Raw genomic sequence first — 451376 nt, forward strand, 5'->3', positions numbered from 1 at the left:
GCCTGTCCGTGATCCTCGCCTTCATCGGCGTCAAGCTCGTCCTCCACGCGTTGCACACCAACGAGCTCCCGTTCATCAACAACGGCGAGCACCTCGACGTGCCGGAGATCCCGACGCTGATGAGCCTCGCGGTGATCATCGTGGTCCTGGCCCTGACCGCGGCCGCCAGCCTGTGGAAGACCCGCCACCAGCCGCAGCCCAAGCGGCCCGACGAGCGCGAGGACGTCCCGCCGCGCTGATCGTCGTCCGCCCGGGGTCCGCCAGTCCGCTATAGGTGGCTTGCGGACCGCCTGGGCTTGTTGTCCGGATTATGTGGGTTAGTCTGACTGAGGTCTTGCTCGACGCCGAATCCTGTCCGCGGGCGAGACCTACCCCGGAGGGTCGGTCAACGGGGGCCGGCGAACCACGAACATGACGGACAGGAGTGGGGAACCCAATTCCGGAGCCACGGCTCCTTGGGGTGAAGCCCGGTCGCGGACTCGTCCGTGATCGGCAGGGCACCTTCGGCCCGAACCCGACAGCTAACCCCACAGGCGTTGTGAAGGAACACATGAACAACGCCCTTCACGTCGCCAAGCGCGGCGTCGCCACCACGCTCGCCCTCATGGGTCTGGTCGCCGGTCTGCTGGTCTTCACCAGCACGCCCGCCAGTGCGGCCAAGGACCGGACCTGGGAGCGCCTCGCCAAGTGCGAGGCGGGAGGTCGGTGGCACATCAACACCGGAAACGGCTACCACGGTGGTCTGCAGTTCAACCCAGGAACCTGGCGGTCGTACGGCGGCAAGAAGTATGCGTCGACCGCCTACAAGGCCAAGCGCCGCGAGCAGATCGCGGTCGCGGAGAAGGTCCTCAGGCGGCAAGGGTGGGGCGCATGGCCAGGCTGCACCCGCAAGCTCGGCCTGACGACCAAGCACAAGCGTGAGAAGTGGCAGGGTTTCGCCAAGAGCGACCGTGTCGCCAAGAAGGGCGCCATCGGATACTTCCCGCGCTGGTGGCGCAAGAAGTTCTGGTGAGCCACCCGCCTCACCGCGGACCCCGTCGGGCTCAGTCGAGCTCGGCGGGGTCCTTCACGTAGGTGCGCTCGGCGTAGAACGCGCGGTTGATGATCCAGGTGATCACCCACAGCACCACTCCCAGGCCCAGCAGCAGTCCCGCAACTTCGTACTGCTCGGTGTCACGACCCGACAGTGGCGTCACGAGATAGAGCGAGACGACGGCGGCGACCACCGGGATGACGGTCGGCGCGACGAAGTGGCGGGTGTCGACGCGGTCGCGGCGCAGCACCAGCACCGCGACGTTGACGATCGTGAAGACCGCGAGCAGGAGGAGTGCGGTGGTGCCGCCGAGGGTGGCGACGGCGTCCTCGCTCGCGTTGAACACGTAGGTGATGAGCCCCAGGGCGAGGAGGGTCGTGAAGAGGATCGCGACCCATGGCGTCTGCCGCCGGCGACCGACGTGGGCCAGCGCCGGTGGCAGCACGTGCTGCCTGGCCATGCCGTAGAGGAGCCGGCTGGCCATGAGCATGTTGATGAGCGCCGTGTTGGCGACGGCGAACATCGTGATGAACGGATAGATCTCGTCGATCGGGAGGTTGGGGGCGCCGAGCTCGACGACGGTGAGCAGGGGCGTCTCCGTCGCGGCGAGCCGGCCGATCGGGACGAGCGCAACGGCGGTGATCGAGACGAGAACGTAGATGAGTCCCGTGATCGACAACCCGGTCAGCATGATCCGCGGGAAGGTCGAGACGGGGTCTTTCGTCTCCTCCGCCATGTTGACCGAGTCCTCGAAGCCCACCATCGCGAAGAACGCCAGCGACGTCGCCGTGGTGACAGCGAGGAAGACGTTCTTGTCCTCGGGCGTGTCGAACGCGACGACGCGGGAGAAGTCGGCGTTTCCCTCGACGACCGCCCAGATGCCGACGAGGAGGACCAGCAGGAGCCCGGAGAGCTCGACCACGGTGAGGACGACGTTGGTGATGATCCCGTGGGCGACCCCACGGAGGTTGACCAGTGCGAGCGCGACCATGAACAGCAGGGCCACGATCAGGATGCCGCTGCTGTCCAGGTCGAGCCCGAAGCCCTGGTCGAGGCTGCGCGCGAAGACACGCGACGCGGTCGAGGCCGACGTGATCCCGGACGAGAGCACCGCGAACGCCACGAGGAACGTGAGGAAGTGGATCCCGAACGCCTTGTGGGTGTAGAGCGCCGCACCGGCGGCCTGGGGATACTTCGTCACGAGCTCGAGGTACGAGAACGCGGTCAGGGTCGCGATGGCGAAGGCGATGAGGAAGGGCAGCCACGCCGCGCCGCCGACCTCGGCCGCCACCTGCCCGGTGAGCGCATAGACGCCGGTGCCGAGGATGTCACCGACGATGAACAGCAAGAGGAGCCTGGGGGTGAGGAAGCGCCTGAGCTCCGTCGGCCGGCCCTCCTCTTGATCGGACGACGTGGACCCGGGCCCGGTGTCGCTCATGACACTCCTCCTCGTACGCCGGCAGCGCGTGGGTTTACTGTCGTGCGCCGTGGCGTCGGCCGCAACCCCCCACGCACAGAGAGTGGTTCGAACACGTGTTCGAACAAGGCGTATCCTGTCCGACGTGGGCGCGAACAGGCGATACGGCCAGGAGGAGCGTGCCGTCGCCCCGCCTCGTGAGGGGGGCGGAGTGAGGCACGTCTGGGTCTCGCTGAGCCGGTACGAGTCCGACGCCTACCCCGGTCTGGTGATCGAGTGGCGTCGCGAGTCGCAGGGCTGGGTTGCCCGAGTCGCGTTCGTCCCGGGCAAGGAGGGGGAGGGGACGTTGGTGGAGCAGTGGGTGTCCGCCAGCCGCCTGCGCCCCGCCGGTCCTCGACCGTCCGCCGGGTGACCGGTAGGGCTCAGCCGAGCTCCACCCGCCCCGCCGCAGCCACCAGTGCGTCCACCACGGCGGAGACGGCCAGGCCGGGCTCGCGCCGGTTCTGCCGGTGCCGGGCGATCACGCGACGCGAGCCCAGTCCCGGGAGCGCGACCACCTCGACGCCGGCGGGAAGGTCCTGGTGGAGCGCGAGCGCCGCCACCATGGCCACGCCCTCCCCGGCGGCCACCAGGGCGTACGCCGTCTCGAAGCTCGTGAACTGGTGGACCATCGTCAGCTGCCCTCCCAGCGTGCGCGCCAGGCGCTGCAGTGCTCGTGCCGCGGCCGTCTGAGGCTCGGCTCCGAGCCATCGGGCGTCCGCGAGGTCGGCGGCCTGGGTCGGCGTGGCGAACGAGGAGGGGATGACGGCGCGCCACGGCTCGTCGAGGAGGATCACGTCGTGAGTCCCGCGCGGCGCCGGTGAGACGGCCTCCTCGTCCTGCTCGACCAGCACGAGGTCGAGCTCGCCGGCCCGGAGCAGGCGGAGGGCGTCGTCCGGCTCGTGCTCCTCGACGGTGACCTCGATGCCGGGATAGGTCTCGCGGACCTGCCCGAGGGACGGGCCGACGATCGCCTGGATGGACGTCTGGAACGCCCCGAGCGCGACGCGCCCGGAGACGTCGCCGCTCAGGGTCGCGAGCGACTTGCGGGCTTCGACCAGCTCCGCCTCGATGCGTTCCGCGGTCTCGGCGAGGACGCGGCCGGCGGGGGTCAGCGTGACGCCGCGTGGACCGCGGTCCAGGACGTCCAGACCCTCCTCGGACTCGAGCCGTGCGATCTGCTGCGACACCGCCGACGGTGTGACGTTCAACTCGTCGGCGGCCGCCAGGATGCCGCCGGAGCGGTGGACGGCGAGGAGAACCGCGAGACGGCGGGGATCGATGGAGGCCATTTAGCAATACTAAACGGCTCATCAAGGATAGGTCGATTGTGCTTAACCCTTGCGCGACGCACACTGAGGGGGTCGCCGCAGTGAGACATCCGGTCGCCGACATCCCCTCATCCACGCACGATCTCTCGGAGCCGCACATGTTCTCCCTCGCCGACTTTGTCACCGCCCTCGGGTGGTTCGGCGCAGTCGCGGGCGCTGCCGCGTACCTTCTCGTCAGCCGCGGTCGCTGGAGCGCCGCCTCGGCGCGCTACCAGTCCGCCAACCTCCTCGGCGCCGGCCTGATGGGGGCGGTCGCGGCGTTCAACGGGATCTGGCCCTCCGCCGCGGCGAACCTCATCTGGGTCGTGATCGGCGGTCAGGCCCTGTGGGTGATCTTCACGAAGAAGCAGGCGACGCTGCAGCCTGCCGCCACCGCGGAGGTCAGCCCTGTCGCGGCTCCGGTCGTCACCGCCGCACCCGCGTACGAGCAGCACGTCCTCGACGAGGTCTGGGACGAGCGCGACCCGACGCTGCAGATGAGCGTCGACGAGCTGACGGTCCTCACCTCGCGGCGCATGCCCGTCGCCGCCTGACCGCTCACCAGCCGCGGCCGCGCCAGTGCAGCCAGAGATGCGACGACGACACCGACTCCTTCTCCGTGGACCACTACCCGCACCCGCTGTCCCAGTACCCGCAGTACGCGGAAGACCCCGGCAACCTGGCCCCCGCCCACCTGCATCGCAACCAGTCGGCAGGCATCAAGAACCCCGCCCCCGACATGGGCGACCCGTCCGAGAACTGGTGAGGTCGAACGCCCTCATCTGCCGATGCCTGGATGTGTCCAGGTGTGCCGATACGGTCGCGCCATGCGCGACGAACGGATAGTGATCGGCAACGCCGACGCGGCACTTGACCAGCGGCTCAACGACGAACTGACCCGGTTCAACGTTGCCGCGACCCCTGGCGTTACTCCGCCTGAGGAACTCACTGTCAAAGCGGAGCACGAAGGTGAGTTGATCGCCGGAGTCTCGGGTTGGACTTGGGGACAGGCGGCTGGCATCGGGATGACCTGGGTTCGCGAGGACCGGCGTGGAACCGGTCTCGGCGCCACGCTGATGGAAGCGTTCGAGAGTCAGGCTGCGGATAAGGGCTGCACGCACGTGTTCGTCACCTCCTTCACGTTCCAAGCACCTGCGTTCTACAAGGGCCTGGGGTACGAGGAAATCTTTCGCTGGGAATGGGTCCCGACATTGGGCCGAGATGACGTGCACATGCGAAAGCAATTGAGACGCCCCCCGTCGTTGTGACGGGCTGCGAGACCAGGCCCCCATGACGTCCCAGGACGGGTCCGGGCCGTCTACCAGCCGCGTTCGCGCCACTGGGCCAGGTGGGGCCGCTCGGCGCCGAGCGTCGAGTCGTCGCCGTGCCCGGGGTAGAACCACGTCTCGTCCGGCAGCTGGTCGAACACCTTGTGCTCGACGTCGCCGAGGAGCGTCACGAAGTCGTCGTGCGAGCCGGTCTTGCCGACCCCGCCCGGGAAGAGCGAGTCGCCGGTGAACAGGTGCGGCATCCCGTCGGGATCGTCGAACAGCAGGGCGATCGAGCCCGGCGTGTGCCCCACGAGGTGGATGACCTGGAGTCGTGACCGTCCGACGGGGACCTCCTCCCCGTCGGTGACGACGACGTCGATGGGGACGCCGATCTCCTCGGCGTCGTCGGCACCGGCGACGGTCCTGGCACCGGTCGCCGCCACGACCGCGGCCAGTGCCTGCCAGTGGTCGCCGTGCCGGTGCGTGGTCACGACCGTGGACAGCCCGGCCTCGCCCACGACCTCGAGCAGCGTGTCGGCGTCGTTCGCCGCATCCACGAGCAGCTGCTCGTCGGTGTGACGGCAGCGCAGGACGTACGCGTTGTTGCTCATCGGGCCGACGGCGACCTTGGTGATGATGAGGTCGGCGAGCTCGCGGACGTGCGGCGTCCCGCCGACGGTGACCTTGCCGGTGTACGTCATCGTTCCTCCACGGTGCGGGTACGGCGCCGGCTCAACGCCACGGTCCGAGCTCGGGCAGGTCGCCGGCGGTGGTCAGGGACGGACCGACGATCCCACGGGTCACCCACGCGAGGAGGTCGGACTGCGTGCCCGACACCGTACGCCCACCGCCGTCGCCGACCCCGAAGCCGGAGTCGGTCGACCGCAGGGCGAGCAGCTCCCCAGCGCGGTCGCTCAGACCGCGGGTGGCGTCGTGCAGCGCGAGGGAGACCCACCCTTGCGGCCACTTCTCGGGCGTGTAGCCGAGGTCGAGGTCGTAGTGGTGGACGATCACCTCGCCCGCCCGGAGCATGGGCACCCACGAGCCGGGGACCTCCTTGCCGCCCCGCGCGACGACCGTGCGGCCCCACGCCTCCTCCGGGAGCTGCCGCGCCGTGGTGATCCATCTCACCGACGCCTCCGTGAGGTCGTCCAGGAGCGCGTCGGCGTCGCGGTGGGCGCCGGCCTCGATGTCGGCGTCACGAGCGGCGGGGGAGCCGTACATGGGCGTCTCCTCCCCGGTCCGTGCCCACGTGAGCAGGTTGACGAGCGCGTCGGCGTTGCGGGCCAGGTGGGTGACGACGTGGCCGCGGGTCCATCCGGGGAGGAGGCTGGGCGCCCGCATGTCGGCGTCCTCGAGTGCGCCGAGCGCGAGCAGGAGGTCTCGCGTGCGGGAGTCCACCAGGTCCATCACGTCGTGGGGGGTCGCCATGGGATCACCATGCCAGGCCTGGCCGGTGACTGGTCAGCCGATTCCGTCACGCATTCCTGTCAGGACCCGCCGGTACGATTACAAGCGTGGGTCGAGTGCTGCCCGGGCGCTGGTCCGCGCCCTTCTCCTCGACTCGCGCGACCTCCAGGAAGGCTGATCAGGTGGCAGATCGACTGCTCATTCGCGGTGCCCGCGAGCACAACCTCAAGGATGTCTCCCTCGACCTCCCGCGGGACGCGATGATCGTCTTCACCGGCCTGTCCGGCTCCGGCAAGTCATCGCTGGCGTTCGACACGATCTTCGCCGAGGGCCAGCGCCGCTACGTCGAGAGCCTCTCCGCGTACGCGCGTCAGTTCCTCGGCCAGATGGACAAGCCCGACGTGGACTTCATCGAGGGCCTGTCGCCGGCGGTCTCCATCGACCAGAAGTCCACCTCGCGCAACCCGCGGTCCACCGTCGGCACGATCACCGAGGTGTACGACTACCTCCGTCTGCTGTACGCGCGGATCGGGCACCCGCACTGCCCCGTGTGCGGCGAGGCGATCACCAAGCAGACCCCGCAGCAGATCGTCGACCGCATCATGGCGCTCGAGGAGGGCACCCGCTTCCAGGTGCTGGCTCCGGTCATCAGGGGCCGCAAGGGCGAATACCTCGACCTGTTCCGCCAGCTTCAGTCGCAGGGCTACAGCCGGGTGCGCGTCGACGGCGAGGTCCGTAGCCTCGCCGACGACCCGCCGGCCCTGGCCAAGCAGAAGAAGCACCACATCGAGGTCGTCGTCGACCGCCTCGTCGTCAAGCCGACCTCGCAGCAGCGCATCACCGACTCCGTCGAGACCGCGCTCAACCTCGCCGACGGGCTCCTCCTGCTCGACTTCGTCGACCTGCCCGACGACGATCCCGGCCGCGTGCGCCGCTTCTCCGAAAAGCTGGCCTGCCCCAACGAGCACCCCCTCGCCGTCGATGAGCTCGAGCCGCGCTCTTTCTCCTTCAACGCCCCGTTCGGCGCGTGCCCCGAGTGCTCCGGCCTCGGCACCCGGATGGAGGTCGATCCTGAGCTGGTGGTCCCGGACCCCTCGCTGTCGCTCGACGACGGGGCCATCGCTCCGTGGTCGGCCGCGCACGTCGCCGACTACTTCGGCCGTCTGATCGACGCGTTGGCCGAGGAGCTCGACTTCACGACCTCCACTCCCTTCGAGGAGCTGCCGGCAGAAGCCCGCAAGGCGCTGCTCGAGGGACACCCGACGCAGGTCCACGTCCACTACCGCAACCGGTACGGGCGCGAGCGCTCGTACTGGAGCTCCTTCGAGGGTGTCATCCCGTACGTCGTGCGTCGGCACGCCGAGGCCGAGTCCGACACCACGCGGGAGCGCTTCGAGGACTACATGCGCGAGGTGCCCTGCCCGACCTGCGGTGGCACGCGGCTCAAGCCTGTGATCCTGGGGGTCACCGTCGCCTCGGCCACACAGGGCGAGAAGAACATCGCCGAGGTGTCCGCGCTGTCGATCGAGGAGGCCGCCCGATATCTCAGCGACCTCGAGATGTCCGAGCGTGAGAGCCAGATCGGCCAGCACGTCCTCAAGGAGATCCACGAGCGCCTGCGGTTCCTGCTCGACGTCGGCCTCGACTACCTGAGCCTGGACCGCGCGGCGGGGTCGCTGTCGGGCGGCGAGGCGCAGCGCATCCGTCTGGCGACCCAGATCGGTGCCGGTCTGGTCGGCGTCCTGTACGTCCTGGACGAGCCGTCGATCGGCCTTCACCAGCGTGACAACCACCGCCTCATCGAGACGCTGGTGCGCCTGCGAGACCTCGGCAACACGCTGATCGTGGTCGAGCATGACGAGGACACGATCCGGGCGTCCGACTGGGCCGTCGACATCGGTCCCGGTGCGGGGGAGCACGGTGGGCAGGTGATCGTCTCCGGCCCTGTCGAGGAGCTGTACGCGTCGGAGGAGTCGATCACCGGTGCCTACCTCTCCGGTCGTCGTGAGATCTCCGTACCGGCCGAGCGCCGCCCGCGACGCGAGGGTCACGAGCTCGTGGTGCGAGGCGCGCGTGAGCACAACCTCAAGGGCATCGACGTCACGTTCCCGCTCGGGCAGCTCGTCGCCGTGACGGGCGTGTCCGGCTCGGGCAAGTCGACGCTGGTCAACGACATCCTCTACACATCTCTCGCCCGGACGATCCACAACGCGCGCACCCTTCCAGGACGCCACAAGGACATCACCGGCGTCGAGCAGGTCGACAAGATCATCCACGTCGACCAGTCGCCGATCGGCCGGACGCCGCGATCCAACCCGGCGACCTACACGGGCGTCTGGGACCACGTGCGCAAGCTCTTCGCCGCGACGCCCGAGGCGAAGGTGAGGGGTTACCAGCAGGGACGCTTCTCGTTCAACGTCAAGGGCGGCCGGTGCGAGGCGTGTTCGGGCGACGGCACGATCAAGATCGAGATGAACTTCCTGCCTGACGTCTACGTCCCGTGCGAGGTGTGCCACGGAGCGCGCTACAACCGCGAGACGCTCGAGGTCCACTACAAGGGCAAGACCGTCGCCGAGGTCCTCGACATGCCGATCGAGGAGGCCAAGGAGTTCTTCCAGGCGATCCCGGCGATCGCACGCCACCTCAACACGCTGGTGGACGTGGGCCTCGGCTACGTCCGCCTCGGTCAGCCCGCGCCGACGCTGTCCGGTGGCGAGGCGCAGCGCGTCAAGCTCGCCGCCGAGCTCCAGAAGCGCCAGACCGGCCGCACGCTGTACGTCTTGGACGAGCCGACCACCGGTCTGCACTTCGAGGACATTCGCAAGCTGCTCGGCGTCCTGGGCCGGCTCGTCGACCAGGGCAACTCCGTGATCGTCATCGAGCACAACCTCGACGTCATCAAGACGGCCGACTGGTTGATCGACATGGGTCCCGACGGTGGCAACCGAGGAGGGACGCTGGTCGCGGAGGGCACGCCGGAGGACATCGCCGCGCACCCGGACAGCTACACCGGCCACTTCCTCAAGCCGCTCCTCGAGGGCCGTGAGGCGAAGCAGCCGTCCCTCCAGCCGGCGCTCGACGTGACGCCCGGCCGGATCCGTATGGGATCGGGCCGGACCGCGTCCGCGAAGGCGTCGGCCGCCGAGAAGCGTGCGGCGGCGCGCGCCGCCGCGCTGGAGACCGCCGCCGAGGGGGCCCCGACCACGAAGTCAGCGGCCAAGAAGTCGACAGTGAAGAAGCCCGCGGCGAAGAAGTCCGCGGCGAAGAAGACGGTCGCCAAGAAGGCCGCAGCCAAGAAGACGGCGGCCAAGAAGACCTCCTGACGGTTCGCCGTACGCCCGTGCAGCAGCGGGCACCATCGAGGGGGGCAGACCGTTGAACGTTCTACCGACACGACGACGTCCGACGAAGGGACCGACCGATGAGCGAGGGCACGATGAAGCGACGCACCGTGATCCAGGGAGTGGGCGTCCTGGGAGGTGTCGCCGTGACTGGTGGTCTTCTGGCCGCGTGCGGGGGCGAGGACGCGCCGTCCGGCTCCAGCACGACCAGCGCTCCGCCCGCCGGTGGCGCGACGACCGGTGGAGGCTCTGCGGGTGGCACCGAGCTCGGCGCGACCAGCGAGGTCCCGGTGGGCAGCGCACGCTTCTTCGAAGGCGAGAACGTCCTTGTCACGCAGCCGAGCGAGGGCGAGTTCAAGGCCTTCTCCTCCGTCTGCACCCACCAGGGCTGCGCGGTGAGCAAGATCGACGACGACCTGATGGTGTGCCCGTGCCACGGGAGCGAGTTCTCGATCGAGGACGGGTCGGTGGAGCGGGGCCCCGCCAAGAAGCCGCTCGAGGCCCGCGAGGTCCGCGTCGAGGGCGACACGCTCTTCCTCGCCTGACCTCCGGCCCCGCGGCCGGTGTCGGCGCCGCCTCGTACGCTTTGTCTGTGGCCGATCCAGCGACGTACCGTCCCGCACCGGGATCCATCCCCGATGCGCCGGGCGTCTACCGGTTCCGCGACGACAACCGGCAGGTCGTCTACGTCGGCAAGGCCAAGTCGCTGCGGTCGAGGCTCTCCTCCTACTTCCAGGACATCGCTCACCTCCACCCGCGCACCCAGCAGATGGTGACGACCGCGTCGAGCGTCGAGTGGACGGTCGTCTCCAACGAGGTGGAGGCACTCCAGCTCGAATACACGTGGATCAAGGAGTACGACCCGCGGTTCAACGTCAAATACCGCGACGACAAGTCCTATCCGTGGTTGGCCGTGACGCTCGACGAGGAGTTCCCCCGGGTGATGGTCGGGCGGGGTGCCAAGCGCAAGGGCGTGCGCTACTTCGGCCCCTACAGCCACGCGTGGGCGATCCGCGAGACCGTCGACCTGCTCCTGCGGGTCTTCCCGATGCGCTCGTGCACCAACGGCGTCTTCAAGCGGTCCGAGCAGATCGGACGGCCCTGCCTCCTGGGCTACATCGGCAAGTGCTCGGCGCCGTGCGTCGGTCGGGTCAGCCCCGAGGAGCACCGCGAGATCGTCGACGACTTCTGCTCGTTCCTGGCCGGCAACACGACGACCTACATCAAGCGGCTCGAGCGAGACATGCGGGCAGCCGCCGGTGAGCAGGAGTACGAGCGGGCGGCTCGACTCCGTGACGACATCAACGCGCTGCGCAAGGCCCTCGACAAGAACGCCGTCGTGCTCGGTGACGGGACCGACGCCGACGTGATCGCCCTCGCCGACGACCCGCTCGAGGTCGGGGTGCAGATCTTCTCCGTCCGTGGTGGACGGGTCCGCGGTCAGCGTGGCTGGGTGGCGGACAAGACCGACGACGCGGGCACGGGAGAGATGGTCGAGCGGGCGATGATGAAGCTGTACGACGGCGAGCAGGCCGAGGCGATCCCGCGCGAGGTCCTCGTGCCGACACTGCCCGAGGACGCCGCCGCGGTCGCGGACTGGCTGACGCAGCAGCGGGGGAGCAGGGTCGCGATCCGCGTCCCCCAGCGCGGTGACAAGCGCGCCCTGATGGAGACCGTCGAGCGCAACGCCAGACAGGCGCTCATCCTCCACAAGACCAAGCGGGCGAGCGACCTGACGACCCGTACGCGCGCCCTCGAGGAGCTGCAGGTCGCCCTCGCGCTGCCAGAGGCACCGCTGCGGATCGAGTGCTACGACATCTCCAACCTCCAAGGCACCGAGGTCGTCGCGTCGATGGTCGTGTTCGAGGACGGTCTGCCTCGCAAGAGCGAATACCGGCGCTTCGTCATCCGCGGCGTGGAGGGGCAGAACGACGTGGCGTCGATGCACGAGACGATCACCCGGCGGTTCCGGCGATACCTCGACGAGCGTGCTGCCCTCGCCGCACCGGAGCTCGGGGGCGACGACGAGGCCGAGGGGCCGGCGCTGGTCGACCCCGACACCGGCAAGCCGCGCAAGTTCGCCTACGCGCCCGGACTCGTCGTCGTCGACGGCGGCCCTCCGCAGGTCGCAGCGGCCTACGACGCGATGCGGCAGCTGGGGGTCGACGACATCCCGCTGTGCGGACTGGCCAAGCGGCTCGAGGAGGTGTGGCTCCCCGAGCAGGACGACCCCGTCATCCTGCCTCGCACCAGCGAGGGCCTCTATCTCCTCCAGCGCGTTCGCGACGAGGCGCACCGGTTCGCCATCACCCACCACCGCGGGCGGCGGTCCCGCACCATGGTGGAGAGTGCTCTCGACGACGTGCCAGGACTCGGCGAGGTCCGCCGCAAGGCTCTGCTTCGTCGGTTCGGCTCACTCAAGAAGCTGCGCGCTGCCACGGTCGAGGAGGTCGCGGCGGTGCCCGGCTTCGGGCCGCGTACGGCGACCGCTGTCGTCGAAGCACTCGCCGGGGACCGGACCACGCCGACGGCCCCCGCGATCAACATGACCACCGGCGAGATCATCGAGGAGGGGTCGTGAGCGTCGACGCAACTAGTACGTCCGGGGTGGAGGAGCTCGTCCTCGTGACGGGCATGACCGGGGCCGGCCGGAGCACGGTGGCCAAGGTGCTGGAGGACCTCGGCTACTTCGTGGTCGACAACCTGCCGCCCCAGCTGCTCGGCGACGCCGTCGCCCTGTTCGGTCAGAACCACGCCGCGACCCGTCTCGGCGTGGTCGTCGACGCCCGGTCGCGGCAGTTCTTCTCCGCTCTCGAGGGAGCGCTCGAGAGCGTCCGCAAAGAAGGGCTGCGCTCGACCGTGATCTTCGTGGAGGCCGCGGACGAGGTGCTGGTCCGTCGTCAGGAGGCTGCGCGGCGTCCGCACCCGCTCCGGACCGAGGGGCGGCTCCTGGACGGCTTCCGCGTCGAGCGCGAGCTGCTGCGCGACCTGCGCTCCAAGGCCGACCTCGTGGTGGACACGTCGCGTCTCAACGTCCACCAGCTGTCTGCCCGTGTCTCCGCGGCCTTCGAAGACCCCGACCTGCACCCGCTGCGGGCGACCGTCGTCTCGTTCGGCTTCAAGTACGGCATCCCCGTCGACGCCGACATGGTCGCCGACATGCGCTTCCTCCCCAACCCTTACTGGGTCGACTCCCTGCGGCCGATGAGTGGGCTCGATCCCGAGGTCAGCGAGTACGTCCTCGGACAGCCCGACGCCCTCCCGTTCCTCGACCAGTACGAGGCTCTCCTCGCCACCCTCACCAACGGCTTCGTCCGCGAGAACAAGCGGTTCCTCTCGATCGCGATCGGGTGCACGGGTGGGCGCCACCGCAGCGTCGCGATGTCGGAGGCGCTCGGCGAGCGGTTGCGCGCGCACGACGTCCGTACCCTCGTCGTCCACCGTGACCTGGGGCGCGAGTGAGCGCGCCGCATCGCGGGGGTCTGGGCGTCTCGCCCCTGACGCAGCGCAAAGTGGTCGCGATGGGCGGCGGGCACGGGCTCGCCGCCAGCCTGTCGGCGCTGCGCTACCTCCCGGGCGAGATCACGGCGGTCGTCACGGTCGCCGACAACGGTGGCAGCTCGGGCCGGTTGCGCACCGAGCTGGGCGTCCTGCCGCCCGGTGACCTCCGCAAGGCGCTGGCGGCGCTGTGCGGTGAGGACGAGTGGGGTCAGACGTGGGCCCAGGTCCTCCAGTACCGCTTCGACTCCGGCGGAGAGCTCAGCGGCCACGCGTTGGGCAACCTCCTCATCGTGAGCCTGTGGGACCTGCTCGGCGACCACGTCGCCGGGCTCGACTGGATCGGACGGCTCCTCGGGTCGCGCGGCCGCGTCCTGCCGATGAGCTCGATCCCTCTGGACATCGAGGCGACCGTCCGGCAGGGCGACGGCGGGCTCACGGTCGTCCGAGGGCAGGCGGAGGTCGCGACGGCGCCCGGTGACGTGGTGAGCGTCCGGCTGGAGCCGGTGGACCCACCGGCGTCGCCGCCGGCACCTGTCGCCGTCCGTGAGGCCGACTGGGTCGTCGTCGGTCCCGGATCGTGGTTCACGAGCGTGATCCCCAACCTGCTGGTGCCCGAGCTGTCTCGCGCCCTCCACGAGACGTCCGCACAGCGGATGCTCGTGCTCAACCTCGAGGCGCAGCCGGGGGAGACCGAGGGTTTCTCGCCCGAGCGCCACCTCGAGGTGATCGCCGAGCACGCGCCTCGTCTGGGAGTCGACGTCGTGCTCGCCGACCGCGACGCGGTGGCGGACGAGCCCAGCCTCCGTGCCGCGGCCGACGACCTCGGTGCTGAGCTGGTCCTCGACCGGCTGGCGCGTGACGACGGGTCGGCGCGCCACGACCCGCTGCGTCTCGCGGCGGCGTACGACCGCATCATGCGGGTCACTTAGTGACAGTTCTCAGCAGCACGTCGCGCGGGGCGTGGACCATCGGCCGGGAGGCTCCGCGACGAGCGCCCGAACCCCCCTCCAGGTGGGCACGAACGCCCAGCGGCGCGCGTACAGTGGCGCAGGAGGATCCACGTCTGGGCCGGCGAGGACAATCAAGAGGAGTACGCGCATGGCGATGACCACGCAGGTGAAGTCTGAGCTGTCGAGCACAACGGTCACCAAGGCGTGCTGCCGCAAGGCCGAGGTGTCCTCGCTGCTGCGGTTCGGTGGTGGGTTGCACCTGGTCGCGGGCGCGATCGTGGTCGAGGCCGAGATCGATACCGGCGCTGCCGCGCGGCGGCTGCGCAACGACATCGCCGACGTCTACGGGCACGCCAGCGAGGTGCAGGTGCTCCAGGGTGCTGGCATCCGCAAGGGCACCCGGTGGGTCGTCCGCGTCGCGCGCGACGGTGCCGCCCTGGCACGTCAGACCGGACTGCTCGATGCCGCCAACCGCCCGGTCCGCGGCCTGCCTCCGCAGGTGGTCTCGGGCGCGACCTGTGACGCGGTCGCTGCCTGGCGTGGCGCGTTCCTCGCTCGTGGGTCCTTGACGGAACCTGGCCGGTCCTCGGCGCTCGAGGTGACGTGCCCAGGCCCCGAGGCTGCTCTCGCGCTGGTGGGTGCGGCCCGCCGGCTGGGCATCCAGGGCAAGGCACGCGAGGTCCGGGGAGTCGATCGTGTCGTCATCCGCGACGGCGAGGCCATCGGCGCCTTGCTGACCCGGCTGGGTGCCCACGAGTCCCTGCTCGCCTGGGAGGAGCGCCGGATGCGCCGCGAGGTGCGGGCGACGGCCAACCGCCTCGCCAACTTCGACGACGCCAACCTGCGCCGCTCGGCGCGCGCCGCGGTCGCCGCCGGCGCACGCGTGGAGCGGGCGCTGGAGATCCTCGGGGACGACGTGCCCGACCACCTCGGCACCGCCGGCCAGTTGCGCGTCGAGCACAAGCAGGCGAGCCTGGAGGAGCTGGGCCAGCTTCACGACCCGGCACTGACGAAGGACGCGATCGCGGGCCGGATCCGGCGGTTGCTGGCTATGGCAGACAAGCGGGCGGCGGACCTCGGCATTCCCGACACCGAGGCCTGTCTGACCGACGACATGCTGGCCGACGGCGCCTGATCCACGGCCCCGAAGCCGTGTGCGCGGCCGTCCGGACCCCGCGATAGGGTCGTGGTGATCGTCAGATCCAGTGCCTGATGAGTGATCCTCGAAGGAGAAGCGTCGTGACCGTGCGCGTAGGTATCAACGGATTCGGCCGGATCGGCCGCAACTTCTACCGGGCCGCCTTGGCCTCGGGGGCTGACTTCGAGGTCGTCGCCGTCAACGACCTGACCGACAACAAGAGCCTCGCAACCCTCCTCAAGTACGACTCGATCCTCGGTCGGCTCCCGGAGGACGTCTCGTACGACGAGAGCTCCATCACCGTCGGCGGCCGCACCATCAAGGCGTTCGAGGAGCGCGACCCGTCGGCGCTGCCGTGGGGCGACCTCGGTGTCGACATCGTGATCGAGTCGACCGGCTTCTTCACGGACGCCACCAAGGCCAAGGCCCACATCGACGCCGGCGCCAAGAAGGTCCTGATCTCGGCACCCGCCAAGAACGAGGACCTGACGGTCGTGATGGGCGTCAACGAGAACCTGTACGACCCCGCGTCGCACCACATCATCTCCAACGCCTCGTGCACGACCAACTGCCTCGCGCCGATGGCCAAGGCGCTCAACGACGGCCTGGGCATCGTGCGTGGCCTCATGACGACGATCCACGCCTACACGCAGGACCAGAACCTCCAGGACGGCCCCCACAAGGACCTCCGTCGTGCTCGTGCGGCAGCCATCAACATCGTCCCGACCTCCACGGGTGCCGCGAAGGCCGTCAGCCTCGTGCTCCCCGAGCTCAAGGGCAAGCTCGACGGCTACGCGCTCCGCGTCCCCGTCCCGACCGGGTCGGCGACCGATCTGACGTTCACCGCGCCCCGCGAGACCTCGGTCGAGGAGGTCAACGCCGTCGTCAAGGCGGCCGCCGAGGGTCCGCTGAAGGGCTACCTCGTCTACACCGAGGACCCGATCGTGTCGACCGACATCGTCACCGATCCGGCCTCGTGCATCTTCGACTCGGGCCTGACCAAGGTGATCGGCGACCAGGTCAAGGTTGTCGGCTGGTACGACAACGAGTGGGGCTACTCCAACCGCCTCGTCGACCTCACCTCGTACGTCGGTCAGTCGCTCTGAGCGTCTCGCCGACCAGAACCGATCCGAGCAACGTCTCCCCGGGGAGCACAGTGAAGACCATCGACGACCTTGGCGACCTGCGCGGCAAGCGCGTGCTGGTCCGCAGCGATCTCAACGTGCCGCTCGACGGCACCACGATCACCGACGACGGGCGTGTCCGCGCGAGCGTGCCGACGATCCGGCGTCTCGCCGACGCCGGTGCGAAGGTCGTCGTCATGGCGCACCTCGGCCGTCCCAAGGGCAAGGCCGACCCGGCCTACTCCTTGGAGCCGGTCGCGCTGCGGCTCGCCGAGCTCCTCGGCCAGGACGTGACGTTCGCCGGCGACACCGTCGGCGCCTCGGCGCACGAGGTGGTCGCCGGTCTCGGTGACGGTCAGGTGGCGGTCCTCGAGAACGTCCGCTTCAACCCCGGCGAGACCAGCAAGGACGACGCCGAGCGGGGTGCGTTCGCCGACGAGCTCGCCCAGCTCGGCGACGCGTTCGTCTCCGACGGCTTCGGCGTGGTGCACCGCAAGCAGGCCAGCGTCTACGACATCGCGCAGCGGCTCCCGTCGGCGGCGGGCGGCCTCGTGCTCGCCGAGGTCGACGTGCTCAGCCGGCTCACCGAGGACCCCGCGCGCCCCTACGCGGTCGTCCTGGGAGGGTCCAAGGTCTCGGACAAGCTCGGCGTGATCGACAACCTGATCGACAAGGCCGACGCGCTCCTCATCGGCGGCGGGATGGTCTTCACCTTCCTGGCGGCCAAGGGCTACGGCGTGGGTGCCTCGCTGCTCGAGGCCGACCAGATCGACACGGTCAAGGACTACCTCGCCCGCGCCGCAGAGAAGGGGGTCGAGATCGTGCTCCCGACGGACATCGTGGTGGCGCCCGAGTTCTCGGCCGACGCGCCTCCGACGACGGTCGCCGCCGACGCGATGCCGTCCGACCAGATGGGGCTCGACATCGGGCCTGAGTCGAGCGAGGCGTTCGCGCGGCAGATCCGCGGATCTCGCACCGTCTTCTGGAACGGTCCGATGGGCGTGTTCGAGTTCCCCGCGTTCGCTGCGGGCACCCAGGCGATCGCCGGAGCCCTCACCGAGGTCGACGGGCTCTCCGTCGTCGGTGGTGGCGACTCGGCCGCCGCCGTGCGGCGCCTGGGCTTCCGCGACGAGCAGTTCGGTCACATCTCGACCGGTGGCGGCGCGTCCCTCGAGTTCCTCGAGGGCCGCGACCTCCCCGGCCTGCAGGTCCTGGAGGGCTGACGACGATGGCGCACAAGCGCACCCCGCTGATCGCGGGGAACTGGAAGATGAACCTCAACCACCAGGAGGCTGTCGTCCTGGTGCAGAAGCTCGCCTGGGTGCTCCAGGACAAGAAGCACGACTACGACAAGGCGGAGGTGGCCGTCGTCCCGCCGTTCACCGATCTGCGGAGCGTTCAGACGATCGTCGACGGCGACCGCATGAAGATCCGCTACGGCGCGCAGGACGTGTCGGTTCACGACGCCGGCGCCTACACGGGTGAGATCTCGGCCGGGATGCTGGCCAAGCTCGGCTGCTCCTACGTCGTCGTCGGACACTCCGAGCGGCGCCAGCACCACGGCGAGGACGACGCCACGGTCGCCGCGAAGGCGCTCAAGACCCTCGACGCCGGCATGACGCCCATCGTCTGCGTGGGTGAGGGTCTCGACGTCCGCAAGGAGGGCACCCACGTCGCCCACAGCACCTCGCAGGTCGAGGGCTCCCTCGCCGGACTGTCGCCCGACCAGGTCGCCGAGTCCGTCATCGCCTACGAGCCGGTCTGGGCCATCGGCACCGGCGAGGTGGCGACCCCCGAGGACGCCCAGGAGGTCTGCGCCGCGATCCGCGAGCAGGTAGCCAAGACGTGGTCTTCGCAGGCTGCCGAGCGGGTGCGTATCCTGTACGGAGGATCGGTGAAGGCCGCGAACGCGCCTGCGATCATGGCGCAGTCCGACGTGGACGGCGCTCTGGTCGGGGGAGCCAGCCTCCAAGCGGAGGAGTTCGCCGGCATCTGCCGGTTCTACGACCTCCCCGACCTGTCGGGCGTGGCCTGATCCACGACCGACCGTACGCCGCGACCAAAGGACGATCCTCGTGATCCTCACCTTCTCGATCCTGCTCATCCTGTCGAGCGTGCTGCTCATCGTCCTCGTGCTCATGCACAAGGGACGTGGCGGCGGCCTCTCCGACATGTTCGGTGGCGGAGTCTCGAGCAGCCTCGGCGGTTCGTCGGTGGCCGAGCGCAACCTCGACCGCATCACGGTCGGCACCGCGGTGATCTGGGGCATCTGCTGCGTGGCACTCGGTCTGCTCTTCACCTACAGCTGATCGCGCCACTTTTCTGATCGCGGCATCTCGACCCGGGGTGCTGAGCCGTTTACACTTCTGATCGACCCGGCGTGCGCCGGTGGCGATGACTGCGACGAGGGGCGAGGAGTCCACAGGTGTCAGGCGGTGCCATTCGAGGTAGTCGGGTCGGTTCAGGCCCGATGGGGGAGGCCGAGCGCGGGGACACCGCGCCACGCCGGGCGATCTCCTACTTCTGTTCCAACACCCATACGACGGTTCTGAGCTTTGCGATGGAGGCCGCGGTTCCCGAGTCGTGGGACTGCCCGCGATGCGGCCTCCCGGCCAGCCAGGACCACGAGAACCCTCCGACGGCTCCCAAGATCGAGCCGTACAAGACGCACCTCGCCTACGTGAAGGAGCGTCGGAGCGACGACGAGGCAGAGCAGATCCTGACCGAGGCTGTGGAGACTCTGCGCGCCCGTCGTGCGCGCGGCGAGGTCATCTACTGAGCGTGGCTTGAGGGGGCCGTGTCGACTCGCGCTAGCGCGAGTCGACACGGGGGTGGTCTTCTCGCGCGGGGGCGGGGGGGGGGGGGGGGGGCCCCCCGCCCCCCCCCCCCCCCCCCCCCACGGCCCCCTTGTTCAGCGCAGGTGGTCGGGGAGCTCAGACGCAGCTCCCTCGTCGAGCATCCACAGCGTCTGCTCGGTGCCGGTCACCCCAGCCGCTGGAGTCTGGCGGACGTCGTCGCCGGTGAGTGCTCGTGCGACCGCGGACGCCTTGCCGTCACCCGAGACGAGGAACCACACCTCCCGGCCCCGGTTGAGTGCCGGATAGGTGAGCGTGACCCGCGCCGGCGGCGGCTTGGGGGAGTCGCTCTCGCTCGCGGTGTCCCGATCGTCGATGGCGAGCGTGGGCTTGCCGGGGAACAACGAGGCGATATGGCCGTCCGGGCCGACGCCGAGCATGACGACGTCGAACACTCGGTCGCGCACCACCTCGGCGTACTGCTGAGCAGCCTCATCCAGGGACACCGTGCCGTCGTCCGGCGCCATCGGGTGGACCCGTGCTTCGTCGACAGCGACGTGGTCGAGGAGCGCCTCGCGGGCCTGTCGCTCGTTGCGGTCGTCGCTGTCGGCCGCGACGAACCGCTCGTCGCCCCAGAAGATCTCGACGCGTGACCAGTCGACGCGACCGTCCTGGGCTCGCGCAGCGACCGCACGGTGCAGCTTGTCGGCGATCGTTCCGCCGGTGAGGACGATCGCCGGCACCCGGCCCTGCGACTGGAGCGCAGCGAGAGTCGAGACGAGCTGGTCGGCGATGCTGCGGGCGAGCTGGTCGGCATCATTGTCGATGAGGATCTCGGGGTCGTCGTTCACCGTGTCGTGTCCGTCCGCTGGGGGGTGGTCTTGGCGGGCGCCTTCTTGGCCGCCGACTTCTTGCCTGACGCCTTCGTGGCCGCCGACTTCTTGGTCTTCGCCCCCGAGGCCGCCGGGTCGCTGGGCGCGTCGACGGACGGCTTCGAGCGCCCCGACGTCTTCGAGGACCGGCCGACGGCACCGTCCTCACGGCGCAGCAGGCGCTGGACCGTCTCGGCATAGACGTCGTCCTCGTCGAGGCGACGAAGGTCCTCGGCCAGGAGCTCGGCTGTCGTCCGACGCTTGAGCGCGACGGCCCGGTCAGCCTCACCCGGCACCATGAACACACCGTGGCGGCCGTCGTGCCGGAGCACCGCGATGTCGCCGATGATCGAGTGCAGACGGACCTCCGTGATCCCGGGGCCCCGAGAGACGGAGTGCTGGACCGGCACCTTGAGCCGGGCCTCGAGCCAGGCGACCAGCAGGTCAGCGCTGGGGTTGCCGCGTTCGGCGACGACCGACCCGCCGGTGACCACCAGCTCGACCTGGTCCAGGGCAGCCGCCAGGAGCGCGCGCCACGGGGTCAGCCGCGTCCACGCGAGGTCGGTGTCACCGGCCTGGTAGGCGCGGGCGACCCGCACGAGAGCGGCGTGGCGGGTGCGTGCGGCGGCGGCATCGGTGATCCGCCGCGTCGCGAGCGAGCCGAGCGGATCCTGCGCGGGAGCCTTGGGCGCCGCACCGGGCCACCAGGCGACGACGGGGGAGTCCGGAAGCAGGAGCGGCAGGACGACCGACTCGGCGTGCTGGGTGAGCTCACCGCTCATCCGGAGGATGATCGACTCGCCGGCGCTGTCGTTGCCGATCCGGACCTGCGCGTCGAGGCTCGCGGGGCCGCGCTTGGACCGCAGGATGACGCCGAGGACGCGCGCGGGGTGCTCGCGCGAGATCACCCGGGCGGCCCGCATCGCGTCGTAGTACCGTGCCTCGTCCGTGACGACGATGAGCGTGAGCACCATCCCCATGGCAGGACTCCCGGCGGCGATGCGCGCCTTCACCAGCGCCGAGGCGACGGCGCTCGCGCTGGTGTCGTTCAGATCGACCTTCATCGCTGTCCTCGCTCTTCGTCGCGTGTCACGGCTGGGGCTGGCGCAACGTCGTCATGGCCGCCGCCAGGACCGCCCGTCCCGTTCGAGCATGGCGTCGGCCGACGCCGGTCCCCAGCCGCCGGAGAGGTACGGCTCCGGCATGCTGATGCCCTCCTCGGCCTGCTCCGCCCAGTAGTCGATGATCGGGTCGAGGATCTTCCACGAGAGCTCGACCTCCTCCTGCTGGGGGAAGAGCGGGGGATCACCGAGGAGCACGTCCAGGATGAGCCGCTCGTAGGCCTCCGGGCTCGACTCGACGAACGTGCCGCCGTACGCGAAGTCCATGTTGACGTCGCGCAGCTCCATCGCGGTCCCCGGGACCTTGGACCCGAACCGCACGGTCACGCCCTCGTCCGGCTGGATCCTCATGACCACGGCGTTCTGGGTGAGCTCGGAGGTGTCGTACTTGGCGAACGGCTGGTGCGGCGCACGCTTGAACACGACGGCGATCTCGGTGACCCGGCGCGCCAGCCGCTTGCCGGTGCGCAGGTAGAACGGCACGCCCGCCCACCGTCGCGTCTCGATGTCGAGGCGGATCGCGGCGTACGTCTCCGTGGCCGATGTTGCCGGGATGTCCTGCTCGTCGAGGTAGCCCTTGACCTTCAGGCCTCCGGCCCAGCCGGCGGTGTACTGCCCGCGAGCGGTGTGGAGGTCGATGCGCTGCGGCGGGCGTGCCTGGGCGAGGACCTTCTGCTTCTCCAGGCGCAGGCTGCGCGCACTGAACGAGACGGGAGGCTCCATCGCGACCAGCGCCATCAGCTGGAGAAGGTGGTTCTGGATGACGTCGCGGGCGGCCCCGATGCGGTCGTAGTAGCCGGCCCGCCCCCCGATGCCGACGTCCTCCGCCATCGTGATCTGCACGTGGTCGACGTAGTGGGCGTTCCAGACCGGCTCGAACAGCTCGTTGGCGAAGCGGAACGCCAGGATGTTCTGGACGGTCTCCTTGCCGAGATAGTGGTCGATCCGGAAGACCGCCTCAGGCGGGAAGACGTCCGAGACGACGTCGTCGAGCTCGATGGCGCTCTCGAGGTCGTGGCCGAACGGCTTCTCGATGACGACTCGGCGCCACGAGTCGCCGGCGGGCTGCGCCAGCCCGTGCTTCTTGAGCTGTCCGATGACCGTGGCGAAGAAGCCGGGAGGGATCGACAGGTAGAAGGCGTAGTTGCCACCGGTGCCGCGCTCACGGTCGACCATCTGGACGGTCGAGACGAGGTGCTCGAAGGCCTTGTCGTCGTCGAACGAGCCGGGGACGAAGTGGAAGCCCTCGGACAGCTGCGCCCAGACCTCCTCACGGAACTCCGTACGCGCGTACTTCTTCACCGACTCGTAGACGACCTGCGAGAAGTCCTGGTCCTCCCACTCCCGCCGGGCGAACCCGACCAACGAGAAGCCGGGCGGGAGCAGACCGCGGTTGGCGAGGTCGTACACCGCAGGCATCAGCTTCTTGCGCGAGAGGTCACCCGTGACACCGAAGATCACCAGGCAGCTCGGACCCGCGATACGCGGCAGCCGGCGATCCTCCGGCTGCCGCAACGGGTTGACGTACGGCGCAGGGCCGTTCCGCCGCTCGCGGGTCACTCCAGCGCCTCCCGCAGCGTGCCGCGTGAAGCCTCCGAGCGGTCGAGGTGCAGCCTCAGCACGGGCCGTCCGTGACCGGCGAGGACTCCGGCGTCGCCGACGGCCTGGGCGATCAGGAACTCGCCGAACGTGAACGGCCGTCCCGGGACGTCAAGGTCCTGGTCGGGATCTCCGGTCACCTGCAGGTAGACACCGGTCGTGGGCCCCCCCTTGTGGTACTGGCCCGTCGAGTGGAGGAACCGCGGCCCCCAGCCGAACGTCGTCGGCCGGCCGGTCCGGCTCGCCAGCACGTCGCGGGCGTCGGCGAGGCCGGTCTCGCGCGTGCGGTCGAGGTAGGCCTGGACGGCGACGTAGCCACGCTCCGGATCGAGCTCGTCCAGCAGCGAGGCCACCGCCTCCCGCACGGTCGTCGTGTCGTCGGGAAGCCAGCCGGAGTAGTCGTACACCGTGACCCCGCCGTCGGAGAAGACGGCCACCGGGCCCTCGGAGGAGCCCTCGAGCATCTCGCGCGCCGCCTGCTTGGCGCTCTCGACGTCGGGCTGGTCGAACGGGTTGATGCCGATCAGGTGGCCGGCGATCGCAGTCGCGTACTCCCACAGGAGGAAGAGCGCACCCAGGGGAGCGTCGACCGCGAAGCCGTATCCCGATGCGGCCTGGGGGTGGTCGTCGCTCATCGGGCCGATCATCCCGACGACCTCGTCACGGGTGCTGGCATCGGCGTTGGGTGCGTCCGGCGGCCCCACGACGACCGGAAGGATGCCCTTGCCCTGCTTGCCGGTCGACTCCGCGACGAGCTGCTCGACCCAGTCACCGAAGCCCACGTTGGTCGAGCCCGCGTCGGCCAGCACCAGCTTGTCGGCGCCGTCGGCGTTGGCGACACCGAGGAGAGCTCCGAGGACCAGCGCCGGGTTGGTAGCGTCGTCGGCGGCGACGTCCTCGGCGATCTCGTCAGCCTGCTCCAGGAGCGCACCGACGTCGGCGCCGGCCAGCCCGCTCGGAACGAGGCCGAACGCCGTCAGCGCCGAGTAGCGGCCGCCGACGTCGGGGTCGGCGTGGAAGACGCGATAACCCTTCTCGGTCGCCTCGACGTCGAGCGGCGAGCCGGGGTCGGTGACGACCACGATGCGGGTGGCGGGGTCGATGCCCGCCACCTCGAACGCGTGCTCGTACGCCCGTCGCTGGCTGTCGGTCTCGACCGTGCCGCCCGACTTGCTGGAGACGACCACGACCGTGCGCTCGAGGTCGTCGTCGATCGCCTCGCGCACCATGTCGGGGTCGGACGAGTCCAGGACCGTCAGGGGCACGCCCGCCGTGGCGCAGATGACCTCGGGCGCCAGCGAGGAGCCGCCCATCCCGCACAGCACGACGCGGTCGAGTCCGGCGCTGCGCAACTCGTCCCTCAGGGACGTGACCTGCGCGACGAGGGGGACCGAGGTGACGTGAAGGTCGGTCCACGCGAGCCGCTTGCGTGCCTCCTCCTCGGCGTCCGGACCCCACAGGGTGGCGTCGTGTCCGGCGACGCGGCTCGCGACCCGGTTGGACACCAGGTCGTCGATGGCCGCGTCGAGGGCCTTCTCGTCGGGATAGGCGAGGCCGAGCTCGAAGCCGGCCGGGGATGCTGCGTCGTCGCTCTGCACCGATTCGCTCCTGAGGTGGTCAGCCGCGGCGTGCGCGGGCGGCGGTCAGCTGGTCCTGGACGGTCCGGACGAGGTCGGTCCACGAGGACTCGAACTTGTCGATGCCCTCCGACTCCAGGGTGTCCATGACGTCGTCGAGGTCGATCCCGACCTCGGTCAACGACCGGGCGACCTGCTCAGCGTCGGCCTTCGTGCCGGTGAGGGTGTCACCGGTCACCTCGCCGTGATCGGCGAAGGCACGCAGCGTCGCGCCGGGCATCGTGTTGACGACGTTCGGACCGACCAGCTCGGTGACGTACATCGTGTCCGGGTAGTCGGGGTTCTTCACGCCCGTCGAGGCCCACAGCGGCCGCTGCCGGTTCGCCCCCTGCGCCTCGAGCGCCTTCCAGCGGTCGGACGCCGAGAACTCCTCGTACACCGCGTACGCGAGTCGCGAGTTGGCGACGCCGGCCTTGCCCTTGAGCGCCATCGCCTCCGACGTGCCGATGTCGTCCAGCCGCTTGTCGACCTCGCTGTCGATGCGGCTGACGAAGATCGACGCCACCGACTGCACGTCGGAGATGTCGACCCCGTCCGCGAGGGCATGCTCGAGCCCGGAGGCGTAGGCGTCGAGGACCTCGCGGTAGCGCTCGAGCGCGAACAGCAGAGTGACGTTGACGCTGATCCCGGCGGCGATCGTGGCGGCGATCGCCGGGATGCCCTCACGGGTCGCCGGGATCTTGATGAAGACGTTGGGCTCACCGACCTTGTCCCACAGCTTGCGGGCCGTGGCGATGGTCTGGTCGGTGTCGTAGGCGAGCGACGGCTCCACCTCGATGGACACACGGCCGTCGACGCCGTCGGTCGCGTCGTAGACGGGGCGCAGGATCGACGCCGCCTGGCGGACGTCGGTGGTCGTCAGCTCGAACACCGCGCCGGCCACCGTCGTGTCCGGGTCGGCGGCGAGCCCCTCGTCGAGCTGCGGCTCGTAGCGCTCACCCGCCTTCATCGCCGAGGCGAAGATCGTCGGGTTGCTCGTCACACCCACGACGTGGTCCTCGTCGACGAGTCGCTTCAGCTCACCTGTCTCGGTCAGCTCGCGGGACAGGTCGTCGAGCCAGATCGACACTCCTGCGTCGCTGAGTGCCTTCAGTCGGTCTGTCATCGCGCTCTCCTCCGTCTTCGGTGGGCGCCGCGCGCCCGGTGCGGAACCGCTCAGTGATTGGTCTGCGGAAGGATCGTCTGCATCGGCTTGGCGAACACGCCGACGCCACCGGTGTGACCCGAGGCGGCGATGCTCTCCTTGGCCGCGCTCACGACCGCTTCGGCGGTGATGTCGAACTCGTCGTACAACGTCTGGAACGCCGCGGAGGCGCCGTAGTGTTCCAGGCTGACCGTGCGGCCGGCGTCGCCGACCACCTCGCGCCAGCCCTGGGAGATGCCCGCCTCGACGCTGACGCGTGCGCGGACGTGCGGCGGGATGACCGAGTCGCGGTAGGCCTCGGTCTGTCCGTCGAACCACTCGCGGCACGGCATCGACACGACGCGTGCCGCGATGCCCTCCGCCGCCAACGTCTCACGTGCGGCGACCGCCAGCTGCACCTCCGAGCCGGTCGCGACCAGCACCACGTCGGGATCGCCCTCGGTGTCGAGCAGGACGTAGGCGCCCTTCACCGCCTCCTCGGCGGGGGCGAAGCCGTCCTTACCCCGCGGGAACACCGGGAGGTTCTGGCGGCTCAGGGCGAGGCCGGCGGGGTGCGTCGGGGACTCGAGGATCTTCTTCCAGACGACGATGGTCTCGTTGGCGTCGGCAGGACGGACCACGTCGAGTCCCGGGATCGCCCGCAGGGAGGCGAGCTGCTCGATCGGCTGGTGGGTCGGGCCGTCCTCACCGAGCCCGATCGAGTCGTGGGTCCAGACGTAGGTCACGGGGAGCTGCATCAGCGACGCGAGGCGCACCGAAGGCCGCATGTAGTCGGAGAACACGAGGAACGTGCCGCCGTACGGGCGGGTCGGGCTGTGCAGCGCGATGCCGTTGAGGATCGCGCCCATGCCGTGCTCGCGGATGCCGAAGTGCAGCACGCGGCCGTACCAGTCGCCGGAGAACATCTTGGTCGCGTGCTCGGGCGGGAGGAACGACGGCTGGCCCTTGGGTGTCGTGTTGTTCGACCCGGCCAGGTCGGCCGAGCCGCCCCACAGCTCGGGCAGCACCGGTGCCGCCGCCGTCAGGAAGGCGCCGGAGGCGACGCGCGTGGCGACACCCTTGGGGTCGGCCTCGTACGTCGGGAGGTCGGCGTCCCAGCCGTCGGGGAGCTCGCGAGCGTTCAGGCGGTCGAACAGGGCGGCCGACTCCGGGTTGGCCTCACGCCACGCGGCGTACAGCTCGTCCCACTCGGCCTGCAGCTGCTCACCGCGAGCACGGGTCTTGCGGGTGTGCTCGATCACCTCCGGCGGGACCTCGAACGTCTTGTCGGGGTCGAAGCCGAGGATCTCCTTGGTCTTCGCGACCTCTTCCGCCCCGAGGGCGGAGCCGTGCGAGGCCCCGGTGCCCTGCTTGTCGGGTGCGGGCCACGCGATGATCGTCTTCAGCGCGATGAAGCTCGGCCGGTCGGTGACCGACCGTGCCGTCTGGAGGGCCTCCCAGAGGGCTTCGACGTCCTCGGTGTAGCCGGTGCCGTCGTGGGTCCAGTCGACCATCTGGACGTGCCAGCCGTAGGCCTCGTAGCGCTTGAGCACGTCCTCGTTGAACGCGACCGCGGTGTCGTCCTCGATCGAGATCCGGTTGTCGTCCCAGATCACCGTGAGGTTCCCGAGCTGCTGGGTGCCCGCGAGGGAGCTGACCTCGGAGGCGACGCCCTCCTGCATGTCGCCGTCGGAGGCGATCGCATACACGTGATGGTCGAACACGCCCTCGCCCATCGGGGCGTCGGGCTCGAGCAGGCCGTGACGGCGCCGCGCGGCCATCGCCATGCCCACGGCGTTGCCGACGCCTTGCCCGAGCGGACCGGTCGTGACCTCGACGCCCGGCGTGTGACGGAACTCGGGGTGCCCCGGCGTCCGGCTGCCCCATGTGCGCAGCGACTCGAGGTCGGCCAGCTCCAGCCCGAAGCCGGCGAGATAGAGCTGGATGTACTGAGTGAGGCTGGAGTGACCGCACGAGAGCACGAAGCGGTCGCGCGCCGCCCAGTCGGGGTCGGCGGGGTTGTGCCGCATCAGCTTGTTGTAGAGCAGGTACGCCGCCGGCGCGAGGCTCATGGCGGTCCCCGGGTGGCCGTTCCCGACCTTCTGGACGGCGTCCATCGCAAGGACGCGGACGGTGTCGACCGCCTTGCGGTCGAGCTCGGTCCACTCCAGCTTGGTGCTCACGTCGGCGTGCTCCTCGTACGGTGGTGCGGGGTCCCCGGCGCGGCGTTGCCATGTCGCACGGCGCAGTCGCCGGATCACGGACAGGTCTCGGGTGTGAGCCTACTCGTGCCCCATCGTTCTCGCGGATCGGCTCCCGGTCATGAGATTGCGGGCTGGGACCGTGGTCGCCGTCACGTCACGCGCGGGCACCATGCACCCGCGCGTGCGTCGCTTCGCGACGTGACTAGACTCGCGGCGTGACCGCAATCGACCCCGAGCTGAGCGCTGTGCACCAGCGTTCCTCGCACCCGTCGAACGGTCGTCCCCGTCTCGCTGACGTCGTCACCGCCTACGTCGGCCTGATGAAGCCGCGCATCATCGAGCTGCTTCTCCTGACGACCGTGCCGATGATGTTCCTCGCCGCCCAGGGTGTCCCCGGCCTCTGGGTCGTGGTGGCCACCCTGGTGGGTGGCACGCTGTCGGCGGGGTCGGCCAACGCCCTGAACTGCGTCTTCGACGCCGACATCGACCAGCAGATGCGTCGCACGCGTCGCCGTCCGCTGCCGCGCCACGCGGTGACCACGCAGGCCGCACTCGTCTTCGGTCTCGCTCTCGGCGTGATCTCGACGTTGTGGCTGGGCTTCTTCGTCAACTGGCTCTCCGCGGGTCTCGCTCTCGCGGCCAACGTCTTCTACGTCGTCGGCTACACGATGCTGCTCAAGCGTCGTACGGCCCAGAACGTCGTGTGGGGCGGCCTCGCCGGATGCTTCCCGACCCTGATCGGCTGGACGGCGGTCACCAACGAGCTGGCCTGGGCGCCGGTCGTGATGTATGCGGTCGTCTTCTTCTGGACGCCCCCGCACACCTGGGCGCTCGCGACCCGATACCGCGAGGACTACGCGCGGGCCGACGTCCCCATGCTCCCGGTGATCGCGCCGGCGACCGTGGTCGGGCGCAAGATGCTCGCGTACTCGTACGCGATGGTGGCGACCTCGCTGCTGCTGTGGCCGATCGCGCCGACCGGCTGGTTCTATCCCGTGGTCGCGGTGGTCCTCGGCGCGGCGTTCCTGCTCGAGGCACACCTCTTCCTCGCTCGGGCACGGCAGAGCTCGGAGCTGTCGGTGCTCAAGCCGATGCGGCTGTTCCACTGGTCCAACGCCTATCTCGCGCTGCTGTTCGTCGGCGCTGCGGTCGACCCCTTCCTGCGCTGACGCCCTGACGTGCGTTGAGGCGTTGCGGATCGACATCGCGACCACCTCACGGGCGCAACGTCGATACACAACGCCTCAGTCTCCCCAGCGGCCGGACCGGCGGGGCCCGTACGCGCCCTGAGGACCCACCTGTGGTCCATGACCGACAACACCTCTGCCGTCGTCGACGCGCAGCATGGCGTCCTCACCTCCGCACAGGCCGCAGCGCTCTTCGGCGCAGCCCATGTGCGCTCGCGCGTCTATGCCGACGTCTGGCAGCGACCGCACCGCGGCGTCGTCGTGCTCCACAACGGGCCCCTCACCGCGGAGCAGACCACGATGGTCCGTCTCCTCTCGTGCTCGCCCGGTGCGGTCCTCGCAGGACCGAGCGCTCTGGCGTACGACGGGCTGAAGGGGTTCGAGACCGAGGCCACGTACGTCTCGGTCCCGATCGGCGCCCGCCGGCCCTCGATCGGCGGGATCGTCGTCCACTGGAGCGCCTACCTCGACCACCGCGACGTCAACCCGGCCCGGTTCCCTCCGCGGACCCGGCCGGCCCGGAGCGTGCTCGACTTCGCGAGCTGGACCGACAACGAGCGCTACGCGAGGGCGATCGTGCTCGCCGCGGCGCAGCAGCGTGTGGTCCGGACGAGCGACCTCCGCGACGCGATGACGCGACGGGGAGCGTGTCGGCACCGTGCCCTCGTCGTGGAGTCGTACCTCGACGCCGCGGGCGGGATCCAGTCGCTGCCCGAGCGTGACTTCGACGCGATCCGTGCGCGTTACCGTCTGCCGCCGCCGGCTCGGCAGCGTGCGGTGGTGCGCAACGACAGGCGCTACTACCTCGACGTCGACTGGGAGGAGTACGGGGTCGGCTGCGAGATCCACGGCATCCCGCACCTCGACGTGAGGAGGTGGGACGCCGACGCCGGTCGCGGCAACGAGCTGCTGATCTCGGGGCGGCGTACGGCGGTCTTCACGTCCTACGCCATCCGCCGTACGCCCGCCGCGGTCGGAGACCAGTTGAGACGGCTACTGCAGAGCGCCGGGTGGGACGAGACCTGATGCCGTACGTATCGACATTGCGACCACCTCCTGGGCGCGATGTCGATACGCAACGCCTAAGCGCCCGTGGGGGAGGGCGTACGCGTGGTGGGGACAGGGGCGCGGCCACGCGACTCGAGCGTGGCCCAGGTCGCCGCCGCGGCCAGGATGCCCGCTCCCAGCAGGTGCAGGCCCACCAGCACGATGGGGAGATCGGTGAAGTACTGCACGAACCCGATCAGGCCCTGCCCGAGCTCCACCGCGAGCAGCACGACAGCCGCGCGGACCGCGGTCGCGGGCGCACCGACGGCCTTGTACGCGAGCAGGAGCCCGACCGAGAGGCCGAGCAGGAGGAACACCGCATCGGCGTGCAGCTGCGTCACCGACACCGGGTCGAAGCCGTTGCGGGCCGTGTCCGGGTCGCCTGCGTGGGGACCGGCTCCGGTGACCACCGTGCCGATCATCACGGTTGCCCACATCACGGCGTACGTGAGCCAGCCGAGCACGCGGACCGGCGAGGGGACGAGGTCGGCCGACGGACCGGGCGGCAACGACGTCTCGCGCAGCAGGACGGTGGACAGGCTGACGAGGCCGATCGAGACGGCGAGGTGGATGGCGACCACCCACGCGTTGAGGTCGACGAGCACCGTGATGCCCCCGATGCCGGCCTGCAGGGAGATCCCGAGGGCCATCAGGGTCGCAACCAGCACGGCGTGCGGGCGCCGGGGTCGCCAGGCACGGACCGCGAACCACGTGGCGATCGCAACCGCGACCAGCACGAAGGTGAGCAGCCGGTTGCCGAACTCGATGAGGCCGTGGGCGCCCAGCTCGTCGTGAGGAACGAAAGAAGCGTCGGTGCAGCGCGGCCAGGTCGGGCATCCGAGCCCGGAGGCGGTGAGGCGGACGGCCGCGCCGGTGACGATGATGCCGATGTTGGCGACCAGCGAGGCCCAGGCCCAGCCACGGACGAATCCGTCGGTGGGGTTGCGGAACTTCTCGATCAACGTCATCACTCCCACTTGAACGTCCGAGCGGTCGCTGCTGCGGCGACTCCCGCCCAGACCACGAGCACCACGATGCTGGAGACGGGCGGCGCGCTCCCGTCGAAGACGGTCCGCATGCCCTCCGAGAGCGCGCCGGTCGGCAGCACCGACAAGAAGGTCTGGGCCGCATCTGGGTAGCGGCTCAGGGGGACCAGCACCGCACCGCCCACCAGGAGCAGCACGTAGACCAGGTTCGCGACGGCCAACGTCGCCTCCGCCCGCAGGGTCCCCGCGAGCAGGAGCGCCAGGGCCGCGAAAGCCGCAGTGCCGAGCAGCGCCAGCACCACCATCCAAGCGTACGCCGCAGCGCCCCCGTCGGGCTCCCAGCCGAGCCAGAGGGCGACGAGCACCAGGATCACGAGCTGTGCAGCCTGTACGAGCAGGACCGACCCGATCTTGCCGACGAGGAGGCCCCAGCGGGGGAGCGGGGTGCTGCCGAGGCGCTTGATGACGCCGTAGCGTCGCTCGAAGCCGGTCGCGATGGCCAACGACGTGAACGACGACGACAGGATCGCGAGGGCGAGCACGCCCGGAGTGACGATGTCGATCGGGCGCCCGGGGCCGAGGTCGACGATGCGGGTCGCCTCCGTTCCTGCCACCAGCAGCAGCAGGGGGATGACGAGCGCGAGCAGGAGCTGCTCACCGTTGCGCATCAGCAGGCGCGTCTCCATGACGGTCTGCGCGAGGACCATGCGGGGGACGGGGGCGGCACCGGGCCGAGGCGCGAAGTCGAGGCTCACGAGCGGAGCTCCCGTCCGGTCAGGTCGAGGAAGACGTCCTCGAGCGTACGGCGGCGTACGGCGATCTCGTCGAGCAGGACGTCCTGGGTCGCGAACCATGCCGTCACCCCCTGCAGCAGCGCAGGGTCGACCGTGCCCGAGACGAGGTAGACGCCTGGGCTCTGCTCGACGACCTGCGACCCGGCGGGGAGCGCCGTCACGAGCCCGGCGGTGTCGATCCCCGCCGGCGCGCTCAGGCGGATCGTGTTCTCGGCACCCTCGCTGGTGAGGTGCTTCGGGGAGCCGGAGGCGATGAGACGGCCGTGGTCGATCACGTGGACCCAGTCGGCGAGTCGCTCTGCCTCGTCCATGAAGTGGGTGGTGAGCACCACGGTCACGCCGCTGGCGCGGAGCTCGTCGACCAGCTCCCACGTCGAGCGCCGGGCCTGAGGATCCAGGCCGGCGGTGGGCTCGTCGAGGAACACCAGCTCGGGGCGTCCCACCAGCGCGGTCGCCAGGGCAAGGCGCTGCTGCTGGCCTCCGGACAGGCGTCGGTACGGGGTGCGGCCGACGCCCCCCAGGCCCAGGCGCTCGATCAGAGAGTCGACGTCGAGCGGGTCGGCGTACAGGCGGGAGACGTAGCGGAGCATCTCGTGGGGGTACGCCGCCGACCAGGCGCCCCCGCTCTGGAGCATCACGCCGACCCTCGGACGCAGACGTGCGGCGTCACGGACCGGGTCGAGGCCGAGGACGCGGACCGTACCGGCCTGGGGGCGCCGATAGCCTTCGCAGGTCTCGACCGTCGTGGTCTTGCCGGCTCCGTTGGGACCGAGGACGGCCGTGACCGTGCCGGTCTCGACGGTGAGGCTCAGGCCGTCGACAGCCGTCGTGTCGCCGTAGCGCATGACGAGGCCGGCCACCTCCACGGCGAGGGAATTCACTGGCCCAGTCTAAAGTTCTCGTGTTCGATAGGGGCTGCTGGGGCTGCCGCCGGGGCGTCCCCGGAGAAAGGGCCCTGTGTTCAGCAGGATGGGACGGTACGTCGTCCGGCACCCGTGGCAGGTGATCCTCGCGTGGATCGTGCTTGCGGTCACGGTGGTGGCGCTTGCGCCGCCGTTGCAGTCGACCTCGGAGGAGGCGGACTTCCTGCCTCGCGAGTACGAGTCGATCAAGGCGCTGGAGGCGCAGGCCGACGCGTTCCCCGAGCTGGCCGACACCGAGCCCGCGGCGATCGTGGTCGTGGACCGCGCCGACGGCAAGCCCCTCACGGCCGAGGACTCGGCGGCGGTCGGGGCCCTCGCCGACGACCTGAGCGCCGCGGACATCGAGCACCTCGCAGACATCCGGGCGAACCCGCCGTCGGAGAACGGCCTCGTCCAGACGATCACCGCGGGACTCACCGAGGGCACCGACCCGTTCGACACCACGCTGACCGACAGCGCCCGGGACCTGCGCGAGCAGGTCGATGGGGCCGTCGAGGACACCGACCTGCGTGTCGGGATCACCGGCTCGATCGCCCAGAACCTCGACGCCGAGGAGTCGGCCGGCAACGCCGAGGCCGCGGTCGGCATCGCGACGATCGGTCTCATCGTCGTCCTGCTCCTGGTGATCTTCCGCAGCCCGATCATCGCGCTGCTCCCGATCCTCGTGATCACGATCATCTCCCAGGTGGCGACGGGCCTGATCTCGATCGCCAACGAGGCCTTCGGGCTCCAGGCCGACTCGTCGATCACGGTGATCCTGATCGTCGTCCTGTTCGGCATCGGCACCGACTACATCCTCTTCCTGATGTTCCGCTATCGGGAGCGGCTGCGAGACGGGGAGGAGCCGAAGGCGGCGATGGTGCATGCGATCGAGCGCGCGGGCGAGGCGATCGCATCGGCCGGTGGAGCGGTCATCGTGGCGTTTCTCGCGTTGGTGCTCTCCTCCCTCAGCATCTTCCGCTCGATCGGCCCGGCGCTCGCGATCGCCGTCGCGGTCACGGTCATGGCCGCGCTCACCCTCATCCCGGCCGTCGTCTCGCTCCTGGGGACGAAGGTGTTCTGGCCCTCGAAGGCCTGGAAGACCGAGCCGAAGAATGCCCGGTTTGCGGCGATCGGCGACTCCCTTGGTCGACACCCGGGGAGGTTCGCGCTCGCCTCGGGTCTGCTGCTGGCGTCACTCGCGGTGTTCGCGTTCGGCTTCAAGCCGTCGTTCGACTTCTCCCAGCTGAGCCTGCCCGACGACGCGGAGTCGATGGTGGCGAGCGAACGCATGCTGGAGGGCTACCCGGCGGGCGCCACGGCCCCGCAGACGGTCATCCTGCGCAGTACGGACGGCGATCCGATCGTGCAGGCTGACCTGGCCCCGTTCGGAGCGGTGCTGGCAGGGGCCGACGGGGTCGCTCAGGTGGCGGACCCGGTCCCGAACGCCGACGGCTCGGCCGCGCTGTTCGTCGTGACGCTCGAGGACGACCCGATGTCGGACGCCGCGATGGCGCACGTCGAGGGGCCGATCCGTACGGCCGCTCACGACGCCGCGCCAGACGGCTCGGAGGCCCTCGTCGGCGGGACGACGTCGATCTTCGTCGACCTGCAGGACGCGATGAGCCGTGACTACTCCGTCGTCTTCCCGGTCGCCGCGCTGCTCATCATGGTGATCCTCGGGCTCCTGCTGCGGAGCCTCGTCGCGCCGCTCTATCTGATGGCGTCGGTCGGGTTGGGCTTCGGGGCGACGCTCGGTGCGACCGTGCTCGTGTTCCAGGTGGCCCGAGGCGAGGACGGCCTCATCTTCATGCTGCCGATCTACATCTATCTCTTCGTGGTGGCGCTGGGCACCGACTACAACATCCTGATGATCGCCCGCCTGCGAGAGGAGTCCCGCCAAGGCCGGGACCCGCACGCGGCCGCGGCCTGGGCCGTACGCCACGCGGGTCCGACGATCGCCGCGGCGGGCCTCATCCTGGCGGGATCCTTCGCCGCGCTCATGCTCGGAGGCAACCCGTTGCTGGTGTCGATGGGCTTCGCGATCTCGTTCGGGATCCTTGTCGCTGCGTTCGTGATGTCGATGTTCTTCACCCCGTCGCTGACGGCGCTGCTGGGCCACACCGCCTGGTGGCCCGGCCACGGCGACGAGGCGCGCGCCGGTGACGCCGATGAGTCGGTCGACGTCGGCTCCGACCGCCTGACCCGAGAGAGGTGACGCGATGCCGCTGCCCGTGATGCCGCCCGTGCGCCCGATGCTGGCGAAGTCGGTCAAGGGAGTGCCCGATCCCAGCAAGGTCCAGGGCGGGCTGTCGTACGAGCCGAAGTGGGACGGGTTCCGCTGCATCGTCTTCCGCGACGGCGACACGGTGGAGATGACGAGCCGCAACACGCGCGATCTGACGCGCTACTTCCCCGAGCTCGTCACCGCGTTCCGGGAGAACCTGCCCGAACGATGCGTCCTGGACGGCGAGATCATCGTGGCCGTCGACGGTCGGCTGGAGTTCGAGGTCCTCCAGGAGCGCATCCACCCGGCGGCCTCACGGATCGCTCTGCTCGCCGAGCAGACGCCCGCGTCGTACGTCGCCTTCGACCTGCTCGCCCTCGGTGACGACGACCTGACGGGGGAGCCGTTCGAGCTGCGCCGCGCCCGTCTCGTCGAGGCGCTGCAGGATGCGAGCGATCCGGTGCACACGACGCGGACCACGCTGGACCCCGCCGTCGCCGAGGAGTGGTTCGGGCAGTTCGAGGGGGCGGGGCTCGACGGTGTGGTGGCCAAGCCGTTGCGGGCGCCGTACGAGCAGAACGCCCGCACCATGCTCAAGGTCAAGCACGAGCGCACGGCGGACGCCGTCATCGCCGGCTACCGGCTCCACAAGACCTCGACGCCGGAGAAGCCCTTGCTCGGCTCGATGCTGCTCGGGCTCTACAACGACGAGGGCGTCCTCCAGCACGTCGGCGTGTGTGCGGCCTTCACCGCATCACGGCGGGCGGAGCTGGCGGCCGAGCTCGACCGCCTCGCGGTGCCCTTCTCGGAGCACCCGTGGGGGCGGTGGGCCGAGGCCGAGGCCCACGAGGCCGGAGACCGGCTGCCGGGAGCGCAGAGCCGGTGGAGCGCCGGCAAGGACCTGTCCTTCGTGCCCATCAAGCCCGTCCTGGTCGCCGAGGTGGCGTACGAGCACATGGAAGGGACGCGGTTCCGGCACACCGCCCGCTTCAAGCGGTGGCGGCCGGACCGCGACCCCGAGTCGTGCACGTACGAGCAGCTCGAGGAGGTCGTCTCGTACGACCTCGGTGACGTGCTGGGCTGAGCCGACCGATCAGCTGCTGGCGGGGTTGCCCTTGAGCGGGATGTCGCGCAGGGTCAGGTAGAGGATGAGCGCCACCACGGCGCTCGCCAGCAGCGAGAGGGACACCAGCAACACGGCCGACAGCGACTCGACGCCCCCCAGCACCTGGGGAGAGGGTCCGCCGCCCATCAGCATGTCGGCGCCGAGGACGAGCAGCACGACGCCGATCGTCTGGACCGTGCCCAGCAGAGCCCCCCACCGGTAGTAGCCGAAGGCGATCGCGGCGCCGCCGAGGAAGTAGCTGAGCCCGCTCAGCGACCACGACAGCCAGATCCCGAAGAAGTCGCCCGAGGAGTCGTAGAGGTGGGCGTCGAGAGTCACGGTCGGCAGGTCGAGAGCATCCAGGACCAGTGACTCCACCAGCATCCCGATCGCGCCAAGGAGGGCGAAGGTGATGCCCAGGCCGACGGCGGCCACGATCGTGCCTCGGAAGAGCGACCGACGTGTCGCGCCTCCCACGACGTGGAGCGTGAGGATCGAGGGGGGCATGATGAGGCCCATCACCCCGAGGAAGGCGGGCGCGGAGCCGAGGAACCCGTCGCCCGTGCTGGACTCGAGGTCGCCCCACCGGTCGATGACGTAGGCGACGGCCACGGTGATCGTCGCGACGGCGATCCAGAAGTAGGCACCGATCTGCCACGTGCCCAAGAAGAGCGTGTACGCGCTCGTGACGGTGCCGCGTTGCTCCTGCGCCTGGGCGGTGACGGGGGAGACGGTGGCGCTCATCGCGCGTCCTCCTTCATGGGATCGGGTTCCTGGCTGAGGTGGATGAAGAGGTCCTGGATGGACACCCGGGCGATCTCGATCCCGGCATCCCGGGCCAGCGCGATCTCGGCGGGCTCGAGGCTGCCTTCGAGCGTGAGCTGCGTGGTGCCGCCGAGGTTGCGCGTCGCCAGGACGCGGTGCTCGTCGGCGAGCTTGCTCACGGCAGTGCTCGGACCCACGAGACTCACCGCACGGCTCCGGAGGGCGTCGGCCGTCTCCGAGACCAGGGTGCGGCCACGGTGGAGCATGACCACGTCCTCGAACAGCCGCTCCACCTCCTCGATCAGGTGGCTCGACACGACGATCGTGCGGGGGTGGTCGGTGTAGTCGTCGAGCAGCGCGTCGTAGAACGCGTACCTGCTTGGCGCGTCCATGCCGAGGTAGGACTCGTCGAAGATCGTGAGCGGCGCCCGGCTGGCGAGCCCGACGATGCAGCCGAGGGCCGACTTCTTACCGCGCGACAGCTTGGCGGGTGTCGTACGGGGGTCGACGTCGAACTGGTCGAGCAGTGCGCGGGCGTAGTCACCGTCCCAGTGCGGGCGGAGCTCGTCGTAGTAGCCGAGCGTCTCGTTGATCGAGGTGTCCCCGAGGACGTCGCCGGACTCGCGGACGAGCTGGACGCCGGCCATGACGACGGCGTCCTCGAACGGATCAACGCCGTTGACCAGCACCGTCCCGGAGGTCGGTCGCCGCAGCGACGCCAGGAGTGACAGCGCCGTCGACTTGCCGGCGCCGTTGCGCCCGAGGAGCCCGGTGATCGTGCCGGGCCGGACGGTGAAGCTGACGTGGTCGAGGGCGGCCTCGTCGGTGCGGCGGCCGTACCTGACGGTGACGTCGGTCAGCTCGGCTCCGTACGGGGTGGTCATCGTGTCTCACCTTCTGCGACGCGAGGGGCGGGGAGGGTCTCCGGGTGTTCGTCGAGATAGGCGATGAGCTCCGAGCGCGGGATGCCGAGCAGGTCGGCCTGCTCGACGGCGGGTCGGAACACCCGCTCGAGGTAGGTGTCGCGGCGCTCCTTGACGAGCCGGTCGTGCGCGCCGACCGCCACGAACATCCCGAGACCGCGACGCTTCTCGATCAGGCCCTCGTCGACGAGGATCGCGAACGCCTTGGCCGCCGTCGCCGGGTTGATGCGGAAGGTCGTCGCGTACTGGGTCGTGGACATCACCTGTGACTCCTCAGGCAGGTCGCCGCTCACGATCTGTGCGCGGATCTGGTCGGCGATCTGGATGTAGATCGGCTCCGGTCCGTCGAACACGCTCCGCTCCACCTCCCGTGGTTCATTACTGGACTAATGAACCACACAACCTCACAGGAAGGCAAGGCCTGGTGCTCAGTCGTGGTCGCCGGGCGGGGCCATCTCCGCGGCGACGCCGACGAGGCGTACGGCTCGGGTCCGGTCGGTGCGTTCGAGCAGCGAGGCGGCCGCGTCCGCGATCACTGCGGCATCGGACGTCGGCCCGGCGAGCGTGGTGCTGCGCGTCCGGGTCTCGAACGGGACGTAGCGAATCTTGAGGCGGACCCGGACCGCCGGTCGCCCGTCCTCGACCACGTCGCGCGCTGCGAGGGCAGCGAGCCTGCGGACCTCCGCCTCGACCTCGTCCGGATCACGCAGATCGGTCTGGAACGTGACCTCGTGACCGTGCGACCGCGGCACCCACGGCGTCGGGTCGACGGGCGAGGTGTCGACGCCACGGGCGAGGCGGCGGTACCACGGTCCCATCGTCGGACCCAACGCGGCAGCGAGGACATCCTCGTCGGCGTCCCCGACCTCGCGGACCGTGCTCAGACCGAGTGCGGCGAGCTTGGCCGCCGTCTTGCCGCCGATGCCCCAGACGCCGTCGGCCGGACGCTCACCCATCACCGCCCACCAGGTGTCACGAGTGAGCACAAAGGTGCCGCGGGGCTTGCCGAAGTCGGTCGCGTTCTTGGCGCGGATCTTGTTGTCGCCGATGCCGACCGAGCAGTGGAGGCGGGTCCGCTCAAGGACTCGCGACTGGACCTGGCGGGCGAACGCGACCGCACCGTCCGCGTCCTGGACGGCGTCCGGCACCGCAACGAACGCCTCGTCCCAGCCCAAGATCTCGACGGCCGTCCCGACGCTGCGGAGTGCGTCCATCACCTCCGCCGACGCCGCGTCGTACGCGGGCTTGTCGACGGGGAGGAACACGGCGTCGGGGCACTTCTTGGCGGCAGTCCGCAGCGGCATGCCGGAGCGGACGCCGTACTCGCGCGCCTCGTACGACGCCGTCGACACCACGCCGCGCTCGCTGGGGTCGCCTCGTCCCCCGACGACGACAGGCTTGCCGGCGAGCTCGGGTCGGCGCAGCACCTCGACCGCAGCGATGAACTGGTCGAGATCGACGTGCAGCACCCACATCGGTCAGCCTCCGGCCGCGTCCTCGTCGGCGTCGGTCCAGTTGGCGGCGTTCTTGCGGCTCGGCTGCACGCGAGGCGGCTCGCCCGGCATCTTGGGGTAGTCGGGTGGGTACGGCATGTCGCCGAGGCCCTGCTCCTCGTCTCGGGCGTAGAGGTCGAGGAGCGGCTCGAGCGAGCACGCGGTGTCGTCGATCGGCGCGTGGAGGTCGCCGAGCTCGGCGAAGCGCTGCGGCACGGTGTGGAGGTTGAAGGCGCGCGGGTCGTCGACGGTCGCCAGCTCGTCCCAGGTCACCGGCGTGGAGACCGGGGCACCTGGCTTCGGACGGAGGCTGTAGGCGCTGGCGATCGTCCGGTCGCGGGCGTTCTGGTTGTAGTCGACGAAGATGCGCTCGCCTCGCTCCTCCTTCCACCACTTGGTCGTCACACCCTCGTGGCGCCGCTCGAGCTCACGCCCGAACGCGATGGCCGCGTGGCGGACGTCGGTGAACGACCAGCACGGCTCGATGCGGACGTAGACGTGCACGCCGCGGTTGCCGCTGGTCTTGGGGAAGCCGACCATGCCCAGGTCGTCCAGCAGCGCACGCGCATCACCAGCCACGCGTACGGCGTCGGCGAAGTCGGTGCCCGGCTGCGGGTCGAGGTCGATGCGCAGCTCGTCGGGGTGCTCGGCGTCGTCGCGACGCACCGGCCACGGGTGGAAGGTCAGCGTGCCCATCTGGGCGGCCCACGCGACCGTCGCCAGCTCGGTCGGGCAGACCTCGTCGGCCTCGCGGCCGGACGGGAACTGGATGCGTGCGGTCTCGACGTACGGGGGAGCGCCCTTGGGGATGCGCTTCTGGTAGAACGCGTCACCGCGGTTGTCGGCACGCGTCGACAGCGTCATGCCCTCGCGCACTCCCTTGGGCCAGCGCTCAAGAGTCGTGGGGCGGTTGCGCAGCGCCCGCATGATGCCGTCACCGACCGACACGTAGTAGGCGACGACGTCGAGCTTGGTCACCTCGGCCGACCACGGCGTCGCCTCGTAGATGACGCGGTCAGGGCTGGTCACGCGGACCGCGCGTCCGTCGGCCTCGATCTCGGCTGCATCGCTTGCCATGAGGTTCAACCTAGGGGGTCTCGGAGACAGTCCGCCGAGGTCACGACTGCGTGACGTCCAGCAACTCATCGGTCCCGGGACAGCGACCAAAGTCAACGGCGAGCTGACCCTCCGACGATTCGACTCTCCTGACGAGACCGACCAGGCGGCACGGCCGATACTGGGTCGGTGAGCGACGACGACGGTGACCGGGGCGCGATCACGCTCGTGCCCGAGCCCGGGCACCACGGCTCCTTCACCCTCCGCGTCGGGGGAGCGGCCCAGTCGCACGTCGATCTTGGCGACCCGACACGGCTGGTCTTCGAGTACGTCCAGCGCATCGCCGACACGTTGGACCACCTGCGCCCTCCGCCAGAACGCCTCACGATCATCCACGTCGGCGGCGCCGGGTTGACGCTTCCCCGGTACGTCGCCGCGACCCGTCCGCAGTCGGCGCAGGTCGTGCTGGAGCCGGACACCGCCCTGACCGCGTACGTCCGTGAGCGTCTGCCACTGCCGCCTCGCAGCGGGATCAAGGTCCGTCCGGTCGACGGACGGAGCGGGCTCGCGGCGCTGCGGGACGCGTACGCAGACGTGGTGGTCCTCGACGCCTTCGCCGGGCCGGTGGTCCCCGCCGAGCTCACGACGGTGGAGGCGTTCTCCGAGATCTCACGGACGCTGCGACCCGGGGGAGTGCTGCTCGCCAACCTCGCCGATCAGGCGCCGTTCGCCTACCTGCGGCGAGTGGTGGCCGCGGCGCGCAGCACCTTCCCGGAGGTGGTCGTCAGCGCCGAGCCCGCCACGCTGCGGGGACGGCGGCACGGCAACCTGCTGCTCGTCGCCGGCCGCGATGCCCTGCCCCTCGGCGAGCTGCGACGCCGCGCGGCCTCCTCGCCGTTCCCGTACCGGATCCTGGGCGGTGCAGACCTGAGCAGCGCCCTCGGCGGCGGGGAGCCGTTCACCGACGACGACTCCTCACCCTCGCCCGGTCCGCCCGGAGGAGCGACGTTCTTCGAGTGAGGAGGGGTGACCGACGTCACTAAGGACATCCTTCGTTGAACGCGCTTCGGTAATAAGGGCACACTGGTGTTGTGAAAAACGTGCGGGTCACTTCTGACGAGTCCTCGACTCGTCAGCGTGTGGTGCGCACCATCATGCACGAGGGCTCGTCCACAGCCGCCCAGCTCGCCGAGCGGCTCGACCTGACCCCGGCCGCGGTACGCCGCCACCTCGACGCCCTTCACGAGGAGGGGCTCGTCGAGATCGCCGCAGTCCGTGACCGCGGGCAGCGTCGTGGACGCGGCCGTCCGGCGAAGGCGTTCGCCCTCACCGACGAGGGTCGCGAGGCGTTCGAGCAGGACTACGACGACCTGGCACTGAGCGCGCTGCGCTTCCTTGCCGAGACCGTCGGCGAGGACGCCGTAGTGGCGTTCGCGCGACGTCGCGGCGAGGAGCTCGAGCGTCGCCTCCTGCCACTCATCGAAGACACTGCGCCGGCGCAGCGCCCCGAGGTGCTTGCCGACGCCCTTGCCGAGGACGGGTTCGCCGCCAGCGTGCGGCGAGCCCCCGGAGGCACCCAGGTCTGCCAGCACCACTGTCCGGTCGCTCACGTCGCGGCCGAGTTTCCCGAGCTCTGCGAAGCGGAAACAGAAGCGTTCGCCCGGATGTTGGGACACCACGTGCAACGCCTCGCCACCATCGCCCACGGCGACGGCGTGTGCACGACCTACATCCCCGACACCCCGGCCGACGTCACGACGACAACAGCCCTCACGACCGACGAGAGGACCACCCGATGACCACCACACCGGACACCGGCGTCAGCGGCTCTGCGCCCAACGCCATCGAGCAGGCCAACCCCGAGCTCGAGGGCCTGGGTCGCTACGACTTCGGCTGGGCCGACCCGGACATCGCGGGTGCCACCGCCAAGCGTGGGCTCAACGAGGACGTCGTCCGCGACATCTCGTCCCGCAAGGACGAGCCCCAGTGGATGCTGGACCTGCGGATGAAGGGCCTCAAGCTCTTCGGCCGCAAGCCCATGCCCACGTGGGGGGCGGACCTGTCGGACATCGACTTCGACAACATCAAATACTTCGTCCGCTCCACCGAGAAGCAGGCGACCTCGTGGGAGGAGCTCCCCGAGGACATCAAGAACACGTACGACCGTCTCGGCATCCCCGAGGCCGAGAAGCAGCGTCTCGTCGCCGGCGTCGCAGCGCAGTACGAGTCCGAGGTCGTCTACCACCAGATCCGTGAGGACCTGGAGGAGCAGGGCGTCATCTTCCTCGACACCGACACGGCGCTCAAGGAGCACCCGGAGCTGTTCCAGGAGTACTTCGCCACCGTGATCCCGGTCGGCGACAACAAGTTCTCCGCGCTCAACTCGGCCGTCTGGTCCGGCGGGTCGTTCATCTACGTGCCCAAGGGCGTCCACGTCGACATCCCGCTGCAGGCCTACTTCCGGATCAACACCGAGAACATGGGTCAGTTCGAGCGGACGCTGATCATCGTCGACGAGGGCGCGCACGTCCACTATGTCGAGGGCTGCACGGCGCCGATCTACAAGACCGACTCGCTGCACTCCGCGGTCGTCGAGATCATCGTCAAGAAGGGCGGCAGCTGCCGCTACACGACGATCCAGAACTGGTCCAACAACGTCTACAACCTGGTCACCAAGCGCGCCATCTGCGAAGAGGGCGCGACCATGGAGTGGGTCGACGGCAACATCGGCTCCAAGGTGACCATGAAGTACCCGGCCATCTATCTGATGGGCGAGCACGCCCGTGGCGAGACGCTGTCGCTGGCGTTCGCCGGCGAGGGCCAGCACCAGGACTCCGGCGCCAAGATGGTCCACGCCGCGCCGCACACCTCGAGCTCGATCATCTCGAAGTCGGTGGCGCGCGGCGGCGGCCGTGCGTCGTACCGCGGTCTGCTCCAGGTCCAGGAGGGCGCCGAGCACTCCGCGTCCACGGTCAAGTGCGATGCGCTGCTCGTCGACGACATCAGCCGCTCCGACACCTACCCGTACGTCGACGTCCGCGAGGACGACGTGTCGCTGGGCCACGAGGCCACCGTCTCGAAGGTCAGCGACGACCAGCTCTTCTACCTGATGAGCCGCGGGATGGAGGAGGACGAGGCGATGGCGATGATCGTGCGTGGCTTCGTCGAGCCCATCGCGCGCGAGCTCCCCATGGAGTACGCGCTCGAGCTCAACCGTCTGATCGAACTGCAAATGGAAGGTGCCGTCGGGTGACCGCCCCCACAACTACGACAACCCGTCCCGCAGGGCCGCTGGCCGGCCCGGTCGAGACCCAGGTCATCAGCCACCTGCACCCGGAGGGGTCGTTCGACCCCGCCGACCACGAGGTGCCCAAGGGGCTGGAGGAGATCTGGCGCTTCACCCCGCTGAAGCGCCTGCGCGACCTGCACAAGGACGCCCCTCTCGACGGTCACGACTACGAGGTCGAGATCGACGCCGCGCCCGAGGTCCGTGCCGAGTCGGTCCTCGTCGAGGACTCGACCGTGCGCGGCACCTCGACGTACGTCCCCGTCGACCGGATCTCCGCCCGAGCTTGGGAGGCGTCTGACCGTGTCTTCACGGTGACGGTCCCCGCGGAGACCGTGGCCTCGAAGCCCACCTGGGTGACGTTCCGTGGCACGGGGTCGGAGAAGGCCGGCGCCGGCCACGTCGTCATCACGGCCGAGCCGTTCTCCCGGGCCACCGTGGTGATCGACTACGTCGGGTCGGCCACCTGGGCCGAGAACGTCGAGATCGTCCTCGGCGACGGTGCGCAGCTGACGGTCGTCGCGGTCCAGGACTGGGACGACGACGCCGTCCACGTGTCGCACCACCACGCCCACATCGGGCGCGACGCCAACCTCAAGCACGTGCTCGTCAGCTTCGGCGGCGACCTCGTCCGGATCAACGCGTCGGTCGAGTACGCCGGCACCGGCGGCAACGTCGACATGCTCGGCCTCTACTTCGCCGACGCCGGCCAGCACCTCGAGCACCGTCTCTTCGTCGACCACAACCAGCCCAAGGGCCGCAGCAAGGTCGAGTACAAGGGCGCACTGCAGGGCAAGGACGCCCACACCGTGTGGATCGGCGACGTGCTGATCCGCAAGGAGGGTGTCGGCATCAACACGTACGAGAGCAACGACAACCTCGTCCTGACCGACGGGGCGCGTGCCGACTCGGTGCCCAACCTCGAGATCGAGACCGGCGAGATCGAGGGCGCGGGCCACGCGTCGACGACCGGCCGCTTCGACGACCTGCACCTGTTCTACCTGCAGAGCCGTGGCATCCCCGAGGTCGAGGCGCGCCGGCTGGTCGTGCACGGCTTCTTCAACGACGTGATCCGCCGTACGGGGGTGCCCGAGATCCAGGAGCGCCTCCTGCAGACGGTCGAGACCGAGCTCGCCAAGCACGTCGGTGTCGCCGACGTGGTCGCCGGGGCGTGAGCCGATGAGCGGCTTCACGCACGCGGCTGAGCTCGCCGACGTCCCTGACGGGGGAGTGCTGGCGGTCGAGGTCGAGGGCCTCGACCTCGCACTCGTCCGTTGCGGTGACGAGGTGTTCGCCGTCCGTGACGAGTGCTCGCACGCCGCGGTTCCGCTGTCGGAGGGGGAGGTGGAGGACTGCACGCTCGAGTGCTGGCTCCACGGCTCGCGCTTCGACGCACGGACCGGCGAGGTGCTCAACCTGCCCGCGACCGAGCCTGTGCCGGTCTATCCCTGCAAGGTCACCGAGGACGCGACCGTCCTCGTCGACGTGACCAGCCCCAGCATCTGATCCTCACAAGAAACGACGGAGTCACCACACATGTCCACTCTCGAGATCCGCGACCTCCACGTCTCGGTGGCCACCGAGGACGGCGCCAAGGAGATCCTCAAGGGCGTCAACCTGACCGTGAAGTCGGGCGAGACGCACGCCATCATGGGCCCCAACGGCTCGGGCAAGTCGACCCTCGCGTACTCGATCGCCGGCCACCCCAAGTACGACATCACCTCCGGCTCGGTGACCCTCGACGGCGTCGACGTCCTCGACATGACCGTCGACGAGCGCGCGCGTGCGGGCCTCTTCCTCGCGATGCAGTACCCCGTGGAGATCCCGGGCGTCTCGGTCGCGAACTTCCTCCGCGCCGCCAAGACCGCCATCGACGGTGAGGCTCCGCCGCTGCGCACGTGGATCAAGGACGTCAACGGCGCTCTCGAGCGGATGACGCTCGACAAGACCTTCTCCCAGCGCTCGGTCAACGAGGGCTTCTCCGGCGGCGAGAAGAAGCGCCACGAGATCGCCCAGCTCGAGCTGCTCAACCCGAAGTTCGCGATCCTCGACGAGACCGACTCCGGCCTCGACATCGACGCTCTGCGCATCGTCTCCGACGGCGTCAACCGCTTCTCGGAGCAGGGTGACCGCGGCGTCCTGCTGATCACGCACTACACACGCATCCTGCGCTACATCAAGCCGGACTACGTGCACGTGTTCGTCAACGGCAAGGTTGCCGAGGTCGGCGGCGCCGACCTCGCCGAGGAGCTCGAGGCCAACGGCTACGACAAGTACACCAAGGCCGCCGTCTGATGAGCGTCCCCGGCGGATACGACGTCGAGAAGGTTCGGGAAGACTTCCCGATCCTCGGTCGGACCATGGCCGGGGACCGCCCGCTCGTCTACCTCGACAGCGCGAACACGTCGCAGAAGCCGACGCAGGTCGTCGACGCGATCACGGAGCACTACCTCCGCCACAACGCCAACGTCGCGCGTGCGATGCACCAGCTGGGCGCGGAGGCGAGCGAGGCGTTCGAGGACGCGCGGACGACGATCGCGAGCTTCGTCAACGCCCCCTCTCGCGAGGAGGTCGTCTTCACCAAGAACGCGTCCGAGGCGCTGAACCTCGTGGCCAACGCGTACCGCAACGCCGAGGGTGACCTCGCGCTGCGGCCCGGTGACGAGATCGTGATCACCGAGCTCGAGCACCACTCCAACATCGTCCCGTGGCAGCTGCTGGCGCAGCGGACGGGCGCGACGCTGCGGTGGTTCGGGCTGACCGACGAGGGGCGCCTCGACCTGTCGACGCTCGACGAGCTGATCAACGAGCGGACGCGGATCGTGTCCGTGTCGTGGGTGTCCAACATGCTGGGCACCGTCAGCCCGCTCGACGTCATCATCGCCCGGGCGCACGCCGTCGGTGCCGTCGTCGTGGTCGACGCGTCGCAGGCCGTCCCGCAGATGCCCGTCGACCTGACCGCGCTCGGTGCCGACTTCGTCGCCTTCACCGGCCACAAGATGGTCGGTCCGACCGGCATCGGCGTGCTCTGGGGCCGCATGCCGCTTCTCGAGGAGCTCCCGCCGTTCCTCGGTGGTGGCGAGATGATCGAGACCGTGACGATGGAGCGTTCGACGTACGCGCGGCCGCCGGCCAAGTTCGAGGCCGGCACGCCGCCGATCGTCCAGGCGGTCGGGCTCGGCGCCGCGGCCGACTACCTCGCGTCGCTCGGCATGGAGAACGTCGCCGCGCACGAGCGCGAGATCACCGCGTATGCGTTGAAGCGGCTCGGCGAGATCGACGGCCTCACCATCGTGGGGCCGACCGAGGCCGTGGAGCGCGGGGGAGCGGTGAGCTTCGTGGTCGACGGGGTGCACCCGCACGACGTGTCGCAGCTGCTCGACTCGTACGGCATCGCCGTACGCGCGGGTCACCACTGCGCCAAGCCGGCCCACCGGCGCTTCGGTGTGCAGTCGACGACCCGCGCGTCGTTCTACCTCTACACGACCCAGGCCGAGATCGATGCCCTGGTCGAGGGAATCGAACGCACCCAGAAGTACTTCAAGGTGGTGTGACGACGATGAACGTGGACGCCCTGTACCAGGAGATCATTCTCGACCACTACAAGAAGCCGCACGGCAGCGGACTGCGCGACCCGTACGAGGCTGAGGTCCATCACGTCAACCCGACCTGCGGCGACGAGATCACGCTGCGCGTGCACCTCGACGGTGACCGGGTCGCCGACGTCTCGTACGACGCCGAGGGCTGCTCGATCAGCCAGGCATCGGCGTCGGTGCTCAACGACCTCGTCGTCGGCAAGACGGTTGCTGAAGGGCTGGCGGTGCTCGACGAGTTCCAGACCCTGATGCAGGGCCGCGGACAGGTCGAGCCAAACGAGGACGTGCTCGAGGACGGCATCGCCTTCGCGGGGGTGGCGCAGTTCCCCGCCCGGGTGAAGTGTGCGCTGCTGTCGTGGATGGCATGGAAGGACGCGACGGCCCAGGCCGCCGCGCAGGAGAGCCAGGAGACCCGATGAGCGACACCGCACCGAGCCAGACCACCGACGACCTTCCCGAGGTCGATCTCACCCCGGTGGGCAAGAGCGTGACCACGCCCGAGGACGTCAACGAGGCGATGAAGGACGTGGTCGACCCCGAGCTCGGCATCAACGTCGTCGATCTCGGCCTCGTCTACGACGTCGAGGTCGACCCGGCCAACAATGCCGTGATCGACATGACGCTGACCTCGGCGGCGTGCCCGCTGACCGACGTCATCGAGGACCAGACCCGGCAGGCGCTGGAGGGCATCGTCAACGACTTCCGCATCAACTGGGTGTGGATGCCGCCGTGGGGCCCGGACAAGATCACCGACGACGGCCGCGAGATGCTTCGCGCCCTCGGCTTCAACGTCTGAGGGTGACCAGGACCGTCCTCGTCCCGCACGACCGGCTCGCTGGCTGGGTGGAGCGTTTCTCCGCCCGGCACGGCGAGCCGGTCGTCGTGCGTGACGGCACGGGCGTCACGCTGCAGTCGCCCGACGGCGCGGAGGCCGCGTACGACGGGGCGGAGCCTCCCGGCGACTTCGGGATCGTGCTCGTGCGGCGCGGCGGCTATGCCGTCGGCTCTGTCGAGGGCGGGGCGCTCGCGGCTCACAAGACCGGGACGCGCTACGTCCAGGGTCAGACCAAGGCGGGTGGCTGGAGCCAGCAGCGCTACGCGCGGCGGCGCGCCAACCAGGCCGACGCGCTGGTGGAGGCGTGCGCCGAGGTCGTACGCCGGATCGTCCCGGAGGGCAGCCTCGTCTTCGGTGGGGGAGACCGGCCGCTGTTCGCGGCGGTGCTCGAGCAGTGCGACGGCCGTACGCCGCTGGTGCCCGCGCAGCGTTGGCTCGAGGTCGGTGACCCCAAGTTCGTCACGCTCCAGAAGGCCGTCGTCGACGCGCGGGCGTACGAGGTGCGGCTCAACGCGCTCGCCTGAAGGCCTGTGGACGACGTCCGCGGGCCGGGAACGGATCTGGCTAGCGTGGCTCCCGTCGAACGAGCACGGCCGCACGGCCAGGACGGAGCGAGCATGAGCAACCAGATCGTGAACCTCGAGGAGGTCGGGCTGCTGTCCCGGTCGGGGCGGGGCTATCAGGCGACAGCCGAGGACAACGTCGGCACCGCGCGGCAGCACCTCTCTCGGATGGAGGGCGCCCAGGCCGGCTTCAAGGGCGCGGCTGGATCGGCCTTCCAGGATGTCGCGCAGGTCTCTGTGGGCAACCACACGCTGCTGGCGCGTCAGATCGCCGAGCAGGCGCGACGCGCAGTGACCGCCGAGCGCCACGCGGTCGCGGGGGACGAGCAGGCATCGGCTCGACAGTCGGTGACCCGGTCCTCGACGGAAGCGTTGGCGTCGGCCTTCGCCCGACCGGTCAACGTGTGAGCGCCGCGATGACCTATCAGCTGCGCGTCGATCACGCGGCCATCGAGCAGGCGGGCGCTGACCTCGGGAGCTACGCCGGGACGATCGAGGACTATCGAGACTCGCTTCGCGCAGAGGCGGCGCGTGCTCTGGGCGTCTTCGGAGGCGGCGTCGGGAGCGAGGAGCACGAGGCGGCGATGCGCGTCGTCGACCGGCTCGTGGAGGAGCACGTTGCCTCGGTACGCGAGCAGCGCACAGGGGTGGGCGAGGCCGGTGACACGTTCGTGTCCGCGGGGGCCCGGATGCGGGCGGTTCTCGGGGCGGGCGGTCCGCGATGACGACGGCTGCATGGGGGATGCGGCCCGACGACCTTCACGGCGCAGGCGCTCGTGTCGCGGCGACCGACGTCGATGCGGCAGCGGCCGCGTCGGCGCTCGTGACCGCCATGGCTGCGGCGCCCCCGGCTGCCCATCACCCCGTACTCCGGGCGGCGCTGGAGCGTTATCAGTCTGTGGTCGCCGGTCCGACGGGGATGCTCCCGAGCGCGGTCACCGCTGCTGGGTCACGCCTCTCGACGGCGGCCGTCGACGCTGCGCAGGCGGACGCCGAGGCGGCGCGTGGCCTTCGGGCGGCGGACCGATAGCACTGCGAGTTGCCGGGACGCCGTGACGGCGCGGTCAACCCCTGTCGGCAGCGGGCGTGCAGACCGTCAAAAAGTCCTGGCCGTTCTGGTCGGCCACGTCAGCGGCGTCCTTCCAGCCCACGTCGTCGAAGAGGTAGGCGTCGGCTGGATGCTCCGGTGAGCCGTCGACGACGTCGGACAGGTCGACCACGGATCCCCAGGCGGGCTCGGCGGCGTCGATGACGAGCGAGGCCTTCTCGGCGTCGCGCCAGTCGAAGTCAGATGTCGGCTGCTCGTCAACCGTGAACGCGGGATCAGGCTGCGCGATGTCGAGCTGCTCCACGGTCACACCAGGTGGGGGAGCCGTGAGCACGAGCCGTTGACGCTCACCGTCGGCCGTCGTGAACGTCAAGGCGAAGCGAGTCACGCCCACGCACGGTGTGCCGGTCCAGATCCTGAGCGCGTCTCCGTCGGCGCGGTAGCCGGCCGCACTCGGCAGTGACGGTTCGAACGGAGCATCCCCGTCGCAGGCGGTCAGGACGGTGGCACCGAGCACGGCGGTGGTGGCCGCGGCGACCCGCCGGCCGGTCGAACCGAGGTGCATCAGTGGTATCCGCCGTCGCGCAGCCCGGCGTCCTGCTCGGTCTCGTTGCCGCCTGTGAGCTGCTCCCGCGCGTACGACCGGATGAAGCCGCCGTATCCCTCCCGCGCCCACTGCTGGGAGTGGCGTTCCTCGTGGTGCAGCAGCCGGTCCAGGTCGAGCTGACCCTGGTAGACGGTTCCGTCGTCGTCGACGTACGACGCGCGCCCCGACTGCGCGACGTCCTTGACGACCTGATCCGGGTCGTCCACGTCATCGATGTTGAGCATGAAGATGTCCCCCCATGCCGTTCCGCCCTTGAGACTGAACATGCCCTGCAGCCAGTTGCCCCCGAGTCCCATGAGCATCCCGTTGGGCGTGGTGACCATGCGTCCGCCGTTGCCGTGGACGAAGCCGACGTCTTGGTCATAGCTCCAGCCGTTGGCGGACTGCCGGTCGATGATCCGCTGGATCTCGGCGGCGGAGTAGGGCGTCTCGGGGAAGTCGTTGTCGGGACTCGCCGCCCCGTAGTCCGTGCCCGCGTTGAGGATGTAGGTCATCAGGACGGCATGGCGTGCGTCGTCGCCGCCGATCCCCGGCGGGAGGAGGAAGAACGACTTGCCGTCGGGGTCGGTCACGCGCTCCATGCCGTCGAACACCTCGAAGTCGTCCGGGCGGACGTCGTGGGTGCGCGCGATGTCGACGATCGTGTCCACGCTGATCCCTCGGCGTGCGGCGTTGGTGAGCCACTCGCGGTAGTAGCCGTCGGGGGCGGGACCGGTCAGGAGGCCTTCGTTGCGGAGGGTGAGCTCCATGACGGCGACCGCGACGACGGGGTGGTTCTCGAGGAACGTCGCGCGCTTGGCCGCCGTCATCGCGGCGAGGTCGAACGGCATCGTCCGCAGCGAGACTCTGGTGAGATCCACGAGGTTGGAGTAGATCGCCGCGGCGAACGACGGCAGCGCGCCGGCGGCGTAGAGCGCCCTCACGTGGTCCGGGTCCAACGGGTCCGACAGCTGTTGCTTCGCGGTACGGGCTGCGTGCTCCAGCGCCTGGAGGATGTAGGGGTACTGGAAGCCGAGCTCTGCCTTCTTGGCCTGCTGCTTCTCCTTGGTCGGCTCCGCTCGGATCTGGCTGTTGAGCCGGTCGATCGCCTGGTTGAAGGTCTCGACCGCCTCCGCGAAGTGCCGGATCGCGCCCGCAGCCACCAGGATTCCCTGGATGAGCGACCGAGCCTTGGTCTTGGTGGCGGTGTCGGCGCCTGTCATGGCATCGGCCACGACTCCGGCGACCCCGTCCTTGGCCGTATTGTGCTCACGCTTGAGATCAGCGTTGAAGTTCTCGACGTCACCGGCCGGCTTGGCCACGGCCTCTGCCTGGGAGGTGAGGGTGGCAGGTGACACGTCGTGCCTCTCGAAGCCTTCGATCAGGAGCGTCGCACCGTGGTCTGGACGCATCCGAGCGGGCCTTCCTGGGAGGACTCATCGAGGATCAGCACTGTATCGACGGCCGGTGTCGGGCGCCAAGGCGCACTGTGGGAGCTCGACCGCGGTGACGCCGCACCGAGATCAGCGCGCGGCGTCGTAGGCGGTGATGTTGGCGTCGACGTTGCGGGCGATCGCGAGCACATCCTCCGTCTTGGGGGTTATCGTCCTATCGGGTGTGCGGGCGTGGACCGCGACCTGTCGGTCGTCGAACACGACGATCACGCCAGTCTTGTCACCGAGTTGCTGGTCCGTGAATCGGCAGCTGTATCCCACGGCGTCCGTGAGGTCGGTGCACCCGAGCGAATCTCTGCTCTCGGTGGCCTTCGCGATCGCCGCGGTGCGGTCGGCCTCGTCTTCGAAGTCGCGCAGGGAGATGTCCAGCAAGAGTCGTCCGTTGCGTCCGACCTCGCATTCGCTGCCCTTCTTCCGCTGAGTCGCCGGTACCATCTCGCCATCCGCGGCGACCACGAGATCACCGGTGATGGTCTCCATCGCCGAGCGGTCCAAGATGCCGCAGACAAGGTCGTCCGCGGTGGCTGGCTCGTCATCGGAGCAACCGCTCAGCACAGTGGTCGCGGCGAGGAGCGCTCCGCCGACGAAAGCAACGCCGCTGTGGCGCCTCCCAGCCATCATTTGCCTCCTCGCAGGGTGGGATCGACAAAGCTCTCCAGGAAGGTGGACTGGTAGATGAACTCCTTGATCCGGTGCCGAGGCTGGTTCTGCGGGTCGGACCAGTCGTGCCACGCCTGCTCGACGGCCGCACGGTTCGGCATGTCCTCGGGCAGCACGGCCCCATCCGCACGATCGTAGAGCTCGGGATGCAGCTGCGGATTGTCTCCACCGGTGAAGAGATCGGGTGAGATGCCGTCGAAGTGGACTTTGTGTGCAGAACCCTCGACGCCGACGGTGATGTCCTGGTCATGGAGGAAGCCGTACTTGTAGAGGTCGGCGAGTGCGGCGTTCTCCAGCTTGTCGGGGATCGAGGCAGTCTCGCGGTCGAGGTACCCGTCGGTGTCTGGCGAGTACTTGACGGCATCCTTCAGCTGGGAGAGCGCCTCGCCTTGGATCGCAGAATAGGAGTTCTTGGCAAGCTCGCTCGCCGTCTCGCCAAGTACGGAGCCCGCTCCGGGGAGGAAGCCGGTCGCGATATCGAGCGCCTTCGACATCAGCTCGCGACGGGCAGTCTCGACGTCGTCCCTCTCGGCACTCATCTCGAGGCCCTGGTTGAACAGGTTGCCCATGACCTCGCCGTGCTGCTGCTGGAGTCCGTGGTAGCCGGAGTTGGCGAGGCCGTCGAGCGTCCTGCTGCCTGCGGGGAACTCGTTGAGGAACGCACCGTTCTGGAGGCGCGTCTCCAGCAGCATCGCGGTGGTAAGGGTCTGCAGACCTGTCTTGTCGTCGCCGCGGCCGATCTCTCCGAGAACAGTCTCGAGCTCGGGACCGGTGAGCACTAGCCGCCCGTCCGCGTCGGCGACGGTGCCGCCGGCGAGCAGCCGGTAGACGTCGTCGGTGTGACCGGAGGCGATCGTGCCCAAGCTGTCGGTCATGTCGGGCCACACGTGCCAGGCATTCTCGTACCACGAGTCCGGGCCGCCGTGACCAGACAGGTCGGCGATCCTCTTGAAGACGTCGGTGGCAAGCTCGGCGCCGAACACCGCATCGCCTCCGGCTCCGATCGTGGCAGCCTCGAGCGCCAGACCGAGGCCGTCGCCTTCGTCGCTGCCGTACCTGGCCGAGAACGTGCGAGCATCGACCTCGTCGCCGTCCTTCTTGCCGATGAGGTAGTCGAGCTTGTCCTTGTCGACGTCCCCGGCCTCGGCCGCGAAGAAGTCCTGAGCGGCCTCCGGCGTCTTCGCCATCCCGGCCAGGAGGTTGGCAAGGCCGTCGTACGGGGTCTGGTAGTGAGCCCTGTCGTCGTACGGGTCGCCGGGCTTGCCCAGGTCGTAGTAGGGCTCCTTGACTCCGTAGCCCTGTCCGAGCCGCTCGTTGAGCGGACCCCACACCGGTCTGCCGTCGTGGCTGCGCTCCCAGTCGTAGACCTGGTTGGTCAGGTCGGCGAGGAACGTCGGGTCGTACGACGCGGTCTTGCCACCGTGCTTGATGAGCATGGTCAGGGCGGCGGCGTTCTCAGGATTCGTCTCGTCGGTGATCGCGCGGAACCACTGGTCGCTGAGGTCCTGCGGCGGCGCATGAGTGCCCACGCCCTTCGTGTACGTCGCGAACGCGTGGCCGGCGCGAGCGAGGAACTCGGCGTAGGCCTTCGCCTTCTCGGCGTGGTCGAGCGGAGGAACCGACGAGCTTGGTGAGAATACGTCGTTGCTGAGGTCGAGGATGGCGTCAGCCATCTGGTTGGGTGTGACGGTGGAGTAGAGACGGTGCGCGAATGCAGCGTCGTCCTTCATCAGCGAGAGGGTCGCGACGGTGTCCTCGTCGATCTCCCTTGCGCGGATGGCCTTCGCAACGGCCTCGGCGACAAGACCCCTCACCGCAGGACTGAGGAGGGCGATGAACTGCGCGTCGAGATCCTTTGCGTGGTCGATGACGTACTTCGCCTGGTCCTCGGCCGACAGGTTCGCCACGTCGTAGGGGAGGGTCTTGAGCTTGACCTTGGACAGGTCGACGACGTTGGAGAACATCGCAGACGCGAACGAGGGGAGTGCGCCCGCCGCGTGGAGCGCGCGGACGTGCTTGGGGTCGAGCGGGTCGGTCAGCTGGCCCTTGGCGGTGCGGGCGGCGGACTGGAGCGTCTCGACGGCGCCAGCGTGCTGACCCGAGAGCGCCGCCTTCTTCTTCAGTTGCTCCTCGCGCGTCTTCTCGGAGCGGATCTGGCTGTTGAGTCCGTCGATCGTGTTGTTGAACGTCTCGACGGCAGTGCCGAAGAGGCGGATCGCGCCGGCCCCGATGGTGATGCCCTGGATCAGGTTCCGGCCCATGTTCTTCGTCGGCGTGTCCGCGCCCTCCATCGCCGTGGCGATCACACCGGCCCGCCTTCGCGGGCGGTGTTGTGCTTCTTGGTGAGGTCGGCGTTGAAGTTCTCGACGTCACCGGCCGGTGCCGCGACGGCATCGGCCTGCGCGGTGATCGTGCCTGGGGAGACGTCATGCCGCTCGAAACCCGCGATGAGCAGAGATGAGGCGCCGCCGCCGTCCTCAACACGCATCCCGAGTCGTCCTTCCTGAGAGGTCACGGACCGTACGGACTGTAGCGAAGTCACAGGCCGCGGTAGACGGGGTCCGGGCCCGTGCACCTGAGCGAGCCGGAGCCGCCGATGGTCGACGGCCGAACTGGGATCGTCGAGCGATTGAGGCGCGTCGCGCGCTTCGCGGAGGGGGTCACCGGGGCGTCGAGGTTTCCCTCGCCGCCAGGTTTCCTCGCGCGTTCTCGATGAGGTCCACGGCAGCCGCTACCACGGCATCGTCGGTCCCGTTCTCCCCGAAGAGCGTCAGATAGACGAAGCGGTCGGGGAGGACGACCCTGGTCTGCGTGCGTCCGTCGGTGCGGCACACGTAACCCGACCCGAGAGCGTCGAGGGTCGGGGAGGTGAAGCAGTGCCCGCCCTGTTCGCCGATCTTCTGCCGGCTGCTGGCCAAGGCGGCAGCCTCGCGTGCCTCCACCCGCGTCTGCTCGGCCTTGTCGGCGATCGGCGACGCAGAGAACCGGACGCGGTGGTCGAAGTCGTCCTCACCCACACCGATGGAGCACTCGATGCGGCCGGAGTCGGGCGCCGAACCGATCTCGGGAACGCCGGTGCCGGAGGCGGTGTAGTCGTCCGACTCGACGACAGCCTCCACGATGTCGACGTCGAACACGCCGCAGACCAAGCCGTCGACCATCTGCACCGCCTCGTCGCCGTCGGCGCGATCGGAGCCGCTGTCGCACCCGGCGAGCGCCAGGGACAGCACCGCGAGGGCAACCACGGCACGGAACCTGCGGCGCATCTCACCCACCGCGCGACTCTTGGTTGCCGTCATCTTCGCGATTCTTGGCGTCCTCAACAGCTTCCTCCTCGGCATTGTTGAACGCCTGGTCCATCGACTCTCTCAAGGTGCCGTAGTTGTTGCCGGCGTCGCTGTCCCACCAGTCGTGCCACGAGGTCGGCGCCGTCCCACCTTCCGCCACGAACTCACGCTTGACGTGGCCGTTGCTGTCGAGGGCATCTCGGGGAAGGTCCTGCCCGTCGTTGCCTGCGGTGTAGCCGTACTGGACGAGCACGTTGGCCAACCCGCCCTGCAGGTTCTCGCGCCACGCGTTGTCCGTGGTGGCGCGGTAGGCGTCCGAGGTCGGTGCCGGAGCGCTCGTGACACCACTCTTGATCGCGTCGAGACCCTGTGACTTCGCGGTGTCGAAGGCCGTCTTGGCGAGCTCGGACGCTCCCTGTCCGAGTACTTCGTTGCCGGGCAGGAAACCGGTCGCGACATCGAACGCCTTCGCCGCCAGCGCCGCCCGGGCCGCCGCTGCCTCTTCGTCATCCATGTCGACGGTGACGGACTGGCCGAGCAGCCGACCGAGCACACGTCCGTTGTCCTCCACCACGTCGGTGAGCTCGCGGTCCGCGCTGTCCTCGGCGAGCACGGACGCGTTCTTGATGTTCTTCATCACCTCGGCAGGGAGCGGCTCGCCCGCGGGATGGTTCGGGTGGGCTGCCCGCCACTCGGCGATCGCCTCGCGCTCGTACTCGGCGATCTCCTCACCCATGCGGTCGTTGCCCTCGATGACGAGCGCCGTGGCAAGCACCTCGATGCCCGACTTGTCGTCGCCCCGACCGATCTCGCCGAGGACCGCGTTGAGGTTGTCGTAGCTGACGGTGAGCTTTCCGTCACCATCGACGCCCTGGCCGTTCGCGAGGGTGCGATAGACGTCCTCGGCGTAACCGGCGCCGATGTTGCCGATGCTGTCGCGCATCTCGCTCCACATGTGCCACTCGTCGCCGATGCCACCGCCCCCGGTGCCCTGCTTCTTGGGATCGAGGAGGTGGTCGGTGTTGCCCGTCCCGCTGTTCTCTCCGATCAGGGTGAACACCTTCGACGCCAGTGCGGCAGCACGCTCGTCGGTGTAGTCGCCCAGCGAAGGGGGACCGCTGTTCTCGCCTGAGCGCAGGTGCCCCGTGGTGGCCGCCTCCAGCGCCTCACCCAGGCCGTCTCCCTCGTCGCTCCGCGTCACTCCCTCGGAGGAGAAGGTGCGTTTGAACATGAGGTACTCGAGGCGATCGTCGTCGACGCCGTCTCCGTCGCTGAAGAATCGCTGGGCGCCCTCGGGGGAGCTGCCCATCGCCCCGAGCAGGTTGGCGAGACCGTCCGTCGCGTGGCCACCCTCGAAGGTGTAGTTGGTCTCGTCTTCGTAGCCGTTGTTGAAGGTGTACTCGTTGAGCGTGACACGGTCGGGATCGCGGATCCACTGCCCGCTCGCCTCGGCCAGAGGACCCCAGACAGCATCGTCTTGGTCGCGCTCCCAGTCCAGGACCCTGCTGCTGAGGTCCGAGATGAAGGCCGCGTCGTACTCGCCGCCGGCTTCGCCGCCCTCACGCAGCAGCAGCGTCAGCGCGGCGGCGTTGGTCGGGTTGTCCCGGTCGGTGATCGCGTCGAACCACGTGTCGGTGAGCTTGTCGGCGTCGACCGTGCGACTGTACGTCGCGAGGGTCACGCCGGCGGCGTCGATGAAGTCGTCGTACAGCGCGAGCTTGTCCTTGGCCGTGCCAGGGAAGGTCGCGCCGTTGCGGTCGGGGCCCACGCCGAAGAGGTCCAGGTTGATGTGGGCGATCGCCTTGGAGAACTCGTCGGGGGTAACCGTGCTGTAGAGCGCCTTGGCGAACGCCGGGTCGTTCTTGAGAGAGCTGAGGACATCGACGGTGGCGCGGTCGATCGCCTTGTTCTTGATCGCGGCGCCGACGTCCTGGGCCACCATCTGCTTGGCCGCGGGACCGAACAGCGCGATCAGCGCGGGATCGAGAGTCGCGGCGTTCTGCTTGATGTAGTCGGCCTGCTCGCGATCGGTCGTGTTGGCGAGGTCGACCGGAAGCGCCGTGAGCTTGACCTTGGTCAAGTCGGCGACGTTGCTGAACATCGCGGGCGCGAAGGAGGGGAGGGCGCCGGCGGCATACAGAGCACTGACGTGCTTGGGATCGAGCGGGTCGGTCAGCTGGCCCTTGGCGGTGCGGGCGGCGGACTGGAGCGTCTCGACCGCGCCGGCGTGCTGACCGGAGAGCGCCGCCTTCTTCTTCAGCTGATCCTCGCGCGTCTTCTCGGAGCGGATCTGGTTGTTGAGTCCGTCGACCGCACCGTTGAAGGTCTCGACGGCGGTGCCGAAGTGCCGGATCGCGCCGGCCCCGATGGTGATGCCTTGGATCAGAGTGCGTGCCTGGTTCTTGGTCGGCGCGTCCGCACCCTCCATCGCCGTGGCGATCACACCGGCCACGCCTTCGCGGGCGGTGTTGTGCTTCTTGGTGAGGTCGGCGTTGAAGTTCTCGACGTCACCGGCCGGTGTCGCGACGGCATCGGCCTGCGAGGTGATCGTGCCTGGGGAGACGTCGTGCCGTTCGAAACCCGCGATGAGCAGAGATGAGCTGCCGCCGCCGTCCTCAACGCGCATCCCGAGTCGTCCTTCCTAAGAGGTCACGGACCGTACGGACTGTAGCGAAGTCACAGGTCGCGGTAAACGTCTCCGAGGCGCGCCTGCTCGGCCGGTCGGCGATCGGCGATCGGCGAGGCAGAAACCGGACGCGGTGGTCGAAGTCGTCCTCGCCCCTCAGCCGGGTCGTCACTGGTCGGCGTCGTACGCCTCGAGGTTCGCGTCGATGTTCTCGGCAATCGCGAGCACGTCCTGGGTATCGGGCGGCGGCGCATCGCCGTTGCGTGTGCGCGCGATGATGCGAATCCAGCGGTCCGGGAAGAGTGCGGCGAGGTTCGTCTCGTCCGTGCCGTCGATGCCCCGGCAGACGTAGCCCGCAGGATCGCCGGTGAGGGCGGTGCACTCCGGAGCGCCTTCTGTCTCCTCGGCCAGCTGGGCCTTCATCGCGTCCCAGTCGGCCGGGCCGGTGGTGTCACGCAGCGTGATCGTCAGCAGAGTGTCGCTGCCGGTCGCGGTGCTCACCTGGCAGTCGAGCCCATGGCCTTGGCGTCGCGTCGGGTCGAGGTCCTCGCTACCGAACGTCTTGACGTCGAGGTCACCGACGACAGGCTCGGCCACCTCTGGGTCGAGGATGTCGCAGTAGCGGGACGGCCCCTCGGCCTCGGGGGCGGAGCTGTCGTCACACGCGGCCACCATCGCGAGAAGGGCGAGCGCGCAGGCCGCCACGCGCGCGTTCACGGAGTCGTCCGACGGCGAGTCACCCGACATGGTGCTGGGCGTCCGCGCAGGCGTGAGCGCTCACTGGCGCCTCTCGTCGTACGCCTGGACGTTTGCCTCGACGTCACGGGCCAACGCGATCGCTTCCTCGATCTGCGTGGTCCGCTCTTGCGGCTTGACCCCGCCGAACGGCCGAGGTGACCGATGATCCGACGACGCAGCCGTCGGAGGGACCGTCCCCCAACTGCGAGAGACCAGATGCCCTCGCAGGCTGGCGCGGTGCTGTCTGTTGGACTCAGGACCGGATCACCTCGAGGCGTACGGGGGTTTCGTCCCGGCGTTCATCGAGGACGGCACACTCCTGAGCGCGCAGCGCCCGCTCGTCGGCCGGACCGATCCCGTCGCCGAGGGTGTCGAGGTCACCGTGCCCGACGACGGGCTCGATCACGTCACGAGTGAAGAACCCGCAGGCCGTGCCGTCGACGAGGTCGCGGGCCGCCTGCGCGTCGGGATCATCGTCGGTGCTGCAGGCCGCGACGGCCATGGTGCCGGCGAGGACCAGCGCGAGGCCGCCGACCAGGCGCCCGAGCGCACCGCCGATGCGAAGCATAGGCATCATCCGTCCTTGTTCATCCCGGCGTCGGCCGGCCTCGTCGAACGGTTCACTGGTCCGCGTCGGGCGAGAGCGTTTCCCCGACGTCGCGTCGCGTCGAGGTTCCCGCCGCCGAAACCGGTCAGGTCGGCGTCCCCGGTGATCGCCTCTGCGGCCGTGGGGTCAACCGACTCGCACAGGCGGGACGTCGCGTCGGCCTCCCGTTCGTCCTCACATCCGGCCAGGGTGTCGGCGAGCGCGACCGCCACGCCGCCGGCGAAGACCCGTACACCGATCCGCGTCGCACGCGGGTGCTGGGACGACTCGGGCATCTCAGCGGTCGGGGTCATCGCGGCGCGAACGAGGACGCGTTGACGTTCCCCATGAGCTCCCGAAGGGCGGTGCGCAGGTCGTCGGCTGCCTCAGCGACCGACGGCGACTTGCCATGCGGCGTCAGACCGAGAGAGGCGTAGTACACGGGGTCGGTGCCCCAGACGGCGCGGGCATAAGGGGCCGTCGTGCCGTCGACGTCAGGGTCGCCGCACAGATAGCCGGTCGCGCCTTCGACCGCCAACGGCTCGCGCTCCTCGCACTGTCTCGCTGCCGCGCCGACAAGGGCCGCGTCGTCGGTCTCGCCGTGCTTGACCAGGAGAGCCAGGGCCGGACGGGACGTGTCGTCCGGAAGGTAGCGGCACTGAGCCCAGTTGCTCTCGAGTCCTCCGTTGTCGACCGACGTCTCCTCCGTGTCGCGCAGAGCGCCGACGAGCTCCTCGACCGTGACCTCCTCGAGGAGACGGCATGCGTCGAGGCTGAACACCTCTTCCTGCGGCGGATCGTCCGTGCAACCTGTGAGCGCCATCGCGGAGAGGAGTCCCGTCGCTACAGCGAGCCTGAGCCTGCGGTTCATCGGAAGCTGGGGAGGTTCGAGGCGTACGAGTTGATGGCCTCCTGCGCCAGACCTGAAGGCGCAGTCGCGAGCCAGCGGTTGAAGTCGTCCTTGAGGTCGGGATCGACGTCTGCCTTCGGGTCGTAGAGATCGGGGTTGATGATGCGGTTGCCCTGAGTGTCGGTCTGAACCACCCCGGGAGGGATACCGCCCTCGCCCACCGGCAGATATCCGGCGTTGAGAAGCGTGTTGTACATCTGGTGCCTGAGGGAGTCCTTGACGCCCTTGTCGGCGTCCTGCGCCCAGGACTGCGCAGCGCTGTCGGGTTGGGCGGCCAGTTGATCGCCGACCAGCCCGAGCGCCTGGCCTGTGAGCACGCTGCCGACGGGGTTCGCGACCGGCGGCAGGAACTCGGTCGCCACGCCGAAGGCCTTGGCGAGTGCCTCGCGCTGCTCCTGAGTCGCGGCCTCGCCGTCCTTGCCGCCGAGGAAGCCCTCGTTCATGACCAGGGCCAGGGTGCGGCCCGACTTGGAGGATGCGTCGCCGAGCAGTTCCTCGAAGTTGGACGCACTCAGCTCCTTGAGCGTCGTCGGGTGGGAGCCGTCAGGAAGCACCGCGGTGTCCAGGGCGTTCGCGACCGTCGCGTTGTGATGGGTGAGTGCTGCCGTGGTGACGTACTGCAAGCCGGTCTTGTCGTCGTAACGGCCGACATCTTGGAGCACCTTCGTGAGGTCGTCGACGTTCGCTCGCATGCCGAGGGCGACACCGCCCTTTCCGTCGGAGGCGTCGTACGTCCAACCTCCGTCGAGGGAGTCGCCATTGCCCTCCTGTGCCGCACGGTGCACGTCAGGGATGTACGAGGCGAGCATCTTCCCCACGGAGTCGGTCATGCCCTCCGGGACGTGCCAGCCGTCGTCGCCCGGCCACGGGCCGTCGCCGGTGCCCGACTCCTGACCGATGATGAACACCGTCTGGCTGGCGAGCGTCGCGGCACGGGACTGGGCCGTCTCGCCGCCGAGGTCGTCCTTCGAGACGACGTCGCGCGAGTGCGTCGTGGCGCCCTCGAGCGCCACGCCGAAGCCGTCGCCGTCGTCGGTGGGCCACTTCCGCTCGGTGAACAGGTAGTGGAGCTTCTCGTTGACGTCGCGATCGTGGTAGCGCGTGGTGTCCGGGTCGTCGAAGAACTGCTCGGCGGCCTCGGGGGTCTTTGCCATCCCGGACAGCAGATTGGCGAGGCCGTCGTACGGAACCTGGTAGTGAGCCGTGTCGTCGTACGGGTCGCCGGGCTTGCCCAGGTCGTAGTAGGGCTCCTTGACGCCGTAGCCCGTTCCGAAGCTGTCGTTGATCGGGCCCCACACCGGCATCCCGTCGTGGCTGCGCTCCCAGTCGTACACCTGGTCGGTCAGGTCGGCAAGGAACGTCGGGTCGTACGACGCCGTCTTGCCGCCATGCTTGATGAGCATGGTCAGGGCGGCGGCGTTCTCAGGATTCGTCTCGTCGGTGATGGCCCTGAACCACTGGTCGCTGAGGTCCTGCGGCGGCGCGTGGGCACCAGTGGCCTTGGTGTAGGTCGCGAACGCATGGCCGGCGCCAGCGAGGAACTCGGCGTAGACCTTGGCTCTCTCGACCTGGTCAGGCGGGCCGAACGTGCCCGGCGGGAACACCTCGTTGCTGAGGTCGAAGATGGCATCGGCCATCTGGTCGGGGGTCACGGTCGAGTAGAGACGGTGCGCGAATGCAGCGTCGTCCTTCATCAGCGCGAGGGTCGCCGCGGTGTCCTCGTCGATCGCCTTGGTGCGGATGTCCTTCGCAACGGCCTCGGCGACAAGACCCCTCACCGCCGGGCTGAGGAGGGCGATGAACTGCGCGTCGAGATCCTTTGCGTGGTCGATGACGTACTTCGCCTGGTCCTCGGCGGACATGTTCGCCACGTCGAACGGAAGGGCGGTCAGCTTCACCGCCTTCAGATCGGCGACGTTTCTGAACATCTCCGGTGCGAAGGACGGGAGCGCGCCGGCGGCGTAGAGCGCCTCGACGTGCGCGGGTTTCAGCGGGTCGCTCAGCTGGCCCTTGGCGGTGCGTGCTGCCGACTGGAGCGTCTGGACCGCCCCGGCGTGCTGGCCGGAGAGCGTCGACTTCCTCTCGATCTGCTCCTCGCGGGTCGCCTCGGACCGGATCTGGCTGTTGAGGCCGTCGATCGTGTTGTTGAACGTCTCGACGGCAGTGCCGAAGAGGCGGATCGCGCCGGCGCCGATGGTGATGCCCTGGATCAGGTTCCGGCCTATGTTCTTCGTCGGCGTGTCGGCACCCTCCATCGCGGTGGCGATCACACCGGCCACGCCTTCGCGGGCGGTGTTGTGCTTCGTGCTGAGGTCGGCGTTGAAGTTCTCGACGTCACCGGCTGGTCCAGCGACGGCATCGGCCTGCGCGGTGATCGTGCCTGGGGAGACGTCATGCCGCTCGAAACCCGCGATGAGCAGAGATGAGGCGCCGCCGCCGTCCTCAACACGCATCCCGAGTCGTCCTTCCTCAGAGGTCACGGACCGTACGGACTGTAGCGAAGTCACAGGCCGCGGTAAACGGGGTCCGGGCCCGTGCAACCTGAGCGAGCCGGAGCCGCCGATGGTCGACGGCCGAACAGGGATCTCGAGATTGAGGCGCGTCGCGCGCTTCGCTGATGTACATCCAGTTCATGTGCGAGGAGGGGGGCCACCCGGGCGTCGGGGTTTCCCTCGCCGTCAGGTTTCCTCGCGCGTTCTCGATGAGGTCCACGGCAGTGGCTACCACAGCATCGTCGGTCCCGTCCTTCCCGAAGAGCGTCAAGAAGACGAAGCGGTCGGGGAGGACGACCCTGGTCTGCGTGCGTCCGTCGGTGCGGCGCACGTAGCCCGGCCCCAGAGCGTCGAGGGTAGGGGAGGTGAAGCAGTGCCCGCAGTCCGGTACGAACGAGGACTCATCCACGTTCCTCATCAGGTCCCGGACGCATCACTGCTTCTCGTCGTACGCCTCGAGGTTGGCGTGGACGTTGGCCGCGACCGTGAGCACGGCCTTGGGTTCGGGAGGCTCCGCGTTGGCGCGGGCCGTGGCGTCCACGCGTACCCAGCGACGAGGAAAGAGCACAGCGATCTCGGTGGCGTCTGTGCTCCGACAGACGTACCCGAGCGGCTCGTCCGTGCGCATCGCGCAGGTGTCGCTTCCGGTGATCTCGTCAGTGAGCTGCTTCTGCATCGCCGCCCACTCGGCCTGGTCCGACAGATCCATCGTGGTGATCTGAAGGAGGTCCTCGCCACCAGGACCGTCGACGATGCAGGTGAGAGCGTTCCCCTGACGTCGTGTCGCGTCGAGGTTCCCGCCACCGAAGCCGGTCAGCTCGACGTCCCCGGTAATCCGCTCTGCGGCCTCGGGGTCGAGCATCCCGCACAGGCGCGACGTCGCGTCGGCCTCCGGCTCGTCGTCGCATCCGGCGAGTGAGGCGACCAACGCAGCCGCTGCCACGCCGGCGAGGGCCCGTGCACTGATCCGCGTCCCGGATCTGTGGCGGGTCGCCGATGCGGACCTCCTCCGTGACACCTTCGAGGAGCTCGTGAAGGTCGTCGGTCGAACGGTCACCGGAGGTTGTTCTGGACGTCCTGGGGGGGCGTGAGCGCTCACTGGTGCCTCTCGTCGTACGACTTGATGTTTGCCTCGACGTCACGGGCCAGCGAGACCGTGACATGGACGAGCTCGTCGCGGGTGTCGACCTTGTCGGCGCCCCCTCCCTCGGGAAAGTACGAGACCTCGAGGAGCCGGGCCCCGTTGTCGGGCCACACGGTCGCGCGCATGCTCGAGTCGCTCCAACAGACGCTGCCGGTCCAGTCGGCCAGGTCGTCGAGTCGCACGCAGTTGTCGAGGGGTGCAGCGTCGTGACCGGGTCGTGTCGAGGGGGCATCGTGAACCTGGGCCAAGACAACGGTGCGGTTGCCGTCGACGACGGCGCACTCCTGCTCGCGGTCGGCCCGCTCGTCGGCCGGCACGATCTCGTCACCTGCCGCCGCCGCATCGTCGTGACCGACGATCGACTCGATCAAGGCGGGGCTGAGGTATCCGCAGATCTTGCCATCGACGGACTTCGCGTCGGTGGCGGGCGCGGGGTCGTCACACCCCGAGAGGGCGCAGGAGACCAGGGTGGCGAGGCCGAGGCCAACATGACCGAAGTGCATCCCGAGTCGTCCTTCCGGAGAGCCCACGAACCGTCCGGACTGTAGCGAGGCCCGCCTCGCGGCGAAAGGGTTACCGCCGCGCCGACCGCGACGACGACGTTCGCGACGCAACCCGGAGGCGTCAGCCGGGACCAGCGCGCCCAGCGATCTCACGGCGCGATCGGATGGTCAACGCGCAGGGCGGGCAGCTCGCTCCTGGGTGATGGCATCGGCGACAGCGTGCGCGCGGCCCCACGAGATCTCGTAGAGGTGGCTCTCGTCGGCTGTTGCGACGACGAGCCTCCGGCACCACGGACGGTAGAGAACGCCTGTGCGCACCCTCCCGTCGGCGCCTGCGCGAGCGGGAACAACCCTCACATCCGTGATGTGCGACCACCGCACGCCGGTCGAGGCGCGGCCGGACCAGGTTGTCGGCGCACCGGTCGCCTGGAACCAGAGCCCGCCTTCGCCAAGGCGTACGATGCCCGCCACCGTGCCCCGACGCGACGCCGCATCCGGCCGCTCCCGAGTGTCCGGATCCAGGACACGGCCCCCGCGCCAGGATGCGATCGCCCGGCCGAACCATCGCGGCTCAGGAGCGGCGGCCGTCGATCCTGAGCCGAGACGGCCGGCGAGCGAGGAGAACGGGTCGGAAAGAGCGTCCCACCGGCCCTTCGCGGACTGGCTGGTGTACCAGCGCGGGCCCCACAGGCGCTGCGCTGGCCACCAGAGGAGGCCGACGCCGGTGACCAGGAGCCCGAGGACGAGCGACAGCGCCCCGAGGATCGCAAGAACGGAAGAGAGACCGGAGAGCGAGCCGATCTCGGCCAGCCCGGCACCGAGGAGGACGAGCCCGAGCGAGGGGAGGAACGCCAGCACGAGGAGTTCGCCGCCCGTGCGTCGGGTCCACCACCGTGCTGCCCGGGTCCGACCGCGCCAGGACCATCCGGAGAGGACGACCAACGTCAGGCCCACTGCACCGATCACCAAGGAGAACATCGATACCAATCCTGAAACTCAGCGCATCGCCGACGTCGGTGAAGCCCTCGATCAGCGGCGATGAGCTGCCGCCGCCCTCCTGACCGCGCATGCCGAGCCGTCTTCCTGAGAGGTCACGGACTCTAGCCAAATCACAGGTCACGGAAAAAAATGAGGTGCCCCGGCGGCGGCGAGATACGCGGCGCCACATTCCGGGACAGCGGCCGTTTCTCCCTTGCCCCGGTGGCCCCCGTACGTCGTATGGTCTGTACTGACTCGTCGTCTGAGGAGAGGTTTGCCCACCATGGGTGCTAACTACTGGGGTAACGAAGAGCTCGGCTCGTTGTCCAAGGCCGCCAAGAGCGGTCACGGCACCGCGAGCGAGGACGCGTCGTCGTCCGCGACGCGCCACCTTGGCCGTACGCAGGCCACCGAGGGCCTCAACGTCGGCCCGGCCGGCAACGCACAGCGTTCCGCCCACACCGCCCTCGCGTCGGCGAAGCAGGCCAACGCCAACAACGTGGCCACGGTCGGCACCAACATCAACCGTGGCGAGCAGTCGCAGGCGCAGACGACCGAGGAGTCGAGCTCCCTGCAGAAGGTGTCCGCCACCGACGGCGAGTCGACGGCGACGTCGCTGCGCCGAGACATCCAGGCCTGACGGTCCGAGAGCTCGTAGGAAGAGGGAGCACGACGTGAAGATTCGTTACGACAAGTCCGCCAGCGAGGACATCAACGCCTCCGGCAAGGAGTTCGCCGGCGGCGCGCAGACCGACCAGGACTCGGTCGAGACCGCCGCTCGCCAGATCGCGGCCAACCTGTCGGGTGCCGGCAGCGAGGAGGCCCACGCGGTTCACCGCACGGCCTACGAGCGCGCCGACGAGCTGCACCAGGCCTCGCTCAAGTCCAACCAGACCGACCAGAAGACCCAGGACATCAACGACTCCGCGATCCCGCGGATGCAGTCCTTCTTCGGCAACCGCGCCTGACGCAGCCCAGGAGACCCGATGGCCCCGTTCTACGAGGTCGGCGACACGACCGCGACCCACGCTGCAGGTCAGCGTCTCGCGGGCCTGTCCGGCGACGTCCATCAGGCCAAGAGCACGCTGGTGACGGCACTCGAGGCCGTCACGCCCGGATCCCGGCACGGCGTCGGCGATGTGACCGTCGGCGTCGATGCGTTCCAGACCTGGGCCGTGGAGACCGCCAACGCGGTTGCCAACGGCGTCAGCAACCTCGGCAACAACACGTCGAACGGTGCCAAGACGGTCGCCCAGACGAGCAACGAGACCACCGCCCTCCACAATCAGCAGTCGGCTCTGAACCGTGACGTCAACTCGGGATCCCGACAACCGGTCACAGCCGGCTAGCACGAGCCGCACCAGACGACGAGGCCCTCTCCGCCGTGACGGAGGGGGCCTCGTCGTCTCACGAACCCGTCAGGCGTGCTGCTCCGGCACGAGACCGGTCTGGACCTGACCGATGAGGCCGTTGCGGTTGACGTAGAGCGCACGGCCCGTCGGCAGGCGCGTCGGCGCGACGCCCCCGACGAGTCGCCCCTCGAGCCGGTCGCCGGAGAACATGAGGCCTGCGGTCGACACGTCGGTGAGGCGCTGGAGCATCGGCTCGAACTGTGCGCGTGCGAGCCCGTTGACCCGTCGTGACGCGACGAGGTGGAAGCCCAGGTCGTTGCCCTGCGGGATGTACTCCACCAGCGGGTCGAGCGGGTTGCCCGACGACGTGGCGACCAGGTCGTAGTCGTCGACGACCACCAGCAGCTCCAGGCCCTTCCACCAAGAGCGCTCGCGCAGCTGGTCGGAGGTCACGTCGGGCCCTGGGAGCCGCTGGTGCAACGACCCCGCGAGCTCTGTGGCGACCTGCCCGGTCTGCTCGCGGTTGGTGCAGTAGGCGACGAGGTACTCCTCGGGCACGACGTCGAGCAGCGAGCGACGGAAGTCGACGAGGACGATGCCGAGCTGCTCGGGCGGCATCAGCTGGGTGTAGCCCTTCAGCAGCATCTTGAGGAAGTTCGTCTTGCCCGTCTCCGGGTCGCCGTAGACGAGCAGGTGCGGGTTCGAGCCGATCAGGTTGACCGAGACCGCGCGTAGGTTGCGGTCCAGCACGCCGACGGGGACCCCCGGGTACGCCGGGTCGACCGGAGGCAGCTCCTCGAGGTGGACCACCGGCGCAAGGGTCTGAACCCGCTCCACCGCGATGCCCTCCCAGCGCTTCGTGATCGCCGTGAACAGCTCCTTCTGCGCCTCGAAGACGTCCTCGGTCTCGCGGACGCCGTCGATGCGGGGGACTGCTGCCTGGAAGATCCGCTCGCCCTCCATCGCGCCGCGTCCCGAGATCTCCTTCGGGATCTGCTCCATCACCTTGCGGCCGAACTGCGAGTCGTACACGTCGTTCAGGCGCAGCTCCAGCCGCCCGCCGAACGACGGCTGCATCCGCATCCGGATCTGCATGCTCTGGGTGACGGTCAGGACGACGTGCACCCCGTACGCACCACCTCTCGCCGCGATCTCGTCCACCGCGTAGTCGAGCGCGTCGTACTCCTCGCGGAACGTCGCCCACCCGTCGATCACGAGGAAGACGTCGCCCGGCGTGTCGCGCGGGATGCGTCCCTCCTCGCGGGCCCGCCGGTAGTCCTGCATGCTCTCCAGGTCGTAGCGGCGGAAGAGCTCCTCGCGCTCGTCGAGCACCGCCATGACCTCCTGGACGGTGCGGTTGATGCGCTCGGGGTCGTTGCGGGTCGCGACGGCGGCGACGTGGGGGAGGCTGCGAAGGGCCTGCAGCGTGCCGCCGCCGTAGTCGATGCAGTAGAACGCGACCGTGCCCGGCGCGTAGCGGAGCGCGAGCGAGGCCACCATCGTGCGGAGCAGCGTGCTCTTGCCGGTCTGCGGGGCACCCGCAAGCACGAGGTTGCTCCCGGCACCGGTGAAGTCCCACTCGAGCGCGTACTGCGCCTGCTTGGCCGGCTCGTCGACCAGACCGAGCGTCGCGCGCACCGTCGCAGGAGCGCCCGGCTCGTCGACGGTCTGCACACGGTCGAGGGTGAGGACCGGTGGCAGCGGGTCGAGCCACACCGGGCGCACCCGCGGCGCGCCGGCGGCGGTCATCTGCTCGCAGAGCACGTCGAGGACGGTGGGGCCGCCCTTGCGTGCGGCTGCCTCCGCGGCGGCCTCGCCGAGCGAGGCCTCGCGCTCGGCGGCGGCCCGGTCGGCGATCCAGGCGCCGATGCCGTTCACCGCGACGTACGGCACGACGGGGACCGACGTTTTCGGGCCCTCGGCCGGCGGGACGTACGGGCTCGAGACCAGCGCCGCCTTGAAGCGCTCGAACACCGTCGTGTCGACCTTGAGGTAACCCGAGCCGGGCTCCGGCGGCAGGTGGTAGGCGTCGGGGACGCCGATGGCGTCGCGGCTCTCCGACTCCGAGAACGTGCGGAGGCTGATCCGGTAGGAGAGGTGCGACTCCAGACCGCGGATCTTGCCCATCTCCAGCTTCTGCGTCGCGAGCAGCAGGTGGACGCCGATGGATCGCCCGATGCGCCCGATCGCGACGAACAGCTCGGCGAAGTCGGGCTTGGCCGTCAGCAGCTCGGAGAACTCGTCGACGATCACGAGCAGGTGGGGGAGCGGCTCGAGCGGCTCACCGGCGTCGATCTTCTCCTGGTACGCCGTGACGTTGGGGAGGTTGCCGGCGGACTTCAGGACCTCCTGACGGCGCTGCATCTCGCCGTACAGCGCGTCACGCATGCGGTCGACCAGCGTCAGGTCGTCCTGGAGGTTGGTGATCATGCCGGCGAGGTGCGGGATGTGCTCCATCGCCGCGAACGTCGCGCCACCCTTGAAGTCGACCAGCATCAGCGCGAGCCGGTCGGGGCCGTGACCGACCAGCAGGGAGCTGACGAGCGTACGGAGCATCTCGGACTTGCCGGAGCCGGTGGCGCCCACGACCAGGCCGTGAGGTCCCATGCCGCCGTGCGCGGACTCCTTGAGGTCGAGCAGCACGGGCGAGCCCTGCTCGGAGATGCCGATCGGCACCCGGAGCAGGTCACGCAGCGCGCGAGGACGCCAGGTGCGACGGGTGTCGAGGTGTGCGGGGTCGCGGACGCCCAGGATCTCGGCCAGGCCGACCGAGCCCTCGAGCCCGTTCTCCCCGGCCTCGTCGGCGCTGAGCCGCAGGCCGGAGAGCGTGCGAGCGACGGTGCTCTCGGTGCCCTCGTCGAGAAGGTCGGCGCGGAACGGTGACGGGTGGACCGCGGTGACCAGCGAGCCGTCAGGCCCGATCTCGACACGGACGTCGAGCGGTCGCGGCTCGTGGCGAGGCGACGGCAGAAGCGAGACGACGTGGATGCCGAGGGCCTGGAGCGGGATCGCCGGGTCGGGAGACTCCAGGTGACCTCCGCTGCCACCGTCGTGGTCGACGATCACGACGAGGTGCGACCCGACGACACCGGCGCCCCGGCTGCGCTGGTAGCGGTCGAGCCGCTCCTCGAGCTCCGCGCCGAGCAGCTCGGTGAGGGCCGCGACCGACGTCGCCACGCGGCGCGCCGGCACCTCTCCGTCGAACGTCCGGCTGCTCTGCGCGTGCGGGAGCCACTTCACCCAGTCCCACGCGGCAGCGGCGTCCTCGGGACGGACCACCGCCACGTCGAGGTCACCGGGGGCGTGCAGCGTGACCAGCTGGGCGAGCATCGTCCGTGCGACCGCCCGGGCGGCCGCCGGGTGACCGATCATCGCGATCTGACCGTACTGGCGCAGCGGGAGGGTGATCGGCTGCTCCGACAAGGTGGCGTAGCGCTTCTGGAGCTCTTCGGCGGCGTTCAGGCACAGCGGGTCGAACTCGTTCAGCGGGCCGGTGTCGACATCGAGAGCGAGCCCGCTCGACAGGGGGACCTCGCCCGTCCCCAGGCGGACCGAGAGGAAGTCACCGTGCGACGGGCGTCGCTCCCACCGGCGTGCACCGTCACCCGCGAGGCCGATCAGCTCGTCGGGTCGCGGGAACCGCCAGGCCTGCTCCGTGCGCTGGGTCGCGACCCGCTCGCGGACGGCCAGCCGCATCTCCTCGAGATAGTCGAGGTAGCGCTCCCGGGACTCCCGCATCTGCCGCCGTGCGCCGCCGCGCTGACTGACGATCATCACGACGCCGATGGCGATCGAGCCGATGAGGACGAGGAAGCCAGCCACGACCAGGATCGGCCGGTCCTTCTGGGTGAGCGCCATCGTCAACGACCCGGTGCCGCTCATGATCGGCATCATGAGCATCGTCATCCCGGCGGCCGGTGTCGGCGCCTGGGTGCGGTGCGGCGGCTCGTGGATGCTGAGGGGGGCGTCGTCGACGCGCGGAGGGGCCGTGCGTGGGGGCCGTCTGACCAGCGTCGTACTCATCGCCGTCCTCGTGGTCGGAGCAGAGGCGTTGTCCTCGCAAACGATATGCTCCACGGCGTCCACGCCAAGCGGTGGCCGCGCACGCCGCGACCGCCGCGGACCGAGCCACTCGCACAGGGGAGAGGAGTGCGCCGGTGCTCACCGCTTACAGCAGGGTCACGGTCGTCACCGAGGAGAGACGGGTCGACCTCGCACTGCCGAGCGCCCTGCCGCTCGCCGACGTCGTCGCGCAGGTGATCCGCTACTGCGGCGGCGGTGAGGCGCCGCAGGCCGGCCTCGCCCTCGCGCGCGTCGGAGGCTCTCCGCTCGGGCTGGGACAGACCCTCGAGGAGGCCGGAGTCCTCGACGGGGACGTGCTCGAGCTGCGTCCCCGTTCGAGCGGCGTCGAGCCCGCGTCGGTCGAGGACGTCCGCGATGCCGTGGAGGATGCCACCGAGTCGGCGGGCGGCGCCTGGACGCCGACGACGACGCTGACCTTCACCGTCGTCACCACCGCCGTCGCTCTCGGCGTCCTCGCCCTGTGGGCCCTCGGCCTGCTGGAGCGGCTGGTGCCCGGCTGGCAGGTGCCCCCCGCCGGTGCGGTCGCCGCGGGAGGCATCGCCAGCGCGGTCGCCCTGGCCGCTCTCTCCGGGTGGGCCGCACGTGCGGCCGCACCGTGGTCGGTACGGCCCGTCCTGGTCGCCGCGCTCGTGTGGGCGTACGTCGGGAGCACCGCCCTCGGCTCGTGGGCGGACTGGAGCGGGTCGCTGACGGTGGTCGTGGCCTTCGCGATGGCCGCCGCGGTCGCGGGTCTCGGGCGCGCGATGACCCCGCTCGCGACGCCGTACCTCGCCTTCGCCGGAGTCCTCCTCGTCGTCGCCGGTGCGTTCGCGCTGACAGACGCCTTCGCGGTGGAGCCGCTCCAGACGCTCCGCGTGGTGGTCGTCGTGGTGCTCCTGGCCGTCGGTGTCGCGCCGAGGGTCTCGCTGTCGGTCGGTGGCCTGGCCAGCGCCGACTACCGGGTTCGGAACGTCGGCACGATGTCGCGGGAGGCCATCCAGGCGCGATACCGAGAGAGCAACGGGCTGCTCGTCGGGTCGCTCGCGGCGATCGCGCTGGTGGCCGGTGTCGGTGGTGCGGTCCTCACCTTCTCCGACGGACGGTGGGAGCGCTGGCTCGCCCTCGCCGTCGGGCTGCTCGCCCTGTCGCGCTCGCGGATCTTCTCGCGCGTCGCTCACATGCTGCCCCTGCGGATCGCCGGTCTCGTCGTGCTCGGAGCCCAGCTGGTCCGCGAGGTCGCCGAGGTCGACGCGACCCGCTGGCTCGTCGTCATCGTGCTCGCCCTGGGAGTGGTGGCGGTGGCGGTGGCGTCCGTGCAGATCTCGGGCATCAGCCGCGCCCGTGTCAAGCGGCTGCTCAACCTGGTCGAGCTGCTCCTGGTGATCCAGGCGATCGTGCTGGCCTGCGGGGCGACCGGGCTGTTCGACCGTCTCTCGAGCATGGTCTGAGGAAGGACGAGCGATGACCGACGACCGTCAGCCGCCCGAGGGCGCCGAGCCCCGTACCGATCGCGGGCGTCGTTCGGAGGCGCAGGGTGCTGCCGCCGACCTGGCTCGCATGGGCATCGACCCGCGGAGCCTCGGGCTCGACACCCCGCAGTCGCAGACGCCCGAGCGTCGCTGGACCCAGGAGTCGGACCATGCCGTGCCCCCGCGTCCGGTGGACGACGCCAACGTGGTGGCACTGCGCCCCGAGTGGGCGACGCAGGCGCGCGGGCACGCCCAGCCCGCACCGCCTGCCGTGCCCCCTTCGGCGACCGTGCCTGGCTCGGTCGAGCACCCCCCGACCGTGGCCCACGAGGTCGTCTCGCGCACCGTCTCACCGGCCCCGGAGCGGGTCGGAGGCCCGTCGTGGGTGCGCGCCGCCGCACGCGGCATCGTCACGTTGGACGGAGCCGCGGCCGCCGATGCCGAGCGCGCCTTGGTCGCGGGGGTCCGGCGCCGGCAGTCGGGCCGACGTCTGGTGGCGTTCCTGTCCGCGCAGGGCGGCGTGGGGACGACGACGGTCGCGAGCGGTGTCGGCGCCGTGCTCGCCGCGCTCAGGGACGACCGTACGGTGCTCGTCGACGTCCAGGCGGGCACTCCGCCGCTGAGCACCCTCCAGGGCGTTCACGACCCGCACACCGTCCGGCGCATCCTTGCTGCCTCCGACGCCGCCACACCGCCGACCGCCCCCGGCGGCCTCGCCGTCGTCGACGGCCCCTCGTGGGACCAGCCGCTCGAACGCGGCGAGCTCGGCGGCCTCGTCGACCGCCTCGTCGCGCAGCACGCCTTCCTGCTCGTCGACGCCGGGGACGACCCCACCGACGGGGCGTACGCCGCGGTCGCCCGCTGCGACCGTGCCGTCGTCGTCACCGGGCCGGGAGAGATCGGGCTGCGGGCCCTCGAGGTCGCACTCTCCCGCCTCGACCGGGTCAACCCGGCGGCGGCGCGGTCGGCGGTCGTGGTCGTCGTCTGCCGCGAGGACGGAGACCCCGTCGACGAGGCTCGGCGTGCGGCCGCGGTCGTCGGTGCCGTCGACGGGCAGGTGGTCGTCCTCGGGCGCGACGACGCGCTCCGTCACGGCCGACCCTTCCGGGCCGACCAGGTCAATTCCCAGACCCGGTTCGCCTTGCTGCAGGTGGCCGCGCGGCTCGCAGAGGGACGATGAGCGGCGCCGACCAGGGCGCTACGCCGCCGACGCGCCCGGTCCCGCCGCCACGGGGGGCCACGCTCGCCCGGACTCCGAACGCAGAGAAGTACGTCCTCGAGGCCGACGCGCTGCGCCGCAGGCAGCTGCGGTCCGCGCTGCTGCACGGCACACGGCGGACGTGGCGCGAGCACCGCTCCACGTGGCCGGCCGTGCTCGCCGGGGTGATCGTGGTCGCGGTCATCGTCGCCGGGATGGCGGTCACCAGCGCCTACCAGCGCCAGCAGGACATCCAGGAACGTCAGGAGCGTCAGCGCAGCAGTGCCGAGACGCCGTCCGCGGCGGTGCCGACGCCGTCACCGACCGGCAGAGAGCGGCCCAGACGGTCGTCAGAGACCCCGAAGACCCCCGAGATCCCCGCCACTGTGGACGGCGAGGGATGACGAACCTCACCGCGTGTAGGTTCATGCCTTGACGTTGACGCTCGGACATCCAGCTGGAGGCCCTCCATGTCCAAGTTGCCGACCGCGGGTGAGACGCGCACCGCTGCGCGCCTCCCTTCCACGCGGGAGCGCCGTCCGGCGCTCGCTGCGCTTGCGGTCATCCTGATCGTCGGCGGAGCCCTCCTCTCGGGCTGGATCGCCATGAGCTCCGGTGACCGTGCCGACTTCCTCAAGGTCCAGGGCGAGGTGGCCCAGGGCCAGCGGCTGACCCTCGACGACCTCGGCACCGTCTCGCTGCCCGAGGGTTTCGACGGCGGCGTGCGTGCCGGAGAACGCGACTCGGTCGTCGGACAGTACGCGACCGCCCGGCTCCTCGACGGCACGGTGCTGTCGCCGGCGATGGTCGCGGAGTCGACCGGCGTCGGCAAGGGCAAGGCACAGTTCCCCATCCAGACGCCGGCCACCCGCTCGCTCACCGAGCTCCGCGGAGGCGCACCGATCGGCCTGTACCTCTCCGGTGCCGACGGAGACCCGCGCGGGATCGCCGCCGAGGTCGTCCAGGTCGGTGAGGTCGACGACGGTGCCCTGTCGTCGAGCCAGGACATCACCGTGCTGGTCAGCGTGGACGCGAGCTGTGGCCCGCGCCTGGCCGGCGCACTGGCCGACGACTCCGTCTATCTCGCGACGGTCGGCGAGGGCGCCGACCTCGACGACACGTGCGGAGGCTGACGTGGCGCTGATCGCCCTCGCCTCCGCCAAGGGTGCGCCCGGTGTGACCACGACGTCGTTGCTGCTGGGAGCGCTGTGGCCACGGCCCGTGGTCGTGGCTGAGTGCGACCCGGCGGGTGGCGACGTCGCCACCCGGATGCCCGCCGCCGACGGCAGCGCACTGGACCCCCAGACCGGGCTGACCAGCCTCGCCGCCGCGGGTCGCCGCTCGCTCTACCCCGAGCTCGTCGACGAGCACACCCAGCAGCTGATCGGCGGGCTCGAGGTGCTGCTCGGCCCACCGTTCCCCGAGCAGGCTGGCGGCCTCCAGGCGACCTGGCCCCAGCTCGGCCCCCTCCTGGCGCGCCTTCCGCGCCACGACGTCGTGGCCGACCTCGGCCGCATCGGGGTGCTGACCCCTCAGAACGCTCTCCTGGCCAGTGCCGATGCCGCGGTCCTCGTCGTCGACACGTCGCCGAGCAGCGTCGTGCACCTGCGCCACCGGCTGCGTCCGGTCTCCGACACGGTTGGCGGTGCGTACGGTGTCCCGGTCCACGTCGCCGTCGTCGCACCGCCGAAGCGGACGCAGACCGTCCGCGAGATCCGTGACGCGCTGACCGCGACCGGCGTGGAGCTCGCCGGCGTGCACCACCTCGCGTACGACGAGCGGGGCGCCCACCTCTTCCAGGGGCAGACGACCTCCCGGCCCGACAAGCTCGCGCTCGTCCGGTCGGCCGGACCGCTCGTCGCCGAGCTGGCCGCGGCCGTGGCTCACGGCTCACCGGTGGCGGCCGGACCCGTCGACGACCAGGAGCCCGCGTCCCCGGACTCGCACGAGCACGAGCACGGACAGCGGACGGGAGCACACCGGTGATCGACCACACACTCGTCCGCACGTTGCGAGGTCAGGTCGCCGACCGCCTCAACGAGCAACGCCGACGCGACCAGGCCGCCGGGCTCGCCACGATGTCGCCCGACGACGAGCGCGAGTACGCACGCTCCCTGATCGTCCAGGTGCTGGAGGACCACGCCCGGTACGAGATCGCCGAGGGGCGCACGCCGATCCCGCCCGACGTCGAGGCCGAGGTCGCGGGAGCCATCCACTCGGCGCTGTTCGGCGTGGGCCGCCTGCAGCCGCTCCTCGACGACCCCCAGGTCGAGAACATCGACATCAACGGGTGCGACACCGTCTTCGTCCAGTACGGCGACGGGCGCGAGGAGCGTTATCCGTCGGTGGCCGAGACCGACGAGGAGCTCGTCGAGCTCATTCAGGTGCTCGGCGCCCACTCCGGCCTGTCCAGCCGGCCGTTCGACTCCGCGAACCCGCAGCTGGACCTCCGGCTGCCCGACGGTTCCCGACTGTCGGCGGTGATGAACGTCTGCTCGCGGCCGGCGGTGTCGATCCGCAAGGCCCGCATGTCGAAGGTCTTCCTCGACGACCTCGTCGCCAACGGGACGATGTCCGCCGACATCGCCGACTTCCTCAAGGCGGCGGTCGCCGCCCGCAAGAACATCATGATCGCCGGCGCTACGAATGCCGGGAAGACGACCATGCTGCGGGCGCTGGCCAACGAGATCCCGCCGCACGAGCGCATCATCACGGTCGAGAGGGCGCTGGAGGTGGGACTGGGTGAGACGCCCGACCTGCATCCCAACGTGGTCGCGTTCGAGGAGCGTCTGCCCAACTCGGAAGGCCTCGGCAGCGTCTCGATGGCGGAGCTCGTCCGACGCTCGCTGCGCATGAACCCCTCACGCGTCATCGTCGGAGAGGTGCTCGGCGACGAGATCGTCACGATGCTCAACGCCATGAGCCAGGGCAACGACGGCTCCCTCTCGACGATCCACGCCAACTCGTCGGTCGAGGTGTTCAACCGCATCGCCACCTACGCGCTCCAGGCCCGTGAACGTCTCCCGATCGAGGCGACCCACCTGCTGGTCGCGGGTGCGCTCGACTTCGTCGTCTTCATGCGCAAGCACAACGACGCCCACCTCGGCGGGGGACAGGCGCGCGTGGTCGAGAGCATCCGCGAGGTCGTGGGCTTCGACAACCAGGTGCTGTCCTCGGAGGTCTTCGCTCCCGACACCGACGGACGTGGTGTCCCGCACGCGCCGATCTCGTGCGCCGAGGAGCTCGCCTCGTACGGATACCAGCCGTTGGTGCACGGGAGCTGGTGATGGAGGAGCTGCGCGTCCCTCTGGCATTGACGGCCGGTGCTCTGGTGGGCGTCGGCGGGTTGATGCTGGCGTACGCGCTGCGCCGTCGTGCCCCGCGCCCCGCGATGATCCGGCGCAAGTCCTCCGCGCACCGTTCCGAGCGCCAGGTGCGCCTCGCCGTGGGCGGGATCATCGCGTTCGCCCTCACCCTGCTCGTGACCCGCTGGGTGGTGCTGGCGGTCGTGATCGGCGGCGTGGTCGCGCTGTGGGACAGGCTGCTGGGTGGCGGGCGCGCCGAGCGTCAGGCGATCGTGCGAGCCGAAGGGCTCGCCGCGTGGATCGAGGCGCTGCGCGACACGATCGCGGGCGCCATCGGTCTGGAGCAGGCGATCCCCGCGACCGCCAAGAACGCCGCGCCCTCCATCCGTCCCGCGCTGAACCTCCTGGTCGACCGGCTGCGCGTCCGCGAGCCGCTCCCGGACGCGTTGATGCGCTTCGCCGACGACCTCGACGACCCCTCGGCCGACGTCGCCGTGGCTGCGCTCGTCCTCAACGCACGGTTGCGCGGACCGGGTCTGCGTGAGGTCCTGTCGGCGCTGGCCGAGTCGGCCCGCGCCGAGCTCGACGTACGCCGCCGGGTCGAGTCCAGCCGTCGCAGCACGCGCCGGAGCGTCCAGATCGTGGTCGGCGTGATCGTGGTCGTCGCCGGTTCGCTGGTGATCTTCAACGGCGCCTACGTCGAGCCGTACGGCACCTTCGTGGGCCAGATCGTCCTCGCCGTCGTGCTGGCGATGTTCGGTGCGGCCGTGCTCTGGATGCGGCGCTTGTCCGGGGTCGATCAGCCCGAGCGCTTCCTCATCGCGGCCGAACCGGCCCGCAGACGCGACGGGAAGGTGGTCGCGCGATGATGCTCGCGATGCTCGCCGGGGCCGCGGTCGGCGCCGGCATCCTGATCTTCGTCCGCATGGCCGTACGCCCGGTGCCGGGTGTCGCGGCGACGCTGGCGCGGGTCGACGGCGCCAGACGCCGGAGTCGTCCGCGCCGCACGGTCGAGGACGGCAAGAAGCCCGACCTGATCGACCGCTGGCGCGTATCGGTGGGGGAGAGGTTCGAGGACGAGGCCTCGGCCCGCGGCTGGTCGTTCACGCGGACGCGAGCCGATCTCGCCGTCGTCGACCGGCCGTTCGCGCAGCACCTCGGCACCAAGGTCCTGCTCGCGCTGGCGGCGCTGGTGTGGTTCCCGATGATCTTCACGCTGCTGGGCTACGACCCGCTCGGGGTTCCCGCCGTCGTGTCGCTCGCCCTGGCGGCGGGAGCGTTCTTCCTGCCCGACCTGGAGCTGCGGAGGGACGCCGAGAAGCGACGCCGCGACTTCCGTCACGTCACCGGCTCGTTCCTCGACCTCGTCGCCATGAACCTGGCCGGCGGCCGCGGTCTCCCCGAGGCGCTCCTGGCGGCCTCGACGGTCGGTGACCACTGGGCGATGGTCAGGATCCGCGAGGCGATCACCACCGCACGCCTGTCCGGGCGCACCCCCTGGGAGGGCATCGCCCACCTCGGTCAGGAGCTCGGCGTCGAGGAGCTCCGCGACCTCGCGTCCACGTTGGGGTTGGCCGGTGACGAGGGTGCCAGGATCCGTGAGAGTCTTCTCGCGCGGGCGAACAGCATGCGGCGCCGCGAGCTGGCCGACATCGAAGGCGCTGCCGGCGAGAGCTCGCAGTCCATGCTGGTGGCGCAGCTCCTGATGTGCGTCGCCTTCTTGGTCTTCCTGGCTTATCCCGCGGTGTCGAAGCTCGGGTGACGTCGTGCAGCAAGGAAAGGAAACACATGTACTCACAGGTGCTGGCCGCTCAGGTGATGATCTCGCGAGTCCGTGCGCGTGCCGCGCAGATGCGGCGCGAGGGTCGGTCGGAGATCGGAGCCTCCGCGATCGAGTGGGCGATCATCTCGGCGATCGTCGTCGCCGCTGCGCTGCTGATCGGCGTGGCGATCAACAACGTGGTCGACAGCAACATCGACAAGATCAACGAGGGCGGCTGAGCCGTCCCGTCGGGCACGGGCGCCTGAGGCGTGGTGGCCGTGGGGAGCGGGGCGCGAGCGCGGTCGAGTTCGCGATCGTGGCGCCGGTGCTGCTGCTCCTCGTCTTCGCCACCATCCAGATGGGCCTCTACATGTACGCCCGCAACGTCGCCCAGACCGCGGCGCGCGAGGGAGTCTCGTACCTTCGTCTCGCCGGTGACAACCCCAATGCCGCCTCGTACCTCACGGGTGCCGAGGAGCTGAGCGTCGGCTACGCGGGCAAGCTCGGGCGGCTCGACGCGGTGCAGGCCGACGGCTCGATCGACGAGACGACCGGCCGGGTGACGATGGTCGTCCAGGGGGAGGCGGTCCTGCCGCTGGGGGGCCGGGTCACCGTGGTGCAGTCGGCCGACGCCACCCTCGAGCAGTTCCGTGTCGATCCGCGGAGCGTGGCGCCGTGACGATCCGACGGGGGAGCGGTGGTCGTGGCCGCCTGCGTCGCAGTCGTGACGATGGGGGCGCCTCGAGCCTCGAGCTCGTGATCCTCGCGCCGTTCATGATGATGCTGCTGATGCTCATCGTCGCGTTCGCGCGCTATGCGCAGGCCGAGAACCTCGTCGACCAGGCGGCTCGGGACGCGGCCCGCGCGGCCACGGCTCAGAACGATCGCGGGGCGGTCGCGAGCATCGCCGCCACGACGGTCACCTCGACGATGGACGACGCGCCGCAGAGCTGCCGCGACAGCGCGAGTGCGGGCGCGCCGGTGCTCAACGGCAAGGCGTTCACCGTCCCCGACCCCGACGCCGCCGACGAGGTCGCGTCGGTGACCGTGACGGTCACGTGCACGTTGAGCACGGCCGATCTCAGCTTCTTCCCGTTCTGGGAGATCGAGGTTCAGCGCTCGTTCACCAGCCCGCTCGACCGATACCGGGGATACCGATGACGGGCGTCAAGACCTGGGTACGCCGGGTGGCTGCGCGGCGCGACGAGGCGGGGTCGGTGGCCCCGTTCGTCGTCATCGTGAGCGTGGGGCTGCTGCTCCTGGCCGGGATGGTCATCGACGGCGGGCGCCAGCTCAACGCCAAGGGCATCGCGATCGCGTACGCCCAGGAGGCCGCCCGCGCCGGTGCCCAGGCCGTCAACGTGGCCGACCCGTCGCTCAACCTGATCAGCTCGGCCGCTCTCTCGGCCGCGCGCAACTACTGCGAGCAGGCACAGGCCGGGGACTCGACACTCGTCCGGTGCAGTGCCGCGATCCGCGACGTCACCGTCAACGGCAGCCGGACGAGTGCGGTAGAGGTCGAGACGGAGGTGTCACGCGCGGCGATCATCATCGGGATGATCGGGCGCGAGACGCTCACCGCCAGCGGTGTCGCTCAGGCGCGTCCGGTCTCCGGGATCGACGCGCCCGACGATGCGAAGGTCAGCACGCTCGAACCGCCGAGCGTGGCGCCGCCCGGCGGTGACGACGACGAGGACGACGACAGGCTGCCGATCTCGTCGTGGTCTCCGCCGTCGCCGTCGCCGATCGACGAGTGCCGCACCCCGGACCCGGACGAGGACGAGGACGAGGACGAGGAGGCCTCGGAGTCGCCGCCGACCTCGACGCCGGAGGATCCGCCCGACGGCACCGACCCCACGGAGACGCCGACACCGACCCGCACGACGCCGACCTCGACGATCCCCACCTGTCCGCCGGCCGAGGGCTGACGCCTGGGGGCGAAGGGTTCACGGGTGAGCCTCCAACCCGATACTGTGCGGTCTTGGTGTCGGATCTCCAGAACAGACGCGGAAGGGTCTCGGGCGTGCATCTGCGATGGATCATGACCGCCGCGGCGGCGGTGCTCCTACTGTCCGCGTGCAGCTCCGAGGACGGCTCGGCCACGGCCGACCCGACGCCGACACCGAGCGAGACCGCCACGTCTTCGACGCCGTCTCCGACGCCGGCAGCAGCCGCGACGACCGCCCCGCCGAACCCGTTCCCGGGGATCGAGATGACCTTCACCGGTGGCCGCGCGGGCGACGCGCGCGCGGAGGTGCTGAAGACGTTCGTCGCCGGGAGCGCGTACTCCCAGCGTGAACATGTGGTCGCGCCGCAGCTGCGTGCGGTGCTCTCCCGCGATCTGAGTCGCTTCGTCGCAGGCGGCGTGAACGATGCGAAGAAGGAGGGATGGGTCGTCCCGGCCAGACCGGTTGCGCATGTCGCGGCGATCAAGGGCAAGGGCAGGTTCTCGCGGGCTCGACTGTGTCGATGGAGCCCGTCAGTCTCGTGGACCGACTCCAAGACAGGAAAGCTCGTCGAGCGACGCGAGAACCAATGGAATGCCCTGGCGATCTCGATGCGCTCGTCGAACGGTCGTTGGGTTCTCACCGAGGTGCAACCGGCCGGACAGTGCACGCTGAAGGTGCCGCGATGACGAGCCGTGTCCGCGTCGTCGTGCTTGGCGTGATCGTCGCGATGCTCGGGTTTGCCCCGACTGCGCAGGCTGATGACATGTGGAACAAGCCGCCCGCGGCGGGGGGTGGCGGTGGCGGGGGGACGCCGATTCATTCGTCTCCTACTACGCAGGACACGATCCGTGACTGCACCGTGTACGCGAGCGGCACAGGGATGGGCTCGTACTGCTCTGACGGTGGCAGCAACGACGAGACGCTGCGTCAGAGGTTCGGGGGTGACAAGTTCGTCCCCTGCCGCTACTCCACACCGCCCGCGTGGATCGAGGTTCCCGCCAACCCGAACCCGGGGGAGGGGCGCTACCTGCTCAAGCGCTGCATCGAGGACATCAACTGGGACACCTACGCGGGCGGCCGGGGCATGCACCTGACGATCTCGCTGGAGTGGGTTCCGAACGGCGCCGACATCACGCCTCCCGAGAACCCGCTCATGACCTTCCTGTGGCGGCGCGTGACGGGCGACGACACCGCACTTCCCGTGCCCATGATGCGGCCCGAGCCGTCGACCGTGCCCGTCGTCGGATACCCGACCTTCTTCACCTTCGCGTGGGTCGACCCGGAGACCGGCGACCCGGTCGCTGAGGGCGACTTCGCGGGCGCGCCGCTCGGTGCGCCCTACCGCGAGGTGCGTCTCTCCCGGCCTGACGGAGACCTGCACATGGTCGCCGAGGCCACCGAGATCGTGATCGACCCCCACCAGACCGACATGAAGCCGATCACCTGCACGCCCGACGAGCTCGTCTACGAAGAGGGCGCCTCGGTCGCCGACCAGCCGTCCGACTGCCAGATCACCTTTACCCGCTCGTCGGCCACCGCCAGGACTTACGCGGACGCTGACGCCCCCGAGCTCCCGCAGGTCTATGTCTCCGCCTACCCCGTCACCGTGACGGTGCGGTGGAGGATCACCTTCGGGATCGGGAGCCCGACAGAGGAGCTGGGCGACGGATTCGAGATGACGGCGACGCAGGCTCTGCCCGTCCAGGAGGTCCAGGCGCCCAACGAGCCTCCGATCGTCCTGTACTGACTCCCCGCAACTGAAGGACTGAAGGCGATGACCCTGACCCAGCGGAGCACCAACCGTCTCCCCGTGGCTCCCCAGCCGGGTGGGCGCGGCGGCGAGGTCGTTCGCGGGCTGGTCGCGCTGATCGCGATCCTCGCCCTCGTCGTGGGCGTGCCCTGGGCCCTCTGGAGCGCGTTCGGAGCACCCTGGCCCGACGCCGTCCCCGACATGGCTTGGATCAAGCAGCCGTTGACGACCGACGTCCTGATGAGCGTCCTCGCTGCCATCGTCTGGCTCGCGTGGCTGCACTTCCTCGTCTGCCTCGTCGTCGAGACCGCCGCCGAGCTCCGGCACCGAGGCCTCGCGCCACGCGTCCCCGGCGGAGGGATCGGGACGCAGGCCTTGGCGCGCAAGCTCGTGACGACCCTCGTGCTCCTGGTCGGCACCGCCACCCTCGCTGCACCGGGCGCCAACGCCACCCAGGCCGGCCCCGAGCACCGCCCGGCCGGCGTCGAGCGCGTCGCGTCGCAGGCCCAGACGGTCGAGCGCACCGCCGACGCGGATCGTCCTGCCGCCTCCGACCTCGCGCGAGCGACCAAGGCGGAGCAGCGCGGCGGCGAGGTGACGACGTACTACGACGTCAAGCCGCCCAACAACCGCAATTACGACACCTTGTGGGACATCGCGGAGCGCTATCTGGGAGACGGGTTCCGCTACAAGGAGATCTACGCGATGAACCGCGACGCCGTCCAGCCCGACGGTCGTACGCTCACCAATCCAGACCTCATCCACCCCGGATGGGTCATGAAGATGCCCAACGACGCCCGCGGACCGGGTCTGAAGGTCGTCGAGGCCACCCGGGACGACGTGATGCCGCCGGTGTCGGCGCCCGACGGCACCTCGCAGGCCGAAGGTTCGGGTGCGGACTCCGACGCGGCCCAGGCGGGCGGCGCGGAGGGTGCGGGGGGTGGCGCCGGCGGCGTGGTCGACGACGCCGCGCCGCGGTCGGGCGTGGGGGAGTGGGCCCCGCTATTCGGGGTCGCTGGCGGTCTCGCCCTGGCGGGTGCGCTGCTGGCCCTGCGGCGCCGCCGCGCCTCGACCCCAGGAGGTGGAGGCGATCGGCCACGCGGGTCGAAACCCGCCGCGGCGAACCCTCAGGTGGACATCGCGTCGCGTGTGGAGGCCGGTCTGAGGCAGGAGGCCGCCCCGAAGGACGGCCAGTGGCTGGCCGGCGCGGTCCGCGGACTGCACGCGACGGCGCTGCCCCCCGTGGCGAAGGCCGCGCTGTCGTCGGACGGGCTCGTCATCGCCTTCCGAACCGAGCCGGAGCGTGCGCTCCCCGCCGGATGGACCACCACCGGCGACGCGCGCACCTGGATGCTCCCTCGCGACGCGGACGTGTCGTCCACCTCTCCCTCGGCCCTGCCCGGCCTCGTGTGTGCCGGTGTCCGCGACGACGGCGCGGTGCTGCTCCTCGACCTCGAGTCGTACGACGGCGTCGTGTCCCTCGGCGGCGACCCGGATGTCGCCCGCGGTGTGGCGATGAGTCTCGCGGTGGAGACGGCCACCCACCCGTGGGCCGACGCCCCGGTGGTGACGCTGGTCGGGTTCGCCGACGACGTCGCGGGGATCGGCAACGTGCGCGCCGTCGGCGACATCGGTCGAGCGCTCGACGCACTCGACAATGTCGCCCACGACCAGCGCGCGACCTGCCGTGCGTACGGCGTGGAGTCGGTGCAGGAGGCGCGGCGTGTCGCCGAGCGCCCCGAGGAGGTCCGACTCCAGCTCGTGGTCTGCTCCGGCGTCCCTGACGCCGCGTCCCTCGCGCGCCTGCGTGCGTGGGCGGCCGACCCGATGGTCGCGCTCGCGGCCGTCGTCGTCGGCGACTGCCCCGACGGTGCCGCACGGCTGACCGCGACCGAGGAGGGCCGGCTCGTCAGCGGCCCGCTGGCCGTCGACGTCGCTGCACAGGAGCTCGCGCCGGAGGCCTACCGCGGTCTCGCCACGTTGTTCGAGCTCCCGGCGGAGCCCGCGGCGGTGCGGATCGAGGAGCTCGCCGAGGCGCTCGTGGTGGAGGAGGCCGTGCTCGCCACCGGCGACGACGATCCCGTCGTCGTCTCCGTCGACGTGCTCGGGCCGGTCCACGTCCGCGCCACGGGGCCGCTCGAGGAAGAGCGGCGTGAGCTGTTCTCGGAGATCGTCACCTACCTGGCCCTGCACCCCGAGGGCGTCCACGTCAACGTCCTCACCGGTGCGCTCTGGCCCCGCGGCGTCGACCCGACGACCCGTGACGCGACACTCGCGTGCGTCGCGGAGTGGCTCGGGTCGACCGCGGCCGGCGAGCCGGTGCTCGCCGACGACGCCGGCGTGTGGTCGATCCGTCGATCGTCGCTCGCCTGCGACTGGGACCGGTTCCGGGCGGCGCTCAACCGCGCCGTCGCCAGCCGGTCGCGCGTCCCGGCACTGCGCACCGCCATGTCGCTGGTCCGCGGGCCCGCCTTCGAGGACGCCCCCCAAGGCCGCTACGCCTGGCTGGCCCACCTGAGCATCGAGGACGACGTCGCCCTCGCCGTCGAGATGACGTCCGCAGCGCTGGCCACCGAGTGCAGCAACGCCGACGATCCCGACGGTGCGCGGGACGCGCTCCTCGCAGGGCTCGCCGCACTCCCGGCCAGCGAGGCGTTGTGGTGCGCAGCGATGCGGCTCGCCCTGCGGTTCAGCGGTCGCCACGACGCAATGGTCGTGGCCGACCAGATGTACGCGGCGGTCGCCGCCCACGGCTCACCTCTCGGCGTGACGTCACGAACGGAGGCGCTCGTCGACGAGATTCTGCCGGGTTATCGCCGTGGCGTAGCCTGACGTCCGTCTCGTCTCCCGTCTCGTCGTTCGTCACACCAGGAGTCTTCGTCGTGCGTCTTCGTCCGTGGATCGTCGCTGCCCTCACCGTGGTCCTCCTCGCCGGCTGCGGAACCGATGAGAAGGCCGATGACGCCGACGTCTCCTTCTCGGCGGATCAGGCGACGATCAAGACCAACCGCGGCGACATCACCGTGACGCTGTTCGCCGACAAGACGCCCACGACCGTCTCGAACTTCGTCGGGCTCGCGACCGGTGAGAAGGCGTGGACCGACCCGGAGTCGGGGGACGAGAAGGCGGGCGAGCCGTTGTACGACGGCACCATCTTCCACCGGGTGATCCCGGGATTCATGATCCAGGGAGGCGACCCGCTCGGTACGGGCACGGGCGGGCCCGGATACGAGTTCAAGGACGAGATCGTCGACGACCTCACCTTCGACCGCCCGTACCTGCTGGCGATGGCCAACGCAGGCCCCGGCACCAACGGTTCGCAGTTCTTCATCACCACGGTGCCGACGCCCCACCTCGATGGCAGGCACACGATCTTCGGCGAGGTCGCCGACGACGCGAGCAAGGCGGTCGTCGACGAGATCTCCGCGGTTCCGACCGAGTCGGACCTGCCCGTCGAGCCGGTCGTGGTCGAGTCCGTCGTCGTGGCGGACTGACACCACTCCGTACACTGGTCGGTGGCCGGGTTCCCGGCTCCGAGGGCGTCGGTGCCCTCCCCCTCACCTTCTTCCACTCCCAGGAGCAGCTCCGCCATGATCAGCGTCCACGACCTCGAGCTGCGCGTGGGTGCCCGGGTCCTCATGGCGGGTGCGACGTTCCAGGTGACCGATGGAGACAAGGTCGGTCTGGTCGGACGCAACGGTGCCGGCAAGACGACGCTGACCAAGGTCCTCGCCGGTGAGGGCGGCGACCCGACCGCGGGGACGATCACCCGACGAGGCACGATCGGCTACCTCCCGCAGGACCCCCGCACGGGAGACCCCGAGCAGAGTGCACGCGACCGGATCCTGTCGGCTCGCGGTCTCGACGAGGTCTATCGAACGTTGCGCCGGTCGGAGATCGACATGGGCTCCGAGGACGATGCGGTGCGCGACCGCGCGATGAACCGCTACTCGCGTGCCGATGCCGAGCTGCACGCCGGCGGTGGCTACGCCGCGGCGTCGGAGGCGGCCACCATCGCCGCGAGCCTCGGGCTCCCCGACCGGGTCCTCGACCAGCCGCTGAAGACTCTGTCGGGCGGCCAGCGTCGCCGTATCGAGCTCGCGCGCATCCTCTTCCTGGGTGCCGACACGCTCCTTCTCGATGAGCCGACCAACCACCTCGACGCCGACTCGATCGGGTGGCTGCGCTCGTTCCTGATGTCGTACAAGGGCGGTGTGGTCGTCATCAGCCACGACGTGGTGCTCTTGCAGGACGTCGTCAACAAGGTGCTGCACCTCGACGCCAACCGTGCCGAGATCGACGTCTACAACATGGGCTGGCGCAAGTATCTCGAGCAGCGCGAGACCGACGAGCGGCGTCGCAAGCGCGAGCGCTCCAACGCAGAACGCAAGGCCACGACCCTGATGGCACAGGCCGACAAGATGCGGGCGAAGGCGACGAAGGCGACCGCCGCGCAGAACATGGCGCGCCGCGCCGAGAAGATGCTCGCCGGCCTCGAGGGCGAGCGCGCGTCCGACCGGGTCGCCAAGATCGACTTCCCGACCCCGGCGCCCGTCGGCAAGACGCCGCTGATGGCCGAGGGCCTGTCGAAGTCGTACGGCTCGCTGGAGATCTTCACCGACGTCGACCTCGCGATCGACCGGGGGAGCCGCGTGGTCATCCTCGGGCTCAACGGTGCCGGCAAGACGACGCTGCTACGGATCCTCGGTGGCCTCGACACTCCGGACACCGGCGAGATCCGTCCGGGACACGGACTGAAGATGGGCTACTACGCCCAGGAGCACGAGACCCTGGACCTCGATCGGAGCGTCCTGGAGAACATGCAGTCGTCGGCCCCGAACCTGACCGACACCCAGGCACGCAGCGTGCTCGGAGCGTTCCTCTTCAGCGGCGACGACGCGCACAAGCCGTCGAAGGTCCTCTCGGGCGGCGAGAAGACCCGGCTCGCACTCGCGACCCTGATCGTCTCCCAGGCCAACGTGCTCCTGCTCGACGAGCCCACCAACAACCTGGACCCCGCGTCACGCGAAGAGGTGCTCGGGGCGATCCGCTCGTACGAGGGCGCCATCGTGCTCGTCACCCACGACGAGGGCGCGGTCGAGGCGCTCCAGCCCGACCGGGTGCTCATCCTCCCCGACGGTGTCGAGGATCTCTGGACCGCCGACTACCAGGAGCTCATCAGCCTCGCCTGAGCGGCGACCAGGGCGGGGGATAGCCTCGCCCCATGACGTATCCCTCTCCTGAGACCCTGGCCGAGGCGGGCCTCGAGCTCGCCGTCGACGGCGCCGTCCTCACGGTCACCTTGAACCGTCCTGACGTCCGCAACGCGCAGACTCCGGCCATGTGGCGCGGGCTGGCGGCAGTCGGTGCCGCCGTGGAGCCCGACGTCCGTGTCGTGGTGCTGCGCGGCGCGGGCGCCTCGTTCTCGGCCGGCCTCGACCGGGCCATGCTGTCGCCGAGCGGCATCGAGGGCGAGGCGTCCTTCCCTCAGCTCGCCGCCGCAACCGCGGAGGAGTTCGACGCGACGATCGCGACCTACCAGGAGGGCTTCACCTGGCTCCGGGACCCGCGCTTCATCTCCATCGCCGCGGTGCAGGGACATGCCGTCGGTGCCGGCTTCCAGCTGGCGCTCGCCTGCGACCTGAGGGTGCTGGCCGACGACGCGCAGCTGTGCATGAAGGAGCCCGCGCTCGGCCTGGTGCCCGACCTCACCGGCACCAAGCCGCTGGTGGACGCCGTCGGCTACGCCCGTGCGCTCGAGATCTGCGCAACCGCACGGTGGGTCTCCGCCCAGGAGGCGTACGCGCTCGGGATCGGGCAGGAGATCGTCCCGGTCGAGGGGCTGGACGCCCGCGTGGCCGAGCTGGCCGCCGCGCTGACGGCGGCGCCGCACCACGCCGTCAGCGCCACCAAGGGCTTGCTCCAGAGCGCGGGTGATCACGACCTGGCCGCGCAGACCGCAGCGGAGCGGCGTGCGCAGCGCGAGCGGTTCATCGAGCTGGTGACCGCACGATGAGCACCCCGTACGACCTCACGGGTCGTGTCTTCATCCTCACCGGTGCCAGCCGCGGGCTCGGGCTCGCGACCGCGGAGGCGCTGGTCGGCCTGGGAGCCGACGTCGTCGTCTCCGGGCGCGACGCGGACGCGGTGGAGGCTGCCGTGGACCGTCTCGGTGCGGAGCATGCCGTCGGGGTGGCGGCCGACAACGCCGATCCGGCGACGCCCGGGACGCTCGTCGCGGCAGCCCGCGACCGGTTCGGCAGGCTCGACGGCCTGGTCCTGAGCGTCGGCGGTCCACCGGGCGGCACGGTGATGGCCGTGACGGACGACCAGTGGCGCGGGGCGTTCGAGTCGGTCTTCCTCGGAGCCGTCCGGACCGTGCGGGAGGTCGCCCCCGAGCTGGGTGACGGCGGCGCGATCGCGCTCGTGCTCTCGTCGTCGGTCCGGGCGCCGATCGCGGGCCTGGCGATCAGCAACGGGCTGCGCCCGGGTCTCGCGATGCTGGTCAAGGAGCTGGCCGACGAGCTCGGACCTCACGGCGTACGCGTCAACGCTCTGCTCCCGGCGCGGATCGACACCGAGCGGGTGCGCTATCTCGACGGTCGGGCGCAGGACCCGGCGGCTGCACGTGCCGCGCACGAGGAGTCGATCCCCTTGCGGCGATACGGGCGCCCGGAGGAGTTCGGGGCCGCGGCGGCGTTCCTGCTGTCACCCGCCGCTTCGTACGTCACCGGCGTGATGCTGCCGGTCGACGGGGGCGCCATCCGCGCGCTCTGAGGCCGGCGGTGCCGTCGGACGGCTGCCGCCGGCGCGTGCCGCAGCCGCGCGCTCGGCGGCGGCACGCGCCGCGGGCACCGAACGCTGGCCCGGTCTGGCGTGACCGGCCCTGCGCGGGCCGCGCGGGTGGGCCTCGGCCCAGGCGAACCACCCGTACCCGCCGAGGGCCAGGGCCGCGAAGAACCACCACTGCACGCCGTAGAAGAAGTGCGGCCCGCTGCCGAGCTCGGGCCCCTCGGGGGCGACGAACCCGTCGGTGGCCGGCTTCTGCTCCTCGAGCGCCAGATAGCCGCCCTCGTACAACGGATAGTCGAGCGCCTGCCCCATCCCGAGAGTCGAGATGGCGCGGACCTGGCCCTCGTCGGGCTGGGTCGCCGACAGGGGCACGTGGTCGTCGGCCCGCCACCAGCCCAGGACGGTCACCTCGCCGGCAGGAGGCTCCGGGATGTCGACCTCGGCGCCCGTCGTGTTGGCCGACGGCACCCACCCGCGCTCGACGAGCAGTGCGCGACCGTCATCGGTCCGCAGCGGGGTGACGACGTCGACGCCGGGCCCGCGCTGCTCGCGGGTGCGGTACTTGACCACGACCTGCGCGTCGGTGTCGTACGTCCCGGTCACCTCGACCCGCCGCCACTCGTGCTGCTGCGACGCGTCGGGGTCGCTGGTCGCCAGCTCGTCGGGCGCGACGGGGGTCGAGACCATGTTGTGCCGGGTCAGCTCGTTGCGGGCCTCACGCAGGTCCCCCCTGCCGAACTGCCAGAATCCCAGCCAGATGCAGACCCCGGAGAGGAGCGCGACGAAGAGCGCGAAGGCGATCCAACGTCGCGTCAGCAGGAACCTGTACACAACACGACGGTAGCGAACTGGTCCACGCGCCCCGGGCGGGAGGGCCGTTGTCCTGCCTAGACTGACGGCATGACCGCCGACTCCGTCGTGCAGCACGCCCCGGACGACACCCGAGGAGGGCTCGCCGACCGGCATGGACGCATCGCGACCGACCTCCGGGTGTCGCTGACCGATCGCTGCAACCTGCGGTGCCAGTACTGCATGCCGGCCGAGGGCCTCGACTGGATGCCGACGGCGGAGACGCTGACCGACGACGAGGTCGTCCGCCTGGTCACGATCGGCGTGGAGCAGCTCGGCATCACCGACGTCAGGTTCACGGGAGGTGAGCCCCTGCTCCGCCGCGGGTTGGTAGACATCGTCTCGGCGACCAAGGCGCTCTCCCCGTCGCCGACGGTCTCGCTGACGTCGAACGGTCTCGGGCTCAAGCACACGGCGCAGGCGCTGGCGGCCGCCGGGCTCGACCGCGTCAACATCAGCCTCGACACGATCCGGCCGGAGACGTTCGAGCGGATCACCCGGCGCAAGCGGCACGCGGACGTCCTTGCTGGGCTGGCGGCAGCCCAGGCGGCCGGGATGGCTCCGGTCAAGGTCAACGCCGTGCTGCTGCGCGACATCAACGACGACCAGGCACCGGAGCTGCTCGCGTGGTGCCTCGAGCGCGGATACCGGCTGCGCTTCATCGAGCAGATGCCGCTCGACGCCCAGCACGGGTGGGACCGCGGCTCGATGGTCACCGCCGACGAGATCTTCGAGCGCCTCGCGCCGCACTTCGAGCTGTCGCCGGCCGACCGCGAGCGCGGCTCCGCTCCCGCCGAGGAGTTCCTCGTCGACGGCGGACCGGCCACGGTCGGCATCATCGCGTCGGTCACGCGACCGTTCTGCGGAGACTGCGACCGCGTACGCCTGACCGCCGACGGTCAGGTCCGCAACTGCCTGTTCGCCCGCGAGGAGTCAGACCTTCGAGCGGCGTTGCGGGGAGGGGCGTCGGACACGGAGATCGCCGACCGTTGGCGTGCCGCGCTGTGGACCAAGCTGCCCGGCCACGGGATCGACGACGTCGACTTCCTGCAGCCCAGCCGCCCGATGTCGGCGATCGGCGGCTAGAGGCCGTCCGAGAGCGGCTGGGTCTCTTTCCAGAACCCACGGGCGGACAAGAACTGACGCAGGGACGCCTCGTGCTCGTCGCACGCCAGCCAGGTCTTGCGCCGGTCGGGCGTGTGGATCTTGGGGTTGTTCCACAGCAGTGCATGCTGCGCGGGACTCTCGCAACCCTTCGCCGAGCAGATGAGGGGCGCGTCGGCGGCGGGGTCAGTCTCGGTCATCGCGTCCTGTCTCGGGGGAGGAGTCGTCGGCGGCGGGCTTCGTCACGGGGCCGGTCCCGAGCTCGCCGATCGGCTCCGGGCGGACGACGTCGGCCTGGTCGGTCGGTCTGCGGCGCGCGGTGTTGGCGAAGACGACGGCGACGTAGGGCAGGATCAGGGCTCCGGCGATGAAGACCCACCGAGCCCAACCGGTGACCACGACGGCCATGATGAAGCAGACCGTACGGATCAGCATCGACACCAGATAGCGGTTCTGCCGGTGGCGAAGCTCCTCGCTGCGTCCGACCTGGGCGGTCGTGATGGCGACCGGGTCGTCGTGACGATCCTCCATCCCCCCACGGTACGCCAGCCGATCAGCGGCATGATGGGCAGCATGACGAACCGCACCTACCGCATCACCGAGATCGTCGGCACCTCGTCCGAGAGCGTGACCGAGGCCATCACCAACGGCATCTCGCGCGCTTCCCGAACCTTGCGCCACCTGGACTGGTTCGAGGTCGAAGGGATCCGCGGCCATATCGAGGGAGACCAGGTCGAGCACTACCAGGTGACTCTCAAGATCGGGTTCCGCCTCGAGGACGACGAGTAGGCGGTGAAGCAGCTCGTCGTGGTCCGGCACGCGAAGGCCGAGGGATCCGCGCCGTCAGACGCCGCTCGGGCGCTGACAACGCGCGGGCGCGCGGACGCGCGCCGACGCGGCGAGCAGCTCGCCGACTTCGTCACCGGGACGACGAGGGCTCTGGTCTCGCCGGCGGTGCGGACGCGGGAGACGTTCGAGGAGCTCAACCGCTCCCTCGGCCTGGGTGAGGACCACGTGACGTACCCGGGTGCGCTCTACGAGGCGAGCGCGCACGGGGTCCTCCAGGAGGTCCGGATCCTCGACGACGCGCCGGTCACGGTGATCGTCGTCGGGCACAACCCGGCGATGGGCGATCTCGTGTGGATGCTGCACGACGGGACCCGCAACGCCGCGTGGACGGCCTATGGGGATCGGGGCTTCCCGACCGCGGCGGCGGCAGTGATGACGTACGACGGCGAGTGGGCCGACATCGACCCGCGGACCATGCGGCTCGAGGACTACCTGGCGCCGTCTCCGGGCTGAGGGTCGGTCTCGGCGACCTCGGCGTCGGCGGCCTCGATCTCCTCGCGGGTGATGCCGAGGAGGAAGACGATCGCATCGAGGTAGGGGACCGACAGCGACGCGTCAGCCGCGTCCCGCACGGCGGGCTTGGCGTTGAACGCGATGCCGAGCCCGGCCTCGGCGAGCATGTCCAGATCGTTGGCGCCGTCGCCGATCGCGACGGTGTTCGCGACCGTGATGCCCGCCTGCTCCGCGAACCGCCGCAACGCCGCAGCCTTGCCGGCCCGATCGATCACCGGGCCGGCGACGCGGCCCGTCAGACGGCCGTCGCGGACCTCGAGCGTGTTGGCGGCCCAGTAGTCGATCCCCAGGTCGGCGGCGAGGGTGTCGATGATCTGCGTGAAGCCGCCGGAGACCAGGGCGAAGCGGTAGCCGAGCCGCTTGAGCGTCCGGATCATCGTCCGAGCGCCGGGCGCCAGCTGGATCGACTCGTAGACGGCTCCGAGCACGGAGACGTCCACGCCTTCGAGGAGGGCAACGCGCTCGCGCAGGGAGTCGGCGAAGTCGAGCTCGCCGCGCATCGCCGCCGCCGTCACCTCGGCGACCTCCTTCTCGCACCCCGCATAGGCGGCGATCATCTCGATCACCTCGCCCTGGATGAGGGTGGAGTCGACGTCCATGACGACGAGCCGTTGGGCGTGCTGGTGGATGCCGAGCGGCTGCACCGCCACGTCGACCCCCTGACGCGCCGCCTCCAGGGCGAGGGCACGGCGCAGGGCCTCGGGTGCGGCGCCGGAGACGTCGAGGTCGATCGCGGTCACCGGGTAGCGCGCCATCCGGACGATCCGGTCGATGTTGCCGCCCGCGGCGGCGATCTGAGCCGTCACCGCGGAGAACTGGTTGGGAAGCAGAGGGGCGCCGAGGACGGTGACGTGGCTACGGCCGCGGCGGCGCCCGCGGTTGTCACCCTGCCCGTACGACACGTCGTGGTCCATGTCGAGCTCGGACGCGACGTCGGCCACCGACCGCTCGAACGCCTCGCGGTCCGCGGGCTCGGTGAGCAGCACCGCGAGCACGAGCCGGCCCCGCAGCACGATCTGCTCCACGTCGATGACCTCGACCTCGTACGGCGCGACGACCTCGAAGAGACGAGCGGTGACGCCGGCGTGGTCACGGCCCAGCAGCGTCACGGAGACCGTGGGAGCGTCGAGCGGCGCGGTCGGCGTGGGGACAGGCGCGTTCACGGCACGAGATTAGGCCATCGTGCGTGCGGTCAGCGGGGTCGACCCGCGCTGCACGCCACCACCAGCGCGTGCCGCGCGGCCCGCGCGAGCGCCCGCAGGTGGACCGCGCGGGTGTCGGACTCCCAGGCGGTGACCGCCGCGGAGTCGGTGTCCTCGGCGAGCTCGGCGATCGCCAGGCACCGCAGGGCGGTCGCGGTCAGCTGCGCTGCTCGCGGGTCGTACCCCGGCGCCAGGGAGGGCGCGGCCACGTCCCTGATGTCGGAGAGGGCCTCACGCACCTCGGGGCGCCATCGGGCGACGTCGAGTGACAGCAGCTCGTCGGCGGCCGTCGCGAGCTCGGTCCGCAGCTCGCGCGAGGCCTCGGCGACCCCCGCAGTGGGGGAGACGGGACGGGCCTCGTACAAGTGCCAGAAGACGCCGCTCCCGACGACCTCCGGCACGAGGCCGACACCGGCGCCCTCCACGACCACGGCCTCGCCGGCATCGGTGGCGGCTGCGGTGAACGCCGCCGGCCCGGCCAGTCCGTACGGGTCTCCCGGCGCGGGGAGCGCGAGGCTGGCGCCCGTGGCCCCGGCACGGCGCAAGGCGCCCCACGCGAGCAGCAAGGTCTCCGCCACCGGGGTGGCGTCGCCCCCGGGGGAGACGGGTCCGTCGGTGTCCGCGAGCACGTGGTGGGCGGCGTCCTCGGCGCGCACGGAGTCGACCGCGGTCTCGAGCGGCGCGGCGCCGGCGAGCCAGGAGTTGAACCAGCACACCCAGCGCGCGGAGCGGGTCAGAGGAGGCACGACGACGAGCCTAGGACGTCAGGTGGTAACCCGCGTCAGGCACTGCGACGACGGGTGCCGTAGGTTTGGGACGCCCACCCCAGAACGGCCAGGAGTAGTGCATGGCGCCCGTGCTCGAGCTCGCCGACGTCTCCGTACGACGCGGCACCGCCACGTTGCTCGACGACGTCAGCTGGACCGTCCGTGAGGGCGAACGCTGGGTGGTCATCGGACCCAACGGCGCCGGCAAGACGACCATGCTTCAGATCGCCTCGACGCAGATCCATCCGTCGTCCGGCGTGGCGACGGTGCTGGAGGAGGTCCTCGGCGCGGTCGACGTCTTCGAGCTGCGTCACCGCATCGGCTACACGAGCGCGGCGGTCGCCGAACGCATCCCCCGTGGTGAGCGCGTCCTCGACGCCGTGCTGACCGCTTCGTACGGCATGACCGGTCGTTGGCGGGAGGAGTACGAGGAGTTCGACGAGGCCCAGGCCATGCTGCTGCTGCGGCTGATGGGTGTGGACGGACTGGCGGGACGCACCTTCGGCACGCTGAGCGAGGGCGAGCGCAAGCGTGTCCTGATCGCCCGCGCGCTGATGACCGATCCCGAGCTGCTCCTGCTCGACGAGCCTGCTGCCGGTCTCGACCTCGGCGGACGCGAGGATCTGGTCTCCAACCTCGGCAAGCTCGCGCGCGACCCCGAGGCGCCGGTGCTCGTCCTCGTGTCGCACCACGTCGAGGAGATCCCGCCGGGCTTCACGCACGTCCTCATGCTGCGCGACGGCAAGGTCACCGCGAAGGGGCCGATCGAGGAGACGCTGACCGCGCAGAACTTGACGATCACCTTCCAGATGCCGCTGATCCTCGAGGTCCGCGACGGTCGGTACGCCGCTCGTCGCGCGCCTCGCTGACCGTCGTCTTGCCCTCAGGTCGCGGGAACCGCCGGAATCACCCGCGCGCCCGATAGAGTCCTGTTATGGACGCGTTCTGGAACTGGCTGGCCGACAACGGATGGGCCGGCTGGCTGGGCGCCGGTCTTCTGCTGGCGACGGCCGAGCTGCTGAGCCTCGACCTCGTGCTGCTGATGCTCGCGGTGGGCGCGTTCTCCGGTGCTTTCGCCGCTGCCGTCGGGGCGCCGTTCGCGGTCTCCGCCCTGGTGGCCACGGCCGTCTCGCTCGCGATGCTGCTGCTGGCGCGGCCTTCGATCGTCAGGCACCTCCACCGCGGCCCGGAGCTCGCCACCGGCACCAAGGCCCTCATCGGCACCAGCGCGGTCGCGCTGACGCCTGTCGACGCCGCCACCGGGCAGGTCAAGATCGGGGGAGAGACGTGGTCTGCGCGGTCCTACGACCCTGCGGTCGTCATCGAGGAGGGCGCACGCGTCGCCGTCTTCGAGATCGACGGCGCGACCGCCGTCGTCTACCCCGAGGCGTAGCCAGGAGCCGGCTTCGGTTGTGTTCGGGTCTGCGCTAGTCTCCGGGTCACGGGTCCTCGAAGAGCAAGGAACGAAACAGCATGGCAGCCCTGATCGTCCTGGCACTGCTCGTGATCGCCGTCGTCGTGGCGCTCGCGAAGTCCATCCAGATCGTGCCGCAGGCCCGGGCAGGGATCGTGGAGCGGTTCGGCAAGTACAAGACGACGCTCAATGCGGGGCTCAACGTCATCACGCCGTTCGTCGACAAGGTGTCGTTCAAGATCGACCTTCGCGAGCAGGTCGTGTCGTTCCCGCCGCAGCCGGTGATCACCGAGGACAACCTGGTCGTCTCGATCGACACGGTCATCTACTTCCAGGTCACCAACCCCATCGCCGCGACGTACGAGATCGCCAACTACATCCAGGCGATCGAGCAGCTGACCATGACCACGCTGCGCAACATCATCGGCGGCATGACGCTCGAGCAGACCCTCACCAGCCGCGACGAGATCAACACCAAGCTCCGTGGCGTCCTCGACGAAGCGACCGGCAAGTGGGGCATCCGGGTCAACCGTGTCGAGCTCAAGGGAGTCGATCCGCCGCCGTCCATCAAGGACTCGATGGAGAAGCAGATGCGGGCCGACCGCGACAAGCGCGCCGCGATCCTCCAGGCCGAGGGCAGCCGGCAGGCCGCGATCCTCACGGCCGAGGGCGAGAAGCAGTCGCAGATCCTGCGCGCCGAGGGCGACCGCGAGGGTCAGATCCTCAGCGCCCAGGCCAAGCGGGAGTCGCAGATCTTGACCGCGCAGGGCGAGGCCCAGGCGATCGCCACCGTCTTCCAGGCGATCCACGACGGCCAGCCCGACCAGTCGCTGCTCGCCTACCAGTACCTCCAGATGCTGCCCGCGATCGCTCAGGGCGACGCCAACAAGCTGTGGATCATCCCCAGCGAGGTCGGTGACGCCCTCAAGGGGCTCGGAGCAGCAGTCGGTCAGATCCCGACGGCCGTCGACGGACCCAAGACCCGCGTGTCCTACGACGAGCCGGTCACCGACGCCAGTGCTCGGCCCAACCTCTCGGAGGCCCACCGCGCCGTCAGCGAGGCGCTCGAGGCCGCCAAGGAAGCCTCCGCTCCGGATGTCCCGCCACGGGTGCTCTCCGACGGACCCGAGGCGCCGGCCCAGGACGTGCCGGCTCCCGAGGCGCCGGCCCAGGACGCGCCGACTCCGGACGCCGTGCAGGGTGAGAGCGCTGCCGGCTGGGAGGACGACACCACCAAGATCTGGGAAGACGGGTCCACGGGACGACAGTGAGCGCGGCTCAGCAGTAGCGCCACCGGGTGATCAGGCGCACACTGGGACAAAGTCCCGTTCAGCTCCTCCCCAGGAGGCCGCCATGAGGTCCAGCAGCGTCCCCGAGCTCGTCCCGGTCCTGTCACCGGGGAAGCACCGGAACCCCCGAAAAGGGGCGTGCTTCATGGAGTTCGCGTCGTACCTGGCCGGTGAGAAGTGGAGCGACCAACCGGCCTGCACCCACCCGCTCCTGGCCGGGCTCGCCCGGCTCGTCAACGACAACGTCACCGACGACACTCGTACGTCGATGGTCGAGCTGGTGCCCAAGGTGGTCGGGCTGAACAGTCCAGATCCGAGGATCCACGCGGCGATCTGCGTCCGGGCCGCGGCGATCGCGCTGCCGCTGTCACCACGGGCGCATCAGCGGGCGCTCGCAGTGGGCCTGCTCGCGGTGGAGCGCTATCTCGAGGACATCGACATGGTGCTTCCCGAGGAGCTCGACGGGCTGACGGCCGAGGCGTTCGCGCAGGCGCCGGCAGCCGAGCAGTGGGCGCGCGGGTTCCGTCGCGGGCTCACCACGCACCCGAAGCATTTCTCGAGGCGTGCCGCGCCGCGGATCGTGCTCAACAGCGTCGACGGCGTCGTACGGTCGGTCAGCACCGACTCCGACACTGTCCTCCGACGGATGCTCTCCGACGCCATCGACGACTGCGAGCAGCTGATCAGTGCTGGAACGTCCCGAGAAGTGTCGCCCGCGCCAGTGTCTTGAACGCGAGGTTGAACGAGACGACGGCCGGCGTGGCGTTCTCGTCCACGCCGAGGCGCTCCTCGCTGATCGCGTGGACGACGAAGTAGTAGCGGTGCGGCATGTCGCCCTGCGGGGGCGCCGCTCCCGCGTAGTCGGACGTCCCGAAGTCGTTGCGGACGTGGAACGCTCCGGCGGGGAGGATCCCGCCGGAGCCGGCTCCGGTCTCCAGCGACCGTACGTCGCCCGGGACGTCGACGAGCACCCAGTGCCAGAACCCTGACGGCGTCGGTGCGTCGGGATCGAAGCAGGTGACCACGAAGCCCTTGGTGGTGTCCGGGAATCCCTCCCACGACAGCTGCGGCGAACGGTTGCCCGCGTCGTAGACCTGCGCCTCGTCGAGTGCGTCTCCGTCGGAGATCTCGGTGCTCGTGACGGTGAAGGACGGGACGGGCGGAAGGTAGTCGTACGGGTTCGGCGCCACCGGTCGGTCGAGGATCATCGGCACTCCTTCGAGTAGGGGATCTCCACCGGACGGTATCGCGAAGGGACCTGGTTAGCATCGAGCTGTGAGCCACGGACCCGGACTGCCGCACCCGCCATACCCCTCAGGGCTGATCCTCGCCGGTCGGCGGGTGGTCGTGGTCGGGGGTGGCCACGTCGCCGCGCGCCGTCTGCCCGCGTTCCTCGACGCGGGGGCCGCCGTGACGGTCGTGTCGCCCAAGGTCGACCCGGTCGTCCGCGAGGCGGCGTCACGGGGCGAGATCGCCCTCGTGGAGCGGGAGTACGAGCCGGGGGATCTGGCCGGCGCGTGGTACGCGATGGCCTCGACGGACCGGCCGGCGGTGAATGCCGCCGTCGTCGACGAGGCGACCGAGGCGCGGATCTTCTGCGTGCGCGCGGACGACGCCCCCCTCGGCACCGCGTGGACTCCCGCGGTCGGGCACGTGCACCAGACGACGGTCGCGGTCCTCTCCAACCGTGACCCGGCTCGGTCGGCGCGGACGCGCGACCGGCTGCTCGACTCCCTGCGAGACGGCGCCGATGGCTGAGGTCGTCGCCGTCGACGACCCGGCAGACGCTCGGCTGAGGGACTACGTCGACCTCCGCGACGTGCAGCTGCGCAAGCTGCTCGAGTCCGAGCGCGGAGTCTTCATCGCCGAGGGGGAGAAGGTGGTCCGGCGAGCGGTGGAGTCTGGCCACCAAGCACGCTCGTTTCTGATGGCGCCGCGGTGGCTGGAGACGCTCTCCGACGTGCTCGACACCACCGACGCGCCGGTCTTCGTCATGCCGGAGGCGGAGATCGAGCGGGTGACCGGCTTCCACGTCCACCGGGGTGCGCTCGCGAGCCTGGACCGGAAGCCGGTGCCCCCGGTCGAGGAGGTCCTGGCGAACGCCCGCCGTGTGGTCGTCGCCGAGGACCTCATGGACCACACCAACGTCGGCGCGGTGTTCCGCAGCGTCGCGGCCCTCGGCTTCGACGCGGTGATCCTGTCCCCACGGTGCGCCGACCCGCTCTACCGTCGAGCCGTCAAGGTCTCGATGGGGTCGGTGTTCTGGCTGCCGTACGCCCGGGTCGACGACTGGTACGGGTTCCCGGAGCTGCTTCGGTCGCTCGGCTGGACCAGTGTCGCGATGACGCTCGCCGAGGACGCTCGAGACCTGCGCGACGTGGCGCCGGCCGACCCGCGGGAGAAGATCGCGCTCCTCGTCGGCGCCGAGGGCGACGGCCTGTCATCGCACTGGAGCCGCAGCGCCGACGTACGCGTGACGATCCCGATGGCCGCCGACATCGACTCGCTCAACGTCGCAGCCGCGACGGCGGTCGCCTGCTGGGCGTTGGCCGGACCCGCGGTCGGCTAGGTCAGAGGTCGTGCGCCGAGGTGACGCGCGCGACGGCGGGCCAGTCGGCGGGGTAGTCCTCCGCGATCGCCTCGGCCTGCTTGAAGAGCTTCTTGCGGGCCCGCGCCGGGACACGGTCGCCGAAGACCGTGCCCATCAGGTGATCGGTCTCGTGCTGGAGGCAGCGCGCGAGCGTGCCGCCCTCGCCGACGTAGGTGACCGGCGCGCCGGTGTGGTCGGTGCCCTCGACGCGCGACCAGTCGGGCCGGGCGCAGTACGAGTAGGCGCCGGGAAGGGAGAGGCAGCCCTCCTCGCTGTCGTCGAGGTTGCGGTCGCCGGGCTCGGGGAGGGTCAGGACCGGGTTGCAGACGACGCCGGCCACCCGCTTGTTGTCACCGTCGGTGCAGTCGAAGACGAACACCTGGAGGTCCACGCCGATCTGGTTCGCCGCGAGCCCTGCACCCTCGGCCGCGTACATCGTCGCGAACATGTCGGCGACCAGCTGCTCGAGGTCGGCGTCGTACGAGGTCACCGGTGCGAGCTTGCGGTGCATCACGGGCTCACCCCAACGGGTGATCGGACGTACCGTTCCTCCGGAGGGCAGGGAGACGGGCAACAGGGGCTCCTTCGCACGGAACTTCGGCCGACGGGCTGACCAGGGCAGGGTATCCGACCTTGTTCTTCAGGATGGATGCGCGAGGTTGCAACTCACAGTTACAGTGGGCGTCACAGGTTCTGCCTTTCCGACCACGAGGAGACGCTGTGACAGCGCACTCGACGCGCCGAGACCCCATGAGCAAGGGTCTCGCCGTCCTCAACCGGATCGCCTCGATGCCGGTGCTCGACCGACTCAACCTCCGCCACCCCTCCGAGCAGGTGGCCTACCACGGGGCGCGCGTCGGCTTCCGCACGGCAGGCGCCGTGAGCCGGGGCTTCCGACGAGTGCCCGGACGCGGCGCACCGGTGCGCCCCACGGCGGCGCCCACCACCGGCGTCTTCGATCTCACGCCGACCGAGGACCAGCAGATGATGGTCGACGTCGTCGCCGAGTTCGCCAGGGAGGTCGTCATCCCCGCGGTCGAGAAGGCCGAGACGGCCCTCGACACGCCCGCCGACCTCTTCACCCAGGCGTACGAGCTCGGGCTCACGCTGACCGGTCTCCCGGAGGACCTCGGAGGACTCGCCGCGGAGCGCTCTGCCACGACGGGCGCTCTGGTGGCCGAGGCGCTCGGCCGTGGCGACATGGGGATCGCTGCCAGTCTCCTCGCGCCGGGATCGGTGGCGACGGCGATCGGGTTGTGGGGCGACAGCACCCAGCAGGCGACGTACCTGCCGGCGTTCACCGGCTCCGACGTCCCGGCTGCCGCGCTCGCCGTGGCCGAGCCGCGGGCGCTGTTCGACCCGTTCGGACCGCGGACGACCGCACGCTCGGTGCCTGGCGGCGGCTTCGTGCTGGACGGCGTGAAGTCGGGGGTGATCCGGGGAGCGTCTGCCGAGCTCTTCGTGGTGGCCGCGACGACCGACGACGGGCGGCCGGCGCTGTTCGTGCTCGAGTCGAGCACCCCGGGCATCACCATCGAGACCGACCCGTCGATGGGCCTGCGAGCGGCTGCACTGTCGCGACTCGTCCTCGACGGCGTGACCGTGCCGGCCGAGGCCCTGCTGCCCGAGAGCATCACCTCGTACGCCGACAGCGTCCGCCTTGCCCGGATCGCGTGGAGCAGCCTGGCCATCGGCGCCATGCGCGCCGTGCTCGACTACGTGATCCCGTACGTCAAGGAGCGCAAGGCGTTCGGCGAGCCCGTCGCCCACCGTCAGAGCGTGGCGTTCATGGTGGCGGACATGGCGACCGAGCTCGAAGGCGCACGCCTGGCGACGTTGCGTGCGGCCTCCCGCGCCGACCTCGGCCGGTCGTTCGCCCGCGAGGCGGCGCTGTCGCGCCGTCTGTGCACGGAGTACGGCATGAAGATCGGCACCGACGGGGTGCAGCTCCTCGGCGGTCACGGCTTCACCAAGGAGCACCCGGTCGAGCGGTGGTACCGCGACCTGCGTGCGGTCGGCGTCATGGAGGGCGGCCTCCTCGTCTGAGGGGCTGCCAGGAGGAGACAAGAGCAGATGATCAATCTCGAGACGCCCAGCAAGTTCCGCGGGTTCGTCGCGCAGGCCCATCGGGTCGCTGCCGAGTTCATGCGGGCCAACTCCCGCAAGTACGACCTTGCCGAGCACGAGTATCCCAAGGAGCTCGACATGCTCGCCGCCGTCGTCGACGGCATGGGCGACTCCGGCGAGGGCCAGGGCGCCGGGGCCGCCGGGGTGCGCCGCGCCGCGGAGACCGGCACGGCGGTCCGCAACGGCTCCAACATGGCCTCCGTCCTGTCGGTCGCCGAGACCTGCTGGGGTGACGTCGGGCTCACCCTGTCGCTGCCGCGCCAAGGGCTCGGCAACTCCGCGATCGCCTCGGTCGCCACCGACGAGCAGCTCGAGCGCTTCAAGGGCATGTGGGCGTCGATGGCGATCACCGAGCCCGGCTGCGGCTCGGACTCGGCCGCGATCACGACGACCGCGACCAAGGACGGGGACGTCTACGTCCTCAACGGGGAGAAGATCTACGTCACCTCCGGCGAGCGCAGCGACGCGGTGGTCGTGTGGGCGACGCTCGACAAGGCGCTGGGGCGGGCGGCGATCAAGTCGTTCGTGGTGCCGAAGTCGTTGCCGGGCATCCGGGTCGAGCGGCTGGAGCACAAGCTCGGCATCAAGGCGTCGGACACCGCCACCATCATGCTCGACAACTGCCGTGTGCCCGCCGAGAACCTGCTCGGCGACCCCGAGGTGCACACCGACAAGGGGTTCGCCGGGGTCATGCAGACCTTCGACAACACCCGGCCGCTGGTGGCGGCGATGGCCGTGGGGTGCGCGCGTGCGGCGCTCGAACGCACCCGCGAGATCCTCGAGGACGCGGGGGTCGACATCGACTACGACCGGCCGGTGCTCGCCCAGTCGGCCGCGGCGGCGGCGTACCTCCAGATGGAGGCCGACTGGGAGGCTGCGCATCTCCTCATGCTCACCGCGGCGTGGATGGCCGACAACCGCCTGCCCAACTCCCTCGAGGCGTCGATGGCCAAGGCGAAGGCCGGGCGCGTCTGCAACCAGGTCACGCTGCGCTGTGTGGAGCTGGTGGGCACGTTGGGCTACTCGGAGGACGAGCTCCTCGAGAAGTGGGCGCGCGACTCCAAGATCCTCGACATCTTCGAGGGCACGCAGCAGATCCAGCAGCTCATCATCGCGCGTCGCGTGCTGGGCCTGACGTCGACGGAGCTGCGCTGAGGTGATCGTGCCCGGACCGGTCACGCGGTCATCTGGGTCCGCGTGACCGGTCCGGGCGGATACGCTGGGCCCTGACCGTGCGGGCAACCTGCCCGGCGGACGTGGTCGCCTCCCTGCACCGAACCGGAGCTTGCGCTATGACGACGATCCCCGATCAGGCGTTTGCCGGCGTCGAGCACGACGTCGAGTACGAGGTCACCCGTCTGCTACGCCGCTCTCGCCTGCGCGGGCTGGGCACCATCAACCGGATCCACCCTGACCTGGACTTCGCGTCCTACATGCTGCTCGTGGCCATCGTCGATGCGCGGCCAGGTGGTGGGCACGGCGTCCGCGGTTCCGACCTCGCCGATGCGGTGAGCGTGCACAAGTCGACGGTCAGCCGGGGGATTGCCCAGCTGGAGCAGCTCGGACTCGTGGAGCGCGTGCCGGACCCGACGGACGGTCGGGCCAGGCTCATCTCTCTCACCGAGGTGGCGCGAGAGCGGCTGGCGGAGGTGCGCGCGACTCGACGGGCGCGACTCGCCCGGGCGATCGCCGACTGGACCGAGGACGACCTCGACACCCTCGCGTCGTTGCTGGGCCGCCTCAACACCGGGCTCGAAGCTCCCACGGAGTAGCCGCCCGCCGTACGCTCGCCCCGCCCTCCTCGCGCCGGCCCCGACGGCGATTCGGTGAGGAGATCGGGACGTTCGTGCCGTACGAGCCCGATCTCCTCACCGAATCGCGGGGGCGTCGCGGGTAGGGCGTCGCGGGGTGGGGCGTCGCGGGGTGGGGCCGCACCGCCGGGCGCCAGAGTGCCGAGGATCTGGGAGGGTAGGGGAATGAGCAATCTCGAGAAGCCAGTCATCGAGTTCCCCGAGGGCGACGAGCCGGAGGACCTCGACATCCTCGACATCGTGGAGGGCACCGGCGCCGAGGCCAAGCCCGGCGACTACGTGACCGTGCACTACGTCGGCGTGAAGTTCCGTGACGGCGCGGAGTTCGACGCGTCGTGGAACCGCGGCGAGTCGATCCGGTTCCCGCTGCAGGGTCTGATCCAGGGATGGCAGGAGGGCATCCCCGGGATGAAGGTCGGTGGGCGCCGTCAGCTCACCATCCCGCCGCACAAGGCGTACGGCGCCGCAGGCGGCGGTCACCCGCTGTCGGGCGAGCCGCTGATCTTCGTGATCGACCTGCTCGGCGTCGGCTGAGCAGACGTCTTCCCTGGTCGGGCGCCGTCGCGGCGCCCGACCAGGCCTCACCCGATGCGTGACGCTGGTCGCAGCGTGGCCGAGGCGGCGCGGGTCGAACTGAAGGCCCCGGTACGGTAGGAGCGATGAACACCTTCTCGGGACGTTCGCGGCGTCGTGCCGCCCTCGCACTGTCCGCTGCGACGGTGTCGGTGATCGCCCTCGCGGGGTGCTCGGAGACCGAGGAGCCCGTGCCGGCGCCAGGGCCCGCCACCCCCGCGGCCCCGACCCTCGGGAGTCTCGGAGAGCTGCGCGGCCTGACGATGATCGACACCTCGTGGGAGTCCTACCGCACCGCGAAGGTCACCTCCGTCACCGGCCGGCCCGACGCCCGGGCCGTCGACGTCACGTACGAGGCGAGCGACGCGACGTGCGAGAAGCTGGCCGGATTCGCGCAGCGCCGCACCAAGACTCAGCTCCAGGTGACGATCGTGATCGGGCGCCAGGACGACTGCGAGCCGGGCACCGTGAAGGCCGCCACCACCTCCGTTCCCCTCACCGAGCCGTTGGGCACCCTGGCGCCGGTCGCCTCGCCGTACTCGGAGGAGTCGGTCGCGATCGGCTGAGGTGCCTCACCTCAGGGCGGAGATGAGCTTCGTGACCCGCTTCGGTGAGACCGAGGCCGCGGTACGCAGACGCTGCGCGAAGAGGCTGACCCGCAGCTCTTCGAGTGCCCAGCGAGCCGCCGCCACCGCGTCGGACTGCCGCTCGATGTCAGGAAGCGCTTCGACCGCCTCATAGAACCGTGCCTCGAGGTCCTGGACGATGTGGCGGTTCTCCTCCTCGCCGCGGTCCGTCGCGTGCTGGACCCGGAACGCGGCGGCACGGAGATAGCGAGGCACGTGACGCAGCTGCTCGAGCCCGGTCTCGGACACGAACCCGTCGAAGACCAGCCACGACAGCTGCACCTCGACGTCGCGCACGATCTCCGGCTTGGTCCGGCGGGCCTCGTCGAGCTCGGACCGCAGGGATCCCAGGTCGGAGATCACCCGCTCCACCTCACGCGCCACGGCCGAGGTCTGGGCGTACAGCTCGGAACGCACCTGCTCACGCAGCAGCCCGAACGTCTCGGCGTCGCGGACGACAGCACGGCCGGTGACCGCGTCGATCCCTGCCAGGACGCAGTCGGCCATCAGCAGGGACGTGCTGCGGTACGGCGAACCGGCCAGCACCAGCAGGGTGCGGGTCCCGAGGTCCTTCGACACCTGCGCGGCCGGCGACGGGACGTTCAACGCCAGCAGACGGCGTACGCCCTGCCGCGTCGCGATCTCGGCGTGCCGGGCGGAGGCGAAGACCCGGAGGTCGACGTGGGTGCCGCGGTCGACCAGCGCCGGGTAGGCCGTGACCTCGTGCCCGCGGCTCACCGACGTCACCTCGGTCGGGATCGTGCCGAGGTCCCACGCCATGATGCCGGTGCGCTCGAGGTTGCTCGAGGCCGCGGAGATCGTACGGCCGAGGCGGGGGCGCAACTCGGCTCGCAGCGCGTCCAGATCCTTGCCGCGGGCGATCTCCGCCTCGCCGTCCCGCACCCGGAACGTGACTCTCAGGTGCCGGGGGAGCGAGGCGAGATCGAACGTGCCGGGCGCGACGACATCGCCGTTGAGGGTCCGGATGCCTGCCGACATCGCCTCCGCCACCGGGAGCGTCGTGTCCAGGGGGAGCGCCAGCAGCCGGCGGGCCACATCCGGTGCGGGCACGAGCCGCCGTCGTACGTCCTTTGGGAGCCCGCGCAGCAGTGCCGTCACGAGCTCCTGGCGGTAGCCGGGGACACCCCACAGGAAGGCCGTCTCGTCGAGATCGGCGAGCCGCTCGAGCGGGACGTCGACCGTGACACCGTCGACGTCACTCTCGGGCTCGAAGGCGTACGATAGCGGCAGGTCGATGCCCGCGGACTCCCACGTCGTGGGGTACGCCTCGAGCGCCACGTCACCGGCGTCGTCGCGCACGAGGTCGTCGGGAGTGAGGTCGAGGAGGTCGGGCGTGCGTCGTCGCGCCTTCTTCCACCACGTGTCGAAGTGGCGCACCGAGACGACGTCGGCCCCGACCCGGTTGTCGTAGAACGCGAACAGGGTCTCGTCGTCGACGCGGATGTCGCGTCGGCGGACCCGGTCCTCCAGGCCCTCGATCTCGGCGATGACCTCGGCGTTGTGGGTCCAGAAGGCGTGGTGCGTGCTCCACTCGCCCTGCACAAGCGCGTGCCGGATGAAGAGCTCGCGCGCCACCTCCCGGTCGATCGGCCCGTACGAGACCAGCCGGTCGGCGACGACCGGCACGCCGTACAGGGTGACCCGCTCGTGCGCCATGACCGCCCCTCGGCGCCGCGACCAGTGCGGCTCGGAGTAGGTGCGCTTGAGAAGGTGGGCGCCCTCCCGCTCGATCCACGCGGGCTCGACCTTGGCGACGGTGCGGGCCCACAGCCGCGACGTCTCGACGAGCTCGGCAGCGACGACCCACTGGGGCGGCTTCTTGGCGAGCCCTGATCCGGGGAAGATCGCGAACCTGCCGTTGCGGGCGCCGAGGTAGTCACGGGTCTCGCCCTCGCGCAGGCCGATGTGCGACAGCAGCCCGGCGAGCGCCGCCGCGTGGATGCGGTCGGGGTCGGCAGGAGGTCCGTCGGACTGGCCCAGGTCGAGTCCGAGACCACGGCACTGGTCGCGCAGCATCGCGTGCACGTCCTGCCACTCGCGGATGCGGACGTAGTGCAGGTACTCCTCGCGCACCGTCCGGCGGAAGGCGTTGCCGGACAGCTCACGGCGCTGCTCGCGGAGGTAGTTCCACAGGTTCAGATAGGCGAGGAAGTCCGAGGTCGGGTCGGCGAACCGCGCATGCTTGGTGTCGGCCTGCTGCTGCGCCTCGAGCGGGCGTTCGCGCGGGTCCTGGATGGACAGCGCCGAGACGATGACGAGCATCTCGCGCAGCACCCCGTACGACGAGGCGGCGACCAGCATCCGCGCCAGCCGGGGATCGAGCGGGAACGCGGCGACCTGTCGCCCGACGGTGGTGAGCGAGCTCCGCATGCCCCGTGCGCCGTCGCTCAGCGCCCCGAGCTCCTCGAGGAGGCCGACGCCATCGCGCACCGCGCGGCGGTCGGGCGGGTCGAGGAACGGGAAGTCCTCGACCGGCCCCAGGTCGAGCGAGGCCATCTGCAGCAGCACCGACGCGAGGTTGGTCCGCAGGATCTCCGGGTCGGTGAACTCCGGACGCGACGCGAAGTCCTCCTCCGAGTAGAGCCGGATGCAGATGCCGTCCGACGTGCGCCCGGAACGGCCGGCCCGCTGGCTCGCGCTGGCCTGGGAGATCGGCTCGATCGGCAGCCGCTGCACCTTGAGACGCTGGCTGTAGCGGGAGATGCGGGCAGTCCCGGGGTCGACGACGTAGCGGATGCCGGGGACCGTCAGCGACGTCTCGGCCACGTTGGTGGCGAGTACGATCCGGCGCCCGGTGTGGGGCTCGAAGACCTTGTGCTGCTCGGCCGCGGACAGCCGGCCGTACAACGGGAGGATCTCGGTGCGGCGGAGCTTGCGCTCGCGGAGCATGTCGGCGGTGTCGCGGATCTCGCGCTCCCCGGAGAGGAAGACGAGGACGTCGCCGTCGGACTCCCGGCCCAGCTCGTCGACGGCGTCGCCGATCGCGGCGAGGACGTCGCCGGACCCGGCGTCGGCGCGCTCCGAGGGCGGACGGTAGCGGACCTCGACCGGGTACGTCCGTCCGCTCACCTCGATGATCGGTGCGGGGCTGCCGTCGGGCGCCGCGAAGTGGGCCGCGAAGCGCTCGGGGTCGATGGTCGCGGAGGTGATGACGACCTTGAGGTCGGGACGACGGGGGAGGAGTCGACGGAGGTAGCCGAGCAGGAAGTCGATGGTCAAGGACCGCTCGTGCGCCTCGTCGACCACGATCGTGTCGTAGCGGAGCAGCATCGGGTCGTCGTGGATCTCGGCCAGGAGGACACCGTCGGTCATCACCCGGACGAGCGTGCTGGGACCGGAGCGGTCGTCGAACCGGACGGCGTACCCGACGGTCTCGCCGAGCGTCGTCCGGGTCTCCTCCGCGATCCGGGCGGCGACGCTGCGGGCGGCGATGCGGCGGGGCTGGGTGTGTGCGATGGTCCCGCGGACACCGCGACCGAGGCCGAGCAGGATCTTGGGCAGCTGGGTCGTCTTGCCGGAGCCGGTGGCGCCGGCGACGACGACGACCTGGTGGTCGGCGATGGCGGCCGCGATGTCGTCACGACGCTCGGTGACCGGCAGCTCGGGCGGGAAGTCGAGGTCGGGGACCGACGCCCGGCGAGCGGCCGCCCGTGCCTCCGCCGCGGCCACGTCCTTCTCGACGTCGGCGAGCTGCTCGGTGCGTCGAGCGGCGTCGCGCTGGGACGCTGCGCGGTCGAGCCGTCGCCGGAGCCGTCGCTCGTCGCGCAGCGTCACCTCGCGCAGCCGCGTGCGCAGCTCGCCGACGGTCATCCGAGAACCCCTAGGGAAGGTCGAGTGCGTCCTTGAGCAGGGCGTACCCGACGAACGCGACGATGTCGATCACCGCGTGGGCGATCACCAGCGGCACGATGCGCCCTGTCCGCTGGTACCAGTACCCGAACACGATACCCATCACCGCGTTGCCGATCGCCGGCCCGATCCCCTGATAGAGGTGGTACGAGGCTCGGAGGGCAGCGCTGGCCGCGAGCACCGACCACCGGTTCCACCCCAGCTGGGTCAGCCGCCACATGAGGTATCCGACGACGATGACCTCCTCCAGCACCGAGTTCATGAGGGCGGAGAGGATCAGCACCGGCACGCGCCACCAGTGCTCGTCGAGACCGCTGGGCACGATGGTCGCGGTGATCCCGAGCTCCCGGCCCACGAAGTAGAGGCCGAGCCCGGGGATCCCGATGAGCGCGGCGAGCCCGACGCCCCAGCCGGCGTCACCCGCGGCTGTGCCTCGTCCGATGCCGAGGACGCGACGGGGAGCGTCGCTCGAGCGCACGAGGAGATAGAGGACCAGTGCGACCGGCACCAGGGCGAAGCCGATGCCGAGGAGCTGGTAGGTCAGGTCGAGCCAGGGCCGGTCGCTCCGAGACGAGTTGAGTGTCGCCGACTGGTCGGCCAGCGGTCCACGCGTCAGCTTCGCCACCAGGGAGACCGTGGCGTAGACCGCCGACTGCAGCAGCGACAGCAGCAGGACGATCCAGACCTCGGTGCTCAGCAGCCGCTTCTGCGGCGCCGCTACGGGGTCGGGAGCCGGGACCAGGGGTCCGGGGAACGTGAGCGTCACGGCATCACGGCGTCACAGCCTGCGCGCGGACAGCGTGTCGCAGGAGTTGACGTCGCCCTTCTCGTATCCGGTCATGAACCAGCGCTGACGCTGCTCGGCCGAGCCGTGGGTCCAGCTCTCCGGGTCGACGCGGCCGGTGGCCGACTTCTGGATGCGATCGTCACCCACCGCTGCGGCGGCCGACAGCGCAGACGCGATGTCGGCCTTCGTGAGCGGCTTGATGAGGGTGGTGCCCTGCTCGTCCTGAGTCGTCGCTGCATGGTTGGCCCAGACGCCGGCGAGGCAGTCGGCCATCAGCTCGACCCGGACCGCGCCCGACTTCGCGCCCTGCGGGTCCTCCTGGGAGTACTTGAGGACGCCGAGCAGGTTCTGGACGTGGTGACCGTACTCGTGGGCCACGACGTACATCTGGGCCAGCGCACCGTCGTCGGCGCCGAACCGCGTCGTGAGGTCGTCGAAGAACGACGTGTCGATGTAGACCTGCTCGTCGGACGGGCAGTAGAACGGCCCGACGTCACTGCTCGCCGCGCCGCAGCCCGACTGGGTCTGACCGGAGTAGAGGACGGTGTACGCGTCGCGGTACTGGCGGTTCGCGTCGGCCGGGAGCGCGTCACGCCAGTAGTCCTGGACGCTGTTCACGGTGCCGATCACGCGGCACGTGTCGTCGCGGTTCGCATCGGCCCCGGTCTTGCACTCGGAGAAGTCGGCCTGCGTGCCGGACTGCTCGACCTGAGACGTGTCGAAGGCGCCCGCCGAACCGCCCTGGTCGAACGGGTTGACCCCGAGGAAGGTCGCGATGAGGAACAGGATGATCGAACCCGCACCACCGCCGATGAGCGCGCCACCCCGGTTGGAACCGCCGCTGCGCACCTGGCTCGTGTCGAGACTGGCGCCTTCGTTGAACGTCATGGTCGGAGTGTAGGGCCGGGCGGCCGCACGATCCGGTCGCCGGGGGAGGGCTTCCCCGCCATCGGACTGGGCAGGACTGGCCCGGCTACAGTGCAGCGGTGAGCGAGTTGAGCACCGTCGGCTTCACCGTGCCGTCATCTCTCGGGGGTTCGGACGAGGTGCGTCGACGCGGGTTGCGTCGTATGCGCACGCTCGCCACCGGGCTGCTGGTCGTGGCGGCGGTGATCTATGCGCTGACGCACGGCGAGTCGGGCGCGCTGGGCTACGTCAACGCCGGCGCCGAGGCGGCGATGGTGGGTGCGATCGCGGACTGGTTCGCGGTGACGGCGATCTTCAAGCACCCCATGGGCCTCCCGATCCCGCACACGGCACTGATCCCGCGCCGCAAGGACGCGCTCGGCGAGAGCCTCCAGGAGTTCGTCTCTGACAACTTCCTCAACGAGCCGGTGGTCCGCGAGCGCGTCGAGGCAGCACGGATCAGCCTGCGCGTCGGCAGCTGGCTCGCCGATCCGGTCCACGCTCGGCGCATCGTCGACATCGGGTCGCGGGTCTTGCGTGACGGGCTGTCGCGCATCAGCGACGACGACGTGGCGGCCATCGTCCGCGAGGTCATCGTGCCCCGCCTCAAGGCTGAGCAGCTCAGCCCCGCCGTCGGCCAGGCTCTCGGCGAGATCGTCCGCGACGGCGCCCATCACGGGCTGGTCGACATCGCGGCGGAGGAGATGCACCGCTGGCTCGTCGACAACCAGGAGGCCGTCGAGAGCATGGTCGCCGAGCGGGCCCCCTGGTGGACCCCGCACTGGGTGGACGGAAGGATCTCCACCCGGATGTATCGCGAGGCTCTGTCGTGGGTCGACGACGTCCGTACCGACCCCGACCACAGCGTCCGGCAGTCGCTCGACGCCTTCCTTGTCTCGCTCGCCGGCGACCTGGAGCAGGATCCGGACACCCAGGCCCGGGCCGAGGCTCTCAAGGAGCGGATCCTGTCCCAGCCGCAGGTCGTCGACGTGGCGGTGGCGCTGTGGAGCGGGCTGCGGCACGCCCTCCTCGACTCGCTCGACGAGTCCGCGGGCATGCTGCGCACCCGCATGGTCGCGCTCCTGTGCGAGACGGGCGAGCGCGTCGCCGCCGAGCCCGAGCTCCAGGCTCGCCTGGACCGCATGATGAGCGACACCGCGGCGTTCGTCGTCACCAACTACGGCAGCGAGATCGCCACGGTGATCTCGGAGACGGTGAACCGCTGGGACGGCAAGGAAGCGTCCCGCAAGATCGAGCTGCACGTCGGCCGCGACCTGCAGTTCATCCGGATCAACGGCACCGTGGTCGGCGCTCTGGCGGGCGTCACCATCCACGCGGTCTCGCAGCTGCTCTGACCGGCGACCCACGTAGGGTGAGCGGGTGAGCGAACGCTTCTCCTCCGTCGACGACGTGACCGAGCGGCTCGCTGCCCTCGGCTATCTCGCGTCCACGTCCGTCGCGACCACCGTCTTCCTCGCCGACCGGCTCGACAAGCCGCTGCTCGTCGAGGGGCCCGCGGGCGTCGGCAAGACCGAGCTGGCCCGCGCCGTGGCCGGGGCGACGGGAGCCGGGCTGGTGCGGCTGCAGTGCTACGAGGGCGTCGACGAGGCCCGGGCCCTCTACGAGTGGAACCACGCCAAGCAGCTGCTGCGCATCACCGCCGGTCGCGGCGAGACCTGGGACGCGACCCGCGACGACATCTTCACCGACGAGTTCCTGCTCGCTCGACCCCTGCTCCAGGCCATCCGTTCCGACGAGCCGAGCACTCTGCTGATCGACGAGGTCGACAAGGCCGACCTCGAGATCGAGGGCCTCCTCCTGGAGGTGCTCAGCGACTACGCGATCACGGTGCCTGAGCTGGGGACTCTCACCGCCCGTCACGCGCCGTTCACGGTACTTACCTCCAACGCGACGCGGGAGCTCAGTGAGGCGCTCCGGCGGCGCTGCCTCTTCCTGCACATCGACTTCCCCGAGCCTGAGCTCGAGGAGCGGATCGTCCGTACGCGCGTCCCCGCCGTCGACGAGGCGCTCGCGGTGTCACTGGTGAGGGTGGTCAACGCCCTCCGGCGGATCGACCTGCGCAAGGCGCCGTCGGTGTCGGAGACCATCGACTGGGCCCGGACGCTCCTCGCACTCGGCGCGAACTCGCTCGACGAGGCGGTCGTGGACGAGACGCTGGGCGTCCTGCTGAAGCACACCGACGACGTCGCCCGTGCAAGGGCGCACCTGCAGCTCGACGAGGCGGACGGGCGCAGATGAGCGTCGGGTCGGGAGAGACCGGCTCACTCCCTGGGCGGCTCGTCGCGATGGTGGAGTCGCTGCGCGGCCACGGCATGGTCGTGGGCACCAGCGAGACCGTCGACGCCGCCCGGGTGATGGAGGTGCTGTCGCTCGCCGACCGTGCCCTCCTGCGCGAAGGGCTCGCCGCGGCGTTGCTGCGGCGGTCGGGGCAGCGTCGGGTGTTCGACGCCGTCTTCGACGTCTACTTCCCGGTCGGCGTCGGTGGGCGCGAGTCGGTGCGTGAGGAGACGCAGACCCGCGCGACCGGTGCCGGCGAGGACCGCTCGTCCGAGCCGCCGACGGTTGCGGAGCTTCGTGAGGATCTCGTCGACGCCCTGGCGCGGGGGAGTGGCGGGGCGCTGAACGAGGTCGCCGCGGCCGCGGTCGACGCGCTCGGGGCCGTCCAGGGTGCGGACGGTCCCGGCATGGCAGGATCCGGCTGGTCGGCGCGCCAGACCCTCGAGCAGCTGCGCCCGCAGACCGCGATCGTGAGGGCGCTGGCACGACGGGGGAGCACCGAGGGCTTCGCCGAGCGGCTCGACCGTGACGAGGTGCGCCGCGACGTCGAGCGTTTCCGTGAGCTCGTCCAGTCCGAGGCCAGCCGTCGTACGGCCGAGGTCCGAGGGCGCGAGCGGGTCGCGCGCTATGCCGTCCGGCCCGACGCCAGCCAGGTCGAGTTCCTCGCCGCCAACCGGGCGCAGGTGCTGGAGCTGCGCCGCGCCGTCCAGCCGCTCGCACGGCGCCTGGCCACGCGTCTGTCGGCGCGACGACGACGCCGCAACCGCGGTCAGGTCGACATCCGGCGGACGCTGCGGCGGTCGATGTCGTACGGCGGGGTGCCGCTGCAACCGGTCTTCGAGCACCGGCGCAAGGCCCGGCCCGAGCTGGTGCTGCTCTGCGACGTGTCGGGGTCGGTGGCGGGGTTCGCTGGGTTCACGATGCTTCTGGTGCAGGCGTTGCGCGACCAGTTCAGCAAGGTGCGCGTGTTCGCGTTCGTCAACCACACCGACGAGGTCACCGAGCTCGTCACCTCCGGGGAGTCGGACCCGGCGGCTTTGGCTGAGCGCATCTCGTCGAGCGCGAACGTCGCGCCCTGGCACCCCTCGAGCGATTACGGGCGGGCGCTGCGTTCGTTCGTCAGCCGGTACGGCAACGTCGTCGGTCCCCGTACGAGCGTGCTGATCCTGGGGGACGCCCGCACCAACAACCTGGATCCGGACCTAGACGCGCTGCGTGACGTGGTGGCTCGTGCCCGCCGCACGTTCTGGCTCAATCCCGAGCACGAGAGCCGGTGGGGGCTGGGCGACTCGGTCGCGCCGGCGTACGCGCAGATCGTCGACATGCACGAGTGCCGCACCGTCGATCAGCTCTCGCGGCTCGTCGGCCGGCTGCTGCCGGTCTAGCCCTACGACCCGAGGTGCCACGCGGCAGAGAGGAGACAGAGGTGCGACCGCCGGAGATCCTCCCTGCGCTGCGTGAACGGTTCAGCCCGATGGCGTTCGACCGGAGCCACACCCTCTCCGACCTCGACGTGGAGGCGCTGCTCGAAGCGGCGCGGTGGGCGCCGTCGGCCGGAAACTCCCAGCCCTGGGCGTTCCACCTCCGCCGCCGCTACGAGGCCGGGCACGACCTGCTCGTCGAGCACCTGGCCGCGAGCTCGCGACGCTGGGCGCCGGACGCCAGTGCGCTCGTCGTCAACCTCGCCCGTCACGAGGTGGGCGACAGCGGCCTGCAGTACTCCGAGTTCGCCGAGTACGACCTGGGTCAGGCGGTCGCGCACATGACGATCCAGGCGCACGCGATGGGCTTGGCGTGCCGCCAGTTCCGGGCCTTCGGCCTGGAGGCGCTCGAAGCCTCGCTCGAGGTGGCACCGGGGTGGCGCGTGCTCACGATGACGGCGATCGGTCTCGGCGAGCCGGACCCGTCCACGGAGCGGACGCGCCGGACCATCGGCGAGCTGCGCAGTGAGGGGACGGCCTAGTCGATCGGCTGCGGATCGTGGGGATGGTCGACGTCGGCGAGGAACGCGTGCTCGTAGATCTCGTAGACCAGCGCCGACTTCGCCGCGTTGTACTCCGACATCCGCTGCAGCGAGCGGCCCGACAGGTCGGTCTTGAGCGCTGCGTACGCCGCCCGGTCGTCGCCGGCCCTGCGCAACCAGTCACGGAACAACCGGTGGCGTCGCGGCTCGACGGCGTCGGGCCCGAAGACGTGCAGGTTCACCGCCGGGCGTTCGTGACGGAGCATGCGGTGCCCCTGCCACCACGGCTCTCGCACCCGCAGCACGTAGCCGCGGCGTTCGAGGGCCGGCACGTAGGTGTCCTCGGCCGCCGGGTCGGCGAGGACCAGGTCGACGTCGATGACGGGTTTCGCCGGGAGACCGGGGACCGAGGTGGAGCCGACGTGCTGGAGGTCGAGCTCCCGGCCCTGGAGCGCCTCGCGGATCGACGCAGCGACCCGCTCGAACGTCGCGGGCCACTCTGGGTCGTAGGGCACGACCTCGATCGGACCAGCCGTGCGGGGCTCGCTCCCGGAGACGAAGGCCTGGTCTGTCTCGTGCTGAGTGGGTTGCTCGTACGGGCTCCAGAGCGGGTGAACGGTCACGACGCGAGCGTACGGAACGCCTCGACGAGGAGGATCAGGGCGAGCACGGCGTACACGCACGCGGCCAGCACGCCGAGCGCGGTGCCGGCCCGCCCGCGAGAGTCGAGCGCGCGACCGAGACGCCCGGCGGTGAGGCCGATGACGGTGTCGCAGATCAGGCCCACGACCAGGAACACCGTCCCCAGGGTGAGCATCTGCGCCACGGTGGAGCCGTGCCCGGGGACCACGAAGCCAGGGAGGAACGCCGCGAAGAAGAGGATGACCTTCGGGTTGGTGAGGTTGGTGACGGTCGCCCGGACGAGCACGGTCCCCGTCTGGGGGACGACCTCTGCCTCGGACGTGCTGCGCAGTCCTCGAACAGTGTCGACCGCGAGCCAGATGAGGTAGGCGGCGCCGACGAGCTGGATGACGGTGATGATCTCGGGGTTGAGGCGAAGGAGCGCGGCGAGGCCCAGTGCGGCCGCCACGACGTGGACGACCATGCCGCAGGCCATCCCGAGAGCGGACACCACGCCGGCGCGGGGTCCGTGGCGGAGGGCCACGGCGGCGATGTAGGTGTTGTCGGGGCCCGGCGCGATGGTCACGACGAGCACCGCGACGACGAACGCGGGCAGCACGGCGGGATCTAACATCTCCTTACCGTAACGCTAATGGGCGACATTTCTGTTACGGTTTTCGGGTGCTCACCCTCGCACCCGAGTCCGTCGCCATGCTCGTCAACGAGTGGGGCACGGCGGCCCGCGCCGAGGCGGGCGAGTCCGAGCAGCCGTTCCCCGACGCATCCGAGCTCGGATGGTCGGGGGCCGGCCACGCCGACCTCGTCCGTACGGCCGACCTCCTCCAGCCCGTCTTCGCTGCCGGCACACCCGACGAGCGGGTGCGTCGGCTCGACCGTCTGCTCACCGACGCCGGCGCATCGGTCCGCCTCGGCCTCAGCGACGGGCGCGTCGAGGACCGCTGGGTCGCCGCCCGCCCCGCCGACCGCCTGCTGGTGGCCGCTCTCCGCACCATCCGCGACGTGCTCGCCGACCGTGGTGCCGACGCGATCGGCACCTGTGCTGACGATGAGTGTGTCGACGTGTGGATCGACGGTCCCCGTGGTCGCCCGCGGCGATACTGTTCGGACTATTGCTCAGGTCGTGCCCGCGTGGCCGCCTACCGCAGACGTCAGAGAGAGGAGCGGGCATGAGTGCCCTTCCTGACCCCGTATGGCCCGTGGTCGTGCTCGCTGTTATCCAGCTCGCGGACGCCGTCTTCTGCGTGAAGCCGTTGGCCTTCGTGCGCGATTGCCTCGCCGACGTCCGTTTCCCGCGCCGCTGGTGGCCGGTGCTGACGCCGCTCAAGCTCGCCGCGGCCGCCGGTCTCATCGCCGGGATCTGGATCCCCTACCTCGGGCTGGTGACGACGCTGGCGCTCGTGGGCTACTTCCTCGCCGCGATCACGGCGCACATCCGCGCCCACGACCTCGGTCGCAACCTCTTCCTCAACGCCGTGGGGATGCTCGTGATCTGCGTCGGCGTGGCGTGGTGGTCGTTCGCGTGAGGTACGACGTGCAGGTGGACGTCGAGGCGCCCGCCGAGGTCCTGTGGTCGGTCGTCGCCGATCCGTCGCAGTGGCCGCTGATCTCGGACAGCTTCATCAAGGTGGCCCCGGTGGGAGACGGCGAGCTGGTCGTCGGTCAGCGCTACGTCGTACGGCAGCCAGGCATCCGCTCGATGAGCTGGACCGTGACCGAGGTCGAGGACGGCACGGCCTTCACCTGGCGGTCGTCGGTCCTCGGCATCAGGACCGACGGCATCCACCGGGTGGTGCCGAGAGGCCAGGGGACCTCGCGGCTCGAGCTCGCGATGGAGCAGTCCGGGCCGCTGTCGCGGCTGGTGGCGGCGATGGGAGGGGCCCACTACCGGGCACTGGTCGACCGCGAGGCCGCGACGATGGCCGGTGCCGCCGAGCACCGGGCGCGCGGAGACCGCGGAGACGACGCGTCGCCGACCCGTTGATCTCACCACCCCCCGGCTAGCCTCGTCCGAATGGGTTTCACGCGTTCGACGGCGAGCACCGACCCACTTCTCGGGTCCCGTCTGCACATCGCCGTCAAGGCCGCGATCGCGGCGGCGGTGGCGTGGCAGCTCGGCAACCTCCTGCCGAGCCCGATCGGCGACTACGCCTACTACGCCCCCATGGGTGCGGTGCTCGCCGTCCACCCGAGCGTGGCCGGCTCGGTGCGGGAGTCGGTGCAGATCTTCGTCGCTCTGGTCATGGGCGCAGGCGTCGGCGCCGTGTTCCACGTGCTCCCGGTGCCGGGCTGGGCGGCCATCGGCCTGCTCGTCCTGGTCGCCGTGATCCTCGCCGGCTGGGACCGCCTGGGCGACGGACGCAGCTGGGTCATCACGGCAGCACTGTTCACCTACATCCTGGGCAACATCGACACGTCCGACTTCGTCTCGGGACTCGTTGGTCAGGTGTCCCTGGGGGCAGCGGTCGGACTGGCCCTCACCCTCGCGCTGCCACCTATCCCCGCGCGGATCGCGCGGCGTCACCTCGACTCTGTCGCCGCCGACGTCTCGGAGCAGCTCGAGGGGATGGCGAAGGTCCTGCGGGGGCAGACCGCCGACCCTGAGCAGGCCTGGCTGGAGGTGGCCCGTGAGGTGTTCCCGGACGCGCTCCGGCTGCGCGAGAGCTTTCTCGCGCTCGACGACTCTCTTCGGGGCAACCTTCGTGCCCGCCGGTGGCGCGACCATGTCGGGCGTCGACGGGCCGACGCCGAGGTCGTCGAGCGGGTCGCGGCGCTGGTGGAGAACCTGACGTACATGCTCGGCGAGGTCCAAGCGTCGCCGCGCCCGTGGCTGCGCCTCGGCGGAGAGGCGGCGCAGAGCGTGGCGGACACTCTCGACGAGCTGGCGTCGGTCGTCCGCAGGCTGGTCGGAGACGAACCGATCCAGGGCAGCGACGTCCAGCCGTTGGCGGTGGGCGTCGAGAGACTCTCGGTGCTCGTGCGCGACACGGCGGACCACGGCGAGACCTCCTTCCCGGGAGCCGCCGTCGTGGTGAGCCTTCGCCGCATCCTCGGGGTCCTGCCCGTGCCGGAGTCCGAGGAAGTCGCCTCGCCCATCCCGCCGCTGCGTGCGCCCAGAAGGCGCTGACTGCTCGGGTACGCGGCCCCTGCGCCGGGTGTCATCAGCGACGGGATCGGGGTCCTCGCCGATGTTGTCCGGGGGGCACTGGACAAAACATGAGGGGATCCTCGGATACTGGGGGTGTGCACTCCCATCCTCAGACCGAGATCACGTTCCCCTCCGTGGACGGCCGCCGCCCGACCACCCCGACGGTCCGGGCGATCCTCGCCGACGCTGCGCGCGAGATCGACCCTGAGCTCGCCGCGGACATCGAATCGGCGCACTCGTGGCGCTCCGACTACGTGCCGCTCGTCGGACGCGTGACGGCGGCCTCGGCCGAGTCGTCGAAGGCAGCGCTCGCCCTGGCGCACGGGGGAGTGGCCTCGATGCGCGGCCGGATGGTGGCCGCCGCCCCCTCCGGTGACGTCCCGCTGGAGGAGTGGGGCCCAGAGCCGCGCGCGACGCCGTTGGCGACCGAGGTCGTGCGCGGCACCTCCTCGCCGGTGCGCGAGCTCGCCGTCCCGTACGGCGGGTCGAGCCTGCACGGGGACCGGCTGCGAGAGCAGCTCCGGCGATGGCGTGACGCGGGCGTGGTCGAGGAGTCCTTCGTGACCGCGATCGAGCAGGTGATCGCCCATCCGGAGTGGTTGTCGCTCCCAGGACGCCGGGTGGCCCTGCTCGGCGCCGGCGCGGAGATGGGCCCCTTGGAGCCGTTGGTGGCATGGGGCGCCGACGTCCTCGCCGTCGACAGGTCGTCACCGTCCATCTGGGACCGGGTCCGCTCCCTGGCCGAGAGCGGGGCCGGGACGGTCGCGCACCCGGTGGGGCCGGACGGTGCGCCGGGCGCGGACCTGGTCACGCAGACCGGAGACGTGCTGGCCTGGCTCCGGACCCGGGCGGCGGGCAGTGCGCTGGTCGTCGGCATGTACGCCTACGCCGACGGGGGTGCCCACGTCGCCGTCACCGCGGCGGCCGACGTCGTCGCGACGCGGCTCACCGACGACGACCCGGACACCGCCCTCGCCTATCTGGCGACGCCGACGGACGCGTTCGTCGTCCCCCGGGACGTCGTCCAGGCGAGCGCTCGCGCGTACCAGGACCGCGGGCCCGTCCGCTGGTTGCAGGCCCCGTTGCGCGTCGTGAGCCGAGGAAGGCTCTTCGTGCCCAACTACTCCACCGTCCTTCCCGACGGCACCGGCGTGGCCGACATCCTCGTCCCGCAACAGGGCCCCAACTACGCGATGGCGAAGCGGATCCAGCGCTGGCGCGGCGTCGTCGCCGAGGACTGCGGCCAGCGGGTGTCCTTCAACGTCGCCCCGGCGACGTGGACACGGTCGGTGACCAAGAACCGGTTGCTCGCAGCCGCCTACGGCGGCGCACGGCACTTCGGCGTGGAGATCTTCGAGCCGGCGACCACCCGCGTGCTGATGGCGGCACTCCTCGTCCACGACCTCCACGCGGCGACCGAAGCGCGGGAGCATCCCGAGCAGCTGTTCACCGACGGAGCAGCGCACGGTGGCCTGTGGAGGGTCGGGTACGAGCCGCGTTCGGCCCTCGGCGTCGCCGCCGTGGGAGGCCTTCCGTCGATGGTGCGCCGAGCCTGAGAGCGCCGCCGAGAAGCGGGTCCGCCTGGCCTTCCGATCGCGTACGGTATCGCCGTGAGCGATCAGTGGTCCGGCCCGCCGTCCAACGACGGCCCGCAGCCCCCGTACCCCCAGCAGCCGCCGCAGGGACAGCCCCCGTACGGTCAGCAGCCCCCGTACGGTCAACCCCAGCAGCCGTACGGCCAGCAGCCCACCTACGGTCAGCAGCCGCCGTACCAGCAACCGACCTACGGCCAGCAGCAGTACGGCCAGGGCCAGCAGTCCTACCAGGGGCAGGCGCCGTACGGCCAGGGCCAGCCGCCCTACGGTCAGCAGCCGCAGTACCTCCCGCCCAACGCGCCGCAGGGCGGCAAGAAGGGCACCGGCAGGCTCATCGCCATCATCGGCGGCGTGGTCGCTGTCGCCGCAATCATCGGCGTCGCGTTCTTCCTGATGCGAGACGGTGGTGGAGGCGCCAGCGCGTCGACGCCGGAGGATGCCACGCAGAGCTTCATCGACGCCATCAAGGACCGTGACTGCGACGCCATCGTCGCCGTGACGACCGACAACTTCCGCGACGGGGAGGGCGCCGACAAGTGCAAGAAGGCGCTCGAGAAGGAGGGCGACGGCGAGGGCGGCATGCTCGACGCGCTCCAGGCAGCGACGTTCGACGTCAAGGACACCACGATCGACGGCGACAAGGCCACGGTGGCGGTCGCGCTCACGCTGGCCGGCACGCCCGTCGACCAGACGCTCCAGCTCGTCAAGGACGGCTCGACCTGGAAGGTCGACGACATCGCCATGGACGCGGGAAGCAGGCCGGAGATGCCGGACGTGCCTGACATCCCTGACCTGAACCTCGTCACGCCGCCCACCCCCTGACACGCAGGTCGTGCGGCGCGAGTGCGTCGCACGACCTGGCGATCGCGGTGGCGTGGCGTGGCGTGGTTCAGGGAACCGGTCGCAGACGTGCCTTCCAGGCTGCCGCCTCTGCGCCGTCACGCCAGACCTCCCCGTGTCCCGGCAGCACCGTACGCATCCCGCTCGCGCCGATCGCGTCGAGCGACTGCAGCGCCTGCTCGGCGTCGTGAGTTCCGGCCTGGGCGACGATGCACGGACCGGTCCTGCCGGTGTACGGGTCGAGCGTCACGAGCGCGTCGCCGGTGATCACCGCGTCGTGGTCGGGGAGGACGATCGCGACGTGCCCGTCGGTGTGCCCCGGCGTCGGCACGATCGTGAGGACGTCCCCGAACGGCATGGGGTCGTCGTAGACCCCCGGTGCGTCCACGCCCTGCACCCACAGCGCCCCTGCGCCCACCAGCGACGCCAGGTGGGGGAGCGAGCGGGGGTGACGGATCGGGTAGGTGAGGCGTGGCCGTCCCGGCTCGTACCGGTAGGGGTGCTCGGCGATCCGCTGGTCTCCGCGGTGCACCCAGACCTGCGCGCCGGACTTCTCGAGCCTGCGGGCGATGCCCACGTGGTCGAAGTGGCCGTGCGTCAGGAGGACGTGCCGCACGTCGTCGGGGGTCCGGCCCAGGGCCTTCAGCGCCTCGGCAAGATCGGACCAGAAGGCTGGCAGCCCGGCGTCGACCAGCAGGATCTGGTCGTCGGTCTCCACGAGGTAGCAGGCCGTGGAGCCGCGCGCCAGGCGGTGCACGCCTGGCACGATGTCGAGGGTGTGCATGGCAACCTCCCAGGTCGGCTCGGGATCGTCCGTTCCTGCGGTGGTACCCGAATGCGGCTGCTTCCCACGTCCTCCGCACGACGCCGCGGCGGGCTTAGGCTGCTGGTGTGATCGGCCGACGGCACCATCTGGTGATCGACGCCACCGACCCGCAGGTCGCGGCGGCGTTCTGGTCTGCCGTGCTCGGCGACCCCGTGACCTACGACGACGGTGACTTCGTCGTCGTGTCCGCGGACGAGGAGACATCGGGCATGGCGTTCCAGCGCGCGGCGGACCTGCCGGACCCGACCTGGCCGGACCCTGCCGTCCCGCAGCAGATGCACGTGGACGTCATGGTGGAGGACGTCGCTGCCGCGGGCGCGCGTGTCGTCGCCCTGGGGGCGCACCACCTGGAGGACGACGTCTACGCCGACCCGGCTGGTCACCCGTTCTGTCTCATCCGCCGACCAAGATGGGCGCCGCCGCTCGACGCGGGGTGAGGGGACGTCCTACGGCAGGGTGAGGCGGATCCCGGCGTCCTCGGCGGTCATCGCATCGCGGAGGGCGTGCGTCCGTTCGAGGTCGCCCTCGGCCGTCCATCTGCTGGTGAAGTCGACGCGGGCGGTCCACTTCCGCGCGAAGCTCAGCGCGGCGTACAGGCCGGCGAAGTTCTCGTTGTGCGTGGCGCCCTTGAGTGCGGAGAGGTAGTTCAGCCGATAGACGGTCGGGATGACGATCCGGACCTCTCCTGAGCCGTGGAGCTCGGCGTTCATCATCACCCGCGCGATGCGGCCGTTGCCGTCGGCGAAGGGATGGACCTCGCTGACCATGAACATCACGTAGACAGCGCGCGCCCACGGCGACACCAGGCGTGATCCGACCTCGTACCCCCGCCGCAGCGTGCCCTCGACCAGCTCCGGTGCGACGAAGTGCGTCTCCCCGGCACGGTTCGCCTGCGTCTTGAACTTCCCCGGCCCCACCAGCGGACGGCCGCCCATCAGCACGGCGTGGCGTTCCCGGAGGAGGGTGAGGAGCTCCTGGTCGGTGGCGGGCCTGCGACGCATCTCGGCATCGGACGACGTCAGACGATAGGTGCCCAGGATGTCGTGGGCGTCCTCGGGGCGCTGCTCAGGGACCACGTCGTCGAAGATGATGTCGGCTGCCTCGTCGAGGGTGAACTCCGTGCCCTCGATGTAGTTCGAGAAGTAGGCCTCGTAGAAGGGCAGCAGCGTCCGCCGGCCGCGGTCGGCGGGCATGGCGGTGACGAGGTCGGGCGGTTGGCCGTCGAGGTAGTCGACGAGACGGCCGAAGATGTCCACGCGACGACGGTCGAACGCCTGGCCGGCGGCGCGCCCGATGAGCTCCGGCGTCTGCAGGATCGCCGTCGGGTGAGTGTTCATGGACGCCCCGACCAGACGGTTCAACAGGTCGCACTCCGCCAGTCGACCGAGGAATGGCGCCAGCTCGCGGGCCTGCTCGCGGATCTCGTTCAGGCCGTCCTCGCCCCGGTCTCGGCAGAGGTCATCGATCCACAGCTCGACCTGCGCGCGCGTGAGTGTCCGCGGTGGCCTGCCTGACGCCGGCCGGGTCGGTGCCAGGTTCTCGAGGAGGCTTCGGGCCGGGCCGGCGAGCCACAGGCCGTCGGGCAGCGCGATGTCACCGGGCATCGGCCCGCTTCCGTGGCGCGGCTCGACCACCACGCCGGCAAGCTTCAGAGGCCGCGTCCGGCGATGCGTCACGAAGAGGAACCCGTCCACCGCCACGCCTCCGTGACGTGCCGAGCGGTCGGTGATGACGGCGCCGGGCAGCTTGTGGGCGACGATCTCCCACAGCCGCTCGCGCACGACGTCCTCGGCTGGCTTGCTCAGGTCGCTGACGTACACGCCGGATCCGACCTTGACCAGCCGTCCGGCGGCGCGTGCGCGGGAGATGCGGTCCTTGTGGTGTACATCGCTGTACACGACAGTGGGGAAGCCGTCGTTCATCGCCGGTCCTCTCGTGACATCGGTGTACAACACCGTACGCCCCGTCTGCGACATTTTGCCGCCCTCGCATGACTGAAAGTCACGAATCCTCGCGCTGCACGCGAGAATATGCCGGTTTCGCGACGTGTTCGCGCGGACGATATCCTCGCTAGCGTGAGAGAGCGCGCGGACCTGTTGATGCCGTTCCTCGCGTTGTTGCTGGGCGCGGTCGTCGGGGCACTGACGTCAGTGCTCCAGACGGGCCTCGACTTCCCTTGGCTGGCGCTCGTCAATGCGGTCAGTCCGTGGCTGACGACGGCGTTCGTGGCGGGAGCCCTGCAGTCGCGGTTGCGAACGGCGGTGTGGACCGGACTCCTCGCGACCCTCGTGCAGGTCGTCGCCTACTACGCCGTGGCAGAGCTGCGGGGTTACGACGCCTCCGTGTACTACCTGGTGTTCTGGTCGCTCTGCGCCGTCGTCGGCGGCCCTGTGTTCGGAGGGGTCGGACACGCGTGGCGTCACGCCTCTCCGGCAGGCCCCGGAGCCGCGGCCCTGCCGGCTGCGTTCTTGAGCGAAGCCGTGGTGACCTACTGGATCGTGCTCGGATACAGGTCGAGCGCCGTGCTGTTCGGCGCCGTTGCCGTGGTGCTCGCCGTGAGTCTCGGGGCGTACCGCCACCAGTACCGTCCGATGCTGCGTTGGATCGGCCCTGCCCTGCTCGCGGGGTTGGCGGGCACCGCAGGTCTCGCGCTGCTCGTCTGACCTCCGAAGGCGGGACGATGAGTTGTCGCCGTGCCGTCGGTCCCTGGCTTGGCACAGCACACGACACAAAGGTGGGGATTCGATGTCGCATGCCAGCTCGATCGTCTCGATGGGTGTCTCGGTGGACGGATTCATCGCCGACCGCGAGGGCGGGTTCGCGTGGACGGCTCCGATCGACGAGCTGTTTCGATTCCATCTCGAGGAGGTGGGGAAGCTCGGCGGCTACCTGCTGGGGCGCAGGCTCTACGAGAACATGCTCGTCTGGGAGAACGACCCGTCGATGCGCAGCACCGAGGCCGGGGCCGAGTTCGCCGACGTCTGGTGCGCTCTTCCGAAGGTGGTGTTCAGCCGCACGCTCGACCACGTTCAGGGCAACGCCCGACTCGCCGAGGCGTCGGTGGCCGACGAGATCAAGGCCGCCCTCGCCGCCACCGACAAGGACGTGTCGATCGGCGGAGCCGACCTCGCCGGGGCAGCTCTCGAGCTCGACCTCGTGGACGAGGTGCGCATGTTCCGCTACCCCGTGATCGTCGGCGGAGGCACGCCGTTCCTGCCGCCGGTCACCCATGACATTGAGCTGGACCTCCTGGAGACCCGGACGTTCGGATCTCGGGTGATCTACGAACGCTACGGGCGTGCCCGCGACGCGGCGTGAGGTGGATCGAGACGAACACCGTCGTCCCACGGAGCGCGCTTCTGGAACATGATGTCGTCGCGCCATCGCCCATCGATGTGGATGTGTCCTCGCGACACGCCCACCCTCGTGAACCCGTTCTTCTCCAGCACCCGGCACGATGCGGCGTTCTCTTCACGCGCAAACGCGTCGACACGGTGCAGGCCCAGAGGGCCGAAGGCGATCTCCACGGCGCGCGCGGTCGCCTGAGTGGCGATGCCGCGGCCGCTGTAGGGTCGGGCGACCCAGTAGCCCAGCGAACAGCTGCGAAACGGTCCGCGGACGATGCCGTTCAGACTCACTCGCCCGACCAGACGTCCTCCCTCGAGAACCACTCCTGACCACATGCGTCCCTCCGCACACTCGCGCACGGTCGCTCGCGCAGCGTCGGCCTGGCCGTCGTCGGTGTAGAAGACATCGGGACGCTGCGGGTCCCAGTGCGTGAGGAAGTCGCGATCACCTCGGTACAGATCGGCGAGATGCGGGCTGTCATGGACAGTGAGCGCGCGGATCGAGATCTCGGTCATGACGAGAAGTACATCGTGCTGCGGAGTCGCGGAGCGGGCCGAGCCCGTCCCCGTCCCAGGAAAAGCGAAAACCCCTGGTATCCCAGGGGTTTCGATCTCGCTGTGTGAGTGTCCGAGGGGGGACTTGAACCCCCATGCCCTAATACGGGCACTAGCACCTCAAGCTAGCGCGTCTACCTATTCCGCCACCCGGACAGGGTTGGTGACCGGCGTCGTGCGTCGTTCACCGTGCGTCAGAACTCTAGCAAACACCCGCCGCTCAACCCCAAACCGGGGGGCGCCCGTTGGCCGCCGCCCGCCCTGGCCAGGCAGGATGGGGGAATGACCGCCGGTGACCAGCGTGAGACCCCCGTCCTCGATCCTGCTGCGGAGGTCGTCGAGATCTGCCGGAACCTGATCCGGATCGACACGACGAACACCGGCGACAACACCGGTCCGGGGGAGCGGAAGGCCGCAGAGTACGTCGCCGAGCTGCTGGCCGAGGTGGGGCTGGAGTCCGAGATCGTCGAGCTGTCGCCGGGCCGGACGAACGTGCTGGCACGGTGGGAGGGCAGCGACTCCACCCTGCCGCCGCTGCTCGTCCACGGGCACCTCGACGTGGTCCCGGCTCAGGCGTCCGACTGGTCGTACGACCCGTTCGCCGGTGAGATCGTCGACGGCTACCTGTACGGCCGCGGCGCGGTCGACATGAAGGACTTCGACGCGATGGTGCTGTCGGTCGTCCGGGCACGTCGCCGCGCGGGCACGCCGCCACGACGGACGATCGTGCTCGCGTTCACGGCCGACGAGGAAGCGGGCTCCGTCCACGGAGCCCACAAGATCGTCGACCACCACGCCGATCTCGTCGCCGACTGCACCGAGGCGATCGGAGAGGTCGGCGGGTTCTCGACGCACATCGGCGGCAAGCGCCTCTATCTGCTGGAGGCGGGGGAGAAGGGGCTCGCCTGGATGCGCCTCTCCGCTCAGGGCACCGCGGGGCACGGGTCGATGGTGCACGACGACAACGCCGTGACGGCCGTCGCTCGTGCCGTCGCCGCGATCGGCGACCACGACTGGCCGTACGAGCCGGGCCCCTCGATGCAGGCGCTGATGGCGAAGGTCCGCGACCTGACCTCGGCGACCGATGCCTCGATGGAGGAGCTGCTCGCGGAGTTCGGACCCGCCGCCCGCATGGTCCGCGCCGGCATGTGCAACATCAGCAACCCGACGATGCTCGAGGCCGGGTACAAGGTCAACGTCATCCCCGGTGAGGCGGCGGCCCACGTGGACGGGCGGTTCCTCCCAGGCCAGGAGGAGGCGTTCCTCGCCCAGGTGCAGGCGCTGGCCGGCGACGCGGTCAGGATCGATCCCGTCACGGTGCAACCCGGTCTGGAGTACCCGTTCAGCGGCGACCTCGTCGACGCGATGACCGTGGCGCTCCATGCCGAGGACCCCGAGGCGCACGTCGCCCCGTACCTCATGTCGGGGGGCACCGACGCGAAGGCGTGGCACCGGCTCGGGATCCGCTCGTACGGGTTCACGCCGCTGCGCCTGCCGGCTGACCTCGACTTCACCGCCCTCTTCCACGGAGTCGACGAGCGGGTGCCGACCGACGCGCTGGAGTTCGGGGCGCGGGTGTTCGACCGGCTGCTCGACCTGGCCTAGCGGCGGGCTGGCTGGTCAGAGGGTGCTGCGGACGCGGATGATGCGTCGTCGTAGCGTCACGCGCCGCCGCCCGTCGGGGAAGAGGCGCAGCCGGGCGAGCTCCCAGCCCTGGTGCTCGGCGGCGTCGACCAGCAGACGGCGCACGGCCTGACGGGACTCCGTGCGCGGCAACCAGAACCGCTGGAACTCGTACTCCGTCACACCGCCTCCATCACACCGTCTCGATCGACACGTCCTCGAGCGCCTCGACGATCTCGTCCGGGAGCGAGACCTCCTCGACCGAGAGCGCTGCCTTCAATTGTGCCGCCGTCCTGGGACCGATGAGGGCGCTGGCGACGGCGGGGCGGTCGCGGACCCACGCCAGCGCCACCTCGAGCGGAGCGAGCTGCAGGCCCTCGGCGGCTCGGCAGACCGCCTCCACGACCTGGCGGCAGCCCGCATCGAGATAGGGCTCGACGAATCCCGACAGGTGGTCGGAGGCCGCGCGCGAGTCCGCCGGGATGCCGAAGCGGTACTTGCCGGTCAGCACCCCGCGCCCGAGCGGTGACCACGCGAGCAGACCGACGCCGAGCGCCACCGACGCCGGGACGACCTCACGCTCGGCCTGACGCGCGAGGAGCGAGTACTCCACCTCCGTCGCCACGATCGGCGCGCTGGCCTCACGCAGCGCCTGACGCGTGTGCGCGTACGCCGTCTGCCAGCCGGTGTAGTTCGCGACGCCGACGTATCGGGTGCGCCCGGTGGCGACGGCGTGGTCGAGGGCCGACAAGGTCTCCTCGGGCGGGACTCGGGGGTCCCAGCCCTGGACGAGCCACAGGTCGAGGTGGTCGACGTGGAGGCGAGCGAGGGAGTGGTCGAGGGCCGAGAGCATCGCGCCGCGCGACGTCCCGCAGCGTCCGGGAGCGATGCTGGAGCCGGCTTTGGAGACCAGCACCACGTCGTCTCGGCGGACCTCACCGAGCAGCTCACCCAGGAGGGTCTCGCTCGCCCCGGCGCCGTACGAGGCCGCCGTGTCGATGAGCGTCCCACCGGCCTCGAGGAACAGGCGAAGGATGTCAGCGGCCTCGTGCTCGTCGGTGTCACGCCCCCACGAGGCCGTGCCGAGACCGAGCCTCGAGACGGCGAGTCCGCTGCCTCCCACGAAGCGTTCTTGCATGTCTCTCCTCGGGTGAAGGCCCGCGCCGGACCCATGTCGGAAGGCTAGTCGAGGCCGCGGGTCGCGTGCCGCTAGGCTCGCCCTGCGCCGAGCACGTCGATGAAGGGGAGCAGAGCATGAGGCTGGGAGTCAATGTCGGCTACGTCGCCGGGCCCGACGTCGCGGAGCGGGTGGAGACGGCCGTGTACGCCGAGTCGCTCGGCTACTCCTCGGCCTGGGCCGCGGAGGCCTACGGCTCCGACGTGCCCACGCTCCTGTCGTGGATCGGGGCGCGCACGACGACCCTCGAGCTCGGCTCCGCGATCCTCCAGATCCCCGCTCGCACGCCCGCGATGACGGCGATGACCGCGGCCACGCTCGACCGCCTGTCCGAGGGCCGGGTGCGCCTGGGCCTCGGTGTCTCCGGACCTCAGGTGTCGGAGGGGTGGCACGGGGTCAAGTTCGACAAGCCGCTCGGCCGGACCCGGGAGTACGTCGAGATCGTCCGTACGATCCTCGCCCGCGAGGAGCCGCTCAACTATGCCGGTGAGCACTTCACGCTCCCGCTGCCCGACGGCCCCGGCAAGCCGCTCAAGATCATGCTCCACCCGTATCGCTCGGACATCCCGATCTATCTCGCGGCCGTCGGCCCCAAGAACCTCGAGCTCGCCGGCGAGATCGCCGACGGCTGGCTGGCGATCTTCTTCAACCCCGAGCAGGCGGCGGTCTCCACCGACCACCTCCGCGCCGGGCGGGAGAAGGCCGGGAAGACCCTGGACGGCTTCGACATCGTCCCGACCGTCCCCGTCGTCATCGGGGACGACCTGGAGAAGTGCGCCGACATGGTGCGGGCCTACACCGCGCTGTACGTCGGCGGCATGGGCAGCCGCAAGCAGAACTTCTACAACGCCCTGGCACGACGGATGGGGTTCGAGGACGCCGCCCAGAAGATCCAGGACCTCTACCTCGACAAGAAGCAGGCCGAGGCCGCGGCCGCGGTGCCGTTCGAGCTCGTCGACCAGACCTCCCTCATCGGACCCAAGGAGCGCATCGCCGAGCGTCTCCACGCGTACGCCGACGCCGGCGTCACGACGCTCGCGATCGCGACCTTCGGCAGCACGCACGACGAGCGGGCCGACGTCCTCCGTACCGTCTCCGACGCTCTCGACGCATCGGGGCTCGGCTCTTGATGGACCTGCTGCAGGCACTCGTCCTCGGGCTGATCCAGGGCCTCACCGAGTTCCTCCCCATCTCATCGTCCGGCCACCTCGCGATCTTCCCGAAGTTCTTCGGGTGGGAGGACCCGGGCGCCGCCTTCACCGCCGTCGTCCAGATCGGCACCGAGCTCGCGGTCGTCCTCTACTTCTGGCGCGACATCACGACCATCGCCGGCGGCTGGCTGCGGGGTCTCGTCAAGCGCGAGGCGCGCACGACCCTCGAGTGGCGCATGGGCTGGTTCGTGATCGTCGGATCTCTCCCGATCGTCATCCTCGGCATCGCGCTCAAGGACGTCATCGAGCACGAGTTCCGCAACCTCTGGGTGATCGCGACGATGCTCATCGTGATGGGCATCGTCCTCGGGATCTGCGACCGCTTCGGACGCCAGGAGCGCGAGATCGCCGACCTCAACGCCAAGCACGCCGTGCTCTTCGGTCTCGCCCAGGCGATGGCGCTGATCCCCGGCGTCTCTCGCTCGGGTGCCACCATCAGCATGGGGCGTGCGCTCGGCTACGACCGTGCCGCGGCGACGCGCTACGCATTCCTGCTCGCGATCCCGGCGGTCGTCGGCGCGGGGCTGTTCCAGCTGCCCGAGATCCCCGGCGGCGAGAACGCGTACGGCGTGGGTCCGACGATCCTGGCGACCGTGGTCTCGTTCGTGGTCGGCATCTCGGTGATCCACTGGCTCCTGCAGTACGTCAGCAAGCACTCCTACACGCCGTTCGTGATCTATCGGATCGGACTCGGAGGCCTGGTGCTGGCGCTGCTGGCCACCGGGGTGATCACGGCCGGGACGGCGGTCGGCTAGTCGTCACGGGGCGTCGGCATGCAGACGTTGCGTGCCGACGACCTTGACCAGCTGCAGCAGCTCGGCGTCGCGCGAGCCTGGCGCGGCGGAGTAGACGATCACGGTCTGGTCGGTCTCCGCGATCTCCAACGCGTCGCAGTCGAGCGTGACTGCGCCGACGCTCGGATGAGTGATGGTCTTGCGGTGACTGCGCCACACCTGCGACGGAGCCTCGTCCCACAGGCGAACGAACTCGTCGCTGTGGGCGCGCAGCTCGGCCACGAGGCGGCGCAGATCGGGATCGTCGGGATACTTCGCGGCGGCCGCGCGCAGGGAGGCCACGGAGCGTGCGTCGGTGCGCGCCGCCTCCTCGGCGGAGACCGACACACGGCTCGGCTCCCCAAGGAAGCGCTGACGGACGATGTTGCGCTCTGCTGCCGGGAGGGCCGAGAAGTCTCCGAGCAGGGCTGCGGCCAGCGGGTTCCACGCCAGCACGTCGGACTTCGCGCTCACCACGACGGCCGGCTGGTCGTCGAGGCGTTCGAGCAGGCGCAGGATGCTGGCGCGCACGAGCATCGGCACGTGGCCCTCACGCGGCGCCGCGGCGTCTGCGAGGTCGAACATCTCTCGCCGCTCGTCGTCGCTCATGCGCAGCGCCTGGGCGAGCGATGCCAGCACGGACGGCGAGGGGTGTGCGCCGCGACCCTGCTCGATCCGCGTCACGTAGTCGACGCTCACCCCGGCGAGCACGGCGACCTCCTCTCGCCGAAGACCTGCGACCCGTCGGCGGGATCCTTCGGGCAGACCGACATCCTCGGGGGCGATCCTGCTGCGCGCGCGTACGAGGAGGCGGCCGAGCTCTTGGCGATCCACCTCCTCAGCCTGGCACGCGGAGGTGGCCGCCACCACGGCACAGCGTGGTACGGGGAGTACCAGGACGACGTGGTCCTGGCACGCCCGTCGCACCGACCGCCAGGCTCGCTCCATGACGACAACGAGAACAACCACGACGGCCCTGGTCACCGGGGCGAACAAAGGAATCGGCTACGAGACCGTGCGCCAGCTCGCCGGACTGGGTTGGACGGTCTGGCTCGGTGCCCGTGACACCGAGCTCGGCAGCAAGGCCGCCGACGCCCTCCGAGGCGACGGCCTCGACGTACGACCCGTGACGCTCGACGTCACCGACGACGCGTCGGTGGCTGCGGCAGCGACGACGGTCGAGAACAGTGGGACAGGCCTCGACGTCCTGGTGAACAACGCGGGGATCGCCGGCTCCTTGCACGCCCCGGCTGACACGGTGGCGACCGATTTCCTCGCCGTCTACGGTGTCAACCTCCTGGGGCCGGTGCGCGTCACCCACGCTCTCCTCCCGCTTCTGCGCGGCTCGCCGCACCCGCGGATCGTCAACGTCTCGAGCGGCATGGGGTCGTTCGGGATCACCGGCGACCCGGCGAGGCCCGAGTACGGCTTCTACGGTCTCGTGTACCCCTCGTCGAAGGCTGCGCTCAACATGGTCACGACCATGTACGCCAGGGGCCTGCCCGGGATCGCGGTGAACTCGGCCGACCCCGGCTACACGGCCACACACCTGAACGGACACTCCGGCACGCAGACGGTCGAGGAGGGCGCGCTCGCCAGCGTGCGGGCGGCGACGGTCGATCCGGAGGGCCCGACCGGGGTGTTCTTCGGCCGTGACGGCTTCCTGCCCTGGTGAGGTCAGGCTCAGCGCGATCGAGGCGACTCGCGTCGATGTGTGGCGTCAGAGCCAGCCCGAGCGCTTGAACGCTCGCCAGAGGACGAGGACGAGCCCGGCCATCACCACGAGCGTGAGGGGGTAGCCGAGCGACCAGCCCAGCTCGGGCATGTCCCGGAAGTTCATCCCGTAGATGCCGGCGACGAGGGTCGGCACGGCCGCCATCGCGGCATACGCGGCGAGCTTGCGCATGTCGTCGTTCTGCTGGATCGAGATCTGGGTGGCACGGGCCTGCATCGCGTTGTCGAGCAGGCTGTCGAGAGTGTCCATCGTGCCCCGCGCATGGACGAGGTGGTCGGCGATGTCGCGGAAGTAGACCCCCATCCCCTCCGGGATCGTCCATTTGGCGTGGCCCTCGAGAAGCGCCTCGAGCGGAGCGTGGATCGGCGCGACGGCCTTCCGGAACTCGAGCAGCTCCCGCTTCAGCGGGTAGACCCGCCCGGTCGTGCCTGGGGCTGCCTCGGAGAACACGGCTTCCTCGATCTCCTCGACGTCCGAGGTCAGCTGCTCGGCGATGAGCTCGTACTCGTCGACCACCGCGTCGACCACGTGGTACGCGGCGGCGACGGCACCGAACTTGAACAGCTCCGGCTGCTTCGCTGCCCGGTCTCGGATGCTGTCGAGGCGTGGCCACGTCCCGTGCCGGACGGTGATGGCGTAGTGCGCTCCGATGAACATCGAGATCTCGCTGAGCAAGACCTCGCTCGTCTCGGTGTCGTACTCCAGCGATCGCAGTGCCAGGAATGCCGAGCCCTCGTAGATGTCGATCTTGGGGCGCTGGTGCGCGGCGACGGCGTCCTCGACAGCGAGGGGGTGGAGCGAGAAGATCCGTTGGAGGTCCGTGAACTCTCCGTACGTCGGGTCCTCGAGGAGGACCCACACGAAGTCTGCCGGACCTGTCAGGGTCGCGGCGAGCTCGCTGAGCCCGTCGAGCGTCGTGCTGACCTGGACGGGCGTGAGGTCGCGATAGGCGGCGCAGTCCAGGATCACACCGTCATTGTGCCCCGCGGCGGCGTCGCGGGCCGACTACGCTCGGGGCGTGCCGACCCTGATCCTCGTCCGTCACGGACGTACCGCCGCCAACGCCGGCGGCGTGCTCGCCGGACGCAGCCGAGGTGTCGGACTCGACGACGTCGGTCTCGAGCAGGCCCGTGCGGTCGCCGACCGGCTGTCCGTCATTCCTCTCGCCCGCCTCGTCAGCAGCCCGCTCCTGCGGACGATGCAGACGGCGCGCCGGATCGCCGACGCGCAGAAGGAGAACGTCCAGGTCCGGCGGGAGGCCGGGCTGGTCGAGTGCGGCTACGGACGGTGGACCGGCAAGAAGATCGTCGATCTCGCGCGCGAGCCGTTGTGGGCGACGGTTCAGCAGCAGCCGAGCGCGGTCGAGTTCCCCGGCGGAGAGCGTCTCGCCGACGTCTCGGCCCGGGCGGTGGAGGCGGTCCGGCGGATCGATCGACGCGTCGAGCGGCGTCACGGTCCCGGGGCCGTGTGGGCTGCTGCGAGCCACGGCGACGTGATCAAGGCCGTGCTGGCGGACGCCCTCGGTCTCCACCTCGACCAGTTCCAGCGGATCGCGGTGGCCCCAGGATCGGTCAGCGTCATCACCTATGGCTCTCACCGCCCGAGCGTGCGCCACGTCAACGACCTCGGATCCGACCTCAGCGGGCTCGCCCCGGCCGCGGGGGGAGACCGCCCGACCGGCGACGCGCCGGTCGGGGGAGGTGCCTGACCGTGCGCATCCCGCGGGGCAGGAGTCGCCGCCACCCAGGCCCCTGTCTAGGCTCGGTCCCATGCTGATCCACCGGTTCGAACGCCCACGGCGTTTCGTCGCGGGCACGGTCGGTGCCCCCGGTGAGCGGACCTTCTTCCTCCAGGCCAGCGACGGTGGTCGCGTGACGTCGGTCGCCCTCGAGAAGGAGCAGGTCCTGGTGCTCGCCGAGCGCCTCGAGGCGCTCCTCGTCGAGGTCGGAGGCGACGCAGGATCGGGCACGGCCCCCGAGCGCACGGTCGATCTCGACCCGCTCGACCAGCCGATCGAGGAGGAGTTCCGGGTCGGCACGATGACGCTCGCGTGGGAGCCCGAGGCGGGGGAGATCGTCGTCGAGGCGTTCGCGGCGACGGAGGACGAGGACACGGAGGCCAGCGACATGCTGGTCGTGACGCTGCGACCCGAGGTGGCTCTGGAGTTCGCCGAGCGCGCCAAGAGCGTCGTCGCCGCCGGTCGGCCGACCTGTCCGTTCTGCGGCGGTGTCGTCGAGGCCGAGGGACACCTCTGCCCCCGCGCCAACGGGTTCCGCCGAGTCGCGCGTGAGTGACCTGCGTGCCCTCTCGGAGGGAGAGCTGGAGGTCACGGGGCGACTCGTGGCGGCCTCGAACGGCACGTTCGTCGGACACGTCGTCCAGGGCTCCCTCGCCACGGAGTGCGTCTACAAGCCGGTCCGGGGCGAGCGACCGCTGTGGGACTTCCCCGACGGCACGCTGGCGGCCAGGGAGTACGCGGCGTACCTCGTCTCCGAGGCCGCCGGCTGGCACGTCGTCCCTCCGACGGTGCTCCGTGACGGCCCGTTCGGCGTCGGCATGGTCCAGGAGTGGGTGGACGTCGACGTGGACGCGCCACAGGTCGCCGTCGTACCGGCCGACGAGACGCCCGACGGGTGGTTCGCCGTGGTGGACGCCGTCGACCTCGACGACCGGCCCGTCACGCTGCTGCACCGCGACACGCCCGACCTGCGGACGATGGCGCTGTTCGACGCCGTCGTGAACAACGCCGACCGCAAGGGTGGGCACCTTCTCCCGTCGGACGGCCGGGTGCGCGGCTGCGACCACGGCCTGACCTTCCACGAGGAGCCCAAGCTCCGCACCGTTTTGTGGGGATGGTCCGGCGACGTCCTCGAGCCGGGGGAGCGGTCGCGGCTGGAGACCTTGCGCGCAGACGTCACCTCCGGTCCGCTGTGCGACGCGCTGGCGGACCTGCTGGCCGTCGACGAACGCAGGGCACTGACTCGCCGTATCGACCAGCTGCTCACGTCCGGGAGGATGCCCGACCCGGGGGACCGGTGGCCCACGATCCCGTGGCCACCGCTGTAGGGACCGCCTTATACCCTCAGGGCATGCGCGCCTGGACGTCCCCCGAAGTCCCCGACCTCTCCGAGCTGGGCCTCGGGCGCGGTTCTGCTGTCGAGGTCTTCGACACCTCGACGGGTGCGCTGACGGTGGCCGACCCGCCCGACCGGGCCCGCCTCTACGTCTGCGGCATCACCCCGTACGACGCCACGCACCTCGGCCACGCAGCGACGTACCTGACCTTCGACCTGCTTCAACGGGCGTGGCGCGACCGTGGTCTCGAGGTCCTCTACACCCAGAACATCACCGACGTCGACGACCCGTTGCTCGAGCGGGCGACCGCCACGGGGGTGGAGTGGAGCGAGCTGGCCAACCGCGAGATCCAGCTGTTCCGCGAGGACATGGCCGCGCTCCGCATCCTGGCCCCCGACCACTACATCGGCGCGGTGGAGTCGATCGACCTCGCCGTCGCGCTCGTGGAGCGCCTCCGTGACCGCGGGGTGACCTACGAGGTCGACGGAGACGTCTACTTCGCCGTGCACGAGGACGCCGACTTCGGCAGCGTCTCCGGGTACGACCGCGCGACGATGCTGAGCCTGTTCGCGGAGCGCGGTGGAGACCCCGACCGCCCCGGCAAGCGTGATCCTCTGGACTGTCTGCTCTGGCAGGCCGAGCGCCCGGGCGAGCCGTCGTGGGACAGCCCGTTCGGTCGCGGGCGCCCGGGGTGGCACGTCGAGTGCGCGTCGATCGCGCTCGAGACGCTCGGCGAGGACTTCGACGTCCAGGGCGGCGGGACCGACCTGATCTTCCCGCACCACGAGATGTCCGCCTCCGAGGCGCACGCCGCGACACAACACCGGTTCGCGCGGGCCTACGTGCACCAGGCCATGGTCGCCTACGGCGGGGAGAAGATGTCGAAGTCGCTCGGCAACCTCGTGCTCGTGTCACGGCTCCGCGCCGACGGGCGCGACCCCGTCGCGATCCGTCTGGCACTGCTGGCGCACCACTACCGGACCGGCTGGGAGTGGGCCGACGGTGACATCGTCGACGCGCACAAGCGCCTCGCGAGGTGGCGTGAGGCGTTCGCTGCGGGCGGGCCGGCGGCGGCGCCGGTCGTGGCGGGGCTGCGCCAGGCCCTCGCCCGTGACCTCGACACCCCCCAGGCCCTCGCGGTCGTGGACGCCTGGGTGGACTCGGCCCTGGCCGGCCGCGAGTCGGACGACCACGACCCTGCCTCCGGCCGTGTGGTGGGCGCCGCCGTCGATGCGCTCCTCGGTGTCGTCTGAGCGGCATAGAGTGAAGGCGTGAGCGAGCACAGCAGCGATTTCCCTGGGGTCGTCGACCCGTGGATGGTCGTCGCCTTCGAGGGGTGGAACGACGCCGCCGAGGCGGCGACCGACGCCATCGACCATCTCATCGAGTGGTGGGACGCGGAGCTCATCGCCGAGCTCGACCCGGACGACTACTACGACTACCAGGTCAACCGGCCCTACATCGGTCGCGACGACGAGGGCGAGCGGTCGATCTCGTGGCCGACGACGCGGGTCTTCGTCGCCCGCCCGGTCGGCTCGGACCGTGACGTGCTGCTGGTGCGGGGGATCGAGCCCAACATGCGGTGGATGCCCTTCTGCGACGAGCTCCTGTCACTGGCCGACCGATTCGCCGTGCGTGGCATCGTGACGCTCGGTGCGCTCCTCGCCGACACCCCGCACACCCGCCCCGTACCCGTCACCGGGTCCACCAGCGACGACCGGCTCGCCGCGCGCCTGCACGTCGAGGAGTCTCAGTACGAGGGCCCGACCGGGATCAACGGCGTCTTCGCCATGGCGAGCAGCGAGGCGGGGATCCCCACCGTCTCGCTCTGGGCGGCTGTCCCTCACTACGTGGCGCAGCCCCCGAGCCCGAAGGCGACCCTCGCACTGCTCGGCTACCTCGACGACGTGCTCGAGATCAGCCTGCCGCTGGGCGATCTTCGCGACCTTGCTCGCGCCTGGGAGCGAGGCGTCGAGGAGCTGGCGAGCTCGGACCCCGAGATCGCCGCCTACGTCGAGTCCCTCGAGGAGGCCCGGGACACCTCCGAGCTTCCGGAGGCGTCGGGTGACGCCATCGCGCGCGAGTTCGAGCGCTACCTCAAGCGCCGGTCGCGCGACACCGACACCTGAGCTGTCGGTCCCATACTGGTTTGCCCCTCCCGCGAGGGCCGCGCGAGACTGGTGCGGCCGTCCATGTCCATCCTTCCCCCGAAGTGAGCCGATGAGCCTCAGCGACACCCGCCCGACGAAGACCTTGCCTGACGCGGTCCTGTGGGACCTCGACGGGACGATCGTGGACACCGAGCCGGTGTGGCTCGCGGCCGAGCTGTCCCTCGCCTCGCGCTACGGGGCCTCGTGGTCGGAGCAGGACGGGCTCGAGCTGGTCGGCAGCGACCTGCTCGCCGCCTCGAGGGAGATGAAGCGACGGATGGCCCTGCCGCTGTCGCCGGAGGAGATCGTCGACACGCTCGTCGCGGAGGTGGCCGCCTACATGTCGACCGGTGAGATCGCGTGGCGACCAGGCGCGCTGGAGCTGATCGGAGCGCTGGAGGCAGCGGGCGTGCCGCAGGCGCTCGTCACCATGTCCTACAAGGCGATCGCGACGCCCATGCTGGCCCGTGTGCCGGGGGAGCCGTTCGGCGCGGTGGTGACCGGCGACGTGGTGAGCCAGGGCAAGCCGCACCCCGAGCCCTACCTCGCGGCGGCAGCTGCGCTCGGCGTCGATCCGCACCGGTGCGTGGCCATCGAGGACTCGACCACCGGCACCCGCTCGGCTGCGGCCGCCGGTTGCCACGTGCTCGTGGTCCCGAACCTGGTCGCTGTCGAGGAGGGCGAGCGCCGTACGCTCGTCGACTCGCTCGAAGGCACCAGGCCCTACGACCTCGGCGCCCTGCTCGACGTCTCGCGATGACGCTCGCGACGGTCCTCACCCTCGTCGGCATCGTCGGCACCGGCGTGATGACCGGTGTCTACGTCGCCTTCTCCGTCATGGTGATGCCTGCTCTCGACCGCAGACCTCCCGGCGAGGCGGTCGGGTTCATGCAGGCCACCAACCGGTACGCCCTCCGGCCGCCGTTCCAGCTGGCGTTCTCCGGGACGGCGGCGGTGGCGGTCGCGCTGACGGTGATCGCGTTCGTGGTCGACGACACCGACCGCGGCCGGTTGCTGGTCGGGTCGGTCACCTATCTCCTGACGGTGGTGGTGACGGGGGTGTTCCACGTCCCGCGCAACAACGGGATCGACGCGGTGGACGCCGCCGACGCCGAGGCCTCATTGGTCGCCTGGAGGGCGTACTCGCGGCCCTGGCGGCTCGGCAACGATGTCCGCGCCCTCCTCTGCGTCCTCGCTCTCGTCGCCTACGCCGACGCGTTGCGCGTCGCCTGACCGCGCGTCCATCTCGCGCCACTCGGGCCGGAGCCCGGTCAGGCTCGTGGTCAGGAAGTACGTCAGGCCGAAGACGAGCAGCACGGGGGAGAGCCCGACAGCGGTGACCGCCACACCGGCGAGCAGTCCGCCGAGCGGCATCCCCGCCCAGGCGACGGAGTCGCTCAGGGCGCCGACCCGTCCGTAGAGGCGACGTGGGACGCGCTCGAAGAGGATGGCGCCGAGGATCGGGTTGAGGAAGCCGGCCCCGACTCCTCCGACGGCGAGCACGGCGACGACGACCGGACCTGGTACGTCGAGCAGCAGGACGAGGAAGCGTGGCGCCCCGGCGACGAGGAAGCCCCCGAAGAAGACGAGCCGGCGCGGCATCCGATGTGCCAGTGCCGAGGCGAGGAGACTCCCGACGACCGCTCCTGCGCTCGACACGGTGAGGAGGAGCCCGACCGTCGCGGCACCGCCACCGGAGTCGCGGGCCCACACCGGGAGGAGAACACCGATGTACGCGACGTCCAGGAGGTTCGTGATCCCCACCATCACCACGATGGCGACGAGAAGGGGATCCCGGCGGAGGAAGGAGGCACCCTCCGCGAGCTGGTGCAGGTAGCCGTCACCGGGCTCATCTGCGACTTCGGCGTCGGTGCGTGTGTGAGGTCGGCCCATGCCGCGGGGGAGGGCGAAGGCGACGACGACCGATCCCAGCACGAAGCAGGCAGCGTTGACGGCCACGCCGGCGACGGGGCCCGCGACCGCGATGAGCACCCCGCCCAACGCCGGACCGGCGGTGGAGGCGAGCCGCTCGACCGTCGACGACAGGCCGGTCGCCCGGACCAGGGGCACATGCGCACGCTCGGCCGCGTCGGGGACCATGATCTCCTTCGCCAGGTCGCCGGGGCCTCGCGCGGCGCCGACGACCGCGACCAGGATCAAGAAGACCGGGAGCGTCAGTCGGTCGACGGCGTACAGGACGGGGATGGTCGCCGCTGCGGCGGCGCTCACGAGATCGGCGCTCCACGAGATCGACCGACCACCGACGCGGTCGATCCAGGGACCGCTCAGCGCTTTGACGAGGACGTACGGAGCGAGCTCGAACAACGCCACGAGGCCGGTCTTGGTCGCGCTGCCCGTCGTCGCGAGGACGAACCACGGGAAGGCGACGGCAGACACCCGGGTGCCCGCGTTCGACACCGCCATGGCGAGGAGCAGGCCGAGCAGTGGGCGCACGGGCCCTCTCGCGCCGGTCGGTCGACGGCTCATCCCAGGCCGTCCCCGTCTCGGCCGTCTTCCGACGCGGTCTCCGGCTGGGGAAGCACCTGGAGGATGACGCTGACGCGGTCGGCGTCCTCGGGCGCACGGTTCTCCGGCACGTCGTAGCGGAACTCGCGGACGACGGTGTGGAGGCGTACGGCAAGGGTCTTGGCCTCGTCCGGCGTGAGTCGCAGCAGGTAGTCGCTCATCTCCAGGGTCCCGCGCCAGGCGCTCGGGAGCGTCGCGCGTTCGTTCACCGCCTGTTGCAGGAGAAGGGTGTAGTTGGCCGCGACCGAGCGCAGGTAGGTGTCCACGGCGTCATCGTCGGTCGGGTCGAGGTCGTGGATGCGAAGCGTCGTGGACCGGTGCGCCGCCCGCCACCACCGGTCCCGTGCGTTGCCGCGCGTGGTGTCGTCCGCGACGAGGCCGGCCCGCTCGAGCTGGCGGAGATGGTACGACGCCGAACCGGAGCTGATGCTGAGCCGCTGACCGAGTTGCGTCGCGGTGGCGGGACCGTAGCGGCGCAGTGCCCCCAGGAGGGAGACGCGCAGCGGGTGGGCGAGAGCCTTGAGTGCGGAGGAGTCGAGGACGACGTGAGTCGGTTCGGCGGCCATCTGGCTACCGTAAAACTGCAAAGGTTCTTTGCAAAGACTCTTTGCAAAGAACCTTTGCAATTGTTCGCGAGCGTCAGTCCGCGTCGACAGTGCTCTCGGCAGGCGAGTGGACGGCAGGCTCGATCGGCAGCGTGTCGCGCTCGGGGAGCGGTGGCGGGGTGCCTCCCCACTCGGGGCAGCGGGCCTTGTGGTCGCACCACCCGCACAGCGGGCTCTTGTGCGGACGCCACTCGCCGGTGGTCGACGCCCGCTCGATCGCGGCCCACAGGGCGCGCAGCTTGCGCTCGGTCGCGAGTAGATCGGCCTCGTCCGGGGAGTATCGGAGGATCTCCTCGTTGCCGAGGTACATCAGCTGGAGCAGTGTCGGGACCGTCCCGGTGGTCCTCCACATCACCAGGGCGTAGAACTTCATCTGGAACATCGCCTTGGCCTCGAACACCTCCCGCGGCGCGCGCCCGGTCTTGTAGTCGACGACCCGCACCTCGCCTGTGGGCGCGACGTCGACCCGGTCGACGTAGCCACGCAGGAGGAGCCCACCGTCGATCACGGTCTCGACGTACTTCTCGCGCTCGGCGGGCTCGAGACGCCGAGGGTCCTCGAGAACGAAGTAGGACATGAGGAGGTCACCGGCGGTGCTCAGCCACTCGGCGAGAGCGTCGCCGTCGTCGAACAGCGCGGCCACCTCGGGCTCCGCCTCCTGGAGGCGCGCCCACGCGGGGCCGACCAGCGCACGCGCCCGCTCGAGCGTCCGCTCGCCGGGAGGTGCGTCGAAGAGCTCTTCGAGGACGGCGTGCACGAGCGTCCCGCGCACCGCGTCGGCCGACGGCTCCTCGGGCAGGCGGTCGACGACGCGGAAGCGGTAGAGGAGCGGACACGTCATGAAGTCGGCCGCACGGCTGGGCGAGAGGGATCCGACGACGTCGACGCCGTCCACCTCTGTGCGCTCGATCGTCTGTGTCCTCATGCCAACCAGCCTAGGCCAGCGGACCGACAGTCCCGGCGTGTCACGACCCGATACGGTGGAGGGTGTGAACGCGTCGTCCACACCCCCCACCCGTACCCGTCCACCGGGGACGTTGCGCATCGGTGAGATCGGGGGGATCGACGTCCTCGTGCGTTCCTCGTGGCTCGTCGTCGCGGTCCTCATCGCCTTCGTCCTCCAGCCGACGATCGAGGTGATCGCACCAGGGCTGGGCGCCCTCACGTTCGTGGCCGGGCTCGCGTTCGCGGTCCTGCTGTACCTCTCGGTCCTGCTCCACGAGATCTCGCACGCCCTCGTCGCGAAGGCCTTCGGCTACGAGGTCCGGTCGGTGACCCTGAACTTCCTCGGCGGCGTGACGGAGATCGAGGGAGAACCCGACACGCCGGGCCGCGAGTTCTGGATCGCGGTGGTCGGCCCCCTGACCTCTCTCGCGGTCGGCGCAGCGTCGTGGGGCCTGTCGTTGCTGATGCCCGACACGGGCCTGCTGCTCTTCGCCTTCCGCGCCCTGGCGCTGGCCAACATCGTGGTCGGTGTCCTCAATCTGCTCCCCGGCCTGCCGCTCGACGGCGGCCGGGTCTTCCGTGCCGCCGTCTGGAAGGCGACCGGCAGTCCGTACGCCGGTTCGGTCGCAGCCGGCTACGGCGGACGCGCCGTGGCGGTGCTCGCGCTCGCGTACCCGTTCGTCGGCGGCGAGCTGCTCGGCTTCGACATCACGCTCCTCGACTACATGATCGCCTTCGTGGTCGCTCTGTTCCTGTGGACCGGGGCGACGCAGGCACTAGTGGCGGCGCGGATCCGCCGCGGTCTTCCGGGGCTGACGGCGCGCGGGCTCGCTCGCCGGGCGATCGACGTGCCGCGCTCGACGACGGTCGGGCAGGCCATCGAGCAGGCCCGCGAGGCCGGCGCCGGAGCCATCGTCGTCCACGGTCCGACCGGCACGATCGACGGCATCGTGGACGAGCGAGCAGTGCTCGCCACACCGGAGGCCCGACGCCCGTGGGTCGACGTCGGAGCCCTGGCGCGTACGCTCTCCCCGGGCCTCGCACTGCCCGTCGATCTCGCCGGAGAGGCGCTGGTCCGGGCGTTGCAGAGGACACCGTCAAGTGAGTACCTCGTCGTCGACGGCGAGCACCTGTACGGCGTCCTCGTCACGGCGGACGTCGACAGCGCGTTCTCCGAGCGGGTCCGCGCTGGTGGCAGGCAGGGCGACGCAGGAAGGCAGACGCATGGATGAGCGACTCTCGGGAGTCCACCGCGGACCGATGGCGGTGGGCGAGTGGGTTCGACTCACCGACGCCAAGGGTCGGCGGCACAACATCCAGCTGGAGGAGGGCAAGAAGTTCTTCACCAAGCTCGGCGAGATCGCGCACGACGGGCTGATCGGCCAGCCGGAGGGCATCGTGGTCGAGTCGTCGCTGGGCGGCCAGTACCTCGTCTTCCGCCCGCTGATGCACGAGTACACGACATCGATGCCTCGCGGGGCAGCCGTGATCTACCCCAAGGACGCCAGCCAGATCGTCACCTTCGCCGACATCTTCCCCGGGGCGCGCGTGCTCGAGGCGGGCGCCGGCTCGGGTGCTCTCACGACCTTCCTCCTGCGAGCCGTCGGCGAGGGAGGCCTCGTCTCGTCCTACGAGCAGCGTGAGGACTTCGCCGAGATCGCGACCCGCAACGTCGAGCAGTTCTTCGGCGGCCCGCACCCCGCCTGGAGGCTCACGGTGGGCGGGCTCGGCGAGAGCCTCGTCGACACCGAGGTCGACCGGATGATCCTCGACATGGTCGACCCGTGGGAGTACGTCGCGCTCGCGGCCGACGTCCTGGTGCCGGGCGGCATCCTGTGCTGCTACGTCGCCACGACCACGCAGATGTCGCGGGTGGTCGAGACACTGCGCGCGCACGGCGAGTTCGCCGAGCCGTCGTCCTGGGAGACGATGCAGCGCGGATGGCACCTCGAGGGCCTGGCCGTGCGGCCGGAGCACTCCATGAACGGACACACCGCCTTCCTGGTCACGTCTCGGCGGATGGCCCATGGGCAGCGGGCGCTCACCAAGAAGCGGCGCCCGGCCCCCGGCGCGTACGGCCCGGACTACTCGGGGCCGCGTCCCGCCGACCTCGCGGAGTGACCTGAATCACATCCCGGTATCTGATCGTGAGAACGCCGATTCGTACGAGCGGATGACGACCACAGGCGGGTAGTGTCGTCGTACGAGGAGCCAACACGCCGCGCACACGGGTCGACCCCGGCGGTGTTCGGGTCAGACGGTGTCACGGCCTTCGCGGGAGGTACGACATGAGCGAGTTCGACCACACCGATCGGCGCCCGCCTGCGAACGAGCAGACCGCCCACCAGCAGCAGGCCGAGATCGACTACCTGCGCGCCGAGGTCGAGCACCTCCGTCGGCGTCTCGCGACCGGCCGCCCGGACAGCACCGTCGACGCCCGCCTCGCCGAGACCGAGGCGCGCCTCGCCGCGGTCACCGCTCAGAACGCCCGGCTCGGCGACACCCTCCGCGAGGCGCGCGACCAGATCCTCTCGCTCAAGGAGGAGGTCGACAGGCTCGCGCAGCCGCCGACGGGGTTCGGCACGTTCATCCGGCAGAACGAGGACGACACCGTCGACGTGTTCACCGGCGGCCGCAAGCTGCGCGTCAACGTGAGCCCGTCGGTCGAGGCGGAGGATCTCCGTCGCGGTCAGGAGGTCATCCTCAACGAGGCCCTCAACGTCGTCGCCGCGCTCGACTACGAGACCGTGGGCGAGGTCGTCATGCTCAAGGAGCTGCTCGCCGACGGGGAGCGCGCGCTCGTCATCGGCAACGCCGACGAGGAGCGGATCGCGCGCATCGCCGACTCGCTCATGGACACGCGCCTGCGCGCCGGCGACTCCCTCCTGCTCGACTCCCGCGCCGGATACGTCTACGAGCGTGTCCCGAAGTCGGAGGTGGAGGAGCTCGTGCTGGAGGAGGTCCCCGACATCGACTACTCGAGCATCGGAGGCCTCCAGGGCCAGATCGAGTCGATCCGCGACGCGGTCGAGCTGCCCTACCTCTATCCGGAGATCTTCATCGAGCACGAGCTCAAGCCGCCCAAGGGCGTCCTTCTGTACGGCCCGCCCGGGTGCGGCAAGACGCTGATCGCGAAGGCGGTCGCGAGCTCGCTCGCCAAGAAGGTGTCGGCCAAGACGGGGGAGGAGGGCCGGTCCTACTTCCTCAACATCAAGGGCCCCGAGCTGCTCAACAAGTACGTCGGCGAGACCGAGCGCCACATCCGGCTCGTGTTCCAGCGAGCACGCGAGAAGGCGAGCGAGGGCACGCCGGTCATCGTCTTCTTCGACGAGATGGACTCCCTGTTCCGCACCCGCGGCTCGGGCGTCTCCTCCGACGTCGAGAACACGATCGTGCCGCAGCTGCTGAGCGAGATCGACGGCGTGGAGGGCCTCGAAAACGTCCTCGTCATCGGTGCCTCCAACCGCGAGGACATGATCGACCCCGCCATCTTGCGACCAGGTCGTCTCGACGTGAAGATCAAGATCGAGCGGCCCGACGCCGAGTCCGCCCGCGACATCTTCTCCAAGTACCTGACGCCCAGCCTCCCGCTGCACGAGGACGACCTCGGGGAGTTCGGTGGTGACCGGGTGGCGTGCGTCAACGGCATGATCCAGCGCACCGTCGAGCGGATGTACACCGAGTCCGAGGAGAACCGATTCTTGGAGGTCACCTACGCCAATGGTGACAAGGAAGTCCTCTACTTCAAGGACTTCAACTCCGGCGCGATGATCCAGAACATCGTCGACCGGGCAAAGAAGATGGCGATCAAGGACTTCCTCGAGCTGCGCCAGAAGGGTCTGCGCGTCCAGCACCTGCTCCAGGCGTGCCTCGACGAGTTCAAGGAGAACGAAGACCTGCCCAACACGACCAACCCCGACGACTGGGCGCGGATCTCGGGCAAGAAGGGCGAGCGGATCGTCTTCATCCGTACGCTCATCTCCGGCAAGCAGGGCAGCGAGCCGGGTCGGTCCATCGACACCGTCGCCAACACCGGGCAGTACCTCTGACCGCTGGACCGAGGCACCGCACAATGGAGTGCGTGCCTCCGATCCTGTCCGCTCTCGACATCCGTGTCGTGGGCTACGACCACCCCGACGCCGTCCTGCTCGTCTCCGAGGTCCAGGCGGAGTACGCGCGGCGGTACGGCACGCCTGACCAGGGACCCGCCGACGCCGACGAGTTCCGCGGGCCCGGGGGAGTGTTCGCCGTGGCGTACGCCGACGGGACTCCTGTCGCGACGGGCGGGTGGAGGCGCTTGGGCGACGACCGCGCCGAGATCAAGCGGATGTACGTCCGTGAGTGGGCGCGCGGTCGTGGCTACGCCCGCGCGATGCTCGCCTGGCTGGAGGAGACCGCGGCGGCAGCGGGTGCGAGGGCGATCATCCTGGAGACCGGGCGGCCGCAGCCGGAGGCGATCGCGCTCTACCGTTCGTCGGGCTACACCGACGTCGAGCCGTTCGGTTACTACGCCGACGATCCCCTCTCGCTCTATCTCGGCAAGACTCTCGCCTGACGCCGCCGCGGCGCCGCTGTGACGGCGGGTCCACATGGCGGACGCACGCCGCGGGGGCGACGTGGGCGACCGTCCGTCGACTAGTCTCGAAACCGGCGCTCCTGCGCCAATCACCCCATTTCGGAAGGGCATGCGTCGTGAGCAGCAACCTCCGTCCGGACGCGACCGACGAGCTGACTGAGGCACTCCGGTCGCGCATCCTGGTGCTCGACGGGGCGATGGGCACCGCGATCCAGCGCGACCGGCCCGACGAGGCCGGCTACCGCGGCGAGCGCTTCAAGGGTTGGCCCTCCGACGTGCAGGGCAACAACGACCTGCTGACTCTCACGCAGCCCCAGCTCATCGCCGCCATCCACCGCGAGTACCTCGACGCCGGCGCCGACCTCATCGAGACCAACACCTTCAACGCCACCGCGATCTCGCTGAGCGACTACGGCATGGGAGACCTCGCGTACGAGCTCAACTACGAGTCGGCCCGGCTCGCGCGCGAGGTCGCCGACGAGGTCGCGCAGGCGACGGCACGTCCGCGATACGTCGTCGGGGCGCTCGGGCCGACCACACGCACGGCCTCGATCTCACCCGACGTGAACGACCCCGGCGCGCGCAACGTCACCTACGACCAGCTGGTCGACGCGTACGCCACCGCGACCCGGGGCCTCCTCGACGGCGGTGCCGACGTCATCGCCATCGAGACGATCTTCGACACGCTCAACGCGAAGGCGGCCATCTTCGCCGTCGAGACCGTGTTCGCCGATCACGGCCGTCGGTGGCCGATCATCATCTCCGGCACGATCACCGACGCGTCCGGCCGTACGTTGTCGGGGCAGGTCACCGAGGCCTTCTGGCACTCGGTCCGGCACGCCCGGCCGCTGCTCGTCGGCCTCAACTGCGCGCTCGGGGCCAAGGAGATGCGGCCCTACATCGCCGAGATCGCGCGGATCGCCGACACGTTCGTCAGCTGCTACCCCAACGCCGGTCTCCCGAACGCCTTCGGTGAGTACGACGAGGCACCCGACGAGACGGCGGCGATCCTCGCCGAGTTCGCCGAGGCAGGGTTCGTGAACCTCGTCGGTGGTTGCTGCGGGACGACGCCTGCGCACATCGCGGCGATCGCGCGCGAGGTGGCGGACAAGACGCCGCGGGTCCCACCGACGGCCGTGCCGGCGCTGCGGCTGGCCGGTCTGGAGCCCGTCACCGTCGTCGACGACACGCTCTTCGTCAACGTCGGAGAGCGCACCAACATCACCGGGTCCGCCCGCTTCCGCAACCTGATCAAGGCAGGTGACTACTCGGCGGCGCTCGACGTGGCCCGCCAGCAGGTCGAGAGCGGCGCGCAGGTGATCGACGTCAACATGGACGAGGGCATGATCGACGGGGTGGAGGCGATGGTGAGGTTCCTCAACCTCATCGCGTCCGAGCCCGACATCAGCCGTGTCCCGATCATGGTCGACTCCTCCAAGTGGGAGGTGATCGAGGCTGGTCTCAAGTGCGTCCAGGGCAAGCCGATCGTCAACTCCGTCTCGATGAAGGAGGGGGAGGAGGCCTTCGTCGAGCACGCCCGGCTGTGCCGCCGCTACGGTGCGGCGATCGTCGTCATGGCCTTCGACGAGGACGGCCAGGCCGACAACCTCGAGCGCCGCAAGGAGATCTGCGAGCGTGCGTACCGCCTGCTCGTCGACGACGTGGGCTTCCCCGCCGAGGACATCATCTTCGACCCGAACGTCTTCGCCGTCGCCACCGGCATCGAGGAGCACGCGGCGTACGGCGTCGACTTCATCGAGGCGACCCGCTGGATCAAGCAGAACCTTCCGCATGCGCTGGTGTCGGGCGGGGTGTCCAACGTGTCGTTCTCGTTCCGGGGCAACAACGCCGTGCGCGAGGCCATCCACGCCGTGTTCCTGTATCACGCGATCAGTGCCGGGATGGACATGGGTATCGTGAACGCCGGTGCGCTCGAGGTCTACGCCGAGGTGCCCGAGGTGCTGCGCGACCGCATCGAGGACGTCGTCCTCAACCGCAGGCCGGACGCCACCGAGAGGCTGCTCGACATCGCGGCCGACTTCGCCGGGGACGGCGCGGTCAGAGAGGTCGCCAACGAGGAGTGGCGGTCCCTGCCGGTGGGGGAGCGGATCACCCACGCGCTCGTGAAGGGCATCGACACGTACGCCGAGTCCGACACGGAGGAGCTGCGCCAGGTCATCGCCGCGCGCGGGGGCCGGCCGATCGAGGTCATCGAAGGCCCGCTGATGGCCGGGATGAACGTCGTGGGCGACCTGTTCGGCGAGGGCAAGATGTTCCTGCCGCAGGTGGTGAAGTCGGCGCGCGTCATGAAGAAGGCGGTGGCGCACCTGATCCCGTTCATCGAGGCCGAGCGTCAACCGGGTGATGTCGAGAGGACCAACGGCAAGGTGGTCATGGCGACGGTCAAGGGCGACGTCCACGACATCGGCAAGAACATCGTCGGCGTCGTCCTCCAGTGCAACAACTACGACGTCGTCGATCTTGGCGTGATGGTGCCGGCTCAGAAGATCCTCGACGCCGCGAAGGCCGAAGGTGCCGACGTGATCGGGCTCTCGGGCCTGATCACGCCGTCGCTCGACGAGATGGTCAACCTCGCCGGCGAGATGGAGCGGCAGGGCTTCGACATCCCGCTGCTCATCGGCGGTGCGACGACGTCGCGCGCCCACACGGCGGTCAAGGTCGACAAGAAGTACCACGGTCCGGTCATCTGGGTGAAGGACGCCTCGCGCTCGGTCCCTGTCGTCGCGGCCCTGCTGTCCGACGACCAGCGGCCGCGGCTCCTCGCCGAGACCGAGGCCGACTACGAGGCGCTGCGAGAGCGCCACGCGGCGCGGCAGAGCAGCCGGTCGCTGCTCCCGCTCGAGAAGGCCCGCGCGCAGGCGACACCGATCGACTGGAGCGACTACCGGCCTCCACGTCCGCACATGCTGCTCCAGCAGGCGCGCGACGTGTGCTCGGGTGCCGGGTGCGACCACCGCCACGACGGGCACGTCCAGCTCGTCCGCACGCTCACCGACTACTCGCTCGAGGAGCTGCGCGGCTACATCGACTGGCAGCCGTTCTTCAACGCGTGGGAGATGCGCGGCAAGTTCCCCGACATCCTCAACAACCCGTCGACCGGCGAGGCCGCCCGCAAGCTCTACGACGACGCCCAGGTGATGCTCGACCAGATCATCGCCGAGAAGTGGGTCCGCGCCAACGGGGTGTTCGGTCTCTTCCCGGCCAGCCAGGTGCCTGGCGACGACATCGAGGTCTATACCGACGAGTCGCGGAGCGAGGTGCTGACGACCTTGCACACGCTCCGCCAGCAGGGCGAAGGGCGAGAGGGGTCCCCGCGCAAGTCGCTCGCCGACTTCGTCGCTCCGAAGGCGACCGGGCTGCGTGACTACGTCGGTGCCTTCGCGGTGACCGCGGGGCTCGGCGTGTCCGAGAAGGCCACCGAGTTCAAGAAGAACCTCGACGACTACAGCGCGATCCTCCTGGAGTCGCTGGCCGACCGGCTCGCGGAGGCCTTCGCCGAGCGCCTGCACGAGCGGGTCCGCAAGGAGTTCTGGGGCTATGCGCCGGACGAGGCGCTGACGAACGAGGCGCTGATCAAGGAGGGTTACGTCGGCATCCGGCCTGCCCCTGGATACCCTGCCTGTCCGGAGCACACCGAGAAGCAGACGATCTGGGAGCTCCTCGACGTCGAGAAGAACGCCGGGATCGAGCTGACCGACAGCATGGCGATGTGGCCGGGTGCGGCCGTCAGCGGTCTCTACTTCTCGCACCCGGAGTCGCAGTACTTCGTGCTGGGTCGCATCGGTCGCGACCAGGTCGAGGACTATGCCGCGCGCAAGGGCTGGACGGTCGCCGAGGCAGAGAAGTGGCTCTCGCCCAACCTCGGCTACCGCACCGACGAGGACTGACGGGCGCGAAGCCAGGGTCCGACCAGTGCGCGGGAGTCCGGCACGAGTGGCCACGCCGGGTCGCCGAGGCGGCGCACGACCTCGGTCAGCGGCATCCATCCGCCCCAGGCGACCTCCTCCGGCTGCCAGCGGACCGGGCCGTCCCATCCCTCGACGAGGTAGCCGAACGCCTCGTACGAGGTGTGCTCGTCCTCGTACCGGCCGGTGAAGATCGGCTGGAGCGGGGCCGCGGTGATCCCGAGCTCCTCGGCGAGCTCGCGGACGGCGCCGTCACAGGGGGCCTCGTCCGCGAGAAGGACGCCGCCCGCGCACACGTCGTACATGCCAGGGAAGACGTCCTTGGACGTGGTGCGCCGGTGCACGTAGACCTGTCCCGCGGGATCGAGGACGACCACGGCGGTGGCCGCGTGGTGAAGGTTCTCGGCCCGGACACGCGACCGCGGAGCCGACCCGGCCGGTCGTCCGTCCCTGCTGTACAGCGCCACGATCTCGTCCACGCCGCCATCATGACAGCGCGGTTCCGGGGCGGCGTCGGTCACACTGGCTAGGCTGGCGACATGACGGTGCGACGGGTGATGGGTTCCGAGGTCGAGTACGGCATCTCGGTCAAGGGTCAGCCCACGGCCAACCAGATGGTGGCCTCGACCCAGGTCGTCAACGCCTACGCGAGCGCCCACGGGCTGACGCGCCGCGCCCGCTGGGACTTCGAAGAAGAAAACCCCCTGCGCGACGCGCGCGGCTTCGACCTCAGCCGCGATCGTGCCGACTCGACGCAGCTGACCGACGAGGATCTGGGCCTCGCCAACGTGATCCTGACCAACGGTGCCCGCCTCTACGTCGACCACGCCCACCCCGAATACTCCACTCCCGAGTGCACCAACCCCCGCGACGTCGTGCTGTGGGAGAAGGCCGGCGAGCTCGTCATGCAGCGCGGCGCCGACCTGGCCTCGCAGCTCCCGGGATCCCCGGGCCTGCTCCTCTACAAGAACAACGTCGACAACAAGGGCGCCTCGTACGGCTCCCACGAGAACTACCTCATGCGGCGAGACGTGCCGTTCGGCGCGATCGTGGAGCATCTGACGCCGTTCTTCGTCTCCCGGCAGGTCATCTGCGGAGCAGGCCGCGTCGGGCGCCAGCAAGACGGGTCCGAGAGCGGCTTCCAGATCAGCCAGCGCGCCGACTACTTCGAGGTCGGCGTGGGCCTCGAGACGACGCTCAAGCGGCCGATCATCAACACCCGCGACGAGCCGCACGCCGACCCCTCTAAATATCGCCGCCTCCACGTCATCATCGGCGACGCCAACATGTCGGAGATCGCCGGCTACCTCAAGATGGGCGCCACCTCGCTGGTGCTGGCGATGATCGAGTCCGGCGAGCTCTCGAGCGGTCTCGAGCTGGCGCAGCCGGTCAACGCGCTGCACGCCATCTCCCACGACGCGTCTCTGCGCACCGCGGTGGAGCTCGCGGACGGTCGGACCATCACGGCGCTCGACCTCCAGTGGAGCTATCTCGAGAAGGCCCAGGCCTTCGTCGCGCGGGGCCATGACGGAGACGACCCGGCTGCAGGACAGACCAAGGACGTCCTGGACCGCTGGGAGTCGGTGCTGACCCGGCTCGCCGAGGACCCGTTCCAGCTCCGGGACGAGCTCGACTGGGTGGCCAAGCTGGCACTCCTGGAGTCCTACCGCGAGCGCGACTCGCTCGACTGGGACCACGCAAAGCTCCACCTCGTCGACCTCCAGTACGCCGATCTCCGACCCACGAAGGGCCTGTACCACCAGCTCGTCCGCACCGGCCGGATGAAGCGCCTGCTCTCCGACACCGAGATCGAGAGGGCGGTCACGCAGCCGCCCGAGGACACCCGCGCCTACTTCCGAGGACAGTGCCTCACCCGCTATCCGGAGTCGGTCGCGGCGGCCTCGTGGGACTCCGTGATCTTCGACCTCCCAGGCCGGGACACCCTCCAGCGCGTCCCGACCATGGAGCCGTTGCGCGGGACCCGCGAGCACGTCGGCGGGCTCTTCGAGGCGCACAGCACCGCCCAGGGGCTGTTCGACGCGATCACCCGGCGCTGACCGGCGTCAGGGAGCCTCACGCGGTTCGCGGGGCAGGCCGTCGATGACGAGCTCGACCCTCAGGTCCGGTCCACCAGCCCGGGCCAGTGTCTCGAGAGCGTCAGCGGAGAGCGCCGCAAGCGCGGGCGCCGGCCAGAAGCGCACCGTCGTCCCGGTGCTCCCGTCGGCGGTGAACGGCTCCAGGACGGTCACCGGCACGCCGTGCTCGTAGCACTGCCGCCACGAGCCGCTCGAACGACGGTTCTCGTGGACGAGCCGTGCGCTCAACGCCGCGACGACCGACAATCCGCGGCGGGGCTGGCCGTCGGCGAGGAGCGGGGGAGCGGCGGCGTCGAAGAACCGGAGGTCGCGGGTGGCCATCACGGGCTTCTTGACGAGCACGCCGTGGGCGTCGGTGCGGGTGTCCGTCCCACGGCCGTCGTCGGCGACCGAGACCGATCCGTCCGCGTGAAGGGTGATGACTGCCTGCCCACCACCACGGGACTCAGCCTCGTCGGCAGCGTAGGCGAGCACCTCGAGCACGAGGTGCAGGGTGCCTCCCGGTGCATACGTCTCGACCGCCTCCGCGATGGCGGCGAGGTGGTCGAGGTCGACGGTCGCGTGCCAGTCGTGGGTGGTGTTCTCCCAGGTGTCCCCGCGGCTCCGATCCATCGGCACAGTCTTTCAGCGCGTTCGGTCACCAGGCCGGTATAGGGTCGAGTCGACGGCACGAAGAGCCGACTCGAGGAGGTTGCGATGGCACGCGACGGTGGGCAGCAGCACAAGACCACACGCAAGAGCACCGAGGGTGAGGACGACGTCCAGGTCGACACCTCGGAGGACGTCGCCGAGCGCAAAGAAAAGCTCGACGACGACATCGACTCCATCCTCGACGAGATCGACGACGTCCTCGAGGAGAACGCCGAGGAGTTCGTCCGCAGCTTCGTCCAGAAGGGCGGGCAGTGATGCTGCCTGAGGCCTTCCTCGCGGCCGGTTCGTCGTCCTTCACCGAGTTCCTCGCACGACACCAGCCCGAGCTGCTCCCGGCCGCCCGGCTCGCCGACGCGTCGGTCGCCCAGCCGCTGACGCACGCGACGACCATCGTCGCGGCCACCTTCCCGGGCGGCGTCGTCATGGCCGGCGACAGGCGGGCCACGATGGGCAACGTCATCGCCCAGCGCGACATCCAGAAGGTCTTCCCGGCCGACGAGTACTCTGCCGTCGGCATCGCCGGCACGGCAGGGATCGCCGTCGAGATGACGCGCCTGTTCCAGCTCGAGCTCGAGCACTACGAAAAGATCGAGGGCATCCCCCTCTCGACCGACGGCAAGGCCAACCGTCTCGCGACGCTCATCCGCAACAACCTTGCGATGGCCATGCAGGGACTCGCCGTCGTGCCGCTCTTCGCCGCCTACGACCACGACGCCGCGGTCGGCCGGATCTTCGTCTTCGACGTGACCGGCAACCGCAACGAAGAGCGCTCGTTCCACTCGGTCGGATCCGGGTCGACCTTCGCCCGTGGTGCCCTCAAAAAGCTCTACCGTCCCGACCTCGAGGAGACCGAGGCCGTGACGGCCTGCATCCAGGCGCTGTACGACGCGGCCGACGACGACTCGGCGACCGGCGGGCCCGACCTGACGCGTCGGATCTTCCCGATGGTCGCCGTGATCACCGCCGACGGCTACCGGGCCTACGACGACGACGTGACAGCGGCGATCGCCGACCGTGTGATCGGGGGCCGCATGGTCCGCCCGGACGGGCCATCAGCCCCGCTGGAGTGACGCATCCGTTCATCGCCGTACCGCTGACCAGAGAGGACTCACGTGAGCGCAGGGTTCTACGTCTCGCCCGAGCAGCTGATGAAGGACCGTGCGGACTTCGCGCGGAAGGGGATCGCGCGCGGCCGCAGCGTCGTGGTGGTCCAGTACGCCGACGGCGTGCTCTTCGTCGCCGAGAACCAGTCCAACGCCTTGCACAAGATCAGCGAGGTCTACGACCGCATCGGCTTCGCGGCCGTCGGGCGCTACAACGAGTTCGAGAACCTCCGCATCGCCGGCGTCCGTCTCGCGGACCTGCGCGGCTACTCGTACGACCGCAGCGATGTCACCGGGCGCGGGCTCGCCAACGCCTACGCACAGACGCTCGGCACGATCTTCTCCTCCGGGGGAGAGAAGCCGTACGAGGTGGAGCTGTTCGTCGCCGAGGTGGGCGCCGCACCGGCACAGGACCAGATCTATCGACTCACCTATGACGGGTCGGTCGCCGACATCCAGGGCCATGCGGTGATGGGCGGACAGGCCGAGGCTGCCGAGGGCTACCTCAAGGACCACTACACGGAGGGACTCGCGCTCGAGGCTGCGATCACCCTCGCCGCCAAGGCTCTGGGCCACGACGACACCACGCCGCGCGTGCTCACCGCCGACCAGCTCGAGGTCGCGGTGCTCGACCGCACCCGCACCCGGCCGCGCAAGTTCAAGCGCCTGACGGACGCTCAGGTCGACGCGGCGCTCGCCTCCGCCTGAGCTGTCGTCGGCCGGTCGGGTCCGACCGGCCGCCGCCACGGGCGAGGGCCGCGGCCGCGGGCCGACGCCCGCATCGTGAGCGGCGCGAAGATCAGGACGATCAGGGCAGCCGCGGCGAAGGTCCACATCACCTCGTCGCCGACCGCGTCGCCCGACATCAGTCCGCGCACGGCGTAGACGGCGTGCGAGATCGGATTGACCTCGACGAACGCCTGCAGCCAGTTGGGCATCGTCGACGGATCGACGAACACGGGACTCAGGAACGCCAGCGGGAACAGCACCATCATGCTGATCCCCATCACCGACTGCGGGCTGCGGGCCAGGAGCCCGACCCACGTCCAGATCCAGCTGAACGCGAAGCAGAACACCATCAGCACCGCGATGCCGGCGACGACGCCGACCGCTCCGCCGCCGGGGCGGTAGCCCAGGATCAGCCCGAGCGCGACGACGAACAACGACGCGAGCGTGTAGCGGACGGCGTCGCCGAGGAGTGCTCCGACCAGGGCTGAGGGGCGCCAGATCGGCAGCGTCCGGATCCGGTCGAAGACGCCCTTCTCGATGTCGGTGTTGATCGCGACGCCGGTGTACATCGTGATCATCACGACCGTCTGGACCAGGATGCCCGGCAGCAGGAACTGGAGATAGGTGCTGGTCGAGCCCGCGATCGCCCCGCCGAACAGATAGGTGAACATCAGGACGGAGATGATCGGGAACAGCGTCACGTCGAACAGCTGCTCCGGCACGTGCTTGATGCGCAGGATCGCCCGCCAGCCGAACGCCAGCGACGTCGTCACCGCGCCGGCCCGCGGAGGGCGGGGGCCGGAGGCGAGAACGGCGTCGAGCTTGGCGGGCACGATCTGGGAGTCGGTGGTGCCCGCCGTCGTGGTCGTCATGCCATCGCTCCTTCGGTGTCTGCGTCCGAGGGCGCCGTCTCCTCGGCCGGATGGCCGGTGAGGGCGAGGAACACCTCGTCGAGGGTCGGCTGCCCGTAGCTGAAGCCGGCAAGCTCGACGCCGTCGGCGGCGAGGGTGGCGAGCGCGGCGGGGACCTTGGTGCGGTCGTCCACCCGGCCGGTGACATCGGCGGCGTCGGCTCCTGGGACGACCTCGTCGCCGAGGGCGCGCGTGAGCACGTCGATCGCCCGCGGCCGGTCGGCGGGATCGTGGAGGTGGACGTGGAGCGCCCCGGAGCCGACCTCGGACTTGAGCTGGCTGCTGGTGCCCTCCGCGATGACCTTGCCGGTGTCGATCACGGCGATACGCCCGGCGAGCTGGTCGGCCTCGTCGAGGTATTGCGTGGTCAGCAGCACGGTCGTACCGCGTGCCGTCAGCGACCGGACAATGTCCCACACCTGGATCCGGCTGCGGGGGTCGAGCCCGGTCGTCGGCTCGTCGAGGAAGAGGATCTGCGGGGTGACCACGATGCTCGCGGCGATGTCGAGCCGGCGTCGCATGCCGCCGGAGTAGCGCTTGACCTGGCGGTTGGCGGCGTCGGTCAGCCCGAAGGCCTCCAGGAGGTCGTCGCACCGGCTCCGTGCCTGCGCCCGGGAGAACCCGAGGATGCGGCCGAGGAGCTGAAGGTTCTCGCGGCCGGTGAGGTCCTCGTCGACCGACGAGTACTGGCCGGTCAGGCTCACCACGCTGCGTACGGCGTCGGCTTCTGAGACCACGTCGTGGCCCAGCACGCGTGCCGACCCGCCGTCAGGACGCAGGAGAGTCGCGAGAATCTGGATCGTCGTGGTCTTGCCGGCTCCGTTGGGTCCCAGGAAGCCGTAGACGCCGCCCTCGGGCACACGGAGGTTGATGCCGTCCACCGCCGGTTTGTCCCCGTACGTCTTCACGAGCTCATGCGTCTCGATCGCGATTCCGCTGGCCATGTCTCCCACCTCGTGTCGTTGCGCACGCCAACGTGTTCCTCTTAGGAACACCGATCCAGCGTCCCACACGCCGCCGACGGAACTCGACCGGAATTTGCCCGGCGAGGCCGCCGCGAAGCACAGAGTGCGCCGACCGTTTCCGGCATAGGGTGGAGGCGTGGAGCGACGGATCTTCGGCATCGAGAACGAGTACGGCGTCACGTGCACGTTCCGCGGACAACGACGCCTGTCGCCCGACGAGGTGGCCCGCTATCTCTTCCGCCGGGTCGTCTCCTGGGGCCGCAGCAGCAACGTGTTCCTGCGCAACGGAGCGCGCCTCTACCTCGACGTCGGCAGCCACCCGGAGTACGCGACGCCGGAGTGCGACGACATCGTCGAGCTCGTCACCCACGACAAGGCGGGGGAGCGGGTGCTCGAGGGCCTCCTCCTCGACGCCCAGACGCGGTTGCGCGAGGACGGGATCCTCGGCGACATCTATCTCTTCAAGAACAACACCGACTCGGCCGGCAACTCCTACGGGTGTCATGAGAACTACCTCGTCTCGCGCGACGGCGAGTTCAGCCGGATCGCGGACATCCTGATCCCGTTCCTCGTCTCGCGACAGATCATCTGCGGGGCCGGCAAGGTCCAGCAGACGCCACGAGGGGCGATGTTCTCGGTGTCGCAGCGGGCCGAGCACATCTGGGAGGGCGTGTCGTCGGCGACCACGCGGTCGCGACCGATCATCAACACCCGCGACGAGCCGCACGCCGACGCCGAGCGCTATCGCCGGCTCCACGTGATCGTCGGCGACTCCAACATGAGCGAGACCACCATGCTGCTCAAGGTGGCGACGACCCACCTCGTGCTGCGCATGATCGAGGCGGGCATCCCGATGCGGGACCTGACGCTCGACAACCCCATCCGCGCGATCCGCGAGATCTCCCACGACATGACCGGTCGACGCAAGGTCTCGCTGGCCAACGGGCGCGAGCTGTCGGCGTTGGAGATCCAGGCGGAATACCTCGGCAAGGCTCGCGCGTTCGTCGACCGGCACGACCCGGACGACCCGGTGGCCGCGCGGGCGCTCGAGCTCTGGGAGCGGACCCTCAAGGCGGTGGAGTCCGAGGACCTCTCGCTCGTCGAGCGCGAGATCGACTGGGTCATCAAGTACCGCCTGCTCGACCGCTACCGCGAGAAGAACGACCTGACCTGGAGCCACCCGCGCATCGCTCAGATGGACCTGGCCTACCACGACATCCTGCGCGACCGGGGTCTCTACTACCTGCTCGAACGCCAGGGCGCGGTCGCCCGGGTCACCGACGACCTGTCGATCTTCGAGGCGAAGTCCAAGCCGCCGCAGTCGACGCGCGCCCGGCTGCGCGGGGAGTTCATCAAGCGCGCGCAGGAACGCCGGCGTGACTTCACGGTGGACTGGGTGCACCTCAAGCTCAATGACCAGGCCCAGCGGACCGTGCTCTGCAAGGATCCGTTCCGATCCCACGACGAGCGCGTCCAGAAGCTCATCGACGGGATGTGACCAGCGTTCTCAGGCTCCCTCATCTAATTTTGAGGTTCGTCGGCTACCGTTGTCGACGTTGTCCCGCTCCCCAGTGAAAGGTCGCCGCCGCGTGCGCCGCCTAGCAGCCGTTCTCATCGCTCCCGTACTCGTCCTCACAGCCGCCTGTGGCGGGGGAGGTGACGACGACGCGGACGCCGGTTCTCTCGACGCGGTCAAGGTCACCGGCAAGGTCGGTGAGGCCCCGAAGATCGAGAACGCCAAGGGCGTGAAGGTCGACAAGGTCACCACCCGGGTCATCACCGAGGGAGACGGGGCGAAGGTCGCCGACGGCGACGAGGTCGTCATGAAGTACGTGCTCTTGCAGGCCAAGGACGGCAAGGAGGCCAGCAACACGTTCAAGGGCGACGCCACAGGGGCGACCCCGATGAGCAAGGAGCAGGACAAGATCATCTCTCCCGCCGTGATCGGCAAGCCGTTCGGCACGCGCGTCCTGGTCGGTGTGACCGGCGAAGACCTCGGCGCCGAGAAGGGCACCGAGCAGGGGGACGAGACGCTCCTGGTCGTCGCCGACGTCCTCTCCAAGTGGGAGGCGCCCAAGCCCAACGGGTCCATCGCCGACGTGAAGGTCACGGGCGCCTGGGGCAAGCAGCCCACCGTGACCCTCGCGAAGAAGCCGCTCGTCGTGGCCAAGACCGAGTCCAAGGTCGTCATCCCGGCCAAGAGCAAGAAGGCCGCGACCGTCAAGGAGAACGACACCGTCACCGTCCGCTACCTCGGCGTCAACGGGCGCGACGGCAAGACCTTCGACAGCTCGTACAAGCGCGGAGACACGGTCGACTTCCAGCTGGCACCGGGGCAGATGATCCCGGGCTTCATCACCGGCCTCGTCGGCCAGAAGTACGGCAGCCGCGTGCTGGTCACCATGCCGTACACCGACGGCTACGGCTCTACGGGCAACCCTCAGGGCGGGATCAGCGGTGGTGACTCGCTCATCTTCGTGGTCGACCTCGTCAAGAAGGGCAAGCCGGCGCCTGCGACCCCGGCCCCGGCCCCGGCGCCGTAACCTCGCCGCGGCGCTCCACCGCGTCGGGTCGGACGATGTAGTTTGTTGGCTGACCTGCTGGTCCGACCCGACGAGGAGCACCTGGTGGCACCACGCACGACCGAGCGGCTGATGAATCTCCTCATCGCCCTCCTGGTGACACCGACCTATCTCCCGAAGTCCCGCATCCGCGAGGTCATCGAGCCCTACCGGGGGCAGTCCGACACCGCGTTCGACCGCATGTTCGAGCGCGACAAGGATTCCCTGCGGACGATCGGGATCACGATCGAGGTCGGCGAGACCGAGTCGTACCACGGGGTCGAGCCCGGCTACCGGATCCGGCGTGAGGAGTTCGAGCTCCCGCCGATCGACCTCGAGCCGTCGGAGGCCGCGGTGCTCGGCGTCGCGGCCCGGGTCTGGCAGAGTGCACGCCTCGGCGAGGCGACGGCGGTGGCGCTGCGCAAGCTCCTTGCCGCCGGTGTGCCCGTCGATCCTGAGGCTCTCTCGGGCGTCGAGCCCCGGCTCGCGGCGAGCGAGCCGGCCTTCGAGCCGATCTGGGAGGCAGTCGTCAGCCGTACGCCCGTGACGTTCCTCTACGAGCGGGCCGACGGTGCGCAGGCTCAGCGGGTCGTCGAGCCGTGGCGGCTCGTCTCCTGGCACGGCCGCTGGTACCTCGTCGGCTACGACCGCGAGCGCGCCGACCAGCGTCTCTTCCGGCTCAGCCGGGTGGTGGGCGACGTCCGAGCCGCGGGCTCTCCCCGTGAGTTCGACGTCCCCGACGACGCCGACGTCCGGGAGATCGCCGCATCGCTGTTCCCCGCGCCACCGACCGCCGACGCGGTGGTCCGGGTCCGCAAGGGTCGCGGTCTCGGCCTGCGTCGCCGGGCCACGGCCCAGGAGCCCACCGAGGACGGATGGGACCAGATCGAGCTGCCGTACGGCTCGGTGGGTGAGCTGGCGACCGAGATCGCCTCGTACGGCGCTGACGCGGTGGCCGTCTCGCCGCCTGAGCTGCGCGCCGAGGTGCGGACCCGACTCGCCCGCGTCCTGGAGGTGGCACACCTGTGAGCCCGTCGGCGAAGCAGATCGAGCGCATGCTCGCGCTCGTCCCGTACCTGCGCACCAACGACGGCGTGCCGGTGGCGGAGGTGGCCGAGGTCTTCGGAGTGCCTCGGGCGCAGATCGTCAAGGACCTCAACGTCTTGTGGTTCTGCGGCCTCCCCGAGGCGGTGACCGGCGAGATGATCGACATCGACATGGACGCCCTCGAGGTCGACGGCGTCGTCTATCTCGACAACGCCGACTTCCTCGGGCGTCCGCTGCGGCTCAACGGGTACGAGGCGGCGTCGCTCATCACCGCTCTGCGCGCCCTGCGCGAGACCGCCGGTGGTCAGGACCAGCCCGCGATCGAGTCCGCACTGGCCAAGCTGCTCGCTGCCACCGGCGACTCCGAGCACGGCGTGGACGCCGCGGAGGTCCTGGTCGACGACGCGCAGTCCGCCGCCCACGAGCGCGTTGCCGACGCGCTGGCGCGAGGCCGCCGGATCCACCTCGTCTATCGCGTGGAGTCGCGCGACGAGCTCACCGAGCGCGACGTCGACCCGCTGCGTCTGATCACCGCCGAGGGCAGGCTCTATCTGGAGGGGTGGTGCCACCGCGCCGACGGCGTCCGGCTGTTCCGACTCGACCGGGTCGAAGGCATCGAGGTCCTCGACGCCCCTGTCGCCGAGCACGAGGGCGTCGAACGCCGGGACTACACGACCCACCTGTTCGAGCCTCACGAAGGGGACGCGGAGGCGATCGTCGCGCTCCACCCCAACGCGCTGTGGGTCCGCGACTACGTCGACCACGCCGAGATCGGGACGGACGACCACGGGTGGCTGCTGATCAAGGTGGTCACCGGCGACGAGGCGTGGCTCAAGCGGTTCGTCCTGCGGTCGGCGGGCAACGTGCGGGTCGTCGAGCCGCGACGCCTCGCGGAGCAGGTCATCGCGGAGACCACCGCCTCCCTGGCGGAGTACGACCGGTCGACCGACCACTCCTGAGCGCTGCGTTTCGTGGGCCCCAGATGCGTGTGAGGGGAGACGAGTCCTTCCTCGGCGGCGTACGATGCCAGTGAAGGCGCAACGGAGCGCCCTGCGCACCGACGCACGGAATCGTGAGGTCCTTATGTTCAAGCAGATCGGCCCGATGGAGATCGTCCTCATCCTGGCCGTCCTGGTCCTGCTGTTCGGCGCCAAGAAGCTCCCGGAGCTTGCTCGGGGATCCGGGCGCGCGCTGCGGATCTTCAAGTCCGAGACCAAGGGCCTGATGGACGACGACGACGACAAGCCCGTCGTCGAGAAGCCCGTGGTGGAGAAGCCTGTCGTGGAGAGGACTGCCGCGCTGCCGTCCGACGTGGTGCAGCCGACTCGCCCGGCGACCACGTACGACAAGCGTCCCGAGACGCCCTGATCTGACCCGTGGCGCTCATCTCGAGGGGCAAGCGGTCCGAACCGGCCGCTGCCCCCGACGGCACGATGCCTTTGGCAGAGCACCTGCGTGAGCTGCGTGACCGTCTCCTCAGGGCCGTGCTGGCGATCGTCGCAGGCACGGTCGTCGCGGCGTTCTTCTACGACCAGCTGCTCGACTTCCTGACCGTCCCGTACTTCGAGGCCGTCGAGACGCTGGAGGAGAACGGCCGCGACATCAACGAGGCCCTGACGTTCTCGGGGATCGCGGACCCGTTCACCTTCGCGCTCAAGATCTCGCTCGTCGCAGGGCTCGTCGTCTCCAGCCCGGTCTGGCTCTACCAGATCTGGGCGTTCATCGTGCCCGCGCTGCACCGCAACGAGCGGCGCTGGACGATCCTCTTCTGTGCGATCGCCGGTCCGCTGTTCATCATCGGGTTCGTCACCGGATACCTGGTGCTGCCCAAGGGCATCGAGCTCCTCATGGGCTTCACGCCCGACTTCGCCTCCAACTTCAATGCGCTCCCGGACTACCTCAGCTTCGTGCTGCGCATCCTGCTGGTGTTCTCGGTGGCGTTCGAGATCCCGCTGTTCGTCGTGCTCCTCAACGGCATGGGAGCGGTGTCCGGCCGCCAGCTGGCCGGGGCCCGCTCCTGGATCATCGTGGCGACGTTCGTCTTCGCCGCGATCGCGACCCCGTCGACAGACCCGCTGACGATGGTGGTCCTTGCGCTGCCGATGACGGTTCTCTTCCTGATCGCGGAGGGGATCGCGCACCTCACCGACCGCCGGAGGGCCAAGCGTGCCGTCGCGGAGGGCCTCGCCGTCTCCGACGACGAGATGTCCGACATCACCGTCGAGCACCGCCTCGAGGACGAGCGCCCGAGCGACCTCGACGCTCCCGACGATCCAAGGAGCGCCCCGTAGGCTGGAGGTATGACCTCACCGGCGGAGCGATATGCCCAGTTCCGGGCTGCGCAGGCCAAACCTCTCCTTGCTGAGTTCGCCAGTCTGTACGCGTTCGATCTGGATCCGTTCCAGGTCGAGGCCTGCGAAGCGTTGGAGAACGGCCACGGAGTCCTCGTCGCGGCTCCGACCGGGTCCGGCAAGACCATCGTGGGTGAGTTCGCGGTCCATCTCGCGCTGGCCACGGGCCGCAAGTGCTTCTACACGACGCCCATCAAGGCGCTGTCGAACCAGAAGTTCCACGACCTGGTCGAGCGCTACGGTGCCGACCGGGTTGGGCTGCTGACCGGCGACAACACGATCAACGGCGAGGCGCCGATCGTCATCATGACGACCGAGGTGCTGCGCAACATGCTCTACGCCGGCTCCCGGACGCTGGAGGGTCTCGGCTACGTGGTCATGGACGAGGTGCACTACCTCGCCGACCGCTTCCGCGGTGCGGTCTGGGAGGAGGTCATCATCCACCTCCCGGAGTCCGTGCAGGTGGCGTCGTTGTCGGCGACGGTCTCCAACGCCGAGGAGTTCGGTGACTGGCTCAGCGAGGTGCGCGGCGACACCGTGACCGTGGTCTCCGAGCGTCGTCCGGTCCCGCTCTATCAGCACGTCCTCGTCGGGCGGCGCCTGTACGACCTGTTCGAGGGTGACCCCGCCGAGGGTGCGCAGGTCAACACCGAGCTCGAACGGATCGCCCGCGACGAGTGGCGGATGCGTCAGGTCGGACGCGCCGGCGGCGGGCCGGGGAAGCGCGGCAAGCGCGGCCAGTCGTACGGGGCCCACCGGCACCGCTCCCGCAACTACACGCCGAACAGGGTCGACGTCCTCGACCGCCTGGACGCGGCGGGGCTGCTCCCGGCGATCACCTTCATCTTCAGCCGCGCCGGGTGCCAGGCCGCCGTCGAACAGTGCCTGTCGACGAACCTGCGGCTCACCTCACCGGCCGAGGAGCGCGAGATCCGCGCCTACGTCGATTCCGCGACGGACAACCTCCCGCCGGCCGACCTGGAGGTCCTGGGCTACGCCGACTTCGTCGAAGGGCTCGCCCGCGGCATCGCCGCCCACCACGCGGGCATGCTGCCGACCTTCAAGGAGGTCGTCGAGCACCTCTTCAGCCAGGGCCTCGTCAAGGCCGTTTTCGCCACCGAGACGCTGGCGCTGGGCATCAACATGCCCGCCCGTTCGGTCGTCATCGAGCGCATGACGAAGTGGAACGGCGAGACGCACGCCGAGATCACGCCGGGGGAGTACACGCAGCTCACGGGTCGCGCCGGACGTCGAGGCATCGACGTCGAGGGACACGGGGTCGTGCTCTGGCAGCCGGGTCTGGATCCCAAGCACGTCGCGGGCCTCGCGTCGACGCGCACCTATCCGCTCCGGTCGTCCTTCCACCCGTCGTACAACATGGCCGTCAACCTGGTCCACCAGGTCGGTCGTGCGACCGCGCGGCAGATGCTCGAGCAGTCGTTCGCGCAGTTCCAGGCCGACCGACAGGTGGTCGGGCTCGCGCGCCAGGTCCACAAGGCGGAGGAGGCACTCGCGGGGTACGCCGAGGCGGCGACCTGCTCCAGGGGTGACTTCATGGAGTATGCCGCGCTGCGCCGCCGCATCAAGGACCTCGAGCAGAACGCGTCCCGCAAGCGACGCTCCGCGCACGCCGACGATGTCGCCGCCTCGCTGGCACGGCTCCGCCCCGGCGACGTGATCGCGGTGCCCGCCGGGCGGTGGGCAGGCTGGGCCGTGATCCTCGACCCCGGCACCCAGGACCGCAGCGCTCCCCGTCCGTTCGTGCTCACCGACGACCGGCATGCGCGCCGGCTCGGGCTGGTCGACTTCCCGTCGCCCATCACCCCCGTCCGTAGGATGCAGGTCCCGCGGACCTTCAACGCCCGCAACCCGCAGCAGCGACGCGATCTCGCGTCGACGTTGCGGCAGAAGACGCGCGACCTCGATCTGCCGAGTGCGCGCCGGAGCAAGGGCGCCCCGGTGCACGATCCCGAGATCGACGAGCTCCGCGACACGCTCAAGCATCACCCGTGCCACCAGTGCCCCGACCGCGAGGACCATGCCCGCTGGGCCGAGCGGTGGTTCCGCCTGGAGCGCGACACCGCCAACCAGCGCCGGCGGATCGAGCAGCGGACGAACACCGTCGCTCGGCAGTTCGACCGGGTGTGCGAGGTCCTGGACGAGCTCGGCTACCTCGACGGCGACACCGTGACCCCGGACGGCCGGCGCCTGCAGCGTCTCTACTCCGAGCTCGACCTGCTCGCAGGGGAGTGCTTGCGGCGCGGCACGTGGGACGACCTGGATCCTGCCGAGCTCGCCGCGGTGCTCAGCGGGCTCACGTACGAGTCACGCAACCCCGAGGGGGACGGCCCGCCACGGTTCCCGCGCGGGACCGCGGCGATCGTCGCCGACGAGATGGCGCGCACCTGGGCCGAGCTGGAGCAGGTGGAGCGCACGCACCGGCTGTCGTTCCTGCGGCGTCCCGACTTCGGCTTCGCCTGGACGGCCTGGCAGTGGGCGTCGGGCTACGACCTCGACGTCGTCCTGGAGTCCAACGACGTGGCCGCCGGCGACTTCGTCCGCGCGATCAAGCAGCTCCTCGACGTCATCGAGCAGGTTGCCGCGGCGGCCACCGACGACGCGCTGCGCAAGAAGGCGCGGGCAGCCGCAGACCTGCTGCGCCGCGGCGTGATCGCCTACTCCTCCGTCTCCGAGTAGCCCCGCGGGTCACTCTCGGGGGCTCGCGGGTCACTCCTGGACCGCTCGCGGGTCACTCTCGGGCGCTCGCGGGTCACTCCTCGCCGAGCAGCTCGTCGATCCGCTGGACCTTCTCGGAGAGCTGTCCCGTACGTCCCGGACGGATGTCGGCCTTGAGCACCAGCGACACCCGTGGCGAGACGTCGGCCACGGCCTCGACGGCACGCTTGACGACGTCCATCACCTCGTCCCACTCGCCCTCGATGTTGGTGAACATGGCGTTGGTCTCGTGAGGCAGGCCGCTCGCGCGGACGACGGCGACGGCCCGTGCAACGGCTTCCCCCACCCCGCCGGCGTCGTCGGCGGTCGCCGGGCTGATGCTGAACGCTGCGATCATCGCCTCAGCGTACGAGAAGGCCCGCCACCTGGCGCTGTCTGTCGTACGTCGTGAGGCGATCCGTCGCCGCCGCCCGCTACGGTGCGGGTATGTCCCAGCAGAAGCTGCTCCTGCTCGACTCGGCCTCCCTCTACTTCCGGGCGTTCTTCGGGATGCCCGACACCCTCAGGTCGCCCGACGGCACGCCCGTCAACGCCGTACGAGGGATGCTCGACTTCGTCGCGACGCTGGTCGACTCGCTCGAGCCGGATGCGATGGCCGCGTGCTGGGACAACGACTGGCGGCCGGCGTGGCGCGTCGAGCTCATCCCGTCCTACAAGGGACACCGGGTCGAGGAGGCCCAGGCGTCGGCCCCCGACGTGGAGGAGACGCCCGACCTCCTCGACGTCCAGGTGCCGGTGATCGCCCGAGCCCTCCAGATCCTCGGCATCCCCGTCGTCGGTGCCGACGGCTACGAGGCCGACGATGTCATCGGCACCCTCGCGACCACCTGGGACGGCCCCGTCGACGTGGTGACGGGTGACCGCGACCTGTTCCAGCTCGTCGACGACGCCCGTGGCGTGCGCGTCCTCTACCCGGCCAAGGGGATGAGCAAGCTGGAGTCGGTCGACGCAGCGTGGATCCGCCACCGGTACGGCATCGAGCCGGCCCAGTACGCCGACTTCGCGGTGCTGCGCGGCGACCCGTCCGACGGCCTGCCCGGTGTGGCCGGGATCGGCGAGAAGACGGCCGCGACCCTCCTCGCCGCCCATGGTGACCTGGCGGGCATCGTGGAGGCTGCCGCGGACCGGCACGTCCAGATGGCCCCGCGGGCTCGTAAGAACCTCCTGGCGGCCGCGGACTATCTCGCGGTCGCGCCTCGAGTCGTCGAGGTGGTCCGTGACCTGCCGCTCGATGTCGACCTGACGCTCCGGCCCGTGACGACCGAGCAGATCCGCGAGATGGCGGAGCTGGCGGAGGCCTGGGGTCTCGGCCGTCCGGCCGAGCGGGCCGTAGCTGCCCTGACGGCGCCCTGAGGGCCCGCGGGGCGCCGCCGGTAGTCTCGAGGGCATGACCACCGACATCTCTCGCCGGCTCGACGCTGCCCGGGCGGCAGCGAAGGACTCCGGAATCGACGCTCTTCTGGTCACGCCCGGTGCCGACCTGCGCTACCTCACGGGGTTCGCCGCGATGCCGCTCGAGCGTCTGACCTGCCTGGTGCTGCCGACCGAGGGCGACCCGGTCCTGGTCCTTCCGCGTCTCGAGGTGGCGATGGCGGTCGAGGCCGGTGTCGAGGAGCACGGCATCGCCCTGGTCGGCTGGGAGGAGACCGACGACCCGTACGCCGCCGCCCACGCAGCAGCGAAGGGTGCCCGACGTGTCGCCGTGGACGACCACATGTGGGCCGAGCGTGTCTTTGCGTTCGGCCTCGCCTTCGGTGACGCCGACCAGGTCCTCGCCGGCGGCGTGCTGCGGCCGCTCCGGACGCGCAAGACGCCCGACGAGATCGAGGCCCTCCGCGAAGCCGGCGCCGCGATCGACCGGGTCCACACGCGCATGGGGGAGTGGCTTCGACCCGGCCGCACGGAGCGGGAGGTGGGCCGGGACATCGCCGAGGCCATCCTGGCCGAGGGCCACGAGAGCGTCGAGTTCGTGATCGTCGGTTCCGGACCCAACGGGGCCTCGCCGCACGCCGAGGTCTCTGACCGCGTCATCGAGCGCGGCGACCCCGTCGTCGTCGACATCGGCGGAGTGATGCCGTCCGGCTACTGCTCCGACTCGACCCGCACCTACGTCGCCGGGGGCTCGGCACCGGCGGACTTCCTCGCCTACTACGAGGTTCTCCGCCGAGCTCAGGACGCGCAGTGCGCGTACGCCCGCCCCGGCGTCTCGGCGCAGTCGGTGGATGCGGTCGGCCGCGACGTGATCGCGGAGTCCGGCTACGGCGAGGCCTTCCTCCACCGCACCGGCCACGGGATCGGGCTCGAGACCCACGAGGAGCCCTACATCGTCTCCGGCAACAAGCTCGCACTCGAGCCGGGGATGGCGTTCTCGATCGAGCCCGGGATCTATCTCGAGGGTCGTCACGGTGCCCGTATCGAGGACATCGTCGTGACCACCGACGACGGCCTCGAGCGTCTCAACCTCACCACCCGCGACCTCGTCGTGCTCGACTGACGTGAGAGACGACGTCTCTGACACCGGTCAGATCGTCGCCTCCCGGGCCGCGGTCGATATCCTGTCGCACGTGGAGGATACCGACGCGCAAATCGTCCGGCTACTGTCTGCTGACGGCCGGATGTCTTTCACCGACCTCGGACGGGCCACCGGCCTGTCCACCAGTGCTGTCCACCAACGTGTCAAGCGGCTCGAGGCGCGAGGAGTGGTGCGTGGCTACCAGGCCCAGCTCGACCCGGCGGCGGTCGGCCTGGGCCTCAGCGCCTTCATCTCCATCCGTCCCATCGACCCGAGCCAGCCTGACGACTCCCCAGAGCGGCTGCGGCACCTCGACGCCATCGAGGCCTGCTACTCGGTCGCGGGGGAGGAGAGCTATGTGCTCAAGGTCAGGGTGCCGAGCACCGTTGCCCTGGAAGGGCTGCTCGCCGAGATCCGGGCGGCGGCGAACGTCTCGACCAGGAGCACCATCGTCTTGTCCACCTACTACGAGAACCGCCCGATCGGAGGCTGACCCTAGTATGGCCGACCTGGCCACCTTCACCGTACGACGTGTCACCGACCCAGAGCCTGAGCTGCTGGACTCGCTGCACGCTTTGATCACCGAGCTGGTGGAGGAGGGTGCCGCGCTCGGATGGCTGGAGCCACCGAGCCGGTCCGACGTCGGCGACCTTCTCGGCGACCTGGTGCAGGAGAGCGACCTCGACGACGCCTGCCTCGCTGTCGCCGAGGACGCCGAGGGCGGTGTCGTCGGGTTTGCGTACTGGTCACGCCGGATGGGCGAGACCGAGCAGCCGCACGCGGACATCGGCCGCGTCGCTGTCTCGTCCCGTGCGCGGGGGGCCGGCCTCGGCCGACGCCTGGTCGGCGAGCTCATCGACTACGCCCGCAAGTCGGGCATCGAGATCCTCACCCTGGACGTACGCGGCAACAACCACGCGGCGATGGCGCTGTACGAGCGCCTCGGATTCCAGGAGTACGGCAGGATCCCCGACTTCGTCGCCATCGGCGACCAGCGGTGGGACAACGTCTACTTCTGGCTGGACCTTCGCACCGACGAGCACGACCTCACGCTCCACGGCGACACACCGACCGGGCCCGGGGCCTCCGAGGTGCGTTGATGGGTGGCGGCCGGACTCTGTACCGCGGGGTCAGTCTCCTGGACCGCCGCCGTCCTGCCGCGCTGGCTGTCGAGGGCGAGACGATCGCCTGGATCGGTGACGACCACGACGCCGCGTCGTGGGTCGACGGTGCGACCGAGGTCCGAGCGCTCGACGGGACGTTGCTGACGCCCGGATTCGTCGACGCCCACGTCCATCTGGCGATGACCGGTCACGCGCTGCGAGGTCTGGACCTCGCAGGAGCGCGCTCGCGGGTCGAGGCGCTCGAACGCCTGGGCGTCCACACGTCCCGCTCTGGCGACGTCGTCGTGCACGGTCAGGGGTGGGACGACACGTCCTGGCCCGACGGCACGCTCACCGGTCCCGACCTCGACCGCGCCGCCGGTGGGCGTCCCGTCTACCTGGGACGCGTCGACGGGCACTCGGGCGTCGTCTCGGCCTCCCTGGTCAGCAGGGTCCACGGCCTGCGAGAGGCTGACGGCTGGAGCGCCGGCGGACGGGTCGAGCGAGACGCCCACCACCTCGTACGCCAGCATCTGGCGACGCTGTCCGATCCCTCCCACCGTGCGGCGACGATCGGTACGGCCCTGCGTGCGGCGGCCGCAGCCGGCATCGTCTCGGTCCACGAGAACGCCGCCCCGCACATCTCGCCGCTGGAGGACGTGGACGTGGTGCGTGCGCTGGCCGCGTCCGAGGTCCTGCCGCACGTGGTGACCTACTGGGGTGCGCGCGACGCCTATGCGGACGCGCGCGCGTACGGCGTGGCGGGCCTGGCGGGAGACCTCAACATCGACGGCTCCCTGGGCTCGCACACCGCTGCGCTGCACGAGCCGTACGACGACCGTCCATCGACCATCGGCCACCAGTACCTCGAGGCGGACGAGGTTGCCGAGCACGTCGTCGGGTGCACGCGCGCCGGCCTCCAGGCGGGCTTCCACGTCATCGGCGATCGAGCGTCGGCCACCCTGGTCGAGGGTCTGCGTCGTGCACGGGACGTCCTCGGGACCGATACGTTGCGCGCCGCGCGCCACCGTGTCGAGCACCTCGAGATGCCGTCGGGGGCCGACCTCGAGCTGCTCGCCCAGCTCGGGGTCACCGCCAGCGTCCAGCCGGCGTTCGACGCCGCGTGGGGCGGGTCGGACGGGATGTATGCCGCTCGTCTCGGCAAGGACCGTTCGCACGGGATGAACCCGCTGGCGGCGATGGCCGCGATCGGCGTCCCGCTCGCCTTCGGCTCCGACGCCCCCGTGACTCCGCTCGCGCCGTGGCACGCCATCGCGGCGGCGACGAGGCCGCAGGCGGGCGGGCAAGCGCTGTCGCTCGCACAGGCGGTGCATGCGCACACCGTCGGCGGATGGCGGGCCGCCCGCATCGACGGCACCGGCCGGCTCGAGCCGGGGGCGGCGGCACATCTCGCGTTCTGGGAGGTCCCGACGGGAGCGCAGGCGGCCGAGGCGGCCGTCGCCGGCGAGGCGAGGTGCGTCCGCACGGTGGTGTCGGGACGCACCGCGTACGAGATGGCCTCGAGCGTCGCCTGAGTGTTGACACGAGCGGTCAGGGAGGGCACTGTCGTATCTGATCGCCTCTCGGATGCTGGCGGTATCACGGGGAGAGGCTTCACGCCAGAGGCACCTGGCGCCCACTAGACAACAGCTTCTGCTGGTCCGAAGGGCGCCGGGCCTCTGGCGGATCACTTTCTCGCACGGTCACCTCCCTCTCGCCGCTCCGTCGGTGGCACCTCCCGGTAGCGTTGACCTGTGCCTCGTGCTCTCTCCTTCGCCGACCGGACCTGGTTCCGGCGCACCGCCCTTGCTGTGGCGGCCGGCCTGGTCGTGTCGTGCGGCTTCGCGCCGGTCTCGCAGCCATGGTCCGTGTGGCCAGGCCTGATCCTGCTGGTGGTCGCCCTTCGTGGCGCGAGCGTCGGCGTGGGGGCGTGGTTGGGCTGGGCGTTCGGGACGTCGTTCCTCCTCGTCCTGCTGTCCTGGGTGCTGGTCTTCGAGATCCCCGGGGCGTACGTCGCCCTCGCCGCCTTCGAAGGCCTCTTCTACGGCGCGTTCGGTGCCGCCTTCGCGGCACTGGCGCGCCTGCGAGCCTGGCCGGTGCTCGGCGCACTGGCGTGGATGGCGGCGGAGATGCTGCGGAGCCTGTTTCCCTTCGGTGGTTTCCCGTGGGGGAGGCTGGCGTTTGCCGCGGTGGACACGCCGCTGGCGCCGATCGCGCGCTGGCTGGGGGTCTCGGCACTGTCGGGAGCGGTGTTCCTGACGGCGGCGCTGGCCGTGTGGGCGTTCTTGTGCTGGCGCGCCGAGTCGGGACGCGTGCGTCGGCTGGCTCTGGGCGCGGTGTCCGTCGGCGCTGTCTTCGCGGTCGGTGCCGTGCTTCCCGTCGGGATCGCCGGGGACGGTCGTTCGATGCAGGTGGCGATCGTGCAGGGTGACGTTCCCGGGACCGGCGCGTCCTGGTACGGCGAGCAGCGCCAGGTCCTCGAGAACCACGTCCGCGTGACGTCGGCGTACGCGGCTCAGGTGCGCAGTGGCGCTCTCCCTCCGCCCGACCTCGTCCTGTGGCCGGAGAACGCCTCCGACATCGACCCGACGACGGACCGGGCGGCGGGCGAGGCGATCACCCGTGCGGCGCGTGACGTCGGCGCCCCGATCCTGGTGGGTGCGATCCTCGATGGACCCCGAGAAGATACGGCGTACAACGCCGGCCTCGTGTGGGACCCGGTGACCGGGCCCGGCGACCGCTACATCAAGCAGCACCTCGTCCCCTGGGGCGAGTACGTGCCGTTTCGGGGGTTCTCCGAGTGGCTGGTGCCGCTCCTCGCGGAGGAGATCCCACGCGACATCCTCCCCGGTGACGAGTCCGGCTCCCTCCCGATCGGCGACAGCGTCGTCGGCACGATGATGTGCTTCGACGTGGTCTTCGACGGGCTGGCCCGCAGCGCGGTGCTCGGCGGGGCGGAGCTGCTCGTGGTGCAGACCAACAACGCGACCTTCACGGGAACCTCCCAGCCCGAGCAGCAGTGGCAGATCTCGCGGCTGCGCGCGATCGAGTCGGGGCGGTACGTCGCCGTGCCGTCGACCAACGGGATCTCCGGTCTCATCCGTCCAGACGGTACGGTTCAGGCGACGGCGCCGCAGGAGGAGCCGGGCTATCTCGCCGAGGAGATCCAGGCCGCCACGGCGGTCACGACCGGCACGCGGCTCGGCATCTGGATAGAGGCGGCCGCGTCGCTCACGGTCGCCCTCGTGCTGCTGAGCGGAATCCGAAGGAAGGTACGTCGACGGTGAAGTCCCTGGTAGTGATCCCCACCTACAACGAGGTGGAGAACGTCGAGTCGATCGTGGGGCGTGTCCGTGGCGCGCAGCCCGACGCGGACGTGCTCGTCGTCGATGACGGCTCGCCTGACGGGACCGGTGATCTCGCCGACCAGGTGGCCGCCGCGGACCCCTCGGTCCAGGTCATGCACCGCACCACCAAGGACGGTCTCGGCGCGGCCTACCTCGCAGGGTTCGCGTGGGGCCTCGAGCGTGGGTACGACGTCCTCGTCGAGATGGACGCCGACGGCTCCCACCAGCCGGAGGAGCTCTATCGTCTCCTCGACGCGATCGACGCCGGTGCCGATCTCGTCCTGGGCTCGCGTTGGGTCGACGGGGGTTCGGTGGTCAACTGGCCCAAGCAGCGCGAGGTGCTCTCACGCGGCGGCAATCTCTATGCGCGAGTGGCGCTCGGTCTGCCGCTGCGTGACGCCACGGGGGGATACCGGGCGTTCCGAGGCGCGGTCCTCAAGGACCTGCTGGCTGACGAGATCGCGTCGCAGGGCTACTGCTTCCAGGTCGACCTGGCCCGGCGCTCGGTCCGTGCCGGGTACGACGTCCGCGAGGTCCCGATCACGTTCGTCGAGCGCGTGGCGGGGGAGTCAAAGATGGACGGCGGGATCGTCCGTGAGGCGCTCTGGCGCGTGACGGGCTGGGGACTGCACGACCGCACCCGTTGGCTGCGCCGCGTACGCTCGTCGTAAGGCACCGAGAGTTCTGAGCGTCCCGGGGCGAGAGGGGAAGTCGATGCGTCGAGGTATCGCAGCCGCGTTCTTGCTGCTGCCCGTGGCGGAGATCGCCGTCGCGGTGGGAGTGAGCCGGCTGATCGGCGTCGGCCCCACGCTGCTCGTGCTCCTCGCCCTCACCGTCGTGGGGGTGCTCGTCCTGCGCGAGGCCGGGCGTCGTGGCTGGCAGGCGATGCGTCAGGCCGCCCGTGAGGGTGCGGTGCCGACCGGTGGGGACGGGCGAGCGCTGACCGTGCTCTCCGGCATCCTCCTCGCCGTACCCGGATTCCTCACTGCTCTCGCCGGGCTCCTCTTGATGCTGCCGCCGGTCCGTCGGCTCGTGCGCAGCCGGACACGACGATGGGTCGAGAGCCAGGGCGCCTGGGTGGTCGTGGACCGCTTCGGCCGCCCAACGAGCCGAGGTGGCCGCACCGGTCCCGCGGACGCGTCGAGCACGGTGGTCCAGGGCGAGGTCATCGAGGACGACGACCTGCCGGGCAGCCGAGCGCGACCCGCTCCGGCGCCGAACACACCGCAGCGGACCTTCCCACCGCCGACCCCGTAAACGCCGGCAGGCCCGGGCACAGACAAAAGCCTGGGCCGCACCATGGGGGGAGACGGTGCGACCCAGGCGATCCGGGGGATCAGGTCGGGAGCTTGTCGGTCAGGCCGTACGCTTGCGAGCCTTGGCCTTGGCCTTGGACTTCGCCGGGCGGTGCAGGTGCGCCGGGCCGATCTCGCCGGCGCGCAGAAGCTCCAGGCGCTCGGTCAGGATCTCCTCGAGCTCGGGGATCGAACGCCGCTCGAGCAGCATGTCCCAGTGCGTACGCGGGGCCTTGACGTCCTTGTGCTCGGGCTCGGTGCCGTCGACGAGGCGACCGATCTTTCCGGTGCGCGGGTCCTCCCACTCGGCGGGGATCTCCGCGTCGTCGGCCATCGTGATCGTGAATGTCTTACCGTCAGGGAGGACGTACTCGACGTCCTGCCGCGGCGCCATCTCGACGCCACGCTCGTCCTCGAAGCTCTGGGTTCCGAGGCGCGCCCCCCGGAGTGCGCGTTCAGCCATTAATGCCCTCCCGACAATGAATCACAACATGGTGGTACGAGACGTGTCCGTTTCCGTACACGCTGTCCAACGTATCGGGGGCTCGTGAGATTCCCCTGAGAGCGAATCGTGTCCTAGGCCACGCCGTCAGACCACGGCGGGGACGGTGTTGCCGGCCTCGCGGATCGCACGTCGGGGGTCGAGCCGCGTCAGGAGTACGAATCCGACCAGGAAGAACACGATCAGCGCGAAGATCGCCGGACGGTACGACCCCGTCAGCTGGTGGACGAGGCCGAAAACCAGCGTACCGAGCCAGCTCGTCCCTCGCTCGGCGGCCTGGTAGAGGCTGAAGTACTCGGCCTCGCGTCCCTTGGGGATCATCTGGGAGTACAAGGAGCGCGACAGCGCCTGCGTGCCGCCCAGCACGATGCCGATCCCCGTCGCCATCGCGAGGAAGGGCACGACCTGGCCTGCAGGCAGGACGTATCCGACGCAGACGATGACCATCCACACGACGAGTCCGCCCATGATCGTCCGGGTCGCTCCGACGCTGCGTGCCACGCGCCCGAAGAAGAGAGCGCCCGCGATCGCGACGAACTGGACGAGGAGGATCGTGGCGATCAAAACCTCCTGCGAGAAGCCGAGCTGCTTCTGCCCGTAGATGGAAGAGGAGTAGATGACGGTCTGGATGCCGTCGTTGTAGAAGAGGTAGGCGACGAGGAAGAGCAGCGTCTGTGGATATCTCCTGAGGTCCTTCAGGGTCGTCCACAGCTGCCCGAAGCTGCGTTGGACCAGTCCGGGTCGATGCTCGGGGTCGGCGGCGACGAGGTCGGCCGGCGGATGGTCGCGAAGCCCTCGGTACGCGACGATCGTGAACCCGCCCCACCAGATACCGGCCGAGAGCAGGCTGATGCGGACCGCCGTGTCGGTCCCGACGACGTCGCCCGCTCCCAGGACGAGGCCGAGGTTGAGCAGGAGCAGCACCCCTCCACCCAGATAGCCGACGGCCCAGCCGCGGGATGACACGTGATCGCGCTCGTCCGGCTCGGCGACGTCGATCAGGATCGCGTCGTAGACCGTCAACGAGGCAGCCATGCAGAGGTTCGCGACCATCAGCAGACCCGCGCCGAGCTGCCAGTTGCTGCCGGCGACAAGGAACATGCAGCAGGTCGCGAGGGCGCCGGCCCACGCGAGGCGAGCCATCAGGGTGCGCTTGGACTCGACGCGGTCGGCGACGGCTCCGACGATCGGCAGGACCACCGCGGAGAGCAGCGTCGCGAAGGTGACGACGTAGAACACCAGCGAGCCGGCCGACAGACCGAGTCCGAGAAGGTCGACCCGGCTTGTGCACGGGTCGTCGACGGTGCCGACCCGACCGCACGCGTCCCGCTCGGCGACCGAGGTGAGGTAGGGGCCGATGAGCACCGTCCCCACGCTGGTGATGTAGGCGGAGTTGGCCCAGTCGTACCAGTACCACGCACGCTGCTCCCGGCGTCGGGCCGCTGCCGGGGTCGGGCCGCTCGTCTGTGCCGTCGTCATCGTGCGTCTCCTCCGGTCCACTGCCCGCGGGCAGTCAGGACGTCCTTCAGGACGTCGATGCGGTCACTCATCAGCCCGTCGACCCCGAGGTCGAGGAGGTGGTTCATGTCGTCGGGGTCGTCGATCGTCCACACGTGGACCTCGAGGCCGAGATCGTGGGCGGTCTCGACGAACCGAGGTGTGACGATCGACAGCCACCCCTGCCGGGTCGGCACCTGCACGCACGACGCCCCCAGCCGGCGCAGCCACGGAAGCACCCGCCACGGACGGACCGACATGCGGGCGATCTCCGGGGGAGAGGCGGACGTGGCGAGGTACGGCGCGAGCGCACGGACCCGGGAGAGACGACGGTGCGAGAACGACGCGATGCACACGCGCTCGCCGGCCCTCGCGTCGTCGATCACCCGCAGGGTGGGCGCGACCGCTGCCATCTCCTTGACGTCGATGTTGACGTGCACGTCCGGAAAGGCGTCGAGGACTTCTCGGAGCAGCGGAACGGGCTCCCGTCCGCCGATCTGGGCGCGTTCGATCGTCGAGGCGGGGAGCCGGGCGAGCTCCCCACGGTGGTCGGTGGTGCGGTCGAGCGACGCGTCGTGGAACGCGAACACCACGCCGTCCGACGACACCCGCGCGTCCGTCTCGAGGTAGGTGTAACCCAGTCGTACGGCGTTCTCGAACGCCGCAAGAGAGTTCTCGATGCCGAGGTTCGGACCGTAGTGTGCGCCACCACGATGGGCGTACGCCAAGGGCTTCGGCGAGGCGAGGAAGGGCGGCACCGCGGCTGTCACCGCCCTAGTATGCAGCCCTCTGGCTCGTCTGTCGGTTCTTCGACGACATCATGGCTCCCGGTGGCCGGCTCGTCCCTCGCCGACCACCCTCGCCTCACTCCTCAGATGTCGCGGAACGTCTCGATCTCGGCCCCTAGCGCGTTCAGGCGAGTCGCGAGGTCCTCGTAGCCACGGTTGATCACGTAGACGCTGCGCAGCACCGACGTGCCCTTGGCCGCGAGCATCGCGATCAGGATGACGACCGCCGGCCGCAGCGCCGGCGGGCACACGAGCTCGGTGGCGCGCCACCGGGTCGGGCCCTCGATGAGCACGCGGTGCGGGTCGAGCAGCTTGACGTTGGCGCCGAGCTTGTTGAGCTCCGTCAGGTAGATCGCGCGGTTCTCGTAGACCCAGTCGTGCAGGAGCGTCGTGCCCGAGGCGGTCGCGGCGATGACTGCGAAGAACGGCAGGTTGTCGATGTTGAGGCCGGGGAACGGCATGGGGTGGATCTTGTCGATGGGGGCGTGCAGCACCGACGGGTACGTGGTGATGTCGACCAGCCGGGTGTGGCCGTTCTCCGCGAGGTACTCCTCGCTGCGGTCGTAGGCGAAGCCCATCTCCTCGAGCAGCGCGAGCTCGATCTCCATGAACTCGATCGGCACGCGGCGGACGGTGATCTTCGACTCGGTCACGATCGCGGCCGTGATCAGGCTCATGGCCTCGATCGGGTCCTCGCTCGGTGCGTACTCCACGTCCACGTCGATCCGCGGACGCCCGGTGACCCGGAGGGTCGTCGTGCCGATGCCCTCGATGACGACCCCGAGCCGTTCGAGGAAGAAGCACAGGTCCTGGACCATGTAGTTGGGGCTCGCGTTGCGGATCAGCGTCGTGCCGTCGTGGCGGGCCGCCGCGAGCAGGGCGTTCTCCGTGACGGTGTCGCCGCGCTCGGTGAGCACGATCGGACGGGTCGGCGACACCGACGGGTCGACGGTCGCCTGGTAGCTGCCTTCGGTCGCCTTCACCTCGAGGCCGAACGGACGCAGTGCCGTCATGTGCGGCTCCACCGTGCGGGTGCCGAGATCGCAGCCGCCGGCGTACGGCAGCTCGAACGACTGCTCGCGGTGCATCAGCGGGCCGAGGAACATGATGATGCTGCGCGTACGGCGTGCGGCCTCGGCGTCGATCGACGACAGGTCGAGGGATGCCGGCGGGATCAGCTCGAGGTCGCCCTCGTCGCCGATCCACGTCGTCTTGAACCCGATCGACTGCAGCACCTCGAGGAGCCGGTTGACCTCCTCGATGCGTGCGACCTTGCGCAGCGTCGTCCGGCCCTCGTTGAGCAGAGCGGCGCACAGAAGCGCGACGCCGGCGTTCTTGGAGGACTTGACGTCGATCACGCCGGAGAGCTTCGTCTCGCCCGCCACGCGCAGGTGGCTCGGACCGGACGTGCCCAAGGCCACGAACTCCGAGTCGAGGGCGGCGCCGACGCGGGCGAGCATCTCGAGGGAGAGGTTCTGCTGGCCCTGCTCGATGCGGTTCACCGCACTCTGGCTCGTCTTCAGGAGATTTGCGAGGTCCGCCTGGGTCATCCCGCGGTGCTTGCGCGCATCTCGGATGAGGTTCCCGATCCGAGTGAGGTAGTCGTCAGTCATGGGCTCCACCGTATCTCAGATATGAGATAATCGTCGAGGACACGAGGTGTGATACCTCGTACGGTCACGGCTGCCCGCGCCACGGCGAAGGCACCTCGACCCACCGTACGGGGTGGTTCAATGGCGCGGTGAGCAACCCCACCGCCGTGTCGCCGACTGGCAGCGGCCGTCCTGTGAACCCGTTCCTGCATGCTCTGCCGAAGGCTGAGCTGCACGTTCACCTGCTCGGAGCGGCATCTCCCGAGACCGTTCTCGGGCTCGCGCGCAGACACCCCCAGGTCGGCGTCCCTGTCGAGATCGAGGCACTCCGGGAGTTCTACCGCTTCCGCGACTTCGCCCACTTCATCGAGGTCTACGTCCAGACCAACCAGCTCGTCACCACCCCCGAGGACGTCGAGGACCTCGTCGCGGGAGTCGGGGCGGACATGGCGGCCCAGAACATCCGGTACGCCGAGCTGACCGTCACCCCGGACAGCCAGCTCCTCATGGGGATCGAACCCGACGCCCTGGCCCAGGCGCTGGTCGGCGGACGGGAGCGGGCTCGAGAGAGCGGCGTCGAGCTGGCGTGGATCTTCGACATCCCCGGCGAGCTCGGTGTGGTGTCGGGGGAGCGGACCATCGACTGGGTCGAGAAGTACGCGCCTTCGGGAACCGTCGGGTTCGGCCTGGGCGGCCCCGAGATCGGCGTCGCCCGCCCCCAGTTCGCCGAGGTCTTCGCGCGCGCCCGGGCGATCGGTCTCGGGAGCGTCCCGCACGCCGGCGAGACGACCGGAGCCGAGACCGTACGCGACGCGCTCGATGCGCTCGGAGCCGTCCGGATCGGACACGGGATCAGGGCGGTCGACGACCCGGCCCTCGTCGCAGAGCTGGCAGACCGCCGCATCCCTCTGGAGGTGGCGCCGACCTCGAACCTGCGGACGGGCGCGGTCGCCAGGATCCAGGAGCACCCTTTCGTCGCGTTGCACGAGGCGGGTGTCGTCGTCACGCTCAACAGCGACGACCCGGGCATGTTCGACACGACCCTCGAGCACGAGTACCAGCTCGCCCACGACGTCTTCGGCCTCAGTCTCGCCGACCTCGCCGACGTCGCCCGCACCGCGGTCGACGTCTCGTTCGCGCCGGACGCGCTGAAGCTCGCGCTCCGTGACGAGATCGACGCGGTCGTCGCCGAGGCGATGCTGGAGTCCTGACCGGCGGCCTCGTCCCGGCTCAGGCGGCGACGCCCGTGCTCATCTCACACCGTCGCCGTGCCGTCCGACCCGAGCAGCAGGGCCTCCTCTGCGCCGCCCATCTCGGCCACCCGGCCCCAGTAGATGGGATAGCCGAGGTCGGAGATGGTGCCGTCGTGGATCGGGAAGACGACCCGCGGCGCCACCGCCCGTACGAAGTCGACCGTCTCGCTCACCTTCGCCCACGGGGCGCTGAGCGGGACAGCCAGGACGTCGACCGCCCGAGGGACCGACTCGTAGGAGTCGCCGGGGTGGAACAGGCGCGTGTCCTCGGCTTCGACGAGGACGCCGACGTTGCCGATCCGGGGCATGTCCGGGTGAATCACGGCGTGCTCGAAGCCGATGCCCGTGAGGGTCAGCGACGGTCCCAGCTCGACGGTCACGTTGGCCGCGAGCGGCTGCCAGACGCCCAGACCGCCCAACGCGGCGACCGTCTGCGGCTCCGCGAGCAGCCTGGCGTCGGGGTTGGCGGCGAGCAGGCGCTCGATGCGGGCCGGATCGACGTGGTCTGGGTGCTGATGGGTGACGACGATCGCGTCCAGCCCGGTGAGGGAGAAGGCCTCGTCGCGGCTGAACGTGCCGGGGTCGATGAGGACCCGGTGCGGTCCAGACTCGACGAGGAGGGCGGAGTGGCCGAAGCGCGTGATGTCCATGGCCCTATCTAACCCCGCGCGCGCCGATCACCGTCGACGTGCGACGACCTCGAGGACGTGAGGAGCCACCCACCGCTCGCTCAGCGTCTCCCACCCTCGCAACCTCGACACGTTGCTCTCGCCGAGCCTCACAGCGACGAGGCCGTCCGGTCGCAGCGCAGCCTGGATGTGCGCCCAGAGCTGCTCGGAGCCCGATCTGAGCAGTGCGGAACGCACGTGCACCAGGTCGGCGTCGGGGAGACCGCTCAGCTGCGGCAGGCTCTCGGCGACCAGGGTGAGGCGGTCGAGCGCCTCGGTGCCGGCTCGCGCACGTACGGCGTCGCACGTGGCTGGGTCTTCGTCGATGCCGATGACGGTCCAGCCGAGCTCGAGGAGGGCGGTCGCCTCGGCGCCGGCGGCACATCCGACGACGACGGCCGTACGGCCTTTGCCGGGTCCGACGAGCGCGAGCGCGGTGGAGCACAGCGGTGGCACCGCCGTACGTCGCGGGCTGACGGTGGGGGGCCTCTCGTTTCGCACATGCCGATGCTGGCACGAGGGCGCGGCGCTGTCCCAAGGGGGGAGGCCCACCGGTGTGTCGACCGTTCCCGAGTTGGGATCATCGAGCTCTCTGCCTTCCCGAAGGAGCTCTCGATGTCGGTGATGCGCTCGATCGTCCTGTTCGGCGTGGCAGCACTCTTGGAGATCGGCGGTGCCTGGCTGGTCTGGCAGGGTGTGCGCGAGCACCGGGGATGGGCGTGGATCGGTGCAGGCGTGGTGGCGCTCGGAGCGTACGGGTTCGTCGCGACGCTCCAGCCCGACGCCAACTTCGGCCGCATCCTCGCCGCCTACGGTGGAGTGTTCGTCGCCGGCTCGCTGGCGTGGGGGATGGTCGCCGACGGGTTCCGACCCGATCGCTGGGACGTCGCCGGGGCGCTGGTGTGCCTCGTCGGCGTCGGGCTCATCATGTACGCCCCACGGAACGCGTGACACGCCCTGACCGCGCCGATACTCTCCCACCTGTGAAGAGTCCTCGCGCCATGCCGGTGGAGACGCGACGGATGTTCGTGATCGCCGCGGGCGGCACGCTGGCGGCCGGCCAGCTGGCGAGCATGGGCAGGGCCGAGGTGCCGCTCGCGCTCCTCGCACTGGCTGCCTGCGGCGTGAGGTGGGCGCGTACGGTCTTCGCCTTCGGCGCTGCCTTCTGGGCGCTCTTCGCCCTGTGGGGATGGACCTACTACGTCGTGCACGGAGGCTCTGCTCTCACGGCGGAGGAGCACCGTGTGCTCGCTGCCATGACGATGTGTGCCCTCGCGTTCCTCGCCGTGACGGCGCCGGCCGTGAAGGACTGGGTCCGTGCTCAGCCCTCGCCGCCCGCGGTCTTACCGCGTACGATCTCGCAGCTTCGATGACCTCTCAGGTCATGGTCGCTGGACGGTGGATGCGCCAGAGTGGGAGCCGTGACGACGGAGACCGTGACGAGGCAGCCCGGGGAGCGCGCCCTGGGGGACCTGCTGCGGACGTGGCGGACGCGGCGCCGCTACAGCCAGCTCGCGCTGTCGTCGGAGACCGGGATCTCGACGCGCCACATCAGCTTCGTGGAGACAGGACGGTCACGGCCGAGCAGCGACATGATCCTCCGCCTCGCGGCAGCACTGGACGTGCCGACGCGAGTGCAGAACAGGATGCTGCTCGCCGGCGGATTCGCGCCCGCCTTCCCCGAGCGCCCACTCGAGCACCGCGACCTCGAAGCGGCGCGCTCTGCGGTGCGTGAGGTCCTCGTCGCGCACGAGCCGTACCCCGCGCTCGCTGTCGACCGGTTGTGGAACATCGTCGACGCCAACGCCGGCGTACGCGCCCTGGCGGCGCTCGCCTCGCCCTCCCTGCTCGAGGGGCCGGTCAACGCGCTTCGCCTGACACTCCACCCGGACGGTCTCGCGCCGCACCTGGTCAATCTCGCGCAGTGGCGCGAGGCGGTGCTCGCCGGGTTGAGTCGCATGGCGCAGGCGCAGGGGGACGTCGAGATGCTGGCGCTCCGCGACGAGCTCGCGGGGTACGAGGTCCCCGTGACGTCGGACGCGCGGGCGCCTGATGGTGGTCAGGTGTTCGTGCCGCTGGTCGTTCGTGTCGGCGACGACATGCTGACGTTCCTCTCGATCATCTCGACGTTCGGCACACCGATCGACGTGACCCTGTCGGAGCTGGCGATCGAGACCTTCGTCCCGGCCGACGACACGACGCGCCGGTGGCTCGGCCAGCACGTCCAGGTCACGGCCGGCTGATGGATCGCGCGGCGGAGGCGGCGATCACCCCCTTCCGTGCCCACGTACCCGACGACGCGCTCGGGGATCTGCGCGACCGTCTGCGCCGGACTCGATGGCCGGAGGCGGAGCCGGTCTCCGACTGGTCGCAGGGTATTCCGCGGGGCTACCTCCAAGACCTGTGCCGCTACTGGGCAGAGGACTACGACTGGCGGGTGACCGAGGCGCGCCTCAATGCTGTCCCTCAGTTCCGTACGCGCATCGACGGGCTCGACGTCCACTACCTTCACCGCCGCTCGCCCCACCCGTCTGCGCTGCCGGTGGTGCTGACCCACGGCTGGCCGGGCTCGGTGCTGGAGTTCCTCGACCTCCTCGATCCACTCACGGATCCGACGGCGCACGGGGGAGCGGAGGAGGACGCCTTCGATGTCGTGGTGCCCTCCCTGCCGGGGTACGGATTCAGCGGCAGACCCACGACCACCGGCTGGGGCGTCGACCGCATCGCCGGCGCGTGGGCACGGCTGATGGAGCGCCTGGGATATCGCCGTTACGGCGCCGCAGGCAGCGACTGGGGGACGAGCGTCAGCAGCGCGCTCGGGCGCCTCGATCCCGATCATGTGGCAGGCATCCACCTGGTGCCACCGCTGGCCGGTCCCGACCCCGACGACCCCTCACCGCCGACAGCCGCCGAACGCACGGCGCTGGGTGACCTCGAGCGCCGGGCCCGGCAGGAGTCGGCCTACTCGGAGGTCCACCGCACCAAGCCGCAGACGATCGGCTACGCGCTCGTCGACTCTCCGGCCGCACTCTGCGCGTGGATCGTGGAGAAGATGTGGTCCTGGACAGACCACAACGGTGACCTCCACTCGGTGCTGACGCGCGACCGGGTGCTCGACGACGTCAGCCTCTACTGGTTCACGCAGACCGGTGCGTCGTCGGCGCGGCTCTATGCCGAGAGCATCGACCTGGTGTCGCGGTGGATCAGCGGCGCTGACGCAGAGCAGGTGACGGTGCCGACCGGGGCGTCGATCTTCGGCGCCGAGGTGCCACGACCCTCACGGCGCTGGGTCGAGCGCCGCTATCCGGACCTGCGCTACTGGGCCGAGCACGCCCGTGGCGGTCACTTCGCTGCCTGGGAAGCACCCGACGCGCTCGTGGAGGACCTGCGCAGGTTCTTCCGCCCGCTCCGATGACAGCCACGGCCGCGAGAGGGCAGAGTGTCAGGGAGTCACGATCTCGACCCCAGGAGGAACCGATGACGACCCGACTCAACCCCTACCTCTCGTTCGGAGACCAGGCGCGCGCGGCGATGGAGTTCTACCGGTCGGTGTTCGGGGGTGAGCTCACGCTCAGCACCTTCTCCGAGTTCGACCCCACGGTGGGCACGGGCACGGGCGCGGGCGACGGGATCATGCACGGACAGCTCGAGGCACCCAACGGGATGGTCCTCATGGGGGCGGACACACCTCCCGAGATGAGCGGCCCGACACCGAACGGCACGGTGTCCTTGAGTGGAGACGACGAGTCGGAGCTGCGCGGCTACTGGGACGGTCTCGCGGACGGTGCCCAGGTCACCGTGCCGCTGGAGAAGGCACCGTGGGGCGACTCGTTCGGCATGCTGACGGATCGGTTCGGCGTGGGCTGGATGGTCAACATCTCAGAGGCGGGCTGACGTCGTGCCAGGTCGCATCGCCACCGCTGACACGGTCGACCGCGAGGCGCTGCTCGCGTTCCTGCGCGGCCGCAGCCATGCCGTGCTGCACACGACCCGCAAAGACGGGTCTCCGCAGATGAGTCCCGTGACCTACGGAGTCGACGGTGCCGGGAGGGTGGTCGTCTCGACCTACCCCGAACGCGCCAAGGTCGCCAACCTCCGGCGGCGTCCCGCCGCCTCGGTCCTGTCGCTGGGGACGGACTTCAACGACGCCTGGGTGCAGGTGGACGGCACAGCCGAGGTCATCGATCTCCCGGACTCCGTCGAGCCGTTGGTGGAGTACTACCGGGCCATCTCGGGGGAGCACCCTGACTGGGACGAGTACCGTCGGGCGATGGTCGAGCAGGGCAAGTCGATCATCCGCATCTCGATCGAGCGGTGGGGGCCGGTCGCTACGGGCGGCTTCCCGCCTCGGCTGGCCGAGGGCTGACCGTGACGAGCTCCACCTCGTCGTCCTGACCCGGCCACCGACCGAGCAGGGCGTACGGCGACGGTGTCCCGCGCTGAAGGTCTGCGCCGACAAGCACGCGGCGGACCACCAGCGACGCCTGGTCGGCGTCGACGACTGTCTGCTCGGCGTCGCTGCGAGCCACCGGCGCCACCACCTCGGGGATCGGCGTGCCGGCCGAGCCGCTGCCTGTCACGAACGTCGTGGGCTCGCGCCGAACGAGGCCGGCATCGGTCTCGACGAACTCGTCCGCCTGGCGACCGCCCGTACGGATGGCCGCGAGTGCCGCCTGCACGTAGACGGGGTCGCCGCACCCGTCGTACACCCACCGCCGGCCCAGGACGGAGTGGTCCATGGTGGTGATCAACGCCGCATCGGCACCCTCGAGAGCGGACGCCCGGTAGGTCAGCGGCACCTGCAGGAGCGGACCTCCCGGTGTGCGGACGAGGAACGTCTCGATGCCGACCTCGCCGTCGGGATCGTCGAAACGGAAGGCGCCGACGCGCTCCAGCGCTCCGTCTGCCGCCGACCGACCCCACGGTTGCGTCGGCACCCACTGCTGGAGGAGCTCGAGCTTCGTCGGGCGGATCTCTGCCTGATAGAGGTGAGCCATGCCGACATCCCACCACGGCAGAGAGTCGCCGCGCTCGGTCAGACGACCGAGGCGCTCTCGCTCGGCTCGTCAGCCTCTGCCAGCTCCTGGTCGCGCTCCGCGCGGTGGCGCTTGAACGAGTACACGACCGCCGAGACCCACAGCGCGACGATGACGATGTACGCCACCGACCGCAGGCCCCCCGCGGCATCGATCCAGTCGCTCGTCAGCAGGGTCCGGGTGTTGGTGAGGATGATCAGACCGCCGACCAGCGACCCGAGGACACGCGGCGGGATGTGGCGGACCAGCCACGCCGCGATCGGCGCGGCGATCGCGCCGCCGATGAGCAGTGCCAGGGCCCAGGTGTAGTCGACGCCTGCCGACCCGATGCCGACGATGAATCCGAGGCTCGCGGCGATGGCCACGAGGAACTCGCTGGTGTCGATCGAGCCGATGGTCTTGCGGGGCTCGAGGCGTCCGCTGGCGAGGATCGCCGGTGTGCCGACCGGGCCCCAGCCGCCCCCGCCGGTGGCGTCGACAAATCCTGCGAACAGTCCGAGGGGTGTGAGGAACCGCTTGCGGAGAGGCTTGCCGAGGTTGCCCTTGGGCAGCCCTTTCGCGGTGAACCGTACGAGGATGTACAGGCCGAGGGCCAGGAGGATCACCGACATCAGCGGCCCGGCTGCCTCGGTGGAGAGGCTCGAGAGGAATGTCGCACCGGCGAACGCGCCGATGGCGCCGGGGATGCCGATCTTGGCGACGACCTTCCAGTCCACGTTGCCGAACCTCCAGTGCGCCGCACCGGAGACCAGCGTCGTGCCGATCTCGGCCAGGTGCACGGTGGCCGACGCGGCCGCGGGGTTGGTCCCGATCGCCAGGAGGAGCGTCGTCGACGTCACCCCGTACGCCATGCCAAGGCTGCCGTCCACGAGCTGCGCGCCCAGCCCGACGAGCGAGAGCAGTACAAGAGTGCGCATTGTGTCCCCACGAGATTAGGTAAGTCACTAGGTTCGGTACACAATGACAGAGTTCCGATCACCGTGCAAGAAACTCGCCCGGTCGAGGTCGGACTAACGGCGCGTGCGGGGAACCCGCGTGACCCAGTACGGGGTCTGCGGGGTCGGGGGAGTCCCGAACCGGGCGTTAGGAAGATAGAGCCACCGTCCGAACGCCGCCACGGTGGTCGGGACGTCGAAGCGAGGGCTCGTGATCTGGTCGACCAGGCGGCCGGTCGTGCCCCGTCGGTCGAGGCGGAACACCGCGATCGTGTTCAGCCGGTTCTGGACGACGTACAGGGTGCGTCCTTGGAGGAGCATGCCGTCGCCGTTGGTGAGGACGTAGCCACCCAGGTCGACGATCCGCGTCCGGCCCGTCCTCGTGTCGACGCGGTGCAGCTCGCCGCGCTCGGACAGCACCACGAGCAGGGCGCGGCCGTCGGGGGTCTCGGTCAGCCCGTTGGCGCCGAAGCCGGTGCCCTGCTGCCAGTCCCCGGACAGCGGCAGCGTCACGACGTCGTCCGGGTCTGCCGGGCGCCCGCCGCGACGGAGGGGCACGCCGTACAGCTGCGGCTGCAGCGAGTCGGTGAACCAAGCGGTGCGCCTGGTCAGGACGACGTCGTTGATGAAGCCGGCGCCCGTCGTGAACGGGTACGACGCGAGGGTGGCACCGGTCCGGGTGTCCACGATGCGGCCGGTGCCGGAAGGACCCCCGGCGACGTACAACCGTCCTCGACGATCCGACTTGAGGCCGGCCGCGGCCGTACCCGGTCCCTGGCTGATGACCGCGCCCCTGCCGGTCCGCAGATCCACCTCGTAGATGTCGCCGTCGGCGAGCGAGCCGAACCACGCGGTCGGTCCAGGACCGATCGCGATGCCCTCGGGCTGGAACCCGTCAGGGAGCGGGAACTCGGCCGGGAACGCCCGGGGTGTGGCGGTCGCCACCGACGTGGTGGGGGAGAGGACCGCTGCGCCCACGGCGAGCGCGATCGCGAGGACAAGTCGACGTGTACGCATGTCGTCACGCTAGACGCGTCACGCCTGTCCTGCACCGCCAAAGCAGCGTCAGGCGACGAAGATGCAGAACGGATGCCCCGAGAGGTCGGCGAACACGAACAATGCCTCGTCGGGATCGTCGCTGCGGTCGAGGATCAGCTCCGCGCCGAGCGCCTCGGCACGCTCTCGGTGGCGGTGCAGCGCGGCGGCGTCCGGGACTGTGAAGTCCAGGTGCAGCTGCATCGGGACGTCGTCCTTGGGCCAGGTCGTCCGCGTGAGCTTCTCGACCTTCTGGAAGGAGAGCACACGGTGGCCACTCTCATCGACCAGGACCAGCCAGTCCGGCTGACCGTCGTCGTCGGCACCGGGCTCGTCGCCGGCCCGGTAGTCGAGACCCAGGAGGTTGCGGTAGAACTCCGCGAGCTCACGGGGGATCGTCGAGTCGAGGACCGAGGTCTGGAGTTGGGGGTAGTCGCTCATGCCGCACCACGCTAGCGGGATCGTGCCTTACACGAGGCTCGCCGTGAGCCCGCCGTCGAGGACGTAGTGGCTTCCGGTGATCCACTCGGCGCGGTCGGAGGCCAGGAAGCAGGTGACCTCGGCGACGTCGGCCGGCGTCCCGAGCCGTCCCTGTTTCGCCCCGACGAGGTCGGCGAACGGGACCTGCGTGGCGTCCTCGAAGTCAGGCCGCAGCCGATCGACCATCTCCGTGTCGACGAAGCCGGGGCACACGGCGTTCACTCTGACCCCCGAGGCGCGGAGCTCGATGGCCGCGACGCGGGTGAGCTGGATGAGCGCCGCCTTGGTCGCGCAGTACGAACCCAGGAGCGGGCTGCCTCCGAGGCCGGCGACAGAGGCGATGTTGACGATGTTGCCGCCCGACTCGACGAGGTGGGGGACAGCCGCCTTCGTGGCCACGAACGGCCCGCGTACGTTGACGGCGAAGATCCTGTCGAAGCTCTCCGTCGACTGCGTCACGAGCGGACTCGACACCTCGATGCCGGCGTTGTTGACGAGCACGTCGAGCCCGCCCAGCAGGCCGACGGTCTCCGCGATCGCGGCACCGACGGCGGCCTCGTCGGAGACGTCGCAGCTCGCCGTACCCGCGGCGTCCAGCTCACGGCGAGTCTGCTCGGCGGCGTCGGCGTCCGCGTCGCTGATGACGACCCGTGCCCCGCGCTCGATCGCGAGCGCCGCGATGGCGCGACCGATGCCGCGGGCGGATCCGGTGACGAGGACGCGCTTTCCGGTGAGCTCTGACATGGGAGGAGGCTAGCGTCAGTCGTGGGCCAGGGGGTGGACCTCACCGAGGGTTGCTCGCCCGTCGGACGGATCGTCGGGCTCCCAGCGCAGCAGGTCGCCGGGCTGGCACTCGAGCACCTCGCAGAGGGCCGCGAGCGTCGTGAACCGTACGGCTTTGGCGCGCCCGTTCTTGAGGACGGCCAGGTTGGCGGGGGAGATGCCGACCCTCTCTGCCAGGCCGCCCACGGACATCTTGCGCTTGGCCAGCATCACGTCGATGTCGACGACGATCGGCATCAGATCACCTCGTCCAGCTCGGCACGGAGATGCTGCGCCTCGGTGTCGCGCGCGACCGCCTGCGCCAGAAGCATGCGCAGCACGAGGACCAGGAGAGCGACTCCCGCGATCATCGTCCCGAGCCCGCCGATCAGCAGGACGACGCCGGGGGCGACTGCTTCTCCGGGGGCGAGCACGACTCCTAGGGCATAGGTCAGAGCCGACGCGACGGCGATCGCACCGATCACGACGTCGACATAGCGGAACGCCGAGTGCGAGAAGACGGTGCCGCGACGCACCATCGTCAGCAGGCGCCACACACAGAGCATCGTGACCTGCGTAGTGGTGACGCCCAGCAGCACGATGAGGACGAACGGGACGCGCACCGCGGTCGGAGCGTCGTCGAGATCTGCGGCGAGCAGCGGCACCATCACCGCTTGGATGAAGACCGAGCCGACCAGCCCGATCACGATGACGATCCGCAACGCGAGAACGGCGAACTGTCCCATCGGCTTCTCCTCTATCGAAAGACGATGCTAACCTATCGTTATTCGATAGTCTCGGCAAGAGCGCTTCATCCTCGGCCTAGGGTTTCCTGAGTGGGCACCACGCTGCGGTTCGCCGGTCGTATCGCCGGTTGGGGCACGGCTTCGGGGACGCGGTTCGTCGTCGGGCGATGGGATGTCTCGCCGTACGGATCCTTCGCGGACGTGATGCTCGAATGTCCCAGCGGGGAGCGGTCTCTGCTCGCGCCGTCGGAGGAGATCGCGCGGCTGGTCGCCTCCACCTACCAGTTCGACAGGGTCGAGGTCGTCCCCGTGGTCGTCGCCGACGCGCCACCGGGTGGACATCGGTGGCGGATCTCTGCCGGCCCGCTCGTCGCGGAGCTCACCATCGGAGGCCGGACCACGCTCGGCCGCCTGCTGCGGCTGGTCCCGCCTCGGGTGGCCACCTCGGTGAGCGCGACAAGGGTTACGGATCCGGTCGCGCGGCTCCTTCTGCAGGGCGTACGGACGCGGGGGAGCGCGGGGTCGGGCAGACGGGAGTACTACGGCGCGACGGACGTGCACCGTCTCGACGCCGTACGCACCTCCTGGGCGGGCGAGGACCTCGGACCCATGGGGGCGGTGGATCCTCCGGTGCGGTTCGGCTTCGGGTCCACGCCTGCGGCGCCGGCGGTGACGGACGTCGTGACCACGATCGTGCTGGCTGACAGCGCTCGGGGCGACGTCTGGGGATGATTCTGTCGGCGTTCGGTGGGAGGGTGTCGGCAAGGAGACGGAGACGAACGGAGCCAACGCCATGAGCCGCCAGATCCAGGTCACCTTCGACGCCCGCGACCCCCGAGCACTGTCGACGTTCTGGCGCGACGCGCTGGGATACGTGCACCCAGGCCCGCCGGGGGTCGAGCTCTCCGAGGGAGACGACCCGCTCGCTGCCTGGGATGAGTTCCTCGAGCGGCTGGGCATGCCGCGGGAGCAGTTCAACTCACGATCGGCCATCGAAGACCCGGAGGGCAAGGGCCCACGCATCTTCTTCCAGCAGGTGCCGGAGGACAAGGTCGCCAAAAATCGCGTCCACCTCGACGTGCGCGCTGCGCCTGGCCTCCAGGGAGTCGAGCGCATGGAGGCGTTGGAGGCGGAGTGCGAGCGCCTGGTGTCGCTCGGGGCGACGAGGGTGGGTCGCTACGAGCCCTCACCGCCGATGGGCGCGGGACACATCGTGATGACCGATCCCGAGGGCAACGAGTTCTGCCTGGACTGACACGTTCGTCGGCGCGGCGTCCGTGCACGCTGCTACCCTCCGCGAATGCCCGCCGAGAGTGACGCCGGACCTGATCGCCTTCCGTCGAGGCGGCGCCACCTCTCCCGGCAGATCGCAGTGCTCGGTCTGTCAGCGGCGGCGGGGTTCGCCGCGATCGGCGTCGGCGTTCACACGTGGGTCAACGCCGGGCCGCGGATCGAGGATCACGGGTTCGACGAGAGCACCGCAGGCGTCGCGCTATCGAGCCCCGTGGCCGGCCCGGCGACATTGACGATGGATCTCGGACCGGTCTGCTTGGACGACGAAGGCTCGGTCGAGCTCGTGTCCGTCGTTCCCTATCGTCCGCTCAACGGGTTCAGAGTGACCGACTTCGGTCTCGTGGATTCGGTCGTGATCGGAGAGGCGACGACCTCGGGGATCGAGAACGAGCGCTCCACGTTCGCCGAAGCGCTCGAGGGCAGATCCGTGACACGGACCTTGACGCACGAGTGCGTGTCGGACGGGTCGTCTCCCAATCTGATCGTGGAGCTGCGCAAGCCTGCTGCTGAGAGCGTCCAGGCCCTCGGCTACCACGTCCACTACACCAGCGCGGGTCGCTTGCACCGGACCTTCAACGGCCTCGGCATGCACTTCTGCGAACGCGAGGCGCCTCGGTTCTGCGAACGGATGTGATCGTCATCGCGGGATCGTGCAGGTCTGGATGTTTTCCTCGCCATTTGACCGGAACCATAAGACTAGGGACAGGTCGGTCACGCCGACGATTCTGAGACCTGCGGGGTCTTGCGGCAAGCCTCCACGTCCGTTATAGATCGAACATGAGGGCACCGGTGGGTGCTCTCTTCTGCTGTTCAGGCCACGGGCGGGAGGGGCGCAGGCTGTGATCTTGCCGAAGGTGCGTGACGACCGGTTCATCACGACCCGCCGGGGAGGGACGCTGACCGACTCCGATCACCGGCTCCTGGCGCTCTGGGCCGCTGCGTGCGCGGAGCACGTGCTCCACCTCTTCGAGTCGGTCCAGCCTGGGGACCCGCGGCCGCGCTTCGCGATCGAGCAGGTACGAGCGTGGGGGAGAGGCGAGATCCGCATGTCCGAGTCCCGCGCCGCGGGCGGGCACGCCATGGCGGCGGCACGAGACCTGCGTGGTGCGGCACGACACGCCGCCTTTGCCGCGGGTCAGGCGGCGGTGACTGCGCACGTCGCCGCCCACGAGCTCGGCGCTGCGGCGTACGCGATCAAGGCGGCGCGCGCTGCCGCGCCCGCCGCCGCCCAGGACGCCGGACGGATGGAGTGCCGGTGGCAGCGCGAACAGCTTCCCGAGGCGATCCGTGACCTCGTCCTTGATGATCAGCGGCTCCGCAATCAGATCTGCTGGTCGGTGTTCGACTCAGGTCCCCCTGTCTGAGGCCGACTGGCCGTCACTCGAGATACAACCGGAAGCCCTCGGCCTCGGCCTGGAAGCCAAGACTGCGATACAGGTCGTGGGCGCCGTCGGAGGCATGCCGTTTGTGGGTGAGCAGCTGCACCTTGTAGGCCCCGGCGGCTCCAGCGTCCCGCAACAGGGTCTGCAGAAGGAGACTCGCCACTCCTCGACGCCTGTGCGCGTACGTCACGACCACCGCCTCGATGAAGGCGGTGGGCCGGCAGTCATAGGTGAGGTTGGGCAGCAGAGACAGGCACGCGGTTCCGACGGCGCCACTGTGGCACTCCGCGAGGTAGACCGTCACGTCCGACGTGCGCTGAATGCGGGCCCACGTCGTGCTCTGGCGAGGTGATGCCTCGGGCGCCGCGGATGGAGGCGCCGGCACCGGAGCCAGTGCCTCGTTCTCTGCGAGGACTCCGAGCACGCTCGAGAGATCGTCGTCGCTCACTGCTGGGCGCACCCGATAGCGTGTCTCCACGCACGGCAGCCTAGGCGCTGGATGTCAGTAGTAGCAGGCAGGATCATCGACATGGACGGACGTGCTGTCGCGGTCACCGGTGCCGCTTCGGGCTTGGGCCGGCACATCGCGGTCGAGCTGCTCACCCGGGCCGTCCGGTCATCCTTCTCGATCGGGACTCCGACGGCCTGGATGCTGCGGTCGATGAGCTCGGCGGGCAGGGGAGTCGAGCGACGGTGTCGGCGGTCGTGGCCGACCTTCCACGCTGGACGGCATCCACGCGGCGGCTGACGAGCTGACCGGGCGATCAGACCTGGGCGGACTGGTGAACAACGCGGGCGGCTGGCTTCCGGGCGATCAATATCCCGACGCGGACCCGGAGACGTGGCTGTCCGCGGTCACCTTGAACCTCACTCGCGCCCATGCTGCTGACGCAACGGCTTTGGCCAAGGCTCGCGGCGAGCACCGGTGCGGTCGTCACGATCGGCTCCAGCGGTGGGATCGGTGACGATGGCTACGGATCACCCGAGTACGCCGCGGCGAAGGCCGGCATCCGACGATTCACCACCAGCATCTCCGCGCGCACCGACGTGCGCGTCATGGCGGTCGTCCCGCGGTGGATCGGCCTCGAGCGCGCTCACCGTGAGTGGGCTGCGCTGTCGCCCGAGCAGCAGCACGACGTCGGACTACTCATAATCGTCACCGCTTAGACGGTCAGCTCGACAGGTCTTTGAAGTACCGGGCTACCGGCCAGCGCTCGAAACCCGCAGTCTCGTAGGCGGCCCGTGCAGGGGCGTGGCCGGGATCATCGCCGGTCTCCACCATCACCATCAGCATCCCCGCCTCGCGTCCCCGCTCAAACGACCGATCCATGAGCGCCCGCGCGATGCCTTCACGCTGACGAGATGGATCGACGGCGATGACGTAGAGCTCGCTCATGCTGTCCTCGGGGTGCATCTTCGTGCAGACCCACCCGACTGGATCGGATCCGTCGAGCGCGACGTCGACGCTCTCCGACTCGTGGGCCAGCACTTCATCGAGGTCTGCGTACTGGCGGGCGCGCCAGCCGTCCGGATAGAACGCGTCGTAGACGAACGGAGAGACGGCCGACTGCATCAGCGGAAAGACAGGCTCCCAAGCCCGGATAGCCAGGTCGAGAAGCGCCTCGCGGTGCGCCTCCGCGTACGGGACGATGGTGAGCATGCGGGCAACCCTACGATGCAGCGAACGCCGCTCTCGCGCCTAACCACGCACTCCCGACAGTGCGCCGATAAGCGACATTATGTCAATCTGCAATCCGCTGTCTGCGTACTTCATCAGATGAATCAGCGAGCAGCCAACCGCTCCGCTGCCCGCGCCGGGATCCCTACGACTTCCACTGTGCTTGGATCGAACGCATGCCGAGCTCGTTGATCGAAGTCAGACGTGAGTACACGGATGCTCAGGAGGTGGCGTTGATGGACGCAGTGCATGACGCCCTCGTGGCTGCATTCAAGATCCCTGTCGAGGACCGGAACGTTCGGGTGCTCACCTACCGACCACATGAGATGGTTCACGGCACCGACCCCGGGGTGGCCGTTAGCTACACGCGAGTCACGATCGATTGCTTCTCTGGGCGCTCATTGGACGCTAAGCGTGCCCTCTATCGGGAGGTAACCCACCGGCTCGGCGCGCTCGGTGTACCGCCGCACAACGTCAGCATTCTGCTGCGAGAGTCACCGATCGAGAACTGGGCTTGGGGCGGGAAGGCAGCATGCGATCACGATCTTGGCTTCACGGTTGAGGTGTGAGGTCCCGAACACTCGAGTCAGCCTGAATCGGCCGGACCCAGCGTCGCCACTCCTTCTGGGAGGCAAATCCTTCGGAGCGCCATATCGACTGACCAAGGTCATTGCTTTCCAACACCATCGCGTCCAGGCGGGTGGCGCCCAGGTCGGTAAGCCGTTCGGTAGCAGCAACTAGCAGCTGCCCACCGACACCTCGTCGACGTGCGTCAGGGTGAACCGCGAGTCGGTAGAGATGAGCACGCCAGCCGTCCCAACCAGCGATGACGCTCCCGACGATGCTCGACGGAACGCGCGGAATCAGCCGGACGTGCATCGTTCTCCGCGGCCTCCTCCCAGAGAGCCATCACAGACGGCACATCCACACGCGTCGCGTTCCGGATCGAAACTCTCACCTGAGCGACCGTATCGCTTCGGCATGCACCCTGAACCGGAGGGAACGAGGCCTCGTGCATGTCCAGGTGCGCTTCGATTTCGCACAGACTTGATACGCAGGGTTTCCAGTACCGCCCTGCGTACTGCATGAGGGGTCTCTATATCTTGCTCGCGACCACCATGTAGTTGTCGGCCTCACGTTCGAAGGTGCTCACGTCCGTCCGGAGTCCGACCCGGTGCAGCTCGAGTTCCAGTTCCTCGTACCGGTAGGGCCAGCAGGACAGCAGTTCCGAGCGGACAAGAACCCGCCCGGTCGCATCAAACTGCGCGATCGCAATCTCGATGTGGTGCTCCTCCTCCCAATGCGACGCGATCTCCCAGCGGTAGACCACGACGGCATCGCGACCGTTCCGGCGGACGAGTCGGTCACTGATGTCCAGCCGGGAACCCCTGGACCTCACGAGCTCCCAAGCGCGGGAGGTGAGCACCAGGCGCCCGCCAGGGCGCAGAAGCCGTGACATCGACTCCAGAGCAGCAACCCTGCCTGGCGCTCCCGCGGCATGATGCAGCGAGTTGCCAACGCAGAACACCATGTCGAACGTGCCGTCCTCAAAATGGTCGGGCAACTCTTCCCAGGTCGCCCGCATGGCCCGTACGGATGCCCCGAACTCCTCAGACAACTCTGCAGTCCGACGAACCATCGCTTCGCTGGCGTCAGTTGCGACAACCTGCATGCCACGACCGGCGAGGCCAACCGCCAACTGTCCGGTTCCGCACGAACAGTCGAGGACGTGAGCGTTCGACGGCAGGAGACTGAGGACGTCATCGAATGACGCAGCGAACTCGGCGGGAGGCAACTTCGCATCCGAGATGAGCCATTCGTACACCTCGGCAAGCACGTCATAATCCGTCACAACCCACAACCTCCGTCACGCGGCAGACTCGCGCGGACGCCATTCCATCAGCGGAGCAAGCCGGGCACCAATGGTTTTCGGGAGGCCAACCGGTCCGCGAATGCCGCGACTAGCGTGGGCTGAATCAACCACGCAGCCCGCGCTCCCCTGCCTCACCTCCGACCAAGGCTCTATCGCTGCCACATGATGTCTCCCCCAGGCCGATGTGCACACGAGCGCCAGGTGTTGGTTTCGTTCCGCGCTCGACACGTCTGGTGACCTGGCCGCCTCGTACAAGAAGGGCACCGCGACCGCAGAGCCTCGTGGCGGTCCCCTGATGACACAAGGATCCCCAGAGATGCCGATGTCAGAGCGCGCGGAGGGCGGTTCGGTCTGAGTGCTCGCGCAGGTGGTTGAGCACCGTCGCGGTCGCGTCGTCAGCGGGCAGGAAAAGGATCAGTTGCTGGGCGTCCGAGGCAGGAAGCTCAAGGAGCTCCCGGTCCCATCGCAGTTGGTGCCCGCGGGGGTGAGTCATCCTCAGCGGGACTTGGGCAGGAGGAATGTGGCGGTGCAGTCGCCGCGTGAACTCGGCTCCGGCGATGGAAGCGAAGTCTGCCGTGAACCATTCGAACGCGTCGTTCGAGGGCCCGAGCCACAAGTTGAAGACCTGTTCGTCGGCGATCTGGTCCCAGTCCACGAAGGTGGTTCGGGCGTGAGGATGGGTGAAGACATACCTGGTGAGGTTCGGTTCCTCGGCGTCCAGGAGGCCGGTGTCGCGCATCACCGTGGCGAAGCTGTCGGTGTGCGCAAGCACGTCACCGAGCCTGTTCGTGACGAAGGCGACGCCCGGCTCCAGGAGGCTGAGTACCTGGCGCACGGCTGGCCGGACGGTGCGCTCGGGTGGCGTCGCCCTGACGTGCCCGGCGCACGCCTCACCGGAGATCTTGGCGAGGTAGCCCAGATGAGTGCGTTCGGCGGTGTCGAGGTCGAGCGCGTCGGCGAGGGCGTTGACGACTGAGGGCGACGGATTGCGGTCGCGGCCCTGTTCGATTCTGGTGAGGTACTCGACGCTCACCCCGGCCCGCGAGGCCAACTCCGAACGTCGTAACCCGGGAGCACGTCGTCGTTGGTGTGATGGAAGGCCGAGGGCCTCTGGTTGGATGCTGTCGCGCTTGGCCCGGATGAAGTCCCCTAGCGGCGTGCCCATGCAGTCAGCCTAAGGTCCGGTGCGCCTGGCCGGCGGAGTTCAAGGTGGCCCTGCGGGGGCCAGCCCGCACCCGGTCTGGTTGCTCGGCCGCGAGCGTCACATGGTCGACGGTATGAGCGATAACAGCAGACTCGTGATCATCGTCGGCAGCGTGCGCGAGGGCCGGTTCGGGCCGGTCGTCGCGTCGTGGGTAGCGGAGCAGACTCAGGCACATGGCGGTTTCGACGTCGACCTCGTCGATCTCGCGGGGGTAGACATTCCACTGGCGCTGCCCGCCACTCCACCCAAGTTCGCCGGAGACGACTATCCACGTCCAGAAGGCATGAAGGACCTCACCAGAAAGCTGTCGGAGGCTGACGCCTTCATCATCGTCACTCCCGAGTACAACCACAGCTACCCGGCGTCGTTGAAGGCACTGATCGACTGGCACTTCACCCAGTGGACCGCCAAACCGGTGGCCTTCGTCAGCTACGGCGGTGCGGCTGGTGGCCGGCACGCGGTGCTTCACCTGGAGAACGTGCTCACCGAGCTGCACGCGGTGACCATCCGCGACGGACTTGCCTTCCCCAACTACTTCACCACCTGGCAGGATGGGGGCCCGCTCGACGCCGCGTCAGCCGTCTTCGCCAAGACGCTTCTTGCACAGCTTTCGTGGTGGGCGCAGGCATTGCGCGCCGCCCGCACCGCCGCCCCGTACCCAGGTGGGGTGTGAAGGCTGATGGACTACACCAGCCTCGGCTCCTCGAGCCTGCAGGTGAGCCGGATCGCGCTCGGCTGCATGGGACTCGCCCGGCCCACCGATAGGCACCCATGGGCCGGTGGATTGGAGCACCTGAGACCGACGCGAGGCGGCGGCCAAAGCGTCCTAGACGACGACGAGCTTCTCTCCCCCGGGCTGCTGGTCGGCCATCGCGACGCTGTGGATCGCCGGGTCCTCGTACGTGTTCCAGTAGTAGGTCGTCGTCCCTGACGAGAAGAGGCCGGTGTAGATCGTCTTCTCGAACTCGCCCGACTCCATGGCCGCGCAGCCGTCGACCATCGCGACCTGCTGCAGAGTGTGGAACGCGCGGCTGACGTTCTCCTCCTCGCTCCCCTTGTCCGGGTAGTACGCGTTGACGTAGGCCGCGCGCACGAACCTGGACGGCGAGTAGTAGTCACCGGGGATCCCGCGCATGTGCGACCCCGAGCCGAACGGGGCAAGATGTGCCCGCCTGAGGGGCATCTCCTTGGGAAAGGCGGGCGAGACGTTGAGGTAGTTGCGCAGGTTTTCGTGGTGCCAGGCGAAGCCGGGCTGGTTCGTCAGGACGTCGACGTCGTCGTCGAAGACGTGCAGGCCGTCGCTCGTGCTCTCCACCACGATGGCGCGGGAGGCGTCACCGATGATCCAGTGCAGCATCGAGCTTGGATACTTCTCGTTGATCGGCTTGTCGACGATGACGACGTCACCGAGTGCCGCCTCCACCTCGTCGACGCTGGCGAACTGGGAAGCCACCCACAGAGGGAACTCGAACGCGGCGACGTTCGTCGCGCCCTCGGCTGGCTCGTCTGCATAGCTCGCATACCCCGGGAAGTTGAGGCCCGCAACGGCCAGGCCCGCATCGTTGCCGCAGTCGAAGTAGAGCGGGGTGTCCTCCTCCACGATCCCCATGCCGATGACGGCGTGCCGGATATTCGGCACCGCGCCGAACGGCGAATGGGTGGCGTACCCGGTGGGCGTCACGACCACCCGCTCCCCATAACCGCTCGTCCAGTCGAGATTGCGTGCGAGATAGAGATTGTTGCTGCCGTCCGAGAACCTGATGCCTGTGCACACGTCGATACCCCTTGCTGTGGGCGGGAGATCCGCTCTCCGATCATCGCCCGAGGCACCGTGATCGGCACCTCGATCACGCGCTGGACGAGGCGCCGACGTGATCCACGCGGTCGAGCCAATCGTTCATGAGACTCCCGAACAGCTCCGGTCGCTCGATCTGCGCGTTGTGTCCGGCCGTGTCCAGCACCGCGAAGGTGGCGCGGGGGTAGTGCTCCAGCAGAGCCCACGAATCGACGTACCCCGTGGACGAGTCCTGACGCCCGGTGACGATGAGCGTCGGTCCCCCGTACGCCGGTCCGTCCTCGGGCTCGTCATTGAGCACCCAGCGCCGGCGGATCCTTGCCAACGCCTCCGCGTCGGCCAGCTCCACACCGACCACGACCTCGCGCTCCGTGCGCTCGAAGGTGTCAGCGGTCTGCACCACGGCGATCTCGGCAAACTCGGAGCCGGGCTCCACCTCGATCTCCTTCACCAGGACCTGGTGCCGCGGCACGGTGCGATCTGCCTGCTCGACCGCCCGCCCGACCGGGCAGATCAGCGCGAGCCCGCGGACCTGTCCCGCTCGACGCGCCGTCAGCGCGCGGGCGAGATAGCCGCCGTACGACTCCCCCACCAGGAGGAACGGGCTGTCACCGAGCTGCTCATCGACGTACGCCTCGACGCAGCTAAGAACGTCGTCGGAGCTCGCGACCCCCACGCCCGACGACCGGCCCATCCCAGGAAGGTCCGGGTAGAGACGTCGGTAAGGCCGCGGGCGGGCGGCGAATACCGGCTCGCAGCACCCCGTCATGAGGCGATGGTCGGGCGTCCAGCCGTGGATCGCGAGAACGGGTGTCCCGTCAGCCGGACCGTGCTCGGTGTGGTGCAGTGCGGGAAGGTCATCGGGCCTCATGCCGCTTGTCTACCAGTCCCCCGGCCACCGTCATCCAAGGGGCAAGGCCGCCATCTGGCGCCACGATCCGGGGACGGGAGATCCGCACCAGAGGGATGCCGAGGTGACTGGCGCCTCGACCGGAAGGCGCGGCACGATGTGGCGCTCCGCCTCGACCAGCTGAGGTTCGTCGGCGCAGTCCCCCACAGTCAGATGCGGGATGACGTCGAGGTCCCGCGGTGGCACGAACGGATAGAGAACGGTCACGATGACCGCACTCTCGACGGGCGTCATGCCAGCGACCGTAGAGGTGGACAACCTCACCAGTCGAGCAGGTTCTGCGCGTCGTGCCGGTAAAGCACGGCGTGGTCGCTCAGCTCAGGCTTGCCGAGCCGCCGTGCCGCTTGATCGCTGAAGGCGGCCAGCGCGAGGAGGCGCCGGCGCACCATGAGGGTGAGCTCGGACAGAGGCCACTCGTCTCCGTAGGCGCGCATCAGGCGCTCCGCGCGCTGTCGCCGTTCCGCAGGAGCGAAGCCGTCTCCCCAGTCGTCGGTGGTGAGAGGAAGGATGCGGTACGCGAGATAGGCGAGATCCCAGAGACGCGGTCCGGGAGAGGCCATGTCCCAGTCGATGACGCCGACGACCACGCCGGCACGGAAGACCAGGTTGTACGGGGCGAAGTCGTTGTGGCAGATCACGTCGGCCGGCTCGCGGGTGGGCGACCGCCACGGTCCCTCGACGCTCAGTCCGACGGTCGCGTCGTGAACCCGTCGTAACGTCTGAGCAGCCGACTCGAGCGCCGCGTCGCCCCAGACCCACGCAGGCATCGGAGAGGCAGGCACCTCCCCCTCGATGAAGCGGAGGACCTCGCGGCCGTCGTCGGTGACGCCGAGAGGAGCAGGCACTCCCCCGATGCCGGCGTCGTTCAGCTGGCGCAACAGGCGGTGCACGGCGGGAGTCCACTCGCCCGACTCGCGCATCACACGGTCACCGTGGCGCATCACCGTGCCCATGTTGCCGGCGAGGCGGTGCGAGGGACCGTCGGTCACTACTGCCCGACGCGGCCGTCGATGCACTCGCGCAGCAGGTCTGCGTGGCCACAGTGCCGCGCGTACTCCTCGATCCGCTGGGCCATCAGACCCCTCACGGTGGTTCCGTCAGGGACGAACCGCGCGCCGTGATCGGGGAACTGCGCGAGGAGCGCGTCGGTCGCCACCTGCTCTCGCGCGAGGTCGGCGTAGGCGGACTCGACGACCTCCGCGCTGGCGACTGCGTCGTCGAACGCCGCATCATCGTCGCCGTACAGCGTGGCGACCGGCTGCTCCGGCGTGATCCACGAGCGCCAGCTGCGCTCGACCTCGACGAGGTGACGGAGCAGTCCGAGCAGCGACATCGTGGAGGGCGGCACCGAGCGGCGGGCCAGCTGTTCGGTGTCGAGACCCTCGCACTTCATCAGCAGGGTCATGCGTAGCTCGTTGAGGGAGCCCTGCAACGTCGCTGCTTCGCCATCCGGGCTGGGCAGGTCGATGTCGCGCGGATCGCGGTGGGGATCCGCCCACATGTCGTCGTTGACGGTCGCTTCGGTCCACCGCTGGGGTTGATCTGCCATCCGACGAATGTAGTCCCCCAGATGCCGTACGTCTTAGTGCCAGTCGCTGATCTGTACGTCGCCCGGCGCTGGCGCTCCCTCCCCTGTCTCGACGAGCGACTTCAGGCTCAACAGGTACGACGCCCACTTCGTGCTGCAGTGGTGCATGAACTCGACGGGCTCCTTCCACCCCTCGTGCGCGAACAGCACGATCGTGTAGTCGCCGTCCTGGCGGAGGTCCCACGTGACCGTCGTCCCGATCCACTCGTCGGGACCGTCGGAGACCCGCCACTTGACCCGCTCGGGCGGTTCCGCCTCGAGCACCTCCATGTCGAACCCTCCGATCGGCGGGAACCGGAACTCCACGACGCCCCCGGTGACGTCGGCGCTCCCCCGCGTGTCTTCGGTCCACCAGCCGGCGAGGCCCTCGGGCGTCGTCAGCGCGTCGTACACGGCTGCGGGGCTGGCGTCCTTGACGCCGACCCTGTGCAGGATGTCCACCATCGTCGTTCTCCTTGCTCTCGATTCGTGCTGGTCTGATTCGCGCCTCAGCGCTGTTGCGTGCGCTCGATCGCCTCAGCGATCCGCTTGATCCGTTGCAGACGGCCGTCCCAGGCGGTGCCGACGGCGTTGAGCTGCGCCACTGCCCGCTCGAGCTGCTCCTGGTCGACCCGGAAGTGCCGCTCGCGGCCGACCGTGGTTCCTCGGACGAGACCGACGCGGTCGAGCACCCCGAGGTGCTTGGCGACGGCCTGCCGCGTCACCGGGAGGCTCTCGCTGAGCGAGGTCGCCGTCGCAGCGCCGCTCGTGAGGAGCAGGTCGAGCATCCGCCGCCGGGTGGGGTCACCGATCGCGGACCAGAGGTCGTCGTCGACCTGGTCGTCCACCGCGACGCTCATCGCCGCGCCGTCAGCCTGGCGACGTACGGCGCGATCCGCGGGAGGTAGAAGTCCCAGCCGGTGACGTGCTCCCGGTACTGGTTCTCGAGCACGGCGGCCTCCCAGCCCCGCTCGCGGAAACCGGTCTCGGTCATCCGGAGGAGGGTGCCGCCGTCCTTCGGTGTGAGATCGAAGGTCACCAGCAAGGAGTTGTCCTCCCCCGCCGTCGCGCCTGCGGGGTGCGTCCAACGGAACGTGAACTGTCGCGGAGGCCGCACGTCGACGACGGTGAACGCCACGACAACACCGTCGGCTGCTGGGTCGCCGAAGGTGATCTCCCCTGCCGACCCCGGGGTCGGCTCGTACTGCGCCTCGTCCGGCCACCAGTGCTTCAGGTGCTCAGGACTGCTCACGACCTCGAAGACCGTCTCCAGCGGCGCGTCGACGTAGATCTCGCGTTCGATCGATCCGAACTCCATGACATCCTCCTGCAACCTTTGGTTGCAGGACACGCTAGCGGGTGCACAGCAATCACGCAACCATCAGTTGCGCTTCCCGCGGATGCCGGTGTGGCCGGCCTCGCGTACACGAGCAACCCGTGGCAGTCTCATGCCGCATGATCGACGAATTCGCCAAGGCCAACCTGCACGGGAGGCTGCGGCGGGACCGCACGGCGCTGCTCTGGAAACTCGATGGCTTGTCTGAATATGACGCCCGCCGACCTTTGACAGAGACCGGGACCAACCTCCTCGGCCTGGTCAAGCACGTCGCCACGGTCGAGGCCAGGTATTTCGGTGAGATCTTCGACCGGCCTTCGCCGGAACCGCTGGGCCGGTGGCAGGACTCCGACCGCAGCGATCACTGGGCGGCCGAGAACGAGACGCGCGATCACATCGCCGGGGTCTACCGACGCGCGTGGAAACACTCGGACGCGACGATCAACGAGCTTGCCCTCGATACGCCCGGCCACGTGCCCTGGTGGCCGGAGGCTTCTGCGAACACGAACCTGTTCGGCATCATGGTCCATGTCCTTGGCGAGACCATCCGGCATGCCGGGCATGCCGACATCTTGCGCGAGGCGGTCGACGGCCGGACCGGGCTACGCCCCGAGAACGAGCAGCCGATCGACGAGGAAGCCCGCCGAGCCCACTTCGCGATGCTCGGGCAGGTCGCCAGATCAGCCGCGCCAATCGAGGCCTAGGTGGACAGCCAGGCCGGCTGACATCAGCTCCCCTACCGGCGTCGTCGTCCAGCTCTGGCGCTGAGGTTCAAGCACGCATATCTCGTTATTGACCGGTCAAATGGGCGGTGATTCAATTCGGCAACCGGCGCAACCTCGTCGATGCCGATGTTCGACCGACTTTCGAAGAATCGCTGATTGGGGTGCCCGTGTCAGAGGTGGTCGACGAGCTCGCTCGTGCGAGCAACGAGCGAGCGGCAAGTCTCAGCTCCCAAGCTGAGGTCGAGTCGTCGTGCGAACAGTAGCCCGTTGGCTGCTGTTCAGCCTCATCTTGGCGATTGGCGGGGCTGCCGCGGGGTGCGGGCAGACTTTTCGAGACGAGGAGGGCGGGCTGTCGCCGGAAGAGTACGTCGCGTGCTCTGAACAGGTGTTCGTCGGCCATGTCACTGATGTCGTCGCTCGGGGTGAGTCGGGTGATGTGGATGTCTCGCTCGAGGTCGAAACCTGGCTGAAGCCGGCTACCGGGCCAACGACGGTTTCGCTGCGCGGCGTCGACGACCCCGACGACCCCACTACTGCCTGGCGGGTAGGGCCAGAGCGGCGATTGGTTTTCGTTTCATTCGACGAACCTGAAGAATTGCGGATCGGCGATGACGGTGTCGCTCAGCTCGTTGGTGGAAACCTCGACGAGCTCGTCGAGGTGACCAAGGTCGACGTGCGTGACGCCATGCGAAATGAGACCACCTGCCCGCCAGTCACGCCGTGACGGTGAGCCACGCGGTCTCCGCCGTAGGAGACACGCCCTAGGCAGACGGTGTGCGTGAAGAGGCGACGGGTCCCGCCCACCCGTACACGCGCGAGAACCGCACGGTCACGAGCAGCCGTCTCTCGGCGACCATCGCCGCACGGAACTCGGCCCAGTCCGGATGTTCACCCCGTACGGCGCGGTAGTGATCGACGAGACCCTCGACCGCCGCGTCGTCGGGCGCCGCCGCGACCTGGCCCAGCTCGGCCAGCCCTTCACCGACGGCGTACGCGGCCAGCCCTTCGGTGGTCACGTAGTAGCTTGCGCGCGGGTCACGTCGCAGGTTGCGCACCTTCGCTCGGTCGGCCCTCGTCGAGATCACGACGGCATCGGTCTCCGGGTCGTACACGTGGCCGACGTTGGAGAGCTGAGGGCGCCCGTCGCGCTTGAGCGTCACCAGGACTCCGCGCCAGGATCCGGTGAAGATGTCTCGGAGCTCCGTCACACGGCGATCCTTCCACACACCCACTGGCGGACCGAGCGAAAACTCGCTGCCGTGCCAGCCTCAGGCGCGCACCGATGACTTTGCCGCCTTCGCCATGTCCTCCCTGCCCGACCACCATGCCGAGGAGGCTCCATGCGAAACCTGTACGCGTTCCTGCTGACGTCCGTCGACGGATACCACGCCGACGCCGATGGCGGCACGGACTGGTTCAACGTCGACGACGAGTTCGAGGAGTACTCACGCGCCCAGGGCGAGCACATCGACGCGATCCTGATGGGACGCGTCACCTTCGAGATGATGGCAAGCTTCTGGCCCACGCCCGAGGCGTACGAGCAGGACCCCGTGGTGGCCGGATTCATGAACGACCTGCCCAAGATCGTGGCCTCGCGCACCATGACCGAGCACCCGTGGGGGCCGACGACCTTCGTCGCCGACGACGTCGCCGAGCACGTGCGTGCGCTCAAGGAGGCGCCGGGCAAGGACATCGCGATCTTCGGCAGCTCCAGCCTCGTCGCCGAGCTGCTGCCGACCGGGGTCATCGACGAGCTCCGGATCATCGTCGATCCTGTCGCGCTCGGTCGAGGGATCCCGGCGCTGGCGGGCCTCGCCAAACCCGTCCCCCTGAAGCGCACGGGTCTGCAGGCCTTCGCCAACGGGCACGTCGTCCTGACCTACGTGCCCGTGCCGTCCTGAGGTCCGAGTGAGGTGCTGACCGGGACGTCGCGAGCCAGGCGATCGCGGTGACCAGGGCACGACGCCGACTACCCTGAAAGTCGGAGGTGATCACGTGACCGACCGTGACCGCGCTCGGCGGCGCAACCCCCACGGCGACGATGACCCGGAGGCGTTCGCCGTCCAGAAGGCGTCCTTCGTCGACCAGCAGATCCGGGCTGCGATGGCACGCGGTGCGTTCGACGACCTGCCCCTCCACGGCAAGCCGATCCCCGGTCTCGGGGACACCCACGATCCGGACTGGTGGGTGAAGCGGCTGATCGACCGCGAGGACATCTCGGGTGCGCTGCCCGAGGCTCTCCAGCTGCGCAAGGACGACAGGGCTCTCGACGTCGTCCTTGACCGGTTGGGGTCCGAGACGGCCGTGCGCGACGCCGTCGAGGCCTTCAACAGCCGGATCGTCGAGGCTCGGCGGCAGCTCCGCGGCGGACCGCCGGTGATCACCCCGACCCGCGACGTCGACACCGAGACGCGGCGTTGGAGGGAGCGGAGGCGCGCACGGAGGAGTGCGTGAAAGAGGCCGCGGCACGCGTCGCTAGGCTGGGCGCGTGAGTGACATCGGAGGGATCGCAGGCTTCGCAGCCGACCTGATGGAGTGGTTGGGTGCACCTGGGGCCGGCCTTGCCGTCGCCCTGGAGAACATCTTCCCGCCGATCCCGAGCGAGGTGATCCTGCCGCTCGCGGGATTCACCGCCAGCGTCGGCGACATGAACCTCGCCGCCGCCCTGATCTGCACCACTCTCGGCTCGATCGTGGGCGCGCTCGCGCTCTACGGGATCGGCCAGGCGTTCGGACGTGACCGGCTGTACGCGGTGGTGGCCCGCATCCCTCTGGTGAAGGTCACCGACGTCGAGAAGACAGAGGCGTGGTTCGCCAAGCACGGAACGAAGGCCGTCTTCTTCGGCCGCTTCATCCCGATCTTCCGCAGCCTCATCTCCATCCCGGCCGGACTCGAGCGGATGCCGCTCCGGATCTTCCTGACGCTGACCGCGCTCGGCAGCGCGATCTGGAACACGCTCTTCATCATGCTCGGCTACGGGCTGGGCTCACGCTGGGAGACCGTCAGCGACGTGGTCGGGACCTACTCGAAGGTCGTCCTCGTCGCGGCAGTGCTCGTGGTCGTCGTCTTCGTGGTTGTCCGCGTCGTCCAGCTGCGGCGTCGCCAGCGGGCAGGCCTGTCCGAGGAGCCCTGAGCCCGCGGCGCGCCAGCGCGTCGAGTCAGCGCGTCGAGGTGATGTGCTCGATGAGTGCGGTGGTCGAGACCGAGGGTGTGCGCGGGAAGTAGACGACCTCGCAGAGGTTGGCGAACTCGTCGAAGCGGCCCTTCCAGTCGTCGCCCATCGCAAGGACGTCGGCATCGAACTGGCGGATGTAGTCGCCCTTGAGCTCGAGGCTCTCCTCGACGAACACCTCGTCGACGCAACGCAGCGAAGCGACGATCTCGAGCCGCTCGTCTTGGGAGAAGACGGGCGCTCGACCCTTTTTGCGGACGTTGAGCGCATCGGCGGAGACACCCACCACCAGTCGGTCGCCGAGCTCGGCGGCTCGCTCGAGGATGCGGACGTGCCCGACGTGGAACACGTCGAACGTGCCGAAGGTGATGACAGTGCGCTCGTTCACGCGACGAGGCTACCGCCTGGTCATGACGCCCGACGTGGCGGTCCAGAGACTCCGGGCAGTGCTCATCGGTTGCGGGAGCGCGTACGGAGCAACCACCAGAGTCCGACGACGGGCAGGACGAGCGGTACGTAGCCGTAACCGGCGCCGAACTCCGACCACACGGTCGCGTCCGGGAACAGCTCCGGGTCGAGGACCGTCAGCGTGCCGACGACGAGCACGCCGACCAGCTCGACACCGATCGCCACGGCCGCGACCTTGGTCGACGTCTCACCGCTGCGGGCGAGAGCAACCGTCGCGACCACGTACACGACCGCCGCGAAGGCCGACAGAAGGTAGGCCAGCGGCGCCTCGTCGAACTGCAGGGCGAGCTGGACACCGGATCGCGCCGTCGCCGAGATGGCGAACACCGCATACACGGCGACCAGGACACGCCCGAAGCCCGAGGCCGTACGCGCGCGCGTCGGTTCGTCGGCGGGAGACGGGACAGGCTCGCTGTGCTCAGGCATGGCCGTTCCAGATCTGAACGAGACGAGCGACGAGGACGGCGACCGTGAGCATCCCGACGACGACCACGCCAGTGCCCCAGCGGGTCTTCTCGGCGACGCCCCAGATCACGGCCGCCGGCGGGATGAGGACACACGTCAGCAGGTATCCGACGAACGTCACGCCCTCGACGTCACGCCCTGTGTTGGCGAGCGCGACGCACCCGGCGACCGTCTGGACGACGACCAGGACCTCGAGGGCAGCGGCGGCGTAGAAGAGCGGGTTGTCCACCGGGCGGTCGCGGACCAGGAGGAACGCTGCGTATCCGGCGACGGCGACGGCTGCGAGCGCGACGAACCAGGCGAACCAGAGAGCCACGGGCGGGTCAGCTCTGGGACGGGCGGAAGGCGGCCTGCCCGGTGAGAGCCTGACCGACGATCAGCGTGTGCATCTCGGAGGTGCCCTCGTAGGTGAGGACCGACTCGAGGTTGTTCATGTGGCGGATGACCGGGTACTCCAGCGAGATGCCGTTGGCGCCCAGGATCGTGCGCGACGTGCGGCAGATCTCGAGTGCCTCGCGGACGTTGTTGAGCTTTCCGTAGCTGACCTGCTCCGGCCGCAGACCGACAGTGTCCTTGCGGCGACCGAGGTGCAGGGCGAGAAGGATGCCCTTGTTGAGCTCGAGCGACATGTCGGCGAGCTTGGCCTGCGTGAGCTGGAAGCCGGCGATCGGCGCCCCGAACTGGGTCCTCGTGCCGGCGTAGGAACGCGCGGCCTCGTACGACGAGCGCGCCGCGCCCATCGCGCCCCACACGATCCCGTACCGGGCTTCGCTCAGGCACGACAGCGGGCCGCGCATGCCGGTGACCTCGGGCAGGACCGCGTCGGCGGGGAGGCGGACGTCGTCGAGGACGAGCTCAGCGGTGACCGACGCCCGCAGCGACATCTTGTGCTTGATCGTGGTGCCGGTGAAGCCGGGTGTCTCGGTCGGGACGACGAACCCGCGCACGCCGCGTCCGCTGCCGGCCTCCTCCGTCTGGGCCCAGACGACGGCCACGTCGGCGATCGAGCCGTTCGTGATCCACATCTTGGTGCCGTTGAGGATCCAGTCGCCGCCGGCGTCCTGGCGGGCGACGGTGCGCATGCTCGCAGGGTCGGACCCGGCGTCGGGCTCCGTGAGCCCGAAGCAGCCGACAGCCTCACCCGAGGCCATCCGCGGGAGCCAGGTCTGCTTCTGGTCCTCGCTGCCGAACGCCCAGATCGCGTACATCGCGAGCGACCCCTGGACGGAGACCATCGAGCGGATGCCCGAGTCGGCGGACTCCAGCTCGAGGCAGGCGATCCCGTACGCCGTCGCACTCGTGCCGGCGCAGCCGTAGCCGTCAAGGTGCATCCCGAGGAGCCCGACCTTGCCGAAAGCGCGCATCAGGTCGCGCGCAGGCAGGTCACCGGTCTCGAACCACTCGGCGACGTACGGGTCGACCTCGCTGGCCAGCATGCTACGTACTGTGTCGCGGATCGCGATCTCCTCCGGCTGGAGAAGATCGTCGATGCCGAGCGGGTCGTACGGGTCGAGCGTGGGCGGACGACGGTTGCTCATGGCCCCGATGCTAGTCCCGGGACCCACGCGGACGGACATAGGCTGGGGCGCATGACCGCTCCTACCGCACGCCGGCGCGTCGTCGAATGGGTCGACGGAACCCCGCGTGCTCGCGAGGACCGGCTCATCACCGAGGAGCCGCTCGAGATCCGCGTCGCGACACCGGGTCTCCCCGATCGCCGCCTCGGGGTGACGATGCGGACCCCGGGCCACGACTTCGCGCTCGCCGCGGGTCTGGTCCTGGCCGAGGGCGTCGTCCGTGGGCGCGACGACATCGCCGGCATCGCGTACTGCACCGATGCCCGCCTCACCGAGGAGCAGCGGTTCAACGTGGTGACGGTGGCACTCAGCGGGGCGCCGGCACGTACCTGGCAGGAGCGCTCGCTGCGAGCGACGTCGGCGTGCGGGGTGTGCGGCACCGACTCGCTCGACGAGGTCGCGGACCTCGTCACGCGTCTGCCTGACCACCGCCGACCGCACCGGTGGGAGCCGACCGCGCTCGCGGCGCTCCCCGACCTGCTGCGGACCCACCAGCGCCACTTCGACCGTACGGGCGGGGCTCACGCTGCGGGGCTGTTCCATCCCGACGGCACGGTGGTGGTGGTCCGCGAGGACGTCGGCCGTCACAACGCCGTCGACAAGGCGGTCGGTCACACGCTTCTCGAGGGCAATCTCCTCGACGGCACCTCCGACGGCCTGGCGCTGTGCACGAGCGGCCGGATCGGCTTCGAGATCGTCCAGAAGGCCGCGGTCGCCGGAGTGGCGGCGGTGGTCGGCGTCGGCGCCCCGACCACGCTCGCAGCACGGTTGTGCGACCAGACCGGGATGACGTTGGCCGGATTTGCTCGTGACGGACGTGTCGTCGTCTACGCGCAGGGAGACGAGACACCGGGGCAGGCCTAGACTCCCTCCTCGTGCACACCGATCCCACGAAGCCACACGTCGTCATCGCCGCGGCGATGGGCGTGCACTCCCGCTACTACCGCGAGCTCGCCGACGAGCTCGCGGTCATCGGCTGGAGTTCCTGCATCCTCGCCGCACGCGGCGTCGACCGTGACACCGAACGACCGTCCCGTGAGAACGACTGGGGGTACGCCGACCTCGCCTCGGCACTCGGTGACCACGTCGCCCGCGTCCGCGACCAGCACCCCGGCATCCCCGTCGTCCTTCTCGGACACAGCCTGGGCGGGCAGGTGGCGCTCGGACACCTGCTGTCGGGTGGCGATGCCGACGGACTCGTCCTCGCAGGAGCCTCCGAGCCCTACTTCCGGCGGTACGGAGGCCGGGGCTGGGGACTCTGGGGCCTCGCCGCCGCCGTACCGTCGGTGACGGCGGCCTACGGCTACTGGCCGGCCTGGGGGTTCGGGGGCCCGCAGCCCAAGACTTTGATGCGGGAGTGGGCGCGGCTGGTGCGTCGCCGCCGGTTCCCCTACCCCGAGGGACCCCTTCCGCACGACGCGCTCGATCTGCCGACCTTCGTCCTCCAGGTCGAGGGCGACGAGCTCTCGGTCCCCCGCGCCGCCCGGGCCCTCGTGCGTGCCGTACGGGAGGAGTCGGTGACGTGGTGGGACTACCGCCGAGCCGACGCTCCCGCCGGGACGGAGATCGACCACCTCGCGTGGGCGAAGGCGCCCGCGCCGGCAGTGGGCGCGCTGCAGGACTGGTGGTCACGGGAGCGCGCCGCCGCCACCTCCCTCTGACCCTGGGGAGCCCGCGCGGGCCGGCGGGCAAATCGCGTCCGTCGGCACCGACCGGCGGACCGAGGTCCAGCCGATCGGCTGATGCGCCGACGTCACGCCAGACGGTGGGATGGACCTATGACGACGACATCAGCGCCCGCCATCGAGGTTCGTGGTCTGCGCAAGACGTACGGCCCGGTGGTGGCCGTCGACCACGTGGACCTCAGCGTGTCCGAGGGGGAGATCTTCGGCGTGCTCGGGCCGAACGGGTCGGGCAAGAGCACGACGGTCGAGTGCATCGCCGGGCTCCGCCGGCCCGACGCGGGCACGATCCGCGTGCTCGGACTGGACCCGGAGAAGGACCGCGACGCGCTGAAGCGCACGGTCGGGGTGCAGCTCCAGAGCGCCGGCCTCCAGCCGAAGCTACGCGTCCGCGAGGCGCTCGACCTGTTCGCCTCCTTCTACGACGACCCCCGTGACCCCGACGAGCTGGCCGAACGACTCGGCCTCACCGAGCGGATGGACCACCCGTGGCGCAAGCTGTCCGGCGGTCAGCAGCAGCGGCTGGCGATCGCCCTCGCACTGGTCGGGCGCCCGAAGGTCGCGCTGCTGGACGAGCTCAGCACCGGACTCGACCCGGCCTCGCGCAGAGAGGTCTGGAAGCTGGTGGAGGAGGTGCGCGAGGAGGGCACGACCATCCTCCTCGTGACACATCTGATGGAGGAGGCGCAGCACCTGTGCGATCGGATCGCGCTCGTGCAGCAAGGGCGGATCCTCGTCGCCGACACCCCCGACGGGCTGATCAGCCGTACGGCGGCGCCGCTCGTGATGTCCTTCGGGACCGCCGTTCCCCTCGATCCCGCCCTCCTCACCGATGTCGCCGGTGTCGCCGACGTGATGGAGCGCGCCGAGCGGGTCCAGGTCGCCTGCGACGACAGCGCGGTGCTCCTCGTGCTCGACCGGCTCCGCGACGCCGGCGTCCGGCCCGAGCACCTGCGGATCACCGAGTCCTCCCTCGACGAGGCGTACCTCGACCTCATGACAGACGCCGACGAGAAGGAGACCGTCCGATGAGCACCGCCACGACCTCCCCCACCACCGCGATGCTGCGGACCGAGTCCCGGCTCATGCTGCGCGAGCCGGGCGCGATGTTCTGGATCGTGCTCTTCCCGACCATCCTGCTGTCCATCCTCGGTGCGATCCCGTCCTTCCGGGAGCCGGACGAGAGCCTCGGCGGGATCCGCGTCATCGACCTGTACGTGCCGATCGCCATCTTGCTGTCGGCGATCATGGCGTCGCTGATGTCCATGCCCACGATCATCTCGGGGTATCGCGAGAACCAGGTGCTGCGACGGTACGCGACGACTCCGGCCAGGCCGACGCAGATCCTCATGGCCCAGTGGGTGCTGCACGGTGCCGGCATCCTCGCGGGATCGGTGCTGGCGATCGGCGTTGGCCGTCTCGTCTTCGACGTCGCCCTGCCCGGCGCGCCGCTGACGTACCTGGGGATCTTCGTCCTCGTGGTCCTCGCGAACCTGTCGACGGGTGGGCTCATCTCAGGACTGGCACCGTCGACCAAGGCGTCCGCGGCGATCGGGACGGTCGTGTTCTTCCCGTCCATGTTCACCTCGGGCGTCTGGCTGCCGGTCACCGTCCTGCCGGGCCTGCTGGGCGACATCGTCGCGTTGACGCCGAACGGCGCGGCGGCGCTCGCGCTCGACGAGGCGGCGGCGGGTCGGACACCGGAGCTGCTGCACGTCGTGGTGCTGCTCGTCTGGACGGTGGGGCTCGGGTCGTTGGCTGCGCGATACTTCCGTTGGGAGTGAACCGGATGCGACGGGCGACGGAGTACACATGAACGACCTCTCGGCACGGATCGAGCGCCGGTGGAGCGTCCTCCTCCGGTACGGGGCGTATCCCCTCCTCGTCCTGTCGCTCGCCCTCGCCGTCCCGCTCGCCCAGGCGGTCGGGACGGCGGACCGGCTCCCGCTCCTGGCCGCGCTCACCGTCGTCGCGGGGCTCGCCCACTGGTGGTGCGTCTCCCGGCGGTGGCAGGAGCCGCTCGACGACTGGCTCGGAAAGGCGTACGTCGTGGCCCGTACGGGCCTCGCGTTCGTGCTCTCCTGGCTGAACCCGTTCTTCAGCATCTACGCGTCGATCGGCTACTACGACGCCTCGGTGTTCCTCCGCAAGCGCGCCACGTGGGCGGTGCTGCTCGTCACCGCGGCCACGATGGCGGGAGCGCAGTCGGGCGGTCTCCCGCCCCAGAGCGCGGGCCAGGCAGCCGCGTTCGCCGGTCTGTTCGTGCTCAACGCCGGTCTCGTCCTCCTGTTCACGGCGATCTCGCACAACGAGTCGGACCTTGCTGAGGAGCGCTCGACGACGATCACCGCGCTCGAGGAGGCGCTGCGCGAGAACGCCGCCCTGCAGGAGTCGCTCACAGCGAGGGCGCGCGAGGCCGGCATCCATGAGGAGCGTGAGCGTCTGGCCGCCGAGATCCACGACACCATCGCCCAGGGTCTTGCCGGGATCGTGACGCAGCTCCAGGCCGCCGAGGACAGCCCTGACGACGCCGCCGCCGCCGCACACCGCAAGCGCGCCGCGGAGCTCGCCCGTGCCTCCCTCGAGGAGGCACGGCGCTCGGTCCAGGCCCTCAGCCCTGCCGCGCTCGACCATCTCGACCTCGTGGACGCGGTCCGTCTGCGCACCGGCGAGTGGTCGGCGGAGACCGGGGTCGACACCGAGCTCGTGGTGACGGGTACCCCGACGCGGGTCGACGCCGCCGCCGAGGCCGTCGTGCTCCGCGTCGTCCAGGAGTCGTTGACCAACGTCGGACGGCACGCGCGAGCCTCGCGGGTCGGCGTGACGCTCTCCTACACCGACGACGAGACCATCCTCGACGTGCGCGACGACGGCCGAGGGTTCGACGTCTCCCGGGTGGTCGGCGGTGACGGCAGAGGGTTCGGGATCATCGGCATGCGGCGGCGCGCCGAGCGGGCGGGCGGGGCGCTGGTCGTCGAGTCGGAGCGCGGAGGTGGGACGGCGGTCTCGCTCCGCATCCCGTCGGAGGCACCATGATCGAGTCCGTGCTCCGCCTCGTCCTGGTCGACGACCATCCTGTGGTCCGCGACGGTCTGCGCGGCATGCTCGAGGGGGCGGGCGAGTTCGCGGTCGTCGGCGAGGCGTCCGACGGACCGGCAGGTGTGAGACTCGCGATGACGCACCGGCCCGACGTCGTCCTGATGGATCTGCGGATGCCGGGAGGGGGCGGGGTGGACGCGATCTCCGCGCTGCACCAGCGGGGATTCGCAGGGCGCATCCTCGTCCTCACCACGTACGACTCCGACCGAGACATCATGGCGGCCCTCGATGCGGGGGCTACCGGCTATCTCCTCAAGGACGCCCGCCGCGACGATCTCTTCGCGGCGATCCGCGCCGCCGCACGCGGTGAGTCGGTACTCTCCCCCGCGGTGGCGACCCGCGTGGTGTCACGCGTGCGCTCCCGGTCGCAGGAGCTGAGTCCGCGCGAGGCGGAGGTCCTGGCCCTCGTCGCGAAGGGCCGCCCGAACCGCGAGATCGCGAAGACGCTCTTCGTGAGCGAGGCCACCGTCAAGACGCACCTCGGGCACGTCTACGAGAAGCTCGGCGTCAAGGACCGCGCCGCCGCCGTCGCCACCGCATACGAGCGGGGCCTCCTCGGCGGCTCCTGACGCCGGGCGGCTGCCGTCAGGCGCCCGGGATCGGGACCGACGGGTCGTACGGGACGCGGGTGTAGCAGAACGTGCCGATGTCGAGGTGGCTGATCGTGCGGTCCTCGCGTCGCACGACCTGGAGAGGCTCCCCCAGCGAGTAGCCGCTGAGCCCGATCCAGCGATCGACTCCGTCGGGCGCGAACGTGAACGCCCTGCCCCCGTCGGCGGCCAGCACGAGGACGTTGCCGTCGTAGGCCATCGTGAACGGCTGGTGACCCCAGTGCCAGGTGCCGAGGAGCTCACGGACGCCCTCGGGCAGCTCGCGGGTCGGTGTCCACTCCGGGGCGATGACCGGCTCGTGCGCAAGGACGGTCTCGATCAGCGTGCGCGGCAGGTCGCCCACGTCCAGTCCGTACGCGGTGTTCGCCAGCACGACGGCGCCGACGCCGCTGTCACGGTCCACGTACGCACCGGCGAGGAATCCAGGCATCGATCCGCCGTGACCGACCAGGACGCGCTCCCCCGCAACCGACAGCCGCAGGCCCAGCCCGTACGCGCCCGCGCCCTTCTCGTCCGGGTCGGCAGACTGCGGCGTGGTCATCGCGGTGATCGCGTGATCGCTGAGCAGTGTCGGGCGGGCGAGCTCCCCGAGCCACCGGCACAGGTCGGCCGGTGTGCTCCAGAGCTGGCCTGCCGGGGCCATGGCGCCGGTGTCCTGGAGCGGCTCGGCGACGAGCATGCCCGTGAGGGCCTCGACCGAGTAGCCGTCCGCGTGCGGTGCAGCAGCGGCGTACGTCGTGCGGGACATGCCGAGCGGAGCCAGGATGCGCTCGGTCAGCACGTCCGCCCACGGCGCGCCGCGAAGCGCCTCCACCACGCGGCCGAGGATCGCGTAGGAGAGGTTCGAGTAGTGGTACCGCTCCCCCGGCGCGAGGACACGCGAGGCGTTGGCGTTCGCGCCCACCAGCGCCTCGTAGGAGCCACCGGGGCTGCGCTCCCACCACGGGCCGGCGGGCTCCGCCGGCAGACCGGCCGCGTGCGAGAGCAGGCCACGGATCGTGGCCTCGGCGAAGGGACCCTCGGGGACGTACATGGCGACGGTGTCTGCCAGGTCGAGCGCGCCTTCGTCAGCCAGCTGCATCACGAGCGCAGCAGTGAGCGTCTTGGTGAGGGACCCGATGCGGTACTGGGTCGCGGGAGCCGGTCGCGCGGTCTCTCCGGCGCGCACCGACGTCCCCCGCGCGCCGTGCCACACGACCGACCCGTCGCGGACGACGGCCGCGCTGAGGGACGGCGCGCGGCTGGTCGCCTGTGCCGACGCCACCGCGGCGTGGAGGTGGAGAGCGGTCGGAGGGAGGACGGGGTCGGTCTGTCCGGTCACTCCGCGAATGCTTCCGGAGGCGGGCATGCGCACGCAAGGTTGCGGTCGCCGTAGGCCTGGTCGATCCGGGCGACCGTCGGCCAGTACTTGTCGACGTGGCTCCCGGTCGGGAAGGCGCCGAGGTCACGGTCGTACGGGCGGTCCCACTCACCTGCCAGCGCCTTGAGCGTGTGCGGAGCGCGACGCAGCGCGCTCTCCCCCAGCGCCACCTCGCCCCGCGCGACGGTCTCGGCCTCGGCTCGGATCGCGATCATCGCCTCGCAGAACCGGTCGATCTCGGCCAGCGACTCCGACTCCGTCGGCTCGACCATCAGCGTGCCGGCGACCGGGAAGCTCATGGTGGGAGCGTGGAATCCGTAGTCGATCAGCCGCTTCGCCACGTCGTCGACACTGACGCCGCTCGCCTTCGTCAGCGGGCGGACGTCGAGGATGCACTCGTGCGCGACCAGCCCGTGGTCGCCGGCGTACAGCACGGGGAAGTGCTCACCGAGGCGGTGCGCCACGTAGTTCGCGTTGAGCACGGCGACCGAGGTGGCCTCGGTGAGTCCCTGCGCGCCCATGAGGGCGACGTAGGCCCAGGAGATCTGCAGGATCCCGGCCGAGCCGTACGGGGCGGAGCTGATCGCCCCGATCCCCTCGCGGTCCTCGGCGAGCGGTGCCATCGGGTGGCTCGGCAGGAACGGCTTGAGGTGCTCGGCCACCGCGACGGGACCCACACCGGGTCCGCCTCCGCCGTGCGGGATGCAGAAGGTCTTGTGGAGGTTGAGGTGGGAGACGTCGCCGCCGAACTCACCCGGTTTGGCATGCCCGAGGAGCGCGTTGAGGTTGGCACCGTCGACGTACACCTGGCCGCCCGCACCGTGCACCACGTCGCACAGCTCGGTGATCCCGTGCTCGTAGACGCCGTGGGTCGACGGATAGGTGACCATGATCGCGGCGAGGTCGTCGGCGTGCTCGGTGCACTTGGCGCGCAGGTCGGCGAGGTCGACCTCGCCGTCGTCGGCAGCCTTGACCACGACGACGCGCATGCCGGCCATCACCGCCGACGCGGCGTTGGTCCCGTGCGCGGAGGATGGGATCAGGCAGACGTCACGGTGCGCGTCTCCGCGGCTGCGGTGGTAGCCGCGGATCGCCAGCAGCCCTGCCAGCTCGCCCTGCGACCCGGCGTTGGGCTGCACCGACACCGCGGCGTAGCCCGTCACCTCCGCGAGCCAGGACTCCAGCTGCTTGACCAGCCGCAGCGTGCCCTGGGCGTCCTCGCCGGGAACGAACGGGTGGAGGTCGGCGAACTCCGGCCAGCTCACCGGCTCCATCTCGGTGGTCGCGTTGAGCTTCATCGTGCAGGAGCCGAGCGGGATCATGCCCCGGTCGAGCGCGTAGTCGCGGTCGGCGAGCCGCGTCACGTAGCGCAGCATCTCGGTCTCGGAGTGGTGGGTGTTGAAGACCGGGTGCTCGAGGAAGCCGCCCTCGCGCTCGAGTGCCTGCGGCAGGGAGTCGCGGGCGGCGGCGTCGATCGCGGGCAGGTCGAGTCCGTCGATCCCGAAGGCCTCCCACACCGCCTCGAGGTGCGACGGCGTCGTGACCTCCGAGGTCGAGATCGCCACCTGGTCGGCGTCGACGCGCCGCAGGTGGATACCGTGGGCCCGGGCTGCGCTCACGACGTCGTCGGACCGGCCGGGGACCCTGGTGAGGACGGTGTCGAAGAACGTCTCGTGCACGACCTCGACGTCACCCGCGCGCAGCCCTTCGGCGAGCACGGCCGCGGACCGGTGCACCCGGTAGGCGATCTGCCGCAGGCCCTCGGGCCCGTGGAAGACCGCGTACATCGACGCCACCACGGCGAGGAGCACCTGCGCCGTGCAGATGTTGGACGTCGCGCGGTCGCGGCGGATGTGCTGCTCGCGGGTCTGCAGCGCGAGCCGGTACGCCGGGCGGCCCTCGGCGTCCACGGACACGCCGACCAGACGGCCGGGCAGATGGCGCTCGAGCCCGTCCTTGACGGCGATGAACCCGGCGTGAGGGCCTCCGTAGAACATCGGCACGCCGAAGCGCTGGCTCGAACCCACCACGACGTCGGCGCCGAGCGACCCGGGCGAGGCGAGGAGCGTCGACGCGAGCGGGTCGACGGTGACGACCGCGAGACCGCCACGCTCGTGCACGGCGGCGATGACGTCGCTGGGATCGACGATCGCGCCGTCGTGGCGAGGGTAGGCGACGAGCGCACCGCAGAGGTCGCCGTCGGGAAGTCCCCCGGAGAGGTCGGCCTCGACGAGCGGGATGCCCATCGCCTCGGCACGCGTACGGACGACGGCGAGCGTCTGGGGAAGGCAACCGGTGTCGACCACGAACGGCTTGGTGGCGTTGGCGCGCACGGCCCGGCGCGTCAGCGTCATGGCCTCGGCCGCCGCCGTGCCCTCGTCCAGGAGCGAGGCGTTGGCGGTCGGGAGCCCTGCCAGGTCGGCGACCATCGTCTGGAAGTTGATCAGGGCTTCGAGCCGCCCTTGCGAGATCTCGGGCTGGTACGGCGTGTACGCCGTGTACCAGCGGGGGTCCTCGAGCACGTTGCGACGGATGACCGCCGGTGTGACGGTCGGGTGGTAGCCCAGACCGATCATCGCGACACCGGGGTTGTTCTGGTCGGCGAGCTGGCGAAGCGCGCCGGTCACCTGCGGCTCCGACAGCGCCGGCAGCAACGACAGGGTCTCGCCGAGACGGATCCCCTTGGGTACGGCTGCAGACATCAGGTCGTCGAGGCTGCGATAACCCAGCGCCTCGAGCATCGTCGCCTGCTCGGCGGCGTCGGGGCCGATGTGGCGGGTGGCGAACGGTGCTGCGCCGGCCAGTTCGGACAGCGTGGGCCGTGCTGGCCCGGAAAGGGACGTGGACTGGTCGCTCATCGGCGATCTCCCGCAGGCTCGGGTGGGTCGGTCAACCCTCCCCCTCTGTCACGCGTCGTCACGCTTCAGAGTGCCTGGGTCACGCGGTCCTGGTGCCTGAGAGGTTCCGGGGAGGAATTGCCCCTTCGGCGCCGCGACGCTCGCGGGCTCTCCCGCGTGACGTGTTCGGCCGTACCCGGCCAGGCTAGCACCGCCGGGCCGGACAGCGGAGGCCGTGCGTCAGCCGACGCGACGCGCCTTGCGGCGCGCAGCCAGCTCGTCGTCGGGATCGGCCCCGGTGACGATGCGCTCGCTCGGAAGGTCGGAGAGCGTGCCCTCGATCTCGCGCCAGACCCCACCGATCGCGATGCCGAAGACACCCTGGCCGCCCTGGAGCAGATCGATGACCTCGTCGGCCGAGCGGCACTCGTACACCGACACTCCGTCGCTCATCAGGGTCACGCTGGTCAGGTCGTCGGTGCCGCGCTCACGGAGGTGCTGGATCGCCGTGCGGATCTGCTGGAGCGAGATGCCGGCGTCCAGGAGGCGCTTGATGATCTTGAGCAGGAGCACGTCGCGGAACGAGTAGAGCCGCTGGGTGCCCGAGCCGCTGGCATCCCGTATCGACGGCTCCACGAGCTGCGTGCGCGCCCAGTAGTCGAGCTGCCGGTAGGTGATCCCCGCCGCCTTGCACGCGTTCGGCCCACGGAAGCCCGTGTCCTCCGGGACTCTCGCCACGTCGTCGTCGAAGAGGAGGCCCTGATCGCTGGCCGCCTCACGCGCCGCGGCGACACCCTCGTCGTGCTGGGTCGTCGAGTTCTGCTTGCCGCTCACCGGAGCCTCCGTCTCGCACCATCATCTGCCCGTTCAAAGTAGGGCCGCTCCCCCGGGGGGTCAACGACATCGGCCGCGACTCGCCGGGATGACCCTGAACCTCGAGTCCAGGATGACTTTCGGGGTCAGGAACCTCCCTGCTCGAAGTCCTCGGGCGTGATCTCGTCGAGGAACTCTCGGAACTTCTCGACCTCTTCCTCCTCCTCGTCAGGCACACCCACCGAGGACTCGGTCAAGACGTCCTCGTCGCAGTAGATCGGCGTGCCTGTGCGCAGCGCGAGCGCGATGGAGTCGGACGGGCGCGCCTCCACCTCCGCGCCCGAGGCGAAGACCAGGACGGCATAGAAGACGTGGTCCTTGACCTCGGTGATGCGCACCTCGGTGAGCTCGTCCCCGAGCGCCTCGATGACCTCCTTGAGGAGGTCGTGCGTCAACGGCCGGGGCGGCACCACACCCTGCTGGGCGAAGGCGATCGCCGTCGCCTCGACCGCACCGATCCAGATGGGTAGGTAGCGCGGCCCCGAGACCTCACGGAGCAGCACCAGAGGATTGTTGGTGGGCATCTCCACCCGAACGCCGACAACATCGAGCTCCCGCACGAGACTCAGCCTACCCCCGGTGGCGCAGTCCGTTCTTGACGAGCATCGTGTGGAGCAGCACCGAGAGCGACGCGATGTTGCGTGCGGTCTCGTCGGCCCTTGCCGCAGACTCCGGATCGCGACGCCGTCGCAGGGGCTCGACGATCTGCTCGAGCATGCTCACCTCGCGGTCGGCAGCGGTGCGGATCGAGCGCAGGTGCCGCGGCTCCAGCCCGAAGGCCGCGAGCTCGCCGAGCGTCTTGGCGATCACGACGTCGGCCTCGGTGAAGTGCCCGGACGAAGGGGCGACCAGACCGTACTGCTCCGCCTCGTCCAGCAGATCCTCGTCGATCTCGGACGCCTGCAGCAGCTCGGAGCGTCGGAACCGGATGTCCTTCGGGCTGCTCGCGAACGTGTCAGGCCCAGGCAGCCCGTCCGAGGACATGATCACCCGTGGCACCTGAAGGGTCCCCTCGTCGTCGGAGGAGAGGATCCCCCGGTCGAGGTCGTCCAGCTTCTGCCGGATGACCTTCAGCGGCCAGTACGTGTCCCGCTGCACGCGCAGCACGAGGTGCAGGCGCTCGACGTCGGCCCGGGAGAACTTCCGGTAGCCCGACGGCGTCCGCTCCGGCTCCACCAGGCCCTCGGTCTCGAGATAACGGATCTTGGAGATCGAGATGTCCGGAAAGTCCGTACGAAGCTCGTCGAGCACCTCCCCGATGCTCAACCGCGCGGCGTTCGGCGCGGCCTGGGTCACGAAGCGGTGCTCCCCGCGGCGCTCGGGTAGTAGACCAGGCGGAACTTCCCGATCTGCACCTCGTCGCGGCTGCTGAGCAGGACGTCGTCGATCCGGTCGCGGTTGACGTAGGTCCCGTTGAGGCTGCCGACGTCGCTCACGGTGAAGCCCTCCTCGGTACGCCGGAACACGGCGTGACGCCGCGACACGGTCACGTCGTCGAGGAAGATGTCACTGTCGGGGTGACGTCCCGCCGACACTTCTTCGGTGTCGAGGAGGAAGCGCGAGCCGGCACTCGGCCCCCGCTGGACGACCAGGAGGGCCGAGCCCGGCGGCAGCGCATCGAGCGCCGCCGCGTCGTCCGCACTCAACCCACCGCCCGACCCGAGGTCGGTGTCCGACGTCGGGGGCAACGAGATGGTCGACGTCGTCTCAGACGGGCTCTCGGGGACGTCCTGGTTCGGCTCGTCCTCGTTCGTGCGCGACATTGGCGGGGATCCCCTTCGCTACTCTCAACCGGTGCTTCAGGTTGACGACTGTTGCATGAAACCTACGTGCCCGCCGTGGGGCGGTCAACCGACACACGGGACCACGGCGGGGCCGATCAGGACTCGGTCGCCGCCCCGTACGCGGCGGCGTCCATCAGACCGTCGAGCGCCGCCGGATCGGCGACCCGGACCGTGATCAGCCAGCCCTGGCCGTAGGGGTCGGCGTTGACCGTCTCCGGGCTCGCCTCGAGCGTATCGTTGACCGACACGATCTCGCCGGTGACCGGCGCAAAGAGGTCGCTCACCGACTTCGTCGACTCGAGCTCTCCGATCACCGCGCCCGCCTCGACCGTGTCGCCGACCGCCGGCAGCTGCAGGTAGACGATGTCTCCCAGCTGGTCCTGCGCGTAGTCGGTGATCCCGATCGTCGCGGTGTCGCCGTCGAGCCGGATCCACTCGTGGTCGGCGCTGTACTGGAGGTCTTCGGGGATCACGGTCACTCCTCGTCGTCAACGTGCGGGCCGAGCGTACTCGGCCTCGCGCTCCTCGGCCAGTGCGGTGATCTCGAGGGACTTCGTCTGCTCGACGGCGACGTCGCCACCGAGTGCCTCCACCTGGTCGACGAGCCCGCCTCGGAACACCACGGCCTGGTCCAGCGTATGGGAGTCGCCGATCGCCTCGATCACGAAGGGTCGCTTCACCTCGCGGCCGTCGATGCGGACCCCGCCCTCGGGCGAGTCGGTGACGTAGGACTGGGCGACGACCCGGACCACGCCGTTGACCTGGATCGACTCTGCCCCGGCGTCGCGAAGCTCCTCGATGGCGTTGAGGAGCGTGCTCGCCCCGACCGTGGAGTCAGGGTCCTCGATCGTGATCACGACGCCTGGTCCGACGGTCGGTACCGTCCCCGCCAGGATGGCCAGCGTGTCGGCCGCCTTGCGGGTCTCCTCGATCGCGGCCTGGTTGCGCTCGGAGCTCTGCTGGAGACGTCGTTGCGTCGCGGACAGGTCGGCGCGCTGCTGCGTCAACCGGTCTTCGGTGCTGTCGAGGGTCTCGAGGAGGTTCACGAGCTCGTCGCGGCGCATGCCGGCGTAGCCGTCGTCGTTGGCCGAGCGGACCTGGGTGACCGCAGCGAATCCCAGCACGAGGAACAGCGCGGCCACGACCCACTGGCCGCGGGTCGGACGCCCGGTGAGGGCGTGCCTGACGCGCGCCCACGCCTTCGCCGAGTCGGGTGCCTGGCGCTCACTCATGACTCTGCCTAGGCATGGAAGAGGTGCCTCCTGATCGCTGCGGCGTTGGAGAAGATCCTGATCCCGAGCACGACGATGACGCCCGTCGAGAGCTGGGACCCGACTCCGAGCTGGTCGCCGACGAACACGATGAGCGCCGCGATCAGCACGTTGGAGATGAACGAGACCACGAAGACCTTGTCGTCGAAGCGTCCGTCGAGGTACGCCCGGATCGCACCGAACACCGCGTCGAGGGCGGCGACGACCGCGATCGGGAGGTACGGCTGGAGGCCGGCGGGCACGGTCGGCTCGAAGAGGAGCCCCAACGCGGCTCCGACCACGAGGCCGAGGACGGCGATCACTTCTCCTCCACCTCCAGCACCTTTGCGTTGCGGATCGTCGAGGCGCGACGGGGCGCCGCGGGGAGGGTGGCCTCGGTGCGCGCGCTCACGTCGAACCGCATATCGAAATTCTCCTTCAGTCCACTCCAGGCCTGCGCCGCAGGGGTCTCGGCGAAGTTGGCGGGAAGCGTACGCGGGTTTCCGATCGCGGTCACGACGTACGGGCTCGTGAGCGAGCGGTAGTTGACCGTGATGCCTTCTCCGGCAGAACGGATCGGGGACATCGCGGTCAGCCTGTTGCCGTTGATCGCGATCGCCTCCGCACCGGCCTGCCACAGCCCGTTGACCAGGAGCTGGAGGTCTTTGTCGCGAACCCGCTCAGCACTGCCTGCGTCGGCGTCCGGTGCCCCGTCGACGGTGACGCGCAGCGCCGGGCCGGTCACGGCCACCGTGCCGACGACGGCGGCCTGCTCGCGAGCCCTCGCCAGCGCCTCGGCCCCCGACTCCTCACGTCGGAGCCGTGCCACCGACCCGCTCAGCGCGGCGACGTCCTCCTGCAAGGCGGCGATCTCGGTCCTGCGCTGGTCGATCTGGCCGGTCAGCACGGCGCGCTCGGTCTCGACGGCCGGGCGGCTCGCTCGGGTCTGGAGCAGGGCGAGAGTGATGAGCAGGGTGAAGAACGCCACCACCGCGATGGCGGCCAGACGCCCGCGCGACGTGCGAGCGTGCGGCGCGTGGGTGTAGTAGTCGTCGTCGAGCGGGTTGTCGGTGATGGTCTGCAGGAGCGTCATGGAGTTGCCCGTGACGTCCCCCGACGTCGTGCTGCGGTCCGTCACGGCGCTCCTAGCGGGCCTTCACCGGCGGCATGGTCGTCATCAGACGTCTTACCTGCCAGACGTAGAGCAGACCGGCCCAGCAGTAGAGTGCGACGCCCCAGATCGCGAACGCCCAGCCGAAGACGCGGGCCAGGCCGGCGACCGTGCCGGTGTCGTCACCGAGGAGCAGCAGCGGGAACGCGTACAGGAGGCCGGCGGTCGCGGCCTTGCCGAGGAAGTGCACCGGCAGCGAGCTGTAGCCGCGGGTCCGCAGGAACGGCACGAGCGCGAACAGCATGAGGTCGCGCAGCGGCAGGATGAGGGCCAGCCACCACGGGATGATGTCGCGCATCGCGAGACCGAAGACCACGGCCAGGATGTAGAGCCGGTCGGCGATCGGGTCGAGCAGCGCGCCGAGCTTGGAGGTCTGGCCGAGCCGCCTCGCGAGGTAGCCGTCGAGGTAGTCGGTGATGCCCGAGACCACGAGCACGACGAGGGCCAGGACGTCCTCCTCAGGGCCGAGGACCAGCCACAAGAAGACCGGCACGCCGAGGAGGCGGACGACACTGAGCGCGTTGGGGATCGTCAGGACACGCTCGGCACTCGAGGCGTTCGGGGCGGCGGTCACTGGGTTCCTTCACTCGAGAGGCGTCGCTGACGCGGGAGTCACGGCCGACCCCAGACTAACCGCTGCCCGTACACGCTCGGTGGATCACCTGACGAACCCGGCGCTTGCACCGCCGTGAGGGCTGCGAGACTGTGAGCACAACTCAAGAGAATCGATGGAGGACACGTGGCTGAGTACACCTTGCCCGATCTGCCGTACGACTACGGAGCTCTCGAGCCGTACATCTCCGGCAAGATCATGGAGCTGCACCACGACAAGCACCACCAGACGTACGTCAACGGCGCCAACCAGGCGCTGGAGCAGATGGCCGAGGCCCGCGACACCAACGGGCTGTCGACTGTCAACCTCCTGGAGAAGAACCTCGCGTTCAACCTCGCCGGACACGTGAACCATTCGGTGTTCTGGCCCAACATGTCGCCCGACGGCGGCGACAAGCCCGATGGCGAGCTGGGTGCTGCGATCGACAGCTTCTTCGGGTCGTTCGACAAGTTCCGCGCCCACTTCGAGGCGACGGCACTCGGTATCCAGGGCTCCGGCTGGTCCATCCTGGCCTGGGAGACGCTGGGTCAGCGCCCGATCATCTGCCAGCTGTACGACCACCAGGGCAACCTGCCGGTCGGACTGGTCCCGCTCCTCATGCTCGACATGTGGGAGCACGCGTTCTACCTGCAGTACCAGAACGTCAAGGCGGACTACGTCAAGGCATGGTGGAACGTCGTCAACTGGGCGGACGTCCAGGCCCGGTTCGAGGCAGCGCGCACGAACACCACGTCGCTCTACGTGCCGTGACCGCACGCGCAGCGTGCTGAGGCGTTAGCCGCCTCAGCGGTCGGGAGCCCGGTCGGCCTTCGGGTCGGTCCGGGCTCCTGCCGTCTCCTCGGTCCTCTCCCCCGGGCCGCGCCTCGGGCGCTGCTCGGCGAGCTGCGCGAGATAGGCGTTGTACGCCGTCAGGTCGGCGTCGTCGTTCTGGTTCGCACTGCGATCGTGACGCACCGCCTCACGCGCGTCCGACCGGAACCACTGGACGAACAGGGCGCCCATCACGAGCACCAGCGGCACCTCGCCCATCGCCCAGGCGATCCCGCCGCCGAGATACTGGTCCTCCAGCAGGTCGGTGGCGTACGGGCGGTCGAGCGAGGTGTAGTAGCCGCCCGCGACGACCGTCGTCATCGCCATCAACGCGATCGAGAAGAACGCGTGGAACGGGATCGTCACCAGGAGGATCACGAACCGCCAGAGGGGGGCGAGCCGCCGCGGAGACGGGTCGACCCCAATGATCACGTAGTAGAACAGCGCGCCTGCGGCGAGGAAGTGCAGCTCCATCAGCCCGTGGCCGATGTGGCTCTCCATCGCGTTCTCGAAGATGGGGGTGAAGTAGAGCCCGTACAGGCTGCCGACGAAGATCGCCGCGGCGAACAGCGGGAACGTCACGACGCTGACGAAGCGTGAGTGCAGCAACGAGACGAGCATCGCGCGCGGGGACACGTCGCCCTTCTGCCTCGGACCAGGGAGCGTCCGCAGCGCCAGCGTCACCGGCGCACCGAGGACGAGCAGGATCGGCGCGACCATGCTCAGCACCATGTGCGACACCATGTGGGCGCTGAACAGGACGTGCGAGTAGACGCCCAGGCCGCCGAAGGTCGCCCAGGCGACCATGAGCAGGCCCGACATCCAGGCGATCGTGCGTCCGAGCGGCCACGTGTCGCCGCGACGGCGCATCACCCGTAGGCCCGCGACGTACAGGGCGAGCCCGAGCCCGACGACGGCGAGCCCGACGCCGTTGGCGGTGAACCCCCAGACGAGGTGCCACAGCGTCGGCGCCGGCGGGAGCGCCCCACCGAGGATCGCCTCGGCGGGCGACTGGTAGAGGTCGGCCGGCCGCGGGGTGGGGGTACGGGACAGGGCGACTGCGACCGCGACCGTCATCCCCATCACGAGGAGCTCGACCGCGGCGACGCGGAGGAACAGGTAGCGGGCGCGCCCCTGTGCGGGCCCGTCCTCGACGAGACCGCCGGAGCGCTCGAGCGCGACGACCGTACGGCGACGGTGCAGGAGGCCGATCATCGCGAGGACGACGAACGCAGCGACCTTCGCCCACACCAGCAGCGCGTACTGCGAGTCGAGGTCGCCGAGGTCCTGGAGGCGGGTTGCCGCGTTGACCACTCCGGAGATCCCGATGATGACGACGCACCACAGCGCGAGCGTCGAGAACCGCGACACGCCGGCCGGCAGCCGCCGGCTCCCGCGGAGCGCGATCCACGCCAGCCCGGCGAGGCCGCCGACCCAGAGCGCGGCGCCGGCGAGGTGCAGCAGCATGCTGACCACGGCCAGGTCGTGGGACCCCGATCCGGCGGCATGTCCCGAGAGGGCCTGCGGGACGAACCCTCCGAGAGCGAGCCCGAGCAGGAGCGCCGTGGCCCTGACGCTGAAGGTGCGGCGGGCGAGGACGGCCACCAGCAGTGCGATCACCGCTTGCGCGACCAGCGCCCAGCCCAGCGAGGAACCGTCGAAGAACTGTGTCAGGACGCTCCACGAGAGCTCGTCGACGCCGATGAGGAGGGTCGCGGCGGCGTTCAGCGCGAAGAGGACGAGAGCGGCGGCGGCCCAGACGAGGGCAGCGACAGCCGCCCGGCGTACGGCACGGGCCGAGAGCCCCTGCACCTCGCGGGCGCTCGAGGGCAGCAGGAACGCGGCCGTCGTCAGGAAGCCGACGGTCACGAGGCCGGCGAGGTCGGACACGACCTTCACAGCAGGGATCGCCCATCCCGTGAACGGCCCCGGGTCGGGGATCCCCGGAGGCGGCGGCTCAGGCGCCGCTCCCCCCAGCTGCAGCGCCACGTACAGCGTCACGGACGTCACGAGGAACCCGGCAAGGGTCCAGCGCACGGGCGCGGTCATGACGACTCCTTGTCCTCTCGCCGCCGCGGCCACAGGAGGAGCGCTGCCGCGGCGACCACTCCGGCGGCACCCCACAGAAAGTGTGCACGGTGCGCGTGAAGGAAGCTCTCCTGGTGGGCCTCCTGGTCGTCGGCCCGGGTCTTGTCGACGGTACGCCCCTCGGTCACGGTGAAGAACACCGATCCGCTGATGGGGTGGCCGTCGGCGGAGACGACGCGGTACGAGGCCCGGTACTCCCCCGCGATCTCGGCGTCGTCGAGCCGGGCGCGCACCGCCACCCCGTCAGTCCGTGCCTCGCCGGCCGTGACGTCGGTGCCGTCAGGGGCCTCCACCACGACGAACGCGGGCGTGGTGACCCTCTCGTTGAAGGTCAGCACGATCTCGGCGGGCAGCGTCGCCACCGTGGAGCCGTCCTCGGGCGAGCTGGACACCAGGGCGGCGTGACCGACCGCCGCCGGGCTGCTGAGCAGCAGCAGCCCGACGACGGAGACGCAGACGAGCGCGGCGTCGCGCACGCTGCGAGCGGCCCGGTTCATGAGGACCGTGACCTCCTGCGGACAAGGCTGGCGCCCAGCACGCCGACCGCGAGGGCCAGGACCGCGATCCCGCCGACCAACCAGCCGTCGACGCCCTCGGAGTCGTCGTCGGCGGCGTCCGAGGAGTCGTCGGTGGTCTGGGCGCCGTGCGACCCGTGGCCGCCCTCCCCGGCGTCGGCCAGTGTGACCACCGGCGCGGGGCGCTCGGGCTCCTCGGCTCCCTCCTCGGTCGGCTGGTCCCAGGCCACCGAAGAGCCGTCGGAGTAGGTCTGGGTCGCGGGGAACACGAGAGTGTCGGTGTCGGTGGGCAGCGGTCCGACCCGCAGGTCGAACACGTCGAACTCGCCCGGCGCGATACCGGCGCCGGGCTCGGCGGTCCAGGTCACGGACCGGTCCTCGACCTTGGTGACCTTCCACCCCGGCTTCGTCCGGGTGCTGACGAACTCGAACGTCACGCCCTTGGGGAAGGTGACGGTGAGACCGGTGGTCCTGGCGGTGTCGGACTCGGTCGGGACGCGGAAGGACAGGGTGGACCATCCACCCTTCGCCGCGTCCGGGGCGTCGACGCCGACGTGGGCGGCGGCCGGCGGGACGGTGGCGAGGGCGAGGGCTGCAGATCCGGCGAGCACGCCGGATCGCACGACGAACGTCTTCATGCTGGTGCTTTCTGCTGGTGGGGGTGCGTGACGGAGGGTCAGACCCGCACAGGGGGGCCGCGACGGCTGACCGTCGGGCCGAGCAGAAGGACGGCCGGCGGCGACGAGTCGGTCGCCCACCGCACGTCACGCGACGGACGCGGGAGAAGCGGGACGACCAGCGCACCTGCGGCGTACGCGAGGCGGCGCACCGGCCGGGCGACGACCAGCGACAGGACGCTGACGAGGGCGGCGTCGCCGTGGCGGAGCAGGGCGACGGTCGCGACGGTCGCCACGAGGTGGCCGGCGAGCATCGCCGCGTCGGGAACGGCACCCGGCGATGCCGTCGATGGAGCGACGGGCCCGGCCTGGGCTCCCGCGATCGAGCACCAGAGGTGGACGCCGGCCTGGACCGCGAGCACGAACCCGCTCAACGTCCGCACTGTCCACCGGCGCGCGGCGAGGCGGTAGGCCAGCGCGGCCGCGACCGCCACGGTCACCACAACCGTCCGGCCGGACGGGACAGAACCCCCGCCGGACAGGTGCCCGAGCAACGCGACGCAGAGCGCCGTCGCGGCGACCACCGTGGCGCGCGCCGCGCGCCAGAGGGGCGCGCCTGCTGCCTGGTGGACGACCGTGCTCACGCCCGCCAGCCTAGTTGACCGCGTCGTGGGGGCTCGAGGTCCCCGGCCTCACCCCTCGCGCGGCTCGCGGTCGGAGACGCTGCCGTCGGCGCTGATCAAGGTCACGGCGTCGTCGGAACCGCGCGCCGAGCCACCGGTGATCTCCGCGCCGGCGTCGGCCACCACGCCGACGAGACGCACCCCTGCCCCGACGCTGACCCCTTCGAGCAGGACGCTGTCGATGATCTCGGCGCCCTCGGCGATCTGGCAGTCCGGTCCGACGACGCTGTGCCGCACCGAGCCGGCGACGCGGCTGCCGGGGGCGAGCAGCGCCTCGTGGACCTCGGCGGACGGCGCGAGCCAGGCCGGCAGGCGGACGGGTGCTGCGGTCCGGATGGGCCACTGCGGGTCGTCGAGCCTGACACCGGTCCGGTCCAGCAGGTCCATGTGCGCCTGCCAGTAGCCGTTGATCGTGCCGAGGTCCCGCCAGTAGGACTCCAGCCTGTGCTCCACCACGCGAGCGTGGTCCACCAGGTGAGGTACGAGCTGGTCGCCGTAGTCGTCGAGCTGGTCGTGCTTCTTCAGGAGCTCGTCGATGGTGTCGAGGAGCGCCGTCGTCCGGTAGACGAAGATCTCGGCGGCGACCAGGTCGGTGGCCGGCTCGTCCGGCTTGTACGCGAAGCCGGTCACACGGCCGTCGTCGTCGGTCTCGAGGACGCCGTGGCGTGAAGCGTCCGGGACGCCTGTGGTGGTCACGACCGTGAGGTCGGCGTCCGCGTTCGTGTGCGTCTCGAGGACGTCGCGCAGGTCGAGGGTGTAGAGGTGGTCGGCGCTCAGGACCAGGACGACGTCGGGCGACCGGTCTCGCAGTGCCTCCACCTGGCGGGCGATGGCGTCGGCGTTGCCTTGCGCGAACCCGCTCCCCTCCGTCCCCTCGAAGGGCGGCAGCACCTGGAGCCCTCCCCAGGATCGGTCGAGGTCCCACGGGCGGCCGTGCGCGAGGTGCTCGTTGAGGCTGCCCGGCAGGTACTGCTCGATCATCCACACGTCGCTGATCCCGCTGTGCACGAGGTTCGACAGCACGATGTCGACGAGCCGGTAGGTCCCGGCGACCGGAAGAGCGGGCTTGGCGCGTCGGTCGGTGAGCTCGCCGAGGCGACTTCCCTTGCCCCCGGCGAGCACGATGGCGATGATGTCGAGACGGTCCATCCTGGAACTCTAGGCTCGCCGTGGTCGCCCCGCCGGTCGCGAGCGCAGCGGCCACGTCGTCGTGACGAGTCCCGATCAGCCGAGGATCCGACCGAGGGCGACGGCGTCGTACGGGGCGCGTCCGTCCGCATCGTTGTCGAAGTACACCCACGTCGGCTGGTCCCAGGATCTGATGCGGTCGGCCCAGGTCCGGAGCCGCTGGACCGAGTAGCCGCCGTGGTAGAGGTCGGTGTGGCCGTGCAGCCGCACATAGGCGAACGAGGCCGTCGGCCTCTCGATGATCGGCCACCGGCCTGCCCCGTCGGAGACGACCAGTGCGACGCGGTGGCGCCGGAGCACCTCGACGACCTCATCCAGCCCGTCTGTGGTCCGGACCTCCACCGCGTGCTGGATCGGGCGTTGCCCTCCCTCGACGGCGCCCGGCAGCCAGACACGATCGCCACCGACCTGCGGTCCGTGCCGGCGTGCCAGCGTGACGGCCTGACCGTACGTGCGCGGCAGCAGGCTGCAGAACGCGTCGAGCGACTCCGGGGTGGGGGCGCCGCGGGCCGGGAGCTGCCACAGGAGCGGCCCGATCTTCTCGCGCAGCGCGAGCACGCCGGAGGCGAGGAAGGTCGCGAGCGGCTGCTCCACGTCGCGCAGCCGAAGGAGGTGCGTGAGCAGACGACTGCCCTTCACGGCGAACCGGAAGCCCTGCGGCGTCGCCTCGTACCAGCGCGCGTACGTCGTCGGCCGCTGCAGTCGGTAGAAGCTCGCGTTGACCTCAGCGGTGTCCATGCGCTGCGCGACGTAGGCCAGCTCGTCGGCCTGTCTGAGCCCGCGTGGGTAGAAGTCGCCGCGCCATGATCCGTAGCTCCAGCCCGAGATCCCGACCCGAACGCGTCGCGACCCTGCCATGGCTCCACGCTAACGGCCCGGTATCGGCCATGCCGACGTACGAGCGCTGGTCTCCACCGCCCGAGTTCGTCACGCGCAGGTTCGGACGGTGATCATCCCTCCTTGGCGAACCGCAGGAGCTGCGGCAGGTCGAAGCTGCCGTCGTCGCGGGCCATCGGTGCCTGCGGCCTCCAGTTGGGCTCCACGCTGAGGTACGACAGCGGGTCCTCGTTGAGGAGACCGATGAGGACCTCGGCGACGATTCGCCCACCGACCGGTCCGAGCGTCTTGCCGTCCGCCAGAGTCTCGGCCTCCTTGAGGATGTAGAACCACAGAGGCGGATGCATGCGGAGGTCCTCGCTGAGGTCGCCGATCCCGAGCGTGGCCGCGTCGAGCGGGTCGACGCCCATCGCGCGGGCGACCGTGTTGCCGGCCGGAAGCCCGAGCGCGACCCCGCGCTGCAGGTTGCGCTCCGCGAGGGCGTGCGGCGGGTGCGCCGACACCGAGAGCGGAAGGTCCGCCAAGGGCCGCGCGAGCTGCGTATCGATGGGCAGCGACGCCTGCGCAGGAGTATCCGAGCCAGGCATGTCGACCATGAACTTCCACTCGACCGCCCACTGGGGAGGCAGGCGACGGAAGCCGTTGAGGTTCGACAGCTCGTCGGGCGGCAGCTCCGTGCCGAAGATCGGGATGGGGCCCTGCGCCCCTCGTGCGTTCCGGACGAAGTCGTTGATGTGGTAGCGGCCGCGGATCATCGAGTGCCCGAACCGGTAGGCCGCCACGGCGAACTCCACCGGGATGTAGGCCTCGTGGGCCGGCTCGTAGAACTGGAACGTTGGCCGTACCAAGGACGTCGTCGCCCCGTCGGGGCCGGAGACGAAGGTCTCCGTGCGCAGGATGTCGTCGACGACCGCCTGACCGACGATCCGCCGGAGGAAGTCGTGCACGACCACCCACTGGTAGTGCCACCTGACCAGGCGCTGGGTCTCCTTGAATGCGTCGTCGCCAGTGAGCGGGGTCGTCGCTCCCACGACGTCGGCGACGCGGTTGTGGAACTGCAGCATCGAGACGTGGAGCTGTGACACGAGCAGGTTCTCGTCGTTGCGGGGATCCCCGATGAGCGCCCGCCCGAAGAAGACCTCCTCACCGCTCGTGCGCTGCCGGGGCTCGTTCCTCGGGAGGTCGGGCCCCGCGCCGCTGGTCTCGGTCGGGACGACGCCGACGTCCTCACCGAGCCGCATCTTCGTCACCGGGCCGGAGTCGTCGTACAGGTACGGCTGGTCCGCGGGACCGCGCCCGTACAGCGAGTCCAGGTCGAACCGCGGCGTACGGAAGTTGTGCAGCGCGTCCGGGTCGTTCTGACGACGCAGGCTCGACACCGGGTCGAACGTGATGTCGTGGTCGACGAACTGCCCGAAGTAGGTGTACCCGGACGGGATGTCGGGGTTCTCTGCGGCGGGTGGTCCGGCCGGCTCGACCATGCGCTGTGCCAGAGCGGTCATGTCGTCGGCGGCATGCTCGAACACCGGGAGGTGTCGGAACATCCGTCCGAAGCGGCCGGACTTGAACGACGACGACGGGATCATGTCGATCCCGCGCTGTGACGCCCCGTGGTGGACCGGCCTCGTGGGCGTGGTCGGCTCGGGCGCCGGTGTGGGCGGGCGCTCCTCGGCGGAGGTCGTCTCGTGCCCGATGGTTGTGGCCATGGTGCTCTCCTCACAGGTGGGGTTCCCGAGACACCGGCACGACAGCGCCGGCGTGGTGGCGGTCGAGGGCCCGCCGATCTCGAGCCTGCCCCGCACGAGGGTCACGATCAGGCGTGATTGCAATCGGACAAATCAGCCAGGTCGTGTCAGGCCAGGCGAGCTTCGCCGACGAGATCCTCGGCCAGGGCCGCGGTCAGCTCGTCGTAGGTGAGCCCGCAGCCGAGCAGGTAGTGGAGCTTCGTGTACGCCGCCTCCACGGTCATCGCCCCACAGCTCACCACGCCTCCCTCCACCAGGACCCGACCGGCGGCGTACCGGGTCAGATCGACCACGGCCGCCGGTGTCTGGCTCACCGCCACCACCGGGATCCCCGCGTCGCGCAGGTCCAGCAGTCGTGACTCGGCCACCGGGTCACGCGGGGCGGTCCCGCCCCCGAACACCCGCACCACCACACCGGCCGGCTCCCGTGACCAGGCGAGCTGGTCGTGCCAGTGGTCGAGAGTGACGGTGGCGAGGGCGACGAACCGCTCCGCGGCGTACGCCTGGAAGCGGTCGACCGGCAGGAGTGCCGACCGGCGCCGGCTGGTGCCCGGGTCACCGGCGAAGCCGTCGAGGTCGGTGGTGGAGCGCTTCCATGCCGTCGCGGCGGCGAGAACGCGCCCGGCGAACGCGACCGAGACCCCGGGCCGGTCCTCGATGGCGGCGTCGAGCGCGAGCCTCAGGTTGTCCGCCACGTCGCTCCCCGGCTCGTTCGGGCCACGCTGGGCTCCGGTGAGCACCACCGGACGCGGAGCGTCGGCCAGCGCGTACGCGAGAGCACCGGCGCTGAAGGCCATGCTGTCCGTGCCGTGCACGAGGACGACACCGGCGACCGACGGGAGCGCCGCACGGATCTGCCGCTGCCACCGGTTCCAGTCCTGCGGACCCATCTCCGCGCTGTCTCGCAGCGGGAGGTCGAGGACCAGCTCGGCCGGGACGTGGCGGACCGCCGCCCATCCGTCGACCACCGCCCGCAGCACGTCGACGCCCTCGGCACTGACCTCCAGGCCGCCGCCGGATCCCGGCGACATGGTGGCGGTGCCGCCGGTGACGATGACAAGGACGCCGCGCCGCCCGCCGAGTCCCGGCGACGTCCGGACATCGGCACGTCCGCGTGTCGTCAGGCCGTCGGTCACGGCGCCGAGGCTACCGGTCCCGTTCGCCCGCCACCTGTCCGGACGTCGAGCACAGGACGGTAGCGGTCGTACAGGCTGACGATCAGCGTCAGGAGGAACACGAAGAAGAAGCCAGCCGTGAGGAAGAACTGCTCGTTGTTCGGGAGGACCAGGCTCGCCACCAGCACCAGTCCGATGTTGAGCGCCGACAGCGCGAAGAACGTGGTGACCGCCGACTCGAGTCCACCACCGCGTCGGGCTGTCCACAGTCCGAGGAAGGAGTTCACGACCACCAGCACGGTGCAGCTCACGGCGATGTCGAACGGCGACGTACGCACGCTCGGCACGATGTTGGCGATGATGATGCTCACGAGCGCGACGATCACGGTCTTCTCGCCCAGCTGGGCATCCAGGACCTTGCCGTGCGCGACCCGGAACGCCGCGCGTTCCCGCTCCCTGTCGATCTCGGCGGGGATCGGTGGCGCCACGACCTGCCAGGCGTGGTCGGGTGGGGCGAGCCGCGGTCGTACGACGAACCAGAAGACCGCCGCGAGGACGAGTGCCGCGAAGACCATCGCGGGTAGGAACCAGTCGACGTCACGGATGGTGTCGGTCAGGTCGAGCTTGAAGACGTGGATCCACGCCTCCTGCGGGATCTTGATGACGACCCAGATCACCGCTGCCGCGGCGATCCACCAGCGCATCGAGAAGCGCTTCGGGTCCCATCGCAGACGCACGAGCTCGTAGAAGATGAAGAAGTACTCGAACGTGTTGGGGAAGACCAGCAGCAGCCACCGGTGGGTGCCGCCGGTCAGCTCGAAGATCGTCGTCCCCACCAGGCGGTAGAAGAAGAGGAACCGGGCCACCTCGAACGCCGGGCGGCTCGTCCAGTTGCGCATCGTGGCCACGTAGGCGAGCGAGAGGTAGAAGACGTCGAGCGCCTTGTCATAGCTCTGGTAGTGCGTGAGGTCGAGCGACGTGAAGGTCTGGAAGATCGTCTGGTCGACACCGTCGAGCAGCATGCAGGCGACGATCCCCGGCAGGGGGAACGTGAAGATCAGCAACGGGACCAGCAGGCGCGCGGCGACCACTGCCCAGAACACCGTCATGTCCACCGACTCGTTCATCCGCGTCCTCCTAGTCGGCGCCCAGCTGCGCGACGAGCGGAGCGTCGAGAGGGCTCACGGCAGGTGCTCCTCGGTGAGCGCGTCCCAGCCGGTCGCGATCGGCACCGTCCGGGCGTCCAGCCAGTGCTCGTGCTGGTCGAGCGAATGAGGGCTGGCAGGATCACCGGCCGCACCGAACGGGACCCCCCACCTGCTCCGGGAGCGGTCGGACAGGTCCCAGATCCACCGAGCGACTGACCCTCGCGAACAGACGTCGCTGACTCCCGGGATCGTCGCGGTCGACCGCACGGTGTCGGTGTCACCCGAGAGACCCGTTCTGGGCAGTCGGGCGAACGCGGCACCGGGCACGCCGGCGAGCACGCGCTGGGGCTCGAGCCGATGACGGTCGCCCCAGGCCTCACCGCCGTCTCGGGCCGCCGCGTCCTCCAAGGCGTCGCGCGCCACGGCAGCACGGTCGATGCCGAGCGGGCCGGCCGGCCCGTCGGCGGCGAGGAGCACGCCCAGGCCGTCGGCGATCCTCGCGCGCACGTCGAACCACGGGTCGAGCACCGGTCCCATCTCGTGGGGGGCGTGCAGCGCCGCCAGCGCGGGCAGATCGGCAAGCCGACCCACCAGTGCGCTGCGCCAGGCGGCGAAGGCGGCAGCCTCCACGCTCGCGGCGTCCATCCGCCCGTCCCACGCCCGCAGGCGTGCGGCCAGCTCGTGAGCCCGCGCCGAGACGGCGGTATCCCCGGGCGCTGGGAGGTGATGGAGGAGGCCGACTGCGCTCGAGGAGAGCGTGTCGCGGTGGATGTCGTGCATGTCCTCGACGTCGAGCGCTCCTCGTCCGTCGAGCAGCTCGTCCAGGAGCGTACGGATCCGCCTCGCCCGGTGCGGCGGAGAGTAGGCGTGCCCGAGCCGCAACGCCGGGTCCTCGGGGCGCTCGTTCGCATCGACGGCGCAGTCGTGGATCGGGCGAGAGGGCGGCAGCCGCCTCCACGCGACCTTCTCGACCCCGGCTTCCCAGCCGTCGCGAGATTGCCGTCGGGCCGTGGCACCGGTCTCCGGCACGCGCCCGGCAGTCAGGCTCAGCACCTTCCCGTCCTGGTCGGCGGTCAGCACCCGGTTCACCGGGTCGACCCAGCGACCGAAGGCGGCGGCGACCTCCTCGGCCGACCGCGCCTGCAGGAGCGGCCGCAGCGCGGCGGTCCCCAGGTCGGAGGTGGCGCGTGCGGGGAACCGCGCCGAGTAGGCGAAGCCCTCGTACCCCGGCCGCTCGGGACCGAAGCCCGGTCCGAGACCGGGGCCTGCGACGACGAGGCCCCTCGGCGTCTCGATCCAGCCGGCCGCCACCGGATCGTCATCGCGTACCGCGATCGCCTCCTCCCCCGACGCCACGGCCTCCCACCCGGCCGGGCCGTACGCCTGGACCTCCCCGCTCTCGGTGCGACGGAGGCGCTCGCGGAAGACGTCGACGTGGTGAGCGGCCGCGTTCGTGATGCCCCACGCGACCTTCTCCGCATGACCGAAGTGCGGGACACCCGGCACTCCCGGGAAGGCGAGGCCGACCACGTCCACACCCGGGCATGCCAGGCGGATCTGCTGGTAGACGGCGGGAATCCCGATGGTGCGGTGCGGGTCTCCGGCGAGCAGCGGGGCGCCGGTGCTCGTCCGTGAGCCGTGCAGCGCCCACGCGTTGCTCCCGGACCCGGTCGCGGTGTCGGCGTGGAAGGCGTCGACGAACGCGTCGCCGAGAGCTCGCCGGACGTGCTCTCGCCAGAGCAGCGAGGGCAGGTCGGAGAACAGGAGGTGCGTGACGTGCAGGATCCCCAGCGGCGCCCACTCGGGCCAGCGAGCCTCGGGGAGGACGGCGTTCACCCCGTCGACGTAGGCCGAGACCCACGCCCGGTCGTCGGGGTCGAGGGCCTCTGACGCCCGCCGTGCGGTGTCCGCGATCCGCGCGCTCCGGGCGAAGCGGTCCCACGCGACGCCATCGCGCCCGATGTGCTCGGCGAGGGTGCCCTGCGCTCGCCAGTGCTCGACCTGGATCTGGTCACCGCGGTCGCGAGCCGTCACCCGTCCCTGCGCCTCCGCCAGCTCGAGGAGGGACTCCGCACGCACGTGCGGCACCCCGTACGCGTCGCGGAACAGGCGGGCGTTCATGCCCGAAGTGTGGCATCACCTACCGTGTTCGGGTGAGCTCAGACGAGACAAGGCACGGAGTGCACGCCAACACCCGTACGGTCGAGGACGGTGTCGTCACCGACTTCTCCGACCGCATGAGCTACGGCGGCTACCTCGATCTCGACACCCTGCTGTCGGCGCAGCGGCCGATCAGCAGGCCGGAGCACCACGACGAGCTCCTCTTCATCGTGCAGCACCAGACCACCGAGCTCTGGCTCAAGCTGGTGCTGCACGAGCTGGAGAGTGCGTGCGCCCTCCTCCGCGCCGACGAGCTCGGACCGGCGCTCAAACGCATCGCGCGCGTGAAGCACGTCCAGCGCACGCTGGCGGAGCAGTGGTCGGTCCTCGCGACGCTGACGCCGACCGAGTACGCGGAGTTCCGCGGCGTCCTCGGCAACGCGAGCGGGTTCCAGTCGTACCAGTACCGCGCGGTCGAGTTCGTCCTCGGCAACAAGAACGAGGCGATGCTGGCCGTCTTCGACGCCGACCCGGCCCACCGGGAGATCCTGCGGCACGTCCTCGAGGCACCGAGTCTGTACGACGAGTTCCTCCGTTATCTGGCTCGGGCCGGCTACGCCATCCCCGCCGACGTGCTCGAGCGCGACGTCACCAAGGCGTGGACCTTCCGCCCCGACCTGGTGCCGGTCCTCGCGTCGATCTACTCCGACGCAGACGACCACTGGTCGGCGTACGAGACCTGCGAGGAGCTCGTCGACCTCGAGGACAACTTCCAGCTGTGGCGGTTCCGTCACCTCAGGACGGTCTCGCGCATCATCGGGACCAAGCGCGGCACGGGTGGATCGAGCGGGGTGCCCTTCCTGCAGCGTGCCCTGGAGCTGACGTTCTTCCCCGAGCTGTTCGCCGTACGGACCGAGATCGGCGGCTGACCCGTGGCGGGTCTCCTTCCGCCGTTCGTGGACCACCACGTCCACCTCCAGCTGATCGACGTGCCGCAGCTCCTCGCGGGCGGACTGGGAGGCGTGGTCGATCTCGGCGGTGCACCGCCGGCCGTGGCCTCCCTCGCCGCCGCTGCCGACGCGGCGGGGCTGCCGTACGTCCGGCACGCCGGTGCGTTCCTCGCTGCGCCCGGCGGCTACCCGAGCGCACGGCCCTGGTGCCCGGACGGCGCCGTGCGTGAGATCCGCTCCCCCGCCGATGCCGCGGAGGCGGTCGCCGAGCAGGTCGTGAGCGGTGCGACGGTCGTCAAGGTGACGTTGAATACCGACGCCGGACCGGTGCCGGACCCATCGACGCTCGCCGGCGTCGTCACTGCGGCGGAGCGGCACGGAGTCCCGGTCGCCGCCCACGTGGAGGGGACGGGGATGACCGAGCTCGCCGTCGAGGTGGGCATCCACGCGCTCGCCCACACCCCGTGGACCGAGCCGCTCGACGCCTCGCTCGTGCAGAGCGCGGTGGACCAAGGACAGCGATGGGTCACGACGCTCGACATCCACCGCGACAGCGGGTCGGGCCAGCAGACCGCCGTCACGAACCTCGGGGTCTTCCACGCCGCGGGCGGTCGCGCGCTGTACGGCACCGACCTCGGCAACGGTGACCTCCCGCTCGGCGTCAATCCGCGCGAGATCGCCGCGATGATCCGCGCCGGTCTCGATCGCGAGACCATCCTCGACGCCCTGACCGACCCGTGGCCCCTGACCCTGCACCCCGATGGCATGGCCACTCGGATCCCCATCGACGAACCCCCGCGCGAGGCCGATGTCCCGATGTGGTTCGCCTCGGCACAAGCGGTCCGTCAGCGCTGACGGCTGCGGCTCTCGACGCGCCTGCCGACGCCTCGGCTCGATCGAGCCGCGCGGGCCGTGGCATAGGCAGGCTCTCGCACACGGCGCACCCAGGCGTACGTCTCCAGACCGGGCAGGGTGCAGCGCACCGGGTCGAAGTCGACCGAGGCGTCGGCGCCGACACCCGGCGCAGCGGGGAGCTCCAGGACAGCGAACGCGTGCCACGGCCCCGCGAGACGCGCCCACGACAGCCGGACCCTGCCGTCTCCGTCCATGTGCTCAGCCCCGATCAGCACCGGGCCGCCAGCGGTGCGGTACGGCAGCAAGGTGGTCAGCGGCCGTGCCGTCGGGACGCGGCTCGCCGTCAGGAAGAACCGGCCGACGCCGCCCCACCCGGTCGAGGCGAGCAGCAGGTCCCCGTGCCGACCTGGTCCCGTCGGCACCCGCAGGGCCAACCCATGCACGTCCGGAACCCTGGCTGGTAGCCCCACCGCTCTCGAGGTCCGGGCGAGCACCCGGTCGACACCCGCACCGTCGATCCAGGCGACACCGCTCGCACGGGCACGGTCCTGCACCCTGCTGCGGGTCAGCGTCGCCTCCACGACCGCACCACGCGGGTGCAGCGGCTTCGCGGTGAACCGTCGGAGCGCAGCGAGGCCGAACGACGCCCCGGCGAGCAGACCGCCACCGACGTGAGCGGGGAAAGCGGCTACGGAACGGGGCGGCGTCATGTCTGAGCGGGTACCCCGTGGTGGCGTCTGCGACACTCGCCGAGGATCTGCTGCCTGTCTCGAGGAGTGCCGATGAGCCTCACCGTCCCCGCCCTGGTCACCGCGTCCGCCGGAGCTCCCTTCGAACGCGCGACCATCGACCGCCGCGCTCTTGGCCCCGGCGACGTGCTCATCGACATCGCGTACGCCGGGATCTGCCACTCGGACATCCATCAGGCGCGCGAGGAGTGGGGCACCGCGATCTTCCCGATGGTCCCCGGCCACGAGATCGCCGGGGTCGTCGCCGAGGTCGGCGACGCCGTGACGCGGTACGCCGTCGGCGACCGCGTCGGCGTGGGGTGCTTCGTCGACTCGTGTCGCGAGTGCGAGACCTGTCGTGCCGGTGAGGAGCAGTACTGCCTCAGCGGCAACGTGCCGACGTACAACGGGCGCGATGCGGACGGGACCCCCACCTACGGCGGCTACTCGACGCAGATCGTCGTCGATGAGGCGTACGTCCTCGGGATCCCCGAAGGCATCTCGCTCGATGTCGCTGCGCCGCTGCTGTGCGCGGGCATCACGACGTACTCCCCTCTCAAGCACTGGAAAGCTGGCCCGGGGACGAAGGTCGCCGTGGTCGGCATGGGCGGTCTCGGGCACCTCGCGGTCAAGATCGCGCACGCGCTCGGTGCTGAGGTGACGGTCATCAGCCACACGCTGTCCAAGAAGGACGACGGGATCCGCTTCGGGGCCGACCACTACGAGACCGGGGACCGCGAGACGCTCAAGCGCCTGCGGGGCTCGTTCGACCTGATCATCAACACCGTCTCGGCGGACCTCCCCGTCGACGCCTACCTCCGCGCGCTGAGGCTCGACGGGACGATGGTCTTCGTCGGAGCACCGGAGAACAAGCAGTCGTTCCGCGCGTTCTCGTTGATCGGCGGGCGACGGAGCCTTGCCGGGTCCAACATCGGAGGGATCCGCGAAACCCAGGAGATGCTGGACTTCTGCGCGCAGCACGGCATCGGCGCCGAGATCGAGACCATCGGCGCCGATGACGTCGACAAGGCGTACGACCGGGTCGTCGCCTCGGACGTGCGCTACCGCTTCGTGATCGACACCTCCACCATCCCGGCGCGATGACGCTCCGGTGAACCGCAGGGTGCGGTCACCTGCTGGCGCGATGCAGGCTCGAACGCGCCGTCGCGAGCCACCCCGAGAGCGTGCAGGTAGTCGCGGAACCGACGGCGGTGGATGCGGTCTCGATCCTCGATGGCCCGCCGTGACGGCCCGTGCAGTCGCCGGAAGACGAACCCGCCTGCCTCGTCGCGCTCGACTCCGAGACGGCCGGCATGCACGGCCAGGTGGCAGGCCCGGCAGAGTCCCACCAGATCGACGAGATCGGTCCGGCCGCCGTCCCGTTCCCACCACGAGACGTGATGAAGCTCGAGGTTGGTGTGACTGCACCCGGGTGCGGCGCAGTGCCCGTCCTGCTGCACGCGGACTGCCACCCGTTGGGCGCGGGTCGCGAGTCGTCGTGTGCGTCCAACGTTGAGCACCGCGGCATAGGGTGTCCTCCCGCTGGTCGTCCCGTGCGTGAGGACCGTCGTGTGGTCCCCCTCGCAGGCGAGGTAGCCGTAGAGGTCCGGGCCGATCACGCCGTACCCCTGGAGCGTGGGCGGGGCGGACCCGGGCTGGTGCGACAACCACTCGGCCTCCACGGTGACGTGCAACTGCGGTCGCACGCCCTTGTCGCCGGGGATGCCGTCCGCGATCGCGGTGTCCAGCAGCTCGTGGAGAGCGTCGGTCCGACGCTGCGACGCGGGACGCTCGTCGGCGCACGAGGCGCTCCCAGCCGGGCCGTCCGCCTCACCGGGGCCGGTCGATCGCGGCGCCGATGCCGCGACGAGGAACGACGCCAGCTTGGCGCCGAGAACGATGTCGACGAACCCCGCTAGGTGGTAGCCGTCACCTGCGCGGGTGACCTGGACGTCCCGTCTGTCCATCCCCCGCCGCCAGGCCTCGTCGACCTTGGACGGATGGGTCACCTCGTCGAGTCGGTCGATCGCCACGGCGAGGTCGCTTGGAGCCGCCTGCTTGGCCAGCGGCAGCAAGATCTGCTGCGTCGCGTCGGCAAGCACGGCGGTGTCCACGCGCCGAAGGCCGCCGGTGAACTGGGCGACGTGATCGAGTCGTATCTCGCCGGCCAGCATCGCCTCACCGACTCCCGGAAGCACCTGCATCGTGCGCCCGGCGACTCGCAGCCGCGCCGTGGACGCCGCACTCAGCCGCAGCTCGCGGCGCGCCCACGACAACGTGGACGAGGCGCCGTCATCCGCGTAAGCCCCCGTCTCGTCCATCTGGCGCAGCAGCCTCGCGCGAAGCCCCTCGGCGCGGTCGGACATCGCTTGGAGAGTCCTCAACGCGGCCCGGGTCTGCATGGTGTCGGCAAACTCGTGAGGCATCTCCACGACCGCATCGAACGCCTCGTTGAGCGCGGCATATCGGCTGGAATCGAACATACGTTCATCGTGGCGCATCGGAACGGCGCGGCGGCCGGTCGTCGAACGACCTGTGGAACAGTCCCGCGGTCGGCGACCTGTGGACCAGTTCCGATCACCCCACGCTCGCTGCCATCCGTTCGACGATCTCGGACAGGATCGGCTTCGACGTCGCGGCGGTGACCCGGACGTGACCCGCTCCCCCGGTCCCGAACGTCGGACCCGAGCCGAGGGCGACCCGTCCGCGCTCGAGGAAGGTCTCGGCCGGATCGTCCCCGAGTCCGAGCGCGCGACAGTCCAACCACGCCAGATAGGTGGCCTCCGGCTCCCGCAGCCGTACGCCGGGGAGCCGTTGCGCGAGCTCGTCGGCCAGGTGGGAGCGGTTCGCGGACAGGGCGGCGAGCACCTCGTCGAGCCACTCCCCTCCGTCGCGCAGCGCAGCGGTGTGCCCGATGACCCCCAGATGACTGGGGCCGTGGGCCACGACCTCGGGCATCCGTCCCAGGTCGTCCACGGCGGCCGAGCCCGCGAGGACCGCACCGGCCTTCGCGCCGGCGAGGTTCCACGCCTTGGAAGCCGACATCACCGCGAAGGCGTCGTCGGTCCCTTCGAGCGACAGGTACGGGGTGAACCGGACGCCGTCCAGCACGATCGGCGCGTGGATCTCGTCCACGACGACGCGGACCCCGTGCTCGTGCGCGAGCCGCGCGACCGACGCGAGCTCGTCGGGACGGTGAGCGGTCCCTGTCGGGTTCTGCGGGTTGCAGAGGAGGTACGCCACCGGCAGTCCGGTCGTCGCGGCGCGGGCGAACGCCTCACCGAGCGCCTTGAGGTCCAGGCGCCCGTCAGCGCCGAGGGGCGCGTCCACCGGACGCCGGCCGATCTTGGAGACGAAGCCGAAGAACGGCGGATAGACCGGTGGGTTCACGACCACCGGTGAGCCGGGCTCGGTGACCAGCTGGAGCACCTCCGACACGCCGGTCATCACGTCAGCCACCATCGCCGACCGCTCGACGCTGACCCCGTCCCAACCCCACCGTGTCGACGCGAAGGCCGCCAAGGCTTCGACGTACCCCGTACCGCTGGGGTAGCCCGTGTCTCCCCGGCGCAGCGCGTCGCTCAGCGCACGCACCACCGGCTCGGCGAGGACGACGTCCATCTCGGCCACGAAGGCGGGCAGGACGTCAGGCGGGTGGAGACGCCACTTCACACTCGTCCGCGCGTGCAGGTCGTCGAGGCTGAGCATCTCGAGCGGATTCACCCCGCCATCGTGCCGCACCGGGCCGCGCGTCGTCTGTGCGATCCGCTGTGCTCTGTCAGGCTCGATGCCATGACCTCGCACGACCTCACCTCGACCGACACGCGGCTCAACCGGCGGATCACCGGCCCTCTCCTCTTCGCCTTCATCCTCGGCGACGTGCTCGGCGCCGGGATCTACGCGCTCGTCGGCGTCCTCGCAGGAGACGTCGGCGGCGTGATCTGGCTCCCGCTGCTGATCGCGCTGCTCCTCGCCCTGCTGACGGCGGGCTCCTACGCGGAGCTGGTCACCAAGTATCCGCGAGCAGGCGGTGCGGCGGTCTATGCCGAACGCGCCTTCGGCTCCCCGTTGCTCGCGTTCCTCGTCGGGTTCTCCATGCTGGCCGCCGGGGTGACGAGCGCTGCCGGGCTGTCGCTCGCGTTCTCCGGCGACTACCTCGGCACGTTCGTCGACGTCCCGACGACCCTGGCCGCCGTCCTCTTCCTCGCGGCGGTGGCCGCGCTCAACGCACGAGGTATCCGCGAGTCCATGGGGACCAACCTCGTGATGACCGTCATCGAGGTGAGCGGGCTGGTCCTCGTCGTGGTCGCCGTCGGGATCATGGTCGGCGACGGACGCGGTGACGTTGGGCGGGTGACCGAGTTCCCCGAGGGCGCGGCGCCGCTGACCGCTACGCTGGGAGCGGCGATCATCGCCTACTACTCGTTCGTGGGGTTCGAGACGTCGGCGAACATCGTGGAGGAGGTCCGCGATCCATCGCGGATCTATCCCCGGGCGCTCTTCGGTGCTCTGGTCGTCGCCGGGATGGCCTACGTGGCGGTCGGGATGGCGAGCGCGATCGCCCTTCCGCCCTCAGAGCTGTCGGAGTCCACCGGACCCTTGACCACCGTCGTCGACGCGACCGACCTCGGCATCCCGGACGAGCTGTTCAGCGCCATCGCGCTGGTCGCGGTCGCGAACGGTGCGCTGCTGACGATGATCATGGCGAGCCGCCTGACGTACGGCATGGCGGAGCGCGGGCTGCTGCCACCGGTCCTCGGTGCGGTCCTGCCGCGCCGGCGGACGCCGTGGGTGGCCATCCTCGCCACCACCGCCGTGGCGATGGGGCTGACCCTCGTGGGCGATCTCGCCACCCTCGCGGAGACCGTGGTGCTGCTGCTCCTCTTCGTGTTCATCAGCACCAACGTCGCGGTCCTCGTCCTGCGGCGTGACGTCGTGGACCACGACCACTTCAGGGTCTGGTCGTTCGTCCCGGTGCTCGGCGTGATCTCGTGCGTCGTCCTCCTCACCCAGCAGAGGGGCATGGTGTGGGTCTTCGGAGCGGCGCTGCTCGCCGTGGGGGTCGTCCTGCACCTGCTGGCGCGGCTCGTAGGACCGAGCGGCGGCGACGACCGCGAGGACTCCCAGGACGCCCAGGACTCCGAGAGCCGCTAGCCCGCGCTATCTCACGGCAGTCAGGCCCACGGTCCGCCGCGGGCTGACCGCCGTCCGGTACGACCCGCGCGCCGGCCGGACCTCGAGGTGCAGGTGCGGCCCGTCCGGCGCTCCTCGGGCCCCGCTGCGCCCGATCAGGTCACCTCTGCTCACACGCTCGCCGTGCTTCACCCGGCGTGATCGCAGGTGGCCGAGGAGGACGTCACGCCCGCGCGAACGGATCACGACCGCCCGAGTGCCGTACGCCGATCCGAGACCGCGGGTCACGACGCGCCCGGACACCCCGGCGTAGACCGGCGTGCCGCGTGGCATGTCGATGTCGAGCCCGTGGTGGAACCCCCTGCCGCCGGCGCAGCGCCTCGAAGGCGGGTACCACGGCGCGCGGGTGCAGCCGAACGGGATCATCCGCCGGTGGGCGCCGGCGAACCACCGCGAGGTGTAGCAGCGCGTGTCGCTCGTCCAGAAGCGCTTCACTCCCGAAGGGGTTCTGCCCGGGCCCACCCTGCACGCCGGGGCAACGCGCTGAGCCGGCGCCGACTGCGTGGTCGGCGCTGCCTGCGCAGTCGGCGCCGCCTGCCAGGGCCCGATCCGGACCGTGGTCCCGTTGCCGATGTCGAGGGACTCCGTCGTGCGGACGACGACAGGCGGCTGTCCCTCGGCGAGCTGGAGCGCGAGCACGGTGATCCGCTCCGTCTCGGCCCCGGCGAGGCTGCCCGTCCACTCGACGTTGGCGTACGCCTCACCCGCCGGCGGCACGGACACGACCTCCGTCGGTGTGCGCTCCCCCGTACGCTGCCGGTGCTCGGCCGCCAGCTCGAGCGGGTCGCCGCTCTCCCCCCGTCCCCCGATGCCGGGGAACCCGTCGACGACGCAGGCCGAGCCGGTGTTGTTGCGCAGCACCGCCCTCGCATAACGGTGTCCCAGTGCCGGCTCCGCGGAGGTGAGGGCCACGCTGACGTCCCGCGGTCCGCACGAGCGGGCAGTCGCTTGCTGCGTCGCCTGGAGCCGGAGGACACCGACGTCCGGCGGGGCCTGCTCGCTCGGGGTCGCCGCGGTGGCGGACACCGTCGCGGGCTCCGTGCGTTCGTCGCTCGACGACCCACACGCGGAGAGGACCAGCAGCGCGCTCGCGAGGAGCGGGAGGCACGCACGTCGCATCTCTGCAACCTACGCGACGCCCGCTCCACCGGCCGGGGTCGTGACTCAAACCCTCGGCGTACCGAGATGGACCACCTTCGTCGTCGTCATCTCGTCGAGCAGCTCGGGTCCGTACCCGAAGCCCGACCCGCTCGCCCCCCGAGGCTGCGCGGCACCGCCCGGCGCGCCTCCGAACGCGGCGTTGACCTTCACCGTGCCGACCTGCAGCTCCCGCCACGCGCGCTGGGCGTGCTCCATATCGGCGGTGAGCACCACCGCCGCCAGCCCGTACGGCCCCGTCATCGCCGCCGTCAGGGCGGTGTCGAAGTCCGGCACCACCCGCACCGGGGCCACCGGCCCGAAGGTCTCCTCACGCATGACCGTCATCGCATCGGTGCAGTCGGTGAGGACCGTCGCCGGATAGAACGTGCCCGGACCGTCGGGTACCTCACCGCCGGCGAGCAACGTCGCACCGTCCACGATCGCCTCGGACACCTGGTCGTGGACGCTCCGGCGCATGCGCTCGTCGACCAACGGCCCGAGCTCGGTCGCAGGCTCGACGCCCGAGCCGGCCGCCAGCGCCTTCGCGCGCCGGACCAGCGCGTCGAGGAAGTCGGCGGCGACCGGCTCGGCAACGTAGATCCGCTCGATCGAGGTGCAGATCTGCCCGGCGTTGGCGAACGCGCCGAGTGCCGCCTGCTCGGCTGCCCACACCGGATCGACCCCGGCGTCGACGATCATCGGGTCGTTCCCGCCGTTCTCCAGCACGGCCTTGGCACCGGTGCGCGCCGCGGCCTGCGCGATCGCCCGCCCGGTCAGGGTCGAACCGACGTGCGCGACGACGTCGATGAGCGGGTCCGCAGCGAGCGCGGCCCCGGTACGGCCGTCGCCGACGAGGACCTGCAGCACTCCGGGCGGCAGCACCTCGGCGAACGCCCGGGCCAGCTCGACGCCCGTGTGCGGGCTGCGCTCGGAGGGCTTGAAGACGACCGTGTTGCCAGTCACCAGCGCAGCGCCGATCAGTCCGCACGGCACCGCGACGGGATCGTTCCACGGCGTGATCGCGGCGACGACGCCCCGTGGTTGCGGCACCATCAGATCGGTCGCGTCCCAGCCTCCCTGCAACGACCGGCCGCGGTGGAGGGGACCGAGCTCGGCGTACTGGCGCAACGTCGCGACACCGGCGTCGACTCCCCCGCGAGCGTCCGCGGGCGGCTTGCCCATCTCGCGGGTAGTGAGGACGGCAAGTGCGTCAGCGGAGGCGGCAAGCCGGGCGGCGGCCTCCGCCACGCACGCGGCACGCTCGGACGGCGCGGTACGCGCCCAGTCCAGCGCAGCCTTGGCGGCGGCCTCGACCGCCGCCCCGACCTCGGCCGGCGCGGCGCACTCCAGAGTGCCGACGAGCGAGCCGTCCGCGGGATCGAGGACGGTCAGCAGGTCGGAGTCGTACGGTTCAGCGCCAGGCACAGCGGCTCCCTCGGCGTCGGGGTAAGGGTCGTCCGCCCCGTACCCCGACGCCGGCCGGCCAATCAGGCACCTCAGCCGATCCGCACGACCACCTTGCCGCGGGTGTGGCCCTTCTCGACCGTGCGGTGTGCATCGGCGGCGTGCTCGAGATCGAAGACCTCAGCGATCTCGACCTTGACGACACCCTGATCGATCAGCGTCGCCAGCTCGGCGAGGTCGTCGGCGTCGGGGCGGACCCAGACGTAGGCGCCGCCGAGCTCGTCACGGGCGCGCGGGTCGGTGATCGAGACGATCCGGCCGCCGTCGGCGAGGAGGTCCGGCGCGGTGTCCACGGCCTCGCCGCCGACGTAGTCGAGGATGACGTCGAACCCGCCGGGTGCCACCGCGCGAGCCCTCTCGACGAGACCGTCGCCGTACGCGACCGGCTCGGCACCGAGCGAGCGCACGTAGTCGTGGTTGTGCTCGGACGCCGTACCGACGACCCGGGCACCCGCGTGCACGGCGAGCTGCACCGCGAACGAGCCGACGCCTCCGGCCGCAGCATGGACCAGCACCGTCTGACCCGCGACGAGACCCGACCGCCGGATCGTCTGCAGGGCGGTCAGTCCCGCGAGCGGGACGCCTGCGGCCTCCTCGAACCCGATGGTCGACGGCTTCTTGGCCAGGGTGCGGACGGGGACGGCGACGTACTCGGCGAGCGTGCCGCCGGAGACCACGTCCTTGCGGGCGTACGCGAACACCTCGTCGCCGACCTCCAGCTCCGGGGTGTCGAGACCGACCTTGTCGACGACACCCGCGACGTCCCAGCCGGGGACGGCCGGCAGATCGACGTCGATCAGTCCCTGCAGGTGACCCTCTCGAACCTTGTAGTCGACGGGGTTGACGCCTGCGGCGATCACCTTGACCACGACCGTGTCGGGGCCGATGTGCGGCTCCGGCAGGTCGCGGAGGCTCAGGACGTCAGCGCTTCCGAACTCCTCGTACGCGATAGCTCTCATGCAGGGACGAACCGTGCCGGGCAGCCGCGCATTCCGAACGTGCCCGACGCCAATGCCCCGGCGAGGTCATCTCTCGCCGTAGCGGGAGAGGAGCTCGGCACCGATCCTGCGGAGCTCCTCCTTCACCGCGTCTCCCTCGACGACCTCGACCCGTGCTCCCCAGCCGGCGAGCTGCTCGGCGACCGACACCGCCGTGTGGGCCGCGACCCTGACACGGGCCCGGCCGTCCGCGGCCGGCGGCTCGGGAGTGCAGTGCTGACCGAAGTGGTGACGCAGGACGGGGACGAATCGCCTGTCGACGAGCACGACGGCGGACACCAGGGACCGTCGGCGCTCCATCGTGGTCACCACGTCCGCCCACGCCTCCTCCAGCGCGAGGTCGTCGGGTCGCTCGGCCGACTCGTCGGTGACCTCCGCCGTACGCACCCGGTCCACGCGGAACGTTCGTCGACCCCGCTCGGTCCCCGCCAGGAGATACCAGCGGTCGTCCTTGTCGACGAGCCCCCAGGGGTCCACGAGCCGCTCGGTCTCACCGCCGCGACCCTCGTACACGAGGCGGACGCGTCGACGCCGGACCACGGCGTCCTGGAGGCGGTCGACGAGCGGGGGCCGCGACCGGTCGGCTCCACCCCACGGGGCCGCGTCGACGTGGACCGCCTCGGCCGCCGCCTCGGCGTCCTCGCGGAACGTGCGTGGGAGTGCTCGGACGAGCTTGCGCAGCGCCGCCTTGAGCTCCGGGGATCCGGACGCCGCCGGGCCTGCGAGCAGGAAGAGCGTCCGGGCCTCCGACGCGGTGAGGCCCGTCAGGTCCGTCCGGGCGCCGCCGACGAGCGACCAGCCCCCGTGACGCCCTGGTCGCGCATAGACCGGGACACCGGCGGACGACAGAGCCGTCAGGTCACGCCGCGCGGTCGCCACCGAGACCTCGAGCTCCGACGCCACCTCGGCAGCGGTGACCTGTCCCCGCGACTGCATGAGCAGGAGGGTGGCGACAAGACGGTCCGCGCGCATGTCCCGATCTTGTCAAAGAAAGTGCTCAGAAGGTGATCACTTAACGGGGCAGGCTGGGATCACCACCCCATCAGAGAGGACCACCACCATGCTTCGCGGACTCGCCACCATCAGCTTCTACGCCGACGACCTCGCCGCTGCCCGAGACTGGTACGCCGAGGTGCTCGGCGCCGACCCGTACTACGCGTTCCCTCCCGAGGGGGCGCCCGGCTACATCGAGTTCCGGGTCGGCGACTACGAGCACGAGCTCGGCATCATCGACGCGCGGTACGCGCCCGCGGACCGTCCGTCCGGGCCGGCCGGAGCCGTCACCTACTGGCATGTCGACGACCTGCAGGCAGCACACGACCGTCTCCTCGCCCTCGGCGCGACCCCGCACCTGCCGATCACCGAGCAGGGTGGCGGCACGGGATTCGTGACGGCGTCGGTCGTCGACCCCTTCGGCAACCTCCTGGGCATCATGAACAATCCGCACTACCTGGAGGTGGTGAGGGCAACCGGTACCTTCGCGGCGCCTGCTGCCCCGTAGATTTCACGTATGTCCTTCGATGTGGCCGCCGAGTCCTACCAGCGGTTCATGGGGCGATTCTCGGAGCCCCTCGCGGCCGCGCTGGTCCTGGCCACGGAGCCTCAGCGCGGCTGGAAGGTGCTCGACGTCGGCTGTGGCCCGGGCGCGCTCACCGGCGATCTCGCGGCCTGGATCGGTGACGAGGCGGTGAGCGCTGTCGATCCGTCGCCGGCCTTCGTCGGGGCCGTGCATCGACGTCTCCCCCACGTCGACGCACGCCTCGGCCGCGCCGAGGACCTCCCGTTCGCCGATGCCACGTTCGACGCGTCGTACGCCCAGCTCGTGGTGCACTTCATGCACGATCCCGTCGCCGGCCTGCGCGAGATGCGGCGGGTCACGGCGCCTGGTGGTCCGGTCACCGCGTGCGTCTGGGACCACGAGGGCGGGACCGGACCCCTTGCCGCCTTCTGGGACGCCGTACTCGACGTCGATCCGGACGCCCCGGACGAGTCCGGCCTCGCAGGGACCCGGGAGGGCCACCTGGAGGAGCTCTTCGCCGAGGCAGGACTCCACGACCTCGAGGCGTCGGCGCTCACCGTGACGGTGCGCTTCGAGTCGTTCGAGCAGTGGTGGGAGCCGTTCCTGCTCGGGGTGGGTCCGGCCGGAGCCTACGTCGCCGGACTCGACGAGGACGCGCTCGCGGCGGTCCGCAAGTCTTGCCGCGCTCGCGTGCCGGCGCGGCCGTTCTTCGTCGACGCGACCGCCTGGTGCGTCACGGGACGGGTGTGATTGCCCGGCCGGTCAGCGGGTACCCCCACATCATGACCAACGCATCGAACGAGCCCGCCGACGTCGGCGACGACGAGGCCATCAACGACGACGCCGCGGAGGCCGACGAGATCCGCTCGTCGCCGTCCGCCGACTCCGTGCGCGAGGACAGCACACGATCGACCGACGACGACCAGGACGCGGAGCCGCCCGGCAACGCCCCACCGGGCGTTGCCCCTAACGATCCTTCGGGATCCTGAGTCCTCTCAGGGGACGGAAGAACTCCCGTACGTCAGAGACCCACAGGTCGGGCACCTCCATCGCGGGAAAGTGACCCCCGCGGTCGAAGTTCGACCAGTGCGCCAGGCTTCCCTCCGGGTCGGCCAACGACCGCACCGTGGTGTCGGCCGCGAACACGGCGTACCCGGTCGGTGGGCCTTCGGGCAGCTCCGATCCCTCCGAACCGTGGCCCGCACCGTTGGTCTGCGCTGCCGCCATCTGCTTCCACGCCTGGATGCCCTCGTAGGTGGCGTGGGCGGAGGTGGCCCCAGCCTGGCGGAACCAGTTCAACGAGACGTTGGTCAGGAGCTGGTCGCGGTCGACAGCCTCGTCGGGCAGCTCCGCAGCGGGATCGGTCCACTCGTGGAACTTCTCGACGATCCAGGCCAGCTGACCGACGGGCGAGTCGGTCAGCGCGTACGCGATCGTCTGCGGCCGGGTCGCCTGAAGGTGGAAGTAGCCGAAACCTTCGTCGCGGTCCTTGTTGAACCGCACGATGCGGTCGCGGTCCGCGCCATCGAAGTCGTCGGGGTCGAGGGCCGGCCCGAACGGCGTGCCTGCGGAGGTCCCGGTCAGGTGCATGCCGACGACCTGCCCGGGCGCGATCATCGCAAGCATGCCGGCGACGCCGGCTCCGGCGTCTGTCGCCTGGAGGCCGTACCTCTCGTAGCCGAGGCGACGCGCGAGCTCCGCCCACGCCTGCGCGACCTGGAAGAGGTTGCCCCATCCCGCGTGGAAGGGCGTGGACAGGCCGTACCCGGGCAGCGTCGGCACCACCACGTCGAACGCGTCGGTGGACTGCCCACCCGACCGTTGCGGGTCCGCGAGAGGCTCGAGGACCCGGAGGAACTCGACCGACGAGCTCGGCCAACCGTGCGTCAGCATCAGCGGCATCGCGTCGGACTCCGATGACCGGACGTGGAAGAAGTGGATGTCCTGTCCGTCCACCGTGGTCACGAACTGGGGGATCGCGTTCAGACGGGCCTCCTGGGCCCGCCAGTCGAAGTCGTTCAACCAGTAGTCGGTCAGCGTCGCCAGGTAGCCGGGCGGCACTCCCCTGGCCCAGTCGGAACCCGCCGAGAAGTCGGGCCATCGCGTACGGCGAAGCCTCTCGTGCAGGTCGTCGACGCTGCTCTGAGGAATGTCGATCTGGTACGGCCGGATTGCTGCGCTCTCGTCCATCTCGTGACGGTAGAACGACATGCGGAAGATCTCCTTCCGCGTTTTCAGGGCAGGATAAAGGAGTGCTCTCGACCTCAGCACGCCTGCTGCAGCTCCTGTCTCTCCTGCATTCGCAACGTGACTGGACGGGGTCGGCGCTGGCAGCGCGCCTCGAGGTGAGCACGCGGACCCTGAGGACCGACGTCGGCCGGCTTCGCAGCCTCGGCTATCCGGTGGAGGGCGTCCCGGGTGTGGCCGGCGGATACCGCCTCGGTGGAGGCGCCGCGCTTCCGCCGCTGCTCCTCGACGACGACGAGGCGTTGGCGGTCGCGATCGGTCTCCGCACCGCGGTCGGGGGTTTCGCCGGGTTCGAGGGCACGGCCATGAGCGCGCTGGTCAAGGTCGAGCAGACGCTCCCCTCTCGGCTTCGTCACCGGCTCGAGGACCTCGTGGCGGCCACGGTCGCGCTGCGGACGGAGTCGTCGGCCGTACCGGTCGAGCGGCTCACCGCCATCGCCGACGCCGTGCGCTGCCGCGAGAGCGTGCGCTTCGGCTACGAAGACAGCGACGGAGTCTCGACACTCCGTACGGCTGAGCCCCACCGGCTCGTCCACACCCGTGGCCGCTGGTACCTCGCGGCGTGGGACGTCGCGCGTACGGCGTGGCGGACGTTCCGCGTGGACCGCATGCGCCTGCGGACACCGAACGGGCCACGCTTCCTCCCGCGAGACGAGCCCGACGGTGACCTCATCGGATTCGTCGAGCGCACGCTCGGGACAGTGACCTGGCAGGTCAGGGCACGCGCGCGCGTCCAGGCGCCTGCGGCGCGGATCATTGCACGGGTGCCAGCCGCTGTGGTCGTGGAGGAAGTCGACGTATCGACCTGCATCGCTCACGTGGGCTCCGACTCGTGCGACCAGCTGGCCCTGTGGCTCGGGCTCCTCGACGCCGACTTCACCGTCGACGGACCGGCTGAGCTCGCACCCGCCCTTCGTCGCGTCGCCGCGCGCTACGGCCGTGCGGCCGACGCCGCCGAGGACGATCGGTCTGGCTCCGCCTGAGCCGGGTGAGATCGTAGATCAGATATCCCCCGCGCTCGTGGCGAGAAACCTCAGCGAGAAGGTGTGGGACGCGCACACGACGACGGGGGCTTCTCGGCGGCGATCTCGTTCGGCCCCTCCGACGTCAGCCTGATCTCCGCCTCGACGACGCACAGTCCCGTGCTGGCGTCCGAACCTGCGGCGCCGACGACCTCGCTGACGGTCAACACGTACGGGGCATCGGCGTGTCGGTGGCCACGGGCGGTCGTTGGTCGGTCATGGGATTCCCCTCGGGCCGGACCAGGAGGGCCGACGGAAACGAAGTATGCCTTCCACCGCCCACGTGCGTCCGTCATGCACCGGATAGATCAGATGCAGCGTGGCCTCGAGTCACGGTGGAACCGGTCAGGTGATCGTCTATCCTATATTTTCTGATTGAGCGGTGGCAGGAGAAGACATGAGGGTAGGCGTGGTGCTCGGCACCGGACACGGCGAGAAGGGCACGACCGGCATGGTGGTCGACGCCCTGATCGTGCGGATGCGCGAGCGCGTCGAGATCGAGGTCGACGTCATCTGCACCGACGATCTCGCACTCGGACCGAGCTGTCCCGCGTGCCTCGCCTGCATGACCGCGGGCGAACAGGCGTGCCCGAACGCCGACAACGCCTCGCCGGCCCGGGAGCTGATGGATGCTGCGGACCTCGTCATCTTCGCGACCGCGGTCCACAGCTTCACGCTCTCCGCGACCATGAAGCGGTTCGTCGACCACTTCGCCTACCTGATCCACCGCCCACGCTACTTCGGGACCCCGGCCATCCTCGTCTCGACCGCCGCGGGCGCCGGTCACGATGCCGCTCTCGGCTACCTGACGACCGCCATCCGCCGGTGGGGGTTCCACACGGTGGGCCAGCTCGGCGTGAACGGTCCGGGCCTCGCCAAGGCGCCGTACCGCGCAAAGGTGGACCGCGCGCTCGACGAGCTCGCGGCGACCGCCGTACGGGCCGTGCACGACGGCGGGGAGCCCGCACCGACGACCTCCGACCTGATCGGCTTCCGCGTCGCCCGCCTGCTGGTCGAGTCCGGCCGCAGCGACGGCCCGGTCGACGCGGCGTACTGGGACGAGCGCGGCTGGTTCGAGGCGGACTGGTTCACGGGCGCCAAGGTCGGGCGAGTCCGCAACGCCGTCGCGGCGCTCGTCGAGCGACGCATCCGCACCGGCATCGAGAACGGCTCTGCCAAGCCGTACACGGGTTGACAGAGCGGCCCGCGACGCCGTGACGGCTGACCGCCTGCCGCGTAACGTGACGGGAGACGTCCGCCGCCCGCGAAGGAGATCGTCCGTGTCGAAGCCACCGCTGCCCGATGAGGCCATCGCGCTCCTGCGCCGTCCGAACCCCTGCGTGATCGCCACCGTCCGCCAGGACGGGTCCCCGGTCACGACGGCCACCTGGTACCTCTGGGACGACGGCCGCATCCTCGTCAACATGGACGAGGGCCGAGTCCGGTTGAAGCATCTGCGCCGCGAGCCGCGAGTCAGCCTCACGATGCTCGCCGAGGACGGGTGGGCCACCCACGTCACGGTGATGGGCCGGGTCGTCGAGATGCACGACGACGAAGGGCTCGTCGACATCGACCGCCTGTCGACGCACTACACGGGTCGCGCGTACCCCACCAGAGACCGCCGGCGGGTCAGCGCCTGGATCGAGATCGAGCGCTGGCACGGCTGGGGCGCGCTCAAGGACAACGACCAGGCGGGCGGTTGAACAAACCCCTCGTCGTCGTCGCGACGCGGCTCCGCTAGCGTAAGCGCATGAGTGACGTCGCCGCGATCCGGCACCCCGTTCCGGCGCTGGTCCGCCTCCTCGACGTCGCAGCCAAGGGCCTGCTGGTGCTCATGCTGGCGCTGGCCCTCGCCTTCCCGCAGTTCGGCAACCTCGAGGACAAGGGTGCGGGGCTCCGGGCGATCGCCTACCCGATGCTGGCGTTCACCATCCCGGTGATCTGGCACCTCTACTGGCGTGAGCGGGCGTCCTTCCCGTGGCTCGCCGACCTCCTCGTCACCATCACGTGCTTCACCGACATCCTCGGCAACCGGATGGACCTCTACGACACGATCGTGTGGTTCGACGACTGGATGCACTTCATGAACACCGGTCTGCTGGCAGGGGCCGTGATCCTGCTGACTCTCCCTCGTACGGCGACCCTGGGCATGACCCTCGAACGCGCGCTCGCCTTCGGGGTGACTGCCGCGGTGGTCTGGGAGCTGGCGGAGTACTTCGCGTTCATCAGCAAGTCTGCGGAGCGCCACAGCGCCTACTCGGACACGCTCGGTGACCTCACCCTCGGCACGCTGGGCGCGCTCGTCGCCGCGGCCGCCATCCACGCCGCGTGGCGCAGGGGCAGGCTGCACAAGGCGGCGCCGCAGCTCGAGGGCAAGATCGTCACTCCTGAGCTGGGCGCTCCGTCGGCTCCAGGACCCCGCCAGTCGTCGCTCTGACGACGCGTCACGCCGAAGTCTTGTGGGTACGATCCCAATCAGGGGCCCACGATGACACACCATCACACCGATCTCGCTGACCTCGACCCGTCGACGACCACAGTCACCGTTCTGGGCACGGGCATCATGGGGGCGGCGATCGCCCGTCGGCTGCGGCACGCTGGGTTCCAGGTGACTGTCTGGAACCGGACGATCGAGCACGCCCGTCCACTCGCGGACGACGGGATCGGTGTAGAGCCGGCCCTCGACCGCGCCGTGGAGCGCGCCGCCGTCGTCCTCACCATGCTCGTCGACGCGGCTGCCGTCCTGGAGGTCGCCGACGGCTGGTTGCCGTACGCGCCTGAGGACGCTGTCTGGATCCAGAGCGGAACCATCGGCATCGAGGGCACCGAACGCGCGCACGCGCTAGCCGAGGACCACGGTCTGCGCTTCGTCGACGCACCCGTCCTCGGCACCAAAGGCCCGGCTGAGGACGGGCGGCTCACCATCCTCGCGTCTGGTCCGGACGAGCTCGTATCCGCTCTCTCCCCCGTGTTCCAGGCGTACGGCGCCAAGACCGTCCGAGCCGGCACCCGCGCCGGTGCCGGAACGGGACTGAAGCTGGCGTGCAACACCTGGCTCGCGTGCCTCACCGCGGGGACGGCGCAGGCGATGAAGGTCGCCGACGTGCTCGGCCTGCACCCGCGTCTGTTCCTCGAGGCGATCGGCGGCTCGACCTCGGACAGTCCGTACGCCCAGTCGAAGGGTAGGGAGATCCTCGCCGGCGACTATGATCCCCAGTTCGCCACGAACGGCCTCCTCAAAGACCTACGACTCGCACAATCGGCCGTCGCCGGACAGCTCAACGAAACTCTCCTCACGACACTGACCGCGCTGTTCGACGAGACGGTGGAGCTCGGTCGAGGTGACGAGGACGTGGCGTCGGTGGCGTACGCGTTCGCTCCGGCGCTCTACCACTAGTGCGCCTCGGCGGTCTGGCGAGGCGTCGAGCAGCCGCTCCGCAGGGTCGCCATGTCTGTACCATCCGGTTCATGGCCAGTCCACGTCCGCGCGAGGAGCTCCTCGAGAAGGCGATCGCCGTCTTCGTGGCCCGCGGGGTCGGTGGCACCAGCCTGCGCACCCTCGCCGCAGAGATGGGCACCAGCCATCGAATGCTGATCTACCACTTCGGGTCCCGCGAGGATCTGCTCGCTGCGGTCGTCTCGCACCTCTGGCACAGCCAGCAGGCCGTGCTCGACGCGCTCACTGGTGCGGACCCCGCCGACCCACGTGGCAACGCCTGGCGGATGTGGGAGGTGATGGCCGCGGGCAGCGCCATCACGCCCCTCGTGTTCGAGCTGTCCGCACCCGCGATGAAGGACGCGGCGTGGACACAGTCCTTCCGTGAGGGCACGGCCGCCTGGGTGCGCCAGATCAGCGCTCACCTGGTCGCCTACGGCGAGTCCCCTGAGCGGGCAGAGGAGCTGGCGCGGGCCGGCATCGCGGTGGTGCGTGGAGCCCTCTGGGAGCTGGCGATCACCGGGGACCGGGCCGCCGCAGACCTCGCCGTGCGCACCGTGTTGGACGAGACGTGGCCAGGGCGGTGACTGCGCGCGACGATCGACACTCAGCGACCGACGGTCACCTCGGCGGTGACGAAGCGACCAAGCTCGGCGGCCAGCGCATCGGGCTGGTCGACGGGCACCAGCGTGTAGGAGTCGTCGACCTCCACCAGGCGCCCGTGATCGAACAACGCGGCCAAGCGGTGGCCGTGCTCCCGAGGCATCAGCTTGTCCTCCACGGCCCAGACCACCAGCACTGGCCCGTCGAAGGACCGAAGCCGTTGCGTCAGTCCGACGAGCTCGGCGCTCGACGGTGTGGACAGCGCGAACGCCCGCAGATCGCGACGCACGCCAGCGTCGAGCCGTGCGGGCGCGAACCAGCGGTCCATCACCGCATCCGGCACCGGCTGCTTGCTCATCCACCCCCAGGCGCCCGGAGCCCGGCGGAACCAACCGGTGCGGTGGAGCTGCATCGAGAGCCAGAGCAGACCGGGCACGCGGGCAGCGGTGGTGACCGCCTTGCCCGGTCGACCTGGCGGGAAGTTGTCGAACGCCTCGCAGGCGACGAGCGCGGCTCCGGCGATCCGCTCGTTCGGGCCATCGGCCAGGAGGAACTGGGCACCCCCCCAGTCGTTGAGCACCAGCGTCACCTGGTGCAGGTCCAGAGCCTCGAGCAGCTCCCCCACCATCGCCGCCACGCCCCGGTGAGTGACCAGATCTGTCCTCTCCATCGGACGCCGATGGCTCCCCAACGGGAGCGTCGGAGCGATACAGCGGAAGCCAGGTCCCAACGCCGCGACGACGTCGTCCCAGATGCCGCCGTCCATGGTGACCCCGTGCAGGAGCACGAGGACCGGCCCGTCACCGCCGGAGTCGGAGTAGTCGATCTCACCGGCCGAGAGTCGAAGGGTAGGCATGAAGTGCTCCTCACTGGATGTACCACCTGGTACATCCAGTACAGCACCGGGCCTGCTCCACGTCCAGGGATTAATGAGCCGGGGCCGGCAGCCTCCGCGACCACCGGCCCCGTCGTCGTTCGTTCTAGCGAGTCACGGCGGCCCTCTCGATGAGGTGGGCGACCTTGTGGGGCACCTCGAGCATGGAGAGGTGGTCGGCCTTGGCCTTCACCACGACACCTCCAGCCCGGTCGGCCATGGCCAGCTGTTGAGCGGGAGGGATCACCTTGTCGGTCGTGCCGACGAAGAAGTAGCTCGTGATCGTCTTCCACGCCGGCGCCCCCGAGCGCGCCTTCAGGGCACTCTCGGTCGTGATCGGCCGCTGACCGGCGGCGAGAACGGCTGCCCGGTCGCGCGACAGGCCGGCAGCGAAGATCTCGCGGAAGCGGGCCGGCTTGACGTACGCGTCGTAGTCGTCGACTCCGGCGCCGGGGAACTGGACGAAGTCGAACACGGTGCCGAGGTCCGCCGGAGGCACGTTCAGGAGAGATCCGGGCTTGGCACCCGTCAGCTCGTAGGCGCTCTCTCCCTCGTCCGGGGCGAACGCGTTCACGTACACCAGCGCCTTGACCCGCGGCGTCTCTGTCGCAGCGTTCGTGATGACGCTGCCCCCGTACGAGTGACCCACCAGGACGACTGGTCCGGTGGTGTTCTGGTTGACGAACGCGGCCACGTACGCCGCGTCGGTGGCGAGGGAGCGCAGCGGGTTCGGAGCGCTCACGACCTTGTAGCCGTCTTCTTGAAGGGCAGCCGTGACGGGAGCGAAGCTCGAGGCATCCGCCCACGCGCCGTGGACGAGGACGACGGTCGGTTTGACCGGCTTCGGATGGGTCGAGGGTGCGGCGGCGGAGGTTGCAGCGGGGAGGGCGAGCCCCACCACTGCGGCCGCCGCAGCGAGGAGACCGACGACTCTGAACTTTCTGGGCGTGGCGATGGACATGATGGATTCCTTTCTTGGCGCGTCGCGCCGATGGGTGCTGACCTCGCGGACCTCAGCGTGCGAGGAACGTCAAGAGGGCGGCGTTGAACTGCTCGGAGTGGGACACGTTGATGCCGTGCGGACCGCCGTCGATGACGACGAGCTCGCTGCCGCGTACCGCCTCCGCGGATCGGCGTCCACTGATCGAGAAGGGGACGACCTGGTCGGCATCTCCATGGACGATCAGCGTCGGGACGGCAAGCTTCTCCAGATCGGCCCGGAAGTCCGTCCGCCCGAACGCGGAGACTCCGGCCAGGGTGGCGCGGGGTGAAGCCTCGTTCGCCAGGTCGCGCCCGTACGCGCGCTGCGCCTCGCTGACGGTCAGGCCGTCGGCGTTGGAGTAGAACATCGTCAGAAAGTGGTCGACGAAGTCAGCACGGTCGGCGGCGATGCCAGCCTCGAAGTGTCCGATCGTCGCATCGTCGAGTCCGCCGCCAGGGTTGCCTTCGGTGGCGTACAAGTACGGCGTGACAGCGCTCGCCAGGACCGCCTTGGCGACGCGGTCGGTGCCGTAGGTCCCGAGGTAGCGGGCCGCCACACCTCCACCGGCCGAGAATCCGACCAGCGTCACGTCGCTCAGGTCGAGCTGCGCCATGAGTGAGTCGAGGTCCGCTGCGGCAGTGTCGAAATCGTGCCCCTCCCAGGCCGGCGTCGACAGGCCGAAGCCACGGCGGTCGTACGTGATCGCCTGGTGCCCCGCGGCGACGAGCGGGGCGATCTGCATCTCCCAGGAGCGCCCGTTCAGGGGCCACCCATGGATGAGGACGACTGGAGCCCCCTGCCCGTGCATCTCGTAGTGGAGCTCCACGGGGGCGCCGTTCTCGTGACCCACGGTGATTCTTGCCATGTCGTCGCCTCCGACGGTGGGCGAAGAACGCGGCGCGCTCCTCGCAGTGAGTAGTGCATCGCAACTTAGTTGCGATTCACTACTCGCGCAAGTGGAAATGGACTCAGTTGCTAGAATTGACTGATGAAGCGTGAGTTCTCGACGTGGCCGTGCTCGATCGCTCGCTCGGCGGAGCTGTTCGGCGATGCGTGGACGTTGCTGATTGCGCGAGATGCGATGCAGGGCCTCACGAAGTTCGACCAGTTCCAACGGTCGCTCGGCATCGCCCGAAACACGCTGTCGGACCGCTTGGGCAAGCTCGTCGACGCGGGCGTCCTGAAGAAGGAGTTCTACCAGGACAATCCGCCGCGCTACGAGTACGTGCTGACGGAGATGGGACGTGACTTCTTCCCCGTGCTGGTGGCGATGCTGGCCTGGGGCGACCGATGGCTGGACGGCGGCGACGGCGCGCCGGTGACCCTCCACCATCATGAGCCCGACCATGCGATTGTCGGCCGGCTGGTGTGCGAGGTGTGCGGGGAGACCGTCGGACCGGATGATGTGCAGTTCTGCGTCGGTCCCGGCTATCCGGACGACTACGACGGGCCGAGGGACACCCGCGACCGACTCGCCCGCACCCCGGGTGGCAGCGGCGGACGTCCGTGGCTGCGGCAGACCGGCACCGACGGTGCCTAGCGAGCGAGAGCAACGTCACGCGCGTGGTGGGCTCTCAGGGTCAGCGGTCGCCCGCCGGACGATCTCCCCGGCATGAAAGGATCAGGCTCCCCCGAGGAGGTTGCGTGTACTGGCTCATCAAGTACGTCCTGCTGGGTCCTCTCGTGCACTGGGTCACGCGCCCGAGGCTGATCGGAAAGCTGCCCGCGGGGCCCGTCGTCTTCGCGCCGAACCATCTGAGCGAGATCGACTCACTCGTCGTGTGTGCCGCCCTCTCCCGTCGGGTGACCTTCGTCGCCAAGAGTGACTACTTTGCGCGTGGCAGTCTGCGCGGACGGCTGTACGGCACGCTGTGCCGCGTCACCGGCCAGATCCCGATCGAACGCTCGGGCGCGGGCAGCGCGGATGCTGCTCTCGAGGGGGCGCGCGGGACCTTGTGCGAGGGCGGCGTGTGGGTCATCTATCCCGAAGGCACCCGCTCGCCCGACGGTCGCCTCTACCGCGGGCGTACGGGGGCCATGCGGGTGGCGCTGTCCGTGCCCGACGCAGCCGTCGTGCCGGTCGGGCTCCGCGGCACCAGGGAGATCGACCCGCCGGGACACCGCGGCTGGCGCCGGGGCCGCACCGAGGTGCACCTCGGTGATCCGATCGACCTGAGTCCGTGGCGTCACCGAGCCGACGACCCGGAGGCGTGGCGCGAGGCCACCGATGCGTTGATGGCCGCCATCCAGAAGCTGAGCGGGCAGGAGTACGTCGACCGTCACCCGACCGCTGACGAGCTTCAGCGCCGCGACGAGACGCCTGACAGCCCGACGCCCTGACCCGCCGACGCCTGCCTGAGCCACTCTCACGACACCCTGGGAGACGGGACAAGGGATGCCAGGCACGCGGCGAGTGCGACGGCTGCGGCGAACCAGTAGCCCGAGGCGAAGGCGGCGAAGCCTGGAGTCAGGAGCGCCGCAGCCGCGACGCTCGAGATCGCGGAGACACCGGCCGCGGCTCCGAACTCGTGGAAGGTGCTGAGTGCACCGGAGGCCACTCCCGCCTCCTCCGGTCGGACGGCGGAGAACATGCTGCCCGCCGCGGCCACGAAGGTCGCACCGATACCCAGCGCGGCCACACTGGTGGCGACGATCAGGACGGTCATCGAGAAGACCGCCGCGGCTGTGGCCAGTCCTGCGGCTGCGACGAGCAGACCCACGATCGAGACCGCGCGCACGCCCCGGCGCGGAATAATCTGCCCGGCAAGGGTCGAGCCGAGAATGGTGCCGAGAGCGACCGGCAGGAACGACAGGCCGGTCTCCAGCGCACTGAACCCATGCAGGTGCTGCAGGGCGAACGAGCCCAGGAAGAACACCGAGATCATCAGCGCCGTCGCCAGGAAGATCAACGCGAGGCCGCGCACCACCGAAGCACGGCGCAGCATGGCCGGATCGATGAGCGGCGCTGCGGCGTTGCGGATCCGCCACCCGAAGAGCGCGTATCCAGCAACGCCGGCCGCGACGGCGATCAGGGTATGAAGACTGAGCCAGCCCTTGTCCCCGGCGGCCACCAACCCGTACACCACGGCCCCGGTCGCGGCGGTGACCAGCGCGGCGCCCACGACGTCGACGCTGCCACCCGAGCCCGGCAACGGCCGCACCGATCTCACCAGGCCGACCAGCAGCACGACGCCGACAGGGATGTTGATGAGGAACACCCACGGCCAACCAGGACCAGCGGTCAGCACACCGCCGAGGAGCACCCCGATCGCCGCACCCGCTCCTCCCAGCGCTGACCACACCCCGATCGCGCGAGTCAGCTCGGCGCCGGTGAACGTTCGTACGATCACCGAGAGTGCCGCCGGAGACATCGCCGCGGCACCCAGACCCTGCAGCACCCGCGCGACCAACAGCATCTCGCCGTTGCCGGACAGCCCCGCCAGCAGAGACGCCGCCACGAAGACGCCGAGCCCGCTGAGCACCACCCGACGGGGACCGAGGACGTCGGCGGCCTTGCCACCGAGCAGCATCAACCCGCCGAACACCAACGCATAGCTGCTCGCCACCCAGGCGACGCCCGTACGGTCGAGTGCGAGATCGGCCTGCATGTCCGGCAGGGCGATCGCGACCACCGTGACATCGACGATCAGCATCAGCTGCGCCACACCCAGCAGACCCAACGTGCGCCAACGTCGCCGATCGGAAACAGCAGCGCCCTCTGTCGCCACAGCATCGGATGCATCCATCGCACAACCCCCTCACCCATAACTCAAACAGTCGCGTTCGAGTACAGTAACTCGAACACGACTGTTCGACAAGAGGGTGGATGCTCCTGAGTGCTAAGGCCCCTCGATGAGCCGCTCGCGGACGACCCGCCGCATCACCTTGCCGATCTGGGACCGCGGGAGCTCGTCGACGACGTACACCGCGCGCGGGAGGGCGTAGCGGGCGACGTACTGCTCGGCGTGGGCCTGGACCTCCTCCACCGTCGGCTCCACGGCGTCGAGCTCAAGGACGAGCACCGCGACGACCAGGTCGTCGCCACCCGAAGCTGGGAGGCCCACGATGGCGACGTCGACCACCCCGGCGAGCGTACGGAGGTGGTCCTCCACCGGCGACGGATAGACCTTGAACCCGCCGACGATGATCATCTCCTTGACCCGGTCCACGAGGCGGACCCAGCCGGTCGCGTCCACCTCGACGACATCACCCGTACGCAGCCATCCGCCGGGCAGCAGCTGATGGGCCGTCTCCTCCGGTCGGTTCCAGTAGCCGAGGAACACCTGCGGACCGCGCACCAGCAGCTCACCGCGGCGTACGCCGTCACTGTCGGCTTCGACGACGACCGACGGGTCGTCGATGTCGACGATGCGGATGTCGGTGTTCGGGAACGGCACGCCCAGGGTGCCCGGACGCCGCGTCGGGGCGCAGGGGTTGCCGAGCGCGACCGGCGCGCACTCGGTCATCCCGTAGCCCTCGATCAGCAGCCCGCCGGTCAGCGCCTCCCACCGCTCGACGGTCTCCGCGGGGATCGGCATCGCGCCGGCGAAGGCGAGACGGATCTGCCGCAATCCTTCGGACGGCGGGTGGGGCATCGACTGCGCGGCCGTGGCGATCCGGTCGAACATCGGCGCCACACCCGCGATAAAGGTCGCAGGGCGTCGGCCCGCCGCCTTCAGTACCTCCGCCGGGTCGAAGTTCGGGAACATGACCAGCGTCGCCCCGATCTGTCCCGGGAGGTTGAGGCAGAAGGTGAGGCCGAAGGAATGGAAGAACGGCAGCACGCCGTACACCGTCTCCTCCCCCGGTCGGAACCCCACCCAGGTCTCGCCGTGCACGAGATTCGCGACCAGGTTGCGGTGCGAGAGCATGGCGGCCTTCGGGGTGCCGGTCGTTCCGCCGGTGTACTGCAGCAGCGCCAGGTCGTCACCACCGACGGATTCTGACGAAACCGCCTCAGGTTCGTCCCCAGCACCCGCCTGCCGGAGCAGGTCGTGCCAGTCCGCGACGTCAGGGGGTACGACGCCGCGCAGCGCTGCCCGCTTCTCCCGCGCTGCCGTCACGGGCAGGCGGAGCAAGAGCCGCGATCGGAGGGGCAGGTCCCGAACCATGTCCACGCTGACCACCTGGGTCAGTGGAGTCCCAGGGCGCGCCGACAGCACCGGCTCGACCGCCTTGTGCCAGACGATCGCGAACCGGGCGCCAGAGTCGATGAGCAGGTGGTGCAGCTCGTCGGCGGTGTACGTCGGGTTCAGCTCGACCGCCACAGCCCCGAGTCGCAGCACCGCGTGGTACGCGATGACGTGGGAGCTGCAGTTGGGGAGGACCAGCGCGACCCGCTCCCCTCGATCGACCCCGAGGCGGCGCAGGGCCACCATTGCCCGCCGGATCTGCTCGTCGGCCTGCGCATAGGTCAGGGACGCACCGAGGAAGTCCAGCGCGACCCGGTCAGGCCAGCGCTGGACAGCGCGCTCGAACGGGGCCGTGACCGGCTCGTCGGGGATCTCGATGCGGTCAGGCACCCCGGGCGGGTAGTGGCTGGCCCACGGCCGTTCGCTGTCTTCCTCGGTCGTACCCACGAACTCTTCCACGTCTCCATCTTCTCACCCGGACAAGGTGGAGGAGGCTCGTGGCAGGCTCAGGACAGCGCCGCAAGCGTGGTGTCACGCACCAGTACGGGGGCGTCCTCGGGGCTGATCTCGCCGCGGTGAACCGCAGCCGAGGCGCCGTGCAGGATCGCCTGGATCACGCTGATCTGCCACTCGATCGGCACGTCGTCGCGGAACTGGCCGGCCTCCCGTCCGCGCTCGAGCAGGCCGCGGACACGGGCAGCAGGCTCGTCGTGGGCGCGGCGGATCTGCTCAGGCGACAGCACCTGGGACGCGGCGACCACGACGGCGCCGAATCTGTGGGTGAGGTGCCAGGTCTCTTCCAGCAGCCTGCCGAGCGCCTCGCGGGGATCGCCGTCGAGGTCCACTCCTGCCAGTGCCTTGTCAGTGTGGACGATAGCCCGGTCGACGACCTCGCCGATCAAGGCCGCGCGGGAGTCGAAGTGACCGTAGAGCGTCACCCGCCCCACCCCGGCGGCCTTGGCGATCTCGTTGACGCTCACGTCCGGATTGACCGCCAGCAGCCGCGTGGCCGCGGCCACGATCGCTTCGATGTTGCGCACGGCGTCGGCGCGCTTGCCGCGATCGGGGGCTTCGTCCTCGACAGACGCGCTGGTCTTGGCCTGAGTCACGCCATCCACCCTTCCCCGCTGGTGCAGACACCAGTGTTCATGTTAACGGACGGGTCCCCTACGGGAGAGGCTGCACGTCCGGAGGGACGAATCCCGCTCTGGCCTCAGGTGAGAAAAGACGTGCACGCGAGTAGTAGTCCTCGAGCAGGTCGGAACGCAAGAACTGAGGGTTCCTCCGGATGAAGTCCTCGAAGTCGTCTCCCGGGTCGGAAGCAGTCTTGTCCCCCACCAGGCGTGCCCAGGCCATGGTGATCGTCTCGTGGTACTTGCCAGGGTGGCCCGTCGCTTCAGCCATGGCCTTCAACCCGGCCCTGGCCAAGCGAATCGCATCCTCCTTTCCCGCTCGTCGCGTCTGCAGGTAGACCATTCGTACGTGGTCGACGTGCGGGAAGTCGTCCAGGTCGCCCGCAGTGAATCTGTCGAGAAACTCGAGGTCGTTCATTCCATCCCCATTCCGTCCCTGCTCGACCGCCATTACTACGAGTTCGTAGTATATGCCTGCCCAGGGTCACGGGACAGCGGATTAAGCGGACGTGGGTGACTTCGGATCACTCCGCCTCTGCCAGAGCTTCAAGCACCGTCGTGCAGCCGGCAACCGCGTTCGCACCAGCACGCGCGGCCAACATCGAGTCGACCGCCCGAAAGGCCGGCCCGATGGCCTCCAGCTGACGCCGACCGGAGGAGGTGAGATGGACGAGCCGTGATCGTCGGTCCTCCGGATTGGACGATCGATAGACGTAGGCGGCCTTTTCGAGCCGGCTGACCAGGCTGGTGGCCGTGGATGCATGGATGTGCAGCGTCGACATGACGTCCGACATCGTCAAGGGACCGTCGCCCAAAGAGGCCACCAGGACCGCCTCACCCGCACTCAGATCGGTGGCAGAAAGATGAGACTCCAAGAGGCGAGCCGCCTGGTGCCCCGCCACCAGAAGGCTGGCGGTGAGCCCGTTCGAGTTCTCCACACCGAGCCTTTCCACACAGGTGACGTCATCCTAGCGACGACCCGTCGTACGCCTCCTCAGCCGCGCTGCACGACTCCCGGCTCAGCGAGCCGGTCCGACACTACGGTGGTGCCGTGAACGGCGCGACAGCATCTGCGATACCTCTGCCCGTCGTCGAAAGAGCGGGGAGAGATCGTGGTGCCGTCGCTTTTGCGTGGCTGTGGATCGCGGGGGCGCTCCTCGCGAGCGTGGCGCTGGCTCTTCTGGCGACCGTGCCAGCGTTGCCGACGACCGCCGACGCGGTCGCCCTGTGGGTCGACGACGCCAGCTTCCAGCTCACGTGGGCGGGAGAATTCCTGTTCTTCGCGACCATCGCGTGGGGAACCGGTGCCGCAGGTGCGTTCGGCGCGCACGGTCGTGGCTCGCCGCTGCGCCGCACGACCGCGCTCGTCGCACTGGGCGTGGCACTCATCGCGTTCGTGGTCGTTCTGCTTGCGCTGGGCCGTCTGGTCTATCCGGTCGCCGACATCGAGCTCGCGGTGGAGACGATCGTCCTTCTCGAAAGTGTGGTCATCGGCGCCGTACATCTGGCACTGCTTGGCCTCGGGATTGTTGCGTTCACTCTGCCGGTGCCGGTGAGGTCGACCGGGGCACGTCGAGCCACCGTGACCGCGGGCGTCGCGCTTGGCGTGCTGTTCCTCGTCGGCTCCTACCCGTGGCTGCTGCCGATGTGGCTGAATCTCGTGGTCGCCGGCGCGGTCGGCTGCTGGGGTGCGCTCGTCGGCGCCGCCGTGTTGGTACGAGACCGCGATGCCGCCCGATCGTAGGCGGACACCCGCCGCCCATCGCGACCTCGTGCCTCTCAGGCCAAGGAGACAGGGACTCCTCCCCGGCTCGGAGAGGTGGCAGTCTCGCGCCATGGCCACCAAACACCATCGCCCACACCTTGCTCGTCGTCTCGCGCACGTCCGATGGATCGCAGGCGGTACCGGGTCGGGCAAGAGCACCCTTGCTCGAGCGCTGGCCGAGCGGTACGACGTGCTGGTCTACGACGGGGACCGCGCGGAACGGGACTACGTCGCCCGCTGCACCCCGGAGGCGACACCGAGCTTCTGGGCGTTGCTGCAGGCTCCGCCGTCCCGGACGTGGAACGGGAAGAGTGCGCGAGAGGTGTTCGCGTCGATGCCGAGCCTGCACGGTGAAACCTTCGGTTTCGTCGTCGACGACTTGTTGGCGCTGCCTGCCGGACGTCCCGTCCTCGTCGACGACTTCCGGACCCTGCCCCGCGACGTCGCTCCGCTGCTCACCTGGCCCGAGCAGGCGGCGTTCCTCCTGCCCGCCCCGAGGTTCCGAGAGCAGGCGTTGCGGGATCGCTTCGCCGACGCCGCCAGAGCGCGAGCGAACTGGGGGGACAGCGACCACGACGAGGCCCTCGCCGTGCGACTGGCTCGCGACGCGCTGTGGGACGCCGAAGTCCGACGCCAGGGCGCCGAGCTCGACCTCTCGGTCCTCACTGTCGACGGCTCGCGGGACGTCGAGGACCTTGCCGACGACCTCGCGACCCGCTTCCACCTGCGCTAGGGAGGATCCGTGCACTGACTCGTGAAGGCGAGGTCGAGGCCGTCCTCGCCCTGGCAGTCCATCGACGCGTCGCGTTGCAGTCCGGCCTTCAGCGCCACGCTCTGGCTGGACTGGTTGTCGGGTCGCACCCGTGCCACGATCCTCTCCCCCGGCATCTCGTCCAGGCACCTCGACACGACGGCCGCGGCGGCCTCCGTGGCGAAGCCCTGTCCCCACACCTCCGGCACGAAGCGATAGATCAGGTTCAACACCGGACGTCCGTGGATCAGCATCCGCTTGACGCCGGCGTAGCCGATGATGCGGTCCGAACCGGACGTACGGACGCACCAGTAGCCGAAGCCGTGCTCGTCCCAGTGGTGGACCCACCGGGCCACCAGCTCAGCCGCCTCGTCGAGGTCCTCCAGCTGGTCGGACGGGTTGTGCTCAACGGTGCGTGGGTCTCCCAGGATCGCGAACACCCCCGCCGAGTCGCTCGCCACAGGTCGGGTCAACCGCAGCCGGTTGGTCCTCATCTCCTGGACACCACCCACCGCTCGATGATCCCACGCCGCACCCTGTGTGGGAGTGGCGAATCGTCGGCTCATGGGCTCGCGCCGAGTCCTGGGAACGCGTGAGGCCCGAGGATCCGTAGATCCCCGGGCCTGTCTCCGCAGTTCACAAGCCATCTCTGGCCTGAGCGGTTCGGTCGGGCTGACAGGATTTGAACCTGCGACCCCTTCGGGCCATCAGCCACCTCGGCGACGACTCCGATCAAGTCGGAAAACCTGCGATCCCCTCGACCAGAGCCAAGGAAGCGAAGGATGCGCCGTGCAGGAGGAGTGCTCTCAACGAAACCGCACCTCCGGGGTTCATGGACGATTGGCCGTAGCCGGGCATGTCCCATAGGTAGACGGCGAACTCGCGGCTGAGAGCTTCAGCAAAGGGTTGCCACAAAGCCGAAGACCACGGGGTGCCATGACACATAACCACGGCCGGCCCGGATCCGAGACGGTCCCAGGCGACCGAGCGGCCCTGCCGTTCGTATGTCCGCGTGAGCTGCATGCGGGAAATCTGTCACGCTTGTCAACGGCCGGGTAGGTCAGCAGCCGACCCGCACACTCGGATCGCGGCATATCAGGACGGGTCTGGCGCCGCTACCCTCGCCACGTGGATCTCGCAAAGCGAATCGAGGCCGGCAAGGGCGACTTCGTCCTCTTTGCCATCACGCCCCCGCGGCAGTCGACGCCCGCCGATCGGTTCCCGGAGATCGCCCGCGCCACCGTCGAGCGATTGGACCACCTCAACCTCGACGGATTGGTCCTGTACGACATCGACGACGAGAGCTCCCGCAACCCGTCGGAGCGCCCGTTCCCCTTCAGCCCGACGGTTGACCCCTCCGAGTACCGGTCCGACCACTTCCAGTCGTGGCGGACGCCGGTCATCGTCTACCGGGCGATTGGCAAGTATCAGCGCGAAAGTCTGCGCATCTGGCTCTCTGAGCAGGATCCCAGCCGCACGTTGACGGTGATGGTCGGCGCCGCCTCCAGCAGCGCCTCCGGGCCGGTGTCCCTTGCCGAGGCGCAGGCGCTGCGCGCCGAGCTCAACCCGGGGTTGCTTCTCGGGGGAGTTGCGATCCCTGAGCGGCACAGTCGCCGCGAGAACGAGCACCTGCGGCTGATCTCGAAGCAAGAGGCGGGCTGTCGCTTCTTCGTCACCCAGGTCGTCTACGACGTCAACGCCGCCAAGAACCTGGTCTCTGACTACCGCTATGCGTGCCAGTCGCGAGAGATGCCTCCAGCGCCGATCGTGTTCACCTTCTCGGTCTGCGGCTCGATGAAGACCCTCGAGTTCCTTCGATGGCTCGGGGTCGACGTCCCGCGTTGGATCGAGAACGACCTGCGGCACTCGACGAACCCGCTGAGCGCTTCGTTGGAGCAAGCTGCAGCGACAGCCGCTGAACTCGCCGACTTCTGCCGCCGACTCGAGGTTCCGTTCGGCCTCAACGTGGAAAGCGTCTCGATCCGGCGCGAAGAGATCGAGGCTTCAGTGGAACTCGCGGCGCGGCTGACCGCCCAGGTTCGTTCTGGCTGAGGGCCGACGCGTCCGCACATCGGCAGGACCGCGCGAACTCATGGCTAGATGAGAGATCAGAGTTCGAGGTCGTCGTGCTCGCCTGGCTCGGCAGGGGCCATGCGGTCCTCGCCCTCCACCATGTCTTCACCTTGTTCGGGATCGAGATCCTCGAGATACCCGAGGCAAGTACGGCCAAATGGCGACAAGGCATAACCGTTCTCGGGGAGGCTTCCCGGCTTCTTGATCCGCTTGGGCTTGTCTGAGTTGGAGATCCGCTTGGCTGGGTTCTCGACTATCTTCTGAAGCTTATTCACCTCCTCTTGAAGCTCCATGATGAGTTTGTCGTGCCTGGTGTCAGAGGCATAGGCGTCAGCAGACGCCATACCCGTGCGGACGAGTTCGGCAATCACATGCTCAGTTGAATGCCTGGTTAGTTGAGCCCGCTCCGCGATGGACGCGAGGGACATTCCGCGGCGAGAGGGCGTTCGTGTGCGGAGGCCGGTTGAAGAGACTGTGGGTTTGAACGGCGGCCAGGCAACGCAGTATGAGCCGCATGCCCATCCGCTACGTCAGCCAGAATGAACTCATCGCGCTGCTACGAGACAGCCCCGACTTGCTGGCGGAGCGAGCACGTGCCTCGCTGGACCCTGCGGACATGGAACTGGTGCCGGTTTCCTCCGGCACCTTAGATCTCAGGACGGACGCACGCTCATCGGCATGTCAGGACGTTGAGCACCCCCGCCAACAACGGTCACAACGCCGCCTTTGGGACGCGACCATCCGCGTCTGGATCTCCCGCGATCCGCGCGGTCCCGCCGATGACTGGACGCTTGTACGGGGGTCAGCGCCGATCGAGGCGGCTCAGAGTTCCGAGGTCGCGGCTGGTGCTGGTCGCGAGCGCTTCGGCGGGGCGGATGTAGTGGTTGAGCAGCGTGCTGAGGTCGCGGTGGCGGGTCTGGGCGGCGATCCGTTCGATCGGGGCGCCGTTGAGCGACGCCGTGGTGGCGTGCCCGGCGCGAAGGGAGTGCCCGGTGACGGGGAGGCCCTCGAAGCCCGCCGCGTTGGCGCGGTCCTGGACGAGTCTGCTGACCGCTCGGGGGGCGATGCGTTCGGTGGTGGCGGTTCCGGATGCGTAGACCCGGGTGAAGAGCGCCGTGGCCTGCGGGGGGCGGACCTTGAGCCAGGCTTCCAGGGCGCCGATGGGGTCGGTCTGACGGTGTTGGCCGCGGGCGACGCCGACGAGCTGGCCGTGGCCGTCCTGGTCGGTCTTGGAACGCCGGACGGCCACCAGGATGCCGGTGGGCTTGGTGAGAACCGCAATAGCAGGGGCGGTGTGGTTCGTCATGGACCACACTCCCCTACCTCCGGCTACCCGTCGTCCGAGTCGGGAGAAGTAGCCTCCGGGAAGGAGGGTTCTGGAGGGTGTATCAAATCTCAGACGCTTCAGGCTCGGAGATCACAGATCTCCGAGCCTGAAATCGGTCGGGCTGACAGGATTTGAACCTGCGACCCCTTGACCCCCAGTCAAGTGCGCTACCAAGCTGCGCCACAGCCCGAAGGCCCAGAAACGCGTCCTGGACCCGACAAGCAACATTAGCAGCCGTCCCGAACCCGTTCGACACTGCCTACGAGGTCGCGCGAGGTGCCGAGCGCGGGGACGGACGACCCTGCTTGACAGCCGCCGTACGGTCGCCTCATGGCGCCGCCGCTGGTCCTGCTGCCCTCGCTGGGCGAGACGCGTGCGAGCTGGGACGCCCTCATGCCCGCCCTCTCCCGAGGGCGCGAGGTCCACGCGATCGACCTCCGTGGACATGGGGACGCGCCTTGGGAGCCCCCGTACACGTTGGACCGGATGCGTGACGACGTCATCGACCTGCTCGATGCGCAGGGCATCGACCAGGTCGACCTCGTCGGCCACTCGCTCGGCGGAGCCATCGCGTGCCAGCTCGCCGTGACGTATCCGAGCCGGGTGCGTCGTCTCGTCCTCGAAGACGTCGGCGCGCTACGACCGCGCACCCCGAGCACCCCTCAGCGGCCCGACGGACCGCAGCCCTTCGACTGGGACGTGGTCCTTGCCGTCCGCCGCCAGATCGACGACCCGGACCCCTCGTGGCGCGAGGACCTCGCGCGTGTCACAGCACCGACGCTCGTCCTCGCTGGTGGCCCCACCAGCCACGTCCCGGACGACACCATCGACGAGCTGGTGCACCGAGTCCCCGATGCGCGCCGCGTCACCATCGACGTCGGCCACCTGATCCACGCCCGGGCTCCCCAGGCATGGCTGGACACCGTGCTGCCGTTCCTCGACGGCTGAGCCTCGCGAGGCGATCGATCCCACGCGAGGCGCCTGACGTCAGCGGCGCTTGCGCTTCTCCCGTACGCGCTGGGTCAGGTGGATCGGCGATCCCTCGAACCCGAACTCCTCACGCAGCCGGCGCTCGATGAACCGGATGTACTGGTCCTCGAGCTTGCCCGACGTGAAGAGGACGAACGTGGGCGGCGCCACGCTGGCCTGGGTCCCGAAAAGCACCTTGGCCTGTTTCCCGCTGCGCACCGGGTGGGGGTGCTCGGCGACCAGACGGCCCAGGAAGGTGTTGAGGAGCCCCGTCGGGACGCGGGTGTACCAGCCGTCGAGCGCGGTGTTGAGCGCGCGCACGATGCGGTCGACGTGCCAGCCCGTCAGCGCCGTGATGTTGACCCGGGGCGCCCACTGGACCTGAACCAGCTCGCGGGTCATCTCGCGGTCGAGGTAGTAGCGTCGCTCGTCGTCGACGAGGTCCCACTTGTTGAACGCGAGGACCAGTGCGCGCCCCGCCTCCTCGACCTGGCGGATGATCCGAAGGTCCTGCTCCGAGATCGGCTCGCTCGAGTCGATGACGACGACGGCGACCTCGGCCCGCTCGATGGCCGTCGCGGTGCGCAGGCTCGCGTAGTACTCGTGGCCCGACGCCTCCTTGACCCGGCGGCGGATGCCGGCGGTGTCGATGAAGCGCCAGAGCTCGTCACCGAGCTCGACCAGCTCGTCGACCGGGTCGACGGTGGTGCCGGCGACGCTGTCCACGACCACCCGCTCCGAGCCGGCGATCCTGTTGAGGAGGCTCGACTTGCCGGCGTTGGGCCGGCCGACCAGGGCGACCCGGTGCGGTCCCTCGTCCTCGTCGTCGGTCTCCTGCGGTGCGTCGGGGAGGATCTCCAGGATGATGTCGAGGAGGTCGCCAGCGCCTCGGCCGTGAAGGGCGGAGACAGGGAACGGCTCACCGAGGCCCAGGTTCCACAAGGTCGCCGCCTCGAGCTCTCCTCGCTCGTCGTCGACCTTGTTGGCGACCAGGACGACGGGCTTGCCCGAACGACGGAGGACCTTGACGACCTGCTCGTCGGCATCGGTGATGCCCACGGTCGCATCGACGACGAACATGACGGCGTCGGCCGCGGAGACCGCCACCTCCGCCTGCGCCGCGATGCGCTCGGCGAGACCTCGGGCGTCGGGATCCCAGCCGCCGGTGTCGACCACGGTGAACTCGCGTCCGCTCCACTCGGCGTCGTACGAGACCCGGTCACGGGTCACGCCGGGGACGTCCTGGACGACGGCCTCGCGTCGCCCCAGGATGCGGTTGACCAGCGTCGACTTGCCGACGTTGGGGCGGCCGACGACGGCGAGTACGGGGACCCGTCCGCTGTCGGACTCGTTGACGGGATCGGTCATGGGGTGGTTCCTCCGAGAGCAGGGGCGGCCTTCGCAGCGAGGCGGACGACCTCGTCGATGACCTCGTCGAGCGTCAGATGGGTGGTGTCGAGCTGGATCGCGTCGCCAGCCTTGGCGAGGGGCGACGTCGTACGAGACGAGTCGATCGCGTCCCTGCGTTGGAGCGACGCAGCCGTCGCCTCGACGTGGGCGGCCTCTGCCTGCCCCTGCTCGGCCGCCCGCCGAGCGGCGCGGGCGTTCGTGTCGGCCACGAGGAAGACCTTGAGCGGCGCGTCGGGGGCCACGACGGTGCCGATGTCTCGACCCTCGAGGACGATCCCCTCCGAGGCCGCGATCGTCTCGCGCTGCAGCCTGACCAGGCGTTCGCGAACCTCCGGGACCCGGCTCACCTGGCTGACGGCATCGGTGACCTCCTGGCTGCGGATCGGACCGGAGACGTCGACACCGTCGACGGTGATCGTCGGAGCCTGCGGATCGGTGCCGGAGACGATGGTCGCGTCCGCGGCCGCGGCGGCGACCGCGGCGGCATCCTCGACGTCGGCGCCCCGCTGCAGCACCGCCCAGGTCAGGGCGCGGTACATCGCCCCGGTGTCGAGGTAGGCCAGGCCGAGCCGCGTCGCGACGCCTCGGGCCGTGCTCGACTTGCCGGACCCGGACGGGCCGTCGAGAGCGATGACAACAGGGGGCACAGAGAGGTCCTTCCTCACAGGTGGGCAGTCCAACCGCGCTCGGTGAGCGCGGCCGCGAGCTCGTCGGCGCGCTCGGAGCGGACGGTGATCTCCGCGACACCGACCGGTCGGCCGAGGTCGTGGTCGATACGCAGATCCTCGATGTTCACTCCCGATTGTCCCGTATCGCGGAAAAGGCGCCCGAGCTCGCCCGGTTGGTCGGGCACCTGGATGAACACGGTGGCCAGCGCGGCGGGCGTCTCCTCGCCGTGCTTGCCCGGGATCAGACGGGTGCCGGAGACACCGCGGCCGAGCACGTCCTCGATCGTCTGGCGGCGTTCGATGCCGTCGAGGAGCTCGTCAAGGTCGTCGCGCACACCTCGCAGCAACTCCACCAGCGGCAGCCTGTTCGCGTAGAGAATCTGGCGCCAGAGGCCGGGATCGCTGCCGGCGATGCGGGTCACGTCGCGCAGACCCTGGCCGGCCAGGGCAAGGTGGTCGGTCGGACCTCCGTGCAGGCGCGCGGCCGTCAGGACCGACATCACCTGCGGCAGGTGCGAGACACGCGCGACGGCGACGTCGTGCTCGTCCGGTGGCATCTCGACGAGCGTCGCCCCGGCCGTACGGCCGAGGTCACGGACGAGCTCCATGGCGGCGTCGGAGACGGCGGCGTGCGGGGTGATCGCCCAGGCACGCCCTTCGAAGAGGTTCTCGGAGGCGGCCGTCGGGCCGGACCGCTCGCTGCCCGCCATCGGGTGGCTCCCGACGTAGCGTTCGAGGCCATCGGTCCCGGCCGACGCGAGCGCCTGCAACGGCGGCAGCTTCACGCTGGCGACGTCGGTGACGACGGCGTCCGGCCACTCCCCCAGCGCCTCGGCGACGACCTCGGCGACGTAGTCCGGTGGAACGGCGACGACGACGAGCGCCACCCTCTCGGGAGCGGCCAGCGTGCCCGCGCCGAGCATCTCGGCGGTGCGCGCGTGCTCCGGTCTGGTGTCTCGCAGGTGCACCTCGGCGCCCGACCGCGTGAGCGCCAGCGCCAGCGAGGTGCCTACGAGTCCGCAGCCCACGACGAGGACGGGACCCGGGAGAGCACGGGACTGCGGGGCGGAGGTCACAGCTTCACGCTATCCAACAGGACCCCGAGCTCGTCCGACGTCAGGTCGCGCAGCTCCCCTGGCTTCATCCCGCCGAGGTGGATCCCCCCGAACGCCGTCCGGGTGAGCTTGACGACCGGGTGGCCGACGGCCTCCATCATGCGGCGCACGATCCGGTTGCGGCCGAGGTGGATGTCGAGCTCGACGATGCTCCGGTCGGCCGTCGTCTGCTTCACCGCGAACCGGTTGACGCGCACGGGTCCGTCGTCGAGCTCGATCCCGTCCTTCAGCCGTCGCCCGAGCCCGCGGTTGACCTCGCCCTCGACCTCGGCGACGTAGGTCTTGGTGATCTCGAACGAGGGGTGCGCCATCCGGTTCGCGAACTCGCCGTCGTTGGTGAGCAGCAGCAGTCCGCTGGTGTCGGTGTCGAGCCGGCCGACGTGGAAGAGCCGCTCCGGTCGGTCGGCGACGTACGACGAGAGGTCGCTCCGGCCGTGCTCGTCGCTCATGGTCGACACGACGCCGCGCGGCTTGTTGAGCACGAGGTACGCCTTGTCCGACGCCGGTGGGATGCGTTTGCCGTCGACGTGGATGACGTCGGTCGCGGGGTGCACGCGCAGGCCCATCACGGTGACGACCTCGCCGTTGACCGTGACGCGGCCCGCGGCCATCAGGTCCTCGCTGGCGCGACGCGAGCCCACCCCGGCCTGCGCGAGGACCTTCTGCAGACGGACACCGTCGGGGTGCTGCTCAGACATGCTCGTCTCCTTCAGGTTCGGCGCCTTCACCCTCGGGCGCCTCGGGGGTCACCGGTGCGGCGCCGCCGCCGAGGACCTCGGGATCGTCCATGTCCTCCATGCTCGGCAGGAACGGCGCCAGGTCGGGCAGCTCGTCGAGGCTGGAGAGTCCCATCCGCTCGAGGAAGTACGGAGTCGTCGCATAGAGCACGGCTCCGGTCTCGCTGTCGGTCCCGGCCTCGGCGACCAGCCCACGCGTCACGAGCGTGCGCATGACGCCGTCGACGTTGACGCCGCGGATCGCCGAGACCCGCGCCCGCGAGACCGGCTGACGGTACGCGACCACGGCCATCGTCTCCAGCGCCGCCTGCGTCAGGCGGGCCTGCTGACCCTCCAGCACGAAGCGCTCGACCGCTCCCCCGTACTCGGCCCTGGTGAAGAAGCGCCAGCCGCCGGCGATCCTGCGCAGCTCGAACCCACGGCCCTCATCGTCGTAGGAGCGCGCGAGCTCGACGAGCTCCGTCTCCACCACGGCCGGAGGGTGCCCGACGGCCGACGCGAGGGTGACGTGGTCGAGGGGCTGGTCGGCGACCATGAGGACGGCCTCGAGCGCGGGGCGCAACGGGTACGCCTCGGGCGGCTCCTCCGGGTCCTGCGGGTCCTCCCGGTTCGGCTGATCGGCAGGACCGGTCGGCCCGGTCGCGTCACTGTCGTCCATCTGCATCCTCGGTCTCGGGTTCGTTCCCGGCTCGTGCCCCGTCGTGTACGTCGTCCGGTGCGCCCACGGGTACGGCGTCGGACTCGTCGAACTCCGCGCTCACCTCGACCTCGCCGTCCTCTGTGCCCGTCCACCGGATCGTGAGCTCGCCGAGCGGCGTGACCTGGTCGAACGAGACGACGCTCTCGCGGAACAGCTCCAGCAGGGCGAGAAACCGAGCCACCTTCGTCAACGTGTCTGGGGCGTCGGCCACCAGCGCGCGGAAGGTCATCGAGGTGCCGCGCCGCAGCCGCTCGACGACCAGGACCGCCTGCTCCCTGACACTGACCTGCGGTGCGTGCAGGTGCGTCAGCGAGAGAACCTGCGGCACCTTCGGCTGCATGGCTCTCGCGGCGAGCAGGGCAAGATCGTCCGGACCGATGCTGATCAGCACCTCGGGCAGCAGCGTGGCGAAGCGGGGCTCCAGCGCCACCGACCGAGGGAACCGCTTCGACTCGTCCGCCAGCCGCGCCTGCATCCGCGCCGCGACGAGCTTGAACGCGCGGTACTGGAGCAGCCGGGCGAACAACAGGTCGCGTGCCTCGAGCAGCGCCAGGTCCTCCTCGTCCTCGACGTCGGCCTGCGGCAGGAGCCGTGCGGCCTTGAGGTCGAGCAAGGTCGAGGCGACGAGGAGGAACTCGGTCGTCTGCTCGAGGTCGCCGTCCGGGCCCATCGCCTTGAGGTGGGCGATGAACTCGACGGTGACCTTGGACAGCGCGATCTCGGTGATGTCGAGCTTGTGCTTGGCGATCAGCTGCAGCAGCAGGTCGAACGGACCCTCGTACGCGTCGAGGTGCACGACGAACCCAGCGGGTTCGCTCACGTCGCCCCGAGTCGCCGGGCGAGCTCGCCGTCGGCACCGTTCTCGGCGTACTCAGCCAGCGCCATCGCGACCGCCTCGCGGATCAGCCGTCCGCGGTCCAACGTCTGTCCGAGGTCGCGCCGCAGCTCCAGGCGGGCCGCCTCGAGATCGAGGAGCTCCGCGGAGTTCATGTAGACGGTGACCTTGCTGTCGTGCTTGACCCGCCCGCCGGGGCGTCCGGCGTCCGCGGCCCCGTCGCCCTCTGCAGACGCAGCAGAGCCTGGGTGCTCCGGGGCGGTGGTCGGTCGGAACAGCTCGTCGGCGCCAGGCAGCTTCACACGCCGGGGCACCGGACGAGCACCTCCCGAGCAAGCTGGCGATAGGCCTCGGCACCCTTGGACTCGGGTGCGAAATCAGTGATCGGCTCCCCCGCCACGGTGGCGTCGGAGAACTTCACCGTACGGCGGATGACGGTGTGGAAGACCTTGTCTCCCCACCCGTCGACCAGGGTCTGCAGCACCTCTCGGCTGTGGAGCGTCCGGCTGTCGTACATCGTCCCGAGGAGACCGATGATGTCCAGGTCGAAGTTGGTGCGCTGGCGGACCTTCTCGATCGTCTCCTTGAGCAGCGCCACACCGCGCAGCGCGAAGTATTCGCACTCGAGCGGGATCAGGACGCCGTCGGAGGCGGTCAGCGCGTTGACGGCGAGCAGGCCGAGCGACGGCTGGCAGTCGATCAGGATGACGTCGTAGTCGTTGAGGACCGGCCGGAGCATCCGGGCCAGCGTCTGCTCGCGGCCCACCTCGTGCACCAGGCTCATCTCGGCGCCTGACAGGTCGATGCTCGACGGCAGCAGGTGGAGGTTGGCGGTGCGGGTCTTGAGCAGCACGTCCGGCACGTCGACGTCGTCGTGCATGAGCAGGTGGTAGACCGTGGCCTCGAGATCGTGGGCCGGGAAGCCGAGGCCGACGGTCAGGGAGGCCTGCGGGTCGAAGTCGACGAGGAGGACCCGACGACCTGCCTCGGCCAGCGCGGCACCGAGGTTGATGGCCGTCGTCGTCTTGCCGACGCCGCCCTTCTGGTTGCACAGGGCGATGACATAGGCGGGTCCTCCGCTCGGGGGCCCCGCGGCGGGGAACTCCGGCATGGGCCGGCCGGTCGGGCCGATCTCGGCGCCGGCCGACGGGAGCTCGCTGAGCAGATCGCGGTGCTGGTTCATGCGCTCTCGATCCCGTGGTGGTGGCTGACTGGACTGTACCAAGTCGACAAGTCTCCACCCTGGCGCCGCGCGGCGTGTCGGCGGCGCTACGCGAGGGCGCGTGGATGTGCCGTGGCATACACCTCGCGCAGCTTGTCGATGGTCACCAGCGTGTAGACCTGCGTCGTGGTGACCGAGGCGTGCCCGAGCAGCTCCTGGACGACGCGGACGTCGGCGCCCCCGTCCAGCAGATGGGTGGCGTAGGAATGGCGGAGCGTGTGCGGCGAGACGTCGACGGTGATGCCGGCCCGTTGTGCAGCCTTCGCGAGAACCGCCCAGGCGCTCTGCCTCGACAGCCGACCGCCTCGGGAGTTGAGGAAGACCGCTCCACCCGGGGTCCGCGCGCTCACCAGTCCCGGCCGCACTCCTTCGAGATAAGCCCGTACGGCCTCCTGGGCGAAGCGCCCGACCGGGACGATGCGCTGCTTGCCGCCCTTGCCGCGCAGCAGCACCTCACCGGCCTCGAGATCGAGGTCGTCGACGTCGAGCCCGACGGCCTCCGAGATCCGGGCACCCGTGCCGTACAGGAGCTCCAGCAGGGCCCGGTCACGTGTCGCCAGCGCGGTGCCCGCCGATCCGGAGGCGTCCAGCAACGCCTCGACCTCCTCGACCGCGAGGGCCTTGGGAAGTCGCCGCGGCGGTGCCGGTGGCTTCACCTCCGCCGCGGCGTCGCGTCCGATGACGCCCTCGCGGAGCGCGAACTTGTGAAGGCCCCGGGCCGCGACGAGCGTGCGGGCCGCGCTGGGCGCGCTGAGCGGCGGATGGTCGTCGTCTCCCTCCCGCAGCGCGGCGAGGAAGTCCGTCACGTCGGCCTCCGCGATCTCGTCCAGGGACGCGATCCCCCGCTCCCCGAGATAGGCGGAGTAGCGGCGCAGGTCCCTGCGGTACGAGGAGAGCGTGTTGGCGGCGAGGCCCCGCTCGACGCCCAGGTGGCTGAGGTACTCCTCGACGAGCCGACCAACGTCGCTTCGGCCGGCTTCGCTCACGAGACCCCCACGACCGCGTCGGGCGAGACGTACGTCATGGCGTGCGCCTCCGCGACCCCCTCGTTGGTCACCGAGCCGTCGTGGACGTTGAGACCGGCGCGGAGGGCAGGGTCCAGCCGCAGCCCCTCGCGCCACCCGTGCTCGGCGAGCGCCAGGACGTACGGCATGGTCACGTTGGTCAGCGCGTACGTCGACGTGTGCGGCACCGCACCAGGCATGTTCGCGACGCAGTAGAACACCGACCGCTCGACCGCGAACGTCGGCGCGAGGTGCGTGGTCGGACGCGAGTCCTCGAAGCAGCCGCCCTGGTCGATCGCGATGTCGACGAGCACGCTGCCGGGTCGCATCGTGGCGACCATCTCGTGGGTCACCAGGCGCGGCGCCTTGGCTCCCGGGACGAGCACCGCGCCGATGACGAGATCGGCCTCAGCCACCGCGCCCTCGACCTGATAGCGGTTCGAGGCGACGGTCTGGAGCCGTCCGCCGAACTCCGCGTCGAGCTGGCGCAGCCGGCCGACGTTGATGTCGAACAGGGAGACACGTGCCCCCATGCCCAGCGCGATCGCGGCAGCGTTGCGGCCGGACACGCCCCCACCGAGGACGACGACGTCGGCCGGATGCACTCCGGGCACGCCGCCCATGAGCACGCCGCGGCCCTCGGGGGCCAGCAGGTGGTAGGCACCCACCTGGGACGCGAGGCGTCCCGCCACCTCGCTCATCGGCGCGAGGAGCGGGAGCGCCCGGTCGGCGGTCTGCACGGTCTCGTACGCGATCGCCGTGGTCCCGGCCGCCAGCAACGCCTCGGTGCACTCTCGCGACGCGGCGAGGTGCAGGTAGGTGAAGAGCACCTGGTCGGGTCGCAGCCGGGCGTACTCCTCGGGGATCGGCTCCTTGACCTTCAGCAGCAGGTCAGCGGCCGCCCAGACCCCCTCGGCACCGGGGAGGATGTCAGCCCCGGCACGCACGAACTCGCCGTCGGAGATCGAGGAGCCCTCGCCGGCTCCGGCCTCGACGAGCACGTCGTGGCCCGCCTCCCGAAGCTCACGCACTCCCGCCGGGGTGATCGCGACGCGGTACTCGTGGACCTTGACCTCGCGTGGGACGCCGATCCTCATCGTGCACTCCTCCCGGACCGCTCATGACAGCGTTGCCGCTGGGCGGTCGTCGACACAGCCGATCCTAGGCGGACGTGTCCCCGTGTGCGCGCACCTGACCCGCCAGCAGCCCAGCGACGGCCAGGGCGTTGGTGATCCGCCCGTCGAGCACGGCCGCGACCGCGTCGCCCAGCGGGACCCACACGCTCGTCATGTCGGCCTCCTCGTCCAGCCGCTCGGTGCGGGCGTCATCGGCGACGGCCTCGAGCCCTTGCGCGAGGTAGACCTCGACCCGCTCGTCGGTGAATCCGGGCGACGAGCGGAGGGTGACGAGGTGCGACCACTCCGAGGCGACGAGGTCCGTCTCCTCGGCCAGCTCGCGCGCCGCGGCGTCGGCGGCCGACTCGCCCTCGATGTCCAGGAGCCCGGCCGGGAGCTCGACGAGCCGCTCTCGGACGGGATGCCTGTACTGCTCGAGCAGGAGGACGCGCCCCTGGTCGTCGAGCGCCACCACTCCCACCGCGTCGTCGTGGCGGACGGTCGTCCGGTTGATCGTGCCGCCCTCGGGCGTCTCGACCTGATCCAGGACGACGTCGACGAACGCCGACGCGTACGGGGTCTCGCTGCTGCGGACCTGCCACGACTCGGCGCGGTCCTCGAGCTGCTCGCCCGGAGCGAGCAGGAGACCGGGCAGGGTGGGGTGCGCGACGCGCGTCGCCGCGCTCACGCGGTGACTTCGGCGGGACGTCGACGCAGACCCGACTCGTCGACCGGCAGACGCATCTCGCGCTGCCGGGCGAGCGCCGCAGCGACAAGACCGGCGAACAGCGGGTGCGGACGGGTCGGGCGCGACCGCAGCTCGGGGTGCGCCTGGGTGCCCACGTAGTACGGGTGGACCTCGCGCGGCAGCTCGACGAACTCGACCAGGTGGTTGTCGGGCGAGACGCCGGAGAACGACAGCCCGGCCTTCTCGAGCGTGTCGCGGTAGCCGTTGTTGACCTCGTAGCGGTGCCGGTGGCGCTCCTCGACCTCGGTGGCGCCGTACGCCTCCGCGACGACCGAACCCGGCGTCAGGCGAGCGGCGTAGAGACCGAGACGCATCGTGCCGCCGAGGTCGCCGGCGCCCTCGACGTACGCCTCCTGCTCGGCCATCGTCGCGATGACGGGGTGCTCGGTGGCGGGGTCGAACTCCGTCGAGCTGGCGTCGGGGATGTCGGCGAACGAGCGCGCGTACTCGATGACCATGCACTGCAGGCCGAGGCAGAGCCCGAGGGTGGGCACCTGGTGCTCGCGCGTCCAGGTCAGCGCACCGAGCTTGCCCTCGATGCCGCGGATGCCGAACCCGCCCGGGACGCACACGGCATCGACGTCGCCGAGCCACTGCTGAGCGCCTGCCGGCGTGGCGCACTCGTCGGACGGCACCCACTTCACGCGGACCTTGGCGTCGTGCTCGAAGCCGCCGGCCCGCAGTGCCTCGACCACCGAGAGGTAGGCGTCGGGAAGGTCGACGTACTTGCCGACGAGCGCGACGGTGACCTCCTCCTCCGGCTCGTGGACGCGGCGCAGGAGCTGGTCCCACTGCTTCCAGTCGACGTCACGGAACGGGAGGTCGAGACGGCGTACGACGTAGGCGTCGAGGCCCTCGGTGTGCAGGACCTTCGGGATGTCGTAGATCGACGGCGCGTCGATCGCGTTGACGACCGCCTCGGCGTCGACGTCGCACATCAGCGAGATCTTGCGCTTGACGCTCACCGGGACCTCCCGGTCGGAGCGGCACACGATGGCGTCGGGCTGGATGCCGATCGAGCGCAGGGCGGCCACCGAGTGCTGTGTCGGCTTGGTCTTGAGCTCCCCCGACGGACCGATGTAGGGGACGAGCGAGACGTGCAGGAAGAAGCAGTTGTCGCGGCCGATCTCGTGGCGGACCTGGCGCGCGGACTCGAGGAACGGCTGCGACTCGATGTCACCGACGGTGCCACCGATCTCGTGGATCACCACGTCGACGGCAGGCCCGCCCATGGTGAGCATGCGGTCCTTGATCTCGTTGGTGATGTGCGGGATCACCTGGACGGTGTCGCCGAGGTAGTCGCCACGACGCTCACGGGCGATGACCTCGGAGTAGACCTGACCCGTCGTCACGTTGGCGCGACCGACGAGGTCCTCGTCGAGGAACCGCTCGTAGTGGCCGATGTCGAGGTCGGTCTCGGCCCCGTCGTTGGTGACGAACACCTCGCCGTGCTGGAACGGGTTCATGGTGCCCGGGTCGACGTTGAGGTAGGGGTCGAGCTTCTGCATCGTGACGCGCAGACCGCGGGACTTGAGGAGCCGGCCCAGGCTGGACGCCGTGAGGCCCTTGCCGAGCGAGGAAGCCACGCCGCCGGTGACGAAGACGTGCTTGGTGGGCACCGAGTTTGCCAAGGGAACTCCCGTGATCGTGTGTGTTGCCGGGTCGGCGTCCGGTTGGTCCGGACGACGCGTGGCACGTCAGTGGAACACAGGCGGATCAATGCACATGTTCACGGGATTTCACCCTATCAAGGTCCGGCAACGTCCGGGACCTCCGCGGGGCGTGGCGCGTGCGACCTGCGACACCTCGGCCGGCCAGGCCGAGGTCATCCGGGCGTTGGCAGATCACCGTCGGCCGCGCCCGAGGTGCCGAAGTGTCCGGCCTTCCCGCTGCTCTCCTGCTGCAGGGCGGTCACGAGGGCGACGTCTCCGAACGGCACCCCGACCACGTCGACCGTCGACACGCTCTCGGCAGACGGCGACGCGCGGACGGCCTCGACCGCGCCGTCGGGGGCACCCGAGCCCACCGGGCCGACCACGAGGCTCCCCAGGCCCGCTGAGTCCATCCCGGAGACCATGGTGGCCAACAGCTCACCGCGTCCACTCTCGAAGGTCTCGTCCGTCCCCGCGACCACCAGCGCCAGCTGAGCGCGCGACGCCGGCGCCTGCGCGGTCCCCACCAGCTTCGCCTCGGTGAGTGCCGACACGATCGTCTGCGCGGGGGCGTCCACCGCGGTCGTCGCCTTCGCCGCGAGCCCACGTCCCAGCGCGGCTCCGACCACCTCGTAGTTGGCGAGCCCATCGGTCGGCGTGTCGGTCACGCCCTTCAAGGTCTGCTGGGCGACGCCTACAGCGAGCTGGCGGTCAGCAGGATCGAGCATGCGGTCGGTGACGGCCACCGAACCGACCACCGTGGCTCCGGCCGCCTTCAGTGCGGCGTCGACGGAGTCGACGGTCGAGTCCGCGGCCCCAGGCAGGGTGACCATCACGACCGACCTGCCGGTGAGCCGGCCGGCCAGCGGTGCCGCACCGAGCTGGTCGCGGTAGGCCTCGGCGAGGCCGCGGGCAGCGACGTCCTCAGGAGTGTCCTCGGCCGACCTGGAGGTGTCCGCGGCGGCGGGCGGGGCCTCGGCACCGTCGAGCACACCGGTCCCGAGAGCGATACCGCCGGCGAGAGCGAGCAGGAGCGCAGCGGCGACGACGAGCAGCGAGCGGACGGGCATCAGGCACGGGCTTCCTGGATCGCGGTGGACAGCCAGTCGCGGGCGGAGTCGAACCACTCTCCCCCGACCGGGGTGGTCGCGATCGCCGCCCCCAGGGCGACCAGGGCGACGAGCAGGACCAGGAGCACCTGGAGCCAGGTGAACCGCGGACGGTGAAGCCCTGTGATCGCCTTGGCGTCCACGAGCGTCGCGCCGAGGCGAAGGCGGGTGAGGAACCGGGTGGCGCCTCCCGAGCGGGCGGAGTCGAGGAACTCCTCGAGAGTCCCGAAGCCGCCGACGGTCACGACGACCCGGGCGCCCCGCGCATCCGCGAGGAGCAGCGCCGCCTCCTCCGACCCGCTAGCACCGGGAAAGCCCACCGACGTGCGCTGCAGTCGCTCCAGGCGCTCCTCCGACTCCGCGTGACGACGAGACCCCGTGACGACGACCTCCCCGGCGACCCGCAGGGTGCGATCGCTCATCTGCGCGATGTCACCCACCACGACCGCCGGTTCGTAGCCCGCGGCCATCAGCGCGTCGGCGCCGGAGTCGACACCGACCAGGACCGGCTTGCGCTCCTTCAGATAGCGCTTCATCGACCGGATCTCGGCGCGGGCGTCCGCGCCCGGCAGCACGACGACGACCTCGCGATCGGCGAGGCTCGTGGTGAGCTCCGGCACGCCGACGCCCTCGAGGAGCATGGCGTGCTCGCGGCGCAGGTACTCGCCGCTGTTGGCCGCCAGCGTCTCCATCTGCCTCGACATGCCGTTGCGTCCGCGGCTCAGCATCTCCTCGACCGCCGTCGCGTCCACGAGCGTGCCCTCGGCCACGGGCTCGTCGCCACGGACGAGCCGCGTCCCGTCGAGTCCGACCGTTTCGCCGTCCTTGAGCGACGTGAGGACCTCGGAGCCGACGGCGTCGAGCAGAGGTACGCCCGCACCCACCAGCACCTGGGGGCCGAGATTCGGATAGCGCCCCGTGCTGGAGGTGGCGGCGTTGACGACCGCTACGACCCCCCGCTCACGGAGCTCTTCGGCGGCACTGCGGTCCAGGTCCGGCAGGTCCGCCACGGCCACGTCGCCGGAGCGGACGCGTCTGATGTCTCGTGCGCTGCGTACGAGGCGTACCGGTCCCATGACGTCGAGGTCGGTGTCGCGAGGCGTACGGCGGAGGTTCAGCAGGCTCACCGACGCCATGCTGCCACCGGCCCTGCGGGGATCGGCGCACCCTGGGCCGTCCGGCGTGTCCGGATTGGCCCGCTCAGGGCGCACCGTCAGCGCGCTCCACCGTCAGCGGAGGGCGCGATCCTCCGCCGCCAGGTCGACGAGCTCACGGGCGTGGGCCTCGGCCGTCGCCGACCCCTCGAGCCCGGCGAGCATCCGTGACAGCTCCGCCACGCGTGCGTCGTCGTCGAGCAGGCCGACCCCGCTCGTGGTGACCGTGCCGTCGTCGGACTTGAGCACGTGGTAGTGCCGGTCTCCGAACGCCGCGACCTGCGGCAGGTGGGTCACGACGAGGACCTGGGCGTTCGCCGCGAGCCGGGCCAGCCGACGCCCCACCTCGATGGCAGCGCGTCCCCCGATCCCGGCGTCGACCTCGTCGAAGACGAACGTCGGCACGCTGGCGCGGTCGGCCAGCACCACCTCGAGCGCCAGCATCACGCGGGAGAGCTCTCCGCCGCTGGCTCCCTTGGCGAGAGGCCGAGGGGCCGCACCAGCGTTGGCGGCCAGTAGCATCTCGACCGCGTCCACACCGTCAGGACCGAGATCGGCCGGCGTCGGTGAGGCCGGCGCGTCCACCTGCACGTCGAGCCGCGCGTGGGGCATCGCGAGCGCCTCGAGCTCCGCACCGACCTCGGCCGCCAGGCGTACGGCCGACTCGCGGCGACGGGCGGTGATCGTCGCCGCCTGCGCGAGCAGATCGCTCTCCAGGGCCGCGATCTCGTCCGCGAGCTCGGCGATGCGACCGTCGTCGCCCTGCAGCGTCGTCACGCGGACCTGCGCCTCCTCGGCCCAACGAAGGACGTCGGCCACCGTGGGACCGTACTTGCGGGTCAGCCCGGCCAGGGCCGCCCGACGCTCGGACACCCCCGCCAGCCGTGCCGGGTCGACCTCCACGCCGTCGGAGTACGAGGCCAGCTCGCCCGCGACGTCGCTGACGGTGAACCGCACCTCGTCCAGCCGGCGCGCCTGGACGTCGAGAGCCGGGTCGTGCTCGCGGACGCCGTCGAGCAGGGCGCTCGCACGGCCCAGCAGGTCGAGCACGTCGGAGGCGTCGTCGGTGTCGGACAGCAGACTGTGCGCCTCCGCGGCGGCGAGGGCGAGCGACTCCGCGTGGGCGAGTCGCGCCTCCTCGATGCGGAGCGCGTCGTCCTCCCCCTCCTCAGGGGCGACGGCCGCGATCTCGTCGAGACCGAAGACGAGGACGTCGAGCTCGCGGGCGCGTTCCTGGCCGGCCGACGTCAGGTCGTCGAGCGTGCGGCGTGCTTCGAGCAGCCGGGAGTAGGCCGGTCGGTAGTCCTCCAGCAGCGCCTCGACGTCACCGAAGCGGTCGAGCGCCGCACGCTGGGCACCCGTCCGCAGCAGCCGGTGCTGGTCCGACTGTCCGTGGACCGCCACCAGCTGCTCGCTCAGGCGGGCCAGCATCCCGGCGGGCACCGACGCGCCGCCGAGGTACGCCCGGGAGCGGCCGTCCTTGCCGATCGTCCGGGCCAGGACGAGCTCGTCGCCCTCGGTCTCCGCAGGCGTCTCGTCGAGGAGCGCCCGGACCCCGGGCAGCGCCCCGACGTCGACGGTCGCCTCGACCCGCAGCCGGTCCGCGCCGTGCCGGACCAGCCCGGAGTCCGCGCGCGACCCGCGCAGCAGTCCGAGTGCGGTCACGACCATGGTCTTGCCCGCACCCGTCTCGCCGGTGATGACCGTGAGCCCGGGACCGAGCTCGAGCTCGGCGTCGGCGATCACGCCCAGCGACGACAGCCTGATCTCCTGCCACACGAGCGCCTCAGCCCTCCTTCGATCCGCCGTAGGGGCTCCGCCGGTCCTCCGCGCTGATGCGGTTCGCCGCGGACCCCCGCCAGCCGCTCACGGGCAGGTCGAACTTGCGCACGAGGCGGTCGGTGAACGGTGCCTGGTGGAGGCGGGCGAGGCGGATGTTCTTGTCGCCCTGCCGGACCTCGACGCGCGCGCCGGGCGGCAGGTCGTACGTCCGTCGTCCGTCGCACCACAGGACTCCGGAGGACGGTGCCTCGGGGATCACCTGGATCGCCAGGAGCGACGTCGGTGAGACGACCATCGGTCGGGCGAACAGCGCGTGCGCACTGATCGGCACCATGAGGAGCGCCTGCACCTCGGGCCAGACCACCGGGCCGCCGGCGCTGAAGTTGTAGGCCGTGGAGCCGGTGGGCGTCGCACAGACCACGCCGTCGCAGCCCCAGCGCGAGACCGGGCGGTCGTCGATCGCCACGACGACCTCGAGCATCCGCTCCCGGGACGCCTTCTCCACGGTGGCCTCGTTGAGCGCCCAGCTGTGGGCGACCTCCTGGTCGTCGACGAAGACACGCGCGTCCACGGTCATCCGCTCCTCGACGGTGTAGCGGCGCTCGACGACCCGTCGCACCGTGTGGTCGAGATCGTCCACGTCCGCCTCCGCCAGGAAGCCGACGTGGCCGAGGTTGACACCGACCAGCGGCGTGCCGCACTCGCGGACGAGCTCGGCAGCGCGCAGCAGGGTCCCGTCGCCGCCGAACACCACCGCGAGCTCGCAGCCACGTCCCGCTGCGGGCTCGACCGGGACGATCTCCGCGTCCGGGAGACCCCAGCGCTCCAAGGCAGGTGCGTCCTCGGACACGACGCGGACGGCGATGCCCTCGGACACCATCGCTCGGGCGAACTCAGCGGCGACCTTGCTGGCCTCGTCGCGGCCGGTGTGGGCGAGGATCAGCACGCGCCGCCCACCGCTGGTCGATGGTGCAGTGCTCACTGGTGCTCCCGTCCGCTCGGTGATCCCAACGGTCCTGCGTCCACCGCCGCGCGGACGTCGTCCTCGACGACGGGCGGAGCGTCCCGCCGGAACCACCCAAAGTACTCGACGTTGCCGCTCGGGCCAGGCAACGGGCTGGCGGCCACCGCTCGGGTGCCCCATCCGACGCCCTCCGCCGCGCGGCACACCCCCACGACCGCGTCCACGTGGAGCGCCGGGTCACGGACGACGCCCTTCTTGCCGACACGGTCCTTGCCCACCTCGAACTGCGGCTTCACCATCAGGACCAGGTCGCCGTCGTCGACGCAGACCCGCGCGAACGCGGGCATCACCAACGTGAGCGAGATGAACGACAGGTCCGACACGACCAGGTCGACCGGGCCACCGATCGTCTCCCGCTCGAGCTCGCGCACGTTGGTCCGGTCGTGGACCACCACGCGAGGGTCCTTCTGGAGCGCCCAGACGAGCTGGCCGTAGCCGACGTCGACGGCCACGACCTCCTTCACACCACGCCTCAGCAGGACGTCGGTGAAGCCACCCGTCGAGGCACCGGCGTCGAGGCACCGGCGTCCGTCGACGGCGAGGCCGAGCGGCTCGAAGGCCTCGAGCGCACCCAGCAGCTTGTAGGCGCCCCGGGAGGCGTACCCCGGGTCGTTCTCGACGTCGCGGACGACCACCGCCTGATCGGTGGTGACCTGGGTCGCCGGCTTCGACGCTCGAGCGCCGTCCACCGTCACCCGTCCCGCGGTGATGAGGTCGCTCGCCTGCTCGCGCGACCGCGCGAGCCCACGGCGTACGAGCTCCGCGTCGAGCCGTATCCGTCGGCTCACGGGGTCTCGGGTGGTTGCTGGCCGGCCGTCTGCAGGACCTCGCGGAGCTTGGCGTGCACCCGCTCGTACACCGCGAGGTGCTCGCCGACCGGCAGCTCGGCGAGCTTCTCGAGGTCGGAGAGGACCGCCTGGACACGGGGGTCCGGCCCGTCCTCGTCGGCGGGCGCCGCCTGGGGCGGGGTCGGTCGCGGGCTCGGAGGTCCTGGACGGGGACCCGGTCGCAGGCCCGGGGTCTCGCGCTCGGAGGCGCCTTCGGTCATCTCGCGCTCCTTCGTGTCACCGGATCGATCATCGCACTCCCCAGCCCGCGAGGGCGGCACGGACGGCAGAGAGGTCGAGCCGCGACCCCGACTCCCCCGCCACCTCGTCGTGGTGGTGCCACGACAACGCCACGACGGCACGCAGCAGCTCGACGGCCGACAGCGGCTCGTCCACCCCCGGCGCGCCGTCCACGACGAGGGCGCCTCGCTCGGCACGGACCGTGTGCCGGCCACAGCGTGCGGAGCCGTCCACGACCTCCACCGCGGTCTGCGGCAGCGAAAGGGCGCGCAGGTCCGGCGCGACGTAGGTGGGACGCACGGAAGGCGCTGCGGCGACCACGGCGTCGAGATCACTGACGCCGGTCAGCACGAGGAGGCTGTCGGCTCCGACGTTGTTGGCGCCTTCGATGTCGGTGTCGAGCCGGTCGCCGACGACGAGCGGGTGCGACCCACCGACGCGGAGGACCGTCTCGTCGAAGAGCGGCGGGTACGGCTTGCCCGCAACCTCCGGCCGACGCCCGGTGGCGGTGGCGACGGCAGCGACGAGGGTGCCGTTGCCGGGAGCGAGACCGCGCGCGGTCGGGATCGACCCGTCCGTGTTGCTCGCGACCCAGGGGATGCCGGTCGAGACCGCGTACGCTGCCTCTGCCAGCTGCTGCCATCCGAGGTCGGGCGAGAAGCCCTGGACCACTGCTGCCGGCTCGTCGTCAGCAGACGTCACCACGACGAGACCGTGCTCCTCGACCGCGCGCCTCAGGCCCTCGCCGCCGACGACGAGGACGCGGGAGCCCGCCGGTACAAGGCCCGCGAGAAGTCGCCCCGCCGCCTGGGCCGAGGTGACCACGCCGTCGTCGTCGGTCGGCATGCCGAGCCCGCGGAGCTTGGCCACCACCGCGTCGGGCGTCCTCGCAGCGTTGTTGGTCACGTAGGCGAGTCGCAGGCCCGCCTTGTGGGCCTCCTCGAGGTTCTCGGCGACGTGCTCGATCGCGTCCTCGCCGCGGTAGACGACGCCGTCGAGGTCGAGCATCGCGACGTCGTAGCGCTCCCGGAGCGGGTCGTCGCAGGCGGAGAGGCGCACGGTCGGGCGCCGGCGGGAGTCGGAGGAGGCGTTCGCCCACGAGGCGGCGGCAGGTTTGAGCGTGTGGTCGGGCATCGCGACCAGCGTAGGGCCACGACGTCTGGCCTACGATGCACCGGTGGACAACGCCGTCATCCGACCGTTCCGGGCTGTGGGCTTCCGCGGCGGCTCCGCCGTCGTCTCGACCCGTACCTACGTGCCGTCGGCGTCCTGGTCACGGGCCCCTCGAGACCTGCCCGAGCACCACGTGCTCCGGCTGCTCGAGCCTGCGTTCAGGAGCGACGACCCCCATCAGGCGACGCGCGTCGCCCATGAGTGGATGGACGACGGCACGCTCGGCATCGACGCGGAGCCCGCCTTCTACGCATACCGCACGGTCGAGGACGGCCACGAGGCCCTCGGCGTCGTCGTGCTCGTCGACCTCGAGGCGGGCAACCTTCGCCCGCATGAGGACGTGATCGCCGCGTACGCGATCCGGCAGGCCCGCCTCGCCGAGGCGACGCGGGCCCAGTGGGAGCCGATCACCGCCTACACCACGCGGGAGCCGATCGGTCCCCTGCTGGCGGCGGCGACCGACCGCCCAGCCGACCACGTGGCGGAGGACCTCGGCCGGTCGGACGAGATCTGGGCGATCACCGACCCGAAGACTCTTCGAGCGGTCAGCGAGCGCCTCGCGGACCAGCAGCTCGTCATCGCCGACGGCCACCACCGTTATGCCGCGTGGCGCACCGCCCCCGAGCGTGAGGGCCGACTCGCGCTCACGCTCGTGCTCGACCAGCCCGTCCTCACGGTCGGCCCGATCCACCGGTTCGTCGCACAGCTCAACCTCGACGAAGCGCTGCTGGGCCTGCCGCTGCCCGCTCTCGAGCTTGCCGGCGTCGAGGCCGCTGCGGAGTTCATCGCCGTCAGCGAGACGCGCTGCGTGCTGACCGACGGGCGACGGTTCCTGGGCGTCGACGCGTACGAGTGCGCCTCGTGCTGGGTCGAGGACGTCTTCACCCCCCACCACGGGCTGGAGTCCGACGCGGTCAGCTACGAGCCCGACCTGGACGCGGCCGCGCGCATCGCCAAGGAGGAGGGCGGCGTCTCGCTCCTGCTGGCGACGCCGTCTCTGGAGACCGTGACACGGGCGGCGACTACCGGTCGGCTCCTCCCGCACAAGTCATCGTGGTTCCGCCCGAAGCCGCGCGTCGGCATGATCATGCGCCGCTGGGGCTGACCTCCCCGCTGCACACCCACGATCGGGCGACTGAGCTCGTCGCCACCGGGAGCGCCCGCCCGGCGCTTCCCGGAAGGCGACACCGATGAGCGCCTCGGAGCACCTGTTCGGGCCCACGGAGAGGGATCTCTCACGGCGCCCTGACGTTGCGCGTGCCGGCCAAGCGCGCGGGCGAGCGCTTGCCGAAAGGATCATGGCGTTCTGGCTCTGAAGACGCGAGGGTGAACGCAAAAATGACCGAAGGCCGTCACCAGTGGTGACGGCCTTCGGCCTAAATATTGTCCGGCGGCGTCCTACTCTCCCACACAGTCTCCCGTGCAGTACCATCGGCGCTGAAGGGCTTAACTTCCGGGTTCGGAATGTGTCCGGGTGTTTCCCCTTCGCCATGGCCGCCGTAACCCTTCGGGTTACAACCCCAAAACTTTGGTGTGTTTCGGGTTCTGGGTTGTGGTCCCAGAACCTCACAGTGGACGCATAAGTGTCGTTGAAGTGTGTGTAGAACAAGCCCTCGGCCTATTAGTACCGGTCAGCTACACGCATTGCTGCGCTTCCACTTCCGGCCTATCAACCCAGTGGTCTACTGGGGGCCTTAACCCACAAGGGGTGGGAAACCTCATCTTGAAACGTGCTTCCCGCTTAGATGCTTTCAGCGGTTATCACTCCCGAACGTAGCTAATCAGCAGTGCTCTTGGCAGAACAACTGACACACCAGAGGTTCGTCCATCCCGGTCCTCTCGTACTAGGGACAGCCTTTCTCAAGTTTCCTACGCGCGCGGCGGATAGGGACCGAACTGTCTCACGACGTTCTAAACCCAGCTCGCGTGCCGCTTTAATGGGCGAACAGCCCAACCCTTGGGACCTGCTCCAGCCCCAGGATGCGACGAGCCGACATCGAGGTGCCAAACCATCCCGTCGATATGGACTCTTGGGGAAGATCAGCCTGTTATCCCCGGGGTACCTTTTATCCGTTGAGCGACGCCGCTTCCACATGCCAGCGCCGGGTCACTAGTCCCGACTTTCGTCCCTGCTCCACCCGTCGGTGTCACAGTCAAGCTCCCTTGTGCACTTACACTCAACACCTGATTGCCAACCAGGCTGAGGGAACCTTTGGGCGCCTCCGTTACATTTTAGGAGGCAACCGCCCCAGTTAAACTACCCACCAGGCACTGTCCCTGATCCGGATCACGGACCTAAGTTAGATATCTAGTACGACCAGAGTGGTATTTCAACGATGACTCCACAACCACTGGCGTGGCTGCTTCACAGTCTCCCACCTATCCTACACAAGTCGAACCAAACACCAATACCAAGCTGTAGTGAAGGTCCCGGGGTCTTTCCGTCCTGCCGCGCGTAACGAGCATCTTTACTCGTAGTGCAATTTCGCCGAGCTCGTGGTTGAGACAGCGCCCAAGTCGTTACTCCATTCGTGCAGGTCGGAACTTACCCGACAAGGAATTTCGCTACCTTAGGATGGTTATAGTTACCACCGCCGTTTACTGGGGCTTAAGTTCAGCGCTTCGCACCGAAGTGCTAACACGTCCCCTTAACCTTCCAGCACCGGGCAGGAGTCAGTCCGTATACATCGAATTACTTCTTCGCACGGACCTGTGTTTTTAGTAAACAGTCGCTTGGGCCTGGTCTCTGCGGCCGTCATCGCTCCCACCGCAAGGGTGTTCACGAGTCGGGCCCCCCTTCTCCCGAAGTTACGGGGGCATTTTGCCGAGTTCCTTAACCACGATTCACTCGATCGCCTTGGTATTCTCTACCTGACCACCTGTGTCGGTTTGGGGTACGGGCGGCTCTGGTACTCGCTAGAGGCTTTTCTCGACAGCATAGGATCACTCACTTCGCCTGAAACGGCTCGGCATCAGATCTCAGACACATGAGGAACGGATTTGCCTATCCCTCGTCCTACATCCTTACACGCGGACAACCATCGCCGCGATGAGCTACCTTCCTGCGTCACCCCATCACTTGCCTACTACCAGCTCGGGTCACACGCTTACCAAGACACGCCACCCCGAAGGGCAGTCACGCTCGGCTCGGGTGCTTAGCATTACTGATTCAGCATGGGCGCACCAACGCCGGTACGGGAATATCAACCCGTTGTCCATCGACTACGCCTGTCGGCCTCGCCTTAGGTCCCGACTTACCCAGGGCAGATTAGCTTGACCCTGGAACCCTTGGTCATTCGGCGGAAGAGTTTCTCACTCTTCATTCGCTACTCATGCCTGCATTCTCACTCGTGTGGCATCCACGGCTGGGTCACCCCGCCGCTTCACACGCCACACGACGCTCCCCTACCCATCCACACACCTGGACCCGCCACCCGAAGGAGACGAGCCGAGTACACGTATGAATGCCATAGCTTCGGCGGATTGCTTGAGCCCCGCTAAATTGTCGGCGCAGAATCACTTGACCAGTGAGCTATTACGCACTCTTTCAAGGGTGGCTGCTTCTAAGCCAACCTCCTGGTTGTCTGTGCGACTCCACATCCTTTTCCACTTAGCAATCGCTTAGGGGCCTTAGCTGATGGTCTGGGCTGTTTCCCTCTCGACTACGGAGCTTATCCCCCGCAGTCTCACTGCCGCTCTCTCACTTGCCGGCATTCGGAGTTTGGTTGATTTCGGTAAGCTTGTAGGCCCCCTAGACCATCCAGTGCTCTACCTCCGGCAAGAAACAAACGACGCTGCACCTAAATGCATTTCGGGGAGAACCAGCTATCACGGAGTTTGATTGGCCTTTCACCCCTATCCACAGGTCATCCCCTCAGTTTTTAACCTAAGTGGGTTCGGTCCTCCACGCGGTCTTACCCGCGCTTCAACCTGCCCATGGATAGATCACTCCGCTTCGGGTCTAGAGCACGCGACTCAAACGCCCTATTCGGACTCGCTTTCGCTACGGCTACCCCACAACGGGTTAACCTCGCCACGTACCACTAACTCGCAGGCTCATTCTTCAAAAGGCACGCCGTCACCACGACCGAAGTCAAGGCTCCGACGGATTGTAGGCACATGGTTTCAGGTACTATTTCACTCCCCTCCCGGGGTACTTTTCACCTTTCCCTCACGGTACTAGTCCGCTATCGGTCATCGAGGAGTATTTAGGCTTAACGGGTGGTCCCGCCAAATTCACGCGCAATTCCAGGAGTCACGCGTTACTCGGGATACGCACAAGGAAGGCTCAGGTTTACGTCTACAGGGGTCTCACCCTCTACGCCGGACCATTCCAGGCCCTTCGACTTCAACTGAGCTTTATCACTTCCCGCTAGTCCGGCAGAACCAGCAAGCACGTTCCCACGACCCCGCACAGACAACGACCGCCGTCTTTAACATCTGCACGGTTTAGCCTCATCCGCTTTCGCTCGCCACTACTCACGGAATCACTGTTGTTTTCTCTTCCTGTGGGTACTGAGATGTTTCACTTCCCCACGTTCCCTCCGAACGCCCTATGTGTTCAGGCGCCGGTGACCAGACATAACTCTGGCCGGGTTTCCCCATTCGGACACCCCTGGATCACAGCTCGGTTGTCAGCTCCCCAGGGCTTATCGCAGACTCCTACGTCCTTCATCGGCTCTCGATGCCAAGGCATCCACCATGTGCCCTTAGTAGCTTGTAAAATTACACACACTACAAAGACACTCGCGTCCACTGTGAAGTTCTCAAACCACAACCCGCAACCACCCCGAACCACGAAGAAACCTCCGCAGCCGACATGGCCGGAACCAAGACAACAGCACCCCCACCAACCCCCCAGACAAGGGAGACCAGCAGAAGCGCCTGATGCCTCAGGACCCAACAGTGTGCCCAACCCGCCCCACCACACCCAACCCCGTTCCACACCCACCCCCAAAAGGAGACAGGCAGTACTAAGACCAGGCCGGCAGAACCAGCTGAATAATCGACGTTCCACCATCTGAGCACCCGACCACCACGACACTCGCGTGATCAAGCCGGGAACACACCCCCCACACCACCAGGATGCAGGAGATGAGCAATGCTCCTTAGAAAGGAGGTGATCCAGCCGCACCTTCCGGTACGGCTACCTTGTTACGACTTCGTCCCAATCGCCAGCCCCACCTTCGACAGCTCCCTCCCACAAGGGGTTAGGCCACCGGCTTCGGGTGTTGCCGACTTTCATGACGTGACGGGCGGTGTGTACAAGGCCCGGGAACGTATTCACCGCAGCGTTGCTGATCTGCGATTACTAGCGACTCCGACTTCATGGGGTCGAGTTGCAGACCCCAATCCGAACTGAGACCGGCTTTTTGGGATTCGCTCCACCTTACGGCATCGCAGCCCTTTGTACCGGCCATTGTAGCATGCTTGAAGCCCTGGACATAAGGGGCATGATGACTTGACGTCATCCCCACCTTCCTCCGAGTTGACCCCGGCAGTCTCCTATGAGTCCCCACCATCACGTGCTGGCAACATAGGACAAGGGTTGCGCTCGTTGCGGGACTTAACCCAACATCTCACGACACGAGCTGACGACAGCCATGCACCACCTGTACACCAGTGTCCAAAGAGACCCACATCTCTGCAGGCTTCTGGTGTATGTCAAACCCAGGTAAGGTTCTTCGCGTTGCATCGAATTAATCAGCATGCTCCGCCGCTTGTGCGGGCCCCCGTCAATTCCTTTGAGTTTTAGCCTTGCGGCCGTACTCCCCAGGCGGGGCGCTTAATGCGTTAGCTGCGGCACGGAACCCGTGGAATGGATCCCACACCTAGCGCCCAACGTTTACGGCATGGACTACCAGGGTATCTAATCCTGTTCGCTCCCCATGCTTTCGCTCCTCAGCGTCAGAACAGGCCCAGAGAACCGCCTTCGCCACCGGTGTTCCTCCTGATATCTGCGCATTCCACCGCTACACCAGGAATTCCGTTCTCCCCTGCCTGCCTCTAGTCTGCCCGTATCGGAAGCACGAATGGGGTTAAGCCCCAAGTTTTCACTCCCGACGCGACAAACCGCCTACGAGCCCTTTACGCCCAATAATTCCGGACAACGCTCGGACCCTACGTATTACCGCGGCTGCTGGCACGTAGTTGGCCGGTCCTTCTTCTGTAGGTACCGTCACTCTCGCTTCGTCCCTACTGAAAGAGGTTTACAACCCGAAGGCCGTCATCCCTCACGCGGCGTTGCTGGATCAGGCTTTCGCCCATTGTCCAATATTCCCCACTGCTGCCTCCCGTAGGAGTCTGGGCCGTGTCTCAGTCCCAGTGTGGCCGGTCACCCTCTCAGGCCGGCTACCCGTCGTCGCCTTGGTAGGCCATCACCCCACCAACAAGCTGATAGGCCGCGAGCTCATCCCCCACCGAAAAACTTTCCACCACCCACCATGCGGCAGGAGGTCATATCCGGTATTAGCCACCGTTTCCAGAGGTTATCCCAGAGTGGAGGGCAGATTACTCACGTGTTACTCACCCGTTCGCCGCTCGTGTACCCCGAAGGGCCTTACCGCTCGACTTGCATGTGTTAAGCACGCCGCCAGCGTTCGTCCTGAGCCAGGATCAAACTCTCCATCGAAACCCAACCAAACGGTCAGGCACAACAAAAACGTTCAACCCCGGACATCACTATTTGCTGACAAATAATTCTGTCACGGAATTTGACCAAAACAACAACCCAGCAAAACCAGGCCATCATCAAGGTCGCTGATTATCTCGTCGACTTTTGACACACTGTTGAGTTCTCAAACATCAGACACACAAAACCCTCAACCCCACACAGGAGCATCAGACCAAGGCGCGACCCCCAAACCTACCAGGCGTCCGACAGAGACCCAAACCTGGGCCCCTCGAGCGCTCAGCAGTGACCTTGACTAGTCCCGAACGTGCGGAACCGGCTAGGTTCTTCTGGAGGTGGTGGTCACCAGGGCCGCGTGCCCGGCCTCTCGGCCTTGCCCGCCGCCGTCCCCGGCAACAAGAAGAACATTACAGGGTCGGTTTCGGAGGGTCAAACCGGGGGTACCCCTTAGCGCTAAAACCTGCTCTGACCTGCGGCGATGTGCGCACTGACCGCCTCCGGTGCCCCTCACCGGACGCGGAGCTCCACGACGGCATCCGCCTCCACTCTCGCCGTCTCACCCCACCCCGGTGGCACCAACGGCATCCGGACGCCAGCTCGCAGACGCACGCGGACCGCGTCACCGCTCTCGTCGACCTGCCAGGTGAGCCCTCGGACCGTTGCTCCGGCCCCGCTCTCGCGGAGGTAGTCCTCGGCGGCGGTGCGCGCGGCGGCCGCGTCGAGCGCGATCGTCCTGTCACCCGCCGCGTACAGGCTGGAGCGGGTCACTCCCTCGCTCGCCGCGAGCGCCGCGCCGTCGGCGAGGTCGGCGAGCCGGCGTTGGCCGAGGTATGCGGCCGACGCGTTGACCGCCATGGCGACCACCAAGCCAGCGACGACGAAGAAGCCGACGATCATCACAGTGACCTGCCCACTCTCGGGCCGGCTCATGACCGGTCCTCTCGGAATCGGCCGTACGGCTCCGTGTGCGTGCTGCCCACGCGCACGGCCGGCCGCGCACCGCCGAGGGCATCAGGGATGAACGGCAGCTGGGCACGCGCCGTCACGGTGACGACGATCGAGGAGCCGGGACTGAGGCACGGTCCGCCGGCACACCGCAGCCGGACGTCGATCGTGTCGGTCTTGATCCGGTGGTCCTCGAGAACCAGCTGCGCCGCCCGGAGGGCACGTCTATCCGCCACCGTCGGGTTCGGTGCCTGGACGTACGCGCGTCCGGCCGCCCGACCGGCAGCGCTCACGCCGTACGCAGACCGCTGGACCTCGAAGACGGAGAGGACCACGTACAGGAGCGGAACCAGGAGAAGGAGCGCGAGCCACGTGGTCTCGACCACCGCGGACCCGCTCTCTCGTCCGAGGTCACGAGTCCTCCCTCGCGCCCTCATCCGATCTCCGTCACGGCCCGGCCGACGCCTTCGACGTCGACGGTGGACCCGAAGATCCCCAGCGCGGGGACGCTGGCGCGTACGCGGACCATGACGACGGGCTGTCCGTGGACGGAGGCCCGCTCCGCCCGGACGTCACCGGCGTACCGGGCGGAGAGCGCTCGAGTGATCTGTGATCGGGCTCGCGACACCCCCGTCTGGAGTGAGGCGCCGTCCCGCGACGCTGCGCGAGCACCGTCGGCAGCAGCAGCGGTGACCGTGTTGCGGACGTGGAGGACGAGCCCCACCTGGACGATCGCCAGCACGAGCGGGACCAGCACCACCATCACGAGACAGAACTCGGCGACGGCCGACGCCTCCTCGTCCCCACGTGGATTGCCGCGGCGGCGCGCGACGCTCATCCCCCGACGGAAGCCAGAGCAGCCTGGAGCATCGCCTTCAGCTGTGGCCCGGCCAAGGCGGTCAATCCGGCGACGAGACCGGCCGACATGACGGTGATCATCACCCACCCCGGGACGTCGCCGCGTTCGCCGCGACGGCGGACGCGCTCAGGCACCCCCGAGCGCGGCGGGCATCCGAGACGACGGTGCAGGGTTGCGAGCTGCATGGGCACTCCTCTGGAGTTCATGGCGTGGTGACGGACAGGCTGACCAGACCGGGATAGAAGGCGAAGAGGACGGTGACGGGCAGAACGAGGAACACCACCGGCACGAGCATCAGCACCTCACGCCGTGCGCCGGACTCGACCAGCTCGCGGCGGCCGGCCTCTCGGACGTCCGCGGCCTGTGCGTGCAGGACGTCGACCAGCGGCGTCCCCCGCTCGACCGCGACGGCGAGCGTCTCGGCGAACCGTGCGACCGCGGGCACGCCCGTACGAGCAGACAAGTCGTCGAGCGCATCGGCCAACGGTCGTCCGGTCCGGACGTCGGCGACGACCGTGCGAAGGTCCCGCGACATGGCGCCGTTGCTCACGTCTGCGACGCGTTCCAGGGCTGAGACAGGCCCCTCTCCTGCGGCGACGGCCAGTGCGAGCAGGTCCGCAAGAGTCGGGAACTCACGGGTGACCCGTTCCTCGTGGCGCTGGACCTCGTGGGTGAGCGCAAGGTCGCGGGCGAGAACACCGGTGACCCCGGCGGCCACGCAGAGGATCAGCCCCGCAAGGGGCCGGACGTCGGCCACCATCCCCCAGGAGAGAAGGACCGCCGCCGACGCCCCAAAGGCCGCGACCCCCCACACGACCTGGCTCGCCCGGAACTCCTCGAGCGTGCTCGTCGACGCCCGTCTGCGGAGACGCCTGCGGACCGAGGCGCTGCCTCCCAGCACCCGCTCGACCACGCCCGCCGTACGGCGCACTGCCGGGCCGAACACTGCTCGACCGGCAGCCCACGACTCAGCCCCCTGGCGAGGGGCCGGCATGCCGACCGTGACGTCGCGGACAAAGGGCTCGATGCGGCTCACCAGGGAGGGGCGCTGCCGCAACCGCGCGACGCGCACGAGCTCGAGCAGCCCGATCGCGACGCCGGCGGCGAGGAGCGCACCGAGAAGCGGCGCCGTCACCGCAGCACCCGCGGCTCACGTGGAAGACGCCCGATGAGCAGCATCAACCGATAGGCGAGGACACACACGGCGAGGCCGACGACGAGCAGCGCGAGTCCCGTGCCGGATCCGAACCGGGTGATCGCGTCGCGCTGCAAGGACATCAGTCCGAGGACGATCCAGGGCGCCGACACCGCCAGACGCGCGCCGTTGATGGTCCAGGCCTGCCGTGCGACGAGCTCACCGCGCGTGCGTAGATCGTCGCGCAGGAATCCCGACAATGTCCGCAGCATCCTCCCGAGATCGCCGCCACCGACGTCTCGAGCCACGCGCAACGCCTCGACGACGCGGTCTCCGACCGGATCGGCAAGCCGTGCCTTGAGTCCGTCGAGGCACTCGGCGAACCTGCCGCTCGCCTGGTAGTCACGGGCGAACGCAACGAAGGGCTCTCGAAGCGGCTCGGGGCCGCGCTCCCCCAGCCCCGAGATCGCCTCCGGCAAGGACATGCCCGCGCGCACCGCCGACGCCAGATGATCGACGGCTTCCGGCCAGGCCGCCGCCCGCTCCTCGGCTACCCGGCCGGCGCGACCGCGGATCACGGCAAGCGGGACATACGCCGCGCCGATGCCGGCGACCAGTGCCACCGTGGGCGTCGCCGTGACGAGCAGAGCGACGACCAGTCCGCCCAGGCCGCAGGCGGCACACACCAAGATGAGTCCTCGTGCGGTGGTGCCGGGGGCACCCGCCCGTGCGAGAAGCTCATCCAGGCTTCCCCTCCGGCGACCCCGCGCGCCGTCCCGAGCGGGGGCGGTCACCCCGGACCAGACCAGGAGCGCCCCCACCCCGATCCCGAGCCCGAGCACGTAGCCCATCAGTCCTCCGTCCGCAGGAGCGCCGACACGTCGATCCCGGCCTGGACGAACCGCTCGGTTCGAGCCGGCGTGCCACTCGCCCGGACCAGCGCCCCGTCGCGATGGACGAACAAGGACTCCGTCTCGATGACGTCGTTCTCGACCCGCCCACTGACGGCCGCGATCTCCCGCACCGTCCGCCGTCCCTGCGCGTCCATGCCCAGATGGACCACGTGGTCCACGCAGGTCGCGACCGTGGGCACGACGAACCGCGCAGAGATGTTCTCACCAGCGAGCAGGGGGAGCGTGCACATCTTGACCAGCGCCTGCCGTGCCGACGACGCGTGCAAGGTCGCCATCCCCGGAAGACCTGCGTTGAGTGCGAGCAGCAGGTCGAAGCACTCCTCCGAGCGCACCTCCCCGATCACCAGTCGTGACGGGCGCATGCGCAGCGCTTCCTTCACCAGCGTCCGGAGCCGGATCTCTCCCGTGCCCTCCAGCCCGGCTTGTCTCGTCTGGAGCGCGACCCAGTCGGGATGGGCGAACCGCAGCTCGAAGACTTCCTCGGCCGACACGATCCGCTCCGTCCCCGGAACCTCGGCGGCCAGCGCGTTGAGGAACGTCGTCTTGCCGGCCTGGGTGCCTCCGGAGACGAGCACGTTGTGCCCCGACACCACGCTCGCCCTCAGGAAGGCCGCAGCGTGCTCGCTCAGCGCGCCGGCGGCGACCAGGTCCCCCAGACCGCGGAAGCGCGCGACGAACTTGCGGACGTTGACCGCGGCGAATCCGCGCGAGATCCCCTCCAGCACCACATGCAGGCGATGACCTCCCGGAAGCGTCGCATCCACGAACGGCTGGCTCAGATCCAACCGCCGGCCACTGGTCGCCAGCATCCGCTCGACGAGCTCACGCACCTCGACCGGGCCGAGGATCACCGACGTCAGCTCGTGCCTGCCCCCACGCGCCACAAAGACCCGCGACGGCTCGTTGATCCAGATCTCCTCGACCTCCGGATCATCGAGGTACGGCTGGAGCGGCCCGAGGCCGGACACCGCGGCGACCAGCTCGCCGACCGTCGCGTCAGGATCGGTCAACGCCGCCACGGCGCCAGTCAGGCTGCGCTGGTCGTGAGCCGCAGCAACCTCCTCGGCGATCCGCCGCACCGTCGCGGCATCCCGTAAGGGATCGACGCCCTGCGCACGCACGTGGGCACGCACCTCGTCGGCCAGGCTGCTCGTCGTCACGGGACTCCCCACGGCGGTTGTCGTCCCGGAATCCTGCCGCAAACAAGGGCGACCACAACAGACCCCGTGGCCACACTGTGGACAACCCCGGCCCTCGACAGGGCCCGCCGTCAGTGCGCGTCGGCCTCTGCGCGCTCCACCCGGTCACGGAACCAGTCGAGGATGAAGCGGTGCGACGCGATGCCGTAGTCGAGCGTCGCGCGTTGATAGGTGGCGACGTCGGCGAGCTCGTCGGGGACCTCGACCGTCTCGAGGTGAGAGTCGAGGCTCGTGAGCCTGGAGAGGTCGGCCTCGACGCGCGTCTCGATGCGGCGCAGGACCGACGGACGGTCGGCAGGATCCAGAAGCCCGAGGAAGTAGAGCCGCGAGAGCGCCGCACCCTCGAGATCTGAGCCGACGAGGTCACCCGTCATCCAGGCGTGGAACTCCTCGCGGCCGGCGTCGGTCACGCGATACACCTTCTTGCCGCGCCCGCCCGCCTCGACGCTCGCCACCTCGATGAGCCCCCGGTCGAGCAGGACGTCGAGGGCGCGCTTGATGCTGCCCGAGCTCGCGCTGTAGAAGAGCGCGACGCCGGCCTCGAACGCCCGGACCAGGTCGTACAGGCTCTGCGGAGCGATCAGCAGCAGGCCGAGGATCACGTTCGCCATGCGCAGACCCTAGTCCATTGACTCTTTGAGACCCATCTACTAGACATGTCTCAAAGAGAAATGAGGATGCCGTGCCTGAATCGCCTGCCCCCACGCCCACGACGGCCGCGGGACCCGACAACCGTGTCCCCGCCGAGCTCGACCGACGCCTGGTGCGCCTGCTGGAGACGTTCGTCGTACGACGCGATCTCCACCACGCCCGCGTCGCCATCGCCACCGACGAGGGTCAGCACTGGTCGGCGGCCATCGGCCCCGCCGGGCCCAGCGACCTCCGGTCGCAGCCCGAGACACCGTTCTTCACCGCGAGCATCACCAAACGCTTCATCGTGACGCTCGTGCTGCAGGCGTACGAGCGTGGAGAGCTCGACGTCGACGCACCGATCACCGCGTACCTGCCGACGGAGACGACCGCCGGCCTTCACGTCCTCGACGGCGTCGACCGGACAGCCGCGATCACCGTGCGCCACCTTCTCAGTCACACGTCGGGGCTGCCCGACTACTTCGAGGTACGCGACGGCGGGCCGAGCCTCCACCAGCGTCTCGAGGCCGCAGAGGATGCCGGCTGGACCTTCGACGACATCCTCCGGCTCACCCGCGCGCACCGTCCCCACTTCCCGCCGCAAGATCTCGCCGCGTCACGACAGAAGGCGCGCTACTGCGACACCGGCTTCCAGCTGCTCATCCGCATCCTCGAGACCACGACCGGGCGAGGATTCGCCGAGCTGCTCGGCGACCGGATCATCGAGCCCCTCGGCCTCACCCAGACCTGGCTCCCCGGGCACCAGCCCCCGGCCACAGCATCAGCGCCGTTCCCGATGTACGCCAAGCAGCGGCGGGTCGACCTGCCCTCGGTCATCGCGTCCAGCAACGACCTCGTGAGCACCACCGGAGACCTGATCACGTTCCAGCGCGCGCTCCTCCGCGGCGAGCTCTTCCGCGACGCCAAGACGGTGGACCTGCTCACAGAGCGGCGCAACAGGCTCCGCGACATCCCCGTCCTCCAGTACGGCCTCGGCACCATGTTCTTCACCGTCGGCCGGCTCATGTCCGCCGGGCGTCGACCCGTCATCCTCGTCGGCCACTCCGGCTCCACCGGCACGTGGCTGTTCCACTGTCCCGAGCGGGGGCTGCACCTCGCGGGCACCGTCGACCAGGTCAAGGGCCAGGCGATCCCGTTCCGGCTGATGGCGCGGCTCCTCTACACCTGGCCCCGCTGAACGCGGGCTCGGCGTACGAGGCGGCACCGCGCACCTGACCGCGCGTCAGCGCAGACCGAAGTAGTCGGTGAGCGCGGCGACGAAAAGAAGCGTCCCGGCGACGATCAGCAGCACTGCGCTGATCCTGCGCCAGTGCTGCGAGCGGACCCACGCGACCACGCGGTCGGCAGGACCCGCGAGCGCCGGGATCCGGAGGCGGCCCCACGCCAGCAGGACGTACGGCGCCGCCGCGGCTGCCGCGAAGCCGACGTACACGAGCACCTGCAGCGCGACGACCGAGGTGCTTTCCCGCGCCAGCCGAACGACGAGGTACGTCGTCGCAGCACCGCTCACGCCCACGACGGTGTTGAGCACCGCGAAGGTGAACAGGTCCCGAGGGCGGTCGAGCAGTCGCTCGGCCGTGCGTGAGACCGCTCGATCGTCGGTGGTCGGGCGTCGCCACAGGAGCCAGATCCCGGCCACGACGAACAGCACGCCGGCGATCTCGTCGAAGGCCTGCTGGAGGAAGAGCTTCTCGACCTTCCCGCGCAGCACGTAGTCCCACGTGTCGGGATTGACGACCTGCAGGACGAGGCTGAGGACGAGGGCGCCGGTGGCGACCCCGCAGGCGACCACGAGGCCCGGGCGCACCGACCCACGCGACCGCGCGACGACCGCCACCTGGGTCGCGATCAGCGTCGGGCTGAACCCCATCACGAGTCCGAGCAGGACGAGGCTGACGACCGTGCCCATGAGGACGGTCGCGGCGTTCAGGAGCATCGCCCGAGTCTAGGGAACGGGCCGCCGATCCTCGCGCGATCGACGGCCCGTCCCCGTGACGATCAGCCTCGCGGTCCCGCCTTCACCTGCACGGTGACCGGACCCGAGGCCGAGGCGTCGAAGCCCGACCCTGCCTTCGGCGTGTACGAGGCGGTGAGCACGTGGGTGCCCGGGCGCAGACCGCGCAGGGTCAACGCCGCCGTACCGTCGCGTCGGACGCGCGCCGTGCCGAGCAGCGAACGGCCCTCGCGGACCTGGACGACACCGTCCGGCGTCCCCGCTGCAGGGTCGTCCGCCGTCACCGACACCTCGAGCTCGACCGAGCCCGGGCGGGCACGGCCGACCTCGAGCGTGGTCGACGTGGCGACCGGCGCCGCGACACCCTCACCCTCCGGCGCCGCCCAGAACAGGCCGCGCGCGGCCTGGCTCTGACCGCCCTTGGGGTGGGTACGGAAGAACACCGACGTCCCGAAGACGAGGGCCTTCGCACCCGACTCCGCCTCCGCCGACACCACCGCGGGCTGACCCGCGGCATCCTCCGGTCCGTCGGGGTTCGTCCCGGTGTCACCACCTCGGCGCCAGTGGCCCGCGACCAGCGGGTTGCCCGTCGCGTACGACTGCTCGACCGTCGTCCCCGCCCCCAGCCCGGTGAACCAGGTGGCCGGATAGATGAACGAGTAGGGCTGCGCGTACGGCGCCAGGACCCCGTCGTCAGCGGTGTCCACCGCGACGATGCCGTTGCCGTTGCGGTTGCCGGTGACTGCGGTGCCGGTGACGAGACCGGCGGTCCTCGCGGTGTCGAACGCACCCGCGCCGCGGCCGACGATGCTGCCGCCACCGTCGACGTACGCCTGCAGCGCCGCAGCGCCGGCGGACTGCCCGGCGTTGAACGTCAGCGCCGACCCGAGCCAGAGCACGTCCACGTCGTCGAGCACCGCGGGAGTCGCGGTGATCGTCGGCGCGCTCAGCGGCACGAGGTCGTCGAACCCGAGCTGGGTCAACGACAGCAGGTCGTCCTGGGACCCCGTGTAGCCCACGGTCAGGTCCTCCAGGCCCTTCGCGGCGCCCGTGCGGAGCTGGGCGACCTCGGACGCGGACGCCTCGGTGAAGTCGACGTCGAGCTCCTCGGCGACCTCCTCGACCGCGGCGTACGTCTCCTTGTCGGCACCGACGACGGCCGACCCGTCCGCGAGCTGTGAGGCGGCGATCCCGTCCTCGAGCAGGGCGTTGAGCGCCCGGAAGTCGTTGACGCCTGCGAGGTCGAAGGTCAGGTACGACCCGCGGTCCGGGACGTCACCGTCGACTGCTCCGGCGCCGGCGGCCGGGACCGTCCGAGGCAGTCGACCCTCGCCCGTCGTGCCGGCGGGCTCCACCGTGGCGCCCCACAGCAGACCCCAGCTCCAGGCCGAGATGTCGTACATGCTCGGGAACTTCGCCGAGATGTCGGTTCCTGGCGCGAGGAGAGCGTGAGCCAGGTTGCGCAGCGGCTGGTGCATGTCGACGACATAGGACCCGGCCGGGTACGCCGTGCCGTCGATCCTGGCCGTCCGCGCCAGCCGGTCGACCTCGATGCCGTGCAGCTGCAGACGGCTCACGAGCGTGCGCGCGTCGGTCAGCGACCGCTGCCCCTCGCCCACGGGGACGACGAACGCCCGCGGGTACGAGACCGCGTTCTGGTCGTCGGCCGCATCCCACTCCGCCTTCCACTCCTGCGGACCCGGGACGTCGGCGATGTTCTCCGTGGTCAGCGCCGTACGCGGGGCTCCGACGTCGGCCCGGCGGAAGAACTCGATCTGGTCGTCGAGCATCGCCGCGTCGTTCGTGCCGACGTAGTCGACCAGGCTCTGCATCGTCTTCAGCGCCACCGCCGTGTTGACGACCGCGCTGGCCGGCGTCTGGCTGCTGCCGTTGGGACGCGACTTCGGCAGCTCCACCGTCGCCGTCACCGAGCCGGAGAAGGCGGCGTACTGCGCGGTGAAGACCGGCGGGAAGTCGTCCCACCCCGACGGGGTGTCGCGGTACGGGATCTTGATGTGCGCGTTCTCGGGGCCGGTGACCTCCGGGACGACCCGTCCGGTGGTCACGTCGTAGTAGGTGTTGCCGGGGATCGCGGCCCCGACGACGTCCTTCTCGACCTGGAGCGCCGCTGCGTAGGCGTGCGGGATGAACAGGTCGTACTCGTAGTCGTCACCGTGCGGCGGGCCGCAGGGCTCGATCTGGAGCACGCTCGTGTAGCCGTGGAAGTCGGCGGCGTACAGCGCCTGAACGGCCTGGGCGGTACGGATGAACGACGTCGACTCCGGCGTGGTGTTGGTGATCATGTCGCGGTTGCCGTCGAGGTTGAGCGCGGTCGCCCGCTGCCCGATGGTGCGGCCGTCAGGGTTCAGAGCGACGCTGAAGTAGAGCCGGTGCTCCGAGAGGAGGGACTTCACCTCGCTCCACGGGGCGGTCGCCAGCTCCTCGATGTACTGCAGGGCCGCGTCGGTGCCCTCCCACTCGTTGCCGTGGATGTTGGCGCTGATCCAGAGGGGGGTCTTGTAGTCCCGCTCGAGCCGCTTGTCCCGGGCCGCGGCCCGCGGCTCACTCTTGATCTTCTCCCGCCACGCGGTCTGACGCCTGGTCTCGCTCCGGCTCTCCGGAGCCGTCACCGTGACCAGGTAGAGGTCACGACCCTGCGTCGACTGCCCGACGACCTGCGTGGAGACGCGGTCGGACGAGTCCATCAACGCGTTCAGCGTCGGCGCGATGTCGTCGAAGCGGACGAGGTTGCCGCTGTCGGACGCGTCGGTCTCGGCCTCGGGGAACACCCTCAGGTCCGGCTGCGTCGGGTACGACGACGGCATCGGCAACGGGTCGCCGACCGTCGTGCGCCTCGCGGCGTTCCGGGCGGCCTTCGCGGTGAGCGACCCGGTCGCCGTCGGCTCCTTGGCCGAACGCTGGTTGAACGGTGAGACGGGGGGTTCTTCGGCGACGGCTGACGGTGCCGTCAGGAGTGTCGTCGAGGCGAGCGCGAGGCTCGCGACGACACCCACCACACGTGACGTTCGCACTGGGAGTCCTCTCGGAGGGGACGGTCCGTCGTGACGCACGCGACACGGCGGCGGGACCGTTCCGATCCTGCCCAAGATTCGACGAGCGGGGAACCCTTTGACGTCCTGTTAAACCCAGCCAGGATCACGAAACCCGTCGGAAACGCTGCTCGCGGAAGAGCGGCGGCAGATAGCGCAGCACCAGGGCCGACCACGTCAGGTGGGTCAGCATCGGCGCCTGGATGCCGCCGGTCGCCCGCCGCTGGAGCCCGAAGAGCGTGCCCATGACGGCACCGGCGAGCACGAGCGAGGGGTTGCGCGACGACGCGGTCGTAGCGGTGTACGCGAGCGTCGACGCCAGCACGCCACGCCGCTCCCCCACCGCCTCGTACAGGGCGCCGCGGAAGAACAGCTCCTCCGCCGCGCCGTTGGCCAGGGTCGTCAGCACCACGAGCGGAGCACTGCCCTCCTCGGCGAAGCGCAGGACGCGGCGGACCGCGGCGTCGAGCACCGGGACGCGCTGGGCGACGAGTCCCCCGGCCACGAAGCAGCCGAAGGCACCGACCCCGGTCAGGACCGGCACCACGACCGGCCGCCGGCGGACGCCGTCCTGCATCTCGATCCAGCCCTGGTGCAGCGGTCCGGACGCCAGCGCACCGACTGTCCACGTCGCCGCCGTCGCCGCCGTGAGCGCATAGAACTGCGGAGAGTCGGGCTTGGTCTGGAGGGAGACGCCGAGCATCCCGGTCCCGGCCAGACAGCCGACCGCGACCGTACGGCGTCGCCGGCGCACGACCGCCTCGGGCTCGGGCGCATGGGACGGAACGGCGTACCCCAGACCTCGGGGCAGCACCGCACGGGTCCTGGCCCGGACGGCGCCGACCGCGGCACGCAGGGCCCCGGTCACGTCGGGTCCTCCTCCGCCTCCCGCTCGCGGGCCTGGGCGCGGGCACGCTCGGCGAGCGCGCGCAGGACGGCCTCGTCGTACGAGAGGGGGTCGAACGGCACCGCCTGGCGGATGGCGTCGTCGCGCACCACGACCTCGTTGACCATCGAGTCGATCAGCGAGCGCCCTGTGCGGGTGTCGACGTCGGTGACGAGGGCGAGCCAGCGTGACGAGAGTCCGGGACTCAGCAGCGGCACCGGCACGATGATCGGGTGACGTCCCTCGATCTCGGCGACCCGACGCATCATCGCCCCGTACGCGAGGACGTCGGGTCCGCCGATCTCGTACGCCCGGTCCGTGCCCTCGGGCAGGGTCAGCACCCCGACGAGATAGCGCACGACGTCGTCCACGGCGATCGGCTGCGTCCGCGTGCTCACCCACCGCGGGGTGATCATCGCCGGCAGGTGTTCGACGAGCTGGCGCGTCATCTCCCAGGAGATGCCGCCGTGCCCGACGACGATGCCGGCCCGCAGCGTCGTGACGGGGACACCGCCACCGGCCAGCAGGCCCTCGACCTGACGGCGGCTGCGCAGGTGGTCCGAGAGCTCGTCGGAGTCGTCCCCGAGCCCGCCGAGGTAGACGATGCGGCGCAGCCCGGCGTCACCGGCAGCCGCTCCGAACGCGGACGCCGCGTCGGCGTCGCGGCGGACGAAGTCGTCGGAGTCGAGGGAGTGGACGAGGTAGTACGCCGCGTCCACGTCGGAGAGGACGTCAGCGAGGGAGCCTGCGTCGTGGACGTCGCCGAACACCGCCCGCCCGACCCCGGCGTACCGGTCGGGATTCCGCGTCATCGCGACGACCTCGTGCCCGTCCGCCTCGAGGGCGGGCGCAAGTCGCCGCCCGATGAATCCCGTCGCTCCCGTCACGAGCACGCGCATCGAGTCCCCCGTCGCCGATCGCCCTGCGTCTGACCTTCCGTCTCTCGATCATCCGTCACAGGGCGGGCGGCGTCAGGCCGGGCGGATCGCCGGCGACGTCCGCCGAGCCTCGGAGATTCCGCAGGGCCGTAACAATTCTGTGTTGTTCGTGTGGAACCATCCGTTCCGCATGATCCATCAAGCGCAAGGAGCACCACCGATGAAGGTCACCGGACGACGCCTGGGACGCGCAGCTGCTGCTGCCGCCGGGGCACTCGCTCTCACCGTGACGATGGTCGCCTGCGGCGGCGACGGAGACGACTCGGCCGCCGAGGTCGACGGCATCAAGCTGGTCTCGGCCGACACGCTCACCATCTGCACGAACATGCCCTACAAGCCCTTCCAGTACGAGGAGGGCGACGAGATCATCGGCTTCGACACCGACCTTCTGACGCTGGTCGCCGACGACATGGGGCTCAAGACCAAGATCGTCGACGTCGACTGGAATCAGGTCACGTCCGGTGCCGCGTTCAAGGCCGGCAAGTGCGACGTCGGCATGGGCGGCATGACGATCACCGACGAGCGCGCCAAGGCGATCGCGATCTCCGACCCGTACTTCGAGGCCACGCAGGCGCTCCTGGTCAAGGCCGACTCCGGCATCACCGGGCTCGACGACCTCAAGGGCAAGAAGCTGGGCGTCCAGGTCGACACCACCGGCCAGATCTACGCCGAGGACAACGCCGACAAGTTCGGCTACTCCATGCCTGCGTTCGACGACCTCTCGCTCGAGGTGACCGGGCTCCAGGCCGGCCGCGTCGACGCCGTCATCAACGACAACGGTGTCCTCTACGACTTCGTCAAGGACAACCCGGAGTTCGCCGTCGCCACCGAGTTCGACACCGGCGAGGAGTACGGCTTCGCCGCCGCGAAGGACGCCAACGGCGAGAAAATGATCGACAAGGTCAACGAGGTCCTCAAGGCTGCCGAGGAAGATGGCAAGTACGAGGAGATCTACAAGAAGTACTTCGGCGAGGCGCCCGCAAGCGAGTAATCTCGCCGTTCGCACCACGTCCGACCACCTCACAGGAGAGCGATGAGCACCCCCACGAAGGTGGCGACCCGACGTCCGCTGAGCCCGCGCAAGCGGGCTCAGCGGATCCGGTTCGTCCAGTACGCCGTCCTGATCGGGCTCGTCCTTGCGGCGATCTTCTTCGCCGACTGGAAGTCGATCGGTGACGCGTTCTTCAAGCCCGATCTGATCAAGGAAGCGATCACCGGCGGCTTGTGGGACGCGCTGTTCCACACGGTGATCTACACCGTCGGGGCGTTCGCCTTCGGGCTGGTGGTCGGCACGATCCTCGCCATCATGCGGCTCAGCGAGGTCGGCCCGTACCGCTGGCTCTCGACGGCCTACATCGAGTTCTTCCGCGGGCTTCCGGCGCTGATCGTGTTCCTCATCTTCTCGCTGCTGCCGCTGGCGTTCCCCGCCCTGCGGATCCCCTTCGACCCCTACGGCACCGTCTGGCTGGCGCTCGGCATCGTGGCGAGCGCCTACATGGCCGAGACCATCCGCGGCGGGATCCAGGCCGTCCCCAAGGGCCAGACCGAGGCCGCGCGCTCGCTCGGTATGACGTCGGGCCAGGCGATGCGCAAGGTCGTCCTGCCGCAGGCCTTCCGCACCATGCTTCCGCCGCTGACCAACGAGCTCATCCTGCTCGTCAAGGACTCCTCTCTGGTCTTCATCATCGGGCTCACCGCCGACCAGGCCGAGCTGACCAAGTTCGGTCGCGACATGTCGGTGACGTACGCGAACGTCACGCCGCTCGTCGTCGCAGGATTCGCGTACCTGATCATCACCCTCCCGCTGTCGGTGATCGTCCGACGCCTGGAGGCCTCTGCCGGGAAGGCCCGCTGATGCCCGAGACCCTCGTCGAGATCAAGGACCTGCACAAGTCGTTCGGCGACAACCACGTCCTCCGGGGCATCGACTTCACGGTCGGCACCGGCGAGGTGGTCTGCGTCATCGGCCCGTCCGGCTCCGGCAAGTCCACGCTCCTGCGCTGCGTCAACCTGCTCGAGCAGCCGAGCGCAGGCACGGTCCTCGTCGCGGGCGAGGACCTGACCGACCCCGACGGCAACATCGATGCCGCCCGGCGCCACGTCGGCATGGTGTTCCAGAGCTTCAACCTCTTCCCCCACCACACCGCCCTCAGCAACTGCATGGTCGCCCAGCAGACCGTGCTCAAGCGGGGCAAGAAGGACGCTCGCCGGATCGCTGAGAAGAACCTCGACCGCGTCGGACTGACCGACAAGCACGACGCCTACCCGGCCAAGCTCTCGGGCGGTCAGCAGCAGCGCGTCGCGATCGCGCGCGCCCTGTCGATGGAGCCCAACCTGATGCTCTTCGACGAGCCCACCTCGGCGCTCGACCCCGAGCTCGTCGGTGAGGTGCTCACGGTCATGCGCACGCTCGCCGAGGAGGGGATGACGATGCTCGTCGTGACCCACGAGATGGCGTTCGCCCGCGAGGTCGCCGACCGGGTCGTCTTCATGGACGGCGGGGTGATCGTCGAGCAGGGCATCCCCGAGCAGGTGATCGGCAGCCCGAAGGAGGCGCGGACCAAGGAGTTCCTCCGCCGCGTCCTGGACCCCACGCACGTGACTCCGAGCTGATTGAGGGATAGTCGGAGTCCCCACGACTGACCGGAGGATCTCGTCATGGCTGAGAAGCAGTCCGTCCTCGGCCGGGTCACCGCACTCGCGCACGCCGACGTCCAGACGCTGATCGACGACTCCGCTGACCCCGAGCAGCTGTTCATCGCGCTCGGGCGCGCGTTCGCGACGACGATCACCGAGGCGGAGGACGCTCTCGCCGTCGCGGTGGCGGCCAAGCGGTTGACCGAGCACGACCGTGCGGAGGACCGGCAGACCGCCGACGACTGGGGCGTCCACGCGGCGACCGCTGCCTATCACGCGGCTGAGCTGCGGGTCGAAGGCAACATGAGTGGCGCGGCGGTCTTCGACGGCCTCGCCCGTACGGCGCTGGAGCGGCAGCTCACGACCGAGCGGGCCGTCGCCGACGCCGCCGGCGTGGTCGCGGCGCTTGCGTCGTACGTCGAGCGGCTGCGCGAGCAGCTCGACCTCGCCAAGGAAGAGCTCGCCGTCCTCGAGGAGCGCCGCAACCTCCAGATCGGCCACCTCGAACCCGAGGACGGGCGCCTCCTCGACCCCGAGATCCCCCACGTCCTCGACCCCGACACCGAGCTGAGGGCGTTCGCGGAGAAGCTCCTGCGCGAGGACGAGCGGCAGACGTCCACGGTGGAGCAGCCTTCCTACCTCGACGGCCGTTTCACCGAGACCGTGGCCCCCGCGCTGCGGCCCGAGGTCGAGCGCCGCCTCGAGCTCGTGCGTCCTGACGAGGGCGAGCTCGTCGCCGCACTGGCGATGCGGGCGTCCGCGGAGGCCGCACGCATCGCGGACGAGGCCGAGCGGATGGTCGCTCAGGCTCAGCAGCAGGCAGAGATCGAGGTTGACCAGGTCGAGGTGGCGGCTGAGCAGGAGGTCCTGCCCGAGCCTGCACCGGTGCCGGAGCAGCAGGCCGTGGCCGAGCCGGAACCCGAACCGGAACCCGAACCCGAGCCTGAGCCGCAGGTCGCGGCCGAGCCGGAGCCTGAGCCGCAGGTCGCGGCCGAGCCGGAGCCTGAGCCGCAGGTCGCGGCCGAGCCGGAACCGGAGCCCGAGCCCGTCGACTCGCCCGTCGAGGCGGAAGCGGACCTGGAGCTGGAGCTGGAGCTGGAGGATGAAACGTTCATCGAGGGTGAGGTCGTCGCGCCCGTCGAGCTCGCCCGCCGGCGCCGCCTTGCGGAGCAGTCGCCGTCCTCCGAACTCCCGACGCACGACGACGTCGACCTCGGCCTCGGCCTCGACGGGGAGAGAAGCGTCGTCGTCGAGAGAAACCTCGTCGTCGAATCGGCCGCCCAGGAGCCTGCTGTCGAGCCCGTCGAGGCGGCGCCCGTCACGCTGGAGTCTGAGGTGGACGACGACGCAGCTGGGCTGGCTCGCTCGGCCCAGGACGAGCCGGACGAGCAGGACCTCCACGACGAGACCGACGTCCGCGACGTCCACGACGAGACCCACGTCCGCGACGAGCCCGACGAGCAGGACCTCCAGGACGAGGCGGACGTCCGCAACGAGGGCGAGCCGAACGAGGAGGACGAGCAGGACCTCCACGACGAGACCGCCGCCCGCGACGAGCAGGCCCTCCACAGCGAGCAAGGCGAGCACGACGAGGACGAGCCGGCGGGGCGCTCGGCGTTCGACGACGAGCGGTCTCGGCCGGTCGGCGGCCGCCGGCGCGCAGACGTGCCGGTCAGAGGCCCCGACGACGACCTCGTCGCCCCTCCCGCCGACCACCCGCGCCGTGACGATGCGCTGGGCGCCGCGCCGGAGGGTGACGACCACCGCGAGCCGCCGCCTTCTCCACGCTTCTCGTTGGGCCTGAACGGCACCTTGCCGCCCACCAACCCCTTCGCCGGCATCGCCGACGTCGACGCGGCGTACCGGCTCGCGCGGGCGCAGGAAGAGACGCAGTGGGACATGCCCGCCATCGTCGACGAGCCCCGTCCGACCGACCCGGCTGCACCCCCCGCCGGCCCGCACGCCGTCCACGGCCTGCCGGCGCCGGACGAGGACGAGCTCCCGACAACCGAGTACCCCGCGATCCGCTTCGACACCTTCGGTGGACCGGGGCCTGGACCGTTCGCTGCTTCGGCGCTCGCGGAGTCGGTGAACGAGCCGCCCGAACCGCGGGAGATCGGCCAAGACCACGATCCCGACATCGACGGGCGCGATGATCGGCCCTTCGTCCACGATATGCCTGACAACGAGGACGACGTCCTCGCTCGCCGCCGAGCTCGACGCTCGCGAGACCCGCGGAGCCCTCGCGTACCGACCGCCTACGACCTCGCGTACGACCCGACCGAGGGTCCGAGCCACCCCAGCGTCAACGGGGCCGCGGGCACGCTCGACGATTCGGGCGACGCGCAGGTCTTCCCCCTGCGTCCGCGGGGCGACACCCCGCCCGACCAGCAGCGCTGACTCTCAGAGAACAGGGCCGGCACCTCCGCGCGGAGGTGCCGGCCCTGTTCGCGGCGCTCAAGTCAGGAGGGTCCGGACGACCCGGAGCCCCACGGAGAGCCGGGCGAGGTCGGGAGTGTCCTCTCCCCAGATCTCCTCGAGGGTCTCCTCGGCCCGCTTCAGGGTCACGGCCTCGGACGTGCCCCATGCGTCCACGCGGTCGTGCGGAGACAGCGCGTCGTCCGTCGTCGCGAGCACCTTGCGGACAAGCTGCCCCTGGACGCCCAGCAGGTCGTCACGCAGCGCGGCACGCGCCATCGACCGCCAACGGTCGTCGCGCGGCAGCGCCTGGATGCGGTGCGAGAGCCGGTCCAGACCGAGCTGTTCGCCGAGCTCGGCGAACACCCGGGCGACGGTCGAGGCATCGACACCGGTCGAGAGGGCGATGTCGGCCATCTCGATCGCGCCGTACGCGGGTCCGAGCGCAGCGAACGCCTCGGCGTCGTGCGTGGCGACCCCCGCCTTCTCGAGCTTGTCGGCCCGATCGCGCCACCTGGCGTGCTCGCGCCCGACCAGGAGCTGCGGGAGGTCACGCAGCAGGTGCTGCACCGTCGTCCCGAAGTAGTCGACGCTCCCCTCCACGTCGTCGAACCGCCGGTGGTTCACCAGCCATCGGGACATCCGCTCGACGAGCGCCTGGAGCGCACCTCGCATCTGCTCCTGGACGTCGGCCGGCACCTGGTTGTCGAGGTCGGCGACCCGTTCGATCAGGGCACCCTCGCCGCAGATCTCCGCAGCGATCGACCGCGCGCGAGCGAGCTGGTCGGCTGACACCCCGGTCTCGCCCGAGAGCCGGTGGAAGTACGAGACACCACCACGGTTCACCATCTCGTTGACGATCGCCGTGACCACGATCTCGCGACGCAGCGGGTGCTCGGCCATGTCGCCGCGATAGGCGTGCTGGAGCGGCGTCGGGAAGTAGCGGAACAGGTGGGCTCGGTAGTACGGGTCGTCGGCGATGTCGGACGAGAGCAGCTCCGCCTCGAGCACGATCTTGGTGTACGCCAGCAGCACCGCGAGCTCCGGAGCCGTCAGACCGACACCTTGCGCGCGCCGGTCGGCGATCTGCTTCTCGTTGGGCAGGTACTCCAGAGCCCTGTCGAGGTAGCCGGCCCGCTCCAGCCGCGTCATCCAGCTCGCGTGAGCGTGCAGGAGGCTCACCGCGGCGTCGACCGAGCCCGCGAGCGACACGTTCTGCTCGTAGTTGTCGCGGAGGACGAGCCGTCCGACCTCGTCGGTCATGGAGGCGAGCAACGAGTCGCGCTCCTCCGACGAGAGCTCGCCCCGAGCAGCGGCCTGGTTGAGCAGGACCTTGATGTTGACCTCGTGGTCGCTGGTGTCGACGCCGGCGGAGTTGTCGATGAAGTCGGTGTTGATCCGGCCACCGGTCAGCGCGTACTCGATGCGGCCGCGCTGGGTGAGCCCCAGGTTGCCGCCCTCGCCCACGCACTTGCAGCGCAGCTCGTTGCCGTTGACACGGAGAGTGTTGTTGGCTTTGTCGCCGACGTCGGCGTGCGACTCCGTCGACGCCTTCACGTAGGTCCCGATCCCGCCGTTCCACAGCAGGTCGACCGGCGCCTTCAGGATGGCCCGCAGCAGCTCCGGCGGACTCAGGCTGGCCACGTCTTCCTCGATGCCGAGGACCACGCGTATCTGCGGGCTCACGGGCACCGACTTGGCGGCACGGGGGAACACTCCTCCACCCTCGGAGATCAGGTCCTGGTCGTAGTCCGCCCAGCTCGAGCGGGGCATCGCGAAGAGCCGCTGGCGCTCGACGTAGGACCGTGCTGCGTCGGGATCGGGATCGATGAAGATGTGCCGGTGGTCGAACGCCGCCACCAGGCGGGTGTGCTCCGACAGGAGCATGCCGTTGCCGAAGACGTCCCCCGACATGTCGCCGATGCCGACGCAGGTGAAGTCCTCGCGCTGACAGTCCACGCCCATCTCACGGAAGTGGCGCTGCACCGACACCCACGCCCCGCGAGCGGTGATCCCCATCGCTTTGTGGTCATAGCCCACGGAACCGCCGGAGGCGAAGGCGTCCCCCAGCCAGTAGCCGTAGTCGGCCGAGATCTGGTTCGCGATGTCGGAGAACGTCGCGGTGCCCTTGTCGGCGGCGACGACCAGGTAGGTGTCGTCGCCGTCGTGCCGCACCACGTCCGGAGGGGGCACGGCACGGTCGCCCACCCGGTTGTCGGTCAGGTCCAGCATCGAGGAGATGAACGTCTTGTACGAGGCGATGCCCTCCGCCATCCACGCCTCGCGGTCGCTCGCATCCGGCAGCCGCTTGCAGTAGAAGCCGCCCTTGGCCCCGACAGGGACGATGACCGCGTTCTTGACCATCTGCGCCTTGACCAGCCCCAGGACCTCCGTACGGAAGTCGTCGCGGCGGTCAGACCAGCGCAGACCGCCGCGGGCGACCGCCCCGAAGCGCAGGTGCACGCCCTCGACCCGCGGTGAGTAGCAGAAGATCTCGTGCGCGGGTCGCGGCTCGGGGAGGTCCGGGATCTCACGTGGCGCGAGCTTGAACGAGACGTACGACCGCGGGCGGCCGTCGGCGTCCCGCTGGTAGTAGCTGGTGCGTGCGGTGGCTCGGACCAACGTCCGGTACGACCGCAGGACGCGGTCGGCGTCGAGCCCTTCGACGGCCTCGAGCCGCTTGCGCAGGTCGCTCTCGACGTCCTCGGTGAGCCGCTCCCGGTCGGCGTCGTCGATCGCGGGGTCGAACCGGGTCTCGAACAGGGCGACGATCTGGCGGACGACGTCGGTCTCGGCCAGGAGGACGTTCTGCAGCGACTCCAGGCTGAACGGCGTCCCGGCCTGCTGCAGGTAGCGCGCGTACGCCCGCAGCACCACGACCTGACGCCACTCGAGCTCCGCGGCGAGAACGAGCCTGTTGAAGCCGTCGACCTCCGCCCGGTCCTCCCAGCAGGCGACGAACCCGTCGGTCAACCGCCTCAGACCGTCGTCGTCGGCGACCGTGCGCGAGCGCGCGCGGAACCAGTAGACCCAGACCGGCTCCGGAGTGGCGAGACGGTAGGGCCGTTCGTCGATGATGTCGACGCCGTGCGAGGCGAAGACGGGGAGAACGTCGGTCAGTGCCGCAGGCTCCCGGGTGTAGAGACGCAGACGCAGCGCGTGCTCGTCGTCGACGGCGGGGTCGGGCTCCACGGTGAGCCTGACGCGGTCGTCGCCGTCGAGGAGCGCTCGCGCGGAGAGGATGTCGTCGACCGCGCTCGCAGCGCTGATGTCCTCCTTGTAGCCGGCCGGGAACGCGCCGCGAAAGTCGGCCAGCTGCGCGGTCGCGGCCGCCTTGCCGAAGCGGACCTCCATCGCCTCACCGACGGCGTCGCTCCACGAGCGCACCGCCTCCGCGATCTCGGTCTGGAGCTCGGCGGGCTCCACCTTGCCGAGCGTCTCCCCCGGCCTCGGGCGTACGACGAGATGGACCCGGGCCAGCTGTGACTCGCTCACCCAGACGCTGTAGTCGATCATCGGGTCCCCACCGACCCGGGCTGCGACCATCTTCTCGATCGTGAGCCGTGCACCGGTCGTGTAGCGGTCACGCGGCAGATAGACCAGGCACGACAGGAACCGGTCGTACGAGTCGCGACGGACGAAGAGCTGGACGTGCCGGCGCTCCTGCAGGTGGATCAGGGCCTCGGCGATCTCGGCCAGCCCATCGACCGGTGTCTGGAAGAGCTCGTCACGGGGGTAGGTCTCGAGAAGGTCGAGGATCTCCTTCGCCGCGTGGCTGTCGGCGTCATAGCCGAGGCCCGAGATCACCTGCTCCACCTTGCGGTCGAGGATCGGGATGCGGGTGATGCTCCCGGTGTAGGCCGAGGACGCGAACAGCCCGAGGAACCGTCGCTCACCCACCACCTCACCGGAGGCGTCGAACGACTTGATGCCGATGTAGTCCAGGTAGCTGTTGCGGTGCACGGTCGAGCGCGAGTTGGCCTTCGTGATGACGAGGACCGTCTTGTCGCGCGCACGCGCGCGCGAGCGCGTGGGCAGCGGGCTCCGCGAGGCCGTGTCCTTGCGCCCGCCACGCAGGATCCCGAGCCCGCTCGTCGGGACGGTCCGCAGACGCTCCTCGCCGACGTCACCCTCGAGGTCGTATTCCCGGTAGCCGAGGAAGGTGAAGTTGTCGTCGGCGAGCCAGGCGAGCAGCTGCGCCGCCTCTGCGGACTCGTCGGCCACGATCCCCGCCGGCGGGTCGGACCGGAGCTCGGCGACGATCTCCAGCGCCCGGGAGCGCATGGGAGCCCAGTCGTCGTTGACCAGCGCGACGTCCTCGAGGACGCGGCGCACACCCTCGGCGATCGCCTCGGCCGCCTCGGCCCGGCCTCGGTGGTCGATCTCGAAGTACATCCACGACTCACGGGTCGCGTGCGGCTCGCCGGTCGATCCGGCCACACGGGCCGAGACCAGCTCTCCGTCCTCGTCACGCACCACGTCGAGCTGAGGGTGGACCAGCCAGTCCACCCCGAACCCGGCCGTGGACAGGTAGGCGATGGTGGAGTCGACCAGGAAGGCCCGGTCGTCGGTCACCACCTGCAGGACCAGGCGTCCTCGCGCGTCCCACCCGTCCTCGTCGACGGTCGGCTCCCAGACGCGCAGCAACGTCTCGCCGGGCTCACGGACACGCGCCAGCTCGGCATGGCTGAGGACGGCGCCGCGCAGGGCGTCGAGCGACCGTTCCTCCCGCTCGGCAGACGGGACGTGCTGGTAGTAGGCCTCGACCAGCACCTTGGCGACGTCGGCGGACAGCTCGCCTTCCTCGACGGACAAGATCCAACTCCTTCGGGTTCACATCGTTGTGACTCTCTGCACACTACTTCCCTGCCTTCGAGAGGCCGCCTGCCATGATGGCCCGATGAAGCTGCACGAGATCTCCGAGTACCCCGGCGCCACCCCCGACCAGGTCTTCGCGATCATCCGCGACGACGAGTTCCGCGCGCAGGTCTGCGAGAAGATCCACGCCCTGGCGTACGAGGTGACGGTGGACGACGACGGCGATCAGGTCCGGGTCCGCATCGATCGGACCATGCCGGCGGAGATGCCCGACTTCGTCAAGAAGCTGACCGGCGAGACGGTCGAGGTGCGCCAGGTCGAGGAGTGGGGACCCCCCGCTGCCGACGGCGCCCGTCGCGGGACGGTCCGTCTCACGATCAAGGGCCAGCCGGCGACGATGAACGGGACCACGGCCATCCGGGCGACCCCCGACGGGTCGGAGCTCGTCGTGGAGGGCGACGTCAAGGTCGCGATCCCGCTGATCGGCCGCAGGATCGAGCCCGAGGTCGCGAAGGCCATCACGGCGGCCCTGCGCGTGGAGTCCTCGCAGGGCCGGGCGAGGATCGCCGCCGAGGCCTGACCCGCGGTCGCGCGTCACCGGTCTCTCAGACACCGATCCACGCGGCGATCGCCGCGGCCCCGGCGCGCTGAAGCAGAGCGGGCGCCTCGGCGATGCAGCGTTCGAGGTCGGCCTCGAGCTCCTGGAGCGCGTGGACGCCCGCGAATCCTGCCTGCCGAGCCTGCGTCTCGGACAGCGTCGTCCGACCGCAGACCACGACCACGGGAACGCCCTGGCGCGCAGCCCTCGCCGCCACGACGGCGGGGGCCTTGCCGCGCAGCGTCTGCTCGTCGAACGACCCCTCCCCCGTGACGACGAGGTCGGCACCGGCCAGAGCGGCGTCGAGACCCACGAGGTCGAGGACGAGCTCCGCCCCCGAGCGGGTCTCCGCACCCAGGACCGACAGCGCGGCGAAGCCCACACCACCCGCGGCGCCCGCGCCGGGCACCTGGCGCAGGTCCCGTCCCGTGACCGATGCCACGACGTCGGCCCACCGGGAGAGGCCCCGGTCGAGCACCTCGATCTGCCCCGGGCGCGCGCCCTTCTGCGGCGCGTAGACGGCGGCAGCACCGTGCGGGCCGGTCAGCGGGTTGTCGACGTCGCAGGCGACCACGAGGGTGGTCCCGCCGAGCCGGAGGCCGTCGAGATCGACCGACGCCACCTCGGCCAATCCGACCCCACCCTCGGGCACGAGGGCCCCCTCGCTGTCGAGCAGGCGCGCACCGAGCGCACTGAGCATCCCCGCGCCGCCGTCGGTGGAGGCGCTGCCGCCGATGCCGACGACGACCTGGGACGCGCCGTCGGCGATCGCCGCCGCGACGGCCTCGCCGAGGCCACGCGAGCTCGCCGTCATCGGCGCGGGCGGGCCGTCGAGGCGCACCAGCCCGCAGGCGTCGGCCATCTCGACCACCGCCTGGTCGCCCCGACGCGCGATCGTGGTCGACACCGGCGTGCCGGTCGGGCCCGCGACGGTCACCGGCACGGGCCGCCAGCCGCTTGCCAGCGCGGCCGCCACGGTCCCGTCGCCGCCATCGGCAACGGGCAGCTCGACGACCTCCACGTCCGACCGTCGCATCCCCCGTGCCAGTGCTGCCGCGACACCGGCCGCGTCGAGCGAGCCCTTGAACTTGTCGGGTGCGACGACGACCCGTGTCACAGGTACGGCTCGACGAGCTCGACGTAGCGGCGCACCGTCGTCGCGACGACCTCGTCACCGTCGGCGGCCCAGACGTCGGCGTTGAAGATCTCCACCTCCACGTCTCCGGCGTAGCCGGCAGCGGCGACGGCCCGCGTGAACGCCGCGAAGTCGACGTGTCCGTCGCCCATCATCCCGCGCCCCAGGAGGTTGTCGGCCGGGACCGGGGTGATCCAGTCGCACACCTGATAGGCGACGATCCGATCCCCGGCGCGCTCGATCTGCTCGGTGACGCCGGGCTCCCACCAGAGGTGGTAGGTGTCGACGACGACACCGACCTGCTCCACCGGGTGCTCCTCGGCGATGTCGAGCGCCTGGCGCAGCGACGAGACCACTCCGCGGTCGGCCGCGAAGATCGGGTTCATCGGCTCGATGCCGAGCCGGACGCCGCGCTCCCCCGCGTACGGCGCCAGCCGGGCGATCGCCTCGGTCGCCCTCTCCCGCGCGCCGGCGAGGTCCTTGCTGCCCTCGGGCAGCCCTCCCGGCACGAGGACGAGGGTCGGGGCTCCCAGTGCGGCTGCCTCGTCGACTGCGGCCACGTTGTCGGCGTGCGCGGTCTCGCGCGCCTGCGGCTCCTCGGCGGTGAAGAAGCCCCCGCGGCACAGCGACGACACCCGCAAGCCGCTGTCGGCGACCCAGCGGGCGACGGTCGCGAGCCCGACGTCGGCCACCGGCTCCCGCCACAGCCCGACGGCGCCGAGGCCGGCGGACCGGGCCCCGTCCAGAGCCTCACGCACGGACCACTGCGCCGTCGTGCGCTGGTTGAGGGACAGCCGCGCGAGCCGCGGGTCTCCTGGAGCCGGGGTGTCGAACCGCGCGGCCCGCCCGCTCGGTACGTCGAGGAACGCCGTCATCGACGAGCTCCGGCGGTCTCGAGCAGCAGGTTGAGGCGGTACGCGGCGAGGTCGGGGTCGGGGAGCAGCCGGGCCTCGTTGGCCAGCGCGAACACCTCAGCGAGATGGACGACGCTGCGGGCCGACTGCAGGCCGGAGACCATCGAGAACCCGGGCTGGTGACCCGAGAGCCACGCCAGGAACGCGATCCCCGTCTTGTAGTAGTACGTCGGGTTGCTGAAGAGGTGCCGTGACAGCGCGAGCGTCGAGGCCATCTCGGCGTCGTACGTCGCGAGGTCGCCGTCGTCGAGGGCGCTCAAAGCCGCGGACGCCGCCGGCGCGACGGCCGCGAAGGCGCCAAGGAGGGCGTCGGAGTGGTGGGTTCCGTCACCGCGGATCAGCTCGGGGTAGTGGAAGTCGTCACCGGTGTAGAGGCGCACTCCCTCCGGGAGCGCCGACCTCAGCGCGACCTCGTGGTCGGCGGACAGGAGCGACACCTTGACTCCGTCGATGCGATCGGCGTGGTCGGTGACGAGCTGCACGAACGTCGCCGTCGCCGCGTCGACGTCGCTCGATCCCCAGTATCCGGCGAGCTGCGGGTCGAACGCCTCACCGAGCCAGTGCAGGATCACCGGTCCGCCGACCTGACGAAGCACGACGTCGTACACGGTCAGGTAGTCCTCGGGCGAGCGCGCGACCGCGGCCAGCTGGCGCGAGGCCATGACGATCACCTGTGACCCGGCCCCCTCGATGGCCGCGACCTGCTCCAGATAGGCATCGGTGACCTCGCCGAGCGTCCGGAGGACGCTGCGGTGGTCGGTGCCGGCCCCGGAGGCGATCCGCGCACCGGCCTCGTGCGCCTGCTCAGCGCTGCGGGTGACCAGCTCGACGACCGCCGGCCAGTCGAGTCCCATGTTGCGCTGCGCGGTGTCCATCGCCTCGGCGACACCCATCCCGAACCGGAAGAGGTGCCGCCGGAACGCGAGCGTGGACTCCCAGTCGATCGCGGCGGGGGCCCCCGGGACGTTGTCGCCGTACGGGTCGGCGACGACGTGCGCCGCTGCGAAGACCGCGCGGCTGCGGTACGGCGCCGGGTGCTCCGGCCACGCCCGCGGCGCCCGGAGCTCGACCCCCTGCCAGCTGCCGTCGGCCCGCGGGAGAGCCACGGTGTCGCGTGTGGCCGTCATGCGATCGCCGCGACGTCGACCGTACGACCTGCCTGCGACGACTCGAGGGCCGCGTCGACGAGCTGAAGCCCGCGGACGCCCGACCACAGGTCGTGGCGGTGCGGACGTCCCGCGTGCCAGTCCAGGAGGAACTCCTCCCACTGCGCGCGGAAGCCGTTCGCGAACTCCTCGTTGTCGGGCACGTCGGCCCACTGGTCACGGAAGACCTCGTCGGTGGGGAGGTCGGGGTTCCACACCGGCTTCGGCGTCTGCACCCGCGACTGCACCTTGCAGCCGAACAGCCCGGCGACAGCCGAGCCGTCGGTGCCGTCGACCTGGAACTCCACGAGCTCGTCTCGGTGCACGCGGACCGCCCACGAGGAGTTGATCTGGGCGATGATCCCGCCCTCGAGCTCGAAGATCCCGTACGCCGCGTCGTCCGCGGTCGCCTCGTACGGCTCGCCCTTCTCGTCCCACCGCTGCGGGATGTGCGTGACGGCCCGCGTGGTCACCGAGCGGACGCGTCCGAGGATGTTCTCGAGCACGTAGTTCCAGTGGCAGTACATGTCGAGGACCATGCCGCCGCCGTCCTCGGCCCGGTAGTTCCAGCTCGGCCGCTGCGCCGCGATCATGTCGCCCTCGAACACCCAGTAGCCGAACTCCCCGCGGACCGACAGGATCCGACCGAAGTAGCCCGCGTCGACCAGTCGCCGGAGCTTGAGCAGGCCCGGCAGATAGAGCTTGTCGTGGACGACACCGTTCAGGACCCCGGCGGCGTCGGCGGCGCGGGCGATCTCGACCCCTTCGCCCACCGTCTGCGCGATCGGCTTCTCGGTGTAGATCGCCTTGCCGGCCGTGATCGCCTTCAGCAGCGACTTCTTGCGCTCCGACGTGACGAGCGCGTCGAAGTAGATCGGGGCACTCTGGTCGGCCAGCGCCTCGTCGACGTCCACCGTCCACTCCGCGATGCCGTGCCGGTCCGCCAGCTCGGCGAGCTTGTCGGCGCTGCGGCCGACGAGGACCGGCTCGACCTGGAGACGGCCGCCGTCGGGCAGCTCGACGCCGCCCTCATCCCGGATCGAGAGGATCGACCGGAGGAGGTGCTGCCGATATCCCATCCGGCCGGTGACGCCGTTCATGATGATGCGGACGTTCTGCGATGCCATCGGCTTCACCTGTTCCTGGAGGGATTCGTGGTCGGGACGGACGCCGCCGGAGCAGGATCGCTCGGTCGTCCGCCGAGGTAGAGCGCGCTCAGCTGCGGATCCGCGAGCAGCTCCGGCGCAGGTCCCGAGATGTGGACCCGGCCGAGGTCGAGCACGCAGCCGACGTCGGCCGTCTCGAGCGCACGGCGAGCGTTCTGCTCGACGAGGAGGACAGCGATCCCCGCGTCGCGCATGCGCGCCACCTGGTCGAACACGGTGGCGGTCGTCTTGGGGTCGAGACCCATCGACGGCTCGTCGAGCAGCACCACCTTCGGGCTCACCATCAGTGAGCGCGCGAACTCGACCTGCTTCTGTTGCCCGCCCGAGAGCAGGCCGGCGAGCTGCTTCCAGCGCTCACCGACGATTGGGAAGAGCGACCGGACGAAGGCGACGCGCTCGGCGACCGTGGCCTTGTCGCGCACGGTGAACGCGCCCAGCATGACGTTCTCCTCGACCGTCATCTCCCGGAACACGCTGTGCCCCTGGAGGACGTGCGCCAGACCGGAGGCCAGCATCTGCTGCGGACCTCTGCCGGTGACGTCCTCGCCGTCGACGACGATCGAGCCCGACCTCGGCGCGAGCAGACCGCTCGCGACCTTGAGCACGGTCGACTTGCCGGCACCGTTGGGGCCGACCAGGCACACCACCGAACCGGCGGGCACCTTCACGGTGAGGCCGCGGAGGACGAGCGCTGCTCGCCCGTACCCGGCCTCGATGTCATGGAGCTCCAGCAGGTAGTCAGACACCGAGATACGCCTCCAGCACACGAGGATCGGACTGGATCTGGGAGGGAGGTCCCTCAGCGATCGGCCGACCGCGGTCGAACACGATGACGTGGTCGCTCAGGCTCATCACCATCTCCATGTTGTGCTCGACGACGACGAACGTCCGCCCCTCCGCGTTGAGCTCGCGGATGAGGGTGCCGATCCGGCCGATCAGCGCCGGGTTCACCCCGCCCGCCGGCTCGTCGAGCATGATCAGGTCCGGCTCGGCCATCAGGACGCCGGCGAGCTCGAGGAGCTTCTGCTGGCCGTACGAGACGTCGGCGGCCTCGGAGTGCTCGAGGTGGTCGATGCCGACCCGCCGCAACCAGTGCCGGGCCCGCTCGATCTCGTCGGTGTCGCGCGCGCCCTTGAGCAACGAGCGGAGCCCGTGGGTGCGGTGGGCGACGAGGACGTTCTCGAGAACGGTCATGCGGGGGAAGATCCGGCACAGCTGGAAGCTGCGTCCGATCCCGGCGCGGGCGATCCGGTGCGGCGAACGGCCGGTGACGTCGCTCCCGTGATAGGTCACCGCCCCCGAGTCCGGTCGGATCATGCCCGTGACGCAGTTGAAGAACGTCGTCTTGCCCGACCCGTTGGGACCGATCAGGGCGTTCACCTTGCCCTCGTGGAACGTGACGGTGGCGTCGTCGACGGCCTTGACGCCTCCGAACGCCTTGCTGAGCGAGACCGTGGCGAGGCTCTCGCGGGGAGGTGCGGCAGTCGTGGTCATCGCGTCGCCTTCTCTCGGGGGTGCGGTCGCTCGTCGTCGTCCCGCTCGAGCAGCTCCGCGGCGGTCATCTCCCGGATCGAGCTGCGCTCCGGCGTGAAGCGGTCGACGAGCTTCATGCCGGCGGGGATGATCCCGTCGGGCATGAAGAGGACCACGACGGCCAGGAGGAGCCCCGTGGCGACGAGGTGGAACTGCGTGTCCCCGAACTCGAGCTTGAAGTACTCCAGCGCGGTGCCGACGATGAGCGCCCCGAGGAGCGGGCCGTACAGCTGACGGACGCCGCCGAGCAGCGCCATGAGCACCATGTACGAGCCGATCAGGATCGAGAACTGGAACACCGGGTCGAGGTCGCCGAACCACAGCGCGTACATGCCGCCCCCAAGCGCGGTGAAGAACGCCGACACGACGTAGACGACGAGCTTGTAGGCGTAGGTCGGGACGCCGAGCGCCTCCGCCTTGTCCTCGTCCTCGCGGATCGCCTTCAGGCCCATGCCGAACCGGCTGCGGTCGATCAGCCACCAGGCGAGGAGCGTGACCGCGAGGAGCGCCACGAAGAGATAGAAAAACGTCTCGTGGTGCTCCGGCCGGAGCATGTCGGGGAACGGCCGCGGGACCACGAGGCCGTTGGAGCCACCGGTCAGCGAGCTCCAGCTCTGGAAGACCAGGAGCATGATCAGCACGAGCGCGATCGACACGATCACGAACGACGCGCCCCGCACCCGCAGCGCTGCCCAGCCGACCGGGACGGCGAAGAGAGCGACTCCGACCCCGGCCAGCGCCCACGCGACGAAGCTCGGCATCTCGAGCCGGGTGATCAGCAGTGCCGTTCCGTACGCGCCGAGCCCGAAGAACGCGGCGTGGCCGAGCGAGATGTAGCCGGTGAAGCCACCGACGAAGTTCCAGGAGGTCGAGAGGACCGCATAGCTGAGCACGACGATGCCGGCCGACAGGATGTAGGGGTTGGCCGCCCATCCCGGGAAGGTCAGCAGCGCCGTGGCGCACGCGGCGAACGCGAGGGCCTTGGCGACGAGGGTCCGAGAAACACGGGCCCGAGAAGCGTCGGCCTTAGAAGCGCTGGGCTTAGAAACGCTGGGCAAGACGACCTCCGAAGAATCCTTGCGGACGCAGCATCAGCGTGGCGAAGAGTGCCACGTAGAAGATGGTCTGCGCCCACGTCGTGCCCATCGGGATCTGCAGCAGGCTCTGGCCGATCCCGAGCACCATCGCGGCGATCGCGGCCCCGGGGATGCTCCCCAGCCCGCCGACCACGATGATCGCCATCAGCGGGCCGATCCAGTGCCAGTGCAACGACGGGTAGATGGTGGCGTCGAGCGACAGCGCCGTGCCGCCGATCGCCGCCGTGGCCAGACCGAGGCCGAAGCCGTAGCCGGCGACCCGGTCGGTCTTGATGCCGACCAGCTGGGCGGCGTCCCTGTGCTGGATGGTCGCGCGCAGCGACTGGCCGAAGCGGGTGTGCTTCATGATCACGTACAGCGCGGCGAGCGAGGCGACGGCGAGCCCGAACGTGATCAGCTTGACGACCGCGAAGCGGGCACCGAAGAGCTCGAGGCTCGCACCGCTGTAGTCGAGCTGGATCCGGCGCTGGGTGCCCGAGAACGCGAACCCGAGCAGGCCCTCGATCGTGAGGGCGATCGCGAACGTCAGGAGGACCGACATCATCGTGAGCGTGACCGGGCGGAGCCGGGCCACGAGCAGCCGCTGCATGAGCACGCCGACACCGAAGAACAGCGGGACGGTGATGAAGAGGGAGAACAGCGGGTCGATGCCGGTCTCCCGGTGGAAGTACCACGCGAGGTAGGCGGCGAGGATGAGGAACGCCGAGTGCGCGATCATCACCACACGCATGATCCCGAAGTAGAGCGTGAGCCCGGCCGCCAGGAGGGCGTAGAGCCCTCCCAGCAGCACACCGAGCACCAGGCTCTGGAAGATGAGGGCGCCATCCATCAGGACGTCACCAGGCCGGCTTCGGGAAGACGATGTCGGCTTCCTTGACGTCCTCGGGGAGGACGATCTTGATCTGGCCGTCGACGTACTGCTGGATCATGTGGGCGCCCTGGGGCCTGCCCGCCTCGTCCCAGCTCAACGGTCCGACCACCGTGTCGACCTCGTTGTCACGGAGCCAGTCGATGAGCTCTTTCTGGCAGTCGCCCTGCTCCGCGCAGCCGACCGCCTCGACGGCGGCAGCCACGACCTGGCCGGTGGTGTAGGCGTTGGCCTCGTCCTCGCCGGGCGGGGTGCCGTTGCGCTCGGTGTAGCTCGCGACGAACTCCTTGTTGGTGGGGATCGCCGCCTGCTCCGTGTAGCCGGTGGGCGACAGGATGCCCTCCGTCTTCGCACCGATCGCCTCGGGGAACTCGGGATTCGTCGGCGCGGTCGAGAACGCGGCCAGCTTGGGCTGGTAGTCGAGCTGCTGCAGGGCCACGATCAGGTTGACCGCGTCCTGGTACTGCGTGCCCCCGACGACCATGTCGGCGTTGGAGCTCTCGATCTTGGCCGCGATGCTGCTGAAGTCGGTGGTGTTCGGCGGATACTTCTCGTCGACGACGGTCTTGACGCCCGCGGCCTCCATCTTGTCCTTGAGGCCGTACGCGGTGCCCATCGCGAAGGGGTCGTCCATCGCCGCGTACGCCGCGGTCTTGGGCCGCTTGTCCGCCGGCAGGGCCTCGATCCACTCCGCCAGGTAGTTGTAGTGGTCGTCCGCGACGGCAGGGGCCGCGTAGAAGAGGTTGTCGAATCCCTGCTCGAACACCTCGGGCGCCGCGCCGGCGGGCTCGACGAACAGCATCCCGTACTCGTCGGCGACGCGGGCCGCGGGCACGACCAGGCGGGTGGAGAACGGACCGAACACGAGGTCGACCTCGTCCTGCGCGATCAGGGACTCGTAGTCCGCGACGACGCGGTCGGCATTCGACTGGTCATCGAGGATCTTGAGTTCGACCTTGCGCCCGAGGAGTCCACCGGCGTCGTTGACGTCGGCGGCCCAGGCCTCGTACCCGCGCTGGACGCCCTTGCCGGGCTCGGCGAAGTCACCGGTGAGAGGGAGCGAGACGCCGATGGTGATCGGGCCGTCCTCGTCGCCGCCGGAGTCTCCATCCCCGCCGCAGGCCGTGAGCGCGAGGGTCGCGGCGCCGAGCAAGGCGCCGATTCGGATGATGCTCGTTGTCTTCGTCGACATTGACGCTCCTACGATTCGAGGTCCGCGTGTCCGGGGGGCCGCTGTAAGCGCTTTCGTAAGCGCTTTCGTAGGATAGACATGGGTGAACGCGTGTGGCAAGAGTCACAGCACTGGTCGTTTCTGAGGGGGACATCCGGATGGCGAGAGTTCGATCCGCGCCGCGGCTCGTCGACGTGGCAGAGCGCGCGGGAGTGTCGCTCGCGACCGCCTCGCGGGCACTGGCCGGCCGCGAGGGCGTGAGTCCGGGCGTGGCCGAGCGGGTCCACCAGGTCGCCGACGCCCTCGGGTACGTCGTCAACGCTCACGCACGCTCCCTCGCGGGCGGGTCGGCGTCGGTGGTCGGGCTGATCGTGCACCAGATCGACGACCCGTACTTCTCCGAGATCGCCGCAGGCGTCATCTCGGTGGCCTACGACAAGGGCATCACGGTCCAGATCTGCCACTCCGCACGCGACCCGGAGAACGAGCTCCGCCAGATCCGCAGCCTGATCGCGAACAACGTGCGGGCCATCATCGTCGCCGGTTCCGGCTACGTCGGTGACGGAGTCGAGGCCGCCGCCGAGCGCGAGCTTGCCGCCTTCCAAGCCAATGGCGGCCGTGTCGCCGTGATCGGCCGGCACGCCCTGCGCGCCGACGCCGTGCTCCCCGACAACGAGGACGCGGGGGCCGCACTCGCCGAGCACCTGGTCGGCCTGGGGCACCGCCGGATCGCGATCGCCGCCGGCACCGTGAACCTCACCACCGTGGTGGACCGCCTCGCGGGGATCGAGCGCGCCCTCGCCGGGAACGGCATCGAGCTCGACGACCTTCCACTGGTCGAGGCCGAGTTCACCCGTGACGGAGGCGCGTACGCCGCCGAGCAGATCGTCACGCAGCACCCTGAGACAACCGCGGTCATCGCCCTCAACGACGCGATGGCCATCGGGGTCCTCGCCGTCCTGCGCACCCGCGGCGTCACCGTACCGTCGGAGATGTCGGTGGCCGGGTTCGACGACGTCTCGGTCGCGGCCGACCTCGCCCCGAGCCTGACGACGGTACGCCTGCCGATGACCGACATGGGAGCAGCGGCGCTCGAGATGGCGCTCAAGGATCCGTCGTCACGCCCTCGACGTCGCCACACCGGCCACGAGCTGATGGTCCGGAGCTCGACCGGTCCGGCGCGGGCATGACGGGAGGGCGGCGGGTCGACCGCCGCCCTCCCGGTCACGTCACCGCTCGACGCGACGGAACTGCTGGTTCACCTCCAGCTTCGTCAGGGAGCTGTCGAGGAACATGAGGCTGTCCATGCGGCAGTTGCACGGATTCCGCTCGGAGCCGTCCTGCGGGAAGCTGCCACCGATCTTGATGCCGCGGGGGTTGGTCGCCGACGTCGTCTCCTCCCCCGGTGCGCTGTTGCCCCAGGGATCGTCGGTCCGGGTGTAGAAGCCCGGGATCGGCCTGCCGTTCTTGTAGAGCGCCATCGTGCCGTTGGCGTAGTCGAACGTCGCGGCGAGGTGGACCCACTCACCCTGCGGGAGCAGGGTGCGCCAGTCCTCCGACGCGGCGAACGTCTGCGACGCCCCGGTGTCGACGCGGCGTCCGAGGGCGACGAGCCGGAGCTCGCCTCCGACGTCGATAAGCTCGAGGAGGGCACGGACGCCGTGGCCGTCGGAGTTCCCGGCCAGCACGCCGGCCAGCCCGACGGCGTTGTACCGGTCGTCCGGGGCGGGGGTGTTGGTGTTGAGCGACGGGTTCTCGCCGGTCATCTTGAACCAGCCCATCACCGTGGTTCCCTTGACTCCGTTGAAGCGCGACAAGGACTCCACACCGTCGGCGTCGTCGTCGTACACGCCCGCCTTCCACGCCAGCCGACCGGTCACGGGATCGGCGTTGCGGATCTGGAGCGAGCGCCTGCTGCCCCGGAACGCGCCGTCCTTGACCCTCATGTCGGAGCCGCCGTTGATCAGGTCGATGTCCGTGCCGGACGGACCACGGTCACGCTCGACGTCTCCGCGAGGGCGCTCGAAGTCGTAGTGCGAGACGAGGTACGGCGACAAGGCCGGGTGCACGTCACGATCGCGCGTGATCTTCTTGGTCCCGACGATCTTCCAGATCTTGCCGTTCGCCTTGGCGAGCAGATAGAGCTCGTCGTCGCCGTCACGACCGAGCCGCAGGTCGACACGACGGTCGCCCGCCAGCACCGGCGTCGTCACCTCGTTGCCACGCTCGTCGAACAGCGTGAGCTCGTGGATCTGGGCCGACGGCTTGCCACGCCGCATCTCGCGGTTCTCGGTGTACATCACCCGACCGTCCACGAGGTCGGCGAAGAGGTACTTGTCCCGCAGCTTGGGGACGTCCCCGCCTCGATAGACGAAGCCGCCGCTCACGGCGTGTCCGACGTCGGCACCGCACGGGAAGCCCGGCGGCGGGTTGTGGTCGTACTGAGCGACCGGGTAGGTGTAGCCGTTCTCGGCGTCGTCCTCCGGCAGCGGGTAGAGGTTGCAGCGGTCGGCCTCGTCGAACAGGAACGATCCCTCGCGCTCGCTCCAGCCCGCGTTGTCACCGGCGCGGAGATCGTAGATCGCCTCGACGTCCTTCTCGCCGATGTGGCCGAGGAGCAGCCGATGCCGGCCACCGGTATCCCAGCTGAACCGGTGCGGGTCGCGGAAGCCGTACGCCCAGATCTCGCCGATCGCGCCCGGGGTCCCGACGAACGGGTTGCTGGGCGGGATGCCGTACTTCCCGTTGTCGCTGTCGGAGCCCTCGGGATCGATCCGCAGCAGCTTGCCCTGGGGTGTCGCCAGTCGCTGCGGCTCGTCGCCGTTGACGCCGACGCCTCCGTCGCCGGCCGCGACGTACAGCAAGCCGTAGTCCTCGTCACCGCGTTCGGCGGTCGGGTTGAACTCGATCTGCTGGATCCCGTGGATCCGGGTCGCGAAGCCGAGACGCAACACCTCGCGGTGCGTGCCGCTGAAGGTGCGCGCCTTGGGATCCGCGGCCGTCCACTCCGTGATGACCCCGTGGAAGGCGGTGTTGGGCTGAGGCGTCAGGTCCGGCGTCTTGGTGGTGAGCGCACCGAACGCCTCGGTGTGGACGGTGTAGAACTTCCCGTTCTTGCGGAACTCGGGGTGGTAGGTGACGAAGCCGAACCCGCTGCCCATGCCCGCACCGGAGAAGAAGTCAGGGCCGACCTCCGCCTTGACGTCGAGGTACGGCGTCGGCGGGCCGACCGTGCCACGCTTCCCCCTGCCGCGCGTGAGGTGGTAGAGCGTGCCGTTGAGATCGGGGACGGAGAGGCGCCGAGAGCCGTCGGGGATCTCGCCGAGGTAGTTGATGCGCGCGTGCCGCATGAGGCGAGGGTCGGTCGGGGCGGGCGTCGGCTCCGACTTGGGGAACTGGGCCACCTCCTTGACCACCAGGCCGAAGTCGGCCATGACCGGCTCAGGGAGGGGGTCGGTGAGAGGTGCAGGAGGCGCGGGATCTGCCGCGCCCGCGGCTGTCGTGGTCGTGGTCATCGTCGCTGCGACCAGTGCGGCCGCGGCGAGGAGACTCCACCTTCGCTGGGTCATTCCATCCACCGTCCGTGTCGTCAGAGGGTTTCTCGGACAGCCCGAGAGCCGGCGGCAGGAATGTGCGTCCTGACGGCCCGGATCCCCGAGAGACGTGCTGGAAGCGCTTTCGTAAACGCTTTCGTGAACGGTAGGCGTATGACGTACATCACGTCAAGATAGGTCTCCGGCTGACCCCAGGCGCCCGAAAGCGGGCCTTGACGGAGGACGGCGGCGAGGAGGATCGTTCGGTCCCTGGCGCTCCTGGAAGCGCTTGCGCCGCCCGCTGCGCCGCGGGAGGCTCCGCCGCGTCGAGGGAGATGTCATGAGGATCAGAACTGTCCTGGCGGGCGCCGCCGCCCTGCTCGTGGGTGCCACCGTGCTCGCTGCCTGGCCCTCGACCGCCGACCGGGGCGGGCCACGCTGGGCGGTCGACGACGACAGCCGCGCCGACTACGGCGTCTGTCGCGGCACCGATCCCGGGTGCTACCACGACTGGGAGACCGCCTTCAAGACCGATGGCGTCGACCGGGTGCTCGTCTACAGCGCCACCGGCGTCTCACGGCACGCACACCTCGGCCCTCGCCTCGCCCCCGGGATGAACCCACCGCTGACCGACGCCCACGTCGCCCAGCAGGCGATGCGCCGCTGGGGTACGGAGCACGGTCTGAGCGTCGACTGGACCGAGGACGTGCTCCAGCTCGACTCCCCCGGCAAGCTGCTCCGCTACGACGCTGTCGTGTTCCTCAGCAACTCGCGCGACATCCTCGACGACGCGGCGCAGACCTCCCTGATGCAGTACGTGCGTGCCGGAGGCGGGTTCGTCGCGGTGCACAACACTCTGGGCGCCGAGTACCACTGGCCGTACTTCCAGGGCCTTCTCGGCGGCGCCGCCTTCTATGACCACGGGCCGTCACGCAACGGCCACGTCGAGAAGACGAGCCGTCGCGACGTCTCCGTCGCCGACCTCCCGAAGCGGTTCGTGCTCAAGGACGAGTTCTACAACCTCGTGCCCTTCCCGACGGGGGTCCGCATCCTCGCCGAGGTCGACCCCGACACGCTCGAGGGCGGCGGGAAGGGCTTCAACGGGCACCCGGGGCATCCCGACCAGCACCCGGTCACGTGGTGCCAGTACTACGACGGGGGACGCGCCTGGGTGACCTCGCTCGGCCACGAGGTCGCGCTCTGGCGTGACGGTGACGGCAATGGGGACGCCGACGAGCAGGCACGCCTGTTCAAGAGCCACGTCGTCAACGGGCTGCTCAGCACGATGGGCAAGAAGGCGTTCTGCCGGGCGTGATGGACGTCAGGCGCCGATCTGCTCCAGCACGGCGTCGAGCTCCTGCGTTGCATACCACGCCAATTCGTCGCCGACGTGGATCGCGGCGACGTCGCGCAGCGCGACCGGACCGGTCACCTCGCCGTCAGGCCCGGCAGCGGCCTGCATCGCGATCACGAGCACCGACCCCCAGCGCTCCTCCGCGATCTCACCGGCCACCGCCATCGCGTCGTACTCGTCCTGCTCGTCGTCGCTGGCAGCCACCACGCAGGCGTACGCGTCGCCAGGGAGCTCGCCGGTGTCGGCGAGGGACCGCAGGTCCGCAGCCCGAACGGCGAGATAGGCCCGCCGAGTCACGCGGAGCCCTCGCCGGGGCTGGCCGCACGGTCACGACGCCCGGGTGCGCCGCCTCGCGGTGCGCGCACGCGGGTAGGGCTGGCGGTCTCGACCAGCTCGGCGAGGGCGTCCTCGACGCACTGTCCGAGGACGTCGGGCTCGGCCACCGCTGCGCGGTCGGCCACCATCCCGTAGTAGACGCCGCCGGCGTAGGACGTCACCCCGATCGACAGCGTCCGACCCGGGATCAGGGGGATCCCCGGATAGGTCTGGACGATCGGGGATCCGGCGATGAACATCTGCTCCTGGGGCCCGGGCACGTTGGTGACGACCAGGTCGTACGGGTGGTGGTCCTGCGTCTCCGCGACACGCGCACCGACCGCGTGGAAGGTCGTCGGGGCGAAGCCCGGGAGCTCCGCCAGCGTGTTCGCAGCGACCGCCACGCCGGTCTCCCTGTGCGCCTTGAGCGCGTACGAGACCTGGTGCAGGCGGACGACAGGGTTGGTCTCGCCGACGGGCAGCGACACCAGGTGACCGCGGACGGTGGAACCGTACGAGGTGGGAGCGCCGTCCGGGGCGGCGACCGACATCGGGACCATCGCCCGGAGTCGCGTGCTGTCGCTGACCGGCATGGCCTGGTTGAGCATCCATCCACGGATGCCGCCGGCGATCGTGCTCAGCATGACGTCGTTGACCGTGCCGCCGTGCGCGTCGCGGACCAGGCGGTAGTCGTCGAGCCGCGTGCTCACGGTGACGTAGCGGCGGTGTTGGCTGAGCCGTCGGTTGAACGGCCCTGCGGCGTCCGCGGCGACCGGACCGACGACCGGCAGCGTCTGCACGACCTTGCCGACCGCGGACTGGAGGCGGTCGAACCCCGCCGTGACACGGCTCGCGGCGCGCCGAGGACTCAGCGCGGTGTCAATGACCGACCTCGCGACCAGCGACATGCTGCCTGGACCGGCACGGGGGACCCAACCGTCGGGTGGCACGTCACGGTCGCGGGGGGTCTCGTCGAGCAGCACCTGAGCGAGGTCCACCGTCACGGACCCGTCGACCAGCGCCTGGTGCGACTTGATCAGCACCGCGACTCGGCCGTCCTCGAGGCCCTCGATGACGTAGGCCTCCCACAGGGGTCGCGACACGTCGAGACGCCGTGCGATCAACCGGCTGACGAGCTCGCGCAGGGCGGCACTCGTGCCCGGGGCGGGGAGGCCGGAGCGTCGCACGTGGTAGGTCAGGTCGAACGCTTCGTCGTCCACCCACACCGGCGGCCCCACATGACCCGGGACGGTCGCCACCCGTTGTCGGTAGCGAGGGACCAGGCCGATGCGTTCGTTGACGACCCGCACGAGCGTGTCGTAGTCGAAGGTGCGCTCGCCCGGCTCGATCACCGCAAGCGTCATCACCTGGCGCGGCGTCGTGGAGGTCTCCTCGTCGAGGAACGCCGCATCGAGGGCATCGAGACGTCGGGGCACGAGTAGAGGTTACGCCAGTTCGGGGCGGCGGGCGGCGATGCCACCGCTCAATGTGGACAACGCCGTCCGGAACGCTGACTCCGGCGCTCCCTCGACCGGCGTGTAGCCGTGCACGAGACAGCGGTCGATCGCCACCGGGTCGTCTGGGAGGAAGGTGGAGGGTCGCAACGCCGTGAAGCGCTCGACCGCGTCGGCGACCTCGCGAGCACTCCAGCCGAGCGTGGCACGCATCCGGTTGACGACGATCTCCGGCTCGATCTTGAACCGTGTGCGGATGTCGAGAACCGCCCGGGACAGCCGTGCCAGACCCACCGGATCGGGGTTGCCCACGACGAGCACACGGTCGGCGACCACGAGCGTGTGCCGGGTGACGGCCGTCCGCCGCGGTGCGGCCGAGTCGAACGCCTGCTCCTCGACGTCGTCCACCGCGAACCCGAGGTCGACGACCACCTCGTCGGCGAGCTCCCGTGCGGTCTCGAGCACCGCCTCGTACGCCGCGGCCCGCAGGCTCGGCCACCGGTCAGCGCGTGGCAGGCCGGTGAGGACGGCCAGGTCGGGACCGATCCAGCGCAGAGATGCGGTCAGGGCAGCCGGGGTGAGCGTGCCCGCGTTGGCCTCGCGCGTGGACGCGAGCAGACCGCTCACCTCGTCGAGCAGTGCGAGCGCCACGGCCTGCGTGCCGCCGTCGACGTCGGCGTCGACCAGCACCGTCCGTCTCCCCGTGGCGGCCATCTCCGCGGCGAGCCCGCGAGCGACCGTGCTCCGCCCCGGCGAACCCGCCGGTCCCCACACGGCCGTCACGACGCCGTCGCGAGGGACACCGGCTGCGGGTCGGATCGCGTCGTCCCGCCGTGACGGTGCGGGCCGGAGCCCGTGCTCGGCACCCGGGGTGCGCGCTGTCGACGCGAGGTGCGCGACCTTCGAGAGACGCGTCCACGGCAGCACGGAGTCGATGCCGAGTGCGGCGGCACGACGCTCGGCGTCGGGACTCGAGGCTGCGTCGTCGACGACCGCGACCACGAGGACGTCGGTGCCCGTGACGCGGCGGACGGCATCGGCGTCCAACCCGGCGAGGCCGAGGGACACGAGCGCGACACCGACCGCACCGCTCGCCGCGGTCGCCACGGCGTCGGCCACGTCCACGCAGCGGCGTACGACCTCGATCCCGTCCGCCTCGACGGCAGCGGCCACCAGGTCGGCCTCCCAGGGTTCGCCACCCGCGGCGATCAGGACGGGAACGCTCACGCGGACGGCCCCATCCGCCGTACGAGGGTGGCGCTCCCTCCCGCGAGCGCCGCCAGCGCCCGCGGGAGCACCTCGCCGCGTTCGTCCTCGACGAGGACGACCACGCTCCGCACCGAACCCTCGCCGAAGGCGCTGCCGTCACCGTGCACCGCGACTACCGCGACGTCGTCGATGACGCGGCGGGCGGCCTCCGACCTCGTCCCGGCGCTCGGCTGCTCCGCGGCGACCCAGACGTCAACCCGGTGGCCGGGGCCGAGGTCGGCGGGCATCGCGGTCCCGGTGACCTGCAAAGGCACCTCAACGCCACTCACCACGGTCTCGCCCGCCACGGCCGCGACCGGAACGAGCTCGCCGGCCGCGAGGTCGCGTGCCCATGCCGCCCCCGAGAGCCGCTCAGACAGCGAATCGGCGTCCGGCTCGTCCAGGTAGGCCCCGGAGGCAACAGGATCGAGCCGGACATCGACCCGCTCGAGGTCTCCTGGTCGCACGGGCTCGCCGGCGCGAACGTCGGCCGAGACCGCCCACACCTCCGTGGTCTTGGCGACGTTGGTGACGAGCAGACCGCCCAGCAGCATGCAGACGGCGACAAGCGCGGCCCCGGTCACCGCACGGGGGTGGGTCCAGCGGGGTCGGTGAAGGCGGCGGGCGTCGGTGTGCGGCGTCGCCGAGGCTGACGACCCCGGCAGGAGCGTGGGCATGCGCCTATTGATGCCGCAAAGGAGTCCGATCCGTCCACCCTCTGTCCACAGATCGACGGTGCGGCCGCGACCTCGGGGCGGTCCTGCTGGCAGAATCGACGCATGCCTCTCGGATCCGAGTCACCCCGGTTCCTGCGGCTGTCGGACGTGGCCGAGGTGCTCAACGTCTCCGAGCGGCAGGTCTACGCGCTGGTCCGGCGCGGAGACCTGGCCGCGATCCGCGTCGGCGGCCGAGGGGTGTGGCGGGTCGAGGCCGACGTGCTCGAGCGCTACATCGCCGACCAGTACGCCGCCGCGCGAGACCACATCGCCGCGCACCCGTTCGTGGAGGGCGACGAGTCGCGCGACGGTGAGGACGTCAGCGCGGACACCTGACCGCCGCGACCGCCGTGTACGGCACCAGCTCGCCGCCGATCTCCGCGTAGTCGCTGCCCGCTCGTGTCGGGGTGCCTCGCACGGTGCTGCCGTCGACCAGCACCACGACGACGACGTCACGGTCGCGGACGAACGTCGCCCACGCCTGCCGCCAGGTCGTACGCCGCTGCACCTCCCCGCGCGCGGTCAGGGGCGCTCCCGTCCCCGCCGTCACGCTGAGCACAGCATCCATCGAGACCACCCAGTCGGTCGTGACGTCGTGGTGCAGGAGCACCCAGTCCGCGGTCGCCATCGCGAGCTCACCTCGAACCAGACCGACCGCCGTGACGCTGAGCACGATCTCGCGCCCGAGACACCGGTCTGCCCAGGAGACGGCGGCCGACCGCTCCACGGCGAGGTCCTCGATCTGCCGGTCGCGCTCCGCCTGACTCTCGCCGTCGGCCTGCAGGGCCAGGTCGGTCTCGAGCGCGTCGAACCGTTCGTCCCACCGCATGTGCCGCACTCTAGCGCCCGACGAACCTGTGGACGAACGGTTGACTGTGTGCTTAGACATACGCAAACGTAGGCAAACGTCATCAAGAGGAGGTGCCGATGAAGACCCGACCGTTTGCTGGACTGACCGCCCTCCTGCCCGCGACGGCCGTCGTGCTCCTGATCGGACGGGTCCCGGCGGCCTGCACCCAGCTGGCATCCGCGACAGCGCCGTACCCTCCTCGCCTGGATACCCTGCTCGGCGCCGTCGCCGTGCTGCTGGCGGTCGCCGCGACAGCCTGGCTCACGTTCCTCAGCGGGGTCGCGCTGATCTGTCGCGTCATCCGAAGGCCGGTTCCGCGGAGGCTGCTGGCCTGGTCACCGCCGTCCTGGCGGCCGGTCGTCGCGGCGGTGGCGGGGACGGTGGTGCTGGTGGCCCCGCCTGCCTCCGCCGCAACCACGACCCCGGGGTCACCCGGAGCATCCGGCGCCTCGTCCGCATCGGGCGCTGCTGTCCGGCCACCCACTTCGGCGTTCCAGGGGTTGCCGTTGCCCGACCGACCCGGGCGCCTTGCGGCGCCGCGACCTGCGTGGCCACAGGGTGAACCGCCACAGGGTGCACCGACCATCCGCAGGGCGCCCGAGGGTGCTCCCCCTCCCGCTCGTGGCGTCGACTCGCCCTCGACCTCCGTGCGATCGACCGCGGAGCCCGCGGGTCGCCGCGTCCGTGCCGGCGAGACGTTGTGGAGCATCGCCGCCGACGAGCTTCGCTCCGCCGGAGACGTCGCCGGTCCGCGACGGATCGACCGGTCGTGGCGCCGCTGGTACGCCGCGAACCGATCGCTCATCGGCGCCGACCCGGACGCACTACGGGTCGGGCTCGTTCTTCGGCGACCAGGTCGCGCCCCCGCACCCGACACCCCCTCCTCACCCACCGCACTCGACGAAGGAGAACCCCGATGACCACCGACACCACTCACACACGCGACGCCAACGCGACGAGCCTGCACACCGTCCCACCAGCGACCCACCGCGGGAGCCGACGCGCCCGTCGACGCACCGTCACCGAGGACGGCGCCGCCAACCAGAAGGGTGTCCAGGAGACACGCGTGCGTGAGCGGGCCGTCCAGTGGTCCCTGCCGCTGGTCGAGGGCTCGCTGGCGCTCTCGGCCGAGCCGCCCGCCTCCCCGGTTGCCGAGACGCGGCCACGCCTCAGTCTCGTGCCGGCTCCCGACCGCGAGCTCGAGCAGCGCGCGGGCCGGTTCGTCCAGGCGGTGCTCGAGGTCACGGCCGGCACGCGGTCTCTCCAGCAGCTGACGCGGGTCGTCCGTCCGGACGTGTACGAGGAGATGCAGCACCGGCTCACCGTCCTCAGCCGCGTCCGGGCCCGTGACCCCCGCGTGCCGTCGGCGGCACGCGTGGCGAGCGTCCGCGTCTACAAGCCACGCGACGACGTCGCCGAGGTCACCGCCCGCGTCGTGAGAGACGGGCGCTCACGCGCCGTGGCGGCACGACTGGAGCACGACACCGACCGTCGTGATCCGACGTGGGTCTGCACGGCACTGTGCTGGGTGTGAGGAGTGAGGCAGAGGTGGTCGGCGAGGAACGAGCCGCCCGCCGCAGCCGAGCCCCGCAGCACCCGGCACGAAAGGCACTGGGCTGGGTGTGAGGCGCTGGGTGTGAGGAGTGAGGCACAGGTGGTCGGCGAGGAACGAGCCGCCCGCCACAGCCGACCTCCGCACCGACGACGAAGGACTCGGCATCGCGACCACCTCGTGGCTGCGATGTCGAGTCCTTCGTCGTGGTGCGGTCAGCGGTTGCGCTTGCGCGACTTCCGCTGCGCCTTGGCCTTCTGGCGCGCCTTGTTCTTGGCGTTGTTCTGGCGGACCCTCTCGTTCTCGCTCAGCGCCAACGGGTCGTCGTCCTCCTCGTCGCGGGTCTCGACCTCGACGCCACTGCCACCGGCCACGTCGTCGGGTCCGCTGTAGGTGAGCTGCTGCGGGACGTTGTCCTCGAGGCCCTTGGCGGACACCTCGACGTCGCCGTCCTGCTCCGGCTCGACCTGGACGTCGACGTTGAAGAGGAAGCCGACCGACTCCTCCTTGATCGCCTCCATCATCACCGTGAAGAACTCGTGGCCCTCGCGCTGGTACTCGACGAGGGGATCGCGCTGGCTGTAGGCGCGCAGTCCGATGCCCTCGCGCAGGTAGTCCATCTCGTAGAGGTGCTCGCGCCACTTGCGATCCACCACCGAGAGGACCACACGACGCTCGAGCTCGCGCGTGACCTCCGAGCCGAGCTCCTTCTCGCGGGCCTCGTACGCCGTCCGCGCGTCGGTCGTGATCGACTCGACGAGGATGTCGCGGGTCAGACCCGAGCGGCCACCGTGCTCGTCCTCGAGGCCGGCGATGGTCACCGAGATCGGGAACAGCGTCTTGAGAGCCGTCCACAGCGCCTCGAGGTCCCACTCGTCGGGGAACCCCTGCGTCGCGCCGTTGACGTAGCCGGCGATGGTGTCCGTGATCATCTCGCGGACCCAGTCGCTGAGGTCCGCGCCCTCGAGCACGCGACGACGCTCGGCGTAGATGACCTCACGCTGACGGTTCATCACGTCGTCGTACTTGAGGATGTTCTTGCGTGTCTCGAAGTTCTGGCCCTCGACCTGCGATTGTGCCGACGCGATGGCGTTGGTGACGCGCTTGTTCTCGATCGGGACGTCGTCGGGGACCTTCATCGTGGTGAGGATGAAGTCGACCCAGTCGGCCTTGAACAGACGCATCAGGTCGTCCTGGAGCGACAGGTAGAAGCGGGTCGACCCCGGGTCTCCCTGGCGACCCGAACGACCGCGCAGCTGGTTGTCGATGCGCCGGGACTCGTGCCGCTCGGTGCCGATGACCGCCAGACCGCCGAGCGAGACGACCTCGTCGTGGTCCTCCTGGACCTGCTTCTCGACCTCGGCGAGGGTGTCGGGCCAGGCCGCCTCGTACTCCTCGGGCGTCTCGACCGGGTCGAGGCCCTTGGCCCGCAGCGCCTGGTCGGCGAGGAACTCCACCGAACCGCCGAGCATGATGTCGGTGCCTCGACCGGCCATGTTGGTCGCGACCGTGACCGCACCCTTGTGACCGGCGACCGCGACGACCGACGCCTCACGCTCGTGCTGCTTGGCGTTGAGGACCTTGTGCGCGATGCCGCGCTTCTTGAGCATCGAGGACAGCCGCTCGGACTTCTCGACGCTCGTCGTGCCGACGAGGATCGGCTGACCGATCTCGTGGCGCTCGGCGATGTCGTCGACGACCGCGTCGAACTTGGCGTCCTCGGTGCGGTAGACCAGGTCACGCTCGTCGACACGGGCGATCGGCTTGTTGGTCGGGATCGGGACGACACCGAGCTTGTAGATCTTGTCGAACTCAGACGCCTCGGTCATCGCCGTGCCGGTCATGCCGGAGAGCTTCTCGTAGAGGCGGAAGTAGTTCTGCAGGGTGATCGTCGCGAGGGTCTGGTATTCCTCGCGGATCCTCACGTTCTCCTTGGCCTCGATCGCCTGGTGGAGTCCCTCGTTGTAGCGACGACCCTCCAGGATGCGACCGGTGTGCTCGTCGACGATGAGCACCTCGCCGTCCATCACGACGTAGTCCTTGTCGCGCTTGAACAGCTCCTTGGCCTTGATCGCGTTGTTGAGGAACGAGATCAGCGGCGTGTTGACGGCGTCGTACAGGTTGTCGATGCCGAGGTAGTCCTCGACCTTGGTGATCGACGGCTCGAGCACGGAGACCGTGCGCTTCTTCTCGTCGACCTCGTAGTCGACGTCACGCTCCATCGGGGCGACGATCGACGAGAACTCGCCGTACCACTTGACCTCGTCCTGGGTGGGACCGGAGATGATCAGCGGGGTCCGCGCCTCGTCGATGAGGATCGAGTCGACCTCGTCGACGATCGCGAAGCTGTGCCCGCGCTGGACGCACTCGTCGATCGAGTCGGCCATGTTGTCGCGGAGGTAGTCGAAGCCCAGCTCGTTGTTGGTCGCGTAGGTGATGTCGGCCGCATACGCGACGCGCCGCTGCGCCGGCGTCATCGACGGCAGGATCACGTCGGTGGTCAGACCGAGGAAGTTGTAGACGCGACCCATCCACTCGGCGTGGTACTTCGCGAGGTAGTCGTTGACCGTGACGACGTGCACGCCCTTGCCCGACAACGCGTTGAGATAGCTGGGAAGGGTGGCGACGAGGGTCTTGCCCTCACCGGTCTTCATCTCCGCGATGTTGCCCAGGTGAAGGGCGGCGCCGCCCATGATCTGGACGTCGAAGTGACGCTGGCCGAGGACGCGGCTCGCGGCCTCGCGCACGGTCGCGAACGCCTCAGGCATGAGGTCGTCGAGAGACTCCCCGCCGGCCAGGCGCTCCTTGAACTCGTCGGTCATCGCACGGAGCTCGTCGTCGCTCATCGCGACGAAGTCGTCCTCGAGGGCGTTGACCTGCTTGACGATGGCCTGCAGCTGGCGAAGGATCTTGCCCTCGCCCATGCGCAGGATCTTGTCGATCACCTTGGGCACGGAATCGCACTCCTGAGAACTTGCTCGCCGAGCCGTCGACGGGGGCCCGGACAGAGCGGCCACCGACAGCAGAACCTCGACCATCCTAGGCGACAGGAGGCGCCAACCGTAACCGTGTCGGAGATCGCCGTCACACCGCGGCAGGTTCGACGCCGCCGCTGCCGGGCACCGCCCGGTCGACGACCCCTGCCAGGACCCCGGCCAGATCCCCCTTCGGCTCCACCTCGACCGTGTCGAGACCGAGCCAGCCCGCCGCCGACCACAGCTGCTCGGCCAGCGCTGCCGCCACCCGGTCACGCGGCGCGCCGGGCTCAGCCCAGGCCGATCGGACGAGCAGACGTCCCGTGGCCCGGTCCGCCTTGAGGTCGACCCGGGCGACGATCGCGTCGTCGAGGAGGAACGGCAGGACGTAGTAGCCGTGCACCCGCTTGTGCGCGGGCACGTAGATCTCGATCCGGTAGCGGAACCCGAAGAGGTCCTCCGTGCGGGCGCGCTCCCAGACCAGCGGGTCGAACGGGCTCAGCAGAGCAGAGGCACGAATCGAGCGGGGCGTGGTCGCGGCGGTGTGCCGGTACGCCGGTCGCCGCCAACCCTGGACCGTGACCGGCTCCAGCGTGCCCTCCTCGACGAGCTCGTGGACCGCCGTGCGGGTCTCGGCCACACCCATCCGGTAGTAGTCGCGCAGGCTCGCCTCCGTCGCCACCCCCGACGACGCGGCCGCTCTGCGCAACAGTGCGCGGGCCGCCTCGGCGGGATCGAGCTCAGGCAGGTCCAGGACCGCCCGCGGAAGGACCCGCTCGGGCAGGTCGTAGACCCGCTCGAAGGCGGTGTTGCGTCGAGCGACCGTCAGCTCGCCGGCCAGGAAGAGGTATTCGAGGGCGTACTTGGTCTCCGACCAGTTCCACCCCCAGTTGTCCCGGCTCCGCTGGGTGGCCGGGTCGAGGTCGCGCGCCGTGACGGCACCGCGGGTCGCGACCTCCCGCAGCAGGTCGTCCGCGATCTCCGGCCGGCCCTTGTCTCCACCCCAGGCGTGGCCGCGGTCGCGATAGCGGCGCATCCGGTGCTGCATCGTCGGCCAGAGCTCGACCGGCATGTACGCCGCGACGTGCGCCCAGTACTCGACGAGGCGGCGTGGACGCTTCTCCGCCGCGCGGTGCAGGAGCGTGGTGTCGTACGGACCGAGCCGGCTGAAGAGGGGCAGGTAGTGGGCGCGCTGAAGCACGTTGACCGAGTCGATCTGGAGAACGCCGGTCCGCACGAGCGCGCGGTCGAGCGTCCGCATCGTCACTCGGTTGTGCGGCCGGTCGGTGAACCCCTGCGCAGCCAGGACCGTACGGCGAGCGGTCGCTGCCGACATCTCCTCCGGCCGGCTCACGGCGGATCGAGCAGGCGCTCCCGGACCGCGTAGGTCGCCGCCTCGACGCGCGACCTGAGCTGGAGCTTCTCGAGGATGTTGCGGACGTGGTTCTTGACGGTGTTCTCGCTGATGAAGAGCGCGCGACCGATCTCGCGGTTGTTGTGTCCGAGCGCGACGAGGCGCAGGACCTCGAGCTCGCGGTCGCTCAGCCTGGTGCCTCGCGGCTCCGGCTCGCCGCGCGTCGCCAGCTGCCGGAACTCCTCCAGCAGGCGGGTCGCGACCTGCGGACTGATGAGCGACTGACCGGAGGCGACCCGCCGGACGGCATCACTGACCTGGTCGACCGAGGAGTCCTTGAGCAGGTAGCCCGACGCACCGTTGCGGATGGAGCCGAGCAGGTCGCTCTCCTCGTCGCTGGCCGTGAGCATCACGATGCGGGCCGACGGGGCCGCCTCTTTGATCGCGGCGGCCGCCTCGGGACCGTTCATCCCGGGCATCCGGACGTCCAGCAGGACCACGTCCGGTGGGCTTGCGGTCGCCTGAGCGACGGCGGAGGGCCCGTCCTGGGCCTCCTCCACCTCGAGCCCTGGGTCTGCCTCGAGAACCATCCGGAGACCGCGCCGGAACAGTTCTTGGTCGTCGACCAGGAGGACCCGGATCGACTCGACATGATCGGCTGCGGAGCTCATCGCAGCCGATCATGCCACGAGCCAGGTCAGCTCACCGCGGTGTCCAGCGTGTCGGCGTCGGTCTCCGGGTCGATGTGGATCACGCCGTAGTCGTAGCCGTGGCGCCGGTAGACGACGCTCGGCTGACCGGAGTCCTTCTCCACGAACAGGTAGAAGTCGTGGCCGACCATCTCCATCTCGTAGAGAGCCTGGTCGAGAGTCATGGGGCTCGCACGGTGCGTCTTCTCGCGGACGACGAGCGGCCCCTCTCCGCGGACCTCGACGGGACCTGCGTAGCGGACGGCGTCGATCGGCTCCTCCTCGTCGGCCGGCGAGTCCTGCGCCGTTGTCGAGGCGAACTCGGCGACGGACATCGGGGTCCGGCTGCCACGGTGGACGCGCTTGCGGTCCTGGGCCTTCCTCACCTGGGCCTCGAGCTTGTCGACAGCCTTGTCGAGTGCCGCGAGAGGCTCGTCGGCGCAGGCCTCGGCGCGGATGGCCGGCCCACGGCTGCGCAGCGTGATCTCGACACGCTCGCAGCGCCCGCTCTGGCGAGGGTTGTATTCCTTGGTCAGCTCGACGTCGACGCGCTGAATCTTCTTGCGCTGGTCGTACTTCTCGATGCGAGGTATCTTCTCGTCGACGTAGTCACGAAAACGCTGGGCGATCTCACAGTTTCGACCCTTCACGACAACTTCCACGAGGCCTCCTCGGGTCAGCGTCGGCCACCGCTGACGGTGCCGACGCGGGGCGGGGGTGGTTCACATATCTCGACCGTAGACCGCCGCGTCGCATTTCTCCACCGAAGCGGCGAACGCGGTCACGGGTCACCCTAGGGGACGTTGCGAAGGACGACGAAGACGGCGCGTAGCCGCCACGGTCGCCACTGCGACAGGCCGTGACCCGGCCGCCGTGAGCGCGCGGACCGCCTCGCCGACACTGGCCCCCGTCGTCACCACGTCGTCGGTGACGACCACCGCCGCCCCACCCGCCACCGGCCGTCGTACGCGGTAGGCACCGGCCAGATTCGCGGCGCGCTCGGCCGCGCCGAGCCCTGCCTGATCGGCGATCCTGCCGACCCGCAGGACCGGATCGGCGCGGGCGCGGACCCCCTGTCGCCTCAAAGCCGACGCGGTCGCACGGGCGAGCTGCGCTCCCGCGTCGAACCCACGTGCGCGCACCGCCTGACGCCGCGACGGCACCGGGACCAGGACGACCGACCAGGTCTGGCGCCTCCCGAGTGCGAACCCGCGCTCCTCGGCGACCCCGAGCGCGAGGAGGACCGCCACCGCCAGGAGGGCCCCCAACGGACGTGCGAGAGCCGTCCGCGGCTCTTCCTTGTAGGCGTGCAGCAGCTCGACGACGACGCCCTCGTAGGCGGTGAGCGACACCGGGACCACCAAGGAGGGCCGCAGCAGTGCGAGCGGGACGGGGTCGGGCGCACGGATGCCGGGTCGGCCACCGACCGCTCGACGGCACCGCTCGCAGAGCACCAGGCCGGGCAGACCACATCCGGCACACCTCACTCCGAGCACCAGGTCGGCCGCCGCCCTCAGGAGTTCGCGCACGTCGTCAGGGTGCTGGCCCGGCGGCCGGCAGAGCCGCGACCCTCGGACGTCCTGGGGACGATCGAGCAACGCGCGGGCCTGGGGACGACCGAGCGCCGCGGGCGGCACGAAGGGCTCAGCCGGCGAAGCCCGCCGAACCCACCGGGTCGCTCCCGGGCTGCTGCCACCGGCCGTCGTTGTTCTGCGTCCACAGCATGCCTCGCGCGTCGAGCACGTAGAGCGGCGCCGAGACCAGGCCCGGCGCGAGGACCTGACGGGCACCGTCCTGCGGCAGCAGACCGACGCGGACCGCTCCGGTAGCCGCACTCGAGGAGTCGATCGCGACGAGGGTCACCTGTGGCGCCCGCTGGGCAGCGCGTGCGAGGAGCGCCAGGGACGTGCTCGAGCGCCAGGCAGCCGAGATCGGGACACCGGACTCAGCCGGAACAGGGATCTCTCTGACGTCGACCAGGGCCACCACCGTCTCGGACTCGGGCTCGTAGCGGACCGCACCGACGTACACCCCGTCACGCCCGGCGACGCGCGCCGTCGCGACGAATCGTGCGCCGTCCGGCGACAGCTCGAACCCGGTCACCCGGCCCCCGGCCAACGGCCCGAGACCAACGATGCGAGCGCGCTCGCCGGGCCGTCCCACGGTCAAGGTGGACCCGCGCCGCGTCCGGTCGAGGGTCCACAGCCGACCGGCGGCGTCCCAGCTCGGCCGCAGCAGGTCGGAGCCCTGACGGACGACGACGGGTTGCGGCTCACCGGTCAACGGCGAGACCCGGACCACCTTCCGCCCGTCGGTGACGAGGGCGATGCGGTCGCGGTCGACAGAGACGCGGAAGTCGTCGGACTCCACCGGGTCGCTCCCCCACACTCCCCCGAACGGACTCGTGCGGGTCCGGTCGACGACGCGGAGCCGGCCGTCGACCATCGCGAACAGCTCCGTCGACCGGTCCGCCGCTGGGTCGTACTCGGTCCAGGCATCCACCGCCTGGCGTCGCGGCGTACCCGGCAGTGCCACGGCCCGCTCACCGACGACGATCTCGACGGCTGTGACCGCAGGGATCTGCCGCAGGCTCCAGACGAGCTGGGCCGAGAGACGCTCGCGGTCCTTGAGCGGGACCTCGGCGGGCGAGCCGTCGAACCGGATGACGGCGACGCCCGCGTCGTCGATCTCGACCTGGCGTGCCAGCACCCAGCTCTCGGGCAGGAACGAACGCGCCTGGCCACCGACGGCACCCCGAGGCCCCTTGAGGACCGAGGAGACGAGATACGTCGGGAGGTTCTCGTCGTCGGGCAGGTGCACCGGCTCCGCCACGAGCTGGCTCCCCGAGGCGTCGAAGAAGTAGCTGTTGAACGAGTCGTAGTAGTCCTCGAAGAAGTCCTGCTTGATCATCGCGCCCTGCGGAGGATCGGCGATCCGCCACTGGTCCTCTTCCTTCACCAGCGTGAGATCCAGGTGCTGCTCGCGCGACGTCGGCACGGTGAACCGCCCCTGGTCGGAGAGGACCGCCTCGCGCACGAGGTCGACGCCGACGCTCTCGCCGCCGGTGCGGGTCTCCGGCAGCGACACCGACGTCTGCGAGTACACCGTCACGGAGTCTCGGGGACGCCAGTCGTCCGACGCCCCCTCGGTGAGGAACCGGCGGGCGATGTCGTAGCGCACCGGCGAAGCCATCATCGCCTGGAGGAAGCCGTTGACGACGTCATTGGGAGTTGCGCCGTCGACCGGCCCCGCGGGACGGAAGCGGGCGGGGGATGCCTGCTCGGGTCGACCGTCCTCGACCGAGCGGACGGCCCCGCTGTCCGGGATCGAGACGCATCCGCTCAGGACGGTCGCGAGCGCGACGAGCACCACGAACATACGGCCGGCCGCGCGCCGCGACGGCCGCTGTGCTGTCGAGACCTTCATCGGACACCTCCCGTCCGGCGACGCGTGTCAGGACCGCTGGTGGTCGGCACGAGTGGCAGCGGGGACCGTTGCGGGTCGTCGCCCGCCTGCTTCGGCAGCGTGAGCCGGAACTGCGCCCCGAGCCCCGGCTCGCCCCACGCCTGCAGCCAACCCCCGTGGAGGACGGCATCCTCCAGAGCGATCGCGAGCCCGAGGCCGGTCCCTCCGCGGCTGCGCTCGCGGGCCGGGTCGGCGCGCCAGAACCGGTTGAACACCAGCTGCGACTGGCCGGGCTCCAGCCCGACGCCGTAGTCGCGCACGGCGATCGCCGCGCTGGTGGGGCCGTGGGCGACGATCAGCTCCACGCGGTCCGAGCCCGAGTAGTGGATCGCGTTCGCGACGAGGTTGCGGACGATCCGCTCGATACGCCGCACGTCGGCCTCGACCACGGCTGGACCGTCGCGGTTGACGACGCTCAGCTCGACACCGTGCCGCTCGGCGAGCGGGCGGTAGTGGACGCACACTCCCTCGACGAGCTCCACCAGATCGACCGCGTCGACCTCGAGCCGCGCGGCGCCGGCGTCGAAGCGGCTGATCTCCAGCAGATCCGCGAGCAGGGACTCGAAGCGGTCGAGCTCTGCCTGGAGCAGCTCGGCGGAGCGCTGGGACGCTGGATCGTAGTGCTCGCGGTTGTCGTAGAGGAGATCCGCAGCCATCCGGACGGTCGCGATGGGCGTACGGAGCTCGTGCGAGACGTCGGAGACAAAACGGTGCTGCAACCGCGACAGCTCCTCCAGCTGCCGGATCTGCCGTTGGAGGCTCTCAGCCATCCGGTTGAACGAGAACGACAGGCGGGCGATGTCGTCCTCGCCACGCACCACCATCCGCTCCTCGAGCCGGCCGTCGGCCAACCGCTCGGCGATCCGGCGCGCCAGCCGCACGGGCGTGACGACCTGCCGCGTCACCAGCCACGCGACCCCGGAGGACAGCAGGACCAGCGCCAGCCCTGCGTACAGCAGCGAGTTGCGCACCAGCGCCAGCGTCCGAGCCTGGTCTGCCATCGGGAAGGCGTAGTACAACGCGTAGGACTGGGTGCCGTCGGGCATCCGGAGCACGTCACCCACGAGGATGGCCGCCGACTCCTCGTCGCTGCCGTCGACCTGCATGCGGCTGAAGGTGTACGCGACACCGTCACCGGCCGCGACCGAGCGCGCCAGGTCGTCGGGGATGCTCTGCGACGCGATGCCCGACGACGAGACGACGGCGGCGTCGGCGTTGCCCGTCCCGTCGAGCGGACCCTCGAGCAGGACCTGGTAGGACGGCGGCGAGCCCGACCGCGACGCCAGGTCGGTGACGAGGGTGCGCAGCACGTCGGTCTCGGCCGAGGCGTCGGAGATCGCGCTCACGTCGAGCGTCTGCTGTGCTGCGCTGAACCCGGCGCGGGCCTCAGAGAGCGCGACGTTGCGCCGCGCCTCGACCATGCCGTCGGCGACACCTTGGAGCATGAGCCAGCCGACGCCGCCGATGACCAGCGCGCTGATCACCATCGTCGTGATGACGACCCGGGCCTGGATGGACCGTCGCCACAGCGACACCGCGGGCAACAACGCGTTGCGCACCCGCAGCAGCCCTCGACGCAGCCACCTCGGCGCCCGTCGCGCCATGGCCGTCAGGAGCTCCCGGCCTTGTAGCCGACCCCGCGGACCGTGACGACGACCGTCGGGTTGTCGGGATCGGGCTCGACCTTCGAGCGCAGTCGTTGGACGTGCACGTTGACGAGCCTGGTGTCGGCCGCGTGCCGGTAGCCCCACACCCGCTCCAGGAGCACCTCACGGGTGAAGACCTGCCGCGGGCTGCGTGCCAGGCAGACCAGCAGGTCGAACTCCAGCGGGGTGAGCGACAGCTCCTGGGAACCCCGACGGACCACGTGACCGCGGACGTCGATCTCCAGGTCACCGACGGCAAGAACCTCGGGGTCGGGCTGGTGGTGGACCCGGGTCCGCGCGCGGACCCGGGCGACGAGCTCCTTGGGCTTGAACGGCTTCACCACGTAGTCGTCGGCACCCGATTCGAGCCCGAGGACGACGTCGACGGTGTCGCTCTTGGCCGTGAGCATGACGATCGGCACACCAGACTCGGCCCGGATCACCTTGGCGACGTCGATGCCGTTCATGCCCGGCAGCATGACGTCGAGCAGCACCAGGTCCGGCTGGTAGCTGTGGAACACCTCGATGGCGGCGGTGCCCGTGGAGGCCACCGCCGTGTCGAAGCCCTCCGCGCGCAGGACGATCGTCAACATCTCCGCCAGCGCACGGTCGTCGTCGACCACGAGGATCTTGCCGCCGTACCGGGCAGGGGCCGGTTGGTCGTCATTGACCACCGGCTCCCTGACAGCGCCGTTGCCGTCCACGTGTGTCTCCTCCGCCGAAGGCTCAGTAGCGATAGTGGTCGGACTTGTAGGGTCCGCTCACCGGGACGCCGAGATAGCTCGCCTGGTCCTCGCTGAGCTCGGTGAGCTCCACGCCCAGCGCATCGAGGTGCAGACGCGCGACCTCCTCGTCGAGGTGCTTCGGCAGCGTGTAGACACCCACCGGGTACTCCTCGTTCTTGGTGAAGAGCTCGATCTGCGCCAGCACCTGGTTGGTGAACGAGTTGGACATGACGAACGACGGGTGGCCCGTCGCGTTGCCGAGGTTGAGCAGGCGCCCCTCGCTCAGCACGATCACGGTGCTGCCGCTCGGCACCGTCCACAGGTCGACCTGCGGCTTGACGTTCTTGTGCTTCACCCCGGGCGTCGCCGCCAGCCCGGCCATGTCGATCTCGTTGTCGAAGTGGCCGATGTTGCCGAGGATCGCCTGGTGCTTCATGCGACCGATCTGCTCGGCGGTCACGACGTCCTTGTTGCCGGTCGCGGTGATGACGATGTCGGCGTGCTCGATCACCGAGTCCAGGCGCGCGACCTGGTAGCCGTCCATCGCCGCCTGCAGCGCGCAGATGGGGTCGATCTCGGTCACGATGACGCGCGCACCCTGGCCACGCAGCGAGTCGGCGCAGCCCTTGCCGACGTCGCCGTAGCCGCAGACGACCGCGACCTTGCCGCCGATGAGCACGTCGGTCGCACGGTTGATGCCGTCGATGAGCGAGTGGCGGCAGCCGTACTTGTTGTCGAACTTCGACTTGGTGACCGAGTCGTTGACGTTGATCGCCGGGAAGAGGAGCGTGCCCTCCTTGAAGCGCTCGTACAGCCGCAGCACTCCCGTCGTCGTCTCCTCGGTGACGCCCTGGACGCTGTTGCCGATACGGGTCCAGCGCTGCGGGTCGGACTCCATGCTGCGACCGAGGACCCGAAGGACCTCCTTGAGCTCGGCGTTGTCGGTGGTGTCCGGGGACGGCACCTCGCCGGCCTTCTCGTACTCCACGCCGAGGTGCACCAGGAGGGTCGCGTCGCCGCCGTCGTCGAGGATCATGTTGGGGGTCTCGTCACCGGGCCAGACGAGCATCTGCTCGGCGAGGTCCCAGTACTCGGCGAGGGTCTCGCCCTTCCAGGCGAACACCGGGACGCCCTGCGGGTCGTCGACCGTGCCGCTCCGACCGACGACGACCGCGGCAGCGGCCTCGTCCTGCGTCGAGAAGATGTTGCAGCTGGCCCAGCGCACGTCGGCGCCGAGATCGACGAGGGTCTCGATGAGGACGGCGGTCTGCACCGTCATGTGCAGCGACCCCGCGATGCGGGCCCCTGCGAGCGGCTTGCTGTCGCCGTAGCGCGCCCGCATCGCCATGAGGCCGGGCATCTCGTGCTCTGCAAGGGTGATCTCCGTGCGGCCGCGGTCGGCCAGGGTCAGATCAGCAACCGAAAAGTCCATTCCTCCATCGTAGCCAGGCTGGTGAAGCATCCGGGCCACCGTGTCGATGTGCCGGGTCACCGATCTCCGCAGGCTACGACGCCCCGCCGCCGCTCATCGTCCGAGACCGACCGCGAGGTACGCCGCCGCGTAGCCGCCGATTGCCACCAGCGAGGCATACCGCGCCACCTCCCCGCCCCCGACCGACGCCACCTCGTCGTGCCGCACCCCTTGGCTCTGCGCCGCACCCAGGACGCGGCCCCGGTCGACCCGCACCGTCGGCGCGTCGACCTGGTCGTCGAGCAGCACGAGGTACGGGGAGGCGCCTTCGACCGGGTCCTCGAAGGGGTCGGCGAACACGTCCCGGCGCGGGCTGGCCTGCAGCACCGCGACCAGGTCGTCGGCCTCCGCCGCGAGAGCCGGGCGCGCGGAGACCCGACGCAGCCCCTCCGCCCACCGGCGCGCGGCCCGTGCCGCGAGGACGCTGCCGCCCCACACCAGCGGGACCGTGTCACCGAGCCCTGACGCGAGCTGCTTGGCCCGGTTGGAACCGAGGTCGTGGAACGGCGAGCACTCGACCGCCACCGTGTCGAGCGCCGCTGCCACCTCGTCGGCGTCGACGGCCGGGGCGAGCCCGAGCGCAGCGAGGGCCTGGAGAGCCACGACCGACGACGTCAGCCCGTCGGAGGTCGCGGTCGGCAGCAGGGTCGTCCAGCGAGAGGCACCGACCTCGGCGAGCGGAGAGGTCGCCGCGGTGACGAGCAGCATCGGGCACCCCCGGCGTACGGCCTCGGCGGCCGTCGAGTGGGCCGCCTGACCGTCGGGAGCACCCAGCACGACGACCAGGTCGAGGTTGCCTGCCCATCCGGGCAGGCCGGGCCCGGGCCAGGCGACGAACGGCACGGGGCACACGGGCTCGAGCACGGCGCGCAGCAGGCGGGCGGCCGGACCTGCGGCGACGACCGCCCGAGGACGCTGGTCGTCGTCGTGCGCGAGCGACGCGACGATCTCCGCCGCGGTGTGGGTGTCCATCCTGACCCGCGCGCCGGACTGGGCCAGCTCACGCAGGACCGGGTCGGCGCGCGTCAGGGCGCCTTCGTCATCCAGCAGCGCGTCGTCGAACACGGCTCGTCCGATGCCTGTGTCAGTCGGCCAGGCTGCGGGCCTCGCCGACGAGCATCACCGGGATGTCGTCGCGGACCGGATAGGCGAGCCGGCACAGGTGGCAGACCAGCTCGTCGCGGTCCACGTCCACGGCGAGCGTGGCGCGGCACTGGGGGCAGACGAGGATGTCGAGCAGCGCGGGGTCGAGGTTCATGGGGTCTCCTCCTGGTGGATGAGCGTGAGGACGTTGTCACGGACGCGGGCCAGCGTCGCCTCGTCGTCGGCCTCGACGTTGAGCCGCAGCAGCGGCTCGGTCTGCGAGCTGCGGAGGTTGAACCACCAGGTGTCCGCGGTGACGGTGAGGCCGTCGAGGCGGTCCTGGTCGTACTCGGCGTACGCCGCCGCCACGCGGGCCGTCACGGCCGCGGCATCGGCGACGCGATTGTTGATCTCTCCCGAGGACGGGTAGCGCTCGTACTGCGCGACGACGTCGGACAACGGGCACCCGGCAGCGTTCATCGCCGCCATCACGTGCAGCGCGGCGAGCATGCCGGAGTCGGCGAGGGAGAAGTCGCGGAAGTAGTAGTGCCCGGAGTGCTCGCCGCCGAAGACGGCGCCGGTGCGCGCCATCTCCGCCTTGATCAAGGAGTGACCCACCGGGGTACGGACAGGGGTGCCGCCGCTCTCGAGGATCACCTCCCGCACCGCTCGCGAGGTGATGACGTTGTGGAGGACCGTCTCGCCGGGGTGAGTCGCGAGCTCGCGGGCGGCGATCAACGCGGTCACCGCCGACGGGGACACCAGCTCGCCGCGCTCGTCGACGACGAAGCAGCGGTCGGCATCGCCGTCGAAGGCCAGACCCACATCGGCACCCTGCTCGCGCACCGCCCGCTGGAGGTCGACCAGGTTGGCCGGGTCGAGCGGGTCGGCGGGGTGGTTGGGGAAGGTGCCGTCCAGGTCCATGTAGAGGCCGTGGAGCTCGACGTCGAGGCGCGCGAAGACGGCGGGGACGATAAGTCCGCCCATCCCGTTGGCGGCGTCGACGACGACCTTGAGCGGCCGCGGCCCGGCGGGCACCGAGACCAGCTCGGTGACCCGCAGCGCGTAGGCGGTCAGGGCATCGCGCGCCACCACCGAACCCCGCGCCACGACGGGGTCGACGCCCTTGACGGCGCGCTCGGCGATGGCGGACAGGCCGGTGTCGCGACCGATCGGCCGAGCGCCGGCGCGGCAGAGCTTGAGCCCGTTGTCGCCGCTCGGGTTGTGGCTGGCGGTGACCATGATCCCCGGCAGCTCCCACGCCCCGGACGCGTAGTAGAGCATGTCGGTGGACGCGAGCCCGATCGCGACCACGTCGGCACCGGTGCTCGTGACGCCTTCGGCGAGGGCGTCTGCCAGCTCGGGCGAGGTGACGCGCATGTCGTGGCCGATGACGACCGAGCCTGCAGCCCCGTCGTCCCTGGGGGCGGCGCCGGTCTCGACGGCGAAGGCAGCGCCGAGCGCCCTCGCCACGTCGGCGTCGAGCACCTCCGGAGACGCGCCGCGCACGTCGTACGACTTCACGAGGACAGAGAGGCGCGCGGCAAGAGTGTCAGGGGTCATCATCAGTCCTGTGGTCCCAGGACGCGGAGGTGCCCGCGTCGTGTCGTTTCGGTGGGGCCGGCGACCGGCGGCGGCGCCTGGGCCGCCTCGCGCACGGCGTCGGCGAGCGCCTCGAGGTCGTCCGGTGAGGGCGCCTGGACGGCGAGGTCGATCTCGAGCCTGAGAACCTCCCAGCCCTTGGGCGCCGACAGGCGCTCGGCGTGGTTCTCGCACAGGTCGTAGCTGTGCGGCTCGGCGTAGACGGCCAACGGACCCAGCACGGCGGTCTTGTCGGCGTACACGTACGTCAGCGTCGCCACGGCGGGTCGCACGCACGCGGGGCGGGTGCATCGACGCAGGGGGCTCACCCCGCGAGGGTAGCGTGCCGCATCCGCCGTCCAGGACGCGGCGCACCGCCGCGACGACTGTCCGGCACCGCACCGACGGCGTCCTTGCGCACCGTCGGCCCGCGGGATAGAAGGAGGGATGAGGAGCGCTCGTTCGCATCCGCGGGTCCCTCCGCTGGTGGAGCCCCGCGGCGGGAGCCGGCGGGACCGCCGCGGCCGGGGGTTCCGCGGACCGGTGGCGCTGCCCGGCCCGCTCTCGCCCGAGGGTGTCCCAGGTGCGTGGGACCGCCGGGCACAGTTCGACACCGCCGTCCTCGGAGCGATCGCCCGCCTGCGGACCCGGCACTCGTCGGCGCTCGAGCAGGTCGACGTCGCGGTCGAGGACGTCCCGGTGCTGCCACGGCGGTGGCGCGAGGAGGTGCCGCTCGGAACGGTCGTCGCCGACCGCGGGCGGCCGCGCGTCGTCCTCTTCCGTCAGCCCGTCCAGCACCGGACGTCGTCGCGAGCAGAGCTCGACGACCTGGTGCTGAGCGTGCTCGTCGACCAGCTCGCGGCGTTCTGGCAGGTCGACCCCGACGAGGTCGACCCGCGCGCCTGACCGGTCAGGGCGCCCCGGCCCGCACGACAGGAGCCGCCTCACGGACCGGCGCGGCATTCAACGGCGTGACGGCGAGCCCGCCGCCGGTGTACGAGGCGGCCGCCCGCACCGAGCCGCTCGTCGTCTCGATCGTCAGGTACGACACCTTGCCGGCGGCGACACCGACGCCGCCGGAGCCGAACGGGTCGAGCGACGTCGTCGTCCCTGCCGGCGCCTTGACGTCGGCCGTGCCGAGCTCGGAGCCGTCCTCCGCGTGAGCGGTCACCGTCAGCGCCGCAGGACGGTCGCCGTCGGCGCTCACCACGAGCGCGGAGCCGCCGGGTCGCAACGACGAGCCGATCTGGACGGGCATCGCCGCGGTCCCCTGCCACGGCACCGCGGCGACGGAGTAGGCGTGGTCCCGCCCGGAGCGGGTGCGGACCGACGCGGTGACGGGAACGTCCGAGGCGAGTCGCACCGCGTACGCCCGAGGGCTGATGTCGGCGGGAAGCGTCACCGAGGTCACCGACTGGGGAGCGGCGTCGACGGACTCCAGGCCCGAGGGGGTGAAGACGCCGTCGTTCGTCGCGATCGAGAGGCCCACGGTGGCCGTCCGGTCCGAGGGGTTGGCGATGAGCAGCGTCCGCGAGCCACGCTGCGCGGGCACTCCGGCCACGGTCTGGTCGGTCGCGGGAAGCGCCGATCCGGGAAGGAACTCGCTGCCCGGAGAAGCACCCGCCGCGATATCGACCGCGCCGACGGCCACCGCTCCCCGGCGGACGACCGCGCGGACGGCGAGCTCGGAGTCGTCCGAGGTGAGCTGGGTGAGCCGGAGCACCCGAGCGCTGCCGGCGTCGACCACGATCCCGCGGGTGCCGACCCCCTCGATCGGTCCACCGTCGCCGTACAGGGTCAGGTCCACGACGCCCCGCGAGCTCGACGTGTTCGTCAGCACGAGCGCGGTGCTGCGCTGAGGCGTGCTCCCGGCACCGACGAACCAGCGCTCGGGCGCCGGGCGCGGACAGGCCGCCACCGCGAGACCCCCGCCGTCGGCGAGCGACGCCCTGGAGGCCGAGTACGCGACGGTGCCGGGCGCCTGGGCGCCCGCGGCGTCGACAAGAACGGCGCGGGTCCCACGTCCGGCCGACGCCGTCGCCCACGTCCCGCGCGGCGCATCGGCGAGGCCGGCGACAGGGTCGTCCCCGGGGAGCCGCACGACCGTGCGTGATCCACCGTCGCGCTTCTCACCCGGGAGGGAGGCGACCGCGACGGTGGTCGGCGAGGCGGTACGGGACTGGAGGAAGGCCGGGCACCCGTACGTGAGCGCGCTGACACGCTGCTCCGACGGCGGCTCGGGGGACTCCCCCGACGACGCGGTACGGATCTCCCCGACGACCAGCAGCAGCGCCGCGACGACGATCGCCCCGATCACCAGCCGTCCCGACTGTGCACCGAGGGCGAGTGCCGCCGAGGTGGTCTCGACGACCTGGTCCTTGACGCGGCGGCCGCCGGCCTTGCGCTTGGACTTCCGCGGGCTCATCGCACCTCCCTCGTTCGTCCGGGCGCCGCCGCGATGACGACGACGACGAGAAGACCCAGCTGGACCCACGCGATCAGCGGACGGGTGGCGGAGTCCGGGAGGGCCCGCGGCTCCCCCGTCGTCGTGAAGGTCCAGACCCGTGAGCCCTCGGGCCCTCCGGAGGGCTCGAGCCCTGGTGCGACCTCGAGTGCGTCGACGAGGTCGGGATCGGCCGGCGCGGGGACGTAGATCGCCTCGATGCCGTACGCGCCGAGCCGCTCGAGCACACCGGTCGACGGGTTGGACAAGAGCTGTCGCACGTCGGCGTCGAGGGGACCGAAGGCCTCCGGTCCCGGCAGCACCGCCTCGTCACCGAGCCGCATCCCGTCGCCGGAGTAGACCTGCTGGGTCACGCCTTCCTCGCGCGACCCGCTCAGGACGAGCGTGGAGGCGCCGTCCTTCGCCCGGGACGCCAGATACGCGGGGACCTGGTCGACCGCACCGCGTTCGAGGGGGTCGTCGACGCCGCGTACCACCCACCACCCGGTCGCGAGGAGCGGTCCGGCGATCGCGAGCGCGGTGCCGACCGCGAGGACCCGCCGGCGCAACGGCCGGCCGGACCAGCGGTCGCTCAGCCCGTCGGCCGCCATGCCCGCTGCGGCGGCGAGGGCGGCGACCCACAGCGTCGCGGGGACACCGACCCAGGCCGGGCCGGTCGAGATGCCGTCGGTGAAGCGCGACCCGGCCCCCAGGCTCGCCCACGCCAGCCCCCACAGGCCCGCGGCCCACGCGACGAGGACGGGACCGCGACGCTCGCTACGAAGAAGGGCGAGGAGGCCGAGGACGACCAGCGCGCCCGTTGCGTAGGTTGCGGCGCCGGGACCGCCGGCGTGCCCGAGCGCGAGCTGCCACGTCGGAGGGTCGAGCGGACCCACGTGGGCGTCGGCCCGTCCCGCCTCCCACCACCAGGCGCCGGGGTCGAGGGCTCGTCGCCACATCCACGAGCCGAGCAGGAGCCACGGCAGGACGAGCGCGGTGCTGATGCTCGGCCACCCACGGCGACGCAGGAGCAGCGCACCGGCGAGCAGCAGCGGCACGGCGGTCAGCAGGTAGGCCAGCGGCGCGAAGGCGGTCGCCAGCGTGAGCCACAGGCCGAGCCGGAGCCCGTCGGTGACCTTGGGGCGGGTCATCAGCAGGTAGGCCGAGTTCACGATCGCCGGCACGGCGGCCAGGGCGACCACCGTCCCGATGCGGCCCTGGGCGACCGCGCCGGACGTCGCGACGAGCACGCCGTACGTCACTCCCCACCACAACCGCACGCCCGGTGAGACGAACAGCCTCCGGGCGAGGCGGTGCGCGGTGAGCGCGGCGAGGACCGCGCCGGCGAGGACGACGATCGAGACCGCGAGGTCGGCGTTGCCTCCGAGCAGGGTGCCGAGGAGGGCGAGGGGGACCAGGTAGCCCGGAGCCGGCACGTCGCTGCCGATGCTGACGTCGTGGGAGCCGGAGACGAAGAACGACCACCAGTCGCCGGTGCCGTCCGGTGCGGGCAGCAGCGCGCCGCCGGCCAGCAGTCCAGGGCCGATCACCGACCGTGCCGCGACCAGCGAGACGAGGAGGAGGAGCAGGACCGTTGCGGCCCACGGGTGGCGCGACAGGAAGGACCCGCTGACGGGCAGCGCGTCGTCCTCGTCCTCCGGGCGGGCCTCGACCGCTGCGCGACGCCCCGTCATCTCGGGCGCGGGCCCGACCAGCGTGTTGACCAGCTCGCCCACGGCGTCGAGACCGTGGCGGTACGGCATCAGCGGTGGCGGCAGCAGCGTCTCGCGCACGGTCTTCTCGTCGACCCGCGCGGCGGCGTTGCGCCGGCGGCGCGCCGAGATCATCGTGGTCGGACGCGTGTAGACCGTCAGGACTCCGAGGATCTCGTCGACGGCCTCGCGCGGAGCCTTGGCGACGAGGAGCGCGAGCGCCCGCAAGAAGGTGCCGAGGAGCAGCCGCACCGACTGCCACCAGAAACCGGCTCGGCTGGCGTTGGCCAGCAACGTGTAGGTCGCCGCCCGTCTCGCATCGCGCCGTGGGCGCCGGGAGAGAGAGCCTCGGCGCACGCCGGTCGCGCTCGCCTCCACATGGAAGAAGACCGACTTCGGGACCACGCGGACGCGGTAGCCGCGCCGCGCGGCACGCCAGCCGAGGTCGACGTCGTCGAAGTAGAGGGGGAGCTTCGGGTCGAACCCGCCGAGGTCGTCGAGGACGCGGCGGCGGACGAGCATGCCGGCCGTGCTGACCGCGAGGACGTCGCGTGGGCGGTCGTGCTGGCCCTGGTCCGGCTCACCGCGCTCGAGTCCGGTCTCGCGTGACCCGGTGCCGGTGATCGACACACCGACCTCGAGCAGGCGCTTGAGCGACGGCCACTCGCGGAGCTTCGGCCCGACGATGCCGATGCGCTCGGACTGGGTCGCCTGGTCGAGCAGGTGGGCGAGAGCATCCGGGCCGGGCGACGAGTCGTCGTGGAGCAGCCACACCCACTCGGTCGGCTGGGCGCCGTCGAGGGCGACACGGACGGCGTCACCGAAGCCGGTGCCGGCCGGGGCGGTCCTGATCGATGCGGGGTGCAGGTAACGGGCGAGAATCTCGCGCGTCTCGTCCGTGGAGGCCACGTCGACCGCGACGACCGCGGTCGGGAGGTGGGACAGGGACGCCAGCGAGTCGAGAACCTGAGGGAGCCACCGCGCGCCGTTGCGGCACACGATGACGGCGGTGACGCTGGGGGGCGAGGCGGTCCAGTCACGGGAGGGAACCAAGCCCTCTTCGACGCCTTCGATCATAGGTGGGCGAGTCTAGCCATGACGCCAGAGCGCTCACCGGGCCGGTCCAGCCCTGGCGCGACGGCGCTCGCCGGGCGTCGCCCGCGGGCCGGTCGTGGACCGGCCCCGCGGCGACTTAGATCGCGTGCTTCTTGAGCTTGCGACGCTCGCGCTCGGAGAGTCCGCCCCAGATCCCGAACCGTTCGTCGTTCTGCAGCGCGTACTCGAGGCACTCGCCACGCACGTCGCAGGTCAGGCAGACCCGCTTCGCCTCGCGTGTCGAGCCGCCCTTCTCCGGGAAGAACGCCTCTGGATCGGTCTGCGCACACAGGGCGCGATCCTGCCAGCCCATCTCCTCGGCGTCTGCATGGAAGATGTCCTCCATCAGTCTCGCCTCCTGCCCCTGATAGTCCCCGTGGTCCGTACCGCCCCCGGCCCCGGCGCCAGTCCTCGACCCCTCGTGGACCGTGATCGTGGCTCGTGAGAGTCCCGATCGTGCACCTGAGCCGTCCAAGAGGACGACACTAGTGAAATTACAAGCCTGTCAATACCCATCCGTCAAGCCGAGTAGTGCTAATGCGAAGGCCCGCACCATCCGTGGTACGGGCCTTCGTCAAGCTCCGAGATGGATCAGGAGCCGCTTCCGGGCGTCCACCAGGACGAGGAACGAGGCTCGTCGCCACCGTCCTCGCCGTCGGTCGGCTTGTCCGACGACTCGCCAGTCGACGTCCCTGCCTCGTACGTGGCGTCCGTCTCGGGAACAGCATCGAACGTGGCGTTTCCGAGGCGTGCGACCGGCTGATCGCCCTCGGGCTCAGTCGTGGGAGCGGACCAACCCGTCGAGGGGGACGAGCTGCCCCATCCGCCACCCTCGCCCTGCCACGTCGGCTGGGCAGGCTGCTCAGGCGGCGTATAGGACTGCTGCTCGGGCTGCGGCGGCTGCGGCGGCTGCGGCGGCTGCGGCCAGGTCGATCCGTACTCGCTGGGCGGCTGCCACGTCGGCTGCTCGGTCGCCGGCTGTGCCCACGTGCTCGGGATCGGCTGCTCGGGCGGCGACCACTGCGAGTCACGCCCCCATCCGGCGTCCGGTGCGCTGCTTCCCCAGTCGGCGTTCGGCTGCTGCTCGGGCGGCTGCGCCCCCCACGCCGAGGCCGGCTGCTCCTGGCCCGGGCTCTGCGACCGTAGATCGGTCGAGGGCTCCTCAGCCGGCGGGGTCCACACCGCCGTGGACTGCTCGGCCGGCTCCTCGGGGGCGGGCGCCTCGGGCGCCTGGTACGAGGGGGTGCCCCACGAGGGCGAGTGCTGCGCGGCCTCGGCCGCACCGTAGCCGGCGGCGGCACCTGCCGCGCCCGCTCCGTACCCCTGCCAGCTCTGCTGCTGCGGCTGAGGCGCCTGCGGGCTCTGCTGCTGCGGGAGGCCCTGCTGCGGCCAGCCACCCTGGTCGGCCCACTGCCGAGGCTGCGGCTGCTGCTGCGCGGGCCAGCCCTGCTGGCCGCCCTGCGGCTGCCCCCACGGCCCCTGCTGCTGGCCGCCCCACGCCTGCTGGTGCTTCGGCGCGCGCGCCGGAGCAGGCAGCTCGCGGAGAAGGGTGACGGCAGCGAAGATCACGAGGCCGTTGAGCGCCAGTGTCGCCAGCACGAGGATCGTGAAGGACGCCTTGTTGGGGTAGAGGTCCTCGCTGAGCGCCTTGATGAGCCCCCACAGGCCGAGCGCGATGCTCACCCCGAGCACCGCGATCGCGGCGATCGTGATCGTGCGCGCTCCCGAGCTCAGGTCGTCCTTGCGCGGTGCGGCGATCGCGACGGCGAGGGCGGTGACCAGCACGAGGCCCGGGTTGAGGGCGGCGTTCGCCCAGGAACCCCAGCCGCGGTCGTCGAGCAGCGCGATGAAGTGCGCCAGCAACGTCGCGGCAACGATCCCCAGCAACGCGTACGAGAAGATGTCGCGGTACTTGCGTAGTGAGTCGAACACAGATCCCCATCTCCTGGATCGGGCGCAGGGTCGTGCCCTGGCCCAACGAACGGACCTACCCTACGCACGAGACAGTCCATTCGTCCGGCCGGGAGTGCGTCGGATCAGGACCGGACAGGGAGAATGTCCGCATGATGATCACCGTTCTGTCCGGAGGTATCGGCGGCGCCGCGTTCGTCCGCGGCCTGCTCGACGAGGTAGGCGACGAGGCCGAGGTCACCGTCGTCGGCAACACCGCCGACGACCTGTGGCTCTTCGGACTGAAGGTCTGCCCCGACCTCGACACGCTGATGTACACCCTCGGCGGCGGGATCGACGAGGAGCGCCGCTGGGGCCGGTCCGACGAGACCTGGAGCGTCAAGGAGGAGCTCGCCGCGTACGGCGCGCAACCCACCTGGTTCGGGCTCGGCGACCGTGACGTCGCCACCCACCTCGTGCGTACGCAGATGCTGCAGGCGGGCTACCCGCTCAGCGACGTCACCCGCGCGCTCTGCGTGCGGTGGCAACCCGGTGTCACGCTGCTCCCCATGACCGACGACCGGGTGGAGACCCACGTCGTCGTCGAGAACGAGGGTCAGCGCCGCGCGATCCACTTCCAGGAGTACTGGGTGCGCCTCCGAGCCGCCGTACCCGCCCACGACGTCGTCATGATCGGCATCGAGGAGGCCAAGCCCGCCCCCGGTGTGATCGAGGCGGTCATGGACGCCGACGTGGTCCTCGTCCCGCCGTCGAACCCCGTCGTGTCGGTGGGGCCGATCCTCGCCGTGGCCGGTGTCTCGGACGCGCTCCGGACCACCCTTGCCCCCGTGATCGGCATCTCCCCCATCATCGCCGGCGGTGCGGTGCGAGGCATGGCCGACCAGCTGCTCACCGCGCTCGGCGTCGGTGTGAGCGCCGGCGCCGTGGGGGTCCGCTACGGCGCCCGTAAGACCGGTGGCGTGCTCGACGGCTGGCTCGTCGACACCGGTGACGCCGACCAGCTCGGCCCGCTCGAGGAGGCAGGCCTCGTCGCCCGCGCGGTGCCGCTCTACATGTCCGACGCCGAGACCACCCGCACGCTCGCCGCCGACGCGCTCGCTCTCGCACGTGAGGTCGGCGTCGCCCGATGAGCCTCACGCTGTGGCCGGTCACCGGCGTGCGCGAGGTGCGGCCGGGCGACGACCTCGTCGACCTCCTCCTCGGCCGTCTCGACGAGCCGCTCCGCGACGGTGACGTCGTCGTGGTGACGAGCAAGGTCGTCAGCAAGGCACTCGGCCTCGTGACGACCGGGGACCGCGAGACCGTGATCGATCGCGAGACCGTCCGCGTGGTCGCGCGCCGCGGTCCGACCCGCATCGTGCGCAACCGCGCGGGCCTCACGATGGCCGCGGCCGGCGTCGACGCCAGCAACACCACGCCGGGCACGGTCCTGACACTGCCGGACGACCCCGACGCGACGGCGTACGACCTCTGGCGGGCGCTCCGGCGGCGGGCAGGGGTGGAGATCGGCCTGGTGCTCTCCGACACCGCGGGCCGGGCCTGGCGGCGCGGGCAGACCGACATCGCGATCGGGAGCGCGGGTCTGAAGGTGATGAACTCGCTGTCGGGTACGCAGGACTCCTACGGCAACGCCCTGCACGTGACCGAGCCCGCGGTCGCCGACGAGATCGCCGGCGCGGCGGAGCTGGTCGCCGGGAAGACGAGCAACACCCCGTTCGTGGTCGTCCGCGGCCTCCCGCGTCACTGGGTCGGGGACCACTGGACGACGGCCGGCACCGGGGCGCGCGACCTCCTTCGCCCCGAGGACGAGGACCTTTTCGGCCTGGGCGCCCGTGACGCGGTCGAGGCGGTGCTGACCGAGAGTCGGCCCGCGGGCTTCTCCCCCGCCGGCGACGGCGCGGCCGACCGCGTCCACGAGCTCGCGGCCCCCGACGAGGACCTTGTCGCCGTCACGCACGCCGAGGGCACCTTCCACGTGACGCCCCTCGGTGGCGGCGCGGCCGCCATGGTCGAGGCCGGACGTGTCGCCGAGCGCCTGCGCATCGGTGCCGCCGCGTACCGTCTGGAGGTCGAGGTCGAGGTGAGGACCACGCTCACCGCGGGCCGTTAAGGTGGCTGCGTGACCATCGCCGACCTCCTCACGAGTGCCGCTCGAGCCGATCCGTCACGGCCCGTGGTGACGTTCTACGACCTCGAGACCGGTGAGCGCACCGAGCTGAGCCTGACGACCACGATGAACTGGGTGGCCAAGACGGCGAACATGCTGCAGGACACCCTGGGTGCCGACGACGAGAGCACCGTCGGGGTGCTCCTCCCGATCCACTGGGAGACCGTCGTGTGGCTGCTCGCGGTCTGGGTGGTCGGGTCTGCGGTCAGCCTCGAGCCCAGTCACCCCGTCGTGGTCGTCGACCCGGAGACGCTCGAGGTGGCCGGCGACGCCGACGACATCGTCGCGCTGTCGCTGCGTCCTCTCGGGGGCCGTTTCACGTCACCACTGCCGCCAGGGGTGATCGACTACAACGCTGACGTGGGCGGGCACGGCGACCGGTTCACTGCGTACTACCCGCCGCGCAGCTCCTCCGTCGCGGTTCGCGACGCCGACGGCATCGTCACGCACGCCGACCTGGTCGCCGACTCCGCCGACCGCTACCCCGACGGCGCCCGCGTGCTGCTGGTGGGAGACCGCGACACCGCGGCGTTGATGCCCGCGATCCTCGGGGCCCTTCACGCCAAGGGCTCCCTGGTGCTCGTTCGCTCGCGCTCGCCGGAGTCCGACGCCGACCGCATCGCGGCGATCGCCGAGACCGAGCGGGTCACCGTCGGCTGACAGGCACGCAGGCCACCGGGCCGACCGACGCGTGATCGTCAGCAGGCGTCCGCCAGGTCCTCGGCCTGGTTCGCCCGGGCCGCTCGCTCGGCAGCAGGGTCGCCCCCGGTCTTCGTCACCGCTGGGCGACCGGACGACCCGGCCTTGGTGGCGGAGCCGCCGCCGGACTCGCCGGCCCCGTCCTCGGAGCGCTTCACCGCCTTCGACACCATCTTCCGGATCTTGCCGAAGTCCGGATCACCCGTGTCGACCTGGGGCGGCACCAGAGAGACCGTCGAGATCTTCGCACCCCGCGCCTTGAGCGCGAGGTCGACGAAGGTGTCGAGCTCACCGGCGGGGATGTCGGTGCTGAGCATCCGCTTGCTCGACTCGGCGATGCCCGTCGCCTTGAGCAGCACCGTGTTGGGGTCGAGCTGCTGGAGCATCGCGTTCATCAGGCACTTCTGCCGTGCCATCCGTGAGTAGTCGGAGTTCTGCACGCGGCTGCGGGCGTACCAGAGCGCCTGCTTGCCGTCGAGGACCTGCCTGCCCTTGCGTATCCAGCCGGTGATCGGCGAGCCGATGCCGCCGATGGCGGTGCGCTCGCGGACCCGGACCTTCACCCCACCGACGGCGTCGACGAGGGAGGCGAAGCCCTTCATGTTGACCAGCACGTGATAGCTGATCTCGAGCCCCGTGATCTCCTCGATCGCCGCCTCCGTGGCGGCGATGCCCTCGTGCCCCTTGCCGCCGAATGTCTCGGGGTGGCCGTCGGCCCAGGTGTTCACGCTGTTGAGGTAGCAGCCCTCGCAGTCGAAGCCGTCCGGGAACTCGTCATGCATCGGGAAGCTCTCGGGGAACGGCACGTTGGCCAGGTTGCGCGGAAGGCCCACCAGGACGGTGTCACCGGTCTCGGAGTCGATGCTCGCGATGGTGAGAGAGTCCGGGCGGAGTCCGTCACGGCCCTTGCCGGAGTCCGCACCGAGGAGCAGCACGTTGTAGCGCCCCGCGTCGGTCCCGCTGACCGCCGACGAACCGAAGACCGTGGTGATGAAGTCCTGCTGGACGGCCATCAGGTTGGAGGCGACGAACAGCGCGCCGGCGGTCACGAAGCACAGCACGCCGCTGACTCCGCTCAGCGCGAGCCTCTGGCGACGCTCCAGCCGCAGCGGTGACCCGAGTCGCCAGGCGTCGGCGAAGAGCGCCACCCACGCGAGCGCGAGGATGATCAGGCCGAACCGCAGCAGCCAGAGGATCCCCGACGAGGTGAGCAGCCAGATGATGATCCCGCGGTCGAGCAGCCCCAGCAGCACCGCGATCACCACGACACCCCAGACCGCTCCCCAGACCCGCAGCGCGAGCAGCCCGATCCTGCGATGGCCGGCGACGACCTGGGCCGAGCCCGGAGCGACCAGCGTCATGAGCATCAACGAGAGTGCGCGACGGAAGCGGATGCGGGCCGATTGCTCCTCGGCCTGCGTCCGCCCGTAGGCATCTGCGTAGTCGGACATGTACCCCCATGACGTCGCTGTCGTGCTGCGCCGGCCCCGAGTGGACGCCACGCCAGTATCACCACCGGAGGGTGGCGTCCCGGGGCGACGCGCCGACACGTCGGCGGGTCGAACGACCTGTCCGGTACCTTCGACCGCATGCCCGATCGAGATCCGCGCCGCGGTGACGGCGACGACTTCGACTGGCTCTACGGCCCTGGCGACGACGCCACGCGGGTCGTCGGAGGCCCGTCGTCGCAACCGTACGGTGGCCCGCCGTACGGTCCTCCGCACCAGCAGCCGCACCCCGGCCAGCCGCAGCAGCGGCCGTCGGACCTGCCCCCGATGCAGTTCCCCGACGAGCGCCGGCCGGCCGCCACGCCGCGCCGCTCGGGCGGAGGCGGAGGCGCGGGCCGCCGGTGGCTCCGGCCGCGCCGGATCATCCCCCTGCTCCTGGTGGCATGGCTGATCTTCCTGATCGCGGTGCCCGTGTGGGCGTGGGGAAAGATCGAGAAGGTCGACGCCACGCCGGGTGGTGAGCGTCCCGCCGACCAGCCGGGCACGACCTACCTGCTCGTCGGCTCGGACAGCCGTGAAGGGCTGACCAAGGCCCAGCGCAAGAAGCTCGCGACCGGCAACGCCGAAGGAAGGCGTACCGACACGATCATGATGATGCACGTCGGTGGCGGACCGACGACGCTCGTCTCCATCCCGCGCGACTCCATCGTCCCGATCCCCGGCCACGGCCGTACCAAGATCAACGCGGCGTACGCGTACGGCGGGCCCAAGCTGCTCGTCGAGACTCTGGAGCAGTCCACCGGCGTCCGTATCGACGACTACGTCGAGATCGGTTTCGGCGGCTTCGTCAACATGGTCGACGCCGTCGGTGGCGTCGAGATCTGCCCGAAGCAGGGGATCAAGGACAAGGACGCCGGCCTCAAGCTCAAGAAGGGCTGCCAGGAGGTCGACGGCGCGCAGGCCCTCGGGTACGCCCGCTCGCGCCACTCGTACGCGACGCAGGACCTCCAGCGGGTCCAGTCCCAGCGCGAGGTGCTCGGAGCGATCGCGGGCGCGGTGAAGTCGCCGTCGACGTTCTTGAACCCGTTCCGGTACGCCGGCGTCGTGACGGCAGCGACCGACTCGCTGCGGATCGGCGACAACGTCGGCCCGATCTCGTTGGGCCGGTTCGCGTGGAGCCTGTCGGCGGCGATGGGCGGCTCGGGTCACAACTGCACGGTCCCGATCGCCGACGCCTCGGTCCGGTGGGACAAGAAGCGGGCGCTCGAGCTGTTCGGCTACATCAAGGCCGGCGAGACCGACAAGATCACCAAGGCCGTTTGTACCAAGGATGGTCTACCCGCGCGCTGACCCCGTCCGGTCTCTGCTAGGTTCAGCGCCATTCTTCGGCGTGGGCAGCGATGCCTCGAACTGATCGGAAACCGCTGTGGCGCGTCGTGTTGTCGTGGGGTTGGTTGCTGCTGCCGTGCTGGTGGCGTCCGGAGCGGGGCAGGTTCCTGCAGGGGCGGCGGAGACGGCGGTGTCCGGCTCAGCGCCGCCGGTTCTGACGTCCCCGGCTGCGGAGACGGAGGTCGGCGGGACGGCCGAGCTCGCCGCGACGTCGGAGTCGCCGTACGTGGTCTTCGAGCTGGCGACGTCGGCAAGCTCGTCGTGGATCGTCCGGCGCACGCCGGTGGCTGCCGGCGCGGACGGCATCTTCCGCGGCACCCTGCCGACGGCCGGGCTCCCCCCACGGTTCGTCGCCTGGGTGCGGGCGTGCTCCGATGCGAGCCTGGAGTCGTGCACCACCGCCAGCGAGGCCGTCCCGGTGCTGGGACTGCGGCCGACGCTCACACCGACCAAGCCGTTGCCGTCGGTGATCGACCCGTCGGTCATCAAGCGGGTCTCGCTGCGGGTCACAGGTCTCGGGGGGTTCCCGGCGACGGTCGACGGCGGCGTCAGGAGCAGGCAGGTCCGTGACGGCGACGTGATCGATGTCGACATCCCGAGCACATCGAGTGTCGACGTCTACGTCTCGCTGCAGCAGTGCAGTCCGCTCAATGCGGCGGTGTGCGAGGGAGCGGGCCTCTCCCTCAGGGTTCGCAAGGAACCGGACATCACCCTGTCGAGTCCGGGGCCGATGCTGCTGAGCCAGAACGGCGACGGCCTGTGGGAGACCGCGACCAGCCACGTGAGCCTGGACTCCCGTACTCCGCTCACTGCCCGCTGGCGGATCATCTCGACTGCCGGTGCCACGGTTGCCGGCCCGTACGAGTTCACCGCCGACGAGATCCGGGCGGGGCAATTCGGCGGAAACTGGGCGGGGACCAATTTGCGCGTCCTGATCGACCCGAAGGCACGTCTGGGTCGTCCTCTGCCGGCCGGTGAGTACCGGTTCGAGGTCGAGGTCACCGCGACGGCCACCGACTTCACGAAGTCCGCCCGCAAGAGCGTGCCGCTGTTCGTGAGCAACGCCGCGAAGATCACGAGCTTGACGCCGACGACGCCCTTCTTCTACCCGTTCGCTGGCGTCGGCCCTGGCTCCGGGGTGCCGACCGTGATGAGGTTCAGCCCTGCGCTCGACCCCATCGAGGCGAGGTACGGCGACATCCGCTACAGGATCCTCGCGAGCAACGGCAAACCCCTGGGCGGCAGCACGCCGCTCCTGGGTATCGCGGGTGCGTTGGAGTGGAACGGTCGCTACTGGAAGGACGGCGTGGCGACCGTGGCGCCCAGTGGACGCTACCGGCTCGAGCTCGTGAGAACGCGGAACTGCACCCACACCGGATGCGAGTACGTGTATGGGCCGGTTTCGGCTCCGTTCACGGTCCGCGCCACCCCGCCAAAGCTCATCAAGACGACGGTGAGAGCCTCCGCGCGCTCCACGTTGAAGCGCACCCTGGTGAAGCGGAACGCCCGCGTCAAGCGCGCCAGGCATGGCAACGTGCGATTCGTGCGGAAGGCGGGAGGGCGGGGACTGGGACGCGTGACGACCCTGCACTCGTTGCGGATCCCTGGCGACCGCAACCGTGATCTCTGGTTCGCCGCTCGTGTGCGTCTGCGAGGCACCTGGGGCACGCAGAACGACATCAGGATCGCCGTCGTCACGCCACGAGGGCGGACCCTCCCCTTCCGCCATCTCCCCAGCACGCGACGCCACCTCGCCTTCGATGCCGCTGAGCGGGAGGTCGGCGCCGACGGGCGCCTGCGGCTCAAGGTCATCTGGAAGGGCAAGAAGCCCGTCCGGTTGGACCAGTTCGTGGTCACCTACCGCAAGTACGACCTCAGGTCGTGAGCTGAGGCAGGTGGGCACGGGCCGAGACCCGTGCCCACCCGTCTGGGCGGTGGGTTCAGTCTTCGATGTCAGAGAGCAGGAACTCGACACCGCCGGTGGCGAGGTCGAAGGCGTCGCGCCCCACAGCCATTCCGTTGTCGTGCTCGAAGGCAGCGACGGCCGTGTCGTAGTCGGCGAAGTACAGGTCGGCAGTGCGCCACCGCGGCCGCGGGGTGCCGTCCTCCTTGGGGAAGACCTTGCCGTACTCCGCGCGCAGGAGATCCGGGACCTGTGACACGAGCTCCTTGTGCGCCTTGTAGCGGCGCTCGAACTCCTCTTCGTCGACCGGGTTGGCGTAGATCATGGTGAGCTTGGCGGTCATGGTGTCCTTCTTTCTTCGATGGGATGGATCGGGCTCGTCACGTCGAGCGACGTGCCGCTGACGGACGCGGGGCTCACCTCGCGGCTCGCTCGATGACGTCGGTCACGACGCCGGGGCGGCTGAGCATGACCGCGTGGGAGGCGTCGACCTCGGTGACGTGGGCGCCAGCGCGGCCGACCATCATGCGCTGGAGGGCGGGGTCGATGGCGTGGTCACGGCGGGTGAGGAGGGCCCAGGAGGGGATGGTGCGGTAGCCCTCCACGACGCTGGCGTCGGTGACGGTCGCGGAGTTGGCGGGCCGCTGGGTGATGGCGAGGTCGGCGGCGGTCGTCTTGTCGAGATCGCCGGCGAACACCTCACGGAACTCGGCCGGGTCGATGGCGACGTCCACACCACCGGGGACCGGCGTGTAGGTCAGCGGGAGCCCGGAGCCTTCGGTGAGCTCGGCGAGGGTCTCTCCCTTGGCGGGGATGAAGGCGGCGATGTACACCAGGGACTTGACGTCGGGCACCGAGGTGGCGGCGTTGGTGATGACGGCGCCACCGTAGGAGTGGCCCACGAGCACCTTGGGTCCCTCGATCGCGGTCAGGTAGCTGCTGAGGTAGGCGGTGTCACTCGTGAGGCCCTGCAGCGGGTTGGCGATGGCCCGGACCGGATAGCCGTCCTTTCGCAGCCGCTTGATGACCGGATTCCAGCTGGAGGAGTCCGCCCACGCGCCGTGGACGAGCACGATCGTCGGCTTGGGCGACGTGGGGTGCTTCCCGCCCGCGGGTGTGGCGCCGGTCGCCGTCGCCGGTATGGAAGCGGCGAGCAGGGCGGCCGCGGCGGTGCCGATGAGGGCTCCCTTGAGGGTGTGAATACGCATGACAGAGGTTTCCTTCCTGATGGGGTCGTGCTGTCTCCTTCACCCGCCGCGGTCGCGGCGGGGACGTTCACTCGCCGGGCGTTCAGTCGCCCGGACATTCAGCGGCCGTAGGCTTCGAGCAGCCGGAGCCACACCTCGCTGATCGTGGGGAAGGCCGGAACCGCGTGCCAGAGCCGGTCCAGGGGAACCTCGCCGACGACCGCGATCGTCGCCGCGTGCAGCAGCTCCGCGACGTCGGGCCCGGCGAGCGTGAAGCCGACGATGACCTGTCGCTCCTCGTCGACGACCATGCGCGCCTGGCCGCGGTATCCGTCGGCGTGCAGGGCGGAGCCGGTGACGGCGCCCAAGTCCTGGTCGATGACCCGGATCCGCATCCCGGTCGCCGCGGCGGCGGCCGCGGTCAATCCCACCGACGCGATCTCCGGTTCGGTGAAGACCACCTGAGGCACCGCACGTTGATCGGCCGTTGCCACGTGCCGGCCCCACGGGCGGTCCTGGACCGGGTCGCCCTTGGCGCGTGCCACGATGACGTCTCCCACGGCTCGGGCCTGGTACTTGCCCTGGTGGGTCAGCAGCACGCGCTGGTTGACGTCACCGGCGGCGTACAGCCAGCCGCCTCCGATCGGTGCGCCGTCGGCGGCGAGGACGCGCAGGGTGTCGTCGACCTCGAGCCACGCGCGCGGAGTCAGACCGACGGCGTCCAGTCCGACGTCCTGAGTATTCGGTACGCGGCCGGTCGCGACGAGGAGCTCGTCGGCTTCGATCTGCTCACCATCGGTGAGACTGATGCGCACCGTTCCGTCGGCCTCGCGCGTCACGGATGTGGCCTCCGTGCCGAGCCGTACCGTCACGCCGGCGTCCCGAAGCGACTCGACGACCAGGTCGCCGGCGAACGGTTCCGCGCGCGGCAGCACGCCGTCACGGACCAGCATCGTCACCGACGCCCCTAGCCCGGCGAACGCGGTCGCCATCTCCGCTGCCACCGCACCGCCGCCGAGGATGGCCAGCCGGTCGGGAACCGCAGCAGCGGCGGCCGCCTCCCGGTTGGTCCACGGTTCGGCCTCGCGCAGACCGGCGATGTCAGGGACCAGTGCGCCGCTCCCGGTGGCGATGACGACCGCGTGGCGTGCGGTCAGCACAGTGGTCGCACCGTCGTCACCGGTCACCTCGACGGTTCGGGTGGAGTTGATCCGTCCCTGCCCGCGGTACAGCGAGATGCCCGCCTGGTCGAGCCAGGACACCTGGTTCTGGTCCTTCCAGTGCGCGGCGAAGGCGTCGCGCCGGCCGAGCACGGCCGCCACGTCCAGGCCGCCCGTCAGCGCTTCCCGCGCTCCGGGCACGTCCCGAGCCGCCCGGAACGCCGCCCCGCTGCGCAGCAGCGCCTTTGTCGGGATGCACGCCCAGTACGAGCACTCACCGCCGACCAGCTCGCGCTCGACGATGGCAGCGCTGAGACCGCCCTGCGTCACGCGGTCCGCAACGTTCTCGCCGACCGGACCGGCGCCGATGATGATGACGTCGTATGTCGTGGTGTCCATGTCAGCTCTCCTGCGCGACGCGGCCGAGGCGCAGGGCTGAGATGAGGAAGAAGACCCCGCCGAGAGCGGCGTAGCCGGCCAGGCCGGCAAGGGACGGGTCATCGGCGCCGGCCGCGAGGATGAACCCAACGCCGACGAGCACCGAGAGGCCGCCGCTGAGGATCATCGGCCACTGGCCCCCCAGGGTGCGGCGCGCGATCCCGACACTGAGCTGCACGAGCCCAGACACGACGGCCCAGGCCCCCCACACGCGCAGGACAGTGGACACGTCCGACGTGCAGGCGAGGGCGATGCCGACGGCGGCGAGCGCGCTCACCGCGATGTTCACGTACAGCCCACGAGCTTGCTCCGCGGCATGGGAGGAGCGAAGGTCGACGACGGCTGCGGCGACATCGAAGGCGGGATAGAGGACGAGCAGGACGACGCTGACCGGGTTGAGGTCGGAGCTGCTGAGGAACAGCAGAGCTGCCCAGACGATGGCGAACCCGAACCTGGCGTAGTACAGCCGACGCAGGCCGTGCTCGAACTGTGAGGTAGTGGGTGAGGCGACGGTGGTCATGACGACCCCTTTCGGAGAGCTCGCGGACGGGTGAGTGCGAGTCAGCCCGTGCCTCGAGCGCCGAGACCGGTGCCCTACGAGCCGACCCTGAGGACCGATCGCGGCGGCGCCCCGAGCGGCGCGTCGTGAGAGACCCCCGTCTCCACCCCTCTCACTGAATAGGTTCTACGTAAAAGTAGCATGGACTGCATTAATTGGCTAGATGCTATTTTTGTCCACATGGAAGGCAGACGCAACAGGAAAAAGAAGCAGACCCGAGATCGGATCCGGGCCTCGGCGCTGGAGCTGTTCACCGCGCACGGCTACAGGAACACCACCATCGCGGCGATCGCCGAACACGCGGACGTCGCGACGCGGACGGTCACGCTGCACTTTCCCACCAAGGCGGACCTGCTGTTCGCCGACGAGGATCCGTTCGCACCGGAGTCGCTGGCTGCCCGCCTCGCCGACCGCACCGGCGACACGCTCGACGCCTTTAGCGTATGGATGCACGACACGATGCACGCCCTCGGCGAAGACGACACGGACCAGGGCCGATCGCCCGGCGAGATGTTCTCCCTGCACGCGAAGCGCGCTGCCCTGATCGCCGAGGACGCGGATCTGAGCAGCCGGGCACAGGTCTTCTACGCCGAGCTCGAGAACGTGATTGCCCAGGCACTCGGGAAGGAGCTGGACATGTCGCCAGATGCGCTCGCACCCCGCCTCACCGCGTACACGCTGGTGGGCGGCCTGCGCCTGGGCGTCCTACGCCAGGTCTTTGTGGCCGACGAAGCGAGCCGCGAAGAGCTGCCCTCCCTGGTCGACCGCGTGCTCGAGTTCGCGCGCGCCGGCCTGGCCGAGCTGACGACATAGCCGTTCCGCTCGCCGAGACAGACCATCCCCAAGGGCGCAGTGCCCTTGGGGATGGAATGTGCGGATGCCCGGATGTTGACTACAGCTGCGACTGGATCCCGGCGAGGAGCTGACGCGCCATCACGATGCGCTGGACCTGGTTGGTGCCCTCGTAGATCTGCGTGATCTTCGCGTCGCGCATCATCCGCTCGACCGGGTAGTCGCGCGTGAATCCGTAGCCACCGAGCAGCTGCACCGCGTCGGTCGTGACCTGCATCGCCGTGTCGGAGGCGAACGCCTTGGCGGCAGCCCCGAAGAACGTGAGGTCCTTGTCGCCGCGCTCGCTGCGACCGGCGGCAGCGTACGTGAGCTGGCGGGCCGCCTCCACCTTCATGCCCATGTCGGCGATCATGAACTGCAGCCCCTGGAACTCGGCGATCGCCTTGCCGAACTGCTGGCGCTCCTTGACGTAGCCCAGCGCGTAGTCGAGCGCGCCCTGGGCGACGCCGACGGCCTGTGCCGCGATCGTGACGCGGGTGTGGTCGAGGGTGCGCATCGCCGTGGCGAAGCCGGTGCCCTCCGCGCCGATCATGCGGTCGGCGGGGATGCGGACGTTGTCGAGGTAGACCTCGCGGGTCGGGGAGCCCTTGATGCCGAGCTTCTTCTCCGGCGCCCCGAACGAGACACCCTCGTCGGACTTCTCGACCACGAAGGCGCTGATGCCCTTCGAGCGCTTCGTCGGGTCGGTGACCGCCATGACCGTGTAGAAGTCGGACTCCCCGGCGTTCGTGATCCAACGCTTGACGCCGTTGAGGACCCAGTGGTCACCGTCACGGACGGCACGGGTCTTCATGCCCGCGGCGTCGCTGCCCGCGTCGGGCTCGGACAGCGCGTAGGAGAACATCGACGTGCCAGCGGCCAGCGGCGTGAGGTACTTCTTCTTGAGCTCCTCGCCGCCGGACAGGATCACCGGCAGACTGCCGAGCTTGTTGACGGCGGGGATCAGCGAGGACGACACGCAGGCGCGCGACACCTCTTCGATCACGAGCACGGTCGCGAGGGCGTCGGCCCCAGCGCCGCCGTACTCCTCGCCGACGTGGGGCGCGTGGAAGTCCGACGCCACCAACGCGTCGTAGGCCTCCTGAGGAAAGCGCACCTCCTCGTCGACGGCGGCGGCGTACGGGGCGACCTTGGCGTCGCAGACGGCCCGGACGGCCTCGCGGATCGCCTGGTGCTCCTCGGACAGGGCATACATGGGCTGGTCGTTGGTCACCCCTCCATGCTAATGAGTGTTAACCAGCGACCAGCAGGGCCCTAACCTGGTCGCATGACCGCGATTGCCGAGCCTGCTGCCCACGTCACCGAGATCACCTCCCTCGAGGAGCTTCGCGCGCTCGTCGGTGAACCCCTCCCCCGTGTGCGGGACAAGGTCATGCCGACGCTGGTCGACGACCACGTCGCCTGGCTCGAGGCATCCCCGTTCTGCCTCGTCGCGACCTCGGACGCCTCCGGGCGGTGCGACGTGTCTCCGAAGGGAGACCCGGCCGGCATCGGCCACGTCGTCGACGCCACCACGGTCGCGATCCCCGAGCGCCCCGGCAACAAGCGGGTGGACGGCTACCTGAACGTGCTCGAGAACCCGCACGTCGGTCTGCTGTTCATCGTCCCCGGACGCGGCGACACGCTACGGGTCAACGGCCGGGCGCGGATCGTCTCCGACGCCCCCTACTTCGACGCGATGACCGTCAAGGGCCACCGGCCGATCATGGCGCTGGAGGTCTCGATCGAGGAGGTCTTCTTCCACTGTGCCAAGGCGTTCCTGCGCTCGCGCCTGTGGAACCAGGACTCCTGGCACCCCGAGGTCCTCGCGACCCGCGCCGAGATCGCCAAGCGCCTCGAGCGTCCGGAGGAGTCGCTGGGCGCACTCGAGGCCTACTACGGCGAGGCGTACTCCAAGAACCTCTACTGAGCGGCGCCCGGCCGCTGACCCCGGACGGCTGCGCCCTTCGCCCGCGCGGCGTCGGCGAGGCGTGACTGGAAGGCGACCATCGCGTCCGCGAGCGCGGGGTCGGACGCCGCGAGGATGCGTACGGCGAGGAGACCGGCGTTGCGTGCGTTGCCGACGGCGACGGTCGCCACCGGCACGCCGGCGGGCATCTGGACGATCGACAGCAGCGAGTCCATGCCGTCGAGATACTTCAGGGCGACCGGCACACCGATCACCGGCAACGGCGTCACCGACGCCAGCATGCCCGGCAGGTGAGCCGCTCCTCCGGCACCGGCCACGATCACCCGGAGGCCGCGGCCGTGGGCCTCGCGGCCGTACGCGATCATCTCGTCCGGCATGCGGTGGGCCGAGACGACGTCAGCCTCGTACGAGACACCGAACTCCTCGAGCGCCTCTGCCGCCGCCTTCATCGTCGGCCAGTCGGAGTCCGACCCCATCACGATCCCGACCTGTGGTGTCTCACTCACCGGTGCTACCCCTGTCCCACTCGTCTGGGTCCACGTCGTCGTCCAGCCGCCCCTCGAACCAGGCTGCGGCGTGCCTCGCCCGCGCAAGGAGATCATCCAGGTCGTCGCCGTAGACGTTCACGTGGCCGACCTTGCGCCCGGGCTTGACGTCCTTGCCGTACAGGTGGACCTTGAGCCCGGGGTCGCGCGCCATCACGTGCGGGTAGGCGTCGTACAGGTGCCCCACCTCGCCGCCGAGGATGTTCACCATCACCGTCCACCGGGCCCGCGCCCGTGGCGAGCCCAGCGGCAGGTCGAGCACGGCGCGCAGGTGGTTCTCGAACTGGCTGGTCTCCGCGCCGTCCATGGTCCAGTGGCCGGTGTTGTGTGGGCGCATCGCCAGCTCGTTGACGAGGATGCGGCCGTCGGCGGTCTCGAAGAGCTCGACCGCGAGGATCCCGACGACGTCGAGCTCAGCGGCCACCCTCATCGCGAGCATCTCCGCCTCTGCAGCGCGTTCGGGGTCCAGACCGGGGGCGGGCGCGATCACCTCGCGGCAGATGCCGTTCTCCTGTTTCGACTCCACCACCGGGTAGGTCGCGACCTGGCCGGAGGGCGACCGCGCGGCCAGTGCCGACAGCTCGCGACGGAAGTCGACCAGCTCCTCGGCGATCAAGGGCACACCGGCCGCGAACACCTCGGCTGCCGCTCCTGCGTCCTCGACGACCCACACGCCCTTGCCGTCGTACCCGCCGCGCGTGGTCTTGACGACGACCGGGTAACCGTCACCGTCGGCGGCGAAGCGGTCGAGCCCTGCGGCGTCCGAGACCGGCGCCCAGCGAGGACACGGCACGCCGAGTGCGGTGAGCCGCTCCCGCATCTCGCGCTTGTCCTGGGCGAAGAGAAGGGCGTGCGGCCCTGGACGACAGGCGTGACCCTCCGCGTCGAGGGCACGGAGGTGCTCGGGCGGCACGTGCTCGTGGTCGAAGGTCACGACCGCGCACCCCCCGGCCACGCCTCGGAGCGTGGCGAGGTCGCGGAAGTCGCCCACGGTCGTCGCCGGGTTCACCTGGGCGGCGCTCACATCCGGCCCTTCGGCGAGGAGATGGACCGGCACCGCGAGGGAGACGGCGGCCTGCTCCATCATCCGAGCCAGCTGCCCGCCCCCGACGATGGCGAGCGCGGGGCTGTCGATCGGGCTCTGCACGCGGTCATGCTATCGGGCGTGCTGGACGTGTCCGAAAAGGCGCAGGGGCGTGACCCGAGGCGAGGCTACCTTGGCCGGGCGCTCACGCGACCGTGTCGGGCGCGCCACGATCAAACCCGGGGGAAACATGAAGAAGGCACAACGACAAGCTCGCACGGCGATCCTGGTGATGGTCGCTGCGACCGCGCTGGCCGTCGGCGCTCCCGCCTACGCCGGCGCCGTCCAGAGCCCGCCGGCCACCGCGCAGGGCACGAGCACTCCGTCGGCTGACGATGCCGTACGGAAGGCGCCACGGACGGTCATCACTCTCAAGATCGCGGGCTGCGAGGGTTGTCGCCTCCGTCCGACGCAGGCGGTCCGGGGGACGTCCGCCTGGACGGGGAAGGCCAAGAGGGTCCGTCACGGCAAGGTCCGCTGGTCCGTGCGTACCGACCGCACCGCCGGTCTGACCTTCTTCGTCGAGCGGAACCCGAAGGCTGCGTCGACCACAGTGCTCAACGCCGTCCCGATGATCGTCGCCCGCTACCGCGGCAAGGCGGTCGGCAGCCGAGTCAGCGACGCAGCAGCACGCAAGGCCAAGCGGGCGACCCCCTGCTTGCGTGGCACGCAGGCGTCTCGCTTCACCAGGCGAGTCGTCGTCCGCTACTCACGGGTCGACGATCCGACCGGCCCGGGCACGGTGCGCGTCCCGCGCTACTACTTCAAGAAGACCCAGCGCGCGACCAAGCCGTACTCGCGAACCTTCAAGGGGACGCTCGCCGCGCAAGACCTCTACGTCTGTCCTTGACGACACGGCAGTCGAGCGAGGCGGCAGACAGGACTCCGTAGGCTGAGCCCGTGACTTCCTCTCTGTCGCCGTCGCGCGTCACCACTCGGCTCGGTGAGGTCGCGAGGTTCGGGACGGTGGGTCTCGCCGGCTACGTCACGGACGTCGTCGTCTTCAACCTGCTCCGGTACGCCGGTGACCCGGGAGTCCTGGAGCACAAGCCCGTGACGGCGAAGATCCTCTCCGTGGCCGTCGCGATGATCGTGACCTACGTCGGCAACCGGCAGTGGACGTGGCGCGGTCGGAGCACTCGCAGCGTCCACCGCGAGGTCGTCCTCTTCGTGGTGATGAACGGCATCGGCATGCTCATCGCCGTCGGGTGCCTGGCGTTCTCGCACTACGTCCTGGGACTCGACAGCGCCCTCGCCGACAACATCTCCGCGAACGTCGTCGGGCTGGGTCTCGGCACCCTGTTCCGGTTCTGGGCTTATCGGCGGTTCGTCTTTCCCGACGGCGAGCCGGCTGAGCCGTCGTAGGAGCTCTCGTGGGAGAACCTCAGCCGTTGTAGGACCAGCGGTGCCGCACCGTGAGCGGCTCGACGTTGCCGAATCCCCGCAGGTTGCGCTGGGCCATCGCCCGGGTCTCGAACCTGTCCCCGAGGCCCTCGGCGGTCGCCGCGTCGATGATCACACGGTTGCGGCGGGCGACACCGGTGAGCCGCGCGGCGAGGTTGACCGGTGGACCGTACACGTCTCCGAGCCGCGAGATCACCGGCCCCGTCCCCAGACCGACTCGCACGTCGGGCAGGTTCTTGTCGCCACCGATCTCGGCCACGATGGAGAAGGCGATGTCGGCCGCGACCTCGGGGGACTCCGCGAGATAGAGGACGGAGTCGCCGAGAGTCTTGATCGGCCGACCGCCGCCCTCGGTGACGAGGTCGATGCAGCGTGTCTCGAACTCCTCGACCAGATCGGCCAGGCCGTCGTCGTCAAGCCCGTTCGACAGCTTGGTGAACGCCACCAGGTCGGCGAAGCCGACGGTGACGACCATCCGGAGCACGTCCTCCTCGTCGGCGGCGAGCGCCTCCGCGCGCGTCGCCGACGCGGCCAGGTGCCGGCGCCACGAGTACACCAGCAGGCGCTCGAACACCGGCCCCATCGTCTCCGCCACCGAACGACCCGACGATGGCCACCGCCGACGGTCCTCCTCGGACTGGTTGCGCCGCTCGAGGACCTCGGCGAGGGTCGACACCTGCCACTCGGCGAGGCGCGACATGGTCGAACCGAGGGCGCGGGTCAACCGGACGACCGTGTCGTCGTCGAGCACCCCCGAGGCGACGACGGCGCGTACCGTCTTCAGCGCGTCGAGGTCGGCAGGGACGAAGGCCTTGGCGTCGGCCGAGTCGGGGAACCCGAGCGCTCGCCAGAGTCGTCTCGCCTCCTCGTACGAGACTCCTGCTGCCGCGGCGACCTCGTCGCTGCTGAAGATGGGATCCGCACCGAGGATTGCGCGGGCGAGGTCGTCGGGCACGTCAGATCTGCTCGTCGCTCGTCATCGGCTGGTGCGCCTCGAACACGAGGGAGCTGAGCTGCCGGTGGACGTCCTCGATGTGAGGGACGTCGCGGATACGCAGGCCGTCCTGCTCACTGGCGGCGTGGACGATCAGCGTCCCGCACCCCAGCAGGCGGTCGGTGAGCTGCTTCTCGAACGAGACGTCGTTGATGCGGTTGAGCGGGATGATCCGACCGGTGCGGGTGAGGATGCCGCGCTGCTCGATGAGACGTCGGTTGGTCACGGTCCACGTCCAGGTGAACCAGCCCAGGAACGGAAGGACCACCCACATCAGGACGACAAGCAGCGCGACCACCACGACGACCGAGCGCACGGGCCCGTCCGTGACCGCCGCTCCGAACCCACCGGCAGCGGCAGCGACCACGAGGACGAAGACGGCGCCGAACAGCGCCTTGACGTGTGTCCTGACCGTCAGGACCTCGTTCTCGCCGCCGATCAACAGCTTCTTGGAGACACCCACGGGGTCATGGTGTCATGCCCGGGACCGCAGATGCGTGATGTCTCCGGCACTGACTGTGGTCACCTCGCCGTTCACCGAGATCTCCAGCCGGCCGCTGTCGTCGAGTCCGACGGCCTCCCCCTCGATCCGCTGGCCGTCGGGAAGCTCCACCGACACCTCGCGTCCGAGGGTCGCGCTGCTCCGCTCGTACGCCTGCCGGATGCCGATGTCGGGATCGCCGCCGGCGTCGGCCCACGGCACGTACAGGGCCTCGAAGGCGGCGGCGAAGCCGCTCAGCAGCCCGGTCCTCTCCGCCGTCGGTGAGCCTTCGATGGTCAGCGAGGTCGCGTTCGGGACACCGATCTCCTCAGGGGTCGTCGACACGTTGATCCCGCACCCGACGACCGCGGCCGGCCCGGTCGGGGTGTCGACCCGCTCGACGAGGATGCCGGCGAGCTTGCGGTCCTCGACGACGACGTCGTTGGGCCACTTCAGCTGGGCGACGACCCCCGCCTGACGCACGGTGGCGACCACGGCGGCGCCGGTCAGCAGGGGGAGCCACGTCCATCGGTAGCCGTCGATGCGCGGGCGTACGAGGACCGAGACGGCCAGCGCGGAGTAGCGCGGCATCTCCCAGGTCCGGTCGAGCCGTCCACGCCCTGCCGTCTGGTGGTCGGTGGTCAGCAGCGTGCCTTCCGGCGCGCCCTCCCGGGCCAGCCGGGCGAGGTCGGCGTTGGTGCTGGCGGTCTCGGGGACCACGCGCACCTCCTGCCACCACGACGTCGGTCGGATCAGGGCCTGCTCGAGACCGGCGGCGTCGAGTGGACGGCGGGCGAGAGGAGAGTCGGCTGGCGGTGAGTCGCTCATGTCCCCACTGTCCCATGATCCGCGCCCCTCGTCGGGGCGAGCGGACCGACGGCTACCCTGAGCGCGTGAGCGAAGCAGTGGCACCTGAACCGGGTCAGATCGACACGCACACCACCGCCGGCAAGCTGGCCGACCTCGACCGGCGCCTGGACGAGGCGGTGCACGCCGGGTCGGCGAAGGCCGTCGAGAAGCAGCACGCCAAGGGACGCCAGACGGCCCGCGAGCGGATCGAGATGCTGTTCGACGAGGGCTCCTTCGTCGAGATCGACGAGCTGGCGCGGCACCGCTCGACGGCGTTCGGTCTCGAGAAGAACCGCCCCTACGGCGACGGCGTGATCACCGGCTACGGCACGGTCGACGGCCGTCAGGTGTGCGTGTTCTCCCAGGACTTCACCGTCTTCGGCGGCAGCCTCGGTGAGGTCTACGGCGAGAAGATCACCAAGATCATGGACCTCGCGATCAAGACCGGCTCCCCCATCGTGGGCATCAACGAAGGCGCCGGCGCGCGCATCCAGGAGGGGGTCGTCTCCCTCGGCCTGTACGGCGAGATCTTCCGGCGCAACGTGCACGCCTCGGGGGTCATCCCGCAGATCAGCCTGATCATGGGGTCTTGCGCGGGCGGTCACGTCTACTCCCCCGCCGTCACCGACTTCACCGTGATGGTCGACGGCACCTCCAACATGTTCATCACCGGCCCCGACGTGATCAAGACCGTCACCGGCGAGGACGTGACGATGGAGGAGCTCGGCGGCGCCCGTACGCACAACACCAAGTCGGGCAACGCCCACTACATGGGCGCCGACGAGGAGGACGCGATCGAGTACGTCAAGGCGCTCCTCTCCTTCCTCCCGCAGAACAACATGGAGGACGCGCCGGCGTACGACGGCCTTGCCGACCTCGAGATCAGTGACGTCGACCGCGCGCTGGACACGCTCATCCCCGACTCGACCAACCAGCCGTACGACATGCACACGGTGATCGAGTCCGTCCTCGACGACGGCGACTTCCTCGAGGTCCAGCCGTTGTTCGCGCCCAACATCCTCATCGGCTTCGGCCGGGTCGAAGGGCGCAGCGTGGGCATCGTCGCGAACCAGCCGATGCAGTTCGCCGGCACGCTCGACATCGACGCGTCCGAGAAGGCCGCGCGCTTCGTCCGCACGTGCGACGCGTTCAACGTGCCGGTCCTGACCTTCGTCGACGTGCCGGGCTTCCTCCCCGGGACCGACCAGGAGTGGAACGGCATCATCCGCCGGGGCGCCAAGCTCATCTACGCCTACGCCGAGGCGACCGTCCCGCTGGTCACGGTGATCACCCGCAAGGCCTACGGCGGCGCCTACGACGTCATGGGCTCCAAGCACCTCGGCGCCGACCTCAACATCGCGTGGCCGACCGCCCAGATCGCCGTCATGGGCGCGCAGGGCGCGGTCAACATCCTGCACCGCAAGACGCTCGCCGCGGCCGACGACCCCGAGTCGAAGCGTGCGGAGCTGATCGACGCGTACGAGCAGACGCTGGCGAACCCCTACGTCGCCGCCGAGCGCGGCTACGTCGACCAGGTCGTCCAGCCGCACGAGACCCGCATCGAGATCGTGCGTGCGCTGCGGCTCCTGCGCAGCAAGCGCGAGACGCTGCCGCCCAAGAAGCACGGGAACATCCCGCTGTGAGCACCGGGCAAGAGGACACCGCCGCAGCGCCGCTGCTGCGGGTCGTCAAGGGTGACCCGTCGCCGGAGGAGCTCGCGGCGCTCGTCGCCGTCGTCGCCGCACACGGAGCCGCCTCGGAGCTGGCTCCTCCGACGCGGCGATCCGCGTGGGGAGATCCCTCGCTCGCCACGCGCCCGCCGCACGCCCACGGGCACGACGGGTGGCGCAGGTCGGCCTTCGCGCGCTAGAACGCGTTCCCGACCCTGCATCACGCGGCGAGGCTACGAGCCGTGTCCGCCCACCCGTACGGCCGATCCGGAGCCGTACGCTGGCCCGCGTGACTCGACCACGCCTCGTCCTCGCCTCGCAGTCCCCCGCCCGTCTCGCGACCCTGCGCAGCGCCGGCCTGGAGCCGGACGTGATCGTCTCCGGAGTCGACGAGTCGGTCGTCGTGTCCGACGACCCGGTGGTCGTGGCCACCGAGCTCGCGCGGCTGAAGTGCCGGGCGGTGTCCCACCGGCTCGCGAGCCCGGACGACACCCTCGTGATCGGTTGTGACTCGGTGCTGGCGTTCGACGGGGAGATCCTCGGCAAGCCGTCCGACCCGCAGACCGCGATCGAACGGTGGCGGGCGATGCGCGGCCGTTCCGGGGTCCTCCACACGGGACACTGCGTGCGGCTCGGGGAGCGCGAGATCTCCGACGACGGCGCGACGACCGTTCACTTCGCCGACCTCGACGACGCGGAGATCGAGGCGTACGTCGCGACCGGCGAGCCGCTGCAGGTCGCTGGAGCCTTCACGGTGGACGGGCTGGGCGGCCCGTTCGTCGAGCGGATCGAGGGCGACCACCACAACGTCGTCGGATTGTCGCTCCCGCTCCTGCGCAGGATGCTCGCCGGACTCGGTGTCCGGTGGACCGACCTCTGGGACGCGTCGCGCGGGTGACCTGGCGAGCGCACGCGTGGGTGCACGCGGGCACGGACGGTCGCCGCTCAGGTCCTCAGCCGGAGGAGTCGATCGAGATGGCTCTCGATCCGTGAGAGCGGGTCCGGTCGGGGACGGGAGCAGCGACGCGCCCGGACAGGCTCGCGGGCGGGAGGGGGCGCCGGCGGTGCGACAGGCGCGCCCCTCATCTCGCGGAGGCCACGAAGGCGCGCGCTCAACCGCTGACGCTGGACGCGGTGGTGATCCTCGATCTCGAGGATCCTCGCTCCCTTGCGGCGGCTGAAGACGAACCCTCTTTGGCCGTCGGCCACGACCCAGAGCTTGCCGGCGTGGACGAGCTGGTGGCAGCGAGGACACAGTCCGGCAAGGTTGTCGAGGTCGGTCCGGCCGCCGTCCCGGTCCCACCACGCGACGTGGTGGAGCTCGAGGTGGGTGCCGCCGCACGCCGGGTTGGCACAGACCCCACCCTGACGCGCGAGAACGGCCTGCCGCTGTTTGTAGGTCGCCAGCCGGTGGGTGCGCCCGACGTTGAGGATGTCGGCCTGCGGCGTCGTGGACGAGGTGACTCCCGCGACGAGGACGTCGGTGCGGTCCGCACCGCAGGCGAGGTAGTCGAACAGTCCAGGCCCCACCGGCCCCCAGCCCGTGAGGACCGGCGGCTCCGCCCCGGGCAGGCCTGCCAGCCAGGCGGCGTCCACCATCACGTTGACCTGCGGGCGGACGCCGCGATCGGAGGGCAGGCCGTGCTCCAGCGCTGCGGCGGCAAGATCGCCGACCGCGTCGACGCGTCGCTGGGCCGGGGTCCGGTCGTCCTCGGTCCCTCGCGGGGCCGACGCCGCCGTCAGCCAGGTCCGCAGGCGCGTGCCGTTGACGGCGTCCAGGAACCCGTTGACGTGATAGCCCTCTCCACACCGTGCAATCGTCAGATCGTGCTTGTCCATCCCGGCGACATAGGCGCGGTCAAGGTCTTCGGGGTGCGCTACCTCCACGAGCATCGTCAGCTGTGCCGTCAGCTCGCCCGGCTCGCACACGCGGGCGACGTCGAGCATGACGTCCTCGGCCGCCTCGACGACCTCACGATCGGCCTTCTTGAGCGCAACCGTGAACGCGTCCACGTGTGCCCGGCGGATCTCTCCCGCGCGGTGCGCGGCGCCGACCGCGGGCAGCACGCGCAGCGTCCGTCCCGCGGCGATCGCCGCTCGCGACTGCCGGACGTCCCAGCGCAGCTCTCGACGTGCCCACCCGGCCGTCGACGAGGCACCCTCCGCCTCGTACGCGGCCCGCTCCTGCATCTGGTCCAGCCACACCGCCTGGAGACCGGCGAGCCGGTCGGCAGCGTGCGCGAGCCGTCGGAGCGTCTCGCACGTCTGAGCATCCGAGGCCGAGGCGACAGGTAGGTCGGCGAGCGCGTCGAGCATCGCCTCCAGCCTGGCCAGCACCTCGGTATCGAACATACATACGACTCTAACGGTGCCCACTGACAGGTCTCGATCGCGCGACCTGGACTCTTCTCGCCCGGTCATCGTTCGGCAGGATGGCTCGTGTCGACGCACCCAGGAGACACGCCGACGCCACCCGCCGACGCGTGCAGATGAACAACGCGATCCGCCGTGGCGAGACCGCGTGGCTACTCGACGGGCAGCCCGAGCCCACGCGCGATGAGCATGCGCTGGACCTCCGACGTACCCTCACCGATCTCCAGGATCTTGGCGTCACGGTAGAAACGAGCGACCGGATACTCCTCCATGAAGCCATACCCGCCGAACACCTGCGTCGCGATCCGCGTCGCGGTGACGGCCTGCTCGGTCGCGTACAGCTTGGCGATCGAGGCGGCTTGCTTCAGCTCCTGCCCGCCGACACCGGCGTCCTTCATCGCCGCCGCCTCGTACGTCAGCGCGCGCGCCGCCCGGGCAGCCACGGCGAGGTCGGCGATCTGGAACGCGACACCCTGCTTGCGTCCGATCGGGCCACCAAAGGTCTGGCGGTCGAGCGCGTACTCGCGGGCGAGATCGAGACAGGCTTCGATGCATCCGACCGCGAGCGCGGCGATGGCGATGCGTCCGTCGTCGAGAGTGGCGAGGAACTGTGCGTAACCCCGGCCACGCTCGCCGAGGAGGTTCTCCTCCGGCACGCGGCAGCCGGTGAACGTGAGCGGGTGCGTGTCGGAGATGTGCCAGCCGAGCTTGTCGTAGCCGGGCTCGGCGACGAAGCCGGGCGTGCCGGCGGGCACCATGATCGTCGAGATCTCGGGCCGGCCGCCGTCACGGACGCCCGTACGGGCGGTCACCGTGACCACGGAGGTGATCGCCGAACCGGAGTTGGTGATGAACTGCTTGGCGCCGTCGATCACCCACTCGCCGGCCTCGAGAGTGGCCTTGGTGGCGGTGGCGCCCGCATCCGACCCCGCGCCAGGCTCGGTGAGCCCGAACCCGGCGAGCGCCCGCCCTTCGACGAGGTCAGGGAGCCACTGCGCCTTCTGCGCCTCCGTGCCGTACGTGAGGATCGGGTTGATGCCGAGCCCCACCGCGGCCTCGAGCGTGATGCCGATCGACTGGTCGACGCGACCGAGCTCCTCGATGGCGACGCAGAGGCTGGTGAAGTCGCCGCCCGAGCCTCCGTACTCCTCCGGGGCCGTGAGCCCGAAGAGTCCGAGCTCGCCCATCGTCGTGACGAGGTCCACCGGGAAGTGGTGGTCCTTGTCCCACTGCGCCACGTGCGGGGCGATCTCGGCCTGGGCGAAGTCGCGGACGACCTTGCGGAAGGCCTCGTGCTCTGCGGAGAGGGTGCTGTACGCCATCCGCCGATGTTAACAGTCGTTAACCTGACGAGGAAGTGTCGTCGTCCGCGCACCGACCACCGCGAGGGGGTCGTCTCGGAGCATGGAATGCTTCCTCCGAGACTTGACGTGTTCGCAATCGCAAACATATGGTCGTGTTCGCAATCGCAAATATCGCCTCTGCGCCTCCCCGGCCGCCCCTCCGAGAGGAACCCCGTGCGACTCCCCCACGTCCTGGCCCGCCGCACAGCCAGCATCGCCACGACCGTCCTCGGTGGCGCTCTCATCGCCTCCACGGCTCTTGCCACCGGCGCCTCCGCCGTCTCGTCCTCCGCCCCGGCGCTGGCATCTGCCGACGCCGACGACACGGGACGGATGATGCTGGTTCTCGACTCCTCGGGGTCGATGAAGGAGAAGGCGGGAGACGGCGCGACGAAGATCGAGGCAGCCCGGACCGCCCTCGAGAGCGTCGTCGACAAGCTGTCCGACTCCCAGGACGTCGGGATGCGTGTCTTCGGCGCGACGGTCTTCTCGCGCAACGACAAGGGCGCCTGCACCGACACCCAGAAGGTCGTCGACCCCGGCACCGACAACCGCGACGCGCTGCGTGCCGCGATCAGCGCCTACAAGCCGTACGGTGAGACGCCGATCGGCACGGCGCTGCTCGAGGCCGCACGCGACCTCGGCGACGAAGGGCGGCGATCGATCGTCCTCGTCTCGGACGGGGAGTCCACCTGCGCTCCCGACCCGTGCAAGGTCGCCGCGCGCATCTCCAAGCAAGGCATCGACCTCACCGTCGACGTCGTCGGCCTGTCCGTCGACGCCAAGACCCGCAAGCAGCTGCGCTGCATCGCCGAGGCCGGCAACGGCCGCTACTACGACGCCGAGGACGCCGGCGAGCTGTCCGGTGCGCTCGACACGGCGGCCGTCCGCGCCGCGCGCCCGTGGACCGCGATCGGCACCCCGATCACCGGCGGCCCCGACGCCGCGAACGCCACTACGATCACCACCGGCGACTGGCGCGACGCCCTCGGTCCGCAGCACACGGTCCCGGGGCAGCGCTGGTTCCGGTTCACCCGCACGATCCCAGGGTCGACGGTGCGGGTCTCCGCCGCGATCGCCGGTCCGACCGGAGGGTACGAGGTCGACGACGGCCTGTACGTCGAGACGTTCGTCGGGAGCGAGGACTGCGGCACCGGCGCGGACTCCCAGGCGGGCACCGGCTACCAGCCGATCCTGGTCGCGACCGAGGCCGTCCCCGGCAACCGCGACTACAACGACGAGTGCAAGGACGGCTCCGAGATCACCTTCAACGTGACCCGTGGCAAGCAGTCCGGCGACGTGTCACGGCGTACGGAGGAGCTCGTCGAGATCCGCATCATCGAGGAGCCGCCCGCGGCCAACGCCGCCAGCCTGCCCGCCTCGGCCCCGAAGGCGTCCGAGGACGTGCCCTCGATGTCCGACCCGACCCCGCTCCCGACCGGCGGAGTCTCCTTCGGCGACGCGGCGCCGCTCGACCCCGGCGCTTTCCGAGGGTCGATCGTGCCCGGCGAGACCCAGATCTTCCGCATCGACCTCGACTGGGGCCAGAGCCTGTCCTCGGTGATCCAGTTCGACCCGATCACCGACACCCAGAAGCAGGCTCTGGGCGACGTCGACCTCAACACCACGCTGTGGACGTTCTCCCCCGGGCGCGCCATCGCGCGAGCACCGTTCGTCTCCGACTCTCAGGGCAGGCTCACGGACTTCTCGTCGCCCGAGCTGGCCGCGGTGACCCCGGTGGTGACCTACAACGAGCGCCGCTCGACCGCCGACGGCAATGCCGCGGCCTCGATCGCCGGACCGTACTACCTCGTCCTCGGCGTCGCCGGCGAGAACGGCGGGACCGTCGAGGGCGCAGCGGCAGGTGTCGAGCTCGGGTTCACCCTCGGCCTCGCCCGCAACGGGGAGCGCAAGGGCGTGCCGGAGTACGACGGCGAGGCGCCGCAGTTCGGCGGCGAGACGAGCGAGACGGTCGACCCCGGCGACGACGACTCCGGCGAGGCCGACGCGAGCGACACGTCCGCGAGCTCGGCGACAGACTCCGACGACGGCGCCGGCTGGCTCCCGTTCGCCCTGGCCGGGGCAGGAGCCGTCCTGGTCCTGGGCGGTGTCGCCGCCCTGCTCGTCGTCCGTCGCCGGCGACGCCAGTCGGCGGAGCAGGCTCCGCCGGCCTACCAGCCCTGGGACGGGTCGGGCGGCGCGAGCCCGTACCAGTGAAGACCTGCCTGACCGCCCTCTCCTCGCCCGAGATCCACGAAAGGACCACCGTGCACCGACATGCACTCCCTCTCCGGACCCCAGTCCTCGTCGCAGCCGCGGCGCTGACCGCGACCGTCGTCCTCACCACGCCCCCACCGGCCGCGGCCGACGACGCGGCGACGTACGAGCCGGCCGGGAAGTCGGTCGACGGCGGCGCCAGCGCCGGCGACGCGACCGGGCTCGAGGCGGGTGACTGGAAGGACACCATCGGCCTCACCGGCACCGCAGAGGGCCAACGCTGGTACACCGTCAAGCGGACCGTCGACGGCTCGACCGTCCGCTTCGCCGCAGCAGTGCCGTCCGGGGCGCCGACCGCCAAGCACAAGGTCACGGTCGAGGCGTTCGCGGGCAACACGAGCTGCGGCAAGGGCGACTCCTCCTCGGCAGGAGGAGGGCACCAGCCGATCGTCGTGGCCAGCGCCGCCGCGGGGGCCGGCGACTCGGACGAGTGCGTCGACGGTGACGCCATCACCTTCAGCGTCACGCGCGAGGTGTCCGAGGGCAGCGAGGAGCAGACGGACGAGACGCTCGAGATCCGGGTGGTGGAGGAGCCGACGGCCAAGGATGCCGAGCAGCTCCCGACGAAGTCTGCCGACCTGCCCGAGAAGAAGCCGTCGCTGTCCGATCCCGAGGAGCTCCCGGCCGGCGGAGTGTCGTTCGACGAGGCCGTCTCCCTGGACCCGGGGGCCTACGAGGGCACCATCAGCCCGGGCGAGACCCAGATCTACCGGGTGGACCTCGACTGGGGACAGAGCCTCGACACCGTCGCGCAGTTCGCCCCGGTCACGGCGGCGCAGGCCACGGCCTTCGACGGGGAGGACGTCCAGACCAGCCTCGTGACGTACGCGCCGTCGCGGGCGGTCGCGACCGACAGCATCTCGTACACGTACGGTCGCCTCAACGAGTACTCCTCGCCCGAGCTGCGCTCCACCACGCCGTTCGTGCTCTACAACGCCCGCGAGAACTCCTACGGCACAGCGACGGCGGTCTCGTCCGCCGGCCCGTACTACGTGGTCGTCGCGGCACCGCCCGTCGAGGAGGGCTCCGGCGCCGCCGGAGCCGACCTCGGCTTCACGCTCGGCGTCGCCGTCAACGGCGAGGTGTCGGGCACCCCCGACCTCGGCGACCAGGCGGCCGTCATCGGCCCGGACCTCGACGGCGGCTCCTCGGGCTGGCTCACGTGGGTGCTCGTCGGCCTCGGGGTGCTTCTCGTCCTCGCTGGTGTGGCAGCGGTGCTGATCGCACGACGGCGCGCGGCCGGCGCACGCGCGGAGGCCACCCCGTACGGCGGCTACACCCCGCCCGACGCGCCGCAGGACTACCCGCAGCCGTACGGCGGGCAGCAGGCTCCGTACAGCCCGCCGCCGGCGAGCCGGGGCGAGCGTCCCGGCGACGGCTGGTGATGCTGCTCAGCCGAGCAGCATGAGGATCGCCAGGACGATGACGAGTCCCCCGGCGCCGACGCTCAGCAGGCCGAACGCGGCCAGCGGGCTCGGCCGCCGGGTGGACGCCGGCGGTTGCGGAAGGCCCGGTGGAAGACCCGGCGACGGGGACGGAGAGGGCAGCGGCTCGGGCGCCGTCGGCGGCAGGGGGACAGCGCGGAGTGCGGGGGCCGCGTCGGTCCCGTGCAGCCGCACGTGCTCGAAGACCTCGATCTCCGCTCCGTCGTCGCCGGGCGCTGCACCGGTCGGCGGGACGAGGCCCGTGTCGTGCAGCATCCTGCGTGCCCGCGCCGCGCTCGGCGGCCTGCGCGCCGGGTCGGGCTCCGCCAGGGCCCGCGCGAGGTCCCACAGCCGTCGGTCGACCCCGGGCGGCGGCGCCGACGGCAGGGCGCGGCCGTCCTCGGGCCGCTCGCCGGTCAGCATCTCCGCCAGGACCACACCGGCGCCGTAGAGGTCCTGCACAGGCAGCGGGTCGGCCCCGACCGCGCTCTCGGGCGCGCGGTAGCCGCGGGTGCCGAGGACGATCGCCGGGGCGGTCATCCGGGGCTCGTGCAGGGGCACCGCCACCCCGAAGTCGCTCAGTCGCAGGTACGGCCGGCCGCGGCCGGTCGGCTCCAGCAGGAGGTTGGCGGGCTTGACGTCACGATGCACGACGCCGGCCCGGTGGACGGCCTCGAGCGCGTCGAGCAGCTGGTCGAGCAAGCATGCGGCCCAGGGCGCCGGGAGGGCCCCGAAGTCCTCGATCAGGTGGTGCACCGACCCGCCCCGTACGACGTCCATCGTGAACAGCACCGTGTCGTCCTCGCCGGCCCAGCCCCGCGGCACGACCGTGTGCGGGTGCTCGATCCGGGTGCTCAGCTCGCGGATGAACCGCAGCAGCAGCGACGCGTCGACCTGACGGACGAGCTTGGCCGCCCGGAGCTGGTCGTCCCGACGGTCGTGGACCAGCCACACCGTCCCCATGCCACCGGCACCGATCGGCTCCAGGAGCTCGTACCGGCCGGCGAACACCTCACCCACGCCCGTGACCCCCGTACTGACGGAGGAGCTGGGCGATCAGCGGGTGGTCGGCGTCGAGCAGCAGCGCCGCGGCCTCGTACTCGTCGGGATCGCCCGCGACGCTCAGCACGGTCCGCAGCACAGCGGCCTCGGTGCTGCGGTGCGTGACGACCCCTCCCGCTACCTCGCGCTCCAGCTCGGCCAGGCCCTCCTCGGACGTGGTCTCGCCGCGCGTGACGCGGCCCGCGATGTCGTACGCGGCCTGCAGCCTGGCCACCGCCGCCGGGTTGCCGATCTTGACGCGGTGACCGTTGACCAGCTGCGAGAGCATGGGCGCCGAGATGCCCAGCAACGACGCCATGCGCGCCTGCGTGACCCCGAACGTCTGGACGCACCGGCGCACGATGATCCCGAGCGGCTCGCCGTACAGCTCGGCCTGCGCGCGGGTGTTCGCGTCGATCTCGGGACTCGTCATGACGGCCTTCACCCTATCCGCAGCGAGCGCCCCCCGAGAGCGGCGGCAGGCCGGTCGTGAGCGGCCGCTCCTGCTCAGTCCCCGAGCACCTGACGGCAACCGTCAGGGTGCCGCTTAGACTCGGCACGCAGCCCCCAGGCACGTCGAGGAGCACACCTGTGAGCAACAACGAAGGCATCCGGCCGCTGACCAAGGTCCTCATCGCCAACCGTGGCGAGATCGCGGTCCGCGTCGTCCGCGCCTGCAAGGACGCGGGGATCGGCAGCGTCGCGGTGTACGCCGACGCCGACCGTGACGCGTTGTTCGTCCGGCTCGCCGACGAGGCGTACGCGCTGGGTGGCGCCACCCCCGCCGACACCTACCTGTCGATCGACAAGATCCTGGACGTCGCGCAGCGCAGCGGCGCCGACAGCGTGCACCCCGGCTACGGGTTCCTCGCCGAGAACGCGGCGTTCGCGCAGGCCGTCATCGACGCCGGGCTGATCTGGATCGGCCCCCCGCCGCACGCCATCGAAGCCCTCGGCGACAAGGCCAAGGCCAAGCACATCGCTGCGCGGGCCGATGCCCCCCTGGCACCGGGGACCAAGGACCCGGTCGCCGACGCCGACGAGGTCGTCGCCTTCGCCAAGGAGCACGGCCTCCCGGTCGCGATCAAGGCGGTCTTCGGCGGCGGCGGACGCGGTCTCAAGGTCGCTCGCACGCTCGAGGAGATCCCCGAGCAGTACGACTCTGCCGTCCGCGAGGCCGTCACGGCCTTCGGGCGTGGCGAGTGCCTGGTCGAGAAGTTCCTCGACCAGCCGCGTCACGTCGAGACCCAGTGCCTGGCCGACGTGCACGGCAACGTCGTGGTCGTCTCCACCCGCGACTGCTCGCTGCAGCGCCGTCACCAGAAGCTCGTCGAAGAGGCGCCCGCGCCGTTCCTGACCGATGACCAGATCGAGCGCCTGTACGCCTCGTCGAAGGCGATCCTCCGCGAGGCCGGCTACGTCGGCGCGGGCACGTGCGAGTTCCTCGTGGCCCGCGACGGCACCATCTCCTTCCTCGAGGTCAACACCCGCCTCCAGGTCGAGCACCCGGTCTCGGAGGAGGTCACGGGCCTCGACCTGGTCCGTGAGATGTTCCGCATCGCCGCCGGCGAGGAGCTCGGCTACGACGACCCGGAGATCCGCGGCCACTCGATCGAGTTCCGGATCAACGCCGAGGACGCCGGACGCAACTTCCTGCCCGCCCCGGGGACCCTGACGACGTGGGATCCCCCGTCGGGCCCGGGCGTACGCGTCGACTCCGGCTACGTCGTCGGCGAGACGATCCCCGGCTCGTTCGACTCGTTGATCGCCAAGCTCATCGTGACCGGCTCGAGCCGGGAGCAGGCCATCGAGCGGTCGCGCCGCGCGCTCGACGAGTTCGGCGTCGACGGCATGCCGACGGTGGTCCCGTTCCACCGCCGGGTCCTCGACGACCCGGCCTACCTCGGTGACGGCGAGGGGTTCGGCGTCTACACCAGCTGGATCGAGACCGAGTTCGACAACACGATCCCGCCGTACGACGGTGCCGCCGGCGAGGCGCCTGAGGCGGAGGAGCGCGAAACGGTGACCGTCGAGGTCGGCGGCAAGCGACTCGAGGTCGTGCTTCCCGCGGGGCTCGGTGCCGCCGGTGCTGCCGCCGGAGCCGGCGCCAAGAAGCCGAAGCGGGCGGCCGGCAAGAAGGCTGGCGCCGCGGCCGGTGGTGACGCGCTGGTCTCCCCGATGCAGGGCACGATCGTCAAGGTCGCGGTCGTGGAGGGGCAGGCCGTCACGGAGGGCGAGCTCGTCGTCGTCCTCGAGGCGATGAAGATGGAGCAGCCTCTCAACGCGCACAAGGCCGGCACCATCACCGGGCTGGTCGCGATCGCGGGCGAGACGGTCACCGCCGGCGCCGTTGTGGTCGAGATCAAGGACTGACGTTGCAGACAGGGACCCGAGCGCTGTGCCATGGTGCTCCCCATGACGATCGCGGTTGCCTACACCCCTGACGAGTACGGCGAGGTCGCCCTCGAGCACGGCATCGCCTGGGCTCGCTCCCACGATGCACGGCTCGTCGTGGTCAACGTCGCGAAGCACTCCCGGTTCGAGGAGGACCCCGACTTCGTCCACGGGTACGACCTCGAGCAGCTGCGGCACCGGTTGGCCGGTGCCGGACTCCCCGGCCACCGCCTGCGGCAGCCCGTCGGACCCGGCATCGGCGACCTCATCATCGAGGCCGTCGAGGACGAGGGCGCCGAGCTGCTGGTGATCGGCATCCGCCACCGCACCCCCGTCGGCAAGCTCATCATGAGCAGCGTCGCCCAGAAGCTGCTGCTCGATGCGCCGGTCCCGGTCTTCGCGGCCAAGCCCGGACAGCACCCGGTACCTTGAGAGCCGGCCGCCCCACCGTCGCGGCGGCCGACCGGACCTGATGCGCTCGATCGGAGTACCCCCATGTTCCGCAAGGTCCTCGTCGCCAACCGCGGCGAGATCGCGATCCGCGCCTTCCGCGCCGCCTACGAGCTCGGCGCCCGCACCGTCGCCGTCTTCCCGTACGAGGACCGTGGCTCCGAGCACCGTCTGAAGGCCGACGAGGCCTACCAGATCGGTGAGGTGGGCCACCCGGTCCGCAGCTATCTCGACCCTGACGAGATCGTCGCCACGGCCGTACGCGCCGGGGCCGACGCCGTCTATCCGGGATACGGCTTCCTCTCGGAGAACCCCTCGCTCGCGAGCGCCTGCGCGCAGGCAGGCATCACGTTCGTCGGCCCGTCCGAGGAGGTCCTGCGCCTCACCGGCAACAAGGCGCGAGCCATCGAGGCGGCACGCGAGGCGGGTGTGCCGGTGCTCGCGTCCGTGCCACCCAGCCGTGACCGCGACGAGCTGGTCGCCGCCGCCGAGGCCCTCCCGTACCCGCTGTTCGTCAAGGCCGTCGCGGGTGGCGGCGGGCGCGGCATGCGGCGCGTCGAGGACCCGGCCGAGCTGCGCGACGCGGTCGACGCCGCGATGCGGGAGGCAGAGGGCGCGTTCGGCGACCCGACCTGCTTCATCGAGCAGGCCGTGGTCGACCCGCGCCACATCGAGGTGCAGATCCTCGCCGACGCGACCGGTGACGTGATCCACCTCTTCGAGCGCGACTGCTCGGTCCAACGGCGCCACCAGAAGGTCGTCGAGATCGCCCCCGCCCCGCGGCTCGACCCGGAGATCCGGGACCGGATGTGCGCCGACGCCGTCGCGTTCGCCCGGTCGATCGGCTACACCTGCGCCGGCACTGTCGAGTTCCTCCTCGACCCCCAGGGCAACTACGTCTTCATCGAGATGAACCCGCGCATCCAGGTCGAGCACACCGTCACCGAGGAGGTGACCGACGTCGACCTGGTGCAGGCGCAGCTGCGGATCGCCGCCGGCGAGACCCTGGTCGACCTCGGGCTCCGCCAGGACGAGATCGCCGTCCGGGGCGTCGCCATGCAGTGCCGGATCACGACCGAGGACCCGTCCAACGGCTTCCGCCCGGACACCGGCCGGATCACGACGTACCGCTCCCCCGGCGGCGCGGGCGTCCGACTCGACGGTGGCACCACCTACTCCGGCACCGAGATCGGCGCCTACTTCGACTCGCTGCTCACCAAGCTCACCTGTCGGGGCCGCACCTTCGAGGCCGCGGTGGAGCGCGCGCGGCGTGCGATCGCGGAGTTCCGGATCCGCGGCGTCACGACCAACCTGACCTTCCTCCAGGCGCTGCTGGGCAACCCCGAGTTCGTCGCGGGCGGTGTCACCACCTCGTTCATCGACCGCCACCCGGAGCTGCTCGACACGCTGCCGTCTGCCGACCGCGGCACCAAGCTGCTCACGTACCTCGCCGACGTGACGGTCAACCGACCGCACGGCCCGGCGCCGGACGTGATCGATCCCCGCGAGAAGCTCCCGCCGGTCGACCTCGGCGCGGCGGCGCCGGCGGGCACGCGTCAGCAGCTGCTCGAGGTCGGGCCCGAGGCGTTCGCCCGGGCACTGCGCGAGCAGACTCACGTCGCGGTCACCGACACGACGTTCCGAGACGCGCACCAGTCGCTGCTCGCCACCCGGGTCCGTACGTTCGACCTGCTCGCTGCGGCGCCGGTCGTCGCACGGGCGACGCCACAGCTGTGGTCGATCGAGGCCTGGGGCGGCGCGACGTACGACGTGGCGCTGCGGTTCCTCAAGGAGGACCCGTGGCAGCGTCTCGCGGAGCTGCGCGAGGCCATCCCCAACGTGTGCCTCCAGATGCTGCTGCGTGGACGCAACACGGTCGGCTACACGCCGTACCCGACCGAGGTCACCGACGCCTTCGTCGCGGAGGCGACCGCGACCGGCATCGACGTGTTCCGGATCTTCGACGCACTCAACGACGTCGAGCAGATGCGTCCCGCCATCGACGCGGTGCGCGCGACCGGCACGGCGGTGGCGGAGGTCGCGCTCTGCTACACCGGCGACCTGATGGATCCGGACGAGCCGATCTACACGCTCGACTACTACCTGCGGCTCGCCGAACGCATCGTCGACGCCGGCGCGCACGTGCTCGCGATCAAGGACATGGCCGGGCTGCTGCGGGCGCCGGCCGGCTGGCGTCTGGTCACCGCCCTGCGCGAGCGCTTCGACCTGCCGGTCCACCTGCACACCCACGACACCGCCGGCGGCCAGCTCGCCACGCTGATGGTCGCGATCGACGCCGGTGTCGACGCCGTCGACACCGCCTCGGCATCGTTGGCCGGGACCACGTCGCAGCCGCCGATGTCGGCGCTGGTGGCGGGCCTGCAGCACACGACGGCGCCGACCGGCCTGTCGCTCGAGGCGGTCGGTGACCTCGAGCCGTACTGGGAGGCCGTCCGCAAGCTGTACGCGCCGTTCGAGGCGGGACTGCCCTCGCCGACCGGCCGCGTCTACCGCCACGAGATCCCGGGCGGGCAGCTCTCCAACCTGCGGCAGCAGGCGATCGCGCTGGGGCTCGGCGACCGGTTCGAGCAGATCGAGGACATGTACGCCGCTGCCAACGACATCCTCGGCGACATCGTGAAGGTGACGCCGAGCTCGAAGGTCGTCGGCGACCTCGCGCTGCACCTCGTCGCGGTCGGCGCGGACCCGAAGGAGTTCGCCGACAACCCGCAGGCCTACGACATCCCGGACTCGGTGATCGGCTTCCTCGCGGGCGAGCTGGGCGACCCGCCCGGTGGATGGCCGGAGCCCTTCCGCAGCAAGGCACTGGAGGGCCGTACGGTCAAGATCGGCGAGACGGAGCTGGGACCGGAGGACCGCGCCGGTCTCGAGGCCGACCCGCGGCCCACGCTCAACCGGCTGCTCTTCCCCGGACCCACGCGCGACTTCGAGCACGCGCGCGGAGAGTTCGGCGACGTGTCGGTGCTGCCGACCGAGGCGTACTGGTACGGGTTGCGGCCCGGCGCTGACGTCGAGGTGACGCTCGAGGAGGGCAAGACCCTGATCCTCGGGCTCGAGGCGATCAGCGACGCGGACGCGCGCGGGCTCCGCAACGTGCTCTGCCGGCTCAACGGCCAGCTCCGTCCGGTGACGGTGCGCGACCGCTCGGTGTCCAGCGACGTCGTGACCGCCGAGAAGGCCGACCCGGCCGACCCGCTGCAGGTCGCGGTGCCGTTCGACGGCGTCGTGACCCCCTCGGTCGGGGTCGGTGACACCGTCGAGCCCGGCCAGCAGGTCGCGACGATCGAGGCGATGAAGATGGAGGCCGCGATCACCGCACCCAACGGCGGCACGGTGTCGCGCCTGGTGATCGAGGGCCCGCGCCAGTCCGAGGGCGGCGACCTGCTGCTCGTCCTGGGCTAGCTCCCGCCCCGTCCCGTCCCGTCCGCGATTTGTGCAGTTGATCAAGGAATCCCCTGCCGACTCCCTGGACCAACTGCACAAATCGGGGACGGGATCTCCACAGGCCACAGATCGGGTGTCCTCAGTCGCGTTAGCGGCACCACGCTCCCGGCATGAAACCCGTGCCCGAGGAGCTGCGCGACGGCCCCTTCACCAACGCGACCGCACGCACTCTCGGCTTCAGCGCCCAGGACCTGACGGGCGCGCGGTTCCGGCGGCTCTTCCGCGGCGTCCACGTCGCGGCGGACCTGCCCGTGTCGTTTGCCCTCCTCGTCAGGGCGGCGCTCCTCGTCCTTCCCGACGACGCCCTCGCGAGCCACCTCAGCGCCCTCCGCCTCTGGGGCCTCGGCGTCCGATCGGTGCTGCCGCTGCACTTTTCCACCAACACCACAGCGCAGGTCCGACGCGACGAGATCCGTCTCCACCGGCGACGTGGCCGGCTGCGGATGGCCGTCAGAGATCACATCGGGTGCACGGGGCCGGACCGCACGTACGTCGACCTCGCCACGATCGTCAGTCTGGTCGAGCTGGTCCAGGCTGCCGACCACCTCATCCACTGCGGACACACGTCACGTTCGCAGCTGCGGTCGTACCTCGACCGGTGCCACCTCGACGGCGTCGTGCGTGCCAGGCGCGCGTTCGCCTACGTCCGGGAGCGGGCCGAATCACCGATGGAGACGCTGATCAGGCTGATGCTCGTCTTCGCTCGTCTCCCCGAGCCGGAGTGCAACCAGGAGATCCTCGACGCGTGCGAGAGGTTCGTCGCGCGGTGCGACCTCGTCTACTGGCGATGGCGGGTGATCGTGGAGTACGACGGCGCGTGGCACGAGCGCTCGAAGCAGCAGCGCGCTCGGGACCGTACGCGCCGCGAGAACCTCGAACGCCTCGGCTGGACGGTCGTCGTGGTCCTCGAGGACGACCTCAGGAGTCCGAAGGCGATCGTCTGGCGCGTCCACACGGCCTTGCGCGACAACGGGTACGAGGGCGCACGACCGCTCTTCAACGCGATGTGGACCCGTTGGTTCGCCTGACGCCTCGTACCCGTCCGCGCTGTGTGCAGTTGGTCGCAGAATCGGGCCAACAGTTCCTGGACCAGCTGCACAAATCGGGGACGGGGCGGGTCAGCGGGGCTGGTGCAGGCGGCGGGCGGCCTCGGCGACGGAGCCGCTCATCGACGGATAGACCGTGAACGCGTTCGCGACCTGGTCGGTGGTGAGTCCGGTCGAGACCGCGAGCGACACCGAGTGGATGAGCTCCGACGCACGCGGTGCCACCACGACACCGCCGATCACGGCGCCGCCGCCGGCCCGGCAGAACAGCTTGACGAAGCCGTCGCGCACGCCCTGCATCTTGGCGCGCGGGTTGCCCGACAGCCGCAGGGTGACCGACTCGGCGTCGACCTCGCCGGCGTCGATCTCCTTCTGCGTCACCCCGACCGTGGCGATCTCCGGCGCGGTGAACACGTTGGAGACGACGGTCCGCAGACGCAGCGGGTGCACGGCGTCGCCGAGCGCGTGCGCCATCGCGATCCGTCCCTGCATGGCCGCGACGGAGGCGAGCATGAGGACACCGGTGCAGTCTCCAGCGGCGTACACCCCGCGGGCCGAGGTCCGCGAGACGCGGTCGACCTCGATGAAGCCGCCGGAGTCGACCCCGACGCCTGCCGACTCCAGCCCGAGTCCCTCGCTGTTGGGGATCGACCCGAGAGCGAGCAGGCAGTGCGACCCCTCGACCTCGCGGCCGTCGGTGAGACGCACGAGGACGCGGTCGCCCTTGCGCTCGACCGACTCCATCCGCGAGCGCGACAGCACGTTCATGCCGCGCCGCGTGAAGACCTCCTCCAGGACGACGGCCGCGTCCGGATCCTCGCCGGGGAGGACGCGGTCACGGCTGGAGACCAGCGTGACCTCGCAGCCCAGAGCCTTGTAGGCGCCGGCGAACTCGGCGCCCGTGACACCGGAACCGACGACGACCAGGTGCTCGGGCAGCTCGTCGAGCTCGTAGACCTGCTCCCAGGTCAGGATGCGCTCGCCGTCGGGGATCGCGGTGTCCACGACCCGCGGGTGGGCGCCGGTCGCCAGCAGCACCACCTGCGAGTGCAGCTCCTCCGAACCACCGTCAGCGCGGTCCACGAGGACCGTTTCGGGCCCGTCGAGACGGGCGGTGCCGGCGATGACCTCGACGTTCTCCCGCTCGATGCGCCGCCGGATGTCGTCGGACTGCGCGAGGGCGAGCCGCTTGACCCGGTGATTGACCCTACGGAGGTCGACCGACTCCGAACCGGCGCCGACGAGTCCGAGCTCGGCAGAACCGGCCACGTCGGTCATCAGGTCGGAGGTCGCGATCAGCGTCTTGCTGGGGACGCAGTCGGTGAGGACGGTCGACCCGCCGAGCCCGTCGCGCTCGACGACGGTGACCTCCGCCCCGAGCTGTACCGCGACCAGCGCAGCCTCGTACCCACCAGGTCCACCACCGACGATCACGACGCGATTCACGCCGTCATTGTCTCGCACCTCGGACGAGCGGCACGCGGCGGCGTGCGCACGCGTCGTGCCGATGTGGCGCTCGTCGCTCAGGCGCTCATCTCGGCGAACAGCGCCTCGTTGAGGGCGAAGGCGACCTTGACCTCGTCGACGACGCGCTGCTTGGCAGCGTCGTCGAGGGGAAGGGTGTCGAGGCGCGCACGGTAGGCGTCCTTGTACAGCTTGGGCTTCGGCACGAGCGGGAAGTCGTAGAACGTCACGCCACCCTCGGCGAGGCCGTACTCGCGCTGGAGGATGCGGCCGATCGCCTGCCCGCCGGACAGATCACCGAGGTAGCGCGTGTAGTGGTGCGCCAGGAAGCGCACGGCATCGTCCTGGGTCTCACGGACCCGCTGCACGTACGCCGTGGCCGCGGGGCCGACGGGGATGTCGCGCCAGTCCTCCCCGGCGAGGAACACGAGGTCGGCCTCGATGGCGGCCGACCGCTCCACCGCGGCGTCGACGACGGCCGACCCGACGGGGTCGGCCGCGAGCACCGTGCCCACCGACTCGATCGCCTCGTAGACGACGGCCAGCTGACGCAGGAAGACCGTGTAGCGCTCAACCGACGAGCGGCCCTCGAGGAGATCGGACATGAAGGTCGAGTTCTCGGCCGACGTGTGCTCGGCGCGGGAGCCTTCTCGCATCAGCGCGGAGAGCTCGGAGCTGGGAACGGTCGTCTCCTGCGTGGCAGTGACGGTCATCGGGGGGCCTCCACGAGATGGGCGCGAGCGGGACGGATGTCCGGGGACCAATATGACACGGCGTCATCATCGAGGAGACGCCGCGTCAGGACCAACCTGACGATGTGTCACCTTATCCGGGCCTGGTTAGCGAGGCAAGCCTTACCTATGCTACTTTCCGTCGAGGTTAGGGAAACCTGACTTCCCTCGGAATCGGAGCATGTCGTGCCACGCCGCCGCCCCTTCATCGTCGCCCTCCTCTGCGTCTGTACGGCGTTCGCCTCAGCGTGCGGGCCCGCGCAGAGCGGTGAGGCGGAGAGCCCCGAGGCCGTGACGTCCATCCCCCGGCTCAGCGACGTCGATGTCTCCGGCGCCGCGAAGGACCTCTCCGGCGAGATCAACCTCGACCTCGGGGCCGACGAGCCCACGCCGATCGTCGAGGACCCGACCCAGAGCCTTCCCGTCACCGTCAAGGACAGCCAGGGCAGCCGCGTCACCGTGAAGACCGCCGAGCGGGTCCTGGCGCTCGACCAGTACGGCACGCTGGCGCAGATCACGTACGAGCTGGGGCTCGGCGACGCGCTCGTCGGACGCGATCTCTCGACGCAGTTCACGCAGGCGAAGGACCTCCCGCTCGTCACTCACAACGGGCACGAGCTCAACGGCGAGGCGATCCTCGACCTCTCCCCCGACCTGATCATCACCGACACCTCGCTCGGTCCGTGGGACGTCATCGAGCAGGTCCGCGACGCCGGTGTCCCGGTCGTGGTCGTCGACAGCGCGCGCAACCTCGACAACATCGCCGACCTGGTCGGCCAGGTCGCCTCCGCGCTCGGCGTCACCGAAGCCGGCACGGCGCTCGCGAAGAGGACGGCCGACGAGGTCGCCGCCGTCCGGGCGGTCATCGACGAGAAGGCACCGAGCTCGGTCCAGGACAAGCTCCGGACGGTGTTCCTCTATGTGCGCGGGCAGAGTGGCGTCTACTACATGTTCGGCCAGGACTCGGGCGCGGACTCCCTGATCTCGGCCACGGGGGCGTACGACGTCTCCGAGGAGATCGGGTGGACGGGGATGAAGCCGCTCAACGACGAGGGACTCGTCGCCGCGCAGCCCGACGCCATCATCATGATGACCAAGGGGCTGGAGTCGGCGGGCGGCGTGGACGGACTGCTCGAGCGCTACCCGTCGCTGGCCAACACCCCGGCCGGCTCGAACCGCCGCTTCATCACGATGCCGGACAGCCAGATCCTGAGCTTCGGCCCCCGCAGCGCCGACGTGCTCAACGCGCTCGCGGTGGCGATGTACGCCCCGGAGTCGCTGCGATGACCGTCGTCGACCCGACGATCTCGGTCAGGTTCCGTCTCAGCGCGACGCTCGTCCTCTTCACTGCCCTGTCGGTCGCCCTCGTGGTGCTGGCCGTCCTCTCGGCCGGGACCGGCCAGCTCTCGATCCCGCCGGCCGAGGTCCTCGGCTCGTTCCTGCACCGGCTCGGTATCGACGCCGGCCCGATGCCCGCGCACCCCCAGGGCGACGCCGCGCTGTGGAGCATCCGCTTCCCGCGCGTCGTGATGGCCCTCCTCGTCGGCGCGGCGCTCGCAGCAGCCGGAGCGCTGATGCAGGGCGTCTTCGGCAACCCGCTCGCCGAGCCGGGCGTGATCGGGGTGTCCTCGGGCGCCGCCGTCGCCGCGGCGTGCGCCATGGTCTTCGGGCTCACCGCGCTCGGGACGTGGACCGTGCCGGCGCTCGCCTTCGTCGGCGGCCTGATCACCACCGTGGCCGTCTATCTTCTCTCACGCTCCGACGGTCGGACAGAGGTCGTCACCCTCGTGCTCACCGGCATCGCCGTCAACGCGGTGACCGGTGCGCTGCTGGCTCTGATGATGTTCCTCGCCGACACCCAGGCGCGCGAGGAGATCGTGTTCTGGCAGCTCGGCAGCCTCAACGGCACCCGTTGGCAGTACGTCGGCGTCGTGGCGCCGCTCGCCCTCGTGGGCATCGCCGGCGCCTTCGTGCTCAGCCGCAGGCTGGACCTGCTGGCGCTGGGCGACCGGGCGGCACGTCACGTCGGCGTCGACGTCGAGCGGCTGCGCCTCGTCGCCATCACGCTGGTCGCGCTCCTCACCGCCGCTGCTGTCGCCTTCTGCGGGATCATCGCGTTCGTCGGCCTGGTCGTCCCGCACCTCATGCGCATGGTGGTCGGCCCCGGCCACCGGCTGCTGCTGCCCGCCAGCGTGCTCGGCGGCGCGGTCCTGCTGCTCGCGGCCGACCTGGTCGCCCGAACCGCCGTCCCGTACGCCGAGCTGCCGATCGGCATGCTGACGTCGCTCCTCGGAGGCCCGATGTTCTTCTGGCTCCTTCGCCGCACCCGTCGTACGGCGGGAGGCTGGGCATGAGGACCCGCGCGACGCTCCAGGTGCTCGGCGGCTCCGTCTCGTACGGGCAGGCCACCATCCTTCGTGACATCGACCTCGACGTCCGCCCCGGCGAGCTGCTCGTGCTGGTCGGCCCGAACGGCGCCGGCAAGTCGACGCTCCTCGGGGTCCTCTCCGGTGACGTCGCGCTCTCACGCGGGAAGGCCCTGCTCGACGGGGAGCCGATCGCCTCGCGACGTGCCGGCGAGCTCTCCCGGCGACGGTCGGTGCTGCTCCAGGAGCACCGGCTCTCCTTCCCGTTCAGCGTGGCCGAGGTGGTCGCGATGGGTCGCGCGCCGTGGCACGGGCGCGACGAGTCCGACTCCGACGAGGCGGTCGTCGCCGACGCGATGCGGCGCGCCGACGTCGAGCGACTCGCCACGCGCAAGTTCCCCACGCTCTCGGGCGGAGAGAAGGGGCGTACGTCGTTCGCTCGCGTGATGGCCCAGGAGGCGCCGGTCGTGCTGCTCGACGAGCCGACCGCGGCGCTCGACATCGCGCACCAGGAGGCGCTGCTCACCGAGGCGCGCCGGCTGGCTCGGGAGGGCCACTCGGTCGTGGCCGTGCTGCACGACCTCTCGCTCGCCGCCGCGTACGCCGACCGGATCTGCATCCTCGCCGACGGTCGCGTGCGCGCTGACGGAGCGCCGGGAGACGTGCTCCGACCCGACCTGCTCAGCGACGTCTACGGCCACCCCGTCGACGTCTTCACCCATCCGCGTACGGGCGACCTGGTGATCACCCCGCTGCGGACATCCGTCGAGGAGGTCGTCCGATGAGAAGCATGGTCCGACGCACGCTCGCCCTCGCCGCCACTGTCGCGCTCGCGGCGCCTGCGCTCGCGCTCACCGCTGCCCCGGCCCACGCGGCCCCCCAGGTCACCGTCACCAGCTCCGCCGGGACGCCGACCGCCGCGGTCGACGGTCCCACGACGCTCACCGTCAAGGGCCGAGGGTTCCAGTCGATCAAGGGCGGTGCCGGCGGCATCTACGTCGCGTTCGGGTGGGTCTCCGACCCCCGAGGCGGTTCCTGGAAGCCCTCGCGCGGCGGCGCGACAGGTGACGACTACCGCTACGTGCCCGACAGCGAGTCGGCCGACAACGAGGGCCACCAGCGCTACCTGGCCTTCCCCGGCTCCGACACGGCCTCCTCGGCGAACGGCACGCTCCGCGCGTCAGGCAGCTTCACCACCACGGTGAGCCTGCCGGGCGCCCGCTTCTCGTCGGTCGACCGAGCGGGCAGGACCGTCATGGTGGACTGCACCACGGTCACCTGCGGCGTGATCACGATCGGTGCCCACGGCATCAAGAACCCCCGCAACGAGACCTTCACGCCGGTGCGGTTCGCCGCGTCGACCCGAGGCGACGCCGCGCTGTCGGCACCGCGTGGCACGACGCCCACCGCGGCGCCGGCGCCGGCCGCAGCGACGACACCGGCTGCACCGGCCCGCAGGGGCACGCCGTCGGTCGCCGTCGACCGTGCCACGGCCGTGGTCGGTCGCGTCCTGACGTTCACCGGCACGTCGTTCCAGCCCGGCGAGCAGGTCGTCGCGACCCTCGACGACGGTGTCGCTGCCGTCGGTCCGCTCGCGGCCGGGCAGTCCGGCGAGGTCGCCGGGGTCCTCCAGCTCCCCGCCTCGATCCAGCCGGGCACGCACGTCCTGCGGCTGACCGGTGCTGCCAGCGGCGCCGCGCCGGAGATCGCCTTCCCGGTCGCCGCCGGCACCCCGGTCGTCGACGCCACGGCGCCGGCCGCCGACGAGGACCCGACCGCAGCGGCGTGGATCTTCCTCGCCGCGGCTGCCGTCCTCCTGCTCGTCGCGGTCGCCGCCGCCGTGCTGCGGGTGCGCCGCGCGCCACGTGCTCCCCAGACCCCGAGCGTGCAGGCTCCCCCCACGACGACCACGCCGACTCCCACGACGGTGACCCGATGATGCGCCGACTCGCCCTGCTCGCCTCCGTCGCGCTCGTCGCGCTCACGGTGCCGTTCTCCCCTGTCGCCGCCGATGCCGAGGGGGAGAGCGAGACCACGGCCCGCGTCGTCAGCGGCGCCACGCTGCGCTGGGGCCTGTCGAACGAGGTCCACAACTCCGCGTACGCGCCGGGGACGTACAACTTCCTGTCCGCCGGCAAGATCGGCAACCCGGGAGCGGGCGGCCAGACGCTCAAGAACGCTGCAGAGTGGACCAACGGCAGGGCTGCGGGCTGGAAGGCCTCGGCAGGCGCGGTGTCGATCGAGAAGCAGACCGCCGGCGGCTCATACGCACCGGCGACCTGGAGCGGACTGACGACGTCGCCCACCGGCGGGTCGATCAACCCGCCCACGAGCCGGAGCTTCAGCGACCACCAGGTGGTGCTCTCCGGTGGCGCCGGCTGGGCCGACCCGCAGACGGGTCGGGCGTCGTTGTCCTGGAAGGGATCGTTCTCGGTCGTCTTCTACTCCGGGATGCTCTTCTTCTATGTCGCAGACCCCCAGCTGAACGTCGGCCGGGACGGTTCCGGCACGCTCACCGCGACGCTCAGCGGCTACGGTTCCTCGCTCGACGACCAGTCGGTCTGGAAGACCGTGGCCCCGAAGAAGGTCACGCTCGCGACGTTCCCCGAGGTCGAGATCGGTGAGGGCGGTGTCACCGTCACGCCGGCGTACGCGGGTGTGAAGAACGGTGCCTCCGACCAGCTGACCACGGTGCCCGGCTGGGGATCGTGGCCCGCCTCCTTCGTGGCGTGGCTCGCCGAGACCGGCACCTCCTCGTACTGGTACACCTCCGGCGGAGCGATCGACGCCAACAAGCCCCCGCTGCCCGTGACCTTCGCGTGGTCGCTGGGCGATCCCCTCGCCTCCGACCCGGACGACCCCGGAGTCCCGGTCGACCCGGAGCCCGCCACGCCCGCGCCCTCACCGGGCGGCGCGCCGACGACCACCCCGCCCACCTCCCCACGGCCCGGCGGCACGGCCACGAAGGCGTTCACGGTCTCCGACGCCCAGCTGCGGTGGGGCCTCAGCGACGAGATGAGCAACTCGGCGTTCGCCCCGGGCACACGCAACTTCTTCTCCGCAGGCACGATCCGCAACCCAGGACGAGGGGGCACGTCGGTCGCCGCCAGCGACTGGGCGGCCCGCCGCGGCAACGTCCGGATCGAGAAGCAGACTGCCGGCGGAGGACACCGGCTCGCGACGTGGCCCGGCCTCGGCACCACCCCCGACGGCCGCCCGCTCGGGTCGGCGACGAACGGGTTGCTCAGCAACCACACCGTCGTCATCGACGGCGGGACGGGAACGGTCGACCCCGCGACGAAGACCGCGACGATCCGCTGGACGGGCACGTTCACGGTGGTGCTCTACAGCGGGCTGTCGACCTTCACCGTCACCGACCCTGTCCTCACCGTGACCGCGGGCACCGCGCGGCTCGACGGCACCCTCGGCGGCTACGCCTCGGACCGCGAGGACGCCTCGCTCTGGGAGCCCCTCGCACCGAAAAGGGTGCGCCTCGCCGACGCACGCGTCCCGAGCCTCTCGAACGCGCGCGGGTTCAGCACCACGCCGCGCTTCGCCGGTGTCCGGTACGACCCTCCGGCCGGTGCGGCCGCCCAGAACCGGAGCACGCCGGGGTGGGGCGCCTTCCCCACGTCGTTCGTCCGGTTCCAGGAGCGGGTCGGCACCGCGGCGTACTGGTACACCAGCGGCGCCGCGACGGACCGGTTCAAGGCCGCCCTGCCGATCACCGTGAGCTATGACGCCGACCGTCCCGCGGCGGCCCCCACGAGCGGGTCGGGCGGCGGCGGCCCGCAGGCGACGGGTACGACAGGCACGACGAGCACGTCCGCGAGCGGGCCGGGCGCAGGCGGGCGCGCTGCCGGTCCCGTCCCGATCGGCGGGGTCCCCGCTGCGGCCACGACACCCGGCACCGTCCACGGCGCCACCGTCCCCGTCGGCACCACCGAAGGCATCCGTCCCGTCGCCCAACCGCTCGGCGGCTCGTCCCCGGCCTGGCCGTGGTGGCTCGGCGGGGGTCTGGTCGTCGCGGCGCTGGCCGTCACCGCAGGCGCGCGAGTCCTCACCGCGCGTACCCCCTGAGCTGAACCTCCTCACCCACACGAAGGGAAGCAACACCATGTCCACGTCCCTCCCCCGGCGGTTGCGGCGTCTCGTCGCCGCCACCGCCGCCACGGCACTCGCGGCGGGCTCGCTGGCCGCCATGGCCGCGCCCGCCCAGGCGGCCACCACGCCGGTCGCCGGCGCTGTGTTCGCCTGGGGCCTCTCCAACGAGGCCAACAACGCCGGATTCGCGCCGGGCACCGCCAACATGCTCTCGGCCGGCAAGATCGCCAACCCGGGTGTGGGAGGTCAGACGCTGACGTCCGCGACCTCGTGGAGCAACGGCGCGGCCGCCGGCTGGAGCGCCAGGGCCGGCAACGTCGAGATCCAGAAGAAGACCGTCGCCGGCGGATACGCGACCGCGACGTGGGCGGGCCTCAAGACCAGCCCGAGCGGCGCGTCGATCTCGCCCCCGACCAGCAGCACCTTCAGCGACCACCGCGTGGCGATCAAGGGCGGCACCGGCTCTGCCGATGTCGCGGCGGACGACGCCACGATCACCTGGAGCGGCGACTTCACCGTCCTGGGCTACTCCGGCATGACGTTCTTCTACGTCTCCGACCCCACGCTGAGCGTCGACGACGGCGTCGGCACGGTCACCGCGACGCTGGACGGCTACGGGACCAAGCAGGACGACACCTCCGTGTGGACCGACCTCGAGAGCGCCAGGGTCACCCTCGCCACGTTCTCCGGAGTCGACGTGACGCCCGCCGGCATCACGGTCACCCCTGACTTCGCCGGCGTGGAGTACGAGAGCACCGCCGTGCCGCAGAGCCGTACGACCACGGGCTGGGGATCGTGGCCCTCGTCGTTCGTGACGTTCGTCGAGCCGACGGGCCAGGCCGCGTACTGGTACTCCACCGGCGGTTCGGTCGACAAGAACAAGACTCCTCTCCCCCTCACCGTGTCGTTCCCCGGCCCGGCCAAGGTGACGGTGAGCAGCACCACGATCCCGGACACCGGCACCCACCAGGTCACGGTCAAGGGCAGCGGCTTCGACCCGTCGCTCGCCACGGGCACCCGCCCGCCGCTCGCAGGCAAGCCCACCGGCGCCTACGTCGTCCTCGGCACCGTCGCCGACGTGTGGAGGCCGAGCGCGGGCGCGCCGTCGAGCGCACGCAAGGCGATCACGCAGAGGTGGGCCGTCCTCGCCGAGGACATGGCCACCATCGGCGGGCCGGCCGCCGGGGCGATCGAGCTGAAGCCCGACGGGACCTTCACGACCTCGTTCTCGATCTCCAAGGCCGCGATCGACGCGTCCAAGGACAAGCTCGCGAACCTCGGCATCTACACGTACGCCGGTGGCGGTCCGCAGCAGGCGCTGTACGAGACGTTCACCCCGATCACCTTCGCGCCCGCGGTCGCGTCCACGACGACGCTGTCCGCCCCGACGAAGCTCACGTACGGCCGTACCGGCACGGCGACGGTGACCGTGAGGACGTCCAGGGCTCTGACGGGCTCGATCCAGCTGCTCGACGGCACCAGGGTCCTGGGCACCCGTCCCGTCGGCGCGGGCAGAGTGTCGTTCACACTCCCGAAGAACCTCACGGTCGGCGCTCACCGCCTGTCGGCCCGCTTCGTGTCGGGCAACGTTCCGGTCGTGAGGTCGTCCTCGTCGGCCGTCCGTACGCTGTCGATCGCCAAGGTCGCCACCAGGACCGCTCTGAAGGTGACGAAGAAGCCGACCCGCAAGAAGGCCGGCAAGGCCAGGGTCACCGTCTCGGGCACGCCGAAGGCGAAGGGCCGGGTGACTCTCGTCATCAAGGGCAAGGGCATCAAGAAGACCGTTCGCGCGACAGTGCGCAACGGCAAGGTCGTCGTGACACTGCCCAAGCTCAAGAAGAAGGGCACCTACAAGGTCACCGCGACGTTCGCCGCGACCAGCACCCACTCGGGCTCGAAGAAGACCGTGAAGGTGAAGGTCACGCGCTGACGACGGCCATCCGGCATCAGGACCCGGCGTTCCTCCCCGCAGCGGGTGGGACGTCGGGTCCTCTTGCCAGCGGGGGGCGGGGCGGTGTCAGGCGGCCACACCGACGGCGCGGAGCACGAACCGCTCCGTGACCGCCACCGCGGCGTCACGCTCGGACGCCTCGGGGTGCGTGACCTGTCGGCTCTGCAGGCAGGCCAGGACGAGCCCGGTCGTCGCTCGGAGGTCGTCGACGACGAACGCTCCCTGCGCCATCCCGTCCTCGAGCACGTCACGGAGCAGCTCCTCGACGACGATCACGTGCTCGCGCATGTGGAGCAGCGCATCGCGCGAGAGGACCGAGTACAGCTGCGGTCCGAGACCCATGTGCATCTCCCGCGAGAGCGCCACGTGCATGCGGACGTAGGTGCGCAGACGTCCGACCGGATCGGCGACGTCCTCGAGCGCGGAACGGATCGCCCCGACGTAGCGTTCGGTCTCCTCCATCGCGAAGGCGAGGAGGACGGCTTCCTTGTCGGCGAAATGGTTGTAGATCGCCGTACGCCCGATCTCGGCGCGTGTGGCCACGTCGGCGAGCCGCACGGCATCGTAGCCGCGCTCGGTCAGGAGGTCGCCGAACGCGCTGAGCACCCGACGTCGGGTCTCGACGCGGTGCTCGGCCAGGCTCTCCCCGATGATCTTCGGCACCCCGACAACCTACCGGGGTGTCGGTGAGGCTGGGTTAATGTACCGAGGTGAGTGTCGCAGCCGAGAGCCCCCAGCCCCGTTCCCCCGAAGAGATGGCGACCGCCGCCGCAGAGGTGCTGCGCCAGCGCACCGGAGGCGACCACGACGTCGCGCTCGTGATGGGGTCGGGCTGGCGTCCCGCTGCCGACATCCTCGGTGAGCCCGAGCACGAGATCCCCGCCACCGACCTTCCCGGCTTCCGTGCGCCCTCGGTCGCAGGGCACGGCGGGACGATCCGCTCGGTCCGCGTCGGTGACGCCCGGGTGCTGGTCTTCCTCGGTCGCACCCACCTCTACGAGGGCCACGGCGTCGACGCGGTCGCCCACGGCGTCCGTACCGCAGCGGCGGCGGGCTGCCGCGCGGTGGTCCTCACCAACGCGTGCGGCGGGCTCCGCGAGGAGTGGGTGCCCGGCACCCCCGTCCTGATCAGCGACCACATCAACCTGACGGCGACGTCGCCGCTGCACGGCGCGAACTTCGTCGACCTGACCGACCTCTACGCGTCCCGGCTCCGCGCCCTCTGCCTCGACGTCGACCCGACGCTCGCCCAGGGTGTCTACGTCCAGGTGCCCGGGCCGCACTACGAGACGCCGGCCGAGATCGGCATGGTGCGCGCCATCGGAGGCGACCTCGTCGGCATGTCCACGGCGCTCGAGGCGATCGCGGCCCGTGCCGCCAATCTGGAGGTGCTCGGCATCTCGCTCGTGACCAACCTCGCTGCGGGTGTCTCCGCGGAGCCGCTCGACCACGACGAGGTCCTCGCCGCCGGGGCTGCGTCGGCCGAGACGATGGGGCACCTTCTCGCCAGCGTGGTGGACCGCATCTGATGCGCGTCCTCGTCACCGGCTCGTCCGGCGCGATCGGCCGGACGGTCGTCTCCGGCCTCTCCTCGCAGGGGCACGCCCTGCGCGGGGTCGACAGGGCCGAGGCCGACACGGAGCTGAACGGGCTCCTGCCCCTGGGCGCCGTGGTCGGTGACGTGACGGACCCGGTGGTCGCGGCGAGTGTCGTGTCGGACGTCGACGCCGTCGTGCACCTGGCGGGCCACCCGGACGAGGCGACGCTGCCGGAGTCGCTCGCCTCGCACGCCCACACGACCGCGGCGCTCCTCGACGCGATGGTCGAGGCGGGCGTGCCGCGGATGGTCTTCGCCAGCAGCAACCACGCGGTCGGGCTCTCTCCGCGCACGGACCTGCTCGCCGCGGACGCACGCCCACGGCCCGACACGTTCTACGGTGTCGCCAAGGTCGCGGCCGAGGGCCTGCTCAGCCTGTACGCCGACCGCTTCGGCATCGCCGCCGTCGCGCTGCGCATCGGTTCGTTCCTGCCCGAGCCGACGACCGTGCGCGAGCTGTCGACCTGGTTGTCGTACGGCGACGCGGTCCGCCTCGTCGACGCCGCGCTCACTGCCCCGGTGGAGGGGTTCGCCGCCGTCTACGGCATCTCCGCGAACTCCCGCGCCTGGTGGGACCTGGAGGCCGGGCGACGTCTCGGCTACGAGCCGCGCGACGACGCAGAGGCGTACGCCGACCAGATCGGCGCGCGCAGCGAGGACGAGGGCGAGGGCGCGTACGCAGGCGGACCCTTCGCCGTGATGCCGCTCGGGAAGGCGATCTGATGACGACCCCCCTCGAGGACGAGGTGCGCGCCTGGATCGACCAGGACCCTGACCCGGACACGCGCGCCGAGCTGGAGGACCTGCTCGCTGCGGGTGACGAGGCGGGGCTCGCCGTACGGTTCGGCGGCCGTCTCGAGTTCGGCACCGCCGGCCTGCGCGGGCCGCTCGGCGCCGGCCCGACCCGGATGAACCGCGTGGTCGTCGCCCAGGCCGCCGCGGGGTTGGCGGCGTACGTCCTGTCGCGGGCCGAGAGCGGGTCCCCCGCGCTGGTCGTCGGCTTCGACGGGCGGCACAACTCGGCCGTGTTCGCGCGCGACACCTGCGAGATCGCCCAGGCGATGGGCATCCGTGCTCTCCTCCTGCCCGAGGCGCTGCCGACACCCGTGCTGGCCTTCGCGATCCAGCACCTCGGCGCCGACGCCGGCGTGATGGTGACCGCGTCCCACAACCCTCCGCAGGACAACGGCTACAAGGTCTATCTCGGCGACGGCAGCCAGATCGTCGCCCCGGCCGACCGTGACATCGCGGCGGCGATCGCGGCGGTCGGCCCTGTCGACGCCCTCCCCCGAGACACCTCGTACGCGGTGCTCGGGAGCGAGGTCGAGGACGCGTACGTCGCGGCGGTGGCAGCCCTTGCCGCCCCCGGGGCTCGTGAGCTCACCGTCGCCTACACGCCGATGCACGGTGTCGGCCGCGTGACCGCCGAGCGTGCGGTCGAGGCGGCCGGTTTCGCGCCGCTCCACGTGGTGGCCGAGCAGGCCGACCCCGATCCAGACTTCCCGACGGTGGCCTTCCCGAACCCCGAGGAGCCGGGCGCCACCGACCTCCTGCTCGCCCTGGCCGAGCGGACCGGCGCCGACCTCGCCGTCGCCAACGATCCCGACGCGGACAGGTGCGCCGTCGCCGTCCCGACCGCGAACGGATGGCACGCGCTCACCGGCGACGAGGTCGGTGTGCTCCTCGCCGACTTCCTCCTGCGCCGCGGCGTCGAGGGGACGTACGCCACCACCATCGTGTCCTCGTCCCTGCTCGGCCGACTCGCGGCGGCGTACGACCAGCCGTACGCCGAGACCCTGACCGGATTCAAGTGGATCGGACGCGTGCCGGGTCTGGCCTACGGGTACGAGGAGGCGCTCGGCTACGCGGTGGCGCCTGAGATCGCCCGCGACAAGGACGGCATCAGTGCGATGGTCCGCATCCTCGAGCTGGCGGCCGAGCTCCGGGCCGAGGGACGCAGCCTCGTGGACCGTCTGGACGAGATCGCCGAGCGCTTCGGCCTGCACGCCACCGCGCAGCTGTCGGTCCGCGTGGACGACCTCAGCCTGATCGGCGCGGCCATGACGCGCCTGCGCGAGGCGCCGCCGCCGAGGCTCGGCGGCTTCGACGTCGAGCGCGTCGACGACCTGGAGCGCGGATCACGCACGCTTCCACCGACCGTCGGGTTGAGGTTCGTGCTCGCGGAGGGAGCGCGCGTGGTGGTGCGTCCGTCGGGGACCGAGCCCAAGCTGAAGTGCTATCTCGAGGTGGTGGTCCCCACACCTGACGGGCCCGGCGCCGCACGTATCGCCGCGGCCGCCCGCCTCGACGCGATCCGTGGCGACCTGTCGGCGGCGCTGGGGATCTGACGTGGCCGCGCCGACGAGGATCCTCCGCGTTCGCAGAGGAGACGTGGCGCGGCTCCTCGTCGCCTGGGTGGCGGGCACCGTCACCCTGGTGGTCGTCGACGTCCTGCTCGACGACCTCCGGTTCACCGCCTGGTGGACGCCCATCGTCGTGTCGGCGGTGATCGGTCTCATCGGCTTCGTGCTGCACCCGCTGCTCGTCGCCGTCGCGGCACGGGTGGGATGGCTCGCCGTGATCGCGCTCGCCGTCGTGGGCCAGGCACTCGTGGTCGCCGTGGCCCTCGCGGTCGTCCCGGGTGTCGAGGTGGAGTCGTGGTGGGCCCCTGTCATCAGTGCGTGGCTGGCCGCGTTGGTCGGCTCGGTGCTGGCCTGGCTGGGGACGGCAGGAACCGACGAGGGGTTCGCCGTCTCACTGGCGCGCCGCGGTCGACGGTCCCGGCCGCGTACGGACGGCCCTCTCGCCGACGGCCTTCTGGTGGTCCAGCTCGACGGTCTGCCCTACCCGGTCCTCACGTGGGCGCTCGCCGCCGGCAACGCCCCGACCGTCGACCGTTGGCTGCGCGACGGCTCGCACACGCTCCACGAGTGGCGGCCGACCGTCCCGGCGACGACCCCGGCCAGCCAGCTCGGGATCCTGCACGGGACGGTGGAGCCGGTGCCGGCCTTCCGGTGGTACGACCGCGAGCTGGGGCGGGTCCTCACCGCGAACCATCCGGCGGACGCCGCGATCATCGAGGCCCGCGCGCCCGGACCAGGGCTGCTGGCCGACGGTGGCGTCTCGGTGTCCAACCTGTTCAGCGGCGGCGCCGACCGCTCGGCGATGGCGCTGTCGCGCCTGCGCGTCGCACGCGGCACGACGATCACCCGGGAGGCGGTGGCGTGGTTCCTCCTACGGCCCGACGGGTTCGCGCGCAGCCTCTTTCGCGCCGTCGGCGAGATCGTGCGCGAGCGCACCCAGGCGAGGCGCCAGGTCCGGCGCGACCTGCGACCGCGGATCACGAGGGACTGGGCGTTCGCGCTGCTGCGGGCGGTCACCAACGGCGTCATCCGCGACCTCTCCACCGCCGTGGTAGCCCAGGAGATGCTGCGGGGGACGCCGATCGTCTACGTCGACTACGTCGACTACGACGAGGTGGCTCACCATGCCGGCCTGTTCCGCCAGGAGTCGCTCGCCGTCCTCGCGGCGCTCGACTCGGTCCTCGCCACGCTCGAGACGGTGGCCGAGACGGCGTCGCGCCGGTATCGGATCGTGGTCGTCAGCGACCACGGGCAGTCCCAGGGCGACACGTTTCTCCAGGCCGACGGCGTGACGCTCGCAGACACCGTCGCCGAGCTCACGTCGGGCTCGGTGCAGGCGGTGCAGACGACCGGCGAGGACTACGCCCGGCTGCGTGCTCTCGCCGAGGACATGGCCGAGACTGGCGCCGGCTCGGGCGCGGCGCGGCGTGCCGCCGCCCGGCTCGACGAGCGGACGTCGGTAGTTGCGGACGGTGGCGCGACCCCGGGCGGCGTCCCGCCCGGCCGTACCCTGGCCGACGGCGACAGTGCACCGGCCGCGGCCGCCGACAGCGACCTCCTGGTGCTCGCCTCGGGCAACCTCGGGCTGATCCAGGCCCGTACCGAGCGCCGTCTTCTCCTGCACGAGATCGACGAGCGGTGGCCGGGGCTGGTGCCAGGGCTCGTCGCCCGCCCGACCATCGGGTGCGTGGTCGCGATGACTGCTGCCGACGGCCCGGTGGCGATCGGGCCCGACGGCCTCCACGTGCTCCGCACCGGTGCCGTGGTCGGCGGGTGCGACCCGCTGGCAGCGTACGGCGCCGGTGCGTGCGAGCGGTTGCTCCCCGCCGCGGATCGTGCGGTGGCCCCGGACCTCTACGTGATCAGTGCGTGTGACGTGTCGACCGGGGCCGTCCACGCCTTCGAGGAGCTGGTGGGCAGCCACGGCGGGCTGGGCGGCTGGCAGGACCGGGCCGTGCTGCTGGCACCGGCCGACCTCGGCGCCCCGCCCGCCTCGATCCTCGGCGCCGACTCCCTCCACCGGGTGCTGCAGGGCTGGCGGACGGAGCTCGGCGCCGAGGATCGTCGGTCAGACGGAGCGTCGATAGCTCCCGAAGGCCCGTGTCGCGAGGCACGCCATCCCGACGGCGAGCACGAGCAGGAGGCCGAGCCGACCTCCGACGACCGACCAGTCCGGTGCGGCAGACAGCGCCTCTCGTGACGCGACTGCCGCCCAGTCCACCGGGTTGAACCGCGACACGTCGGCGACCCACTCAGGCATCAGGGACGGCGCGAGCATCACCGACGACAGGAAGGTCAGCGGCAGGACGAGGAACTGTGAGATGCCGATCAGCGCCTCTTGCTGGCGGACGAGCAGCGCGACGGCGTTCGACAGGGCAGCGAACACACAGCCGAGAAGGACCGCGGCGGCCACCACGACGATCCACCCGAGCGGACCGCCGTCGAACCGTGCCCCCGCGACCACTCCCACCACCATCACGATCAGCGTCTGCACGACGACGGTGGCCGACTGCGAGGTCAGCGAACCCGCCATCAGCGCCGCGCGGCTCACCGGCGAGGTGAGGTCACGGTCCATCACGCCTCGGTCCATCGCCACGATGAACCCTGTCCCTGCCCAGCCTGCGGAGAACATCGCCGTCATGACGACGACTCCCGGAGTGAGGTAGGTCAGGTAGTTGTCGGACCCGAAGCCGGGAAGCTCCACGACGTTGCGGAAGAGCTGCCCGAACAGCAGCAGCCAGACCAGCGGCTGGACGAGCGTGAACGCGAGGTACGCAGGCTGGCGTGCGAAGGTCCGCAGCGATCTCTCGGTGAGCAGCCGCGTGTGCACGAGCGACGTGCTCATGCCGCCACCTCCGCGCTCGTCCCGTCAGGCCCCGTCCCGTCAGGCCTCGACGCGGCGCTCTCGGCAGCGGCGGCGAAGGAACGCCCCGCGTAGCGGAGGTAGACGTCGTCCAGCGACGGCCTCGACACCGTGACGGCGGCGAGCCGGAGACCGGCGGCGTCGAGTGCCGCCATCACCGGTGGGAGTGCGGCGGCACCGTCATCGACCCTCGCGCGGAGCGTGCCGACGTCGCGGGTCAGCTCGCGTACGCCGCCGAGTCTCCCGAGGATGCCGACGGCGCGGTCGGCATCGTCGCGGTCGGCGAGGTCCACCGCGATCGCGTCCCCCGACAGCCCGCGCTTCAACGCCTCTGGCGTCCCGCTGACGACCACACGACCGTGGTCGACGATCACCAGCCGCTGGGCGAGGTGGTCGGCCTCCTCGAGGTAGTGGGTCGTGAGCAGGACGGTGAGCCCGTCGTCGGAGGCGAGACGGCTGATCTCGGCCCAGAGGTCGGCCCGTGCCTCGGGATCCAGCCCGGTGGTGGGCTCGTCGAGAAACAGGACGTGGGGCCGGTGCACGAGGCTCATGGCGACGTCGAGCTTGCGCTGCATGCCACCGGACCAGGTACGGGCGAGACGGCGTCCCGCGTCGGCGAGCCCGAACCGCTCGAGCAGCTCCTCAGCGCGTCCGCGGCTGGCTCGTGGCGACATGCCGTAGATCCGTCCGGACAGGACGAGGTTCTCCACGCCTGTGCCGAGGGGGTCGAAGCCGGGCTTCTGAGACACGTAGCCGATCGCCCGTCGTACGTGCCGTCCGTCGCGACGGACGTCGTAGCCCGCCACGGTGGCGGTCCCCGAGTCGGCCTGGGAGAGGGTGGTGAGGATCTTGACGACGGTCGACTTGCCGGCGCCGTTGGGGCCGAGAAGTCCGAGGACGGTGCCGGCGTCGACGGTGAAGCCGACACCGTCGAGCGCCCGGACCTCACGGTCCCGGGCACGGTAGGTCTTCGTCAGATCGGCGACCGTGATCGCCGACCGAGGATCGGTCGTGGTGGACATGGTGGTGCTCCTTGAGGTGAGGAGTCCACCGCTGGTGCCGTAGCCTTGAGGTGCAGCCGTCGTGGCTCGGCGTCAGCGTCGGACTCGATGGTCACGGTCCCCGGTCGATGCCAGTCGGTCGGGGACCGCGCTTGTGTCCGTACGGCCGCGGGTGCGGCGTACGGGTGTCGTGGGTCAGGTCTCGGGCATCGGGTTGCTCAGCTCGGGGAACTCCTCGACGAGCCGCTGCTGCGTCTCGTCGGGCGAGAGGCCCTCGTCGCGCAGCTCGTGCATGCGCCGCCACACGCCCAGCCCGCCGAAGGATCCCTCGCGGATCTCCGCGAGGAGGCCGGAGACGAACGCGTGCTCGGCGTCGCGCAGGGCTTGCTGGTAGTCGCTCTCGACGACGAACAGCCGCGGGAAGCCGCCGGGGACCGCCGCGCGGATCGCCTCGTACGCCCGTCTCTGGAAGGCGAGCTCGGCGAGCCTGCGCTCGAGGAGCGGCACGACGTCCTCCGGTGGCAGCGTCGCGACGAGCGACAGCGCCGCTTCGAAGTCGGTGAACTGCGCCGTCGGCTCGCTCAAGAGCTCGCTCAGCCAGTCGGTCATCATGACCTGACCGTCTGGGGTGATCTCGTACACCGTCCGCTCAGGGCGTCGCCCCTCGCGCACCGTCTCGCGCGCGGAGATCAGGCCCTTCTTCTGCAGCGACTCGACGACGGAGTAGAGGGAGCCGTAGTTGAGACGGATGCTCTCCTCCTTGTGACGCTGGCGCAGTGTGCTCGACATCTCGTAGGGATGCATCGGGCGCTCCGACAGCAGCGACAGCACCGCCAGCGCGAGCGCGTTGGACGGTCGGCGTACGGCCATGGCCACCTTCTCCTCGAAATCGAGTACCCGACTCAGAGTATTACTGCGGGAGTAAGACGTCAACGGCCCTCTCGCCGGGAAGCGAGAGGGCCGTCGAGGGTCGGGTCGAGCGTCAGTCGGCCTGCGAGGGGATCGTGATCCCGAGGTGCGGGCCGACGTGCGAGAAGAAGTCCGGCACCGGCGCCATCCGGACGAAGTCCGGGAGCGGCTTGGCCGCCGGCTTCTTGGCCGCCGGCTTCTTGGCGGCGGGTTGACGCGCGGGAGCCTTGGCCGTGCCCGCTGCCGGGCGCTTCGCACTGCGGCTCACCGGCGGCGCCGTGGCGCGCCCGGGAAGGGTCTCCCCGGCAGCCAGCGCGTTGAGCACCTTGCGGGGAGCGATGTTCACGTCAGCACGACCGGGGACACCCGGGACGCGACCGGTGCTGGAGTGCTGCCAGATCGCGTACTTGTTCCACGGGGACGGCACCTTCGGCAGCCTGGTCCCGTAATGGGCGACCCACAGGGGGTAGCGCGCGAACGTGCGACGCGCCCCCACGTTGCTCGACCAGAACCCGGGACCGGTGTAGATGATCGGCCGCTGGCCGCTGAGCCGTTCGACGGTGGTGAGCCAGGTCTTGGTCCACGCTCGGATGTGGGCCGGCGAGCGGCCGTCGGAGACCTCGAGGTCCAGCACGAGCATCGGCGCCTTCACATCGGTCCGCCGCACCTGCCGGACGAAGTGGCGAGCCTGTGCACGCGCGGAGCTCGTCGGTCGCGCGAAGTGGTAGAAGCCGGTCGCGAGGCCGGCTCGGACGCTGGCGCGGCCGTCCACCTTCGCGTACTCGTTGACGAAGCCGCGGCCTTCGGTGGCCTTGACGAACGCGAAGCCGTAGCCGGCCTTGCGGACCTTGCGGAAGTTGATCGCACGGCCACGGGGGTGCTGGTGACCCGAGACGTCGATCCCGCGGACGGCCTGTTTGCGGGCCGAGTCGTCGATGGCGGCGGAGGCCGTCGAGGGCGACGCGAAGGCTGTGAGGCCGAGCACGGTGATGACTGCCAGGGCGATCGTGATCGCGCGGCGAGTCGTGAGGGCGAGGGCATGGGTCGCCATGGACTTCTCCTGTTCCGGGGCGGGGGTTCCGCGACCACGGAGGAGCAGGGAAGACAGGCACGAGCAGCCGAGGGGTCTCAGCATTTACGGAGGTGCTCGTACGCTCCGGGGGTCACGGCGTACGGATTGACCGGCGGGCGCCGGACGTCAGGAGCGGATCGTCGTCATCCTGCGCCGACCACCACCCGTCGGGGGACCGGGGTCTCAGCACACACGGCCAGAACCTCGGCCGTTCTCCAATGGGTCAAGCCTACATATCATGACAAACCGGACACAAGAACTCTGGGGTGTGACAAAGGGACCAGGGATCGCGGCCGGTGGCGGCCACGATCCCTGGTCCTCGTTCGTTACCCCTCAGCGCACGACGGCCACGCTGCAGCGCGCACGGTGCAGCAGGCCCTGGCTCACCGAGCCCAGGAGCATGCCCTCGAAGGCCCCGCGGCCACGGGACCCGACGACGACCAGCGCCGCGGTCTCCGAGGCCTCCGCGAGCGCGACCGAGGCCGGGACGGTGATCGCCTCTCGCGTCACCGCGACGCCGGGGAAACGAGCCGCGTACGGCGCCACCACGTCCTTCAGCATGTCCTCCGCGACGGCGATCTCGTCCCCCACGGTGGTGGGAATGAAGCCGGACAGGATCGCCGGGCTCGACGCCGACGTCTGGAACCCGTAGACCACCGCGAGCTCGACGCCCGCGGCCTCGGCATACGCGAAGGCCCACTCGAGGGCGGGGCGGCTGCCGTCCGAGCCGTCGGTGCCCACCACGACGCGGGTCGCCTGAGCCTGCGCCTGCTCACGGACGACGATGACCGGGCGCGGGGACTGCCGGGCGACGTGCTGGCTGACCGACCCCACGACGAGGTCCGAGAGCGTGCTGTGCCCCCGGCTGCCCATCACGACCACCGAGGACTCCTCGGCGCAGCGGACGAGCTGCTCGGCCGGCTTGCCGGTGCGGGTCTCGACCTCGTACGACGGCACGCCGTCACCGTCGAGGAGGGCGCGAGCCTCGGCGAGAAGGCTCTCCTCGACCTCGTCGGCGGCCTCGGAGGCCGCCAGGTCGTCGGTGAGGACGCCGACTGCGCGCACCGGCGCTCCCACCGCTCGCGCGTACCGCATGCCCCAGCGGAGTGCTCGGATGCTGTCGTCGGAACCGTCGATACCGACCAGGACGGGTGCGTGTGCGTCAGTCATGACCCCAGCATGCCCGCAGCGCGGGGACGGCGCCCCAAGGCCCCCGCCTAGACTGTCGGGGTGACCACGACACCGACCGACCTCGGCAACGCCGCTGACGTCCGGACCGTGCTGGGCGACCTCTCGGGCGTCGACCAGGTCGGACTGGAGGCACGCGCCGCCGCGCTCGCGACCCGATCGATCAAGAAGGACGCCAAGCGCACCGCGATCGACCTCGCGATCTCGATGGTCGACCTGACCACCCTCGAGGGCTCCGACACCCCCGGCAAGGTCCGCTCCCTCGCCGCCAAGGCGCTGCGTCCGGACCCCTCCGACCCCACCTGCCCCCGTGTCGCCGCCGTCTGCGTCTATCCCGACCTCGTCGGCACCGCGCGCGAGGCCCTCGGCGACGCCCCTGTCGGCGTGGCCAGCGTCGCGACCGCGTTCCCCTCCGGCCGCGCACCGCTGGAGGTGAAGGTGATCGACACCGAGTACGCCGTCGCTGCCGGCGCGAGCGAGATCGACATGGTCATCGACCGGGGCGCCTTCCTCGCCGGCGACCTGCAGAAGGTCTACGAGGAGATCGTCGCGGTCCGCGCCGCGTGCGAGCGCCCCGACGGCACCCACGCCCACCTCAAGGTCATCCTGGAGACCGGCGAGCTCGCGACGTACGACAACGTCCGCAAGGCGTCGTGGCTGGCGATGCTGGCCGGCGCCGACTTCATCAAGACGAGCACGGGCAAGGTCTCCCCGGCCGCCACGCTGCCGGTCACCCTGTTGATGCTCGAGGCGGTCCGCGACTACCGCGACGCCTTCGGCCGCCAGGTGGGCGTGAAGCCCGCCGGCGGGATCCGCACCACCAAAGACGCGATCAAGTACCTCGTGACGGTCAACGAGACCGCAGGGATCGACTGGATGACGCCGACCTGGTTCCGGTTCGGCGCGTCGAGCCTGCTGAACGACCTGCTGATGCAGCGACAGAAGCTCAAGACCGGTCGCTACTCCGGCCCCGACTACGTGACGATCGACTGAGGCACCGATGGCTGAGTTCACCGATCCCCCCGTTGTCCCCCCGACCGGGCTCGACTACGCGCCCGCCCCCGAGTCGCGCTCCGTCGTCGACCTCCAGCCCTCGTACGGGTTGTTCATCGACGGCGCGTTCACCGAGGGCAGCGACGGCCGTACGTTCAAGACGGTCAACCCCGCCACCGAAGAGGTCCTCGCCGAGGTCACCGAGGCCACCGAGGCCGACGTCGACCTCGCCGTGGACGCCGCGCGGCGGGCGTTCGCCGGCTGGTCCCGGATGCCGGGCCGCGAGCGCGCGAAGTACCTCTACCGGATCGCCCGCATCCTCGCCGAGCGGAGCCGAGAGCTGGCCGTGCTCGAGTCGCTCGACAACGGCAAGCCGATCCGCGAGTCGCGCGACGTCGACATCCCGCTGGTCTCGCAGTGGTTCTTCTACTACGCGGGATGGGCCGACAAGCTGTCGTACGCCGGCCTCGGCGCCAACCCGCGCCCGCTCGGCGTCGCCGCACAGGTCATCCCGTGGAACTTCCCGCTGCTCATGCTCAGCTGGAAGATCGCGCCGGCCCTCGCCGCCGGCAACACCGTCGTCCTCAAGCCGGCCGAGACGACGCCCCTCACCGCGCTGCTGTTCGCCGAGATCTGCCAGCAGGCCGATCTCCCGCCGGGCGTCGTCAACATCGTGACGGGCGCGGGAACGACCGGTCAGACGCTCGTGTCGCACCCGGGCGTCGACAAGGTCGCGTTCACCGGCTCCACCGACGTGGGTCGACAGATCGCCCGTGCGGTCGCGGGCACGAACAAGCGACTCACCCTCGAGCTCGGCGGCAAGGCCGCCAACATCGTCTTCGAGGACGCGCCGATGGACCAGGCGATCGAGGGCATCGTCTCGGGCATCTTCTTCAACCAGGGCCACGTCTGCTGTGCCGGGTCGCGGCTGCTCGTCCAGGAGAACGTCTACGACGAGGTGATGGAACGGCTCAAGCGCCGGATGGCGACCCTGCGCGTGGGCGACCCGCTCGACAAGAACACCGACATCGGGGCGATCAACTCGCGCGAGCAGCTCGAGCGCATCACCGAGCTCGCCGACGCGGGTGACGCCGAGGGTGCCGAGCGCTGGTCGCCACCGTGCGAGCTGCCGAGCTCCGGCTTCTGGTACGCACCGACGGTGTTCACCGGCGTCACGCAGGCGCACCGGATCGCGCGCGAGGAGATCTTCGGCCCCGTGCTGTCGGTCCTCAGCTTCAGGACACCCGACGAGGCGGTCGCGAAGGCCAACAACACCCCGTACGGCCTCTCGGCCGGAGTGTGGACCGACAAGGGCTCGCGCATCCTGGCCATCGCCGACCGGCTGCGAGCCGGCGTGGTGTGGGCCAACACGTTCAACAAGTTCGACCCGGCGTCGCCCTTCGGCGGCTACAAGGAGTCCGGCTACGGCCGCGAGGGTGGCCGCCAGGGCCTCGCCGCATACCTGCAGGAGGGCGAGACCGCATGAGCCGGCTCGACGTGCGCAAGACCTACAAGCTCTACATCGGCGGGTCGTTCCCGCGGTCGGAGTCGGGGCACACCTACGAGGTCCTCGACACCGAGGGACGCTTCCTCGCCAACGCCGCCAAGGCGTCGCGCAAGGACGGCCGAGACGCGGTCGGTGCGGCCCGGAAGGCCTTCGGCGGCTGGAGCGCCCGCACCCCCTACAACCGCGGACAGATCCTCTATCGGGTGGCCGAGATGATCGAGGGTCGCCACGACCAGTTCACGTCCGACGTCGTCTCGGCCGAGGGCCTCAGCACCCAGCAGGCCTCGAAGGTCGTCGACGCCGCGGTCGACCGGTGGGTCTGGTACGCAGGGTGGGCCGACAAGCTCGCGCAGGTCACCGGCAACGCCAACCAGGTTGCCGGCCCCTACTTCAACCTGTCGTCCCCCGAGCCGACGGGCGTGGTCGTCGTGGTCGCGCCGCAGGACGACAGCCTCCTCGGGCTCGTCAGCGTGCTGGCTCCCGTCATCGTCTCCGGCAACACCGCGGTGGTCGTGACGTCGTACGCCCGCCCGCTCCCCGCGGTGACGCTCTCCGAGGTCCTCGCCACGTCCGACGTGCCCGGTGGGGTCGTCAACATCCTCACTGCGGACGCAGCGGACGTCGCCCCGTGGCTCGCCGGTCATCTGGACGTCAACGGGCTCGACCTCACCGGCGTCGACGACGCCTCGCTCGCCACCGACCTCGAGGCGGAGGCCGCCGTCAACCTGAAGCGCGTCGTACGCCCGAGCAGGCCCGACTGGGCTGCAGAGCCGTCGCTCTCCCGGATGACGGCCTTCCTCGAGACGAAGACCGTCTGGCACCCCGTCGGCGTGTGACCGCTCACCGCTCCCCCGGGGTCGTGGTCCTCACCGGGCCGTCAGGCTCCGGCAAGTCCCGCGTGGCCGAACGCAGCGGCCTGCCCGTGGTCCGGCTCGACGACTTCTACCGCGAGGGCGACGACCCGCTGCTGCCGACCATCACGTTCGGCGACACCGAGGTCGTCGACTGGGACGACGCCCGATCGTGGGACGCCGCCGCCGCGTGCGACGCCCTCGAGCGCCTGTGCACGACCGGCGAGGTCGAGGTCCCTGTGTACGACATCGCCCTCAGCCGGCAGACGGGGAGGCACACGGTCGCTCTCGGTGACGCCACAACGGTGGTGGCCGAAGGGCTGTTCGCCCAGGCGGTCGTCGCCGAGCTCGCGCGGCGCGGGCTCCTCGCCGACGCCATCTGCGTGCGGCACCACCGCGTCATCACGTTCGTCCTCCGGCTCGTGCGCGACCTGCGCGAGAAGCGCAAGCCGCTCCCCGTTCTCCTCCGACGCGGCTGGCACCTCATGCGGGAGGAACCGACCGTCGTCGCGGAGGCGGTCGACCACGGCTGCCGCCCGATGACGCCACGCCGGGCCGAGCGCCACATCGACATCGTCGCCGCCGCCACACGACGGTGACGGCGGCGACGAGGGTGACGGCTCAGTAGCGCGAAGGCTCAGTAGCGCGACTGCAAGGCGTTGATGAAGACGTCCACGATCTCGTCCGGCTCGCGCGCGAGGTAGACCTGCCCGCCGCTGGCCGTGGCGATCTTCTGCAGGGCGAAGCCGTCCGCGTCCTGGGTGATACCGATCGCCACCACCACGACCGGACGTGCTGGGTCCCGCTCGCGCTGCAGCGCCGCCACGAGCTCGCCCTGGGAGATGCTCCCGGGGTCGTCGTTGCGCCCGCCGGTCAGGATGATCACCGAGTTGACCGTCTTGGGATCGTAGGACGCCTGCACCTCACGGTAGGCCGCGAGCGTCACGTCATAGAGCCCGGTGCGCCCACCGACCCGCTTGGGCAGACTCTGGATGACACGGGTCACCTTCTGGCGCTGGGTGCCCGCCCCGTCCTTCGCGTCCAGGCGCTGCATCGATGCGAGCGCCTTCCAGTCCTTCTTGCCGTCGAGCTTCTCGGAGAACACCCACGTACCGAGCGCCCACGAGTCCGGCATCAGGCCAAGGCCCTTGAGTGCGGCCTGCGCGGTCAGCGCCATCTTGGTCGACCCGCCAGCACGCGCCTTCATCTGCTTGGACACGTCGATCACCGCGAGCGCCCGGGCCGGCATCGCGATGAGCGACCACCGCTTGATGGTGTCGGCGACGATCGCGTCGTCCGAGAGGGACATCGCCTCGAAGTCACCGACGCTCCGTCCCGACTCCAAGGGTTCACCCAGAGGAGAGCGGAACCCGGCCTTCGTGAACGCGGCCTGTGAAGGCTTCGACATCAGCGCATCACCCAGTGCCTCCGCCGCCTCGTCGTGCTCGGAGTCACCGGAGACCGCCACCAGCGGATAGCCGAGCGCGAGGCTGGCCGAGGTCGGCAGCACCGGGTCGAACGCGGCAGACGACTCGGACCAGGCGTTGAACGCCTGCTCGCTGACGACCGTGCTGCCGCCCGACTTCGCGACCGCCGCGAGCAGCGCCGCGGGATCGGTCGGAGGCGGGTTGCCGGACTGGCGCTGCGCGAGCCTCACCTGAGCGGCACTCACGGTGTTGAACGTCGTGGGCGAGACTCCGCGGGCAGCTTCCGCGTAGGCAGCGAGGAGCGGCCCCGCGGCGGTGGCAGTGGCGAGCGGGTCGCCCGCGGTGAACGTCGCGCTGGTGAGCACCGAGAGCCAGGACGAGGGGTGGGGTCCGTCTGACTTCGGCCACGCCAGGACCACAGGGGTGCTGGCGATCGAACGCACGACCGTCTTCGGCGCAGCGACGCCCTCGACGAGCTGGGACGACACCCGCGACACCCACACCGACGAGTCCGGGACCCACAGCTCCGGCGCGCCGTCACCGATCGCCACCGACTGCGCGGTGAGCGCCGGGGGCTCTCCCACCACGTCATAGGTGAGGCACGAGCCGCGATCCACACGTCGTGCTGCCGCGGCGACGAGATCCTCCGCCTCCGGGGCGACGGCGACCCGGACCACCACGTCCGAGCCGCACCCTGCTGATGCGGAAGGGTCGTCGTGGCGAGCCACCAGAACGCCGACCACCGCGACCGCGACCACGAGCGCCACGGCACCGACCGCGTACTTCAGGCCCCCGCGAGCCCCCAGGTCCTTGTCCCCGGCGTGTCGCCCGCCCATGTCTGCTCCTTGACTCGTGAACGGCTGCCGGCGGCGTCCCTCGACGCCGCCGCTCCGCCCCGATGTCCCGGGCGGAGCGACGGCATGCGGGTGGAGCTAACCGCGGGCTTCCAGTGCCTTGACGAACACGTTCGCGATCTCGTCCGGCTCACGGGCGATGTAGGACTGGCCGCCCGTGGCCTTCGCGATCTTCTCGAGCGCCGATGCGTCCGCGTCCTTCGTGATGCCGATCGTGATGACGATCACCGGGCGAGCGGGGTCACGCTCGCGCTGCAGCGTGGCGAGCAGCTCCGACAGCGAGAGGCTGTTGGCGTCCTCGTTCTTTCCGTCGGTCAGGATCACGACCGAGTTGATCGACTTCGGGTCGTACTGCGCCTGCACCGTGCGCCACGCCGCGAGGGTCGTGTCGTACAGGCCGGTGCCGCCTCCGACGAGCGAGGGCATCGATCGCGTCGCGTCGACGACGAGATCACGGTGCTTGACGCCATTGGTGACGGTGCCGAGCTTGCGGATCGCGGCGAGCTTCTTCCAGTCCTGCGTGCCGTCGATCCGGTGGGAGAAGGCCCACGAGCCGACCGACCAGGAGTCGGGCATCAGCGACAGGCCGGTCAGCGCCGCCTCGACGGTCAACGCCATCCGGCTCGAGTCACCGGCCTGCGCCTCCATCGAGCCCGACACGTCGACCACCGAGAGCATCTGCGCCGGCAGGGCGATGACGGACCACTTGCGCAACGTCTGCGCGACCAGCTGAGGGTTGTCGATCGTGATGGGGGCGAACTTGCCGACGCCCACGCCCTCGGGCAGGGGCTCGCCCTTCGGGGTCCGGAACCCGGCGGCGGTGAGGTCCTTGACGCCGTCGGCCGAACCGAGCGCCGAGGCGAGCGCCTTGCCGACCTCCTTGTTGCCCGGGTTGTCCGACGTCGCCGCCATCGGGTAGTCGAGTAGCAGACTGCCCGTCTGGGGGACGACCGCGACGAACGGGCTGGCCTCCTGCGCGGCAAACGCCTGCTCGCTCACGACCGTGCTGCCCCCGGCCTTCGCAACCTCCGCGAGGAGCTCCGACGGATTGGTCTTGGGTGTGGTGACCGACTGCCGCTGGGCGATGGTGACCATCGTCGCGCTGACCTGGTCGGCACTCGTCAGCCCCTTGGCCGCCTCGGCCTGCGCCGCAAGCAGAGGGACAGCCGCCGAGGTCGTGGCGAGCGCGTCCCCGGTCGTAAACTTCGGGTCCGACATCGCCTGGAGCCACGTCTCCGGACGCCCGGGGCCGTCCTTGGGCAGCGCCAGGACGATCGGTGACAGGGCAACCGACTTGGCGATCTCCTGAGGCCCCTGCGCGCCCTCGACGAGCTGCGCGCTGACGCGGGCGAGCCAGAGCGACGAGTCCGGGATCCAGAGATCGGGTGCGCCTTCGCCGATCGCCAACGTCTGCGCGACGAGAGCGGGAGCCTGTGGCTCGACCGTGAACTTCGCGCACGCGTCGCCGCTGACGCGCTTGGTCGCCGCCTCGACGACCGGCGCGATCTCAGGCGCGGCCGCGACGGTGACGTCGCGCGTCGTGGAGCACGACGCAGCAGCGGGGTTGTCGTCCTCCTGAAGGACGAACACCCCGGTCAAAATGGTGGCGATGACCACGAGCCCGATGCCGTACTGCCACTTGTGGCCGGAATCGGACTCCTTGGCAACGGCATGACGCCCGCCCATAGAATCTCCCTAACTCGTGGCACGTTTCACACACGACTGCGCACAAGGTAGCAGAGTCCGAATTGCTAAATACCATAAGCAGGCTTGATCGCATCTTGGATCAGTGCGAGGCGCTCGTCGAACGGCAGGAACGCGCTCTTCATCGCGTTCACCGTGAACCATCTGAGGTCGTCCAGGTCGTAGCCGAAGGCGTCCACGAGAAGGCCCATCTCGCGTGACAACGAGGTCTGGCTCATGAGGCGGTTGTCGGTGTTCACCGTCACCCGGAAGCCGAGCCGAGCGAGCGTGCCGATGGGGTGCTCGGCGATCGACGCGGCCGCCCCGGTCTGCACGTTCGACGACGGGCACAGCTCGAGCGGGATGCGCTTGTCACGGACGTACGCCGCCAGCCGGCCCAGTCGGGGACGCTCTGGGTCACTGATGTCGATGTCGTCGATGATGCGCACGCCGTGACCGAGCCGGTCGGCACCGCACCACTGGATCGCCTGCCAGATCGACGGCAGCCCGAACGCCTCACCCGCGTGGATGGTGAAGTGGGCGTTCTCGCGATGCATGTACTCGAAGGCGTCGAGGTGGCGGGTCGGAGGATAGCCGGCCTCGGCTCCGGCGATGTCGAAACCGACGACACCGCGATCGCGGTAGGCGACCGCCAGCTCGGCGATCTCCAACGACCGCGCCTGGTGCCGCATGGCCGTCAGGATCTGCCGCGCGTGGATCGTGCGGCCGCGACGTGCGGCCTCCGCCGTCCCCTGGGCGAAGCCTTCGCGTACCGCGTCGACGGCGCCGGTCAGCGAGAGCCCTTCACGAAGGTGCTGCTCGGGCGCCCAGCGCACCTCGGCATAGAGGACGCCGTCGTCGGCGAGGTCCTCGGCGCACTCGCGCGCCACACGCACGAGATCCTCGGTGGTCTGCATGACACCGACCGTGTGCTCGAACGTCTCGAGGTAGCGCACGAGACTGCCCGAGTTCGCGGCGTCGGCGAACCACTGCCCGAGCGCGGCGTGATCGTCGACCGGCAGCTCGTGCCCTGTGCGGTCCGCGATGTCGGCGACGGTCGACGGACGCACACCGCCGTCGAGGTGGTCGTGCAGGAGGACCTTCGGGACGCGTGCGATCTGCTCGGGACTGACCATCGGGTCAGCCTAGTTCGCCGCCGTCAGACGATGCGCTCCAGGACCGGGGAGCCGGCCACGGAGGGCGCCGCGTCGCCGATGTCGTAGCCACCCTCGAGCGCGGCGAGGGCGCGGGGGAACCGCTCCGGCGTGTCCGTGTGCAGCGTCATGAGGGGCTCCCCCTCGCGCACGGCGTCACCGGGCCGCACGTGCAGCTCGACACCGGCCGCCGCCTGCACCGACTCCCCGGGCCGCGAGCGGCCTGCGCCCAGGCGCCAGGCGGCGAGCCCGACGGCCATCGCGTCCAGCCGGGTGACGAACCCGTCACGCTCGGCAGCGACCACCTGGATGTCGCGGGCACGAGGCAGCTCGGCATCGGGGTCCCCACCCTGGGCCGTGATCATCCGGCGCCAGACGTCCATCGCGCGACCGGACGCCAGCACGTCGGCCGGGTCGACGTCTTCTCGGCCGGCGGCCGAGAGCATCTCCCGCGCCAGGGCGACCGTGAGCTCCACGACGTCCGCGGGACCACCGCCCGCGAGCACCTCGACCGACTCGCGCACCTCCATCGCGTTGCCCGCGGTCAGCCCGAGAGGTGTCGACATGTCGGTGACCAGGGCGCGGGTGTCGACGCCTGCGTCCTTGCCGAGCGCGACCATCGTGCGGGCGAGCTCGCGTGCGGCGTCGAGGTCCTTCATGAACGCGCCGGACCCGACCTTCACGTCCAGGACCAGCGAGCCCGTCCCCTCGGCGATCTTCTTGCTCATGATCGAGCTCGCGATCAGCGGGATCGACTCGACGGTGCCGGTGACGTCGCGCAGCGCATAGAGCTTCTTGTCGGCCGGCGCCAACCCCTTGCCCGCCGCGCAGATCACGGCGCCCACGTCCTCGAGCTGGGCCATCATCTCCTCGTTGGAGATCTCGGCGCGCCAGCCCGGGATGGACTCGAGCTTGTCGAGGGTGCCACCGGTGTGGCCCAGTCCACGGCCCGACAGCTGCGGGACCGCGACGCCGCAGGCCGCGACGAGCGGGGCGAGCGGGAGCGTGATCTTGTCGCCCACTCCCCCGGTCGAGTGCTTGTCCGCGGTCGGCCACGAGAGACCGGAGAAGTCCATCCGCTCACCGCTGCGGATCATCGCGTCGGTCCACCGGGCGATCTCGGTGAACTCCATGCCGTTGAGCACGATCGCCATCGCCAGCGACGCCATCTGCACGTCGGCGACCTCACCGCTGGTGAAGCCGTCGACGACCCAGTCGATCTGAGATCCGGTCAGCACGTGGCCGTCCCGCTTCGCCGCGATCACCTCGACCGCGTCGTGCCCTGACATCGTCATGCTGCCTCCCCGAGGTTGATCTGTACGGACTCGAAGCCTCGCAGCACCCAGGTGGGCCGACGCGGGGCGACCCCGGTCAGCTCCAGCCGGGGGAACCGCTGGAGGAGGCGCGAGATCGAGATCTCGAGCTCCATCCTGGCCAGCGGTGCACCGAGGCAGAAGTGCAGTCCCATCCCGAAGCCGACGTGCGGGTTCGGATCGCGGGCGACGTCGAACGCCTCGGGGTGGGTGAAGACGGCGGCGTCACGGTTGGCCGATCCCATGAGACAGGCGACCGTGTCGCCCTCGCGGACCAGGGTGCCGGCGACGTCGACGTCCTCGGTCGCCGTCCGCTCGAACATCTGCAGCGCCGCGTCGTAACGGATCATCTCCTCGAGCGCCGTGGTCACCGACACCTCCCCGGAGAGCACGCGGTCACGCTGCTCGGGGTGCGACAGGAGCGCATGGACTCCGTTGCCGAAGACGTTGACCGAGGCCTCGTGACCGGCGTTGAGCAGCAGCACCACGGTGGCGACCAGCTCGTCCTCGCTGAGGCGGGCCGCGCCGCCCGAGGCGGTGTCTCGCTCGGCGATGAGGTCGGTGAGAAGGTCCTCCCCGCGGATGCCCCGCGCCATCTGCGCCTTGCGCTCGTCCACCAGCTCGGCGACATACGCGCTGAAGGCCACGCTCGCCTCGATGGCCTCCCGCTTGGTCGTGTCGTCGACGCCCTGCTCGTACATGTGCACGATGGCCTGCGACCACGCGCGCAGCTGCGCGTGGTCGGCGCCCGGCACACCGAGCAGGTCGCAGATCACGTAGACCGGCAGCGGCTCGGCGTAGTCGCCGAGGATGTCGGCCGTGCCCGAGAGCCCGTCGAGCAGCCCTGCGGTCAGCGCCTCGACGCGTGGCCGCATCCGTTCGACGTGGCCGCGCCCGAAGGCACCGGCGACGAGCCGCCGCAGCCGCGTGTGCGCGGGCGGCTCGTTCTCCATCATCTGGTTGCGGTGCAGAGCGTTGAACGGCTCCATGTCGTCGACCGGCTCCCAGTCCCGCCAGAGGCGGCCGAGCCGTCGGTTGCGCAGCGTCTGGCTGACCGCGTCGTGGGTGGTGGCGAGCCAGCGCCGGGACGGCTCGTGCCACAGCAGAGGGCCTGCGGCACGCAGCTCGGCGAGCACCGGGTACGGATCCGCGACGAACGCGGGATCGCTGAGGTCGACGTCGGTCTTCACGCCTCCATCATCGCCCGCGGCGCTCAGCGGCCCGTCGCGAGGTCGCCGTCGTCGAAGGCGTCCGGGAGGACCTCGGTCATCGGCACGACGCCACGCGGCCCGTCCAGGAGCATCTGGGGCCCACCGCTCTCCCAGAGCAGCTGACGGCACCGACCGCACGGCATCACCGGGTCGCCGTGGCCGTCGACGCACACCACGGCGACCAGGCGACCACCTCCGGTGGAGTGCAGCGCCGAGACCATCCCGCACTCGGCGCAGAGCGCGACCCCGTACGCCGCGTTCTCGACGTTGCAGCCGACCACGACACGGCCGTCGTCGACCAGGCCCGCCGCACCCACGCGGTAGCGCGAGTACGGAGCGTACGCGCGCTCCATCACCGCGACAGCCGCCTCGCGCAGGGCGGGCCAGTCGACGGTCACCGTGGGTGTTGCGTCCGTCATCCTGCCTGCCCCTTCCGGTACGGCTTCCCGTCGGCCGCGGGCATCCGCAGCCGTTGCGTCCCGAGCGCGAGCACCAGCAGCGTCGCGACGTACGGCGTCATGCCGGCGAACTCGCGCGGCACCTCGTCGCTCAGCAGGAACCACGCCAGGAAGCCGACACCCACGGCGGCGAAGAGGATCGCGTTCTTGCGGTCGCCCTGCCGCAGGCGCATGACGGTGAAGACCAGGAGCAGCACCGCGACCAGGAGCAGCAGCGCGTGCACGGCGTCGGCGTTGCGCAGCTGCATCGCGTCGGTGTAGCCGAACATCGTCGCCGCGCCCGCGGCGCCGAACGGTCGCCAGTTGCCGAAGATCATGGCCGCGAGCCCGATGTAGCCACGGCCACCGGTCTGCCCGGTGACGAAGCCGCTGGAGGCCACGAGCACGAGCATGTAGCCACCGAGACCGGCGAAGACACCGGAGATGACGACCGCGACGTACTTGAAGAGATAGACGTTGACCCCGAGGGTCTCCGCAGCCTGCGGGTTCTCTCCGCACGAGCGCAGCCGGAGTCCGAAGGTCGTGCGCCACAGGATCCATGCCGTGAACAGCACGAGTGCCGCCACCAGGTAGACCATGATCGACATGTTGCGGGTGAGCGCTGCGACCACCGCCGCGAGGTCGGAGATCACGAACCAGTGCTTGCCGGCGAGCTCGGCCGCGGCGTCGCCCAGCCAGGGGATCTCCACCTTGGGTGGCGTCTCGAGACCGGTGAGCTGCTTGATGCCGCCGCCGTCGAGGTCCCGGAAGTAGGCCTCGGCGAGGAACGCGACGGCTCCGGCGCCGATGATGTTGAGCGCGACACCGGAGACGATGTGGTCGACCCCGAACGTCACCGTGGCGACGGCGTGAAGGAGGCCGCCGAGGGCGCCCATGAGCGCGGCACCGAGGAGGCCGCCCCACGGACCGTAGAAGTAGGTGAAGTAGGCCGCACCCCAGGTCCCGAGGATCATCTGTCCCTCGAGCCCGATGTTGACGATGCCGGCGCGCTCGGCCCAGACGCCGCCGAGCGCGGCGAGCAGGATCGGGCAGGTCGCGATCAGAGCGGCCTGGATGGTGCCCACGGAGTCGATCTCGTGGGCGCCGCTGATCAGCCGCACCGACGACACGATCGCCAGGAAGCCGAAGGTGACGATCAGCCAGCGGTACGACCGTCCGACCGAGGCCGACGGTGCGGGAGGAGGCGGCGGCGTCGTCGTCGTGACCACGGTGCTCATGCCGGGACCTCCTCGGTGGTCGCGTCCTGGCGGGCCTGGGCGACCCTCTGCTCCTCGGACCGGACGCGATATCGACGCACCAGCTCGTAGGCGATGACCACGGCGAGCACGATGATGCCCTGGGTGATCTGGATGACCTCGACCGAGATGCCGGCCTCGATCGTGAGGCGGTTCGACTGCTCGTTGAGATAGGCGAACAGCAGGGCGGCGAAGGCGATCGGCAGCGCTCGGTTGCGCCCGAGGAGTGCCACCGCGATGCCCGTGAAGCCGAGACCGACCTGGAAGGTGGTGCCGTAGTAGTGGGCGCTGCCGAACAGCGACGGCATCCAGATGAGGCCGGCGATGCCGCCGGAGATGAGCATCGTCAGGATCGTCATCTTCTTGGTGTTCACACCGCTCGCGACCGCGGCGGACTCCGACTGCCCGGTGGCTCGCAGGTCGAAGCCGAACCGTGTCTTGTTGAGCACGAGCCAGAAGGCGACTCCCGCGAGGACGGCGAGCAGGCCGAGGGTCCAGACCTCCCCGGCGGCCTTCTCGAAGGGCTGCCAGCCCGGCACCTGGCTGGACTCGGGGATCACCTCGGTACGGCGGGAGTCACCGGCCTTGACGCCGTAGGTGTTGATCAGGTAGCCGGTGATCGTCACCGCGATGGCGTTCAGCATGATCGTCGAGATGACCTCGCTGACGCCGCGCGTCACGCGCAGCAGGCCTGCGATCCCGGCCCAGGCGGCGCCGGCCGCCACGGCCACCAGCAGCGCCCCGATCACGTTGAGAGCACCGGGCAGGAGCGCAGCCCCCGCGAACAGCGCACCGGCGTACGCGGCCATGCGGTACTGGCCCTCGACACCGATGTTGAAGAGGTTCATCCGGAAGCCGACGGCGGCGGCGAGCGCGGAGAGGTAGATCAACGACGTCTGGTTGGCGATGTTGACCAGGATCCGGTCGGCCGGCCAGGAGAAGATGATCCCGATGAAGTCAGCGGCAGAGCCGCCGGAGATCTCGATGACCAGGCTCGTGACCGCGAGCGAGAACGCGATCGCGAGGAGGGGCGCGGCCACGGCCACGGCGATGTTGCGCAGGCGGTTCATTCTTCCTCCTGTCCGCCCGTCATGGCCTCACCGAGGTCCTGCGGGGTGACCGTACGCGGGTCGAAGGTGCCGACGAGGCGACCCCGCAGGATGACCTCGATCCGGTCGGAGAGGCCGATGAGCTCGTCGAGGTCGGCAGAGATCAGCAGGACCGCGAGGCCAGCCCGGCGGGCGTCCTTGATCTGGTCCCAGATCGCTGCCTGGGCACCGACGTCGACGCCTCGGGTGGGGTGGGAGGCGATGAGCAGGCTCGGCTCACCGGAGAGCTCGCGCCCGACGATGAACTTCTGCTGGTTGCCGCCGGACAGCGCGCGGGCCATCGTGTCGATGCCGGGGGTCCGGACGTCGTACTGCTCGACGATCCGCTCCGCGTCCCGCCGCGATCCACCGCGGTTGATCCAGCCGCCCTTGACGGCGACGTCCTCGTAGGTGTGCCCGAGGACGCGGTTCTCCCAGAGCGGGGAGTCGAGGAGGAGTCCGTGCCGGTGCCGGTCCTCCGGGATGTAGCCCACACCTGCTGCGCGCCGGCGTCGTGTCCCCCAGCGGGACATGTCCTCGTCCCCGAGGCGCACCCGGCCGGTGGCGGGCCGCATGGCGAGGATGCCCTCGACGAGCTCGTTCTGCCCGTTGCCCTCCACGCCGGCGATGCCCAGAACCTCGCCGCGGTGGATCTGCAGGTTGATCCCCTCGAGGACCGTACGGCCGAACTCGTCGACCATCGTGAGGTCCTCGACCGACAGCTGGACGGTCTCGGTGACGGTCGACTCCTCGGTCGCGGGCGACGGCAGCTCGGACCCGACCATGAGCTCGGCCAGCTGCCGCTTGGTGGCGCTCGACGGGTCGGGGTGGCCGACGGTGGTCCCGCGACGCAGGACGGTGATCGCGTCGGCGATCGACAGGACCTCGTCGAGCTTGTGGGAGATGAACAGGATGGTGTGGCCCTCGGCCTTCAGTCCTTCGAGGTTCGCGAAGAGCGCCTCGACCTCCTGCGGGACGAGCACGGCGGTCGGCTCGTCGAGGATGATGATCTTGGCGCCGCGGTACAGCACCTTCAGGATCTCGAGCCGCTGCCGGGAGGCAACGCCCAGCGACTCGACGAGCACGTCGGGGTCCAGGTGGAACCCGAATCGCTCGGAGATCGCTCGGACCTCGGCACGAGCCTTCGCGCCGGTGCCATGGAGCTTCTCGGCCCCGAGGACGACGTTCTCGAGGACCGTCAGGTTGTCGGCCAGCATGAAGTGCTGGAAGACCATCCCGATCCCGTGCGCGATCGCATCGGACGGGCTCGAGAACGAGACGACCTCACCGTCGACCTGGATGGTCCCCGCGTCCGGCTTCTGCACCCCGTACAGGATCTTCATCAACGTCGACTTGCCCGCGCCGTTCTCGCCGATGACGGCGTGGACCGTGCTCGGCGCGATCCGCATGTTGACGTCGTGGTTCGCGACTACGCCGGGGAAGCGCTTCTCGATTCCCTGGAGCTCCACCGCGGAGGTCGTCATCGTGCTCCTTCTGAACTCCAGCTGAACGGGCTCGGACCCGGGGTGACTGGACGCCACCCCGGGTCCGCTGCCACGACCGTCACGATAGGACTCGAGGCCCTACCTGGCGATCACGGCGCTGCCGAAACCTTGATCTTGCCGCTCTTGATCTCGTCCGCGTAGCCGTTGAGCTCACCCTCGATGTCGTCGACGTACCCACCGGAGGTGGCGTAGCCGACGCCGTCGGACTTGAGATCGTAGACCTTGTAGCCGACGAGCGGCTTGCCCTCGTCGACTGCCTTGATCGCGTCGAAGCTGGCGACGTCGACGCGCTTGAGCATCGAGGTCAGGATGTGCGGCTTCTCGGACTTCGAGGCGGTCAGCCACTGGTCGGAGTCGACGCCGATGGCCCACATGCCGTCACCGGCCTCGACAGCGGCCTGGAAGACACCGGCACCCGAGCCGCCGGCGGCGTGGTAGACCACGTCGGCGCCCTGGTCGAACATCCCGGTTGCGGCGGCCTTGCCCCCGGCGGGATCGTTGAAGCCGCTCGCGTCGGACTCCTCGATGTACTTCACCTGGACCTTGATGTCCGGCTTGGCCTGCTTGGCGCCTGCGACGTATCCGGCCTCGAACTTGTTGATGAGGTCGGAGTTCACGCCGCCGACGAAGCCGACGGTTCCGGTCTTGGACTTGAGTGCCGCGGCAGCGCCGACGAGGAACGAGCCCTGCTCCTCGGCGAACCCGAGGTAGGCGACGTTCTCGTTGGGCTGGTCGTCGGGATCGAAGCCGTCGACGACGTCGAAGTTGACCTCCGGGTAGTCCGGAGCGACCTTGTTGACCGACTCGCTGTAGAGGAAGCCGACCGCGAGGATCGGGTTGTGGCCTCCGTCGGCGAGCTGGCGGAGACGGTCCTCACGAGCGGACTCGGCCTCGCCGTCCTGGGCCTCGGCCTCGGTGCAGGTGGCGTCGAGCTCGTCGACGGCCTTCTTGACGCCGACGGCGGCGGCGTCGTTGAAGGACTTGTCGCCCTGACCGCCCACGTCGTAGGCGATGCCGACGTTGGGGCCGTCCCCCTTGGCGGCCGCGCAGTCGAGCGCGTTGCCGCCCGACTTCGCCGTGTCGTCATCGCTGTCATCGTCGCTGCCGCAGCCGGCGAGAGCCAGCGCAGCCACCGCGGCCAGCGCGGTGATCTTGCCCATTCGACGCAAGGGGACTCCTCAGTCAGGAAATTTGTTCGTGCCCGGGCCAGGCCCGGAGGATTTTCGAACCATAACCCCGACGTCTGCGGCACGAACCACAGACCCCCAGGTAGATGCGCACTTGTTATCGGCGCCACACCGGTCCGCGCGGGGTGGTCAGACCGTCGCGCTCGCCAGCGCCGACATGGCGAGGACCTTCGCGCCGATCGCCACGGCCCGCTCGTCGATGCGCAGGTTGCCCTGGTGGAGGTCGTACGTCGGTCCGCCAGGAGTGCGGGTCCCGAGCCGTCCCATCGATCCAGGGACCGACTCGACGAACCAGGCGAAATCCTCGCCTCCGAGGCTCTGGCTGGTCGTCGTCACGGCGGTCGGGCCGAGGGCGACGGCGACCGCGTCGCGCAGGATCTCGGTCGACTCCACGTCGTTGACGACCGGCGGGACGCCCTGGGTGTAGGTGACCTCGGCATCCACGCCGTACGGAGAGACGATCTCGCGGACGAGCGCCCGCACGAGGTGCTCCGCCTCGTGCCAGGCGGTGGCGTCGAGCATGCGCAGCGTCCCCGAGGCCTCGCCGGTCGCGGGGATGACGTTGGGAGCGCTGCCCGCGTTGATGCTGCCCCACACGAGACTGGCCCCGGCGCGCGGGTCGAGCCGTCGCGAGAGCGCCGCGGGCAGCTGGGTGCAGAGCGTCGCCAGGGCGAAGGTGAGGTCCTGGGTGAGATGAGGACGCGACGTGTGGCCCCCACGGCCGCTGAGCTGGACCCGCACCCGGTCGGCGGCACCGGTGATGGAGCCCTCTCGCAGCCCCACGAGCCCGACGTCGAGAGAGGGGTCGCAGTGCAGCGCGAACGCCCGCGAGACGCCCGACAGCGCGCCCGCGGCGAGGATCGACAGCGCACCACCGGGCATCACCTCCTCGGCGGGCTGGAACACCAGCCGCACCCGGACAGGGAGCCCTCCGTCGTGCGCGTGCCGCGCGAGGGCGCCGGCCGCCCCGATGAGGGCCGCGGTGTGGACGTCGTGGCCGCACGCGTGCGTCACACCGGGCACGGACGAGCGCCACGGGTCGGAGGTCTTGTCTGTGATGGGCAGGGCGTCGAGATCGGCGCGCAACGCCACGACGGGTCCCTCGGCGTCACCGACCTCGGCGACGAGCCCTGTCGGGTCCAGTCGCGTCGACTCGATCCCGAACTTGTCCAGCCAGCCCGCCACGACGTCGGTGGTGCGGTGCTCCTGCCAGGACAGCTCCGGATGGGCGTGCAGGTCACGGCGGACGTCGAGCAGGTCGGGCACGAGTGCGTCGACGGCCGCGACGAGGTCCGCGGGCGTGGGCATGGCCTCAGGTTATCGCGAGGTCTCGGTCGCACCGCCCCGGCCGGCGGCAAGTCGGCGGCCCGCACCTGCTCCAGGTGCGGGCCGTCGGACGGACGTCGGTCAGTCCTTGCCCTTGGCGAGCGCTCCGAGCAGGTCGCGGTTGAGCCGCGAGATCGTCTCGAGCGGGATGCCCTTGGGGCAGGCTGCCGTGCACTCGCCGATGTTGGTGCAGTTGCCGAAGCCCTCGGCGTCGTGCTGCTCCACCATGCTCACCACGCGCTCGGCGCGCTCGGGCTGTCCCTGCGGGAGCAGGCCGAGGTGGGTGATCTTGGCGGCGGTGAAGAGCATCGCCGAGCCGTTCGGGCAGGCGGCGACACAAGCGCCACAGCTGATGCAGGCGGCCGCCTCGAAGGCGCGGTCGGCGTCTTCCTTGGGAACGGGGAGGTTGTTGGCCTCGGGCGCCGATCCGGTCGGAGCGCTGATGTAGCCGCCCGCCTGGATGATGCGGTCGAACGCCCCGCGGTCGACGACGAGGTCCTTGACCACCGGGAAGCTCGCCGAGCGCCACGGCTCGATGTCGATGACGTCGCCGTCGTTGAAGGACCGCATGTGCAGCTGGCAGGTGGTCGTACGCTCCGGGCCGTGCGCCAGCCCGTTGATGACCACGCCGCACATGCCGCAGATGCCCTCGCGACAGTCGCTGTCGAAGGCGATCGGCTCCTCCCCCTCGAGGGTGAGGCGCTCGTTGAGCACGTCGAGCATCTCGAGGAACGACATGTGCTCCGAGACGTCGTCCAGCTCGTAGCCGACCATCGTGCCCTGGTCGGAAGTGTTGGCCTGACGCCACGCACGAATGGTGATCTTCACTTGTAGCTCCGCTGCTTCATCTCGACGTTCTGGTACACCAGTGCTTCCTTGTGCAGGACCGGCTTGCCGCCGTCCCCACCGAACTCCCAGGCCGCGACGTAGGCGTACTCGTCGTCGTGACGCAGCGCCTCACCGTCCTCGGTCTGGCTCTCGACACGGAAGTGGCCTCCGCAGGACTCGCGGCGGTGGAGCGCGTCGATGCACATCAGCTCGCCGAGGTCGATGAAGTCGGCCACCCGGCCGGCGCGCTCGAGGGTCTGGTTGAGGTCCTCGTTGACGCCGGTCACCTTGACGTCTCGCCAGAACTCCGTGCGCAGCTCACGGATGAGCTCGATCGCCTTGAGCAGCCCGCCCTCGGACCGCGCCATGCCGCAGTACTCCCACATGATGGTGCCGAGCTCGCGGTGGAAGGAGTCGACCGTCCGGGTGCCGTTGATCGACAGCAGCTTCTCGATGCGGTCGGTGACCTGCTGCTTGGCCTCGACGGCAGCGGGGTGCGACTCGTCGACCGGCTCGTACGGGCCGTCGGCCAGGTAGTTCGCCAGCGTGTTGGGCAGGACGAAGTAGCCGTCGGCCAGACCCTGCATCAGCGCGCTCGCCCCGAGACGGTTCGCGCCGTGGTCGGAGAAGTTGGCCTCGCCGGTCACGAACAGGCCCGGGATGGAGCTCTGCAGGTCGTAGTCGACCCACAGCCCGCCCATCGTGTAGTGCACGGCCGGATAGATCCGCATCGGCGTCTCGTACGGGTTCTCGCCCGTGATCTGGGCGTACATGTCGAAGAGGTTGCCGTACTTCGCCTCGACCGTGGCGCGTCCGAGGCGGGCGATCGCGTCGGCGAAGTCGAGGTAGACCCCGAGGCCGCCGGGACCGACGCCACGGCCCTCGTCGCAGACGTACTTGGCGGCGCGCGAGGCGATGTCACGAGGCACGAGGTTGCCGAACGCCGGGTACTGGCGCTCCAGGTAGTAGTCGCGCTCCTCCTCGGGGATCTCCGCGGCCGGACGGTCGTCGCCGGCCTTCTTGGGGACCCAGATGCGGCCGTCGTTGCGCAGCGACTCGCTCATCAGGGTGAGCTTGGACTGGTAGGCGCCCGAGACGGGGATGCAGGTCGGGTGGATCTGCGTGTAGCAGGGGTTGCCGAAGTAGGCGCCCTTGCGGTGCGCCCGCCAGGGCGCGGTGACGTTGGACCCCATCGCGTTGGTCGACAGGAAGAAGACGTTGCCGTAGCCGCCGGTCGCGAGGACGACGGCGTCGGCGAAGTGCGACTCGATCTCGCCGGTGACCATGTCCCGCACCACGACCCCGCGGGCGCGGCCGTCGGCGACGATCACCTCGAGCATCTCGTGGCGGGTGTGGTTGACGACGGTCCCCGCGGCGACCTGACGCTCCAGCGCCTGGTAGGCGCCGATCAGCAGCTGCTGGCCGGTCTGGCCGCGCGCATAGAACGTGCGCGAGACCTGCACGCCGCCGAACGAGCGGTTGTCGAGGAGTCCGCCGTACTCACGGGCGAAGGGCACGCCCTGGGCGACGCACTGGTCGATGATCTCGACCGAGACCTCGGCGAGCCGGTAGACGTTGGACTCCCGGCTCCGGAAGTCGCCGCCCTTGACCGTGTCGTAGAACAGCCGATAGATCGAGTCGCCGTCGTTGCGGTAGTTCTTGGCGGCGTTGATGCCACCCTGCGCGGCGATCGAGTGCGCCCGTCGCGGGCTGTCCTGGTAGCAGAAGCTGGTGACCTGGTAGCCGGCCTCACCCAGGGTGGCAGCCGCCGAGGCGCCGGCGAGGCCGGTCCCGACGATGATGACCTTGAGCTTGCGGCGGTTGGCCGGGTTGACCAGCTTGGCCTCGAAGCGGCGGGTCTCCCAGCGCTTGGTCACGTCGACGTCGGGCGCCTTCGTGTCGGCGATCGGGGCGCCGAGGTCGTAGAGGTCGGTGAAGTCGTCGGTGCGTTCCGAGACGTTGACGGTCATGGGGTCAGCCCACCCATCCGAAGAAGATGGCGAACGGCGGGATCAGGAAGCCGATGGTGATGATTCCCGAGACCGCGTACGCGAGAAGGTTGAGGTTGCGACGTGCCTTGGCGCTGGTGTTGGCGCCGAGGGTCATGCCCGCGGCCCACACGCCGTGACGGAGGTGGAAGCCCACCGCCAGCAGCGCCACCGTGTAGGCGAGCACCATGTACCACTCGCCGAACGTGTTGAGGACCCGCTCGTACGGGCTCGGCGAGGCGCCGCCCGGGGCGATGTCGTTCGTCGTGAGGTTCAGCAGGTGGAAGATGATGAAGAGGAAGATGATCACGCCGCCCCACCGGAGGGTGAACGACGCGTAGCTGCGCTGGAAGCCGCGCTTGTTCTTCTTCGACTTGTATCGGGATCCCGGGGAGGTGCGGGTCGCCTTGCGGTCTCGGATCGTCAGCACCACGGCCGCGTAGACGTGGGCGATGATCGCCGCGAGCAGCACCACGCGGATGATCCAGAGGAGTCCCTCATAAGGGAGGAGCGGCTCGCCGAGCGTGCGCAGGTGGTGCGAGTACTCGTCGAAGGCCGCCTGGCCGCTGAAGACCTTGAGGTTGCCGTACATGTGGAGCAGGAGGTAGCCGACCATGATGAGGCCGCTGACCGCCATGAGTGCTTTGAGCGCGACCGTGGAGCGTCGGGCGCCCGGTCGCGGTTTGGTGATCTCGGTTGTCGCCACCCGCTCACGATAGGCCGCACTGCACCGACTGCGCTAAGTCATACTGAGGCTCACTTTCATAGCCAACAGGCATGGCACACTGGAGTCGTGCAGATCCAGCAGCTGACCTACTTCGTCGCGGTCGCCCGCACGCGGCACTTCACCCAGGCCGCGGACGACTGCGGCGTCTCTCAGCCGAGCCTGTCCAAGCAGATCCGAGTGCTGGAGAACTCGCTCGGCACCGCGCTGTTCGAGCGTGAGCGTGGAGCCGTCCGGCTCACCCCCGCCGGCGAAGCGCTTCTCCCCCACGCCCAGGAGATCATCATCGAGCACGACGAGGGCCTGCGCGCCGTCAGGGAGGTGGCCGGCCTCCAACGCGGTCGCGTCCGCGTCGGGGCGACGCCCTCGATGTGGGAGGGCCTGATGGCCGACGCCCTGATCGCCTTCCGTTCGACCTACCCGGGGATCGAGCTCGAGGTGACCGAGGGCGGTTCCCGCACCTTGACCCGCGCGCTCGGCCGAGGAGACCTGGACCTGGCGCTCGTGATCGTGCCCCTGCGCAGCGACGATCCCGACCTCGTCGCCACGCCGCTGCTGCGCGAGCGCCTGGTGGTCGCCGGGCCCGCAGACGCGCCGGCTCCCGGCAAAGATCCCCTCGCCGTCCGCGACCTCGAGGGCGTGCCGCTGGTGATGTTCCGCGAGGGCTACGACCTGCGCGACACCACGATGAAGGCCTGCCTCGACGCTGGCTTCGAGCCGACCCTGGCGATCGAGGGCGGCGAGATGAACGCGGTCCTGCGGTTCGTCGAGGCCGGGCTCGGCTACGCGGTGGTCCCCGGCATGGTGCTGCCGTCACGCCCGTCGCTGCGCGGCACCCCGATCGGCGAGCCGGAGCTCACCCGGACCATCGCGCTCGCACACCGCCGTACGGAGGCGCTCCCGCTGGCCCCCCGCGCCTTCCGGGACCTCCTCGTCGAGCACCTGCGCGGGCTCGCCGCCGAGGACCTGGGCGTCGACGTGGACCTGATCGGCTGACCCTGCCTCTCAACCTGCCTCGGCCCCGAGTCAGCGAGAGACCGTGGCCACCACGTCGTCGGGGATGGTCGGGTGGTTGCCGCCGGAGATGACGACGACCACCGTCTCGCCCTCGCGGACGTCCGCCTTGCCCGCGACCAGCGCCGCCAGCGCGGTCACACCTCCGGGCTCGGCGAGCACCCGGCACTCGTCCCACAGCAGACGTCGTGCGGCGAGGATCTGGTCGTCGCTGACCAGCATCGGCTCGGCTCCGAGCTCGCGGGCGACCGCGAACGCCCGCTCACCGGTCCGCGCCGCGCCGAGCGAGTCCGCCGCCACCCCCGACACCTCGACGTCGACCCGCGCACCGGCGGCCAGCGCGGCGGTGAGCGAGGGGCAGCGGTCCGGCTCGACGGGGACCACCGGGATCTGGTCGCGCAGGGCGAGCGCGGTGCCGCTGTAGAGCCCGCCGCCACCACACGGCACCAGGACCCGTCGGGCGTACGGCGCCTGGTCGCCGATCTCGACCCCGACCCCCGCCGCCCCGGCCACGATCGTGTCCTCGTCGTAGGCGTGCACCGGCACCACGGCGCGGCCCTCCGCCCAGGCACGCGAGGCCTCGTACGCGGCGGCGTACCAGCCGTCGACGACGTGCGCGGTCGCCCCGTACTGCTCGATCCGCCGCACCTTCTCGGTCGGAGAGGTCGAGGGGACGAAGACGTCCGCCTCGATGCCGGCGATGCCGCAGGCCCACGCCACCGCGGCACCGTGGTTGCCGCCCGACGCGGCCACGGCACCTGTCGTGCCCTCGGGCATGCTCAGCACCGTGTTGAGCGCGCCGCGCGCCTTGAACGAGCCGGTGTGCTGCAGCAGCTCGAGCTTGAGCAGGACGCGTCCGGCGACCCCGACGTCTCCACCGTCGATCTCGACGACCGGAGTGCGGCGCACGAGCGGGCGCACCCGTGCGTACGCCTCCTCGATCTCGGCGTTCGAGGGCAGTCTTCTGGTCACAGTGTGTTCCTCGCCTTGTCGTGCCGGAGCCAGGCCCACGCTGCCACAGCCAGGCCGGCCAGGAGCAGGAGGACGCGCGACGGCGTGGCCGTCTCCTCTCGCCCTGGCGCCGCCTGCGGCGCTGGGGCGAGGCCTGCCGGAGTGACCTCTGCGCCGACCGACGGCACGATCGTGGGTTCGACGACGACGCCGCGCGTGCGGGACTCGGGCGAGGTCAGCGCCCAGGAAGCGCCGTAGATGGTGAGCTGGGCGAAGAAGTGGATCCAGACCAGCAGCGTCACCGCGAGCGCCAGGGACGCGAGTCCCCCACCGGCAGCGGCGTCCAGGACGAACGACGCGAGCTGTTTGATCGCCTCGAACCCGATCGCTGCGAGGAACGCGCCGCGCCACAGGGCGTGCGGGGGCACGTCGGTGTGCGGAAGGATCGCGTACATCGCGAAGAACAGGAGGGTGCTCGAGGCGACGCCCAGCACCACGCTCAGCACGCCGACGGCGATCTCGATCGGCAGGCTGTAGATCCCGATCCGGTCAAGAAGGTCACCGGTGTAGCGGGTGACCGCGCCGGAGATCCCGACCGAGAGCAGCAGGATGATGCCGACCAGCACGAGCGTTGCGAGGTCGCGCAGCTTGCCGGGCAGGAATCCGTACGTCCGCTTGGGCGGCACCACGAACGCCGCCTCGAGCGACGTCCGCAGGTTCGAGACGAAGCCGAGGCCGGTGTAGAGGACACCCAGGACACCCAGCACACCGGCGATGTTGCGGCTCGCCGCGATCTGGTCGAAGGAGATCATGCCGTCGGGCGGTGGGCTCTGCGTCGTCACGATGCCGGGCAGGATCTGGTCGATCGCGGTCTCCAGCGCATCCTGCGCGCCGGGGACGTACTCGGAGAGGTAGCCGACGACGAAGAAGGCCAGCGCCAGGATCGGGAACACCGAGAGGAACCCGAAGTAGGTGATGCCTCCCGACAGGATGTTGCCGCGTACCGCGATGAAGTGCGCGACGGTCCGGGCCACGTGGTCCACGAACGGTCGTCGACGACGTACCGACGCGAACCAGGCCTTGACCCGCTCGATCAGCCTGCCCAACGACGCTCCCCCCGTCCGCGCGTCCGCGACCTCAGCCGAGCTCGAACTCCTGGTACGGAACCCATCCCACCTCGTCGTCGTGCCGGTACGCCGCGAACGCGCGGACCTCGAACTCGCACGAGAAGTCGGCGAGCTCCTCGTAGGCCCGGTCGAGCGCGGCCTCGCTCACGCGGTGCGCGACGGTGACGTGCGGGTGGTAGGGGAACTCGAGCTCACCCTCGTCGAGCAGCCCGTCGCGGATGTGCTTGGCGAGCTGCTCGGTGCTGGAGATGCCTTCGCTGACCGCGACGAAGACCACCGGGGAGACCGGCCGGAACGTGCCCGTCCCCCGGAGCCTCATCACGAACGGCTCGATGGCACGAGCGTCCACGCGGAGCTTGTCGTTGACCATCTCGAGCGCACGCTCGGAGACCTCCATCGGCGGGAGGAGGGTCACGTGGGACGGGATCAGCGCAGCCTGGGTGTCGCCGAACTCCGCGCGGTGCTCGCGCAGCTCGCTTCCCCAGGGTTCGGGGACGGGAATGGCGACGCCGATCGTGGGCATGGCGACCACCCTAGCGCTCGGCCGTACGGGCTGGCCGGGCAGCGAGTGATCCCCGCCGACGGCTCGTGTCAGCGTGCGCGGACGAACCCCACACGGTCGTACACGTCCCCGAGCGTCTTGGACGCGACCTCGCGTGCCCGCTGCGCGCCGTCGCGCAGGACGGCGTCCAGCTCGGCCTTGTCGGCCAGCAGCGCCTCGGTGCGTTGGCGCAGCGGTGTCACGAAGTCGGCGACGACCTCACCGAGGTCGACCTTGAAGGTGCCGTAGCCCTGGCCACCGGCGTACTGGGCGACGATGTCGTCGACCGACCGCCCGGTGAGGGCCGAGTAGATCGAGAGCAGGTTGGACACACCCGGCTTCTCCTCAGCGTCGAAGCGCACCTCCGCCTCGGAGTCGGTGACCGCGCCCCGGATCTTCTTGGCCGCCGACTTGGGCTCTTCGAGGATCTCGAGGATGCCCTTCGGCGACGACGCCGACTTGCTCATCTTGATCGTCGGGTCCTGCAGGTCGAGGATCTTGGCGGTGTCGGCGACGATGAGCGGCTTCGGCACGGTGAAGGTGTCGCCGTAGCGGCTGTTGAAACGCTGCGCGAGGTCGCGGGTCAGCTCGAGGTGCTGACGCTGGTCCTCTCCGACCGGGACGCCGTCGGCCTGGTAGAGCAGCACGTCGGCAGCCATCAGGACCGGATAGGTGAAGAGCCCGACCGAGGCCTGCTCGATGCCGCCCTTGGCCGACTTGTCCTTGAACTGCGTCATCCGGCGGGCCTCGCCGAACCCGGTGATGCAGTTGAGGACCCACGCGAGCTCGGCGTGCTCGGGGACATGGCTCTGGACGAACAGCGTCGCCCGCCGCGGGTCGAGGCCGAGCGCGATCAGCTGCGCGGCGGCACGGTAGGTCCGGGCGTGCACGACGGCGGGATCGAACGCGACGGTGATCGCGTGCATGTCGGGGATGAAGTAGAACGCGTCGTGGTCCTCCTGCAGCGCCACCCAGTGCCGCACCGCGCCGAGGTAGTTGCCGATGTGGAACGCGTCCGCGGTCGGCTGGATCCCGGAGAGCACACGGCGGGGCGAGGTAGCGGCGTCAGGCATGCTCCGATTCTGCCAGCCCCTCCTCGGGCGGCGCCTCCGGATTCGCTGCGGCGGACTCGGGCTCGACCCGCAGGCGCGCTGCGCGGCGCCCGTCCATCGCGGTCACCGTCAGGCGGTACCCGTCGATCGGCACCGACGACCCCACCTCGGGGATCCGGCCGAGCCGGGCCACCAGATATCCCGCGACCGTCTCGAACGGGCCTTCGGGAAGCTCGATCCCCGTCTCGTCGGCGAAGGCGTCACGGTTGAGCAGCCCGTCGACCTCGACGGCGCCGCCGAGCAACCGGGTCGTCTCGGAGTCGGCGGTGTCGTACTCGTCGCGGATGTCGCCGACCAGCTCTTCGACGAGGTCTTCGAGCGTGACGATCCCGTCGGTGCCGCCGTACTCGTCCACCACGATCGCGAGATGGGTGTTGGCACGACGCATGTCGGTCATCGCGGCGAGCACCGGCCGCGTCCCGGGGATCATCACGACCTGACGCACCAGCTCACCGACCCGTACGGCGCGGTCTCGCATGCCGGGGTCGAACAGGTCGCGGACGTGGACGAAGCCGTCGACCTCGTCCGCGGTCCCCCGGATCACCGGGTAGCGGGAGTGCGGCTTCTCGCGGGCCAGCTGCACGGCCTTGTAGACCGGCAGCGAGCTGTCCATGAAGTCGACCTCGGTCCGCGGCAGCATCACCTCGCGGACCTGGAGGTCACCCGCGGCGAAGACGTCCTCGACGATGCTGCGCTCCTCGTCCGAGAGACCCTGCGTCGTCTGGACCAGGCCCCTCAGCTCCACGTCGGTGATCTCCTGCCGGGCTGCCGACGGGTCGCCCCCGAGCATCCGCACGACGACGTTCGTCGACACCGACAGCAGCCAGATCACCGGCGTCGCGAACCGGGCGATCGCGTCGACCCCCGGTGCGAGCGCGAGCGCGAACGCCACGGAGTGCTGCATCGCGAGGCGCTTGGCGGTGAGCTCCGAGAAGACGATCGACAGGTACGAGATGACGACGGTGGTGAGGATCAGCGCGGCGACGGAGGCGACGCCGGACGACAGGCCGAGCTCCTCGAGGAGCGGGCTCAGGTCGTTGGCGAGCGTCGCGCCACCGAAGGCGGCCGACAGGAACCCGCTGAGGGTGACACCGATCTGCACCGCCGACAGGAAGCGGTTCGGGTCCGACGCCAGTCGCGCGACGGTCGCGCCGCGCTTGCCCCGGTTGGCGATCTCGGGGAGCTGGGAGTCACGGAGGGAGACGAGCGCCATCTCCGCCGCGGCGAACACACCGCCGAGGAGGATGAACACGAGCACGAGGGCGATGTTCCACAGGGTCTCGTCCACCCCTCCAGCGTAGCGAGACGCCATGCGCGAGGATGGCTCGCATGACTGCAGCCGAGCCCGTTCCCGATGGTCAGGTCGGTGTCTGGGCGGCTCCCGGACGCGTGAACCTGATCGGCGAGCACCTCGACTACGTGGGCGGCCCGGTCCTCCCCATCGCGATCGACCTGCAGACCACCGTGAAGGCTCGGCGGCGCACGGACGGCCGTGTGCGCGTGTGGTCGGGGATCACCGACCGGTCGGTCGAGTTCGGCGCCGACACCGCCCCCGGCGACGTCGACGGATGGGCGCGCTACGCGGCAGGCACCGTGTGGGCCCTCGCAGAGTCCGGCCGTACGACCGGGGGCGCCGACCTCGTGATCTCCTCCGACGTCCCCCTCGGCGCCGGCCTCTCCAGCTCGGCCGCGATCGAGTGCGGTATCGCGGTGGCGCTGGCCGGCCTGGAGGGCTGGGAGGTCGACCCGGTCGAGATGGCCCTGATCTGCCAGCGGGGCGAGAACGACTACGCGGGAGCCCCGACGGGCTCGATGGACCAGCTCGCGTCGATGTGCGGCGAGCAGGGGCACGCGCTGCTCATCAAGACGGCCTCTGCACCGCCGACCGTCAAACCGGTCCCCGCGCACTGGGTGGACGACGGCTACGCCCTGGTCGTCGTCGACACGCGGGCCAAGCACAGCCACGCCGGCGGCGAGTACGGTCAGCGGCGCGCGCAGACCGTCGAGCTGACCGAGCTCCTCGGCCTGGAGACGCTGGCCGCCGCACCGCCCGACGCCGTCCTCAAGGTCGACGACCCCACGCTCAAGGCCCGGCTCCGGCACGTGATCACGGAGACGCAGCGGGTGCGGTCGGCGGTGCGCGCCCTCGCCGCTCGCGACTGGCCGCAGCTCGGCCAGCTGATGACCGCCTCCCACGTGTCGTTGCGCGACGACTACGACGTGAGCGCCCCCGAGCTGGACCTCACCGTGGAGGCGGCCCTCGAGCACGGTGCACTCGGGGCCCGGATGACCGGTGGGGGCTTCGGCGGCAGCGCGATCGCGCTGGTGGAGGCCGGTGGTGTCGACGCACTGAGGGCGGCCGTGGCTGCGGCGTTCGCCAGGATCGACTTCCCCGCGCCCCGCACGTTCGTGGTCGAGCCGGCCGACGGGGCACGGCGCGTCTCCTGACCCGTCTGCCCGCCGTCCGCCGGCGGGTCGTCGGGCGCACCGCCGCCTGGTGGCGGTGCGATGATGGCGCCGTGACCCAGGACGTGGACCTCCCCCGCCGCATCGCCTACCAGGGCGAGCCCGGCGCCAACTCTCACATCGCGTGCGCCGACGCCTACCCCGACTGGGAGGCGATGGCCTGCGCATCGTTCGAGGATGCGTTCGCGGCGGTGACCGACGGACGAGCCGGGTTGGCGATGATCCCGATCGACAACACGCTCGCCGGACGCGTCGCCGACATCCACCACTTCCTGCCGACGTCGGGGCTGCACATCGTCGGGGAGTACTTCCTGCCCATCCACTTCGACCTGCTCGCGGTGCCCGGGGCGACACTCGACACCATCACCGAGGTCCACAGCCACGTCCACGCTCTCGGTCAGTGCCGCCGCATCATCCGCGAGCGCGGGCTGCGACCGGTGATCGCCGGCGACACCGCGGGCGCCGCCCGCGAGGTCGCCGAGTGGGGTGACCCGACCAAGGCAGCATTGGCGACCCCGCTCGCCGCGAGGACGTACGGCCTGCAGACACTGGCCACCGCGGTCGAGGACGAGGAGCACAACACGACCCGCTTCGTCGTCCTCTCACAGCAGCCGCAGACCGCTCCGCGGGGCGACTGGCCGACCGTGACGACGTTCGTCTTCAACGTGCGCAACATCCCCGCCGCGCTCTACAAGGCGCTGGGCGGCTTCGCGACCAACGGCATCAACATGACCAAGCTCGAGAGCTACATGGTCGGCGGCACCTTCACGGCGACGATGTTCCTCGCCGAGGTCGACGGCCATCCCGAGGAGCCGGCGTTGGCCCGCGCACTGGAGGAGCTGGCGTTCTTCTCGACCGACGTTCAGGTCATGGGCGTCTATCCGGCGCACCCTCACCGGTTCGCCGAGGCGTAGCCTCGTCGACCCGGGCGGCTTCTCGGCTCCGGTACCCGTCCAGGGCGATCAGGGCGGCCTGCGTACGGGCACTCTCGGCCGCTGCCTCGGCAACAACCCGAGCCGCCTCCCAGCGCCGCTGCTCGTAGGCCAGTCGTTCGCGCTCGCGCAGGCGTTCCCGCGCGCGCTCCGCGCGGCGGACCCAGAGCTCCACGGACTCACAGATGACGAAGACGACGCCGCCGACGGTGCGGACCACCCACAGCCAGAACGGCGGGTCAGGCCAGACGAACATCATCCCCGTGGCCGCGAGCATGACGATCAACCCGGCGTGGCTCAGCGCGAGCCCGACTGGCCGCACCCCGAACGACCAGCGCGGTTCATCAGGACGGCGCGAGGCCGACACGACGTCGACGATCGCCCACGCGACGAGCAGCGTCACTCCGCCGAGCAGGACGGCGCCGTCATACGCTCGCCGCCAACCGATCGGCAGCATCACCACCACGATCAGCCCTAAACCCGACGACAGGAGGGCGGAGGCCGCGACCTCGACCGGGGAGCGCTTCTTTCGCAGCGCGCGCGGGAGCCGTCGATCGCCTCGACGAGACATGGCCGGACTCTACCGCCGTTTCGGGTCGCGAAACACAGTTCCAGTCATACGAGGCTCTCTTCTTCCATCGAGCGCCGCACCATTCGTCGCCTCGGCTCGGGTACCCCGATGTCGCTCGCCTCCCTGACGCCTGACCTGGCGGCTGCCTAGGGTGGAGGTACGGGTGGGAATCCTGCGGGCCCGTCCGCTGTTGAACACCGCAGACGCACAGACGCACCCGATCGAAATGGACGTGACATGGCAACCACTGCCCTGACCTCCGACAGCTTCATGGACACCATCTCCTCCGACGGCATCGTGCTGGTGGACTTCTGGGCCTCCTGGTGCGGCCCGTGCCGCCAGTTCGCCCCCGTGTTCGAGGCCGCGGCCGAGAAGAACGAGGACATCAAGTTCACCAAGGTCGACACCGAGGCGGAGCAGGATCTCGCCGGTGCGCTCCAGATCACCTCGATCCCGACGCTGATGGCCTTCCGTGACGGCATCCTCCTCTTCAACCAGCCCGGGGCGCTGCCCGCACAGGCGCTCGACCAGGTGATCGACGCCGTACGCGAGGTCGACATGGACGAGGTCCGTTCCCAGGTCGCCGAGCAGCAGGCACAGCAGGGGCCGGCGCAGCAGGCCTGACCCTCCGCACGCACTCTCCGACAGCCCTCTGGCCCCGTGGCCAGGGGGCTGTCGCGCATCCGCACGGTGGGCCCGCCGTACGCTGTGCGGCATGTCCGCCACCACCTCCACGTACGTCCTGACCCTGACCTGCCCCGATCGCCCGGGGCTGGTGCACGCCATCTCGTCGTGGATCGTGGACCGCGGAGGCAACATCGTGGACGCGCAGCAGTTCACGGACGCGACGGCGCGACGGTTCTTCCTGCGGGTGCACTTCGAGAGCGTCGGTGACCCGTACGACGTGGACGCGCTCCGAGGCGGGTTCGCTCCGGTGGCCGACGAGCACGCGATGACGTGGAGCCTGGTCGTGGCCGAGGCGCCGTGCCGCACGCTGGTGATGGTCTCCAAGGAGGGTCACTGCCTCAACGACCTCCTGTTCCGGCAGAGCATCGGCGCTCTCAACATCGAGATCGGCGCCGTGGTCTCCAACCACACGACCCTCGAGCGGCTGGCGAGGTCGTACGACGTCCCGTTCCACCACGTGCCGGTGACGGCAGCCACGAAGGCGTCGGCCGAGGAGCAGGTGTTCGGCCTCGTCGACGAGCTGGGGATCGACCTCGTGGTCCTGGCGCGCTACATGCAGATCCTGTCCGACGACGCCTGCCGGCGGCTCC

454 protein-coding genes, 2 tRNA genes, 3 rRNA genes, 1 pseudogene and 2 riboswitches (2 of these 462 running past the window's edge) are annotated in these 451376 nt (G+C 70.2%); of the genes and pseudogenes, 213 read left to right on the forward strand and 247 right to left on the reverse strand.

From position 1 onward, the window contains the following. Positions 1-239, forward strand: partial view of a TerC family protein gene (locus KV102_RS00780; protein WP_220345013.1) — the final stretch only. It extends 775 nt beyond the left edge of the window; the window shows 239 of its 1014 coding nt (coding positions 776-1014); its start codon lies off the left edge, out of view; it ends in the stop codon at positions 237-239. 147 nt (positions 240-386) lie between these two features. Beyond that, positions 387-550, forward strand: a riboswitch (cyclic di-AMP (ydaO/yuaA leader). Next, complete coding sequence (locus tag KV102_RS19375) at positions 551-1012, forward strand: transglycosylase family protein (RefSeq protein WP_220345014.1); 462 nt, start codon at positions 551-553, stop codon at positions 1010-1012. Positions 1013-1043: 31 nt separating this feature from the next. On the opposite strand, the gene KV102_RS00790 is transcribed toward KV102_RS19375, so the two are convergent. Beyond that, the gene (locus KV102_RS00790; protein WP_220345015.1) at positions 1044-2471 is read right to left on the reverse strand and encodes an APC family permease; all 1428 of its coding nucleotides are present in this window, start codon (positions 2469-2471) and stop codon (positions 1044-1046) included. A 190-nt stretch (positions 2472-2661) separates the two neighbouring features. On the opposite strand from KV102_RS00790, the gene KV102_RS00795 reads away from it, so the two are divergent. Continuing rightward, positions 2662-2862, forward strand: a complete 201-nt coding sequence (locus KV102_RS00795) for a hypothetical protein (protein WP_220341551.1) — start codon at positions 2662-2664, stop codon at positions 2860-2862. Between the two features lie 10 nt (positions 2863-2872). Here the strand turns inward: KV102_RS00795 and KV102_RS00800 are convergent, their stop codons facing one another. Beyond that, entirely contained in the window at positions 2873-3781 is a 909-nt protein-coding gene (locus KV102_RS00800) for a LysR family transcriptional regulator (RefSeq protein WP_220345016.1), read from the reverse strand. A gap of 137 nt (positions 3782-3918) precedes the next feature. Between KV102_RS00800 and KV102_RS00805 the strand changes: the two genes are divergently transcribed. From KV102_RS00805 to KV102_RS00815, 3 genes are all read left to right on the forward strand, one after another. Next, on the forward strand, positions 3919-4353 hold the full coding sequence (locus KV102_RS00805; protein WP_220345017.1) for a hypothetical protein: 435 nt from the start codon (positions 3919-3921) through the stop codon (positions 4351-4353). A 65-nt stretch (positions 4354-4418) separates the two neighbouring features. Further along, entirely contained in the window at positions 4419-4565 is a 147-nt protein-coding gene (locus KV102_RS00810; RefSeq protein WP_220341554.1) for a hypothetical protein, read from the forward strand. A 61-nt stretch (positions 4566-4626) separates the two neighbouring features. Continuing rightward, complete coding sequence (locus tag KV102_RS00815) at positions 4627-5067, forward strand: GNAT family N-acetyltransferase (RefSeq protein ID WP_220345018.1); 441 nt, start codon at positions 4627-4629, stop codon at positions 5065-5067. A gap of 50 nt (positions 5068-5117) precedes the next feature. Here the strand turns inward: KV102_RS00815 and KV102_RS00820 are convergent, their stop codons facing one another. Then, complete coding sequence (locus KV102_RS00820) at positions 5118-5771, reverse strand: MBL fold metallo-hydrolase (protein WP_220345019.1); 654 nt, start codon at positions 5769-5771, stop codon at positions 5118-5120. 31 nt (positions 5772-5802) lie between these two features. Then, positions 5803-6501, reverse strand: coding sequence for a maleylpyruvate isomerase family mycothiol-dependent enzyme (locus KV102_RS00825; protein WP_220345020.1), 699 nt, complete (start codon positions 6499-6501; stop codon positions 5803-5805). A gap of 161 nt (positions 6502-6662) precedes the next feature. Between KV102_RS00825 and uvrA the strand changes: the two genes are divergently transcribed. The 11 genes from uvrA to KV102_RS00880 all read left to right on the forward strand — a co-directional run bounded on the left by uvrA (position 6663) and on the right by KV102_RS00880 (position 19313). Beyond that, positions 6663-9803, forward strand: coding sequence for an excinuclease ABC subunit UvrA (gene uvrA / locus KV102_RS00830; RefSeq protein ID WP_220345021.1), 3141 nt, complete (start codon positions 6663-6665; stop codon positions 9801-9803). A gap of 98 nt (positions 9804-9901) precedes the next feature. Further along, positions 9902-10366 (forward strand): Rieske (2Fe-2S) protein, encoded by a 465-nt coding sequence (locus tag KV102_RS00835; protein ID WP_220345022.1) that lies wholly within the window; start codon positions 9902-9904, stop codon positions 10364-10366. 47 nt (positions 10367-10413) lie between these two features. Next, positions 10414-12402: an excinuclease ABC subunit UvrC gene (gene uvrC, locus KV102_RS00840; protein ID WP_220345023.1), complete on the forward strand. Its 1989-nt coding sequence runs from the start codon at positions 10414-10416 to the stop codon at positions 12400-12402. Then, on the forward strand, positions 12399-13283 hold the full coding sequence (rapZ, locus tag KV102_RS00845) for an RNase adapter RapZ (protein WP_308290191.1): 885 nt from the start codon (positions 12399-12401) through the stop codon (positions 13281-13283). Before uvrC ends, rapZ begins: the two co-directional genes overlap by 4 nt. A gap of 59 nt (positions 13284-13342) precedes the next feature. After that, positions 13343-14251, forward strand: a complete 909-nt coding sequence (gene yvcK, locus KV102_RS00850; RefSeq protein ID WP_220342487.1) for a uridine diphosphate-N-acetylglucosamine-binding protein YvcK — start codon at positions 13343-13345, stop codon at positions 14249-14251. A gap of 169 nt (positions 14252-14420) precedes the next feature. Continuing rightward, positions 14421-15407, forward strand: coding sequence for a DNA-binding protein WhiA (gene whiA, locus KV102_RS00855; protein WP_220345024.1), 987 nt, complete (start codon positions 14421-14423; stop codon positions 15405-15407). Between the two features lie 104 nt (positions 15408-15511). Then, complete coding sequence (gene gap / locus KV102_RS00860; protein ID WP_220341562.1) at positions 15512-16516, forward strand: type I glyceraldehyde-3-phosphate dehydrogenase; 1005 nt, start codon at positions 15512-15514, stop codon at positions 16514-16516. Between the two features lie 50 nt (positions 16517-16566). Further along, positions 16567-17757 (forward strand): phosphoglycerate kinase, encoded by a 1191-nt coding sequence (pgk, locus tag KV102_RS00865; protein WP_220341563.1) that lies wholly within the window; start codon positions 16567-16569, stop codon positions 17755-17757. Between the two features lie 5 nt (positions 17758-17762). After that, positions 17763-18569 carry a triose-phosphate isomerase gene (tpiA, locus tag KV102_RS00870; protein WP_220341564.1) on the forward strand — a complete coding sequence of 269 codons (807 nt, stop codon included), beginning with the start codon at positions 17763-17765 and terminating at the stop codon, positions 18567-18569. 40 nt (positions 18570-18609) lie between these two features. Continuing rightward, the gene (gene secG, locus KV102_RS00875) at positions 18610-18843 is read left to right on the forward strand and encodes a preprotein translocase subunit SecG (protein ID WP_220341565.1); all 234 of its coding nucleotides are present in this window, start codon (positions 18610-18612) and stop codon (positions 18841-18843) included. Between the two features lie 116 nt (positions 18844-18959). Then, positions 18960-19313 (forward strand): RNA polymerase-binding protein RbpA, encoded by a 354-nt coding sequence (locus KV102_RS00880; protein WP_220345025.1) that lies wholly within the window; start codon positions 18960-18962, stop codon positions 19311-19313. A gap of 132 nt (positions 19314-19445) precedes the next feature. Here KV102_RS00880 and pgl read toward each other — a convergent pair whose 3' ends face one another. Genes pgl through tkt form a run of 6 tightly spaced genes read right to left on the reverse strand, consistent with a single transcriptional unit; the run spans position 19446 to position 27864 of the window. Then, positions 19446-20180 carry a 6-phosphogluconolactonase gene (pgl, locus tag KV102_RS00885; protein ID WP_220345026.1) on the reverse strand — a complete coding sequence of 245 codons (735 nt, stop codon included), beginning with the start codon at positions 20178-20180 and terminating at the stop codon, positions 19446-19448. Then, on the reverse strand, positions 20177-21265 hold the full coding sequence (locus KV102_RS00890) for a glucose-6-phosphate dehydrogenase assembly protein OpcA (RefSeq protein ID WP_220341568.1): 1089 nt from the start codon (positions 21263-21265) through the stop codon (positions 20177-20179). Before KV102_RS00890 ends, pgl begins: the two co-directional genes overlap by 4 nt. 51 nt (positions 21266-21316) lie before the next feature. Further along, entirely contained in the window at positions 21317-22882 is a 1566-nt protein-coding gene (gene zwf / locus KV102_RS00895) for a glucose-6-phosphate dehydrogenase (protein ID WP_220341569.1), read from the reverse strand. Further along, positions 22879-24519, reverse strand: coding sequence for a glucose-6-phosphate isomerase (locus tag KV102_RS00900; protein WP_220341570.1), 1641 nt, complete (start codon positions 24517-24519; stop codon positions 22879-22881). Before KV102_RS00900 ends, zwf begins: the two co-directional genes overlap by 4 nt. Before the next feature lie 19 nt (positions 24520-24538). Then, positions 24539-25663, reverse strand: coding sequence for a transaldolase (gene tal / locus KV102_RS00905; RefSeq protein WP_220345027.1), 1125 nt, complete (start codon positions 25661-25663; stop codon positions 24539-24541). A gap of 50 nt (positions 25664-25713) precedes the next feature. Continuing rightward, positions 25714-27864, reverse strand: coding sequence for a transketolase (tkt, locus tag KV102_RS00910; protein ID WP_220345028.1), 2151 nt, complete (start codon positions 27862-27864; stop codon positions 25714-25716). 245 nt (positions 27865-28109) lie between these two features. Here tkt and KV102_RS00915 point away from each other — a divergent pair, with 245 nt between their 5' ends. Together KV102_RS00915 and KV102_RS00920 are read left to right on the forward strand one after the other, a co-directional pair. Further along, a complete protein-coding gene (locus tag KV102_RS00915; RefSeq protein ID WP_374197349.1) occupies positions 28110-29054 on the forward strand; it encodes a heme o synthase in 945 nt (314 codons plus the stop codon). 138 nt (positions 29055-29192) lie between these two features. Continuing rightward, positions 29193-30098, forward strand: coding sequence for a hypothetical protein (locus KV102_RS00920; RefSeq protein WP_220345029.1), 906 nt, complete (start codon positions 29193-29195; stop codon positions 30096-30098). Between the two features lie 56 nt (positions 30099-30154). Here the strand turns inward: KV102_RS00920 and KV102_RS00925 are convergent, their stop codons facing one another. The 3 genes from KV102_RS00925 to KV102_RS00935 are packed head-to-tail and all read right to left on the reverse strand — an operon-like array spanning position 30155 to position 32780. After that, positions 30155-31087 carry a heme A synthase gene (locus KV102_RS00925; RefSeq protein WP_220341574.1) on the reverse strand — a complete coding sequence of 311 codons (933 nt, stop codon included), beginning with the start codon at positions 31085-31087 and terminating at the stop codon, positions 30155-30157. Continuing rightward, positions 31087-31860: an ABC transporter permease gene (locus tag KV102_RS00930; protein WP_301021879.1), complete on the reverse strand. Its 774-nt coding sequence runs from the start codon at positions 31858-31860 to the stop codon at positions 31087-31089. The genes KV102_RS00925 and KV102_RS00930 overlap by 1 nt, the downstream gene beginning before the upstream one ends. Then, positions 31857-32780 (reverse strand): ABC transporter ATP-binding protein, encoded by a 924-nt coding sequence (locus KV102_RS00935; RefSeq protein ID WP_301021878.1) that lies wholly within the window; start codon positions 32778-32780, stop codon positions 31857-31859. The genes KV102_RS00930 and KV102_RS00935 overlap by 4 nt, the downstream gene beginning before the upstream one ends. A 76-nt stretch (positions 32781-32856) precedes the next feature. Here KV102_RS00935 and KV102_RS00940 point away from each other — a divergent pair, with 76 nt between their 5' ends. Beyond that, complete coding sequence (locus tag KV102_RS00940; protein ID WP_220345030.1) at positions 32857-35019, forward strand: MMPL family transporter; 2163 nt, start codon at positions 32857-32859, stop codon at positions 35017-35019. Positions 35020-35023: 4 nt separating this feature from the next. Then, positions 35024-36112 carry an ATP-dependent DNA ligase gene (locus KV102_RS00945; protein ID WP_220345031.1) on the forward strand — a complete coding sequence of 363 codons (1089 nt, stop codon included), beginning with the start codon at positions 35024-35026 and terminating at the stop codon, positions 36110-36112. A gap of 9 nt (positions 36113-36121) precedes the next feature. Here KV102_RS00945 and KV102_RS00950 read toward each other — a convergent pair whose 3' ends face one another. From KV102_RS00950 to KV102_RS00970, 5 genes are all read right to left on the reverse strand, one after another. After that, positions 36122-36877, reverse strand: coding sequence for a hypothetical protein (locus KV102_RS00950; RefSeq protein ID WP_220341578.1), 756 nt, complete (start codon positions 36875-36877; stop codon positions 36122-36124). After that, a complete protein-coding gene (locus tag KV102_RS00955) occupies positions 36874-37782 on the reverse strand; it encodes an ATP-binding cassette domain-containing protein (protein WP_220345032.1) in 909 nt (302 codons plus the stop codon). Before KV102_RS00955 ends, KV102_RS00950 begins: the two co-directional genes overlap by 4 nt. Beyond that, entirely contained in the window at positions 37779-38174 is a 396-nt protein-coding gene (locus KV102_RS00960; protein ID WP_220341580.1) for a GntR family transcriptional regulator, read from the reverse strand. Before KV102_RS00960 ends, KV102_RS00955 begins: the two co-directional genes overlap by 4 nt. A gap of 75 nt (positions 38175-38249) precedes the next feature. Next, positions 38250-39296 carry a DNA polymerase IV gene (locus KV102_RS00965; RefSeq protein ID WP_220345033.1) on the reverse strand — a complete coding sequence of 349 codons (1047 nt, stop codon included), beginning with the start codon at positions 39294-39296 and terminating at the stop codon, positions 38250-38252. A gap of 3 nt (positions 39297-39299) precedes the next feature. Further along, complete coding sequence (locus tag KV102_RS00970; protein WP_220345034.1) at positions 39300-40391, reverse strand: DNA polymerase domain-containing protein; 1092 nt, start codon at positions 40389-40391, stop codon at positions 39300-39302. A 168-nt stretch (positions 40392-40559) separates the two neighbouring features. Between KV102_RS00970 and KV102_RS00975 the strand changes: the two genes are divergently transcribed. The 13 genes from KV102_RS00975 to KV102_RS01035 all read left to right on the forward strand — a co-directional run bounded on the left by KV102_RS00975 (position 40560) and on the right by KV102_RS01035 (position 49680). Next, complete coding sequence (locus tag KV102_RS00975; protein ID WP_308290192.1) at positions 40560-41390, forward strand: fused MFS/spermidine synthase; 831 nt, start codon at positions 40560-40562, stop codon at positions 41388-41390. A gap of 122 nt (positions 41391-41512) precedes the next feature. Next, on the forward strand, positions 41513-42169 hold the full coding sequence (locus KV102_RS00980; RefSeq protein WP_374197335.1) for a helix-turn-helix transcriptional regulator: 657 nt from the start codon (positions 41513-41515) through the stop codon (positions 42167-42169). Continuing rightward, the gene (gene sufB, locus KV102_RS00985; protein ID WP_220341583.1) at positions 42166-43623 is read left to right on the forward strand and encodes a Fe-S cluster assembly protein SufB; all 1458 of its coding nucleotides are present in this window, start codon (positions 42166-42168) and stop codon (positions 43621-43623) included. Before KV102_RS00980 ends, sufB begins: the two co-directional genes overlap by 4 nt. Next, the gene (gene sufD / locus KV102_RS00990) at positions 43620-44831 is read left to right on the forward strand and encodes a Fe-S cluster assembly protein SufD (protein WP_308290193.1); all 1212 of its coding nucleotides are present in this window, start codon (positions 43620-43622) and stop codon (positions 44829-44831) included. The genes sufB and sufD overlap by 4 nt, the downstream gene beginning before the upstream one ends. Positions 44832-44835: 4 nt before the next feature. After that, entirely contained in the window at positions 44836-45162 is a 327-nt protein-coding gene (locus KV102_RS00995) for a non-heme iron oxygenase ferredoxin subunit (RefSeq protein WP_220341584.1), read from the forward strand. Positions 45163-45192: 30 nt separating this feature from the next. Further along, entirely contained in the window at positions 45193-45951 is a 759-nt protein-coding gene (sufC, locus tag KV102_RS01000; RefSeq protein WP_220341585.1) for a Fe-S cluster assembly ATPase SufC, read from the forward strand. After that, positions 45951-47210 carry a cysteine desulfurase gene (locus KV102_RS01005; protein WP_220341586.1) on the forward strand — a complete coding sequence of 420 codons (1260 nt, stop codon included), beginning with the start codon at positions 45951-45953 and terminating at the stop codon, positions 47208-47210. The genes sufC and KV102_RS01005 overlap by 1 nt, the downstream gene beginning before the upstream one ends. Positions 47211-47215: 5 nt before the next feature. Next, the gene (sufU, locus tag KV102_RS01010; RefSeq protein WP_220342493.1) at positions 47216-47671 is read left to right on the forward strand and encodes a Fe-S cluster assembly sulfur transfer protein SufU; all 456 of its coding nucleotides are present in this window, start codon (positions 47216-47218) and stop codon (positions 47669-47671) included. Beyond that, the gene (locus tag KV102_RS01015) at positions 47668-48048 is read left to right on the forward strand and encodes a metal-sulfur cluster assembly factor (RefSeq protein ID WP_220341587.1); all 381 of its coding nucleotides are present in this window, start codon (positions 47668-47670) and stop codon (positions 48046-48048) included. The genes sufU and KV102_RS01015 overlap by 4 nt, the downstream gene beginning before the upstream one ends. A 2-nt stretch (positions 48049-48050) precedes the next feature. Then, positions 48051-48611: an acVLRF1 family peptidyl-tRNA hydrolase gene (locus KV102_RS01020; RefSeq protein WP_220345035.1), complete on the forward strand. Its 561-nt coding sequence runs from the start codon at positions 48051-48053 to the stop codon at positions 48609-48611. Between the two features lie 93 nt (positions 48612-48704). After that, positions 48705-49058 (forward strand): hypothetical protein, encoded by a 354-nt coding sequence (locus tag KV102_RS01025; RefSeq protein ID WP_220345036.1) that lies wholly within the window; start codon positions 48705-48707, stop codon positions 49056-49058. Positions 49059-49066: 8 nt separating this feature from the next. Continuing rightward, positions 49067-49375, forward strand: coding sequence for a WXG100 family type VII secretion target (locus KV102_RS01030; RefSeq protein ID WP_220345037.1), 309 nt, complete (start codon positions 49067-49069; stop codon positions 49373-49375). Continuing rightward, on the forward strand, positions 49372-49680 hold the full coding sequence (locus KV102_RS01035) for a hypothetical protein (RefSeq protein ID WP_220345038.1): 309 nt from the start codon (positions 49372-49374) through the stop codon (positions 49678-49680). Before KV102_RS01030 ends, KV102_RS01035 begins: the two co-directional genes overlap by 4 nt. Positions 49681-49714: 34 nt before the next feature. Here the strand turns inward: KV102_RS01035 and KV102_RS01040 are convergent, their stop codons facing one another. The 16 genes from KV102_RS01040 to KV102_RS01115 all read right to left on the reverse strand — a co-directional run bounded on the left by KV102_RS01040 (position 49715) and on the right by KV102_RS01115 (position 65662). Further along, positions 49715-50263 (reverse strand): hypothetical protein, encoded by a 549-nt coding sequence (locus tag KV102_RS01040; protein ID WP_220345039.1) that lies wholly within the window; start codon positions 50261-50263, stop codon positions 49715-49717. Further along, a complete protein-coding gene (locus KV102_RS01045) occupies positions 50263-51642 on the reverse strand; it encodes a hypothetical protein (RefSeq protein WP_220345040.1) in 1380 nt (459 codons plus the stop codon). The genes KV102_RS01040 and KV102_RS01045 overlap by 1 nt, the downstream gene beginning before the upstream one ends. Before the next feature lie 165 nt (positions 51643-51807). Next, positions 51808-52356 carry a hypothetical protein gene (locus KV102_RS01050; protein WP_220341594.1) on the reverse strand — a complete coding sequence of 183 codons (549 nt, stop codon included), beginning with the start codon at positions 52354-52356 and terminating at the stop codon, positions 51808-51810. Further along, positions 52356-54704: a hypothetical protein gene (locus KV102_RS01055; protein WP_220345041.1), complete on the reverse strand. Its 2349-nt coding sequence runs from the start codon at positions 54702-54704 to the stop codon at positions 52356-52358. The genes KV102_RS01050 and KV102_RS01055 overlap by 1 nt, the downstream gene beginning before the upstream one ends. Next, positions 54701-54886, reverse strand: coding sequence for a hypothetical protein (locus KV102_RS01060; RefSeq protein WP_220341596.1), 186 nt, complete (start codon positions 54884-54886; stop codon positions 54701-54703). Before KV102_RS01060 ends, KV102_RS01055 begins: the two co-directional genes overlap by 4 nt. A 172-nt stretch (positions 54887-55058) precedes the next feature. Beyond that, on the reverse strand, positions 55059-55697 hold the full coding sequence (locus KV102_RS01065) for a hypothetical protein (protein ID WP_220341597.1): 639 nt from the start codon (positions 55695-55697) through the stop codon (positions 55059-55061). Continuing rightward, complete coding sequence (locus KV102_RS01070) at positions 55666-58311, reverse strand: hypothetical protein (protein ID WP_220345042.1); 2646 nt, start codon at positions 58309-58311, stop codon at positions 55666-55668. The genes KV102_RS01065 and KV102_RS01070 overlap by 32 nt, the downstream gene beginning before the upstream one ends. A 168-nt stretch (positions 58312-58479) precedes the next feature. Beyond that, positions 58480-59028, reverse strand: a complete 549-nt coding sequence (locus KV102_RS01075) for a hypothetical protein (protein WP_220341599.1) — start codon at positions 59026-59028, stop codon at positions 58480-58482. Positions 59029-59302: 274 nt separating this feature from the next. Then, positions 59303-59623: a hypothetical protein gene (locus KV102_RS01080; RefSeq protein ID WP_220341600.1), complete on the reverse strand. Its 321-nt coding sequence runs from the start codon at positions 59621-59623 to the stop codon at positions 59303-59305. Then, entirely contained in the window at positions 59623-59949 is a 327-nt protein-coding gene (locus tag KV102_RS01085; RefSeq protein WP_220341601.1) for a hypothetical protein, read from the reverse strand. The genes KV102_RS01080 and KV102_RS01085 overlap by 1 nt, the downstream gene beginning before the upstream one ends. Beyond that, a complete protein-coding gene (locus KV102_RS01090; protein ID WP_220345043.1) occupies positions 59946-60458 on the reverse strand; it encodes a hypothetical protein in 513 nt (170 codons plus the stop codon). Before KV102_RS01090 ends, KV102_RS01085 begins: the two co-directional genes overlap by 4 nt. Positions 60459-60502: 44 nt before the next feature. Further along, the gene (locus tag KV102_RS01095) at positions 60503-62998 is read right to left on the reverse strand and encodes a DUF6571 family protein (RefSeq protein WP_220341603.1); all 2496 of its coding nucleotides are present in this window, start codon (positions 62996-62998) and stop codon (positions 60503-60505) included. Between the two features lie 16 nt (positions 62999-63014). Then, the gene (locus KV102_RS01100) at positions 63015-63446 is read right to left on the reverse strand and encodes a hypothetical protein (RefSeq protein WP_220341604.1); all 432 of its coding nucleotides are present in this window, start codon (positions 63444-63446) and stop codon (positions 63015-63017) included. Positions 63447-63470: 24 nt separating this feature from the next. Then, positions 63471-63980, reverse strand: coding sequence for a hypothetical protein (locus KV102_RS01105; RefSeq protein WP_220345044.1), 510 nt, complete (start codon positions 63978-63980; stop codon positions 63471-63473). Between the two features lie 152 nt (positions 63981-64132). Further along, complete coding sequence (locus KV102_RS01110) at positions 64133-64684, reverse strand: hypothetical protein (RefSeq protein WP_220341606.1); 552 nt, start codon at positions 64682-64684, stop codon at positions 64133-64135. 168 nt (positions 64685-64852) lie between these two features. Beyond that, the gene (locus tag KV102_RS01115; RefSeq protein ID WP_220341607.1) at positions 64853-65662 is read right to left on the reverse strand and encodes a hypothetical protein; all 810 of its coding nucleotides are present in this window, start codon (positions 65660-65662) and stop codon (positions 64853-64855) included. Between the two features lie 283 nt (positions 65663-65945). On the opposite strand from KV102_RS01115, the gene KV102_RS01120 reads away from it, so the two are divergent. Genes KV102_RS01120 through KV102_RS01130 form a run of 3 tightly spaced genes read left to right on the forward strand, consistent with a single transcriptional unit; the run spans position 65946 to position 67011 of the window. Then, positions 65946-66302 carry a hypothetical protein gene (locus KV102_RS01120; protein WP_220341608.1) on the forward strand — a complete coding sequence of 119 codons (357 nt, stop codon included), beginning with the start codon at positions 65946-65948 and terminating at the stop codon, positions 66300-66302. Positions 66303-66336: 34 nt separating this feature from the next. Then, on the forward strand, positions 66337-66630 hold the full coding sequence (locus KV102_RS01125) for a hypothetical protein (protein ID WP_220341609.1): 294 nt from the start codon (positions 66337-66339) through the stop codon (positions 66628-66630). Positions 66631-66648: 18 nt separating this feature from the next. Next, positions 66649-67011: a hypothetical protein gene (locus tag KV102_RS01130; protein WP_220345045.1), complete on the forward strand. Its 363-nt coding sequence runs from the start codon at positions 66649-66651 to the stop codon at positions 67009-67011. A gap of 69 nt (positions 67012-67080) precedes the next feature. On the opposite strand, the gene eccCa is transcribed toward KV102_RS01130, so the two are convergent. Beyond that, the gene (gene eccCa / locus KV102_RS01135; RefSeq protein ID WP_220345046.1) at positions 67081-71037 is read right to left on the reverse strand and encodes a type VII secretion protein EccCa; all 3957 of its coding nucleotides are present in this window, start codon (positions 71035-71037) and stop codon (positions 67081-67083) included. A 134-nt stretch (positions 71038-71171) separates the two neighbouring features. On the opposite strand from eccCa, the gene eccD reads away from it, so the two are divergent. The 19 genes from eccD to KV102_RS01230 all read left to right on the forward strand — a co-directional run bounded on the left by eccD (position 71172) and on the right by KV102_RS01230 (position 89286). Beyond that, on the forward strand, positions 71172-72524 hold the full coding sequence (eccD, locus tag KV102_RS01140) for a type VII secretion integral membrane protein EccD (RefSeq protein WP_220345047.1): 1353 nt from the start codon (positions 71172-71174) through the stop codon (positions 72522-72524). A gap of 13 nt (positions 72525-72537) precedes the next feature. Then, positions 72538-73725, forward strand: a complete 1188-nt coding sequence (locus KV102_RS01145) for a hypothetical protein (protein ID WP_220345048.1) — start codon at positions 72538-72540, stop codon at positions 73723-73725. Further along, positions 73722-74147: a hypothetical protein gene (locus KV102_RS01150; RefSeq protein WP_220345049.1), complete on the forward strand. Its 426-nt coding sequence runs from the start codon at positions 73722-73724 to the stop codon at positions 74145-74147. Before KV102_RS01145 ends, KV102_RS01150 begins: the two co-directional genes overlap by 4 nt. Before the next feature lie 66 nt (positions 74148-74213). Continuing rightward, positions 74214-74876: an SAF domain-containing protein gene (locus tag KV102_RS01155; protein ID WP_220341615.1), complete on the forward strand. Its 663-nt coding sequence runs from the start codon at positions 74214-74216 to the stop codon at positions 74874-74876. A gap of 1 nt (position 74877) precedes the next feature. Continuing rightward, the gene (locus KV102_RS01160; RefSeq protein WP_220345050.1) at positions 74878-75729 is read left to right on the forward strand and encodes a hypothetical protein; all 852 of its coding nucleotides are present in this window, start codon (positions 74878-74880) and stop codon (positions 75727-75729) included. After that, positions 75726-77030, forward strand: a complete 1305-nt coding sequence (locus KV102_RS01165) for an ATPase, T2SS/T4P/T4SS family (protein ID WP_308290194.1) — start codon at positions 75726-75728, stop codon at positions 77028-77030. The genes KV102_RS01160 and KV102_RS01165 overlap by 4 nt, the downstream gene beginning before the upstream one ends. Then, positions 77030-77917, forward strand: a complete 888-nt coding sequence (locus KV102_RS01170; protein WP_220345051.1) for a type II secretion system F family protein — start codon at positions 77030-77032, stop codon at positions 77915-77917. The genes KV102_RS01165 and KV102_RS01170 overlap by 1 nt, the downstream gene beginning before the upstream one ends. Beyond that, positions 77914-78810: a type II secretion system F family protein gene (locus tag KV102_RS01175; protein WP_220341618.1), complete on the forward strand. Its 897-nt coding sequence runs from the start codon at positions 77914-77916 to the stop codon at positions 78808-78810. Before KV102_RS01170 ends, KV102_RS01175 begins: the two co-directional genes overlap by 4 nt. A 26-nt stretch (positions 78811-78836) precedes the next feature. Next, positions 78837-79049, forward strand: a complete 213-nt coding sequence (locus KV102_RS01180; RefSeq protein ID WP_220341619.1) for a hypothetical protein — start codon at positions 78837-78839, stop codon at positions 79047-79049. A gap of 23 nt (positions 79050-79072) precedes the next feature. Continuing rightward, entirely contained in the window at positions 79073-79489 is a 417-nt protein-coding gene (locus KV102_RS01185) for a TadE family protein (RefSeq protein WP_255559205.1), read from the forward strand. After that, on the forward strand, positions 79486-79971 hold the full coding sequence (locus tag KV102_RS01190) for a TadE family protein (protein WP_220345053.1): 486 nt from the start codon (positions 79486-79488) through the stop codon (positions 79969-79971). The genes KV102_RS01185 and KV102_RS01190 overlap by 4 nt, the downstream gene beginning before the upstream one ends. Further along, entirely contained in the window at positions 79968-80738 is a 771-nt protein-coding gene (locus KV102_RS01195; protein WP_220345054.1) for a TadE/TadG family type IV pilus assembly protein, read from the forward strand. Before KV102_RS01190 ends, KV102_RS01195 begins: the two co-directional genes overlap by 4 nt. Before the next feature lie 95 nt (positions 80739-80833). Continuing rightward, positions 80834-81445: a hypothetical protein gene (locus tag KV102_RS01200; protein ID WP_220345055.1), complete on the forward strand. Its 612-nt coding sequence runs from the start codon at positions 80834-80836 to the stop codon at positions 81443-81445. Continuing rightward, positions 81442-82506 carry a hypothetical protein gene (locus KV102_RS01205; protein WP_220345056.1) on the forward strand — a complete coding sequence of 355 codons (1065 nt, stop codon included), beginning with the start codon at positions 81442-81444 and terminating at the stop codon, positions 82504-82506. The genes KV102_RS01200 and KV102_RS01205 overlap by 4 nt, the downstream gene beginning before the upstream one ends. A 27-nt stretch (positions 82507-82533) precedes the next feature. Further along, a complete protein-coding gene (locus KV102_RS01210; protein ID WP_220345057.1) occupies positions 82534-85341 on the forward strand; it encodes a LysM peptidoglycan-binding domain-containing protein in 2808 nt (935 codons plus the stop codon). Between the two features lie 164 nt (positions 85342-85505). Continuing rightward, on the forward strand, positions 85506-86003 hold the full coding sequence (locus tag KV102_RS01215) for a peptidylprolyl isomerase (protein ID WP_308290307.1): 498 nt from the start codon (positions 85506-85508) through the stop codon (positions 86001-86003). A 96-nt stretch (positions 86004-86099) separates the two neighbouring features. Continuing rightward, positions 86100-87701 carry a ribosomal protection-like ABC-F family protein gene (gene abc-f, locus KV102_RS01220; RefSeq protein WP_220345058.1) on the forward strand — a complete coding sequence of 534 codons (1602 nt, stop codon included), beginning with the start codon at positions 86100-86102 and terminating at the stop codon, positions 87699-87701. Positions 87702-87733: 32 nt separating this feature from the next. Further along, a complete protein-coding gene (locus KV102_RS01225) occupies positions 87734-88525 on the forward strand; it encodes an enoyl-CoA hydratase/isomerase family protein (RefSeq protein ID WP_220345059.1) in 792 nt (263 codons plus the stop codon). Continuing rightward, entirely contained in the window at positions 88522-89286 is a 765-nt protein-coding gene (locus KV102_RS01230; protein ID WP_220345060.1) for an SDR family oxidoreductase, read from the forward strand. Before KV102_RS01225 ends, KV102_RS01230 begins: the two co-directional genes overlap by 4 nt. On the opposite strand, the gene KV102_RS01235 is transcribed toward KV102_RS01230, so the two are convergent. Further along, a complete protein-coding gene (locus tag KV102_RS01235) occupies positions 89218-90132 on the reverse strand; it encodes an SURF1 family protein (protein ID WP_220345061.1) in 915 nt (304 codons plus the stop codon). The two genes, KV102_RS01230 and KV102_RS01235, sit on opposite strands and share 69 nt — an antisense overlap. A gap of 69 nt (positions 90133-90201) precedes the next feature. Between KV102_RS01235 and moaA the strand changes: the two genes are divergently transcribed. Then, positions 90202-91236, forward strand: a complete 1035-nt coding sequence (gene moaA / locus KV102_RS01240; protein WP_220345062.1) for a GTP 3',8-cyclase MoaA — start codon at positions 90202-90204, stop codon at positions 91234-91236. Here the strand turns inward: moaA and KV102_RS01245 are convergent. Continuing rightward, positions 91233-91454, reverse strand: a complete 222-nt coding sequence (locus KV102_RS01245; RefSeq protein ID WP_220345063.1) for an acetone carboxylase — start codon at positions 91452-91454, stop codon at positions 91233-91235. The genes moaA and KV102_RS01245 overlap by 4 nt on opposite strands. After that, positions 91441-91785 (reverse strand): DUF3099 domain-containing protein, encoded by a 345-nt coding sequence (locus KV102_RS01250; protein ID WP_220341632.1) that lies wholly within the window; start codon positions 91783-91785, stop codon positions 91441-91443. Before KV102_RS01250 ends, KV102_RS01245 begins: the two co-directional genes overlap by 14 nt. 42 nt (positions 91786-91827) lie before the next feature. On the opposite strand from KV102_RS01250, the gene KV102_RS01255 reads away from it, so the two are divergent. Beyond that, positions 91828-92043 (forward strand): dodecin, encoded by a 216-nt coding sequence (locus tag KV102_RS01255; RefSeq protein WP_220341633.1) that lies wholly within the window; start codon positions 91828-91830, stop codon positions 92041-92043. A 3-nt stretch (positions 92044-92046) separates the two neighbouring features. Beyond that, positions 92047-92556: a histidine phosphatase family protein gene (locus KV102_RS01260; RefSeq protein WP_220341634.1), complete on the forward strand. Its 510-nt coding sequence runs from the start codon at positions 92047-92049 to the stop codon at positions 92554-92556. Here KV102_RS01260 and serB read toward each other — a convergent pair. Next, entirely contained in the window at positions 92532-93779 is a 1248-nt protein-coding gene (gene serB, locus KV102_RS01265) for a phosphoserine phosphatase SerB (protein ID WP_220345064.1), read from the reverse strand. The two genes, KV102_RS01260 and serB, sit on opposite strands and share 25 nt — an antisense overlap. Positions 93780-93808: 29 nt before the next feature. After that, positions 93809-94564, reverse strand: a complete 756-nt coding sequence (locus KV102_RS01270; protein ID WP_220345065.1) for a hypothetical protein — start codon at positions 94562-94564, stop codon at positions 93809-93811. A 101-nt stretch (positions 94565-94665) separates the two neighbouring features. Here KV102_RS01270 and KV102_RS01275 point away from each other — a divergent pair, with 101 nt between their 5' ends. The 4 genes from KV102_RS01275 (at position 94666) to KV102_RS01290 (ending at position 98018) form a co-directional block, all read left to right on the forward strand. Further along, on the forward strand, positions 94666-95454 hold the full coding sequence (locus KV102_RS01275) for an ABC transporter ATP-binding protein (RefSeq protein WP_220341637.1): 789 nt from the start codon (positions 94666-94668) through the stop codon (positions 95452-95454). 65 nt (positions 95455-95519) lie between these two features. Continuing rightward, a complete protein-coding gene (locus tag KV102_RS01280; RefSeq protein WP_220341638.1) occupies positions 95520-95978 on the forward strand; it encodes an NfeD family protein in 459 nt (152 codons plus the stop codon). 80 nt (positions 95979-96058) lie between these two features. Then, a complete protein-coding gene (locus KV102_RS01285) occupies positions 96059-97270 on the forward strand; it encodes an SPFH domain-containing protein (RefSeq protein ID WP_220341639.1) in 1212 nt (403 codons plus the stop codon). Positions 97271-97352: 82 nt separating this feature from the next. Next, on the forward strand, positions 97353-98018 hold the full coding sequence (locus KV102_RS01290) for a hypothetical protein (protein WP_220345066.1): 666 nt from the start codon (positions 97353-97355) through the stop codon (positions 98016-98018). Here the strand turns inward: KV102_RS01290 and KV102_RS01295 are convergent. Further along, the gene (locus KV102_RS01295) at positions 97972-98496 is read right to left on the reverse strand and encodes a YbhB/YbcL family Raf kinase inhibitor-like protein (RefSeq protein WP_220345067.1); all 525 of its coding nucleotides are present in this window, start codon (positions 98494-98496) and stop codon (positions 97972-97974) included. The two genes, KV102_RS01290 and KV102_RS01295, sit on opposite strands and share 47 nt — an antisense overlap. A gap of 67 nt (positions 98497-98563) precedes the next feature. Between KV102_RS01295 and KV102_RS01300 the strand changes: the two genes are divergently transcribed. Both KV102_RS01300 and KV102_RS01305 read left to right on the forward strand, forming a co-directional pair. After that, entirely contained in the window at positions 98564-99046 is a 483-nt protein-coding gene (locus KV102_RS01300) for a bifunctional precorrin-2 dehydrogenase/sirohydrochlorin ferrochelatase (protein WP_220341642.1), read from the forward strand. Next, positions 99039-99857 (forward strand): RNA methyltransferase, encoded by an 819-nt coding sequence (locus KV102_RS01305; protein WP_220345068.1) that lies wholly within the window; start codon positions 99039-99041, stop codon positions 99855-99857. The genes KV102_RS01300 and KV102_RS01305 overlap by 8 nt, the downstream gene beginning before the upstream one ends. A gap of 1 nt (position 99858) precedes the next feature. Here KV102_RS01305 and def read toward each other — a convergent pair whose 3' ends face one another. After that, positions 99859-100452, reverse strand: a complete 594-nt coding sequence (def, locus tag KV102_RS01310) for a peptide deformylase (protein WP_220341644.1) — start codon at positions 100450-100452, stop codon at positions 99859-99861. A 146-nt stretch (positions 100453-100598) separates the two neighbouring features. Here def and KV102_RS01315 point away from each other — a divergent pair, with 146 nt between their 5' ends. The 5 genes from KV102_RS01315 (at position 100599) to KV102_RS01335 (ending at position 104955) form a co-directional block, all read left to right on the forward strand. Next, positions 100599-101924, forward strand: coding sequence for an acyl-CoA dehydrogenase family protein (locus KV102_RS01315; RefSeq protein ID WP_301021738.1), 1326 nt, complete (start codon positions 100599-100601; stop codon positions 101922-101924). A gap of 27 nt (positions 101925-101951) precedes the next feature. Continuing rightward, the gene (locus tag KV102_RS01320) at positions 101952-103160 is read left to right on the forward strand and encodes an acyl-CoA dehydrogenase family protein (protein WP_220345069.1); all 1209 of its coding nucleotides are present in this window, start codon (positions 101952-101954) and stop codon (positions 103158-103160) included. 137 nt (positions 103161-103297) lie between these two features. Then, positions 103298-103777 (forward strand): MarR family winged helix-turn-helix transcriptional regulator, encoded by a 480-nt coding sequence (locus KV102_RS01325; protein WP_220341647.1) that lies wholly within the window; start codon positions 103298-103300, stop codon positions 103775-103777. A 204-nt stretch (positions 103778-103981) separates the two neighbouring features. Further along, on the forward strand, positions 103982-104350 hold the full coding sequence (locus KV102_RS01330; protein WP_220341648.1) for an FKBP-type peptidyl-prolyl cis-trans isomerase: 369 nt from the start codon (positions 103982-103984) through the stop codon (positions 104348-104350). A gap of 125 nt (positions 104351-104475) precedes the next feature. Beyond that, positions 104476-104955, forward strand: a complete 480-nt coding sequence (locus KV102_RS01335) for a hypothetical protein (RefSeq protein ID WP_220345070.1) — start codon at positions 104476-104478, stop codon at positions 104953-104955. A 6-nt stretch (positions 104956-104961) separates the two neighbouring features. Here the strand turns inward: KV102_RS01335 and hrpA are convergent, their stop codons facing one another. Genes hrpA through KV102_RS01350 form a run of 3 tightly spaced genes read right to left on the reverse strand, consistent with a single transcriptional unit; the run spans position 104962 to position 110560 of the window. Beyond that, positions 104962-108846 (reverse strand): ATP-dependent RNA helicase HrpA, encoded by a 3885-nt coding sequence (hrpA, locus tag KV102_RS01340; protein WP_220345071.1) that lies wholly within the window; start codon positions 108844-108846, stop codon positions 104962-104964. 10 nt (positions 108847-108856) lie between these two features. Then, complete coding sequence (locus tag KV102_RS01345; protein WP_308290195.1) at positions 108857-109651, reverse strand: CPBP family intramembrane glutamic endopeptidase; 795 nt, start codon at positions 109649-109651, stop codon at positions 108857-108859. A gap of 12 nt (positions 109652-109663) precedes the next feature. After that, positions 109664-110560, reverse strand: a complete 897-nt coding sequence (locus KV102_RS01350; RefSeq protein ID WP_220345072.1) for a neutral zinc metallopeptidase — start codon at positions 110558-110560, stop codon at positions 109664-109666. A gap of 98 nt (positions 110561-110658) precedes the next feature. Between KV102_RS01350 and KV102_RS01355 the strand changes: the two genes are divergently transcribed. From KV102_RS01355 to KV102_RS01370, 4 genes are read left to right on the forward strand one after another with little or no spacing between them, the layout of a single operon-like run. Beyond that, positions 110659-111933 carry a DUF445 domain-containing protein gene (locus KV102_RS01355; RefSeq protein WP_308290196.1) on the forward strand — a complete coding sequence of 425 codons (1275 nt, stop codon included), beginning with the start codon at positions 110659-110661 and terminating at the stop codon, positions 111931-111933. Between the two features lie 25 nt (positions 111934-111958). Further along, entirely contained in the window at positions 111959-112837 is an 879-nt protein-coding gene (locus KV102_RS01360) for a MoxR family ATPase (RefSeq protein WP_220345073.1), read from the forward strand. Then, positions 112834-114261 carry a VWA domain-containing protein gene (locus KV102_RS01365; protein WP_220345074.1) on the forward strand — a complete coding sequence of 476 codons (1428 nt, stop codon included), beginning with the start codon at positions 112834-112836 and terminating at the stop codon, positions 114259-114261. Before KV102_RS01360 ends, KV102_RS01365 begins: the two co-directional genes overlap by 4 nt. Before the next feature lie 41 nt (positions 114262-114302). Beyond that, a complete protein-coding gene (locus tag KV102_RS01370) occupies positions 114303-114839 on the forward strand; it encodes a nitroreductase family protein (RefSeq protein ID WP_308290197.1) in 537 nt (178 codons plus the stop codon). Here the strand turns inward: KV102_RS01370 and KV102_RS01375 are convergent. Together KV102_RS01375 and KV102_RS01380 are read right to left on the reverse strand one after the other, a co-directional pair. Then, the gene (locus KV102_RS01375) at positions 114836-115462 is read right to left on the reverse strand and encodes a GrpB family protein (protein WP_220345075.1); all 627 of its coding nucleotides are present in this window, start codon (positions 115460-115462) and stop codon (positions 114836-114838) included. The two genes, KV102_RS01370 and KV102_RS01375, sit on opposite strands and share 4 nt — an antisense overlap. Then, complete coding sequence (locus tag KV102_RS01380) at positions 115459-116094, reverse strand: LysE family translocator (protein WP_220345076.1); 636 nt, start codon at positions 116092-116094, stop codon at positions 115459-115461. The genes KV102_RS01375 and KV102_RS01380 overlap by 4 nt, the downstream gene beginning before the upstream one ends. A 47-nt stretch (positions 116095-116141) precedes the next feature. On the opposite strand from KV102_RS01380, the gene KV102_RS01385 reads away from it, so the two are divergent. The 6 genes from KV102_RS01385 (at position 116142) to KV102_RS19435 (ending at position 121043) form a co-directional block, all read left to right on the forward strand. Beyond that, positions 116142-116651, forward strand: a complete 510-nt coding sequence (locus KV102_RS01385) for a CGNR zinc finger domain-containing protein (protein WP_220341656.1) — start codon at positions 116142-116144, stop codon at positions 116649-116651. Beyond that, a complete protein-coding gene (locus KV102_RS01390) occupies positions 116648-117004 on the forward strand; it encodes a DoxX family protein (protein WP_220341657.1) in 357 nt (118 codons plus the stop codon). Before KV102_RS01385 ends, KV102_RS01390 begins: the two co-directional genes overlap by 4 nt. Further along, the gene (locus KV102_RS01395; RefSeq protein ID WP_220345077.1) at positions 117001-117462 is read left to right on the forward strand and encodes an SRPBCC family protein; all 462 of its coding nucleotides are present in this window, start codon (positions 117001-117003) and stop codon (positions 117460-117462) included. Before KV102_RS01390 ends, KV102_RS01395 begins: the two co-directional genes overlap by 4 nt. A gap of 30 nt (positions 117463-117492) precedes the next feature. Further along, a complete protein-coding gene (locus KV102_RS01400; protein WP_220345078.1) occupies positions 117493-118605 on the forward strand; it encodes an aromatic acid exporter family protein in 1113 nt (370 codons plus the stop codon). A 116-nt stretch (positions 118606-118721) separates the two neighbouring features. Further along, entirely contained in the window at positions 118722-120182 is a 1461-nt protein-coding gene (locus tag KV102_RS01405; RefSeq protein ID WP_220345079.1) for a hypothetical protein, read from the forward strand. A gap of 54 nt (positions 120183-120236) precedes the next feature. Beyond that, positions 120237-121043 carry a DUF4878 domain-containing protein gene (locus KV102_RS19435; protein WP_220345080.1) on the forward strand — a complete coding sequence of 269 codons (807 nt, stop codon included), beginning with the start codon at positions 120237-120239 and terminating at the stop codon, positions 121041-121043. A gap of 67 nt (positions 121044-121110) precedes the next feature. Here KV102_RS19435 and KV102_RS01415 read toward each other — a convergent pair whose 3' ends face one another. Then, positions 121111-121845: an MBL fold metallo-hydrolase gene (locus KV102_RS01415; RefSeq protein ID WP_220345081.1), complete on the reverse strand. Its 735-nt coding sequence runs from the start codon at positions 121843-121845 to the stop codon at positions 121111-121113. Between the two features lie 107 nt (positions 121846-121952). Here KV102_RS01415 and KV102_RS01420 point away from each other — a divergent pair, with 107 nt between their 5' ends. Then, positions 121953-122324: a VOC family protein gene (locus KV102_RS01420; protein WP_308290198.1), complete on the forward strand. Its 372-nt coding sequence runs from the start codon at positions 121953-121955 to the stop codon at positions 122322-122324. A gap of 9 nt (positions 122325-122333) precedes the next feature. On the opposite strand, the gene KV102_RS01425 is transcribed toward KV102_RS01420, so the two are convergent. Continuing rightward, positions 122334-123809, reverse strand: a complete 1476-nt coding sequence (locus tag KV102_RS01425; protein ID WP_220345082.1) for a Fic family protein — start codon at positions 123807-123809, stop codon at positions 122334-122336. A gap of 153 nt (positions 123810-123962) precedes the next feature. Here KV102_RS01425 and KV102_RS01430 point away from each other — a divergent pair, with 153 nt between their 5' ends. Then, positions 123963-124550: a DUF6518 family protein gene (locus KV102_RS01430; RefSeq protein ID WP_220345083.1), complete on the forward strand. Its 588-nt coding sequence runs from the start codon at positions 123963-123965 to the stop codon at positions 124548-124550. Positions 124551-124632: 82 nt separating this feature from the next. Next, the gene (locus tag KV102_RS01435) at positions 124633-125205 is read left to right on the forward strand and encodes a dihydrofolate reductase family protein (protein WP_220345084.1); all 573 of its coding nucleotides are present in this window, start codon (positions 124633-124635) and stop codon (positions 125203-125205) included. Here the strand turns inward: KV102_RS01435 and KV102_RS01440 are convergent. Beyond that, complete coding sequence (locus KV102_RS01440) at positions 125178-125750, reverse strand: GNAT family N-acetyltransferase (RefSeq protein ID WP_220345085.1); 573 nt, start codon at positions 125748-125750, stop codon at positions 125178-125180. The genes KV102_RS01435 and KV102_RS01440 overlap by 28 nt on opposite strands. 109 nt (positions 125751-125859) lie before the next feature. Continuing rightward, positions 125860-125945, reverse strand: a tRNA-Leu gene (locus tag KV102_RS01445). Between the two features lie 126 nt (positions 125946-126071). Here KV102_RS01445 and KV102_RS01450 point away from each other — a divergent pair. Further along, the gene (locus KV102_RS01450; RefSeq protein ID WP_220345086.1) at positions 126072-127394 is read left to right on the forward strand and encodes a M20/M25/M40 family metallo-hydrolase; all 1323 of its coding nucleotides are present in this window, start codon (positions 126072-126074) and stop codon (positions 127392-127394) included. Positions 127395-127409: 15 nt separating this feature from the next. On the opposite strand, the gene KV102_RS01455 is transcribed toward KV102_RS01450, so the two are convergent. Further along, on the reverse strand, positions 127410-127595 hold the full coding sequence (locus KV102_RS01455) for a DUF5703 family protein (RefSeq protein WP_220341667.1): 186 nt from the start codon (positions 127593-127595) through the stop codon (positions 127410-127412). Positions 127596-127605: 10 nt separating this feature from the next. Next, the gene (locus KV102_RS01460) at positions 127606-128550 is read right to left on the reverse strand and encodes an aldo/keto reductase (protein ID WP_220341668.1); all 945 of its coding nucleotides are present in this window, start codon (positions 128548-128550) and stop codon (positions 127606-127608) included. Positions 128551-128666: 116 nt separating this feature from the next. Between KV102_RS01460 and KV102_RS01465 the strand changes: the two genes are divergently transcribed. After that, positions 128667-129719, forward strand: coding sequence for an LLM class F420-dependent oxidoreductase (locus tag KV102_RS01465; RefSeq protein ID WP_220345087.1), 1053 nt, complete (start codon positions 128667-128669; stop codon positions 129717-129719). Continuing rightward, positions 129719-130555, forward strand: coding sequence for an undecaprenyl-diphosphate phosphatase (locus tag KV102_RS01470; protein ID WP_220341670.1), 837 nt, complete (start codon positions 129719-129721; stop codon positions 130553-130555). The genes KV102_RS01465 and KV102_RS01470 overlap by 1 nt, the downstream gene beginning before the upstream one ends. Positions 130556-130558: 3 nt before the next feature. Here KV102_RS01470 and KV102_RS01475 read toward each other — a convergent pair whose 3' ends face one another. Continuing rightward, entirely contained in the window at positions 130559-131407 is an 849-nt protein-coding gene (locus KV102_RS01475; protein ID WP_220345088.1) for a helix-turn-helix transcriptional regulator, read from the reverse strand. Positions 131408-131519: 112 nt separating this feature from the next. Here KV102_RS01475 and KV102_RS01480 point away from each other — a divergent pair, with 112 nt between their 5' ends. Further along, a complete protein-coding gene (locus KV102_RS01480) occupies positions 131520-132248 on the forward strand; it encodes an SDR family NAD(P)-dependent oxidoreductase (protein WP_220345089.1) in 729 nt (242 codons plus the stop codon). A 45-nt stretch (positions 132249-132293) separates the two neighbouring features. Here the strand turns inward: KV102_RS01480 and KV102_RS01485 are convergent, their stop codons facing one another. After that, a complete protein-coding gene (locus KV102_RS01485) occupies positions 132294-133277 on the reverse strand; it encodes a magnesium and cobalt transport protein CorA (protein WP_220341673.1) in 984 nt (327 codons plus the stop codon). A gap of 49 nt (positions 133278-133326) precedes the next feature. Between KV102_RS01485 and KV102_RS01490 the strand changes: the two genes are divergently transcribed. The 7 genes from KV102_RS01490 (at position 133327) to KV102_RS01520 (ending at position 138766) form a co-directional block, all read left to right on the forward strand. Then, positions 133327-134016, forward strand: coding sequence for an MSMEG_4193 family putative phosphomutase (locus tag KV102_RS01490; RefSeq protein ID WP_220345090.1), 690 nt, complete (start codon positions 133327-133329; stop codon positions 134014-134016). Between the two features lie 61 nt (positions 134017-134077). Next, complete coding sequence (locus KV102_RS01495) at positions 134078-134602, forward strand: DUF3090 family protein (protein WP_220341675.1); 525 nt, start codon at positions 134078-134080, stop codon at positions 134600-134602. Further along, positions 134595-135374 (forward strand): SCO1664 family protein, encoded by a 780-nt coding sequence (locus KV102_RS01500; RefSeq protein ID WP_220345091.1) that lies wholly within the window; start codon positions 134595-134597, stop codon positions 135372-135374. The genes KV102_RS01495 and KV102_RS01500 overlap by 8 nt, the downstream gene beginning before the upstream one ends. Before the next feature lie 23 nt (positions 135375-135397). Next, a complete protein-coding gene (gene mshC / locus KV102_RS01505) occupies positions 135398-136636 on the forward strand; it encodes a cysteine--1-D-myo-inosityl 2-amino-2-deoxy-alpha-D-glucopyranoside ligase (protein WP_220345092.1) in 1239 nt (412 codons plus the stop codon). An 18-nt stretch (positions 136637-136654) separates the two neighbouring features. Continuing rightward, the gene (locus KV102_RS01510; protein WP_308289333.1) at positions 136655-137512 is read left to right on the forward strand and encodes a PAC2 family protein; all 858 of its coding nucleotides are present in this window, start codon (positions 136655-136657) and stop codon (positions 137510-137512) included. 91 nt (positions 137513-137603) lie between these two features. Further along, positions 137604-138293, forward strand: a complete 690-nt coding sequence (locus KV102_RS01515) for an HAD family phosphatase (protein WP_220341678.1) — start codon at positions 137604-137606, stop codon at positions 138291-138293. Further along, complete coding sequence (locus KV102_RS01520) at positions 138290-138766, forward strand: DUF1772 domain-containing protein (protein ID WP_220345093.1); 477 nt, start codon at positions 138290-138292, stop codon at positions 138764-138766. The genes KV102_RS01515 and KV102_RS01520 overlap by 4 nt, the downstream gene beginning before the upstream one ends. Here the strand turns inward: KV102_RS01520 and KV102_RS01525 are convergent. From KV102_RS01525 to KV102_RS01535, 3 genes are all read right to left on the reverse strand, one after another. Next, positions 138653-139987: an MFS transporter gene (locus KV102_RS01525; protein WP_220345094.1), complete on the reverse strand. Its 1335-nt coding sequence runs from the start codon at positions 139985-139987 to the stop codon at positions 138653-138655. The two genes, KV102_RS01520 and KV102_RS01525, sit on opposite strands and share 114 nt — an antisense overlap. Positions 139988-140016: 29 nt before the next feature. Continuing rightward, the gene (locus KV102_RS01530) at positions 140017-140625 is read right to left on the reverse strand and encodes a transcriptional regulator (protein ID WP_220341681.1); all 609 of its coding nucleotides are present in this window, start codon (positions 140623-140625) and stop codon (positions 140017-140019) included. 73 nt (positions 140626-140698) lie between these two features. Then, positions 140699-141589 carry a PD-(D/E)XK nuclease family protein gene (locus KV102_RS01535; RefSeq protein WP_220345095.1) on the reverse strand — a complete coding sequence of 297 codons (891 nt, stop codon included), beginning with the start codon at positions 141587-141589 and terminating at the stop codon, positions 140699-140701. A 37-nt stretch (positions 141590-141626) separates the two neighbouring features. Here KV102_RS01535 and KV102_RS01540 point away from each other — a divergent pair, with 37 nt between their 5' ends. The 5 genes from KV102_RS01540 to metH all read left to right on the forward strand — a co-directional run bounded on the left by KV102_RS01540 (position 141627) and on the right by metH (position 150093). After that, a complete protein-coding gene (locus KV102_RS01540) occupies positions 141627-142841 on the forward strand; it encodes a site-2 protease family protein (protein WP_308289332.1) in 1215 nt (404 codons plus the stop codon). Further along, positions 142834-143730, forward strand: a complete 897-nt coding sequence (locus tag KV102_RS01545; protein WP_220345097.1) for a tRNA (adenine-N1)-methyltransferase — start codon at positions 142834-142836, stop codon at positions 143728-143730. The genes KV102_RS01540 and KV102_RS01545 overlap by 8 nt, the downstream gene beginning before the upstream one ends. 167 nt (positions 143731-143897) lie before the next feature. Beyond that, positions 143898-145658: a proteasome ATPase gene (arc, locus tag KV102_RS01550; protein WP_220345098.1), complete on the forward strand. Its 1761-nt coding sequence runs from the start codon at positions 143898-143900 to the stop codon at positions 145656-145658. 32 nt (positions 145659-145690) lie between these two features. Beyond that, a complete protein-coding gene (locus tag KV102_RS01555; RefSeq protein ID WP_308289331.1) occupies positions 145691-146164 on the forward strand; it encodes a GNAT family N-acetyltransferase in 474 nt (157 codons plus the stop codon). Between the two features lie 137 nt (positions 146165-146301). Further along, a complete protein-coding gene (metH, locus tag KV102_RS01560) occupies positions 146302-150093 on the forward strand; it encodes a methionine synthase (RefSeq protein WP_220345099.1) in 3792 nt (1263 codons plus the stop codon). Here metH and KV102_RS01565 read toward each other — a convergent pair. Then, positions 150072-150590 (reverse strand): NUDIX hydrolase, encoded by a 519-nt coding sequence (locus KV102_RS01565; RefSeq protein WP_220341688.1) that lies wholly within the window; start codon positions 150588-150590, stop codon positions 150072-150074. The two genes, metH and KV102_RS01565, sit on opposite strands and share 22 nt — an antisense overlap. 60 nt (positions 150591-150650) lie before the next feature. Here KV102_RS01565 and dop point away from each other — a divergent pair, with 60 nt between their 5' ends. Then, on the forward strand, positions 150651-152168 hold the full coding sequence (dop, locus tag KV102_RS01570; RefSeq protein ID WP_255559174.1) for a depupylase/deamidase Dop: 1518 nt from the start codon (positions 150651-150653) through the stop codon (positions 152166-152168). A gap of 6 nt (positions 152169-152174) precedes the next feature. Here the strand turns inward: dop and KV102_RS01575 are convergent, their stop codons facing one another. Then, positions 152175-152819 (reverse strand): hypothetical protein, encoded by a 645-nt coding sequence (locus KV102_RS01575; protein WP_220341689.1) that lies wholly within the window; start codon positions 152817-152819, stop codon positions 152175-152177. Positions 152820-152903: 84 nt separating this feature from the next. Here KV102_RS01575 and KV102_RS01580 point away from each other — a divergent pair, with 84 nt between their 5' ends. Genes KV102_RS01580 through prcA form a run of 3 tightly spaced genes read left to right on the forward strand, consistent with a single transcriptional unit; the run spans position 152904 to position 154669 of the window. Beyond that, on the forward strand, positions 152904-153113 hold the full coding sequence (locus KV102_RS01580) for a ubiquitin-like protein Pup (RefSeq protein WP_220341690.1): 210 nt from the start codon (positions 152904-152906) through the stop codon (positions 153111-153113). Then, positions 153113-153928, forward strand: a complete 816-nt coding sequence (prcB, locus tag KV102_RS01585) for a proteasome subunit beta (protein ID WP_220345100.1) — start codon at positions 153113-153115, stop codon at positions 153926-153928. The genes KV102_RS01580 and prcB overlap by 1 nt, the downstream gene beginning before the upstream one ends. Before the next feature lie 42 nt (positions 153929-153970). Next, the gene (gene prcA, locus KV102_RS01590; protein WP_220345101.1) at positions 153971-154669 is read left to right on the forward strand and encodes a proteasome subunit alpha; all 699 of its coding nucleotides are present in this window, start codon (positions 153971-153973) and stop codon (positions 154667-154669) included. On the opposite strand, the gene KV102_RS01595 is transcribed toward prcA, so the two are convergent. Both KV102_RS01595 and KV102_RS01600 read right to left on the reverse strand, forming a co-directional pair. Then, entirely contained in the window at positions 154639-155562 is a 924-nt protein-coding gene (locus KV102_RS01595) for an ABC transporter permease (protein WP_220345102.1), read from the reverse strand. The genes prcA and KV102_RS01595 overlap by 31 nt on opposite strands. After that, positions 155559-156545, reverse strand: a complete 987-nt coding sequence (locus KV102_RS01600) for an ATP-binding cassette domain-containing protein (RefSeq protein WP_220341694.1) — start codon at positions 156543-156545, stop codon at positions 155559-155561. Before KV102_RS01600 ends, KV102_RS01595 begins: the two co-directional genes overlap by 4 nt. A gap of 157 nt (positions 156546-156702) precedes the next feature. Between KV102_RS01600 and pafA the strand changes: the two genes are divergently transcribed. From pafA to KV102_RS01635, 7 genes are all read left to right on the forward strand, one after another. Then, on the forward strand, positions 156703-158064 hold the full coding sequence (gene pafA / locus KV102_RS01605; protein ID WP_220341695.1) for a Pup--protein ligase: 1362 nt from the start codon (positions 156703-156705) through the stop codon (positions 158062-158064). A gap of 91 nt (positions 158065-158155) precedes the next feature. After that, a complete protein-coding gene (locus KV102_RS01610) occupies positions 158156-159109 on the forward strand; it encodes an FKBP-type peptidyl-prolyl cis-trans isomerase (RefSeq protein WP_220345103.1) in 954 nt (317 codons plus the stop codon). Positions 159110-159154: 45 nt separating this feature from the next. Further along, positions 159155-160156 carry a YafY family protein gene (locus KV102_RS01615; protein ID WP_255559073.1) on the forward strand — a complete coding sequence of 334 codons (1002 nt, stop codon included), beginning with the start codon at positions 159155-159157 and terminating at the stop codon, positions 160154-160156. Then, positions 160153-161133, forward strand: a complete 981-nt coding sequence (locus KV102_RS01620; RefSeq protein WP_220345104.1) for a YafY family protein — start codon at positions 160153-160155, stop codon at positions 161131-161133. Before KV102_RS01615 ends, KV102_RS01620 begins: the two co-directional genes overlap by 4 nt. 124 nt (positions 161134-161257) lie before the next feature. Beyond that, on the forward strand, positions 161258-161542 hold the full coding sequence (tatA, locus tag KV102_RS01625; protein WP_220345105.1) for a Sec-independent protein translocase subunit TatA: 285 nt from the start codon (positions 161258-161260) through the stop codon (positions 161540-161542). A 65-nt stretch (positions 161543-161607) separates the two neighbouring features. Beyond that, complete coding sequence (gene tatC, locus KV102_RS01630) at positions 161608-162465, forward strand: twin-arginine translocase subunit TatC (protein WP_220342502.1); 858 nt, start codon at positions 161608-161610, stop codon at positions 162463-162465. A gap of 9 nt (positions 162466-162474) precedes the next feature. Continuing rightward, a complete protein-coding gene (locus KV102_RS01635; RefSeq protein ID WP_220345106.1) occupies positions 162475-165222 on the forward strand; it encodes an RNA helicase in 2748 nt (915 codons plus the stop codon). 73 nt (positions 165223-165295) lie between these two features. Here KV102_RS01635 and KV102_RS01640 read toward each other — a convergent pair whose 3' ends face one another. Next, positions 165296-165598 (reverse strand): thiamine-binding protein, encoded by a 303-nt coding sequence (locus KV102_RS01640; RefSeq protein ID WP_220345107.1) that lies wholly within the window; start codon positions 165596-165598, stop codon positions 165296-165298. An 89-nt stretch (positions 165599-165687) separates the two neighbouring features. Here KV102_RS01640 and KV102_RS01645 point away from each other — a divergent pair, with 89 nt between their 5' ends. From KV102_RS01645 to KV102_RS01680, 8 genes are all read left to right on the forward strand, one after another. Further along, positions 165688-166614, forward strand: coding sequence for a 5'-3' exonuclease (locus KV102_RS01645; protein WP_220341702.1), 927 nt, complete (start codon positions 165688-165690; stop codon positions 166612-166614). 34 nt (positions 166615-166648) lie between these two features. Beyond that, entirely contained in the window at positions 166649-167755 is a 1107-nt protein-coding gene (locus KV102_RS01650) for a Xaa-Pro peptidase family protein (RefSeq protein ID WP_220345108.1), read from the forward strand. Positions 167756-167825: 70 nt separating this feature from the next. Next, the gene (locus KV102_RS01655; RefSeq protein WP_220341704.1) at positions 167826-168266 is read left to right on the forward strand and encodes an Lrp/AsnC family transcriptional regulator; all 441 of its coding nucleotides are present in this window, start codon (positions 167826-167828) and stop codon (positions 168264-168266) included. 7 nt (positions 168267-168273) lie between these two features. Beyond that, positions 168274-168873: a GNAT family N-acetyltransferase gene (locus tag KV102_RS01660; RefSeq protein WP_220341705.1), complete on the forward strand. Its 600-nt coding sequence runs from the start codon at positions 168274-168276 to the stop codon at positions 168871-168873. Further along, a complete protein-coding gene (locus KV102_RS01665; protein ID WP_220345109.1) occupies positions 168873-170411 on the forward strand; it encodes an amidohydrolase in 1539 nt (512 codons plus the stop codon). The genes KV102_RS01660 and KV102_RS01665 overlap by 1 nt, the downstream gene beginning before the upstream one ends. 219 nt (positions 170412-170630) lie before the next feature. Continuing rightward, positions 170631-172163, forward strand: coding sequence for an apolipoprotein N-acyltransferase (gene lnt / locus KV102_RS01670; protein ID WP_220345110.1), 1533 nt, complete (start codon positions 170631-170633; stop codon positions 172161-172163). Then, a complete protein-coding gene (locus KV102_RS01675) occupies positions 172160-172894 on the forward strand; it encodes a polyprenol monophosphomannose synthase (RefSeq protein ID WP_308290199.1) in 735 nt (244 codons plus the stop codon). The genes lnt and KV102_RS01675 overlap by 4 nt, the downstream gene beginning before the upstream one ends. Before the next feature lie 43 nt (positions 172895-172937). Continuing rightward, complete coding sequence (locus KV102_RS01680; RefSeq protein ID WP_220341708.1) at positions 172938-173480, forward strand: FxsA family protein; 543 nt, start codon at positions 172938-172940, stop codon at positions 173478-173480. Positions 173481-173579: 99 nt separating this feature from the next. Here the strand turns inward: KV102_RS01680 and KV102_RS01685 are convergent, their stop codons facing one another. The 4 genes from KV102_RS01685 to KV102_RS01700 all read right to left on the reverse strand — a co-directional run bounded on the left by KV102_RS01685 (position 173580) and on the right by KV102_RS01700 (position 177918). Next, positions 173580-173981 (reverse strand): RNA polymerase-binding protein RbpA, encoded by a 402-nt coding sequence (locus KV102_RS01685; RefSeq protein ID WP_220341709.1) that lies wholly within the window; start codon positions 173979-173981, stop codon positions 173580-173582. Between the two features lie 126 nt (positions 173982-174107). Further along, complete coding sequence (locus KV102_RS01690; protein ID WP_220341710.1) at positions 174108-175499, reverse strand: MFS transporter; 1392 nt, start codon at positions 175497-175499, stop codon at positions 174108-174110. Beyond that, positions 175496-176287, reverse strand: a complete 792-nt coding sequence (locus KV102_RS01695; protein WP_301022444.1) for a glycerophosphodiester phosphodiesterase — start codon at positions 176285-176287, stop codon at positions 175496-175498. The genes KV102_RS01690 and KV102_RS01695 overlap by 4 nt, the downstream gene beginning before the upstream one ends. A gap of 101 nt (positions 176288-176388) precedes the next feature. Further along, the gene (locus tag KV102_RS01700; protein WP_220345111.1) at positions 176389-177918 is read right to left on the reverse strand and encodes a UDP-N-acetylglucosamine 1-carboxyvinyltransferase; all 1530 of its coding nucleotides are present in this window, start codon (positions 177916-177918) and stop codon (positions 176389-176391) included. 128 nt (positions 177919-178046) lie between these two features. Here KV102_RS01700 and add point away from each other — a divergent pair, with 128 nt between their 5' ends. After that, entirely contained in the window at positions 178047-179108 is a 1062-nt protein-coding gene (gene add / locus KV102_RS01705; RefSeq protein ID WP_308289326.1) for an adenosine deaminase, read from the forward strand. A gap of 44 nt (positions 179109-179152) precedes the next feature. Here add and KV102_RS01710 read toward each other — a convergent pair whose 3' ends face one another. Then, on the reverse strand, positions 179153-179800 hold the full coding sequence (locus tag KV102_RS01710) for an MBL fold metallo-hydrolase (protein ID WP_220345112.1): 648 nt from the start codon (positions 179798-179800) through the stop codon (positions 179153-179155). A 27-nt stretch (positions 179801-179827) separates the two neighbouring features. Beyond that, on the reverse strand, positions 179828-180319 hold the full coding sequence (locus KV102_RS01715) for a methyltransferase domain-containing protein (RefSeq protein WP_220341713.1): 492 nt from the start codon (positions 180317-180319) through the stop codon (positions 179828-179830). Positions 180320-180433: 114 nt separating this feature from the next. On the opposite strand from KV102_RS01715, the gene KV102_RS01720 reads away from it, so the two are divergent. The 6 genes from KV102_RS01720 (at position 180434) to KV102_RS01745 (ending at position 184184) form a co-directional block, all read left to right on the forward strand. Further along, entirely contained in the window at positions 180434-180769 is a 336-nt protein-coding gene (locus KV102_RS01720) for a YnfA family protein (protein WP_220341714.1), read from the forward strand. Between the two features lie 32 nt (positions 180770-180801). Next, on the forward strand, positions 180802-181191 hold the full coding sequence (locus KV102_RS01725) for a hypothetical protein (protein WP_220345113.1): 390 nt from the start codon (positions 180802-180804) through the stop codon (positions 181189-181191). 48 nt (positions 181192-181239) lie between these two features. After that, positions 181240-182061, forward strand: coding sequence for a helix-turn-helix transcriptional regulator (locus KV102_RS01730; protein ID WP_308289325.1), 822 nt, complete (start codon positions 181240-181242; stop codon positions 182059-182061). After that, on the forward strand, positions 182061-183233 hold the full coding sequence (locus KV102_RS01735; protein WP_220345114.1) for an epoxide hydrolase family protein: 1173 nt from the start codon (positions 182061-182063) through the stop codon (positions 183231-183233). Before KV102_RS01730 ends, KV102_RS01735 begins: the two co-directional genes overlap by 1 nt. A gap of 62 nt (positions 183234-183295) precedes the next feature. Next, positions 183296-183712, forward strand: a complete 417-nt coding sequence (locus KV102_RS01740; protein ID WP_220345115.1) for a VOC family protein — start codon at positions 183296-183298, stop codon at positions 183710-183712. Positions 183713-183716: 4 nt separating this feature from the next. Then, positions 183717-184184 carry a PPOX class F420-dependent oxidoreductase gene (locus tag KV102_RS01745; RefSeq protein ID WP_220341718.1) on the forward strand — a complete coding sequence of 156 codons (468 nt, stop codon included), beginning with the start codon at positions 183717-183719 and terminating at the stop codon, positions 184182-184184. Here the strand turns inward: KV102_RS01745 and KV102_RS01750 are convergent. The 7 genes from KV102_RS01750 to KV102_RS01780 form a co-directional block, all read right to left on the reverse strand. Then, entirely contained in the window at positions 184147-184815 is a 669-nt protein-coding gene (locus KV102_RS01750; protein WP_220345116.1) for a hypothetical protein, read from the reverse strand. The genes KV102_RS01745 and KV102_RS01750 overlap by 38 nt on opposite strands. 38 nt (positions 184816-184853) lie before the next feature. After that, positions 184854-185771 (reverse strand): sulfite exporter TauE/SafE family protein, encoded by a 918-nt coding sequence (locus tag KV102_RS01755; RefSeq protein WP_220341720.1) that lies wholly within the window; start codon positions 185769-185771, stop codon positions 184854-184856. 93 nt (positions 185772-185864) lie between these two features. Further along, on the reverse strand, positions 185865-186806 hold the full coding sequence (locus tag KV102_RS01760; protein WP_220345117.1) for an SMP-30/gluconolactonase/LRE family protein: 942 nt from the start codon (positions 186804-186806) through the stop codon (positions 185865-185867). Positions 186807-186854: 48 nt separating this feature from the next. Next, complete coding sequence (locus KV102_RS01765; RefSeq protein WP_220345118.1) at positions 186855-187265, reverse strand: VOC family protein; 411 nt, start codon at positions 187263-187265, stop codon at positions 186855-186857. Between the two features lie 27 nt (positions 187266-187292). Continuing rightward, complete coding sequence (locus KV102_RS01770; protein WP_220341723.1) at positions 187293-188048, reverse strand: SDR family NAD(P)-dependent oxidoreductase; 756 nt, start codon at positions 188046-188048, stop codon at positions 187293-187295. A gap of 15 nt (positions 188049-188063) precedes the next feature. After that, positions 188064-188324, reverse strand: coding sequence for a helix-turn-helix transcriptional regulator (locus tag KV102_RS01775; protein ID WP_220345119.1), 261 nt, complete (start codon positions 188322-188324; stop codon positions 188064-188066). After that, complete coding sequence (locus KV102_RS01780) at positions 188324-188812, reverse strand: DUF2975 domain-containing protein (RefSeq protein WP_220345120.1); 489 nt, start codon at positions 188810-188812, stop codon at positions 188324-188326. Before KV102_RS01780 ends, KV102_RS01775 begins: the two co-directional genes overlap by 1 nt. Positions 188813-188902: 90 nt before the next feature. Here KV102_RS01780 and KV102_RS01785 point away from each other — a divergent pair, with 90 nt between their 5' ends. The 4 genes from KV102_RS01785 (at position 188903) to KV102_RS01800 (ending at position 191469) form a co-directional block, all read left to right on the forward strand. After that, complete coding sequence (locus tag KV102_RS01785; RefSeq protein ID WP_220345121.1) at positions 188903-189544, forward strand: hypothetical protein; 642 nt, start codon at positions 188903-188905, stop codon at positions 189542-189544. Positions 189545-189605: 61 nt separating this feature from the next. Next, positions 189606-190067, forward strand: a complete 462-nt coding sequence (locus tag KV102_RS01790; RefSeq protein WP_220341727.1) for a VOC family protein — start codon at positions 189606-189608, stop codon at positions 190065-190067. A 45-nt stretch (positions 190068-190112) separates the two neighbouring features. Beyond that, a complete protein-coding gene (locus KV102_RS01795) occupies positions 190113-190739 on the forward strand; it encodes a hypothetical protein (RefSeq protein ID WP_220345122.1) in 627 nt (208 codons plus the stop codon). A gap of 205 nt (positions 190740-190944) precedes the next feature. Beyond that, the gene (locus KV102_RS01800) at positions 190945-191469 is read left to right on the forward strand and encodes a putative immunity protein (RefSeq protein ID WP_220345123.1); all 525 of its coding nucleotides are present in this window, start codon (positions 190945-190947) and stop codon (positions 191467-191469) included. A 13-nt stretch (positions 191470-191482) separates the two neighbouring features. Here the strand turns inward: KV102_RS01800 and KV102_RS01805 are convergent, their stop codons facing one another. After that, complete coding sequence (locus KV102_RS01805) at positions 191483-191965, reverse strand: GNAT family N-acetyltransferase (protein WP_220341730.1); 483 nt, start codon at positions 191963-191965, stop codon at positions 191483-191485. Between the two features lie 401 nt (positions 191966-192366). Between KV102_RS01805 and KV102_RS01810 the strand changes: the two genes are divergently transcribed. Continuing rightward, on the forward strand, positions 192367-192654 hold the full coding sequence (locus KV102_RS01810) for an SDR family NAD(P)-dependent oxidoreductase (protein WP_220345124.1): 288 nt from the start codon (positions 192367-192369) through the stop codon (positions 192652-192654). A gap of 4 nt (positions 192655-192658) precedes the next feature. On the opposite strand, the gene KV102_RS01815 is transcribed toward KV102_RS01810, so the two are convergent. Continuing rightward, positions 192659-193147, reverse strand: a complete 489-nt coding sequence (locus tag KV102_RS01815; RefSeq protein ID WP_220345125.1) for a GNAT family N-acetyltransferase — start codon at positions 193145-193147, stop codon at positions 192659-192661. Positions 193148-193341: 194 nt separating this feature from the next. Between KV102_RS01815 and KV102_RS01820 the strand changes: the two genes are divergently transcribed. Further along, complete coding sequence (locus KV102_RS01820) at positions 193342-193734, forward strand: tautomerase family protein (RefSeq protein WP_220345126.1); 393 nt, start codon at positions 193342-193344, stop codon at positions 193732-193734. Here KV102_RS01820 and KV102_RS01825 read toward each other — a convergent pair. From KV102_RS01825 to KV102_RS01835, 3 genes are all read right to left on the reverse strand, one after another. Continuing rightward, a complete protein-coding gene (locus KV102_RS01825; RefSeq protein WP_255560546.1) occupies positions 193718-194044 on the reverse strand; it encodes a GNAT family N-acetyltransferase in 327 nt (108 codons plus the stop codon). The two genes, KV102_RS01820 and KV102_RS01825, sit on opposite strands and share 17 nt — an antisense overlap. A gap of 217 nt (positions 194045-194261) precedes the next feature. Beyond that, positions 194262-195017 carry a class I SAM-dependent methyltransferase gene (locus tag KV102_RS01830; protein ID WP_220345127.1) on the reverse strand — a complete coding sequence of 252 codons (756 nt, stop codon included), beginning with the start codon at positions 195015-195017 and terminating at the stop codon, positions 194262-194264. Positions 195018-195363: 346 nt separating this feature from the next. Further along, positions 195364-196203 carry a helix-turn-helix domain-containing protein gene (locus tag KV102_RS01835; RefSeq protein ID WP_220345128.1) on the reverse strand — a complete coding sequence of 280 codons (840 nt, stop codon included), beginning with the start codon at positions 196201-196203 and terminating at the stop codon, positions 195364-195366. 112 nt (positions 196204-196315) lie between these two features. Here KV102_RS01835 and KV102_RS01840 point away from each other — a divergent pair, with 112 nt between their 5' ends. Next, entirely contained in the window at positions 196316-196915 is a 600-nt protein-coding gene (locus KV102_RS01840) for an NADPH-dependent FMN reductase (RefSeq protein WP_220345129.1), read from the forward strand. 153 nt (positions 196916-197068) lie between these two features. Here KV102_RS01840 and bsh read toward each other — a convergent pair whose 3' ends face one another. From bsh to KV102_RS01880, 8 genes are all read right to left on the reverse strand, one after another. Further along, a complete protein-coding gene (gene bsh / locus KV102_RS01845; protein ID WP_220345130.1) occupies positions 197069-198016 on the reverse strand; it encodes a choloylglycine hydrolase in 948 nt (315 codons plus the stop codon). Between the two features lie 73 nt (positions 198017-198089). Next, positions 198090-198908, reverse strand: a complete 819-nt coding sequence (locus KV102_RS01850; RefSeq protein ID WP_220345131.1) for an alpha/beta fold hydrolase — start codon at positions 198906-198908, stop codon at positions 198090-198092. Between the two features lie 30 nt (positions 198909-198938). Then, positions 198939-199181, reverse strand: a complete 243-nt coding sequence (locus KV102_RS01855) for a hypothetical protein (RefSeq protein WP_220345132.1) — start codon at positions 199179-199181, stop codon at positions 198939-198941. A 26-nt stretch (positions 199182-199207) separates the two neighbouring features. Then, positions 199208-199936, reverse strand: a complete 729-nt coding sequence (locus tag KV102_RS01860; protein ID WP_220345133.1) for a phosphotransferase — start codon at positions 199934-199936, stop codon at positions 199208-199210. Then, positions 199936-200496 (reverse strand): DUF664 domain-containing protein, encoded by a 561-nt coding sequence (locus KV102_RS01865; RefSeq protein WP_220341741.1) that lies wholly within the window; start codon positions 200494-200496, stop codon positions 199936-199938. Before KV102_RS01865 ends, KV102_RS01860 begins: the two co-directional genes overlap by 1 nt. Before the next feature lie 33 nt (positions 200497-200529). After that, positions 200530-200979: an SRPBCC domain-containing protein gene (locus tag KV102_RS01870; RefSeq protein WP_220345134.1), complete on the reverse strand. Its 450-nt coding sequence runs from the start codon at positions 200977-200979 to the stop codon at positions 200530-200532. A gap of 44 nt (positions 200980-201023) precedes the next feature. Continuing rightward, positions 201024-201374 carry a metalloregulator ArsR/SmtB family transcription factor gene (locus KV102_RS01875; protein WP_220341743.1) on the reverse strand — a complete coding sequence of 117 codons (351 nt, stop codon included), beginning with the start codon at positions 201372-201374 and terminating at the stop codon, positions 201024-201026. Continuing rightward, on the reverse strand, positions 201371-201832 hold the full coding sequence (locus KV102_RS01880; RefSeq protein WP_220345135.1) for an SRPBCC domain-containing protein: 462 nt from the start codon (positions 201830-201832) through the stop codon (positions 201371-201373). The genes KV102_RS01875 and KV102_RS01880 overlap by 4 nt, the downstream gene beginning before the upstream one ends. A 137-nt stretch (positions 201833-201969) precedes the next feature. On the opposite strand from KV102_RS01880, the gene KV102_RS01885 reads away from it, so the two are divergent. Then, a complete protein-coding gene (locus KV102_RS01885; RefSeq protein ID WP_220345136.1) occupies positions 201970-202554 on the forward strand; it encodes a DinB family protein in 585 nt (194 codons plus the stop codon). A 271-nt stretch (positions 202555-202825) separates the two neighbouring features. Further along, positions 202826-203299 (forward strand): hypothetical protein, encoded by a 474-nt coding sequence (locus KV102_RS01890; protein WP_220345137.1) that lies wholly within the window; start codon positions 202826-202828, stop codon positions 203297-203299. A 37-nt stretch (positions 203300-203336) separates the two neighbouring features. Here KV102_RS01890 and KV102_RS01895 read toward each other — a convergent pair whose 3' ends face one another. Beyond that, positions 203337-203783, reverse strand: coding sequence for a PPOX class F420-dependent oxidoreductase (locus KV102_RS01895; RefSeq protein ID WP_220345138.1), 447 nt, complete (start codon positions 203781-203783; stop codon positions 203337-203339). A gap of 132 nt (positions 203784-203915) precedes the next feature. On the opposite strand from KV102_RS01895, the gene KV102_RS01900 reads away from it, so the two are divergent. The 3 genes from KV102_RS01900 (at position 203916) to KV102_RS01910 (ending at position 205708) form a co-directional block, all read left to right on the forward strand. Further along, positions 203916-204476, forward strand: coding sequence for a dihydrofolate reductase family protein (locus KV102_RS01900; RefSeq protein WP_220345139.1), 561 nt, complete (start codon positions 203916-203918; stop codon positions 204474-204476). Between the two features lie 94 nt (positions 204477-204570). Continuing rightward, positions 204571-205029 (forward strand): DUF1992 domain-containing protein, encoded by a 459-nt coding sequence (locus KV102_RS01905; protein WP_308290200.1) that lies wholly within the window; start codon positions 204571-204573, stop codon positions 205027-205029. Between the two features lie 34 nt (positions 205030-205063). Further along, positions 205064-205708 carry a DedA family protein gene (locus tag KV102_RS01910; RefSeq protein WP_308289321.1) on the forward strand — a complete coding sequence of 215 codons (645 nt, stop codon included), beginning with the start codon at positions 205064-205066 and terminating at the stop codon, positions 205706-205708. A 25-nt stretch (positions 205709-205733) separates the two neighbouring features. Here the strand turns inward: KV102_RS01910 and KV102_RS01915 are convergent, their stop codons facing one another. The 4 genes from KV102_RS01915 to KV102_RS01930 all read right to left on the reverse strand — a co-directional run bounded on the left by KV102_RS01915 (position 205734) and on the right by KV102_RS01930 (position 208218). Continuing rightward, positions 205734-206135, reverse strand: a complete 402-nt coding sequence (locus tag KV102_RS01915) for an adenylyltransferase/cytidyltransferase family protein (RefSeq protein ID WP_220341748.1) — start codon at positions 206133-206135, stop codon at positions 205734-205736. Positions 206136-206197: 62 nt separating this feature from the next. Continuing rightward, positions 206198-206641 carry a hypothetical protein gene (locus tag KV102_RS01920; protein ID WP_255559071.1) on the reverse strand — a complete coding sequence of 148 codons (444 nt, stop codon included), beginning with the start codon at positions 206639-206641 and terminating at the stop codon, positions 206198-206200. Continuing rightward, entirely contained in the window at positions 206634-206996 is a 363-nt protein-coding gene (locus tag KV102_RS01925; RefSeq protein ID WP_220341749.1) for a hypothetical protein, read from the reverse strand. The genes KV102_RS01920 and KV102_RS01925 overlap by 8 nt, the downstream gene beginning before the upstream one ends. Positions 206997-207003: 7 nt before the next feature. Further along, entirely contained in the window at positions 207004-208218 is a 1215-nt protein-coding gene (locus KV102_RS01930; RefSeq protein WP_220341750.1) for an acyl-CoA dehydrogenase family protein, read from the reverse strand. Positions 208219-208269: 51 nt separating this feature from the next. Between KV102_RS01930 and KV102_RS01935 the strand changes: the two genes are divergently transcribed. The 6 genes from KV102_RS01935 to KV102_RS01960 all read left to right on the forward strand — a co-directional run bounded on the left by KV102_RS01935 (position 208270) and on the right by KV102_RS01960 (position 213607). Continuing rightward, complete coding sequence (locus KV102_RS01935) at positions 208270-209121, forward strand: formate dehydrogenase accessory sulfurtransferase FdhD (protein ID WP_220345140.1); 852 nt, start codon at positions 208270-208272, stop codon at positions 209119-209121. A gap of 11 nt (positions 209122-209132) precedes the next feature. Next, positions 209133-209918 carry an alpha/beta fold hydrolase gene (locus KV102_RS01940; protein ID WP_220345141.1) on the forward strand — a complete coding sequence of 262 codons (786 nt, stop codon included), beginning with the start codon at positions 209133-209135 and terminating at the stop codon, positions 209916-209918. 117 nt (positions 209919-210035) lie between these two features. Then, a complete protein-coding gene (locus KV102_RS01945; protein WP_220345142.1) occupies positions 210036-210971 on the forward strand; it encodes an ABC transporter ATP-binding protein in 936 nt (311 codons plus the stop codon). Further along, positions 210968-211723, forward strand: coding sequence for an ABC transporter permease (locus KV102_RS01950; protein ID WP_220345143.1), 756 nt, complete (start codon positions 210968-210970; stop codon positions 211721-211723). Before KV102_RS01945 ends, KV102_RS01950 begins: the two co-directional genes overlap by 4 nt. A 28-nt stretch (positions 211724-211751) precedes the next feature. After that, positions 211752-212975: a sensor histidine kinase gene (locus tag KV102_RS01955; RefSeq protein WP_220341755.1), complete on the forward strand. Its 1224-nt coding sequence runs from the start codon at positions 211752-211754 to the stop codon at positions 212973-212975. Continuing rightward, entirely contained in the window at positions 212972-213607 is a 636-nt protein-coding gene (locus KV102_RS01960) for a response regulator transcription factor (protein WP_255559070.1), read from the forward strand. The genes KV102_RS01955 and KV102_RS01960 overlap by 4 nt, the downstream gene beginning before the upstream one ends. Positions 213608-213623: 16 nt before the next feature. On the opposite strand, the gene KV102_RS01965 is transcribed toward KV102_RS01960, so the two are convergent. The 11 genes from KV102_RS01965 to KV102_RS02015 all read right to left on the reverse strand — a co-directional run bounded on the left by KV102_RS01965 (position 213624) and on the right by KV102_RS02015 (position 223498). Beyond that, positions 213624-214970, reverse strand: coding sequence for a serine hydrolase (locus KV102_RS01965; protein WP_301021570.1), 1347 nt, complete (start codon positions 214968-214970; stop codon positions 213624-213626). Next, a complete protein-coding gene (gene gcvP / locus KV102_RS01970) occupies positions 214967-217867 on the reverse strand; it encodes an aminomethyl-transferring glycine dehydrogenase (RefSeq protein ID WP_220345145.1) in 2901 nt (966 codons plus the stop codon). Before gcvP ends, KV102_RS01965 begins: the two co-directional genes overlap by 4 nt. Positions 217868-217941: 74 nt before the next feature. Then, a riboswitch (glycine riboswitch) is annotated at positions 217942-218032 on the reverse strand. 54 nt (positions 218033-218086) lie between these two features. Beyond that, complete coding sequence (locus KV102_RS01975; protein ID WP_220341758.1) at positions 218087-218680, reverse strand: MerR family transcriptional regulator; 594 nt, start codon at positions 218678-218680, stop codon at positions 218087-218089. Between the two features lie 125 nt (positions 218681-218805). Next, entirely contained in the window at positions 218806-219279 is a 474-nt protein-coding gene (locus tag KV102_RS01980) for a bifunctional nuclease family protein (RefSeq protein WP_220341759.1), read from the reverse strand. A gap of 10 nt (positions 219280-219289) precedes the next feature. Beyond that, entirely contained in the window at positions 219290-220015 is a 726-nt protein-coding gene (locus KV102_RS01985) for a MerR family transcriptional regulator (protein WP_220345146.1), read from the reverse strand. Then, complete coding sequence (locus KV102_RS01990; RefSeq protein ID WP_220341761.1) at positions 220012-220482, reverse strand: FHA domain-containing protein; 471 nt, start codon at positions 220480-220482, stop codon at positions 220012-220014. Before KV102_RS01990 ends, KV102_RS01985 begins: the two co-directional genes overlap by 4 nt. 116 nt (positions 220483-220598) lie before the next feature. Beyond that, entirely contained in the window at positions 220599-220976 is a 378-nt protein-coding gene (gene gcvH / locus KV102_RS01995; protein WP_220341762.1) for a glycine cleavage system protein GcvH, read from the reverse strand. Positions 220977-220991: 15 nt separating this feature from the next. After that, positions 220992-221735, reverse strand: a complete 744-nt coding sequence (locus tag KV102_RS02000) for a DUF881 domain-containing protein (RefSeq protein WP_220341763.1) — start codon at positions 221733-221735, stop codon at positions 220992-220994. An 8-nt stretch (positions 221736-221743) separates the two neighbouring features. Continuing rightward, positions 221744-222076, reverse strand: a complete 333-nt coding sequence (locus KV102_RS02005; protein WP_220341764.1) for a small basic family protein — start codon at positions 222074-222076, stop codon at positions 221744-221746. Then, the gene (locus tag KV102_RS02010) at positions 222073-222891 is read right to left on the reverse strand and encodes a DUF881 domain-containing protein (protein WP_220345147.1); all 819 of its coding nucleotides are present in this window, start codon (positions 222889-222891) and stop codon (positions 222073-222075) included. The genes KV102_RS02005 and KV102_RS02010 overlap by 4 nt, the downstream gene beginning before the upstream one ends. Before the next feature lie 7 nt (positions 222892-222898). Continuing rightward, on the reverse strand, positions 222899-223498 hold the full coding sequence (locus tag KV102_RS02015) for a CDP-alcohol phosphatidyltransferase family protein (protein WP_220341766.1): 600 nt from the start codon (positions 223496-223498) through the stop codon (positions 222899-222901). 165 nt (positions 223499-223663) lie between these two features. On the opposite strand from KV102_RS02015, the gene KV102_RS02020 reads away from it, so the two are divergent. Further along, positions 223664-224287 (forward strand): superoxide dismutase, encoded by a 624-nt coding sequence (locus KV102_RS02020; RefSeq protein ID WP_220341767.1) that lies wholly within the window; start codon positions 223664-223666, stop codon positions 224285-224287. Positions 224288-224320: 33 nt separating this feature from the next. Here KV102_RS02020 and KV102_RS02025 read toward each other — a convergent pair whose 3' ends face one another. From KV102_RS02025 to KV102_RS02070, 10 genes are all read right to left on the reverse strand, one after another. Beyond that, a complete protein-coding gene (locus KV102_RS02025; RefSeq protein WP_220345148.1) occupies positions 224321-226396 on the reverse strand; it encodes a cytochrome c oxidase assembly protein in 2076 nt (691 codons plus the stop codon). After that, complete coding sequence (locus tag KV102_RS02030; RefSeq protein WP_220341769.1) at positions 226393-226932, reverse strand: copper resistance CopC family protein; 540 nt, start codon at positions 226930-226932, stop codon at positions 226393-226395. Before KV102_RS02030 ends, KV102_RS02025 begins: the two co-directional genes overlap by 4 nt. Continuing rightward, positions 226929-227588: a YcnI family protein gene (locus tag KV102_RS02035; RefSeq protein ID WP_220341770.1), complete on the reverse strand. Its 660-nt coding sequence runs from the start codon at positions 227586-227588 to the stop codon at positions 226929-226931. The genes KV102_RS02030 and KV102_RS02035 overlap by 4 nt, the downstream gene beginning before the upstream one ends. A 38-nt stretch (positions 227589-227626) precedes the next feature. After that, a complete protein-coding gene (locus KV102_RS02040) occupies positions 227627-228211 on the reverse strand; it encodes a hypothetical protein (protein WP_220345149.1) in 585 nt (194 codons plus the stop codon). Positions 228212-228259: 48 nt separating this feature from the next. Beyond that, the gene (locus KV102_RS02045) at positions 228260-229399 is read right to left on the reverse strand and encodes a glucose-1-phosphate adenylyltransferase family protein (RefSeq protein ID WP_220341772.1); all 1140 of its coding nucleotides are present in this window, start codon (positions 229397-229399) and stop codon (positions 228260-228262) included. 75 nt (positions 229400-229474) lie between these two features. Continuing rightward, positions 229475-230296: a DUF72 domain-containing protein gene (locus KV102_RS02050; RefSeq protein WP_220345150.1), complete on the reverse strand. Its 822-nt coding sequence runs from the start codon at positions 230294-230296 to the stop codon at positions 229475-229477. Between the two features lie 92 nt (positions 230297-230388). Further along, positions 230389-231981, reverse strand: coding sequence for a heme peroxidase family protein (locus KV102_RS02055; protein ID WP_220341774.1), 1593 nt, complete (start codon positions 231979-231981; stop codon positions 230389-230391). A 146-nt stretch (positions 231982-232127) separates the two neighbouring features. Next, positions 232128-233156: an asparaginase domain-containing protein gene (locus KV102_RS02060; protein WP_220341775.1), complete on the reverse strand. Its 1029-nt coding sequence runs from the start codon at positions 233154-233156 to the stop codon at positions 232128-232130. Next, a complete protein-coding gene (locus KV102_RS02065; RefSeq protein WP_220341776.1) occupies positions 233153-234262 on the reverse strand; it encodes a hypothetical protein in 1110 nt (369 codons plus the stop codon). The genes KV102_RS02060 and KV102_RS02065 overlap by 4 nt, the downstream gene beginning before the upstream one ends. 54 nt (positions 234263-234316) lie before the next feature. Beyond that, complete coding sequence (locus KV102_RS02070) at positions 234317-236404, reverse strand: penicillin acylase family protein (protein ID WP_220345151.1); 2088 nt, start codon at positions 236402-236404, stop codon at positions 234317-234319. 32 nt (positions 236405-236436) lie between these two features. Here KV102_RS02070 and kynA point away from each other — a divergent pair, with 32 nt between their 5' ends. After that, the gene (gene kynA, locus KV102_RS02075; protein WP_301021564.1) at positions 236437-237312 is read left to right on the forward strand and encodes a tryptophan 2,3-dioxygenase; all 876 of its coding nucleotides are present in this window, start codon (positions 236437-236439) and stop codon (positions 237310-237312) included. Positions 237313-237315: 3 nt separating this feature from the next. Continuing rightward, complete coding sequence (locus KV102_RS02080) at positions 237316-238188, forward strand: hypothetical protein (protein WP_220345152.1); 873 nt, start codon at positions 237316-237318, stop codon at positions 238186-238188. On the opposite strand, the gene KV102_RS02085 is transcribed toward KV102_RS02080, so the two are convergent. Beyond that, positions 238179-238898 (reverse strand): hypothetical protein, encoded by a 720-nt coding sequence (locus KV102_RS02085; RefSeq protein WP_220345153.1) that lies wholly within the window; start codon positions 238896-238898, stop codon positions 238179-238181. The genes KV102_RS02080 and KV102_RS02085 overlap by 10 nt on opposite strands. A 72-nt stretch (positions 238899-238970) precedes the next feature. On the opposite strand from KV102_RS02085, the gene KV102_RS02090 reads away from it, so the two are divergent. Then, positions 238971-240020 carry an NAD(P)-dependent alcohol dehydrogenase gene (locus tag KV102_RS02090; protein ID WP_220345154.1) on the forward strand — a complete coding sequence of 350 codons (1050 nt, stop codon included), beginning with the start codon at positions 238971-238973 and terminating at the stop codon, positions 240018-240020. On the opposite strand, the gene KV102_RS02095 is transcribed toward KV102_RS02090, so the two are convergent. Both KV102_RS02095 and KV102_RS02100 read right to left on the reverse strand, forming a co-directional pair. Beyond that, positions 239978-241399, reverse strand: a complete 1422-nt coding sequence (locus tag KV102_RS02095) for an HNH endonuclease signature motif containing protein (RefSeq protein WP_220345155.1) — start codon at positions 241397-241399, stop codon at positions 239978-239980. The two genes, KV102_RS02090 and KV102_RS02095, sit on opposite strands and share 43 nt — an antisense overlap. 94 nt (positions 241400-241493) lie before the next feature. Next, the gene (locus KV102_RS02100; RefSeq protein WP_308289319.1) at positions 241494-242639 is read right to left on the reverse strand and encodes an aminotransferase class I/II-fold pyridoxal phosphate-dependent enzyme; all 1146 of its coding nucleotides are present in this window, start codon (positions 242637-242639) and stop codon (positions 241494-241496) included. A 69-nt stretch (positions 242640-242708) separates the two neighbouring features. Here KV102_RS02100 and KV102_RS02105 point away from each other — a divergent pair, with 69 nt between their 5' ends. Beyond that, the gene (locus KV102_RS02105; RefSeq protein WP_220345156.1) at positions 242709-244070 is read left to right on the forward strand and encodes an APC family permease; all 1362 of its coding nucleotides are present in this window, start codon (positions 242709-242711) and stop codon (positions 244068-244070) included. A 6-nt stretch (positions 244071-244076) separates the two neighbouring features. Here the strand turns inward: KV102_RS02105 and KV102_RS02110 are convergent, their stop codons facing one another. The 4 genes from KV102_RS02110 to KV102_RS02125 form a co-directional block, all read right to left on the reverse strand. Further along, positions 244077-245228 (reverse strand): peptidoglycan DD-metalloendopeptidase family protein, encoded by a 1152-nt coding sequence (locus KV102_RS02110; RefSeq protein WP_220345157.1) that lies wholly within the window; start codon positions 245226-245228, stop codon positions 244077-244079. A 45-nt stretch (positions 245229-245273) separates the two neighbouring features. After that, positions 245274-246674, reverse strand: a complete 1401-nt coding sequence (locus tag KV102_RS02115) for an aldehyde dehydrogenase family protein (protein WP_308290201.1) — start codon at positions 246672-246674, stop codon at positions 245274-245276. 71 nt (positions 246675-246745) lie between these two features. Continuing rightward, positions 246746-247672, reverse strand: a complete 927-nt coding sequence (locus KV102_RS02120) for an NADP-dependent oxidoreductase (protein WP_220345158.1) — start codon at positions 247670-247672, stop codon at positions 246746-246748. Positions 247673-247738: 66 nt separating this feature from the next. Then, positions 247739-248683: a YafY family protein gene (locus KV102_RS02125; protein ID WP_220345159.1), complete on the reverse strand. Its 945-nt coding sequence runs from the start codon at positions 248681-248683 to the stop codon at positions 247739-247741. A gap of 88 nt (positions 248684-248771) precedes the next feature. Here KV102_RS02125 and KV102_RS02130 point away from each other — a divergent pair, with 88 nt between their 5' ends. From KV102_RS02130 to KV102_RS02140, 3 genes are read left to right on the forward strand one after another with little or no spacing between them, the layout of a single operon-like run. Next, positions 248772-249212, forward strand: coding sequence for a VOC family protein (locus KV102_RS02130; protein ID WP_220345160.1), 441 nt, complete (start codon positions 248772-248774; stop codon positions 249210-249212). A 9-nt stretch (positions 249213-249221) separates the two neighbouring features. Then, positions 249222-249980 carry a class I SAM-dependent methyltransferase gene (locus tag KV102_RS02135; protein ID WP_220345161.1) on the forward strand — a complete coding sequence of 253 codons (759 nt, stop codon included), beginning with the start codon at positions 249222-249224 and terminating at the stop codon, positions 249978-249980. Positions 249981-250012: 32 nt separating this feature from the next. Continuing rightward, complete coding sequence (locus KV102_RS02140; protein ID WP_220345162.1) at positions 250013-250219, forward strand: hypothetical protein; 207 nt, start codon at positions 250013-250015, stop codon at positions 250217-250219. On the opposite strand, the gene KV102_RS02145 is transcribed toward KV102_RS02140, so the two are convergent. Further along, complete coding sequence (locus KV102_RS02145) at positions 250197-251420, reverse strand: epoxide hydrolase family protein (RefSeq protein ID WP_220345163.1); 1224 nt, start codon at positions 251418-251420, stop codon at positions 250197-250199. The genes KV102_RS02140 and KV102_RS02145 overlap by 23 nt on opposite strands. Before the next feature lie 62 nt (positions 251421-251482). On the opposite strand from KV102_RS02145, the gene KV102_RS02150 reads away from it, so the two are divergent. Next, positions 251483-252460 carry a YafY family protein gene (locus KV102_RS02150; protein ID WP_220345164.1) on the forward strand — a complete coding sequence of 326 codons (978 nt, stop codon included), beginning with the start codon at positions 251483-251485 and terminating at the stop codon, positions 252458-252460. 50 nt (positions 252461-252510) lie between these two features. Here KV102_RS02150 and KV102_RS19705 read toward each other — a convergent pair whose 3' ends face one another. Continuing rightward, positions 252511-252795 (reverse strand): cation-transporting P-type ATPase, encoded by a 285-nt coding sequence (locus tag KV102_RS19705; protein ID WP_374197336.1) that lies wholly within the window; start codon positions 252793-252795, stop codon positions 252511-252513. Positions 252796-252896: 101 nt separating this feature from the next. On the opposite strand from KV102_RS19705, the gene KV102_RS02160 reads away from it, so the two are divergent. The 5 genes from KV102_RS02160 (at position 252897) to KV102_RS02180 (ending at position 256522) form a co-directional block, all read left to right on the forward strand. Beyond that, entirely contained in the window at positions 252897-253694 is a 798-nt protein-coding gene (locus KV102_RS02160; RefSeq protein ID WP_220345166.1) for a flavodoxin family protein, read from the forward strand. An 85-nt stretch (positions 253695-253779) separates the two neighbouring features. Continuing rightward, positions 253780-254202 carry a PPOX class F420-dependent oxidoreductase gene (locus KV102_RS02165; RefSeq protein ID WP_220341793.1) on the forward strand — a complete coding sequence of 141 codons (423 nt, stop codon included), beginning with the start codon at positions 253780-253782 and terminating at the stop codon, positions 254200-254202. A 47-nt stretch (positions 254203-254249) separates the two neighbouring features. Then, positions 254250-254936, forward strand: a complete 687-nt coding sequence (locus KV102_RS02170) for a hypothetical protein (RefSeq protein ID WP_220345167.1) — start codon at positions 254250-254252, stop codon at positions 254934-254936. 51 nt (positions 254937-254987) lie between these two features. Next, complete coding sequence (locus KV102_RS02175) at positions 254988-255896, forward strand: NAD(P)-dependent oxidoreductase (protein ID WP_220345168.1); 909 nt, start codon at positions 254988-254990, stop codon at positions 255894-255896. Positions 255897-255967: 71 nt separating this feature from the next. Next, positions 255968-256522, forward strand: coding sequence for a TetR/AcrR family transcriptional regulator (locus KV102_RS02180; RefSeq protein WP_220341796.1), 555 nt, complete (start codon positions 255968-255970; stop codon positions 256520-256522). Between the two features lie 20 nt (positions 256523-256542). On the opposite strand, the gene KV102_RS02185 is transcribed toward KV102_RS02180, so the two are convergent. The 3 genes from KV102_RS02185 to KV102_RS02195 form a co-directional block, all read right to left on the reverse strand. After that, positions 256543-257394 carry an alpha/beta fold hydrolase gene (locus KV102_RS02185; RefSeq protein WP_220341797.1) on the reverse strand — a complete coding sequence of 284 codons (852 nt, stop codon included), beginning with the start codon at positions 257392-257394 and terminating at the stop codon, positions 256543-256545. A gap of 124 nt (positions 257395-257518) precedes the next feature. Continuing rightward, on the reverse strand, positions 257519-258373 hold the full coding sequence (locus tag KV102_RS02190; RefSeq protein ID WP_220345169.1) for an alpha/beta fold hydrolase: 855 nt from the start codon (positions 258371-258373) through the stop codon (positions 257519-257521). A 52-nt stretch (positions 258374-258425) separates the two neighbouring features. After that, positions 258426-259259, reverse strand: a complete 834-nt coding sequence (locus tag KV102_RS02195; RefSeq protein ID WP_220345170.1) for an alpha/beta fold hydrolase — start codon at positions 259257-259259, stop codon at positions 258426-258428. Between the two features lie 123 nt (positions 259260-259382). Here KV102_RS02195 and KV102_RS02200 point away from each other — a divergent pair, with 123 nt between their 5' ends. Together KV102_RS02200 and KV102_RS02205 are read left to right on the forward strand one after the other, a co-directional pair. Then, the gene (locus KV102_RS02200; RefSeq protein WP_220341800.1) at positions 259383-259934 is read left to right on the forward strand and encodes a helix-turn-helix domain-containing protein; all 552 of its coding nucleotides are present in this window, start codon (positions 259383-259385) and stop codon (positions 259932-259934) included. Positions 259935-260038: 104 nt separating this feature from the next. After that, positions 260039-260734 carry a 1-acyl-sn-glycerol-3-phosphate acyltransferase gene (locus KV102_RS02205; protein ID WP_220345171.1) on the forward strand — a complete coding sequence of 232 codons (696 nt, stop codon included), beginning with the start codon at positions 260039-260041 and terminating at the stop codon, positions 260732-260734. Positions 260735-260760: 26 nt separating this feature from the next. Here the strand turns inward: KV102_RS02205 and KV102_RS02210 are convergent, their stop codons facing one another. The 5 genes from KV102_RS02210 to KV102_RS02230 form a co-directional block, all read right to left on the reverse strand. Next, positions 260761-262140 carry an MFS transporter gene (locus tag KV102_RS02210; RefSeq protein ID WP_220345172.1) on the reverse strand — a complete coding sequence of 460 codons (1380 nt, stop codon included), beginning with the start codon at positions 262138-262140 and terminating at the stop codon, positions 260761-260763. A 93-nt stretch (positions 262141-262233) separates the two neighbouring features. Beyond that, positions 262234-263985: an AMP-binding protein gene (locus KV102_RS02215; protein WP_308290202.1), complete on the reverse strand. Its 1752-nt coding sequence runs from the start codon at positions 263983-263985 to the stop codon at positions 262234-262236. Positions 263986-264032: 47 nt separating this feature from the next. After that, positions 264033-264635, reverse strand: a complete 603-nt coding sequence (locus tag KV102_RS02220) for a TetR/AcrR family transcriptional regulator (RefSeq protein ID WP_220345173.1) — start codon at positions 264633-264635, stop codon at positions 264033-264035. A 58-nt stretch (positions 264636-264693) separates the two neighbouring features. Continuing rightward, complete coding sequence (locus tag KV102_RS02225; protein WP_220345174.1) at positions 264694-265077, reverse strand: hypothetical protein; 384 nt, start codon at positions 265075-265077, stop codon at positions 264694-264696. A 106-nt stretch (positions 265078-265183) separates the two neighbouring features. After that, positions 265184-265597 (reverse strand): MarR family winged helix-turn-helix transcriptional regulator, encoded by a 414-nt coding sequence (locus tag KV102_RS02230; protein ID WP_220345175.1) that lies wholly within the window; start codon positions 265595-265597, stop codon positions 265184-265186. Between the two features lie 113 nt (positions 265598-265710). On the opposite strand from KV102_RS02230, the gene KV102_RS02235 reads away from it, so the two are divergent. Both KV102_RS02235 and KV102_RS02240 read left to right on the forward strand, forming a co-directional pair. Further along, entirely contained in the window at positions 265711-266403 is a 693-nt protein-coding gene (locus KV102_RS02235; RefSeq protein WP_220345176.1) for a hypothetical protein, read from the forward strand. A gap of 91 nt (positions 266404-266494) precedes the next feature. Then, positions 266495-267157, forward strand: a complete 663-nt coding sequence (locus KV102_RS02240; RefSeq protein ID WP_220345177.1) for a hypothetical protein — start codon at positions 266495-266497, stop codon at positions 267155-267157. Here the strand turns inward: KV102_RS02240 and KV102_RS02245 are convergent. After that, positions 267154-267687: a GNAT family N-acetyltransferase gene (locus KV102_RS02245; RefSeq protein WP_220345178.1), complete on the reverse strand. Its 534-nt coding sequence runs from the start codon at positions 267685-267687 to the stop codon at positions 267154-267156. The two genes, KV102_RS02240 and KV102_RS02245, sit on opposite strands and share 4 nt — an antisense overlap. Before the next feature lie 220 nt (positions 267688-267907). Continuing rightward, entirely contained in the window at positions 267908-268198 is a 291-nt protein-coding gene (locus tag KV102_RS02250; RefSeq protein ID WP_220345179.1) for an alpha/beta fold hydrolase, read from the reverse strand. Positions 268199-268303: 105 nt separating this feature from the next. On the opposite strand from KV102_RS02250, the gene KV102_RS19440 reads away from it, so the two are divergent. Continuing rightward, positions 268304-269227: a methylenetetrahydrofolate reductase gene (locus KV102_RS19440; protein ID WP_220345180.1), complete on the forward strand. Its 924-nt coding sequence runs from the start codon at positions 268304-268306 to the stop codon at positions 269225-269227. 56 nt (positions 269228-269283) lie between these two features. On the opposite strand, the gene KV102_RS02260 is transcribed toward KV102_RS19440, so the two are convergent. The 3 genes from KV102_RS02260 to KV102_RS02270 all read right to left on the reverse strand — a co-directional run bounded on the left by KV102_RS02260 (position 269284) and on the right by KV102_RS02270 (position 270765). Then, positions 269284-269619, reverse strand: coding sequence for a hypothetical protein (locus KV102_RS02260; protein ID WP_220345181.1), 336 nt, complete (start codon positions 269617-269619; stop codon positions 269284-269286). A 431-nt stretch (positions 269620-270050) separates the two neighbouring features. Continuing rightward, on the reverse strand, positions 270051-270554 hold the full coding sequence (locus tag KV102_RS02265; RefSeq protein WP_220345182.1) for a tyrosine-type recombinase/integrase: 504 nt from the start codon (positions 270552-270554) through the stop codon (positions 270051-270053). A 137-nt stretch (positions 270555-270691) separates the two neighbouring features. Further along, positions 270692-270765 (reverse strand) — tRNA-Pro (locus tag KV102_RS02270). A gap of 140 nt (positions 270766-270905) precedes the next feature. Between KV102_RS02270 and KV102_RS02275 the strand changes: the two genes are divergently transcribed. Beyond that, positions 270906-271523, forward strand: coding sequence for an alpha/beta fold hydrolase (locus KV102_RS02275; RefSeq protein ID WP_220345183.1), 618 nt, complete (start codon positions 270906-270908; stop codon positions 271521-271523). 39 nt (positions 271524-271562) lie between these two features. On the opposite strand, the gene der is transcribed toward KV102_RS02275, so the two are convergent. The 19 genes from der to KV102_RS02370 all read right to left on the reverse strand — a co-directional run bounded on the left by der (position 271563) and on the right by KV102_RS02370 (position 290020). After that, positions 271563-272912: a ribosome biogenesis GTPase Der gene (gene der / locus KV102_RS02280; RefSeq protein WP_220341814.1), complete on the reverse strand. Its 1350-nt coding sequence runs from the start codon at positions 272910-272912 to the stop codon at positions 271563-271565. Then, positions 272909-273601, reverse strand: a complete 693-nt coding sequence (cmk, locus tag KV102_RS02285; RefSeq protein WP_308290203.1) for a (d)CMP kinase — start codon at positions 273599-273601, stop codon at positions 272909-272911. The genes der and cmk overlap by 4 nt, the downstream gene beginning before the upstream one ends. A gap of 14 nt (positions 273602-273615) precedes the next feature. Then, positions 273616-274698, reverse strand: coding sequence for a prephenate dehydrogenase (locus tag KV102_RS02290; RefSeq protein WP_220341816.1), 1083 nt, complete (start codon positions 274696-274698; stop codon positions 273616-273618). Continuing rightward, positions 274695-275435 carry a pseudouridine synthase gene (locus KV102_RS02295; protein WP_220345185.1) on the reverse strand — a complete coding sequence of 247 codons (741 nt, stop codon included), beginning with the start codon at positions 275433-275435 and terminating at the stop codon, positions 274695-274697. Before KV102_RS02295 ends, KV102_RS02290 begins: the two co-directional genes overlap by 4 nt. Further along, the gene (gene scpB, locus KV102_RS02300) at positions 275428-276132 is read right to left on the reverse strand and encodes an SMC-Scp complex subunit ScpB (RefSeq protein WP_220345186.1); all 705 of its coding nucleotides are present in this window, start codon (positions 276130-276132) and stop codon (positions 275428-275430) included. The genes KV102_RS02295 and scpB overlap by 8 nt, the downstream gene beginning before the upstream one ends. Beyond that, positions 276119-276994: a ScpA family protein gene (locus KV102_RS02305; protein WP_220345187.1), complete on the reverse strand. Its 876-nt coding sequence runs from the start codon at positions 276992-276994 to the stop codon at positions 276119-276121. Before KV102_RS02305 ends, scpB begins: the two co-directional genes overlap by 14 nt. Then, on the reverse strand, positions 276991-277323 hold the full coding sequence (locus KV102_RS02310; RefSeq protein WP_220345188.1) for a hypothetical protein: 333 nt from the start codon (positions 277321-277323) through the stop codon (positions 276991-276993). Before KV102_RS02310 ends, KV102_RS02305 begins: the two co-directional genes overlap by 4 nt. Beyond that, positions 277308-278192, reverse strand: coding sequence for a ParA family protein (locus tag KV102_RS02315; RefSeq protein WP_220345189.1), 885 nt, complete (start codon positions 278190-278192; stop codon positions 277308-277310). The genes KV102_RS02310 and KV102_RS02315 overlap by 16 nt, the downstream gene beginning before the upstream one ends. Before the next feature lie 86 nt (positions 278193-278278). Further along, the gene (xerD, locus tag KV102_RS02320) at positions 278279-279217 is read right to left on the reverse strand and encodes a site-specific tyrosine recombinase XerD (RefSeq protein ID WP_220345190.1); all 939 of its coding nucleotides are present in this window, start codon (positions 279215-279217) and stop codon (positions 278279-278281) included. Continuing rightward, the gene (gene ald / locus KV102_RS02325) at positions 279214-280332 is read right to left on the reverse strand and encodes an alanine dehydrogenase (protein WP_220345191.1); all 1119 of its coding nucleotides are present in this window, start codon (positions 280330-280332) and stop codon (positions 279214-279216) included. The genes xerD and ald overlap by 4 nt, the downstream gene beginning before the upstream one ends. 64 nt (positions 280333-280396) lie before the next feature. Beyond that, positions 280397-281038, reverse strand: coding sequence for an NUDIX domain-containing protein (locus tag KV102_RS02330; RefSeq protein ID WP_220345192.1), 642 nt, complete (start codon positions 281036-281038; stop codon positions 280397-280399). Beyond that, on the reverse strand, positions 281035-282729 hold the full coding sequence (locus KV102_RS02335; protein WP_220341825.1) for a CTP synthase: 1695 nt from the start codon (positions 282727-282729) through the stop codon (positions 281035-281037). The genes KV102_RS02330 and KV102_RS02335 overlap by 4 nt, the downstream gene beginning before the upstream one ends. 194 nt (positions 282730-282923) lie before the next feature. Next, complete coding sequence (locus tag KV102_RS02340) at positions 282924-283820, reverse strand: copper transporter (RefSeq protein WP_220341826.1); 897 nt, start codon at positions 283818-283820, stop codon at positions 282924-282926. Beyond that, on the reverse strand, positions 283820-284986 hold the full coding sequence (steA, locus tag KV102_RS02345; protein ID WP_220345193.1) for a putative cytokinetic ring protein SteA: 1167 nt from the start codon (positions 284984-284986) through the stop codon (positions 283820-283822). Before steA ends, KV102_RS02340 begins: the two co-directional genes overlap by 1 nt. A 102-nt stretch (positions 284987-285088) precedes the next feature. Then, positions 285089-286792 (reverse strand): DNA repair protein RecN, encoded by a 1704-nt coding sequence (recN, locus tag KV102_RS02350; protein ID WP_220345194.1) that lies wholly within the window; start codon positions 286790-286792, stop codon positions 285089-285091. Between the two features lie 7 nt (positions 286793-286799). Then, positions 286800-287777: an NAD kinase gene (locus tag KV102_RS02355; protein ID WP_220341829.1), complete on the reverse strand. Its 978-nt coding sequence runs from the start codon at positions 287775-287777 to the stop codon at positions 286800-286802. Further along, a complete protein-coding gene (locus KV102_RS02360) occupies positions 287774-288607 on the reverse strand; it encodes a TlyA family RNA methyltransferase (protein ID WP_220345195.1) in 834 nt (277 codons plus the stop codon). Before KV102_RS02360 ends, KV102_RS02355 begins: the two co-directional genes overlap by 4 nt. After that, the gene (locus KV102_RS02365; protein WP_220345196.1) at positions 288604-288867 is read right to left on the reverse strand and encodes a hypothetical protein; all 264 of its coding nucleotides are present in this window, start codon (positions 288865-288867) and stop codon (positions 288604-288606) included. Before KV102_RS02365 ends, KV102_RS02360 begins: the two co-directional genes overlap by 4 nt. Positions 288868-288895: 28 nt before the next feature. Beyond that, on the reverse strand, positions 288896-290020 hold the full coding sequence (locus KV102_RS02370) for an HAD-IIA family hydrolase (RefSeq protein WP_220345197.1): 1125 nt from the start codon (positions 290018-290020) through the stop codon (positions 288896-288898). Positions 290021-290063: 43 nt separating this feature from the next. On the opposite strand from KV102_RS02370, the gene KV102_RS02375 reads away from it, so the two are divergent. Beyond that, positions 290064-291164, forward strand: coding sequence for a DUF1015 family protein (locus tag KV102_RS02375; protein ID WP_220345198.1), 1101 nt, complete (start codon positions 290064-290066; stop codon positions 291162-291164). 280 nt (positions 291165-291444) lie between these two features. Here KV102_RS02375 and rrf read toward each other — a convergent pair. From rrf to KV102_RS02430, 11 genes are all read right to left on the reverse strand, one after another. Beyond that, positions 291445-291561: ribosomal RNA gene (gene rrf / locus KV102_RS02380) — 5S ribosomal RNA — on the reverse strand. 99 nt (positions 291562-291660) lie between these two features. After that, positions 291661-294782: ribosomal RNA gene (locus KV102_RS02385) — 23S ribosomal RNA — on the reverse strand. Positions 294783-295171: 389 nt separating this feature from the next. Continuing rightward, a 16S ribosomal RNA gene (locus KV102_RS02390) occupies positions 295172-296690 on the reverse strand. Together the 16S, 23S and 5S rRNA genes form the textbook arrangement of a ribosomal RNA operon. Before the next feature lie 507 nt (positions 296691-297197). Continuing rightward, positions 297198-297620 carry a pilus assembly protein TadG-related protein gene (locus KV102_RS02395; protein WP_220345199.1) on the reverse strand — a complete coding sequence of 141 codons (423 nt, stop codon included), beginning with the start codon at positions 297618-297620 and terminating at the stop codon, positions 297198-297200. Continuing rightward, entirely contained in the window at positions 297617-298021 is a 405-nt protein-coding gene (locus tag KV102_RS02400; protein WP_308290204.1) for a hypothetical protein, read from the reverse strand. Before KV102_RS02400 ends, KV102_RS02395 begins: the two co-directional genes overlap by 4 nt. A 47-nt stretch (positions 298022-298068) precedes the next feature. Then, the gene (locus KV102_RS02405) at positions 298069-298473 is read right to left on the reverse strand and encodes a TadE/TadG family type IV pilus assembly protein (RefSeq protein ID WP_220345201.1); all 405 of its coding nucleotides are present in this window, start codon (positions 298471-298473) and stop codon (positions 298069-298071) included. Then, positions 298470-298679 (reverse strand): hypothetical protein, encoded by a 210-nt coding sequence (locus KV102_RS02410; protein WP_220345202.1) that lies wholly within the window; start codon positions 298677-298679, stop codon positions 298470-298472. Before KV102_RS02410 ends, KV102_RS02405 begins: the two co-directional genes overlap by 4 nt. A 17-nt stretch (positions 298680-298696) precedes the next feature. Beyond that, positions 298697-299629, reverse strand: coding sequence for a type II secretion system F family protein (locus KV102_RS02415; protein WP_220345203.1), 933 nt, complete (start codon positions 299627-299629; stop codon positions 298697-298699). Continuing rightward, positions 299626-300480: a type II secretion system F family protein gene (locus KV102_RS02420; RefSeq protein WP_220341839.1), complete on the reverse strand. Its 855-nt coding sequence runs from the start codon at positions 300478-300480 to the stop codon at positions 299626-299628. The genes KV102_RS02415 and KV102_RS02420 overlap by 4 nt, the downstream gene beginning before the upstream one ends. Then, a complete protein-coding gene (locus tag KV102_RS02425; RefSeq protein ID WP_220345204.1) occupies positions 300480-301703 on the reverse strand; it encodes a CpaF family protein in 1224 nt (407 codons plus the stop codon). The genes KV102_RS02420 and KV102_RS02425 overlap by 1 nt, the downstream gene beginning before the upstream one ends. Before the next feature lie 110 nt (positions 301704-301813). Next, the gene (locus KV102_RS02430) at positions 301814-302353 is read right to left on the reverse strand and encodes a PadR family transcriptional regulator (RefSeq protein WP_220341841.1); all 540 of its coding nucleotides are present in this window, start codon (positions 302351-302353) and stop codon (positions 301814-301816) included. A gap of 71 nt (positions 302354-302424) precedes the next feature. On the opposite strand from KV102_RS02430, the gene KV102_RS02435 reads away from it, so the two are divergent. Further along, positions 302425-303570 (forward strand): serine hydrolase, encoded by a 1146-nt coding sequence (locus KV102_RS02435; RefSeq protein ID WP_220345205.1) that lies wholly within the window; start codon positions 302425-302427, stop codon positions 303568-303570. A 45-nt stretch (positions 303571-303615) separates the two neighbouring features. On the opposite strand, the gene KV102_RS02440 is transcribed toward KV102_RS02435, so the two are convergent. The 4 genes from KV102_RS02440 to KV102_RS02455 all read right to left on the reverse strand — a co-directional run bounded on the left by KV102_RS02440 (position 303616) and on the right by KV102_RS02455 (position 309182). Further along, a complete protein-coding gene (locus KV102_RS02440) occupies positions 303616-304329 on the reverse strand; it encodes a hypothetical protein (RefSeq protein WP_220345206.1) in 714 nt (237 codons plus the stop codon). 62 nt (positions 304330-304391) lie between these two features. After that, positions 304392-307379, reverse strand: a complete 2988-nt coding sequence (locus tag KV102_RS02445) for a M14 family metallopeptidase (protein ID WP_220345207.1) — start codon at positions 307377-307379, stop codon at positions 304392-304394. A gap of 124 nt (positions 307380-307503) precedes the next feature. Next, positions 307504-308265 carry a CPBP family intramembrane glutamic endopeptidase gene (locus KV102_RS19445; protein WP_220345208.1) on the reverse strand — a complete coding sequence of 254 codons (762 nt, stop codon included), beginning with the start codon at positions 308263-308265 and terminating at the stop codon, positions 307504-307506. After that, positions 308262-309182 carry an NAD(P)H-binding protein gene (locus KV102_RS02455; protein ID WP_220345209.1) on the reverse strand — a complete coding sequence of 307 codons (921 nt, stop codon included), beginning with the start codon at positions 309180-309182 and terminating at the stop codon, positions 308262-308264. Before KV102_RS02455 ends, KV102_RS19445 begins: the two co-directional genes overlap by 4 nt. Before the next feature lie 199 nt (positions 309183-309381). Between KV102_RS02455 and KV102_RS02460 the strand changes: the two genes are divergently transcribed. The 4 genes from KV102_RS02460 to KV102_RS02475 are packed head-to-tail and all read left to right on the forward strand — an operon-like array spanning position 309382 to position 314258. Next, positions 309382-310212, forward strand: a complete 831-nt coding sequence (locus KV102_RS02460; RefSeq protein ID WP_220345210.1) for a transporter substrate-binding domain-containing protein — start codon at positions 309382-309384, stop codon at positions 310210-310212. Between the two features lie 42 nt (positions 310213-310254). After that, the gene (locus KV102_RS02465; RefSeq protein ID WP_220345211.1) at positions 310255-311076 is read left to right on the forward strand and encodes an amino acid ABC transporter permease; all 822 of its coding nucleotides are present in this window, start codon (positions 310255-310257) and stop codon (positions 311074-311076) included. After that, complete coding sequence (locus KV102_RS02470) at positions 311076-311834, forward strand: amino acid ABC transporter ATP-binding protein (RefSeq protein WP_220341849.1); 759 nt, start codon at positions 311076-311078, stop codon at positions 311832-311834. Before KV102_RS02465 ends, KV102_RS02470 begins: the two co-directional genes overlap by 1 nt. Before the next feature lie 45 nt (positions 311835-311879). Continuing rightward, positions 311880-314258 carry a hypothetical protein gene (locus KV102_RS02475; protein ID WP_220345212.1) on the forward strand — a complete coding sequence of 793 codons (2379 nt, stop codon included), beginning with the start codon at positions 311880-311882 and terminating at the stop codon, positions 314256-314258. A gap of 57 nt (positions 314259-314315) precedes the next feature. Here KV102_RS02475 and KV102_RS02480 read toward each other — a convergent pair whose 3' ends face one another. Continuing rightward, positions 314316-319091 (reverse strand): NAD-glutamate dehydrogenase, encoded by a 4776-nt coding sequence (locus KV102_RS02480; protein ID WP_255560548.1) that lies wholly within the window; start codon positions 319089-319091, stop codon positions 314316-314318. A gap of 85 nt (positions 319092-319176) precedes the next feature. Here KV102_RS02480 and KV102_RS02485 point away from each other — a divergent pair, with 85 nt between their 5' ends. Then, positions 319177-319674: a DUF2505 domain-containing protein gene (locus KV102_RS02485; RefSeq protein WP_220341851.1), complete on the forward strand. Its 498-nt coding sequence runs from the start codon at positions 319177-319179 to the stop codon at positions 319672-319674. 25 nt (positions 319675-319699) lie between these two features. Here KV102_RS02485 and KV102_RS02490 read toward each other — a convergent pair whose 3' ends face one another. From KV102_RS02490 to KV102_RS02530, 9 genes are read right to left on the reverse strand one after another with little or no spacing between them, the layout of a single operon-like run. Beyond that, positions 319700-320809, reverse strand: coding sequence for a glycerate kinase (locus KV102_RS02490; protein WP_220341852.1), 1110 nt, complete (start codon positions 320807-320809; stop codon positions 319700-319702). Next, entirely contained in the window at positions 320806-321702 is an 897-nt protein-coding gene (locus tag KV102_RS02495; protein ID WP_220345213.1) for a sugar phosphate isomerase/epimerase, read from the reverse strand. The genes KV102_RS02490 and KV102_RS02495 overlap by 4 nt, the downstream gene beginning before the upstream one ends. After that, entirely contained in the window at positions 321699-322868 is a 1170-nt protein-coding gene (locus KV102_RS02500; RefSeq protein ID WP_220345214.1) for a dihydrodipicolinate synthase family protein, read from the reverse strand. Before KV102_RS02500 ends, KV102_RS02495 begins: the two co-directional genes overlap by 4 nt. Further along, on the reverse strand, positions 322865-324013 hold the full coding sequence (locus KV102_RS02505) for a Gfo/Idh/MocA family protein (RefSeq protein ID WP_220345215.1): 1149 nt from the start codon (positions 324011-324013) through the stop codon (positions 322865-322867). Before KV102_RS02505 ends, KV102_RS02500 begins: the two co-directional genes overlap by 4 nt. 5 nt (positions 324014-324018) lie before the next feature. Continuing rightward, positions 324019-324798 (reverse strand): ABC transporter ATP-binding protein, encoded by a 780-nt coding sequence (locus KV102_RS02510; RefSeq protein WP_220341856.1) that lies wholly within the window; start codon positions 324796-324798, stop codon positions 324019-324021. Then, the gene (locus tag KV102_RS02515; RefSeq protein ID WP_220345216.1) at positions 324791-325546 is read right to left on the reverse strand and encodes an ABC transporter ATP-binding protein; all 756 of its coding nucleotides are present in this window, start codon (positions 325544-325546) and stop codon (positions 324791-324793) included. The genes KV102_RS02510 and KV102_RS02515 overlap by 8 nt, the downstream gene beginning before the upstream one ends. Further along, positions 325543-326643 carry a branched-chain amino acid ABC transporter permease gene (locus KV102_RS02520; RefSeq protein ID WP_255560549.1) on the reverse strand — a complete coding sequence of 367 codons (1101 nt, stop codon included), beginning with the start codon at positions 326641-326643 and terminating at the stop codon, positions 325543-325545. Before KV102_RS02520 ends, KV102_RS02515 begins: the two co-directional genes overlap by 4 nt. Further along, complete coding sequence (locus tag KV102_RS02525; protein WP_220341858.1) at positions 326627-327511, reverse strand: branched-chain amino acid ABC transporter permease; 885 nt, start codon at positions 327509-327511, stop codon at positions 326627-326629. The genes KV102_RS02520 and KV102_RS02525 overlap by 17 nt, the downstream gene beginning before the upstream one ends. Before the next feature lie 7 nt (positions 327512-327518). Then, positions 327519-328742, reverse strand: a complete 1224-nt coding sequence (locus KV102_RS02530) for an amino acid ABC transporter substrate-binding protein (RefSeq protein WP_220345217.1) — start codon at positions 328740-328742, stop codon at positions 327519-327521. 137 nt (positions 328743-328879) lie between these two features. Here KV102_RS02530 and KV102_RS02535 point away from each other — a divergent pair, with 137 nt between their 5' ends. Beyond that, positions 328880-329911, forward strand: coding sequence for a LacI family DNA-binding transcriptional regulator (locus tag KV102_RS02535; RefSeq protein ID WP_220345218.1), 1032 nt, complete (start codon positions 328880-328882; stop codon positions 329909-329911). 39 nt (positions 329912-329950) lie between these two features. Here the strand turns inward: KV102_RS02535 and KV102_RS02540 are convergent, their stop codons facing one another. Continuing rightward, complete coding sequence (locus tag KV102_RS02540) at positions 329951-332290, reverse strand: PQQ-dependent sugar dehydrogenase (protein ID WP_220345219.1); 2340 nt, start codon at positions 332288-332290, stop codon at positions 329951-329953. Between the two features lie 304 nt (positions 332291-332594). Here KV102_RS02540 and KV102_RS02545 point away from each other — a divergent pair, with 304 nt between their 5' ends. Beyond that, entirely contained in the window at positions 332595-333569 is a 975-nt protein-coding gene (locus tag KV102_RS02545; protein WP_220345220.1) for a ThuA domain-containing protein, read from the forward strand. A 6-nt stretch (positions 333570-333575) separates the two neighbouring features. On the opposite strand, the gene KV102_RS02550 is transcribed toward KV102_RS02545, so the two are convergent. The 4 genes from KV102_RS02550 to KV102_RS02565 are packed head-to-tail and all read right to left on the reverse strand — an operon-like array spanning position 333576 to position 337302. Beyond that, complete coding sequence (locus KV102_RS02550) at positions 333576-333905, reverse strand: hypothetical protein (protein WP_220345221.1); 330 nt, start codon at positions 333903-333905, stop codon at positions 333576-333578. Further along, the gene (locus tag KV102_RS02555) at positions 333902-335359 is read right to left on the reverse strand and encodes a wax ester/triacylglycerol synthase family O-acyltransferase (protein ID WP_220341864.1); all 1458 of its coding nucleotides are present in this window, start codon (positions 335357-335359) and stop codon (positions 333902-333904) included. Before KV102_RS02555 ends, KV102_RS02550 begins: the two co-directional genes overlap by 4 nt. 9 nt (positions 335360-335368) lie before the next feature. After that, positions 335369-336604, reverse strand: a complete 1236-nt coding sequence (locus KV102_RS02560; RefSeq protein ID WP_220345222.1) for a hypothetical protein — start codon at positions 336602-336604, stop codon at positions 335369-335371. After that, positions 336601-337302, reverse strand: coding sequence for a hypothetical protein (locus KV102_RS02565; RefSeq protein ID WP_220345223.1), 702 nt, complete (start codon positions 337300-337302; stop codon positions 336601-336603). The genes KV102_RS02560 and KV102_RS02565 overlap by 4 nt, the downstream gene beginning before the upstream one ends. Positions 337303-337404: 102 nt before the next feature. Here KV102_RS02565 and KV102_RS02570 point away from each other — a divergent pair, with 102 nt between their 5' ends. Further along, positions 337405-337677: an AlpA family transcriptional regulator gene (locus tag KV102_RS02570; protein WP_220341867.1), complete on the forward strand. Its 273-nt coding sequence runs from the start codon at positions 337405-337407 to the stop codon at positions 337675-337677. Here the strand turns inward: KV102_RS02570 and KV102_RS02575 are convergent. Then, the gene (locus KV102_RS02575) at positions 337661-338170 is read right to left on the reverse strand and encodes a hypothetical protein (RefSeq protein WP_220341868.1); all 510 of its coding nucleotides are present in this window, start codon (positions 338168-338170) and stop codon (positions 337661-337663) included. The two genes, KV102_RS02570 and KV102_RS02575, sit on opposite strands and share 17 nt — an antisense overlap. 98 nt (positions 338171-338268) lie before the next feature. Here KV102_RS02575 and KV102_RS02580 point away from each other — a divergent pair, with 98 nt between their 5' ends. Together KV102_RS02580 and KV102_RS02585 are read left to right on the forward strand one after the other, a co-directional pair. Continuing rightward, a complete protein-coding gene (locus KV102_RS02580) occupies positions 338269-339111 on the forward strand; it encodes a LysM domain-containing protein (RefSeq protein ID WP_220345224.1) in 843 nt (280 codons plus the stop codon). Beyond that, entirely contained in the window at positions 339108-339725 is a 618-nt protein-coding gene (locus KV102_RS02585; protein ID WP_220345225.1) for an Rv3235 family protein, read from the forward strand. The genes KV102_RS02580 and KV102_RS02585 overlap by 4 nt, the downstream gene beginning before the upstream one ends. Before the next feature lie 233 nt (positions 339726-339958). Here KV102_RS02585 and secA read toward each other — a convergent pair whose 3' ends face one another. From secA to KV102_RS02650, 13 genes are all read right to left on the reverse strand, one after another. Next, positions 339959-342685: a preprotein translocase subunit SecA gene (gene secA, locus KV102_RS02590; RefSeq protein ID WP_220342519.1), complete on the reverse strand. Its 2727-nt coding sequence runs from the start codon at positions 342683-342685 to the stop codon at positions 339959-339961. A gap of 142 nt (positions 342686-342827) precedes the next feature. Beyond that, a complete protein-coding gene (locus tag KV102_RS02595) occupies positions 342828-344072 on the reverse strand; it encodes a DNA glycosylase AlkZ-like family protein (protein WP_308290205.1) in 1245 nt (414 codons plus the stop codon). Further along, on the reverse strand, positions 344069-344743 hold the full coding sequence (locus KV102_RS02600) for a response regulator transcription factor (RefSeq protein WP_220341871.1): 675 nt from the start codon (positions 344741-344743) through the stop codon (positions 344069-344071). The genes KV102_RS02595 and KV102_RS02600 overlap by 4 nt, the downstream gene beginning before the upstream one ends. A gap of 26 nt (positions 344744-344769) precedes the next feature. After that, positions 344770-345423: a ribosome hibernation-promoting factor, HPF/YfiA family gene (gene hpf / locus KV102_RS02605; protein WP_220345226.1), complete on the reverse strand. Its 654-nt coding sequence runs from the start codon at positions 345421-345423 to the stop codon at positions 344770-344772. Positions 345424-345549: 126 nt separating this feature from the next. Further along, positions 345550-346290, reverse strand: coding sequence for a ComF family protein (locus KV102_RS02610; protein WP_220345227.1), 741 nt, complete (start codon positions 346288-346290; stop codon positions 345550-345552). 115 nt (positions 346291-346405) lie between these two features. After that, positions 346406-348187: an LpqB family beta-propeller domain-containing protein gene (locus KV102_RS02615; protein ID WP_220345228.1), complete on the reverse strand. Its 1782-nt coding sequence runs from the start codon at positions 348185-348187 to the stop codon at positions 346406-346408. After that, positions 348184-349830, reverse strand: coding sequence for an MtrAB system histidine kinase MtrB (gene mtrB, locus KV102_RS02620; RefSeq protein WP_220345229.1), 1647 nt, complete (start codon positions 349828-349830; stop codon positions 348184-348186). Before mtrB ends, KV102_RS02615 begins: the two co-directional genes overlap by 4 nt. A 5-nt stretch (positions 349831-349835) precedes the next feature. Beyond that, positions 349836-350546: an MtrAB system response regulator MtrA gene (mtrA, locus tag KV102_RS02625; RefSeq protein ID WP_308289328.1), complete on the reverse strand. Its 711-nt coding sequence runs from the start codon at positions 350544-350546 to the stop codon at positions 349836-349838. 52 nt (positions 350547-350598) lie between these two features. Further along, complete coding sequence (gene ahcY, locus KV102_RS02630) at positions 350599-352029, reverse strand: adenosylhomocysteinase (protein WP_220345230.1); 1431 nt, start codon at positions 352027-352029, stop codon at positions 350599-350601. A gap of 93 nt (positions 352030-352122) precedes the next feature. Then, positions 352123-353133 carry an SIS domain-containing protein gene (locus KV102_RS02635; protein ID WP_220345231.1) on the reverse strand — a complete coding sequence of 337 codons (1011 nt, stop codon included), beginning with the start codon at positions 353131-353133 and terminating at the stop codon, positions 352123-352125. A gap of 19 nt (positions 353134-353152) precedes the next feature. Next, positions 353153-353326, reverse strand: a complete 174-nt coding sequence (locus KV102_RS02640) for a Trm112 family protein (protein WP_220341878.1) — start codon at positions 353324-353326, stop codon at positions 353153-353155. Beyond that, positions 353323-354714 carry a phosphomannomutase/phosphoglucomutase gene (locus KV102_RS02645; RefSeq protein ID WP_220345232.1) on the reverse strand — a complete coding sequence of 464 codons (1392 nt, stop codon included), beginning with the start codon at positions 354712-354714 and terminating at the stop codon, positions 353323-353325. Before KV102_RS02645 ends, KV102_RS02640 begins: the two co-directional genes overlap by 4 nt. Positions 354715-354716: 2 nt before the next feature. Then, the gene (locus KV102_RS02650) at positions 354717-355061 is read right to left on the reverse strand and encodes a DUF3499 domain-containing protein (RefSeq protein ID WP_220341880.1); all 345 of its coding nucleotides are present in this window, start codon (positions 355059-355061) and stop codon (positions 354717-354719) included. Between the two features lie 118 nt (positions 355062-355179). Here KV102_RS02650 and KV102_RS02655 point away from each other — a divergent pair, with 118 nt between their 5' ends. After that, positions 355180-355638 carry a metallopeptidase family protein gene (locus KV102_RS02655; RefSeq protein WP_220345233.1) on the forward strand — a complete coding sequence of 153 codons (459 nt, stop codon included), beginning with the start codon at positions 355180-355182 and terminating at the stop codon, positions 355636-355638. Between the two features lie 4 nt (positions 355639-355642). On the opposite strand, the gene KV102_RS02660 is transcribed toward KV102_RS02655, so the two are convergent. The 4 genes from KV102_RS02660 to KV102_RS02675 form a co-directional block, all read right to left on the reverse strand. Beyond that, a complete protein-coding gene (locus tag KV102_RS02660; protein WP_220345234.1) occupies positions 355643-357157 on the reverse strand; it encodes a DUF5719 family protein in 1515 nt (504 codons plus the stop codon). Next, a complete protein-coding gene (locus KV102_RS02665) occupies positions 357154-359964 on the reverse strand; it encodes a glycosyltransferase family 2 protein (protein ID WP_220341883.1) in 2811 nt (936 codons plus the stop codon). The genes KV102_RS02660 and KV102_RS02665 overlap by 4 nt, the downstream gene beginning before the upstream one ends. Before the next feature lie 115 nt (positions 359965-360079). After that, the gene (locus KV102_RS02670) at positions 360080-360328 is read right to left on the reverse strand and encodes a WhiB family transcriptional regulator (RefSeq protein ID WP_220341884.1); all 249 of its coding nucleotides are present in this window, start codon (positions 360326-360328) and stop codon (positions 360080-360082) included. A gap of 245 nt (positions 360329-360573) precedes the next feature. Next, a complete protein-coding gene (locus KV102_RS02675; protein ID WP_220345235.1) occupies positions 360574-361914 on the reverse strand; it encodes a hypothetical protein in 1341 nt (446 codons plus the stop codon). A gap of 131 nt (positions 361915-362045) precedes the next feature. Between KV102_RS02675 and cofD the strand changes: the two genes are divergently transcribed. From cofD to KV102_RS02690, 3 genes are read left to right on the forward strand one after another with little or no spacing between them, the layout of a single operon-like run. Beyond that, entirely contained in the window at positions 362046-363023 is a 978-nt protein-coding gene (gene cofD / locus KV102_RS02680) for a 2-phospho-L-lactate transferase (protein WP_220345236.1), read from the forward strand. Further along, a complete protein-coding gene (gene cofE / locus KV102_RS02685) occupies positions 363020-364003 on the forward strand; it encodes a coenzyme F420-0:L-glutamate ligase (RefSeq protein WP_220345237.1) in 984 nt (327 codons plus the stop codon). Before cofD ends, cofE begins: the two co-directional genes overlap by 4 nt. A 9-nt stretch (positions 364004-364012) precedes the next feature. Next, entirely contained in the window at positions 364013-364720 is a 708-nt protein-coding gene (locus KV102_RS02690; protein WP_220345238.1) for a TIGR03089 family protein, read from the forward strand. Between the two features lie 38 nt (positions 364721-364758). Here KV102_RS02690 and KV102_RS02695 read toward each other — a convergent pair whose 3' ends face one another. Next, positions 364759-366210: an LCP family protein gene (locus KV102_RS02695; RefSeq protein ID WP_220345239.1), complete on the reverse strand. Its 1452-nt coding sequence runs from the start codon at positions 366208-366210 to the stop codon at positions 364759-364761. Between the two features lie 138 nt (positions 366211-366348). On the opposite strand from KV102_RS02695, the gene KV102_RS02700 reads away from it, so the two are divergent. After that, positions 366349-367557 carry an LCP family protein gene (locus tag KV102_RS02700; protein ID WP_220345240.1) on the forward strand — a complete coding sequence of 403 codons (1209 nt, stop codon included), beginning with the start codon at positions 366349-366351 and terminating at the stop codon, positions 367555-367557. 76 nt (positions 367558-367633) lie between these two features. Then, positions 367634-369481: a hypothetical protein gene (locus tag KV102_RS02705; RefSeq protein ID WP_220341891.1), complete on the forward strand. Its 1848-nt coding sequence runs from the start codon at positions 367634-367636 to the stop codon at positions 369479-369481. A gap of 55 nt (positions 369482-369536) precedes the next feature. On the opposite strand, the gene KV102_RS02710 is transcribed toward KV102_RS02705, so the two are convergent. The 4 genes from KV102_RS02710 to KV102_RS02725 form a co-directional block, all read right to left on the reverse strand. Further along, entirely contained in the window at positions 369537-369842 is a 306-nt protein-coding gene (locus KV102_RS02710) for an EthD family reductase (RefSeq protein WP_220345241.1), read from the reverse strand. A 73-nt stretch (positions 369843-369915) separates the two neighbouring features. Beyond that, positions 369916-370707: an alpha/beta fold hydrolase gene (locus tag KV102_RS02715; protein ID WP_220345242.1), complete on the reverse strand. Its 792-nt coding sequence runs from the start codon at positions 370705-370707 to the stop codon at positions 369916-369918. Between the two features lie 98 nt (positions 370708-370805). Beyond that, positions 370806-372245, reverse strand: coding sequence for an NAD(P)/FAD-dependent oxidoreductase (locus KV102_RS02720; RefSeq protein ID WP_220345243.1), 1440 nt, complete (start codon positions 372243-372245; stop codon positions 370806-370808). Position 372246: 1 nt separating this feature from the next. Next, positions 372247-372804 carry a hypothetical protein gene (locus tag KV102_RS02725; protein WP_220341895.1) on the reverse strand — a complete coding sequence of 186 codons (558 nt, stop codon included), beginning with the start codon at positions 372802-372804 and terminating at the stop codon, positions 372247-372249. Between the two features lie 219 nt (positions 372805-373023). Between KV102_RS02725 and KV102_RS02730 the strand changes: the two genes are divergently transcribed. Further along, complete coding sequence (locus KV102_RS02730) at positions 373024-373656, forward strand: TetR/AcrR family transcriptional regulator (protein ID WP_220341896.1); 633 nt, start codon at positions 373024-373026, stop codon at positions 373654-373656. A 79-nt stretch (positions 373657-373735) separates the two neighbouring features. Here KV102_RS02730 and KV102_RS02735 read toward each other — a convergent pair whose 3' ends face one another. After that, positions 373736-374890 (reverse strand): acyl-CoA dehydrogenase family protein, encoded by a 1155-nt coding sequence (locus KV102_RS02735; protein ID WP_220342522.1) that lies wholly within the window; start codon positions 374888-374890, stop codon positions 373736-373738. A 72-nt stretch (positions 374891-374962) separates the two neighbouring features. Here KV102_RS02735 and KV102_RS02740 point away from each other — a divergent pair, with 72 nt between their 5' ends. Next, the gene (locus KV102_RS02740; RefSeq protein WP_220345244.1) at positions 374963-375604 is read left to right on the forward strand and encodes a pyridoxamine 5'-phosphate oxidase family protein; all 642 of its coding nucleotides are present in this window, start codon (positions 374963-374965) and stop codon (positions 375602-375604) included. Here the strand turns inward: KV102_RS02740 and purE are convergent. Both purE and KV102_RS02750 read right to left on the reverse strand, forming a co-directional pair. Continuing rightward, entirely contained in the window at positions 375598-376110 is a 513-nt protein-coding gene (purE, locus tag KV102_RS02745; protein WP_220342576.1) for a 5-(carboxyamino)imidazole ribonucleotide mutase, read from the reverse strand. The two genes, KV102_RS02740 and purE, sit on opposite strands and share 7 nt — an antisense overlap. Further along, the gene (locus KV102_RS02750; RefSeq protein ID WP_308290207.1) at positions 376103-377296 is read right to left on the reverse strand and encodes a 5-(carboxyamino)imidazole ribonucleotide synthase; all 1194 of its coding nucleotides are present in this window, start codon (positions 377294-377296) and stop codon (positions 376103-376105) included. Before KV102_RS02750 ends, purE begins: the two co-directional genes overlap by 8 nt. Positions 377297-377345: 49 nt before the next feature. Here KV102_RS02750 and KV102_RS02755 point away from each other — a divergent pair, with 49 nt between their 5' ends. Beyond that, complete coding sequence (locus KV102_RS02755) at positions 377346-378083, forward strand: hypothetical protein (RefSeq protein ID WP_220345245.1); 738 nt, start codon at positions 377346-377348, stop codon at positions 378081-378083. 50 nt (positions 378084-378133) lie between these two features. Continuing rightward, complete coding sequence (locus tag KV102_RS02760) at positions 378134-378598, forward strand: GtrA family protein (protein WP_220345246.1); 465 nt, start codon at positions 378134-378136, stop codon at positions 378596-378598. Positions 378599-378617: 19 nt separating this feature from the next. Here KV102_RS02760 and KV102_RS19450 read toward each other — a convergent pair whose 3' ends face one another. Genes KV102_RS19450 through KV102_RS02775 form a run of 3 tightly spaced genes read right to left on the reverse strand, consistent with a single transcriptional unit; the run spans position 378618 to position 380940 of the window. Beyond that, positions 378618-379592 (reverse strand): adenylate/guanylate cyclase domain-containing protein, encoded by a 975-nt coding sequence (locus KV102_RS19450; RefSeq protein ID WP_220341900.1) that lies wholly within the window; start codon positions 379590-379592, stop codon positions 378618-378620. Position 379593: 1 nt separating this feature from the next. Continuing rightward, positions 379594-380094, reverse strand: coding sequence for a PH domain-containing protein (locus tag KV102_RS19455; protein WP_220345247.1), 501 nt, complete (start codon positions 380092-380094; stop codon positions 379594-379596). Between the two features lie 12 nt (positions 380095-380106). Next, complete coding sequence (locus KV102_RS02775; protein ID WP_220345248.1) at positions 380107-380940, reverse strand: biotin--[acetyl-CoA-carboxylase] ligase; 834 nt, start codon at positions 380938-380940, stop codon at positions 380107-380109. 65 nt (positions 380941-381005) lie between these two features. On the opposite strand from KV102_RS02775, the gene KV102_RS02780 reads away from it, so the two are divergent. The 3 genes from KV102_RS02780 (at position 381006) to KV102_RS02790 (ending at position 383529) form a co-directional block, all read left to right on the forward strand. After that, positions 381006-382604, forward strand: a complete 1599-nt coding sequence (locus tag KV102_RS02780; protein ID WP_308289311.1) for an acyl-CoA carboxylase subunit beta — start codon at positions 381006-381008, stop codon at positions 382602-382604. Beyond that, positions 382601-382831 (forward strand): acyl-CoA carboxylase subunit epsilon, encoded by a 231-nt coding sequence (locus KV102_RS02785; protein ID WP_220341904.1) that lies wholly within the window; start codon positions 382601-382603, stop codon positions 382829-382831. The genes KV102_RS02780 and KV102_RS02785 overlap by 4 nt, the downstream gene beginning before the upstream one ends. Before the next feature lie 89 nt (positions 382832-382920). Continuing rightward, positions 382921-383529 (forward strand): nucleoside triphosphate pyrophosphatase, encoded by a 609-nt coding sequence (locus tag KV102_RS02790; RefSeq protein WP_220345250.1) that lies wholly within the window; start codon positions 382921-382923, stop codon positions 383527-383529. A gap of 47 nt (positions 383530-383576) precedes the next feature. On the opposite strand, the gene KV102_RS02795 is transcribed toward KV102_RS02790, so the two are convergent. Continuing rightward, entirely contained in the window at positions 383577-384983 is a 1407-nt protein-coding gene (locus KV102_RS02795) for an HNH endonuclease signature motif containing protein (RefSeq protein ID WP_220345251.1), read from the reverse strand. A 173-nt stretch (positions 384984-385156) separates the two neighbouring features. Further along, entirely contained in the window at positions 385157-386326 is a 1170-nt protein-coding gene (locus KV102_RS02800; protein ID WP_220341907.1) for an acyl-CoA dehydrogenase family protein, read from the reverse strand. A gap of 195 nt (positions 386327-386521) precedes the next feature. Between KV102_RS02800 and KV102_RS02805 the strand changes: the two genes are divergently transcribed. Continuing rightward, positions 386522-388564: a VWA domain-containing protein gene (locus KV102_RS02805; protein ID WP_220345252.1), complete on the forward strand. Its 2043-nt coding sequence runs from the start codon at positions 386522-386524 to the stop codon at positions 388562-388564. 50 nt (positions 388565-388614) lie between these two features. Further along, positions 388615-390009: a hypothetical protein gene (locus tag KV102_RS02810; RefSeq protein ID WP_220345253.1), complete on the forward strand. Its 1395-nt coding sequence runs from the start codon at positions 388615-388617 to the stop codon at positions 390007-390009. 6 nt (positions 390010-390015) lie between these two features. On the opposite strand, the gene KV102_RS02815 is transcribed toward KV102_RS02810, so the two are convergent. Then, entirely contained in the window at positions 390016-391068 is a 1053-nt protein-coding gene (locus tag KV102_RS02815) for a serine/threonine-protein kinase (RefSeq protein WP_220345254.1), read from the reverse strand. Beyond that, complete coding sequence (locus tag KV102_RS02820; RefSeq protein ID WP_220341911.1) at positions 391061-391522, reverse strand: DNA-binding protein; 462 nt, start codon at positions 391520-391522, stop codon at positions 391061-391063. Before KV102_RS02820 ends, KV102_RS02815 begins: the two co-directional genes overlap by 8 nt. A 158-nt stretch (positions 391523-391680) precedes the next feature. Between KV102_RS02820 and KV102_RS02825 the strand changes: the two genes are divergently transcribed. From KV102_RS02825 to KV102_RS02840, 4 genes are all read left to right on the forward strand, one after another. Next, positions 391681-393462: a biotin carboxylase N-terminal domain-containing protein gene (locus KV102_RS02825; RefSeq protein ID WP_308290209.1), complete on the forward strand. Its 1782-nt coding sequence runs from the start codon at positions 391681-391683 to the stop codon at positions 393460-393462. 42 nt (positions 393463-393504) lie between these two features. Beyond that, positions 393505-393915 carry a universal stress protein gene (locus KV102_RS02830; RefSeq protein ID WP_220341912.1) on the forward strand — a complete coding sequence of 137 codons (411 nt, stop codon included), beginning with the start codon at positions 393505-393507 and terminating at the stop codon, positions 393913-393915. A 63-nt stretch (positions 393916-393978) separates the two neighbouring features. Further along, positions 393979-397356 (forward strand): pyruvate carboxylase, encoded by a 3378-nt coding sequence (locus tag KV102_RS02835; RefSeq protein ID WP_220341913.1) that lies wholly within the window; start codon positions 393979-393981, stop codon positions 397354-397356. A gap of 152 nt (positions 397357-397508) precedes the next feature. Then, a complete protein-coding gene (locus tag KV102_RS02840) occupies positions 397509-398426 on the forward strand; it encodes a DUF559 domain-containing protein (protein ID WP_220341914.1) in 918 nt (305 codons plus the stop codon). Between the two features lie 90 nt (positions 398427-398516). Here the strand turns inward: KV102_RS02840 and KV102_RS02845 are convergent, their stop codons facing one another. Together KV102_RS02845 and KV102_RS02850 are read right to left on the reverse strand one after the other, a co-directional pair. Next, positions 398517-399890, reverse strand: a complete 1374-nt coding sequence (locus KV102_RS02845) for an NAD(P)H-quinone dehydrogenase (protein WP_220345255.1) — start codon at positions 399888-399890, stop codon at positions 398517-398519. A 77-nt stretch (positions 399891-399967) separates the two neighbouring features. Next, positions 399968-400621 carry a heme oxygenase (biliverdin-producing) gene (locus tag KV102_RS02850; protein WP_220341916.1) on the reverse strand — a complete coding sequence of 218 codons (654 nt, stop codon included), beginning with the start codon at positions 400619-400621 and terminating at the stop codon, positions 399968-399970. 204 nt (positions 400622-400825) lie between these two features. Between KV102_RS02850 and KV102_RS02855 the strand changes: the two genes are divergently transcribed. Genes KV102_RS02855 through KV102_RS02880 form a run of 6 tightly spaced genes read left to right on the forward strand, consistent with a single transcriptional unit; the run spans position 400826 to position 409039 of the window. Next, on the forward strand, positions 400826-401926 hold the full coding sequence (locus KV102_RS02855) for an ABC transporter substrate-binding protein (RefSeq protein WP_220345256.1): 1101 nt from the start codon (positions 400826-400828) through the stop codon (positions 401924-401926). Beyond that, on the forward strand, positions 401923-402993 hold the full coding sequence (locus KV102_RS02860; protein WP_220341918.1) for an iron ABC transporter permease: 1071 nt from the start codon (positions 401923-401925) through the stop codon (positions 402991-402993). The genes KV102_RS02855 and KV102_RS02860 overlap by 4 nt, the downstream gene beginning before the upstream one ends. Then, positions 402990-403790, forward strand: coding sequence for a heme ABC transporter ATP-binding protein (locus KV102_RS02865; protein ID WP_220341919.1), 801 nt, complete (start codon positions 402990-402992; stop codon positions 403788-403790). The genes KV102_RS02860 and KV102_RS02865 overlap by 4 nt, the downstream gene beginning before the upstream one ends. Beyond that, positions 403787-404944 carry a hypothetical protein gene (locus tag KV102_RS02870; RefSeq protein WP_220345257.1) on the forward strand — a complete coding sequence of 386 codons (1158 nt, stop codon included), beginning with the start codon at positions 403787-403789 and terminating at the stop codon, positions 404942-404944. Before KV102_RS02865 ends, KV102_RS02870 begins: the two co-directional genes overlap by 4 nt. Beyond that, complete coding sequence (locus tag KV102_RS02875; RefSeq protein ID WP_220345258.1) at positions 404941-407085, forward strand: hypothetical protein; 2145 nt, start codon at positions 404941-404943, stop codon at positions 407083-407085. Before KV102_RS02870 ends, KV102_RS02875 begins: the two co-directional genes overlap by 4 nt. Before the next feature lie 37 nt (positions 407086-407122). Beyond that, positions 407123-409039, forward strand: a complete 1917-nt coding sequence (locus KV102_RS02880) for an Ig-like domain repeat protein (RefSeq protein WP_220345259.1) — start codon at positions 407123-407125, stop codon at positions 409037-409039. Between the two features lie 87 nt (positions 409040-409126). On the opposite strand, the gene KV102_RS02885 is transcribed toward KV102_RS02880, so the two are convergent. Continuing rightward, entirely contained in the window at positions 409127-409723 is a 597-nt protein-coding gene (locus KV102_RS02885; RefSeq protein WP_220345260.1) for a TetR/AcrR family transcriptional regulator, read from the reverse strand. Positions 409724-409815: 92 nt separating this feature from the next. Between KV102_RS02885 and KV102_RS02890 the strand changes: the two genes are divergently transcribed. The 4 genes and pseudogenes from KV102_RS02890 to KV102_RS18905 all read left to right on the forward strand — a co-directional run. Next, a complete protein-coding gene (locus KV102_RS02890; protein WP_220342525.1) occupies positions 409816-410589 on the forward strand; it encodes a purine-nucleoside phosphorylase in 774 nt (257 codons plus the stop codon). Then, on the forward strand, positions 410589-411380 hold the full coding sequence (locus KV102_RS02895) for an NAD(P)-dependent oxidoreductase (RefSeq protein WP_220345261.1): 792 nt from the start codon (positions 410589-410591) through the stop codon (positions 411378-411380). The genes KV102_RS02890 and KV102_RS02895 overlap by 1 nt, the downstream gene beginning before the upstream one ends. Further along, positions 411380-413005, forward strand: coding sequence for a phospho-sugar mutase (locus tag KV102_RS02900; RefSeq protein WP_220345262.1), 1626 nt, complete (start codon positions 411380-411382; stop codon positions 413003-413005). The genes KV102_RS02895 and KV102_RS02900 overlap by 1 nt, the downstream gene beginning before the upstream one ends. A gap of 43 nt (positions 413006-413048) precedes the next feature. Then, positions 413049-414281 (forward strand): annotated as a pseudogene (locus KV102_RS18905) (alkaline phosphatase family protein); the annotation flags it as partial. Positions 414282-415088: 807 nt separating this feature from the next. Here KV102_RS18905 and KV102_RS18910 read toward each other — a convergent pair. The 5 genes from KV102_RS18910 to KV102_RS02925 form a co-directional block, all read right to left on the reverse strand. Then, positions 415089-415865: an ABC transporter permease gene (locus KV102_RS18910; RefSeq protein ID WP_220341927.1), complete on the reverse strand. Its 777-nt coding sequence runs from the start codon at positions 415863-415865 to the stop codon at positions 415089-415091. Continuing rightward, complete coding sequence (locus tag KV102_RS02910; RefSeq protein WP_220345264.1) at positions 415862-416905, reverse strand: ATP-binding cassette domain-containing protein; 1044 nt, start codon at positions 416903-416905, stop codon at positions 415862-415864. Before KV102_RS02910 ends, KV102_RS18910 begins: the two co-directional genes overlap by 4 nt. A gap of 174 nt (positions 416906-417079) precedes the next feature. Further along, complete coding sequence (locus tag KV102_RS02915; RefSeq protein ID WP_220341929.1) at positions 417080-417754, reverse strand: PadR family transcriptional regulator; 675 nt, start codon at positions 417752-417754, stop codon at positions 417080-417082. A gap of 112 nt (positions 417755-417866) precedes the next feature. Next, on the reverse strand, positions 417867-418844 hold the full coding sequence (locus tag KV102_RS02920) for a glycoside hydrolase family 25 protein (protein ID WP_220345265.1): 978 nt from the start codon (positions 418842-418844) through the stop codon (positions 417867-417869). Positions 418845-419198: 354 nt separating this feature from the next. Continuing rightward, positions 419199-420035 (reverse strand): universal stress protein, encoded by an 837-nt coding sequence (locus KV102_RS02925; RefSeq protein ID WP_220341931.1) that lies wholly within the window; start codon positions 420033-420035, stop codon positions 419199-419201. Positions 420036-420095: 60 nt separating this feature from the next. On the opposite strand from KV102_RS02925, the gene deoC reads away from it, so the two are divergent. From deoC to KV102_RS02945, 4 genes are read left to right on the forward strand one after another with little or no spacing between them, the layout of a single operon-like run. Then, complete coding sequence (gene deoC, locus KV102_RS02930; protein ID WP_220345266.1) at positions 420096-421046, forward strand: deoxyribose-phosphate aldolase; 951 nt, start codon at positions 420096-420098, stop codon at positions 421044-421046. A gap of 7 nt (positions 421047-421053) precedes the next feature. Continuing rightward, positions 421054-422532, forward strand: coding sequence for an aldehyde dehydrogenase family protein (locus KV102_RS02935; RefSeq protein ID WP_220341933.1), 1479 nt, complete (start codon positions 421054-421056; stop codon positions 422530-422532). Next, positions 422529-423389 (forward strand): aldehyde dehydrogenase family protein, encoded by an 861-nt coding sequence (locus KV102_RS02940; RefSeq protein ID WP_220345267.1) that lies wholly within the window; start codon positions 422529-422531, stop codon positions 423387-423389. Before KV102_RS02935 ends, KV102_RS02940 begins: the two co-directional genes overlap by 4 nt. Then, the gene (locus KV102_RS02945; RefSeq protein ID WP_308290210.1) at positions 423386-424003 is read left to right on the forward strand and encodes an ATP-binding protein; all 618 of its coding nucleotides are present in this window, start codon (positions 423386-423388) and stop codon (positions 424001-424003) included. The genes KV102_RS02940 and KV102_RS02945 overlap by 4 nt, the downstream gene beginning before the upstream one ends. Before the next feature lie 38 nt (positions 424004-424041). On the opposite strand, the gene KV102_RS02950 is transcribed toward KV102_RS02945, so the two are convergent. The 14 genes from KV102_RS02950 to KV102_RS03015 form a co-directional block, all read right to left on the reverse strand. Further along, entirely contained in the window at positions 424042-425667 is a 1626-nt protein-coding gene (locus tag KV102_RS02950; RefSeq protein ID WP_220345268.1) for a substrate-binding domain-containing protein, read from the reverse strand. A 96-nt stretch (positions 425668-425763) separates the two neighbouring features. Continuing rightward, complete coding sequence (locus KV102_RS02955; RefSeq protein ID WP_220341936.1) at positions 425764-427371, reverse strand: substrate-binding and VWA domain-containing protein; 1608 nt, start codon at positions 427369-427371, stop codon at positions 425764-425766. 65 nt (positions 427372-427436) lie between these two features. Next, positions 427437-428504: an adenosine deaminase gene (locus tag KV102_RS02960; protein ID WP_220341937.1), complete on the reverse strand. Its 1068-nt coding sequence runs from the start codon at positions 428502-428504 to the stop codon at positions 427437-427439. A 23-nt stretch (positions 428505-428527) separates the two neighbouring features. After that, positions 428528-429811, reverse strand: a complete 1284-nt coding sequence (locus KV102_RS02965) for a thymidine phosphorylase (protein WP_374197350.1) — start codon at positions 429809-429811, stop codon at positions 428528-428530. Positions 429812-429813: 2 nt separating this feature from the next. Beyond that, complete coding sequence (locus tag KV102_RS19380; RefSeq protein ID WP_220345269.1) at positions 429814-431025, reverse strand: cytochrome P450; 1212 nt, start codon at positions 431023-431025, stop codon at positions 429814-429816. Positions 431026-431048: 23 nt separating this feature from the next. Then, positions 431049-431444 (reverse strand): cytidine deaminase, encoded by a 396-nt coding sequence (locus KV102_RS02975; RefSeq protein ID WP_220342527.1) that lies wholly within the window; start codon positions 431442-431444, stop codon positions 431049-431051. A 17-nt stretch (positions 431445-431461) separates the two neighbouring features. Then, entirely contained in the window at positions 431462-432721 is a 1260-nt protein-coding gene (locus KV102_RS02980; protein ID WP_220345270.1) for an ABC transporter permease, read from the reverse strand. Further along, a complete protein-coding gene (locus tag KV102_RS02985; protein WP_220341941.1) occupies positions 432718-433809 on the reverse strand; it encodes an ABC transporter permease in 1092 nt (363 codons plus the stop codon). The genes KV102_RS02980 and KV102_RS02985 overlap by 4 nt, the downstream gene beginning before the upstream one ends. After that, positions 433806-435311: an ABC transporter ATP-binding protein gene (locus tag KV102_RS02990; RefSeq protein ID WP_220341942.1), complete on the reverse strand. Its 1506-nt coding sequence runs from the start codon at positions 435309-435311 to the stop codon at positions 433806-433808. The genes KV102_RS02985 and KV102_RS02990 overlap by 4 nt, the downstream gene beginning before the upstream one ends. Before the next feature lie 110 nt (positions 435312-435421). After that, on the reverse strand, positions 435422-436492 hold the full coding sequence (locus KV102_RS02995; RefSeq protein ID WP_220345271.1) for a BMP family protein: 1071 nt from the start codon (positions 436490-436492) through the stop codon (positions 435422-435424). Between the two features lie 156 nt (positions 436493-436648). Continuing rightward, complete coding sequence (locus KV102_RS03000) at positions 436649-437827, reverse strand: amidohydrolase (protein WP_220341944.1); 1179 nt, start codon at positions 437825-437827, stop codon at positions 436649-436651. Positions 437828-437926: 99 nt separating this feature from the next. Next, positions 437927-438673 (reverse strand): succinate dehydrogenase/fumarate reductase iron-sulfur subunit, encoded by a 747-nt coding sequence (locus tag KV102_RS03005; RefSeq protein ID WP_220341945.1) that lies wholly within the window; start codon positions 438671-438673, stop codon positions 437927-437929. Continuing rightward, entirely contained in the window at positions 438670-440643 is a 1974-nt protein-coding gene (locus KV102_RS03010; RefSeq protein WP_220341946.1) for a fumarate reductase/succinate dehydrogenase flavoprotein subunit, read from the reverse strand. The genes KV102_RS03005 and KV102_RS03010 overlap by 4 nt, the downstream gene beginning before the upstream one ends. Positions 440644-440647: 4 nt before the next feature. After that, complete coding sequence (locus KV102_RS03015; RefSeq protein WP_220341947.1) at positions 440648-441367, reverse strand: succinate dehydrogenase cytochrome b subunit; 720 nt, start codon at positions 441365-441367, stop codon at positions 440648-440650. A gap of 87 nt (positions 441368-441454) precedes the next feature. Here KV102_RS03015 and KV102_RS03020 point away from each other — a divergent pair, with 87 nt between their 5' ends. Beyond that, complete coding sequence (locus KV102_RS03020; RefSeq protein ID WP_220341948.1) at positions 441455-442381, forward strand: LysR family transcriptional regulator; 927 nt, start codon at positions 441455-441457, stop codon at positions 442379-442381. A 30-nt stretch (positions 442382-442411) separates the two neighbouring features. Here KV102_RS03020 and KV102_RS03025 read toward each other — a convergent pair whose 3' ends face one another. The 5 genes from KV102_RS03025 to KV102_RS03045 all read right to left on the reverse strand — a co-directional run bounded on the left by KV102_RS03025 (position 442412) and on the right by KV102_RS03045 (position 447418). After that, entirely contained in the window at positions 442412-443371 is a 960-nt protein-coding gene (locus KV102_RS03025) for a serine/threonine dehydratase (protein ID WP_220341949.1), read from the reverse strand. Continuing rightward, positions 443368-444456 (reverse strand): YihY/virulence factor BrkB family protein, encoded by a 1089-nt coding sequence (locus KV102_RS03030; protein WP_220341950.1) that lies wholly within the window; start codon positions 444454-444456, stop codon positions 443368-443370. Before KV102_RS03030 ends, KV102_RS03025 begins: the two co-directional genes overlap by 4 nt. A 31-nt stretch (positions 444457-444487) precedes the next feature. Then, on the reverse strand, positions 444488-445000 hold the full coding sequence (locus KV102_RS03035) for a 2'-5' RNA ligase family protein (protein ID WP_220341951.1): 513 nt from the start codon (positions 444998-445000) through the stop codon (positions 444488-444490). Positions 445001-445068: 68 nt separating this feature from the next. Further along, positions 445069-446091: a tryptophan--tRNA ligase gene (gene trpS / locus KV102_RS03040; protein WP_220341952.1), complete on the reverse strand. Its 1023-nt coding sequence runs from the start codon at positions 446089-446091 to the stop codon at positions 445069-445071. Beyond that, positions 446084-447418: a hemolysin family protein gene (locus tag KV102_RS03045; protein WP_220345272.1), complete on the reverse strand. Its 1335-nt coding sequence runs from the start codon at positions 447416-447418 to the stop codon at positions 446084-446086. The genes trpS and KV102_RS03045 overlap by 8 nt, the downstream gene beginning before the upstream one ends. A gap of 41 nt (positions 447419-447459) precedes the next feature. On the opposite strand from KV102_RS03045, the gene galK reads away from it, so the two are divergent. Together galK and KV102_RS03055 are read left to right on the forward strand one after the other, a co-directional pair. Next, positions 447460-448578 carry a galactokinase gene (gene galK, locus KV102_RS03050; RefSeq protein WP_220345273.1) on the forward strand — a complete coding sequence of 373 codons (1119 nt, stop codon included), beginning with the start codon at positions 447460-447462 and terminating at the stop codon, positions 448576-448578. A 71-nt stretch (positions 448579-448649) separates the two neighbouring features. Beyond that, positions 448650-449510, forward strand: coding sequence for a prephenate dehydratase (locus KV102_RS03055; protein WP_308290212.1), 861 nt, complete (start codon positions 448650-448652; stop codon positions 449508-449510). On the opposite strand, the gene KV102_RS03060 is transcribed toward KV102_RS03055, so the two are convergent. Next, a complete protein-coding gene (locus KV102_RS03060; RefSeq protein ID WP_220345274.1) occupies positions 449464-450099 on the reverse strand; it encodes a hypothetical protein in 636 nt (211 codons plus the stop codon). The two genes, KV102_RS03055 and KV102_RS03060, sit on opposite strands and share 47 nt — an antisense overlap. 237 nt (positions 450100-450336) lie before the next feature. Here KV102_RS03060 and trxA point away from each other — a divergent pair, with 237 nt between their 5' ends. Continuing rightward, complete coding sequence (gene trxA / locus KV102_RS03065) at positions 450337-450723, forward strand: thioredoxin (protein WP_220341956.1); 387 nt, start codon at positions 450337-450339, stop codon at positions 450721-450723. A gap of 91 nt (positions 450724-450814) precedes the next feature. After that, positions 450815-451376: the 5' portion of a formyltetrahydrofolate deformylase gene (gene purU / locus KV102_RS03070; RefSeq protein ID WP_220345275.1), read on the forward strand. Its footprint extends 302 nt past the window's final position; 562 of the gene's 864 nt are visible here — the first part of the coding sequence; the start codon lies at positions 450815-450817; the stop codon falls past the right edge of the window.

Source organism: Mumia sp. zg.B53 (assembly GCF_019550935.1).
Classification (GTDB): domain Bacteria; phylum Actinomycetota; class Actinomycetes; order Propionibacteriales; family Nocardioidaceae; genus Mumia.

Excerpts from the sequence above, each read along its gene's own strand:
- KV102_RS01400 (WP_220345078.1), top strand. The coding sequence starts at position 117,493 with ATGGGTTTCACGCGTTCGACGGCGAGCACCGACCCACTTCTCGGGTCC.
- KV102_RS02030 (WP_220341769.1), bottom strand. The coding sequence starts at position 226,932 with ATGAACCGGGCCGCTCGCAGCGTGCGCGACGCCGCGCTCGTCTGCGTC.
- KV102_RS01025 (WP_220345036.1), top strand. The coding sequence starts at position 48,705 with ATGAGCAACCAGATCGTGAACCTCGAGGAGGTCGGGCTGCTGTCCCGG.
- KV102_RS01350 (WP_220345072.1), bottom strand. The coding sequence starts at position 110,560 with ATGACGTTCAACGAAGGCGCCAGTCTCGACACGAGCCAGGTGCGCAGC.
- KV102_RS01295 (WP_220345067.1), bottom strand. The coding sequence starts at position 98,496 with ATGATCCTCGACCGACCGGTGGCGCCGAACCCGTACGACTACCTTCCG.
- KV102_RS02120 (WP_220345158.1), bottom strand. The coding sequence starts at position 247,672 with ATGAGAGCTATCGCGTACGAGGAGTTCGGAAGCGCTGACGTCCTGAGC.
- KV102_RS01440 (WP_220345085.1), bottom strand. The coding sequence starts at position 125,750 with ATGACCGAGATCTCGATCCGCGCGCTCACTGTCCATGACAGCCCGCAT.
- KV102_RS00825 (WP_220345020.1), bottom strand. The coding sequence starts at position 6,501 with ATGGCGACCCCCCACGACGTGATGGACCTGGTGGACTCCCGCACGCGA.
- KV102_RS02580 (WP_220345224.1), top strand. The coding sequence starts at position 338,269 with ATGAAGACCCGACCGTTTGCTGGACTGACCGCCCTCCTGCCCGCGACG.
- KV102_RS02095 (WP_220345155.1), bottom strand. The coding sequence starts at position 241,399 with ATGTTCGATTCCAGCCGATATGCCGCGCTCAACGAGGCGTTCGATGCG.
- KV102_RS02085 (WP_220345153.1), bottom strand. The coding sequence starts at position 238,898 with ATGACGCCGCCCCGTTCCGTAGCCGCTTTCCCCGCTCACGTCGGTGGC.
- sufU (WP_220342493.1), top strand. The coding sequence starts at position 47,216 with ATGAACGTGGACGCCCTGTACCAGGAGATCATTCTCGACCACTACAAG.
- ald (WP_220345191.1), bottom strand. The coding sequence starts at position 280,332 with ATGAGGATCGGCGTCCCACGCGAGGTCAAGGTCCACGAGTACCGCGTC.
- KV102_RS01515 (WP_220341678.1), top strand. The coding sequence starts at position 137,604 with ATGAGCCTCAGCGACACCCGCCCGACGAAGACCTTGCCTGACGCGGTC.
- KV102_RS01765 (WP_220345118.1), bottom strand. The coding sequence starts at position 187,265 with ATGAGCGACTACCCCCAACTCCAGACCTCGGTCCTCGACTCGACGATC.
- KV102_RS02055 (WP_220341774.1), bottom strand. The coding sequence starts at position 231,981 with ATGGCCACAACCATCGGGCACGAGACGACCTCCGCCGAGGAGCGCCCG.
- KV102_RS01720 (WP_220341714.1), top strand. The coding sequence starts at position 180,434 with ATGTCGGTGATGCGCTCGATCGTCCTGTTCGGCGTGGCAGCACTCTTG.
- KV102_RS18910 (WP_220341927.1), bottom strand. The coding sequence starts at position 415,865 with ATGAGCACGTCGCTCGTGCACACGCGGCTGCTCACCGAGAGATCGCTG.
- KV102_RS02665 (WP_220341883.1), bottom strand. The coding sequence starts at position 359,964 with ATGATCGAAGGCGTCGAAGAGGGCTTGGTTCCCTCCCGTGACTGGACC.
- KV102_RS01960 (WP_255559070.1), top strand. The coding sequence starts at position 212,972 with ATGATCGAGTCCGTGCTCCGCCTCGTCCTGGTCGACGACCATCCTGTG.
- KV102_RS01180 (WP_220341619.1), top strand. The coding sequence starts at position 78,837 with ATGTACTCACAGGTGCTGGCCGCTCAGGTGATGATCTCGCGAGTCCGT.
- KV102_RS01835 (WP_220345128.1), bottom strand. The coding sequence starts at position 196,203 with ATGGGCACGCCGCTAGGGGACTTCATCCGGGCCAAGCGCGACAGCATC.
- KV102_RS02575 (WP_220341868.1), bottom strand. The coding sequence starts at position 338,170 with ATGCGGTGGGACGAACGGTTCGACGCGCTCGAGACCGACCTGGCCCTG.
- KV102_RS01875 (WP_220341743.1), bottom strand. The coding sequence starts at position 201,374 with ATGAGCGTCGCGGTGGACGACCAGGTCGACGACGACCTCTGGTCCGCG.
- KV102_RS02250 (WP_220345179.1), bottom strand. The coding sequence starts at position 268,198 with ATGCAGCTCACGCGGACATACGAACGGCAGGGCCGCTCGGTCGCCTGG.
- KV102_RS02185 (WP_220341797.1), bottom strand. The coding sequence starts at position 257,394 with ATGCCTACCCTTCGACTCTCGGCCGGTGAGATCGACTACTCCGACTCC.
- KV102_RS01840 (WP_220345129.1), top strand. The coding sequence starts at position 196,316 with ATGAGCGATAACAGCAGACTCGTGATCATCGTCGGCAGCGTGCGCGAG.
- KV102_RS02295 (WP_220345185.1), bottom strand. The coding sequence starts at position 275,435 with ATGTCTGAGCAGCACCCCGACGGTGTCCGTCTGCAGAAGGTCCTCGCG.
- KV102_RS02890 (WP_220342525.1), top strand. The coding sequence starts at position 409,816 with ATGGCGACCGCCGCCGCAGAGGTGCTGCGCCAGCGCACCGGAGGCGAC.
- KV102_RS01110 (WP_220341606.1), bottom strand. The coding sequence starts at position 64,684 with ATGCACTTCGGTCATGTTGGCCTCGGCCTCGCCACCCTGGTCTCCTGC.
- KV102_RS00945 (WP_220345031.1), top strand. The coding sequence starts at position 35,024 with ATGCCGCTGCCCGTGATGCCGCCCGTGCGCCCGATGCTGGCGAAGTCG.
- KV102_RS02035 (WP_220341770.1), bottom strand. The coding sequence starts at position 227,588 with ATGAAGACGTTCGTCGTGCGATCCGGCGTGCTCGCCGGATCTGCAGCC.
- KV102_RS01755 (WP_220341720.1), bottom strand. The coding sequence starts at position 185,771 with ATGCGCACTCTTGTACTGCTCTCGCTCGTCGGGCTGGGCGCGCAGCTC.
- KV102_RS02645 (WP_220345232.1), bottom strand. The coding sequence starts at position 354,714 with ATGACCCCTGACACTCTTGCCGCGCGCCTCTCTGTCCTCGTGAAGTCG.
- KV102_RS02485 (WP_220341851.1), top strand. The coding sequence starts at position 319,177 with ATGAAGCTGCACGAGATCTCCGAGTACCCCGGCGCCACCCCCGACCAG.
- KV102_RS01465 (WP_220345087.1), top strand. The coding sequence starts at position 128,667 with ATGAGGCTGGGAGTCAATGTCGGCTACGTCGCCGGGCCCGACGTCGCG.
- KV102_RS02895 (WP_220345261.1), top strand. The coding sequence starts at position 410,589 with ATGCGCGTCCTCGTCACCGGCTCGTCCGGCGCGATCGGCCGGACGGTC.
- KV102_RS02140 (WP_220345162.1), top strand. The coding sequence starts at position 250,013 with ATGACCAACGCATCGAACGAGCCCGCCGACGTCGGCGACGACGAGGCC.
- KV102_RS02405 (WP_220345201.1), bottom strand. The coding sequence starts at position 298,473 with ATGAGCGTCGCGCGCCGCCGCGGCAATCCACGTGGGGACGAGGAGGCG.
- KV102_RS02990 (WP_220341942.1), bottom strand. The coding sequence starts at position 435,311 with ATGACGACCTCCGCGGTGGAGCTCCAGGGAATCGAGAAGCGCTTCCCC.
- KV102_RS02865 (WP_220341919.1), top strand. The coding sequence starts at position 402,990 with ATGAGGACCCGCGCGACGCTCCAGGTGCTCGGCGGCTCCGTCTCGTAC.
- KV102_RS02965 (WP_374197350.1), bottom strand. The coding sequence starts at position 429,811 with ATGTCAGGGCACGACGCGGTCGAGGTGATCGCGGCGAAGCGGGACGGC.
- KV102_RS01035 (WP_220345038.1), top strand. The coding sequence starts at position 49,372 with ATGACGACGGCTGCATGGGGGATGCGGCCCGACGACCTTCACGGCGCA.
- KV102_RS02910 (WP_220345264.1), bottom strand. The coding sequence starts at position 416,905 with ATGTCCACCACGACCGATCCTCGGTCGGCGATCACGGTCGCCGATCTG.
- KV102_RS02835 (WP_220341913.1), top strand. The coding sequence starts at position 393,979 with ATGTTCCGCAAGGTCCTCGTCGCCAACCGCGGCGAGATCGCGATCCGC.
- KV102_RS02985 (WP_220341941.1), bottom strand. The coding sequence starts at position 433,809 with ATGAACCGCCTGCGCAACATCGCCGTGGCCGTGGCCGCGCCCCTCCTC.
- dop (WP_255559174.1), top strand. The coding sequence starts at position 150,651 with ATGACGGTGCGACGGGTGATGGGTTCCGAGGTCGAGTACGGCATCTCG.
- KV102_RS02130 (WP_220345160.1), top strand. The coding sequence starts at position 248,772 with ATGCTTCGCGGACTCGCCACCATCAGCTTCTACGCCGACGACCTCGCC.
- KV102_RS02110 (WP_220345157.1), bottom strand. The coding sequence starts at position 245,228 with ATGCGACGTGCGTGCCTCCCGCTCCTCGCGAGCGCGCTGCTGGTCCTC.
- KV102_RS02365 (WP_220345196.1), bottom strand. The coding sequence starts at position 288,867 with ATGACCGAAGGCGCCTCCGAGCGCGAGACCCCGGGCCTGCGACCGGGT.
- KV102_RS01040 (WP_220345039.1), bottom strand. The coding sequence starts at position 50,263 with ATGCACCTCGGTTCGACCGGCCGGCGGGTCGCCGCGGCCACCACCGCC.
- KV102_RS02065 (WP_220341776.1), bottom strand. The coding sequence starts at position 234,262 with ATGAACGAGTCGGTGGACATGACGGTGTTCTGGGCAGTGGTCGCCGCG.
- yvcK (WP_220342487.1), top strand. The coding sequence starts at position 13,343 with ATGGGCGGCGGGCACGGGCTCGCCGCCAGCCTGTCGGCGCTGCGCTAC.
- KV102_RS00790 (WP_220345015.1), bottom strand. The coding sequence starts at position 2,471 with ATGAGCGACACCGGGCCCGGGTCCACGTCGTCCGATCAAGAGGAGGGC.
- KV102_RS01790 (WP_220341727.1), top strand. The coding sequence starts at position 189,606 with ATGAGCCGCCAGATCCAGGTCACCTTCGACGCCCGCGACCCCCGAGCA.
- KV102_RS02725 (WP_220341895.1), bottom strand. The coding sequence starts at position 372,804 with ATGACCACCGTCGCCTCACCCACTACCTCACAGTTCGAGCACGGCCTG.
- KV102_RS01685 (WP_220341709.1), bottom strand. The coding sequence starts at position 173,981 with ATGGCTGAACGCGCACTCCGGGGGGCGCGCCTCGGAACCCAGAGCTTC.
- KV102_RS02395 (WP_220345199.1), bottom strand. The coding sequence starts at position 297,620 with ATGAGCCGGCCCGAGAGTGGGCAGGTCACTGTGATGATCGTCGGCTTC.
- KV102_RS01325 (WP_220341647.1), top strand. The coding sequence starts at position 103,298 with ATGACGACGATCCCCGATCAGGCGTTTGCCGGCGTCGAGCACGACGTC.
- KV102_RS01885 (WP_220345136.1), top strand. The coding sequence starts at position 201,970 with ATGATCGACGAATTCGCCAAGGCCAACCTGCACGGGAGGCTGCGGCGG.
- arc (WP_220345098.1), top strand. The coding sequence starts at position 143,898 with ATGAGCGAGTTCGACCACACCGATCGGCGCCCGCCTGCGAACGAGCAG.
- KV102_RS02850 (WP_220341916.1), bottom strand. The coding sequence starts at position 400,621 with ATGACCGTCACTGCCACGCAGGAGACGACCGTTCCCAGCTCCGAGCTC.
- KV102_RS00995 (WP_220341584.1), top strand. The coding sequence starts at position 44,836 with ATGAGCGGCTTCACGCACGCGGCTGAGCTCGCCGACGTCCCTGACGGG.
- KV102_RS02935 (WP_220341933.1), top strand. The coding sequence starts at position 421,054 with ATGGCTGAGTTCACCGATCCCCCCGTTGTCCCCCCGACCGGGCTCGAC.
- KV102_RS02870 (WP_220345257.1), top strand. The coding sequence starts at position 403,787 with ATGAGAAGCATGGTCCGACGCACGCTCGCCCTCGCCGCCACTGTCGCG.
- KV102_RS03010 (WP_220341946.1), bottom strand. The coding sequence starts at position 440,643 with ATGACCGTCAACGTCTCGGAACGCACCGACGACTTCACCGACCTCTAC.
- KV102_RS01285 (WP_220341639.1), top strand. The coding sequence starts at position 96,059 with ATGGCAGCCCTGATCGTCCTGGCACTGCTCGTGATCGCCGTCGTCGTG.
- KV102_RS03000 (WP_220341944.1), bottom strand. The coding sequence starts at position 437,827 with ATGCCCACGCCCGCGGACCTCGTCGCGGCCGTCGACGCACTCGTGCCC.
- KV102_RS01435 (WP_220345084.1), top strand. The coding sequence starts at position 124,633 with ATGTCGCATGCCAGCTCGATCGTCTCGATGGGTGTCTCGGTGGACGGA.
- KV102_RS01880 (WP_220345135.1), bottom strand. The coding sequence starts at position 201,832 with ATGGAGTTCGGATCGATCGAACGCGAGATCTACGTCGACGCGCCGCTG.
- whiA (WP_220345024.1), top strand. The coding sequence starts at position 14,421 with ATGGCGATGACCACGCAGGTGAAGTCTGAGCTGTCGAGCACAACGGTC.
- KV102_RS01795 (WP_220345122.1), top strand. The coding sequence starts at position 190,113 with ATGCCCGCCGAGAGTGACGCCGGACCTGATCGCCTTCCGTCGAGGCGG.
- KV102_RS02700 (WP_220345240.1), top strand. The coding sequence starts at position 366,349 with ATGCCCGATCGAGATCCGCGCCGCGGTGACGGCGACGACTTCGACTGG.
- KV102_RS01250 (WP_220341632.1), bottom strand. The coding sequence starts at position 91,785 with ATGGAGGATCGTCACGACGACCCGGTCGCCATCACGACCGCCCAGGTC.
- KV102_RS01920 (WP_255559071.1), bottom strand. The coding sequence starts at position 206,641 with ATGCCTGAGCACAGCGAGCCTGTCCCGTCTCCCGCCGACGAACCGACG.
- KV102_RS02505 (WP_220345215.1), bottom strand. The coding sequence starts at position 324,013 with ATGGCATCGCAGAACGTCCGCATCATCATGAACGGCGTCACCGGCCGG.
- KV102_RS01945 (WP_220345142.1), top strand. The coding sequence starts at position 210,036 with ATGACGACGACATCAGCGCCCGCCATCGAGGTTCGTGGTCTGCGCAAG.
- KV102_RS02420 (WP_220341839.1), bottom strand. The coding sequence starts at position 300,480 with ATGGGCTACGTGCTCGGGCTCGGGATCGGGGTGGGGGCGCTCCTGGTC.
- moaA (WP_220345062.1), top strand. The coding sequence starts at position 90,202 with ATGACCGCCGACTCCGTCGTGCAGCACGCCCCGGACGACACCCGAGGA.
- KV102_RS02190 (WP_220345169.1), bottom strand. The coding sequence starts at position 258,373 with ATGTCCATCGCCACGCCCAGAAAGTTCAGAGTCGTCGGTCTCCTCGCT.
- KV102_RS01290 (WP_220345066.1), top strand. The coding sequence starts at position 97,353 with ATGAGGTCCAGCAGCGTCCCCGAGCTCGTCCCGGTCCTGTCACCGGGG.
- gcvP (WP_220345145.1), bottom strand. The coding sequence starts at position 217,867 with ATGAGCGACCAGTCCACGTCCCTTTCCGGGCCAGCACGGCCCACGCTG.
- ahcY (WP_220345230.1), bottom strand. The coding sequence starts at position 352,029 with ATGGACTTTTCGGTTGCTGATCTGACCCTGGCCGACCGCGGCCGCACG.
- hrpA (WP_220345071.1), bottom strand. The coding sequence starts at position 108,846 with ATGACCGTCGGCGAGCTGCGCACGCGGCTGCGCGAGGTGACGCTGCGC.
- KV102_RS01575 (WP_220341689.1), bottom strand. The coding sequence starts at position 152,819 with ATGGATCGGAGCCGCGGGGACACCTGGGAGAACACCACCCACGACTGG.
- eccCa (WP_220345046.1), bottom strand. The coding sequence starts at position 71,037 with ATGAGTACGACGCTGGTCAGACGGCCCCCACGCACGGCCCCTCCGCGC.
- KV102_RS00805 (WP_220345017.1), top strand. The coding sequence starts at position 3,919 with ATGTTCTCCCTCGCCGACTTTGTCACCGCCCTCGGGTGGTTCGGCGCA.
- KV102_RS01145 (WP_220345048.1), top strand. The coding sequence starts at position 72,538 with ATGACCGACGACCGTCAGCCGCCCGAGGGCGCCGAGCCCCGTACCGAT.
- KV102_RS01820 (WP_220345126.1), top strand. The coding sequence starts at position 193,342 with ATGCCGAGCTCGTTGATCGAAGTCAGACGTGAGTACACGGATGCTCAG.
- KV102_RS02730 (WP_220341896.1), top strand. The coding sequence starts at position 373,024 with ATGGAAGGCAGACGCAACAGGAAAAAGAAGCAGACCCGAGATCGGATC.
- KV102_RS01030 (WP_220345037.1), top strand. The coding sequence starts at position 49,067 with ATGACCTATCAGCTGCGCGTCGATCACGCGGCCATCGAGCAGGCGGGC.
- KV102_RS02710 (WP_220345241.1), bottom strand. The coding sequence starts at position 369,842 with ATGACCGCCAAGCTCACCATGATCTACGCCAACCCGGTCGACGAAGAG.
- KV102_RS02045 (WP_220341772.1), bottom strand. The coding sequence starts at position 229,399 with ATGGACCGTCTCGACATCATCGCCATCGTGCTCGCCGGGGGCAAGGGA.
- KV102_RS02000 (WP_220341763.1), bottom strand. The coding sequence starts at position 221,735 with ATGAGTGAGCGCCAGGCACCCGACTCGGCGAAGGCGTGGGCGCGCGTC.
- KV102_RS02570 (WP_220341867.1), top strand. The coding sequence starts at position 337,405 with ATGCCTCTCGGATCCGAGTCACCCCGGTTCCTGCGGCTGTCGGACGTG.
- KV102_RS02565 (WP_220345223.1), bottom strand. The coding sequence starts at position 337,302 with ATGCCCACGCTCCTGCCGGGGTCGTCAGCCTCGGCGACGCCGCACACC.
- KV102_RS01245 (WP_220345063.1), bottom strand. The coding sequence starts at position 91,454 with ATGACCGAGACTGACCCCGCCGCCGACGCGCCCCTCATCTGCTCGGCG.
- KV102_RS01225 (WP_220345059.1), top strand. The coding sequence starts at position 87,734 with ATGACGTATCCCTCTCCTGAGACCCTGGCCGAGGCGGGCCTCGAGCTC.
- KV102_RS01770 (WP_220341723.1), bottom strand. The coding sequence starts at position 188,048 with ATGTCAGAGCTCACCGGAAAGCGCGTCCTCGTCACCGGATCCGCCCGC.
- KV102_RS01735 (WP_220345114.1), top strand. The coding sequence starts at position 182,061 with ATGGATCGCGCGGCGGAGGCGGCGATCACCCCCTTCCGTGCCCACGTA.
- KV102_RS01365 (WP_220345074.1), top strand. The coding sequence starts at position 112,834 with ATGAGCGTCGGGTCGGGAGAGACCGGCTCACTCCCTGGGCGGCTCGTC.
- KV102_RS02070 (WP_220345151.1), bottom strand. The coding sequence starts at position 236,404 with ATGAACGCCCGCCTGTTCCGCGACGCGTACGGGGTGCCGCACGTGCGT.
- KV102_RS01580 (WP_220341690.1), top strand. The coding sequence starts at position 152,904 with ATGGCACGCGACGGTGGGCAGCAGCACAAGACCACACGCAAGAGCACC.
- scpB (WP_220345186.1), bottom strand. The coding sequence starts at position 276,132 with ATGGACGACAGTGACGCGACCGGGCCGACCGGTCCTGCCGATCAGCCG.
- KV102_RS02470 (WP_220341849.1), top strand. The coding sequence starts at position 311,076 with ATGCCCGAGACCCTCGTCGAGATCAAGGACCTGCACAAGTCGTTCGGC.
- KV102_RS02655 (WP_220345233.1), top strand. The coding sequence starts at position 355,180 with ATGAGGAGCGCTCGTTCGCATCCGCGGGTCCCTCCGCTGGTGGAGCCC.
- KV102_RS00955 (WP_220345032.1), bottom strand. The coding sequence starts at position 37,782 with ATGACCACCCCGTACGGAGCCGAGCTGACCGACGTCACCGTCAGGTAC.
- KV102_RS02660 (WP_220345234.1), bottom strand. The coding sequence starts at position 357,157 with ATGAGCCCGCGGAAGTCCAAGCGCAAGGCCGGCGGCCGCCGCGTCAAG.
- KV102_RS02640 (WP_220341878.1), bottom strand. The coding sequence starts at position 353,326 with ATGAACCTCGACCCCGCGCTGCTCGACATCCTCGTCTGCCCCCAGTGC.
- trxA (WP_220341956.1), top strand. The coding sequence starts at position 450,337 with ATGGCAACCACTGCCCTGACCTCCGACAGCTTCATGGACACCATCTCC.
- KV102_RS01710 (WP_220345112.1), bottom strand. The coding sequence starts at position 179,800 with ATGGACATCACGCGCTTCGGCCACTCCGCCCTCCTCGTCGAGTCTGGA.
- KV102_RS02160 (WP_220345166.1), top strand. The coding sequence starts at position 252,897 with ATGAGGGTAGGCGTGGTGCTCGGCACCGGACACGGCGAGAAGGGCACG.
- KV102_RS00920 (WP_220345029.1), top strand. The coding sequence starts at position 29,193 with ATGACCGACAACACCTCTGCCGTCGTCGACGCGCAGCATGGCGTCCTC.
- KV102_RS01005 (WP_220341586.1), top strand. The coding sequence starts at position 45,951 with ATGAGCGTCCCCGGCGGATACGACGTCGAGAAGGTTCGGGAAGACTTC.
- KV102_RS01070 (WP_220345042.1), bottom strand. The coding sequence starts at position 58,311 with ATGCGCGTTGAGGACGGCGGCGGCAGCTCATCTCTGCTCATCGCGGGT.
- KV102_RS01635 (WP_220345106.1), top strand. The coding sequence starts at position 162,475 with ATGACCTCACCGGCGGAGCGATATGCCCAGTTCCGGGCTGCGCAGGCC.
- KV102_RS03060 (WP_220345274.1), bottom strand. The coding sequence starts at position 450,099 with ATGTCTCGTCGAGGCGATCGACGGCTCCCGCGCGCGCTGCGAAAGAAG.
- KV102_RS02200 (WP_220341800.1), top strand. The coding sequence starts at position 259,383 with ATGAAGCGTGAGTTCTCGACGTGGCCGTGCTCGATCGCTCGCTCGGCG.
- KV102_RS02535 (WP_220345218.1), top strand. The coding sequence starts at position 328,880 with ATGGCGAGAGTTCGATCCGCGCCGCGGCTCGTCGACGTGGCAGAGCGC.
- KV102_RS02465 (WP_220345211.1), top strand. The coding sequence starts at position 310,255 with ATGAGCACCCCCACGAAGGTGGCGACCCGACGTCCGCTGAGCCCGCGC.
- KV102_RS02275 (WP_220345183.1), top strand. The coding sequence starts at position 270,906 with ATGGCGCCGCCGCTGGTCCTGCTGCCCTCGCTGGGCGAGACGCGTGCG.
- KV102_RS01170 (WP_220345051.1), top strand. The coding sequence starts at position 77,030 with ATGGAGGAGCTGCGCGTCCCTCTGGCATTGACGGCCGGTGCTCTGGTG.
- KV102_RS01255 (WP_220341633.1), top strand. The coding sequence starts at position 91,828 with ATGACGAACCGCACCTACCGCATCACCGAGATCGTCGGCACCTCGTCC.
- KV102_RS01645 (WP_220341702.1), top strand. The coding sequence starts at position 165,688 with ATGTCCCAGCAGAAGCTGCTCCTGCTCGACTCGGCCTCCCTCTACTTC.
- KV102_RS02615 (WP_220345228.1), bottom strand. The coding sequence starts at position 348,187 with ATGAAGGTCTCGACAGCACAGCGGCCGTCGCGGCGCGCGGCCGGCCGT.
- KV102_RS01530 (WP_220341681.1), bottom strand. The coding sequence starts at position 140,625 with ATGGCCGCCGAACCGACTCACGTCGTCCTCGACTCCTCCGCACTCAAG.
- KV102_RS02695 (WP_220345239.1), bottom strand. The coding sequence starts at position 366,210 with ATGTCCGACTACGCAGATGCCTACGGGCGGACGCAGGCCGAGGAGCAA.
- KV102_RS01425 (WP_220345082.1), bottom strand. The coding sequence starts at position 123,809 with ATGAACGACGGCTTCCCCACTGTCGTGTACAGCGATGTACACCACAAG.
- KV102_RS01870 (WP_220345134.1), bottom strand. The coding sequence starts at position 200,979 with ATGGTGGACATCCTGCACAGGGTCGGCGTCAAGGACGCCAGCCCCGCA.
- prcB (WP_220345100.1), top strand. The coding sequence starts at position 153,113 with ATGCTGCCTGAGGCCTTCCTCGCGGCCGGTTCGTCGTCCTTCACCGAG.
- KV102_RS02960 (WP_220341937.1), bottom strand. The coding sequence starts at position 428,504 with ATGGTCAGTCCCGAGCAGATCGCACGCGTCCCGAAGGTCCTCCTGCAC.
- KV102_RS02145 (WP_220345163.1), bottom strand. The coding sequence starts at position 251,420 with ATGGACGAGAGCGCAGCAATCCGGCCGTACCAGATCGACATTCCTCAG.
- KV102_RS02265 (WP_220345182.1), bottom strand. The coding sequence starts at position 270,554 with ATGACGAACCACACCGCCCCTGCTATTGCGGTTCTCACCAAGCCCACC.
- KV102_RS00970 (WP_220345034.1), bottom strand. The coding sequence starts at position 40,391 with ATGGCAAGCGATGCAGCCGAGATCGAGGCCGACGGACGCGCGGTCCGC.
- KV102_RS02545 (WP_220345220.1), top strand. The coding sequence starts at position 332,595 with ATGAGGATCAGAACTGTCCTGGCGGGCGCCGCCGCCCTGCTCGTGGGT.
- KV102_RS00815 (WP_220345018.1), top strand. The coding sequence starts at position 4,627 with ATGCGCGACGAACGGATAGTGATCGGCAACGCCGACGCGGCACTTGAC.
- KV102_RS02585 (WP_220345225.1), top strand. The coding sequence starts at position 339,108 with ATGACCACCGACACCACTCACACACGCGACGCCAACGCGACGAGCCTG.
- KV102_RS19375 (WP_220345014.1), top strand. The coding sequence starts at position 551 with ATGAACAACGCCCTTCACGTCGCCAAGCGCGGCGTCGCCACCACGCTC.
- KV102_RS01175 (WP_220341618.1), top strand. The coding sequence starts at position 77,914 with ATGATGCTCGCGATGCTCGCCGGGGCCGCGGTCGGCGCCGGCATCCTG.
- KV102_RS02475 (WP_220345212.1), top strand. The coding sequence starts at position 311,880 with ATGGCTGAGAAGCAGTCCGTCCTCGGCCGGGTCACCGCACTCGCGCAC.
- KV102_RS02925 (WP_220341931.1), bottom strand. The coding sequence starts at position 420,035 with ATGACTGACGCACACGCACCCGTCCTGGTCGGTATCGACGGTTCCGAC.
- KV102_RS01205 (WP_220345056.1), top strand. The coding sequence starts at position 81,442 with ATGACGAGCCGTGTCCGCGTCGTCGTGCTTGGCGTGATCGTCGCGATG.
- sufB (WP_220341583.1), top strand. The coding sequence starts at position 42,166 with ATGACCACCACACCGGACACCGGCGTCAGCGGCTCTGCGCCCAACGCC.
- KV102_RS01090 (WP_220345043.1), bottom strand. The coding sequence starts at position 60,458 with ATGGCGCTCACAGGTTGCACGGACGATCCGCCGCAGGAAGAGGTGTTC.
- KV102_RS01850 (WP_220345131.1), bottom strand. The coding sequence starts at position 198,908 with ATGAGGCCCGATGACCTTCCCGCACTGCACCACACCGAGCACGGTCCG.
- KV102_RS01815 (WP_220345125.1), bottom strand. The coding sequence starts at position 193,147 with ATGCTCACCATCGTCCCGTACGCGGAGGCGCACCGCGAGGCGCTTCTC.
- KV102_RS01150 (WP_220345049.1), top strand. The coding sequence starts at position 73,722 with ATGAGCGGCGCCGACCAGGGCGCTACGCCGCCGACGCGCCCGGTCCCG.
- KV102_RS01280 (WP_220341638.1), top strand. The coding sequence starts at position 95,520 with ATGGACGCGTTCTGGAACTGGCTGGCCGACAACGGATGGGCCGGCTGG.
- KV102_RS02820 (WP_220341911.1), bottom strand. The coding sequence starts at position 391,522 with ATGACGAGTCCCGAGATCGACGCGAACACCCGCGCGCAGGCCGAGCTG.
- KV102_RS02050 (WP_220345150.1), bottom strand. The coding sequence starts at position 230,296 with ATGGCAGGGTCGCGACGCGTTCGGGTCGGGATCTCGGGCTGGAGCTAC.
- KV102_RS01210 (WP_220345057.1), top strand. The coding sequence starts at position 82,534 with ATGACCCTGACCCAGCGGAGCACCAACCGTCTCCCCGTGGCTCCCCAG.
- KV102_RS01155 (WP_220341615.1), top strand. The coding sequence starts at position 74,214 with ATGTCCAAGTTGCCGACCGCGGGTGAGACGCGCACCGCTGCGCGCCTC.
- KV102_RS01665 (WP_220345109.1), top strand. The coding sequence starts at position 168,873 with ATGGGTGGCGGCCGGACTCTGTACCGCGGGGTCAGTCTCCTGGACCGC.
- KV102_RS02670 (WP_220341884.1), bottom strand. The coding sequence starts at position 360,328 with ATGGAGGACATCTTCCATGCAGACGCCGAGGAGATGGGCTGGCAGGAT.
- KV102_RS02860 (WP_220341918.1), top strand. The coding sequence starts at position 401,923 with ATGACCGTCGTCGACCCGACGATCTCGGTCAGGTTCCGTCTCAGCGCG.
- KV102_RS02135 (WP_220345161.1), top strand. The coding sequence starts at position 249,222 with ATGTCCTTCGATGTGGCCGCCGAGTCCTACCAGCGGTTCATGGGGCGA.
- KV102_RS02530 (WP_220345217.1), bottom strand. The coding sequence starts at position 328,742 with ATGTCGACGAAGACAACGAGCATCATCCGAATCGGCGCCTTGCTCGGC.
- KV102_RS02025 (WP_220345148.1), bottom strand. The coding sequence starts at position 226,396 with ATGACCGCGCCCGTGCGCTGGACCCTTGCCGGGTTCCTCGTGACGTCC.
- KV102_RS01750 (WP_220345116.1), bottom strand. The coding sequence starts at position 184,815 with ATGGCTCACCTCTATCAGGCAGAGATCCGCCCGACGAAGCTCGAGCTC.
- KV102_RS02540 (WP_220345219.1), bottom strand. The coding sequence starts at position 332,290 with ATGACCCAGCGAAGGTGGAGTCTCCTCGCCGCGGCCGCACTGGTCGCA.
- KV102_RS01085 (WP_220341601.1), bottom strand. The coding sequence starts at position 59,949 with ATGACCCCGACCGCTGAGATGCCCGAGTCGTCCCAGCACCCGCGTGCG.
- KV102_RS01450 (WP_220345086.1), top strand. The coding sequence starts at position 126,072 with ATGACCGCCGGTGACCAGCGTGAGACCCCCGTCCTCGATCCTGCTGCG.
- tpiA (WP_220341564.1), top strand. The coding sequence starts at position 17,763 with ATGGCGCACAAGCGCACCCCGCTGATCGCGGGGAACTGGAAGATGAAC.
- trpS (WP_220341952.1), bottom strand. The coding sequence starts at position 446,091 with ATGCCTGACGCCGCTACCTCGCCCCGCCGTGTGCTCTCCGGGATCCAG.
- KV102_RS01825 (WP_255560546.1), bottom strand. The coding sequence starts at position 194,044 with ATGCACGTCCGGCTGATTCCGCGCGTTCCGTCGAGCATCGTCGGGAGC.
- tatC (WP_220342502.1), top strand. The coding sequence starts at position 161,608 with ATGCCTTTGGCAGAGCACCTGCGTGAGCTGCGTGACCGTCTCCTCAGG.
- KV102_RS02715 (WP_220345242.1), bottom strand. The coding sequence starts at position 370,707 with ATGCGTATTCACACCCTCAAGGGAGCCCTCATCGGCACCGCCGCGGCC.
- KV102_RS02800 (WP_220341907.1), bottom strand. The coding sequence starts at position 386,326 with ATGGCGTACAGCACCCTCTCCGCAGAGCACGAGGCCTTCCGCAAGGTC.
- KV102_RS02340 (WP_220341826.1), bottom strand. The coding sequence starts at position 283,820 with ATGCCCGTCCGCTCGCTGCTCGTCGTCGCCGCTGCGCTCCTGCTCGCT.
- KV102_RS01415 (WP_220345081.1), bottom strand. The coding sequence starts at position 121,845 with ATGCACACCCTCGACATCGTGCCAGGCGTGCACCGCCTGGCGCGCGGC.
- KV102_RS02880 (WP_220345259.1), top strand. The coding sequence starts at position 407,123 with ATGTCCACGTCCCTCCCCCGGCGGTTGCGGCGTCTCGTCGCCGCCACC.
- KV102_RS01050 (WP_220341594.1), bottom strand. The coding sequence starts at position 52,356 with ATGGCTGGGAGGCGCCACAGCGGCGTTGCTTTCGTCGGCGGAGCGCTC.
- KV102_RS02370 (WP_220345197.1), bottom strand. The coding sequence starts at position 290,020 with ATGCCCGACCACACGCTCAAACCTGCCGCCGCCTCGTGGGCGAACGCC.
- KV102_RS01600 (WP_220341694.1), bottom strand. The coding sequence starts at position 156,545 with ATGGCCAGCGGAATCGCGATCGAGACGCATGAGCTCGTGAAGACGTAC.
- KV102_RS03035 (WP_220341951.1), bottom strand. The coding sequence starts at position 445,000 with ATGCCCACGATCGGCGTCGCCATTCCCGTCCCCGAACCCTGGGGAAGC.
- KV102_RS02315 (WP_220345189.1), bottom strand. The coding sequence starts at position 278,192 with ATGAACCAGCACCGCGATCTGCTCAGCGAGCTCCCGTCGGCCGGCGCC.
- KV102_RS02525 (WP_220341858.1), bottom strand. The coding sequence starts at position 327,511 with ATGGATGGCGCCCTCATCTTCCAGAGCCTGGTGCTCGGTGTGCTGCTG.
- KV102_RS00800 (WP_220345016.1), bottom strand. The coding sequence starts at position 3,781 with ATGGCCTCCATCGATCCCCGCCGTCTCGCGGTTCTCCTCGCCGTCCAC.
- KV102_RS02915 (WP_220341929.1), bottom strand. The coding sequence starts at position 417,754 with ATGGCCGTACGCCGACCGTCCAACGCGCTCGCGCTGGCGGTGCTGTCG.
- der (WP_220341814.1), bottom strand. The coding sequence starts at position 272,912 with ATGACCGATCCCGTCAACGAGTCCGACAGCGGACGGGTCCCCGTACTC.
- KV102_RS01120 (WP_220341608.1), top strand. The coding sequence starts at position 65,946 with ATGGGTGCTAACTACTGGGGTAACGAAGAGCTCGGCTCGTTGTCCAAG.
- KV102_RS01990 (WP_220341761.1), bottom strand. The coding sequence starts at position 220,482 with ATGTCGCGCACGAACGAGGACGAGCCGAACCAGGACGTCCCCGAGAGC.
- KV102_RS02105 (WP_220345156.1), top strand. The coding sequence starts at position 242,709 with ATGACCTCGCACGACCTCACCTCGACCGACACGCGGCTCAACCGGCGG.
- KV102_RS01460 (WP_220341668.1), bottom strand. The coding sequence starts at position 128,550 with ATGCAAGAACGCTTCGTGGGAGGCAGCGGACTCGCCGTCTCGAGGCTC.
- abc-f (WP_220345058.1), top strand. The coding sequence starts at position 86,100 with ATGATCAGCGTCCACGACCTCGAGCTGCGCGTGGGTGCCCGGGTCCTC.
- KV102_RS02170 (WP_220345167.1), top strand. The coding sequence starts at position 254,250 with ATGAGTGACGTCGCCGCGATCCGGCACCCCGTTCCGGCGCTGGTCCGC.
- KV102_RS01275 (WP_220341637.1), top strand. The coding sequence starts at position 94,666 with ATGGCGCCCGTGCTCGAGCTCGCCGACGTCTCCGTACGACGCGGCACC.
- KV102_RS01855 (WP_220345132.1), bottom strand. The coding sequence starts at position 199,181 with ATGACGCCCGTCGAGAGTGCGGTCATCGTGACCGTTCTCTATCCGTTC.
- KV102_RS02210 (WP_220345172.1), bottom strand. The coding sequence starts at position 262,140 with ATGGATGCATCCGATGCTGTGGCGACAGAGGGCGCTGCTGTTTCCGAT.
- KV102_RS01535 (WP_220345095.1), bottom strand. The coding sequence starts at position 141,589 with ATGAGGACACAGACGATCGAGCGCACAGAGGTGGACGGCGTCGACGTC.
- tal (WP_220345027.1), bottom strand. The coding sequence starts at position 25,663 with ATGACAGACCGACTGAAGGCACTCAGCGACGCAGGAGTGTCGATCTGG.
- KV102_RS01390 (WP_220341657.1), top strand. The coding sequence starts at position 116,648 with ATGAGTGCCCTTCCTGACCCCGTATGGCCCGTGGTCGTGCTCGCTGTT.
- KV102_RS02515 (WP_220345216.1), bottom strand. The coding sequence starts at position 325,546 with ATGACCACGACTGCCGCACCTCCCCGCGAGAGCCTCGCCACGGTCTCG.
- KV102_RS02410 (WP_220345202.1), bottom strand. The coding sequence starts at position 298,679 with ATGCAGCTCGCAACCCTGCACCGTCGTCTCGGATGCCCGCCGCGCTCG.
- KV102_RS01680 (WP_220341708.1), top strand. The coding sequence starts at position 172,938 with ATGCGTCGAGGTATCGCAGCCGCGTTCTTGCTGCTGCCCGTGGCGGAG.
- KV102_RS01900 (WP_220345139.1), top strand. The coding sequence starts at position 203,916 with ATGCGAAACCTGTACGCGTTCCTGCTGACGTCCGTCGACGGATACCAC.
- KV102_RS01595 (WP_220345102.1), bottom strand. The coding sequence starts at position 155,562 with ATGACGACCACGACGGCGGGCACCACCGACTCCCAGATCGTGCCCGCC.
- KV102_RS01095 (WP_220341603.1), bottom strand. The coding sequence starts at position 62,998 with ATGCGTGTTGAGGACGGCGGCGGCGCCTCATCTCTGCTCATCGCGGGT.
- KV102_RS01950 (WP_220345143.1), top strand. The coding sequence starts at position 210,968 with ATGAGCACCGCCACGACCTCCCCCACCACCGCGATGCTGCGGACCGAG.
- KV102_RS02440 (WP_220345206.1), bottom strand. The coding sequence starts at position 304,329 with ATGCTCCTGAACGCCGCGACCGTCCTCATGGGCACGGTCGTCAGCCTC.
- KV102_RS02775 (WP_220345248.1), bottom strand. The coding sequence starts at position 380,940 with ATGAGCGACTCACCGCCAGCCGACTCTCCTCTCGCCCGCCGTCCACTC.
- galK (WP_220345273.1), top strand. The coding sequence starts at position 447,460 with ATGACTGCAGCCGAGCCCGTTCCCGATGGTCAGGTCGGTGTCTGGGCG.
- KV102_RS02995 (WP_220345271.1), bottom strand. The coding sequence starts at position 436,492 with ATGGGCAAGATCACCGCGCTGGCCGCGGTGGCTGCGCTGGCTCTCGCC.
- KV102_RS01115 (WP_220341607.1), bottom strand. The coding sequence starts at position 65,662 with ATGTTCTCCTTGGTGATCGGTGCAGTGGGCCTGACGTTGGTCGTCCTC.
- KV102_RS02900 (WP_220345262.1), top strand. The coding sequence starts at position 411,380 with ATGACGACCCCCCTCGAGGACGAGGTGCGCGCCTGGATCGACCAGGAC.
- KV102_RS02430 (WP_220341841.1), bottom strand. The coding sequence starts at position 302,353 with ATGGCGAACGTGATCCTCGGCCTGCTGCTGATCGCTCCGCAGAGCCTG.
- KV102_RS00890 (WP_220341568.1), bottom strand. The coding sequence starts at position 21,265 with ATGAAGGTCGATCTGAACGACACCAGCGCGAGCGCCGTCGCCTCGGCG.
- KV102_RS00835 (WP_220345022.1), top strand. The coding sequence starts at position 9,902 with ATGAGCGAGGGCACGATGAAGCGACGCACCGTGATCCAGGGAGTGGGC.
- KV102_RS01080 (WP_220341600.1), bottom strand. The coding sequence starts at position 59,623 with ATGCCTATGCTTCGCATCGGCGGTGCGCTCGGGCGCCTGGTCGGCGGC.
- KV102_RS02460 (WP_220345210.1), top strand. The coding sequence starts at position 309,382 with ATGAAGGTCACCGGACGACGCCTGGGACGCGCAGCTGCTGCTGCCGCC.
- KV102_RS00925 (WP_220341574.1), bottom strand. The coding sequence starts at position 31,087 with ATGACGTTGATCGAGAAGTTCCGCAACCCCACCGACGGATTCGTCCGT.
- KV102_RS02180 (WP_220341796.1), top strand. The coding sequence starts at position 255,968 with ATGGCCAGTCCACGTCCGCGCGAGGAGCTCCTCGAGAAGGCGATCGCC.
- KV102_RS02980 (WP_220345270.1), bottom strand. The coding sequence starts at position 432,721 with ATGAGCACCGTGGTCACGACGACGACGCCGCCGCCTCCTCCCGCACCG.
- KV102_RS01700 (WP_220345111.1), bottom strand. The coding sequence starts at position 177,918 with ATGACTGACGACTACCTCACTCGGATCGGGAACCTCATCCGAGATGCG.
- KV102_RS02500 (WP_220345214.1), bottom strand. The coding sequence starts at position 322,868 with ATGACGGCCACACGCGACACCGTGGCTCTCCCGCGGGCCGACGGCAGC.
- KV102_RS02455 (WP_220345209.1), bottom strand. The coding sequence starts at position 309,182 with ATGCGCGTGCTCGTGACGGGAGCGACGGGATTCATCGGGCGGCGACTT.
- KV102_RS02955 (WP_220341936.1), bottom strand. The coding sequence starts at position 427,371 with ATGGGCGGGCGTCATGCCGTTGCCAAGGAGTCCGATTCCGGCCACAAG.
- KV102_RS00965 (WP_220345033.1), bottom strand. The coding sequence starts at position 39,296 with ATGTGGGTGCTGCACGTCGATCTCGACCAGTTCATCGCTGCGGTCGAG.
- KV102_RS01480 (WP_220345089.1), top strand. The coding sequence starts at position 131,520 with ATGACGACAACGAGAACAACCACGACGGCCCTGGTCACCGGGGCGAAC.
- KV102_RS01740 (WP_220345115.1), top strand. The coding sequence starts at position 183,296 with ATGACGACCCGACTCAACCCCTACCTCTCGTTCGGAGACCAGGCGCGC.
- KV102_RS02495 (WP_220345213.1), bottom strand. The coding sequence starts at position 321,702 with ATGACGGCGTTCCTCGACGTACCGAGCGGGCGGGCCGCGCGGTTCGAC.
- KV102_RS01130 (WP_220345045.1), top strand. The coding sequence starts at position 66,649 with ATGGCCCCGTTCTACGAGGTCGGCGACACGACCGCGACCCACGCTGCA.
- KV102_RS01065 (WP_220341597.1), bottom strand. The coding sequence starts at position 55,697 with ATGACGGCAACCAAGAGTCGCGCGGTGGGTGAGATGCGCCGCAGGTTC.
- KV102_RS01495 (WP_220341675.1), top strand. The coding sequence starts at position 134,078 with ATGCTGATCCACCGGTTCGAACGCCCACGGCGTTTCGTCGCGGGCACG.
- KV102_RS01230 (WP_220345060.1), top strand. The coding sequence starts at position 88,522 with ATGAGCACCCCGTACGACCTCACGGGTCGTGTCTTCATCCTCACCGGT.
- KV102_RS01760 (WP_220345117.1), bottom strand. The coding sequence starts at position 186,806 with ATGCGTACACGTCGACTTGTCCTCGCGATCGCGCTCGCCGTGGGCGCA.
- KV102_RS02950 (WP_220345268.1), bottom strand. The coding sequence starts at position 425,667 with ATGGGCGGGCGACACGCCGGGGACAAGGACCTGGGGGCTCGCGGGGGC.
- KV102_RS01660 (WP_220341705.1), top strand. The coding sequence starts at position 168,274 with ATGGCCGACCTGGCCACCTTCACCGTACGACGTGTCACCGACCCAGAG.
- KV102_RS00820 (WP_220345019.1), bottom strand. The coding sequence starts at position 5,771 with ATGACGTACACCGGCAAGGTCACCGTCGGCGGGACGCCGCACGTCCGC.
- KV102_RS01690 (WP_220341710.1), bottom strand. The coding sequence starts at position 175,499 with ATGACGACGGCACAGACGAGCGGCCCGACCCCGGCAGCGGCCCGACGC.
- KV102_RS02840 (WP_220341914.1), top strand. The coding sequence starts at position 397,509 with ATGAAACCCGTGCCCGAGGAGCTGCGCGACGGCCCCTTCACCAACGCG.
- KV102_RS00950 (WP_220341578.1), bottom strand. The coding sequence starts at position 36,877 with ATGAGCGCCACCGTCTCCCCCGTCACCGCCCAGGCGCAGGAGCAACGC.
- KV102_RS01060 (WP_220341596.1), bottom strand. The coding sequence starts at position 54,886 with ATGCGTGTTGAGGACGGCGGCGGCGCCTCATCTCTGCTCATCGCGGGT.
- KV102_RS01015 (WP_220341587.1), top strand. The coding sequence starts at position 47,668 with ATGAGCGACACCGCACCGAGCCAGACCACCGACGACCTTCCCGAGGTC.
- KV102_RS19705 (WP_374197336.1), bottom strand. The coding sequence starts at position 252,795 with ATGACGGACGCACGTGGGCGGTGGAAGGCATACTTCGTTTCCGTCGGC.
- tatA (WP_220345105.1), top strand. The coding sequence starts at position 161,258 with ATGTTCAAGCAGATCGGCCCGATGGAGATCGTCCTCATCCTGGCCGTC.
- mtrB (WP_220345229.1), bottom strand. The coding sequence starts at position 349,830 with ATGGCGCGACGGGCGCCGAGGTGGCTGCGTCGAGGGCTGCTGCGGGTG.
- KV102_RS01775 (WP_220345119.1), bottom strand. The coding sequence starts at position 188,324 with ATGCCGATCGTCGTCGACATCGACGTGATGCTGGCCAAGCGCAAGATG.
- KV102_RS01320 (WP_220345069.1), top strand. The coding sequence starts at position 101,952 with ATGATCAATCTCGAGACGCCCAGCAAGTTCCGCGGGTTCGTCGCGCAG.
- KV102_RS01650 (WP_220345108.1), top strand. The coding sequence starts at position 166,649 with ATGACCACCGACATCTCTCGCCGGCTCGACGCTGCCCGGGCGGCAGCG.
- cofD (WP_220345236.1), top strand. The coding sequence starts at position 362,046 with ATGATGATCACCGTTCTGTCCGGAGGTATCGGCGGCGCCGCGTTCGTC.
- KV102_RS01935 (WP_220345140.1), top strand. The coding sequence starts at position 208,270 with ATGACCGCTCCTACCGCACGCCGGCGCGTCGTCGAATGGGTCGACGGA.
- KV102_RS01640 (WP_220345107.1), bottom strand. The coding sequence starts at position 165,598 with ATGATCGCAGCGTTCAGCATCAGCCCGGCGACCGCCGACGACGCCGGC.
- KV102_RS02090 (WP_220345154.1), top strand. The coding sequence starts at position 238,971 with ATGAGCCTCACCGTCCCCGCCCTGGTCACCGCGTCCGCCGGAGCTCCC.
- KV102_RS02600 (WP_220341871.1), bottom strand. The coding sequence starts at position 344,743 with ATGAGCTCCGCAGCCGATCATGTCGAGTCGATCCGGGTCCTCCTGGTC.
- KV102_RS02225 (WP_220345174.1), bottom strand. The coding sequence starts at position 265,077 with ATGAACGACCTCGAGTTTCTCGACAGATTCACTGCGGGCGACCTGGAC.
- KV102_RS01865 (WP_220341741.1), bottom strand. The coding sequence starts at position 200,496 with ATGGCAGATCAACCCCAGCGGTGGACCGAAGCGACCGTCAACGACGAC.
- KV102_RS02735 (WP_220342522.1), bottom strand. The coding sequence starts at position 374,890 with ATGTATGCCCTGTCCGAGGAGCACCAGGCGATCCGCGAGGCCGTCCGG.
- mshC (WP_220345092.1), top strand. The coding sequence starts at position 135,398 with ATGCGCGCCTGGACGTCCCCCGAAGTCCCCGACCTCTCCGAGCTGGGC.
- KV102_RS02795 (WP_220345251.1), bottom strand. The coding sequence starts at position 384,983 with ATGTTCGATACCGAGGTGCTGGCCAGGCTGGAGGCGATGCTCGACGCG.
- KV102_RS02940 (WP_220345267.1), top strand. The coding sequence starts at position 422,529 with ATGAGCCGGCTCGACGTGCGCAAGACCTACAAGCTCTACATCGGCGGG.
- KV102_RS01520 (WP_220345093.1), top strand. The coding sequence starts at position 138,290 with ATGACGCTCGCGACGGTCCTCACCCTCGTCGGCATCGTCGGCACCGGC.
- KV102_RS02240 (WP_220345177.1), top strand. The coding sequence starts at position 266,495 with ATGGCCACCAAACACCATCGCCCACACCTTGCTCGTCGTCTCGCGCAC.
- KV102_RS02920 (WP_220345265.1), bottom strand. The coding sequence starts at position 418,844 with ATGGCGACCCATGCCCTCGCCCTCACGACTCGCCGCGCGATCACGATC.
- KV102_RS02175 (WP_220345168.1), top strand. The coding sequence starts at position 254,988 with ATGACACACCATCACACCGATCTCGCTGACCTCGACCCGTCGACGACC.
- KV102_RS02830 (WP_220341912.1), top strand. The coding sequence starts at position 393,505 with ATGACGATCGCGGTTGCCTACACCCCTGACGAGTACGGCGAGGTCGCC.
- KV102_RS01380 (WP_220345076.1), bottom strand. The coding sequence starts at position 116,094 with ATGTTAGATCCCGCCGTGCTGCCCGCGTTCGTCGTCGCGGTGCTCGTC.
- KV102_RS01335 (WP_220345070.1), top strand. The coding sequence starts at position 104,476 with ATGAACACCTTCTCGGGACGTTCGCGGCGTCGTGCCGCCCTCGCACTG.
- sufC (WP_220341585.1), top strand. The coding sequence starts at position 45,193 with ATGTCCACTCTCGAGATCCGCGACCTCCACGTCTCGGTGGCCACCGAG.
- KV102_RS02720 (WP_220345243.1), bottom strand. The coding sequence starts at position 372,245 with ATGGACACCACGACATACGACGTCATCATCATCGGCGCCGGTCCGGTC.
- KV102_RS01930 (WP_220341750.1), bottom strand. The coding sequence starts at position 208,218 with ATGAGCAACCGTCGTCCGCCCACGCTCGACCCGTACGACCCGCTCGGC.
- KV102_RS01780 (WP_220345120.1), bottom strand. The coding sequence starts at position 188,812 with ATGGGACAGTTCGCCGTTCTCGCGTTGCGGATCGTCATCGTGATCGGG.
- KV102_RS01305 (WP_220345068.1), top strand. The coding sequence starts at position 99,039 with ATGGCTGAGGTCGTCGCCGTCGACGACCCGGCAGACGCTCGGCTGAGG.
- KV102_RS02195 (WP_220345170.1), bottom strand. The coding sequence starts at position 259,259 with ATGGCAAGAATCACCGTGGGTCACGAGAACGGCGCCCCCGTGGAGCTC.
- KV102_RS01810 (WP_220345124.1), top strand. The coding sequence starts at position 192,367 with ATGCTGCTGACGCAACGGCTTTGGCCAAGGCTCGCGGCGAGCACCGGT.
- KV102_RS01470 (WP_220341670.1), top strand. The coding sequence starts at position 129,719 with ATGGACCTGCTGCAGGCACTCGTCCTCGGGCTGATCCAGGGCCTCACC.
- KV102_RS01330 (WP_220341648.1), top strand. The coding sequence starts at position 103,982 with ATGAGCAATCTCGAGAAGCCAGTCATCGAGTTCCCCGAGGGCGACGAG.
- KV102_RS01955 (WP_220341755.1), top strand. The coding sequence starts at position 211,752 with ATGAACGACCTCTCGGCACGGATCGAGCGCCGGTGGAGCGTCCTCCTC.
- KV102_RS01545 (WP_220345097.1), top strand. The coding sequence starts at position 142,834 with ATGGATGAGCGACTCTCGGGAGTCCACCGCGGACCGATGGCGGTGGGC.
- KV102_RS02875 (WP_220345258.1), top strand. The coding sequence starts at position 404,941 with ATGATGCGCCGACTCGCCCTGCTCGCCTCCGTCGCGCTCGTCGCGCTC.
- KV102_RS02125 (WP_220345159.1), bottom strand. The coding sequence starts at position 248,683 with ATGCGCGCGGACCGTCTTGTCGCCACCCTCCTGCTCATGCAGTCGCGG.
- KV102_RS02740 (WP_220345244.1), top strand. The coding sequence starts at position 374,963 with ATGACCGCGATTGCCGAGCCTGCTGCCCACGTCACCGAGATCACCTCC.
- KV102_RS01195 (WP_220345054.1), top strand. The coding sequence starts at position 79,968 with ATGACGGGCGTCAAGACCTGGGTACGCCGGGTGGCTGCGCGGCGCGAC.
- cofE (WP_220345237.1), top strand. The coding sequence starts at position 363,020 with ATGAGCCTCACGCTGTGGCCGGTCACCGGCGTGCGCGAGGTGCGGCCG.